We start from the raw sequence: 453,193 nt of genomic DNA on the forward strand, positions 1-453,193 counted from the left end.
GTGGAGATGTCCGGCATTGTCCTGATGATGTCCGGGCCCTTCATTTATGGGCTCCTGCAAATCGGCTTGGCAGTAACGACCGGAACGGATAGATCAATCGCCATCGCCTTCGCATACATCATTTGCGCTGCGCTGGTTACGCGAATGGTCATGATCAAGGCCGCGGCGAAGTCACGGACAGTGATCTACCGCTACACAGAGAGCTTGAAGGATGACTGAACTTTACTTCGCGCTCCGGATCTTGGCGGCCGAGCCCGAACCGCAGTATTTCGGGATGACGGCACCAGTGCTGCTGGGGGTCGGCGGACTGCTGATCACTCTCGCGGGGACTCTGGTTGCTGCATTCAGTAAGAAGTGGCGGACTCCGGCGGATGACCGCGAGGACAAGAAGATCGGCATTGAGGCGGACGAGAAGCTGCTGAAGCGGTTCCAGGACGTCATCGCTGAGTCTGACGCGAAGGTTGGCCGGTTGGAGGCCCGGATCGAGCGGGTGGAGGAAGAGCTTGAAGAGCTCCGCTCGGAACGCTCCCGCCTCATTGACTGGATCTACGCGGCCATCAAAGTTGTCCGGGATCTTGGCGGCATTGATCAGCTTCCACCCCCGCCCCGCGGCGTGACCATCGCCGACCACCCCAGCGCCCGACACGGCGCGGGCACCAGCACAGGAGGTTCGTAATGGGATATTTACTCCCGTTTGACCGCAGCATTCGCAGGTCGCAGGACTTCGGCTCCAACCCTGGCTGGGGCCCGAACCCGGCCGGCGGACACAACGGAGACGACTGGGCGACAAGGATCGGCACTCCCGTCCGTGCAGCGGGTGACGGACAGGTGGTTTTTGCCGGGCAGTTCGACACCACATACGAGGACAACTTCGGCTGGAACCTGAACTTCGGCGGTCTCATGGTTGTGCTGAACATGGACGGCGAGAGTGGCCCGTACTTCGAGTATGGGCACCTGTCGAAGATCCTCGTGGCCAACGGTGCCCGGGTGAAGCGCGGCCAGATCATTGCGCTCACGGGCAACACTGACGGCGGCACGAACGTCAGCACCGGCCCGCACTGCCATGTTGGTGCACTGCCCCCCAATTTCAACCTGAACACCAACACCTACGGGCGGGTTAATCCGCGCCTGTACATGACCGACTACTGGGAAGACGAAGCCAGTGGCGCGTCTCTTGGTCCCGCCGGCGACATCACCGAATCTACCGAACCCCAGGAGGACACCTTGTCTCAGGCAGAAGTCAATCAGATCACCGCCCATATCGACGCCCGGTTCGACAACATGGCTCTCCCGGGCGAAGCTAAGGTCCGCAACGCCGGCCCGCTGTACGGGCTGGCCACGAAGGTGGACCGCATCGATTCTGCACTTCTTCCGGGTGTTGCTGGTCAGCGCCAGGCTGGCCCGGTGTATGCAGCGCTGGCCACGATCCAGGGCCAGAACGATGGATTGCGTGAGGCGGTACGGCAGCTTGCTGAGAAGCCCGGACAGCCTATCGACCTCGCGCAGGTTGAGGCAGCCGCGGAGAGTGGCGCTGAGAAGGCCCTTGCCAATCTCCGCATCGTCTCGGAAGGAGCCTGAGCATGGGTGACCATGAGGCTATCCCGGCGACGACTCAGTCCCGGTTTCCGTGGAAGACGACTATCCGGACGGCGTTTCAGGTTGGCATCCCGGCGTTTGTTGGGTTGCTGGTGATCCTGCCACCGATCCTTACCGACGTCGTAGACACGTTCGGCCACCAGTTGCCGGCGGGTTTGACTGCCTGGCTGGTTGCAGCGGCGGCCACAATCACAGCGTCATCCGCGCTGCTGGCCCGGATAGCGGCCATGCCAAAAGCCATCGAGTGGACCCGTAAGTATTTGCCGTTCCTCGCCCCAGATAACGCGAAGCGCTGACCTCACCCGAACAGGGCCGCACCGCATGGTGCGGCCCTTCTGATTTAAGGAGGCCCGTCTGTGGCTGATTACACGTACGATTCCGAGCTGGTAGCGGATCCGTTCTCGTTCCAGCGGGCGGCGAATTCCGCTATCACCATTTACGACGTCGCGGACACGAACAACACGACGCCGTTGACGTTGAAGGACCTCAACGGGCTGGCCCTGCCGAACCCGCTCACCTCGAACGATGACGCTTTCGTGCCAGCGTTCGTGGCACCATCTCCGCAGGTCAAGATGGTGGGCGGCGGGCTGCAGGTAGTGAAGTCCAGCTTCCAGGGCGTACGTGACGCAGCAGTGGCGGCAAGGTTGGCAGCCGAAGAGTCGGAATTGGCGGCCCAGGCAGCAGCAATCTCGGCAGCTTCTACTGTCACGGAAGTGCTAGCTGGCGCTGTCGGAGACGCACAGTCAGCGCAGGAAGCTGCGACGGGTGCGGCCGCCAGCGCACAAGCCGCCCAAGAAGCAGCGGAAGCAGCGGCAGAGGCGGCAGCCGGCGCCACTGGCGGGGCTGCAATCCGCGAAGACCCATCTCATCCCGGTTTCTACTTCGTAGCTAACGGCGGGCAACTCAGCCCGGATCCGTCCCACCCCGGTTTCTACACCGTGACAGGAGCATGACCAAATGACTCAAAGAATCGTCTCTGTCGGGGATGACTTTGCCCTCCCCACTGGCACGAAGGTACTTGACTCGCATCTTCCAACCCGCCTGACTCCAACAGCTCTTGACGCCAAGTTCGCGCAGGCTGCAGTCACGCCTGTTCCGATGGGCAACCGGGTGGTGTTCCTCGGGGATTCGCTCACTGTTCGGGAAGACCGCGAACCTTCCGCGGCCATCCCAAACCCGCGGCGCAGGGCAACGTCTATCGCCAACTATGCGTCCATGCTCTCGAAGCAGCGCATCAACTACGTTTGGAACGCTGGTTACGCTGGCGACACCTCGGCCATGATGCTGGCACGCTTCGACGCCGACGTCACACCCTACAAGCCGTCCGCCGTGTTCGTCCTGGCTGGCGCGAACGACTCCAAGGTACTTACGCCCTTGGCGACCTACAAGGCCAACATGATGGCCATCTTCGCAAAGTGCAAGTCCATTGGTGCGCGCCCGATTCTGGCAACGGTAACACCTGACTCGGAAGTAGCTAAGAAACCGTACATTGCTCGGTACAACGCATGGCTGCGTCGTCATGCCGCCGAAAACGGGTACTTGCTAGTTGACCTATACAAGACAATGGTTGATCCTGCCACAGGAAACATCCAGGCCGCTTATGACTCAGACGGGACACACTTCAGCCTTCCCGGAATTGTCGCTGCCGGGACAGCCGTAGCCAACACGCTCGCCCCTCAGCTCCCGGACGTCGGCCCAGCTCTTCCGTGGGATAACGTTGACCCCGCGAATAAGATCACAAACGGCCTGTTCACGGGGCCCCTCGGCGTCACGAGTGGCTACCCTTCGGGTTGGCTTGGGGTTCCCGGGCCGGCGCCCCGCGCAGGCATCACCACGTCAACGCGGGTTGCTACTGGCGTTCCCGGCGCATGGTTCACGATGACAGCCTCAGCCTTCACGACAAGCCAGACCCTGTATCAGGACGTTTCGGCCATCCCTGGTCACCGGTACGCATTCGTCGGAAGGGTCAACGTCACGGGCATCGATCCGACAACGAACCCGCTGCGCGTCTCGGCACGAATGAACTTCAACGCGTCATCCGTTGACGAATACAGCTTCCGGGCAATGGATAGGCTTCTCTACCCCGTCCCGGACGGGACCTTCTACATTGAGGGGGTCGCGCCATCGGATGCCACTACTGTACGGGCAATGTTCTATCTGGAATCAGTTACCGCAAGTAATGGTGTTGTTGAGTTCGCTCAGGTGTCCATTATGGACCTCACCGACCTTGGCTTGGCCTAACAAATGCCATGCCACGCAAATGACCCCCACCCTTCGCCGGGTGGGGGTCATTCGGCGTTTACGCGGACGCAAAAGCCTGCAGCCGAAATCGGGAAATCTCCTTGTTCAACTTGAACGAATATTTCGCATCCAAACGCGACCCGATCTCTTGACGCCGACGGCGTTCCAGCGGCGAGGAGTCATTACGACTAGTCTCGAAACGGCGATGTCTCCTGGACAACGCCGAGGCCCTGAGAGGACTGAGGAAGTGGACCCAGAGAGCGTAAGACTGTTGATCACGGGCCTTGCTGGCACTGTCGGCGCTGTTAGCGCCGCAGTAGTAGTCGGCCTGCTGAACCGGTCAACGACCCGGGAGGCTCGCAATGCGGTCGAAACGTCGGAATCTGCGGCGTGGAGTCGTGCACAGCTAGCCGAACGAGAAGCATGGCTACGCGTCGAGCGCAAACGCGCCCATCTGGCGTTTCTGGAGGTCTTGGCCGAACTCACAGCTCTGGCTGCAAACAACCCCACGCCTGGTCCCCCGAAGGACTGGACTCGCGAATACAAAGCGCAGAATGCTGACGCCACCTCCAAAGCATCACGTTTGCTTACGGAAGTGCGGCTCGTGTCCCCGCCGGCCACTTATGCGGCCGCTAGAGACCTCTTTTGGGCGAATTCACGGCGGGCTGACTTACTCGCTCAGGAACCTTCGAACGAAACCGGAGCCAGCCCGAATGCCGATACTGAGGACGTGCTTGCCAGGATGTACGAAGCGGAATCCGTTTACTTGTTTCGCGTGAGAACAGATCTTGCGATACATGAGCTCTCATTGGGAACTGACAGCGAATAGACAGAGGTACGTCTTCGCCGGCGTGCACGGAATTTCTATCGGCCGCTCACGTTGGGTAGTGCACCTTGGCCCCGCGCCATTCATAAGAGTTTAGGACCAGTTGGACGATTGTCTGAACAATCCTCAGTGACTGGTGGCTTATCTCGACCTCGCCATACCTGCCGTCGCCCAGTGTGCCACCGTACTTATTGCCGACCAAGGTTCTTCCAAACAGGGCTACGCCTCCGCTGCTGATCGGCGTCTCATCCGCCTGCAGATCTATCAGGGAGTTCCTGCGCTTGCCCCGTGCCCGATCCTCCCGGTGATGGGCAGAGTCCCTTACATGAACCAACTCAGGGAAAGCTCTCTCGAAGCTACCGAGCGCAGACCGAGCCTCTGCCGTCGCTGTTCGGCTCCTATTGATAAGCTTCAGCCCTTTTTGAATGGTATCGAGCGCGTAAATAAATGACTGAGCGTGCAGGAAGGGCTGAATGCGTGTGTAGGTATGAGGCACTGCACCCTCAACCCACCTTTGACGCTTCGCGGTGACGTTTGCAGTGTAAAGAAGGTCCCGAATCACTGCGTGAATATCTTCTGCCTTTGAGGCAAGTTCCTGGTAGATGCTGCATTCCGCGGCCCGGCGTGCTTCCAACTCAGCCTCGCTTTCGTGGAGCGGAAGTTGCTGTGATGCATCGAAAAGCCACAGGGACACGGCAGCGTCATTGAGGCAATCGATAAGGAGGTCGAGCAAGGATGATACGTCGCCGAGTTCCGAGTGATCTTCAATCCCTGTGAGCCAAGTTCCAGGCGTCTCAAGCTCAAAAACCTCCAAGGAGCTCTCCTTCCAAGTTTAGGTTCGCCAGTCGTGGTCCTCCACGATACCCATTCGGGGCATTGTTATGGACGAATGGCATTCGCGGTTCCCTATGGGAGTAGTCCACCGCCATCTGGGATAGCCGCCATCGGCTCGCGTTGATCCGGGTGTAGTAGCAGCCGAAACCAGCCGGCCCTGAGGTCTTTCGTTTTGGCGCAGAGCCGTATCTAATGGGGAGACTCGCGGCGAAACGGAGGGCAATGTTGAAAACCATTGTTAAGGGCATCCTTGCTGCTGTCATTGCTGGCGTCTTGACGTTTATAGGGTTGAACCTTTGGAATGCGACAACGTCTGCACCAACTGCGGGGAGCATCGCCCCTGGAGTCATTGCCGCCTACTCATATTCCCCAGCAAAGACGGCATACTACTGGGTCGAACTCAAGCCTGGCCGCCCCGGCCGAGACCAGGAATCGGACGAAGTACGCTTCTCCTACAGGCTGTCTGGAACATCATCCGACCCGTCGCAAGTTGTTTTCTTACTGTCAGGCCATTACGCGGAAGCGCTTACGGCCTGCGAATCACAACTGGCCGAGATCAAGCGGGGCGTTCGGTTCGATGATCTCCAATCCGGCGGCCGGATCACTGTGACATCTTTAGTTCAGCGCAGTGCAGGTAACCCCGATCAGAGTTCTCCGGGAAGTATGTCTTCCATCGAAGCTGGTAAGCGGGCGGCGGAAGGTGCTGGATACACAGTGATCACAATTCCGGTCACCCCGCGATTAGGAGGTACTAGGACGGACTCGTCGCTTGTCGCAGCTGAAGGCTCTCTGTCCTGCGGCTTGAACATGGCGGATTTGTGGGGACAAACGTCCAACGGCCATAGGATATCCGCACCAGCAACGGCGGCCGGAGCTCTTTATGTGTCGGAGGGTCAAATCATGATGCGACCGTCTATTGGATTGAAAACGGACGACCGGTTCTTCTTGCTCAGAGGATCAGCCGAGCCTGACCAATCTGGTTCATCGACTTCTGTCGTGCAGACGTTGAATTCGTACGACGTTTCTGGCGGCTTCAGGGTTGCTACGGCCGCCACGGTATCTGCAACATTCTCCAGCGCCGAGATACAGGAGCGGGAGCGCAACTACATCCTGCTTATCGGGGTGATTCTCGGTGCTGTGACCAGCATTGGGGTGAATCTGCTTTCAGGACTCTTTGACGTGCTTGCCAAGCGCAGGAGCACATGACAGTGGCACCAAAAATGGATAACGCTACCAGCGGTCTTAGGCTTGCGTTGCGGTCCCTGCACTAACCCTGCGAATAGCCGAATACTGGTAGATTCCAGACAATGGTCAAGCAACCTACCGAATTGACGCTCAACTCCCACTGGGCCTACAGGGCAAAAAAGGATGCCGAGTTACAGGAGGTCCGAGTGTTGAAGCTTGGCGTGAAGCATCCGAAACGTGCCTACATCGCCTTCGTGGACATCGAAGAAGAAGGCGACGAGGCATGGGTTCCTATCGGCAGACTCAAATGCCGCTGGGAGGACCTTGCCCGGTTCCAGGAGACGGAGGCGAAATGGGAGGCTGTAGCCTGCGCTTCAGCCCACGCATCTGACGTGGATGCAGAAGTCGCTGAACTGATATTCGGGTGCTTCGACAAGACGAACTCGGTCAACTACTGGGCTGGGAATTATGCCGGAGTCACAGCGGTGAGTGACCCCGAGGCTTTCCAGAAAATCCACTCCATTCGGTGGGAAGAGTTCCTAGATAGTTTGTGCTTCGAGGACGACGGCGAGTTGGTCCTGTCGTTGGAGGCGTCCATGGAACTGGCTCGAAGGCTGGCTATGAATGATCCGTCGAAAGTTCAGTTGGAGCTCGCGAAGGTGCTGGATGAGGCCCGGGAAGAGCACCTTGAACTGGCCTCCCTACTCAGGTTGGGAGACAAGAGGTGGACGACAAGCGGTTCATCCACGCGCCCACGCATAGAAGATCTCACCGAAGCGGCGGCCCTCATCGAAGACTGGATAGGTGCGGACGCAGTTCAAGAATGGAATGAGATACAAGCCTTGCGGTCAGAAATCATCCGACTCAGCTCCATCATCTCAAAGGCCTCAGGAGTGCTGCACGCCCACGGGCATACCCGCGATGCGGCCAGTATTCGCCGACTCCACGGACTGACGAACTACCCTGTTCCGCGTCTCAAGTCCTACCAAGAGATGGCGCAAGACATGAAAGGCATAATGTAGGGGTTGGGACGGCTTGGCTAGAGTTGTTGGTGGAAAACACTAACGAACTTCTTCCGGGCGGCCCGGTACTCGCTGATGGGCTTGTCCCCGAAAGCCCAGCCTTCGAGTAGGTCCACTAGGTCTGTAGCAGCCTTGTGTAGCTTCACGGGGCAATGGAGCTCAAGTTCCGTTAGTTGCAAACGGGCTTGGGCGCTCGTCTCTTCGTGGCCCGCATTGCCAGGCAGCACGCCCCGTTGCTCGTAGAAGTCCAAAGCCGCACGCTCCTCAGCTTCGATGGCTGCCAGGAAAATCTCGCAACGTTCCCGGTTTGTGGCGCGCTTGGCCTCCGCCGCATTCTGTCGGACTTTTACGCGCTCAACCACGACATTCGTTCCACCAGTGGCGAGTATCCCGGCCACGACTCCACCCATTGCCCATAGCTGTTCGGTCATAGGCAGTAGCTTCTCACGCCGCCGCTGCCCATGGTCCGTCACCCCATAGGGCTTTTGGCGCCGCCGTCGCTATTTGATGGAGAGGAGCGCCCTCAACGCCTCAGCATGTAGACTTGGACGCAGTAGAAACTGTGGAAAACATGTGGATAACAGGCAAATTCCTGTGGATTCAGCTGTGAACTTCCACTCTTGGAATATCTGGGGTAGCCCTTGAGCACCCATGGGGAAGCGGGTGAATTTGATGGCAAGCGTGCACGATGTTGCGGCATACATTCTGGAAAAACAAGGCCGTATGACTGCCATGAAGCTGCAGAAGCTTGCCTACTACTCGCAGGCTTGGAATCTAGTGTGGGATGAGCGGCCGCTATACGAAGAGGGCATACAGGCTTGGGCCAACGGCCCAGTCATTTACGCACTCTATGACAAGCACCGCGGCTCCTTTCAGGTCTCCGACTGGCAGTGGGGCAACTCCAATAATCTTGACGGGTCCGAAAAGGAAACCATCGACGCCGTCCTAGACGCTTACGGGGCCTACACCGCTCATGAGCTCAGTGAAATGACCCACCGAGAAGATCCTTGGCGGGATGCACGCAGGAATCTGCCAGAGGGTGCCCGGAGCGCCGCTCACATCACTCAGGCGTCTCTGCACGAGTACTACCATGGGCTCTCCAACTAGAGCGTAAGCATGCCTAAATCACCTCGCAAAAAGGTTGCCATCCCCGAGGGAGGATGGCAGGCCGCGGCTGGCAAGCATGCCACACCCCAAGCGATAGACGACGTTGGTAGCAAACGGGCGGTCGTTCTCGACGTTGACCAGAACGCAGTGTTGGAACGCAAGCTAGTCTGGCGCTTCAACCAGATCGATCGCGAGGGACAGTGGTCGCCCACAAATATAGCCTCTTCCGAACTCGGGAACCTGTTCGACAAGATGGCGAGTTTTGAAACGATGACGATTGGTGAGATCTTTGCGCCCGGCAGCGAACATGGAAAGTCGTATGAGGTTTCCAAAATGCCGGCTCCTTCACAGCGTCGCCTGCAGGACATTGAAAGAGACGACGAAACGGAAATCGTTCGCCTCCGGTGCGGCGGGGCTCCCCGGCTGTATGGGTTCCTCCGGGAGCACATCTTTCACATCCTCTGGTGGGACCCTCGCCACGAAGTATGGCCGTCGTCCAAGAACTAGGGTCTCGCGGCCGGTTGCCAAGGCCCATGCCCCTTTTGCGCCGCCTCTTGGGTCCAGGCCTTCGGGCCGCTGCCCCGAGTTAGATCAATGATCACGACGCGTGGGTTCGCTGAGCATCCGTAGCGCCTCATTGATCCGGTCCTTGTCATAGGCAGCCGGCTTTTTGCCTGCGATGATCTGGGCTATCTCATCTTGCTGGGATGGTGAGAAGCGGTAGAGCCGGCCGATACGATCACAGGGCCACGCGCCATCCATCACCTTGCGCCGCACCGTGTGATCACTGAGCTTGTACCTTGCGGCCATCTCTTGCGTGGTCGCGTATGAGCGTTCTTCAGCCATGGGTCGTATCCTACTCAGCCAGCGAGTATCTAGGATCAATGGCATGACGATTCCAAAACTTGCCCTAACGTTCGAGCAAGCGGCCGAGGCTTGCGGATACAGTGTCCGCACGCTGCAGTACCAGGTAGCCGTCGGCAACCTTATGGCCCGCTACGCGAATTCTAAGGGAGTTATCCGCGTGGAAGACCTGGCCCAGTGGTTGGATCATCTGCCTACAGAGCACAAGGCCAGCCAAGGCCCGGTAAGCACGCTGGAAGCTGATGAAAAGGGGGTCGCTGTTGCCGATACCCTTGGCAATGACCTCAACACTACTGAACTTGTCACAAAGCCGTGCTTCCGGAAGCCCGAGGATGTCGCCCCGGAGCTTGGCATGACGGGGACGGAGCTACGCCGCTACTGCCGAGAGTCTGGGATTCACACCCGACTCAGTCAGAACCGCATCATGCTCTCTCGGCAGGACGTCGAGAAGCTCCTCGCTTGGGTCGTTGAACGGCAGTACAAAGCCGATAAGTGGTGGAGTGAACCAGAGACCGAGCGAGACCCGTTTGCATAATCACGCCTGGACGGGTCGAGGTCTTGGCAAGAAGGACAATCCAAAGCGTGTCTCACAGGACGCCCCTCCATGGCGGCGCATATACGATCGAGGCATGGACCAATGCCTGACCCTCAGCAGCAGCGACCTTGTAAGCCTTTGCGTTCAGTTGTCAGGACGCATTGATGGACTCAAGACACTACCCGTCGTGACGTCCATAATCGCGGTTGTGGCGGCCGCCGTAACGGCATTCTTGAGCACTAGGGGGTCCATGCTCGCGAGTCGGAAGGAACGCCATAACAAAAGTCAGCGTGAGGCGCTGTACGGCGCCCAGGATGCGGCACAGGCGCTTAGGACGAGCTGGACCAATCTCAAGTCATGGAGGGACGAGGGCGAAGACGGCAAAAGTCCCATGCCGCAACACGTAGAGCAAGATCTACTGGCCGCCTTCGAGAAAGTTGTGAGCCGTATCGGAGACGAAGACCTCAAAGACAAGCTGAACAGCTGGCGTGACTGGTCCCGGCTGTACTTCCATGGATCCGAGGAGCACGACATCCATGAAGAGCGCGCTCGATGGAAGGTAGCGATTGATGAATGCGGTAAGAAGGCCGTGAAGATCGACTAGCCGCGCTATGCGCTGGCGAGGTTGTGGACCGTGACGTGCAGACCGCGCTTCAAGCCCTCGCGCTCGACGTCAGAGATCCAATCCTTGCCGCCACCGATCACTTCTACATCCTTCAGGCCGGCCTCGGCTACAAGCTTCACCAACTGAGATACGAAGCTCTCCGTGTTGACGTCCAAGTGTCGGCTATCGATAAGTACAGGCTCGTTAGGAGCCAGATCGGCGGAGTGGACTAGCTTATCGGCAAGCGCCCGAGATCCAGCGACGCTAGGAACATTGATAATTTTCAATTGAGATTCCCCCTTTCGCCTGTGCTGTAAGTGTATACGTTTACGTAGGTTTGGGGATCTTTTGGATGGTTGCCGCGGCAAATCGTTACGTGATGGGAAGAACCACGTCCAAGATTGTTCCGGCATACGATCCCGAGTTTCCGGTCCATGCGTGAAGCCGGGTGGGGCTCATGTGGACCAAGGACTGCCCGGAAATCAGCATGCCTCTTCCGCCGTGCTGCTTGATCGAATTGTGGATGGAAGTGAGGCCCCTTCCCCGGTCCTCATCCGCAAATTCCGAGGTTCCCATGACGGCCATCAGCAAGGACTGCTTTTCGCTTGTGGCGCCCGATGCTTGGAGGGTCGTGTAAATGCCCACGCCAGCATCAGCCACCGCCAAGCGGAGCTGGCTGCCATTGTTGAGCACCTGAGCGGCCATGAACCCTCGGGTAACTCTGGCATGCTCTGGCACGTTGCACCCAGCTTCCAAAAGGGCCTGTGAAACCGATCGTTGCAGGTCGGCGGCTACCGTTTGATAATTGACGATCGACACGAGGCCCGCGACCTCTTCCTCCGATGAGAACGCGCCTACTTCAACAAGCGCTCGTTCCGACAGGGAGATGTTTGCATTCACTCGGGGGAGGCCATGAGAGACGCCTGCAGCGTCGAGGACCTTACCCATCCCCATCCGGGATAAGTAGTAGCGCACGTCCCGATTGTCTGGAGGAATGAATCTTATGGGCGTTCCAGCGGACGCATTGGCATCAACGAATGCGGCCAGGGATGCCATCATCCCGGGGCCTACCCAGCCACTCCTCGAGAGATCCACTAAGCATTCCGCACTGGACTGACCCGGGCACAGCGCCGAAAACACCTGAGATCCTTCCGTGGCGTTGCAATGCTCCTGCGCTACCCAATCAAACACCGGACCCCAATCTGCGCCACTGTCTCGGCTATCTCAATCGAGGTCCGTCAAGGCTGCCTAACCATTCTACTAACGGCCGCCCCTCTGGCCGCCCTCCGTGACTTCCGTCAAGAGTGACCCAACGTTTACCCAACGAAAACGACGAAATCCAACCAAACATGACGAGTGCCATGGTTGGGCTGCGAGCCTGGAATGGCGCGGCCGGACGGGGGTGGAACTCATCAACCGAAAACGATGAGATAGGCCGCCGCCTAATCCGTGGGTCGTGGGTTCGATCCCCACAGGGCCCACCCTCCAAGACAGGCCGGAGACCTTAAGTCTCCGGCCTGTTTTTTATTTCCCGGTCACGTCCCACACTCTGGTTCCTTAAGTTATGCTATTCGATGGATTAATTATTCAAGTGAGGGGGCTCGGCGTGCGGATCTTTGATACGGCGGTGGAGATTGCGTTCGACGATGGCGCCGCCGACGCTTTGATCAGCGCTGCTGATTCCGCGGATCAGACCCTGCGCTCCGAAGGTAGCTTCCTGGGTGTCGCCACGGGTTATGCGATGGAAGACTTTAAGGGCGGCTATGCGACCTTGTTCAACCACGCTTTGGCTGTCCGGGCCGATGACCGGGGCCGGCTTGCCGGTGTCCTCGCGGTGTTGGCGGAGGACGTCAGGCAAGCAAAGCTCAAGGCACGGGAAGAGAAGTCCCGGCTGAAGGAACTTGCTGCCTGGCAGCAACGCGCCGACTTCCGTGAACAACACTTTCAGACTTTCCAGAGCGTGGCGAGCGATCCGATGCCAGCGGAATGGCCGGTCGCTGCTCCGACGATTTCAGCGGTGTTCTCGGCGAGGGCCCGGGTCCGGTTAGCCGGTGGATCGGGGGGGGGCGCTACCAGCTCGGCTGATCCTGGAAAGCTGCGCGAATTTGTGAAGAGTGAACCACATGCCCCATGAACCCGAGGCCCGGCTCAAGGCCCGCCGCATACTCGCCGGATTGTTCTGCGCGACTCTTGCACTGACCGCCTGCACGCCCCCTGCCACGGAGAACCCCATGACCGGCTCAAGCAATCCCAGCGACCCCGCAACCGTCAAAGCCCAGGTAGAAGAACTAAAACAAGCCCTCAAGGATCTCCACGCCTTCAAAACCGAAACCCAAAAAGTCATCGGAACCCAGAAATGGGCGGATACAGACAACCCTGTCAACAGCGCCTGCAGCACATCCGACCGGCAAGACGGAGTGAACTACAGTATCCTGAGCCAAACTTCCGACCCCGTCGATCTGGAAGCGTCAGTAAGCGTCGTCAGAACGTTCTGGGAATCCAAGGGCTTCACGACCCGAACCGAAACCAACCCCCGGGACCCAGGTCTCATCCGCCTCTACGCTGACGAGAACGGCGGACACCTTCTGTCCTACTACGCAAACATCAAAGGCTCCAGTCTGGAGATGGACACCGTCTGCATCGCCGGAGACCAAGCCGCAATCTACAAGGAATTGGACAGGCAGGAAGCGAGCCCCAGCCCCTCGCCGACCACAAAGTAGAGCCGTTACAGCACGCTCCTTCTGCCGGCATTACGACCATAGGCACTTGAAGCTAGCCGATGACCTCCCTTCCGAGGCAATGGACTCTATCTCGCGAACGTTTCCTGCTGATAAGTTCCACCAATGGTCAAGCAAGCCTCAGAACTAACGATCAACTCCCACTGGGCATACCGAGCCCGTAAGAACGACAGCCTTCAAGAAGTGCGCGTAGTCAAACTGGGAATCAAGCATCCCCATCGCGCCTACATCGCCTTCGTAGCGATCGAGGAAGAAGGCGAAGAGACCTGGGCTCCCATCGGCCGGCTCAAATGCCCATGGGGGACCTTGCCCGATTTCAGGAGACAGAAGCGAAATGGGAAGCGATAGCCAGCGCCTCAGCCCGCGCATCTGACGTAGACGCCGAAGTCGTTGAACTTACATTCGGGTGTTTCGACAAGACAAACTCGCTCAACTACTGGGCTGGGAATTATGCGGGAGTAACAGCGGTGAGCGACCCCGAGGCCTTCCGTAAACTCCACTCCATTCGGTGGTAAGACCCACCACGGAGATCCCCACGACCGGCTCAAGCGACCCCAGCGACCCCGCAACCGTCAAAGCCCAGGTCGAACAACTCAAACAAGCCCTCGCGGACCTCCACGCCTTCAAAGTCGAAACCCAACAAGCCATCGGACCCCAGAAATGGGTCGATAAAGGCACCCGAAACAGCGCCTGCAATGCAGGTGATGGAAGGGAGGGCGTGAACTACAGCGTCATGAGCCAAACCATGGAAACCCTCGACTTGGAAGCTTCAACGGACGTGGTCAAAACGTTCTGGGAATCGAAGGGTTATAACACCCGCGTCGAAACCAACCCGTTGGACCCTGGCCTCGTCCGCCTCTACGCCAATCAGAACGGCGGAAACCTCATATCCTTCACCGCGAAGGTCAAAGGCTCCGGCCTGGAAATGGATACTGTCTGCGTCGCCGGAGACCAGACCGCAATCTACAAGGAGCTGGACAGGCAGGAAGCAAGCGACAGCCCCTCACCAATCACGAAGTAGAGCTGAAGAGCCTCGGCCCCTTGTTGACTCTGGGCTGGTGCACAGTTATCAATGCGCGTAGGTGCATTCAGCCAACGCGACCGGGAGTGAGCAGCCGTTGCGCGACGATGGCCCCGTGGGGACGCACTCCGGGGTCGGCGCGGGAGTGTGTGCCAATCACGCTGAAACCGGCTTCCTGCAACCGTCCCGACATCTCCTCCAGAGACCAGAAATAGGCGGGAGTCACTGCATGCGGGAATGACTCGCCCGCCGGGCCAGCGAAGAAGCCGAGCAGGAGGCTCCCGCCAGGTTTGAGGCACCGGGCAAACTCGTTCAGAACCCGGGTGATCCCAGCCGGGGGAGTGTGAATCAGTGAGTACCAGGCGAATATGCCCGCCAATGAGTGATCCGGGCTGGGCAGCCGTTCAAGTGACCCGACAGAGAACTGAGCATCCGGGCTGAATTGCTTGGCTGTCTCAATAAACTCCGGTACCAAGTCCACGCCTTGGACGTCCACCCCGTCGGAGTGCAGAAAGGCTGTCCATTGCCCAGGCCCGCAGCCGGCATCGAGGACTTTCCCGGACAATCCCTGGGCCCATGACAACACGAGCTCCCTGTCGGCCGGATGGGTACTGCTGATGGCTCCGAACAACGAGGTGTACTCGGCTGCACGGGCCGAATAGGCGGCTCTCACAACTCCCGACGTCATGGAACTCAGCCTAAGAGCCGGAACGCCCGGCAAGAAATCTCTTGACTCCCACACCAAGGCCACGTCAGCATAGTTTCTATAACGTTGTAAATCGGCAAGCAGAACCAGCAAAACCAGCAGACAAGGACCCACCCTTTGGGAAACCCAGAAAACCCCACGGCCAAAATCACCATCGACCCCGCGTTCGTCGTAGGCCCCGTCAGGAGGAAGACATTCGGCGCCTTCGTTGAGCACCTCGGCCGCTGCGTCTACACGGGCATTTTCGAGCCTGAGCACCCGAAAGCCGACGACGACGGTTTCCGCACCGATGTCCTCGACCTCACCAAGGAACTCGGCGTCTCCACGGTCAGGTACCCGGGCGGAAACTTCGTCTCGGGGTACCGCTGGGAAGACGGAGTGGGGCCCAAAGAAGACCGCCCAACAAGGCTGGACCTCGCCTGGCACTCCAGCGATCCCAACCTGGTGGGCGTGGACGAGTTCGCAAAGTGGTCGGAGAAGGCCGGCGTGGAACCCATGATGGCGGTCAACCTGGGTACCAGGGGCCCGCAGGAAGCCCTGGACCTGCTGGAGTACTCCAACATCAAGGGTGGAACGGCCTTGTCCGAACAGCGCAAGGCGAATGGCGCCGTCGAGCCTCACAACATCACGATGTGGTGCCTCGGGAACGAGATGGACGGCTTCTGGCAGATCGGCCACAAGAAGGCGGACGAGTACGCGCGGGTTGCCGCCGAGACGGCGCGGGCGATGCGCATGGTCAACCCGGACCTGGAACTGGTGGCTTGTGGAAGTTCGGGACCAACCATGCCCACGTTCGGCGAATGGGAGCGCGTGGTCCTCAATGAGACGTACGAGTTGGTGGACCTGATCTCGGCGCACCAGTACTTTGAGGACTTCGGCGATCTGCAGGAGCACCTGTCAGCCGGACACCGGATGGAGGCGTTCATCAAGGACCTGGTCTCGCACATCGACCATGTGAAGTCGGCCAACAAGTCCGGGAAGCAGGTCAATATTTCGTTCGATGAGTGGAACGTCTGGCACATGTCCCGCGACGAGTCCAAGGTGCCCACCGGAGACGACTGGCCCGTGGCGCCAGTGCTCCTCGAGGACCGGTACACGGTTGCCGACGCCGTGGTGGTGGGAGACCTTCTCATCACGCTGCTGCGCAACACGGACCGCGTCCACTCCGCGAGCCTGGCTCAGCTGGTCAACGTGATCGCACCCATCATGACTGAGCCGGGCGGCCGGGCCTGGAGGCAGACCACGTTCCACCCGTTTGCGCTCACTTCGCAGAATGCCTCGGGCACGGTGTTGAACCTCGCCGTCGAATCCCCGCTGCTGGAGACCGAAGAGACGTCGGGCTTCACCGCCCTGTCAGCCGTGGCGACCTTTGATGCAGAAGCCAAGGAGGCCGTGGTGTTCGCAGTAAACCGCTCGGCGACGGACGCGCTGACGCTGGATGCCGCCGTCGGAAGCCTCAACGCAAGCAAAGTCATTGAGGCCGTCACCTACTCGAATAAGGACCCGTACTGGCAGGCCACTGCCGACGATTCGACGTCGGTCCTGCCGTCCGAGAACGTCAGTGTGAAGCTCGACGGCGGTCGCCTCACCGCCGCGCTTCCGGCCGTGAGCTGGACCATGATCCGGCTGTCGCTGGAGGACCAGGTCAACTGAAAGCTAGGCGATCTGCTGCGTGCCGTCGTGGAACATGGGGTACGCGGAGATCGGCGTGACCGTAGCTGACGGAGTTGGGTCCGGCGCCTGCGATGCGGGTGCCGGAGCCGGCTCGTCAACGGTGACGATTTCCATGGACTCCATGTCCAGGAGCCGGCGGCTTCCGGTATCGTCCGTTAGCCAGAAAAGGTCGGTGCCCGCAACGGTTTTGACCACGGTGCCCCGGTGATAGAGTCGGCCGTTATGCCAGGCCTCGATGTAGTCGCCAGGGCTCAGCGGATGCGGTTCTTCCTTGCTGCCCGGCATGCTGCCAAACGCCTGCGCGAGGCTGGCCTGCGTCTTAAGGGCTTGGAAAAGATCCCTGTTTGCAATGCTCATGTCTGCTCCCCTCACTCTTCGCCGTCCATGTGACCCCAGCATTCCGCATGTTTGTTGCGGGCGCGTTGCAAGGGGATGAGCGATGTGTGACGGCTCAATGGGAGAAACTAAAAGGTCATTCTTCGAAGTTCGCTGTGATCCTTTGGTCCCCGCCAACTTTGGCGATGATGCCGGCTGCCACGGTCCTGAGCTTGACGTTCCGATGGCTCGAGGCCTTGGCGAGGATTTGGAAAGCTGCGTCGCGGCAACACCTGTTCTGGGCCATGATGATACCGACGGCGGTATCGATGGTCGCGCGGGACTCCAACGCGGCCGTAAGGTTGTCGCGTGCGTCCCGCAGTTGTGCCATTTTCACTGCGAGGTGAAGCGCCTTGGCCCCAGTAGCCGTAACCCGCTCAGCGGCCATGATGTCTTCTTCCGAGAAGCCGTGCTGGCGTGTGGAGTAGAGGTTCACCACGGCCTCCGCAGTCCTGTTCAGTTCCATGGGCAGGGCCAAAATCGAGCCGACGTTGGTTGCGGCGGCCGCTGTCATGTAATCCGGCCAACGCTGCTCACTATGAACGTCCGGGACATGGGCAATGGTCCGGGTCCGGAGGGCCGTGAGGCACGGTCCATCGTCAAAACTATTCTGAATTTGGTCAAGTCTCCGGGCGAGGGTATCGCTTTCCGCCACGGCCACCGGCTTTTTCTGCCGAATGACCGTTACGCCGCAAGCTATGGTATTCCCGTTTTTGGTCAGCTTGGTTGCGGTCATGCAAGCGAAGTCTTCAAGAAACGCGCGCATATCCGCGTTATCCACCAAAAGATCCTGAAGTCGCACCAGAAAATCTGTCAGGTCCCCATCGGCCTGTTTTTGTGCTGATGGGGCTGTATTGTGCTGGGCCATGGGGCCTCGCTTCATGCAATGCCGGAGTCAAAGCAACTCCAACTGGGCGGCAGAGCGCTCGTAATCGCGCAAAGCCCGAATATCAACCCCGGTCCCGTCAGCACCCGAAATCTCTTACTTGTGAGACTACGCCGTTGCCCATCAACATGACAGGGCAAAGGACCGTGATGGGATGGACTCACATGGAACCAACCCGACAAACGAAGGAATCCCATGCCTAATGCAGTCACCCTCATTCGCTCCGACCGGCTCACGTCAGCAGCTCAGTACGCGTATGCGGCGACCGCCCCGGCTGAAGCCCGGCTTGTCTTCCTGGCGGGATCCTGCCCGCTGAACGAGGACGGGACCACGGCAGGTATTGGGGACTACAAAGCCCAAGCGGAAAAGTCGGTCGAAAACATGCTGCTGGCTTTGGACGCCGCCGGAGCGGGAATCGGGGACGTCATTTCCACCCGGGTCCTGGTTGCCTCGACCCAGCAGGCCGATCTCGTCACCGCTTGGAACGTGGTCCGTGCCGCCTTTGCCGACCATGACGTCCCGAGCACCCTCATGGGCGTCACCGTCCTTGGCTACGACCATCAGTTGGTGGAGATCGAGGCCGTCGCTGCAGTCATGGACTGACTCCATCAAGGCCTGATCTGCAACGATGTATGCCAACAGTACAAAAGGAGCACTTTGATGGCTGTCACCATGAACGACGTTGCGCGCGTTGCCGGGGTCTCGTTGAAGACGGTTTCCAACGTGATCAACAACTACGAGTTCATCCGCCCCGCCACCAAACAGCGCGTCCTGGACGCGATCGATGAGCTGGGTTACGAGACCAACCTGACGGCCCGCAGCCTCCGCTCGGGCAAGACCAGCATGCTCGGATTGGTCCTCGCCGACCTTTCCATCCCGTATTACGCCGAGTTGGCGTCGGACATCATGAAGGCGGCCTGGGCGCGGGGCTACCGTGTCCTCGTGGAGCAGTCCGGAAATGAGCCTGAGCACGAAAAGGCGGCGCTCCAGGGCCAGTTCCGCACTCTCACTGATGGCCTCCTCTTTATTCCACTCGCCCTGGACGCTGAACAGATCATCGCTGCCGCGGGCAAGAAGCCGTTGGTCCTGCTGGGTGAATTCGTGCAGGATCCGCGGCTGGACATGGTCCTCATTCAAAATCATCAAGCCGCCGCTGCGGTCACCACGCACCTGCTGGCTGGCGGCCGCCGTCGTATAGCTGTTCTGGGCGCGCGCGACGGCGACACAACCGGCAGTAACGGCCTGCGCCTTGAGGGGTACAAGGCTGCGCTCGCTGACGCCGGGGTGCCTTACGATCCTGCCTTGGTGGTGCCGTGCGATTGGCGGCGGGATGGCGGCGCTGCCGCCACGGCCAGGCTCCTGGACAGCGGAGTGGAATTCGACGCTGTCTTCGGACTCAACGATGCCCTCGCTTTGGGGGCGCTGCATGAGCTTCTGGTCCGTGGCAGGAGAGTCCCGGAGGAGATCGCCGTTGCTGGTTTTGATGATATTGACGAGGCGCGGTTCGCGTCGCCGTCTTTGACCACAGTGGCGCCGGGGCGTACGGAAATTGCGGAGCGCGCCGTCGAACTTCTCATCGAGCGGATTGAAGCCAAGAACGCGGCGCCCACTGTCCAGCAGCCGGAAGCGAAGTTCGAATTGCGGGTCAGGCAGTCGGCGCCGTAGGCCGTTAGTGTTTGTGGAATGAACGTGATCCCCGCTGAAGTTGTTACCCCTGCTGTCATGATCGACCTCGATGTCCTTGACCGAAACATCGAACGCATGGCGGCAAGCATGCTCAGCAGGGGACTCAAGCTCCGGCCGCACGTCAAGACGCACAAGACCCTGGAGATCGCGCGAAAGCAGCTGTCAGCCGGGGCCGTAGGGATCACCGTTGCCACGATCGGCGAGGCCGAAGTCTTCGCGGCGGACGGCGTGAAGGACATCTTCATCGCGTACCCACTCTGGGTTGAAGCCACGCACGCTGATCGCCTGCGGGCTTTGACAGCAACGTGCCGCCTGGCTGTTGGCGTCGATTCGGCGGACAGCGCGACGGCGATGGGTCGCCAACTCGGAGCCGAGGCAGCCAGCGTTGAGGTGCTGATCGAAGTGGACAGCGGACACCATCGCAGCGGCGTGCTGCCGGATGAAGTGGTGGCCGTTGCCGACGCGGCGGCTGCTGCAGGACTGAGCGTGCAGGGCGTCTTCACGTTCCCCGGTCACAGCTACAAGCCCGGCATGCCGACTGGTGCGGCAAGCAACGAGAATGAGGCACTTGGCTTGGCGGCGACGTCACTGTCCGAGGCCGGCTTCGAGGTGACCACCATCAGCGGAGGGTCCACGCCTACCGCCTTGCTTGACGGCGAAACGGTGGCCACGGAGCTCCGTCCGGGAGTCTACGTGTTCGGCGATGCCCAGCAACTGGAGCTTGAACGGTGCACGTGGGACGACATTGCACTGACTGTCGCTGCCACCGTTGTCAGCAGGCACGAAGCCGCAGGCGGAAACGTGCGCCGGGTGGTGGTGGACGCTGGCAGTAAGATCCTGGGCAGCGACCGCCCGGATTGGGCCACCGGATACGCACGGCTTCCCGAATACCCCGAAGCAAGGGTCACTGCGCTGTCTGAGCACCACGCCACGGTTGTCTGGCCGGACTCGTCCGAACTTCCGGCGCTTGGCACCCGGCTCCGGGTGATCCCCAACCACGTGTGCCTGACCATGAATCTGGTGGACGAAGTTACTGTGGTGCGGGATGGGGCTGTGGTGGAGCAGTGGGCCGTGGCCGCCAGGGGCCGGAACAACTAGGTACCGTTTTGGTACCACCGAGACATGGCTATGAATCTGCGCGTCCCTGAGGACCTTGATCGACGACTGGAGAAATTGGCTGCAGAGGAGCACGCCTCAAAGTCCGCGCTCCTGTTGCAGGGCGCAGAGTTGGTTCTGCAGCGTCATGCGCGACGACGTGAAATCAGCGAGGGACTGGATTTCGTGACGAGTCATGATGCGGAGCTGCTGACGCGCCTTGAGGACGCGTGACGGCGTACCTGGACATCGAAGATGCCCTTCAAGTGGTTGATCGGTATGGATTCCACATCCGGGATGTCAGCTTGCTGGCTTCGGCGTTGGCCAGGCCAGCTACAACCGTCAAGGGTGCAGAAGCATATCCTGACCTGGCACTGAAGGCAGCCGCTTTGCTGGAGTCCGTGGCCCGGTTCCATCCACTCATTGACGGGAACTTGCGGACTGCGTGGACGCTCATGGTGCTGTTGCTGTGGGTCAACGGATACCGGCATGACTTCACCTCCGACGAGGGCTTTGAGCTTGTGGTCGGAGTTGCCGCGGGTGCCATCGAATTGCGGGATTCCGCCGCCAAGATTTCCCGGCACCTTGTGACCCGCCAGCCCAAGGGCGCGGTCAGCCAACCGCCTGCTCGCTGCGGAAAAGGGTGTGGAACTCCCGGTTGTGGTAGACCAGCGGGGCCGAATCGGCGGGGCTGAATCGGATATCCACAACGGTTGCGGCCAACAGCACGGAGCCACCCAGTGGTGCCCGATGAACGATTTCGCACCGCAGCGCCCATGGAGCTTCCCTGAGCAGGGGCTCGCCTGTGGGCAGCAGTTCCCAGTCCATGTCGCTGGTGAAGCGCGGGGCTAGTGGGTCCGCGAAAGTGCGAACGAGGTCCACTTGGTCCGCGCCCAAAAGGTGCACGACGATCGTTTGCGCGGCAGCGATATGCGAAGCTGATCGGCCGCCTGTGACGGAGAATGCCAGCGTCGGCGGATCCACCGCCACCGATGCCACCGAGGACGCCGTGAGCCCTACGGCTCCTTCCGGTCCTGACGCGGTGATGATGGCAACTCCTGCTGGATGAGAGCGGAAGGCGGACTTGAAGAGCTCGCCGACCGGCTCTGCCGGCAAGGGGGTGTGATGGGACATTCATGAACCTTCGTGGGACTGGGAGGGGTTGGCGCCGCTTTGCGGAAGCGCACCTGAACGATGCTATGACCTCAACTTAAGTTGAGGTCAATTCGGGAAAAATTCGACCCCCCGTTGAGACGATTTGGAAACGTAGCTGAAACTTCCGGTCCCTACGCTGGTCACAACTGTCACGGTCGTGCCCACGTACAAGGAGATTCGATGCATCTTTTGCCCCGCGAGCAGGAGAAACTCATGATCGTGGTGGCTGCCGACCTGGCGCGCCGCCGCCAAGCGCGGGGGCTGAAATTGAACTACCCCGAGGCTGTGGCAATCATCAGCTACGAACTCATCGAAGGTGCCCGTGACGGCAGGACCGTTGCTGATCTCATGAGCTATGGAACCACCCTGCTCCGCCGCGAAGATGTGTTGGAAGGCGTGCCGGAGATGATCCACGACGTCCAGATCGAAGCCACCTTCCCTGACGGCACCAAGCTCGTCACAGTCCACCACCCCATCCGCTAGGAGCCCCCCATGATTCCCGGTGAATACAGACTCCAGCCCGGTTCCATCGCGTGCAACAGTGGCCGTGAGGCAATCGCTGTCGAGGTGGTGAACCGCGGCGACCGCCCCGTCCAGATCGGTTCGCACTACCACTTTGCCGAGGCGAACGGCGCCCTGGAGTTCGACCGCGACGTTGCCTACGGCCGCCGCCTGGATATCCCGGCCGGAACGGCTGCCCGCTTCGAACCCGGTGATCGGAAAACCATCCAGTTGATCGAGATTGCCGGGGCGCGTGAGGTTTATGGGCTCAGTAACGCTGTGAACGGAACGCTCGACGGCGGCCCCCGCTTGAGTGCGTCGGATCCAGAAGGAGTCGCCAAGTGAGCTTCGAGATTTCCCGCAAGCAATACTCCGAGCTGTACGGCCCGACGACGGGCGACGCCATCCGCCTGGCCGACACCGAACTGTTCCTGGAGATCGAGAAGGACTACACGGTTTACGGCGAGGAAGTAGTGTTCGGCGGCGGAAAAGTGATCCGCGACGGCATGGGCCAGAACGGCCAGTTGACCCGCTCGGAGGACATCCCTGACACAGTGATCACCAATGTGATCGTGCTGGACTACACCGGTATCTACAAGGCGGACGTTGCCCTCAAGGACGGGCACATCTTCAAAATCGGCAAAGCCGGCAACCCGCAGATTGCCGACGGCGTGGACATCGTGATCGGGGCCAGCACGGAGATCATCGCCGGCGAGCGGAAGATCCTCACCGCCGGCGGCATCGACACCCACATCCACTTCATCTCCCCCGAACAGGTTCCGGCAGCCCTGTGCAACGGCATCACCACCATGGTGGGCGGCGGCACAGGACCGGCTGAAGGCACCAAAGCCACCACCATCACGCCCGGCGCCTGGCACATCTCGCGAATGCTGCAGGCCGCCGAGGGACTCCCCGTTAACATCGGCCTGTTCGGGAAGGGCCACGCATCCGCCGTCGAGCCACTCGCTGAGCAGATCCGCGCCGGTGCGGTCGGGCTTAAAGTGCACGAGGACTGGGGCTCAACCACCTCGTCCATCGACATGTCCCTGCGCGTTGCCGACGAATACGACGTCCAAGTGGCCATCCACACCGACACCCTCAACGAGTGCGGCTTCGTGGAAGACACCATCCGGGCAATCGACGGCCGCGTGATCCACACCTTCCACACCGAAGGAGCCGGCGGTGGGCACGCCCCGGACATCATTAAGATCGCCGGACTTCCCAACGTGCTCCCGGCCTCCACCAACCCCACGCTGCCGTACACGCGAAACACCATCGAAGAGCACCTGGACATGCTCATGGTCTGCCACCACCTCAACCCGGACATCCCGGAAGACGTGGCCTTTGCAGACTCCCGTATCCGGGCCGAAACCATCGCCGCTGAGGATGTCCTGCACGACCTCGGCATCTTCGCGATCACGTCGTCGGACTCCCAGGCGATGGGACGCGTTGGCGAAGTGGTCACTCGGACGTGGCAGGTAGCGGACGCCATGAAACGGCAGCGCGGCGTGCTGAAGGACCCGTCCGGGACAGCTCACGGTTCTGCCGACGCGGACAATTTCCGACTCAAGCGCTACGTCGCCAAATACACCATCAACGCGGCCATCGCGCAGGGAATGGCAGATGTGATCGGCTCCGTGGAAGAAGGCAAATTCGCGGACCTCGTCCTCTGGGACCCCGCCTTCTTTGGCGTGAAACCCGAGCTCGTCATCAAAGGGGGCCAGATCGCCTACGCACTCATGGGCGACGCCAACGCCTCCATCCCCACGCCCCAACCCCGCACCATGCGGCCCATGTTCGCAACGTACGGCAAGGCATTGCAGCAGACGTCCATCACCTTCCTGTCCAAAGCAGCGATCGACGCCGGGGTCCCCGCCGAACTCGGCCTTGAACGCATCATCAAACCCGTCACCGGCATCCGCAACCTCACCAAAGCGGATCTCAAATACAACGGCGAAACCCCGGACATCGCCGTCGACCCCGAAACCTACAAAGTGAGCGTCGACGGCGTCGAAGTCACCTCCCAGCCCTCCGACGTGCTGCCCATGGCGCAGCGCTACTTCCTCTTCTAAGCCGTTTAGGAAACCACATGATCATCGAAAAAATCCTGGGCAACCTCCACGAACAGCCCAACGCCTACGCCGGGCATCACAAAGAAAAGGTAGTCCTCCCCAGCGCACTGCTGGTTAAACGCATCCAACGCGTCACCACCGACCACGGCAAAGAACTCGGCATCCGCCTCCCCACCGGAACCGGCGACCTCCGCGACGGCGACATCCTCGCCATCAGCGACGCCAACCTCATCGTCATCTCCGTACTGCCCACCGACGTCCTGGTGATCGGGCCCCGAAGCATCCACGAAATGGGGGTGGTGGCGCACTCGCTCGGCAACCGGCATCTGCAGGCACAATTCTTCGACTCTGCGTCTGAGTACGGGGCCGAGGTCATGGTTTGTCAGTATGACCACACGGTCGAAGACTTTCTGAAGAGCGTCGGCGTCCCCTACGACAGGCAAGAGCGGGTCATGCCGGTGCCGTTCCGCCATGCTGAGCACTCGCACTAAAGCTGTGCGCCGGGTCAGGTTGGGTGCGCACGCTTGCGCTCCGCTGGGAAGGGGGCCGTGCCCGCTTCGCGATGCCCGCCACGCCGCGGCCCCCTTCCCAGCTCCGCTCAAGCGCGCCGTCCACACCTCGGGCGACGGGCTGTGAGTGCTATCTATCAGCTGGCTCTTCAACAGTTAACTGACTCCGCTTTGCCTACGGGGGCGTTTGCTCATTCTTTGGGGTTTGAGAGCTACATACACCGTGGGCTCGTGGGCGATGAGGGGTCTTTTGGGTGTTGGTTGAGCGCTTTTGTGGGGCAGCAACTGACCTATTCGGATGGGTTGGCTCTGCGGTTCCTTTATGAGGGGGTGGATGTTGGCTTGTTGGATTCTGTTCTTTCCGGGCAGTTGTTGGCTCGGGAAGTGAGGGAGGCGTCTTTGAAGATGGGGGGACGGCTGTTGGAGATCGGTGGGGAGGTGTTCCCGTCGGAGGAGTTGGAAGCGTATCGGGAGTTGGTTCGTGGGGGTGGGGCCGGGGGGCATCAGCCCTTGGCTTTTGGTGTCATCGCGCGGTCATTGGGTGTTCCTTTTGAGGCGGCGCTCTCTGCCTATCTGTTTGCCACGGTGACTTCGCTGACGCAGAATGCCGTGCGCGCCATACCGCTCGGACAGAACGCGGGGCAGCGGGTGCTCCGCCACGCGCACGACGCCGTTGCTGCCGCCGTCAAGGATGTAGCACAGCTGTGCTGGGACGACTTTGGGGCCGTCAGCCCCGGACTTGAAATTTCACAAATGCGGCACGAACGGCAACGCGCCCGCATGTTCATGAGCTAGCTATTGCAAAGGACAGAAAAAACATGACAGAACCCATCAAAATCGGTGTCGGCGGACCCGTCGGAGCAGGCAAAACCCAGCTCGTGGAACGCATCACCCGGCACATGAGCGGCGACATCTCCATGGCTGCCATCACCAACGACATCTACACCATCGAAGACGCCAAAATCCTCGCCGCCAACGGCATCCTTCCCGAGGACCGCATCATCGGCGTCGAAACCGGCGGCTGCCCCCACACTGCCATCCGTGAAGACACCTCAATGAACACCGCAGCCATCGAAGAACTTAAGGCCCGGCACCCCGACCTGCAGGTCATCTTTGTCGAATCCGGCGGCGACAACCTCTCTGCCACCTTCAGCCCCGAACTCGTCGACTTCTCCATCTACATCATCGACGTCGCCCAAGGCGAAAAAATCCCCCGCAAAGCCGGGCAAGGCATGATCAAGTCCGACCTCTTCATCATCAACAAAACGGACCTGGCACCCCATGTCGGAGCCGACCTGGCCATCATGGAGAGGGATTCCAAGGAATTCCGGGGCAACAAGCCGTTCTGCTTCACCAATCTCAAGACCGATGAAGGGCTGGAGGAGGTCCTCAACTGGATTCGCCGCGACGTCCTGATGCTTGATCTGGCATCGTGATCGGCGGGGCTGCGGCGGCTACGCCGGATTTTGGGCCGCGCCCGTCCCCAGCCGCTCCCAACTCTCGCAAGCTCGAGTCGGGTCCCTCGCGGCAGTGGGCCCCCCACGATGCCCACCACGCCGCGGCCCAAAAATCCGGCTCCGCCGCCGCAGCGGTCGGCTCACGTCGCGGCAGCGAGCAGCGGACGTTGCAGGCCGCACCGAGCCCTACGGGAAAGCTGGGGCCGCACGCTGGGTTGGCTTTCCCGGAGCGCCCGGTGCGGGGGCGGTTGGAGTTGGGCATCAGTGTGCGGGGTGGGCGGTCTGTTGCTTCGCGGCAGTTTCATGAGGGCGCTTTGAGGGTGCTTAGGCCGCATTATCTCGATAGGTCCGGGCAGGTTTGTTATGTCATGGTCAATCCTGGCGGGGCGTACCTGGGGGCCGATCTGTTTGTTGTTGAAGTGGAGGTTGATGCGGGGGCGGAGCTATTGCTGACCACACAGTCTGCCACGAAGATCTATCGCACTCCGGGGTCGTTTGCTGAGCAACGGATGACTGTCCGGCTGGGGGAAAGCTCGCGGTTGGAGCTGATGCCCGATCAGTTGATTGCTTACCGGGAGGCAAGCTATCGGCAGAATTCGCACCTCAGTCTCCACCCGACGTCGAGCCTTGTCATGGCAGAGGTCATCACGCCGGGGTGGTCGCCCGACGGCGAATCCTTCAGATACGAAGAGGTCCGACTGCGGAATGAGATCTGGATCGAAGACGGAAAGGGGTCGAAGCTGTTGGCCCTCGATAACCTGCTGATCAGGCCACCGTTGGGGGACGTGACGGGGATGGGGTTCATGGAGGGCTTCAGCCATCTGGGATCGTTGGTGGTGGTGGACCCGCGGGTTGATCAGGTGCTTGCTGATGACCTGGACCGCCTATCCCGTGATTTTGAGGCGTACACGGGCGTTTCCTTGACGGCGACTATTGCCGGGACTACTGGGCTTGTGCTGCGATCGTTGTCCAACAGCACTGAGGAACTCAACACATTGCTGGGTGTTTGCTCCGGCGTCCTGCGGGAACGTTGGTACGGGCAGGGACCCTTGAACCTGAGGAAGTATTAATGACTGCGCTGACCGAGTTCGCCACCATGTACCGGGAGCGGGAGACGTTGTCCCTGCGGACCAGGCTGCTGTTCACGTTTGGTGCCGTCGCCGCGTTGCACGTTGCCGCCGTCGTGCTGTTGCTAGCGGGTACGGCAGGAGGTGCGCAGCCGCTGGCGCTGGGACTGGTGGTCACCGCGTATGTGGCCGGCATCAAGCACAGCTACGACTGGGACCACATCGCCGCGATCGACAACTCCACGCGCAAATTCGTGGCGCAGCACAAGGATCCAGTGAGCGTGGGGTTTGCGTTCAGCCTGGGCCACAGCTCCGTGGTGATCCTGGCGGGCTTGCTGGTGGTGGCCGGTGCGACACTCATCGGGCAGTTCATGCAGGACGGCACTACGGGTAACAAAGTGCTGGGCCTGATCGGCAGCGGCGTTTCCGGGCTGTTCCTGTTGGCGATGGGCCTGTTCAACGGTTCCGCATTCGTCCGCGCAACGCAGGTTTACCGGAACGTTCAGGCCGGCGGCGAGGTGCGGCCCGACGACCTTGAGGCCAAGGGTTTTGTGGCCCGCCTCCTCGCCAAGCCCCTGTCCAAGGTGGAGCGGCCACGGAACATCTATGTCATCGGTTTCCTGTTCGGGCTCGGGTTCGACACCGCCACCACCATCGGGCTGCTGGTGATCACCACGACGGCGTCGCTCGCCGGGGTCTCGCCGCTCGCCTTAATGGCGCTCCCGCTCGCGTTCACCGCCGCTATGACCCTGTGCGATTCAGTCAATGGCGTGGCCATGATGAAGATGTACAAGTCGGCCATCCACAACCCGCAGCGCAAGCTCGGCTTCAACGCCGTGATCACTGGCATCTCGGCCGTCTCGGCATTGTTCATCGCCGTGATCACGCTCGGCGGATTCATCAACGCCGCCTTCGGGTTGGAGGACCCGTTGACAACCTGGCTTGGTGAGGTAGACCTTGGCGACGCAGGCCTGATCCTGGTGGGCCTGTTCGTGCTGGTGTGGGCCGTGTCCTCAACTGCGCGACCTACTTGGGTCAGGAAGCTGCCACCGCGTTGAACAGCTCGGTAGTGTCCACGCCGAGGTCCGGAGTGTCCAGGACGTTGGTCAGGAACACTACGCAGCGGTCCTGTTCGGGGAGCATCCACCATTCTGTCCCCGCCCAGCCAGGGTGGCCATAGATTCCCTGCGCCAGCAGCTCAGACTGGTTGGCGGGCAGCTGGAACCCAAGTCCGGTATGGCGCAGGGGCTTTGGCCGGGTGGTGATGTGGGAAACCTCGGTGGTGCGGGGTCGACGCATGGCAGCAAGGGTTGCCGGTTGCACAGCCGTACCGGAATCCCTCAGCAATTCCGAGCCCAGGTTGAGCAGGTCCGTGGCTGTGCCGAACAGTCCGGCGCCGGGATGCTTTTTCCGATACATTCCCTCCACGTCAAGACCTGGTCCCTCGGTGCCGTGGACCGTGTGCGGATTGCAGGTGGTGTCGAAGGTGAGGCCTTGAGCTCCTGTGTCCGCTGCCAGGGTCAGGAGCTGTTCCTCGAACGGGCGCCCGTCAGCCCACTCTGCCATCGCGGCGGCCCCTTCGAAAGCGATGTTGCAGTACTGGACCAGTGAACCCGCATAGAAGGCCTGCTCCGCGGAGGTGAGGTCCTCACGAAGGGGAGTGCCGCCGTCGAGCGCCGGGTCCGCAATACCGGAACGGTGACTCAGCAGCTGCTCCAAGGTCACCTTGTCCGTGCGCCGGGCACCGATTCGGGCACGGCCGCGTCAAGGGTGGAGCCCAGCGACAACTTGCCCTGCTCCACCTGGCGCATCACGGTCAAGGCGCTGATGGGTTTGGAAACAGAGAACAGTGCAAAGTGGTCGTCGGCCGCGGCCTGCCTGCCGCCATCGGCACCGAACGCCACAACGTCCTCGATGCCGTGGCTGGATGCGATCCCCAGCACAGCAACCGGCACTCGGCCAAGGTCTACCTGCTTGCGGGCCCAGTCTGCGGAGGGTCCTGTGTCCACCATGGTTGTTCCACGCTCTCGTTGGGGGTCTGTGAGTCGAATCTATCGCGGGTGGCTGAAGAAATTTGCCAGCGCCTGTAACCGTGGCTGCCCGGCCGGAAACTATACAAGTATCCTGCAGTTCAGGGCTCTATATCAGGGGGAAACAATCGTGCTTTCCGAGCGCGAATTGGCGTTCATCGCCATTCACAAAGACAGCTACCCATTCGTCTTCAAATTCGTCTGCCGACGTGTTGAATCCGCCGAGGCCGCGGAAGAGATCGCAGCAGACGTGTTCCGCGTCGTCTGGCAAAAGTGGACCGACGACTCACGCCCCGAGCTCCCGTATCTATTGACGGTTGCGCGGAACCTGGTGGGGAACGCGTACAGGAGCCGTGACCGGCGGCTGGCACTCCAGGAAAAGCTGCGGACGACGGCGGTGGAGCGGTATGGCGATGAGTCCGAAAACGTCGCGGTACAGGATGCCATGATGCGGCTGCGTGAACAGGACCGGGACATCCTGCAGCTGGCCTACTGGGACGGCTTGAGCGCCGCAGAAATAGCAGGGGTGCTGCAGTGCAGTGAATCTGCGGCCAAAGTCCGTCTCCACCGGGCCCGAACGGCGTTCCGGAAACAGATGCCTGCAGGGGCCGAAACCACCACACACAAGATGGGGGTCTGAAGACAATGGATCCGATCAAGAACCAGATTTCAGCGATTGACCCGCTCACTGTCGATCCAGTTGCGGAGCCCAACGGAGAAGAAGCGCTGCACAGGATACTCTCGGGCTCTACGGTGTTCAGCGACGGCCACCCGGTTGCGGCTGTGGCGTCCCTGGAACGGCGCAGGCGACGTAAGGCACAAATTGCGGGCGGGCTGTTGCTCGCAGCTGCGGCCGTCACGGCGGGAGTGCTGGTAGCCGCGAACCTAGGCTCCGTGAACACCGCGCCGGCGCCTGCCGTCACGGTCACGACGACAGAAGCGAGCCCGTCACCGAGCGCATCGGCGTCAGCAACACCGACACCCACGGCCACGCCCTCGGCGACGCCCACGGCGGCTGCACCGGTAACCACCCCGCCCGCTTCTCCGCCGGCTCCAACCGTTCCCGTGGTGGCACCTACCCCCGTTTCCACCACGACATTGCCGCACGCTTCCCTTTCGCAGACCTTTACCTTCCCCGACGGGCACCTCTCCTTCACGCTTCCGGTTGGTTGGAGCGCATATACAGAGCAGGGGCCGTATCTTTCCGAGGAAACGAAGGCTGCATCCCAAGGGGCCACCATCCTGGACAGTGCAGGCACCAAGGTAGCAATGGTGGCCAGCGGGTTCTACGGAGACGGCACTGCGGGCGAGGTAACCCGGACTGTCTATGACCGGGCTGCCGTCCCAGGGCTTAGGGATATTGCCGGCAATCCTGTGGAGTTTGGTTTCGCGGCCAACCAGTCCAGGTACGTTCCGTACGGAGCGCCGGAGGGCAGCGCCAAAGTCCTGGGGGATATGAACTATTTCATGGACGTTCGCCTGGCCTCGGAGCTCCAGGCCGGGGAGACGGACTCGGGAACCAACCTGATCAGGATGCCCAACGGATTCATGAACGCCTACGTGCTGTTCGACTTCGACAAGCAGCCAACCTTCGCAACCCCTGAAGCTGCCAAGGCCTATATGGCCACCACGCAGTACGCCCAGCTGAAGTCCATGCTCCTCAGCCTGAGCTACAAGTAACCCATCTGAGTAACAGCAAACGTCGCTCTGACAGTCCAGAGCGACGTTTGCTGTTACCTAGTTGGGCTAGCGGGTGGTGACCAGGTGGCTGGCGGGGTCGTACCGGAAGGTGACCGGTCCGCCGTCGTGTTTCACCGCGATGTTGCTGCCGTTGGGGGCTCCGCCGAGGCCATAATTCTCAGCCCAGGAGTTGTTGATGGCGGCCTTGAACTCGTAGCTCCCGGCGGCGAGGTTGGGCACGGAGAGCTTCCAGAGCCCATCAACGGTGTCCAGGGACAGCTGGGCCTGGGCGCAATCCGGCATCCAATCGCCGGCGCAACCGAGCTCGGAATTCAGGCTTCCCGGCACCGACACGGCGGCGGGTTGCTGGCCGGCAACCGCTGCGCTGATCACGTTGGTTGCGTGGTCGTACAGAAAAGTGACGGCTCCGCCTGAATGCTGGAAGACCACGTTGGCGCCGTCCAACTCTCCGCCGGCACCGTAGTTTTCGTCCCAGGTGCCATTGAGCGCGGCCTTGAATTCATAGCTTCCGGCCGGGAGGTTGGGGACGTTGAGTTGCCACAGCCGATGGGTCGGCTCATAGGTCATCAGTGCCTGTTCACAGGACGGCTGCCAGTCCTCGGCGCAGCCCAGTTCGGTGTTGAGGCTGCCGGCCACGGTAACGGACTCGGGCTGGGTCGGTTCACCCACCACACCGCTGCGCGGCTCACTGGCCGATGTCTGCCCCCGGTTGTCCAGCACCACCGCGCGGTACTCCACCGACGTTCCCGCCTCCAGCGAGGACACGTCATGGAACACCTGGTACGGCGCGTTGTCGTCGGTGCCGATCGCTTGCCACTCGCCGCCAGCCGTACGCGACTGGAAGGTGACCTCATAGAATGAGCTGCCGTCGACGTCGGCCGTTACCTTCACACGGGACGCGTCACCGGCCGCGGTGACTGGCTTCTTAAGCACGACGCCGGGAGCCGCCTTGGACTTCGCGAGTCGCCCCGCTGCTTCGTACACCACGGCGGAAAGCGGCGGCACGGTGACGTTCAGCTTTGCCTGCGGATCGGTTTTCACGTCCGCTTCGGCGTCACCGTAGACCAGCTTGAACGGTTGCTTGGCTTCATACGTGGGAATTGCGGCTGTTTGGGCAGTCTCACTGTTGTTCACTGCCACGACGTATTCGCGCTGGTCCTTGGCGTCGATACGTGAGAAGGCGTAGATCCCGGCACCATCGGCGGCGTAACGGTTTTGCTGGGCCCCGGTGCGGAGCGTGGGGTGCTCAGCGGTGAGCCCGGCGAGTTCGCTGATCTTCCGGTACAGCGGGTGGCCGGTGTCAAAGTTGTCCGTGGCGTGGGTGGAGTTGGTGCCCAAGAGGTCGTCATCCAGGTACTCCTGGACCTTGCTCGCGAACAGTGTCTGCCGTGAATCCTGATCCCCGCCTGCCCCCGTGAAGCCTTGTTCGTCTCCGTAGTAGATCACTGGGTTGCCGCGCGAGAAGTACATCAGCTCATGGGCGAGCTCGTCGCGTTCCAGCAGTTCGGCGTCGGACGCTCCTGCGTTGTCCTGGGCGATGAAGGTGCCGATGCGGCCCATGTCGTGATTTCCCAGGAAGGTGGGCAGTTGGTAGACGTTGGAGTCGGCGTCCGTGTACCAGTCGTCCCCGTTGAAGAAGTCGGCCAGTCCGGTGGCCTTGCTGCCCTGGGATGCGAAGCTGCGGGCCGCGCCCTGGAAGCCGAAGTCCAGCACAGCCTGCATCTTGTTCCTGGTGGTGAACGTGGAGGTGATGCTCTTTGAGGTGTCGAAGACCTCCCCGAACATGAAGAACTCGTCCTTGCCCTGTTCCTTGGCATAGCTCAGAACTCGGGGTCCGAACTGCTGCCAGAATTCGTCGTTGACGTGTTTCATGGTGTCGATGCGGAATCCGTCGATGCCGAAGTCGCGGATCCAGGTTTTGTAAACGTCCATCATCCCGTTGACCACCGTGGGGTTTTCGGTGAAGAGGTCATCCAGTCCGAAGAAGTCGCCGTACAGGGAGTCCTCACCGGCAAAGTTGGTGTTGCCGCGGTTGTGATAGAGCGTGGGGTCGTTCAGCCAGGACGGAACCTTGACGTCCTTCTCGGCGGCCGGCACCACGGGCGTGTACGGGAACGACGTCGCCGGGTCCAAGGCCGGGAAGTCCTGCGTTCCGGCGTAATCGCGGTCGTCGAAAACCTCGCCCGCAGCTGTCCGGTAGGGCTCGGTTTCCTTGGAGATATAGGGCGCGGACTGCGTCTCCTGGTACTGGATGACATCCGCCGTGTGGTTGGTAATGATGTCGAAGTACACCTTCATGCCCCGCGCGTGGGCGGCATCGATGAGGGTCTTCAACTCGGCATTGGTGCCTAAGTGGGGGTCGATCTGCGTGAAGTCCGTGACCCAGTAACCGTGGTATCCGGCGGAACTGTTCGCCAGGGTTCCGTCACCCTGGACTGCTTTGTTCTTAAAGCTCGGCGTGAGCCAGAGGGCGTTGGTTCCCAACCCTTGGATGTAGTCCAGCTGGTCTTGGAGACCCTTCAAGTCCCCGCCGTTGAAGAACCCCTTGCGGGTGGGGTCATAGCCGGACGCCATCGGATCGGCACCGAGCCCGCCGTCGTCGTTGGCCTTGGTGCCGTTGTTGAAGCGGTCCGCCATGACGAAGTAGAAATTCTGATCGCTGACTCCTCCCCGGATGGAGTGCTGGGCTGAGGGATCCGGTGTCTTAGTGACCGGAGCGGCGCCCGCGGGGAGGACAGCTGTGGCAGTGAGGGCCGCCGTCGTCAGGACGACGGCGGCGAGGCGGCCCAAGGGGCGGCGTTGTTGGGGGAGGTCGGGTCTATGGCTGCGAGCTAACAAGTGATGGAACCTTCCGCTAAGCGACAGTGCTGTGGGACACGTCACAACTGTAAGCGCTTGCTTACCCTTAATCCAGAGAATTTCAGAGTTACGGGATGTGAAGAAAAGTGGGTTGCGCCAATTTATGGAAGCGTTTGCAGCCGGTATAGCTTGATCTTCGCAGAATCGGCACTGTGCACCTGCATCAGCGTGGGCTGGAATGCTATGCATTTGGCCATAACGGAGCACGTGTGACTTGCATAGGGTTGAAGAGATCTGCTTCACACTACGCAGTGCCCCGATCTATCCCCAAGGATGAGTTTCAACGATGAAGAGCATCGCCCTCCTGCGCGAACGAGCCACCCGCACCATGCCTACCGGTTCCCATTGCCCGGCGTCGGGCCTGTGGAGCCCGGACTCCGATCCGGACGCCGTCCAGGTGTTCCCCGAGGGCCACGTGCTTCCTGCCCACAACGGAGTGGCGACTGTCTGGCGGCGCCGCACTGCTGCTGAAGTGTCAGCGTGACCAGCTCCATCCTGAACCGGCCCGCAGGCTACCGGCACGTTCCTGCCGCGGAGTGGTCCGAGCTTAGTTCCGGCGATCCTGTGTGGATTTACGACGTCGCATGGGGCGCCGGTACGGGCCGCGTTGACGATGTCTCCAAGCACCAGGAACTGCTCTGGGTGGTACTTGAGCCGACGGGCCGCAAGCTGCTCTGCGGCACGGACGACGTCCAGGTCTGGTCCGTCTAGAAAGACTCGCCGAGGTGGCATTTAATACCAATGTCTGAGCGGATCATACGTATTGGGTGCCACCTCGGCGGTAGTTAGACGGCGGATATCAGCATGCTGGGTGAGCCGGTCTCCACGCGGCTGACGGGGCCGTCCGGCAAACCGGTGGCTGGGTCCAGCCTGAAACTCACGACGTCATCCGAGCCTTCGTTGGCGACGTACAGCCAGCCTTCGCGGACCAAATGATGGCGGGGCCAGTCGCCGCCACAGGGAACGTCGGCGAGGGGCTCAAGTTCTTTGCCGTCGTGGGTTACCTTCAGGACGCAGATACGGTTGGATCCCCGAACACCCACATACGCGAACCGGCCATCCGGTGACAGCGCGATCTCTGCCCCGGAGTCGCCGTCGAATGGCTTGTTGATGCTGGCCGGAACAACTCCGGTGAGCTCGTACGTGCCGTCCGGTTCCATCCTGACAATGGCCACCTCCACCGAATACTCGGTGTCCACGAACACGGATCCACTGTGATGCCGTGCCATATGCCGCGGCCCCGAGCCCTTGGGCAGCACCACCTCGTGATCGGGCTGCAGGCCTTCGCCAGGAGCGTACGTCCACACGCGGACCAGGTCATGCCCAAGATCGGTGGTCATCACCCGGCCGTCGGGGAGCATCAGGCTCGAATGCGCGCGACTGGGACGTCCGCCGGCACTGGCTGCCGCGAAGTGTGGATCGACGGCGGCTGCCGCGCTGGTGCGCGAGGTGATGGCGCCGTCGTGGTCCAGTTCGTAAAGGATGACCTGGCCATCGCCCCAACAGGTGGCCACTATGAAACGGCCGTGGGGATCCACCGCAACGTGGCAGGTGGCGTCTCCGGCCGGCCACGGCTCACCGAAAGCTTCCAGCTCTGCCGCGCCCGTCCGGCGGTAGGCCCGGACCGTTCTACCTTCCTCGGCGACTGCGTAAACCAGCGGAAGCGTGGGGTGCAGCGCAAGGAACGACGGCGAATTGGCGGCGACCGCCAGGCCAGTGAACGTTAGGTGCCCGTGGTCGTCTGCCGAGAGCACGGAGATGCCCTTGCCGTTGCCGCTCCGGTCTGCCGTGTAGGACCCTACCCAGATCAGCGTTTCAGTGCTTTTCGGTTCCATTCTTAGTGCCCCTGTACGTCCGAGTCGACGCCTGCGTCAGGTCCGGCGTCGAGGGTTTGCAGTTTGGAAAGGTCCTCCTGGTCCAGTTCGAAATCGAACACGTCCAGGTTCTCCTGCATGCGTTCCGGATTGGCGGTCTTGGGAATGGCAACCAGCCCTTGCTGGACATGCCAGCGCAGCACCACCTGGCCCGGAGTCTTCGCGTACTTTCCACCAATGGCGGCCAGCACCGGGGCGTTGAGCAGGTCGCTGCTGGCACCCAACGGGCTGTAGGACTCGGTGATGATGCCATGCCGATCGTTGTAGGCCCGGGCGGCCGGACGGGGAATGGAAGGGCTGACCTGGATCTGGTTGACCGCCGGTACCACCTCCGTTTCCCGGAATAACTGGTCAAGGTGCGCTGGCTTGAAGTTGGAGACGCCGATGGAACGGACCTTGCCGGAGGCCTGCAGTTCCTCGAAGGTCTTCCACGTGGAGACGAACTCTCCACGACGGGGGAGCGGCCAGTGGATCAGGAGCAGGTCGACATACTCGAGGCCGAGGCGATCCAACGATCCCTCAAGCCCGTCGAGGGCCTTGCCGGAGCCTTGGAATTCGCCATCCAGCTTGGTGGTGATGAACAGTTCTTCACGACCCACTCCGCAGGCGCGAATGCCCTTGCCCACACCCGTCTCGTTCCCGTACTTCTTTGCCGTGTCCACATGCCGGTAGCCATGTGACACCGCCTCCACTACGGCGTCGGCAACCTGGGCATCATTCAAAGGCCACGTCCCGAGTCCCAGCTGCGGGATCTTGAAACCGTCGTTCAGTTCGATCAGTGGGGCAAGTGCCATGGGCTGGGTCTCCTCTGGGTTTCTCTGTTTCTACGCTGGCCGCTGGCTGCTTGGCAACAGTGATCGTCGTGACCAGTCATGGAGCCGGTCGCTCAACTCCATGAAATCTTCCTTCACAACCTGCAGCTCCGGGTGGGCATCGTGCCACTCCACGATCTCCCGGGCGCCGTCCGCGAACGGAATAGTGGCCCGGTAATCAGGAACCAGCGCCTTGATCTTCGAATTATCGAAGACCACCGAGTGCGAGCGGTCGCCCAGCAAGTTGGGGCCCAGCTCCGGGCTGTGGGCGGCGATGGTTTCTGAGGAAACGTGGAATAGTTCGGGTTCCGCGACGCCGGCTGCCCTTGCGAAAAGACGATAGACCTGGTTCCACGGCAGGAACTCGTCCGAGGTAATGGTGTAGCTCTCGCCAATGGCCTGCGGCCTGCCCAGCAGCCCGACGAAGGCCTTGGCGAAATCCCTGCTGTGGGTCAAAGTCCAGAGCGAGGTTCCATCTCCGTGAACCAGGATGGGCATCCCCGCGCGCATGCGGTGAATGTCGGTCCACCCGCCCACCATGGCGATCTTGGTGCGGTCGTAGGTGTGGGATGGCCGCACCACCGTCACCGGAAAGTCCTGTTCGCGGTAGGCCTCGAACAGCAGTTCCTCACAGGCGATTTTGTCCCGGGAGTACTGCCAGAACGGGTTCTTCAGCGGGGTGGATTCCCGGATAGGCAGTGTTGTTGGCGGTTTTTGGTACGCCGAAGCAGAACTGATGAACACGTACTGACCCGTCCGCCCACGGAACAATTCGATCCCGGCCAGCGCCTGGTCCGGGGTGAAGGAGATGAAGTCCGCAACGGCGTCGAACTCTCTTCTCCCCAGTACTTCCTGCACAGCGAGCGGGTCGCGGATGTCCGCATGGAGGACCTCCGCACCGTCGGGAACCGGTCGCCCGGCTGACCGTCCCCTGTTGAGGATGGTCAGCCGGTGGCCCAGTGCGACGGCGCGTTCAGCCGCCGCCGCGCTGATGACGCCGGTTCCGCCGATGAACAGGATGTTCCGCGGCGAAACGGTGTCCGCCGCCGCTCCGAGGACGTCGGGGAAGCCGTGGGCGCGGAGGCTGCTCACCAGGCGTAGTCTTCGGGGGCAGGGCGATGGCCCGGGAAGATGTCATCCAGCCGCTTAAGGGCGTCTTCGTTCAGTGTGACGTCCAGCGCCCGAATGGCTGCATCCAGTTGTTCCTGCGTGCGTGGACCCACGATCGGTGCTGTGACGGCCGGTTGGTGAAGCAGCCAAGCCAAGGCTACGTCGCCGGGCGCGTGGCCCAGCTCGTCCGCGAAATCCTCGTACTGGCGGATCTGGTCCTCGTGCTGCTTGAGGGTTTCCAAGGCCCGGCCCTCAGCGCGGCGAACTCCCTGCTCCTCCTTCTTGAGAACGCCACCCAGCAGCCCGCCCTGCAGCGGCGACCACGGAATCAGGCCCAGGCCGTACTGTTGGGCCGCCGGAATGACCTCAAGCTCCAGCTCGCGCCGGAAGAGGTTGTAAATGGACTGCTCGCTGACCAAGCCGGTGTAGTTCCGCCTCCTGGCCGCTTCCTGCGCCTGGGCAATGTGCCAACCCGCAAAGTTGCTGCTGCCCGAGTAGATGATCTTGCCCTGCTGAACGGCGACGTCAATGGCCTGCCAGATCTCGTCCCAGGGAGTATCGCGGTCAATGTGGTGGAACTGGTAGATATCGATGTAGTCCGTCTGCAAACGCTTTAGGCTCGCGTCCAGGGCCCGCCGGATGTTCAGTGCCGACAACTTGGACTCGTTGGGCCGGTCCGTCATGGTGCCGTACAGCTTGGTGGCCAGAACGGTCCGTTCGCGGCGCTCGCCGCCCTTCGCGAACCAGCGGCCAATGATTTCCTCGGTCCAGCCGCGGTGCCCGGCTCCGCCGTATACGTTGGCGGTGTCAAAGAAGTTGATGCCGGAATCCAGTGCGGAGTCCATGATCGAGTGGGCCGTTGCTTCGTCGGTCTGGGGACCGAAGTTCATGGTGCCCAGGCAGAGGCGGGAGACTTTCAGGCCGGAGCGGCCAAGGTGGGTGTACTGCATGGTTGGTGAGGTCCTTTGCTTTGTACAGTCAGGGCTTAGAGCTGGGTGAAAGCTGCGACGGCGGGATCGGAGCCGATGCGTGCGCCCGCCTCCAGTGCCGTAATGGCTGCCAGCTCGGATTCAGTGAGGGAGAGGTCGGCTGCTCCGAAGTTCTCCCGCATTCTGGTGGAGTCCGCTGACTTGGGGATGACGATGGTTCCCTGCGCCAGGTGCCAGGCCAGGATTACCTGTGCAGGAGTAGTGCCGTGTGCTGCTGCGACGAGGGCCACCTGCTCGGCGTTCAGGTCCTTGCCCTGGCCCAGCGGGCTGTAGGCCTCAACGGCAATGCCCAGGTCGCGGCACTTGTTGGCCAGTTCGCCCTGCTGGAACGTCGGGTGGACTTCGATCTGGTTCACGGCCGGAACCACTTCTGCTTCCTTGAGCAGTGTGTCCACGTGGTCGGAGAGGAAGTTGGAAATGCCGATGGCCCGGATCTGCTTGTCTTGGTACAGCTTTTCCATGTCCTTCCACGCCTGCGTGAAGAGGCCCTGCGATGGGACTGGCCAGTGGATCAAGTAGAGATCGATGACTTCCAGGCCCAGGGCATCGCGGCTTCGCTGGAAGGCGTCATAAGCCTCGCCCTGCTCGCCATTGCGAAGCTTGGTGGTGATGAAAAGTTCTTCCCGGGGGATTCCCGATGCAGCGACAGCGGCACCAACGCCGGCTTCATTGCGGTAGGCGGCTGCGGTGTCGATGTGACGGTAGCCGGCGTCCAGGGCATCTTCCACGACCTTCTGGGTTTCGTCGGCAGGTACTTGGAAGACACCAAATCCGAGCTGGGGGATGGTGACGCCGTTATTCAATGTCAGCTCTGGCATGACGGTCTCCTTCGACGGATGGTTATGGCGGTGACGCTCCGGCATTCTGGGTCCGTAATTTCCCGGGTTCCAGAAAGCGTTTTCGGAGGCTCTGTACTGAGCCTATGCAGTTTTGCCGGCAGAGTCAGCAGTCCAACCTGATCCTGTTTTTCCTAGGTCTGTCAGTCCTACCCACAATGGTGGTGTTTCACACGTCCGCAACGGCAGAATGGACGGATGGGTCAAAGCGCCGAGTTCGGTAAATTCCTCAAAGTCATGCGTGCCCGCCTCTCACCCGACGACGCCGGGGCGCAGGAGTCCGGCGGTGCCAGACGCGTGCCCGGACTCCGCCGCGAGGAGGTTGCACGCCTTTCCGGTGTGAGCACTGACTACTACACACGCCTGGAACAGGGCCGGAACATCCACCCCTCCAAGGCGGTCCTCGATTCCGTGGCCCGCGCACTCCGCCTGGACGCGGGGGAGCAGGCACACATGATGGACCTGCTGGAGCACTGTGCCAGCTCTGCAGGAAGTCCCGGCCCCGTGCAAAAGGTGCGGCCGGCCCTTCGGCAGCTGCTGGACGCCGTCGGAGATGTTCCCGCCCTGGTGCTGGGCAGGCGCGCGGATGTGCTGGCCGGAAACCGGCTGGCCCACCTGCTGTTCGCCGATTTCGCGGCTTTGCCTGCAGCCGAGCGGAACCTGACGCGCTGGATCATCCTGGATCCAGCGGCCGGAGCGTTGTTCAGGGATTGGAAGACCGTGGCCGCTGAGGCTGTCGGGGCGCTGCGCATGGACGTGGGCCGGCACCCCAACGATCCCCAAACCAACCATTTGGTGGGCGAACTTGCTGTCCACAGCGAGCATTTCCGTCAGTGGTGGGCCGGCCACAGGGTTGCCACGCGCTCCGCGGGAACGGTCCGGTTGCACCACCCGGTTGTAGGCGACCTGGAACTGAACTTTGAAACCCTGAGTCTCCCGGACGACCCCGACCAGCTCCTGCGGGTCTATTCGGCGAAGGCAGGTTCGCCGTCGTCTGACGCTCTGACGCTCTTGAACTTTGGCGACATGGGCGCCCAAGCTGAAGTCTCGACACCCGAACCCGCCCGCCGAGAAGGCAGTTAATGACAATCCGGAGCTCCGGAACTGTCATCAACTGCCATCTCGTGTGGGTAGAGGGGGAGTCAGCGCTCCAGGCGGAAACCGAGCTTGATGGTGACCTGCCAGTCGGCCACTGCGCCGTCCTCGAGGTGGCCGCGGATTTCCTTGACCTCAAACCAGTCCAGGTTCCGCAGCGTCTGGGAGGCTGTTGCGATGCCGTTTTTGATCGCGTCGTCAACGCCTTCGGTGGAAGTTCCTACAATTTCGGAAACGCTATATGTGTGGCCAGCCATGGTGCTCCTCATCAACGTCTTACGAATCTCTGGAAAATCCGACCCGCCAGGCAGGCCGTCCAAGCAGACTAGCCCACGGATCTCCGTGCGGCCAGAGCCTGCGCTGGCTTAGCTTTCGCGCCAATCATTGCTGGTGATGTGCGAACCGGCCTGCGGTCCCATCTGCAGCATTCCGCCGTCCACGGGCCAGGACGCTCCATTGACGTAGCTCGACGCCGGGGATGCGAGGAAGGCGATGACGGCGGCGATTTCCCGTGCGTCACCGGGGCGTCCCAACGGAACCCCGGGCCTTTCCTTCTGCGTGGGATCCTCGTCTTCCTGGCCGGTCATGGGCGTCGCAATCTCGCCCGGTGCCACGTTGTTGGCGGTGATTCCGTACTCGGCGAGTTCCAAGGCCATGGTTTTGATGAGGCCGCCCAATCCGTGTTTGGAAGCATCGTAGGCGGAGGCCCCTACCCGCGGCTGGAATTCGTGCACGCTGGTGACGGCGATGATGCGCCCGCCGCGGCCTGCCCTCACCATGCGCTTGGCCGCTGTTTGCATGGCTACGAACGCACCGTTGAGGTTGGTGTCCAAGGTGGACATCCAGGTTTGGTAGTCGAGGTCCAGGAACTTGGTGCCGTCGCCGGTTCCGGAGTTGTTGACGAAGACGTCCACGCCACCGAGTTCCTCAGCGAGTTTGTCGATTGCGTCCACCGTGCCTTGGACGTCTGTGGTGTCGAGTTGATGGACTACGGCTTTACGGCCGAGGCCACGGACTTCTTCCGCGGTTTCCTCGGCGCCCTTCTGGTCCGTGTGCCAGGTGATGCCCACGTCCATGCCCGCCTTGGCCAGAGCCACCGCCGTGGCCCGTCCGATGCCTGAATCCGACCCCGTGACAATGGCTGTCTGCGGGGAAAATGATGCGTCGCTCATGGTCCTGCCTTTCGCTCGGGTGATCATTTCGATAGATGTACCCCTACCCAGTGATACTGGGCATAAACACTCCCGGCGCAAAGGGTCATCCCGGCAGATGATGATGGAGTGTAGATTTTCTTGCAGCAGCACCCAGTGATCCCCACAACCAGGAGTCCTCATGTCAGAAGTTATTGTGGTCGGCGTCGACAACAGTGAGACCGCCAAGCGCGCAGCAGTGGCAGCAGCGAAGTTCGCCACCGCTCTCGGCGCCGAACTGCACGTGATCAGCGGCTTCTCCGATGACCGCATCGAAGAATTCGGCAGCGGCAGCGACCGCATCACCGTCTCCTCCGCCGACTCAGCGGAATACGTTGCCCGCAAGGTCTCCGAAGAACTGGACGTTCCTGCCGGAAACATCAAGTACTTCGCGGCGCGCGGTACTCCGGCCAACGCCCTCATCAATTACGCCGAAACCAACAACGCCTCGCTGATCGTGGTCGGCAACAAGCGCATGAAGGGCCTGGGCCGCGTCCTGGGCAGCATCGCCAACAGCGTTGCCCACGGTGCGCCGTGCGACGTGTACATCGTCAACACGGACGTCGACGCGTAACCACCCAAGTAAGTAACAGCAAACGTCGCTATGACCGCTCATAGCGACGTTTGCTGTTACCCAGTTGGGCGCCCCGGCGCTTAGTGTCCCTGGAACGCTTCCGCCAGCCACCACGAACCACCGTCGGACGCGATCTTGGCGTCGATCACCAGGGGCCGGTCTTGTGTCCCGGCTTCATAGGCCGCGATCCACGGGCGCGCAGCTTCCAGGTCCGCGATGGTCCGCACGGTCACACCTTCGGCACCGAACCCACGGGCTATGGCGGCGATGTCCGTTTCCGGGAACACGACGCTGGAGAGCTCGGCCTCCGAGTGCTCCGACGCGAAGTGGTGGACCTCCGCCCCATACGCGGCGTCGTTGTAAACGATGCACACCATGGGCAGTTTCAGCCTCGCGGCGGTCTCCAACTCGCTGATGCCCATGAGGAACCCACCGTCGCCCGCGCCCAGCACCGGCAGGCGCTGAGGCTGGGCAAGCGCGGCGCCAATAGCCGTGTAAAGCCCCAGCCCGATCGCCTGAAATGCCTGCGTGAAGCAGAACCCGAACTCATCCGGAACAGCGAGGTACTGGCTGGGGTAGCCCATGAAGTTGCCGGAATCCACGGCCACGATCCGCTCGGATGGGAGCATCGAATCGAGTTCCCGGGTGAGGACGCGGGGATCGATGGAGGTCGCCGTGGACAGATCCGCCGTGGAAACGTCCCGCCACCGCGAGCCCCGCTTGATGGCCAGGGCGTTGGTTTCGGTGCGGTACTTCCCAGCGGGCTCGGATTGCACGGTCCGCAGCGCCGTCAGGGTGTCCACAGCAGTCAGCGCAGAATCACCCAGCAGCCCCAGGGTGATGGGTCGGTTGGCGCCGAGCGCGGAGTCTTCGACGTCGATCTGCACCACGTTGGTGCCGGTGGAGATGAGTCGTCCGTGCCGCATGGTCCACATGTTCAGCGCGCAACCCCACCCCACAATCAGGTCCGCACCGCTGATGAGTTCCGCAGTGGTGGGCGACGAAAAACCACCCGAGATGCCCAGGTTGTGCGAGTCGCCGTTGAACAGTCCGCTCGCCACTGCCGACGTTGCCACCAGCGCACCGGCATGCCGTGCCAATTCCAGGATCTCGTCCCGGGCGCCCCGTCCGCCGCGTCCCGCGACGAACACGGGCCGTTCCGCGGCGGAAATCAGGGCCACCAACTGCTCCACTGCGGCAGCGTCCGGGCGGGTCTTTAGCGGCTCAGGCACGACGACGGCACTCACCTCATCCGCGGCGCTGGCACTTTGGACGTCCAACGGCAAGCTCAGGACCACCGTTCGGCGCTCGTTCACCGCGGTCCGGAAGGCCCGGACAGTGTCTGCCACAGCTGTGGCGGGGGAGTGGATCCGTTCGGCCACGGCGCCGACGCTTCGGGCCAACGCGTCTTGGTCGATCTTGAAGTTGGACCGGATCGCTGCAGCCTGGGTGTCGGCGGTCAGCACGATCATGGGAGTGCGGCTCTTCGCGGCTTCACCGATTCCCGTAATGGCATTGCTGAGCCCGCAGCCCTGGTGCGTGGTGACCACTCCCACCTTGCCGGACATCCGCGAGTAGGCGTCGGCCATGGTCGCAGCACCGCCTTCGTGCCGGGTGGCGGTGAAAGAGATTCCTTCGGCCATGAGGGTGCCGGTGACATCGAAGTTGCCGCTGCCCACCACTCCGAAAACATGCCCGACGCCGAGCTTCGCCAGTGTCCTGCCCACCAGGGTGGAAACCCGTACCTGCTCACTCATGCCTGCTCCACCGCGCCCTTTTCCACCAGCGCGTAGACCCGGCTCGGGCTGCCGGTGCCGCCCACAATGGGCAACGGAGCAACCACCAAGGTGGCGCCCGTAACGGGGAGCCGGTCCACGTTCCGCAGCGAGGTGACGCCATATTTATCCGCACCGAGGAGGAACGAATGCACGGGGAACATCGGATCCAGCCCGCCGGCCTGCCCGGCATCGATCCCCACGGTTTCAACACCGAAACCGCTGATCGAAGTGTTACCGGCAAGCCACTTGGCACCTGCCGCAGAGACACCGGGAGTGTGGGGTCCGGCGTCGTCCGCGTTGACGAAAGCCGCAGCGTCAGCGCCACGCGCCGCCCAACCGGTCCGGAAGATGATCCAGCAGTTCTCCGGAAAAGCGCCGTGCTGTTCCTGCCATTGCTCAAAGTGCTCAGGTTCCAGCAGGAAGTCAGGGTCCGCGGAGACCTCTGCGGTCTTGTCGATCACCGCGATGGGCCCCACCAGGCGGTGGGGTTCGATCTGGTCCACGGATTTGCCATCCTTGCCGGTGATCCAGTGGACGGGCGCGTCCAGGTGCGTCCCGGCGTGCTCACCCACGGTGACGTCGTTCCACGCCCAAGCCGGTCCGGCGTCGTCGAAATTGCTCACCGGCGAGACGGACAATCCCACCGTGTTCGCAAAGGGCTGCGGCAGGTTCAGGATGGGGGTTTCGGAGCTGAGGGGCGTCGTGAGGTCGATGATCTCCACCGAGCCATTCGAAAGGGCTGCAGTGAGCCCGGCCAGAACAGACATTGTTCTCCTATCGCTTTCTTGGTTTAAGTGCTGCTTGAAGACGCGAAAATCGTGAAGTTTTGGTCGTCAGTTTTTGGGCTACCAAATGTCCCGAGCCGCCGGAGAGGCCGGGACCAGGGTGGGTTGACGCGCCGATATGCCACAGGCCTTCGACGGCGGTTTGGTGGCCTGCCGCCTCGGGGAACGGCCGCCAGAGCAAGTTTTGAAAGAGCTCAGCGGACCCTCCATAGGGGTCGCCGTTGACGGCATTGGGATTAGCGCCGGCCAGGTCCGTGGGGGCGATGATGTCTGAAGCGAGAACCGTGGCCTGGGTTCCCGGTGCGAACTGCTCCAGCCGGGCAAGGGCCCGCTCCAGATAGCCCTGTTTCAGCTCCTCGGTCCAGCCTTCCTCCACTGACAGTTCGCCGGCCGCATCATCTACGGGAGAGAACGGAACCTCCTGCAGTTGCAGCCACAGCGTGGCTTTGCCCTCTGGAGCGCGGGACGGATCCAGCACGCACTGCTGCCCGACCACCACCGTGGGTTCGCTGGGCAGCAGGCCGGCTTCGGCCTGGGCGCAGGCGATTCCCGTGCTGTCCGAGCCGTTGCTGATGTGCACCAGCGGAACTTCGTTGAGTCGCGGATCGAGCCACTCCACGGGTTTGTCCAGGGCGAGGTGGATCTGCAGGGCGCCGCGGCCGTTCTGGTAGCGTTCGGCCGCCGCCGCGGTCGCGGCCGGTGGCTGGCTGAGCAGCCGGGTATACAGTGCTTGCGGCGAGACGTTGGCCAACACGGTGCTTGCAGCGACCACGCCCTGCGCAGTGCGAACACCGGTGACTCTGCCTGAACCGCTGTCCACCAGGATCTCTTCCGCCTCAGCGCCCAGCATGATCTGAACCCCGTTGTCCCGCAGCAACGACTCAAACGCCGCCACGAACCTCGACGCCCCGCCTTTCACCACCGGGAGCCCAAAACCGTGCATGGTCATGGCCATCACCGGCAACATCACCCCACCTGTTGCCTGGTCCGGGCCAAGCCCCGCGTGCAGGAGCCACGGAGACCACAGCTGGTCCGTTTCCCACCCATCAAAGCGGCTGCGGGTGTAGTTCCGGCCGCTCATCACCGCGTCCCGGACGAACGACTCTGTGCCGGAGAAACGTCCACGCCGGACGGCTCCGAAGGCAATCTTCGCAACCTCCCTGAATGATCGAAGCTCCGCCCCGAACGCCCCAAAAACCGTGCCGGCATTCCGCTCAAGGTCATTCAACATGGCCAGGTAGGCGGACTGGTCGCCGGTGACCTTGAAAGCGGCAGCCGTGTCGCCCGGATCCCGCTGCGCAATGACCACCCGGTGAGCTCCCGTGGCCGGATCTGCGGCGACGCTCGCGGTCACCGGGCCGTTGGTGTTGCAGTACTCCAGACCCCTGGCGTGCAGTTCCTTGCCCAAAGCCGCGTACGCACCACCTGACACGAACAACGGGTGCCAGGAAGAGAAGGAGTCGTGCACGAAGCCCGGCAGGGTCCGCTCGGAGGAATGAATGAAACCTCCCAGCCGGTCCGAACGCTCGATGATGCAGACGCGCTTCCCGTCCATGGCGAGCTCAGCTGCCGCGACCAAGGAATTGATACCCGAGCCAATGATCGCGACGTCAACGGAATCGACCATCTCCGCTCCTTTCAGAAGTGCTCAGAATGTGGCTAGAAGTCCGGGTGGCTGGCGGTTGCGTGGTATTTGCCGCCATGGAACACCAGGGGAGCGCCGCCGTCGTAGTCGTATCTCTCCACTTCCCCCACATAGATGACATGGTCGCCGGCGTCGTGCCGTGAGACCGTACGGCATTGGAAGGAGGCCACCGCGCCGTCCAGCAGCGGAACACCGGCGATGCCCTCGGTGGTGTCCGTGCCGGCGAACTTGTCGATGGCGGGGGTTGCGAACTGGCGGGACAGGACATGCTGGTCGCTGGCCAGGATATTGATGGCGAAATGCGTGGCGTTCTCAAAGTCACCCAGGCTGGGCGACCGTTTGCTGGGACACCACAGCACCAAAGGCGGTTCCATGGAAACTGACGTGAATGAATTCGCGGTCATCCCCACCTTCCGGCCGTCGGCAGCAACAGTGGTCACCACGGTAACGCCTGTGGCGAATTGCCCCAACGCGCCCCTGAAATCCCGGATATCAAAAACCGAGGAGTCTTCCTCTTTGCGCGCCTGCATGAAATCGGCTGCGGCAGTGGGATCGAACCACCACGGGTAGGACGTCCGGGGATCATCGAACCCGGCCACGATGCCCGCTGCCAGGGCCGGGTGTTCAGCGGCTTCGCTGAGGAGGGTTTTCTGGTGGTCCCTGCGGGGCTTAAGGAGGTCGTTGGTCCATTCAACCGCCCACTGGCCCCATCCACGCCAGAACTCATCGAACGTCCGCTCCATCCAGTGGCGGTCGAACGGCTGCCGGCCCCTGCGAACTATCGCATCGAGGTAGTACTTGGCTGCCAGCGTCGCATTGTTTGAGCCCTGCCCGGTGAGGGGATCGTTGAGGACCACTGCGTCACCCAAGCCGAACACCAGCTTGCCGTTGGCCAACTCCCCGACGGCGGACCTCACCGTTGGCGTGATGCGCCCCAGAAGGGTGGCGCCGCTGTCGGTCAGTTCCGCGGTGGCAAAGTTCTCTGCCTCGTGCGGAAAGTGCTCCCTCAGGATCTCCAGCGATCGCGCAAGGTGCTCTTGCGGGGTCCCGACGTCGGTCCACCGGTCCATGGGGCCGCCCACCACGCCTTCGAACACCATCATGCGGCACGGCCCGGAGACGGTCAGGCCCGGGAACGTAAAGAACTCGCCGACGCCGGGGACCATGGACATGCGGATGGCCGCGCCGCTGCTGGAGGTGCTGTCCGGTGACGCGTCGCCCGCGACAGCACAGCTGCCGGCCGTGACGTAGGTGAGCGCCAGGACCCGCTGCGGCCGGTCGAAGGGCGACTTTGCCTTGTCGCGCGGGAAAATCTGGCCGATCTCGCCCTTGCCGGTGCTGACAATCACCAGCTCGTACTCGCGGGCGAGCTCTTCGAGCATGCGCGGAGTGACCTTCTCAATGCGGAAGTCGCCCCCGGCGGCCACGAACGTCTCGACCCAGAGTGCGCTCTTGATCCGTTGGTCGATGGAGCGGGCCGGCCCATCCAAGGGGGCCTCCCATTCGACGGGGTCATCAGCTTCCACGCGCAACCGGATGGAGGTGATGCCCGGGACGGAGCCTGACTCGTAGAACTCCGTGAGCGCTGTACCCATCTGGGCTTCGGCGTCGAGCGCGGTGGAGAACATGCACTGGCTGGACATGACTTTGCCGGTGCGGATCTGGGCCGCGGAGCGGTCGGACAGGAGCGTCACGGCGTAGCCATCCCGCTGCAGGCCCAAAGCCAGTTGGGCACCGGATTCCCCGGCCCCGACGATTGCAATTTTTCGCATGGTTAAGTCCTTGCTGGCACGGGTGTGCTATTAAACCTTGGCGGCGGAGAGGCCGGCCAGGTAGTCGGCAGCTTTGTCCGGGTACATGAACCAGTCCTGGAATTCCGGAGGGTGGTTGAAGCCGTTGGCGAAGCGGTGGGCAATGGCCGGCTCGTTGTTCGCGGCGCCCAGGAGTTCAAGGACGTGGGGCGGCGGTGGGGCCAGGAGGGCATTTGTCCAGTGTGCAACGTGCTGGGCGTAATCCCAATAGCGCTCGAAGGTGGCCTGCATGAACGGAGCGTCAAACGGCTGCGCCTCGTGTTCAATAATGCTGGCCAGATACGACGCCGCGCACTTGCTTGCGTTGTTGGACCCCTGGCCGGTGATGGGATCGTTCAAGACCACGACGTCGGCCAGCCCCAGTACCTGCCTGCCGCTGGGCAACGTGGCGATGGGGTGGCGGACGGTGGGCGCGAACCGGCCTTGGAGGACGCCGTTGGGATCGGTCAGCTCGACGTCCGTGGCCCGCTCTGCTTCCCACGGCAGGAAGGTGCGCAGGATGTTCTTGGAGTTCTCCAGATGTTCCTCCGGTGTGAGGCCCTTCCAGGTGTCCATAGGCCCGCCCGGCACTCCTTCGAAGACCATGATTTCGCAGGGGCCGGTGGTGGTGAGGGCTGGGAAGACGAAGTACTCGCCAACTCCGGGGATGAGGTTGAACGAGACCGCCGAGTACTCTTCGCGGGGCTTCAGGCCCTTCACGTAGGTCAAGGCAAGGGCGCGCTGCGGGGCGTCGTAGGTGCTGCGTTCGGCGTCGCGGGTGAAGAGTTGAGCGATCTCGCCTTTACCAGCCGCCACGATCACCAAGTCCGAGTTCTGCGTGTATTTCTCCAGCTGGTCCATCCCGGCGTCGTCAAAGATCAGCTCACCACCGCGCGCAACAAACTCCTCCATGAACCGCGGAAATTTCACCCGCTGATCGATGGACTTGGCGTGGTTATCCAGGCGGGATGCCCAGCTGATGGCCTTCTGACCTGGCAGTTCAGGGTGGGGGATGGTGAAGGAGATGCCGTCCACCGTGGGGGCGTCGGGCCAGAAGTCCAGCCCTAATGCGCGTTCGTGCTCCAGCGCGTTATGGAAGATGCACTGGCTTGAGGCCACTTTGCCTTCCTGGATTTCCTGCGGGGTGCGGTTGGAAATGGTGGTCACATGGAAGCCCGCGTCCAAAAGCCCGATGCCGAGCTGCAGCCCGGACTGTCCTGCTCCGACGATGGTGATGTGGCGTTGCGTCATGGTGTTTGTCCTTGTCTGTCGAGTTGCTGTGAGGCCGTGTCAGTTGGCGGCGAGCAAGGGAATGGTTTCTTCGGCCCGCTCCGGGCCCAAAGCGGAGTAGCCGCCGTCGACAGCCCAATCGGCGCCGGTCACGAAGCTGGCTTGGTCGCTGGCGAGGAACGCGACGACGTCACCCACCTCGTGCGGGCGGCCGACGCGCTTGAGTGCGTGGAACGGTGCCGCCACGGAGTCCGTCTTCTCCAGGTTCCCGTTGCTGAGGGAGTCCATGATGTTGCTCCACACCCAGCCCGGGCTGACCGAGTTGACCCGGATCCCATCCGATGCGAAGTCCACTGCCATGCTGCGGGTCACCTGCACCAAAGCAGCCTTGCTGGCGGGGTACAACCATCGGCCTGTCTGGGCAACGGAGCTGGAAATGGAGGTGAAGTTGATGATGGCGCCGCGCCCCGAAGCCTTGAGGTACGGGCGGGCCGCGTTGCTTGCCACGACGGCGCTCACGAGGTTGACGTTGAGCGCCTCGAGCCAGTCGGCACGACCGGAAGCCGCGCCGTCGTCCTTGTAGGTACAGGCAAGGTTCACCAAGATGTCGAGCCCGCCGTAGAGGGCCACGGTTTCCTCAACGAGTTCGCTGACTGCGGCGTCGTCGGTGATGTCCGAGTGGGAAAAGTGGACCCCTTCCCCGAGTGCTTTGGTGAGCGTGTCGCCGTCGGGAGCTATATCGGCCACCACCACTGTGGCCCCGGCGTCCCGCAAAGCCATGACCACGCCCTGGCCCACCTTGGTGGCTCCACCGGTGACGATCGCTGTCCTGCCCGTGAGTGCTGACATGTGCCGAACCCTTTCCCGCGATGATGATGTTACGCAAATATGACGTGCGTCATATTTGTCCTGTAAGCGACTCTAGGCAGCCGCCGTCGTCCGGAATATCCACGTGGCGCGAGGATTATCCGAATTACGCAGGGTCTTCCTCTTCTTCATGCCAGCCGACCCAAGCCGCGGAAATGAGGCGGGGTTCCCCGGCCCGAAGCTCTGCCGTCCAGAGTTCGAAGTGACTCCGGTCCCATTCGTCCCGGCGGTCATGAACAGCCTTGATGTTCTTCACTTGTGCTCACCTCGCTTCCGTCACTGTTGTGGTTCTGTGAGCTGCGTCATACTTGTCCTAAAAGCGACTCTAGGCAGTAGCTGCACTCCGGAATATCCGCTCGGCGCGGGGATCATCCGAAAAGCGAAAAGACCCTGTGTAGTGGAAAACGGTGAAGTAGGTGGCGGATGGTGAGGATTCTTCCTCGTGACGTTCTGCGGGGGCGGCCCACCTTGGCCACCACCGACGTGGACCAAGCGCACGCCAAAATTGCTGAGCTTTTTTGCAGTCACGAGCTGTCGCCGCGGACGCGCCAGTCCTCGGTGGACATGAAGTTGCGTTCCCTCCACCGCGGCGATGTGGGAATCGAGTTCCTGGACTACGGCGCGGACGTTCGGATTGAGCCGGAGGGTCTCCAGGACTTCCATTTAGTGCAGATCCCGTTGGCGGGGCACGCATCCATGAAGGTGGGCGCGAGCACTGTGGAATCGAGTCCGGCGATGGCCACCGTTCCCCCGCTCGACAGGCCCTTCTCCATGAGCTGGGACAGCGGCAGCCCGCACCTCATTGTGTACGTGCGGCGGGCAGCGCTGGAGCGGGTGGCGTGGCATCTCAACGGCGCGGCACTTGGTGGGCTGGGCTACGGCATGGACCTTTCAGGTGGCGCCGGGCGCGCGTTCTTGAGGGCCGTCGTCGAACTTCATGACGACATGATCAGCCAGCCGCAGTCCGCGGCTCCCGCCTTTGTTCAGGGGTTGTTGGCGGACAGCATGATCTCGCGCTTGCTGATGGCGATGGAGCCGCCAGGCGTGGAGGCCCGGGACGCGGCCTCGGAGGGCCGGCTGGTCCGCGAATGCCGCGAGTTGTTGGAGCGTCACGCGGCCGAAGAACTCACTGTCCCTGACATCGCCGAGTGCCTGGGAGTTTCGGTCCGGACCCTACAGACCGCGCTCAGGGCGGAAACGGGCGCGACGCCGTCGGAGTTGCTGCGCAGTATCCGGCTGGACCGGGCCCGGGAGATGCTGCTGGAAGCGAGCCCGCGGGAGCAGAGTGTCACGGCGGTGGCGGAGTTGTGTGGTTTCACTCACCAAGGGCGCTTCTCTGCGCTCTACGTGAAGGCCTTCGGCGAATTACCAAGCGAGAGCTTGCGCCGCTAGGCAGGAGGCGGAGACTTCTGAATCGCGCAGAATGCGGGGCAGGAATCCCAATTGATCCAATTCCCGAACCAGAAGTGGCGTTAGTTCACTCGGGGCCAGCCGAAGCCGGTAGGATCTCTTCCCCTTGGCGATCGGTTCAATGACGCCGCGGTCCAGGAGCTTTCGAATGTCTTGACTTCGTGTCGCAGCTGAACCTGTGAATGCTGAACTAAGGTCTGCGGCCTTCACGTCAACTTTCCGCGCGATGATGGTCAAAGCCAGGGCTTCGTCCGCCGTGAAGCGCGACGAGGCGAGGCCTCGCGCGATTGCGGCAACCAACAGGCCTTCCGTAACGAAGTCCTTGTCACCGAGTTTCGCCAACCTTCTGAGGTCTGTCAGTAGTCCTTCGAGGACATACGTCGACCAGCGAATCAGGGACTCGGGTTCGAGGGAATCGGCGTCTTCGAGTCGTTCGTAGTAGAGGGCGCGGTTCTCCCCAAATACGGCCGTTGGGTTCAGCGCCCAGTATCCGGCGGTGTCGGAGAACCCTTGCCGCCGCATGGCGGCGTAAGTCATGAGTCTCCCGACACGACCATTGCCATTGCCGAAAGGATGAATCCAGACGAACCGATGGTGGGCGAGCGCAATCTTGAGGAGCTCGTAGTTTTGATCTACGTCCGCATTGATGAAGTCGAGGAGTGCCGTCATGTCTCCGTGCACGCTCCCTGGCGAGGGTGGTCGGTGCGATGAGCCGCTGATGGTGACATCGGCGAGCCTGTAGGCACCAGGTGTGTGGTCCCCTTCACGTTCCAAACCGGCCACGGAGATGCGGTGCAGCTCCCGGACAAACCCGTGCGTCAGTATCGTCCCCCGGCCGACGGCGGAGTCGACGAAAGCCGTTGCTTCTTGGAGCTGGTTCGCAACTGTGTGAAGACCTCGGGAGCGGTGGTTCCTTCACCTAAATCTGCGCGAACCCGTTCAAGGTCGATGATGGCTTTCGCCAGTGGAGAGCTAAAGGGGAACTCGGGAAAATCGAGTGGGTTCACGGGGAGAATGTTCCAGAGAGGTTTCCAACAATTAAGAGCATGGCCGGATTATTCCCTAGAAATCAGTGATTTCGCTAGACCCGGCCCGTGCAGGAATTAAATTATCCGAGTCCAACAATTAAGGCGCCTGTGCCAGTTACGCCTCCAGCACGTACGTCTTCAGGTCGTCCAGCGTCTGCTGCATGTGCGCGTCCATCGCGAGTCGGGCCTCGTTGGGGTTGCGGGATTCCAGCGCCGAGGCAATCTTCCGATGGTGGCCAATGGCGTGTTCCTGAATCTCCGGGAAAGCCGATGTTTCGGTGCGGCGCGCTTCGAGGACCCGGTGCAGCGGCTCAAAGAGCACAGCCACAAACACGTTGCCGGAGGCGTGAAGAATCACGTCGTGGAAGGCGAGGTCGGCTTCCACGAAGGCCGCCAGATCGTTGACTTCGTGGGCGGCCTGCATCTTGTCGACGTGTTCGCTGAGTGCCGTGAGTTCCTCGTCGGAGATACGTTCGGCGGCGAGTTCGCAGGCGCCGGTTTCCAGCATGCGGCGGAGCTCAATGAGCTGGATCGCGGCGGCCGCGTCCTTGGTGCCCTCAGATGCCGCCCGCAGCACGGCTTCCAGCGATGCCCACTGATTCAGGGGGTTGACGAACGTGCCGCGGCCGCGCTCTACGCTGAGAATCCGTTGCGCTTCGAGGGTCTTCATGGCCTCACGCACGGTCATGCGGCTCACCTCGTGCTTGGCGCTGAGCTCAAGCTCACCGGGGACCACCGTTCCGGGCGGAAATTCACCCGCGATGATGCGGTCCAGCAACTCATCAGCGACGACGCCGACCAGCGACTTGCGTGCCATGTATCCCCATTTCCTGTACTCCGACCACCCTTTGTCCCGCGTCTTCCCGGGGTGGGATGGTTGTCAGACATCTTACGCTGGCGGTGGCCAGCTTGTTTCCCAAAATTCATGCAGCGCCTCGGCACATTCCTGCGGCTTCTCCCAGTGGACACTGTGGCCCGCGCCGGGAATGGCCTTCAGTCGACGCTGGGGGCTTTCGGCCACGAACGCGCGCAGGTGCTCTATGGGCCGAACCCGGTCTTCAGTTCCGGCGAGCACCAGCAACGGCGCGTGGACGCGCCCGGGTACTGAAGGTTCGACGCCGGTCATGGCCGCCAAGGCGCTGGCGGACAGAACAGGGAAGGGGACATTGAATCCGGTGCTGAGCCGCACCATGTCTGCTGCCGGCAACACCCCGTACCAGGCGTTCATGAGCTTCGCGATGGTTCCGGAATCGAAGAACCCTTGGTCCAGCTGTGACCTGAGCACATCCTTGAACCCCTGATTTTGCGGCACCGGCGCCATGCCCACCAGGGTCAGTGAAGCCACCAGCTCCGGGCGGGCCGCCGCCAGCGTCAGTGAAACACTGCCACCCATCGAATGCCCCACGATGTGCACGGGACCTTGGGCCCGTGCTTCAAGCATTGCCCCCACCGAAGCCGCTGCCGAGTCCAGGTTCCATTCGAAATCCGACGGCAGGAAATCTCCCGAATGGTAGCCGGGGAGGTCGAGAATCCAGACTTCGCGGCCGGCGTCGAGCAGCTTCCTGGCGAGAGGCTCCCAGTACACCGAGCCGGATGCCCAGCCGTGGATCAGCACTGCGGGCAACGGCTGACCTGCGGGAATGGCAGGGGTGAGGACGTTCACGTGCGGGAGCGGAACCACGCTGTCAGCCATGACCCCAGCCTAGTGACGTGGAGCATCTTGCGCGGTGAGGAGCCGTGTGTCACACTAATTCAAATGTTAGATGTCTGACATCTTACATTCACCAAACCGCTACACAGATTTCCCACGATGGAGTGCACAGTGACCCTTGAAGCAGACGTTCTGGCCGCTTTCCCGCCGGAAGTCCGGATTCCCGCTCAGCTGGTAGCTGACGCCGTTGCCGCGTCCGCCGCCACCACCCCGCGCGTTTTGGTTGTCCTCGACGACGACCCCACAGGCACGCAGTCCGTTGCGGATCTCGCCGTGCTCACCCGCTGGGAGGTTGAGGACTTCACCTGGGCCTTCACCCACATCCGTGAGAACCAGACCCAGGCCGCCGTTTACGTCCTCACCAACACCCGCAGCCTGGACCCCGCCGAAGCCGCTGCCCGCAACGAGGAGATTGTCCGCAACGCCCTCGCTGCGGCGTCGGGCAACGGTGGTGGTCCTCGGCTGCGCCTCGGCTTCGTCAGCCGCAGCGACTCCACCCTCCGTGGTCACTACCCCCTGGAGCCGGACGTCATCGCCGCTACCGTCGCCGCGGAAACCGGCGAACCCACCGACGGCGTCGTGATCGTTCCGGCGTTCCCCGACGCCGGCCGCGTCACTATCGGCGGTGTCCACTTCATGCGCGGCACGGGAGAAAACCTCGGCACACTTACCCCTGTGGCCGAGACGGAATTCGCCAAGGATGCGAGCTTCGGCTTCAAGAACTCTGAGATGGCCAAATATGTGGAGGAGAAGTCGCAGGGCCGCTTCCCTGCCAGCGACGTGATCGTCCTTGACCTGAACATCATCCGCGCCGGCGCGTCTGCCCAGGACCCCACCATCTCCGCCAAGGCCATCGCCGACGCTCTGGAGTCCGCCACCAACTCCACTCCGATCGTGGCCGATATCGTCACCGAGAACGACTTCCGCGCCCTTGCCCTGGGCCTCGAAGAAGCCGAACGGCGCGGCAAGAGACTCCTTTACCGCGTGGGCCCGCCGTTTGTCCGCGGCCGGATCGGCCAGGAAATCCGTACCGCTCTGACCTCCGAAGAGGCGTTCGCGGGCAATACTCCCTCTGCAGCCGGCGGCTTGATCGTGGTCGGCTCCCACGTTGGTGTCACGACCCGCCAGCTCAACGACCTCACAGCCGAGCACAGCTCGGCCAAGACTATTGAGATCGACGTCGAGAAACTCATCGCCGGTACCGAAACCGCGGGTGAAGCAGAGGCCGACGCCTACATCGGAACCGTGGTGTCCGACGTCGTGGACGCTCTCCACTCCGGTGACGTCATCGTCCACACCAGCCGCCTGCTCATCAAGACCGACGACGCCGCCGCGAGCCTGAAGATCGCCCGCACCGTCTCTGCCGCCGTCGTCGCTGTGGTCAACCGGACCCTGAAGACCTTCCCGCCGCGCTTCGTCATCGCCAAGGGCGGTATCACCTCCTCCGATGTGGCAGCGCATGGTCTGGAAATCCGCCACGCGATCGTCCGCGGGCCCATGCTGCCAGGCATCGTCTCGCTGTGGGAGCCGGTAGACGGTCCCGCAAAGGGCATCCCGTACGTCGTGTTTGCCGGCAACGTCGGAGACGACCAGTCCCTGACCCAGGTCACCCGCAAGCTCAGCAACACATTCTAGAATCCCGAACTTCAATGGAGAACACCATGACCAGCAGCAACTACACCATCACCGTCCTGGGTCTCGGGGCCATGGGCCTGCCCATGGCTACCCGCCTCGCATCCGAGCTCACGGTTCACGGCTTCGACATTGCCGAGCCGCGCCTTGAACTCGCCGCAGAAGCCGGCATCAAGACCTTCGCCTCAGCCCGCGAGGCTTCCCAGGACGCGGACGCGTTGCTCCTGGCCGTGCGCAACGGCGAGCAGCTCAACGATGTCCTGTTCGGTGAGAATGGAGTTGCCTCGGTATTGAAGCCGGGCGCCGTCGTGATCCTCGGCAGCACCGTTGGCACCGAAGCCATCCCCGCCACGGTCGCCAAACTCGCTGAGTACGGCGTCGCACTGGTGGATGCTCCGCTGTCCGGCGGTCCGAAGCGTGCCGGTGAAGGCGACCTGCTGATCGTCGTCGGTGCCGAGCCGGAGGCCCTTGAAAAGGCGCGCCCCGCACTCGAGCTGCTGGCCTCCACCCTGAGCATCGTGGGCGACAAGCCCGGCGACGGCCAAGCCCTCAAGACCGTCAACCAGCTCCTCTGCGGCGTCCACATCGCCGCCGCTGCAGAGGCCATGGCCCTTGCCGACGCCCTCGGCCTGGACCAGGCGAAGACCCTTGCCGCCCTCGAAGCCGGAGCCGCCGGTTCCTTCATGCTGTCCAACCGTGGTCCGCGCATCCTCGAGGCCTACTCCGAAGACGGCGCCGAAGTCCTCAGCCGCCTCGATATCTTCGTCAAGGACATGGGCATCGTGGGTAAAGCGACGCGCGCCGCCGGCCTCGCAGCACCCGTTGCCGCCGCAGCTGAACAGCTTTACCTTCTCGGCCAGGCCCAAGGCCTCGCCGCTGCCGACGACTCCGCCGTCATCAAGGTTGTCGCGCCCGCAAAGCGCACCGCCTAACCACCCCCATAAGAACCCGCGACGACGGCGATCCCCCCTTCGCCGTCGCCGCTACCTCCCGCCGGTCTTGCCTAGACTGGTATGTCAAAGGAGACACCCCCCATGAATCCCCTCGTTAACTCGTTGATGGTTCAGGCGGCCGACGCCCCCGCCATCAAACCCGCAGTGGAACTGGGAACACCCCTTCTGCTGACCATCGCCGCAGCCGGAATCGCTTTGCTGCTGGTGCTGATCATCCGCTTCAAGATCCAGGCTTTCGTTGCGCTGCTGGCAGTCAGCATCGTGGTGGGTGTTGCCGCCCAGATTCCGCTCAAGGACATCTTCACCGTGGTGACCACGGGCGTTGGCAGCACCATGGGCAAGGTCGCCTTGTTGATTGCCCTCGGCGCCATCCTCGGCCGCATGATCGAGGTTTCCGGGGGCGTGCAGTCCCTGGCTACCCACTTCACTGAGAAGCTTGGCGCGAAACGCGTCGCTATCGCATTGACCGCCGTGGGTTTCCTTGTGGCGATCCCCGTGTTCTTCGAGGTGGGCGTGATCGTCCTGGTCCCGATCGTCTATGCCTTCGCCAAAATCGCGAACGTCCACCCCATCAAGTTCGGCCTGCCCATGGCGGGCATCATGCTGTCCATCCACGTCGCCGTACCGCCGCACCCGGGCATCGTCGCCGGCGCCGGTGTCTTCGGCGCCGACATTGGGCTGATTACCCTCATCTCCCTGATCATCTGTGTTCCACTCGGTTTCCTGTCCTACTGGGTTGCGAGCATCATGAACCGCAAGGAGTACGAGCTGCTCCCGGGCGTCAAGCAGCAGGTGGACGAGTTCGGTTCTGAATCCCTGGTCCACGTCGGCCACGACGGTCCGGGTGCCCGCGCCATCGCTCCTCCGCGTCCCGGCCTGATCATGTTCCTGATCGCCGCTCCGATCGCCCAGATCCTCCTTGGCACGGTCGGCACGCTGACCATCCCCAAGGACAACTACTGGTACGGCGTGGCCGCGTTCATTGGCAACCCGTTCTTCGCCCTGCTCGTCGCCGTTGCGCTGTCCTTCTTCCTGCTCGCTGTCCGCCGTCATTGGTCCCTCAAGGAAACCGGCGAGATCTTCGAAGGCGCACTCCCTCCCATTGCTTCCATCCTCATGGTGGTCGCAGCCGGAGGCGTGTTCGGTGAAGTGCTCCGCACATCCGGCATCGGCGCAGCCCTGTCGCATACCCTGGACAGCCTTGGCCTGCCGGTCATCGTGCTTGGCTTCATCATCTCGCTCGCCCTCCGCGCCGCGCAGGGTTCTGCAACCGTCGCCATCGTGACCACCACCGGCTTGCTGACCTCCGCCGTGATGGAAGGCGGCTACACCCCCGCGCAGATCGCCGTGATCGTGATCGCCATCGGATTTGGCTCGCTCGGCCTCTCACACGTCACCGACGCAGGCTTCTGGACCGTGGTCCGTTACTACGGCCTCACCGTGTCCGACGGCCTCAAGACCTGGACCGTCCTCACCACGATCCTTGGCCTGGCCGGCTTCGCGCTGACGTACGTCGCCTGGATCCTGGTAGGGGGCTTGGCCCACTGATGCGCACCACACTCGATGACCTGGTCACCTCTGCGCTGGCCGATGGCTCCGCAGTTCCGGCATTCACCTGCTACGACTTCACTACAGCCCTTGCCGTGGTTGCGGCCGCTGAGGATGCCCGTCTTGGCGTGATCCTGCTGGTCGCTCCGAAGACTGCGTCCACTGCCAACGGCCTGAGGCTCATCACGGCCCTGCGTGGCCTGGCTGACTCCGCGAGTGTTCCCGTCTCTGTCCAGCTTGACCACGCGTCGGATCTACAGGTCATTCGTGATTCCGTGGCCGCCGGTGCTGACGCGGTGCTCGCCGACGGTTCGTCCTTGCCCTACGAGGACAACATCGCCCTGGTCTGCGAAGTCCGAGCCGCGCTGGACGCGCTAGGTGCTGCCGACGTCGTGATCGAAGCAGAACTCGGCGGCCTTGCCGGCGACGAGGACAGGGCGTTCGGTACTGACGATTCAGCGCACGACGCCGCAACGTCAGTTGCGGGGCTCACTGACCCGGCGCAGGTGGCTGACTTCGTTGAACGAACAGGGGCGCAGCTCCTGGCCGTTGCAGTGGGCAACGTGCACGGCAAGTACAAGGGCGAGCCCACCATCCGCTGGGACGTGCTGCAGGACGTCGCAGCACGGACAGACGTTCCGCTGGTGCTCCACGGTGCTTCCGGCATCCCCGCCGATGAGCTCGCGAAAGCCCCTTCGTTGCGGGTTGGCAAGGTGAACTTCAACACTGAACTGCGCACCGGAATCCTGTCCACGCTGGAATCTGAAACCGCAGCGCACAGGGCCGATGGCGAGAATCTGCAAGGCCTGCTGTCCAAGTGGAACGTCTCTGCGGCGACCTTCGCCGGTGCCACACTGGAGTTGCTCAGCGCCTGACGGGCAGCGCGGCACCCCGATACCGGCATGACAGGGAGGCTAGGATCAAACCATGATCCTGGCCTCCCTGATTTTTGCGTCGATAGCTGCCCTGCTCCACGTTTACATCTTCACCATGGAGTCCATTACCTGGACCAAGCCCAAGACCTGGAAAACGTTCAGCATCACCTCCCAGGCTGACGCGGAAACCACCAAACCGCTCGCCTACAACCAGGGCTTCTACAATCTCTTCCTGGCTATCGGAGCCTTGATCGGAATCGTCGCAGTGGCCATGGGCGCCCCGCAGGTGGGCTGGACCCTCGTCTTCAGCAGTTGCGGTTCCATGCTTCTGGCAGCTTTGGTCCTCGCCGCAAGCGGCAAGAAGTACCTCCGCGCAGCGACCCTCCAAGGAACCACGCCGCTGCTCGCCGTCGTGCTTGGTGTCCTGGCGCTGACTCTTGGCTAGGACCCAGGCTCCCGGCTAGGACTCCGGCGGTCCGTCCTGGGCTGCGGCTTCGTCCATCCAGACCACTTCCCAGTGGTGCCCATCCAAGTCACGGAACGCCCGGCTGTACATGAATCCCATGTCCATGGGGTCGTAGGTTTCGGAACCTCCGGCGTCAAGGGCCTTGGTGGCCAAGGCGTCCACCTCTTCACGGCTGTCGGCCGAAATGGCGACTATTGCCGCCGTCGAGTTTTGGGTGTCCGCGATGGGCTGCTTGGTGAACTCGGCAAACTTGGCGTGGGTCAGGAGCATGGCGAAAATGGTGTCGCTGAAGACCACGCAAGCGGCGGTTTCATCGGTGAAGTTTGGATTGATGGAGTAGCCAAGGGCCGTATAGAAGGCCTTGGACGCCTCGAGGTCGCTGACGGGGAGGTTCACGAATATGGACGTAGTCATGGCTTCGATCCTGCCGGTGTTTCGCCGTCCCGTCCAGACCCCAAAAACCAGTGGTGGATGACCCGCCGATACCCAGCCATATCCAGCCTGCTGGCTCCGCCCCTTCGACGGGCGGACAATGGAGTCAACACGCAGGTGCGTGGGTTCCAAGGGAGAGCCATGGAGCGGGAATCGGAAGCGAACCACCGCGCAGGCCGGGACGCGGTGGCGCAGAGGGATCCGGCGATCGACCTTGTCCGGTTCACCTGCCTGCTCCTGGTGGTTGCTGCGCATTGCATGATGGCCAACCCTGTTCTGCAGAAGGACGGGACGGTCACCACGGAGAACGTACTCATGGAGCAAAGCTGGTTCACACCTGTGGCCTGGGCCCTCATGATCGTTCCACTGTTCTTCGTGCTGGGTGGTGTGACGGGCTTGCAGTCGTGGCGGCGCCTGAGAGCCCGCGGCGGTACCGGACTCGACTTCGCCCATCTCCGGCTCCTCCGACTGGTCCGCCCCGCCATGGCATTGCTCGCCGTCATGTGGGGAGGGCTGTGGGTCGCGCTGCTGCTGGGTGTTCACCCCCAGGTCATCCAGCTCATGGCCACCGGCGCCGCCATGCCGCTGTGGTTCCTGGCCGCCTATCTCACGGCGCAGCTCAGCGTTCCACTCCTGGCCAGGTTCCACGAACGCGCACCACTGCTGACCCTCGCCATGTTGGTGGCGCTGATCATCACGGTTGACTCCCTTCGAGGAGCGCTTCCCGTGCTCGCGTTCACCAATCTGATCTTTGTGTGGTGTGCGGTCCAGCAGTTGGGTTTCCTCATAGCGGATGGATTCTTGGAACAGCGCAGCCGTACCTGGTTGGTGGGTGTCATTGTCTCCAGCAACCTGTTGTTGGGGCTGGTCACAGGAGTGGCTGTTTATCCGGGCAACATGGTGGTCAATATCAACCCGCCCAACCTGTGCTTGCTGCTGTTGGGCATCTCACAGGCCGCAACGCTTCAGCTCCTCCGCAACGGAATTGAATGGCTCGCGGGAGTCCGCTGGATCCAGGCAGTCATTGCCGTAGCCGGCCGCAGGTCCATGACGGTTTATCTGTGGCATCTTCCGCTGCTGGTGGGCATGTCAGGTTTGTTGTTGCTCACCGACGTGCCCAAGCCCGCAGGTGGCACGCCCGAATGGTGGTGGGCCCGGATCCCTGTTTTCCTTGCCGTGGTCGCCTTGCTGGTGCCGGTGGTGTGGCTTTGTGGCTGGTTGGAGGACCGTCCGACGGCGGCAAGCCACGCGCGGGGTCCTTCGCGTACCGCTGTGGTGACGGCCGCCGTCGTCGTTTTGATTCCGCTTGCGGACGCCGCGTTAAACGGCCTGACGCTTGCCTTGTTGGGTGGGGGAGCGGCGTGCTTTGCCCTTTCAGTCCTGTTGCTGGGCAGGGTTCCGACGCCGGTGCTGCCGCTATCGCCCGACGTTGGGATCCATGAGCGGCGCGGCTATCAGGTCCCCACGTTGCGGGAGCCGGGTTTAAGTGCCAATCTCGAACCATGACCGAGTACACGGATTCACTGGCAGAGTCGTTCCGCCCTGGCGTCACTACGGTGCGCAACGACAAATTCCACCGCTATGAGCTGTACGTAGACGGCGATTTGGCCGTGATTTCCCAGTTCCTTGATCGGCCCGGTCACATTGATTTCATCCATACGGAAACCAAGCCCGGGTTCAACGGCCAGGGCCTGGCTAAAGTCCTGGCGCACTTTGCTCTGGACGATGTTGTGGCGTCCGGCAAGCGCATCATCCCGCATTGCCCGTATATCGCCGCGTACCTGAAAAAGCACGAAGGCTATGAGCAGGATGTTGACTGGCCCGCCGAGAAGCCCGTGGGCGAACCGGGCAACGAATAAGGCCTAAGCGGGCACTGGCTGCTCTGAGTTCTTCCTTCTCTTCAGTGGCAGGCCTGCCCTGTCCGCAGGGAAGGGCCAGTCTTTCCGTGCGCCGCTGAGGGAGACGATTGCGTCATTTTCATCGAAAACGACTTGGCCGCGGCAGCTGGCATGGACCTGCATGGCGCTGACCAGGCTGCCCCCGTGGATATGGTCGGCGTCGGTCACTAAATAGGTAAAACTCCGCATCACGGACTCCCCAGGGGCCAGCAGCCGGATCCGGAGGTCGCGCTCAACCGGTTCCGAGGTATAGCGCAGCACCTCCATGCCCTCGTTGGTGAAGGACCGGGGTACCAGCGTCACGTCCCGCAAATGGCTTGCGGAGCGGTTGATGATCCATGCCGTAAAGATGACGGTATCTCCTGGAATGGCCACCGGCCGGTCCGCTCCGTAGACCAGGGTGGCGCGGCCCGCATTCTTCTTGCGGGTGAGTGGACCTGATCTGTGCGGCGGCAATCCACGGACAATGGCGCTCGGTTGCTGCGTTCCGTCCTTATGGAGAGCACGCATCAGTTTCAGGAAGGGGCGGGGGCGGCGGGCGTCCATGGTTCCTCGATTCGCGCCAGGGTTCAGGAGGGTCATGTTTATTAGTGCGGCCAAGGTTGGGATCGTGACGCGAAAGTTGGAGTTCTCTACAGGCCCGCGACGCCCGGTTCAAGTCACACGGTTTCTGGTGTCACACTATTGTTTATGGATCAAGTAGTTGCGGTCGGCGCCGATGGGGCGTCACCACTTTCGGTGACGGCCTCTGCCAGCGATCCGCAGATCATTGCTTTGGTGCGTGAAGGCGCCACGGAGGCCTTCGACGTTCTCTATCAGCGGCACATGAAAGTGGCACAGTTCGTTGCCCGGTCCCAAACGGACAACCCGAGCGACGCGGATGACGTGGTGGCCGAGTCTTTCGCCACGATTTTTCAGCTGCTGACGGAGGGCAAGGGACCTAAGGAGTTTTTCCGGTCCTACCTCCTCACCGTGGTGAGGCGTACCGCACACGATAGAAACCGCAAAGCCCGCCGGATGCCCACGGCGGAGAATGACGCCATCCTCGATGCTCCGGTCCTGGACAACGATCAAGTAGTCAGCGAACTTGAGTCGAGCATGATGGCCAAGGCTTTCAAGTCCCTGCCGGAGCGCTGGCAGGCTGTTCTGTGGCACCTTGATATCGAGGGTCTGAAGCCTGCAGCAGCCGCTCCCTTCGTGGGCCTGACCCCCAATGGTGTCTCGGCGCTGGCGCTCAGGGCCAGGGAAGGTCTGCGCCAGGCTTATCTTCAGCAGCACATCAGCCGGACAGTGGATCAGGCCTGTGACGAATATGCCAGCCAGCTGGGTAAGTACGCCCGCAATGCGTTGAAGCGCACTTCCGCCGAGAAGGTAGGCGCACATCTGGAAGGCTGCGCGAAATGTACGGCCTTGCTGATTGAACTCAATGACATCCAGGGCGGCATGCGCTCCATCCTCTTCCCCCTGCTGACAGGGATCACCTTCACTCCGGCGGCAGCAGGGGCGATCGGCTTCGGTGGCACGTCTACGGGTGCGGCCAACGGTGTTGCCGGGAGTACCGCTGCACCCGGAAATGTCGCTGCCCAGGGTATCCGTGGCCTCAGCAACGTGTGGAAGTTGACGGCCACCGTGATAGTGGGCGTCATGGCATTGGCAGGGACCCTCATGTGGTTCCTTCAGCCCAGCCCGGCGTCGCAGTCCACTGCGTCCGAGGCCGTCTCCAACCTCCCGCCAGCCCAGGAGACTTCGTTGGCCACGGCGACCCCACTCCCGGCCGCGTCCTTGCCCGAAGTGGTGGAACCTCCGGCCGTCGAGGCTCCACGGGCAAATCCCTCTCCCGACAGTCCGGTGGCACTGCTGCCGGAACCACCCGCCGTCGTGATTCCACCAGCCCCGGCCCCGCAGCGGAAGGCTGTTGTAGTGGACTCCGGTACGGTGACGTCGACGCCGGCACCCGGCGGTGTGCCTCCTGCGGCACCCGCTACCCAAACGGTTGACGCCAAGTTCGCGGCTACGCAAGGGGCGAACCCGACGGAACGGACCCTCAAAGTGGACTTCTCGCTTCAGGGACAAGGCAGCCCGACTGCCGGCCAAGTGGACTTCACCCTGCCGGATGGGGCAACGTTCCTGGCTGGAAGAACTGTCGCTCCCGCGGGGTGGACCTGCGTCGGTGTCTCTGGGGGAGAACGCCAGATCCGGTGCAGCACCGACTCCGTGGATGGTACCGACCTCGCATTCACCGTGGGAGTTGCCCTGCCAGCTGCCGCCGTGTCTGGAACGTTGGATTACCGGTTTGCCGCGCAGGGTGTCATCACCAAGAACTTCACCAATACGTTCAGCTAGGCACTCGGACCCAGCCCCATGGCCTGCAGCCAGGGCTAGCCCGGGCGGCTCTGTCTTTCGGCGCGCCGGCTGCCTTCTTTGCCCTGTCTTTCCGGGGCCTTTAAAAATTTCTGGATTCTCTACCTTTTTTCGCGTCACGAAGAGATGCCTCCATCCACTGGAGTACTGGCGAGTAGCCTAGCTCGACGCCGATTCGCTTCTGTGGGTCGGCCTCGTGCGTGACAACGAAAAGCGAGAGAGAACCGTGAAACACACACGTCCACAAAAGCTGTTGGCGGCCGTCGTCGCCACAGCGATCATGTCGCTGGGGGTGGGTGGCGCCTTAGCGCCACCGGCCTTGGCGACAGTCCCGGGGTCCCCGGGTGTTGCCCAACCAGGAACGCCGGTCTACACCGAGGACTTCTCCAACCAAAATGCCACCAGCGGTGCCATCAGCATCCTCAACTACACCGGCGGCGCCGAGGCTGCCAATGAAACATACTTTGCAGACACCCCTTACACTCCGGCCGGCGGACAGTGCGATGGCTGGATACTGAATTCCTCCACGCCGTTGCCAACCTCTGACGCCGGGTGTACCAACAACCAGCCTGATGGTTGGAACCAAATCCGGCAAATGGCTGCCGCCCTTGGATTGGCCCAAGGCCAGACAGCTGCGGAATCCTCCACCAACCAGGTGCTGTCCGAATACACGAACAGCCCCACCGGGCGCATCACACCCGGAGTCCAGTTCCGGACTGAAGACAACACTATTCCTGCGACCGAGGGCCACTACTACGCAGTATCGGCCTACTTCGCACAGGTGAACTGCCACTCGACCCACGCAAAGGAGACCTTCAGCCTGCTGATCAACGGCACGCGCCAGGTCCTCAGCACCGGGCTTGATCCTTGTGGATCAAACACCACCAACGGCGCCGCCATAGAGATCCAGAAGCTCCAGTCTGCTGCCTACCAGGTGCCGATGGGCACCTCCCCTTCACTCGGTCTTGAGCTGAGGAACGAAGCCACCAGCGGTGCCGGTAACGATGTCGCTTTTGACCTTCCGCAGATCGTGGACGTTACCCCCCAGGTGGATAAGTCCTTCACCCCGTCCCTCATCGGCCCCGGCGGAACGTCCAAAGTTACCTTGACGGTGACCAACACAGACGATTTGATGGCCAAGAATGACTGGTTCATCACGGATACCCTCCCTGCCGGCGTAGTTGTTGCCGGTACCCCCAATATTGGTGGCACCTGTGTACAAGCCGCCGGAACCAATCCCCTGGTGCGCACGGCCGTTGCCGGCAGCAACACCATCGCGGTGACCGGCGGGGACCTCGCCCTGGGCATGACCTCCTGCACCATCGAAGTGGACGTCACGGCAGCAGCCGAGGGCACCTATGTCAACGGTCCGGCCAACATTGCCACCAACCTGAACCCGCCGGCTGACGCAACCTTGGTAGTCAAGGCCCCTCGCCTCGAACTGAGCAAGGCACTGGATGCCACTCGCCTGATGGATTCGGATCAGTTCACCACTGAGATCCGCACCGGCTCGGCTACGGGACCTGTTGTCAGCAACACTGCCAACGCCACCACCACCGGTACGGGTTCCACCGTCACTGCGGGTACAGGTGTCACTGGCGAATACATCGCTGACGCCGGGGCAACGTACTACCTGACGGAGTCGGGTACCAACCTGTCCGGCTACAGCAAGGTAATCACCTGTGTTGACGCCAACGGTCTTCAGGCTGGACTGCCCGTCGGAGCGGTAGTAGATGCTGCTTACTCCCTGGTGCCTGTTGCCGGCGCCGATATCAGCTGTGTTCTCACCAACACGGCCGTTCCGGCACCGGAATTGGAATTCACCAAGTCCGCTGACTCTTCAGACATCCAGGATCCGTCTGTTGTGGGTGACCAGATCACCTACACGTTCACGTCCACCAACACGGGCAACGTACCCCTGACGGGTGTCACCATCAACGACCCCTTGGATGGTTTGTCTGCCCTCACCTACACCTGGCCAGGGACTCCGGGCACCTTGCTCCCCGGTGAAACTGTGACGGCTATGGCCACCTACGCCATCACCCAGGCTGACATTGATGCAGGACACGTGGCCAACCTTGCCACCACCACGGGTAATCCTCCGACAGGTCCTCCTGTCACCCCGCCTCCGGCTGGTACGGATACCCCGCTGACTCCGGCTCCGGCCATGGAGTTCAGCAAGTCCGCTGATGCCTCGGCAATCCAGGATCCGTCGGTTGTGGGTGACCAGATCACCTACACGTTCACTTCCACGAACACGGGCAATGTCTCCCTGACCAACGTGTCCATCAACGATCCGCTGGCTGGCCTGTCAGCCCTGACCTACACCTGGCCCGGTGTTGCAGGAACGCTCCTGCCCGGCCAGACGGTCACCGCTACGGCAACGTACGCCATTACGCAGGCCGACATCAACGCCGGCCACGTCGCCAACACGGCGACTACCACTGGCACTCCGCCCACCGGTCCTGCGGTAACGCCGCCTCCGGCTGGTACGGATACCCCGCTGACTCCGGCTCCGGCCATGGAGTTCAGCAAATCCGCGGATGCTTCGGGCATTCAGGATCCGTCGGTTGTTGGTGACCAGATCACCTACACGTTCACTTCCACGAACACCGGCAACGTTCCGCTGACCAACGTATCCATCAACGATCCGCTGGCTGGCCTGTCTGCCCTGACTTACACGTGGCCGGGAACTCCGGGCGAGCTGCTTCCGGGCCAGACGGTGACGGCTACGGCAACGTACGCCATCACGCAGGCTGATATCACGGCCGGTCATGTGGCAAACTCGGCAACCACGACGGGCACCCCGCCTGTTGGTCCTCCGGTGACTCCTCCTCCGGGCACCACAGACACTCCGCTGACGTCAACTCCGGCCATGGAGTTCACCAAGTCCGCTGACGCGTCCGCCATTCAGGATCCGTCCGTTGTGGGTGACCAGATCACCTACACGTTCACATCCAAAAACACCGGCAACGTTCCGCTGACAAACGTGTCCATCAACGATCCCTTGGTTGGTCTCTCGGCTCTGGTTTACACCTGGCCGGGCACTCCTGGTGAACTGCTTCCGGGCCAGACCGTGACGGCTACGGCAACGTACGCCATTACCCAGGCTGATATCGACGCCGGTCACGTCGCCAATGCAGCGACCACCACGGGCACCCCGCCTGTTGGCCCGCCGGTAACCCCTCCTCCGGGAACCACAGATACTCCGCTGACCAGGGCTCCAGCCATGGAGTTCACCAAGTCGGCTGATGCTTCGGACATCCAGGATCCGTCCGTCGTGGGTGACCAGATCACCTACACGTTCACGTCCAAGAACACGGGCAACGTGAAGCTCACCGGCGTGGTCATTGATGACCCGCTGGCGGGTCTCTCGGCTCTGGTTTACACCTGGCCGGGCACTCCTGGTGAACTGCTTCCGGGCCAGACCGTGACGGCTACGGCAACGTACGCCATTACCCAGGCCGATATCGACGCCGGTCACGTTGCGAACGTTGCGACCACTACGGGTACTCCGCCCACCGGTCCTGCGGTGACGCCGCCTCCGGCTGGTACGGACACTCCGTTGACGGCTGGTCCGGCCATGGAGTTGACCAAGACAGCTGATGCTTCCGGCGTTCAGGATCCGTCGGTCGTGGGTGACCAGATCACCTACACGTTCACGTCCACCAACACAGGCAATGTGAAGCTGACTGGTGTGGTCATCAATGATCCGCTCGCGGGTCTTTCGGCTCTTACCTACACCTGGCCGGGTACCCCCGGCGAGCTGCTCCCGGGTCAGTCTGTAACGGCTACGGCAACATATGCCATTACGCAGGCTGATATCGACGCCGGTCACGTTGCGAACGTTGCGACCACTACGGGTACTCCGCCCACCGGTCCTGCGGTAACGCCGCCTCCGGCTGGTACTGACACTCCACTGACTCCTGGCCCCGCCTTGGAGTTCAGCAAGTCCGCTGATGCTTCGGCAATTCAGGATCCGTCGGTTGTGGGTGACCAGATCAATTACACGTTCACGTCCAAGAACACTGGCAATGTGAAGCTCACCAACGTGTCCATCACGGATCCGCTGGCTGGCCTCTCTGCTCTGACCTACACCTGGCCGGGTACCCCGGGCGAGTTGCTGCCAGGTCAGACGGTGACCGCTACGGCGACGTACGCCATCACGCAGGCTGATATCGATGCAGGTCATGTCGCCAACTCGGCAACCACTACCGGCACCCCGCCTGTTGGACCCCCTGTTACGCCTCCGCCGGGAACGACGGATACTCCGTTGACCCCGGCTCCGGCAATGGAGTTCAGCAAGTCGGCGGATGCCTCGGCAATCCAGGATCCTTCACAGGTTGGTGACGTTATGACGTACACCTTTACCTCGAAGAACACGGGCAACGTGAAGCTCACCAACGTGTCCATCACGGATCCGCTGGCTGGTCTTTCGGCCCTGGACTACACCTGGCCCGGTACTCCGGGCGAGTTGCTTCCGGGTCAGACGGTGACGGCTACGGCAACGTACGCCATTACCCAGGCTGATATCGACGCCGGTCATGTCGCCAATGCGGCGACCACCACGGGCACCCCGCCTGTTGGTCCTCCGGTGACGCCTCCTCCGGGAACGACGGATACTCCGCTGACTACGGCTCCGGCCATGGAGTTCACCAAGTCGGCTGATGCTTCAGCAATCCAGGATCCGTCGGTTGTGGGCGATCAGATCACCTACACGTTCACCTCGAAGAACACGGGCAACGTCAAGCTCACTGGTGTGGTCATCAATGACCCGCTGCCGGGTCTCTCGGCGCTGGAATACACCTGGCCTGGTACTCCGGGCGAGTTGCTTCCGGGTCAGACGGTGACTGCAACGGCAACGTATGCCATCACCCAGGCTGACATCAATGCAGGCCACGTCGCGAACACGGCAACCACCGTGGGCACTCCGCCCACCGGTCCCGCTGTAACGCCTCCTCCGGCCGGTACTGATACCCCGTTGACCCCGGCTCCGGCCATGGAATTCAGCAAATCGGCTGATGCCTCCGGTGTCCAGGATCCGTCTGTTGTGGGCGATCGCATCGTCTACACGTTCACGGCGAAGAACAGCGGCAACGTCACGCTGACCAACGTGTCCATTACGGATCCGCTGGCTGGCCTTTCGGCTCTGACGTACACGTGGCCCGGCGCGGCAGGAACCCTCCTGCCCGGCCAGACGGTGACGGCTACGGCAACGTACGCCATCACCCAGGCTGATATCGACGCCGGTCATGTCGCGAACAGCGCCACGACCACTGGTACTCCGCCGGTTGGTCCTCCTGTCACGCCTCCTCCGGGAACGACGGATACTCCGTTGACCCCGGGCCCGGCCATGGAGTTCACCAAGTCCTCGGATGCCTCCGCTATTCAGAACCCGGCAGTTGTAGGTGACGTGATCACCTACACGTTCACGGCGAAGAACAGCGGCAATGTGACCCTGACCAACGTTTCCATCACGGATCCGCTGGCTGGCCTCTCGGCTCTGACGTACACGTGGCCCGGCGCGGCAGGAACCCTCCTGCCCGGCCAGACGGTGACGGCTACGGCAACGTACGCCATCACCCAGGCTGATATCGACGCCGGTCATGTCGCGAACAGCGCCACGACCACTGGTACTCCGCCGGTTGGTCCTCCTGTCACGCCTCCTCCGGGAACGACGGATACTCCGTTGACCCCGGCTCCGGCGATGCAGTTCACCAAGTCGGCCGACGCCTCCGCTATCCAGAACCCGTCCGTTGCAGGTGACCTGATCACCTACACGTTCACGGCGAAGAACAGCGGCAACGTCAAGCTGACCGGTGTGGTCATCAATGATCCCCTGGCTGGCCTGTCTGCCCTTGAGTACGTCTGGCCGGGTACCCCCGGCGAACTGCTTCCGGGCCAGTCCGTGACGGCTACGGCAACGTACGCCATCACCCAGGCTGACATCGACGCCGGTCATGTTGCGAACAGCGCCACGACCACCGGCACTCCGCCCACCGGTCCGCCGGTGACGCCTCCTCCGGGAACAACGGATACTCCGTTGACCCCGGCTCCGGCGATGGAGTTCAGCAAGTCCGCTGATGCCTCCGCAATCCAGGATCCGTCTGTTGTGGGCGATCAGATCACCTACACGTTCACCTCGAAGAACACGGGCAACGTCAAGCTCACTGGTGTGGTCATTAATGACCCGCTGGCTGGCCTCTCCGCGCTCAGCTACACCTGGCCGGGAACCCCCGGCGAGCTGCTTCCGGGTCAGACCGTGACGGCTACGGCAACGTACGCCATCACGCAGGCTGATATCGACGCCGGTCATGTCGCGAACAGCGCCACGACCACTGGTACTCCGCCCACCGGTCCTCCGGTGACGCCTCCTCCGGGAACAACGGATACTCCGTTGACCCCGGCACCGGCGATGGAGTTCAGCAAGTCCGCTGACGCCTCGGCAATCCAGGATCCGTCTGATGTGGGCGACCAGATCACCTACACGTTCACGTCCAAGAACACCGGAAACGTGACGCTGAAGAACGTATCCATTACGGATCCGCTCGCCGGCTTGTCTGCCCTTGAGTACACCTGGCCGGGTACCCCGGGCGAGTTGCTTCCGGGTCAGTCCGTGACGGCTACGGCGACGTATGCGATCACCCAGGCTGATATCGACGCCGGTCATGTTGCGAACAGCGCCACGACCACCGGCACCCCGCCTGTTGGTCCGCCGGTGACGCCTCCTCCGGGAACAACGGATACTCCGTTGACCCCGGCTCCGGCCATGGAGTTCACCAAGACGGCAGACGCTTCGGCTGTCCAGGACCCTTCGAAGGTGGGTGACGTTATGACGTACACCTTTACCTCGAAGAACACGGGCAATGTGAAGCTCACTGGTGTGGTCATCAATGACCCGCTGGCCGGCTTGTCTGCCCTTGAGTACGTCTGGCCGGGTACCCCCGGCGAGCTGCTTCCGGGTCAGACCGTGACGGCTACGGCGACGTACGCCATTACGCAGGCTGATATCGATGCAGGTCACGTCGCCAACTCGGCAACCACTACCGGCACCCCGCCTGTTGGACCCCCTGTGACGCCTCCTCCGCGAACGACGGATACTCCGTTGACCCCGGCTCCGGCTATGGAGTTCAGCAAGTCGGCGGATGCTTCGGCAATCCAGGATCCTTCACAGGTTGGTGACGTTATGACGTACACCTTTACCTCGAAGAACACGGGCAACGTGAAGCTCACCAACGTGTCCATCACGGACCCGCTGGCTGGCCTCTCCGCGCTCAGCTACACCTGGCCGGGAACCCCCGGCGAGCTGCTTCCGGGTCAGACCGTGACGGCTACGGCAACATACGCCATTACGCAGGCTGATATCGACGCCGGTCATGTTGCGAACAGCGCCACGACCACGGGCACTCCGCCCACCGGTCCGCCGGTGACGCCTCCTCCGGGAACGACGGATACCCCGTTGACCCCGGCTCCGGCCATGGAGTTCACCAAGACGGCAGACGCTTCCGGTGTTCAGGACCCATCGGTTGTGGGCGATCGCATCGTCTACACCTTCACGGCCAAGAACACCGGCAACGTCACGCTGAAGAACGTCACTATTGACGATCCTTTGGCTGGTCTCTCGGCACTTGCTTACACCTGGCCGGGTACTCCGGGCGAGTTGCTTCCGGGCCAGACGGTGACGGCTTCGGCATCGTATGGCATTACACAGGCAGATATCGACGCCGGTCATGTCGCCAACTCGGCAACCACTACGGGCACTCCGCCTGTTGGTCCTCCTGTTACGCCTCCTCCGGGAACGACGGATACTCCGTTGACCCCGGCTCCGGCGATGGAGTTCACCAAGAGTTCGGATGCCTCCGCCATTCAGAAACCTGCAGTTGTTGGTGACCAGATCACTTACACCTTCACGGCGAAGAACTCCGGCAACGTCACGCTGAAGAACGTCACTATTGACGATCCTTTGGCTGGTCTCTCGGCACTGGAATACACCTGGCCGGGTACTCCCGGCGAGTTGCTTCCGGGCCAGACGGTGACCGCTACGGCAACGTATGCGATTACCCAAGCTGACATCAATGCAGGCCATGTAGTGAACGCGGCGACCACTACGGGCACTCCGCCCGTTGGTCCTCCGGTCACGCCTCCTCCGGGAACGACGGATACTCCGTTGACCCCGGCTCCGGCGATGCAGTTCACCAAGACGGCTGACGCTTCCGCTGTTCAGGACCCGTCCGTTGCAGGTGACAAGATCACCTACACGTTCACGGCGAAGAACACCGGCAACGTCAACCTCACCAACGTGTCCATTACGGATCCGCTGGCTGGCCTGTCCGCCCTCGAGTACACCTGGCCGGGAACCCCCGGTGAGCTGCTTCCGGGCCAGACGGTGACGGCTACGGCAACGTACGCCATCACCCAGGCTGACATCGACGCCGGTCATGTCGCCAACAGCGCCACGACCACCGGCACTCCGCCCACCGGTCCGCCGGTAACGCCTCCTCCGGGAACCACGGACACCCCGTTGACCCCGAAGCCGGCAATGGAGTTCAGCAAGTCTGCGGATGACTCGGCCGTACAGGATCCTTCCAAGGTTGGCGACGTCATCACGTACACCTTCGCTGCGAAGAACACGGGCAACGTCACGCTGAAGAACGTCACGATCACCGACCCTCTGGCTGGTCTTTCGGCTCTGACGTACACGTGGCCGGGCACCCCGGGTGAGCTGCTTCCGGGTCAGACGGTGACGGCTACGGCAACGTACGCCATTACGCAGGCTGATATCGATGCGGGTCATGTCGCGAACAGCGCCACGACCACCGGCACCCCGCCTGTTGGTCCTCCTGTCACGCCTCCTCCGGGAACGACGGATACTCCGTTGACCCCGGCTCCGGCGATGGAGTTCAGTAAGTCCGCTGACGCCTCGGCTGTCCAGGATCCTTCCAAGGCCGGTGACGTCATCACGTACACCTTCGCTGCGAAGAACACGGGCAACGTCACGCTGAAGAACGTTTCCATCAGCGATCCACTGGCAGGCTTGTCTGCCCTTGAGTACACCTGGCCGGGCACCCCCGGCGAGTTGCTGCCCGGTCAGACGGTGACGGCTACGGCAACGTATGCCATCACCCAGGCAGATATCGACGCCGGTCATGTCGCGAACAGCGCCACGACCACCGGCACCCCGCCTGTTGGTCCTCCTGTCACGCCTCCTCCAGGAACCACGGATACTCCGTTGGTCCCGAAGCCGGCGATGGAGTTCACTAAGTCGGCTGATGCCTCGGCAGTTCAGGATCCGTCCGTTGCAGGTGACCTGATCACCTACACGTTCACGGCGAAGAACACCGGCAACGTGACGCTGAAGAACGTGTCCATCAGCGATCCACTGGCAGGCCTGTCTGCCCTGGCATACACCTGGCCGGGCACCCCCGGCGAGCTGCTGCCCGGTCAGACCGTGACGGCTACGGCAACGTACGCCATCACCGTGGCTGATATCGACGCCGGTCACGTCGCCAACTCGGCGACCACTACCGGTACCCCGCCTGTTGGTCCTCCTGTCACGCCTCCTCCGGGAACGACGGATACTCCGTTGACCCCGGCTCCGGCAATGGAGTTCACCAAGTCCGCGGACGTCTCGGCTGTTCAGGACCCCACAGTTGCAGGGGACAAGATCACCTACAACTTCACGGCCAAGAACACCGGCAACGTGACCCTGACCAACGTGTCCATCACGGATCCGCTGGCTGGCCTCTCGGCACTGACATACGCCTGGCCCGGAGCTGCAGGAACACTGCTGCCCGGTGAGACAGTGACGGCGACGGCAACGTACGCCATCACCCAGGCTGATATCGACGCCGGTCACGTGGCGAACTCGGCAACCACCACGGGTACCCCGCCCGTTGGTCCGCCGGTAACGCCTCCTCCGGGTGAAACGGACACTCCGTTGACTCCGGCTCCGGCCATGGACTTCAGCAAGACCGCCGTGGCTCCGGCAACGGATGGTCCATCGAAGGTGGGTGACGTGATCACCTACAACTTCACGGCCAAGAACACCGGCAACATGAAGCTCACCGACGTGTCCATCACGGATCCGCTGGCTGGCCTGTCCGCCCTCGAGTACACCTGGCCGGGCACCCCCGGTGAGTTGCTGCCCGGTCAGACGGTGACGGCGACGGCAACGTACGCCATCACGCAGGCTGACATCAACGCCGGTCACGTCGCCAACTCGGCGACCACCACCGGCACTCCGCCCATCGGTACTCCGGTGACGCCTCCTCCGGGTGAAACGGACACACCGTTGACCCCAGCGGCAGGTTTGGAGTTCACCAAGACGGCCGATGCCTCGGCCGTGGGAGACCCCACCCAGGTGGGTGACGTGATCACGTACACGTTCACCGCGAAGAACACCGGGAACGTGCCGTTGACGGACGTCTCCATCAACGATCCGATGCCGGGCCTCTCGGCTCTGGCTTACACCTGGCCCGGCGTTGCAGGAACCCTGCTGCCCGGTGAGACCGTGACCGCGACAGCAACGTATGCGATCACCCAGGCGGATATCAATGCCGGTGAGGTCGCTAATACTGCGACTGCAACGGGCACACCTCCGACGGGACCGCCGGTCACCACACCACCTGCAAGTGCTGTTGTGACCTTCCCGCCGGTAGTTCCGAGCCAGCCTTCAGGTCCGTTGGCCAACACGGGAGCTGTGCTCACTGTGTTGCCCATCAGCCTGCTGGTAGTTGGCGCGGGGCTGTTCCTGTTCCTCGTTGGACGCCGCAAGCGTTCCGAGGCATAGGACAAAAAGTGCGCGGCAATCGGGGCCCCAACCCCGGTTGCCGCGCATTTTCAACAAACGTACAACCCAGAAAGAACCAGGTAGCCACACCATGAAGAAGACTGTTGCGTGCATTGCGGGAGTGCTGGTTTCGGCAGCCGCACTGGCCGGTTGTTCATCGTCCCCGAGCAACGAGGCGGGGACATCGCCGTCGTCAACTACAACCCAGGCCGCCACCACCGGTGAGGCAAAACCTGCCAACCCGGGCACCGGCATCATCGAGGCCACCAAAATGACGTCCTGCGATACTGCGCAGGGAAAGGTGACGGCAAAGGGGACCGTGACTCCTCCCGAGGGAACCAAGGGCACGGTCAAGATCACCGTCAGTTGGGTGGATCCGAAAACCTCGGCCGTCCTCGCCCGCGGAGAGCAAACCTTCAAGGACGCCGCAGCGGGCAAAGCCCTTGACTGGGTAGCCAACGCAGAGGTGACCAAGCCTGCCACGGAGATCAAGTGCGTCCTGGGGGCCACGGTTTTGTAACCAGTCAGCTCAAGCAAATACCACGCTGAAGCGGTCGGTCAGGTATCCACTACCTGGTCGGCCGCTTTTTTTGCCACTGAACCGCGTGCCAGAACAGCAGGCCCGCAGTGATCAGCAAGGCGGCCAGCAGTACGTAGGGCGCGTTGGAAAGCAGGATGAACTTCATTTGGGCTGCTTCGGCGGATTCGGCGGGCTGGACGAATTGCGGAGAGCTCACTATCGCACCGACTGACGTAGCCAGCGCCCAGACTCCAAGCCAGGCCAAGCCGGCGTCCATGACCCACAACGCAATGATGAACGGGTTGAATGGAGTCCGCTTGCGTTCCCGGTCCGCAGGCTCCGGCACATGGGGGCTGACGGCCTGCACAGCGTTGCCATGCTCGTCGATTTCGCGGAAGCCGATGCGCTCGTGGACGTGGTCCTTCATAGGTCCCCCAACCGTTGACTGCGGATAGTCCTTGCACTCTACTCCTGTAGTCGCGAAGCCCGACAAGGAAGAGCGACGCCCAGGCATGGCCCATTGCCGACACTCCATGGCCGAAAAGAGTGCCACATTTTGCACCCAATGCAGTCTGAAAGAAAGTCAATGACGCGCAACTGGGCGGTACACAGGCGAGAAAGCGCCTTCTGAGCGAAATAGGTCACAAAAGTTTGACGGAAAGGCTTACCTAAGTAAGGCTTACCTTGCTAACAAGCGCCCCAACGCAATGGAAGGAAGCTGACGTGACGTCACCCAGTGTCGAAGAGCGGATCGCTCAGGAGCAGGATTTTGGCTCCAAAGTGGAACTGGCCCTCGCTGCCACCAACCAGCTGTTCAACGCACGAAATTCGCCCAGCTACGTCGCGCAGGTTCTCCAGGGAGTCAACGCTGTCTCCACCAAGGTCCAGCGGACCACCCAGCCGTTTACCGGCGTCGGGCACGCTGAACTGAAAGCCAAGGTTGGCGCTGTGGACCTTGAACGTCCGCTGCCGGACACGGCTGCGGCCCTGGAAGAGCTCGATGAGCTCTACCTTAAGGACGCCATCTACTTCCATGATTCCCGCTACGCTGCGCACCTCAACTGCCCGGTGGTTATCCCTGCGCTGGTAGGAGAAGCCGTGCTTTCGGCCGTGAATTCCTCCATGGACACCTGGGACCAGAGCGCGGGAGCCACCATGATCGAGCGCCGCCTCATTGACTGGACCGCCGAGCGCATCGGGTTCAGCGCCGAAGCTGATGGCGTGTTCACGTCCGGCGGCAGCCAGTCCAACTTCCAGGCGCTGCTGATTGCCCGCAACCACGCTGTCGCCAAACTGCGCGTGACGAATGGGGGCGCGCGCCTGCCCCACCTTCTTGACCGCCTCCGGATCTTTACGTCCGCGGACAGCCACTTCAGCATCCAAAAGTCCGCTTCCATGCTGGGCCTGGGCTTCGACGCCGTCATCGCGGTCCCCACCACCGAAGACCACCGCATGGACCCCACCGCTCTGGCGGCTGCTTTGGCGGAAGCGCACGACGCCGGCCTGGTGCCGATGGCTGTCGTGGCCACTGCCGGGACCACCGACTTCGGTTCGGTTGACCCCTTGTCCGAAATGGCCGCGTTGGTTCGCGCCTATGATTCCTGGCTGCACGTGGACGGCGCCTACGGTGGCGGGCTCATCGTGTCCGGCCGCCACCGGCACCTCCTGGACGGCATCCACCTGGCGGATTCCGTCACGGTGGACTTCCACAAGACGTTCTTCCAGCCCGTCAGCTCCAGCGCAGTCCTGGTTCGCAACGGCTCCATGATGGGACACGTGACCTACTACGCGGACTATCTGAACCCGGAAAGCGCCGCAAAGGCCGAGATCCCCAACCAGGTGGACAAGAGCATCCAGACAACGCGCCGCTTCGATGCCCTGAAGCTATGGCTGACCCTCCGCATCATGGGTGCCGACGCCATTGGTGCGCTCTTCGACGAAGCGATCGACCTCGCCGCCCGGGTGGGCACCCTGCTGGCTGATGACGCCGAGTTCGAGCTCGCTGCCGCACCGCAGTTGAGCACCTTGGTGTTCCGCTACCGCCCAATGGTTGATGGTGCACCCCTCGATGACGACACTGCAGATGTACTCAACCCCGCCATCCGCGCAGCCATCTTCGCTTCAGGCGAGGCCGTGGTTGCCGGCACCAAAGTTGCTGGCCGCCATTACCTCAAATTCACCCTCCTCAACGCCGAGGCGAGCCTGAGGGACATCCAGGAAATCATTGAACTTATCCGCCGGACGGGCGACAGCCTGCTGGCGAACACCACGGAGGCTGCAGCGTGAGCACCCAAGACAACGGCAAGATCTACGACGTCGCAGGCATCGGCGTCGGGCCTTTCAACCTGGGCCTGGCCGCGCTGAGTGAGCCGGTCGACAACCTGGACTGTGTTTTTCTGGACCGTCGCGAGTCCTTCGACTGGCACCCGGGCATGATGCTCGAGCCGGCCCACCTGCAGGTGCCGTTCATGGCGGACCTCGTAACGCTGGCTGATCCGACATCGCCGTTCTCGTTCCTGAACTTCCTGAAACAGACGGGGCGTCTCTACCGCTTCTATATCCGCGAGAACTTCTACCCGCTGCGTGCCGAGTACAACCAGTACTGCCAGTGGGTGGCCGGGCAGCTGGATTCCGTCCGTTTTAGCACGGATGTGCTGGATGTGACGTACGACGACGGCGTGTACCGGCTCTCTGTGCAGGGTCCGGATGGCGCTGAGGTGCTTCGCGCCCGCAAGCTGGTTCTGGGCACGGGCACATCCCCGTATATCCCGGACTCCTGTGCAGGCATAGTGGAGGCTGGCGGACTTGTCCTCCACAACGCCGACTACCTGTCGAGGAAGAGTGAGCTGCAGTCCAAGCGCAGCATCACCATCGTGGGCAGTGGCCAGAGCGCTGCGGAGTTGTACTACGAATTGCTTCAGGAAATCGACGTCTATGGCTACCAGCTCAATTGGGTGACGCGCTCGGGCCGTTTCTTCCCGCTGGAGTACACCAAGCTCACGCTGGAGATGACGTCGCCGGAGTACGTTGACTACTTCCACTCGCTTCCCGGCGAGCAGCGCGATTCGCTGATCAAGAGCCAGAAGAACCTGTACAAGGGCATCAACTCGGACCTGATCGACGACATCTACGACCTCCTCTATACCAAGAGCCTCTCCGGCATGGTGGACACCCAACTGCACACGCATTCCTCGCTCACTGCCGCAGAGTGGGATGCCACCACCGGCACGCACACACTCCAGTTGCACCACGAGGAACACGGCCAGGGCTACTCGTTGGAATCCGAAGCCGTGGTTCTGGCCACCGGCTACACCTACAAGGAGCCCACCTTCCTGGCAGGCATCCAGGACCGGATCCGCCGCGACGCCAAAGGCCGGTTCGACGTCGAGCGCAACTACGGCACCGGGGTGGAACCCGGCGAGATCTTCGTCCAGAACGCCGAGCTGCATACGCACGGATTTGTGACGCCTGACCTTGGCATGGCCGCCTACCGCAACTCGTGCATCCTGAGGGAAATCACCGGCCATGAGGTCTACCCGATCGAGCGCAGCATCGCGTTCCAGCAGTTCGGTGCACCCGCTCCGGCGGCTGCCGCAGAACCTGCCGCCGTCCCCGAAACCGCTGGGGCCACCGTATGAGCTTCACGTTCCGTCCCGTCGATCCGGTAACGGATGCACCTGTCCTCCACAGCTGGGTCAGCAAAGAATACGCCCGGTTCTGGGGCATGGTTTCGGCCACCGAGCAGGACGTGGTGGAGGAGTACTCGAAGATCGCTGAGTCCGGCCACCACCAGGCGTTCCTGGGGCTCGACGACGGCGCCCCTGCCTTCCTGATGGAACGGTACCGGCCGGAGTCTTCGCCGTTGGCGGACGTCTACGAGGTCCGTCAAGGCGATGTCGGCATGCACCTCCTGGTGTCACCTCCCACCGGCGAGCCCCAGCCTGGTTTCACCACCGCCGTCATGCAGTCCGTCATGGCCGAACTGTTCGCGGACCCCGCAACCCGGCGGGTCGTCGTCGAACCTGACGCCCGCAACCACAAGATCCATGTTCTCAACGAGAAGGTGGGGTTCCGGCCGCACGGTGTGGTGACCCTTCCCGCCGTCGATCCTGCCGAAGACCATAAGCAGGGCCTGCTGAGCTTCTGCACGCGCGAGGATTTCCTCGCCACCCTCACCCCGATTCTGGCCGCGCCTGCCGCGGCGACCAGAGGAGAATCCCTATGACCACCACAGCCGATACCGTGACCACTGCGGTTGATTCCGTATCCCACCTGACCCCTGAACGGTGGGCGATTGCCAACCGGCACCTGGTCCGGAAGGCCATCGCCGAGTTCTCGCATGAACGCATCCTGGTTCCGGAGCTGATCCGGGAGGAGGGCAACGGCGTCGGGCTTTACAAGGTAGTGAGCGATGACGACGCTACGGAATATCGCTTCCGTGCCCGGGTGCTCCAACTGGAGCACTGGTCCGTCTCCGGAGACTCCATCTCGCGGCTGCGGGACGGTGAAGAGCTTCCGGTGGACGCCTTGGACTTCATTGCCGAATTCCACGAGGCGTTGGCCATCCGCCAGGAAATGCTGCCCGTGTACTTGGAGGAGATCAGCAGCACGTTGGCCAGCCACGCCTACAAGCAGGGCAAGCCGTTCAGTGCCGCGCAGTTGGCTGCCGGCGTCAGCGGCGGCACTGACCGGGCCGCGGATTTCCAAGCCATTGAACACAGCATGACTGAGGGCCACCCGTGCTTTGTGGCCAACAACGGCCGTTTAGGCTTCGGGATTACCGACTACCATGCGTTCGCGCCGGAAACGGGTGCCACGGTGAAACTTCAGTGGATCGCGGTGCATCGCAGCAAAGCTGTGTTTACGTCCAGCGCAGGGTTGGATTACCGGACGCATTTTGAGGCCGAACTCGGGCCCGCGACGCTTGCGTGGTTCAACGCGGAACTGTCCGCTTCCGGCTTGAATCCCGAGGACTACCTCCTCATGCCGGTCCACCCGTGGCAGTGGGACAACAAGCTCACGGTGACGTTCGCGGCAGAAATCGCCCAGCGCCACATCGTGAACCTGGGCACCGGTGAAGACTCGTACCAGGCCCAGCAGTCCATCCGTACGTTCTTCAACACCGACTACCCGGAGAAGGCCTATGTGAAGACGGCCATGTCCGTGTTGAACATGGGCTTCATGCGGGGACTATCCCCGCAGTACATGAAGGCGACGCCGGCCATCAATGACTGGCTGCAGGAACTGATCGGCAATGACCAGGAGCTCCAGAACCGGGGCCTGGCCATGATCCGTGAAACCGCGGCCATCGGCTACCACAACCACTACTACGAGGCTGCTTCGGCCAAGGGTTCGCCCTACCGGAAGATGCTCTCGGCCCTGTGGAGGGAAAGTCCGCTGCCGTTGCTCAAGGATGGGCAGCAGCTGGCCACCATGGCTTCCCTGCTGCATGTGGATGCCGCAGGGGAATCTGTGGTTTCATCGCTGATTCAACGCTCCGGCCTGGCTCCCACGGAGTGGCTTCGCCGCTACTTTGAGGCTTATCTCGTGCCGCTGGTCCATTGCCTCTTCGAGTACGAGCTCGCGTTCATGCCGCATGGCGAGAATGTGATCCTGATCCTCGAGGACGGTGTGCCCGTCCGTGCGATCATGAAGGACATCGCCGAGGAAATCGTGGTGATGGGGGAGCGGCTGGAACTGCCGGAGGAAGTCTCGCGCATCAAGGCCGAGATCCCCGCAGAGGAAATGGTCCTGGCCATCTTCACGGACGTGTTCGACTGCATCTTCCGTTTCCTCGGAGCAATCCTTGTGGAGGACGGGACACTGCGCGAGGACGAGTTCTGGGGGACTGCCGCCGCCGTCCTGCGGGAGTACCAGCAGCGTCACCCGGAACTTGCAGACCAGTTCGCCATGCATGATCTGTTTGCCCCGGACTTCGAGCTCTCCTGCCTCAACAGGTTGCAGCTCCGCAATAACCAGCAGATGCTCGACATCTCTGATCCCTCCGGTGGACTCCAGATGGCAGGCCGCCTGGCGAACCCGCTGGCGAAGTTCGCCTAGTCAGGTCCCGCGAGGGGTTGGCTTTCGGCACTTTCAAGTGTTGAGAGAGTCGAGAGCTAACCCCTCGGCGAGGAAATTAGCGCCATGATCTCCGTTTGGTAAGCCTGCGAGGACGTCATCGATCCCCGGAACCAGCACAGTGCGTGAACTGACGGATCGCCCGGGACCACCATGGGCCTGAGATTGTCCACCGTGGATCCCTCCGTGATGGCTTCCCATGTCCAGCCGGCACCTGAATCGGACGTGACGCCCCGGTAGATCTCGTAGTGCGCAGTGGTGGCGCCCGTCCGCGGATCCACAGGTGTGGAGATGTAGACGCGGTTCAGGTCATGGGGGTCCACGGCGCCCAGCCCGGTGTAGTCCTGCTCGTGCGGCAGGAGGCCGGGGCCGGCGACGGCGAGCGGATGAAGCTCCCAGCGCACGCCATCGAAGCGCGCGTACAGCAGGCGGTGATCGTCGACGTCGAGCATTTGCTCCCGCTGCAGCGGACCGTTGACGTCGTTGGCCCGGCAGGTGACGATGGCCGCAAGTTCCGTGCCCTGCCGGCGCAGGTCAGTAGTCCAGCCGTGGGTGAGGACGTCGCCGTCGAGCGTTGTTCCGGCTTCGAAAACTGTGGTGAGGACTGACTGGTTGATGCCCGCCGAGCCGGTCAACGGCCTGCTGACCACGTTCCCCGCGGCGTCGTGGAGAGCGTCGTTCTGGAGATAGCCGTGGTAGATGCTGTTGTTGAAATCGCGTGGATGGTGGTCCGTGGTGATGAGGTCGATCCGGTCCGTGCCGTTGCTGACATACCGGGTGTACCCGTTGACGTAGCCGATCTTGGGGCGGGTGAAGAGCTTGCCGCCGAAGGTCCAGGTGCTGCCGTGGTCATCCGAGATCATCAGCGTGGGATCGTCGTTGATGGCCCGGACAAAGTTGTAGACCCGGTCTTCCTCGCGCAGATGATGCAGGTTGGAGTAGGTGGCGCCACGGCCGTCGGCCAGTTCGGTCCAATCGAAGTGCTGCTCCGGCTCCCATTCAGAGGCGTCGTGAGGGCGTGTAGAAATCCGCCAACGTGAGTAATTGTCCGTCTTGTGCTTGGCGTACATCGCCACGTAGCGACCATCCGCCCGGATCAGGAGGGCCGGGGCATTGTGGTCATCGGACTCCAGCCGCCCATGGAGCACATGGACGCGGCTCCGGCCGGTGGCGAGGTCCAAGACCGCCACCTCGATGTTCCCGCCACGTTCGGCACCCCCTGGACCTTCCGGAGCGGCGACCGAACCCACCAGCATGGTGTTGTTCGCGGGGTCTATCAGTGCACGTTCGTCCTGGAACCAGCACCAAGCGCCGTTGTTGTTGAGGAGTAGTGGCACGTGCAGTGATGGGACGGTGTTGACCATGGGAATCCTCTGCGGCTTTGCATCGTTTCAATTCCAGTGTGGGTACTAGTCTAGGCGCATGACGACTCGAGCCAACGAACTCACTGCCCTGGTGACAGGTGCCACCGCCGGGCTCGGTGCGGAATTCGCCCGACAACTTGCTGAAGCCGGACACCACCTGGTCCTGGTGGCCCGCGACGAACAGCGCCTGAAAGAAACGGCCGAAGCGCTCGAACGCGACTTCAGTATCTCGGCGGAGGTCCTTTCCGCTGACCTGACCACCGACGTCGGAGTTACAGCGGTGGCGGACCGCTTGCGGGATGCTGCGCGGCCCGTGGATGTCCTGGTCAACAATGCCGGCATCGGGCTGTTGAAGTCGTTCGAAAGGAATGACCTGGACGAAGAAAAGCGCCATCTGCGGCTCCACGTCCAGACGCCCATGGAACTGTGCCACGCGGCGTTGGAAGTCATGCTCGCCCGCGGCAAGGGCCGAATCATCAACGTCGCCAGCGTGGCGGCGTTTGCCAACAGGGGCACCTACTCGGCGGCCAAGGCATGGCAGGTGACATTCAGCCGGTGGGCGAACATCACCTACGCCAAGTCCGGCGTTCAGGTCACTGCCGTATGCCCGGGTTTCACGCATACCGAATTCCATGACCGTATGGGAATGGACAAGTCAGTGGCTCCCCGTTTCCTGTGGCTCACAGCCGAGCGCGTGGTGCGTGAAGGGCTGGAGGACAACGCCAAAGGCAAAGGTGTTTCCATTCCGACGCGCAGGTACAAAGTGGTCAGCTTCTTCGCACGTGTCCTGCCGGCAAAACTGACGTCGGGCCCGCCACGGCGTCCGCTGGAGCCGTAAGGCTGCCAAAGTGTTCACTTGGGGGGCTTCCGGATTTAGGCTGGGGCTGGAGTGTGGCACCGGGCGCGGCTGCCGCACGGGGGGTACAGCAGCGTGGCCCCGCAAACAGGGCCTTACGAAGGTCTCGTTGATCCGTGTACGAATGCCGTGTCCGAAACGGGCAGCAGCATGGGCGGAACAGCACCGGCGGACAGCAACGGGCGCCACGGAACAGGCTTCGGCGGAGACGGCAATGGTGCCGTGGCTGACAGCGACATGGATTTGGTCCTTCAGGTTCGCGCAGGCCATCGGACTGCGTTCGAGGTGCTCTTCGAGCGGCACCAAGGGGTGGCGCGGAAGGTAGCAGCGGCGCAGGTGAACAACTTTGCAGACGTTGACGACGTCGTGGCAGACGCTTTCACGTCCGTTTACCAAAGCATCACCGCGGGGAAGGGGCCCGACACTTTCTTCCGCGCCTACCTGCTGACAGCCGTGCGGCGTTTTGCCTATCAAACCAATCGGGGGGCGTCGCGTACCCGCCCTACTGCTGAGTCGTTCGTGTTGGATTCAGCGGTGTTCCATGATGATCCTGCCGTGGCCCACTTCGAATCCAGGGCCGTTACCCAAGCGTTTCGTTCCCTCCCTGAACGGTGGCAGGAAGTCCTTTGGTATGTAGACATTGAGGGGCTGAAACCCGCTGCGGTTTCGCCGCTGATTGGCTTGACCCCCAATGGGGTTTCCGCCTTGGCGCTCCGTGCGAGGGAACGCCTGCGCCAGGTGTACCTGCAGAACCACATCACGTCATCCACTGGAGATAGCTGCGAAGAATACTCAACACAGTTGGGTGCGTACTCCCGCGATGGGCTGAGGAGGCGCAGCCAGGACAGGGTGCGGGCACATCTTGAGGGCTGTCCCAAGTGCACTGCCTTGCTGCTTGACCTCAACGATGTGCAATCGGCCATGCGGGCTGTGGTCTTCCCGTTGGTAGCAGGAGCAGCGTTTACCTCCGTCTTCCCTGCGCTTGCGGCCGTGGGCGCCGGAACAGGGGTGGGCGCCGGCTTGGTGCATGGCATGCCGCACAGGGAGATGGCCTTCTTCTTGAAGGTAGGCGCTGGAGTGATGGCCGTGGCAGCAGTGTCGGTGGGCGCAGCCGTAGCGTTGAGTGGCGCAGGGTCAAACACAGCTGAGGTACCAGTGGCGGAGGTATCTCCTACTCCTCGAGGGCAAGTTTCTTACGGTCCTGATCCAGCCGCCCCGGGAGCCGGGGAGCAGGATCAGCCTCAATTTCCGGCCCCCAATGCGCCCTCGAGCGGAGCGGTAGAGAAGCCTGCCGTGTTTCCGTTTCCCGTACCAACGAAACCAGCGCCCAGCGGGTTTCCAGCCCCCTCGCCGTCCTGGAAGAACCCACTGTTTCCGACGTTCGCACCGACGGGGCCGCCGACCCTCCCTGCACTGGTTCCGCTCCCGGGCGCAACCCCGACCCCAAGCCCAACTTCGACACAAACGCCCACGGCCACGCCAAGTCCAACTTCCACGGCCACGCCCAGCCCTAGTTCCACCGCCACGCCATCACCGGCGCCCGCTGTAACAGCCACGTTCCGTGCTGTACCAGGGACCACGGCCTCGGACACCAACATCACCATCACCTTCACACTTCAGCCCGGGCCGGTGCCCTCCAATGCGGAAGTTGTGTTCGCAATTTCTGCCGGCGCGGACATGATCCCGGGAAAACTGATCGAACCGGCAGGCTGGAACTGTTCGTCGGATGACGCTGCCACCAGGCAATTCCGGTGCAGCAGCAATGCTGTTGACCCTGATGCGTTGGAATTCTTGCTGGGCGTCTCCAAACAGGACGAAGGGGAAACAACCACCCTTGATTACCAATTCAGCGGCACCGGTATTGAGACGGCCACATTCTCCAACACCTTCTAGGGAACATTGACTGGACTCCAGTGCGGGGGGACCGGGTGAGGATGACACTTCAACCTGGTCGTCCAGAACTGACAGCTACTGCAGCACGCGACTCCGTGGAGCCCGCACCAGCACCGCCACCGCGATGCCCACCACCGCTCCCACGAAAGTCTCGATGGCACGCTCCATCACCAGTACGCCCGGATCCACGGGGGCCGCGAGTTGGGCGATCAGCAGGATCACGGGAGTGAAGAACACCATGGCCCACCCGTAGTGCCGCGCCATGAAGAGCTCGGTAGGGAACTGGCACAGGACCACCAGCACGGCCAACACCACGGCGGTGTGGCCCGGGAAGTACTGGAGCGGCGACAGCGGGCTGGGGAAAAGTACGACGGCGACCACCGCCAACCCGAGGAACGTCCCCACGATGCGGTGGATGCCCCGGTGGACGCGGCTGGGGAGATCGGCGCCAGCGAGGGGTACGGCCGCGGCGGCCATGGCCCAGTGCGGATGGCCGCTGCCGCTGAGGATTCCGATGGCCCCGGCCACGCTGACAGCAAGGGCATACCGCGCAGCATGAACCATGGCCGCCTGGACCAATGGTCCCTGCCGGAGGGGGCCGCGGAGAACGGGAACGTCGCGGACGGCGCCGGACTCCCACCCACGGTGCCGGAACCACCCGGCGAAGCCAACCAGCAGCGACAAGGCGGCGGACGCAGCCCCGATGAGCACCGCCGTCGTGAGTGGGACGTTGGTTGGCACCGAAGCGCAGGCGCCCAGCGCGAGGATGCCAAAGAACGGGCCGATGGGCTTGAGGCGGACGGCATCCGCATACAGGGATCCAGCTCCGGCGAACAGGGTGGCCACCAGCACCAGCCACCACGAGTGGATGTGGTGGACGGAAAGGAACACCCCGATGGTCAGCCCACCCACCAGGAACAGGGCGGCCTGGGCTTGGTGCTTGAGCCTGAGCTGATGCGTTTCGTTGCGTCCGTACATCCCTGTCAGCGCACCGAACACGGCGTACATCATGAGGTCCGGGCGGCCGATGAGAATGAGGAACAGTCCCGGGACTGCGACGCTCAGGGCAACACGGACGGCGGAGAGGCGATCGTTGTTGGCCGGGCCCAGCCGATGGAGTTCACGGGCATGGGCGATGATTGCGGGCACGGGGGAACACCACCAATCATCGAGGGACTCCCTTGAAAATTATCAGGATGGCCAACTGTGCCGCCATAAGCCCGGTCACAAGCCGTAGCGAGATGGGGCACACGGAGCCGGGAAGGTCTGGGAAGATCAAGGTATGCCCGTCGCTTTCGTCTGCCGCACCCGCTCCTCCATGCCGCCGCAGGAGTTGTTCGATCTCTCCCGCAACATCGATGCCCATGTGGGATCGATGACCAAGAGCCGCGAGAAGGCAGTGGACGGGGTCACCACTGGTTTGATCTCCGAAGGCGAGACCGTCACCTGGCAGGCCTGGCACCTCGGAGTCCGGTTCCGCATGACCAGCCGCATCACGCAGATGGAGGCGCCGGCGTCGTTCTCGGATGAACAGGTGAAGGGCCCCTTCAAGTACCTCCGCCACACGCATGAGTTTCGGCCGGACGGCAGCGGGACGCTCATGGTGGACACCATCGAATTCGCTGCCCCCTTCGGACCGTTGGGCCGCTTGGTGGAGAAGCTGGTCCTGGGCCGCTACATGCAAAACCTGATCGAGAAGCGCAACGAATTCCTGGTGGCCCAGGCACCCCCGGCACTGGACGCCCGGCAATGATCAGGCTCGCGCATGCGGACGATCTCCTGATTCTGCAGGACATCGAGCGTGCCGCGGGCCAGGCGTTCCGGGCGTTGGGAATGGATTCAGTCGCGGACGACGAGCCACTCTCCACCAATGAGCTGCAGGGTTACGCCGCAGCGGGCCGGGCCTGGGTTTCCGTCGACGGGCTCGACTACCCGGTGGCGTACCTCTTGGCTGATGTCGTTGACGAGGCCGGGCATGTGGAACAGGTCAGCGTCCATCCGGACTACGCGCACCAAGGCCTGGGCCGCGAGCTCCTGCATGCCGCCCGCGTATGGACCCGCGGCCATGGAATGCAGCGCCAAACCCTGAGCACCTTCCGGGATGTGCCATGGAACGCTCCGTACTACCGCCGCCTTGGCTTCGAGGTGCTCGACGCCGGCAGCTGGGGTCCGCAGTTGACCCGCCTGATGGAGCACGAGGCTGGGCTGGGCCTGACCCGTTGGCCGCGGGTAGCGATGTGGCGTCCAGCTGTCCCGCCCAGGTAGCCCCGGCACCGTCAGTCCGCTACCAGCTCCACCTCATAGCTGTCCGTGTTGAGCAGGTAGGCAGCGTAGTGGTCCGGGCCGCCGGCGTGCGGGTATTTGGACTCGAACATTTCGTACCAGCCTGCATCCGCGCCGAGCGCCCTGATCCGGTCCACATTTTCGCGTGTGCCTGCGTGGAAGGCCACATGATTGACCCCCGGATCAGTGCGGCGGTGGGTTGTTGCAGTGGCGGCATCCGTCTGCTCCACCACAACGTAGGTGCCGCCAAGCTTCCAACTGCACCCCGTGGGCCACTCCTGGAAGGGCTGGTAGCCGAGCTCGCCCAGCAACCAGCCCCACTCTTCCCTTGCCCTCTCAAGGAACGGCACCCAGATCTCCAGGTGGTGGATGGACCCCTTGGGTTTTGGGGATTCCGAAGCAACCTCACGCATGCGCCGAGTCTACGAGGTCCGCGCGCGTTCCACATCGGCTGCGCTCGCCGAGTCGCCACGGGCCCGGAGTCCCGCGATGACTCCGTCAACATCAGCCGGAGTACGGTTCTGGCTGAGTTTCGTCTTCGCTTCCACCCGGGTGATGACGAGTTCGACGCCGACAATCGCCTTTAGCTGACCGGCAATGAACCGTTCGGGTGCTTCGTCAACGGTCCAGGGTTTGGGCATGCCGGCCTCATGCTGGTTCGACAGGCGCCGCACGTGCCGGCCCAACCATTCGGCGTCGTCGTGGATCACCAGTTCACCGTAGACGTGGGCCGTGGAGTAGTTCCAGGTGGGCACCACCCGTCCGTGCGCCGCTTTGGAGGCGTACCAGGACGGAGAAATGTAGGCATCGTTGCCTTGCACGATCATGAGAGCCTCACCGACAGCAGCTGAAGACCACTGGGTGTTGTTGCGGGCCATGTGCGCGTGCAGTGCACCGTGCTCACCGATCGAGGGTTCGTAGACGAACGGCAGGAGGGTGGCAAGCAACCCGTCCTCTGTCATGGTCACGAGGTTGGCTGCTCCGGCGTGCCGGAGCAGCGACTCGACGGTGTCGGGGGAGGGGGCAAAGTGTGCTGGTGTGTACATGGTTTTCCTACTTCCTTAGCCTGACGCGGACAGCGGCTCCGGCGCAAAGGATCACTGCGAGGCCACCCACCACGGTGGTCCACGTCAGCGGTTCGCCCAGGAGAAGGCCGGCCCACGCGATGGTCATCACGGGTTGGACGAGTTGGATCTGGCTGACCTGCGCCATGGGCCCGATGGCCAGGCCGCGGTACCAGGCGAAGAAGCCGAGGAACATGCTCACCACACCGAGGTAGGCGAAGGACAACCACTGGAGCGGTGTGGCTTGTGGCATGCCGGAGCCCAGGGAAACGAGGGTCAACAGGATCATGGCGGGAGCAGCCACCACCAGCGCCCACGAGATGGTTTGCCAGGAGCCGAGCTCCCGGGCCAGCAATCCACCTTCCGCATAGCCAATGGCTGCAGCAACCACGGCTCCGAGCAGCAGGAGGTCGGCCCAATGAAGCGAGCCAAAACCACCGGATTGAACCAAGGCAAACACGAGGGCAGCAACGACGCCCACGGCCGTGAGGATCCAGAAGAGGAGCCGTGGACGCTCGCGCCCGCGCAGTACCGCCACGGTGGCCGTGGCCGCAGGCAGCAGGGCGATGACGATTGCCCCGTGGCTCGCGGAGGTACTGGTCAGAGCGAAGGTAGTCAGCAGGGGGAACCCCGCCACAATTCCGCCGGCTACCACCGCCAGGCGGATCCACTGCGTGCCGCGCGGAAACCGTTGCCGGGTGAAGGCCAGGGCGAGTGCGGCAAGAAGGGCGGCAACCACGGCCCGGCCCGCTCCGATGAACAAGGGGGACATGCCTTCCACAGCTACTCGGGTGAGCGGAACGGTGAAAGAGAAGGCGACGACGCCGAGGAGGCCCCACCAGATTCCGGTCGAAGTCCGGGTGGATACCACTGGCCGCGAAAGTGTAGTAGCGCTACTATTAGGACTCATGAACAACGATAGCAGTTCTCGGATTGTCTCGCGAGTAAAAGAATGGATCGCAAGCGCTGCCCCGGGGGCCAAACTGCCATCAACGCGCCAACTCGTGGCCGAGTATCAGGCCAGTCCGGTTACAGTGCAGAAAGCGCTGCGGACACTCACGGCGCAGGGGCTGATTGAAAGCCGTCCCGGGGTCGGAACTTTCGTGCGGGCCTACCGCACTGCGCGGCCCTCCGACTACGGCTGGCAAACAGCCGCCTTGCGGTCAGCCCAGGCCGCGCGGCCCCTGAACTCTGCCGCGATGCGGAGCGCTACCAATGACGTCATCGCGTTCCACTCCGGTTACCCTTCCCGCGAACTGTTGCCCGAGAGGCTTGTTCGAGCCGCGCTGACAAGGGCCGCCAGGGGAGATGCCGCCCTGTCCCGGCCGCCGGCGCAGGGCTTGCCCGAACTCCAGACCTGGTTCGCACAGGAACTCAGTACCTCAACCCCGGTGGGCGTGACTCCGCCCCAGCCGAGCGACGTCGTGATTCTGCCCGGCAGCCAAAGCGGGCTCAGCTCCATTTTCCGGGGACTGGTGGGACACGGACAGCCGCTGCTGGTGGAGTCGCCCAGTTACTGGGGCGCGCTGCTGGCAGCGGGCCAGGCAGGCGTCAATGTCATTCCTGTCCCCAGCGGCCCGGAGGGGCCTGACCCGGATGAGCTGGAGAGGGCCTTTGAAGAATCCGGAGCGCGGATGTTCTACGCGCAACCCAACTTCGCGAATCCCACGGGAGCGCAATGGTCGGCGGAACGGGGCGAGGAAGTCCTGCGGATCGTCCAGCGGCACGGAGCTTTCCTCGTGGAGGATGACTGGGCGCACGACTTCGGCATCACCGCACCGTCGGTCCCGCTCGCTGCCAAGGACGACTCCGGCCACGTGGTCTACATCCGTTCCCTGACCAAGAGCGTTTCCCCGTCCATCCGCGTCGCAGCGATCATCGCCCGGGGACCGGCGCGCGAACGAATCATGGGCGCGCAGGCCGCCGAATCCATGTACGTCAGTGGGGTGCTTCAGGCGGCAGCGCTCGACGTCGTCACCCAGCCCGGGTGGCAAACGCACCTTCGCGGACTCAGCCACCAGCTGCAGTCACGCCGCGACCTCTTGGTCACCAGCCTCCGCGAGCACGTCCCGCAAGCGCACCTCAGCCACCTGCCCAAGGGTGGCTTGAATCTGTGGCTGCGAATGCCGGACGGGTTCGACGTCGAACGTCTCACCAAGGATTGTGAGGCATCCGGGGTGCTCATTGCCGCCGGCACGGAGTGGTTCCCCGCGGAACCGGAGGGACCCTACATTCGGCTCAACTACGCCGGCCCCAACCCGGGTGGTTTCCCTGAAGGTGCCAGGATCATCGGCGAGGCCGTCAAAGGCTTGCTGCAATCCTGAGGCGGGCACCGCCGTCGTGCCCTCTTAACAGCCGTAGCCACCAACCTCAAGGAGAGCGCCTTGGGGGTGGTGGCTACGGTGGGCGGCAAGCTGCCGCGAACTATCTGAATCGCTTGCAGTAGTCGTCACTGCGCAGAAGTTGCAGGCAAAGAGTTCCTAAGCGGGGGTCAGGTCCTTGTTGCCTTTGCCGAACACTGCGTCATCAATGGGCTGGCCGTCGAACGGCATCTCGTCCAGGTTGATGAGCGGGTTGGTGTCCTGGGTTGCTACAAGCTCGCGTGCTTCAGCCTGGGTGTCCACGCTGGGCATGGAGCCCGGCAGGGGACGCTGGGCGGATTCACGGAGGAAGTAGATGGCGATGGCGCCCACGATGGATGTGGCCATCAGGTAGTACGCCGGCATCATGTCATCGCCGGTGCCCTCGATCAGGCCCTGGACGATGAACGGCGTGGTTCCGCCGAAGATCGCCACCGAGAAGTTGTACGCGATGCCCATTCCGCCATAGCGGCTGGACGTCGGGAACAGTGCCGGCAGGGCCGAGGCCAGGTTGGCGATGTAGAACGTCACAGGGAAAGCGATCAGGGCAAGGCCGGCCAGCGTGGACCAGATCTCGCCAATGCCGATCAGCATGAATGCAGGTACCGAGAAGACGATGGTGCTGCCTGCGCCTACCCACAGCACCGGACGGCGTCCGATGCGGTCAGAGAGCTTGCCGGTCAGTGGAATACAAACAGCCATGATCACCAGGACAGGGATGGTCAGCAGGGTGCCGTGGACGGGGTCGTAGCCCTTGGAATCCGTGAGGTACGTGGGCATGTAGGAGGTTAGGGCGTAGCCAACAGTGTTGGCAGCTGCTGCCAGGATCATGGCCAGCACGATCTGGCGCCAGTAGGCCTTGACGATTCCGATGGGTCCCTTGGCGACTGCAGCGTCCTGTGACGCTGCATCCTTGGCAGAGGCCTCCTGGGCGTCCAGGGTGGCCTGGAACTGGGGGGATTCCTCGATCTTGCTACGGAAGTACACCGCGATGAGGCCCAGCGGACCAGCGATCAGGAACGGAATCCTCCAGCCCCACTCCTCCATGGCGGCCTGTCCCAGCGTGAGCTGCAGGACCGAAACCAGGGCGGCGCCGAGGGCGAAGCCAATGTAGCTGCCCATATCAAGGAAGCTGGCAAAGTAGCCGCGGCGCTTGTCCGGGGCGTACTCGCTGACAAAGGTGGTGGCACCGGCGTACTCGCCACCGGTGGAGAAGCCCTGGATGAGCTTCAGGATGACCAGCAACGCGGCGGCCCAGATGCCGATCTGCGCATAGCCGGGAAGGAGGCCGACGGCGAACGTACTTGCCGCCATCAGCATCAGTGTTGCTGCGAGCACCTTCTGTCGGCCAACCTTGTCGCCAAGCCAACCGAACACCACGCCACCGAGGGGGCGTGCGATGAAGGTTGCGGCGAAGGTGCCCAGAAGGAAGAGTGTTTGGACGGACTTGTCTGCTTCCGGCAGGAAGACAGGGCCCATGGTGGTGATGAGGTAGCCGAACACGCCGACGTCGTACCATTCCATGGTGTTGCCGACGATCGTGCCGCCGAGTGCTTTGCGCAGCATCGGCTTGTTCACCACGTTGACGTCGGACTCTTTGAGCCGGCGCTTCGGGCGAAGCTTCGTTTTCTTCGTTGCGTTCTTTACTGCATCTGTGGCGGCCGGGGTTGGGCCTGCCAATACCTGGTTCCCGGTGGCGTTCCTTGCGCCATCCGGAGAGACGGTGTTGCTTTGGTCTGTGGGCATTTGGGCTTCTCCTAGGGAGGTCATTTGCTTGCGACTTCTGCTGCCCCGCTCTGGGCAGGCCTTCAATTTTACGGGGTTTCGGCGGAAAACCCGAGTTGAGATCGGATTTTTGGGCCGTTTGAGGGTGCAATTTGCCTAGGTGTGTTGCATCTCATTGCCCGTTCTTGCCCCGTAATCATGCGGATCCCGGCCTGTTTTTGCCCTCCGGAGCACCTTGTTACCAAATTGTTTAGCTGAGCCCACTTAACGGGCCCGATTCGGGCCTAAAAGCTGATGGATCAGGTGATCCGAGGACCAGCGCAGCGTCGAGATCCTCGTCTGAAACCACCCTGGGAAGCAGGCCGGCCCCCGCCATAATCCCGGCCGTCCCGGACGCCTGTGTTTCCGACGTTTCCACCAACAGCGACCCACCCGGCGCCAGCCACTCAGCCGCCCCCTCGGCAACCCGACGCTGGACAGCCAAACCGTCAGCGCCGCCGTCGAGCGCCACCAGCGGCTCGTGAAGCCGCGCCTCCGGCGGCATCATGCTGATGGAGTCCGTGGGAACATACGGCGCGTTCGCGAGCAGCACGTCCACACGCCCCAGTAGTTCACGGGGGAGTGCGGCATAAAGATCGCCCTGATGGACCATTCCGCCACGGGGCTCAACGTTGCGGCGTGCGCAGTGGACTGCAGCGGGGTCGATGTCCGCCGCGTGCAGTTCGCAGCTCCCCAGAAGGTCGCTCACGGCCGCACCTATTGCCCCCGAACCGCAGCAGAGATCGACGACGACGGCACCTGGCTTGGCGATCAGGGCCGCCCGGCGCACCAGGAACTCCGTCCGGCGCCGCGGAACGAACACGCCGGGCTGCACAGCCATGCGCGTCCCGCAAAACTCTGTCCAGCCCACAATGTGCTCAAGAGGCTGTCCACTGACTCTCTGTTCCACCATGCGGTTGAGCTCGTCCGGATGGTTGGCGGCCTCCAGGAGGAGGCGGGCCTCGTCCTCCGCGAAAACGCAGCCCGCTGCACGAAGTGTGGTGGCGATGGATGCTCTCCGGGTCACGTTTGCCATGCTAGCCGAGGAAGACTGGTGGGCCGGAAGGTGGATTGGACGTCGGATTGGAAGTCGCTGCAGGTGAGGGGTTCACAAATCCGCCGGGACTTGGTTAGGGTATGAAGCATGGGAACACTGATTTTTGAGTAGACCGGCCTCTGCCCGTAACGGCACAGCCGCGTTTCATCTGACAAAAATCCACGCCTGTTGAGGCCCTGCCTCCATGCCGTTCCCGTTCTCGACGCCTTTTTCCCGAACCGCAACGACATGGGATACGTGTCTCTTCAGGACTCAGACTTAAGGAGTCCACGAATGACTGCCAACCCTTCCGAAAACAACACCCCCGAGACCCCATCACCGGGAAGCTCAGCCAAAACTCCGGTATCCGGCGGCATCAAGTCCAAGCTGACCGATGCCCAGAAGGCCATGCTGGCCAGCAAATCCGGGGGCGGTGCACCGGCCGGCTGGCAGAGCACCGGCAAGGGGCACAAGCCCACCTCGGCCAGCGGCAAGCAGGCTAAGACCGAGAAGAAGGTCCGCTGGTAAAACCTGCGGACAGGCACACTGGAAAGGAAGAACCATGACTGCGAACTACGATTCCGAACGCATCAATCCTGAGGTTGCAAGCCACTTGGTGGAGTCCATGGACATGGCCCCGATGCCCGAGCCGACCACCATCGCCGTTGCACTTGGCGGTGACCAGGGCAGGCAGTGGCCGGACGGTAACGGTAAACGCCGCCACCCGAAGGAGCGCGACCAAGCCCACGGCCGCATGGGCCAAGGGGCAGCTGTGACGGCCATCCACAGGACCAGCCGCCCGCAAATGCCGCACTCCTCCTAGCGTTACCCGCACGGCACCACCCCTGCGTAGCCAGCCCAACTGAGTAACAGCAAACGTCCTACTGAACCTTCAATAGAGCGTTATCTGCGACTCAGTTGGGCTGGCTGACGTCTGAAGGGGACTTGTCCGGGCGCCAGCCGCGCCACACGGGGTGCCGTAGCCGGCCGGGTCCCGTCCATTCTCCGAAGGTCACCTCAGCCACCAGCCCAGGGCTGACCCATGTGGCACCTGCCGCGTCCTCACGGGGGATGTCGGCAAAGGGAGAGGCGCTCACCACGTGGGGCTCCAGCTTCTCCATAATGTCCCGCAGCTGCCAATCCTTGAACCCGCTTCCAACCCTGCCCACATAGTGCAGCTTGTCGCCGTCCGGGATGCCCAACAAGAGGGAACCGAACGTTCCGCTTCGGGCACCTGCGCCGGGACGCCAGCCACCGACCACCACCTCTTGGCTCTGCTCCAGCTTGAGCTTGAGCCAGGACCTGCTGCGGCGCCCAATGACGTAGCGGCTGTCGGCCTTCTTCGCCATCACACCTTCCAGGCCAAGCTCAGCGGCGCTGGCCATGAGGTCGTCCACGTCGTGATCCAGGACGGCAGACAAATGCAGCGGGCAGCCTTTGCGCAGGCGCTCCGCAAACCCCGAAAGCCTCTCGCGGCGATCACGGAACGGCAGCCCGCTCAGGTCCGTGCCGCCGTCGTAAAGAAGGTCGAACAGCATGAGCTGAACCGGCACAGCTGCCCGTGCCCGCTCAATGTCTGCGGTTTTGACCAGGTTCATCCGCTGCTGCAGCCGCCCGAAATCCGGCCTGTTCCCTTTGCCGAGCGCCACGATTTCGCCGTCAGCCACGAAGTTTCCGTCGGGCCAACAGCTACGGTCAGTGAGCTCCGGGTAAGTTGCTGTGAGGTTGTTTCCGTTCCGGCTCATGAGCCGGATTTCCCCCTCGGTGCCCGTGATGATGGCGCGGATCCCGTCCCATTTCAGCTCATACAGCCAACCGTCGCCGCGGAGATCGTCCGTGGTCCCCGAGGTGGCCAGCATGGGGGCGTAGTTCGGTACGGGTTGGGGTGCGGCCGGCCCGGCAGGCGGTTGGGCCGGTGAGGGCTTCGCAGGGCTGGCCGGTACGCCCTTCCGCGCTCCAGGCTGCTCCTTCATCAGGTGAATCAGCCAGTTCTGACCCGTGTTGATCAGCGCGAACCGTTTGGTACCGCCGAGGCCGCCGCCAGGCTCGCCAGTCAGTGTGGCAATGACTTCCTTGCCGTCACGCCATTTCTCGCACGTATACTCGCCGCGGTCCCAAATGGTCATGGTCCCTGCCCCGTACTCGCCCTTGGGGATGACGCCGGAGAAGGTCGCGTACTCCATGGGGTGGTCTTCCGTATGCACGGCCAGATTGTTCCGGTCGGGCGTTTCCGGCACGCCGCGGGGCAGGGCCCACGACGCCAGGACGCCGTTGTGCTCCAACCGCAGGTCCAGATGGTAGCGGCGCGCGTGGTGCTCCTGGATCACAAAGATACCGCCGGGTGGCGGCGGGTCGCCTGGTTTTGGCTGGTCAGATGACGAGGTGCCGGCTTGCTGGGAGGCGTTGGCAGCCGACGACGAGGGAAACGGCTCCGGGGTCCTGCCCGGATCGCGCATCCCAACGTACTTGGCGAGACGGCTTTCCACTGTCACCACGCGTTCCCTGGCGGCGCCGCTGCCCGAACCGCCTGCGGCAGCACCGTCGTCGTCCTTCTCATCCTCGCCGTGGGGTGGAAGGTGCCGCCTGGAAATCGGCGCGAAGTGGTCTTTGCCCGTCTTGACACGCTTCATCACGGCCAGAAAGTCCAAGTGCTCCAGCGACGCGGAGTTGAGTTCACGCCACGTACGCGGTGCTGCCACGGTAGGGCGCGCCTTGCCGCGGAGTGAGTAGGGAACGATGGTGGTTTTGTTCCCGCTGTTCTGGCTCCAGTCCACCAGCACCTTGCCGTGGCGGAGGGACTTTTTCATGTCGCTGACCACCAGTTCGGGGTGGTCGGACTCCAGTGCGCGGGCAAGCTCTTTGGCGAAGGCGGACACCTGCTCGGACTTCAGGGTCCCATCGAGGCCAGTGTAGAGGTGGATGCCTTTACTGCCGCTGGTGACGGGGACAGGGTCCATGCCCATGTCCTGCAGGATGGAACGGGCCAGCTTGGCCACCTCAACGCACTCTGGCAGTCCCGCCCCGGGACCGGGGTCAAGGTCCAGGACCAAGCGGTCGGGGCGGAGCGGTTTCCCTGAAGGGTCCACTTGCCACTGCGGAACGTGGATTTCCAGCGAGGCGATCTGGGCCATCCACGTCAGCGTGGCCAGGTTGTTGACCATGGGGTAAACGTTGGCGTGGTCCGAATGCTGAATGGCGGCACGGGGAATCCACCGGGGTGCGGAGTCCTCAAGGTTTTTCTGGAAGAACACCTGCCCGGGATCCTCAGCAGTGCCCACTCCGTTGACCCACCGCTTCCGGGTCACCGGCCTGTTGGCCGCCGCGGGAATGAGGAAAGGAGCGACGGCGGCGTAGTACTCCAGCACTTCGGCCTTGGTGGTCCCGGTTTCCGGGTAGATGATTTTCCCCAGGTTGGTGAGGGTGAGTTCGTGGCCTTCCACGTTCACGCGCTCCTGTTGTTTGCCTGCCACCTCTTCTCCTCTGCTGTGTTGTGCTGTTGACTGGGTGCATGAGGGCCATCTGGAAGGGATCTATCGCGTTCGGTCTGGTCAACGTACCAGTGAAGCTCTACAGTGCCACGGAGGATCACGATATTAGCCTGCACCAAGTCCACAACAAGGACGGCGGGCGTATTCGGTACCAGCGCAAATGCGAAATTTGTGGCGACGTTGTGGCGTACGAGGACATTGACAAGGCCTACGAAGAAGAGGGCCGCACCGTTGTCCTGACGTCCGCGGAATTGAAGTCGTTGCCGGAGGAGAACAGCCGCGAAATTGAGGTGGTGGAGTTCATCCCCGCCGAGCAACTGGACCCCATCATGTATGAACGCAGCTATTTCCTGGAGCCGGATTCCAAATCGCCCAAGGCTTACATGTTGCTGAGGCAGACGTTGGAGGACACGGACAGGATTGCCATTGTCCAGTACGCGCTGCGGCAGAAGACCCGTTTGGGTGCGCTGCGGGTTCGGGGTGATGTGCTGCTGCTGCAGGCATTGCTGTGGGGCGACGAAGTCCGTGAAGCCAAATTCCCCTCCCTTGAGAGCGACATCAAGATTTCGGACAAGGAACTGGAGATGTCTTCCGCCCTGGTGGAATCCATGGCTCATGACTTTGATCCCGATGAGTACACCGATGACTACCAGGTGCAGTTGAAGACGTTGATCGAGGCCAAGCTGGACAAGGGTGAGGCGCTGGACACTGAGGCCACATTCGGCGTTGTTGAGGGCGAAGGAGAAGGCGGCGACGTCATCGACCTCATGGAGGCCCTCAAGCGCAGCCTGGACAAGAAGCGCGGCAAGGAAAAAGCGGACGACGACGGCGCTGCCGCCGCCAAAACTGCCAGCAAGCCAAAGGCGCGGGCCAAGAAAAAGGCCTGAACCGGCGTCGTCATCTGTTTTCTCTTGGCTTTAGTGATTCCGCAACGTGGAAATGAACTTGGTTTTCTTCTTGTGTGAACAGCGTTTGGGGAAAAGTTCCTCGGAGGGCTTTCAACCGCTGGAATTCTTCTTTCCTGGTACGGTTCCTTTGTCCTTATCGGCTAGGTGCCCGTCTCGTAGTGCGGCTCTGCCACGGGCTTTGATTCCGGCGAGCCCCTCTCTCGAAGGTACACAGAAGCGCCCACCAAAACGGCTACGGCCAGGAACTCGCTTTGCCAGTTTTGGAAGGACTCAAACCAGAATTGGCTGGAACCGATGTACTCCCAAGTGGAGACCTCCGGGAGACCATGGCTGAGCTGTTCGTCGTTGTAAGCGGCCGCACCGCCTACGGCGTGCAGGGTGAAGGAGAGCAGGAAAAGAAGGCCCAGCAGGCCAGACAACGAGTGCTCGTAGACCTTCAGAACCCAACCGCCCCGCCTGACCGGCCATGGGGTCTTGGCGGACATTTTGGCATCGCGGGGATCCTCGTCCTGGGGTGCGTCCTTATCCACAGGTTTGGATTCCGAGGAGCCGCGCTGGAACAGGAAAACCGTCAGGACCACATACATGGCCATCTGAAGGAACTCCGATTCCCAGTTCTCAAAAATCGCTTCCCAGAAGCTGCCTGATGTCAGAAAATCCGATACACCGGTTGCCGGCCCACCGTGTGCTTGCTGTTCCTCGCTGTGATTGGCAGCTCCTGAGAGGATCATTCCTCCGAGGAAGACGACGAACAGGCCTGCATTGACCAGCAGCAAGCCGTGGTCCTTGACCCAGTGACGCGGGGGCTTGGTATCGTTGCCGGAACTGTGGTTGTGCTTGGCGGGTCGCAGCATCCCACTCACTCTTCCTTTGCCGTCCCGTTGTTGCCACTGCCGTTCCGGACGGCCCGGCGGTGCAGCCACAGCGGCGTTCCCACCACCAGGAGCAGCAGCACCAGGACGATGAATCCGGCTGCAACAAGCCCGGCGGTCCGTCCAGCGGTAAAGTCGAAAACCAGAGTGGCGGAGCCAACAATCAACAAGGCCACGCCGGCCAGCGCCCACTTGGTCACAACGTCGGCGCTGGAGACCAAGGTGGCCTTGAGTCCCCTGCGGAACAGGCGGCGATGAACACTGACGGGCAGCACAATCAGGACGGTGGTCAGCGCTGCCACCATCACGTTGAACAGGTACAGGCTCCGCTGCCAGTCGTCCAGGAGTTCGAATCGTTCCTGAAAGGGGAGCGTGAGCAGGAAGCCGCCAAGGATTTGCACCCCCGTTTGGAGAACCCGTAACTCCTGGATCAATTCCATCCAGTTGCGGTCCATCCGTTCCTCGGTGGACTCGTTCCTGCCGATTCTGGGAGCCTGCTCCGGCTCAACCATCTATGCACCTCCGTGGTGGTTTCTGTGGACGCCGACCAAGCACCGGACTACGGTCGGAACTGTCAGCATTCCTCGATTTCTTTATCGGGCCCTCGCCGGATTTTCAAGGAGGAACAATGAGTCAGGACGATCACCGGGTAGACCCAGACAACGAACCCGGGGGTTACGGAACGCCTACCCCCGAACAGGAAATGCCTGGCGAGGGAGATCAACGCGAGACTCCGGAGCGGCCCGCTCAGGGGGTGCCTGACGCTCCCGGCGACGAGTTCCCGACGCCAAAGGACCCTGATGCTGCCCCGCCGCCCCCGGCCACCGGTGATGGCCCGGTCCGGGAGTAGTCCAGGGCGGGCGTTGCTGCGGCGTGGGACCGGCTCGGCGCTGGAAATGGTTCGGCGTGGAGAGCAGGAACGCCGGAGGCACTGCCTCCGGCGTTCGACCCTGTCCCGTCTAGACCGTATGTCCCCTGCGGCCCGACATAAAGCTCAGCAGCCAGCCAATTGCTGCGACGACGAGGAGGACGACGCCTACCCACAGAAGCCAGCTCAGTGCTTCGGTAAAGCCGCCTACCAAGAGAAGAACAATTGCTACTACACCAGCAATGATCAGAAGTGTATTCATGGTCAGCACATTCCTTTCTGGGGGAATCTTTGACTAATGTCGCCGGTTCCCAACTATGCATTCCGATTACTTCGATTGAGTTATGCCGGTACTTGGAGGCGTTCCGCCGCCTCAAAGTGCCTTTGCCGTTATTGCCTGCCGGCGGTCCTCCGGAGTGCGGGTTCGCCAGTCGTGAACACTAACTGTTCCCATTGTACTACTAAGCTTCCTTATGAAAGGCTTATTGAAGTCGTCACCTGATGATTGGGCAGTTGCCACAGATAACTTTGTGGCACGTTTTAGGCTCACATGAACGTCTATGAGAGGAACACATGAAAGCGTCACAGCAGCTTGCAGACAACCTTCAGATCGTCCTGACAGACCTTATTGAGCTACAGCTTCAAGGCAAGCAGGCGCACTGGAACATAGTGGGGCCAAACTTCCGCGACCTTCACCTCCAGCTGGACGAGCTGGTAGTTGCCACGCGCGAATTCGCTGACGACACCGCCGAGCGTATGAGGGCCCTCCACGCCCTGCCTGATGGCCGTAGTGCGACCATCGCCAAGGGCACGCGTCTGGAGGAGTTCCCGGCAGGCCTGGTCAACACCAAGAATGCGGTCAAGCTGGTCACTGACCGCGTGGAGCGTGCTGTCCAGACAATGCGCGATGTCCATGACGAAGTGGATGAGGAAGACCCCACGACGGCGGACCTGCTGCACGCATTCATCTCCCGCCTTGAGCAGCTGGTGTGGATGATCAACGCCGAAATCATGAACGCCGGCGCTGCAGTGACGGATCCGGACGAGGCCTAGAACTCAACGGGCCGGGCCGATCACGAGTAGGGCGGAAGAACTGTGCCACGACTTAAGCGCACTGACCTGTCCAAGCCCGGCATCGTCCGCCGTAAGGTGGGAAAAGGGTTCAGCTACCGGCACCCCGACGGGAGCCTGGTCAGCAAAGAGGATCGCCAGCGCATCAATGCGCTGGCGATCCCGCCTGCATGGACCGATGTGTGGATCAGTCCTTTCGAGAATGGGCACATCCTTGCCACGGGCGTCGATGATGCAGGGCGCAGCCAGTACATTTACCACCCCACGTGGCGGGAGCGGAAGGACACCGAGAAGTTCATTCGGGCCGCCAAGCTGGGACTGGTCCTGCCGGCGATCCGGCGCAACGTCACCGTCCACCTTCAGAACACCGAAGATCCGCGGCAACAGACCCTCGCCGCGGCAGTGCGGCTGATGGACCTCGGCGCCCTTCGGGTTGGCTCCGAGGTCTACATGAAGCAAAACGGCTCCTATGGGCTCACCACGCTTCGATGCCGTCATGCCCGGGTGGAAGGGCATGATGTCTTCCTGAAGTTCCCGGGCAAAAGCGGACAACTGTGGGACAAGTCAATCCGCGACCCCGCCTTGGCCGCCTTTTTGGAACCGCTGGCCGAGCGCCCCGGCAAGGAACGCCTGCTGGCTTACCTCTCGGAGGGAACGTGGGTCTCCGTGGACGCGTCCATGATCAATGAGTATCTCCGGGGTATCTCAGGGGAGGCGTACACCTCCAAGGATTTCAGGACATGGAAGGGCACTGCTGCCGCTGCCCTCTGCCTCATCAAGTCCGGACACAAGGGAACCCCCAGGCAAGCCATTGTGCGGGCCATCAAGGAGGCCTCGGAACTCCTGGGCAACACCCCCTCGGTGGCGCGCTCATCCTATGTGGATCCGCGGATTATCGAGGCCTACCTCTCCGGAGAACTGAAGGACTTGAAGCCCACGGAAGCATCGATCGCGGCCTACCTGAATGGCGAAACGCCGAAGATGCAGCCAGAGGTGGCCGCCAAGTCCTGACGTCGGCCGCTCGAGCGCATTTTATGAGTACACTCGTACTAATAAAGCTCGGCCGGAAAAACGTTGAGGAGCGGTAAATGATCCTGATCGCGATCGTGGTGTGCGAAGTTGCGTTCTGGGTGGCGATCATCGCCGGGCTCGCAGCGCGGTATCTGCTGCGGAAACCCCGCCTTGGCAGCGCTCTCCTGATCCTTGCTCCGGTGATCGATGCTGTCCTGCTTGCCCTGGTGGCAGTCGATCTCCTGGGCGGGGGAACAGCCTCATGGCAGCACGGACTGGCGGCGATCTACATTGGCGTTTCCATCGCGTACGGCAAACGCATGGTGGCATGGGCCGATGCGCACTTCCAACACCGGTTCTCCGGCGGCCCCGCGCCGGAAAAACTCACAGGAACCCGCTACACGGCCAAATGCTGGCGGGATGTCATCCTTACGGCGTTGGCAGTGGTCATCGCCGCGGCCACCCTGGGAGCGATCATTCTGCTGGTCAACGACGCGGAACGAACCTCAGCGCTCTCGGAATTCTTTCGCATTCTGGGAATCATCTTCGCCATCGACTTCCTTTGGGCAGTGAGTTACACGATCTGGCCGAAGAAGGCCGCCCGAGCCGTGCCCGCTGCTGCTTCTTCTTCGCGGTGAAACGCCATGCCCCGGAGAATCGACGCAGAGGCACGCACCGCAGCGATTGCGGAGGCTTCATTACGTGTCCTTGAACGTGATGGGCTCCAGGGCCTGTCTGTGCGCGGGGTTGCGGCGGAAGCGGGCATTGCCGCCGCTTCGTTGCGGCGGGCCTTTGCCACGCAGCATGCCCTCAGGGAGTACTGCCTGCAACTCATTGAGGACCGGGTCACCGCCAGGGTCTCCGCGCTGGAGCTGACCGGCCGCGCGCTGGTTGATGGGTTGCTGCTGCAGTTGCTCCCTCTCGACCAAGAGCGACGCTTGGAACTGGTTGCGCAAGTCCAACTCGGCGTTCTCTCCCTTACCGACAGCGAGCTTCGTCCTGCTGCGACCAGGCTAAGCGACGCAGTAGGGCGCGCATGCCACGCAGCGGTACAAATACTGGCTGAAGCGGGTCAGTTCAACAGCGAGCGTGATCCAGAGTATGAAGCGCAGCGGCTACGTGCCCTTCTTGACGGAATCGCGATGCATGGGCTGTGGAGCGGGGAACTGCCGGAGTCGAGTCAGATGCCCGGCGTGCTCGCTCGCCATCTCGACGAGCTCGCCGATCCATAACCCGTTGTGGCTGCGGACGCCGACAGCCACAAAAAGAGCCTGGCGACACCCGAATCCGGGTGTCGCCAGGCTCTTTGCGCAGCGCTGAGGGTTGCGGGTCCCTACTCGGCGTCGTGGTCCGTTTCCAGGATCTTCACCAGGCTGTCCAGGGCGGCGTCCGCACCTTCACCTTCGGCGCGCAGCACCACCACGTCACCGTGGGAGGCGCCCAGGCTCATCAGGGACAGGATGCTGGCCGCGTCCATGGCGTCATCTGCGGGTTCACCCTGGCGGGCGATGGTGACATCGAGGTCCAGGTCCCCTGCTGCCTCGGCAAAGATGGCTGCGGGGCGGGCGTGGAGGCCGACGCGGCTTGCGATGGTGGCTGTACGTTCTGGCATTGGTGCTCCTTTTGTGAAGGCTGGCGGTTGTGGGAGGTGGCGTTGTGGGAAGTCTAGACCGCTGATGGGTTGAGACGCTTGGGTTTTGGACGCCGGAGTTTTAGACGCTGGCGGTTGCCGGGGTGGCTTCCACTTCCACCGGCTTTTTGACGGCAAAGCGCTTGAGGGCGATGACGGCCAACGCGCTGACCACCATTCCAGCCACGATGGCGATGATGAACATCGGCAGGTTGCCAATGGCGAAGAAGACGAAGAAACCGCCGTGGGGAGCCTGGGAAGTTACTCCCGTGGCCATGCAGAGTGCACCGGTCAGGGCGCCGCCCACCATGCTGGCGGGAATGACCCGCAGGGGGTCTGCTGCAGCGAAGGGAATGGCACCTTCGGAGATGAAGGATGCACCCAGCAGCCAGGCCGCCTTGCCGTTTTCACGCTCGTTGAGGGTGAAGAGCTTCTTGTTCAGGACCGTGGCAAGGGCCATGGCCAGCGGCGGAACCATGCCGGCCGCCATCACTGTGCCCATGATCAGCCACGGAGCCTGGTTGTCTGCGCTGCCCGCGCTCAGGCCGGCAACTGCGAAGGCGTAGGCAACCTTGTTGACCGGACCGCCGAGGTCGAAGCACATCATGAGTCCAAGGATGATGCCGAGAACTACAGCGGAGGCGCCACTCATGCCGGTGAGCCAGTTGTTGAGAGCCACCGTAAGGCCGGCAATGGGACCACCGAGGACCAGGAACATCAAGCCGGACGCGACGATGGAAGCAAGCAGCGGGATGATGACGACGGGCATGAGGCCACGGAGCCAGCGGGGTACCTGCCAGGTTCCGATCAGATGCGCGACGTAGCCGGCCAGGAGGCCGCCGACGATGCCGCCGAGGAACCCTGCGCCCATGAAGCCTGATACAGCACCGGCGACGAAGCCGGGTGCAATACCGGGCCGGTCGGCGATGGCGTAGGCGATGTATCCAGCCAATGCCGGGACCAGGAAGCCCATGGACAGGGCGCCGATCTTGAACAGGACCGCACCAAGGTAGATGGCGAGTCCGCCTTCAGGCAGATTGCCGAAGTTGTTCTCCAGCACCACCTTGTCCGCTACCTCAGTGATGTCGTAGCCGCCCAGCAGGAAGCCGAGGGCAATCAGCAAACCACCGCCGGCCACGAACGGAATCATGTAGCTGACGCCGGTGAGAAGTGCTCGCTTCAGCTTCTGGCCAATGTGTTCACCCTTCTCCTCCTCGGCACGCTCAGCCTGCTCTTCGGCCCCGGCATGGGGAACGCGGCGTGCGCGGGGGTCCTCGGCAGCTGCAAGTGCTTCCTGGACCATCCTGGTGGGTTCGTCGATGCCACGTTTGACGGGAGCGTTGATGACCGGCTTGCCAGCGAAGCGCTCCTTGCCGCGAACATCAACGTCGACGGCGAAGATCACCGCGTCGGCTGCTGCAATCACGGCCGGGTCCAGCGGCTTGGCGCCTGAGGAACCCTGGGTCTCCACCTGCAGGTCCACGCCCATTTCCTTGGCCGCGGCAACCAGCGAGTCAGCAGCCATGTACGTGTGTGCAATACCCGTGGGGCAAGCGGTCACCGCCACAATGCGCTTGGGTGCGGCAGTCGTCGTCGAGCTTTCTGTGGGAGCAGCGGCAGCGGCTGGTGCAGCAGCCGGCTTGTCTGCCAAGGCGCCATCAACCAGTTCAACGATCTCTTCAGGGGAAGACGCCGCACGCAGTGCTGCCGTGAAGTCTTTTTTGATGAGGGACCGGGCCAGCTTGGACAGCAGCTTCAAGTGTTCCTGGTCTGCGCCGTCCGGGGCTGCGATGAAGAAGATCAGGTCTGCCGGGCCGTCCTTGGCGCCGAAGTCCACCTTGCGGGACAGCCGGGCCATGGCCAAAGCAGGCTCCTGGACCGCAGCAGAGCGGCAGTGCGGGATGGCGATGCCGCCGGGGACGCCGGTTGCGGTCTTCTGCTCGCGGGCGAAGGCGTCGGCAAAGAGCCCTTCAACCTCGGAAGCACGGCCGGTGGCGGCAACTTTGCCGGCCAGGACGCGGATGACGTCGGCAGGGGAGTCGCCCAGGTTTTGGTCGAGGGTGACCAATTGGGTTGTGATCAGCTGGGTCACTGTGAGTCCTTCTGGAGGGCCGTGATGGTTACGGCATTGGGGGTTGTCTGGTGGACTGCCGGGACAGTGGAGCCCGGCAGGGAGGCAGCAGCGGCACCATGCGCCACGGCTTGACGAAGGCAGTCCTGCGCGGAGCCGCCTTGGGTTGCAGCCAGCAGGTAGCCGGCCAGTGCAGAGTCCCCGGCGCCTACCGTGCTGACGGCTTTAATGGGCGGATGCGTGGCCAGCCACGCTCCGTCCGCCGTCACCAGGATTGCTCCTTTGGACCCGAGTGTTGCGAGAACGGCGGCTACACCGCTGGCGACGACGGCGGCTGCAGCTTCAGCGGCTTTGGCCGGATCCGCTTCCAGTTCGTCAGCAGTGGAGACGCTGGTGAAACCGGCGGCGGCGGCAAGCTCTGCGAGCTCTTCCGCGTTCGGCTTCAGGAGGTCCGGCTTCCCGGAGGCATCGCCCACCAAAGCCGCCGCAAGCGGCGCCCCGGAGGAGTCAATGGCGATGCTTGGGGAGGCCGTTCCATCCGGGATCGACCGGAGCCGACGGGCGATGGTGGCGTAGAAATCCGCGGGAACTCCTGGTGGGAGCGACCCTGCGAGTACCACCCAGCTGGCGCCGCGGGAGCGTTCCAGCAGCAGCCCGATCAGGGCTTCCTGCTGTTCCTCGCTCAGCTCCGGGCCGGGTTCGTTGATCTTGGTGGTGACGCCGTCCGGTTCGGTGAGGGTGACGTTGCTGCGCAGCGCCTGGCCGATGGGCAGCGCCGCGAATGGCACACCGCCGTCGTGCAGTCCGGAAAGGACCGGGTCCGAATCCGCGCCTGGAAGGACTGCCACGGTGTCGAGGCCGGAGGCCACGAGGGCCCGTGAAACGTTGACGCCCTTTCCGCCCGATTCCTGATGGACGGCCACGGCGCGCTGCACCTCGCCGCGGGCCAGGGCGCCGGGGAGTTCCACCGTGCGGTCCAGGCTGGGGTTGGCGGTCAAGGTGACGATCATGCGATCACCACGTCTACGCCGGCGTCGGCCAAGGCCGCGGCGAGTTCTGCGGATGGTTGGCTGTCTGTAATCAAGGTGTCGACATCCTTCAAGGTGGCGAACTGGACCAGCGTTTCGGAGTCCAGCTTGGAAGAATCGGCCAGGGCCACCACGCGGCGGGCTGAGGTGACGAAAGCGGCTTTTACCGCTGCTTCCTCAGGATCGGGGGTGCTGAGGCCGAAGGTTGCGTGGATGCCGTTGGCGCCCACAAAAGCGATGTCCGGGCGAAGTTTGTACGCGGCTTCCACCGTGGACTGCCCGACGGCGGCTTGCGTCAACCCGCGGACCCGGCCGCCAAGGATCTGCAGTGCTATACCCGGGGTGGAGGAGAGTTTTCCCGCGATGGGAATGGCGTGGGTAATCACCACGAGTTCATCGTTTCCGTTGGCCGCGGGTGTCCGCTGCGCCAGCAGGTCTGCGAGGGTTTCCGTGGTGGAACCTGCGTCCAGCAGGATGCTGCCTGTTGTGGGCTCCGGGATCAGAGCGAGGGCGGCGTTTGCGATGCGGAGTTTCTCCACCTGCCGCTGTACCGCCCGTTCAAGGATACTTTCCTCGCGGGTGCTCAGGCGGTCGGAAGGTACCGCGCCACCATGGACGCGGCGCAGGTTCCCGGAGACTTCGAGGGCCGCGAGGTCGCGGCGGATTGTCTCAGTGGTGATGCTGAAACGGTCGGCAAGGTCTGTGACGCTCACCCGTCCGCGCTCTGCGACGAGTGCGGAGATCAGTTGCTGGCGTTCTTCGGCGAACACTTACCCTCCATTGCGGTCAAGCCAGGTCTTCAGGACGGCCACTTCAGTGACTGCTGTCACAACGATGTGGAATTGCTTGACTCTATCTTTGTTTATGTTGGTTAGTCAAGAGAAATCAACATAAACAAAGATCGCTGGAGGTATCCGTTTCGTCCCCGGGCACGGCAAAGGGCATGCCGCGCTCCCTGTAGCGCGACATGCCCTCGTGCGGATCCTGACTGGGGGATTTTGCCAGGATCCGGTCTGTGGACGTGACCGGTTGTTGCCTGCCCGTGCGGAGGTGTGTCCAGCTCCCCTTACGTCAGGGGAGCGGGCGGTTCCCCGTGCCCGGGCGGGGATGGCACCGCGGGTCCCGGTGTGGGGTCAGGAACCGGCGGTGGTCCAGGCTCCGGCAAGGGTACAGGCTCGGGTGTAGGTCCGGGTTCGCGGGTGGGGTCCGGGTGCGAAGGGTCCGGTGGGAATTCGCTCATGGTCAGGAGCTCCTTTGACGCGACGAGCGATGCGGTCTGCGGCTTTCCGGGACGGACGAGGGGTACCAGGTGGTGTCCCATCCGGAATTCCGGTAGTCGATGGGCAAATTATCTGGATCCGGCGGGTCGGGAAGCTTCCGCCTGCTGGCCGGCCTGAGCTGCGAGCCGGTTGTCGAAGTGTCTTTGCTCTGTGGTTCTGTGTGCATGCTGTCCCTCCCGGTAGCTCCAGAACTGGTGTTGCGGCCGCGGATCCTCATTCCGGGATCTCCATGCGGAAGCCGCAGTGGCATCCGAGGATGCGGGTGTTGATCAGGACCTCGTACATCCTCAACTGGCCGCCGGGCCTCAGGACCAAGGGGGCTTGGATCCGGCGAAGCTCGCAGCTCTTGGTCTTCATGGGCTCGCCGCAATGCAGATACTGGCCGCCGAACTGCAGCACACCTTGGGAGACGCCTGGACGGTTCAGTACCAGCGCAACCCTTTGGACAGACGCAACCTGTTGATAGGCGTACCTGCAGGCGTGGCACTCGTAGGCGACATCAACCATGTTGGGCGCGGGTGGATAGTGCGACTGGATGGAGTTCACCAGAAGGTGCTTGTCTGTATTGCAGCGCTTGCACCAAAGGGGCTCGTCAGGCGGTTGATGGGCTTCGTCAGGGATTCTGGACGCTGGCTGGGCCGGCATGGTCTGCACCTCTGCATGGAAAAATGCGGGACGCCCGTCTGCATGAGCTGGGAAAGCCTGGTCCTCGTGGGGACTGTAGCTAGATTGTGCACATAGCTGCACCGTAGATGCAAGGATTCTGCCACCATTCCTGACGGGGGTGACAAGCCCGGCCCGGACGATCGTAAACTAAGGCATGAGCGAAATGAACGTTGACTTGGTGCTGCCTGATGCCGCCTCAGCGTCTGACGACGATTCGGTACCTGACCGTCTTCAGGACCTTGTCATCGACAGCGAGGACGTGGGCGGATTCCTGGAAGAACTAGCGGTCTTTTCGGCAGCGGCTGTGTCCCAGGCCGTTGGCATGCCTGTGCACTGCGGCATCACCCTTAGCCGGCGACGCCGTACGGCAACGGTGGCCGGGAGTACCCCCGAAGCCAGGTTGATCGACGAAATTCAGCAGGCGTACGGTGATGGGCCGTGTCTGGAGGCGATGCGAAGCCGTACCACCGTGCACGTTCCGGACACTTCCACCGAAGTGCGGTGGTCGGAATACTGTGCTGTCATCGCCGCGCGAGGCCATCTTTCAGCCCTCTGCGTCCCTCTGGAGCTGGACGAAGGAGCCACTGCTGCACTGAACTTCTTCGCTCCCCATGCCGGAGTCTACGACGAAGCCACCATCCGAAACTGTGAGCTGTACGCAAGCCAGGCCGAACGCTCGCTGCGGTTGGCCGTGCGCATAGGAGTAAAGCAGCAGCACGCTGACGATCTCCAGGATGCCATGCAATCCCGGACCGTCATTGACCTCGCCAGCGGGATCATCATGGGGCAGAACCGCTGCACCCAGGAAGAGGCATTCCAGATTCTGAAGAAGGCCTCCAGCACCCGGAACCAGAAGCTGCGGGAGGTCGCAGAGTCACTGGTCCAGAGTGTTTCCAAGCAGGCTCCTGTGGCCCATTTCGAGCCCTGAGCCAGGCAGGCGGACTCCCGGCCGCAAGGCCGTGACTTGTGACGCGCACCACTGGTGAACTACATTTTAGGTGGGTTAAGCAGATAGCCCTTGGAACCTCATGTCACCTGGTGCCATCACGGATGGTCCAAGAACTGCACTCTTAGCCGTGGCCGCTTTCGGCCGGCTCTCCGTGCATGCATGCGGCTCCTTGGAGAAGTAAAAGGAGAATGGCAATGACGCTTGGATCCCTGCCCGTCCCGAAGCCTGCCAGAGGGACGGATCCCGCAACCGGTGAGACCGGAGCGCGGCCCTGGTGCACAGTATGCGGCACTGATTCGTATATTTTTGTTGAAACCGTGGTTGAAGCCCAGCCGAATCAGTCCGAGGTAGTAGAAGTCAGCTACACCTGCAGTGAGTGCGATACGTTCTACGCCCACGCTGTCCGGCTGGAGGCCTTGGTGCCTGAGATCCAACGGGAATTCCTCTCCACTTCCGCAGCGGGACTCTGGTTCAGTTGCACCCATTGCGGCGATCCCATGACCTTGGGACGTCCCACCGAGCGGGTGATTGAGGCGCCCCGGACCACGGATGATCCGGAAAGCCCCAGCCTCCTGGAGGTGTACTTGCAGACGCAGGTGCTGCATTGCCGTTGCGGTTTCCAAATGGAGGTTCCACGCCACGTTGGGTGACCGCCGTCTCTGAACAACCAACAGCGGGAGGGTGGCTATGCGCACGTTTGGTGTTGAAGAGGAACTGTTGATCGCGGATCCCGCGGACGGCACGCCATTGGCGTTGGCCACAGACATCCTGGACGTTGCGGCTCCCCTCTACGGAGGAAGAACCGTAGAAACAACCGGCGGGAAGGCCGGCGCCGGGAGCGCGACGTTGAAGTCCGAGTTCAAGCAGGAGCAGGTGGAGGTCAACTCGCGTCCTTGCCGGACTGCGGCCGAACTCAGGGCCGAGATCCGTGCCGGTCGGGCGTTGTCTGACAAAGCCGCACGGGCCGTGGGTGCGCGCGTCGCGGCGTTGGCAACCCCGCCGGTCTTCCACGCCACACCCACTCTGGGCAACCAGCGGTACGCGGCGATGGGGACGGAGTTCGGCTTGATTTCCCGTGAGCAGCTCACCTGCGGTTTCCATGTCCACGTGTCCATCGAATCACCGGAAGAAGGGGTCGCAGTCCTTGACCGGATGCGGCACTGGCTGCCGGTCCTGCTGGCCTTGAGCGCCAATTCTCCTTTCTGGATGGGAGCCGACACGGGCTTTGCCAGCTACCGCACGCAGATCTGGAACAGGTGGCCCACGGCCGGCCCCATGGACGTTTTCGGTTCAACGGAGGGCTACCAGGCGATGCTCTCCGAGCTGTTGGGGACGGGCGTTCCGTTGGATGAGGGAATGATCTACTTCGATGCCCGCCTCTCCAGGGGGCACCCCACCGTTGAACTGCGGATCGCCGACGTTTGCCTGTACGCCGAAGACGCCCTCACCATTGCCGTCATTGCCCGTGCCCTGGTGGAGACATCTGCGGCTGGGTGGCGGCAGGGTAAGCCGGCGTCAAGCACGTTGACGCCGGTCATCCGCATGGCGAACTGGAAGGCCAGCCGCTTTGGCATCAACCAGCAGTTGTTGCACCCGCTGGAGCAGCGGCCCTACCCCGCCGCGGACGTTGTGGGCGCCCTGCTCCGGCACGTTCGAGTGGCTTTAACAAGGGCCGGCGATCTCGCGCTCGCACGGGCAGGTGTGGCCAACATCCTCCGCCGGGGCACCGGCGAACGGCTGCAACGCCAGGCGTACAGCCAGCGGCGCCGGTTGTCCGACGTCGTGTCCGCCGCCATCGCGTCGACCCATCAGGATGACGAAAGGTCCGACGCCGGACTGCTGAGTCTGTGACAACCGGCCCGCTGGGCCTGTGGCAACCGAGCTGGACAGCAGCCGCCTGCCGGTGGGCCGCCGTCAGCCCTGATTGATGCGGATCATGTTGCCGGAGGGATCGCGGAAGGCGCAGTCGCGCGGACCCCATGGTTGGTCGATCGGTTCCTGGAGTACCTCGGCTCCGGACGCGCGGAGTTTCTCGAACGTGCCGTCCAGATCATCTGTGGTGAATACCAGCATGGGCATGACGCCCTTGGTCAGCAGTTCCTGGATGGCGTCGCCGTCGGCCTGGGAGCGGCCGGCGTGCGGCGGGGAAAGGACCAGTTCAAGATCCGGCTGGGCATCGCTGCCGATGGTGACCCAACGCTGGCCGTCCGAGCCGACGTCGTTCCGGACGTCGAAACCCAGGGCGTCGCGGTAGAAGGCGAGCGACTCATCCACGTCGTTGACAGTGACATGTGCGTACTTCAATGAAATGTTCATGAACCACACGCTATTGCAGCTGTGACGTGGGCGCTTCTTCAATCCTGCTCAGTGTTTCAAGAGCGGGAGTCCTGCCTTTGCTGGTTCTTTCAGGGCGGGTGTGTTGTTTCGCGATGCAGTTGGGCATGGCCTTGACGGCGTGGTGTTCGCGGGAGCGGTATTCGCTGGGGTTGATGCCTACGATTTCCGTGAAACGCGTGCTGAAGGATCCCAGCGACGTACAGCCCACTTCCATGCAGGCGTCCGTGACGCTGGTCCCCGCCCGGAGCAGGGCCATGGCCCGCTCGATCCGCCGGGTCATAAGGTAGTTGTAGGGCGATTCCCCGTAGGCGGCCTTGAACTGGCGGGAGAAATGCGCGGGGGACATGAGGGCGCCGGCGGCCATGGTGGGCACGTCCAATGGACGCGCATACTCGCGGTCAATGAAGTCGCGGGCGCGCCGCAGATGGGCCAGATTGGCCAGTTCCTGCGGAGTCATGGCGCCAGTCTACTAGGCTCATGCCCATGGAATCAGTGGTGTGGTCAAAGCCCGAAAACCAGCGCGAGGGCACTCCGCTGCTGGTGATGATGCACGGGTATGGAACCAGCGAACAGCGGATGGTGGACCTCTTCCCGCATCTGCCCGGCGAGTTCACGTGCGCTGCGCTTCGCGGTCCCAAAGTGATCGGCGACCATTACGGTTGGTTCCTGCTGGACTACTTCCTGACCAACGACTTTGCTGATGTCATCGCGTCCACCAACTCGGTGTTCAACTGGATCAACTCCGTCAAGGACAACCACAGCAGCGTCAGCTTGCTGGGGTATTCGCAGGGCATGGCCATGGCCAGCACGCTCCTGCGCTTGCGGCCCCACGCCTTCAAGGCAACGGTGGGCTTGTCCGGTTTTGTGTTGGACAACGACCTCCTTGCCCTGAGCGAGTCCTTCGACACCCCGCCGCCGTTCTTCTGGGGCCGGGACAAGGCCGATCCCGTGATTAATGAGGACGCGATTGCCCACACTGCCGAGTGGCTGGAAGCCAACGTGGCCCTGACCGCACGGACCTATCCGGGCATGGGCCACAGGATCGAGCCGCCAGAGCTGGTGGATGTCAGCGCCTTCTTGAAGTTCTATGTGCTGGGGTAAAGCTCTGGGTGGGAGCCCGGATTAGAAGGCATCCGGGCTCCGGAATCAACCTCGTGGTGCGATTCTCGTCACAATTTCGCATTCGACTGCACACTATTGAATGACAAAATTGTAAGCGCTTACACTTTTGGCTGGTGATCCGGTTCGGGTCTCGTGAAGGTGCCAGGCGAACAGGGAAAGGGTTGAGGCTGTGGTGCATTTCAGGGCCTCGACCGCCTCAGCCTGGTTGTTCGCCCTGGAGGCATCCGGGCTGGCTACAGGCAGCGTGGGCATGGTAAATGTTCCGTGGGACAATGAAGGTATCGATGACGAACACGCAGCCCGGCAGGCACCCCAACACCTGCTGGGGCTGGGCCATGGGGTCTTGGCCGTTCTCTCAAGCTATCAACACCCCGTTGTGACCGAGTGGGCACTGCCGGAACCCATTGCCCGTGGCGCGAGGCCCACGGCGGCTTTAGCCCATGGCGATGAATCCGCGTTCGGTGCGTTGACGGCGTTCCGGAAACGCGGTTTATCTGCCCGGGAACGTGCCAGTGAATACTGAAACCCCGGCCACCACCTGCTCGATACCAAGCTCATCGAACGCAAAACCACGCGCCGCAAGCGCTGAACGGAATACTGCACATGACTGATCTTCGTAATGCCTGGACGGGTGCTTCGGCCCTGTTGTTCGACCTCGACGGCGTGCTGACGCCTACTGCCGTGGTGCACGAGCAGGCGTGGCAGGAACTGTTCGACGGTTACCTGGCCGAAACGGGACACCCGCAGGGGTATCAGGAGAGCGACTACTTCGACCATATTGACGGTAAGCCGCGCTTCGACGGTGTCCGGGACTTCCTGGCATCCCGCGGCATCACTTTGCCCGAAGGCCCGGTCCACGACCACCCGGACAACGTCACGGTGCAGGGCCTGGGCAACCGCAAGAATGCCATCTTCAACGAGATCGTGAACTCCCGCGGCGTGGAGCCGTTTGAGGGCTCGGTCAAGTTCATCAATGCCGCGGTGGAACTGGGTCTCAAAGTAGCTGTCGTGTCCTCCTCACGCAACGCTCCTGCCGTCCTGAAGGCCGCCGGCCTGGACCACCACTTCGAGGTGGTGGTGGACGGCCAGGTGGCTGCCGGCGTCGGGCTTCCCGGCAAGCCTGACCCTGCCACCTATGTCTATGGAGCAGGCCTGCTGGGCGTCCCCGTGGAGGAATGCATCGTGGTGGAGGATGCGGTGTCCGGGGTGCAGGCCGGCGCAGGCGCCAACTTTTACGCCGTGATCGGCGTGGACCGCGGGGCGGGCCGCCAAACCCTGCTCGACGCCGGTGCCACGTTGGTGGTGGACGACCTCAACGATCTTCTCTGACCCTACTTTTTCGAAGGATTTCAACCGCCCATGGCACTCATCAGCTCCGATCGGCTGCGCTTCCCCTGTGAGCCCTGGAAGCTCGTGGAGAATATCCACGTCCCTGGTGACGAGGGAACGCTGGAAACGCTGTTCGCACTTGGCAACGGCCACCTTGGTATCCGCGGCTCGCACTCAACAGCGGGCGACGGCGAACTGCCCGGCACGTTCATCAATGGCTTCCACGAGATCTGGGACATCAAGCACGCCGAGAATGCTTATGGTTTCGCCAGAACCGGCCAACGGATTGTGTACGTTCCGGATGCCAACAACTTCACCGTGTCCATCGATGGCGAGGCCCTGAGCCTGGCTGAGTCCACGGTGACTGACTACAGCCGCAGCGTGGACTTTTCCACCGGCGTCTACGAAGAGAGCATCACGTGGGCCTGCCGTTCGGGTGCGACCGTCACTACGGTGGAGCGCCGGGCGGTGGGGTTCGATTCCCGCGGATGTCTTGGCCTGGAGCTGTCCCTGACTGCTGACCGGGACGTGTCCGCGGACATCACTTCCGGCGTCGTGAACCGTCAGGACCAGCCTGTGGAGGACCAGTCGGCCCACGACCCCCGCCGTTCGGGCCGGCATGCCGGCCGGGTCCTGCTGCCGTTGCATTTGCAGGGTGCTGACGGCTCCCTGCGCCTCGCATGGGAAACCGCCGAATCACGCCAGCGCGTGGCCATGGCCGTGGATCACTGGATCTCCGCGGAGGGCCAGCCATTCGAGACGTTGGTGGGCGAGGACGACTCATCCGTCCGCTACGTTCTGGCAATCCACCACGGCGACACATTCCGTTTGGAGAAAACGGTCAGTTACCTGGTGGCAGGTTCCACGGACGCCGAAGACCGCGGAGAAAGCCTGGCGGCGGAAGCCGAAGCGAAGCTGGTACCGTTCGCCGACATCCTGGCCCAGAGCAAAGCGCACTACGACGAATACTGGACCACGGCCGACATTCTGATCGGTGGCCAGCCGGAGATGCAGCAGGCGGTCCGGTGGGGACTGTTCCAGCTGGCGCAGGCAACCGCGCGTGCCGGTGTTGCCGGAATCCCCGCCAAGGGTGTGAGCGGTTCCGGCTACGAGGGCCACTACTTCTGGGACCAGGAAATCTACCTCCTGCCGTACCTGACGTACACCAATCCTTGCGGAGCCCGGAAGGTCCTGGAATCGCGGCACGCCATGCTGCCCGACGCGCGGGTGCGGGCCAAGGAGCTCAGCGTGGATGGAGCGCTGTTCCCATGGCGGACCATCAACGGGCTTGAAGCCAGCGCCTACTATGCCGCCGGTACGGCCCAGTTCCACATCGCCGCGGCCATTGCATTCGCCGCCAACCGCTATGAATGGGCCAGTGCAGATCCCACCTTCCGCGCGGAATTGGGTGCCGACCTGCTGATCGAGACAGCACGCATGTGGGCTTCGCTGGGCTTCTTCGGCAAGGACGGAATGTTCCACATCCACGGTGTCACCGGCCCGGATGAGTACACTGCCGTGGTTAATGACAACCTGTACACCAACGTCATGGCGCGCTTTAACCTCCGTGCCGCCGCGGCGTTGGAGCACGAGGGCATTGCCGGCACCGAGCGTTTGGTGTGGCGTCAGGCAGCCGAGCGGATGTTCCTTCCGTACGATCCGCACCTCCAGCTCCACAGCCAGGACAACGACTTCATGACCCTTGAGCCGTGGGACTGGAACACACCCAAGTCCAAGTACCCGCTGCTGCTGAACTTCCACCCGTTGGTGATCTACCGGCACCAAGTCCTCAAACAGGCCGATACCGTGCTGGCAATGTTCCTTCAATGGCAGGACTTCTCGGCCGAGGAGAAGCAGCGCGCTTTCGACTTCTACGATCCCATCACGACAGGTGATTCCACCTTGTCCGCCTGCGTTCAGGGCATCATGGCCGCCGAGGTGGGGTACGGCGACGTCGCGCTCCAGCACTTCACCGAGGCGCTGTTCATCGACCTCGACAACTCGCATGGCAACACGATCGACGGGGTCCACATCGCCTCCACCGGAGGGATCTGGAGCTCCTTGGTCTGTGGTTTCGCCGGCATGCGGGACCAGGGTGAGGTGCTGCGCTTCGATCCACGCCTCCCCTTGGAATGGGAAGGCCTGTCCTTCCGCCTCAAGGTCCAGGGACGCCTGCTTGCAGTGGACCTGGCACAGGGTTCCATCGAGCTCACACTCATCCCCGGGCCGGACTACAGCGACGAACCGTTGCACGTGAACGTGCGGGAGCAGGTGGTCACTGTCGGTGCGGATACCGTCTTGGTTCCGCTGGAAACGGTGCCGGTGCCACCGCCGTCGATCTTCCCCAGCGTCTTCCCGACGGCGGGACTTCCGGTCATCCGGTAGCCTTCAGGCTTCGCGGGGTCAATATCGGCGGGAGTTACGTGGAGGCAAGGTCCATGGTGGTCAGGCGCAGCCACAACCACAGCCGTTTCTGCGGATCCGCCAGGTCAAGGTTGAAGTCCTCGGCCAGGCGGGTCACGCGGTAGCGGACTGTGTTGTTGTGGACATGGAGTTGGGCGGCCATGGCCGAGATGTTTCCGTTGCTCGCAAGGTAGGCGCGGAGGGTGTCCAGGTAGTCCGTTTGCTGCTCGGCGTCCCGGGCCTGGATCCTGGCGATTTCGTCTGTTCCGCCCAGTCCGTTCTCCTCAATGAATGCCCCGATCTTCAGCAGGTTCAACGGGATCTGGAAGTCCTCATAGAGGGCTACTCCCGGTGCCTTCCCGGCGCCGGCCGTCTTTCCGCCGCGCGCCTGCAGGTTCATCAGATGGTTCAAGGTCTGGATGGCCTCGGACCGGGACCGGGGAAGGTCCTCGATTCCTTGGGCTATGCCCCCTACGGTAGCGATGACCGGGAACGGGCTGATGGTGTGTGAGTACGCCTCAATTTCCTGGATGATCCGCCCATGCACGGCCCGGGGCGGGCTCCCCTTGCAGGGCAGGAGCGCGTAGACCACCGAGCCGAGCAGGGCGCTGTGCCCGGTGCCGAACTGCACGTTGCAGACCGTGGTCACCAAGTGCAGCAGCCGGTGGATGTCGCGCACCGATTCCAGGCTTCCGGTCTCCGGGCGGACGATCGAGAAGGCGGCCACGGCCAAGCCGTTGGCGGCGTCCAAGCCCAGTTGGGCAGCGGCGAACGAGGCATGCGGAGCGTCGTCCATGACCGTACGGATGAGGTCCGCATTGCGGCGCTCCCCGAAGTCCGAGGCGGAGCGGGCGTGCAGCATGTGCAAACCGGCCAACGGCGCCATCCGGTCCAGTGCATTCAGGGCCGCAGCCCGGTTTTCCTCGCCGGGATCGATGATCCAGATGGAACCGAGCAGCTCGCCCCCGGCCCGGACGGCCAGCGCAAGGCGGGCCATGCCGTCGTCGGGCGCTGGCACCAGCACCGCTCCCGGGGCGGCGTAGACAATCTTGAAATCCTGGTCGAAAGCCGGTGGTGTGGTTTCCTCGAGGGTGAGTGTGGTGATGCGCCGGAGCTCATCGATGGGTTGGCCAGGCAAGGTGGAATAGCCGAGGATCCGGCCAAGCGGATCCACGATGCTCGCGGCGCCGTTGGTGATGGAGGCCGCTGCGTTGGCAAAAGCGTAGAGGTCTCCCAGTCGGACCCCGGCCACCGAGTCGGCCGCTGCACCCATGACTGAGGCCCTGGCCAGTGCCACCAGCTTTGTCCAGTCGGCGTCGTCCGGCGCCACCAGCACGGACATGCTGTATCCCACCGCTGCCGATCGCAGCTGCTCCATCTTTGCGCCATGCGCTTTCACGATCACCGCGGCGGCGTTGCTGTTTGCTGCCCTGTGGAGGAGTTGATCGAAATCCGGTGAGCCGTAGGTGCATCCGACGGCCAGAATGATGCGGTCATCCACGCTGGACCAGTGGTCCAGGGGGTCGTACATCAGCACGTCCGAGACAGGGTGCCCCAGGTTCTCGGGCGTGGGGTTGGCATGTACCAGGTCCGCTTGCATCAAGTGGATGCAATCGGACAAACGAACCGCGGATTGCTGGATTCCTGATTGAGGGCCCGTCTCCATATGTGGACGTTATCACAAGGCCAATCGGCATCTTATAGAGGAATTCACATATGGCGCGGGGGAGATCTACGTCACTATTGGGAAAGGAGCTGGGCGGCTAACCCAGCAGGAACGCAGAGGACCAACCCATGAAACTCAAGGACATCAAGGCGCTCGCCTCGGTGCAGGGACCAGCCCGATCCATCGCGGAACGACTGTCCCGGAAGTGCTACAGCGTGGAAGACATGCGCAAGCTGGCTGCCAGGCGCCTGCCCAAGAGCATCTTCGAGTACATCGAAGGTGGAGGCGAGGACGAGGTCTCACTGCGCCGCAACCAGTCCTCGTTCCAAGACTGGTCCTTCCTCCCCAAGTGGGGATCGGTGGAGAACTTCGACCTTAGTTCAACCCTCCTGGGCGGACCGGTTTCCATGCCGGTGACCCTCTCGCCCACAGGCGGTACCCGGCTGTTCCACCCGGAGGGAGAGTCCGCGGTGGCCCGGGCTGCGCTCGCTGAAGGAATTCCCTACGGACTGGCCCACCTCAGCACCACCACCATGGAAGATGTCAGCGCTGCGGCGCCGGGACTCCGCCGGTGGTTCAACCTGGAACCCACCCAGGACAGGGGACTGCTGCAAGCCGTCCTGGACCGCGTGTCCAACGCCGGTTACGAAGCCCTGCTGGTCAACGTTGATTGCCGGGCCATCGGCCACCGCGAGCGCGACTACCGCAACGGGTTCACGGCACCCCCGTCCATCAAGCCGAAGACGGTGGTGGAGGGCATGTTGCACCCCGCCTGGGCCCTGGGATTCCTGGCCAACGACGCCATTGCTTTCCCCAACCTGGATGCCGACGTTCCGGAAGGACCGCTGGCCAGTTCCCCGGACATGTGGCGCACGCTGCTGGCAGGGTCCTATGAGCCCACGGATTGGGACGACATCCAGGATCTGCGGGCCCGCTGGAACGGACCGATCATCCTCAAGGGCGTCGTCAACCCGAACGACGTCGCGCTGGCCGTTGCGCTGGGCATCGACGCCATCCAGGTCAGCAACCATGGCGGACGGCAACTGGATCACATGGCCGCTCCCCTGGATGTCCTTCCGGACATCGTGGAAAGGGCCGCCGGCCAGGTGGAAATCATCGTCGACGGCGGAATCCGCCGCGGTTCCGACGTGGTCAAGGCGCTGGCGCTGGGCGCGGATGCCTGCTCCATTGGACGACCCTACCTTTACGGACTGGCCGCAGCCGGCGAAGCCGGCGTGGCGCACGTCCTGCAAATGTTCCGCTCCGAAATGACCCGCACCATGATGCTCCTCGGAGTGTCAACCATCGAAGAACTGCGGACGGAAGGCCGGGACTTGATCCGGCACCGCAACGAAGCGTTCGCCCGCACCCAACCCACCCGTATTCACAAGGCCGCCCCCATGGGCCTTGCACAAATGAGGACTCCCTAATGAACAATGTCCCAGCCACCCGGCCAACCAAACGTGGTTTGCCTGCCGTCGTCCTGTCGGCAGCGCTCATGCTGGCGGTAACGGCTTGCAGCCCCACCGGCAACGCCTCGACGTCGGGTCCATCCGGCGGTTCCGCAGCAGGAGGCACGGGCGTGCCTGCGCTGGAAGTCAACCAGGCCGCCGTCGACCTCCTGCCGGAGTCCATCAAGGCGTCCAAGGTGCTGCGCGTGGCCATACCCACCAACGAGCAGCCGACGCAGTTTTACCGTGAAGGCACGCAGGAAATGACCGGAACCAACCCGGACGTGGCCCGTCTCATCGGTGAGGCGCTGGGTGTCAAAGTCGATATCCAGGTGGCCAACTTCGACTCCATCATTCCCGGCCTGGCGGCCAACCGTTACGACATGACCGTGTCCTCCATGACCCCCACGGAGAAGCGCATGGAAGTCCTGGACTTTGTTGACTACATGCAGATTGGCAACGCGATCGCCGTACCCAAGGGCAACCCGGCAGGCATCAAGGATGAAACCGCGCTCTGCGGCAAGAAGGTAGGGCTGCTCACTGGTTCGTACCAGCTGACCGTGAACGTTCCTGACTACGATGCTGCCTGTGCTGCCGCCGGGAAGGACGCAATCCAGAAGAGCGAATTCCAGGACACCCGGCAGGCGATCTCCGCGCTGACCAGCGGACGCCTGGACACGGTGCTGGCCGATTCTCCCATCCTGAACTTCGCTGCCACCCAAAACCCGCAGATCGAGATTGCGCGGACGTACGAGTTCGCTCCTGTAGGGGTGGGCGTGCCCAAGGAGTCCGGCCTGGTGAAATCCGTCTCCGCCGCCCTGGACGCCGTGATCAAGAGTGAGTCCTACATCAAGGTCCTCGGGAAGTACGGGCTGGAGACCAGCGCCATCACCGAAGCCCGCGTCAACTTCGCCCAGTAAGTATTCGCCCAGTCAAAGGTGACAACCATGCAAAAGCAACCCTCAGTTCCTGATACCAAGGAGCCTGTTACAGCGGCTTCGAGTGATTCGATTCCCGTGGTGCCGCTGAAGCATCCGGTCCGTTTGGTCCTGGCAGTGGTCCTCATCCTGGTGGCGCTCAGCGCCGCGTGGGACGTCGCAGTGAACGAACGGTACCGGTGGGACGTGGTGGTGTCCTATCTGTTCGCCCCGCAGATCCTGGCCGGGGCCGGGCTGACCATCCTGCTGACTGTGGTGTCCATGACCGTCGGCATAGCCCTGGGGACGTTGCTTGCCATCATGAGGCTCTCCGACAACCCCATCCTGAGCACCATCAGCCGCGGCTACATCTGGTTCTTCCGGGGCACACCCCTGCTGGTCCAGTTGATCTTTTGGTACAACATAGCGGCCCTCTACCCAGTCATTGCCTTCGGGCTTCCGTTCGGTGGACCGTCCATGGTTTTGGGTTCCGCGAACGTCCTGATTTCCCCGTTGGGGGCAGCCCTGCTGGGGTTGTCCTTGAATGAGGCCGCTTACATGGCGGAGATCATCCGCGGCGGAATCGGTTCCGTGGACAAGGGCCAGTACGACGCCGCCCGCGCTTTGGGGATGAGCGGCGGGAAGCTCATGAACCGGGTGATCCTCCCGCAGGCCATGAGGGTGGTGCTGCCGCCCACCGGCAACCAGGTCATCTCCATGCTGAAGGGCACGTCCCTGGTGAGCGTCCTGGCGATCTCGGACCTGCTCTACTCGGCGCAGATCATCTATGCGAACAACTACCAGACCATTCCGCTGCTGATTGTTGCCAGCGTCTGGTACCTGCTCATGACCACCGTCCTGAGCTTCTTCCAAAACAAACTCGAACGCAGGTACGGCCGCGGTTTCGATTCGGCACCGCGACGGACCCGCAAGCCCAAGACAAGGACAGCATGATGACTACCGCCATGGTGGAAGCCCGGGGAGTCCGGAAGAACTTCGGTGTTATCGAAATCCTGAAAGGGATTGACCTCAGGGTTGAAAAGGGATCCGTGACCTGCCTGATTGGCCCGTCCGGTTCCGGCAAGACCACGTTCCTGCGGTGCATCAACCACCTTGAAAAAGTTGATGCCGGCAGGCTCTACGTCGACGAGCACCTGGTGGGCTACACCGAGCGCAACGGGAAGCTTTACGAGATGAAGGAACGCCAAACCGCCCGCTCACGGCTCAACGCAGGCATGGTGTTCCAGCGGTTCAACCTCTTCCCACATATGACCGTGCTGGAGAACATCATCGAAGCGCCGGTGCACGTTCTGGGGCGGCCCCGCCGTGAGGTGGTGGTGGAAGCGCAGGCCCTGTTGGACCGTGTTGGCCTGGGCACCCGCGGAGACTCCTATCCGCAGGAGCTCTCCGGCGGGCAGCAGCAGCGGATCGCGATTGCCAGGGCGCTGGCCATGAAGCCCAAACTGATGCTCTTCGACGAGCCCACATCCGCTCTTGACCCCGAACTGGTGGGCGAAGTCCTGGACGTCATGAAGTCCCTGGCCGAGGCCGGGATGACCATGGTGGTGGTCACGCACGAGCTTGGGTTCGCCCGACAGGTAGCCGATCAAGTGGTTTTCATGGACGGTGGCGTGGTGGTGGAAATCGGCCCGCCCGAGCAAGTGTTGGGCAGCCCCCGGCATGAACGGACCAGGGCATTCCTCTCCAAGGTTTTGTAAGCAGCAGGGTTCCTTCAGCACCACGAAAGGCATCACCATCATGACCCGTCTCCACGTCGCAACAGACCTGGCACCAAGCCCGGCCGGCCCTTACTCCCAGGCAATTGTGGCCAACGGGCTCCTGTACACCGCCGGCCAGACGCCGCATGATCCCATCACGGACGAGCGCGTGGGGATCACCATCGAGGAACAGACCGTTCAAGCCATGGAGAACCTGGGGCACGTCCTGGGTGCGCACGGCCTGGACTTCTCCCACGTGATCAAAGCCACCGTCCACCTGCACCACCCGCGTCGCGACTTTGACGGCTTCAATGCCGTCTACGAAAAGTACGTCGTGGCCCCTTACCCGGCGCGGACCACCGTTGGTTCATTCCTGGGTGACTTCCTGGTCGAGATCGACGTCGTGGCCGCCATCCCGTAACAACCGCCCCCGCAGGAACGTCACAAGAACTTTCCCGCGGCCCCGCCCGATGCATGCCAGAGCGCATTGGGCGGGGCCTTCCTTGACTGCGCCCTCAACACGGCCGCATCACGTCAATCCCTGCAGATCCGTCCAGGCGTGTCCATCCCTTGAAAGGCCCGTTATGTCAGTCCAAACAATGCCATGCCCAAACCGCGGTGACCCCGCTGCCACAGAACCACTGAGCGACCAACAACTGCTGGCGATGGTGCGGGGAGGTGATGTTGCCGCCTTTGGTGAACTGTTCATCCGGTACCGGCGGGTAGGAGGTTTCGTGGCCCGCACGGAATCAAACAACCCAGGTGACGCCGCGGACATAGTGGGTGAAGCGTTCGCCGCCGTCTTGCAATCGATCATCGCGGGTGGGGGCCCTGTGGAGTCATTCCGGCCCTACCTCCTGACCACTATCCGCAGGATGGCCCACCGAAAGAACCAGACGTCCGCCCGGATGGTCCTCACCGACTCACGCACGGTGGATGCCCGGGCCTTTGCCGGTGACGATCACGTGCTGGGGACCCACGAGAGCATCATTTTGGTGCGGGCCTTCCGTGAACTTCCCCGGCGCTGGCAGGATGTGCTCTGGTATGTGGACGTTGAGGGCCTCAAGCCGGCACAAGCCGGCCCGTTGCTGGGGCTGACCCCGAACGCCTTGTCCGCCTTGGCCATGCGTGCACGCGAGGGGCTCCGGCAGATGTACCTGCAGAAGCATGTGGGCGAGCCCACCATTCGGTCCTGCGCACCTTATCTGAGGCATTTCGGCAGGTACGTCCGCAACGCGTTGAGCGGAAATGCGCAGGCCAAAATAAGGCGGCACACGGATCAATGCACCCACTGTTCAGCCGTCCTGGCGGAACTCCGGGAGCTTCAGGCTCCCATGGGCGCCAACGCCATGGGCCAGCCGGCGTTAGGCGACGTCCTTGTCCGGGGCGACTGATGTCTGGCCTGCCACCACTGCGTCGCCTGCCGGCGGCTTTCCCGTTGCTTGTTTCGCCAGCAGACGTCGACGCTCCAGCTCGCAGTTGATCAAATCCAGCAGGGCCTGCGCTGGTTCGGATAAGTGATGAGTGTCGGGTGATCCGAGTTGGTCGCAATGGACCAGTACGTGGCGGATGCGTTCCAGCTCCCGCGACGGCACCAACGGCCAGCGGTGAAACAACTGCCGAACGGCTATTGCTCCGAGGAGGGCGTCGGGTTTGTTGGCCACGCCATGGTTGCCGTGTTGAGCGGCTGCCCGTCGCCTGGCGATGGTGGCCGCCGAGAGCGCGACGCCATGGGCCATGAGATTCTCGGCCTTGAGTGAATTCGGGGCCATGGGGGACCTCCCCGGGTAGGGCGAAGGAAGCCGTATGCCTGACTTTGAAATTAGCTTACAGAATGTGACTTATGTCATGTCAATAATGACGCGGGATATCCGCCGTCGTGATCTGAAATTCCGTCTGCGGCTGCGGCCGGCGGACCTCGTCACGGGATGCGCCGGACCGCCATTTTGTTTTGATCGAAGTGATGGCGCGCCCGGCGGAGAAAGCTGCCGAGCGCCTCTGTTTCCGACTCGGTGCGAAGTATTGAGAAGTCCATGATCCCAGCGCGCTCGTCAGTGTCCCACACGCGCCAGCCCGTGCCGTCGCGGTCGATCCAAGCCGAAAGTTCGGCGCGGCCGGTCCGACCGAACCAGTTTGCGGTAGCCACGCGAACTGTGGCGAGATATTCCGCTACCCTCGCCATGGTCAGGGATTCGGGGTCCGCCAGCAACTCGTCCAAGCCGTGCAGATAGTGCAGCTCTTGATTGTGCATGGTCCCAGTATCTATCGGAACGGTCCTGGAGACGGCGCCGCCACCCAGGCAGGTGGCGGCGCCGTTGTTCAGCCCAGGTGGACGTGCGGGGTATCGCTTGTTCCGCTGAAGCTTTTGCGGTCGATCCTGATCAGGAGAAGCGCGAGTGGGGTTATCAAGACCGCCACCCCGGCTGCCCAAAGGAACACCATCGAATAGCCCGAGGTCAGGGCCGCAAGGGGCCCGCCACCGGCGGCTGTAGTGGTCGCTGCCGCGGTGGCAGCCGCTGCGATGGCACTGAAGAGTGCGATGCCCAGCGATCCGCCGATCTGCTGCGAAGCGTTGACCAGGGCGCTCGCCACGCCGGCGTCGTCCTTGTCCACGCCGAAGAGGGCCAGGTTCTGCATGGGGACGAAGACCAGGCCCAGCCCAATGCCCATGAGGATCAATGCGGGCAGCATGTTCACCGGATAGGTCCCATCCGCCGTGACCTGGGTGAGCCACAGCATGGCTGCGGCCATGAAGACCGGACCAAGTGCGCTGGGGACCTTGGCGCCCAGCCGGGGCAGGTTCTTCGCCACAACGCCCGCCGTGATGATCAGAACCACCGTCATGGGCAGGGACGCGACTCCGGCCGCGAACGGGGCGAAGCCCAGGACGATCTGGAGGTAGAAATTGATGAACAGGATGCCGCCGATCAGCACTGCTCCGGCGAGGAAGGACGCCAGGAACGCTGCGGCGCGGTTGCGCTCGGTGGCGACGCGCAGCGGAAGCAGCGGGTTCTTGACCTTGCGTTCGACGGCGACGAAAAGTACCAGCAACAACGCACCTGCCGCAATGAAGCCCCAGGATTCCACCGCACCCCAGCCGTGCTCGGCGTTGGCGAAGCCGTAAACCAGCGAGCCCAGACCCAAGGCGGCGAGAACGACGCCGGGCCAGTCGTATTTGGTGGAGCCTCCCGCTTTGCTTTCTCCCACCAAAATCCACACACCGATCAGCGCGATGATTGCGATGGGTACGTTGACGAAGAAGCACCACCGCCATGAGACGAATTCGGTGAGGAATCCGCCCAGCAGAACTCCTGCCGCTGCACCGACCCCGCTGATGGAGCCGAAGATGGCGAAGGCGGTGCCGCGATCCTTGCCGCCGGGGAAGGCCACCGTCAGGAGTGCCAAGGCCGCCGGTGCGAGGAGGGCGGCGAAGATGCCCTGGAGCGCGCGGGCTCCGATGAGTTCCCAAGGCTGCTGGGCCAAGCCGCCGATGAGTGATGCCGCCGCGAAGCCTGCCGAGGCCGTGATGAAGGTCCGCTTCCGTCCCCAGAAATCGGAGATGCGTCCGCCCAGTAAGAGGAAGGCGCCGAAGACCAAAGCGTAAGCAGTGACCACCCAGGAGCGGGTGGAGTCACTGATGCCCATTTCCAGCTGGAGGCGGGGGAGCGCCAGGTTCACGATGGTGCCGTCCAGAACCACCATGAATTGGGCCAGGGCCAGGAAGGGCAAAGCCCGCCAGCCGATGTTGGCCTTGACGCCCGGTGGGGCTGGTGTGTTTGCTTGGGCTTGTCCGCCCGATGTCTCCAGTAGTTGCGATGCCACGCGTCACCCATTCTTCAAAGTAATAATACTTATAAAAGTATAAGTATGTTGATGGGCGTGCATAAGCCTGTCGGGCGTGACGTTCGTCCCAGTGGTGTCGTTCGGGGGATACGTACCTAGGATGGAACGAAACTGCAGGTCGGAGAGGATTGGTGGCTGTTGTGGGGGAACAACCCGAAGAGAGCGGCGATGCCCGCAAGGCCAACCGGACGGAGCTCAGGCGGGCCTTCATGCTCCCTGCCGTGATTGGCCTGGCCGTGATCGGCATCGCGGGAGTGAACTTTGCCAACGGCCTCGCGGAACAAAAAGCGCAATCGGGTTCCAGCGTGAAAACCTGTGAAGTCCTCCCACGGGCAGCCCTCGCCCCTGACACCGGTGCCCTGTTCGGTGTGAACCTGGACTGGCATTCCAAACCGCTGGCCGCCTTCGCCAACGACCTTGGCCACAAGCCCGCAGTCAGCGTCTCCTTCACGGGGTTTCCCCTCACAGCCAAGGACGAAGACGATCTCCGGCGGGCAGTAGAGCAGATTCGAGCCGACGGGCACATGATGCTGCTGACCCTGGAACCTCACAACGGACTCTCCACTGTGACTGAAGAAACGGCTACGGCACTGGCGAAAGACCTCGCCGAATTCAACGACGACGGCGTACCCGTGGTTGTCAGGTTCGCCCACGAAATGAACGGCTCCTGGTACGCCTGGTCCCAGCAGCCACAAAAGTACAAAGAAGCTTTCCAAACGCTGGCTAAGGCGGTGCACTCCACCGCGCCGGGTTCCGCCATGATGTGGGCTCCCAATTACGGGGGCGGATATCCTTTCGCGGGCGGAGAGTTCGAAGCCAAACCAGGCACACCCGAATTTCTGGCGCTGGATACCAGCGCCGACGGCGCCTTGGCCATGGACGACGACGCTTACGCCCCCTACTACCCGGGAGACGAGGCTGTGGACTGGGTTGGCATGTCCCTCTATCACTGGGGCAGCACCTACCCGTGGGGTGAAAATGAACTCCCTGAGCCCAACAAGTTCGCGGATCAGCTCACCGGCGACTACAAGGGTGCCAACGGCGACGACAGTCTGCTTCCGGATTTCTACGGCGTGTACGGCACGCAGCATGGCAAGCCGGTAGCCATCCCCGAAACGGCCGCACTGTTCGCTCCAGGAGCAGGCGGCGAGCCGGAGAGGGCTATCAAAGAAGCCTGGTGGAACCAACTCTTCAGCCCCACAACACACCAGGAATTCCCGCAGCTGAAGATGATCAACTGGTTCGAATGGGACAAAGACGAGGTGGAAGTCAAAGGCCGGGTGGACTGGACCGTGACCAACACCCCCGAACTGCGTGACGCCTTTACCGCGGCGCTGCCGGACTGGTTCCGCTACGGCCCGGAGGAGTCGTGCCGGCCGCCGCAGTAGTAGTGGGCCCGGATACGTGTTCAGGTTCCGAAAGGAACGAAGCCAACCGCTGCAGCGCCGGGAGGCTGGCTGCAATTTGTTCGCGTTCCTCCGGGAGCAGCCGGGCGCTCGCCGCGATGATCGCGTCAGCCCATCCATCCTCCAGGAGCGCCTTGATCCGTCTGGATTCGTCCGTGGGATGGAGGGAAACGTAGCGCTTGTCCGAGGCATCCTTGATACGCGTGACCAAGCCGGCAGCTACGAGCTCGCGCAATTGCGAGCTGACGTTGCTCAGCTGCCGCCCGAGCCTGCCCGCCACCTCGGCAACGGTGACGCCCGGATGGCCTTCAACAACACGAAGGATTTCCAGCACGCCATTCGAGATGGGGCGGAGGCCTGTCTCGTTGAGTGACTTGCGGCGAATGTCGGACGAGATATCAATCATGCAGACGGCCAAGGCCTTGTGGTCCACAGTCTCTTCTCCCATCCCCCTAGCATAGGTGGGGCCTCGCCTCTTCAACTCCCTGGCCGTCGGCTGCAATAGTGGCAGGATGATCAACCAGCAACAGCTTTGGGACCACGACGCAGCGGAGCAGTACGACACTCCCGGGGAGGGAATGTTCTCACCCGATGTTCTTGGCCCCACCGTGGAGGTCTTGTCGGAACTGGCATCGGGAGGTCCCGCCGTCGAATTTGCCATCGGTACCGGACGCGTGGCCATCCCGCTCCTTGAGGCCGGCGTGCCAGTCAGTGGCATTGAGCTGTCCCACGCCATGATCGCCCGCCTGCGTGACAAGGTGGGGGAGGACCGGATTCCCGTGGTCCAGGGCGATATGTCCCAGGTTTCAATAGGGTCCCATTACACGCTGGCGTTTCTGGTCTTCAACACCATCGCCAACCTTCTAACGCAGGAGGAACAAATCCGGTGCTTCCAGAACGCGGCCCGGCACTTGGCTCCCGGCGGCCGCTTCGTCGTCGAGCTCTGGGTGCCGCAACTGCGTTCACTGCCGCCCGGGCACGGCGGAACAGTGGAGGTGAGCCAGCCCGGATACCTCTTGGTGGACACCTATGACGTGCTCCGCCAACACGTTATCTCACACCATGTGCGGTTCGGCCCCGACGTTTCGGATGGGCGCGAAGCGCGGATTGGGCGGACACCCCACCGATACATCTGGCCGAGTGAACTCGACCTCATGGCACGCATTGCTGGATTCGAGCTGGAACACAGGTGGGCCGACTGGGACCGCAGCGAATTCACCGCGGAGTCCCGCAGCCACGTGTCGGTATATCGGCTCACCGATCACCGGATGACCTGAGTCTGCCGGGCGGTAGTCCTTCCTGCGGGCTTGTTGGCCTGTACGCATCAGGAAGCTTCGCCCGGCCCGACCACTTCGGCGTCCGCCGTCGTCGTGCCTTCTGCATCGGCGACGCCTGGTTCCGACGCCGGCAAACGGCCCCTTAGGGGGCATTCGGTGGGGCCTGTGCCTTCGCGGCGGACAGAGGTAGAGTCGGCCCATGCTCTCCATGCGTCGATTTACTTGCCCCCGACCGGTATCCGGTCGCGAGGGCACTAAGGCGCGCGCCTAGGTCCTGGCGCCGGAGTGAGTCGGGGGAGGAACCCAATCACTCCGAAACTTAAGGACCAGAAATGCCTGTCTATTTAAGCCCTGCCGAGCTTCACCATGCTTTGACCATCAGGGACCTCGCCAACCCCGACCATGGTCCGCATGCCATGCAGAAACTCCTGCGTGACGTGGTGGACGCCCTTCAGACGCAGTGGAGCGTGCCCGGCAGAACCATACGTCACAGCCCCTTGGTCAGTGTTGCGGATAATTATGACCGTTTGGGTTTCAGCGGGGCGGACATTACCCGCGACCAGCGATACTCCCGCTATGTCAGCCCCACCGTCATGCTGCGGAGCCATACCTCGGCATCCATCCCCACGCTCATGCGGGCGATTGATCCAGCCGAGGTTGTGGACGAGCTCTGGGCGATCCCCGGCCTCGTCTACCGGCGGGACTCCATTGATCGCACCCATGTGGGCACGCCCCACCAGGTGGACTTGTGGCGTGTGAGTTCCACCGAAAAGCTGCACGGCGGGCATCTTCAGGAAATGGTCAGTGCCTTGGTGGCTGCTGTACTCCCGGGCGCTGAGTGGCGTGCCGTTCCGGCCTCCCACCCCTACACGGCGGAGGGCTTTCAGCTTGACGTTCTGATGGGTGGCGAGTGGCTGGAACTCGCGGAGTGTGGGCTCATGGCACCGCAGCTTTTCCTGGACGCGGGCCTTGATCCCGGAAAATGGTGCGGCCTTGCGCTGGGGATGGGTTTGGACCGCGCCCTGATGCTTTGCAAGGGCATTCCCGACATCAGGCTGCTGAGGTCTGCGGACCCGAGGATTCAACGGCAAATGCTGGACCTGTCGCCGTGGAAAGCTGTCTCCCGGATGCCTTCCATCAGCAGGGACATTTCAATCGTGGTTGCAGAGGACATCGACGATGAGTTGCTTGGCGATACGGTTCGTTCGGCTCTGGGGGAGCAGGCTGAGGATCTGGAAAGCGTGGAGCTGTTGGCGCTGACTCCCTGCCGACAGCTTCCGGCGGCGGCGCGGGACCGGCTCCGCATTAGACGCGGGCAGGCCAACGCCCTGATACGGGTAGTGATGCGTCCGCTTGGCCGGACAATGACCGATCCAGAGGCGAACCAGATCCGGGACGACGTTTACCTTGCCCTGCACGAAGGCCCGGTCAATGAACTGATTGCAGGCTAGGGCTGCTGCGCTGTGTCGGTGGTCGCCTCAGGCACTGCCGGCACAGCGGAGCCACGCCGCGGCAGGCTCTGCTGCAGGATTGCTAGGCTGGACCCATGACCCGTCGACTTGCAGCCCTGTCCGCCGTTCCCGTTCTGCTGCTGCTCGTGGGCTGCGGAGCCGTTGAGGAAGCAGCCGGAAACGCTGCCAGTGAGGCCGCATCAAAGGTTGCCACCGCCGCTGCCGACGAAGTGACCAAACAGATCTGCGCCGTTGTCCAAGACGGCTTGGTGGGCGCCGAGGACAAGCAGGTACTTGCCGGCTTGGTGACAGCCGCCGATGCCGCAGGCGTCCCCTCCGATATCACCACGCCCCTCCGTCAGATCGCCGACGCCGGCGACCAAGTACCGGCAGAGTCCGTTCAGGCATTGAAGGATGCCTGCCCGGCATAGCAGCTGTTGCGACGCGGCTGTGTATGACTTTGTCGTGGATTACGCCTGCCGGGCATGCTGCAGTTGTGGCTCCCAGTGTCGTTCCGACGCGGGTGGCCTGTCCGGCGGAGCAGGTGGCGACGCATCCTCGCGCCCAGGCAGAGGTGGCGCCTTCGATTGATAGATGTGCCCGGTAGGGGTGCGGACTTCCAAGGTGTGCGTTTGGCCGTGCGGCACACTGGCGCTCCAGCCGGGGTTTTCCTTGGTGTGGTTGCATGCCTCGCATAGCCCCGCGCCATTGTTCAGGGTGGTGGTCCCGCCGTTGTGCCAAGGGACCACGTGGTCCATATGCCTAATAGGCGCATCGCAGTACGGGGTTCGGCAGGTGGCGTCCCGGACCTCGATGAAGCGCCGTAATCGTTGGGGGAAGACCCTCGCTTTGGAGTCCATGGCCAGGAGTTCGCCGCTTCCCGGAGCAGTGTAAAGTCGCCGGATCATCACTCGGAATGCTTGGCGTTGTCCCTCTGGCTCGGTGGGCCCGTCGGCCAGCAGAACTCTAGCCCATTCAGCGGGGACGATTCCGTAACCCTGGAGGCGGGCCGGTTCGCTGTCGCCTTGGAAGAGCGTGCGGTCGGTCATGACGAGTTGGAGGTCGATCCCTGCGACCCCGCCAGGTGTTCCGGTGACCCGTTCTACCAAGGTGTCGGCCATGATCTGTCCACGGTTTCGGCCGTCGCCGGACGAGCGGGCTGAATCTGCGTGTCGGCTAAGGGCAGCGTAGGCGGCGACGCCTTGAGACACTGGTAGCAGAGCGGTGAGGATTGTCATGGTGTCCGGAGCCGGGCGAAGGCTGACCCTGCGTTCTGCGGCGGCGTGACTGGCCCGCTGGGTGACCGAGCGGGGGTCGCGCCGGTAGGCTGCGGCCTTGGCTGCGGCGATGATGCACCGGTCCCCGGACCCGTTGAACGTGCCCGTGTCCGGCGCCAGTTCTTCATCCACAGCGGCACGGTCTTCAATGCTGAGGCACGCAGTTTCCTTGACCAACAGTGTGGCACGCCATTCGTTGAGCTGACCTGTTTCGAGGGCGGCCATGGTGTGCGGCATCTCGATGACAAGCGCCCGCGCAAGTCCGAGCAGCCGGGATCCACGGTTCGGCGATTCGCGTCGGGCGAGGGCCACCTGGGCGGCTACACCGCGGCCTTGCTCTGCCGTGGGAACGCCTGCTTCGGCCTGCTCCCGGCGCTGAGCCAGATCCAAAGCGACGGCGGCCCTGGCCTGACGCGCAGTGATCGCGGATTTCAGGTCCTCCAGGGCACGAATCTCATTGACCAGCCCACCGCTGCTGGTGCTCGCGGGCAAGGAACCAATAACGGCCGCGAGGCCCGCCAACGTAGCACCGGGCTGGGCAGACTCCCAGGGCGTCGAGGCATCGGCCGGTAAGGGCATCGCGTTGTTGCCCGCCTGACTGGTCCGAATCCGCTCCATGTCCCAACTCTTCCAGTCGGGAGAACCGGATATCAGGCCTGACTTCGCCTATGTGGAAAACCGCGCAAGTAGCCGGCATCGCCTGCCCTGCCGCCTGCTGTCGCGAAGCAAGGCAGGGTTTACCGGCTACCGGCTACCAGAAACCCCGGCCCCAGCCAGCACCACCCGGGCCCTCACCGTGATCGCTGCACCGAGAACCAGCGCAGCAGCGACAGCCGCCGCGACCGCCGTCGGGAATGACTCGGGTGAATCGGCGCTGCGGCCGACTGTGATCCAGGCCAGGCCCCACGCAATGGCGGCTGCGAGAGCGAGGCGGCCGTGTCCCTTGATGGCCAGAGCGATGCCCACAACGGCCACCACTACCAACACAGCCACTGACCAGACCTCGGGCCGCAACCCGAAGCCTGAGAAGCCGGAAGCCTTCAAAGCGGCGGCAATGTTGGCGCACACGGCCACGCTGGTCCAGCCGAGGTACAACCCCAGAGTCCCGTCCACCGCTACAGCCTCAAACCACGAAGTGGCGCGGCTCTGGCTGTACCGAAGGAACGCCAGGACAAGTGTCACCAGCAGGGCCAGGATCACCAGCACGCTGACAAAGAGCCAGCCAGCCTGGACAGACAGGATCCATGCGGCGTTCAGGACCATGGACAAGGCCACGATCCAGCCGAGGGAGCGCTGCCGCGGATTGGCCCGCTGGGACGGCAACCACTGCCATACCGTGTAGGCAACCAGGCCGGTGTACACCACGGACCAGATGGAGAAGGCGGGGGTTGCGGGGGCGAGGAGCGTGGAGTCGGCGGACAAAGCACCGCCCGCTGCCTGGGCGATCGGGGTTCCGCCGAAGACTCCGACGCCGATCATCGAGCCAACGATGCAGATCACCAAGCTCACGGTAACCGTGATCTGCCGGGCGAGGTCCGGGCTTACTGTTGCCATGTGCAAAGCCTCTTTCCTAGGGGACGTGCTGTGGACGAGCGGGGATGCGGATGTGCGGCGTCATGCATTCGCGGGGTACGTGACTTACTATCAAATTGCTAGCAAGACAAGCTTTACGTTTATCAAAGGACCGTCGGATGGACTCGGAAGGCCACGCAAAGGGCTATTGGTACGGCAAAGACCCAGGTCAGAAGGCCATTGCCATTGACGTGCTGAATGCCCTGCGCGATTACCGTGCTTCCGAGCAAGCGATGCGCCGCAGGACCCGTTCCTCCATGGGGATGGGTGAGAAGGACCTGCTGGCCCTGCGCTACCTGTTCGAAGCTGAAGCCGCGGGCAAGGTGATGAAGCCGAAGGATCTGGGCGACAAGCTAGGGATAACGTCGGCTTCCATGACCACGCTGATCGACCGCCTGGTGGAGTCCGGCCATATTCGCCGCGAACCCCATCCCACCGATCGTCGCGCGCTGATACTGAAGGCAACGCCGGGGTCGGACCAGGAAGTGCGGCACACGCTCGGCGGAATGCACCGGCGGATGCTCGACGCTGCCTGCGCGTTGAGCCCGGACGAGTCGCAGATTGTGGTGAACTTCCTGCAGCACATGCGCGAAGCACTGGACACCATCGACGAAGAGCCTGTGGTCCCTGAGGCCGGGAAACCAGCCCAGTCATGACGTGAGGCTCCACTGCAGGATCACGATGAGCGTCACCAGGAATCCTGACCCATAGTTGAGCCAGATGAACCGTCGCCATGCCACGTTGGTGCGCGCCGCCGTCGTATCCGTCACGTTCCAGTACGGCGCGCAATTGGCGATGTACGGGACAGCGATGATCGCCGCGAGCGGTCCGGGCCACGGCGTGGCCAGCATCGCCAGGCCGGCAACAAACCAGAGCACGACGGCGAGCCGCACCGTCCGGCGGGCACCGATGACTGTTGCTATGGAGCCGATGCCGGCCTGCCGGTCAGGCTCAATGTCCTGGACGGCGCCGAAGGCATGGGCGGCCATGCCCCACAGGAAGAACGCGAGCAGCAGGATGAGGAGACCAGGCGTCACCTCGGCACCGGCCAGCGTCAAGCCGACGACGGCGGGACTGACGAAGTGCGTACTGGACGTCAGCGAGTCCAAGACCGGGCGTTCCTTGAAGCGAAGCCCGGCCACGGAGTAGGCCACAACCGCGAAGGCACTGACGGCAAGGCTCAGCCACGCGGCAGGACCGCCCGCGACGGCGAGGACCACCAGGAACGGCACGTTGGTGATCGCTGCTAGCCACAGCATGGGGCGGTGGAGATGGGGTTGGAGGAGTGCACCCTCCATGCCGCCCTTGCGGGGGTTTTTCAAGTCGGATTCGTAGTCGAAGACGTCGTTGATCCCGTACATGGCCAGGTTGTAGGGGATGAGGAAATAGAAGGTGCCCACGACCAGGACCCAGTCGATCTCGCGGGTGGTCAGGAGCATGGCCGCGGCAAACGGGTAAGCGGTGTTGATCCAGCTGACCGGGCGGGAGGCGAGCAAGGCCTGCGGGACGAGGCCCTTGCGCCCCGGTTCCGTGCGGCTTTGGCTGGATTGCGTGCGCTTTCGCGTCAGCCACATCCACAGCCCGGGAAGCGCCACGACGCCGGCCAGCGGGTACGCAAAGTCCTCGATCGGCGCGAGCCCTACTTTGACGCCGAGGATGTGCGAAGCGTCGTAGTGGAAGAGTTCCATCCCGATCATGACGGAGTCGAACACCGCGGTCAGGACAGCCAAGGCCGTGAAGGCCAGGCCTACGGCTTTCCAATGCCTGCCGGCCTCGCCGGGATACGCGCCCCGGCGGGCAAAGATCACGCCGGCTGCTCCTGCCGCGACGATGAAGGCGAGCGCGAGCCATAAGTACGTCATACGTGCTCCCGCTGTTTCGCACTGCGTGTGGCCGGTGCCCGGTCAAGCAGCCGCCGGGCGCCTGTGTAGAGGACCATGGTGCACAGCACCAGGAAAAGCAGGAAGACGGGTTCCTCGATGGGCAGCTCCGGAGCGATCAACAGTCCCGTGGCGATGGTGCCTTCACCTCGCAGGAAGATTCCCAAACCGATCCCGGCCAGGTCCCAGGCGAGAAGGAACAAGACCCCGACGGCGGTGACGATCGCCGCTGCTTTAGGGTCCCGCCAGAAGTACAGACGGAAGCGGTGGTCGAGCAGGAGCATGCAGGTGATGCCCAGCAGCAACGACACCAAGTAGAGAACACCCATCAGCCAATCCTGCTAGCTACGGGCCTCACAGTGGTAGGGCCGGCACTGTGGTCGCCGCGGATCCGTTTCAAGACCAGCTCGGCACTGATGAGGCACATGGGCACGCCTACCCCGGGGGCTGTGGTGGCACCGGCGTAGTAGAGGCCCTGCACACGCTTCGAGGCGTTCTGCGCCCTGAACATGGCGCTCTGTCCCAGCGTGTGCGCTGGTCCCAGCATGCCGCCGCGCCAGGAGTTGTACTCATCAGCGAAGTCAGCGGGTCCGATGGTGTGCCTGACCACCACACGGTCGCGGAGGTCCGGGATGTTGGCCCACTGGGCGATCTGGTCGATGGCGGCGTCCGCGGTTCGTTCGATGAGGACATCGCCGCTGCCGTCGGGGCCGCCTGCCCCCAGCTGCGGATCGGCCGGGACGGGGACGAGGACAAAGAGGTTCTCGTGCCCTTGTGGCGCGACCCCGGCGTCGGTGGCGCTGGGTTTGCAGACATAGATGGAAGCAGGATCCGGGATCTTGGTCTCCTCGCCAAAGATGGCTGCGAAATTCGCCTCCCAATCGCGGGTGAAGAACAAGGAGTGGTGGGGAAGTTCCGGCAGGGAACCCTTGATGCCCAGCATCACCAGGACGGCGCCGGGTCCGCTGGTGCGGCTCTGCCAGTACTTGCTGTTGTAGCTCCGGTCCCTGACGCCCAGCAGTTGGGTTTCGGTGTGGTGCAGGTCGGCGCCGGAGACCACCAGGTCCGCAACGATGTAGTGCTCCGTGCCCGAGTTGTCGCGCCACTTGACCCCGGTGACTTCACGGCCATCCTTTCCGGACAGGGCAGGCGGGAGCTTCACGCCATCGAAGCGGCCCACCTTCCTGGTCCGGGGCGCCTCGCGGGTGGTGATCTTCAAAGCTTCGGCACCGGTATGGATCCTGACACCGGCATCCACCGCCAACGACTCCAGTCGCCTCACGAGCTCCCAGAATCCGCCGATCGGATACTGCACGCCGTCGCCCAGGTCCAGGGCACTCATCAAGTGGTACATGGCGGGAGCATCGGAAGGATTGGTGCCAAGGAACACCGCCGGGTATCCCAGGACCTGCCGGAGCACGGGGTGCTGGAACCGTTGGGATACGTATTTATCCAACGGCGTCAGGAGCAGTTGCGCGAGTTTGGGCAGGCTCCGCAGCACTTCCGGATGAAGCAGCCCTTGCAGCCTGGTGAACGGGTTGTAGAGGAAGAACCGTTCAGCCATTTCAGTGGTGTGGCGCGCGGACGCGAGGTAGGAGGTCAGTTCCCTGGCGCTGCCGGGCTCCACGCTCTCGAAGGTTTCCAGAACCTGATCGCTGCCCAGCGGCACTGTCAGCGGGACCGGCCGTCCGCCGTCGTGGTCCGGCTCGCTGAAGATGCGGTACGCGGGACTGAGCGTCCGCAAATCCAGCTGTTCCGCCGCACTGGTGCCGAGCAGCTTGAAGAAGTGGTCGAAGACGCCGGGCATCAGGTACCAGGAGGGGCCGGTGTCGAAGCGGAAACCGTCCCGTTCAAGGCTTCCGGCGCGTCCGCCCACCTGGTCGCGCTGCTCCAGGAGCTGGACCTCGTGGCCCTCGTGGGCAAGGAGTGCAGCGGTGGCGAGCCCAGCGATGCCACCGCCGATCACTACAGTCCGCGTCATCGGTGCAGCTCCATCCAGGTTGAGGCGACGGCCCGGGCGGCAAGCCCGGCCTTAACGGCATCCGGCACCCGGACCCTTGAGCGATACAGCTCGTCCACCGTGGTCTGTTCAATCCGGTCCGTGAGGGCCTGGAACAGCGCCAACGCGCTCCGGACAGCGGCCCTGGCATCGCGTGGCAGCATCGGAATGACGGCGTTGGCGTCGGCCAGCTGGGCCCGGACTGTCTTGACCCACTCCACCCGGTCGTGCTCCTCGAGGTGGTCCGCAGTGCTGAGGTAATTGCGGCCCAACCGGGAGGTATCGTCCGCCAGATCCCGGAGGAAGTTGATGTTCTGGAACGCAGCGCCCAACCTGCTGGCGCCATACTGCAAAGCTGCGGCGTCGCCGTCGTCGATGTTTTCATCCCGCATGAAGACACGCAGGCACATCAGCCCCACAACCTCAGCGGAGCCGTGCACGTAGCCATCATGGGCATCGGCGTCGAAACGGAGTGGTGCCGGCTGTTGCGCAGAAGTGCCAGCTGACGTGCGCTCGCCGAGGTCCGTTCGCATGGAAGCGAAGAAGGGATCGATGAGGGTCTCATCAATGCCCGCCGTCCGGGCGGTCTGGGCAAAGGCGTGGATGATTAGATCGCTGCTGTAGCCAAGCTTGACCGCGCGGTGGGTCTCATCGATGAAGTGGGCCAAGGCGTCGCACTGTTCCTGGTAGCTGAGCCCGGCTTCCGCGGTGACGCCGTCCACGAGCTCGTCCGCCACCCGCACCAGGGCGTAAATGTTGCGGACGTGCTGGCGGTGCCGGGGCCCCAGCAACCTGCATGCCAGGCCGAAGGACGTGGAATAGGCGGCGATGACCTGGTTGGCGGCCCGCTCGGCCGTCCGGGTGAAATGGGTGAAAGAGGTATCGGTGGCGACGCTCATGATTGCCGTCCTTCCAACTGCCCCGCAAGGTCAAGCAGGACATTCCGTGCGTCCTGCGGAATGGTGCTTGTGAGCTGATGATTAAACGCTGCCATTTGTTCCTCGATGAGGCCCTGGACAAATGCTTCTGCTCCGCAATCGGTGAGGTGGCGGCGGACGTGCTCGCCTTCCTCACCGTTGAGTCCGGGCCTGCCGAAGAGGGGCGCGATGTGCGGCCACGTGCTGGTGGTCCGCGCATGGGCGATGATGGCCGTTTCCTTGCCTTCCCGCAGATCCGAAAAGGGATCCTTGCCATGGCGGCGCGGATCCCCGAAGGTGGACAGGAGGTCGTCCTGGAGCTGGAAGGCCAAGCCAAGATGCCGGCCGGCGGTTGCAAGCGCAGTCTCGACGGCGAAGTCCGCACCGGCCAGCGCGGCGGCGGCACGCAACGGCAGTTCGAAGGTGTACGTGGCGGTTTTGTATCCACACATCACCAGGATGGTCTCGAGGTCCGGGGCAATGACGCCGTCGCCCAGGCCCACGTCAAGTTGCTCGCCGGCTACGGTCTCGTTGATGGTGTGTTCCAGGAGATCCAGGAGGCGGAGCCGTAATTCGTGGGGGAGATCCGCGCGGGCGAAGGCTTGGTGGGTTGCGGCGAGCAGCATGTCGCCCATCAGGATTCCGCCTGTCTGGGCCCAGTGAAGGCCGCCATCGGGACGGGGGAGCTCGCCGGTTTCTGCGAGGAGGGAACCGATGAGGTTGGGGTGTCCGCGGCGGACGAGGTCTCCGTCGATCACGTCATCATGCAGGAGGAAGGCGTAGTGGAGGAGTTCGATGGCGGCGGCGATGCTGATGGCGGTTTCCCGTTGGCCGCGGCCTTCTTGTTCGGGCCGTGATGAGCCGCGCTGCAAGAGGGAGTCGTACGTTTCCATGAGCAGCAAGGGGCGGACGAACTTGCCCCCCAGCACGTTCTGGCCGGCCAGGCCCCACAGCCTGGCGAAGTTGGGGCCGTAGGCGGTTGCGGCGGTGGCCCTCTTGCCGATCAGTCCGGTCAGCTCGTTTTCGATCGCGCCGCAGAGGTCGGTGCGGCTTCGGAGGGATCCGGAGGTGACGGTCATGCTTTGACTCCCTCGTGTGAAGGCAATGCCCGCGCCTCCAGAAGCTGGGGGAACTGCAGACCAAGCCACGGGCTGAAAGCGGACGGCGTGTGCGCCAGGGCATCCTCGAGCAGGGCCGGGGATATCCACGCCCAGTCAGCAACCTCGGCTGGATTCGGCTGCAGGGGGCCGCTGATCCGGGCCATGAACACCGGGCAGACCTCATTTTCGACGATACCAGTGGGGTCAACGGCTCTGTAGCGGAAGTCCGGGAGAACCAGTTCGATCCTCTTGGCGTCCACCCCGAGTTCAAACTGGGCACGCCGCATCACAGCGTCCTCGAATTCCTCGCCTGGTGCCGGGTGGCCGCAGAAACTGTTGGTCCAAACTCCCGGCCAGGTCTTCTTTTCAGGTGAGCGGCGGGTCAGGAGGACCTCGCCGGCATCGTTCAGCAGGTAGCAGGAGAAGGCTAAATGAAGGGGTGTGTCCAGTGTGTGCACCCCCGCTTTTGCGGCCTCCCCGATGGGTGTTCCGGCGTCGTCCAGGAGGACCACCATCTCTGTCGCGTTCATCCTGCGCCTACCTCCTACACCCAGTGCCTTAGAGAGACTTGAATATTGCTAGACAAGCTAGAAGAAAGGCTACCATGTAGGAAGTTGGGTGTAACATACTCATCATGTCCAGTCCTGAAGAGATTCCTGAAGAAGCCGGGACCCCGGTTTCCTCCGGCGTTTATCATCTGGACGCCAACGATCCTCACGCGGAATTAGTGGACCGATCCGGTCTCTCCGACGAGGATGTCCAGCAGATCAGTGACCTCATGGCTGCCCTGGGGCGGCTGCGGGAGGCAGAACAGCGGCTGTCCGACGCCTCCCTGAGGTACATGAAGCTCAACCAATCAGACATGCGTGCACTGCACTATTTGATTGTCTGCGCGAACCATGGCGTGATTGCCACCCCCGGCGCAATAGCCTCCCGCCTCAGCATCTCGACGGCGTCAACCACCAAGTTGCTCGACCGGTTGGAACGCGCGGGACATGTCACCCGACGGGCCCACCCCTCCGATCGGAGGGCCCTCGCCATAGCCATCACCCCCGAAACGCACGAGGCTGCGATGCGGACGGTGGGACGGCAGCAAGCCAAGCGTTTTCTGGCGGCTGCCCGTCTCGCTCCGGAAGAACGGATGATCGTGATGCGCTTCCTGGATGACATGGCACAGGAAATCGAGGTTTCCGAAGAGGCGTGGGCAGGTGCTGCGGGCTCCCCGGTAGCGGACCATCTCTAGTACAGGAAGATCGGCAGCCAATCCCGGTTGTGGGCGTGGACCAGTGCCAGGAACAACACGAAGTCGAACAGCAGGTGCACCGACACCACGTAGGTGAACGACTTGGTCAGCTTGAAGGTGTACCCCTGCAGCAACGCGAACGGGAACGTCAGCAAGGGACCCCAGGACTGATATCCGATTTCCCACAGGAATGAGGAGAAAACCACAGCTTGCAGGATGTTCGCCAGCCAGTCCGGGAAGTGTTGTCGCAGCAGGGTGAACGTGGTGCAGATGAAGAACAGTTCGTCCCAGATTCCTACGGCGTTAACGCCCAAAAAGAGCCGCCAGAAGATGTCGGGATCGGAGGCGTCGGGCCAGTTTTGGTACACGCCGGTGCTGATCAGGTAGACGGGCAGGATGAAATAGCCCAAGGCAACGACGCCTATCAAGTACAGCTTTGCTGCCAAGGGCCATTTCCTGCCGGTGTTGATGGGGAATTTGATGATGTCTTCCCGATACACAAAGCGGGACACCAGCCACGGCACCAGCACTGCCAGCGCGAGCGCCCCGCCCATCAGGGCCATGTGCTCCGTACTGAGGTCGGCATTGAGAGGCACCAGGCTGAAGATGGTCATGCCGGCCGCGATCAGCGCGAGGTGTCGCATCAGCCGGCTGTCAACGAAGGCGGCGGTGACAACACTGGCCAGCAGCAAGCCGTAGCCGAGCAGTTCATTTCCCATCGCAAAGAGGGGAATGCCGGACAGCGAAAGCAGCGCCGCCGGTAATAGTTTCCAGCTGAGCGCGGTGCGGGGTGCTTCCGTTGAAAGGGACGTCACCCCCTAAGCATCTCAGGCCTGCAGCCGCGCGACACTGTTTTGCGCGACTGGAAAAGCGCACCGGCACAACGGCGAAGTGTTCTTCTGTATTATTCGTGACAGGGCCCACAGATGGGCCGGTCAGGTAGTTTGTCTGGCTCTGCCAGCGGGGGATACACATAAAGGAATAGCTGATGGCTCAAGAAGAGGGCTCTCTTTCACAGGATGCCGCCAACGCGTCACCGCCTGCCGAAACGTCGCCGCCTGCTAAGGCGACCATGCGCGAGCAGGTGAACGACATCATCGAATCCATCCTTGCCGATACCGAACCGCGCAGCGAAGCCGCCAGAATCAGGCTGGGTGCGTTGTTGGAGGCACATCCCGAAGACCCTCAGCGTGCCTTGTTGGAGCATCTGCTGGAAACCCGCAAAGAGGCCGCGCCGGCAGTTACGGTGCCGGTTCACCTCGAATCCGCCAGCGTGCACCTTGAGTCTGTTGACGCAGCGCGGACCGTGTCGGTTCCCGTCAGCCACGAAGTCCGGGAAGGAATCCAGGCGGTCCTGGCGGACAAGCTTCTGCTGACCGCCTTCCAGCCTGTCCATGCACTCCCCAACGGCGACGTAGTGGGTGTTGAAGCACTCACCCGGTTCGTCGGTGAAGACGGCGCCGGCGCCGATGTCTGGTTCAGCGAGGCTGCTGCCGCGGGGCTGGGAACCGAGTTGGAGATCGCTGCCCTCCACTGCGCCCTCACCGCGGCGCACGACGTCCCGGAAACCATGTCCGTGGCCCTTAATCTCACGCCCGCTACCTCCAGCGACCCCAGGGTCCGGAACCTGCTGGCCGCTGCGGCACTCGCGCCGGACCGGATCATTGTCGAGCTCACCGGCAGCCTGGCCGACGTCGGAGGCCAAACCGGCCGCGACGGACTCGGGCCGCTGCGCGCCTTGGGTTTGCGCCTGGCCGTCAGCGCCTCCGGAGCAGCGTTGGTCGCGTTGGAGCGGGTGGAGCAACTGCGACCGGACATCATCAAGCTGGACCGCCACCTGATTGAAGGCATCGAAAGCAGCGAAGGCCAAAGGATCCGGGCCAAGGCGATCGTTGAGCTCGCCAGGGAGCTCGGGGCGGAAGTCATTGCTGTGGGCATCGAGACGGCCGAAGAACTCGAGGAAGTGACGGCGCTCAACATCACCGCAGCCCAGGGATATCTCTTGGGACGCCCCTCGGTTCACCCGCTGGACTGGTCGGCGTGGAGCATCCGGGCACAAACAGAATCCCAGCCGGCCGGCTGACAGTCTTCACAACAACGACGGCGACCCTCACCTCAACGGTGAGGGTCGCCGTCGTGGTTGACGGCTTTAAAAAAGTCCCGCTTCGTGAAACCTTTCGTCCGCTCGCGGACAATACAGGGCATGGGGAACAGCGAAACCGACGACGGCGGACTGTGGGCGAGGAGCCTCGACGGCGAGGGAGAGGCTTTCGGGCTGCTGTACGACCGGCACCACGGCAGGGTTTACCGGCATGCGTATCGGCTCTCACCCGAACGGCACGACGCCGAAGACATCATGTCTGCCGCGTTCTTGGAACTGTGGCGATGCCGGGCCAAGGTGCGGCTGGTGGATGGCTCCATTCTTCCCTGGCTGCTGGTGACCACCACCAACGTGGCCCGCAACAACAGGCGGGCCGCCTTTCGCTACCGAAAGCTGCTTGCTTCCCTTCCCCGGACCCAAGACCTTGCCAGCGCCAATGAAGACCTTTTCCTGCAGGGCAAATTGGACACGGACACAGCTCGAGCACTCGCCACGCTCAACGCTGTGGATCAGCAGCTCGTCAGCCTGGTGGTCTTCGAGGATTACACCATCGCCGCGGCGGCCACCGTACTCAACCTCTCTCCGGCAGCTGCCAAGTCACGCATGCACCGAGCCAGGGAGCGCATGAAAACAGCACTCGCGGGGACACCAGAGCTTGCTCCCGCTTTCGAAGGAGACCAGCGATGAACGAGCTCCGTGTCGACCCAAACTTCAGCCGGGCTTTGCGTGGGGAACTGGTGTCGAGGGTGGAACAAACCACGGCCGGGCGGACCCGTAAACGCGCCAGGCTCTGGATCGGCGCCGGCGTGTTTGCCGGCGTGGGACTTCTGGGTGGCGTCGGCGCCACGGCCGCAGGACTGTTCGTGGTGCCCGGGGCGGAAGTGGTTACGCAGCTGTCCACGCCGGTAGCTGACTCGTATCAAGGGACTGCCACGGTGGACCTTGGAGAGCCACCTGCGGGAACAACGGGCATCCAGATTGACTTCTGGTGTCTGACTGAGGGGCACTTCCAGTATCAGGACGGGTCCAGCATCGCCTGCTCAGCTGACGACGCCGGGACACCCCACGGCTGGAGCGGCTACTTGGCCAAGCTGGCTCCGGGTCAACACAGCGTCACCTACACCACGGCCCCGGAGAGCCGCTGGCGGCTGACGGCACGATACGTGAGCACGCAGTTGACCGAGTGGGCAACTAACGGCGATGGCACCACTTACGGCATGGAGAACGAGAATGGCTCACCCGACATGATCGCCGTCATGGCCACGAACGGGAAACGTGGATACGCCTACACGGCGCATTTGAACGAAGCGAACGGTCATACAGCCGCCATGAGCTTCAAGAGCCCTGAGGAGGCATTGGCCTGGCAGGAGGAGCGAAAAGGTCAAACCTTCCACGTGCCGGTCTATGAAGCTGACGGGAAGTCGGTCATTGGCGAGTTTGAGATCTCTGACGGGAGCGATCCTTCGGCTCCGTGAGTCAGTCGGTGATGTTCCGGGGGTCGTTGCCGACGAATGTACCGGGGGGCATCCCGGCGCCGAACACCGGGCCGGGTTCAGGTCGCTTGGGGTGCCGGCCGTCGTCGGCGTTCCGCTGCTTCAGGCGACGCACGACCCAAGGGAAGAGGTGCTCGCGGGCCCAGACGATGTCTCCGGCCCGGGCCTCGCGCCAGTTGCGCTCCGGCAATGGTTTGGGTGTCAACGGCTCCAGGGAGTGGGGAACGTTGAGGGTATTGAGCACCATGATGGCGATGGTGTGCTGGCCAAGCGGCGAGAAATGGAGTCGGTCCGGATCCCACATTCTGGGGTCGGTCAGCTCGCGCAACGCCCATAGATCGGCCACGACGGCATCGTGGCGGGCAGCCACTACCCGAATGTTCTCGTTGTAGATGGCCACCTTGCCGCGGGCCAGGCCCAACACCGGGGTGGCGCCCCAGTCCGGACCAGTAAACAGCAGGATGGTGGCGCCGGTGGAGGCCAACGCTGCCACTCCTGCATCCAGCTCCATGGCGAGTTTGTCAGGATCGCTCCTATGGAAGAGCAGGTCGTTGCCGCCGGCGTTGAGGGTGATCAGATCTGGTTTGAGGTCCAGTGCCGGGCCAACCTGCTCCGCCATGATCTCGTGCAGCAAGCGTCCACTGATGGCCAGGTTGGCGTAGGCGAAATCCTCGTGGCCGGTGCTCAGTTCTTCCGCCACCCTGTCCGCCCAGCCGCGCAGGCCTCCGGGGCTTCGCGGCTCGGGGTCGCCCAACCCTTCGGTGAACGAGTCGCCCAACGCCACATAACGGCTCCACGGGTGCAGGCCAGGCCCGAAGCTACCGGAACCTCCCTGCACCCAATCATCGGCGCTGGAGGCGTTCATCTCCCCATAGTGCGCTTACTGGGCGCGCATCGCCATGGGTGGGCTGGCTAAATCCACTTCGGTGCGGCCAGAACGGCACTTTCGGCACTGGGTCCGGTGGCCGTGACACCGGAGGTGCCGCGGCCCGTGGCCCATTCGACGACGGCGGGCAGGGGACCGGTGATGATCGTTGGGTTGGTGGCACTGGTGTCGCCGAACGTGAGTGCGGCGCCGTTTCCTGCGGTGTCGTTGACGTTGATGAGGAGCCCGGTGTTTGTGCCGCGGGTTTTCCAAGCGCCGGTGATGTCTTTGAGCAGACGTTCGAGGACGGGGGCCGGGATGTCGTTGAACGTGGCTCCGTTGTCCAGGTCCACGGCGTGGACCCAGACTTCGCGGGTGCGCATCCACACGGTCTCGGACGCCGGGACGGTCCTGCCTTGGGCGGTGCGGACTTCGTTGGCCCAGTCCTGGTCGGGCAGGTCTCGCCATTCGACGGACAGGTGCACGGCGGAATGGTCGTACAGGTTCCGCAACGCGATCGGGGACAGGGTCGCGCCGAAGCTGATCTCGTGGTTCCGTGCCTCGGGAGAGGAATACATGGGCGTCTCCACCCCGGTGGCAGCCCATTCGAGCAGGCGTGCGATCGCACGGGCGTTGTATCCCACGTGCGCCACCACATGGCGGCGCGTCCAGTCCGGAAGGAGGGTGCCGCCGTCGAGCTCTGCATCGGAGAGTTCGTTCAGTTTGCGGGCGAAGAACGCGGTGCCCCGCCGGGCCTGCAGGAGGTCTGCCTGCAGGCCCGGATCGGTGGCGAGATCGTGGCGGGCGACCATCAGGCTTCCTTGACCACGCGGTTGTTCAACTGGCCCAGGCCCTCGATGGTGGTGACCAGGAGCTGGCCTTCCTGCAGGTACCGCTTGGGGTCCTGGGCGTGGCCCACACCGCCCGGGGTGCCGGTCGCGATCACGTCGCCCGGGTTCAGGGTAATGATGGTGGAGATGTAGGAGACCAGGAACTCGGGGGTGAAGACGAGGTCTCCGGTGGGGGTGGACTGCTGGATTTCCCCGTCTACAGCGGAGGTCATGAGCGGGCCGGCGGTGAATTCGTCGCGGGTGACCAGGGCCGGCCCGAACGGGGTGGAGTTCTCCCACGTCTTGCCCTGCAGCCACTGGATGGTGCGGAACTGGTAGTCCCTCATGGACACGTCGTTCAGGACCGCGTACCCGGCAATATGCTCGGCAGCGTCGGCCTCGGCGATGCGGCGGCCCTTCTTGCCGATGATCACTGCGAGTTCGGCTTCCCAGTCCACGGTGTCAGATTCCTGCGGCAGGGCGAGGTCATCGTTCGGGCCGATCAACGACTCGGTGTACTTCGCGAACAGGGTGGGGTGCTCCGGGATGTCCCGGCCCATTTCCTTGATGTGGTTGCGGTAGTTGTGGCCCACGCAGATGATCTTTCCCGGTGCGGGCACGACGGCGGCGAGGTCGGCGCCGTCGAGCGCGTGCGTTGCGCCGTTGGCCGCCTTCGCCTTTTCCTCCCAGGCGGGGTCCGCGAGCAGCGCGCCGACATCGGCGAAGCCGGGGATCTCCGTGAGGGTGTCGCCGTCCTGGCGGACGGCCACGGTGCCTTTGCCGGCGGCGTTTTCGGTGCGGAGGGTGAGGAGTCTCATTTACTTGCGTCCTTCGGTGTAGCTGCGGTTGAAGTTCAGTCGTTCAAAGATGGGGGCGTCGCTGAAACGGAAAAGATCAAACTCTGTCTCGGACTGCAATGACCATTCCTGCCAGGACGGGACCACGAACAGGTCGCCCTTGGCCAGGGCCTTGGTCTCGCCGTTCAACACCACGGTGCCGGTGCCCTCGAAGACCTGCCAGACACTGGAACCAACCTCACGAAGCGGCTCGGTGGTGGCGCCGGCGCGCAGGCGGTGGAACTCGGCCCGGATGGTGGGCATAACGTCCCCACCGGTGGTCGGGTTCGAGTACCGGACAGCGGCATGGCCCTGGGACACCGTGGCCGGGTGGCCCTCGTCCTCCAGCAACAACTGCTCACGCAGAGCGGCGTCGGTGTGTTCCCAGCGGTACGCGGCGATGGGGGAGTTGGTGGTGTCATCGAGACCGGACAGGGGTCGCAGGCCCGGGTGGGCCCACAGCCGTTCGGAGCGGGAAATGTCCGGGGTGGCTTCGTCGGTGACACGTTCGGTGCCGAACTCGAAGAACCCAGCATCGGCATAATGCACGAACGGGATGTCCAGCCCGTCGATCCACGCCATCGGCTGGTCGGTGTCATTGTGGTGGCCGTGGAAGTTCCAGCCCGGGGTGAGCAGGAAATCACCCCGACGCATTGCCACCGGATCCCCGTTCACCACCGTCCACACACCCTCACCCTCCACCACAAAGCGGAACGCGTTCTGCGAATGGCGGTGCTCCGGAGCCGTCTCATGGGCGCCCAAGTACTGGATCGCGGCCCACAGCGTCGGAGTCGCGTACGGTGTGCTGGCCAGGCCGGGGTTCGCCAGGGCAATCGCGCGGCGTTCCCCGCCCCGGCCCACGGGAACCAGATCCCCGGCACGGGCAGCCAAGGGGTAGAGGTCGTTCCAGCGCCACACATGCGGGACGGCCTTCGGTGTGGGCACCATCGGCATCAGGTCACCGATCTCCGTCCACAACGGAATCAGGTTCTCTGCGTCGAAGTCCTTATACAACTGCTCCAACTGGGCAGCTTCCTCCGGAGTGGGCTCCGGCAAGGCGTGGCTGGCGGCCACAGATTCATGAGTCGTGTTCTCGGCGCTGATGGACACGTAGGCCTCCTGGATAGGGTCCGAACAGTTCGTTGGCGTAGTTCGACCCTAGGGATGCTTGAGCATCAGTCCGAGAATATTCTGCTGTACAGAATTAGTTCCTGCCTTGTGAGGCCTACTCTGCACCCTTCGCGGGATTCTTTTCGCGCAGAGCGGGCCTCGCAAGGCGTGGGTGGAGGCTGCTTGACCTGATGCGCTGCTCAGTCGGTGGGGTTCGCCGCTATGTCTACCTCCAACTGCCGGCAGGTCTCGCGCATCGCGGTGACCAGGCCGGCGTCGAACACCTTACGGAACCGTGTGGCAGGCGTGGCGACGCTGAGCGCCCCCACCACCGAGCCATGCCCGTTATGCAGGGCCATGCCCAAGGCGCTGACACCCTCCTCGGTTCCCTCAAAATTGGCAGCAAACCCGTTGCTCCTGGTGGTTTCCAGTTCGCGGAGGAAGGTCGGGAATTCTTTGTCCGGGATGGTGTCTCCGCCGATCTCCGCGTTATGGCTTCGGAACAGTTGCTCGATCATCACGGGCTCCAGTTCTGCAAGCATCGCTTTTCCGCCGGAGGTCCTGTTTGCGGGCATGACGGTGCCTTGGCGGTCACCCACGCGCAGCACGTTGCTGCCCTCCACGGTGGACAGGAAACGGACCTTGGTACCCACGCGGACCATGAGGTTGACGGTCTCGTTGAGTTGACCGGAAAGAAGTTCCATGTGCGGCTGGGCGAGGTCGCGGAGCAGCCGCGTCCAGCTCAGGCCAGCGGGGCCGACACCCATCGCAGGGCCCGGAACGTAGCGGCGGTTCTCGTCCTGAACGGCGAATCCACGGTAAACCAGCATTGCCAAAAGGCGGTGGGCCGTTGACGGGGCGACGCCCAACTCCGCGGCGGCGTCCTTGAGCCGGAGTGCGCCGCCATCCCGTAGCAACTGCAGGAGTTGGAGGGCGTTATCCACGGCCTCAATGGAGTAGGTAGGCCGTTTCTGTACCGGCTTACGGCTGGACATGGAAGTCGGATTATTCTGCACAACAGAATTCTATGGTGCTCTATTGCCGATGGACAGGACAGTGGTGGGATGAATCACACACTTCCCGCTGCAGCGTCGCAACGGCCCACCGCCGGTATTGAGGGCCACACCCCGCGCTTTTCCAAAGGGTCGGCCCTGGCCGTCCTGGTCTGCTGGCTGCTGGTGGTCTTCGACGGCTATGACCTCATCGTCTACGGCACCGTGCAATCGTCCCTGATCTCCGACACCGGGTGGGGGCTCACCAAAGCAACGGCGGGCACCATCGGCTCCATGGCGTTCCTCGGAATGATGATCGGCGCGATCTTCGCCGGCCGCATGGCTGATTCCTGGGGCAGGCGTAAGACCATCCTTGGATGCGCGGTTCTGTTCTCCGTCTTCACCGTTCTCTGTGCCTTTGCTCCCAACGCCGCGATCTTCGGTGCCCTCCGGCTCCTGGCCGGAATTGGCCTGGGTGGTCTGGTGCCCTCAGCCAATGCACTGGTTGCCGAACTGGTCCCTGCAAAGTGGCGTTCCACCATTGCAACGTTAATGATGTCCGGGGTGCCGATCGGCGGGTCCATTGCTGCGCTGGTGGGGATTCCCATGATTCCAGCCTTCGGGTGGCAGGCAATGTTCCTGGTGGCCGTCCTGGCGCTGGTGATCGTCGTGCCACTGGGTATGAAGTACATCCCTGAGACACTGCCGCCGGGCAAGGCCTCGGGGACCCCCCAGTTCCAGGGCCCCAAACCCGGCTTTGGATCCCTCCTGCGCGCGCCTTACCTCGGCGTCAGCGTACTGTTCGCCTTGGCCACCATCGCCACCCTTTTCGCCTGGTACGGCTTGGGAATCTGGCTGCCCAACCTCATGCAACTGGCCGGCTACAACCTCGGCTCGGCGCTGACGTTCGCACTGGCCCTGAATCTCGGAGCCGTTGCCGGATCGGTGATTACCGCGTGGGCCGGCACGCGCTTCGGCCCGATTCCGACGGCGATAGCGGCAGCCGCTGTGGCCGCCGTCGGGCTTCTGGTTCTCTTGACCGGGCCTTCAGTGGCCGTGGTGTACCTCGCCCTGGTGCTTGCCGGCGTCGGAACGCACGGCACGCAGTGCCTGATCATCGCCGCGGTGGCCAGCCACTATCCCGATCATCTGCGCGGAACCGCGCTTGGCTGGGCGCTGGGCACCGGCCGCATTGGCGCCGTCATCGCACCCCAGGTGGGTGGGCTCCTGCTGGCAGCCGGGCTGGGCGTCAACTCCAACTTCCTCGCGTTCGCCGGCGCCGCCGCCCTCGCAGCGGTCCTTCTGGCCGCCGTCGGACTCAACATCAAATCAAAGATCTCCCAAGGAGCAAACAATGTCTGAGTACACCACGTCCACTCATGTCCTGGTTGTGGGAGGGGGAATGGCCGGGCTGGCCGGCGCATTGGCCCTCCGCGCAAACGGTGCGAACGTCACGCTGGTGGAACGCGCACCCGAATTCGGCGAGGTGGGAGCCGGCCTGCAGATGGCGCCGAACGCCTCGCGGGTCCTGAAACGCTGGGGCCTGCTGGAGAAGGCGCTTGAGGTCGGCGTGCAGCCCAAGCACCTGGTATTCCGCGACGCGACCACCGGTGAAGAGCTCACGCGCCAGTCGCTGCGCGGCGAGTTTGAGGAACGCTATGGCGCCCCGTACGTGGTGATCCACCGCAGCGACCTGCACCGCGTGCTCCTGGAAGGATGCGAAGCGGCGGGCGTGAAACTGGTCAACGACGTCATGGTGGACAGCGTGGAAACCGTGAACGGCCGCGGCGTGGTGCACACAGCAGCCGGTGTGGACTATGAAGCAGATGTGGTGATCGGCGCCGACGGGCTGAAGTCCACGTTGCGGCCGCTGGTGGCATCCGATGAGCCTGTCTCCTCCGCCTACGTTGCGTACCGCGGCACCGTCCCTATTACCCATGAGACCCCGGCAGCCGACCTCGAGGACGTGGTGGTCTACCTCGGCCCCGACTGCCACTTGGTGCAGTACCCCCTGCGCAAGGGCGAACTGCTGAACACCGTGGCCGTCTTCAAATCGCCGTCATTTGAGCGCGGTGAAGAGCAGTATGGGGGAGTGGACGAGCTCCAGGCCGCCTACAAGGATTGTGTTCCCGCCGTGCAGGCAGCCCTCGCGAACCTCGGCACGGGCATTCGCTGGCCCATGTACGATCGCGATCCGATCGAAAACTGGATTGCCGGCCGCATGGTCCTGATGGGCGACGCCGCCCACCCCATGCTGCAGTACCTCGCCCAAGGCGCCTGCCAGGCACTCGAGGACGCCGCCGTGTTGCAGGACGTCAGCGCCGGCACGGTCTTCACAGCTGACGGCGTCAATCCGGATGCGTGGGATGAGGCAATTGCGGCGTTCAACACTGTCCGCGCAGCCCGCACTGCCCGCGTCCAGCGCACCGCCCGTGTGTGGGGCGAATCCTGGCACGTCGCCGGACTGGCCCGGACGCTGCGAAACCTGCTCTTCAAGAGCCGCAAGGACAACGATTTCCAGTACAACGACTGGCTCTACGGTCAAACCGGTGAAGGCTTGCCGGCACCGGAGGCGCCACGGGTTGCCAGCCAGCTGCCAGCCTGACGCTTGGCGCCTGTGCATGCCCGCTTTCGATGTCTCTCCCGTCGCCTACGATGACAACACCGGCGAAGGAGGAAATGTATGGGCACCATGGATGAGCTGATCAATTCCAAGGTGGTGACCGAGCTGCGGTCCCTCCTCAAGGGCGCCAGTCCCGGCATTGAGATGCCAACGCTGGAGCGCTCGCATGGCGCCCTCGACGGGCAACGGCTCCGGCAGCGGTTGGATGTAGTGAGGGATGCCCTCCTTCAGGACTTACCGGCGGGATCCTCCGATGTTCAGAGGATCATGCTCGATGCTCTCGATGACCCCCGGTTTACGGGATGGATGGTCTGGCCGGCCACCGAAGTCGTGGCCGCCAGGGCGCTTCAATCGGGGTCGCTGACCGACTTTGACGCTGCGCTCACGGTCCTGTCCCGCCTTACTGGGAGGCTCACGGCAGAGTTCGCTATCCGCGACCTCATCGCTGCCCGGCCGGAACGTGCCCTGTCGACGATGCAAACCTGGACGAATCACCACGACGAACACGTCCGCCGACTCGCAACGGAGGGCTCCCGCGCCTACCTGCCATGGGCTAGGCGGGTACCTTGGCTGGTGGCCAATCCCGCGGCGACGCAGGGAATCCTTGATGCCACCTATCTGGATCCCACCGACTATGTCCGACGCTCCGCAGCGAACCATCTCAACGACCTGAGCCGGATCGATCCGCAGCTGGTGCTGGCCACTGCCCGCCGTTGGTCTGGAAAGCCGGATGACACCACACCCAAGGTGATACGGCATGGACTCAGGACCTTGGTTAAGCGAGGCAATCCGGAGGCGCTCGCCCTCCTGGGCTACACCGGCGGCCAGCTCGTCGTCAGGGAGCCCCAGCTCAGCCACACGGCAGTCGCCTGGGATGGAACTGTGGAATTTTCAGCCGAGGTAGTCAACCAAGGCCCCCAGGCCGCCAACGCAGCCATTGACTATTCCATCGGGTTCCAACGGGCCAACGGCACAGTCAGCGCCAAGACCTTCAAGCTCACGTCCCGCCGCATTCCTCCCGGCGAGACTGTCACTGTCACAAAAACGCACTCGTTCCGCCCCATAACAACCCGTTCCTATTACCCGGGGCAGCACTACGTTGTGGTCCAGGCAAACGGCGTCGCGTCGACGCCTGCGCACTTCGTCCTGGACAAGCAGGAGCTCAGCTGAACCGGGTGCCCGGCACCGTGCTTCAGATCCCCATCAACCGCTGCATCTGCTCCCCGGCATCGCTCCCGGGCGCGGGCGTGTAGACCACGATGTGCAGGTCCGGCCGGTCCGACGGCGAGACCTGGTGGTGTTCCAGATGCAACACGCCAACAGCAGGGTGGTGGAACTGGCGCTCACGGGATTCGAAGCCCAGGATGTCGTACCGGTCCCAGCTTTCCTGGAACTCCGGGCTGGCTTCCTTGAGTCGGCCTACCTGGTACTCCACATCGGGGTCACCCAGCCGTTGGCCGGTCTCGGCCCTGAACTCAGCCAAAAAGCGCTTGCTCGTGACGTCCCAGTCCGGAAGCAGGTCACGGATGTAGGAATCGGTGAAGACGAGCCACAGGAGGTTCCGGTCCGAGGCATCGAACGTCCCGATGTTGGGGTAGAGCGCTTCGTACGCGCGATTCCATCCGGCGATTCCCCAGTCCGGGGACAAAGCGTAAGAAGGGTTGGGGTCCAGGGCATCCAGCAGGCGCTGCACATGTGCGGGAGCATCGGCGGCCACCGGGCCCTTCGGTGGAGTGGATGAATATCCACCCAGCGACAGTACATAGCCCAGCCCGGTGTCGGAGAGATGCAGCGCCCGTGCAATGGATTCCAGCACCTGGCGCGAGGGGCTGATGTCCCGCCCTTGCTCCAGCCAGGTGTACCAGGTGACGCTGACGCCGGACAGGAAGGCGATCTCTTCCCGGCGCAGCCCGCGCTCGCGGGAACGTCCCACAGGCGGCAGGCCGTAGTCGGAACGAAGGGCTTGGTTGCGCCGCGTCCGGAGGAAGAGTCCCAGTTCCTTGCGTCTCTCATCTTTCACGGACCCAACACTATTACTCTGGTACTTTCACTACTAGTAGCAACACCGTCTTCCACCCGCTGTAGAACAACAGCAGGATGGTTTCATGCCTGCACTACGCTCAAGAACAGTTACCCACGGCCGCAACATGGCCGGCGCCCGCGCACTGCTGCGCGCCTCCGGCGTCGCCAACACCGACATCGGCAAGCCGATCATCGCCGTGGCCAACTCCTTCACCGAATTCGTCCCCGGCCACACCCACCTTGCCCCCGTGGGCCGGATCGTTTCCGATGCGATCCTCGCCGCGGGCGCTGTGCCGCGCGAATTCAACACCATCGCCGTGGATGACGGCATCGCCATGGGCCACTCCGGCATGCTGTACTCCCTGCCGTCCCGCGACCTGATCGCCGACTCCGTGGAGTACATGGTCAACGCCCACTGCGCCGATGCCCTGGTCTGCATCTCCAACTGCGACAAGATCACCCCGGGCATGCTCATGGCCGCCCTGCGTTTGAACATCCCCGTAGTGTTCGTCTCCGGCGGCCCGATGGAAGCCGGCCGGGTTACGCTGACCGACGGTTCCGTACGCTCCCTGGACCTGGTGAACGCGATTGCCGACGCCGTGGACGAATCCATCTCCGATGAAGACATCAACCTTATCGAAGAGAACGCCTGCCCCACCTGTGGTTCGTGCTCCGGCATGTTCACCGCCAACTCCATGAACTGCCTCGCCGAGGCGATCGGCCTGGCCCTGCCGGGCAACGGGTCCGTACTGGCGACCCACACCGCGCGCAAGGCGCTGTACGAGAAAGCCGGCGCCACCGTCGTCGAGCTCGTCAAGCGCTATTACGACGGCGACGACGACTCGGTGCTGCCGCGTTCCATCGCTACCGCCGAGGCCTTCGATAACGCCATGGCCCTGGACATCTCCATGGGCGGTTCCACCAACACCATCCTGCACCTGCTGGCTGCAGCCCAGGAAGCGGGCGTGGAGTACGGCCTGGCCGAGATGGACGCCAAGTCCCGCCAAGTGCCGTGCCTGGCCAAGGTGGCGCCGAACGTCGCTGGGGACAAGACGTATTACATGGAAGATGTCCACCGCGCCGGCGGCATCCCGGCCCTGCTGGGTGAGCTGAACCGCGGCGGCCTCCTGCACAAGAATGTCCACTCGGTGCACTCCAATGATCTGGATGGCTGGCTGGACGACTGGGACATCCGCGGCGGCAAGGCCACCGAGGAAGCGCAAGCACTGTGGCACGCAGCCCCCGGTGGCGTCCGTTCCTCCACCGCTTTCTCGCAGTCGAACCAGTGGACCTCCCTGGATACCGACGCTGAGGGTGGTTGCATCCGATCCGTCGAGCACGCGTTCTCCAAGGACGGTGGCCTGGCTGTGCTGCGCGGCAACGTCGCAGTGGACGGCGCTGTGGTGAAGACCGCAGGCGTGGACGAGTCCATCTGGATCTTCGAAGGCCCCGCAGTTGTGTGCGAGTCACAGGACGAAGCCGTGGAGAAAATCCTGAACAAGACCATCAAGGAAGGCGACGTGGTGGTCATCCGCTACGAAGGCCCCAGGGGCGGCCCGGGCATGCAGGAAATGCTCTACCCAACCTCGTTCCTCAAGGGCCGCGGCCTGGGCAAAAAGTGCGCCCTCATCACGGACGGCCGCTTCTCCGGTGGCACCTCCGGCCTGTCGATCGGCCACATCTCACCGGAGGCTGCCTCCGGTGGCGCCATCGCCCTGGTGGAGGATGGCGACATCATCAGCATCGACATCACGCAGCGCTCCCTCCAGTTGCAGGTCTCCGACGAAATCCTGGCCGAACGCCGCGAAAAGCTTGAAGTGAACGGCGGCTACAAGCCGAAGGACCGCGAACGGCACGTCTCACCTGCGCTGCGCGCTTATGCCGCCATGGCACTGTCCGCGGACAAGGGCGCCGTCCGCGACGTCTCCCTGGTGGAGAACCTCTAGAGGTCCCGTAGCCAGCGAAAGCCGCCTGCCGCCGTCGTCCTTCACTGCCGGACGACGGCGGTGCGGCGCCAGCACAAACGTCGACCTGCCCGGATGGGCAGGCCGACGTTTGCGGTAGAGGGCTGAACTAGTTGATGGCTGCCTTCAGTTCCTTGGCTGCCAGCTCGGGATCCGCGGCGCTGTAGATGGCGCTGCCTGCGACGGCGACGTCGGCACCTGCCAACTGGACTGCTGCGATGGTTCCAGCGTTCACGCCGCCGGCAACTGAGAACGGGACGCGTGCTTCCTCGCCGGCGTTGAGCAGGCTGCGCAGGTTGTATCCGGGCTGTGCCTGCTCATCCAGGCCTGCGTGGAACTCGACGAACGTGGCACCCAGCGCGCGGGCTTCCTTGGCGCGGGAAGCCTTGTCTGCCACACCAATCAGGTCCACAACGATGCCTTTGTTGTGGGCCTTTGCAGCCTTTACCGCGCCGGCAATGGTGGAATCGTCGGCCGTGCCCAGGACGGAAACCAGGTCCGCTCCGGCGTTGAACGCGATGTCGGCTTCAAGCTCGCCGGCATCCATGGTCTTCATGTCGGCGAAGACGATCTTGGTGGGGTGCGCTTCCTTGATGGCAGTGACAGCCGAGAGCCCGGCGGCCTTGATCAGCGGCGTGCCGAGTTCGATGATGTCCACGTGCTCGGCCACTTTGCCGGCCAGTTCAAGGGCGTCCTCGACGGTGAGGAGATCCAGTGCTACCTGAAGTTTCATTGGTTTTTTCTTTCTTTCGGAGGGTTTGTTTTGGAACGGGCGGTGCAGGCTTGGGTCGGGCTACTCGAGGTTGGCGTGGCGCAGCCAGAGTTGTTCGGCAGGCTCGTCCGTGTTCTCCCAAAGGGTTTGGAACACTGCCTCGGTTGCGAGGAAAAGGGATTGCTCGAACAGGCTGCCGGAGTACTGGCGGGAAAGGCTGGAGCCATGATCGGTCTTCTGGGCGGCGGGAATAATCACCAACGCATCGGCCAATCCCGCCAGGGGTGATCCCGGGTTGGTGGTCACGGCAGCGACGTTTGCACCGGCGGCGATGGCTGTTTCGGCTGCCTTGACCACTCCGGAGGTGGTCCCCGAGCCGGAGGCAACCACAAGGAGATCGCCGGCGGCGATGGCGGGTGTTGTGGTGTCCCCAGCGACGTGGACCGTCAGGCCCAGATGCATGAGGCGCATGGCTGCCATGCGGAGCACCAGCCCGCTGCGTCCGGCCCCGGCGAGGAAGACCCGTTCCGCCCTGCGGATTCTTTCGGCGAGGACTGCCAACTGACCAACGTCGATCGCGTTGGTGGTGCTCACTATCTCGCCCTGGATCAGGGACAGGTTGAGGGCGGCCTGGGCTGGTGTTTGGCTCAGGACGTGCTCTTCTGCGACAGCGTCCACACTTTCTCCTTCAGTTGCCGTGAATGTCTTCCGTTTCAGCTTGGTGCAGTTGATGGGTGGGCGGAACGCTGTTTTGTGACAGCTTTTCCTACCCCTTTGGGTAGTGCCCGCTCTTCACTGGAACGTATGCTGGGCCGATGCAGAACTGGGACCTCCTTCACGCCGTCAGCGACCTCGCTGCCGCGCCGCTGAACCGTATTGCCGAAAGCCTCCGCGGGGCCACGCTCCCGTTCCTGGCGGGCAGCGCCCTGGTCATCTTCACTGAGGACTGCACTGGCCGGCCCCAGAAAAAGGCGGGCGATGAGGGCATCGTCAGCCGTGTTTCCATCACAGAATTGGACCGGCTGAGGGCAGCGATGCCGGGGGAGGATCCGTGGCGCACTTCTGCGGTCATCGCGGGTAGGGAGCGGGAGGTTCTCGCCTTGGGCTACGCGCCCAGCCAAGCGCTGTTGGTCCTGACAGACCCCTCCATGACTGCCGGACTGGAAAGGTCGGACGGTTCGGAAGCGGAAGAGGAGGCTCTCCGTCTTCTCACCTACCTATGGCGATTAACCGCCCGACGCATCCATGAAAAAGTGACCGACGCGCCGCCGTCGTACCTTTTGGAATCGCGGGCCGCATCCGCTGAGCGGATCCGAGTGACGGCCGAGTTGGTAGACCAGCACTCCACCACCCTCGAAACCCTGCTCGCTGCCCTGCGGTCGACGTCAATGAACGACGCCGCGGCGCGCGCCTCCGTGACTGACCTCGCCGTCAAAGCCCTGGTGGATCTGCGCACACTCAGCGACCGCACCAGCGACCTGGTGGAAGAACCGGTAGCGACGGCTTTCGAGCGGCTGCGCGAGGACCTCCGGCCCCTGATGCACTTCAGCAATATCGACATCCAGTTCATCGAGCCACCCGCCAACGGTCGTGCACTCCCTGGCGAAGTGGCCCATGCCGCGCGTGCCGTTGTCCGCGGGCTGGTCCTGGCCATTGCGGAGCAACCGGACGTCCGGAGGGTCCGCGCGCAGTGGGATTGCGATGGCGGGAACCTGTTGATCAACGTCCGCGACGACGGTCTGGGCGCACTCTCGCCGGATTCGCCCAGCATTGCCCGGCTGCAACAGCGGGTGCAGGCCGTTGACGGGCGGATGTCCCTTGAAGTGATGCAGGGCTGGGGCGCGGACATTTCCGTCGTGCTGCCGCTGGATCCACCGCCAGCCCCCGGCGGCGATGTAGCCGTCTGGGATCTGGCACCACGCGAGCTGGAGGTCCTGCAGTTGCTAACCTCTGGGCAGCGGAACCGGAGCATCGCCGGTGCCCTCCACATCAGTGAAAACACAGTGAAGTTCCACATCCGGAATCTCTTCCGGAAACTCGACGTGCGTTCCAGGGCGGAGGCAATTGCCTTGGCGCACTCGGCAGGGCTGCGGTAATTGAATGTAGTTCGAAAGCGCCGGCGAGCTGGTTGCGTTGTCCGGGAATACCGGCTGATGCGCAAGATTTTGCTGCAAGCGCTCGACGGACGGAGGTACCCGCCGTCGACCGTTTCACTTTGGACACCATGCCACTCGGTGACAGCACGTGACGGGAGGCCCAACACTTCCTACGATTAGGCCTATGGAACCCAACGGGAGTGCCGAACACATCCGAAGCTTGCATGAGTTGGTGGTTGGCAGCTCGGACATCCACGCGATCCTCAACGGTGTGACCGGCTTCGCGGCCGATGCGATGAGCAAAGTTGCCGGTGAAAATATCGACTGTGCACTCACGCTGCGCCGCCGCAAGCGCACCGCCACCGTTGCGGGCAGCAGTGCGAGGGCGGTGCATCTGGACAAGATCGAACAGTCCCTGGGGCAGGGCCCCTGCCTGGAAGCGCTGGACGCGGGCCGTCCGGTGCTGCTGGCAGACGTTGCCACCGACACCAGTTGGCCGGAGTACAGCCGGGCCTTGGCTGCTGAGGGTATTCACTCCGCCTTGGGCGTACCCATGGACCTGGGCGAAACATCCCAGGCGGTCATTAACTTCTTTGCTCCCAACGCCGGTACTTTCACGCAGGCTGTGATCGACGAAGCTGCCGCTTTTACGGAGGTTACCGGCAGTACGTTGCGTCTGGCCATCAGGATCGAAACCGTGGAGCAACTCAACGCGGACCTGAAGACAGCAATGTCTTCCAGGACTGTTATCGACCTGGCCTGTGGGGTCATCATGGCCCAGAGCCGATGCACCCAGGACGAAGCCTTCGAGTTCCTGACCAAAGCTTCCAGCCACAGGAACCAGAAACTGCATGCCGTCGCATCGGACATCATCGCCCACTTGAGTGGCACCACCGAAAACCACCTGCGGTTCGAGGACTAAACCGTGTTAGGTGAATGAAGCCAGCGGTACAACCCCATCAGCAGATCCACAATCTGCTCCCGCTCCCGCCGTCGGGCGTCTTGTCTTGGAAGGGGATGGGGCCAGGCGCAGCAGGCGCAGTGGTACTTTCGAGGATCTTTTTCGTCCGGGGCCGGGCCACCAGCAACGCGGCGAAAGGTGCCAACAAGAGCAGGAGGGTCACCGCGCCAACCCCGGCCACACCGGCCAGGAACACCAATCCCGCCATGAACAAGAGGTGGATATCCGGTGCGTCGGTAAACGCAGGGGAGGCCGTCATGGCCATTCCGTTGGGTGACTTCACATCATGCTCCTGGGCGCATCCGTTGGGTGTTTTTCTGTCTACTGATATGTGGGCGGGTCAACGGAAATGTGATGCCGTTCCTGGAAGCGTTGTTGTTCAGTGGTAAGGATCTTCGGGCTGGCGCTGAATGCGAGGCAGCCCCTGTCAAGAATTTCTCCAAACGCCGCGTCACGTTTCCGCAGGTCAACGCACATATTGAGTGCCCATGTCGTTGAACCGCGGACTGCGCCGTTGCCCTTTTCGGCTGCGTTGCGGTTCACCGACGGAGTTGGCAGCGATGGGTGGGGCGGGTTCTGGGGCCCGCCCGGGGCGCCGTCGCTGCGTAAACCGGGCTAGTGCGGTCGGTCGTCTGAGTCGCGACCGGCCGCACGATCCGGTTATCAGCAGCATTGTGAGCGCCACCGGAAGCCCACCGCCAGCGGGTCCGGACTATGGTGCATGGTCCTGCAGTGAACCTAGACTGACCGCATGGCGCAGGCCCAGACCCAGACCCGCATTGTCCGCGTTGTTTCCCTGGCATTCTTGGCTGCTGCTTTCCTGGCGGGCTGCGTGGGAAGCGGCACCAGCCCGTTCGTCGGAGTCTGGGGTGATACCAGTGACGCCAAGCAGCCCTCCCTTGACATGAAGTCAGACGGAAGTGCCACCGGAACGGATGGTTGCAACAGGCTTGTCGGCTCCTGGAAAGAGGACGGAAAAACCGTATCGTTCGGAGGTTTTTCGTCTACTCGGATGGCTTGCCAAGGCGTTGACACATGGCTCTCGAACGCTGCCACCGCCAAGATCCAGGAAGACGGAAAACTGGCTGTTTTCGGCCAAGGCGGGGATCAGATCGGCACGCTGGCTGCCGGCAAGTAGCACGGGCTGGGAGCAGGCGCCTGGAGACGGTGTTACCCGGCAGGGCGGTAGAGCAACGTGGTGGTGCCCACGCTACACAGCGTCTGGCTGGGTGTCTGCAGTCTCAGCATCGGAGCTGCCCGACGTCAAGGGATGCTGGATCTCATCCGTCATCATGCGTGCCACGAAGAGGGCAACAAAGGCCATGATGGGGCACGCCAAACCACCGACGAAGAAGATCAGCCAGATCGGAACCACTTCCGCCATGGGGCCGGCGAGGGCCATGGAAACCGGCATCAGAGCCAGGGAAACAAAGAAGTCCAGGCTGGAAATCCGGCCCAGCAGATGCCGTGGCACGCGACGCTGCAGCAACGTTCCCCAGATGACGGTGCCGATCCCCTCTGTGACTCCGAAGATCAGCATGGCAGCGCCGAGCATCCAAAAGCTGTTCATGAACCCAATGGCCGCCACGGGCAGGCTGCCGAGGCCCCACGTCAGCACCATCACTGTGAGGTAGCGGCGGGGCAGACGAAAGGATGCGGTAGCCAGCGCGGCGATGGCGCTTCCTACGCCCATGATGGCCAGCAGGAACCCGAACATCCTCGAGTCGCCGCCCAATTGGTCCTGGACAACGAACGGCAGCAGGACCTCGATGGGTCCGATCAGGAACAGCACCGACAGGCAGGCCCAGATCAGGGTCCACAGCAGCCAAGGGGTGCGGATGGTGTAGCTGAACCCTTCCGCGAGGTCCTTGAAGAGGGACGACTTCGCTGGTGTCCCATCGGTACCAACCGCGTCCGTTCCCAAAGTTTGCCGGCTCAGGAAGTTCACGATTCCGAACGCCAGCAAATGACACACAGCAACTCCCGCTACAGCGTGTGCCGGTGACAGCGCTGCCACCAGGATTCCGGCAAGTGCCGGGCCCGCTGCCTGTTGCAGGACCGGCCGCACGGTGCCCTCCAAGCCATTGGCGGCCAAGAGATCGTCGGCGGGCAGGATACGCGGCAGGATCGCCGAGTACGCCGGAAAGAAGAACGCCTGCCCCACACCCAGGACAAAGGCGCCGATGGCCAGATGCCACAGCTCAAGCACGTCAAGCATGGCCAGCGCCGTGATGGTCGCGATGACTGCCAGGTTGGCGCCTTCTACCGCAATAATCAGGAGCCGTTGAGGGAGCCTGTCGGCCGCAATGCCTCCGGCCAGCACGAAACCCACCAGGCCCAGGCTGGCAGCAGTGGCCACCAGTGACAGTTCCAACGGACCGCCGCCGAGGTGAATCACCTCGTAGACCATCGCCACTGCCCACATGCCCGATCCAAAAATGGAAATGGACAGCGCGGAAATCAGCACACGGAATTCCCGGTGCGCAAACGGACGCAGCGCTCTTAACGCAGCCATTTCACCAGCCTAGACCTGGGCGTTGGCGCTGTGGAAGGCGCGCCTGCCAATGGCGCGTGCGGTAGGAACCCGGGTTATGAAGCGCCCGACGGCGGCACGTCGTCGTCGATATCCGGGCCTTCCGCCGGATCCTGGCTGTGGATGCCGGTATCGTGCGAAACCCAGCCTTCGGTTTCACCCTCCGCCGGGGCGTCGGTGTGGTGTCGGATAACGTGTTCGTTCTTTTCCGAGGCGTTCATAACGGATACTTCCTGTCCTGGGTGGACTGCTTCCGTGAGTGCCCCCAGTCTACGCCGCGGGAGCTCTGCTGGGACGTCCGCTGTGCGCGGAATAGTATCCACATAGCACCCCGTGGAGGTCTCGCAGGTCAGGGGCGTGGCATAGGCTGAATCCAGCAGTTCCCAGTATGACGACCCAGCTGCCAAGGAGAGGTGAAGATGCCCAAGCGACCCAACCCGGCGGTGAAAATCGCCCAAGAGACAGCCCATAACGCAGTCTTTGATCAGGAAGGCAACACCAAGCCCGGCGTCCATAATGTCCTGCTGAAGGCTGTCGAGGTCCAGCGCCCCTTGGTGCTGGCCAACCTGCGCAGGCTGCAGCGCAGACACCCCCATGACACCCCGGCCCAACTCGCAGCGAAACTGGAGCGCCACTACTTGCTCGCCATCTCCGGTGGAGGTGCAGCGGTGGGTGCAACGGCCGTCGTTCCCGGCATCGGAACTGCAGCGTCCCTGGGACTTTCCGCGCTCGCCACCGTGGGCTTCCTGGAGACTACCGCCCTCTATGCGTCGTCCTTGGCGGAGCTCCACGGAATCCGGCTTACTGATCCCGTACGTGCGCAAACCATGGTCATGGCCATCATGCTGGGCGAAGAAGGCACGTCCATGCTCGGGGCACTGAGTGGCCAATCGCTCGGCCGCGGAAAGGGCGTAACCAACGCTTGGGGCAGGACCCTCACCAAGAAGATTCCGGGAAGCGGCTTTGGCGTCATCCGCGACTCCATCCAGCGGGCCTTCCTCAAGAACCTTGTGAAGCGCCAGGGGACCGCGTTCCTGGGCCGTGCCCTGCCTTTCGGCGTGGGCGCTGTGGTGGGTGGTGCCGGCAACCTCATGATGGGCCGCGCCGTGGTCTCCACCGCCAAGGAAGCCTTCGGCCCCCTGCCCGATACCATCCCGGGTGAGTTGCTTCCCAATGCACCAAAGAATGGCGTCGCTCCCGAAGCGGCAGAAACCCTCACGCTGGAAGGCGGTAACAGTGGACCTGAACGCTGACCTCGGGGAGTCCTTCGGCTCCTGGACCATGGGTGATGATGCCTCGATGTTCCGCATCGTGAGCAGTGCCAACGTGGCCTGTGGCTTCCACGCCGGTGATCCTCTCACCATGTTGGACAGCTGCAGGGCGGCGTTTGAACTGGATGTCCGAGTAGGAGCGCACGTGGGCTACCGGGACTTGGCGGGCTTCGGCCGGCGTTCCCTGGACATGACCTTCGACGAACTCTTCGGCGACGTTTTGTATCAACTCGGCGCCCTCGATGGAATGGCCCACGCTGTGGGAGCGTCGGTGGATTACGTGAAGCCGCATGGCGCGCTCTACAACCGGATTGTCCGTGATGCCGAGCAGGCCGAAGCCGTGGTCGCGGCCGTCCACGCTTACGATCCCGGGCTGCCCGTGCTTGGCTTGCCGGGCTCCGAATGGCTGAAGCTCGCAGAAGAATCCGGTCATCCAGTATTCCGCGAGGCGTTCGTGGACCGTGCCTATCTTCCGGACGGCACACTTGTACCCCGTAGCCAGGACGGCGCAGTGCTGCATGACCCCGCTGCGGTGGTGGCTCAGGCCGTAAGGCTGGCAACGCGCAAGGAAATCCTCGCCATCGACGGAACTGTTGTCCCAGTAGTGGCTGATTCCTTGTGCATTCACGGAGACACGCCGGGGGCTGTCAATATGGTCGCTGCTGTCCGGGAAGGTCTTGAGCAGGCCGGTGTGCCGATTGAGGCGTTCGCATAGGGCTGATGCTGTGTAGGCAACGTTCTGCTGGTTCGTGAAGGAGGAGTCTGCCGGATGAGTGCACTGGTGGTGGTCCCCGGAACGCTGACGCTTGCCCTCAAGCCCGATCAAGCCCTTGACCGGAGGTCCCTGCACCTGGCGAACGCCTTGCTGGGAAATCCTGAACATGAGGCCGGACTCGAAGTGCTGGTGGGCGGACTGAGGCTCAGGTTCGTGACGGGATCGGCTGTCGCAGTCACAGGCGCCGAGGGTGTGGTGACGCTCAACGGTTCAGAATTTCCGCTGAACAAAGCTGTCAGGGTAGCTCCCGGAGCAGTGTTGGATTTCGGGCCGGCGTTGTTTGGGATCCGTTATTACGTAGGGGTCCAAGGTGGTGTGTCGGCGCCCAGCCAGGCGCTGTCGGCCGGTGAGTACGTGACGTTCGGAAAGCCACACGGCCAGGGTTTCCCTGAGGCCAACCACCCCGCCCGGCGGGCACTGGACCCCGAGCGACCGGTAGTTGCCAGGGTTTCGCGTGTGCCAGAGGGGCCGGATGACCCGCAGGCTCCGAATATCGACGCCGGCACGTGGCTTCGATTGACCACGGAACCGTGGACTCTCTCGCCGAAATTGGACCGCGTGGGTGCGCGATTGATGGGTCGGCCCCTTGAGGTTGTGCAAACGGCTCCAGCTGCCGAAACCCAAGCAGCCCATCCTCAACCGTTGGCCTTGGGCGCAGTGGTGCTGCCGCCGTCGGGCCTTCCCGTCATTGCGTTGGCCGGCCGTCCGGCAGCGGCCAAATCGCCGGTGATTGCTGTGGTGCGCGACGAAGACCTGGACCTGGTGGGCCAAGCACGGCCAGGGCAGATGGTGCACTTGCTCGGCTGAGAAAACGTGGTGTCGATTTTCTCGAGGCCGGCATTTCATGAGAAATCTCTGCCCCGCCGTTTTTCGGCGAGCCGTTGCACCTGCCACCCATGCACGTCGGCCAGCCACTCCAAAGGAGCGGACGGGCCAACCCTCGGATCCTCGGGCTCACGGTCATCTTGCAGCGCCTGCACGTAAGCGCGATCCAGGGCAATGCGTTCCCGCAACTGCCCGGCCAGACCCACCGAACCGTGGCCAGGGACGACGGCAACAACATCGCCGGCCACGGAATCGAAGAGCCGCAGCGCTTCAAGGTAGTCAGTGAGCGGATCCGCTGCCTCGAGGTCGAGGAACGGCATCAGGATGTCGGACAGCATGTCGCCGCCTACCAGGACGCCGGCCCCCTCGATCAGGAGCGCTGCGTGGCCAGGGGCGTGGGCTTGATGCTCCAGAATGCGGACGGTGGGTCCGTCCCATGGGACCTTGACAGTGTCAGCGGGCAGTCCGGAAATGAGGCCGAGCAGTTCCATGGGGATCTCATCGGCATGCTCCGGAGGCAGCCCCTCGGCTACCTGTTCTTTCCAGTCAGCGGCGGCCAGGACCGACTGGATGGAGGCCGCGCAGCGTGCCGTGCCGTAGCGGGGCGGGTTGCCGAAGTCAGGATGCCAGAGCACATGGTCCCAGTCGGGGTGTGTGGAGAAGCCGGCCAGGACAGGCTGGCCCAACCCGCGGAGGTCGTCCGCGATGGCGGCCATTTCGTTGACCGTAATGCCGGGATCGATCAGCAGGACACCGTCCCGGCCCTGCACCACCGTGCAGTTGCTCTGGATGAATTCGCTCTCGTGAACCAAAACGCCCTCGGCGACGTGCTTCAGCATGGAAGCGCCTCCCTCTAGAGCTTCTGTGCCAGCATGACCAGGATCCCGCTCGGCCCGCGGAGGTAGGTGAGCTTGTAGGCGTCACCGTACGTGGCAACGCCGCGCAGAGGATGGCATCCGTGCTTGGCAGCGATCTCCAGGGCATGATCGATGTCGTCCACCGAGAAAGCAACCCGGTGCATGCCGATCTCGTTGGGAAGGGTGGGGTTTGTTTCGATCGCGTCAGGGTGGAGGTACTCAAAAAGCTCCAGTTGGCCGTTGCCATCCGGAGTTTGGAGCACCGCTATTTTGGCGTGGTTGCCGTCCAGCCCTACGGCCGTATCGGCCCACTCGCCGCTGACCGTGTCACGGCCCAACACTGTGAGGCCGAGATCCGTGAAAAAGGCGATGGTTTCTTCAAGATCCCGGACCGCGATACCAACGTTTTCAAGTTTGATCGGCATGCGTTGAAGGTACCAAGGCCCACGGGATAGCTCCAGAGGGCTGTCGTCAACTAGCCGAACAGCAGGTGCGCCACCGTAAAGATCGCGAGCCCGGCCAGGGCGCCCACCACGGTGCCGTTGATGCGGATGTACTGGAGGTCCTTGCCCACCTGCAGTTCGATCTTCTGGGACGTTTCCTCGGCATCCCAACGCGCCACGGTGTCAGAGATGACGCCTGCGATGTCCGAGCGGTACGTGTTCACCAAGTAGCCCGCCGCGTCTCCGATCCAGGTGTTGACCTTGCCGGCCAGTTCGGCGTCGTTGACCAGCCGGGTACCGAAATCACGGACGGCGCCCTTGAAGCGCTGGCTCAGTTCACTGTGCGGATCGTCGACGGCGTTGAGCAACGCAGTCTTTACGGTTCCCCATGTGCGGGACGCCAGTTCGCGGACCTCGGGGTCGCCGAGGATCTGGGCTTTGATGGACTCTGCGCGCTCGATCATGGCGGGATCATGCTGAAGGTCCTGGGCCAGGTCCTTCAGGTAGGCATCGATCGACTGGCGCACCTGGTGGTTCTGGTCCGACTGAACAGCGCGGACAAATTTGGAGAGCTCCACGTACACCCTGTCGCCCACCAGGCCGTCCACGAAGGTGGGCACCCAGAGGGGCGAGCGATCCGATACCAGCCGGTTGACCGTGGCGTGGTTGGCATCCACCCAGTCGGCGGCGCGGTCGACCAACAAGTCAACCAGGGTGTGGTGATGGCCGTCGGCAAAGATCCGTTCAGCCATTCGGCCCACGGGCGGCCCCCACGGCGGGGTGAGCAGGTGCTTACGGACCATTCCCTCGATGACTGCCTGTACGTCGTCGTCGTTCAGGACTGTGAAGGCGCCACGGATGATCGCGCCGCCTTCCTTGGCCACGCGTTCGGCTCCTCCCGGCGCCGACAACCAGGTGCCGGCCTTGCGGGCAATGTCGATGCTGGCCAACTTGTCCTGCACTACCTCTTGGGAGAGGAAGTTGCTCTCCACGAAGTCACTGAGTGATTCGCCGATCTGGTCCTTGCGCCGCGGAATGATGGCCGTGTGGGGAATTTTCAGGCCCATGGGGTACTTGAAGAGCGCGGTCACCGCGAACCAGTCGGCCAACGCGCCCACCATGCCGCCTTCGGCTGCCGCGCGGACGTATTCCAGCCACGGATACTGCTTCTGGAATGCGAAGGCCACCGTGAAGATCACCGCCATGGCGATCAGCAGCGCCAGCGCCAACCGTTTCATGCGGAGCAGCGCGGCGGCCTTTTCCATGTCACCTGCTGAAAGGTCGACGGCGGCGCCCCGCCGTGCGCGAGCGGAACCGGCGCGAGCGGAGCCTGCGCTTGCGGAACCTGCGGAACCCGGCTGATGGGGCAGCGGGTTGGGGTTGGTGACGTCTTCAGTTGGGATTTGTTCAGAGTTCACCTGCATGAGCCCAGCGTAGCCCCCGCAGATGCACGGAGGTGGGCTACCGTGTCTGCATGACTAGCGACGACTTCGCCCCAGGCCGGCCCAAGGTCTACGCCCATCGCGGCGCGAGTGCAGCCTACGCCGAGCACACCAGGGCAGCCTATCTGCAGGCAATCGCCGACGGCGCCGACGGTGTGGAGTGCGATGTCCACCTGACGCGGGACCAGCACGTGGTGTTGCTGCACGACGCCAACCTGGACCGGACGTCCACCGGCACGGGTCCGGTTGCGGAGCACACCTTGGAGGAGCTCCGCTCCCTGGACTTCTCGTCGTGGAAGGGCGCACGCATTCCCGAGGCTTACGGGGGAGTGGCAGACCAGTTCCTGACCTTGCCGGAATTGCTGGACATCCTGCGCGGAGCCGGTCGCGAGATCGGTTTGGCGATTGAGCTCAAGCATCCCAGTCCATACCGCCTCAAGCTGGAGGACAGGGTGTTGGCCTTGCTGGAAGAGGAAGGCTGGACGCCGGAGGAATCCCGGCTGGAGAACATCCGGATCTCCTTCATGAGCTTCGATACCGACTCCGTCCAGCGTTTGCTGCAGAGCGTGCCAAAAGAGCACGTGTGCCAACTGGTGGACGACTTCACGGTGAAGGAGCTTCGGCAGGAACTCGGGCTGGGCTTCCTGACCGGCGGTGCGGTAGCCAACGTCATGCGTGCCACGCAGTTGGAAGCGGAACGTGTCCTGGACGCAGGCGAAGCATCTATTGCCGGACCGGGTATTGACTACATCAGGGAGCATGCGCGCAACGTGCAGCGCTGGTTGGAAGCCGGGCGAATATTCCGCGTGTGGACTGTGGATTCGGAAAAGGACGTGGCACTGTGCCAGGGACTTGGAATCCACGAGATCACCACCAACAAGCCGGCACAGGTCCTCAAGCAGTTGATGGTAACAAGCTGACTTTGGCGGCCACCCCGCTTGTGATTGAGTGGTCTCATGTCATTTCGCTGGTCAGCACAAGCAACCCGAACCACGTCCGCAGTAGCCTTGAGCGCACTGCTCCTGACCAGCGCCGCAAAGCACTTCCGCACGCCTAAGTTCTACTACCCGGTGGTGCCGGACTACCTATGCCGCAACGACGAGCCGGCCGGCCGCCCGAATGGACCGCTGGCAGTCATGTCCCGGGAGGAATGGGTTGCCTCGTCCGGACTGATCGAGGCGGCTGCCGCCGTCGGGCTTCTGATCCCAGCCACGCGAAAGGTTGCCGCGGACGCCACCACGGCGATGTTCGCTGCATTCCTTGCTGGGCATATAGATGCACTTCGCCGAGCCTATGGTCCCAACGGCACGGCAGCCGAGCGCCGCATCCATACTGTCCGCCTGCCCCTGCAGATTCCGCTGATCCTGTGGTCATGGAGCTTGCGGAAATGAGCGGCAGTGCTGCTCCCGTGAAGCTGAGGGAATCGCCGGCTTTCAAGGTCGCTGTGTCCCTGAGTATCGCCACGGGCCTCTATGGAGTGTCCTTTGGAGCCCTCTCCGTAGCGTCGGGTTTCGATTTCTGGCAGACCATGGTGTTGAGCCTTTTACTGTTCAGCGGCGGATCGCAGTTCGCCTTCATTGGTGTTGTGGCAGGCGGAGGCTCCGGGGTGGCGGCCATGACGGCCAGCGCCCTGTTGGGGTTACGCAACGGCATCTACGGCATGCAGATCAACGCGATGCTCCGTCCTGGCGGATGGAAACGTTATGCTTCGGCGCACATCACCATCGACGAATCGACGGCGACGGCGTCTGGCCAGTCCGATCCCGACGAGCAGCGCCGGGGGTTCTGGACTGCCGGAATCGGTATATTCATACTCTGGAATATCTTCACGGCCATCGGCGCCTTGGCAGGGGACGCAATGGGCGACCCCAAACAGTGGGGTTTGGACGGGGCCGCGGTCGCTGCTTTCCTGGCCCTCCTGTGGCCGCGGTTGAAAGGCCGTGAGCCCTGGGCCATCGCTGCTGCCTGCGCACTGGCGACCATCCTGGCCGTGCCCTTCGTTCCCTCGGGTGTTCCCATCCTGGTGGCGGCCGTAGTGGCAGGTGTCATCGGCTGGTTCAGCCACGCACGACTGGACGAGGGACTGGAGCCGGACGTGGATCCCTATGCGGAGAAACACCGGCACGGGAAGCCTGCGAACGGGGACACGCAGTGAACCTGTGGCTATGGATCCTGATCGCCTGTGCGCTGGCCTACCTCACCAAGCTGGTGGGCTACTTCGTCCCGGCCAAGCTGTTGGAGAGCCCCCGCATCATGCACGTGGCCGGCACCATGACCATTGGCCTGCTGGCCTCCTTGACGGTGGTCAACGCCGTTGCCTCCGGACAGGGACTGGTCCTTGATGCCCGCATCGGCGCCCTGGCAGCCGCCGCCGTCGCGCTGTGGCTTCGCGCACCGTTCCTGGTGGTGGTGATTTCGGGCGCCGCGGCCGCGGCACTCCTCAGGCTGCTCGGCTGGGGCTAGCGGTACTGCTGGCCATTGGGCTGCTGGACCGGCGGCTGCGGATAACCCTGCTGGACCGGCGGCTGCGGATAACCCTGCTGGAACGGCGGGGCATAGCCCTGCGGGTAGGCCACGAATTGCCGCCCGGCCGCCGGACCCAGGTAGGGAGCGGAGCCGTAGGAGAGCATCGGCACGAAGACCACAGGCAACAGGACCAATCCAACGGTGTAGCCGGCGTCCTTGCCGAATGACTTGGAGAGGTCGTGGAGGGCCACGATGCTGAAGTAGATTCCTGCGAACGGGATCAAGGTCAGCAAGAGCCAGTACCAGGGGCGCCCGGCGATTTCCATGAGCTTGATGCTGTTGTAGATCGGGACGAAAGCTGCCCACGCAGGGCGGCCTGCCTTGGTGAACATTCCCATGTAGAGCACACCAATGATCGCAAAGACCACTGCGAAGTAAATGACCATAAGCAGCATGACCAGGCCGGCTGCCGCGGCGGATTCTGAACCGTTGGATGAGTATGAGCTCAGGGGAATATTCATACGCCCGAGCCTAGTGCCACGCGGGCTGTCCCGCTATGGGCAGGACTCACCATCAAGCCGGTATGTTGCCGTTGACAGCCCGGCTAGGGAGCCTCGGTCAGGGTCACGCCTGGGATGCCGGACTGTTCCGGAAGCGGCCGGGACGGGCGCTCGGTCCGGATGGCGTCTTCGATCAAGGCCACCGGGCGCTTCCACGCCGCAGAGCCCGGTTCCATGGTGTCCACGGCGCCAATCAGCATGGCCACCAACCGGACCATGTCCTCGATGGTGATGTCGCGCCGCAGGGAACCCTGGCCTTGGCCCCGCTCAAGGAGTGTGGCCATGGAACCGATGATGCCGCGGGTAATGCCTATCAGGAGTCCGCGCCGGCCTGCGACAGCGTCAAGGAGGTTCGCGTCTTCGCTGGCTACCTGCATCACGGCATCGATGACGTTGATGAGGCCCTCAGCGGCGTCCATGCCGTCCAGCGCCGCCGCGGCGACGGGGTCTACGTGCTGGCGCAGCTGGCGTGACAGCGCGGCGAGGACCAGTTGCTCTTTGTCCGAGAAGTTGCGGAACAGTGTTGCGGGGCCAACTCCGGCGGTGGCGGCAATGGTCTGCAGTGGTACTTCGGGCCCGTGTTCCCGGAAGCATTGCCGGGCGGCGGTGATAATTTTGTCGACATTGCGTGCGGCGTCTGCCCTGAGGGGCTTGCGTTCAGAGGGCTGTTCCATGCTTGTCAGGGTAGCAACGGAGCGCCCGTGGCCCGTTGTTACGCGGGAGTAGCCCGTTATATGACAAACCAGTACGTGAAACACTGGATTTTATGTTGCTTGCTTTCTCAGTCGCCCCTTCGGGCCAGCCCGCATCCGCCGCCAACGGCGGACCCACCCCCGACGCTTCCGTGCACGACGCTGTCGCTGCCGCCGTCAAGATCGTCCGGGAATCCGGACTGCCCAACCAGACAGACTCCATGTTCACCACCATCGAAGGCAAATGGGACGAGGTCTTCGACGTCGTCAAGCGCGCCACCGAAGCTGTGGGCCGCTACGGCAGCCGCGTCTCCCTGGTGATCAAGGCCGACATCCGGCCCGGTTACAGCGGCGAACTGACCGGCAAGGTGGAGCGACTCGAAGAGGCGATCTCCGCCAGGGACTAGATCCTTCCCCAGCGCGGCCACCGGTGCCAGACTGGGCCCATGATTGAACATGTGGCCGAACCCGGTTGGGTCGACGTCGAGCGTTACCTGACTGACGTCGTCGTGCGACCTGATCCTGCCCACCAGCGGGCCCTGGCGTCCGCCGTCGAAGCCGGCATGCCGGCGATTGAAGTAGCCCCCAACGCCGGCAAGTTGCTCCGGATGCTGGTTCAGATGTCGGGGGCCAGGCGGGTCCTTGAGATCGGAACCTTGGCAGGTTTCAGCAGTATGTGGATGGCACAGGGACTGCCCGACGACGGGCGGCTGGTGACGTGCGAATTCCTCCAAAAGCACGCGGACGTGGCACGCACCAACCTTGATGCTGCCGGGGTGGGGCACAAAGTGGACATCCGGGTGGGTGCTGCCCTGGATACCCTTCCCACCCTGGCGGGGCAGGAATCGTTCGATTTTGTTTTCATCGACGCGGACAAGGAAAACGACTCCCATTACCTCGATTGGGCTATCCGGCTGGGGCGCCCGGGCACGGTCATCGTGGTGGACAACGTCATCTGGGACGGTGCCATCCTTGAGCCGGAAAGGGACGAGGTCAACGCGCCTGGCATCGTCAGGATGCTGGAGATGATGGGCCAGGATCCGCGCCTGGACGCCACTGCCATCCAGACGGTGGGCAGCAAGGGCTGGGACGGTTTCGCGATAGCGCGGGTGCGCTAGTGGATTTCACGCTTCGCCCCGCTCTGGTGGACGACGCCGAAGCGATGGCGCTCATGCATGTCCAGTCGTGGCGCGAAAGCTACGGGCACCTGTTGCCCCCGGTGTTTTTCGAGAAACAGGAAGCGGCGCTGCCCGACCGCATCCAGCGCTACCGGGACTACATCGCTGCGGGTCACTCCAGGATGCTGGCCCACGATCCCGACGGTCTCCTGGTAGGCATCGGCGCCGCAGGGCCGGGCAGGGATGAGGACAGTCCCAGCGGGCGGGAGCTTTTTATGCTCTACACCTTGGAACGCGTTCATGGCCGGGGGGTTGGCCAGGCATTAGTGGATGCCTTGATTGGCGATGGCCCGGCGTACCTCTGGGTCCTGGACCACAACCCGCGCGCCCAGGCCTTCTATCGGCGAAACGGCTTTGTTCCGGACGGCAAACGGCAACTGTGCGATCCCTCCTGGTATTCGCTGCCGGAACATCGCATGGTTCGTCCGGGGCTCTACTAAGTTCCCACCGCGCGAGCTGTTCCCACGGCACACTCCTGTGGATATGGTGATCACGGGCGGTATCGATGAAGACCGCCCGGTCCGATTCCCGGGAGGAAGCATGTCTATTCCAGAGCAGGATCCAAGCCAGCAGGAAGGCCCCGCTGACGGTGGCGCGGACGGCGTCCCCGGCACGCACGACGGCGGAGCCGATGGTGGTGCCGACGGCGGCGCAGACGGTGGTGCGGAAGGCCCCGCTGACGGTGGTGCCGACGGCGGCGCGGACGGTGGTGCGGAAGGCCCCGCTGACGGTGGTGCGGACGGCGTCCCCGGCACGCACGACGGCGGTGCTGACGGTGGTGCCGACGGCGGCGCCGGACAACAGGGCAGCTAGGTTTGAGCTCTACCAGCACTGATTTCCAGGACCCCGGCGCCGTGAAAGGCGGCGGGGTCCTGGAAACACGCCTGATCGACATCGGCCAGGAGGAATTTGCCAGTGACGTCTGGGGGCGAACCGCCCTGCTGACCCGTGGTGTCAGCGACTTCTCCGATGTGTTCTCAGCCGGCGCAGTGGACGAACTGGTTTCACGCCGCGGGCTGCGGACGCCTTTCCTGCGCGTCGCCAAGGGCGGCTCCACGCTTCCCGAGTCCTCCTACACTTCTCCGGCAGGGGTCGGCGCCACCATCTCCGACCAGCTTGATGACACCGCGCTGTGGCGTAAGTTCGCTGATGGTGCCACCCTCGTGCTGCAGGCGCTGCACCGCACGTGGGAGCCTGTGTCGGGTTTCAGCTCGCAGTTGAGCAGTGAACTCGGACATCCTGTGCAGGCCAACGCCTACATCACCCCGCCGCAGAACCGTGGCTTCGATGATCACTACGACGTCCACGACGTCTTCGTGCTGCAGATCGAGGGAACCAAGCGCTGGATCATCCATAAGCCGGTCCACGTGGACCCGCTGCGAAGCCAGCCTTGGACTGATCGCCGCTCCGCGGTCGAAGAGGCCGCTCAAGGCGCAGCGTACATCGACACGGTCCTCGAGCCGGGCGATGTCCTGTACCTGCCACGAGGCTGGCTGCACGCCGCCCAGGCACAGGGGAAAGTCTCCATCCATCTGACCTTGGGAATCCACACCTGGACCCGCCATGCGTTGGCCGAACATCTGGCACAGGCCGCACTTGCCGCGCTCTGTGACGATCCAGGGATGCGCCGGTCCTTGCCATTGGGCGTCGACGGACCTGAAGAGGAGATGGCTGCAGTCCGTGAACGTCTCGCGGCCGCTGTCCTTGAAGCCGATACGACGTCCCTTTTCCACCGTGCCCGAAGGGGGCAAGGGCGCCCGGCTCCCCTTGGTCCGGTGGCCCAACTCGCGGCCATTGACGGCCTCAGGCCAGAGTCGCTGGTTCGTCTTCGGGGGGCCCTGGAAGCACGGTTTGATGGCTCACGCCTCACCACCCGCGTCGGTTGGCTCGACTTCCCCGAGGAAGATCTGCCGTCCGTGCGGCGCCTGCTGGAGGGCGGGGAATACCCCGCGGCGGACATCGGCCTGGCACTCGCCGAGAGGTTGTTGCGCGCAGGAGTTCTTGTCCCCGTCGCACAATGACGTCCCCGGCAGCCGCAACGGGACGCTTCTTCTGCGCGGAAACTGCCCAGGCGCGCGGGGACTCGATGGCAGGCACGGCGTCACCCGGCCTCGTCTGGGTCCTCGTGGAGTACCGGGGCGCGTGGCCGCCCGACGGCTTTGACGCCCTGGATCTCGAGGCGGGGACCAAGGCGCTCGTCGTCTCTGCGGCGCGGACGGCGAATGCGCGGATTCTCCTGGTGCGGCGGCCCGGCCCTCGCCGCCGCCCGGGTCCGGGCAGATGGGCCGTTCTTCGCCATGAAAGCTCCGGCGCCTATCGACAGCACTGGGGAACGTGGGAGCGGGATGAGGACCTCGCGGGGATAGCCTCAGCCCTGGCATCTCCCGGAGAGCACGGTTTCCCGCCGGTCATCATGGTTTGCGCCCACGGTCAGCACGACCCCTGCTGCGCAGTATGGGGCCGCCCCGTGGGACGTGCACTCAGCGAGCGCTGGCCAGAGTTGGTGTGGGAGTGCTCCCATGTTGGCGGTGACAGGTTTGCGGCCAACGTGGTCATCGCCCCGGACGGCGTTTATTACGGAGGACTCGACGCCGGGTCCGCCGTGGCCACCGTTGAGGAGCACCTGGCCGCCCGTATCCACGCAGAGCATCTGCGCGGCTATACGGATCTCTTGCCGCCCCAGCAAGCCGCGGTGGTGGCAGTGCTGGGGCAGTTCGGTCCTGCCGGCCGGCAGGATTTTGTGGTCACTGAGACCTTGCGGGAGGGCGAGCACTGGCGCATCCGGATTACTGGCCGGCCGCCCCATCCGGCGAAAATCGAGGTGGAATTGCGGGCCAGCCGCGCACCGCAGAGGCAGCTGACCTGCCGGGCGCCGGCGGGGGGCTCGGTCATCGTCTATGAAACCCTTTCCATCCGCATAAACTGACCGTGCGGACCGCAGCCATCAACTGCCAGGGCTAGCGCGGTTCCGAATCGTCGGGCGGATCCATGTCCAGCGGTGAGTCGAGGAGGCCCGGCGGTTTGGGCACGCGGGCCAGCAGCAGGCAGACCACCGTCAACCACGCGACGGCCACGGTCAACACCTCCGCCCACACCGATGCTCCGAGTTCCATGTAGAGATCATATGGCCCCGGAGGCCATAAAGGTAAGTAGCCTTACCTTCGATGTGACCGTTCGGAGTAATGTGGCGCTCCACTAGGCTTGGAGCATGACTCAAGCAGGGCTGAAGTAGTGACGAAACGCGGTAAACCAAACAGGTCCCAGAGGTCGACGACGGGAGTCGTCGAGGTGCCTTCCGGCACCCGACCTGATGGTCCGGTCGCGGGCGTTTATTACATCGATACCGGCGACTGCGAGCTCATCCCGGACCAGGACAACTCCAATGGGTGGCTGCTGAAAATCAACGGTGTGATGAGCTCGCACATTGACCTCGCGGATCCTCTGTTCCTGGATTTTGAGTACATGCGCTGGATCGCTGCCTTGGTGGAGTCGCGTTGGCCGCCGGAGCAGAAACCGAAGCTGCGGGCCCTGCACCTCGGTGGGGGAGCCTGCTCCATGGCTCGTTATTTCCATGCCGCCTATCCGGAAGCCCGGCAGGTGGTGGTGGAACTGGACGGCAAGCTGGCCGACTATGTGCGCGGCTGGTTCGACCTTCCCAAGGCGCCCTTGTTGAGGCTCCGGGTTGGCGAAGCCCGGGCGGTTACTGAATCACTCACCCCGGACACCCGGGACCTCATCATCCGGGACGTCTTCGCCGGTGCCTTCACGCCCCGGGCGTTGACCACCCGCGAATTCACGGCGCATGCCGATGCGGTCCTGGCCCCCGACGGCCTGTACGTGGTCAACTCCGGGGACGCTCCTGACCTCAAGAATGCCCGGGCTGATGCTGCGACCATCGCGGATACGTTCGAGCACACCATGATCATCGCGGACCCGGCCATGCTCAAAGGGCGCCGATACGGCAACATGATCATGGCCGGCAGCCACGCACCCTTCGGTGATGACCCCACGCTGGCCCGCAAACTCCTGGGCGGAGGCGTCCCGGCGCACATCTGGGATGATGCGAAAGTGCGGTCCTTCGCGGCGGGAACCCCTGTGCGGCATGACCCTGCAGAGGTGCCTGCGAACGAACCCTCAGTTGCGGCTGAGTGAGCTGTTCCACGCCTCCCACAATGTGGCGTAACGGCCCCCGCCGGCCAGCAGTTCCTGGTGCGGGCCAGATTCGATAATCCGTCCCTGCTCCATCACCACAACGGTGTCCGCCGACGCTGCTTGTGATAAACGGTGTGCGATCACCACGGACGTCCGGCCCGCCAACGCGGCTTCGGCAGCCTGGTCCAGCATGGTGGCCGAGCCGGTTCCCGCCTCAGCAGTTGCTTCATCGAGGACCGCGATGGGCGGATCCTTGAGCATGAGCCGGGCTAGCGCCAGTTGCTGTGCTTGCTCCGGGGTGAGCTGGTGGCCGCCGGCGCCTACGGATGTTTCCAGTCCGTCGTCGAGCGTTTTCATCCACGTAGCCCCCACGGCGGCGAGGACGCGGGAGAGATCCGCGGGGGAAGCATCCGGTTTGGCAAGCCTGAGGTCTCCGGCCAGCGTTCCAGAGAAGACGTGAACTTCCTGGCTGACCATCGCGATCCTCGAGTGCAGGTCCGCGGGGGCTGCGGCGGCTGAGTTGAGCCCACCCACCCAGGCGGTCCCGCTGTCCGGGTGTTCCAGGCCCATGATGACCTTGGCCAGGGTGGTTTTTCCGGCTCCTGAGGTGCCAACGACCGCAACCCGCTCGCCTGGTCGTACTGTGAGCGAGACGCCGCGGAGGGCGGCCCGCTGGCCCGGGTAGGCGAAGGTGACGTTGTCCAGGACGATGCTGGAATCAGTGCCGCCAGAAAGGGCGGTTGGGGAGGTCTTGGCCGTGGACATGGTCAGCCCGAACATGCGCCCCAGGCCGGCAGCCGCTTTCTGGAGTTCATCAAACTGCCCCAGGACCAGCCCGATCGGATCGAACAGCCGGTAGAAGTACAGTGCCGCCGCGGTCGCCGCGCCGATAGTCACGATGCCCTCGGCGTGAAGCCAGAAGCCCACCACCAGCACCGCGGACAGGCCTACCAGTTCCGCAAGGTTGAGGCGGTTGTAGAACCGGGTCAGGTAGCTGACTCCCTTGAGCGCGTGGCCGATGTTCTCCTGGGAAGCAGCTGCCACCAGCTCCGCATGGCGCGACCCGAGGCCCAACGCCAGGATCGACGGCGAGCCATGGACGGTCTCGATGATCTGCTCGGTCCGATTGGCCTCGGTGATGCGGACGGTCCGGTAGATGGGTGCGGTCCGTTTGAGGAACCACCGCAGCGTGAGGACCTGCAGGGGTGCGGCGATGAGGGCCGCCACTGCAAAGCGCCAGTCGATGACCCCCAGGCCAAGCAACGTGACGGCGATAGTGAAGGCTGCGCTGGTGAACGCGGGCAGCACTCCGGAAATGGCTTCGCTGACAGCCTCGACATCGCCGGACACGCGGGCCACCACATCGCCGATGCCCGCCTTTTCGAGCTGTGCCAAGGGCTTCCGGACAGCCGCCGCAAAGACCTCCTCACGGAGTCCGGCGAGGGCTTCCTCGCAGATCCGGGCCAGCAGGTTCTGGCCGAGGATGCCCAGCAGGGCGCCGCATCCGCCCGCAACCAGCAAGCCGATGGCCAGCCACAGCAGGTTCATGACGTCTCCGCCGCCGGCCGCGATGTTGACCATGATGCCCAGGATCGCCGGCGCTGCCAGTCCACAGCCGGCCGCCGCCAGCAGAACGAACACGGTCAGGGCGAGCCGGCCGGGACGCTGTGCCAACAGGCGCCACATGGCCCGCCGGGTCTCGCGGGGTGTGGCGATGGGCAGGATGTCGGTGCTCATGAACCCACCACCTCGCGGTAGCCGGCCGACGTCGCGAGGAGTTCCCGGTGGGTCCCGGTTTCCGATGCGCCATCGGCACCTCCCACCACCACCCGGTGACAGACGGCCAACAGCGTGGGGCTGGTGGTGACCAGTACCAACGCCTTGTCCGGGAAGTTGCGGAGTCCCTCCGCGATCACAGCTTCGGTAGCGGTGTCGACGGCGGTGGTGGGGTCGTGCAGGACCAGCACCGGCTGGTGCTGGTGCAGCGAGCGGCCAAGAACCAACCGCTGCCGCTGCCCACCGGACAGGCTCTGGCCATGCCCGGTAAGAACGGTTTCGGTGCCTTCCGGCAGTTGGGAAATGAAGTCCTCGACGGCGGCAGCCGCCAGGGCCCGTTCTTGCAGCGGGGCATCGGCTGCTGCCACATTGTCGCGGACAGTGCCGCGGAAAAGGACACCTTCATGACTGTCGGCGAAGACTTTGGACCGGACATCCAAGGGGTCCAGGTCGGCGGCGTCGTGGCCGTCGATGGAGACTGCGCCGCGGGGAGCGGGGGTGCGGAAACCAAGCGTGTCCACCAATCGCCTGGCTTGCGAGCCGTCCGGCAGCACCACACCCACGATCTCCCCAGCGGACGCCGTGAAGGGCGGGAAGGCGCTGTTGTCCGGGCTGTCGCGTAGCTCGAGGAGCGGTGCCGGTTCCCGCGCAGGGGTGGGCCGTGCTGCTGACCCGGCTGCCGCCGTCGTGCGTTCTGCAGCGGCAAGGCGGTCCCCGTCACCAGGTGCGGGCACTGCATCCGGTTCCTCGAGCAGTACTGCGATGCGTGCCGCTGAGGCCCGTTTCCGGGCGAGTTCCACACTGAGGAAGCCCAGTGCGGCCATGGGTCCCTGGACATACTGGGCCACGCCGACAACCGCCACCAGCTGACCTACCGAGATGCTGCCTTGGACGGCGAACCACGCTGCAAAGAAGGCGATCCCGGCCAGGAACGCAGCGGAAAGGGCGGTGCTGGCGCCGTTATAGGCGGACCTGGCCCGGACAGCCCGCAGCCCGGCCAGCAGCGATGTCCGGCTGGCATCCTGGTATCGGGTGACGGCTGCTTCCTCTGCGCCGAGACCCTTGAGGGGGCGTGATCCGGTCACGAAGTCCGTGGCCAGCGCGCCGGCGCGGGCCGCTGAGGACTGTTCCACATCACTGCGGTCCTCCAACGGCTTGGTGAGGCGCTGCATCACCACCAGCATGACGGGCGTAGCCACCAGGACTGCGATACCCAAGGGGACCGAAATGAGCAGCAGTGTTACTGCGGAGGTCGCGACACCGGCCGCGGCAGCGAGGCCCCCACCGATGAGCCAGGACAGGCCGGCAACCCTGTCGGCGTCCGAGGAAGCGATCGCCACAATTTCGCCAGGTGCACGCCGGGCTGCCATGCCGCGTGGGTGAAGGGTGCGTTCCACAGCCAACTGCCGGAGGTCATGCGAACCGTAGAGGAAGGAGCGGTTGGTGGCCAGGGTGCCGATGCGCCAGGAAAGGGCGAGCACCACGAAGACGACGGCCAGGGCGCCAAGCCACCAGAGGAGGGCGCCGGCGTCGTGCGGTGCAATTGCCTTGTCAACGGCGGCGCCGATGGTGGCCGGAACCAGGGCCTCGCTGACTTGATGCAGAATAAAGCCGGCGCAACCCACCAGCAGCAACTTCCAGCGGCCATTGGCCAGCAGGGTGAACTTGAAAAGACGGGAAGCCGTCCACGGTGCTGGCGTGTTACGCCCGGGTGGGCAGGGCGGAATGGCGGAACTGGAGGGCATGATTACCATAGTAAGGCTCACCTAACTTCAAGAAGGCCAGATGACCCGCCAAGCTATATCGCAATCCGGACAGATCGTGCCACAGGCGACGGCAGGGGTGGAGGCGCAGCAGGTCAATGGCGTCTGCACGCAGTATTTTGAGTGCGCGACGCCCGCAACCTGGACTGAACACGTCCACACTACCCACGAGTTGCTGTGGGGTGCCCGCGGGGTCCTGACGGTGGAAGCCGACGGCGGCTTCTTCGCGGTACCGGCAACCCTGGGCCTCTGGATCCCTGCGGGTGTGGTCCATGCTGTGAAATCCACGCAGGGGACGGGGTTTTACTGCTCGCACATTGACGGCCAGGTAGTGCCCCATCTGGCCAACCGGACCGTGGCGGTGACGGTGCCGGCCGCAGCGCAGGAGCTGTTGCGCCACATGAGCGCGTTCGATATGGATGACTCCATCCGTGCACGCTCCGAGCAGGTGGTGGTGGGACTCTTGGACGTTGTGGATGCCCGACCGATGCTGCTGCCGATGCCCACGGACCCCCGGCTGGAGCTCATGGCCCGGGCGCTCCTGGATGATCCCGCCTTGGACCGTTCCTTGGAGGAGTGGAGCGTGAAGGTTGCCATTAGTGTCCGCAACCTTTCCCGCCTGTTCCACAAGGAAACCGGCATGACGTTTGCACAGTGGCGCATCCATGCCAGGGTGCGGGTTGCCTTGGGGCTGCTGGCTGCCGGCTACCCCGTTTCTTCGGTCAGTCGACGGGTGGGTTACAACAACCCCAGCGCCTTCGTTCAGGTGTTCCGAAAGGTGATGGGGCACACCCCGGGCTGGTATGTGGCCTCGCTTAAGGCCGGAAACCATCACTCTTTGGCCGGTTCCGAATAGATTCCAGCGGTTTCTCAGACCTGCTCATTGTTAGGGTAGGTATACCTAACTTAGGCAGCCGCTGCGAGAGCCCCTCAACGGGGCCGCGGCCGCCAACGGGAGCTCTCCGTCTCCCCTGAGAACCAAGAGGACCGCAGTGATTTCACGCTTCAAAACCATGTCTGCCGCCGTTGCGGCCACGGCATCCGCAGCTCTTCTCCTCAGCGGATGTGCCACTACCGATGCCAGCGCCAGCGCGAAATCGGAAACCCGCACCGTCACCAGTGAGGTCAAAGAGGTCAGTATTCCCGCGGAGCCCAAGAAGGCTCTGGGCATGTACACCACGGACCTCGATATGCTGATCACGCTGGGCATTCCGCTGGCCAGCCAGCAGCCCATCCGCGACAGCGGGTACACAGGCTTCCCGTACTTCTTCGATCAGGAAGCACTCAAGGGCATCACGCCCTTCACCAACTACCCGGAGTTCAACTTCGAGGCCATCCTCAAGGCCCAGCCGGACGTCATCCTGAGTGGCCTGGGCTACGACAAGGAGCTCGACGGCAAGCTCTCCGACATCGCTCCCACCTACACGTTCAACGGCTTCGACGGCAGCGACTGGCGCACCAAGTTCAAGACCGTAGCCGAGGCCTTCGACAAGACGGAGCAGTACCAGGCGTGGATGGACAAGTACCAGTCAAAGGTGGAGGACATCAAGACGCGTCTGGCCGCCGCAGGCAAGAGCGACCTGGTGATTGGCCCCGTGGATTACTACGAGGACCAGGTGTCGGTCAGCTGCTACGGAACGCCGTGCCTGGTCATCAAGGACCTGGGCCTGAAAGTATCCCCGCTCGCCGACGGTGAAGGCTCCAAACTGAGTGCCGAGCAGTTGGAAAAGCTCAACGGCATCGATGCCATCATCACCACCGAGGTTCCCGAGAAGGACGGCGCCAACCCGGATGCCTTCGCCCCGCTGGCCAACAACAAGCTGTGGACCTCGCTGCCTTTCGTGGCCAACAAGCAGATCCACACATACGGCCTCGAAATGATCTACGGCTCCCCAAGCGGCCAGTACGCACTGCTGGAGAAGTTCGAAAAGGCCCTCCTGTCATGATGGGCATCTACCGTGCCGAAGTCCTCGCCACCCGCCGTTTGACGCCTGGAATGGTGCGGATTACCTTCGGCGGCTCCGGCTTGGACGGCTTCGACACCACGGGCGTCGGCGACGAATACCTCCGGGTTTTCCTTCCCGATCCCGGCACGCACGAGGCCCGGCTGCCCATCTCCACCGGGGACTCCTGGGACTGGGCGCCGGACGTTGAACCGTCCGCGATGCGGACCTACACAGTCCGCGCTGTGGACCCGGCCGCCGGAACGGTGGACATTGACTTCGTCGTTCACGACGGCGGATTGGCAGCTTCGTGGGCACAGCGCGCCCAGGTGGGTGACGTCGTCGGGCTTAATTCGCCTACCGGACTGTACGAACCCCCGGCGGACCTTCAGTGGCAGATCCTGCTGGCCGACGCTACCGGCCTGCCGGCCGTCGCACGGTTGGTGGAGCAGACGCCGCCGGGTGTTCGCACGCGCGTCCTGATCGAGGTAGAGGAGCCTTCGCATCAACAGGAGCTGAACCTGGGCGCTGGAACCGAGGTCGCTTGGATCTACGGCGGCAACGGCCACAGCCAGTCCCGGCTGGACGAGGTCCTGCGCTCCATGGAGCTGCCCGGTGGCGTCGGCTACATCTGGGTGGCCGGTGAAACCAAGGTGCTGCGCGGGATCCGCAAGTACCTTCGGCATGACAAGAAGCTGACGCCCGAGTCCTACAAGCTGATCGGCTACTGGACGGACAAAAGCGAGGCCTGGGAAGAGCGTTGGGAAAACCTTGACGCCGAAACCCGCCGCTGGTTCGACGATCTTTGGTCCAGCGAGAAGCGCGATCGCGAGGAAATCGTGGACCTACAGGACGCCAAGTTCGAATTGTTGGGCCTCTGAGTGGCGTCCGGAACCATGGCGCCGCGATCTGTTGCAGCTGAAGCGCAGGACGTCGCGCCGGTTTCTGCCAAGGGGACCCGCCCAGCGGGCCTGGTGGCGATAAACCGGTACCGGCTGCTGGGACTGCTCGCAGCGATTGGCGCGTTGGTGCTGGTGCTGTGGCTGAGCCTGGTGGTGGGCTCCAAGGACGTGGACATGGGCAATCTCTGGCCCGCCATCACCGCTTACAACGGCACTCCGGAGCATGTGATCATCCACGACCTCCGCCTGCCCCGCACAGTCACCGGTGTGGTGGTGGGCGTGGCCCTCGGCCTGTCCGGGGCGCTGATCCAGGCCTTGCCGCGCAACCCGTTGGCAGACCCCGGCATCCTGGGTGTCAACGCGGGTGCGGGCTTCTTCGTAGTCCTCGGGGTTGCGCTGTTTGGCGTGACCAGCATCCACGAGTACATCTGGTTCTCTTTCGCCGGTGCCGTGGTTGCCACCGTAGCTGTGTACTTTATCGGTTCGCGGGGGAGGGGCGGGGCAACACCGCTCCGCCTCACCCTGGCCGGCGTTGCCCTGGGAGCAGTCCTGGGCGGAATTTCGTCAGGGATCACTCTGTTGCGGCCCGCCGTGTTCGACAGCATGCGCAGTTGGAGCGCCGGGACGTTGAGCAACCGTACGTGGGAAATCTTCACCACCGTGGCGCCGTTCATCCTGGTCGGGACGCTCATAGCACTCGCCCTTGCGCGGCCCCTCAACGCCGTGGCCATGGGCGACGACACAGCCAAGTCCCTCGGCGCCAACATCATCCGCACCAGAGTTTGGACCATCGTTTCGGTCACCCTGCTCTGCGGTGCAGCAACGGCCGCCGCAGGACCCATCGGCTTCGTGGGTCTCATGATCCCGCATGTTGCCCGGTGGATCGTCGGGCCGGATCAGCGCTGGATTCTGGCCTACACCCTGGTGCTTTCGCCCGTGCTGCTACTCGTCTCTGACATCGCAGGCAGGCTGGTGCTCCGCCCCGGCGAAATGCAGGTGGGCATCATTACCGCCTTCATTGGTGCACCCGCCCTCATTTGGCTCATCCGACGCCGGAAAGTGAGCACCCTGTGACGCGCATCGATCCCGCGCCTTGCATCAAGCGGTCCCCTTCCATGAAGCAGGCCCGTTCCATCGACTTCGGTCGCCGGACCTTTGCTGTCCGCCGCTTCGGCGGGCGGCTTTCACTGCGCGTCGATGCCCGCACTGTGATTGTCACCGCCATCCTGGTCGCCGCCGCCCTGGCGCTCGCCGTCGTCGCGCTTGGCCTGGGCGGGTTCAGCGTTGCGGTGCCGGACGTGGTATTGGCTCTGCTGGGTCAGTCCAGCGGAGCCGTGCACATGGTGGTGGTGGAGTGGAGATTGCCCCGCGTCCTCCTGGCCCTGTTATTGGGGGCGGCCATGGGGGTCAGCGGGGCAATTTTCCAGTCGCTGACGCGCAATGCGCTGGGAAGTCCGGACGTCATCGGCTTCAACACCGGCGCCTACACGGGTGCTCTGGTGGTCATTCTGTTGATGGGTGGCGGCTTCTTTGCGGTGTCGGCCGGTGCGCTGGTGGGTGGGCTGGCAACTGCGGCACTGGTGTACCTGTTTGCCTACAAGAAAGGTATCCAGGGTTTCCGGCTCATTATTGCCGGCATTGCTGTGAGTGCCATGCTGGCGTCCGTCAACACCTGGATGATTCTCAAGGCCTCCTTGGAACAGGCGATGTCCGCTGCCGTCTGGGGTGCCGGTTCTCTCAACAAGGCCTCGTGGGACCAGGTGCTTCCCGTGGTGGGTGTCTTTGTGCTGCTGCTGGGCGTGTTGGCTTTTTACGGCAAGCGGCTGGGGCTCTTGGAGATGGGCGACGACGCCGCCAGGGCCTTGGGCGTTCGGCTGGAAGGGTCGCGGCTGGTCCTGGCAGTGGTGGGCGTGGCTTTAACGGCGATGGTCACCGCTGCGGCCGGACCGATCGCGTTTGTCTCCCTTGCCGCCCCGCAACTGGCACGCCGGTTGACCCGCTCCGTCTCGGTGGGCGTGGTTCCCTCTGCTGCTATGGGCGCCTTCCTGCTGGTGGCCAGCGACATCGTGGCGCAGAACCTGTTCGCGCCAATCCAATTGCCCGTGGGTGTAGTGACCGTCAGTATCGGCGGCTGCTACCTCGTATGGCTCCTTGCCCGCGAAGTGAAGCGGCAATGAGCCAAGTATTGAAGGAGATTGTTGTGACTGATGTGTTGGATGTTCCGGCTTCTGTTGGCTCGCATGTTGTGGGCGCCGTTTCGCGGCTCCACGCTGAGAAGGTGAGCCTCGGATATGCCGGCCGCACGGTGTCTGAGGCGCTTGACGTGCGCATTCCAGATGGCGGGTTCACCGTAATTGTCGGGCCCAATGCCTGCGGAAAGTCGACGCTTTTGCGTGCGCTGTCCCGCCTGCTTGAGCCCAGTTCCGGTTCCGTGTTGTTGGATGGCAAGAGCATCTCCTCCTACGGGTCCAAGGAAGTCGCGCGAAGGTTGGGGCTCTTGCCGCAGACCTCCATCGCCCCCGACGGAATCACCGTGGCGGACCTCGTTGCCCGCGGCCGGTACCCACACCAGAAGTTGCTGCGCCAGTGGTCAGAGGCAGACGAAGCGGCCGTGGTTGCTGCCCTGGAAGCCACGAATGTGGACGGGCTGTCCGGGCGTCTGGTGGACGAGCTCTCCGGCGGGCAGCGGCAACGCGTCTGGGTTGCCATGGTCCTGGCCCAGCAAACCCCGCTGCTCCTGCTCGACGAGCCCACCACGTTCCTGGATATCGCGCACCAGATTGAGCTCCTGGAGTTGTTCCGGCGGCTTAACCGCGAAGGGAACACCCTGGTGGCCGTGCTGCACGACCTCAACCACGCCTGCCGCTACGCCACGCACCTTGTGGCCATGAAGGACGGCGCAGTGGTGACCGAGGGACGGCCCGCCGATGTTGTGACGGCCGAGCTGGTGGAGCACGTGTTCGGCCTGCCGTGCATCGTGATCGATGACCCCGTGAGCCACACGCCGCTGGTGATCCCGCTGGGGACCTGATGCCACCTCGGCGGGCTATTCAGCCCCCAGCAACTCTTCCCGCCGCCGTTCAGTCTCCTCGCGCAAAGCCTGCACGACGGCGGCTACGGCGGGGCGTCGCATGGAGTCCGGGCGGAGGACCATCCAGTAGGGGAGCAGCTCGGCGAAGTCCGCCGGCAGGAGACGCACCAAATCCGTGTGCCGGTCGGCCATGAAACACGGCAGGAAACCAACGCCTGCTCCGGCCCGGGTGGCCTCCACATGGACGAACACGTTGGTGGAACTGAGGCCGTCCCGCATGGTCGGAACCAACCTGCGCGGAGCATCCAGATCATCGACTTGGAGCATGGAATCCACAAAGTAGACCAGTTGGTGCTGCGTGAGCTCCTCAATACTTGAAGGGGTGCCGTTGTCCTCCAAGTAGGCGCGCGACGCGTACATCCCCAGCCGGTATTCGCCCAGCCTGATGGCTTCGGCCCGGTGCACTTGCGGCGTCCCCACCACCACTTCGATATCCAGGCCGGAGCGCTGCTGCAACGCCCTTCGCGTCACCGTCACGATCTCCACGCTCAGCCCAGGGTGCTCCCGCCGCAAGCGCGAGACCGCAGGGGCTGCGATATAGGCGCTGAAGCCATCGGTCGCGGTCATGCGTACGACGCCGGTAATGGGGTCGGGTGCGTGGTCGCTGGGTCCCAGCGCGCCCACCGCAGCTTCAATCCGTTCTGCGACCAGCACGGCTTCCGCGCCCAGCTCCGTTACTTCCCAACCGCCCGCGGCACGCGCCAGGATCCTGCCTCCCAGCGCTTTCTCCAACGCCGCTATCCTGCGCGAAACGGTGGTGTGGTTGAGCCCCAAGGCTTGGGCCGCCGTCGTAAATTTTCCTGAACGTGAGACGGTCAGGAAAATGAGGAGGTCATCCGGGTTCGGCTTCATATCTGCAATTTTGCACACACAGGGTGCTGCTTTGGTCATTGAGACACAACAAATCTGCGGCAATACTCAGTGGAGCATTTCGTGTTGTGGATCACATCACGTTCAAAAGGGTCAAAGAGGACACTGAGGAGATGGATATGAGCGTAGAGCAGCGCTCCGCATCAAAAGCAGGGAAGGGCGCCGGCGAAGGCTCCGGACTCAAGAAGATCGTCGCGGCCTCAATGGTGGGCACGGTGGTGGAGTGGTACGAGTTTTTCCTGTACGCCACGGCCGCCACGCTGGTCTTCGGCAAGTACTTCTTCCCGAGCACCGGCAATGAACTGGACGGCATCATCCAGGCGTTCATCACCTACGCCGTCGGATTCGTTGCCCGCCCTCTCGGTGGCATCGTGTTCGGCCAGATCGGCGACAAGCTCGGCCGCAAGCCCACGCTGCAGTTGACCATCGTGATCGTGGGCGTCTCCACGTTCCTGATGGGCTGCCTCCCGGGCTTCATGGAAATCGGCTACTGGGCACCGGCCATGCTGGTGGCACTCCGCTTCATCCAGGGCTTCGCGCTCGGCGGCGAATGGGGCGGTGCTGTTCTCCTGGTGGCTGAGCACAGCCCCAACAAGTCGCGTGGTTTCTGGTCATCGTGGCCACAGGCGGCAGTCCCGGTAGGTAACCTCCTGGCTACGGCCGTCCTGTTCACCATGTCCACGGTCCTCAGCAGCGAAGCCTTCCTCGGCTGGGGCTGGCGCGTAGCGTTCTGGCTCTCCGCCGTGATCGTGTTCGTTGGCTACTACATCCGCACCCACGTCACCGAAGCCCCCATTTTCCTCGAAGCCAAGGCGCAGGTGGAGGAGTCCAAGGCCATCAGCTACGGTGTTGGCGAAGTCATCCGCAAGTACCCCAAGGGCATCCTTCAGGCCATGGGCCTCCGCTTCGCAGAGAACATCATGTACTACCTGGTGGTGAGCTTCGCGATCGTCTACCTCAAGAGCGTCCACAAGTACGACACTTCCTCGCTCCTGCTGGCACTCCTGATCGCCCACGTCATCCACTTCCTGGTCATCCCGCAGGTGGGACGCCTGGTGGACTCGTGGGGGCGCAAGCCCGTGTATCTGGTGGGCGCGATCGCCGGCGCGACCTGGCCGTTCTTCGCCTTCCCCATGTTCGATACCAAAAACGCCGTGATCATTGTCCTCGCCGTGACCATCGGCCTTTGCCTGCACGCCTTCATGTACGCGGGGCAGCCTGCCATCATGTCCGAGCTTTTCCCCACCCGCATGCGCTACTCGGGTGTATCCCTGGGCTCGCAGGTCACCTCGATTTTTGCCGGCTCACTCGCGCCGCTGCTGGCAACCCAGTGGCTCAAGGACACCGGATCCTGGGTTCCCACAGCCATCTACCTGGTGGTCGCCTGCGCCGTAACGGTCGTCGCCGTTGTTTCACTGAAGGAGACCAAGGGCATCGCGCTCCAGGAAGTGGACGAGGCCGACGCCATCCGCCACGGACTCACTACCGCCTCGAAAGGCTGACTCGATGGACAACTCCTTGAACGGACGCAAAGCCCTGGTGACCGGTGGCGCGAGCGGAATCGGGGCAGCCTGCGCCCGGGCGCTCGCCGCCCGCGGTGCGAAAGTAGTAGTGGCCGACGTCGATGCCTCCGGAGCTGCGGCGCTCGCCGACGAGCTGGGCGGCACAGCCTGGACTGTGGATCTCTTGGACGTCGACGCGCTGGCCGCTTTGAGCCTGGACTGCGACATCCTGGTCAACAACGCCGGAATCCAGAAAGTTGCGCCGATCGAGGAGTTCGAACCCGCGGAATTCCGGCGGATCCTGGCCCTGATGCTGGAGGCTCCGTTCCTCCTCATCAGGGCCGCACTCCCGCACATGTACGCCAACGGGTTCGGACGGATCATCAACATTTCGTCGGTCCATGGGCTCCGGGCCTCGGCCTACAAGAGTGCGTACGTCTCCGCCAAGCACGGTCTGGAGGGACTCAGCAAGGTCACGGCTTTGGAGGGTGGCGAGCGCGGTGTCACGTCCAACTGCATCAACCCCGGGTACGTCCGAACGCCGCTGGTGGAGAAACAGATCGCCGATCAGGCCCGTCTCCACGGCATCCCCGAGGCCGAAGTCCTGGCAAAGGTGATGCTGACGGAGTCCGCGGTGAAGCGCCTGGTGGAGGTGGAAGAAGTTGCGTCGCTGGCCGCGTGGATGGCCTCCGACGACGCCGGCATGGTCACCGGGGCGAGCTACACCATGGACGGCGGCTGGTCGGCCCGGTAGGCCGCGTCCGCTGGTCAGCCGGGTTAACTTTGGCCGCCGATGATTTCCTCGGCATTGTCGTATGCCCAGGTCACCAGGGGGATAAGCAGTGCCGTGAGCTCGCGGCCGCGTTCAGTCAGGCTGTAATCCACGCGCGGCGGGATGACGGGTTGTGCATCGCGGCGTACAAGTCCGTCCCGTTCGAGCGTTTTCAGGGTTTGGGCCAGCATTTTTTCGCTGATGCCTTCAGCGCGTCGGCGCAGTTCGCTCCATCGCTGATCTCCCTCGGACAGCGAAAGCAGGACCAGCACTCCCCATTTGCTGGTGATGTGGTCCAGCACCGTTCGGCTGGGGCAGCCGGCAGGGAAGACACCGTCCGCGACGCCGGCCGGGAGGGGAGTCAAGAGGGTACTTACTTTCATGTCAGTACCTTACCTTAAAGTGCGTACTCTCTTTCGGGAAGTTACCTGCGGGAGGGGTGGTTGTGATCGATGACCGACCCATTAACTTCCTTGAAAGGAACCAGTCATGAGCATCGTCATTACCGGAGCAACAGGCCAGCTGGGCCGCCACGTCATAGAGGCCCTCCTTGAGCGCAATGTCCCCGCTGACAGCATTGTTGCCACAGGGCGCTCCATCGAAAAGCTGTCCGGCTTTGTTGCCCGCGGCGTTCGCGCGGCTGCAATGGACTACGACGACCCCGCTTCGGTGGCCCAAGCGCTTAAGGGAGCCACCAAGGTCCTTCTTATTTCGGGAAGCGCCGTCGGTCAGCGGGTAGAGCAGCACCGCACGGTCATCGAGGCAGCAAAGGCCGAGGGCGTGGAACTTCTGGCCTACACCAGCATTGCCAACGCAGACACCACCCGCATGAAGCTGGCCGCAGAGCACCAGGCCACGGAATCCATCCTGAAGGAATCAGGCGTCCCCTTCGCCCTCCTTCGCAACAGCTGGTACATCGAGAACTACACCGACCAGTTGCCGGGAACGCTTGCCCAGGGAGCGCTTGCCGGCAGCGCCGGAAACGGCAAGGTCAGCGGTGCTTCCCGCGCAGACTATGCGCAGGCCGCAGCCGCGGTCCTGGTCGCGGAGCACCAAGGCGGGAAGATCTACGAATTGGGCGGGGACGAGGCCTTTACCTTGGACGAGTTGGCCGCCGAAATCAGCGCTGCATCAGGCAAATCAATCGAATACCGGGACCTCCCGGCAGATCAGTACGCCGATCTCCTGACGGGCGCAGGGGTACCCGAAGGCTTCGCGCAGATCCTGGCGGATACCGATCTGGGCATTGGCCGTGGCGATCTTTTGGTGACCACCGGTGATCTCCGGAAACTGATCGGGCGCCCGGCAACTGCCTTGTCCGAGGCCGTGCGCTCCGCAGCTGCTGCCATCTGAGCTTGACCCCCTCGCGGGGCGACAGTTAATGCCAATGTTCAGCGTGAACATTGGCATTAACTGTCGTTTCGGCGCAGTAAATCAGGCGGTTTCGTCCACCAGTTCTGCCCGGCGCAGGCCGCCACCGCGGACCCAGAGTTTGTAGGCCACGAACAGCAGGACCAACCAGGTACCGCCGACATACAGGGCTACCCGGGTGTCCTCGAAAACGCCGAGGATGATGATGACCATCGCCATGAAGGCCATGGTCAGGATGGACGCAGCAGGCCACAGCGGAGAACCGAATTCCGACGCCGGCAGCCCCTTGCGCTTGATTTCCCGCTTCATGGCCACGTGCGACGCCAGGATCATCACCCAGACCCACACAGTGGCAAAGGTGGCGATCGATGCGATGAGCACAAAGACGTCCTCGGGAATCACAGCGTTCAGCACGACGCCAACCAGCAGGATGCAGCCCATCATCACCACTGTCATCCACGGAACGCCGTGCCGCGAGATCTTGCTGAAGCTCTTCGGTGCGTGACCCTGTTGAGCGAGGCCGAACAGGATGCGGCCGGCTCCGAAGATGTCGCTGTTGATAGCGGAGAGCGCGGCGGTAATGACTACGGCGTTGAGGATGTGCGGTGCGGCCGGGATGCCCAGGCCGTCGAAGATCTGCACGAACGGGCTGCCGCTGCTGCCGATCTCGTTCCACGGGAAGATGCTCATCAGCACACCCAACGTCAGCACGTAGAAGAGCAGCACGCGGACCGGCACGGTATTAACGGCCTGCGGGATGACTTTCTTGGGGTTGGTGGCTTCGCCCGCGGTAATGCCGATGGTTTCGATCCCGCCAAAGGCAAACATCACCACGGCGAACGCGGCCAGGAGCCCCTCGAAGCCGTTTGGGAAGAAACCACCGTGGTTCACAAGGTTCCCCAGTCCCGGTGCCACGCCGCCGCCGTCGCCCGTTTGGAAGCCGAACACCACAATCGCTGCACCGCCGGCGATCATGGCGATGATCGCCACCACCTTGATGAGCGAGAACCAGAACTCAAGTTCGCCGAACACCTTCACGCTGAGCAGGTTCATGGCGCCAAGGAACAGAATGATCGCGAGCACCCAGATCCATCTGTCCACCTGGGGGAACCAGAACCCCATATAGATGCTGAAGGCAGTGACGTCGGCGATGGCCACAATGGCCATCTCGAACACGTACGTCCACCCGGTCACGAATCCCGCGAACGGTCCCAGATACTTCGACGCGTACTGGCCGAAGGACCCGGACACGGGGTGTCGGACGGCCATTTCGCCGAGGGCGCGCATCACCATGAACACGGCCGCGCCGCCAATGATGTAGGCCAGCAGGACGGCCGGACCGGCTTTCTGAATCGCAGAAGCAGAGCCGTAGAAGAGGCCCGTGCCGATTGCGGATCCGAGGGCCATGAAGCGGATATGGCGGACGTTCAGGCCTCGGCTGAGCGCCGTACCCGCGGCCTGGAGGACAGAGTTCTCCGCGGCCAGCTTGGTTTGTTGCATAGTAAAACCTTCTCGTCTTTGGGAGGGGATCGCTATCCAGCAGATCACTTTTGGGCCTCTTGTGATCGGACTCACGGGGGTTTGGTGTCTTTGATCGCAGACACTGCTTTGGCGGACAGGGCCGCTGTAACGGACGGGGCTGCTTTAACTGACGGGGCGGTTTTAACTGACGGGGCGGTTTTGGGAGGGTGGTCAAAGTCATAGTCTCCGTTCGGATATGATGACCGCGGACAGCTCATCAATACGGTCAGGCATCCCTCGTTTTCAGCCTCGCCCCCTTGAATTCAGCGCTGCCACCGCATCCTTATGGGGGACTTTTGATTTCTGTACTTCGTCACACTCGACGCCGTTGGGCCGCTGCCGTTGTTGCCGCTGTGACTGGCGCGTCTTTGCTCTTTGCATCCCCAGCGCAGGCGTACGACAATCCCGATTTTGAGGTTCCCAGCGCATCGCAGGCTCCTTTGCCGTATGTCCAGCGGGCCACTGACACGGCGGGCGTCCTTGAGTTGTGGAGGACGGGTGGCCCGGCCGCCCGGGCAGCAGCGGCGTCGGCCCTGGTGGGCGGCGCAGGTGCGGTCCAGGCATTCGTCGACGGCGGACAGGACGCCCCGCTGGCAGCGGACCGCAAGCAGTTGGTCACCGAGCTGACGGAGCGGGGGAGCGGGCATGTTCGCTCCGTCGCTCAGAAGATCCTTGCTACCGGTGATCCGGGCAAGATCGATGCCTTCCTCGCAGAAGGCTGGGCCGGAACATGGCGGGGTGAACTCCGGACCGTGGCCACCTACTTCCTTCACTACGGCAACGTCCACGTTCAACGGGAGGCGTCCAAAAGCCTCGACGAAGGCGAAAAAGCCGTGGAGCAGTTCGTCCTGACCGGGTGGAGGGACAAGGCAAAGATGGCAGACCGCCAATCGGCATATGGCCTCATTGCTTCCGGGAATCCTGCCGTTTCTGTTGCTGCCAAGGCAGCGCTGGAAACCGACGACTCTGAGATCGTGGCTGATTTCCTGCGCTATGGGCAGTTCGTTGCAGGCGACCATCACGCTGAGGCGGCCGCCGTGACTGCGCTGCTCCAGCAGGTCAAGGACGACATCAAGGCCAACCCCGTCGGGGCCGCAGCAGTAGCTGACCGAGCGAAGACCGCCGTCGAACAGGCCAGGAGCGCCGCTGCGGCTGCACGGAAAGCAGACGCGACACGTCAGAGTGTTGATCGTGATCTCCTCAGTGCCCAGGCTGTTCCGCGAAATGTCCTGGACAGCGCAAGCCTGGCTTCCGAGAAGCCGTTCAAGGAAGCCTTTGCAAAAGCCGCCAAGGAATTGCCCGGACTTCTGGTGACCCTCACCGCTCCCGGTGCCAACCTCGACGCACTGATCAATGAGGCCCGGCAGGTCACCCTGAATCTCGCACTGGTCGGCACGCCTGAAGTGAAGAAGTCCGCCGCGACTGCCTTGTTGGGCGGGGATTCGGCCATCAAGGACTTCGTCACCACGGGCTACGGTGAGGCTGTCAGGTTGGACTCAAGCGGTGTGTCTGCGTTCGGCGCGGACCGTCAGCGGGTCTATCAACTACTGGCCCAGGGCGGCAGTCACGTCAACAAAGCCGCGGATATTGCCTTGGGCTCTGCCAACCACGCAGATGTCCGCTATTTCCTTGAGTATGGTTTCGTTGCTGCGCAAGACCTGGACAACCGCATCCTTGCCTACGCCACCCTGGACAAGGGTGCGGAACGGCGGGCGGCTGCCACTGTGGCGCTGGAGGGCAGCCGGGCTGACCTTCGGGCGTTCGCCGCCGCCGGGCAGTTTGCTGCTGCCAAGCGCGACGAAGCCACCGCCGCCCACGTTGCCTCGATCGACGCCATGATTGCCGAACTCGCCGGGTTGGCGGATAGGGCAGCGCTCGACGCCGGTACAGCGGCCGCCGCTGAGAAGGCCGCCGAAGCGGCTCGCCAAGCAGAGGCAGCGAAAGCCGCCGAATCAGCCCGTGCGGCAGAGGCAGCCAGGGCCGCTGAGGCAGCAAGGACCGCTGCGGCGGCAGAGCAGGCGCGCGGGAAGCTTCCGTTGAACGTACCAAGGGCTGATTCTTCCGAACTGTTCGGAGCAGCTCCCACCGTGGTGCCATGGCCGCAGGCGCCAGTTCCCGCCGTCGCGCTTCCCGTCACAGGCGAGGCGCCGGACGGCGAGCCTGTTGATGCTGAACGTCCGGACATCACAGATGTCGATGTTCCGCCGGCTGCGACGTGGCCCAGCGAGTCGGCGTCGGAGGAGTCGTTGTCGCAAGAGGCGGCGGCTCCCTTGGCAGCTTCATCTGCCGGGCTGGGCGGTTGGACGATCGGCCTGATTGCGGCGCTGGTCCTCGCTGCTGCCGGTGCCATCACCTTCCTGCTCCGCAGGAAAGGTCCAGTGCCGGCGACGGCAACTGCCCCGGCCCCGAAGCCGTAGCCCGGGTCCTGCCCCAGCCCCGGCCAATGGCTGGGGCTAGCAGGAACTGTCTGGTACTCCAGACACCGGGCAAGCCTGACGGGTTGGCTGCGGAGCCCCCCAGGGTGCACGCTTGAGTACGGGATACCGGACAGTCGCATGTTCCGCTGGTCCCGAACCCTGAGCAGTGAGGAACCATGACAACGTCGCCAGTGGCACCAGGCAAGGCCACTTCCAAAGTCCCTGCCGCCGAGAATACCCTGCGGATCCTGAAGCTGCTGGCCTCGCGACGAGGCCCAATGGCGGCGTCAAACATCGCCACGGCACTGGGCTTGCCACGATCCAGCGTCTACCACCTGTTGGGTGTGATGGAGGCCAACGGCTTCGTCCTGCACCTCCACGAAGAGCAGCGATACGGGCTCGGCATCAGCGCCTTCGAACTCAGCTCGGCATACTCACGCCAGGAGCCTTTGTCCCGGCTTGGCCGGCCCATGCTCGCGTCACTGGTTGATGTGATCGGCGAAAGCGCGCACCTCGCGGTGCTTCATGGCCGCGACGTCCTCTACATCGTGGAGGAACGCGCCAAGAACCGCCCCAGCCTGGTGACCGACGTCGGGGTCCGCCTGCCCAGCCACCTCACTGCGTCAGGCCGCGCCATCCTGGCCGCACTGCCAAAGTCGCAGGTCCGCGCGCTGTATCCAAACGCCGCCGCCTTCACTTCGCGGCACGAGGTGGAGTTCCCCATCATGAAATACTCCGCGTTGTCGTCTCACCTCGATCAAGTGCGGCAGCGTGGCTACGCCACGGAAAACGGCGAAATTACGCCGGGATTCGGCTCCATCGCCGCCGCAGTGACGGACCACGTGGGCTGGCCGACGGCGGCAGTCGCCGTTACCTTCTTGGAGGACAAAGTGCCGGCTGAGCAATGGCCGGTGTTGGCTTCACGTATCCGGAAGGCGGCAGACGAACTGTCGGTCCGGATCCACGGCCGCCCTGCGGGCTAGCCCGGCCCCATGGCATCGCGCTCGACGAGTTTTCGGAAAGTATCCAGTTCACCCTGGAAGCTGCCGCGGTAGGAGCCCAAAGCGAACAGCCGCCCGAAGATTCCGGCGATAAATCCCCGGGTGACGAACACCTGGTTGATGCGCGTACCGTGGCCCTCGGCAGTGAACGTTACATCTGACTCGCCCTTCAGGATGGCATTGCCGAAGCGGGTGCGGATGTGCCAAGGCCGCTCAACCTCAAGGATTTCGGTGGGGCTGGCCATCCGCCCGAACCACAGGGTGTAGCGGCTGCCGGGCACATCGATCGAACCAACCAGATCGCCCGCCCGGGTGACTCCGCCAATCCACTCAGGGTACCGGTCAAGATCCGTCCACGTCGCGAAAACGCGTTCGGGTGGTGCTGCGACAAGGGTCGAAACGCGGAACGTTGCCATGGGTCCAGCATGCGCTCATTGCCGCCGGAATGCGAGGGGGTTAACGGTCTGTAATCCCGGACAGCACCCCTTCAAAAGCCGTTCCCGCCGCTTGATAAAGGGGCTTTAGTAGAAGCAGAAGATCTTTCCAGCACACACTTTCCAAGACGAAGGAGCCACCATGGCACCCGCCGATTTCACTACAGGAGCCCGCCCGGTCAAGGCTGCCCGGGGTACGGAGCTGACTGCCAAGTCCTGGCAGACGGAAGCGCCGCTGCGCATGTTGATGAATAATCTGGATCCTGAGGTCGCTGAGCGTCCTGATGATTTGGTGGTTTACGGTGGCACGGGCCGTGCGGCGCGTTCCTGGGCTGCGTTTGATGCGATTACCCGGACGCTGGAGACCATGGAGAAGGACGAGACGCTGCTGGTGCAGTCGGGGAAGCCGGTGGGTGTTTTCCGCACGAATGAGTGGGCGCCGCGGGTGCTGCTGGCGAACTCGAACCTGGTGGGGGATTGGGCGACGTGGCCTGAGTTCCGCCGGCTCGAGGCTGAGGGTTTGATGATGTATGGCCAGATGACTGCTGGGTCATGGATTTACATCGGCACCCAGGGCATCCTGCAGGGCACCTATGAAACGTTCGCTGCTGTCGGAAATAAGCTCGCCGCGGAGGGCCGCCACCCGGCGCCGGCGGCGGAAGGTTCCACGGAGGGGCCGCTGGCAGGGACCCTGACGTTGACTGGTGGTTGTGGTGGCATGGGCGGGGCGCAGCCGTTGGCGGTGACGCTCAATGATGGTGCGTGCTTGATTGTTGATGTGGACGAGTCCCGGCTGCGTCGGCGTGTGGGTAAGCGGTACCTGGACGAGGTCGAAACCGATTTGGATGCTGCGATCGCCAAAGTCCAGGCCGCGAAGGACGAGCGCCGCGGCTGGTCCGTCGGTTATGTGGGCAACGCCGCTGAGGTCTTCCCCGAATTGCTGCGCCGCCACAAGGCCGGCGAAGTCACGTTTGACGTGGTCACGGACCAGACCTCCGCTCATGACCCGTTGTCCTACCTGCCGGAGGGCATCACGGTGGCCGAGTGGCACACCGAAGCCGAAGCTGATCCGGAAGGGTTCACCAAGAAGGCCCAGGCGTCAATGGCCCGCCAGGTGCAGGCGATGGTGGAGTTCCAGGACGCCGGAGCTGAGGTCTTTGATTACGGCAACTCGATCCGTGACGAGGCCCGCAAGGGTGGGTATGACCGTGCGTTTGAATTCCCTGGCTTCGTCCCGGCGTACATTCGTCCGTTGTTCTGCGAGGGTCTGGGCCCGTTCCGCTGGGTCGCGCTCTCGGGCGATCCGGAAGACATTGCGGTGACGGACAAGGCCATCAAGGAGTTGTTCCCGGAGAACAAGCACCTCCACAAGTGGATTGACGCTGCGGCCGAACGGGTTGAATTCGAAGGCCTGCCGGCCCGTATTTGCTGGCTTGGGTACGGCGAACGCCATAAGGCTGGTCTGCTGTTCAACCGGCTCGTCGCCGAGGGCAAGGTCAAGGCTCCGATCGTGATCGGCCGTGACCACCTGGATTCGGGTTCCGTGGCGTCCCCTTACCGGGAGACCGAGTCGATGAAGGATGGCTCGGACGCGGTTGCTGACTGGCCGTTGCTGAACGCGCTGACTGCTGCATCCTCGGGCGCTACGTGGGTGTCCATCCACCACGGTGGTGGTGTTGGTATTGGCCGGTCCATCCACACTGGCCAGGTTTCCGTCGCTGACGGCACGGAACTGGCAGCCCAGAAACTGGAACGGCTCCTGACCAACGATCCCGGTATGGGCGTCATCCGCCACGTCGACGCCGGCTACGACCGCGCCATCGACGTCGCCAACGAACGCGGCGTCCGCATCCCCATGAACGAGAAGTAGGCAGCAACAGTGACTATTACGACCCACGAACCATTGACCGTCACCCTCGGCTCCAGCGGCGTCACGCCCGAAGACGTGGTCGCCGTCGCACGCCACGACGCCAAGGTGACCATTTCCCAGGATGCCCTGGACAACGTCGCCAAGGTCCGTGCGCACATTGACGATCTCGCTACCAGCGATGTCCCGGCGTACGGGATTTCGACGGGCTTTGGTGCCCTTGCCAACCGCCACATCCCCAACGACCTCCGCACCCAGCTGCAGAAGTCACTCATCCGCAGCCACGCCGCCGGAATGGGTCCGGCCGTGGAACGCGAAGTGGTCCGTGGCATTATGTTCCTCCGCGCCAAGACCCTCGCTTCCGGCCGCACAGGCGTCCGCCCTGTGGTTCTCCAGACCATGGTGGACGTCCTCAACGCCGGCATCACCCCGCTTGTCCGCGAGTTCGGTTCGCTGGGCTGCTCCGGCGACCTCGCACCGCTGTCCCACTGCGCGCTGGTCCTCATGGGCGAAGGCGAAGCAACGGGCCCCGACGGCGAACTCTACGGAACCGCTGGCAAGCCGCCTGTTGCTGAGCTGCTCGCACAGCACGGCATCGAGCCGGTCACCCTCGCTGAGAAGGAGGGCCTGGCCCTCGTCAACGGCACCGAAGGCATGCTCGGCATGCTCCTGATGGCCATCGCCGACATCCGCTTGTTGCTCGCGACGGCGGACGTCACCGCGGCGCTGAGCGTCGAGGCGCTGCTGGGCACCGACCAGGTGTTCCTGCCGGAGCTCCACGCCGCACTGAGGCCGCACCCCGGCCAGGCAGCCAGCGCCGACAACATGCTCCGGGTGCTGTCCAACTCGCCAATCGTTGCTTCGCACCGGATCAACGACACCAAGGTGCAGGATGCTTACTCACTGCGATGTGCCCCTCAGGTTGCGGGCGCAGTGCGCGACACCGTGGACCACGCCGCACTTGTGGCTTCCCGCGAACTCGCCGCTGCGATCGACAACCCGGTGGTCCTCCCGGACGGCCGCGTTACGTCCAATGGAAACTTCCATGGCGCTCCCGTGGCCTATGTCCTGGACTTCCTGGCCATTGCAGTGGCGGACCTCAGCTCCATCGCCGAGCGACGCACGGACCGCATGCTGGACCCTGCCCGCTCGCACGGACTGCCGGCCTTCCTCGCTGGAGATCCCGGCGTTGACTCCGGCCTGATGATCGCCCAGTACACGCAGGCTGGCCTGGTCTCGGACAACAAGCGCCTGGCCGTGCCCGCATCGGTGGACTCCATCCCGAGTTCGGCCATGCAGGAAGACCACGTGTCCATGGGCTGGCACGCTGCCCGGAAGCTGCGCAAGGCCGTGGAGAACCTTCGGCGCGTGCTCGCCGTCGAGCTTGTCACCAGCGCCCGCGCCATTGACATGCGGACGCAAATGTCCGACGGCGAACTCACCCCGGGTCCTGCCGGCACGGCAGTGCTTGAGGTGCTTCGCGAAGTAGTCCAGGGGCCGGGCACAGACCGGTTCCTGTCGCCGGAACTGGAAGCGGCTGACCGTTTGGTTGGTTCCGGGGCGGTCCGTGCGGCCGCCGAATCCGCCGTCGGGATTTTGGCCTGACGTCGAATAAAACGCTCATCTGATGGGCATCTTTGTCACGCCCCGGTCTTTGTTCGCAACGCAAGCGCCGGGGCGTGGCAAATGTAGTAGAACTTATGGTGTACGTCACGTCCACAACAACGGTGTTGTGGGCTTGACGGTCAACCGTTCACACAACTCAATACACAACAGAGAACATCCACAAAGGGGTAGAAGTTCAATGAAGGCACGCGGAGCAGTCCTGTCCAGGCGAAACGCTCACTCGGCTACGGTTTCCGATTGGAAGACGCTGAAGGTTGGCGAGAGGGTGGAAGTGGTCAAGTACGCCCACGTGATCGCCGCCGGTCTGATCGAGGAAATTTCCAGCAGCGGAAACGTGGTGTGGCTTGAGCATTCGGGCCCGGGCGTTACCGAAGAGGGCAAGGAACTGTTCATGAAATCCGACGGCGTGACTCTCCGACGGGCATAGCTTAAACAGAAACCGGGGCTCGTTCCCTTCCGCGGGTAGTAGATGCGGAAAGGAACGGGCCCCGGTTTTTGCGTCGCTGCCGGGAATGCGTTGGGGTATCAGGCAGCGAGTACTTCGCGGGTCTGGCCGAAGGGAACGGATTCGTCCAGAGCCACGGTGTAGGTGCCGGGCTCGTGGCGCGTCACCAGAATTCCGCAGGCAGCGTCTGCTGCTGCGTTTTCGATCAAGGCATCCACGGCGCGGTCGAGTCCGTCGTGGATCTCGTCTGCCTTCGAAAAGGACAGGCGAATTTCGCGTTCTGCAGTCATTGCAGGGGTCATTGGGGGGGCCTCCTATTACGTGCCGCATGCGAGGGCGACCCATCAATCATAGGCGGTGAGCTCCAAGATATGTAAGATGACTGGCAGTCAGGTGACGTGGGTCTCATGTCCGAACCATGGCGCGGAGGAGTTTGACAGCTACTGAAAGAGCAGCGATATCCACCGGACCTGGCTTGATGGCCTCCCGGATGGTCTCTTGGACCCGCACCAGTTGCTCGATGTTTCCGTGCTCCCAATCCACGATCCGTTCCACAGGATCGGCCGCCACCCTGGACCGCGGAGTATGCCGGACCACCGCTTTGGTCATGTCGGCGAGGACCAGGTACATGTCATCCCTGAGCGCAGCCCGGGCCAGGGACTCCCAATGGGTGTCCCGCGGAAGCATGGTGATGTGTTCCAGCAGCGGGATGGCGGAAATCCGTTCGAAGACGGCGAAGTAGACCTCCGCCACGGCGTCTGCCGGCTCCTGGAGTTCCTCTGCGATGGCCGAGATGTCCAGCAGCCCGTAACTGACCAGCAGCTCAGATGCGCGGATTCCCAAACTGTGGGGCAGGCCGACGGCATCGGTATGGGCGAGCCGCTTCTGGGAGTGTGCCAAATTGATGCCGTGCAGGAAACCAGTGAAGTTGGCCCGCATGAGGGACATCGGTTGCTCCAGCCGGGCCAAAGCATCGGACAGGGGCTTATCGCGGAAGTCATGGGTAACGTACCAGCGCACCGACCGGTCCAGCAGGCGTCGCATGTCCAAAGCCACTGCGGCACCGTGCTCGCTGGGCGTAGTTGCCGGCAGTTGGGCGATTGCCTGGGTCACGGAGTCCAGATCCCAGACCTTACGCATCACCACGAACCCGCGTGCCACGGCGGCTGCTGACACCGTGGTTTCTTCCATGGCCCTGAAAGCGAACGCGATTCCGCCCATGTTGATCATGTCGTTGGCTACCACGGTGGCAACGATGTGCCGGCGGAGCGGATGCGTTGATAGATGTTCGCCGAACCGCTCCGCGACCTGCCTGGGGAAGTACTCGCGCAGTGTTTGCGAGAACCACGGATCATCAGCGAGTCCGCCTTCCGTGAGCTCCCGGGCGAGCTCGATCTTGGCATAAGCGGCCAGCACCGCGAGCTCGGGAGTGGTCAGGCCCTTGCCCGTGAGGACCCGCGCCTGCAGTTCACCGTTACTGGGGAGGGACTCCAGTTCCCTGTCCAGATCCGTTACGGATTCCAACCAGTCCATGGTCCTTTCGAAGCTGGGGCTCCATTCCACGGCCAGTTGCTTGTCATTGAGGAGCAGGACGTTCTGGTCATCGTTGGTTTTGAGCACCAGCCGGCCTACTTCCGCCTGCAATGACTGCAGGAACGCTGTCCGTTCCGATGCGGTCATCCTGCCTGCCGAAATCATGCGGTCCAGGAAGATCTTGATGTTCACCTCGTGGTCCGAGCAATCCACGCCCGCCGAATTGTCGATCGCATCGGTGTTCACCAGGATGCCCGCCAGCGCAGCCTCGATCCTGCCGCGTTGCGTGACACCCAGGTTGCCGCCTTCAGCGATGATGTGGGTGCGGAGCCGGTTGGCATCGACGCGGATGGCGTCGTTTGCTTTATCCCCGACGTCGGCGTGGGACTCCGTGGACGCCTTGACGTAGGTGCCAATGCCGCCGTTGTACACAAGGTCCACCGGCGCCATGAGGATCGCCCTGAGAAGTTCGGGCGGGCTCATTGCCAGCTGACCCGTAGCCTCTGCACCTTCAGCCAGACCGAGCGCGAGCCTGACCTCCTCGGTGATCATGATGGATTTGTCCGTCCGCGCGAAAACACCGCCTCCCGGGCTCAGCTTGGCGGGATCGTAGTCGGCCCAGCTGGATCGGGGGAGCCTGAAGAGCCGCTCCCGCTCCGCGTAGGACTCAGCAGGGTCCGGCGTGGGATCCAGGAAGATGTGCCGATGGTCGAAGGCGGCGACCAATTTGATGTGGTTGGACAGGAGCATGCCGTTGCCGAAAACGTCACCGCTCATGTCGCCGATGCCCACCACAGTGAAGTCTTGGGCCCTGGAATCGATCATGAGCTCACTGAAGTGGTGCCGGACGGACACCCATGCACCCCGGGCGGTGATGCCCATCTGCTTGTGGTCGTAGCCCACCGAACCGCCCGATGCGAAAGCGTCCCCGAGCCAGAAACCGTACTCCGCCGCAGCGGCATTGGCGATGTCAGAGAAGGCAGCCGTCCCCTTGTCTGCCGCGACCACCAGGTAGTAGTCGTCGCCGTCGTGCCGCACCACCCGCGGTGGCGTGACGACGCGACCGTTGCTGCCGCCGTCGGGATCCGGTACCAGATTGTCCGTGACGTCCAGCAGCCCGCGGATGAACGTCCGGTAGTTTTCCTGGCCCTCCGTGAGCCAGGCAGCGCGGTCCTCCGCCGGGTCGGGGAGTCGCTTGGGAAAGAAGCCACCTTTGGCCCCGGTAGGAACAATCACGGCATTCTTGACCGTTTGCGCCTTTACCAACCCCAGGATTTCGGTTCGGAAATCTTCGCGCCTGTCCGACCATCGGAGGCCACCGCGGGCGATCGGACCGAAACGCAAATGGACCCCTTCAACCCGTGGTGAGTAAACCCAAATCTCGAACTGTGGCCGCGGCGGTGGGGCCACCCGGAGGCCGGAGGGATCGAGTTTGATGCTGATGTACGGCTTGTCCTGGTAGAAGTTGGTGCGCAAGGTCGCTTCCACCAAGCTGGCGAGCGTCCGGAGGAGACGGTCGGCGTCAAGGACCGGGATGGCGTCGATGGCTTCGGTCAGGGCAGCCCTGGCGGTATGGATTGCCTGCGTCCGGTGACTTAGCCCGCTGGTGCCCTCCTCGAAAACGTCGCCGTGGGACGTGACACCGGAACGGTTGTTGAGCTCAGGATCAAACAGGTCCGGTGCGTAACGGTCCGGGTTGAACTTCGCTTCGAAGAGTTCCAGCAGCGCATGTGTTGCCCGGGGGTTGGACCAGAGCGTGTCTGTAATGAAGCCGTACGAGTTGGTGCTTCCCAACTGCCGTAAGTACTTGGCGTAAGCGCGCAAAATGGATACTTTCCGCCAGCCGATGCCCTCTTGGATGACCAATGCATCGAAGGCGTCGGACTCCGCGTCGCCCCGCATGGCGGCGCAGAACGCGCCCGCCAGCAATCCGCCCGTCGCCAGGGGATCCACGCCACGCGGGTACTTGAGCCCGAGGTCGTACAGGAAGAACTGCCTGCCGTCTCCACGCTGCATGTCGAAAGGCCTCTGGTCCAGGACTTTCAAGCCGAGATTGTGGAAGAACGGGAGGATCTGGGTGAGGCTCCTGGGGCGGGTCAGATACAGCCGGATCCGGGCGTCCTCGGTCAGCACGGCGGTGCCGGGCCGTGTATAAACGGTAAGCAGGGGATCGGGCTCCACGTCGTCGCCGGCCGGGAAGCTCTCGAACGCCGAGATGTCCTCAACAGCGTCCTCCACCTCAAAGTCGGCCTTGTAACTTGCCGGGAACGCGGCGGCCCACTCACGGGAGAGCCGCGCCGCCTCTTCCGAGGGATAGCGCGCCTGCAGCGCCTCAGCCAGGCCCTGTGCCCAGGTCCTGGTAGCGGCGATGATCCGAGGCTCCAGGATTGCGGCATCCACGACGCCGGGCGTCCCGCCGAGAGTCGAAGCCGCCTGCGGCAACAGCACCCGGAAGAACACCCGGGCCATGGCGGACTCGCCCAAACGAAGCTCAAATTCGATGGCGTCCGAACCGAAGGCTTCCCGAAGTTCACGTTCAATGCTGAGCCGCACGGCCGTGCTGTACCGGTGGCGCGGCAGGAACACGAGCGCTGTCATGAACCGCCCATAGGAGTCCGGCCGGAGGAAAAGCCTGGTGCTGTGACGTTCCTGGAGGCGCAGGATCTCGCGGGCATGGTCGGCCAGTTGCCCGGAGTCGATGTGGAACAGCTCATCACGGGGATACCCCTCGATCACAGCCAGAAGTTCCTTGCCGTGATGCGAGCCGGGCGGATAGCCGAACGCCCGGATCACTTCCTTTACCGTGTCACGGATGACGGGAATATGCAGGGCTGAATGTGACGTGGAACTGGGGGAGAAGAGCCCCACAAAGCTGTGCATGGCGGTGTTTTGCCCGCCAGTACCCAGTTCGGTTGTCCCGGCTGTTTGCACGGTAATTTCATCCAGGTAGGCGCGGCGCAGGACCGTGGAGCGTTGGGTGGACTTGGTGAGGGTGAGCAGCCGGGGTTTCCCGGAGGGAAAACCTCCGGGTGACTCTTCCCGGTCCATATAGTCCACCTGGTCCATGTGGTCCGCCCGATCCCGCAGCACGCCCAGCCCCCGGCGCCCGCGATATCCGAGGAACACGAAGTTCCCTTCACCCAGCCATTGCAGCAGCTCACGGGCCTCCATGGCCTCCCGGGCTTCAGCACCCGGGCCTCCCACCTCATCCAAGGCCTCCACCTCGCGGGCCAGTTCCTCATGGATTGCAGCATGGTCCTCGGCGGCCGCCCGCACGTCGAGCAGGACCCTCCGAAGCCGGCCCACCAAGCGGTCGGCAGTCGCATCGTCCGGGAGCCGGGGGATTTCGATTGCCATCCACGCTTCGGCGAGCGGTCCGCCGTCGTGCCCATCATGTGGGGTGGCCAGCTGCGGACTGATGACGGCAGCTGAATTTTCGACGCCGGTGGGCAGCCCGATACGTTGCGGCGCGCTGTGGATGGTGGTCAGGCGGTGGGTGGCTGGGTCCCGGGTGACGGTGAAGGTTGGGTGGACGAGGAGCCGGATGGCTGCGGTGTCCCTGGCGATTTCGGCGGTGACTGATGGGAGCAGATAGGGCATGTCATCGCTGACTATCGAGACCACGCTGGCGTCGGGCTCATGCAGGACCCCGATCACGGCCTGCCCGGGCTCACGCCGCTCAGCCAAAGACCGATGGTAGCGGGCCCGTTCCAGCAACGTTTCAGGGGTGTAGCTGCGGACATCGTCCTCTGCCACGTGCTGGTAGTAGTCGGTCAGGAATCCGTCCGCCGGCTCAGTGCTGGGTGACATGGTGCTGCGCCTCCGCTGCGCAAAGGAGCGGCCGTGTTGTTGCGGTCGGCAAAGTCCCTGCGCCTCACCTCATGCTCCCGCGAGGTGGCATTTGATGGCAATGTTGGAGCGAACATTGCCCTCAAATGCGACGCCGGGAGGGGCTCCGGTCTCGGGGCCACTCAGACGTGGTGGCGGGATTCGAACCCGCGTGCGCTGCTTTGCAGGCAGCTCCCTGGCCTCTCGGGTACACCACGTGCCAACGACACTAGGCGCCTGGCGGCGGCCGGATCAAAGTTCATGTCGCAGGCTTTCGCAGCGCTACGCAGGTAGTCGCCGGGCTACTCAACGTTGCGCAAGGTTGCTGCCCGTTGAGCTGTGGACGCCTTGGCGCGACTCACTGCGAACGACACTCCCGCAGCCACCAGCAGCGTGAGGATCGCAGCTGCCATGTGGGTGTAGAGGAGGAGGTGTCTGTCGCCGCCACCGGACGCGGCCCCGGTTGGCACATCCCCGGTTGGCACATCCCCCAAGACCGGGCCGCCGTGCAAGTGGTCCAGTAATCCGCTGCCGGGAAAGTACCCTCCGAAAGCCTCGAAACCGAAGTGCAGCAGCTGCTGTGCCAAGCCGGAAAGGAGGAGCAGCAGCAGCGGTCCGTGCACCCAACGGGAAATAAGTTGGGCGGCGAGCGCACACAACGCGGCGAATGCCAGGAGGACGGGTAGGGCAGGAGCGCTGCCGCCCGCCACCATGTGCGCTGCGAGTCCCAGAGCCACAGCTATCGGCCCTGCCACCCAAGCCCACTTGTCCTGCACAGGAGTTCCGCGCATCGCCATCCTTCCCTCCCCACAGAGTAGGCGGAGGAAGGCGGCTGGAAAAGGGAACGCTAGGCGAGCAGGGCGTTCACCAGTCGCGCGGCCACTTTCGCGGTGCGGTGATCGATATCAAACTCCGGGTTCAGCTCCGCTATGTCCAGGTGCAGGAGCTTCCCGCTCGCAGCAACCTGCCGGCAGACCGCGTTGATCACTGGCAAAGGCACGCCATAGGCTGCGGGTGCGCTGACCCCGGGCGCCACGGATGCAGGCATCACGTCCAGGTCAATGGTCAGGTACAGCACGTCCACGCCGGCCAGGAAATCGGCAACAAAAATCTCTACTGCCTCCGGCGTGCACAGCTCATCGAGCAGGTACTTCACTCCCAGGCGATCGGCGGTGTCGAAGAGGGTGCGCGTGTTGTTCGGCTCCGAAATTCCGACGACGGCGTACTGCAGTTCGCGGCCGGCGGCGGCTTCTGCGTGGGCCATCTGCAGGAACGGCGTACCCGAGCTCGGTGTGGGTTCGTCGCGAAGGTCAAAATGGGCATCCAGGTTCAGGACACCAAGCCGTTTGCCGCGGACCGTGTCCGAACCGGCCACGCCAAGATAACTGGCGAACGCGGTTTCGTGGCCGCCGCCCAGCACCACGGTGAGGTTTCCGGCGTCGAGCAGTTCCGTAATGGCGCGTCCGGCGCGCTCTTGGCCGGCTTCCAGTGAGTCCTCCTCCACCACCACGTCACCGGCGTCGAACACGTCCCGGTCAAGATGGAACGCCAGCGGACCCAGCGCCGTGCGGATGGCAGCGGGAGCCGCAGCAGCACCGACCCGGCCCTGGTTGCGGCGCACTCCGGCATCGCTGCAAAAACCAAGCACGACGGCGGGACGCGAGGCAGTTGCGGGTGCGGGCGACGTCAGGGGTGCTACTGCCTGCCACCAGCGGCGGTGTTCAGTGCCGTCTCCGTCAAAGCGGCCCTTCCACGGCCCAGGGTTGACGTCTACGGCGAGGGTGATGCTGGTTTCCATGCTTCAAGCACACCCGAACGGGCACACGAAAACCAGCTGTCCCAGCAGGCGGGTGTCTGAAACTCCGGACTTAGGTCCGCAGGAGACCTACTTGACGCCCAGCAGCTCCTCCACGGTTCCAATGCCGAAGAACAGCAGGAACGCAGCGGCCACGGCCCACATGAGCGGGTGGACTTCGCGGGCGCGGCCCTGGAAGGTGCGGATCAGGACGTAGGAGATGAAGCCGGCACCGAGGCCGTTGGCGATCGAGTACGTGAACGGCATGAGGGAGATGGTCAGGAACGCAGGGATGCCGACACCCCAGTCCTGCCAATCGATCTTGCCCACCTGGGAGACCATCATGAAGCCCACAACCACCAGTGCCGGGGCCACGGCTTCGAAGGGTACAAGGTTGATGAGGGGCGTGAAGAACATCGCCACCAGGAACAGCACGCCCGTGACGATCGAGGCGAGGCCGGTGCGGGCACCTTCGCCGATGCCGGCGCCGGACTCAACAAAGATCTGGTTGGACGAAACGGACGCGCCACCACCCACGATCGCGCCGAGGGCGTCCACCTGCAGGACACGGTCGACGTTGGGGATGTTGCCGTCTTTGTCCACGGTTCCGGCCTCGTTGGCCAGTCCCACCATGGTGCCCATGGCGTCGAAGAAGATGCTGAGGAGGATCACAAACGCCAACAGTGCTGCAGCGATGAAACCGAGGTGCTGGAACGCGCCGAACGGGTTGGCCTTGCCGATGAGGGACAGGTCCGGGGCGCCCCACTCCGAGAGGGTGGGAGCCACGAGGGACCAGCCGCGCGGGTTGACGTTCTTGCCGTCGAAGCTGGGGCCGATGTGGAGGGTGAACTCGAGGATGGCTGCCAGTGCCGTGGAGACCACGATGCCGATGAGGATGGCGCCGCGGACCTTGCGGACCACCAGGGCGATGGTGAGGATGAGGCCCACTGCGAACACCAAGGTAGGCCAGCCCATGAGCTTGCCATCCACGCCCAGGCCCAAGGGAACCGTGGTGCCGGCGGCGTCGGGAATCCGGCGCACAAAGCCTGCGTTGACCAGGCCGATCAGTGCAATGAAGAGGCCGATGCCCACCACGATCGCCGTTTTCAGCGCTTCCGGCACGGCTTTGAACACGGCAGTACGGAAACCGGTCAGCACCAGGATGAGCATGGTGATGCCGGAGAGGACCACGAGGCCCATCATGTCCGGCCAGGTGAGTTCCGGGTGCGAGGCGACCGTGACGGCAACGAAGGCGTTGACGCCCAGCCCGGTTGCTACGGCGAATGGGTGCTTGGCCCACGCGCCCATGAGGATGGTCAGGATGCCCGCCACGAAGGCCGTCGTGGCTGCGACGGCTGTGAAGCCGAGGGATGCCCCACTGGAATCCGCCCCGGACAGAATCAGCGGGTTCAACACCACGATGTAGCTCATGGCGAAGAACGTTGCGAAGCCGCCACGAATTTCCCGCGAGTACGTGGATCCACGTTCAGTAATTTTGAAGTAGCGGTCTACTGCAGAACCTTGCTTAAGCATGAAAGACTCCGGGGATCGGGGGGAGTGTGCCCTCAAATCCTATGCGGTCCGGTGCGGGCGCTCCGGACGATTCGCCTAGTCTGTAAGGAAGCCAACACTAGGAGAAACCGCCCCATGCGTACCATCCGCCCGCTTCTGGCCGCCGTCGTCGCTGCTCTTGCCTTCGCGTCCGCCCTGCTGTTTACTGCGGCGCCGGCGTCTGCCCACGACGTCGCTGAATCCACGACGCCGGCCAGTGGCACCAGCGTCACGGACGTCCCGGCGTCGGTTTCCATCACGTTCAACAACCGGCCGCTCGCCATCGGTTCGGGCGTCACGGTCACTGCGGGCGGCGAAAACTGGGCCGACGGCCCGGTGGAAATCATCGACAACCAGGCGGTCCAGAAGTTGCGCGAAGGCGCTCCGGCCGGCGAATACACGGTGGTTTGGCGCGTCGTCAGCAGCGATTCGCACCCCATCGAGGGCACCTTTACCTTCACGGCCACCGCAGGAAGCACGACGACGGCCAGCGGCCCGGCGGCAGCCTCTCCGTCCGCATCGGCTCCGTCCGCTTCGACACCTTCAGCGGCGGTGCCGACGGCGGGAACCGCGGCCCCGGGCACTGCGGCGTCGGGAACCGGCAACAGCGAGCCCGCGGCCGACGCCTCCCAGCCCTTCCCATGGAGCATCGTGGGCCTGGCGGTTGTTGCTGTTGGTCTCGTTATTTTTCTGGCTGTTACCGCCCGCAGGAAACTGGCTGCTTCGAACGACCCTGAGGGCCCTTCTCCCGCGGAATAACGGGGTTTTCTACGTAGCTGCGAAGATCTCGAAACGGTGACTGCGACACGCCAGAAGCGTACTTCTCGTTACTTAAATGTGACTTCCGCGTGATCATCGCGTACGGTGGTACCTGTGCCTGTTCCACGTAGCGGGCACTTCCGGTCTGATTGCCTAGCTCTGCCGCAGTCCGGAATCCGTTCGCAGACAAACCTTACGGCAGAGACGGGGAACCCATTTTGGGCCGCTTTCGAGCGTGCCTTGGGGTGAAGTCACGATGCTTCCGCTGAACAGCGGGAGATAGTGGCCGGGTGACTCCCATCCGAATCCGACAGCTAACCTCGCAGGCATCGGGAGAGGCTCTTTCATGTCTTCACGCATTCTTCGCGGCCGTCGTAAGGCGGACAGCGTACGTCCTAATCCGTTCATCTCCATCTCCAAGGCAGTTGCCAGCAACGCTTCCGGCGCTGGCCGCCAGGCAGCTGTTATCGCAGCAGCCTCGGGCCTTGTGTTGACCGGCTCCATTGCAGCTCACGCTGCTGAAGCTCCGGTTCAGCGGGATTCCAGCCCGGCCACGGTCGCTGAGACCGTTTCGGCCGACGCTCCCACCCAGGTTGTTACCGCCCTGGCTACGGCTACGGTCAACTTCGAGCGCCCCGCTGTTGCTTCCGTTGCAGCTCCGGTTATCGAAAAGCCTGCACCGGTTGCTCCGGCTCCTGTCGCCAAGAAGGCAGCAGTCACCACTGCCGCCGCCAAGGCTCCTGTTGCCAAGGCTGCTGCAGCCGCTCCGGCCGCTGCTGCTCCCGCTCCTGCGGCTGCTGCTGCTCCGGCTGTTGGTGGCGTCAATGCCGCCATGGTTGCCTCGGCTTACGCCCAGATCGGCATCATGCAGGACTGCACCGCCATGGTGGAGCGCGCACTCGGCTCCGCAGGCATCCCCGTTGGCGACCTCGGTCCCATGCAGTTCATGAACTACGGCAAGGTTGTCAGCTCACCCCAGCCCGGTGACATGATCGTCCAGTCCGGCCACGTCGCCATCTACATCGGCAACGGCCAGGCCATCAGCGGTGGCATCAACGGCAACCAGACGGGTATCCACCCGATCAGCTGGTTGACCGCAACGGGTCCCCTGACCTACGTACGCGCTGGCGCATAAGCCTCACGCTTCAGTTCAAAGGCCGGTGTCTTCGAAGAGTTCATCTTCGAGGGCACCGGCCTTTGGCGTTAAGTTATGTGCGGAATAGTTCGCAGCCAGGTTTGATCTGCTAAGCGGTGGCGATGCCCGGCCCTGCAGGGAGGGCCACCTTGGACGATATCGCCTGGCCTACAGCCTTTGCCTGCCGAAGTACTTCCTTCGGTGTGGGCGTAATGAGCTCGCCGACTCCTACAAGGTGCATCCCGACGGCCCGCATTGCGGCCACCAGGTTTTGGCCGATCGCTATGCCGAGTTCCGCCAGCATTCGGCGCAATTGGCTCTGTGCGCAGCGCGTGACCACAATATGGTCGGCCAGAAGAACACCGTTGGCAGTGTGGACGGCCCACTGGCGGCGGGTGGACTCGAGGGGGCCGGAGGCGTGGAGCCCCGTCCTGAGCCCGGCAGTGGTCATGCTGGCGGCCAGTCCATAGCCGATCTGTTGGGAAGGGTCGGAGCCAAGGAAATCGAGGCGGACAGCCCGTGTGGTGCTGCGGACATCCAGGTGATGGCTTGCGGCGTAGTTCCGCAGGTGGCGGAGGATCTCGTTGCGCTCCTGCATGGCTGCGGGATCGGCTGCATCGCAGCGTTGAAGCATTCCGGTGTGGACTGACGGACCCGTTGCGGACAACGTGCCGAACCCGTCCACCACAATGGAGCCCACGCCGTAGCGGCTGAGCTCACTGGCAACTGCCAAGCCGGACAAGCCGGCTCCGATGACCACGGTGGTGGTGCGTTCCGTGGCGGAATCAGGCGTGAGTGACACTGCTTGGTTCCTCCTTGACGTGTGTGCCATTAGGCATCGCATGGGGTCGCGTCCGAGTTCCCCAAGCGGCCGCAATAAATGGCCGGAGTGTGCTGTGGAACACGGTTGCCGGCCATTCGGTGACTCGAACACTACCGAACTTTTTCTGCCATGGATAGCCTCCTGGGTCCGCGTGTTCGCGTTGTTCATCCCCAGCGCAAAATGAGCACCCTGGAACCGAGCCCGGACCGTTATACACATAGCCCAAAGTCACCTTGATTCGGCGTTGCCGACCGAGAATAGTTGGCATTGGGAGAAGGAATTTCCAGGTTTCTTCTGCCCGGGCCATTGACATTGACGCCAGGAGGGAATCCGAGCCGGAGAACCTCTGGCAGAATGGCCGGAACATCAAGCAGCAGGTGGAGAGGCGGGCCCCATGGACCAGCACAGCAGGCACAATGAAGAGCCACAGGACGGCCAGGACCACGCAGTGGCGCCAGGAGGCATTGTCGTTGGAGTTGACGGTTCAGAGCACGGGCAGTGTGCATTGGTGTGGGCGGCACGTGAAGCCGAACGCCGTCAGCTGCCCTTGCACATCGTGACGGCCTACTCCGTACCTATCTTTGCCGCATCAGGCCTGGACGGCGGTTATGCAACTGTGGATGATTCGGTGATCCGCGAGGGCGCGGACGCGATCGTGAAACAGGCTATGGACAAGATCTCCGGGTACGCCATCGAGGTTGACGCTTCAGTGGAGAACGGCGACGCTGCCGGTGTCCTCCTTGATCTCTCGGCAGATGCCGCACTCCTCGTTTTTGGCAGCCGGGGCCGCGGGGGCTTCGTTGGTCGCCTTTTGGGATCTGTCAGCAGCGCATTGCCTGCCCACGCCAAATGCCCCACCGTCACGGTCCCGCTGTACTGCGCCGACCGTCTCGGCGAAAACACGGAAGACAAGCACATCAAAGCCGAGCACGCCAAAGCTGGCCCCCGCGCGGTGGAAAACGTAGTCGCAGTGGGCGTCGACGGCTCCGAGCAAGCCCGGGTGGCAGTGCTCGAAGCGGCCGAGCAAGCGCAGCGCATGGGAGCCAAGCTCCGAGTCATCTGCGCTGTTCCGCAGTACAGCGGTTCCCTGGCTTGGGTGCCGGCTCCGTTGGACCGCGATGCCCTCTTTGCGGATATCAGGGTGCAGCTTGACGCCGGTGTTGCGTGGCTCAGGAGCCACTTCCCGCAGCTTCCCATTGAGACGGACCTCCGGGACGGCTCACCGGTGGACGTGCTGGTGGAAATCAGCCGCAGCGTCGAACTGGTGGTTCTGGGAACACGCGGCCGCGGCGGCTTCGCGGGCATGCTGCTCGGTTCCACCTCGGACGGCGTCCTCCACCATGCCAAGGGTCCTGTGCTGGTTGTTCCGGATCGTGAAGATCCCCGGCTGGCCGACCGTCACAAGTTTGGGCCAATGCTCGGCGCAGCTTAGGCCGCGGGAACCACTGCGCCATGGATGTCCAACAGCCCAGCGGGGAATTTATTCTGGACATCGCTGGCATCAGTGGGGCCATGCTTCCGGAGGTGGGGGGAAAGGCAGCCAACCTGGGCGAGCTTGCCCGTGCCGGACTGCCCGTACCACCCGGATTCTGCCTGACCACCGCCGCCTACCGGCATTCCCTTTCGGCCATTGGCCTGGACGAGGTCCTTGCGGCACTGAAGGAGGCGGACGCTTCCCAGTTGGACCAGTTGGACCAGCTGAACGGGCTTGCCGCCCGCGCGCGGTCCTTGGTGCTCGACGCCGGCATTCCCTACCGTATCGCCGAAGCGGTGCGGTCCGCCTACCAGCAGCTGGGGGAGGACGTCCCGGTTGCCGTCAGGTCCTCAGCTACCGCGGAGGACCTGGCTTTCGCGAGTTTCGCCGGTCAGCAGGACACCTTCCTGAACGTGGTGGGCGCTGACTCTGTCCTGGAGGCTGTGAGCCGCTGCTGGGCGTCGCTGTGGACAGACCGTGCCGTGACTTACAGGACCGTCAACGGGATCGATCACGCATCGGTCACCTTGGCTGTAGTCGCGCAGGAGATGGTGGACTCAGCTGTCGCCGGAGTCATGTTCACTGCCAACCCGGTGACGGGAAACCGGCACGAGACAGTGATTGACGCCAGCCCGGGCTTGGGAGAGGCTGTCGTTTCCGGAGCCGTGAATCCGGATCAGTACGTGGTGGATGTTCGTCGCGGTGCCATAGTGAAAAGGACCGTGGGGGACAGGAAAGTGGAGATCACGGCGATCCCTGGCGGTGGCACGGAACGCATTGAACGCAGCACCGGGTCCTCCCCGGACCAACCCGGCGATGCATATCCTCAGCCCTGCCTCAGTGATCACCAGGTGTTGGAACTCGTGGACTTGGGACGCGAGGTCCAGTCGCACTACGGAGCCCCGCAGGACACCGAGTGGGCCATGGACCATGAGGGAAAATTGTGGCTCACCCAAGCACGGCCCGTCACTACCCTGTACCCGCAAACCACGCGCGTGCCTTCCGTTCCGGGCGAGCACGCCTTCCTGAACTTCAGCCTCGCCCAGGGCCTCACCCGACCATTGACCCCCATGGGTTTGGCCGCGATCCGGCTCATCGCTTCCTCCGTCGCCAGGACCGCGGCATTCGATGTTCCGGATCCCCGGTCCGGCCCGTCGCCTTACTACGAGGCGGGGCAGCGCATCTTCTTCGACCTCACAGCGGTGGTGCGGAGCAGGGTCGGCCGGGCGATCGTGCCCCGGGTTTTCGACCTCATGGAGGCCCGCTCGGCCGTTCTGATACGTGGCCTCTTTGACGATCCACGTTTCACAGTGACCACCAGGACTCCTTTGAAACTGATTCGCCACGTTGCTCCGGTTGCGGCCAAGTACCGGGTTCCTGAGTCGCTGTTCCGTGGCCTGTTCCGCCCGGCATCGGCATTGAAACGCGTGGAGAAACTCCGCTCCGATCTGCGCAGCACCTTGGCCGTCCCGCAGCAAGCAACAGCCCATCAGCGGATCGGCCACGTCCAGCGAATCCTCGGGGAAGAAGTTTTTGCCACCGTCCCACAGGTGCTGCCCCTTCCCGCGCTGGGCTTCGCCATGCTGGCGCTGACCAAGAAGCTCCTGGGGGATCAAGCTTCGTACAGCGAACTCCAAACGGTGATCCGTGGCCTTCCCAACAACGTCACTACCGAGATGGACCTGGCCCTGTGGCAGCTTGCGGCGCAGATGAGGAAAGACCCCGACGCCGTTGCCTCCATGACCGGTCGAACGGCGGACGAACTGACGGAACTGTATCGGGACGAAAAGCTCCCCGCCGTTGCCCAAGCAGGATTGAGCTCGTTCCTGGGCACCTTCGGGCACCGGGCCGTCGCCGAGATCGACCTGGGCATGCCGCGCTGGTCAGACGATCCCACCCACATTCTTGGCGTCGTCACCAACTATTTGAGGCTCGCGGACGGCTCAGAGACGCCGGACCAGCAGTTCACGCGGGCAGCCCGCGACGCCGATGAACAGGTAGCCCGTTTCGTAGCGCGGGCCAGGACAAAGAGCCCGTTGCACGCGGCGGTGGTTGGCATGGCGTTGGATCGCACACGGAGGTTCGCTGGACTGCGCGAGTTGCCCAAGTACAACCTGGTCCTGGGTCTATCCGTTGCGCGGAAGCAGTTGCTTCTCATCGGCAATGAGCTTGCCGCAGCGCACCGGATCGAACGCCCCGAGGACATCTTTTTCCTGGACCTCGACGAAGCCGAGACCGCACTGGCCGGAGATGACCTGCAGGAATTGGTTGCTGAGCGACGCGCCGCCTATGGGCAGGAACTGCTGCGGAGGCGCATACCGAGGGTGCTGATGTCAGATGGCACCGAACCGGAAGCCGCACCCGGGATCAGCGGGCCCCAGCGCCCGGGCACCTTGTCTGGCAGTCCGGCGTCGACGGGACAGGTCACAGCTCCTGCGAGAGTCATCATGGACCCCGTTGGCGCGCACTTGGCTCCCGGAGAAATCCTCGTAGCACCGTCAACGGACCCCGGCTGGACGCCGTTGTTCCTCACGGCCGGAGGGTTGGTCATGGAGATGGGTGGGCCCAACTCCCACGGCGCGGTGGTGGCCCGTGAGTACGGCATCCCCGCCGTCGTGGGGGTTCCGGACGCCACATCGCGAATCAGCACGGGTCAACGCGTTACCGTGGACGGCGCCGCAGGGACGGTGGCGGTTGAGGGCGCGGGTGGTGGGACCAGCTAGGCGTGCTGGTGCGACTCGTGTTCCGAGTGGCTCACCGGCTCCAGCTGGAAGGTGCAATGCTCGGTGTCGAAGTGACGGCCGAGGCAGGACCCCAACTGGTCAAGGATGCTGTCCGCCCCACTGGCGTTGAGGACTTCGTCTTCCACCACAACGTGGGCTGAGAACACGGGGACGCCGGAAGTGATGGTCCAGATGTGGATGTCGTGGGCTTCCACCACACCATCCACGGCAATGATGTGCTCGCGGATCATGTTCACGTCCACGCCCTTCGGCGTGGCCTCCAAGAGGACGTCCACCACGTCGCGAAGCAGATGCCAGGCGCGGGGGATGATCATCACTGCGATCAACACCGATGCTATGGGGTCGGCAGCGCTGAAGCCTGTGGTCATGATGACGATGGCCGCCACAATGACCGCAATGGAGCCCAGAAGGTCACCGAGGACCTCAAGGTAGGCACCACGTACATTGAGGCTTTCCTTCTGCGCGCCCTGCAGGATCAGGAGCGAGACAAGATTGGCCACGGCACCCAAAATAGCGGCCCACAGCATGACGTCCGTATGGATCTCCGGGGATTCCCCGAAGCGGCGGATGGCTTCGATCATGATCACCACCGCGATCACGATGAGGATCAACGCGTTCGCCAGGGCAGCCAGTACTTCGGCCCGCTGGTACCCGTACGTCCGCTGGTCACTGGCTGGACGGGTGGCAATCCAAGCCGCCATCAGCGCGATGAAGACGCCCGCGGCATCAGAGAGCATGTGGCCGGCATCAGCCAGCAAAGCCAAGGATCCAGACACGACGGCGCCAACCACCTGGATGCCCACCACGCCTAGGGTGATGGCCAGGACGGCGATGAGCCGCTTCCGATGCTTGCCGGTTGCTGTGATTCCGTGTGAGTGGTTGTGGTCGTGCCCCATGTCTATAAGGCTAGCCCCAGCCGAGTTCGTGCAGACGGTCGTCGTCGATCCCGAAGTGGTGCGCGATCTCGTGGACCACCGTGATGGCGACTTCATCGATGACTTCTTCGCGCGTGCTGCAGATGTCCAGGATCGGCTGCCTGAAGATGGTGATCCGGTCCGGCAGTGAACCGGCTTCCCACCAGGAATCGCGTTCAGTCAAGGGGACGCCCTCGTAGAGTCCCAACAGCACAGTGTCCTGATCTTCGCCCGGTTGCGGCGTGTAGTCGTCTTCGATGAAGATGGCCACGTTGTCCATGGCACTGGCCGCTTTGGGTGGGATCAATTGGAGGGCGTCGCTGACGGCCTCTTCAAATTCTTCGGGAGACATCTCGAAAGGCGCGGCACTGTGGGCTTCGTCCGCGGCGGTGTGCTCAACAGGACTGTGCACCGCATTCCGTTCCCGGAGCGGCGATGAAGGGCGCTCGCCGTCCGGAACTATGGGCAAGCCGGGTGGAAGATTCGCGGGCATGATCTGACTTTAGTCCGCTCAGGCAGCATCGGCGCGGTGTGTGATGAGAGATACTAAAAGTCAATCCTCTTCGACAGACACAGGAACCGCATGACCGGCACCTCTTCCCTCGCGCCTGAACCCCTCGACGTCGTAGTTGTCGGTGAGGCGTTGATCGACATCGTGCAGTCTGCCGATGGGCAGGTGGAGTATCCCGGCGGCTCGCCGGCCAATGTCGCCTTCGGTCTGGGCCGATTGGACGTCAAGACCGGACTGCTGACAGCGATTGGCCGCGATGCCAGGGGTGACGCCATCGCTTCGCATCTGCACAGTGCGGGCGTGGTGCTGTTGCCCGGTTCCATGTCTGCGGGCAAGACCGCGACGGCGACAGCCCGGATAGCTGCGGACGGTTCAGCTGACTACACCTTCGACATTGACTGGGCCTTGGCGCCTCTTGCCCTCCCTTACGCTCCGAGGATCCTGCACACGGGATCCATCGCCACGTTCCTGGAGCCCGGCGCAAGCGTGGTGCGGAGCTTGCTGGAGCAGGCGCAGGGTGGGTGCATGGTGACGTACGACCCGAACATCCGCGCCGACCTCCTCGGAAGCCACCAGGAGGCCCTGGCGCTCTTCGAGGAAATAGTCCCGCTGACCGACGTCGTGAAGCTCAGCGGCACCGATGCCCGCTGGCTGTACCCGGGCAAGGCGCTTGAGGAGACTGCGAACCACCTCCTTTCACTGGGCACCGGGTTGGTTGTAGTGACACAGGGAGTCAAGGGCTCACTCATGGCTACGCGGCACATACAGCTCAACGTACCGGCCGTCCCGGCCACAGTGGCGGACACTATTGGCGCGGGCGATTCCTATATGGCAGCGCTGATCATGGGGCTGCTCCTGCGGGGAAGCGACGGACTGGCGCCCACCGTCATGGAGCGGATCGGCACCATTGCCTCCATGGCGGCCTCCATCGCCGTCGGCCGCCCTGGTGCCAATCCGCCCACACACCGCGAACTTTTGGTGGGAATGGCCCGCTAACGGAGCGGCTGGCGCGTCCGGCGCCGGGTCAGGCCCACGCCGATCAGGCACACCACGCCACCGATCAGCCCCCAGATGGTGGGGACTTCCTGTAGCACTGCCCACGAAATCACAATGGTGGTACCCGGAACCAGGTACGTGGTGGCGGCGAGCTTTCCGGCCGAGATGAGGGACAAAGCGTACGCCCAGGTGGTGAAAGCGATGGCCGTCGGAAAGATCCCCAAGTAGACCAGGCCGAGCGTTGCCGGGAGCGGCGCCGCCTGGACTTCGGAAATCAGCTGCCCGGTCCACGGCAGGCAGCAGATGGCGCCCACCATGATGCCGAACCACGTTGCCTGCCCTGCGGTGAACTTACGGAGCACGGGTTTCTGGAGGATCGCGCTCACCGAGGCGAGCACAGCGGCAAGCAAGCACAACAGCACGCCGGCGACGTCCGCCGTCGAGCGTTGTCCGGAACCCAGCGCGATCATCGCAACGCCACAGAACGCCACCCCGCTGCCGATCAGCAGCCAGCGGGGAAAGCCCTCCTTGAGGAAGATCCCGGCAAGGATCGCGATCAGGATCGGGGAGACGTTGATCAGCATGGCGCTGGTGCCGGCATCGAGCATGTGTTCCGCCGCGTTCAGGGCCACGTTGTAACCACCGAACCACATCACTCCGTAGGCCACGATCGGCAACCACTCCCGGCCGCTCGGCCACACCTTCAGCGTCGGCAGCACCACGATTCCAAGCACGACGGCGGCAACTGCCAAACGTCCCAGCGTCAAGGATCCGGGGGAGAAGCTGGGGCCGACGGCGCGGATGCCCACGAACGCCGAAGCCCAAAGGATCACGGTGACGATCACGGCGGCGATGCCGAGCTTGCTCATGGCTGCTCCGGGCGCAGGGGTGGTGCGCTGGGGCAGGTCCGGGGAAGGCTGGCTGGGTTCGGCCGGGGAAGTGGTTGTCATAGAGCCAAATCTATCCGCCATGCTCCGGGCGCGGCTGGCGGTTTTCGGACGCGTCAGGGCAAGATCCTGCCAATGTTTGCGGACCACCTCCGGAGAGCGGGTGCGGTTGATGTGGTGCGCGTTGCCGAGGGGTGAGCTTTCGACTCTTTGGGTGCGTTGCCGAGGGCTGAGCTTTCGACTCTTTGGGTGCGCTTTTAGAGGTGAGATCACGCCCCTCGACGGAACCCAAGCTGGTAGCCCTGGACGGCCAGCAGACCTCGATTTGGGAATATCGCCATCTATGCTCTAAAGTTTTAGAGTCCAGTTCGGACGAGCGAGACACGGAAAGAACGCGTAAAGCGTCGCTTTTCTTTTGCGAAATCCGAATTGAGTTCAGGCCCCCATCGTCTAGCGGCCTAGGACACCGCCCTTTCACGGCGGCGGCACGGGTTCGAATCCCGTTGGGGGTACGCAAGGAAGTGGTAAACCGGATGAAAAAAGTCTGGTAAGCTAGAAGCCTTGAAAAAAACGCGGTAGAGATACTGCAAACGCAAGGCCCTGTAGCGCAGTTGGTTAGCGCGCCGCCCTGTCACGGCGGAGGTCGCGGGTTCAAGTCCCGTCAGGGTCGCTCTGAGCGCCGGAGAAATTCGGTTCTCAAGGTGACATGTCACCTAGGCTCTGTAGCTCAGTTGGTAGAGCGTTCGACTGAAAATCGAAAGGTCACCGGATCGACGCCGGTCGGAGCCACCACTGGGAAGCATCAGTTCTTTGGAACTGGTGCTTTTCTTCTTTAACCCGATGAGCGAGTGCGTGTACCGGTGCCACCCACTTTGATTCGCCTTGATTCGTCGCAGAAGCCGACGCACCGTAATTCTCAGCGTGTCAAAGGTCATAGCCGCTCAAAGTAAGTCGAGACGGCACGAAGACTGCCCTCTACCTCCGCCCACGCGCTTCGCACACTCACTTTATTAGTCGGTGTTCGCGCCTGGGCAGCCCCAGGAGTTGGGGTTTTCCTGGCAGGTGTCGGCGACGAGTGCTCTTTCTGTTTTCCAGACGTGGATGGTTTTGGCCGGCGTGGTGATGTGGAGGGTTCCGTTGATGGGTAGGGGTGGGCCGTTGTTGACGGAGTAGGTGCCGGTGAAGCTGGTGGTGAGGGTGGCCTGATAGTTGCCGGTTTCGGTGTAGATGTGGCTGGTGCGGGTCTCGCTGCTGAGCCAGTCGGTTTCGGGGATGGAGTAGCCGGCCACCGGGGTGGGGCCGAGCGCGGTGCCGTCGCCGAAGGTGTAGGTGTAGTTGGCCGGTGTTGCGGTGAGGTGGACTGCTTGGCCGAGGATGGTGATGTCGAAGCCTTGTTCTGCGGTGGTGGTGTAGAAGTTGGTGGGTCCGCCTTTGAGGGTGTGCGGGAACGGTTGGGCTTCGAGGGTTCCTGGGTTGACGGGTAGTTGTTGGAAGTCGGTCAGGATGCGGGCGGCGATGTTGGCCAGGACGTTCTCGGGCTGGGCGTCGTAGAGACAGGTGGGTCCGCTGACCGGGATCCAGTCTGTCCAGCCTGGGTTGGTAATGGCTTTGGGGGCTTCCTTCCAGATGACCGGGGTGCCTGTTTCGCTGTTGGATGCGGTGGCTGGACACTCGAGGGCATCGCAACCGGGGTCCTTGGTGTCGGGCCCATCGGCACGGCAATGAACATCGGCCATGTACTGATTTGGATCCTCCGTGGCGGCAGGCGAACCCAGATTCATTGAGGGCCTACCGGTTACTGGATCGATGGTGAACTTTGCGTTGATATTAATGGCCGTGTCGTGTTTTCCGATGCTGACTCGAGGTTCATCTTTTGCAAACGCCGAGGGACCTTCGAGAACAGCGTGCGCGGTTATGGCGGCGAGGAAGACATGGCTCCATCCAAATGGCTTCACAGCTAACCGACAATCAGTCCGTTGTCGGTGACCTGCCACTTGCCGTCCCGATAGCTGAGCATGACCGCCTCGGCAGTGTTGTACGCGGGCGTCATTTCCTGCCCCGAGCTACCGTCTGCATCGAAGTACTGAATGCGCTCTTGGAGCACCTGCACTTTTGCCGACTGTTGGTCTGACGCCTCTTTCCAGAGGACTTCTATGACCGGAGTGGTTATCCGGCCGCCCACTACCCAGCGCCCATTTATGTAATTGAGCTCTACAGCCTTCTTGTACGCAGCGCCCGACTCTGTAGTTGTGTCTGTGGACGCTATCCATGCAGTTAGGTCGCCAGTTTCTGTTGCGTAGGAGTACGTCGCGTACCAGTACCCAATGAACGCTTCCAGCCCCGCCTTCGAGTACTCCTTCGCCAACTCGGGCATCACGGGGACCGGCACGTTCTGCGCTTTTCCTTTGGCATCCGCGGGTTTGTACACGGCGGACGCTGGCGGGCTACCCGGGGTGCCCGGAGTAGCCGAAGCTGCCGGAGCGGCAGTGCTTATTGTGGGAGACGCCGTCGTCGAGCCTGTTTCGGAGGGTGGGCCGCTGGGCGTAGAGGCGCCTTGGCAACCCGTGAGGAGAAGGGCCAGGACTACAAGAAAAGTGGCAAACGATAGGCGTGGCATGACAGGCTCCCCAGCAGCTGTTTTGGCGGTGTGTCGGCCAGTCTAGGTGGGGCAATGGAGCCCAAGACAGTCACGAATGGGGCGTTGTGGATAACCCTGCTCCGTTCACAGCAGGGCGCTGGGCCTATTCTGACCTCACCGGCCCTTCTCGCTGCCACCCTCACGCTCAGTGCCTGTTCGATGCCGGCACCTCTTGCGCGGTCGTCACCCAATGCGTCGTCGGCGGCTCCGGCTGCGGAAGTGGGCACCAGCTCTGCCCCAACCACAGTTGGCGGGGCTGTGGGCGGCAACCCGGAGGACATCGAAAAAGCTAAGCAGGAACCGTCCCGGACGCAGGGCAAAGTGCGGGAAGAGTTGAAGGCGTCTGTCGAAAAGTTGAGGGCCTTCACGGAGGCAGCCGGCTCGGACCTCAGCAAGTATGGTGACGGGCAGTTCGAAGAGCTGATGAAGCCTATCCAGGACTGGATGGAAAGAACTGCCAGTAGTCGCCGCCGCGCGCACTCCCTTCTCTCCGACGCTTCTCCCAAAGCGTCGGAGCTAGACGCTAGGGTGGTACTCAAGAGAAGGGGAGTGCTCCATGGAAGACCAGAACGTGCAGCTTGATCCTGTGCCCGGGGGCGAGATCCTGGGTACTGGACGCACCATCATCTCCGAGGCGGCGGTTGCCAAGGTTGCCGGCATTGCGGCCCGCACGGTACCGGGCGTCTACTCGTTGGGTTCGGGTCCGTCCCGTGCGCTCGGTGCGATCCGCGACGCCGTCGGGAGTTCCGACCACGCAGCAGGCGTGCGCGCGGAAGTCGGCGAGACCCAAGTAGCCGTGGACATCAATCTCGTTGCCCTCTACGGGCACCCCCTGCACACTGTTGCCAACCAGGTCCGGAGTGCCGTTTTCCGCGCTGTTGAAGAACTTGTGGGCCTCCAGGTCATTGAGGTCAACATCGAGATCAATGACGTCTACGTGGCTCCGCCGGTCAAACCTGCGGGAAGCAAGCCAGCCGTCATGGAAAGGGAGGTACTCCAGTGAGCATGACCGTTGTTGGAATCGCGATCGGCGCCTTCGTAGCATTCATGTCCCTTTCCTTTGGACTGTGGGGATTCCTGATCTCACTGCTCTTCATGGGCATCGGAGCGCTGCTCGGCAGGGCCGCCGACGGAAAACTGGATCTCCGCAGCGTCCTGGACGCCATTACGGGCCGGCGCTCTTCGTCATGAGCGTGGCTGAGGCTGTGGACTCCACCAGCAGCCTGGCCGGCCACAACCGGATCAGTACCCAGGCTTTGACATCCTTGGCGCGCGCCGCCGCCTCCGAGGCTCTCGGCGTTGAGGCCCATGACATCCGCGCTGATTGGGCGGACGACGACGGCCTGCTGGCTTTGTCGATCGTGGCACCCATCAGCATCCCGGCTTTGACCGAGGTCCTGCGGGACCCGTCGCGCGTCCAAGGCTTCGGCGGCTCCATCTGGGACCGTGCAGTTGCTGCCAAGGCCGCTGTTCTTGAAACGGTCACACGACTCAGCGGATCCCAGTTAAGCAGGGTGGACATCAGGATCAGCGGAGCCCACATCACGGAGGGAGGCCGCGTTCAGTGACACAGGACCAGGAAACCCAGGACCGTAAAACCCGGGATCAGCAAGCTCAGTTGGAGGGATTTGCAGGAGCTGGACCGGTGGCCGGCGAAGACCCCGAAATGAGCCGAATCCTGCGCCGTGAAACCCACTCTTCCCGGGCCGCTGCTGCCGCCATTGCCGCCGTCCTGGTCATCGTTCTCTGCCTCTATGCCCTGCTCGAGGCAGGCGTGCGGGCAATCGGTCAACCACCGTGGCTGATCGATCCCACCACTGCGGCTGGGCGCATCATCGCTCTCCCTGAAGGTATTTCCCCACTGTTGCTTGGTGCCAGTGGCGCCGTAGTTGCCATGGTGGGATTGTTCTTCTTCCTGCTCGCAGTGTTGCCCGGCAGGCGTGCCCGTCATCTGCTCAGGGACGCGCGTACCGCCGTCGTGGTTGATGACGAAGTACTCGCCTCAGCGCTGGCACGTCGGGCACGAACTGCTGCGAACGTTACCCAGGAACAGGTCATGGTGATCGTTTCCCGGCAGCTGGTGGTGGTCAATGTGAGGCCTACGTCTGGCAGCCGGGTGAGCGAGGAGGCGGTGCTGGCAGCTGTGCAAGCGGAACTTGAAGAGATGTCTCCCGTACCGATGCCTTCTGTGCGGGTCAACCTGGCGTCGTCGGGGGTGATTGGCGCGTGAACGGAACACCGCGGGCTCTTAACCGTGTGCTGTTGTTCATCATCGGAGCGAAACTCCTGGCCGTAGGAGTGCTTCTCCTGCTGCTGGCCACCGTGCCCGCGGTCGCGGCTTGGTGGCATGGCTGGTCCGCCGCTGCCTGGGCAGGGATGGAAAATGCCTTCCGCCAAACGCGCTTCCCCGGTCGTGAGGAAAGCTGGTTGTGGATTGTGGCCGGGGCCGTCCTGGTGGCCATCATCATCGCCATGATCGCCTGGCTCTCGCAGCAAGGTAAGGGCCGGGCCAACCTCCTGGTCGCCAGCGATGACGACAGCCACATCAACGGAGAAGTACGGATCGGTGGCGGCGTCGCCGAGCAAGCGCTGCGGGCGGCACTCGCTGGGAGGACCGACCTCGCGGCCGCCTCGGTGGCAACCTATGAGGTACGGGGAAGGCCAGGCCTGCGCATCCGCATTCAACCCAGGCAAGGAGTTGCGCCGCACCTACTGGCCGCTGAGATATCACAGCTGGTTGAAGCATTGGACCTGGTCATCGGCCAAAAAACCCCAGTGCTGGTACATATGGTTTCCGGTGCCCGGTCCAGGTTTACCAAGGCGGAGCGGGTCCGCTGATATTGCAGAATGCAACCCCAAGCCCATAAGTTGAATCCAAGGGGGAAAACCTCCATTGGCACGCTACGTCACATATCCGACCGTAAAGAGGAGAACACCATGAGTGAAGAGACCACGGGAGCCGAAGCGGTGAACGGCGCAGCAGGAAACGCCAAGGATACGGCAGGTCAAGTGCTTGGGAATGCCAAGGAATTCGCGGGTGAAGCTGTAGAGAACGTCAAGGAATTCGCCGGTGATGCTGCTGGTAATGTTAAGGAATTCGCAGGTGACGCTGCTGAAAATGTCAAAGAATTCTTCTCCGGCGATGTGGGAGAAAACGCCAAGGAATTAGCGGGGGACGTCGCGGAGAAATCCAAGGAAATTGCCGGAGATGTCGCCGAAAACGTCAAAGAACTGGGTTCGAAAATTGCCGGTTTGCTGAAGGGCGACAAGTAGCAATTCCACAAACGGGATGGCAGTTCGCAGCCGCCGCGGAATTCCGCGCGGAAGTGGACTGCCATCACGCTGTTCGGGTCCAACGGCCGGTTCGAACCTGGCAACCCGGCACGAACCTAGTAACCTGAGGTCCTTACGCTATGGACGGGAGAGCGCAGTGGCTGGAACAACGGTGCTCGACACCACGGTGGCCGGGCTCATGGCCGAGTTGGCGGCGCTGGAAGAGCCCCGTGCGCGGGAAATCAACGAAAAACACGGCGACGACCACGGGGTGAACCTCAGCAAGTTGCGCGCCGTCGCGAAGCGACTGAAAACGCAGCAGGAGCTATCGCGTGAATTGTGGGCCACGGGTGACACCGCGGCCAGGCTTTTGTCCCTGCTGATCTGCCGTCCCAAGGCCTTTGAGCGGGACGAGTTGGATAGCATGCTCCGGGAAGCACGGACCCCCAAGGTGCACGACTGGCTGGTGAATTACGTTGTCAAAAAGAGTCCGCACTCCGAAGCGCTGAGGGTGGCCTGGTTTGCCGACGCCGATCCTGTGGTGGCCAGCGCTGGGTGGGCACTGACATCGGAACGTGTTGTTAAGAAGCCAGACGGACTGGACACTGTGGTCCTGCTGGACATTATCGAGGCCACCATGAAGGACTCGCCGGACCGGCTCCAGTGGGCCATGAACCAATGCCTTGCCATGATCGGGATTGAATTTCCGGAACACCGGGCCAGGGCCCTGGACATCGGTGAGCGTTTGGAGGTCCTGAAGGACTATCCCACGCCGCCCAACTGCACCTCACCGTTTGCGCCCAGCTGGATCAACGAGATGGTACGGCGCCAGGCTGGTAAATGAGCCAGACCGGTAAATGAGGCGGCCCGAATTCAGCCAGACCGGTAAATGAGGCGGCCCGAATTCAGCCTCTGTTACGGTGCATCATCCGGTACGTGAGCTCAGCGAGGAGTTCTTCGTCGGAAAGGTGAGACGCCCGGGCAATGGGAGCTGCAGGGACGGCGACGCGCGGAGGTCCCTGCCGTGGTTCGTCTCCCGAGCGCATGTCGTCGGGAGTGATCATTTCCGGAGCAAACGTCGATTTTCCCTTGAGGACCTCTGAGACGGACCCTGCACGCCATCCCAGCGCATGCTCAAGCTTGCGCTGGTTGATTTCCTGGGTGCGCCGCGTTCCTGATTCCAGGGTCCGGACGGTCTTGATGGCGGTACCTGCCTGCTTGGCCAACTGAACCTGGCTTAATCCCTGGGCCAAGCGTTCTTCTTTGATCAATCGGCCGATGGTCTGCAGTGCTTCAAGTTCATCCACACTTCCTATTTTTCCATAGGCAACATTGGGTAACCAAATCGAAACCGGCTCTGCCCGGCAGGGGTGACCACTCAAATGCCCCTTAACAGAGCCTCGCGGCAGCCTTCCCTTCGAGATCGGCAGGTTACTTGGTATCGATGCGGTTACGTGGCTCTTCGCGGTTGATGGTGAAACAGGTTCCGTGTCTTGAAATCTGAAGGGCTCGTAGCCCTGCTGTGATGGATGTTCTCTACGCATTCATCAAGAGTCAGGAGCTACGAGCCTTGAACGAGCCTACTTCGCCGCGCCCCGATGCTGCCACCGCCATTTTCAACCTGCCCGACTACCGGGTCACCGGCACCGAGGTCCTCGCCTTCGGGCAGCGACGGATCCGCGTCGTGGCCACCGCCGAGGCCGGCTGCCCGTCCTGCGGCGTGATCAGCACCCGCGTGCATTCACGCCGGTCACAACGCCTGCGTGACATCCCTGTCGCCGGCCCGGTCGAAGTGGTCTGGGCCAAGCGGAGGTTCTTCTGCGATGAGTACCTGTGCCCCCGCCGGACATTCACCGAGGAGACAGCCGAGGTACCGCGCCGGGCACGGTCCACCCGCCGGCTCCGTGAGGCCCTGGTGGCCGCCGTGATCGGTTCCGGGAGGGCCGCCGCCGAGGCTGCCTCTTCATTCGGTGTCTCGTGGTGGCTTGTCCAGCGGGCACTGGATTCCGCGGCGCTGACGCTGCCCGATGTCGATGCCCTGGCACCGCGGATGCTCGGCATCGATGAACACCGCTACCGGTCCGTGCGGTTCTTCCGCGACCCTGCCACGAAGGCCTGGAAACGCTACGAACCCTGGATGACCACCATCGTCGATCTCGACACCGGACAAGTCCTCGGGATCGTTGACGGCCGCGACAGCGAGGGGGTAGGAGACTGGCTGTTCGCCCGCCCGCTTCAGTGGCGGCTGGGCGTGCAGGTCGTTGCCATCGACCCCTCGGCGGCGTTCCGCAAGGCCCTGCGGATGTGGCTTCCACGCACCGCTGTCTCAGTCGACGCGTTCCACCTGGTCAAGCTCGGCAACGACATGCTCACCGAAGTCCGGCAACGACTCACCCAGCAGACCCATGGTCGGCGGGGGCGCTCCATCGATCCGGTCTGGGCCAACCGGCGACTGCTCCTGCGCGCCGGGGACACGCTCTCGGATCGGGCCCGGGACAGGCTCAGCAACGTGTTCGCGACCGACGATGTCACCGGGAAGCTGCAGGCCGCGTGGCTGGTCAAGGAACAGCTCCGGGCCCTGCTGACTACCGGCTCTCTTGCCGACGCTGCCGCCGCGAAGGACCGGCTGCAGGTCCTGGTCGAGCGAGCCGCGCAGCCGGAGACGAACCGGCTGTGGCGCACAATCTGCCGGTGGTGGAAAGAGATCGAAGTCCTCATTGTCACCGGTGCGACAACCGCGAAAGTGGAAGCCAACAACACCGCGATAAAACACATAAAGAGGACGGGTCGGGGATTCACCAACGCACGCAACTACAAAACCCGTATCCTGTTGCGCAGTGCCGCCAGAACAGCGGCATGAACATCCCTCACGGCAGAACGTTCACCACGAACCGTGAAGAGCCGGTTACGTTCGGTGTAAGCGCTTGCATTTTGGCGCCCGTTCTAGCTAGTGTGAGCGTCACCACATCAATTGCGCCGCCGAATCACTTGTACTCAGCGAGGAGTCTTTAGCATGAAGAAAACCAAGTACCTGCTACCGGTCGCAGCCGCCGGTGTTCTGGCACTTACCCTTTCCGCCTGTAGCGGAGATGGAGGCGGCGGGGGATCAACCGCAGGCTCGGATGATTGCTCCGCTTACGAAAGCTACGGAAAGCACGACGGCAAGACGGTCTCCGTCTATTCGACGATCGTAGACATTGAGGCAACCAACCTCGAGGAATCCTGGAAGCAGTTCGAAGACTGCACCGGCATCACCATCAAGTACGAGGGCAGCAAGGAATTCGAAACGCAGATCGGCGTTCGTGCCCAGTCCGGTACCGCCCCCGATGTCGGGATCTTCCCGCAGCCCGGCCTCCTTGCCACCCAGGCCCGGGCCGGCTACCTGAAGCCCGCTCCGCAGACCGTTTCCGACCTCGTGGACAAGAACTGGTCCCCGGACTGGAAGAAGTACGGCACCGTTGACGGCAAGTTCTACGCCGCTCCGATGCTGGCCAACGTCAAGGGTTTTGTTTGGTATGCGCCCAAGACCTTCAAGGACAAGGGCTGGGAAGTCCCCAAGACCTGGGACGAAATGATCGAACTGTCCAAGAAGATCGCCGCGGATGACAAGAACATGAAACCGTGGTGCGCTGGTTTCGAATCCGGTGAGGCTACGGGTTGGCCCGGCACGGACTGGATCGAGGACGTGGTTCTGCGCGAACACGGCCCCGAGGTCTACGACCAGTGGATTACCCATCAGATTCCGTTCAACGACCCCAAGATCGTCGATTCCTTCAACAAGGCCGGCGACATCCTGCTCAACCAGGACATGGTTAACGGCGGCTTCGGTGACGTCCGTTCGATCCTGAGCACCGGTTTTGCCCAGGCCGGCCAGCCGGTCCTTGACGGCACCTGCGCCATGCACCACCAGGCCAACTTCCAGGCCGCCAACTGGCCTGCAGGAACCAATGTTGCTGAAGATGGCGATGTCTGGGCCTTCATCACTCCGCCGATCGACGAAAGCAAGGGCAAAGCAGTCACCGGTGGCGGCGAAATGGTGGGCGCCTACAAGGACACCCCTGAGGTCCAGTCCTTCCTGGCATACCTGGCCAGTGCCGACTTCGCCAACAACCGTGTCAAGCTCGGCGGCGTGGTCAGTGCCAACAAGGGCCTGGATCCCGCCAACGCCCAGTCCGACCTCGACAAGCTGACTGTCCAGATCCTCCAGGACCCGGACACCGTCTTCCGTTTCGACGGCTCGGACCTGATGCCGAGTGCCGTAGGTTCCAACTCCTTCTGGAAGGGCATTGTGCAGTGGATCAACGGCACGTCCTCCCAGGAGGTTGCCAACAGCATCGAATCCAGCTGGCCTAAGAGCTAACTCCCAAAGTGCTGCCTCCCCTGGCTGGTTTGCCCAGCCGGGGAGGCAGTGCTTTTCCCGGTACTTAGTGATTCACTCACGCCCCGGAGGTTGGGTATGGAATTTATTGGAGAAAAACTCCTACAAGTAGTGATAGCCCTGGCGATATTCGCAGCGGTCATCGGCCTCATCATGTTGCTGGTGGACAGGGCTCCTAAATCAGTCAAAGACAAGGTCACGGTGGCAGGCTTCCTTGCTCCTGCCGCCATCCTTATGCTCGTGGGCCTGGTCTATCCGGCCATCCGCACGTCAATGCTCGCTTTTACGGACGCCGGCGGAAATGCCAACGGATTCGACAACTTTGTGTGGATGTTCACGCAGCCCGAGGCTCTGACCACGCTCCGGAACACGGTCATCTGGACAGTCCTGGTTCCGCTGCTGTCGACGAGCTTTGGCCTTGCCTACGCTGTGTTCATTGACAAGGCCCGCGGCGAGCGGGTGCTGAAGTCGCTGGTCTTCATGCCGATGGCAATTTCCTTCGTGGGTGCCGGCATCATTTGGAAGCTCGTGTACGACTACCGTGGTCCCAACATCGAGCAGACCGGTGTCATTAACTTCTTCAGGGTTGCCTTGGGGATGGATCCCAAGCAGTTCCTGCTGGATGCCCCGGAAAACACCATCTTCCTCATCATCGTGATGGTCTGGATCCAGACCGGTTTTGCCATGGTGATCTTGTCCGCGGCCATCAAGGGTGTTCCGGTGGAACTCATCGAGGCAGCCCGCTTGGATGGTGCCAACGCATGGCAGCAGTTCCGCAACGTCACCATTCCCGGCATCCGTGGAGCCCTGGTGGTGGTGCTGACCACCATTACCATCGCCACTCTGAAGGTCTTCGACATTGTCCGGACCATGACCGCCGGAAACTACGACACGTCCGTGGTCGCCAACGAAATGTACACGCAGGCCTTCCGCGCCGGTGAGCCGGGACGTGGTGCCGCTTTGGCCCTGATCCTGTTCCTCATGGTGCTGCCCATCGTCGTGTACAACGCTCGAGTCCTTCGCAAGCAAAGGGAGATCCATTGACAGCCACGCCAGCCCCGAAAGAGGCCTCGAAGGCCACCCGGCAGCGTCCTGGATCCGACCCCACAGAGGACGCCCAGCCGATCATGCGGCGCGTCAAGACCAAGCTCACCTCCAAGTGGGCAACGGCGGCAGCGGTCATTATCGCCGTCGTATGGTCTGTGCCGACGTTCGGCCTCTTTGTCACCTCGTTCCGTCCTGCCGCCAAGCAGGTCGGTCCCCGGTCCGACGGCTGGTGGAATGCCTTCGTCGACTGGCAGTTCACGTTCAAGAACTACGCCGACGTCCTGACCCCGGCGGGTTCGCAGTCAGCCAACCTTTCCCAGTACTTCGTCAACTCCATAGCGATCGTCATCCCGGTCACCATCTTCGTGCTGGTGCTGGCATCCATGGCCGCCTATGTGTTCGCTTGGGGAAAGTTCAAGGGCCGCGATGCGTTGTTCATCTTCGTCTTCGCCCTGCAGATCATTCCGCTCCAGATGGCGCTGATTCCGCTCCTGCAGTTCTTCACGCAGACCTTGCAACTCCCGGCTGGTTCATACGCGCAGCTGTGGATCGCCCACACCATGTTCGGCCTTCCGCTGGGCATCTTCCTGCTCCACAACTTCATCTCCGAAATTCCCGGTGAAGTCATCGAGGCAGCAAGGGTGGACGGTGCCGGACACAGCACCATCTTCTGGCGGATTATCCTGCCGCTCTCCGTTCCGGCGCTTGCCTCGCTGGCGATCTTCCAATTCCTGTGGGTCTGGAATGACCTCCTGGTGGCGTTGGTGTTCTCCGGTGGCACGGCGGACGTTGCTCCGATTACGCAGCGCTTGGCGGAGCTCTCGGGTACCCGCGGAGCCAGGGACTACCTGAACCCGGCGGCCGCCTTTGTCTCCATCATTGTCCCGCTGCTGGTCTTCTTCGGCTTGCAGCGCTACTTTGTGCGCGGCCTGCTGTCCGGCGGCCTTAAGGGCTAGAAATTTGAAGCTTCGGTTACGCAGCGCATTACGCGGCTGCGTAACCGAGGGCTTCAAACCACAAACAGACACTTAAGGTATAGGCGGAGCAACGGCGGCCGGAGAGGGGAGCCTGTGTCAAAAACAACGGGTAGATCCCAACGCGGTGGCCATACCGGCGTCAGTATTGAGGACGTCGCTGCAGCTGCCGGAGTCTCGACGGCCACCGTCTCACGGGCCGTGCGGGGGTTACCTCGGGTTTCTCCGGCCACTCGCGAAAGAATCCTCGAAGTAGCCAGTTCACTCGGGTATGTGGCGTCGTCGTCAGCGTCAGGCCTGGCCACCGGCCGTACGCGCACCATCGGTGTGCTGGCCCCTTTCGTGAGCCGTTGGTTCTTCTCAAAGGCCATCGAGGGTGCGGACCGTGAGCTGCATTCCCGCAAGTACAATCTCTCGCTGTTCAACCTGGGGGGCCACGGGAGCAACCGTGAGCGGCTCTTCAGTTCCACCATGGTCTACAAACAAATCGACGCCCTGTTGGTGCTGTGCATGTCCTTGACCGCGGAAGAGCTGGAACACCTCCACAAGATCGATATCCCGCTGGTTGTGGTGGGCGGGCACGTTGAGGATTGTGCGTACATCGGCATCAACGATTACGACGCCGCGTCCACCGCAGTGCGGCACCTCCTGGACCTGGGCCACAAGGACATCGCCCTGCTCCACGGCGACGACGAAACGGACCTGAACTTCGACGTACCCCGCGTGCGTATCCGCGCCTTCCAGGAAGTCATGACCGACGCCGGACTGGAGGTCCGGCCCGAATGGGACCAATGGGGCGATTTCACCGTTGCCAGCGGCCAGCAGGCCTTCAACCGGCTATGGAACCAGCCCGGACGCAAACCGACAGCTATTTTCTGTTCGTCGGACGAGATGGCGATGGGCGTCATTTTTGAGGCCGGCCGCCACGGCGTCAGGGTGCCTCAAGACCTCTCAGTGATCGGCATTGATGATCACGATTTCTCGGCCTCCATTGGCCTGACTACAGTGGGCCAGCGCCCCGACAACCAGGCCGAACTCGCCACGAAAATGCTGCTGGACGAGTTGGACGGCAACCCGGAAGCCGTGCATTCGGAAGTGGCTCCCCACGAGCTGATCGTGCGCGAGACAACCGCCCCACCCGGCGCATAAAGCCGCCGGCTAGGAGGCCCGCGCCAGCTGCCGGATGGGGATCCAGCGCGAGGCGAGCCTCCGGTATGCAGCGGCCGCACCGGTCATGTCGCCCTCGGCGAGGCATTCGATGCCCAACCGCACGTCCATGGGGGACTCGTCCGGATACACCTTGTCTGCCACTGCGCCGTAGTCCAGCTCCACCATGGACTGGATATGAAAGAGTTCCAGCCATTCGGTGAGCTGCGTCAGGTCATCCAACATGTCCAGGTCCGGCGCAGCCAAAGCCAAGTGGGCCACGGCGAAGCGTGCACGGTCCAGGGCCTCCGTGAGGGGAGTCCACACCCGGACGGTGAGAATGCGCCCTTCAGCCTCCACTACGTCCTTGCGGTCCGACTCGGCGAAGAGCGAGAACCAGCTGAACGGGATACCCCACGTTGAGGCCCGGGTATGGACGCGCTTTGCATCTTCCCCGGCATTGATTCGATCGATTCTGACCTGGTGCTTGTCACGTTGCGAGACGGGAATGAGGAGGTCGGCCAAGGGACTGTGCACACCGTCCATGAGCGCGTTGGCTGCCAAGCCAGCCCGAATCACCAGTTGGCTGGGGCAGTAAAGCAACCGTCCGGCGTCGTGCCCTTCCTGGGCCGATGCCGCACTGTGGTGGGACGCGGCAGCTCCGTCCGCCGCGGCTGCTTGGTCTGTTCCAGCTTCGTCCGGCGTTGCCGCGTGACGTCCGGTGGGAACCCGCGTCATGCGCACCAGGTCGGTGCTGCCGGTGGGGAACGGGTCGCCGCCGGAACGTGTGATGCGGCCCAGCGAGGCTTGCAGCTCCGCATTTTCGACGGCGGCCCGGGAACCACTCTTGCTGCCCTTCGCCACGAGCTGGCGCTGCTGTTCGGGCGGGAACGCTTCGAGGGGCTCGTAAATGCGCAGCGATGAAGAGAAGGGCAGCCCTGCCTGGCCCCGATACAGGTTTCCAGTCATATCAGCTGCCCCTTTCGTTAGTGATGTGTACTCAGTTTGCGAGCTCCACGATCACGGGAGCGTGGTCCGAAGCGCCCTTGCCCTTGCGTTCCTCGCGGTCAATGGAGGCGCCGGTGACCCGCGAAGCCAGTGCCGGGGATGCGAGGCAGAAGTCGATCCGCATGCCTTCCTTCTTGGGGAAGCGCAGCTGCGTGTAGTCCCAGTAGGTGTACACGCCGGGGCCCGGAGTGTAGGGACGGACGACGTCGGTAAATCCTGCGGCTTCGAACGCGTGGAAGGCGGCGCGCTCTGGTTCGGAGACGTGGGTGTAGTTGTTGGTGCGGAACAGTTCGATGTCCCACACGTCGTCGTCGAACGGGGCAATGTTCCAGTCACCCATGAGGGCGATCTGCGCAGTGGGATCGGACTTGACCCATTCAGCGGCATGGCCCTGAAGGACATCCAGCCATTTGATCTTGTACGGCATGTGTTCGTCGTCCAGGGAACGGCCGTTGGGGACGTAGAGGCTCCAGATGCGGATGCCGCCGCAGGTAGCGGCGATGGCGCGGGCTTCCTGCGCGGGATCTTTGCCGGCCTTGCCGAACGCAGGCTGGTCCAGGAACGTGCGTTCAACATCTTCCAGCCCCACGCGGGAGGCGATGGCAACACCGTTCCACTGGTTCACACCGAAGTGGGCAACCTCGTAGCCCATACGCTCGAAGAGCTCCCACGGGAAGTTTTCGTCCTTGCACTTGGTCTCCTGAATGGCCAGGACATCGCAGTCGCTTCGCTCAAGCCAGGCTTCAACGCGGTCTGCACGGGCGCGGAGGGAGTTCACATTCCAGGTAGCTATCTTCACAGCCACTAACTTACCGAACTTGGCGCTGAGCGCATCCCCTGACGGCTTTTTACCGCGACCTTAGTGGCCATACAGCGGCTCCGTGTTGGCCAGTTTGCGCAGCCCGATGCCGGAGGCGATGAGCAGCAGGCCCATCACCATCGCGAACCCTGCCAACATCCACACCAGGCTCAGGAAGCCCAAGCCCGGATTCACCAGCACAAAGATGCCGAAAACGGTGGTGATGAGGCCGGTCAGGAACCAGATTCCCCAGTTGCGGACGAAATTCCTGGCGGCCAGGGACAGGACGATTTGCGAGAGACCCAACACCAGGGCCCACAGCCCGATGAGGACGCCCACTGCGGCGGCCGTAATTCCCGGCCAGGCAATGGCCAGGATGCCGGCAGCAATGGAGATCAGGCCGCCCACTATGGTCCAGCGGGACCGGCCTGCGGGGTCGTAGAAGTAATGCGCCACGCTGGTGATGCCGTCAATGATCGCGAAGACCCCGAACATGACAATCACCACGAACGCCGTAGCGCTGGGCAAAGCAATAATCAACAGGCCAAAAACAATGGCGAGGACTCCCCGGACGATCAAAGCCGTTCCCGGGGTTTTGAACATTTTGCGATCCGCTGCGTCCGACATAGGGCCAGAGTAGCCAACCGCGTCTCCTACCGCATCCCCTCGCGGCGGATAGCTGTGGCGATGGCCGCTGCCCGCGTCTCGACGCCCAGTTTGGCGTAGATGTGGGCGAGGTGGGTCTTGACTGTTGCCTCCGAGATGAAGAGACGTTTTCCAAGGTCACGGTTGCTGAGGCCTTCGGTCAGCAGGCTGAGCAGTTCGGCCTCGCGCGGGGTGAGGATTTCGTCCGGGTTCCGCAGTTGTTGGAACAGCCGGGAGGCCACCGGAGCGCTCATCACACTCTTTCCCTGCACAGCTCCTCGAACCGCCGCGAAGATCTCCTCCGGGGCAGCATCCTTGAGCAGATAACCCATGGCGCCGGCGTCTACGGCACGGACGATGTCTGCGTCCGAGTCGTAGGTGGTGAACACAATGATCGCCTGCTTGGGGGTTCGCTGGCGGAGCTGTTTGATGGCTTCGATGCCGTCCATCCCGGCACCCATGGCCAGGTCCATGAGGACGACGTCCGGGGCATGCTGCTGCGCCGCTTCCAGCGCTTCCTCACCGGAGGCGGCTTCCCCGACGACGGCGATATCGGCTTGGGTGCCCAACAGCGCCGTGAGTCCGCTCCGGACTACGGTGTGGTCGTCCACGAGAAGCACGGAAATGCGGGTCACAGGGCCTCCTCCTTTGAGCCATTAGTGGGTTGTGCGGGCGGCCCGACCGGCAGCTGCGCCGCGATGATGGTGCCCTCGTCCGGCGTGCTCTCCACAGACAATTCTCCGCCCAACTGTTCCACGCGTTGCCGCATGGCCCGAAGCCCGTATCCTCCGGCTTCCGACGGCGGAGGTACCGTTCCGGGATCAAAGCCGCGGCCGTCGTCGTACACGTCCAATGTGACCGCAGACGGAAGGTACCCAAGGGTCACGCTGGCGTGGTTCGCGCGGGCATGAAGTTTGATGTTGGCCACTGCGCTCTGGGTGACGCGCAGCAGGGCGTGCCGCACCTCGGAAGGGAGAGGCCGCGGATCTCCGGTGACTTGGACGCGGATGGTCTCCACATATTGCCGTGCTGCGTGCTCCAGGGCCTCGGGGAGGGGCCCGGATTCCAGGCCGGGCGCGGAGAGTTCGTGTACCAGGCTGCGGGTATCGGCGAGGTTGCGTCGCAACAGATCCGCAGCTTTGCGCACATCCTGGTTCGAAGCAGGAGCGGGCCAGGAGCGTTGGGCTGCTTCGAGGAGGAGAAGGCTGCTGGCCAGGCCCTGGGTGACGGTGTCGTGGATTTCCCGGGAAACACGCTCGCGCTCGGCGGCGACTCCGGCTTGCCTCTCGCCGGCGGCAAGCCGTTCCTGGTCGCGCTCAATCTTGTCGTAAATCAACGTGAGCAGGGCGCCCGCGGCGAGCGGACCCAGCAGCATCGCGATGTCTGTCCAATCGCTCATCCGGAAGAGTCCGACGGCGGTGGCGGCCGCCGTCGCGCCCCCCGCCACATAGGCCGCCCACCCGCGGAAAGCGGTCCGGGTAAGGAAAAAGATAGCGAAGGAACACCACGCGAAGCTGGGGGCGGCGATGACGAGCGCCGCCCACGCCGCCACCAGGACGATCATCCACGGAATCCATAGCCGGCGAGGCTGGCCGGGTTGCCGCCGGCCACGTTCCCGTCGCCGGGCCAGCACTGCTGTGACCGTGTAAAGGACACAGACGGTTCCAGCCAACGCCACTGTCCAGAGGTTGTCGGCGGGGGAGTGCCGCATGACGTAGCGGACCGCTGAAGCGACCATCAGGACGGCGAAGCCCAGATGCACCACAGCATCGATCCGGCCATCGAAGCGAATGCTCGGCGCCGGCTGTGGAGGGGCAGTTGGCATCTTCCCATGCTAGATCCCGCGCGGGCATTGGTCTCTCCACCTTTTGGCTGATACCGATGACGGAAAGGCTGAGCCCGGGAACGGCGACCGGGCGATGTGGCGTTGAGGACGTCCGCGGAAGCATGGAGATGTACCCGATACGAACCACTGCACCCGACGCTCACCACTAGGAGAACCCCGTGAAGAAGTCCCGTAAGATGATCGCCGCCGCCGCTGCCGGAGCGCTGCTGCTCACCGGTGGTGTGACTGCCGTGGCCAACGCAGTGTCACCCGCAGCTGCGCCGGCTGCCGCACAGGCCGCCCCCGTGAAAGTTGCCGCAGAAGTACAGCCGGCACCGGAGAACGTCGTAGCCCAGAACCGTATCTCCGTGGGTGCTTCGAGCGCCGCCGTCAACGCCGCGCTCGCCAAGTGCCAGGCAGACAAACTGCCGTTCGTCACCGTGGCCCTGGTTGACCGTTTCGGCACCGTCCAGGCACTCCTTCGCGGTGACAACGCCGCCGAGCACACCATCGAAGCCGCCAAGCAGAAGGCCTACACGGCCGCAGCCTTCGGTGCTCCCACCAGCGAGCTCGCCAAGCGCATCAACGGCAACGGCCCGTCCATCGCCGACCTCCCCGGCACCCTGTTCCTGGCCGGCGGCGTCCCGCTCAAGGTCAACGGCGTGTCGGTGGCCGGCATCGGAGTCGGCGGAGCACCCGACGGCGCACTCGACGAAGCCTGCGCCACGGCCGGTGCTGAAGCCTTGGCCGCGGCAGCAAAGTAGCCTCGACGGTATGAGTTCCATGAAGGCGCGCGGCCTGGCCGGTTCGGTGATCGGTGCAAGCGTACTGGTCGCCGGGCTCATGGCTGGCTGCGCGCCGTCGCCCCCGCCGTCCGTCACAGCCAGTCCGGGCACGACGGCGGCCTTACCGTCCGGCGGTCCGGTCCCGACTCCCGCAGCCCCCCACTCGACCGCAGCGTCGACCCCAAGTCCCGGCCCGGCGTCGTCGGCTGCTGTGCCTCCCCGACTGTCACCCGAGGCCCAGAGGGAAACCGACCGACTCCTGATCCTCGCCGCGAAAGCCAATGACGCTGCGAGGGTTCGTGAACTCATCGCGGCCGGCGGAAACGTCAATGCCAAGGACGATATCCAGGACTCCGCCTTCCTCTACGCGGGTGCGGAGGGTTTCAACGAGGTCCTGCAGCTGACCTTGACCGCGGGCGCGGATGTTCGCAGCACCAACAGATACGGCGGCACGGCGCTGATCCCTGCGAGCGAGCACGGGCACACGGAAACTGTCCGGATTCTGATCGCAGCAGGTGTGCCCGTAGACCACATCAACAACCTGGGCTGGACTGCCATGCAGGAAGCCATCCTGCTCAACAACGGGGGACCGAACCAGCAGGACGTGGTCCGGCAACTTCTTGCAGCCGGTGCCAACCCAAATATCCGCGACCCCCAAGGCCGAACCGCCCTGCAGAACGCAGAGCGGCTCGGGTTTACGGAGATCGCGACGCTGATCCGGAACCGGTAACTACACGGCTTCCAGCACGCTCACGTAGTTGGCGATGCCGACGCCGCCCATGTTCTGCACGGCACCGCGCCGTGCGTTCGGAAGTTGCATGACCCCCGCAGTGCCCGTGAGTTGCATGGCCGCGATGACATGCTGCGACACGCCCGTGGCGCCCACGGGGTGTCCCTTGGCCTTGAGCCCGCCGGAGACGTTGACGGGCAGCTTCCCGTCCTTGTATACCCAACCCTCCTGGACAGCGCGCGCCCCTTCGCCGCGAGGTGTGAGCCCCATGGCCTCGTACATGATGAGCTCGGCGATGGTGAAGCAGTCGTGCACCTCGGCGAAGTCCAGGCCCTCAAGGCCCACACCAGCCATGCCCAGCGCACGCTCCCACGAAGCCCTGGTGGCGGCAAACTCGGTGGGATCCCGCTTCTCCGCGGGGAAGAAGTCGTTCGCGTGACCAAACCCGGCAAGGCGCACAGGTGCCGTAGCGCCGCCGGTCGCCGACGTTGACAGCACGACGGCGGCGGCACCGTCCGAGACCGGCGAACAGTCCGTGCGGCGCAAAGGCTCGGCCACCATGGGGTTCTTCTCGGAAATGGTCCGGCAGAATTCCTCGCCGAAGTCGCGATGCATCTGGGCGTACGGGTTGTCCATGCCGTTCCGGTGATTCTTGGCGGCAATGGAACCCAGGACATCGCCGAGGCCGCCGGGGTACTTCTCGGCGTCGATGCCGGAACCGTAGCGCTTCCCGTAATGCTTGGCCACCTCCGCGAACAGGCCCGTGAATCCTGTGGAGGACGCCTTGCCCGCCATCTCGTACGAAGCGCCCAGGAGGGCTGCCCCCACCACATCCGCTCCGGCGTCGGTCATCTTCTCTGCGCCGATCACCAGGACGTTGCGCGCGGTTCCGGCGAGGACAGCCTTGACGCCCTGCTGGAAGGCAGCCGATCCGGAAGCGCACGCGTTCTCAGTGCGGGTAGCCGGAACGTTGGCCAAGTCCGCTGAAAGCTGGAGGGCCAGGGACGACGTGAAGCCCAAAGGCTGCATGCCGGAGTTGAACTGGCCGAGGTAGATCTCGTCAATGTCCTTGGGGTCGAGTCCCGAATTCCGAATGGCTTCGCCGGCCACCTGGACGATCAGCGACTCCAAGGTGTCATCCGTGAGCTTGCCGAACTTGCTGTGTCCCCATCCAGTGAGCAGGATGTCTTTGCCGAACTGGTCTTTCAGGCTCATGCGTTGGCTCCTTCAAGCGTCTGTTCTTCAGAGGTGAGCGCTTCCGTGAACTCTGCGTCCGTCTTGCTGCGGAGCTCCTCCACCGTGACGCCCGGGGCGAGGCGGGTCAGCAGAAGGCGGGTGCCGCCGTCGTGCGTTTCTTCGATGTCAAAAACGGCGAGGTCCGTGATGATCCGGTCAACGCACCGGAGGCCCGTCAGCGGCAAAGTACATTCGCGGACGATCTTGGCCGTGCCGTCCTTGGCATTGTGCTCCGTGAGTACCACCACACGCGGTGTTCCGGCCACCAGGTCCATGGCACCGCCCATGCCCTTGACCATCTTGCCGGGGATGGTCCAGTTGGCGAGGTCGCCGGACCCGGAGACCTGCATGGCACCCAGGATGGCCACCTTCACGTGACCGCCGCGAATCATGCCGAACGAAGTAGCGGAGTCGAAGATGCTGCCGCCGGGGGTGATGGTGACGGTCTGCTTGCCTGCGTTAATAAGGTCGGCGTCTTCCTCGCCCTCATACGGGAACGGGCCCATGCCGAGCAGGCCATTCTCGCTCTGGAGGACCACCCGCACGCCGTCGGGCAGGTTGTTGGCCACCAGCGTGGGGATGCCGATGCCGAGGTTGACGTAGTCGCCGTCGTTCAGTTCTTCGGCCGCGATGGCGGCCATCTGGTCACGTGTCCATGCCATGGTGAATGCTCCTTTTGCTTCTAAACCGTGAGGGCTTCGGCACGCTGCCGGACCGTGCGCTGTTCGATGTCCTTAACCCGTGCGGTGGCCAGGACCAGCCCTTGCACGTAAACGCCGGGGGTCACAATGTGGTTGGGGTCCAGCCCGCCCGGCTGCACAATGACTTCGGCCTCGGCGATGGTGACTTTCCCGGCAGTAGCCACCACAGGGTTGAAGTTGCGGGCGGTGTAGCGGTAGATCAGGTTGCCGTCCGTGTCGGCCGTGTGGGCGTGAACCAGCGCGACGTCGGCGGTGATGGCGCGCTCGCGGACGTACGTGACGCCGTCGAACTCTTCCAGGGGCTTGCCTTCGGCAACCAAAGTTCCCACACCGGTGCGCGTGTAGAAGGCGGGGATGCCGGCGCCGCCGGCGCGGAGGCGTTCAGCCAGGGTGCCTTGCGGCGTGAATTCGACCTCGAGTTTCCCCGCAAGGTACTGCTCGGCGAAAAGTTTGTTCTCGCCCACATAGGAAGCTATGACCTTCCGGACCTGGCCGGCCTCGATCAGGACGCCTAGACCCTTGCCATCCACCCCCATGTTGTTGGAAACGATGGTGAGGTCCTTGGCACCCGATTCCCGGACGGCATCGATCAGGTCTGCGGGGATTCCGCTCAGGCCGAAGCCCCCGACGGCGATGGTCAGGCCGTCTGCCATCAGGTTCTGCAGCGCTTGGGCTGCGCTCGCGTACATGGTGGACATTCCGAACTCCTCGTCGAGCTTTAGATGGTGCGTCCACTTTGTGGACTTCGTTCACTTAAGACTGAGCCTAGGTTCCTTGAGGGATGCATGCAACGGAGCGCGGTGTTGGCTACTCATGGTGTGGACGCTAGGCTCAAGGGTGTCCATATTATGGATGAAATCTTCAGGAGGGTGCTGTGGCGGTACAAGGAGCGCAGGTTGTCGGCCGGGTGGCGCAGTTGCTGCGGCTGGTGGGCCGCAAGCCGGAAGGTATGTCCCTTGCTGGCCTGGTGCGCGAATCCGGGTTGACGCGGCCAACAGTGCACCGGCTGCTGACCTCGTTGGCTGCCGAAGGTTTGCTGGAGCACGACGCCGGCAAGTGGGTGCTGGGGCCGGAAATCTTCCTGCTGGGCTCCGTTGCTGCGGCCCGTTTTCCCATGGAAGACATTGCCCGCCCGTCGCTGCGCAGACTGGCAGCGGAAACGGGAGAGAGCGCGTTCTTCTCCATCCGCCGGGGGAACGAGACCATCTGTGTCCTGCGCGAAGAGGGCTCATTTCCCGTGAGGTCGTTTGTCCTGCACGAAGGGGTGCGCTTCCCGCTGGGGGTGGCTTCTGCGGGGACCGCGATCATGGCCTTCCTGCCCCCGGACGAGCAGGAATCACTGCTGAAGGACTGGGGTTCGCATGCCGGCGACTTTGCCGCGGGGCACCCCGCGGAGGTGGTGCGGGACAACCTGGAAAATACACGGCTGGCTGGCTACTCCGTCAATCCGGGCCTGATCCTTGAAGGCAGTTGGGGAATGGGAGCCGCGGTGTTCGACCAGCAGGGCCGGCCGGCGTGGGCTCTCTCCCTGACCGGGATTGAGCCCAGGTTCCGTCCGGACCGCCAGGAGTTCCTGGGCAGGCTGCTGTTGGAGGAAGCGCACCGGATGACGGCAAGGTTGCAGGGCGCTAGTTGAGATCCAGGCGCATCAGGACCCTGGGGAAGCCGTTCAGCACCGAGGTGGTTTCGGCGACCTTCTTGAAGCCGGCCTTCTCGAAGAGCCTGCGGGTACCAACATACGCCATGGTCAGATCCACCTTGCCGCCCTTGTTGTCCACGGGATAACCCTCAAGCACGGGAGCGCCGTGGCTCTTTGCGAAGTCGATGGCCCCTCGCAGGAGTTCATGGGAAATGCCCTTGCCGCGATGCCCCGGCCGCACCCGGATGCACCACACCGACCACACCTCGGCGTCGTCAACATGGGGGATCTTCCGGTTCTTCGCGAAACTGGTGTCCGCACGCGGGTGGACCGCTGCCCACCCGACTACTTCGTCGCCGTCGTACGCCAAAACACCGGGAGGCGGGTCCTCTGAGACCAGCTTCTTGACGTAATTTCCACGCTCCTGTTTTTGGAGTTCCTGGTTCAGTTTCGACGGGATCCTGTAGCTCAGGCACCAGCACACGTTGGAGTCGGGACTCCTCGGCCCCACCAAGGTCTTCACGTCATCGAACACCGTCGCGGGGCGAACCTCGATAGCCATGCGGACATCCTGTCATCGGGGCTGGATGCAGGCAACGGCTTTGAACTTTCACGAGCTCAGCTTCGGAGGTAAGCGAGCACTGCCAACACTCTCCGATGCCCTCGGTCCATGGCGGACAATTGCAGTTTTTGGAAGATATTGCCGATGTGCTTGCTCACAGCAGTTTCGGTGACCACCAGGCGGGCTCCAATGGAGACGTTGTCCAGTCCTTCTGCCATGAGGCCAAGGACTTCGCGTTCCCTTGGGGTCAGGGTGCCCACCGGATCACCGGCACCGCGGCGGCTCATCAGCTGGGAGATCACTTCAGGGTCCATGACGGTTGCGCCGCCGGCAACCCGCCGAAGGGTGTCGGTGAACTCGGCAACCTTGCCCACCCGCTCCTTCAACAGGTAACCGAGTCCGGCCGCACCCTCGGACAACAGGTCACCGGCATAGCGGTCCTCCACATACGCGGAAAGGACCAACACCGGAAAACCGGGCCTGCGGCGTCGAGCTTCACGTGCTGCCACAAGGCCTTCATTGGTGAATGTGGGAGGCATCCGCACATCCAGAACGGCGGCGTCTGCATCGTCCAGGACAGCCAGGAAGTCGACTGCGTTGTCCACGGCAGCGATCACATCGAAGCCTTCGCTCTTGAGGAGAAGTGACAAGCCTTCCCGGAGGAGCGCGTCATCCTCGGCAATCACAACCCGCACGGCAGCTCCACCTTTACCGTTGTTGGTCCGTTGGCCGGGCTCTGAAAATCCAGGACGCCCTCAAAAGCAGCCGCCCGGCGTCGAATTCCTGCGAGCCCGCCACCCGGACGTTCCACGGCTCCGCCATGGCCGTTGTCCTCCACCGAAATCAGGAGGCGATCGGCAGAGGGGTCCCGTTTGACCACCACGGACATTCGGGTGGCGGAACTGTACTTATTGGCGTTGGTCAAGGCTTCGGCAACGATGAAGTAGCTGGCAGATTCCAGTGCAGCCGGTACTCGGTGCAGATCCGAGACCATCAAATTGCAAGGGATCGCTGAACGTCCCGTCAACGCAGAGAGCGCGCCTTCAAGGCCAAGTTCCTCCAGGATCGGCGGGTGAATATCGTGAACCGCCGTCCGTAACCCCGCCAGAGCCTCGGTGGCCGCTTGCTGGGCCCTACGGACGTGGGGGAGTGCGTCGTCGGGACTCTTTTCAAGAGTTCGCTCCGCCAGCCCCAGCATCATGACCACGCCCACCAAGCGATTTTGCGCGCCGTCATGCAAATCGCGCTCAATCCTTTTGAGCTCTGCTGAATGCGCATCCAACGCAGCGGCACGGCTGGCAGTCAACGCCGTCACCCGCTCGGCCAGGTACGAGCTCGCAGGAAGAGACAGCATCTTCCCCTGCACCCAGGCAAGCCCAGCGGCGGCTCCCGGAATCAACCACCAGGAGATTACTGCGTACCCGGCTCCGATCAACAGCATCCACCAAGCACCGCCCCACGACGTTACTGGATAGAGGCTAACCACTGGTTGATCCACAGGAAGGAGGTACCAGTAGGTGGGAATGAGCAGCGAGTTCAAGGCGCCAAAAGGGAATCCGATACACAAGAGCGCCACGATCGGCATTCCCAGCCCATGAGCCACCAACCATAACAAGTCCCGGCCAGTGCTGCGGGAAAAGACCAAGCGGAGGCGCTCTTCGAACGACGGGTTGTTGGGAATGGGAGCGTAGCTTTCGGTTACGGGCGCAGCTGTGTAGCTGAATGTTCGACGGCGGGCCAATGCCGCCCACCAGCGCAAGCCGGCTACCGCCCTGGGCGCAACGAGCCATCCTCCACTGAAGAGGAACAGCGGAATGAGGAGCGCAGAAACCATGAACATGCCCATGGAAATGATGCTGGTGAACAGCTCGCCAACAAGATAACCGTAGGCACGCAGCCATCGCCGAAAACGGGGTTTGATCATGACCCCAAGTCTGCCGCAGCGGCTGGAGTCCTGTCGGTATAGCCAGCTCTACCTTTAAGTGGGTGGCCCACACCATCGTGATCGGGTTCGCCGCTCCGTAGCGTCGAAGACATGAAAAGCAACGCAACTGCACCAGCAGTTTTACCGGCGGAAACGGCCCTGGGAACCGTCGGGTTTTCGAACAACAGGGACCCGCGTGGCCCAGCGGATAAGTCGGCGCGGGATGTGAGCGTGGATGTCATCCGAAGCTTCTGCCTTCTGGTGGTAGTTGCACTTCACGCCCTGATGGTTGGAGTGAGCATAGGTCCCCAAGGGCCCGTTTTCGAGAATGCCTTGGACGGAAATCCTTGGTTCGCCTCTTTGTCCTGGGCGGTTCAGGTCATGCCGCTGTTTTTCATTGCGGGCGGGTTCAGTTCAATCTCGCAATGGCGTCGCATCCAGCTTCGGGGTGGCACTGCCGGCGACTATATCCGGCTTCGGGTGGTCCGGCTCCTCGTCCCCGCAGTGGTGCTGGTGGCATCGGTAGGAGTGGGCCTGGTGGTTCTGACGTTGGCAGGGGTACCTTCAGGGATTGTTGAAACGGCCGGGTACCGGATTAGCCAGCCTTTGTGGTTCCTGGCCGTCTACCTCGGATGTTCAGCGCTTGTTCCCCTGCTGGCACTCGCCCACGGGAAGGCGCGTCTCAGTACGCTGTTGGGGTTGGGGTTGGCTATCGCCGCGGTAGATGCGGGGCGTTTGAGCCTGGAACTTCCTGCCCTCGGGTACGCCAACCTTGCCTTTGTGTGGCTCTTCATCCAGCAACTGGGCTTCTGGCTTGCCGATGGGTCGGTGGGCCGGCTATCCGCTGCGGTGCGGAAGTGGACCTCGGGGCTGGCGCTGATGCTGATGATGTACCTCTTCGCTTCTGGTTGGTACTCAGGGGACATGTTCAGCAACCTGAACCCACCAACAGGGGCCCTTGCCCTGCTGGCAGTCGCACAACTCATGCTCTTGTCCCTGGCTCAGAGGCGCATCAGGGTGTGGGCCGAAAAGTCCAGCGCCATGTCCTTCGTGGCGCTGGTGGGGTCCAAGGCGATGACCATCTATCTCTGGCACATGCCGGTGATGGTGTCGATTGCGGGTCTGCTGCTGGTGATACAGATGCACCTGCCTGCTCCCGGCAGTGCGGAGTGGTGGCTGAGCCGGCCCTTATGGCTTGTGGCTGTTGCGTGTGCGCTCTTGCCGGTTGTGAGGTGGCTGGGGCGTCTTGAACGGGTGAACGCCTCGAGCCGAGCTTCTTTCACCCATCCGAGGACCGTGCTGAGTGCCGTGAGCGGCGTGGAGGGAGTGGTGGTTCTCCTCGTTGACGGCATCACTCCCAGCACGGCCATCATCAGCGTGGTTCTTTTCCTCTGCGCGCTTTGGGGCCACCTGGATCTGCAGAGACCACAGATGACCCGCCCCGGCGGGACAAACACGGAACAGGGCGGACGCGGTGTGGCGGGCTGGTTTAAAAAACTTTTTCAATCCGCACCCATCCACCCCGTCCCACCCTCCGAATAGCTGGTGAGACACAAACCGCCGGTGAAGCAAAAGCAGCATCAGCAGCCAGTGTCCCACCACCCAATGGACCCAACGCCCTGGTTCCAAAAACAAGGAGAATGACATGTTGTCCACAAAGCGCCCCGCCCTCGCCTTCGTTGGCCTCACTGCAGCCGCCCTTCTCGGTCTCACTGCCTGTGGTGGTTCCAGCACCTCCACTTCGCCTTCCTCGGCATCTGCCGCTCCGGAGACGTCCTCAGCCATGCCGTCTGCTTCGCCGTCGGCCTCCGCCATGAGCAGCGCCGCCATGGATCCGGCCGCTAACCTTGTGGGCCCCGGCTGCGCCGGTTACGCCGCACAGGTTCCGGACGGTGCCGGTTCGGTAACGGGCATGGCCAAGGACCCGGTAGCCGTAGCAGCATCGAACAACCCGCTGCTCAAGACCCTGACCGCCGCGGTCTCGGGCAAGCTCAACCCTAAGGTTGACCTGGTTTCCACCCTGAACGGCAGCGAATTCACGGTGTTCGCACCGGTTGACGATGCCTTCGCCAAGATCGACCCTGCAACAATCGAGACGCTCAAGACGGACGATGCCCTGCTGAGCAAAATTCTCACCTACCACGTAGTCCCCGGTCAGCTGACCCCGGACCAGATCGTCGGCACCCACAAGACTGTCCAGGGTGGCGAAGTAACGGTTGCCGGCACCAAGGATGCCCTCACGGTTGACGGAGCGTCCAACGTGATCTGCGGTGGCGTCCAGACCGCCAACGCCACGGTTTACCTGATCGACTCGGTGCTGATGCCCAAATAGGCCTTAGCTGCCAACCAGCAGTCAACAAAAAAGCAGGCGCCGGAATCCGGCGCCTGCTTTGCTGTGGTGCGGGGTGTCTCCGATCAGCGGCCGAAGTCACTGTCGACGTAGGAGCCGGCCCTGGTGTGTTCCGATCCGCAGGGGCAACTGTCCACCTCAATCCGGACGGTCATGGGTTGGGAAGCGTCCAGGGTGAGGGTGACGTCATCGCTGGTTTGCTTGCTGAAACGAATCGTTCCTTTTTCAGATGTCTTGGGCATGGATCAGCCTCTCTGATGTGTGAAGGGGATTGGCCAAGGCTGGATTACTTGGTGTTGGAGTCCTGGGGTGGCTTGCCAACCAGGGGGATGGTTCCCGTGGGTGTTCCTCCCGAGCAGTCGGACTCCGTGCATTTTTCAGCGCAATCGTGCCTGGTGACGAGGTCAAACTGAACACCGCCATGTTGCTCTACGCCCGTCCTGATGGCTCGTTCCACCACTGAGGTGGCCAGGCGCTTGTGCAATTGCAGGGGATCGCGGCGAAGGTCCTTGACCAGGGCGAAACAGAGCAGCAGCATGACGATCACAAATGGCAGGGCAGCCACAATGGTCACTCTCTGCAGGCCGGACAACGCTTCCGATGGTTTATCGCCGCCGGCAAGCAGCATGACCGCTGCCACTGCGCCGGTGAGGCTTCCCCAGAAGATCACCACTCCTCGACGCGGGTGCTCAGCACCATTGGAGCTGAGGGATCCCATCACGATGGACGCTGCGTCGGCACCAGTGACGAAGAAGATCGCCACCAGGACCATGGCCAGGACAATGACGGCTGCGGTCAGCCAGCCGGGCATGCCCAGGTTCTTGACGAGGTCAAAGAGGGCGCCATCGAAATTGATGGAAGGCGCGCCGTCCACCATGGTCACAAGCCCGGGGGTGCCGGCCTTGTCCGCTTCCTGCTGCACGTGGAAGGCGGCGCCGCCGAAGATGCCGAACCAGATGACACTCACGACGCTCGGCACCAGCAGGACACCGGTGACGAACTGGCGGATGGTGCGGCCACGGCTGATGCGGGCGATGAACATTCCCACGAAGGGCGTCCAGGAGATCCACCATGCCCAGTAGAAGATGGTCCAACTGGTCATCCAGCTACGCAGGGAGTCGTCTCCCACGGCTTCGGTACGCGAGGACATTTCAGCCAAGTCCCGGGCGTAGTCACCCACGGCTGAGGGGATCAGGTTGAGGATGAACAAGGTGGGGCCTGCTACGAACACGATCAGGGCCAGAACAACGGCCAGGACCATGTTGATGTTGGACAGCCACTGGATGCCGCGGCTGATGCCTGAAACAGCTGATGCCACGAAGCAGAACGTCAGGATCGCAACAATGACCACCAGCACCGGGGTACCGATTTCACCCAGCCAGCCGTTGGACGTCATGCCGCTGCCGATCTGGAGGGCTCCGAGGCCCAGCGAGGCAGCAGTTCCGAAGAGCGTGGCGAAGATGGCCAGGATGTTGATGAACTTGCCCAGCGGACCTTCCACCATTCGGATGCCGAACAGTGAGGTGAAGGCAGCGGAGACCAGCTGCTTGCGGCCCAAGCGGTAGGTGCCGTACGCCATGGCGATGCCGACTACTGCGTACATGGCCCACGGGTGCAGGGTCCAGTGGAAGATCGAGGTAGCCATGGCGGTCTGAATGGCCGCGGGTGTGCGACCGTCCACGGTCCCGGGTGGCGGTGAGATGTAGTGGTACAGCGGTTCGGCAACACCGTAGAACATGAGGCCGATGCCCATGCCGGCGGCAAACATCATGGCCACCCAGGAGATGGTTCGGAACTCGGGCTTTTCGCCGTCTTTGCCCAGGGGGATGTTGCCGAACTTGCCGAGGGCAAGCCACAGGACGAAAACGACGAACAGTGAGGCGAGGACCATGAAGAGCCAGCCGGTGTACTCCATGACCCAGTTCAGGGCGCCCTTGGAGGTATCGGAGAGGCTGTCCCGTCCAACAAAGCCCCAGACCACGAAGGCGACGGCGATGGCGCCCGTGATCCCGAAGGTGACTTTGTCGAGGGTAAGTTTGCGGTTCCGGCGGGCCGATACGGCCTGCTCGGTCTTGGCGTGGCGCAGCTCTTCCATGATCTGTTCGTGTTCTACAGAATCGGAGAGGGGGTCTGCGCCTCCGTCCTCAGCGTTGAGGGCTGCCAAGTTGGTGTCGTCGGGGGAGACCCTGATGACTGCTTCAGGGTTCTCCGCGTGGGCTGGGTTGGTTGGGCTGGCTGCGCCCGGGGTACCTGCAACGTGATCGTCGGCTGGTAGTTCCTCGGGCGTCAGCGGTTTTGTGTCACTGTTTGTAGCCATGAGCGGGTCCTTTGCTCGGCGTGTCATGAGCCTGCATTTCTACGAGGCCTTGGTGAATGGGTCGGTGGGAAGGTTGGGTCTTCCTCCGATCCGATGGTCATGGCGGGCCGTGGCGCCTCCCCGGGTGCGCGGTCACGGATCGGGCAGGCGATAGGGATGATGCACCTCTTCTGGTTCGTGGGACGGTGGCGGTTGACTGCTCCAAGCCGTGTTCCGCAGGAATCAACAACATCCGCGCTATGCAACAGAGTGCGCTCCGTCACATCCAAAGTCAAGGGATCCACGCTCTTTAACAGCAGATTGATATATCAATTGGCTAGAAGTAAAGCGTTGCGTATCATGGGGTGCGTTGCGAATAGCGCGTCCGCAGTGTGTGGCTAGAGCTAGCGCTGCCTGTAGCCCATCCGGGTGCTGATAGTCAGTCCGGCTTCCCGAAGGCCCTCAATAAGCCCTGGCTGGTCCTCCGGCGAAAAACGGAATGCTGGTCCGGAAATACTGACGGCGGCAATAACGCTTCCCGCGTGGTTGAAGATGGGCACTGCGATGGCGGTAAGGCCAATTTCAAACTCTTCGTGGACTGTGGCGTACCCGTTGCGGGCCACGTCCAGCAGTTGCTTTTCGAGCTCCCCGCGGTTCGTTACAGTCCGCGGCGTACGCGCGGGCAGGCCCACGGCCTTGAGGATCTGGTTGCGTTCGTCGGCGGTCAGCGCGGCAAGAAGAACCTTGCCACTGGACGTGGCGTGCAACGGCGTCAGGCTGCCCACCCAGTCGTAGGTGGCCAGGGTTGAGGGTCCCATTGCCTGATCCACGTTGACGGCATAGTTCGATCGCAGGACGGCCAGGTTGACGGTCTCCTTGTACTCGGCCGCCAGTGCTTCCAGGACTTCCCGTGCTTCATGCACCACGCTCAGCCTGCCGGGAATGGAAGATGCCAGGCGGAGGATCCCAAAGCCCAGCTGATACTTGCCGCGTTCACTGTTCTGCCGGACGATGTCCCGGTTCACCAAGGAGCCCACCAGCCTGGACACGGTGGATTTGTGGATGCCCATTTCTTCCGCGATTTCACTGACTCCGGCATCGCCTTCACGGGCCAGGATTTCCAGGATCTGGAGCGCACGGTCCACAGATTGGACGCCGCCGCCTTGGGCGTCTGCGTCCTTGTCGATCTCCGGGTTGCTGCGTGCGGCCATGATGCCTCGTGTCGTTGTCCAGGCAGGCCGGACCTGGGCTGGTAGCGCTGTCCGGCCTGCACGCTCGTCTTTCCTCATCCTAGACGGAGTTTTGCACGGACCCTTTCACTTCTTGGGACCCGCGTCATCTACGCATTGGGAGCCGTCCACGGCAGCGGCAGGACGGAAACAGGCGCGCCGGCTGCCACCCCTTCGGGGGGAACAGCCATATAGCCGTCGGCCCAGGCAAGCCCACGCATCATCCCCGGACCCGTGCGGGAAGTGGGGAATGCGAGGTCGTGGATAAAAGTGCACGGCATCAGCCGCGTCCGCCCTGGGCAGGGATCGATGTCCGCCCCGGACGTCACCCGGCGGGCTGCCCGAAGGCTCCGGTTTCCCAGTGCGGCCAGCAGGGGTTCGCCGAGGGTCATGAGCGCCATCATGGCGGCCAGCGGATTCCCGGGGAGGCCGATGACGAATCGGCCATCGGGAAGTTCAGCCAACACGGCAGGGTGACCGGGTCTCATGGCAATGCCGTCCAGGAGGAGCCTGCCGCCGAGCGCAGCAAGGGCATCGCGGAAATGGTCCGTCCCGGATTTGCCTGTCCCGCCGGTGGTGATGGTTACGTCCGGCGGTAAGCCCTCAGGAGCATTTCCCAACGCTGCCAGCCATTCCTCATACGAATCGCCAATCCTGAGCTGGCCGGCGGGCTCCGCGCCCAACTGCAGGATGACGGCATCCAGTTGCGGTCCGAACGCGTCGCGGACCTGTCCCGGTGCCGGCTCGCCCGAGGTCACGACTTCCGAACCGGTCAGTACGACGGCGACCCTCGGCTTGCGCTGTACCTGGAGGTCATCGTGGCCCGCGACGGCGGCCAGGGCGATGTGCGCAGGGTTGAGGAGTGTGCCGGCGGGAATCAGGACGTCGCCGCGTAAGGCTTCTTCTCCGGCTGGACGGATGTGCCGGCCGGGACGTGCCTCTTCCGGTGGCGCGTCAGGAGTCAGTGTGAGGCGTTGGATGCCGGATCCGTCCCCGGAGACGTGGCCGCTTTCCTTGCGCAGGACTGCTGTGGCGCCGGTGGGTACGAGCCCGCCGGTGGCAATGACGCTGGCTTCTCCGGCGTCGAGTTGCCGCCCTGGCAAGGTAAGGGTCCATGGACCGCTGCCGTTGATGGCCCAGCCGTCCATTGCTGACGATGCGTAGTGGGGCAGATTCCGTTGTGCGGTGACTGCGCTGGTCAGGGTTCGTCCGATAGCTTCACGGAGGGTGGCGCTCACGGCAGGGAGCGGGCCGCCGCAGTGGTAGGCCACATGGCGGGCTTCGGCCCAGGTGGGTGCGTGCCGGCGGGAAAGGGAAGTGCCGGCGGCGACGTCTTGAGTCAGCATGATCTTCGCTTCCTGAGGTGGTGCTGTTGTTTTAACGCAGATACCGGGGACTGCCCGGCCTTCCCGTACTGATGCCGCGCAGTCCCCGGTGCCCGTGGTGCGTCCTGAGCCCGTGGTGTATTAGGCCTTCACGTAACCGTTGGGGTTCAGGACGAACTTTGTTGCCGCTCCGGCGTCGAATTCAGCGTAGCCGCGGGGAGCGTCCTCGAGCGGGATCGCCTGGGCGTTGACTGCCTTGGCGATCTGGACCTTGTCATGCAGGATGGCCATCATCAATTGACGGTTGTACTTCATGACCGGGCATTGTCCAGTGGTGAAGGACAAGGACTTGGCCCAGCCGGTACCAAGGGACAGCGAGAGGGAGCCGTGCTTCGCGGCTTCGTCGATTCCGCCCGGGTCGCCGGTGACATAGAGCCCGGGGATGCCCAGGGATCCGCCGGCGGCCGTGATGTCCATGAGGGAGTTCAGCACGGTGGCGGGGGCCTCGTGGGAGGCGTCCTTGCCGTGACCGCGGGCTTCGAAGCCCACAGCATCCACGCCACAGTCCACCTCGGGAACACCGAGGATCTGCGCGATCTGTTCCTTGGGGTCGCCATTGGACACATTGACGGTTTCACAGCCGAAGGAGCGCGCCTGCGCCAGTCGGTCTTCGTTCATATCGCCCACTATCACGACGGCGGCGCCCAGCAGTTGGGCGCCGACGGCGGCAGCAAGGCCCACGGGCCCGGCACCTGCGACATACACCGTGGAACCCACGCCGACGCCGGCGGTGACGGCGCCATGGAAACCCGTGGGGAAGATGTCGGAGAGCATGGTCAAGTCCATGATCTTCTCAAGCGCCTGATCGCGGTCCGGGAAGCGCAGCAGGTTCCAGTCAGCGTAGGGAACCAGCACAAACTCTGCCTGGCCGCCCACCCAGCCTCCCATGTCCACGTAGCCGTAGGCGCTGCCGGGGCGGTCGGGGTTGACGTTGAGGCAGATCCCGGTCTTCTGCTCCTTGCAGTTCCGGCAGCGGCCGCAGGAGATATTGAACGGCACCGAGACGATGTCACCCACCTTGATGAACTCGACGTCTGGTCCCACCTCCACCACTTCGCCGGTGATTTCGTGGCCGAGCACCAGGTCCTGTGGAGCTGTGGTGCGGCCACGGACCATGTGCTGGTCCGAACCGCAGATGTTGGTGGTCACGGTGCGGAGGATCGCGCCGTGTGGCACTTTCCGCCCCACGTTTGCGGGGTTGACGCCCGGCCCGTCTTTAAGCTCAAACGTTGGGTAGTCAGTGTCGATGATCTCCACGACACCGGGTTCCTTGTAGGCGACTGCTCTGTTTCCTGACATGGTCACTCCCTGTTCTTTGGCTAGTGCTGGAATATGCTGCCCAATGGTCCGAAAGTGGTGCTTCGGTGAAGAAATACCTCCCCAGGTTTCAGGCCACCGAAGCACCATTCACGGACAACCGGACAGCTGATATTCAGATGAACGTCTATAGATATATCAGTCATCCTATGTGACACAGCTCATGCTGTACAGCGTTGTCTAGGCTTTCTCCAGCCTGATGATCACGGACTTCGATGTGGGTGTCCCACTGGTATCCGCTACGGAATCGAGGGGCACCAGGACGTTGGTTTCCGGGTAGTAGGCGGCGGCGCACCCCTTGGGCGTCGAATAGGCCACGAGACGGAAGTTCTCGGCCCGGCGGTCCGTTCCTTGGAATTCGGAGATCAAGTGGACCATGTCCCCGTCGGCAAATCCCAGTTCGGTGATGTCCTCCGCGTTGATCAACACCACCCGACGGCCACCGTGGATGCCGCGGTAGCGGTCGTCCTTGCCGTAAATGGTGGTGTTGTACTGGTCGTGGGAGCGCAGGGTTTGAAGGACCAACCGGCCGGGAGGGACCTTAATGAACTCCAGTTCGTTGCCTGTGAAGTGCGCCTTCCCGGACGCGGTGTCGAACTTCCTGGCATCGCGTGGCGGGTGGGGGAGCACAAAGCCGCCAGGATGCTGGATCCGCGCCTCGAAGTCCTCAAAACCGTCAAACACGGCTTCGATGTGCTTCCGGATCAGGGTGTAGTCGTCCCGCATGGCCAGCCATGAGGCCTGCGGTGTGTTGGGCAGGCGTTGGTGGCCGTCTGTGAACAGCCTGTCCGCAAGGTTGCAGACGATCGCCACTTCGGAGTGGAGGTGGTCACTGGCGGGCTTGAGGCGTCCCCGTGATGCGTGAACGGCGCTCATGGAATCTTCCACGGTGACCCGTTGATCGCCTGTGCGCTGGGTATCTTTCTCGGTGCGTCCCAGGGTGGGCAGGATCAATGCCCGGCGTCCGGTGGACAGGTGGGAGTGGTTCAGTTTCGTGGAGATCTGGACACTCAACCGGGTGTTGGCCAAGGCCAGCTCGGTAACCTCCGAGTCGGGGGCGGCCCGGACGAAGTTGCCGCCCATTCCCATGAAGAAACGGACTTTCCCGTCGCGCATTGCCCGGATGGCTGCCACGGTGTCAAAGCCGTGCTCCCGTGGAGAGCGGAACCCGAATTCCTGGTCCAGCCGGTCGTGGAACGTCTCCGGCATTTTTTCGAAGATGCCCATGGTTCGGTCACCTTGGACGTTGGAGTGGCCGCGCACCGGGCAGACGCCTGCGCCGGGCTTTCCGATGTTGCCCTGGAGCAGCAGGACGTTGACCACATCGCGGAGGGTAGGAACGGAATGCTTGTGCTGGGTCAGTCCCATGGCCCAGCACACAATGGTGGCGTTGGATGCGAGCATCCGCTCTCCGGTTGCCTGGATCTGCTCCAGAGTCAGGCCCGATGCCTCCACAATGTCATCCCACTCCACCTTTTCCAGGAAACGCAGGTAGTCGTTGAGGCCCACCGTGTGGTTCTCAATGAAGTTGTGGTCCAGCACCGTTTGCAGTCCCGGGGTGTTCCGTCCGGCGGCTTCGGCTTCCACCAGATATTTGCCAAGACCTTGGAAAAGGGCCTGGTCCCCGCCGGCGCGGATCTGCAGGAAGTCATCCGTCAGCTGGGTCCCTTGAATCATGCCGGCCACATGTTGCGGGTTCTCGAAGTGCAGGAGCCCGGCCTCGGGAAGGGGGTTGACGGACACGATGACCGCGCCGTTCTTCTTTGCCTTTTCCAGGGCACTGAGCATACGCGGGTGGTTGGTGCCGGGGTTCTGGCCTGCAACAAAAATCAGTGACGCCGTTTCCAGGTCCGTCAGGCTGACAGAGCCCTTGCCAATGCCGATGGTTTCCACCAGCGCTGAGCCGGAGGACTCGTGGCACATGTTGGAACAGTCCGGGAGATTGTTCGTACCAATGCCGCGAACCAGCAACTGGTACACGAATGCTGCTTCATTGGACGTGCGGCCGGAGGTGTAAAACACCGCCTGATCGGGGTGGTCCATCCCCCGAAGCTCCTCGGCCATGAGGTCATACGCTGCATCCCAGCCGATGGGTTTGTAATGCGTTGCGCCTTCATCGAGGAACATCGGATGGGTAATCCGGCCTTGCTGGCCCAACCAGAAATCATCCCGGGTCTTGAGCTCGGCAACGGAATGCTGAGCGAAGAACTCCGGCGTGACGCGGCGGCGGGTGGCTTCCTCGGCTACGGCCTTGGCACCGTTCTCGCAGAATTCTGCCGCATTGCGCTTCTCATGCTCAGGCCAGGCGCAACCCATGCAGTCGAACCCGTCCAACTGGTTCACTGCCAGCAGGGTCTGGACGCTGCGGAGCGGCCCCATCTGTTCCAGCGAAATCTTTAAGGCATTGGCAACAGCCGGGATGCCCACGGCCTTGGTCTTGGGTTTGCTAACGGTCAGCTTCGACTCATCAATGTTCTCGCGTGGAGCTTTGGAATGCATGGGAAACCCTTCAGATCCGGGAACTGGAAGCAGTCAGCAGCGCGGCGGGGGACTGCTGCCGGGCGGCTTCCGCTGTGTGAAGCAGCAACAGTGCTGTGGTCACCGACCCCACACCGCCCGGAACCGGACTCAGGCCGGCGGCGACTCCGGTGACACTGGCTTCGTCGACGTCTCCCACCAGCGAACCGTCGGGCAGGACGTTTGTTCCGACGTCGATCACTACCGCCTCCGGTGAGACATCACTGCCCTTCAGCAGCCCGGTGCGCCCGGCGGCAACAACCACGACGTCGGCGGGCCGGGTATGGCGTTCCAGCGGTCCCGACTTGGAATGGCAGATGGTGACGGTCGCGTCCCGCTCCAACAGGAGCAGGGACAGCGGCTTGCCCACCACGGCGGAACGTCCGACGACGGTGACGTTCCGGCCCGCAACCGGGATCTCGAAGTGGTCCAGCAGTTCCACCACCGCCCGCGCGGTAGCCGGCGCGAATGCCGGTTGGCCAACAGCCAGGCGGCCGAGGCTGAGGGGATTGGCGCCGTCGATGTCCTTCTCCGGGGAGATGAGCCCCACCAACCGGTCTGCCCGAACGGCGGCAGGCAGGGGAGTTTGGAGGATGATGCCGTGGACGGTCGGCTCCGCGCTGAGGTCGGCCAGGACATTGGCCAATGCTTGTTCGCTGGCGTCGTGGCCAAGATCAACAATCCTGCATCCAATTCCTGCGCGTTCTGCTGAACGCTCGATCGAACGGACGTACCAGAGCGTTGACTCGTCCTCCGTAGCCACCACAACAGCGAGGGTGGGCCGCATTCCATCGGAGCCCAGGCTGCGGGCCTCGTCCTGGGCTTGCTGCCGGATCAGGGAAGCGAGTCCCTTGCCGGAAAGAACTGCAGTGGTCATGAGAGGATCCTTTCGCGCACACGCTTGACCAGGGAGTCGGCGGCCAGGACAACTTTGTCTTCAAGGCCATCCGTCTGGTCCGCTAAACGTGTGCGGGCTGCGGTGTCTTTGATGGCCACCACGTTGATGTCAATGTTGACCCGGGCAGTGGTGGCGGCAGCGCGGGCTGCATCTGCTGCCGCTGCGACGTCGCTGATGACGCTGGGGTTGGCCACGTCGAAAAGTTCGGTGGCGAGGTCCACCACCTCACCGGAAACCTTGATGAGCTGGGCCGGTGTGTGGGCGGCCTGGACCAGGGCGTCCCGGATGGCGTCGGCCTTTGTTGCCTTGAGCTGCTCGGTGTCGGAGGGCAGCTTGTAGGAATCGATGACGGACTGGAACGCGTGTTCGTCGGCGTCCGCCAGACGCAATGCCTCAATGATCAAGTGGTCGGCTGCGCTGGTGATCCTGGCGACGAGTGCCGCGTGCTGCTCATATTTTGGTCCTGTGGTGTATCTGGCCACCATGGCCACCAAGGCAGCACCCTGTGCCGCATGCAGGGCCGCAGCTGCGCCGCCACCGGGGGTCGGCTGACGTGAGGCGAGCCGGGAAAGGTAGTCATTGATGGTTTCTGAGCTGATCATGTGCCGTCCTGGCTGAACTGGGGGAGAGGCTGAACTGGGGGAGAAGGCTGAGGGGCAAAAGCTGCGGCCCGGACCCTCCCGGCCGCGAAGGAGGAAGGGGCCCGGGCCGCATGCTGTGGCGAACTTCGGGGTGTTAGCCGCGGAGCCTGCTCATGGTGGGGTCGTACAGCGGATCCTGCGTCACGGTCGCCTGGATGCGGCGGCCGAAATACTCGATTTCCACGGAGTCTCCGATTGATACTGCAGCGGGCAGGTACGCGTAGGCAATCGGCTTCCGGACCGAGTAACCGTAAGCGGCGCTGGTCACGTAACCCACTGCTTGGTCCTTATAGAACACCGGTTCCTTGCCCAGCACCAGGCTCCTGCCGTCGTCGACCGTCAGGCAGCGCAGGCGACGGGCCGAGCCTTCCTCGGTGCGTCCTTCCAGTGCGGCCTTGCCAATGAAGTTCTCCTTGGTCATCTTCACGGCAAACCCAAGACCCGCTTCATAGGGATCGTGCTCGGTGGTCATGTCCGTGCCCCAGGAACGGTAGCCCTTTTCGAGTCGCAGGGAGCTGAAGGCGGCACGTCCCGCGGCGATGACGCCGAACGGCTGGCCGGCCTTCCACAAAGCATCCCAGAGGCGCTGCCCGTTGTCCGCGCTGGTGTAGAGCTCCCAGCCGAGTTCGCCTACGTAGGACAGGCGCATCGCGGTGACGGTGACGCCTCCAATAGTGACCTTCTTGGACCGGAAGTACTTCAGGCCGTCATTGCTGAAGTCATCGTTGCTGACAGTGCCGATGAGGTCACGGGCCAACGGACCCCACAAACCGATGCAGCAGGTGCCGCCGGTGGTGTCGCGGACCTGGACCCAGTCGCCGGCGGTGCCGTTTTGGGTCTGGTGCCGGGCTGCGCGCTCGAAGTAGGCGGTGTCGATGTTGCCGTTGGCGCCCAGCTGGAAGGTGTCTTCGCTGAGGCGGGCCACCGTGATGTCGCTTCGGATGCCGCCGGCCTCGTCCAGAAGGAGCGTGTACGTGACCGCGCCGGGCTTCTTGGCCAAGTCGCCGGTGGTCAGTTCCTGCAGCAACTTCAGGGCTCCCGGGCCGGAAACTTCAAGGCGCTTCAGCGGCGTCATGTCGTACATGGCAACTGCGGTACGGGTCTTCCAGGCCTCGGCTGCGGCGATGGGCGAGCTGAACATTCCAGACCAAGCGTCACGGGCCGGGGGCTGCCAGTCGTCCGGCATTTCCTTGAGGAGCTCGGCGTTGGCTTCGAACCAGTACGGGCGCTCCCAGCCGGCGCCTTCCAGGAAGTAGCCGCCCAACTGCTTGTGGCGGGCATGGAAGGGGCTGACGCGAAGGTTGCGGGGGGAGAGCTTGGGCTGGAGCGGGTGCATCACATCGTAGATTTCCACGAAGTTCTGCTGGGACGTTTCGCTGACGTATTCGGGGGTCAGCTGGACCTCTTCGAAACGGTGGATGTCGCAGTCTCCCAGATCAATCTGCGACTTTCCGTCCACCAGCAGTTCGGCCACGGCGCGGGCAATGCCGGCGGAGTGGGTAACCCACACGGCCTCGGCCACGAAGAACCCGTCCACTTCCTTGGACTCGCCCACCAGTGAGCCGCCGTCCGGGGTGAAGGAGAAGATGCCATTGAAGCCATCCTCGATCTCGCTTTCCCGCAGTGCCGGCAGGATCTGCTTGCTTGCTTCCCACGCGGGAAGGAAGTCTTCCAGGGTGAAGTCCAGGCGGGAGGGCATGTTGTGCTCGCTGATGCTGCTTGGCTCGTAGCTGCCCAGCTCATCCAGATCCACCGGCATGGGGCGGTGCGCGTAGGAGCCGATGCCGTAACGGTCGCCGTGCTCGCGGTAGTAGAGGTCCTGGTCCTGGTGGCGCAGGATGGGAAGCTGGGCGCCGTTGGGCAGTTCGTTCTTGCCCTTTTGGGCGGGAACCGGCGTGGTCTTGACGTACTGGTGTGCCAGCGGCAGGAGCGGAACGGACATCCCGATCAACTCGCCCACCTTGGCGCCCCAGAAGCCGGCGCAGGAAACCACGATGTCCGCCGGGATGACGCCTTCGGCGGTCTCGACGCCGGTTACGCGGCGGTTCGACTGCTCAATTCCGGTGACCTCGGTGTTCCCGATGTACTTCACGCCGGCAGCTTCGGTGCGCTTGATGAGCAGTTGCACGGCGCGGGCGGCAAGCGCCAGGCCATCGGTGGGAACGTGGAGGCCGCCCAGGATGTCTTCCTCATTGATCAGGGGGTAGAGCTCCTTGCATTCCTCGCGGGTGAGGATCTTGCCGTCGATGCCCCACGATTGTGCGTAGCCGAGCTTGCGTTTCAGGTCAGCCAGGCGCGTCTCATTCGTGGCAACTTCAAGGCCGCCCACTTGGTTGAAGCAGCTTTGGCCGTCCTCGGTGAGGGACAGGAGTTTTTCCACCGTGTACTTGGCAAAGAGGGCCATGGACTTTGACGGGTTGGTCTGGAAGACCAGGCCCGGCGCGTGGGACGTGGAGCCGCCGGGCATGTTCAAGGGTCCCTGGTCCAGGACAGTGATGTTGTTCCATCCGCGGGTGACCAGTTCGTCGGCGAGGTTGGTGCCGACGATCCCGGCTCCGATGATGACAATGCGGGGCGTGGATGCCATGGGGATTCTCCTGCTGAAGTTTGTGTGGGGTCTGGGGCGACGGGTGGCTTAGCGGAAAACCACGGTGCTGGTCTGGTCCAGCAGCACGCGGTGTTCGCAATGCCACCTGACGGCGCGGGACAATGCCAGGGCTTCGGCATCCTGGCCCACGGTTGAGAGGGTCGTGGGGCCGTAGCTGTGATCGACGCGGATGACTTCCTGCTCGATGATCGGTCCCTCGTCCAGGTCCGCGGTGACGTAGTGGGCAGTGGCACCCACCAGCTTCACGCCGCGGTCATAGGCCTGGTGGTAGGGGCGGGCGCCCTTGAAGCCGGGCAGGAATGAGTGGTGGATGTTGATGGCGCGGCCCTCAAGGGCGCGGCAAAGATCGTCGGAGAGGACCTGCATGTAGCGTGCCAGCACCACGAGGTCCGCGTTGTACTCCTCCACCAGGTCCAGAAGGCGCTGTTCAGCCTCTGCCTTGGTGTCAGGGGTGACGGGAATGTAGACGAAAGGCAAGCCTGCGGCTTCAGCCATGGCCCGGTGGGTCTCGTGGTTGGAAACAACCACGACGAGGTCGCCGCCAAGGCTGCCGCCGCGCCAGCGGAAGATGAGGTCGTTCAAGCAGTGCCCAAACTTGGACACCATCACCAGGACCCGCTTTTTGGTCTGGTCATGGAAGCTGAACTTCATCTCGAAACGGTCGGCAATCGCGCTGAACTCCTCTTCAAGCCGTTCCGGCGAGTAGGACAGCGGGCCCGAGAAAGCGGTCCGCAGGTGCAATGTCTGGCGGAGGCCGTCGTCGAACTGTTGGTGTTCTTCGATGTTGAAGCCGCGCTCAAACAGGAAGGTGGTGACTGCCTGAACGATCCCGGCGCGTTCGACGCACGACAATGTGAGTACGAACTTCTGTGCTTGCTCTTCTTTGAGCAATTCGGGCGTGGGTAGTGTGCTTACCGGTGAGTCTGTCGCCATGAGGGTCATGTCGCCTCCTTTAGATATATTCCTGCGTCCTGAACTGATATATTAGGATTGGGATTCAGCGTATACTGGTGACTCAGGCAGGTCAATAGGTTTTTCGGTTGTGAAGAAGGGGATGGCGCTGTGGCTTTTGGAACTCTGGCAATCGCCGGCGAAGACACGAGGAAGTCTTTGGCTGACCTCGCCTACGAACGCCTCCGGGATCGCCTCCTGATGCTGGACATCAAGCCCGGCGACCTCCTCAACGACGATCAGCTTGCCAAGGACCTGGAGATAGGCCGGACGCCGGTGCGCGAGGCCTTGAAGCGTTTGGAACTGGACCGGCTGGTCATCACCTATCCGCGGCGGGGCACGTTCGCCACCCGCGTGGAAGTAACGGACCTGGCTTTCATCTCCGAGATTCGGGCGCAGTTGGAGCCACTGGCTGCCGCAAGGGCGGCCCGGGTTGCTTCACCTGCCACCAGGCAGCATCTGCGGGATGTCATGCAGGCGGTGGAAGCTTTCGATGTCAGCGCTGCTTCGGTAGTGGAAACGCTGCGGCTCGATGCCAGTGTCCACCAGGGGATCTACGCGGCTGCTGCGAATCCCCATCTTGAAGACGTCCTGATCCGCTATGACAACCTGGCCACGCGGATCTGGTGCATGGTCCTGGACCGGCTGCCCAATCTGGAGCACCACGTGCGCGAACACCTTGATCTGCTGCGGGCTGTTATTGACGGCGATGAGGAGAAGGCGGCTGAGTTGGCCCGGGTTCACGTGAGTGGTTTTGAGCAGGCAGTGCGTCAGGCGCTTTTCGCGGCCTAGCGCGGCCTGCGCCTTCCCGGCTGTTGACTCTCTGGTTGGCCGGTTGCATACTGAACACTCCAACTAATATATCATCCGGATATCAGACTTCCGCGGTTGCCGCTGGTCTATCCGGGCGCTTGTGATGCAATCACAGCCTTCAGCCCTTGGAGTATCGCGTGACGACAAGACCCCTCCTCTTCGAACACATCCCGCTGATGGGCAGCAGCCGCGTTAAGCGGGGCATGGCTGAGATGCTCAAGGGCGGCGTCATCATGGACGTCGTTAACGTCGAACAGGCCCGCATCGCCGAGGATGCCGGTGCCGTGGCTGTCATGGCGCTCGAACGTGTCCCGGCCGATATCCGCGCCCAGGGCGGCGTGTCCCGCATGTCCGATCCCGACATGATCGATGCCATCATCGCCGCCGTGTCCATCCCGGTCATGGCCAAGGCCCGCATCGGCCACTTCGTCGAAGCCCAGGTCCTGCAGTCCCTCGGTGTTGACTACATCGACGAGTCCGAGGTCCTGACCCCGGCGGACTACATCAACCACATCGACAAGTGGAACTTCACCGTTCCCTTCGTCTGTGGTGCCACCAACCTTGGTGAGGCATTGCGCCGCATCAACGAGGGCGCGGCGATGATCCGTTCCAAGGGCGAGGCCGGTACCGGTGATGTTTCCAACGCCACCGGGCACATGCGCAAGATCCGTTCGGAGATCGCCAAGCTCGCTGCCCTTCCCGAGGACGAGCTCTACGTTGCGGCCAAGGAGCTGCAGGCCCCGTACGAGCTGGTCAAGGAAGTTGCCGCCACCGGCAAGCTCCCCGTGGTGCTGTTCACCGCCGGCGGCATCGCCACCCCGGCTGATGCTGCCATGATGATGCAGCTCGGCGCCGACGGTGTGTTCGTTGGTTCCGGTATCTTCAAGTCGGGCAACCCGGCCGAGCGCGCCGCCGCCGTCGTGAACGCTACGGCCTATTACGACGATCCGGATGTCATCGCCAAGGTCTCCCGCGGCTTGGGCGAAGCCATGGTGGGCATCAACGTCGACGACATTCCCCAGCCCCACCGCCTCGCAGAGCGCGGCTGGTAAGTTTCGTTGCCCCCGGCGTGCCCTGATCCTCTGCGTGCTATTCCCCGCTCTCGCTGCCGCCATTTTGCTGGCGGGCCGGGGCGGGGGCCCTTTTACGCACGCTGCCGGATCAGCGCTCACCGCTCCGTTGTGGGAGTGTTTGTTTGTTAGTGAGGGACTCTCCACCCGGAAGCTGTTCGATAAATCCACGGGCTACCAGGTCTGGGCCTGAACTGCCACTGCCCGGTGCGGAAGTCAGCGGTCGTCCTCGGGGCGGGCCGTGAGGATCCGATGAGCGCTCTCCTGAAGAATGCCGAGCGACTCCTGGATGAGTGGTGAGGCGATACTGCCCCTGCGCACCGCAGCGATAATGCGGCGGGTGGGTTTACCCTTGCCGGTGATACGCAGCCGAACCACGTTCTCCGTACTGTGCAAGGGGGCCAGTCGCGGCAGCAGGCCCACGCCCAGCCCCGCTCCCACGAACGCTATTTGGGTTTCCCACTCAACGGCCTCATGCGCAATCCGAGGTGTCAGCCCCACCGCCGTGAATGCTGCCGTGAAGAGGGAGTGGTAGGTGGAGCCGGCGGCTTCGGTGATCCAGGGTTCCGAGGCAAGCTCTTCGAGCGTCACTGTTTCCCGCTGTGCCAATGGATGATCAGCGGGAATGATCACGTCCAGGGGATCGTCCAGCAGCACGGTCTGTTCGAACCGGGGATCGTCCTCGCCGTAGGTTTCGGACTGCATGGCGACGATGACCGCGAGATCGATTCGTTCTGCCACCAATAAGTCGAAGCAGCGGGCCGGGTTGGCCTCGAGTACTTGGACCTCCAGCAAGGGGCGAGTGGAGCGCAAGGTGGCCGCCAGGGGCGCCAGCAGCTGCGCGGCAGCCGTCGAGAATCCGCCCAGCCCGAAATGTGACTGCACCTGGTCGCCGGCCTCCATGGCTGCTGCGCGCAGGCTCTCCCATTCGGCAATGAGGGTGTCCGATCCAGTCACAAGAAAGCGGCCGGTGGCGGTCAGTCGCACGCCCCGTCCATCCTTGGTCAGCAGCTGCATTCCCAGCATGCGCTGGAGCTCCCGCAGCTGCGCGGAGACGGCGGATGGGGAGTAACCGGTGAGCTCCGCAGTGGCGCCAATGGTGCCGCAGCGGGCAAACACCCTGAGTGTGATGAGCCTCGCATCGATCATGCACCTATTGTGCACGGTTATCTTCTGAATCTTGCGCTTTTGTTGCGGTTCAATGATCCCTAATCTCATGACTATAAGGTTTTCGACAACGCCGCTCGCACCCAACGCAGCAGTGCTCCCCACGAAACACACTCTGACCCATGCCTCCCGGGAGGAAAACATATGTCTGCTCCAGTCGTGCCCCTCAACTCACGCGGAAAACTCGCTTCATCCTTGCCTGCAGAGCAGCTGGCGGAGATCAGTGGTCTGTTCGAGTTCCGGCGCAAGGGATATTCCCTCGATGCGCCCTTCTACACCGACGCCACGATCTTCAAGATCGATATGGAAGCCATTTTTGGCCAGCACTGGATCTTTGCCGGCAGCATCGCCGAATTGCCGGAGCCGGGCGACTACGTCACCGTCGACTATGGTCCCTACTCCCTGATCGTGCTGCGCAATGACGACGGCGGCGTGAACGTCCTGCACAACGTCTGCCGCCACCGCGGTGCCCGTGTCCTGACCGAGCCCGCCGGGTCAACCGGAAACCTGGTCTGCGGCTACCACTCCTGGACGTACTCTCCGGAGGGCAACCTGATCCACGCCTCGGCGCCGGGCGAGACCAAGTTCGACAAGGGCTGCTTCGGCCTCAAGCGCGCTCACAGCCGCGTGGTTGCCGGACTCATCTTCGTCTGCATCGCAGACGAGCCGCCGGCAGATTTTGACGAAACGTCCAAAATCTTCGAACCGTACCTCGCTCCACACGATCTCTCCAAGACCAAGATTGCCTACCAGCAGAACATCGTTGAAGAGGGCAACTGGAAGCTCGTCATGGAGAACAACCGTGAGTGCTACCACTGCGATGGCCACCCTGAGCTGGCCTGTTCCCTCTTCCCCACCTGGGGCCTGACGGAGGGCTTGATCCCGGCCCACCTTGAAGAAGTATGGGACCGTAACAAGGAAGCACAAGCCTCGCTGGAGGAGCGTTGCCGCCGCTACGGCCTTCCCTACGAGGTGGTGGAGGAGCTCGATACCCGCATTGCGGGAATCCGCATCTCACGCGAATCGCTCGACGGCGAGGGCGAGTCATTCTCGCCCGATGGCCGCCGGCTTTCCAAGAAGCTGCTCGGTGACTTGCGGGACTTCCGTTTGGGCCGCTGCTCGATGCACCTGCAGCCCAACAGCTGGTTCCACTTCCAGAGCGACCACGTCATCACCTTCGGCGTCTTCCCCATCAACGAACACCAGTCACTGGTCCGCACCACCTGGCTGGTGGCCGATGACGCCGTGGAAGGCGTGGACTACGACCTGGAAAAGCTCACCTACACTTGGAAGCAGACCAACCTGCAGGACAAGGCGTTCGTGGAGTTGTGCCAGACGGGCGCCGGCAGCCCCGCCTACGAGCCCGGCCCCTACATGAAGAGCGAATACCAGGTGGAGGCCTTCATCAACTGGTACGTACAGCGTGTCCAGGAGCACTTGGCATGACCGAACTCCTCACTGAGACGGTAGTCCAGGAACCACATCGCATCCGCGGCCTTGAGATGCCGTGGAACAGGGTGATGGGCAGCACCGAGGGGCCGGCCAGCGCGGCCCGCGCTTTGGGCCCGTGGCATCCGCAGGAGTTCATGGCCGAATGCGTTGAGATTGTTCCCGAAGTGGGCGGCATGATGACCTTCGTGTTCCGTCGCTCCGACGGTGCGCCCCTGGCTTTCCGTGCTGGACAGTACGTGAACGTCGCCTTCCCCGTGAACGGCGAGGACCAGGATCCGGCGGACCGCAGCTACTCTCTGTCCAGCGCGCCCACCAAACCGTGGACCTTCGACATCACGGTCAAGCGCGATCCCACGGGCTTGGTCTCACCGTGGGTGCACGAGAACATCAAACCGGGGACTGTTTTGGAGATGCTTGGTCCGGTGGGGGCGTTCCACTTGCCGGACGCCGACCGGCGGGCACGCTACCTGCTCTTGGCCGCTGGGGCGGGGATCACGCCCATCATGTCGATGGTGCGGACCATTCACTCGCTGCCGGGGGAGGCCGACGTCGTGGTGCTCTACCACGGAGCGGCGGCCGAGGGCTTTGCCTTCAACAAGGAGCTCGCCTACATCGCCTCCGTGGACTCGCGCATCAAGGTCTTCTACTCCCTGGGCGATCGCGGCAAACCCGACGACTGGGAAGGGCTCAGCGGAAGGCTGACGGCGGCCATGCTGGATCAGGTGGCTCCCGATGCCAACGGCCGGCAGGTCTATGCCTGCGGCCCCGAAGGGTACCTGAACACGGCCACCGAACTCCTGGGGAAGGTAGGCGTCGACGACACCTCCATCCACATGGAATTCTTCACCGGAGACCGCCAGACCATCCTCGAATATCAGGCGGAACTCGCCCTGGCGGCCGATATTGCGGAGGAAATCGCGGAGGAGATCGCCGATTCCGCCGAGGACTACTACGAAAGCCAGCCCACGGCGTTCGGACTCTACGAGCCCGGCTACGACGCAGGAGGAACGTTGAAGGCCACGGGCCTGCCGCTGGAAACTTCCGATCCGGACGGGTCCGGATCGGATGCATCCGACGGCGGTGCGGACGTGGAGCAGGAGCCTGTTACTCCTGATGCCTCGAGCTTTGACACGGTGGGAACGGGCAGCCTCACCCTGTCCTTCATGCGCACGGGCATTAATGTACGCGTCGACCCCAGCGAGCACATTCTTGGCCCCGCCCAGCGTGCCGGCGTCAGGATCGGCGCCAACTGCAAGGAAGGCATGTGCGGCTCGTGCAAGATCGTCAAGCTTTCCGGTGAGGTCGAGATGAACCATCAGGGCGGGATCCGGGCACGGGAAATCGACGCCGGCAAGTTCCTGCCGTGCTGCTCCACGGCACGCACTGACATGGTGATCGATGCCTAGCTAAGGGGTTCAGCGCGCCGAAGCTCCGCCCGTTCCACCAGCTCCGTGATCCACGGCCGTTGTGCGCGGTGGAGGGTCATGCCCTCGGGAAGTCCCTCCACCTGCGCCGACGAGCCATCGATGTCAATGGTGATGCGTCCGCTTCCCATGGGGGCGTTGCTGATGTGCAGGTCGCCAAAGGACGCCGGCAGGACCGGGTCCAGCCAGAGCCCTCCCAGGGAGATGTGGGCGTCGTACCGCATGAGTCCGGTGATCAACTGGATGGGAGTGGTGGCGGCCCAGGCTTGTGGGGAACACGCCGTTGGGTAAGGTACCGGTTCCCTGAACTGTTCGCGGGGAAAGCCGCAGAAGAGTTCCGGGAGTCTTCCGCCCGAGGACTCCGCAGCGTCAAGAAGCGCAGTGGCAATACGCTGGGCTTCCTCCACGAATCCGTAGCGGAGCAGCCCTGCGGCTATCAGCGCATTGTCGTGCGGCCACACTGACCCGTTGTGGTAGCTGGCCGGGTTGTAGGCGCCCATGTCCGAGGCCAGGGTCCGGACGCCCCATCCGCTGAACATCTCCGGAGACATCAAACGTTCCACCACCAGCGGTGCCTTGTCTTCATCCACCAGGCCAAACCACAGGCAGTGCCCCATGTTCGAAGCGCACGCGTCCACTGGCCGTTTGTCCTTATCCAAGGCCACCGCATAGTAGCCCTTGTCCGGGAGCCAGAACTCTTCGTTGACCTTCTTTTTCAGGCGGTCCGCGCGTTCCCGGAGTTCGGCCGCCAAGGGGAGGTCGCCGTCGTCGTACGCCATCCAGGCGCGCGCCATATAGGCGCCATGCACGTACGCCTGGACTTCGCACAGCGCCAACGGTGGCTCAGCGATGGTGCCATCGGCAAAGTTGATGCCGTCCCAGGAATCCTTCCACCCCTGGTTGATGAGCCCGTGCTGGTTGGGCCGCCCGTACTCCACGAAACCGTCGCCATCGCGGTCGCCGTAGTCCCTGATCCAGTCAAGCGCACGGTCCGCGTTGGGGAGCAGCTCCGAAATGACGTCTTTGGCGAAGCCCCACCGGCTGACGGAGCCCAGGACAATCACAAAAAGGGGAGTGGCGTCCACGCTCCCGTAGTACGCGGACTTGCCGCCCAAGGCCAGGCTGCTGGAAACATCGAGCCGGACTTCATGCAGGATCTTCCCCGGCTCCTCCTCGCTGGCAGGGTCCACCACCCTTCCTTGCCGGTCAGCGAGGGTACGGAGGGTCCCCAACGCCAGCGACGGGTCAACCGGCAACGCCATCTCGGATGCCCACAGTGAGTCCCGGCCGAACAACGTCATGAACCACGGCGCGCCAGCGGCCACGACCACCCTGTCCGGATGGTCCGGGTCCTGGATCCGCAGCGCCCCCAAGTCTTCGTAACTGCGGCTGAGAGTGCGTTGTATGGAACGGTTTCCCACCTGCAGACGGGGAATCTTGGCTACCCATTCCTGCCGACGGCGATCGCTGGGGGACATGTCGCCGCGGGACGGGTGGGCGAACGGCGTTCCTGTGCCATCCCCGGCGGGAACAACACTCACGCGGGTGCTCCAGCTCCCCGAGGACGGAATCTTAGCCGTGAAGCCCAAAGCCCGGGCTCCTGCGCCGGCGCCCTCAGCCCGGATCACCACGCCCTTGCGGATTCCCTCCCACTTTCCACGGATCACCAGGGAATCACCCTCCGGGACGCGGGTTTCCTTCCATTCGCGGGTGATGCGGGCTTCCTTCACTTCAAAAAGGTCTGCAAAATCCGACTCGGCCGTCAGGAGAATTTGGCACTCCACAGGGTGCTTGGAGTAGTTGCGGACTGTGATTTCCTCAAAGATGCCCGTCCCGACTTCCCTGAGTCTCTCCACCAGAAGGGGGCTGTCCGCATAGCCATCGGAGCGGGGAACCCGGCCTGCGAACAGTGCGCGGTAGGGTTCCCGGATTTCGGCGGCCAAAGGCTCCACCACCTGGCCGTTGATGGTCAGTTCCCACCGCGAAAGAATGCGGGTATCCAGATGGAAGACGCCGTGGGGCAGGTCGGGATGGATGTCTCCGTTGGAGGAGGAAATGCAGAAGGACGAACCTTCCACCAAAGTGACCGTGCCCGACCCCAAAGGCCCGGCCGCGGTGTCAGCATTCCAACCAACCACTTGGTGCTCCTTGCCACTGGCTGTTCCGGCTGCTGTGGCCGGCGACTGCTGTGGGGACCGGCCGTTTGCGTGGATATAGTCGACGCTACGCTGGAGAGGGTGCCGGCACCAGAGCCGTCCGGGGCCTCGGTCCGGAGTGGGGGAAATTCGTGTCCGCAACCCAGAGTTAACCTGTATTCCAGCTACTCCGCGGTATAAGGGGTCTATAATGGGAACAGGACATTCGCTGATGCAGCCCGGCGGCCCGCTTTTCTTCCGACGCCGGAGGCCCCGTAATGACCGACACCCAAATCAGCAGCTTTATCCGAGATTGCGTGGTGTTTGAGGACGACACTGAGAACGGCTTGGATTTTGATACTTTCTATGGCCTGTACATCAGCTGGTGTGTTCTTGGACGTAAAATCCCCATTCCCGACTCCGCTTTTAAGACAGCCCTTGGCCTTGAAGGTCTCAGGCCCATCAAGGAAAACGGCCGCAGAATCTATCCCGGAATGAGCATGGTGGGTGCGGCCGCAAGGGACTACGTCATGAACAGTGTTCCTTTGTGGAGCGAGTCCGAAACCAACAGCCCGGTTCTTTCCGACTTCTCCGAGGAAGCTGTTCCGTCCATCGCCTGATTTAATCAAACAGCCTGCGTCCAGCCCGTGCCCCTAGGATTTCATGAGGGGGCATGGGCTGTTCCTGTTTCCGGGGTGTGCGCTGAAAGGAATTGATGAAACCGTCCATCGTGTGGTTCCGGGACGACCTGAGGGTCGCCGACAATCCGGCCTTGCGGGCCGCCGTCGACGACGGTGAAGCCGTGGCACTGTTCGTCCTCGACGAAGAATCGCCGGGAATCCGCGCCCATGGCGGCGCCGCACGGTGGTGGCTCCACCATTCGCTGACAGCGCTGCGTGAAGAACTGGACAAACTCGGCATCCCGCTGCTGCTCCGCCGCGGACCCGCCGCGGAGGCAGTGCAGGAAACCGCGACGGCGGTTGGTGCGGGCGCGCTCTACTGGAACCGCCGGTACGGTGCGGCTGAGCGAACGGTCGACGCCGGACTCAAGACCTGGGCGGGCGGGGCCGGGCTCCACGTAGCCAGTTTTCAGGCTTCCCTGCTTCATGAGCCATGGAACGTGACCACCAAAACGGGTGGACAATACAAGGTCTTCACACCTTTCTGGCGGACGGTGTCCGCACAGGAATTCCGCGAGCCGTTGGCCGTGCCCGCGAAGGGGCATGGTTACACGGGCAAGCTGCCGGCCGATGAAAAGCTGGACTCCTGGCATCTCCTGCCCACCCATCCGGACTGGTCCGGGGGATTGGCCGGGATGTGGACGCCTGGAGCGGCTGCCGGCCACCAGCGTCTCGCTGCGTTCGTGGAGAAGGGGCTCTCCAACTACAGCGAGGGCCGGAACCGTCCGGATACCGATGGGAGCAGCTGCCTGTCGCCTTACCTGCGGTGGGGTGAGCTGAGCCCGTTTGAGGTGTGGCATGCCCTGGGTTCCAAGCGGTCCGAAAGCGCCTCGATCTTTGCTTCTGAGCTGGGGTGGCGTGAATTCTGCTGGCACCAGTATTTCCACAACCCGGAGCTCGCCACCGCGAACCTCCGCTCCGAGTTTGATCGCTTCCCGTGGGCCTGGCCCGGCAGCAGCGGAGGGAACGGTAAAAATCCCGGCCACGACAGTGCGCCGGAGGAGTTCCGGGCCTGGCAGCAGGGCCGCACAGGTTTCCCCATGGTGGACGCCGGGCAACGCCAGTTATGGCACACCGGCTGGATGCACAACCGCGTACGCATGGTGGCCGCCAGCTTCCTGGTGAAGAACCTGGGTATCCATTGGCAGCTCGGTGAGCAGTGGTTCTGGGACACCCTGGTGGATGCAGATCCGGCGTCGAATCCCGCCAACTGGCAGTGGGTGGCCGGCTCCGGAGCAGACGCCTCGCCCTTCTTCAGGATCTTCAACCCTGAGGCCCAGCGGGTTAAGTTCGATCCCCAAGGGAAGTACATCGCCCACTGGATCCCCGAATTCGGAACGCCCGAATACCCCGGGGAAATTGTGGACCTCAAAACCACCCGGGCGGAAGCACTCGAAGCGTACAAGGGGATGAAGGAAGTCCACTAGGAAGCCATCCGCCCTCAAAACAACCCTCTGGAAATTAGTAGGAAGTCCGAGTATATTCGGGTTCAGAGATGACCTGGATCACAGTTGGTCACGTGTTCCCCGCAGTGGTCCCAGCACCCGGCGGCACGGCAGTCATTCACGATGCAAAGGAGCATTCCACCATGGTGCGCGAGCTTTCACACTACGTAGACGGCCAGAGGATCGACGGCACGTCCGGCCGGTTCAGCGATGTCTACGATCCCTGCACGGGCGAAGTCCAGGCCCGGCTTCCGCTGGCCAGCGCCGACGAGGTCCGCAACGCCGTCGCAAATGCCGAAAAGGGCCAGCTCGAATGGGCGGCCATGAACCCGCAGCGCCGGGGACGCATCCTGCTCAAGTTCGTGGACCTGGTCAACGAGAACATGGACGAACTCGCCACGCTCCTGTCCTCCGAGCATGGCAAGACGTTCGCGGACGCCAAGGGCGACATCCAGCGCGGCATCGAGGTGGTGGAGTTCTCCGCCGGCGCACCGCACCTCCTTAAGGGCGAGTTCTCGGACAACGCCGGACAGGGGATCGACGTCCACTCGCTCCGCCAGCCCCTCGGTGTGGTCGCGGGCATCACGCCCTTCAACTTCCCGGCCATGATTCCGCTGTGGAAGTCCGGCCCGGCGCTCGCAGCCGGGAACGCCTTCATCCTCAAGCCCTCGGAACGGGACCCGTCGGTTCCGCTTCGCCTGGCCGAGCTGTACAGCGAAGCCGGGGTTCCCAACGGCGTCTTCAACGTCATCAACGGTGACAAGGAAGCCGTGGACGCACTGCTCGAAGATCCGCGCGTGAAAGCCATCGGCTTTGTGGGCTCAACTCCCATCGCACAGTACATCTACGCCACGGCAGCTGCGCACGGCAAGCGTGCACAGTGCTTCGGCGGGGCAAAGAACCACATGGTGATCATGCCCGACGCCGATCTGGACATGGCAGCCGACGCACTGATTGGTTCCGGGTACGGTTCCGCGGGTGAACGTTGCATGGCCATCTCCGTAGCCGTGCCGGTGGGACAAGAAACTGCCGACGCCCTCGTTGCCAAGCTGACCCAGCGCGTCAAGGACCTGAAGGTTGGCCACAGCCTGGACAAGGACTCGGACTTCGGGCCGGTCGTGGCAGCCTCTGCCAAGGAACGCATTGAGGGCTACATCCAGTCCGGGGTGGACGAAGGAGCAACCTTGGTCACCGACGGCCGCGGACTCACCGTGGACGGCTACGACGGCGGCTTCTGGGTTGGCCCCACCCTCTTCGACAACGTCACCAAGGACATGAAGATCTACAAGGAAGAGATCTTCGGACCTGTCCTGAGCGTGCTGCGCGCAGCTGACTACGACGAAGCGCTCAGGCTCTGCAGCGAGCACGAGTTCGGCAACGGCGTCGCGATTTTCACCCGCGACGGCGACTCCGCCCGCGACTTCGCCAGCCGCGTGGAGGTGGGCATGGTGGGCATCAACGTGCCGATTCCCGTGCCGATTGCGTACTACACGTTCGGCGGCTGGAAAGCCTCGGGCTTCGGCGATCTCAACCAGCACGGCGCCGACGCGTTCCGGTTCTACACCAAGACCAAGACCGTGACGTCGCGCTGGCCCTCCGGCATCCGCCAAGGCGCCAGCTTCATCATGCCGGCGGGCAGCTGATGGGGACTCCAGAGACTGAAGACGAAGTTCTGTTTGAGCGTCGGGGCCACCTGGGCATCGTGACCCTGAACCGTCCGAAAGCCGTCAACGCCCTGAATGCGGGAATGGTGCAAGCCATGTTCCGGCAGCTTACGGAGTGGGCCGACGACGACGCCGTTGCCACCGTTCTGGTGCGCGGCGCGGGAGACCGCGGGCTGTGTGCCGGCGGCGACATTGTGGCCATCTACAAGGACATGCTGCACGGTGGAACCGAAACTGCGGAGTTCTGGGCGGACGAGTACCGGTTGAACTCGTTGATTGCCCACTATCCCAAACCGTACGTGGCGTTCATGGACGGGCTGGTTTTGGGCGGTGGCGTTGGCATCTCGGCCCATGGCTCGGTGCGCGTGGTCACCGAACGGACGCGTACCGGCATGCCGGAAACAACCATCGGTTTCGTGCCCGACGTCGGTGGAACGCTCCTGCTGTCGCGCTCGCCGGGGGAGACGGGAACCCACGCGGCCCTGACGGGAGCACACCTGTCCGGCTCGGATGCGTTGTTCCTGGGACTCGCTGACCACTTTGTGCCGTCCGAAAACCTGCCGGCGCTGGCGGAAGCGCTAGAAGGCTCGACGCCGGAAGCCGCCGTCGGGCGTTTCGCGCAAGCCGCGCCGGACTCGGCACTGGCGGCGCAGCGCGAATGGATCGACGCCGCGTACGTGTATGACGACGCTGAAGAGATTGTCCGGAGCCTGCGCTCTGCCGGGGCCGAAGCTGCTGCCGCCGCGGACACGATTGAGGCGAAGTCTCCCACATCGGTGAAAGTCGCCTTGGAATCGCTGCGACGGGTGCGGGGGCTTTCCCTGGAGGAGGCTTTGGATCAGGAGTATCGCGTGGGGCTTCGCTGCCTGGCCGGTCCTGATTTCCGGGAGGGCATCCGCGCGCAGGTAGTGGACAAGGACAGGAATCCGCAATGGAAGCCGCCTGCCCTGGCTGACGTCCAGCCGTCCGACGTCGAGGGCTACTTTGAGCCGCTCGGCGAACGGGAACTGGGTCTGGCCGGGCTGGGCAGCGAGTCGAAGGAGACGGTATGACAGAGAATGCAGCCATGTCAGATATCCAAGGCCCTGAAACGGGACTCATCGCTTTCCTCGGTCTCGGCCACATGGGCGGGCCTATGGCGGCCAACCTGATCAAGGCCGGACACGACGTTATTGGGTACGATCCCGTTCCGGCGGCCGTGGAAGCGGCGTTGGCCCACGGGATTCCCATGGCATCCTCTGCCCACGAGGCTGCAGCGGAGGCGGCCGTGGTGCTGACCATGCTCCCCAGCGGCAAGCATGTCCTGGATGCCTACCGTGGCGTGGACGGACCGGGGCTGCTGTCGGTTGCGAAGCCGAACACCCTGTTCCTGGACTGCTCCACCATCAACGTGGACGAAGCCCGGGAAGCCGCGGCGCTGGCCGTGGCAGCGGGTCACCGGTCCGTTGACGCCCCGGTTTCAGGCGGCGTGGTGGGCGCCGAGGCGGGCACCTTGACGTTCATGGTGGGTGCGCTTCCGGAGGATTTTGAGACCGTGCAGCCGATCCTGGAATTGATGGGCAAACGTATTGTCCACTGCGGGGACCACGGTGCCGGGCAGGCCGCCAAGGTCTGCAACAACATGATCCTGGGGGTGTCCATGATTGCTGTTGCCGAGGCCTTCGTGTTGGGCGAGAAGTTGGGCCTCACGCATCAGGCGTTGTTCGACGTCGCCTCCAACGCGTCCGGGCAGTGCTGGGCGCTCACGACCAACTGCCCCGTTCCGGGGCCGGTACCCACCAGCCCCGCCAACCGCGACTACCAGCCGGGTTTCGCCGGAGCATTGATGGCCAAGGACCTGCGCCTGGCACTGAATGCGTTGGAAAGTACAGGAGTAGCGGCGGAGATGGGGCCGTTGGCATCGCGAATCTACGATGCCTTCGCTGCCGGCGAGGGCGCCGGCAGGGACTTCTCCGGCATCATCACGGAGATTCGGGACAAGTCCGTGTGAGAGGTTGGAACTGAGTGGTTGTGATTTGTTGGGCTTGGCGGAGAGGGAGAGCATGACGGAGCAGTACCAGAACATTGTGGTGGAACGGCGGGGCCGGGTTGGACTGGTGACCCTGAACCGGCCGGAGGCGTTGAATGCGCTGAACACCGCACTCATGAATGAGCTCGTGGATGCAGTTTCCGCCATGGATACCGACCCTGAAGTGGGGGCCGTGGTGATCACGGGATCCGCCAAGGCATTCGCAGCCGGGGCCGACATCAAGGAAATGTCTTCCAACAGCTACATGGACATGTACGCGGCAGATTGGTTCCGGCGGTGGGAGGACCTCACCCGCCTGCGCATTCCAGTCATAGCTGCGGTTTCCGGTTTTGCCTTGGGTGGTGGCTGCGAACTGGCCATGATGGCCGATTTCATCATCGCCGGAGATAACGCCAAGTTTGGCCAGCCGGAGATCAACCTGGGCGTCATCCCGGGCATGGGCGGCTCTCAGCGGCTGACCCGCGCCGTGGGCAAGGCCAAAGCGATGGACATGGTCCTGACGGGCCGGTTCATGGATGCGGACGAAGCCGAACGGTCCGGCTTGGTCTCCAGGGTGGTTCCCGCCGCTGAGGTCATCGACGAAGCAGTCAAGGCAGCAGAAGTCATCGCGTCCAAGTCCAAGCCCGCCGCCATGGTGGCAAAGGAAGCCGTCAACGCGGCCTTCGAGATGGGACTGTCCCAAGGGGTTGTCTTCGAACGGAGAGTTTTCCATTCGCTCTTCGCTACCGAGGACCAAAAGGAGGGCATGGCCGCCTTCAGTGAGAAGCGCCAACCGGAGTTCAAACACCGGTAATTCGCGCGTGTTTTCGGGAGTGTCGGGGATAGACTCGGTGCACTTACAAATGGGGAGAGAACATGTCAACGGAGATCGTTCAGGCTAACCACACTGAAGCATCCACCCAGCCGATCAACCGGCAGGCCCTCGTTGCCGCAGCCATGGCCGTACTTGCCCTCGTCGGGCTGTTTTTCGCGGGCATGGCCGTCATCGCGGTCTTCGTCGTTGGGGCAGGCCATGTGGCCTTGAACCAGATTCAGCAGCGCGGCGAACGGGGACGGGGCTTCGCCATTGCCGCTCTGGTGGTGGGTTACGGCATAGGAGTCCTGTCCCTGGGCTCGGCGCTGATCTTCGCCTTCACCTCCGCAGGCTGAGTAGGACGCAGCTCACGGTCCTTCCCTCGTCACGTTCCGGCTGCTCGCGTGTCCTTTCTATGGACACACGAACAGACGACAATGAGGGACCCCATGACCTGGCAATTTTGCGACAACGATGACTGCCCTGACAGCTGGCACTGGACCGAGCTGACGGGAACTCCGGAGTCTTGCCGTGGCTCCGATGAACAGGAGACCCGCCAAAGGGTTGTCCGCCCGTACTTCGCGGCGTAGGCTCCTGCGGGCCACCACCCGCAGTCGAGGAGTGAGTCATGGGACAGCTGATCGTGCAGGATTTTGTGACCGCCGACGGTTTCGCCGCCGACACCAACAACGAGTTCAAGGCCTACGAGTTATTGGAAGGCGGAACGGCCGAGTTTGACCGGGCCCAACTCGAATGGCTTGGCAGCGTGGAAGCCATGGTTCTGGGTGCCAACACCTACAGATACTTCGTGGAGTTCTGGCCGACGCCCGCGTCGGAGGGCGAGATCATCGCACCAGCCCTGAATGGCCTGCGCCGCCACGTGTTTTCGCGCCACTTGAAGGAAGCCCCGTGGGGCGACTTCCCGCCGTCGAACGTTGAATCCGGCGACGCGATCGAGGCGATCCGCCGCATCAAGCGCGAGTCCGCCAAGGACATTGTCCTATGGGGCAGTTTGTCCCTGGGTCAGACGTTCTTCGCGGCAGGCGAGGTGGACGCGGTCCGGTTGGTGGTCATGCCGATAGGCCAGGGCGCCGGCAGGGGCGTGTTCCCCGCCGGACACGACCCCGCCCTTCTGAAACTCGTGGACGTGAACAGCTACGACCAAGGCTTGGTGGAGCTCAGTTACACCGTCCGGAAGCAGGGTTAGCTGATAGCGGCGGAGGTCAGCGTTGCGTCGAAGAACGCCCGCTCCAGCCGCACTGCCTCCGCGAAGACCGCAGCAACGCGGTTCCGCTCCTGAGGCAGTGAAGGCTCGACGGCGTCGAACTCGTCGCGCAGCCACGTCACCCACGCGTTGTACCCAGGGTTGTTGTGGAGGCGGATCCACTCGGCATGCTTGGGTTCGGCGGGCCACTGGGTGGGGTCTCCGGCGCGCGCGGCCCAATCTCCGTACAGCCATTCGGCAACCAGCAGGACGGCGAGGACCTCCGGGTAGGAACGGGAGGCGAGGGCCTTCCGCATCAGGTCGTCGAAATCGCGTGTGGCCGGCCCGAGTGCTGGTGTTGTCCTGTCCGTTTCCGGAACGTCCAGTTCATTGAAGCAATCCTGGAAGTACGTATTCTCGTCGGATGCGAAGGCCCCGAGGACACCAGCGAACACCAGTCGGGAAGGCAGCGACGGTGCCGAGGCTACGGCTTGACCCAAGAGAGCGGTGAAGGCATCGCAGAACTGGTAATCCTGCACCAGGTAATGGCGCAGCTGCTCATCGGGAAGGGACCCGTCCAGCAGTTGGTCCACGAATGGATGGTTAACGGCGGCGTCCCAATCCCCGGCTGATTGGTTCCTGAGTTCTTTGGCAAAGCCCACGGTGTTTCCTCCTGAAGTGTCAGCATCGGAGCCTAGCAGCGTGCTGCGTTGTGGCGGTGGGCGTGACGCTATGGTGGCGCTCCCGGGGCCGGCGTAGGCTCTGGCCATGACGAACGAGGGTGCATCCAAGACGATCGTGGTTGGCTATGACGGATCCGAAGAATCACACCGCGCCGTTCAGTGGGCCGCTAAACATGCGATCCTGCGGGACTGTTCCCTCCACGTAGTGCACTGTTCCTTGTGGGTCCTGCTGTCCCACAACAGGGGACCCGTTCCTGGGGTTGCCGATAGCGGTCTGGAACGGGCCGCTCAGAAAGTCCTGGAGGAAGGTGCGGCTCTCGCCAAGGAGACCGTCCCCGAGCTGGAAGTCCACACCACCCTGTTGCACGGGATGCCCCGCGATCACCTGGCCCACGTTTCGGCCGGCACTGCGATGTTGGTGCTCGGAAGCCGGGGACTGGGCGGGTTCATGGGTTTGCTGGTGGGATCCGTCAGCCTGGAGATGGCAGCAACGGCAGAGTGCCCAGTGGCCGTGATCCGTGCGGACGACAACCCTGAAGGCTTTGTGTTGCTGGCTGTCGATGACTCAGGATCACCGGCAGCACTTGAGGATGCGTGCCATTTCGCTGAAGCATCAGGGGCTGACCTCAAGATCGTGCATGTGCTCCACGAACCTGCCGGGTACCGGCGGTTGCGCGATCCCGTTGAAGACTATCCCGACGCAGAAGCCCTCCTGGATTCCGTCATGAGCCGGGCCCGCCACAAAGCACCCGGGATCGAGGTGGCCGGAGAGTTGCTGGTGGATGCTTCCTTCTCCCGGGCTGTGGTCAAAGCTTCGCAAGGAGCACGCCTGACGGTGGTGGGGACCAAAGGGCACGGGGTCATCAAGGGCACCATTGGTTCCACGGCGCACGCTGTCCTTCACCATGCCCACAGTCCCGTGTTGGTGTCCCGCCGGAAGGCCGAGCCTGCATAAGCCGGTGGAGGCCCTCTCAGGGACTCCCTCGCGCGACGGCCCGGAACTAGGGTGAAGGTATGGACAATCGGGCAGAAGTACGCGAATTCCTGATCTCCCGGCGTGCCCAGGTAACCCCTGAGCAGGTGGGGCTGCCGGCCGGTTCGAATCGACGGGTCAAGGGATTGCGGCGCAGTGAGGTGGCCACTCTTGCCGGACTGAGCGTTGAGTATTACACCCGTTTGGAGCGCGGTGCCATCAGCGGTGCATCGCCACAAGTGCTTGAAAGCCTGGCGCGGGCGTTGTGCTTGGACGACGCGGAACGGGCCCATCTGTTCGATCTCGCTCACTCCGCCAGTCCGGTTGCGCGGCCGCCGAGGCGACGCAGCGCCAAGTCCTACGTGCCGCACCAGAGCCTGCAATGGGCGCTTGATGCTGTCACCGCAGGTCCCGCCTTTGTTCGGAACGGCCGGATGGATCTGCTGGCCGTGAACCCGTTGGCCCGGGCGTTCTACAAGGACTGTTACGACATGCCGGGCCAGGCGCCCAACATCGCACGGTTTACGTTCCTGGATGATCGTGCCCACGAGTTCTACCCGGACTGGGATGCCTTTGCGGAAGTGACCGTTTCCATCCTGCGCACAGAGGCTGGGCGCGACCCGCACAACAAAGAGCTTCACGATCTCATTGGTGAACTCAGCACCCGCAGCGAGGAGTTCCGCACCCGCTGGGGCGCACACAACGTCCGCCATCACGGCACGGGGTTCAAGACGTTCAACCATCCGATCGTCGGTGAGATGACTCTCGCCTTCGAGGGCCTGGAAATGGCCGCAGAACCCGGGCTGACGCTGACCATCTACGCTGCGGAACCCGGGTCGCCGTCGGCCGAGCGTCTCCAGCTGTTGGCATCGTGGGCGGCCAGCGAATACGGTGTTCAGCCTGCTGCCGAAAGGACCGTCGCGGACAGCTGACTGCCGGACGGCTGATGTGTCTTCAGCTATGCTCCCGCCGGCAAGGCGTGCAGCTTCAGAGGAACCTTACCGGGACCGATGGACATCAGTGGTGAAGCCCTTCCTCTTGGTACGTTCTTGCAGAGTTTCAAGTTCTTGGAAGAAGGTCAGTTGCCAGCCAGAAGGACCTTGAACTCTTCCGTTAATGGTCTCGAAGGGAGTTCTGGTTGCAGGTGCGAGCACCTTCAACCCAAACTCTTCGGCGGAGGTCATAGCGACTTCGGTGTTGTCCACCTCAAGGGCGATTCGGGCAGTAGGCCCTTCGACAGATGGTGCGTTCTCGATAGCGTCGATGTTGTGAATGTGTGTGCGTGTGGCGAGCTCAATCGTCGCCGCGGCGACGTTCAGTATTGCCACTCGATCCTCACCGTCGGTTGCGAAAGCAGGCTGTTCCGTAAGCCCAAGAACGTCACGGTAAAATTGCAGGGCGCTATCGAAGTCGTCTGTTTCGATGATCAAACGCAATTGTCAGGGCGGCTGTGAAAGATTCATGTCCATCATCTTGGAGGGTGACATGCGTGTCAGGTGCAAGTCCGTAGCGATCTCCTAGCCGTTTCAGCTGCCGAAGTTCGGCTTCGACGGTTTCTTTCTCGCTCTCCAGCCGCGCCCGCGCAGCTGTCACGGCCGCTAGAATCAGATCACGGTCTCTCTCGGGATTGAGCAAGGCAGGAAGCAGCGTGCGAATTACGGAGCTGCAAAAACCAGCTTCAAATAAGTCCTGGATTTGAAGCACAAGATGCTCGTCTTCGATCGAGTAAATGCGGTGGCCCGCCGAAGTCCGCTGCGGCTCAACCAAGAGCTGCTGTTCGTAATAACGCAGCGACCTGACGCTGACGCCAGTCCTCGTGGATAATTCTCCAATCCTCATACAACCGTCCTCGTTGAAGAAATCCGCCATATAACAGTCAACTCCACGATGGGGGACTTTGTCCCCACCGTTGAGTTGCTCTCGGCGGAAATGCCGACGGGGGAACAGGCAGCCTTTGCTTCACTTGGGGCAAGACCCACCCTCGCTATGGACACGGTAGCCTTCCTCGGGTCGGGCCCAGGAGACCCTCTGCGGTTGAGGTCCGTGGGGAGATCAGCGATCTTCTTCCGGCCGACGTTCCCGCGGGTCCTTCCGAAACAACACCAGGAGCGGCAGGAAGTAGAGCGCAGCTACTCCCGCACCCACCAGCACCGGACCGCTGGCTCCCAGCGCGGATTCCAGCGCGAAGCCGGCCATCCACGACCCCACGGCCGTACCCAGGTTGAATGCTGAAGTGCTAAGCGCTGAGGCAAGAGTGGGCGCATGCCCGGCATATCCAACTGCCTTCCCGATCAATATTGGGTTGGTGGCCATGCCGAAGAGGCCCAGCAGGAAGATCAGGACCACTGTCACCACGGCGTAGTGGGAGAACAGGAAGAGGGCTCCGAGAACCAGGAATGTCATGCCTGCTGAGATGAACAGGGCCGGGTACGGGTGGTGTGCCCCGAAGTGGCCACCCAGAGTGGATCCGATGAACGCCCCGACGCCGTACGCCATCAGCACCAGCGGAACCGCGGCTGCGGCAAGCCCAGTGTTCTCGGTGAGCAGCGGAGAGATGAAGGTGTAGGCGGCCAAGGAAGATCCGCACACCATCGCGCAGCCCGCCAGGACAAGCCAAACCCTCGAGTCCCGCATACTCGCCAGCTCAGCACGCACCGACGGGGTGGGTCCGGAAACAAGATCCGAGGCAACCAACCGGTACACGGCAACTGCACCCACCAGGGCCAGGCAAGCGAGTATCCAGAACGGTCCCCGCCAGCCAATCACCTGACCGGCAAACGCCCCAAGGGGAACACCCACCACGTTGGCAAGCATCCCGCCGCCCAACACCACCCCTAGCGCCCGCGAGGCTGCCGCAGCGCCTGCCGCTTTGGCACCCACGACGGCGGCTACCGCCCAGAAAGCGCCTGTCGCCAACGCCGTCAGGAAACGTGCGCCAAGAATGAGCGTGAAATCGGAGGTGAGCGCCACGATGACGTGACCAACAGAGAACACCACCAGCGCGAGGCTCAGCGTCAGCCGGCGTGGCAGCTTGAGGGTCAGGATGGACATCGTGGGAGTGCCCACGATCATGCCGACAGCAAACACCGTGATCATGAGTCCCGCACTTGCCACGGAGGTGCCTAGGTCACTGGCGATCTCCGGCAGTATCCCCGCAACAATGAACTCGGTGGTTCCCATCAGGAACACTCCGGCTGCCAGGACGTAGGTCACCAACGGCAGACGCCGGGTCTTGGCGGTGGGAAAGGTTGTGGTCATGGATCCAGAACATCAGGTTCACAGCGGGGGAGGGAGTCCCGCTTGAGGGAGGTCCTCCGAGGGACTCCCTTGCTGCGCAAAGGCTATGGGGCTCCGCTGTGATCGCTGACCTTATATTGTCAGTGCCTGCTGCCAGAGTAAAGGAATGGAACGAATTGGGGAGAGGCATACGGGCGCAGCAGTGGCGCTCGGGCGCGCTCCCGTCGTTGTGGATTCCGTTCAACCCGGCAGGGGCACAGCCAGCACCGTTAGCAGCGACCTGATCGAACAGTTGCGGGTCCTGGAGGAGATGAAGTCTGCGATCTCCGCTTTGCAGGCGCGGGTTGCTGTGGCGTTTGATCTGGCTCAACGTCAGGAGCAAGCCGAGGCAGGGGTCCCTTCCTCGGAGCGCGGCCAGGGCGTGGGAGCGCAGGTTGCGTTGGCCCGGCGCGAGTCACCAAACCGTGGGTCCCGCCTCCTGGGCTTGGCGAAAGCCCTTGTCACGGAGATGCCCCGCACCTTGGCGGCCCTGAAATCGGGGCACTTGAATGAATGGCGTGCCACGCTTCTTGTTAAGGAAACGGCCTGCCTGTCTGTCGAGGACCGTTGTGCGGTGGATGAGGAGCTCGCGCCCGACACCGGGACTTTTGCGGGCAAGGGCGACAAAGCGATCATTGCTGCCGCGAAAGCTGCCGCATATCGGCGGGATCCGCGGTCGGTAGTCGGGCGTGCCAGCCGTGCTGCCGCCGAACGGACCGTCAGCCTCCGTCCAGCCCCGGACACCATGACGTACCTGACGGCCTTGCTTCCGGTAGCCCAAGGCGTAGCGATCTACGCCGCGCTGACTCGAGCGGCTGATTCGGCCCGTTCCAGCGGGGATGCACGAGGTCGGGGCCAGCTCATGGCCGACACCTTGACCGAACGCATGACGGGCACCCCGGGCGGGATTTCGGGGATCAACCTGGATCTCGTTATGACCGACCGCACCTTGTTCCAAGGTGACAGCGAACCAGCCCGGCTCAAGGGCTACGGAATCGTCCCGGCTGAATGGGGTAGGGAGCTGCTCGGATCGGGGCAGGCAGCCCATGACCAGGACCTCACCGTTTGGCTTCGCCGGCTCTACACGGCTCCAGCTACGGGAGAGCTCCTTGCCACCGATTCCAAGGCCCGGCTCTTTGCAGGTGGGCTCCGGCGCTTCATCGAAACCCGAGACGACACGTGCCGAACGCCGTATTGTGATGCGCCTATCCGGCATATTGACCATGTGGTTCCGTGGCGCGCCGGAGGGAAGACCAGCTTGGCTAACGGCGCCGTTTTATGCGAGGCGTGCAACCACATCAAGGAAAACGCCGGCTGGACTACCCGAGCCGTACATGCCGACGTGCACACCTTGGAAATCAGCACGCCCACTGGGCATACCTACCAATCGAAAGCCCCGCCCATGCCCGGGCACCGACCCTCCAGAACATAGAAAGGCAGAGGCGTTATTCCTCGGTGAAGTCCCCGGCATCCCTGCGGAAGGTGCCCAGCACGCGGATGAGGTGATCGACGTCGTCGTGCCCGAAGCCTGACTTGCCGAAAACCTCCGCGTTGAGTGCCGCCGTCGCCTTCTTGGCGAGGGTGCGGCCCTCGGCGGTGAGCTCAATCAGGGTGGTGCGGCCGTCGGTGGGGTGCGGAGAGCGTGCCACCAGAGCGGCTTTTTCCAAGCGGTCGACGGCGTTGGTCACCGAGGTGGGATGTACCTGCAGGAGCGCGCTGGCCTTGTTCATAGGCAGCGCGCCGCTGCGGGCGAAACTCAGGAGCGCCAGCAGCTCGTAGCGTGCAAAGGTCAGCCCGAACGGTTTGAGGACCGTTTCGATGCGGGCCAGCAGGATCTGCTGCGTCCGCATGATCGCGGTGATGGCGGCCATGGGCGCGGCGACGTCGCCCCAGCCATGCCGCTCCCAGTTGCGCTGGGCGTCGGCGATGGGATCGCGGGGGAGTGGCGTGCCCATGGGCCTCCTTCGGTTGCTTGGTTGGCCTGATCTTCCGGGTGGCTAGTCTTTCAGATTCGGGAACTCTTCCTCGGTGTATTCCACGCCCAAACCGGAGGGCAGCGGCCCCTCACCATGCCGGGCGACTTCCGTGCCGCGCAGTTCCACACGACGGATCTTGCCGGAGATCGTCTTGGGAAGCTCGCCGAATTCCAGCCGCCGGATGCGTTTGAACGGTGCCAGATGCTCGCGGCAATACTTCAGAATGTCCTCCGCGACTGCCGGTCCGGCTTCGTAGCCGGCAGCCAGAACCACAAACGCTTTCGGAACCGACAGCTTCACGGCATCAGGTGAAGGCACGACGGCGGCCTCCGCCACTGCGGGATGTTCGATCAGGACGCTTTCAAGTTCGAACGGGGACAAACGGTAGTCGGAGGACTTGAAAACGTCGTCGTCCCGGCCGACGTAGGTGATCACGCCGTCAGCGTCCCGGCTCGCCATATCGCCCGTGTGATAGTAGCCGTCGCGGAAGGCATCGGCCGTTTTCTCTTCGTCGCCGAAGTAGCTCTTCATCAATCCCACGGGCCGGGGGTCCAAGCGCAAGCAGAGTTCGCCGTCGTCGGCTTCCGTCCCGGTGTTCGGATCCACCAGGACGACGTCGTACCCCGGGAGCGGGCGGCCCATGGAGCCGATCTTCACCGGCTGGGCCGGAGTGTTGGCGATCTGGACCGTGGATTCGGTTTGGCCGAAGCCGTCGCGGATGGTGACTCCCCAAGCTTTCTCCACTTGCCCGATAACTTCGGCATTCAGTGGCTCCCCAGCCGAGACCACTTTGCGTGGCGGGCTGGTGAGCTGCGTAAGATCGGCCTGGATGAGCATGCGCCAGACCGTGGGAGGCGCGCAGAAACTGGTGACGCCTTCGCGGCCCATTTGCTCCATGAGGGCGGCGGCGTCAAAGCGCTGGTAGTTGTAAATGAAGACCGTGGCCTCGGCGATCCACGGCGTGAAGACGTTGGACCAGGCGTGTTTGGCCCAGCCGGGGGAGGCGACATTCAGGTGGACGTCGCCCGGTTCCAGGCCGATCCAGTACATGGTGGACAAGTGGCCCACGGGGTAGGACGTGTGGGTATGCTCCACGAGCTTCGCCCGTGACGTGGTGCCGGAGGTGAAGTAGAGCAGCAGTGTCTCGTCCGCTTTTGTGGGGGCGTCGGGCGTAAAGTCCGTGCCGGCGTCGTACGCATCTGCGTACTGTTTGGCGTCCGCGTCGATTCTCTCCGAACCGACCTCGATCAGGGCGTATTCACCCTCGACGTCGGCGAACTTGCCGATGTTGGCACTTCCGACGGCCACCCAGGCCGCACCGCCACGTTCAACGCGGTCCTGGAGATCACGGGCGCCCATGAGGGTGGTGGTGGGGATCATGACGATGCCGAGTTTGATGCCGGCGAGCATGAGTTCCCACAGTTCAACCTGGTTGCCGAGCATGATGATCATGTGGTCTCCACGCTGGACGCCCTGGCTCCGCAGCCAGTTGGCTACCTGGGATGAGCGTTCCGCGAGGTCCTTGTAGCTGCGGCGGGTGGAGCTCCCGTCCTGTTCCACGATGACCAAGGCGGGCTTGCTGCCCCGGGCCGGGTCCGCCGCGATCTGGTCGAACCAGTCCAAAGCGAAGTTGAACTCCTCAAACCGCGGCCACTCGAATTCCGCGTGCGCCAGCTTGTAGTCCTCACGCAGTTCCAGCAGCCGGTCGCGGGCCGCACGGAAGTCCTCTGTGACTGTCATAGTCCGCCTTTCGCCTTCGGGCTTCCCTGGCACCTTTGCCGGACATCCCGCCTAGGGATCCACATCACCTTGCAATATACTAGGACATCCAAGGGTTTGGAAGAGCCTGTGCGGGACATGACGAAGGGGTCTAATGCTCGACGACAAAGCTGCCGGCACCGTTACCAGCGGTGCGGCACCAGAACGCGTCCTCCCTCCTTATCCGGAGGCGGACTTGATGCACGTAGTGGACCTGCTCCCGGCCGGAGAGCGCTTGCGATACTTGGAGATCAGGGAGTTCCTGCAAACGCGGATCCGGGCGGCCAGCATCGAGTACTGGAACCGGGAGGAGTTCCCGTTCGGGCTGCTGGCTGACATGGCCAAGTTCGGGCTCGGTGGACTCCAGACAGACGGCTCCACCAAGCTCTTCAAGGGCCTCATGTACACCGAGGTGGCCCGGGCGGACGTATCACTCTCGGCGCTGGTGGGCATCCACAATGAACTCATCGTGGGCATGATCGACGAGCTTGGATCCCCTGAACAGAAGCGCAGGTGGCTGCCTGGGTTGGAAGCTTTCACCCAGCTGGGCGCCTTCGCCCTCACCGAACCGGATCACGGCTCGGACATCGCCGGAGGACTTTCGACGACGGCGCGGCGCGACGGCGGCGAATGGGTCATCAGCGGTGCCAAACGCTGGATCGGGGCAGGGACGATTGCCGACTTCGCATTGGTGTGGGCACGGGATGAATCCGACGGCCACATCAAGGGCTTCATTGTGGAGACGGACCGCCCCGGTTACTCGGCCACCAAGATCTCCAACAAGATCGGCCTGCGCATCATGCAGAATGCGGACATCGTGTTGGACGAGGTGCGTATTCCGTTAGAGAACCTCCTGCCGGGGGCCACGGAGTTTTCCCGAGCCAATGACCTGTTGCGCGATTCCCGGGCCTGGGTGGGGTGGCAGGCTGCGGGGATTCAGTTGGCAGCCTTCGATATTGCCCGTTCTTACGCCTTGGAACGCAAACAGTTCGGCAAAGAGCTGGCTCGCTTCCAGCTGGTCCAGCAGCAGCTTGCCGACATTCTGGGCAACGCCAACGCGTCCTTGTCCATGATGGTCGAGCTCGCCCGGATCCAGCAGGCCGGGAAACTCCAGATGGTGCAGGCGGCCATGTGCAAAGCCACCACCACCCGGCTGGCGCGTTCCTCAGTTGCGATGGGCCGTTCCCTGCTGGGCGGGAACGGAATCACCACGGACTATGAGATGGCCAAGCTCTTTGGCGACGCCGAAATCCTGTACACCTACGAGGGCAGTTACGAGATCAACTCCATGATCGTGGCCCGCGCGGTGACAGGGAAATCGGCGTTCGTCTAAGTAGCGGGCTAGGAGTTCTGGGTTACCACTTGGGGAGAGTCCTCGGGAGTGACCAGGGCGGCGTGCTCGGCCAGGACCCCGGTCTTGTGCCTGATGCGGAGACGGTAGAGCAGCGTCCCGCCGATGATGACCGTGCCAACAAAGATCACGCCTCCCCATTGCAGGTACCACTCGAACGGCGGCACCGAGTTGTAAATCTCCGGCCGCGGCCACACGAGGTTCAGCGTCATGGCGCCGCCCCACAGCACGGCCAGGATGTTCACAGGCAGCCCCCATTTGCCGAGGCTGAATCCCGGTTCTGATCCGTCGTCCTTCAGGGGCCACTTCTTCAAGAACCGGCGCCGCAGCATGGGCACGGTCACCAGCAGGTAGGACAGGTAGATCAGCACGATGCTGATGCTGGACAGAATAGTGAAGATGGCCGGCTGGGAGATGTTGACGATCAGCGGGATGACGGCAACTATGCCGATGACGATGGCAGCAACGGTGGGCGTTTTCCGGGTGGGGTGCACTTTGCTGAGCTGACGGCTGAAGGGAAGGTTGTTGTCCCTGGCCATGGCGAACATCATCCGGATGGCTGCTGCATGGACGGCGAGGGTGCAGACCACTACGGCTACCACGATGCAGGCCAGGAAGGCCTTGCCGAACGGGCCGCCGAGTACTGAAAGCACGATGTACTGCAGTCCGCCGTCAGCCGCCCCCAGCTTGGGATCGGAGAGATCGGGCGCGGCCAGGATTCCGCCGAGGAGGAGTAGGCCTCCCAAAAGGAAGGAAGCCGTGACGGCGCGAAGGATCGCCCTGGGAGCAGTCTTCTTGGGGTCTTTGGTTTCTTCGCCCAAGGAGCTGGCGGTGTCAAAGCCGTACATGACGTACCCCGAAGCCATGGCAGCAATGAGGAACACTCCGAAGAAGCCCAAGGGATGTTCTTCACCGAATCCGGCGGTATCAAGGAGGACTTCCGGCCCCCGCACGGAGTGCCAGAGAAGCGCCGCAATGAGCAGGACGGCCGCAACCAGTTCCACGAACACGCCCACGCTGTTGATCATGGTCATGAGTTTCACGCCGAACGCGTTGATCAGTGTGGAAATACCGATCATGATGCTGGCCAGGATGACCCCGTTGACTGCGAAGTCGTAAGGACCTGTTCCGTCGCCGACCAGCTGGAAGCCGCTCCAGATTTGCGGGAGGGTGATTTGGAGGGCCAAGGCAACGGAACCCAGAGCCATGATGGAGGAGAGCAGCAGCAACCAGCCCGCCAGCCAGGCCCACGTTCCAGTCGAGAGCCTCTTGGCCCAGTTGTACACCGACCCGGCCACCGGATAACGCCCGGCCAATTCCGCGAAACACAAAGCGACCATTAGTTGGCCTACGAAGACGATGGGCCACGACCAGGCATAGGCGGGTCCCGCCGTCGAAAATCCGAAGTAAAACAGTTGAAAAACGCCGGTGAGAATGGAGATATAGCTGACGCCGGCGGCGAAGCTGGCGAACTTACCGATGCTGCGGTCCAGGGTTTGGGCATAGCCAAACTCGTCCATGCCGCTTGCATCGCTCTTGCAGGGTCCTAATTTGCTGGGTTCTGACATGCGAACTCCTAGTTCAGACGTGCACGAATGGTGATAACCTGCGGCCGCCATTGGTCGCAGTCGAAATCAAAGGCCGGGCACCACGCTGTGCCTCCGGCTGTTTCCCCCATTGTTTGTTGCGTGGGTCTAAAAACAGGGTGCCTGTTCAGGCGACAGACAAGCTGAAGCCGGCTTCCGCCGTCGTGGATTCCTCCGTTCGGCTGTTGATGAGATCGGCCTTGATGAAATCGGCGCAGCGCTCGCCGATCATCATCACGGTGATATTCGGGTTGACGGTGACGTGTTCCGGCATGACGGAGGCATCGGCCACACGCAATCCGGTCACCCCCTTGACCCGCAGTTCGGGATCCAAGGGCGACATTTCGTCGTTCACTGGTCCCATGCGGACGGTGCCGACCGGGTGGTACACGGTGTTGTGCGTTTTGCGGATGTAATCCTGCAACTCTTCGTCGCTCTGCGCTTCGATGCCAGGGGAGAGCTCCCGACCGGTCCATTCAGCCATGGCCGGCTGCGCCGCGATTTCCCGGGCCTTGCGGATGCCGGCCACCATGACGCGCATGTCGTGGCCGTCGGGATCGGTGAAGTAGCGGGGGTCCACCATGGGCTTGTCCCGGAAGTCCCGGCTGCGCAGCCGAACCGTGCCGCGGGAACGCGCGTGGGTAACGTTCGGAGTCAGGCTGAAGCCGTTCTCCGTGGTGGGGTAGCCGTAGCGCAGGGTGTTCATGTCGAAGGGGACGGAACCGTAGTGCATCATCAGGTCCGGGCGGTCCAAGCCCTCTTCGGTGGGAGTGAAGATGCCGATTTCCCACCACTGGGTGGAGGTCTGCACCATGGGCTGCTTGGCTTCGAACTGCACCACACCTTCCGGGTGGTCCTGCAGGTGCTCGCCGACGCCTGGGGAATCCACCAGGACCTCGATGCCATGCGCGGCCAAGTGTTCGGCCGGGCCGATGCCCGAAAGCATAAGAAGCTTGGGCGAGTCGATGGCACCGGTGGACAGGATGACCTCGCGATGTGCGTCCAGCCTGTGCGTGCGGCCGAAGGCCGAATCCACGACGTCGACGCCGGTGCAGCGCTTGTCCGCGTCGAACACCAGTTGGCGGGCCCGCAAGCCGGTCAGCAGCGTGAAGTTCTCGCGATCCACAATGGGGTGGATGTAGGACACCGAGCTGGAGGAACGCGTCCCGTCCGAGCGGCGGTTGATCTGGAAGAAGTTGGCGCCGTTGATCACGGTGGTGCCGTCATTGAACTTTGCCCGGGGGATTCCGGTCTGCTCACAGGCATTAAGGAGCGCGACGCCGGCGGGATCGTGTGGGGGAACGTTCATCAAGTGCACCGGGCCGTCGTGTCCGTGGTGTGGAGCTTCCGGGCCTGCGTCCTCGTTGCTTTCCAAGCGCTTGTACAAAGGCCACGCGGCAGCAGCATTCCAGCCGGTGGCGCCGTACTTTGACTCCCATTCGTCCAGGTCTTCGCGGGGAGCCCAGAACGCGATGCAGGAGTTGTGGCTGGAGCAGCCGCCCATGACCTTGGCTCGGGCATGGCGCATGAAGGAGTTGCCGTTTTCCTGCGGCTCAACAGGGTAGTCCCAGTCGTAGCCGGATTCCAGCAGCTCCATCCAACGATCCAGCTGCAGGATCTCCGGCAGGTTGCGGTCATCCGGGCCCGCTTCCACCAAGGCCACGGTGACGGAAGGGTCCTCGCTCAACCGGGCGGCGACGGCAGCTCCGGCAGATCCTCCGCCAATGACGACGTAATCGAACCCGCGCTCGCCGAGGTTCTCAATGGTGTCAACGTGCATCTATTTCTCCTTGCCGTGGTCTGCGAACCAGCCGGTCACCTGGGGGCTGGTGTTCTGGTAGATGTGCTTGGCTTCCTGGTACTCACCCAGACCGGTGGGGCCGAGTTCGCGTCCGACGCCGGACTGGCCGAAGCCGCCCCACTCGGCCTGTGGAAGGTAGGGGTGGTAGTCGTTGATCCAGATCGTGCCGTGCCGCAAGCGGCCCGCTACCCGCTGGGCCTTGCCGGCATCCTGGGTCCAGACGGCACCCGCCAGCCCGTAGATGGTGTCGTTGGCGGTGGCCACGGCTTCGTCCTCGGTGCGGAAGGTTTCCACTGTTACTACCGGGCCAAAGGCTTCGTCGATGACTACCGACATTCCCCTGGTGACGCGGTCCAGGACGGTGGGCTGGTAGTAGAAGCCGGCGTCGAACTTTTCGCCCTGGGGGGCCGCGCCGCCGCACCGCAGCCGCGCGCCTTCGGCCACGCCACGCTGGACGTAGGCGTCCACTTTCTCCCGGTGTGCCGCTGAAATCAGCGGTCCGGTTTCGGCAGATTCATCGAACGGGCCGCCGAGGCGGATGTCCTTGGCCTTGCGGACCAGTTCGTCGACGAAACGCTCGGCAATGGATTCCTCCACCACCAGCCGCGCCCCGGCGGAGCAGACCTGGCCTGAGTGCACAAAGGCACCGTTCAGCGCATTGTCGACGGCGGCCTCGAAGTCAGCGTCAGCGAAGACGACGTTGGGGTTCTTTCCGCCGAGTTCCAGCGCGACCTTCTTTACCGTGCCGGCGGCGGCCGCGGCAATGCGCTTGCCGGTTTCCAGGCCGCCGGTGAAGGAAACCAGGTCAATGTCCGGGTGCTCCGACAGCGGTGCGCCCACTTTTACTCCGGGGCCGGTCACCAGGTTGGCGACGCCGTCGGGTAGGCCCAGGTCCTGCAGCAACTGCATGGCCAGGATTGCGGTGGAGGGGGTCAGTTCGGCAGGCTTCAGGACGAAAGTGCAACCGGCGGCGAGTGCGGGGGCGATCTTCCACGCAGCCTGCAGCAGCGGGTAATTCCACGGCGTGATCAAACCGCATACTCCGACGGGTTCGTAGACGATTTTGCTGACGACGGCGGGGTCCCCGGCGTCGACCACCCGGCCCGCCGACTGCCCGGCGAGGCGTCCGAAATATTCGAAGCAGGCGGCGATGTCATCGATGTCGATGCGGCTTTCGATGATCCGTTTGCCGGTGTCCAGCGATTCGGCGCGGGCAAACTTCTCGCGGCGTTCGCGCAGTTCCGCGGCAACCTTGAGCAGGAACGCGCCACGCTCAGGAGCGGGGACGTTCGCCCAAACTCCGGAATCGAACGCCTTGCGGGCTGCGGAAATGGCGCGCTCGGCGTCTTCACGGTCGGCTTCGGACACCGTGGCGACCAGTTCGCCGTCGGCCGGGTTGTGGATCTCGCGCACCGCGCCGGACGCTGCCGGCTCCCACCGGCCGTTGATGAAAAGGGTGGAGGCGGAATCGGAAAATGTGGCTTGGGTCATACGAAGCAGGCTAGTGCATCTTGAACATCTGTTCAAGGAAAATTATGAACAGATGTTCAAAGTGCCCCTGTATGTCAGGAGGCTGCCGGCACCCATCCCTGCTCCCGGCCGCTACGAACCACTGACATGAAAAAGCTCGGACTCCGGACCAAAGGCCCCGAAACCATGGCAGCGCTGGCAGGCGTGGTGTCGGCCGCCGTCGTGCTCGCCGTCGCCGAGCTGATCGGCGCCTTCTTCACTGCCAGGGCAACCCCGGTGTTTGCGCTGGGATCGACGTTCATCGACTTCACGCCGTCGTGGATGAAGGACTTTGCGATCGCCACATTCGGCACTAATGACAAGGCCGCACTGTTCGTGGGCATGGGCCTGACCATCGTCCTGCTGGCCTGCGTCCTGGGTGTAGTGGCCTACCGGAAGTGGGCCTTGGGCGTCCTGGGTGTGCTGTTCATGGGCGTGGTAATTGTTGCCAGCGTCCTGACTCGAGCCGGGGTTGGACCCGCCGACGCCATCCCTTCCGTCCTGGGAACCATCTCCGGGCTCATCGTCCTGCGCCGACTCATTGTGCCGTTGTGGGGGTTGAAAGCATGGCCGGAAGCGCCTGCCGACATAGCCGCCGACGTCGATACCCAAGGAGGCGGAACCGGCACGAGCCGCCGTCGCTTCTTTGCTGCGGCCGGGATCACCGCCGTCGCCGCCGGCATCGCGGCGACCGGTGGGCGGCTCCTGGGTGCCGCTCGCAACAATGTCGCCCAGGCCCGGGAGGCACTCCGGCTGCCTGCGCCAATCAAGGCCGCGCCTCCTGTGCCGGCGGGTGTCCAGTCCCCGGTTCCGGGAGTCTTACCCTGGCTGACACCGAACAACGACTTCTACCGGATTGATACGGCGCTGAGCGTCCCGGAGATCAACGTCAATGATTGGTCACTGCGGGTGCACGGAATGGTTGAGGAAGAGGTCACCCTCACCTTCCAGGACCTGCTCGACGCCGATCTGATCGAATCGCACGTCACCCTCACCTGTGTGTCCAACCCGGTGGGTGGAAAGCTTGCCGGAAACGCCAAGTGGCTGGGCCTGCCCATCCGCGAAGTTTTGAAAAGGGCAAAGCCGAAGGACGGCGCGGACATGGTGCTCTCACGCTCCATCGACGGTTTCAGCGCTTCCACTCCTCTGGAGGTCCTCCAGGATGACCGCGATGCCATGCTGGCGATTGGCATGAACGGTGAGCCGCTTCCGGTGGAGCACGGATACCCCGTGCGCATGGTGGTTCCGGGACTGTACGGATTCGTCTCCGCCACCAAGTGGGTAGTGGAGTTGGAGGTCACCCGTTTCGCGGACAGCAAGGCCTACTGGACGGAGCGCGGCTGGTCGGAACGTGGCCCCATCAAAACCATGGCACGGGTGGACGTACCCACGTCCTTTGCGAGATTGAAAGCAGGGAAGGTAGCTGTGGGCGGCACCGCTTGGGCCCAGACCCGGGGAATCACCAAGGTGGAAGTCCAGATTGACGACGGCGATTGGGTGGAAGCAACCCTCTCCGACGAAGCCTCCACCATCACGTGGCGCCAATGGTCCTACGAATGGGATGCCACACCCGGCATGCACTACGTCAAGGCCCGGGCTACCGACGCCACCGGTGAAACCCAGACCGAGAAGCGCGCCGACCCTGTGCCTGATGGAGCTTCGGGTTGGCCGTCGGTGATGGTGACGGTGGAGTAGCGGTTCACGTTGGCACACGCCTACCGTGACCAGCCGTGCCCTTTGAGCTGCCTATGTTTTGTTGCCGGTGAGGGCAAGACTTCCGCCGAGGCCGATCATCATGACGCCGCCGCCGGCGCTCATGCGGGCGAGGCGCTTTGGGTTCCGGGCGAACCAGGTGCGCGCGGTGCCTGCGGCCATGGCCCATATGGTGTCGCTGGCAAGGGCGATCGTGAAGAAGATCATTCCAAGGGCCGCCATTTGGAGGGGGATGGCGCCGTGGGCGTAGTCGACGAATTGGGGCAGGACTGCGACAAAGAAGACGATGGTCTTGGGATTGGTCACGCCGACCGTGAATCCTTCGCGTAGGAGCCGGAAAGAGGACGGCGAAGTCCTGGCTGTGGAGGAGGTGTCGGTGTGGTCGTTGCGGTGACGAAAGGCCTGGATGCCGAGATAGACCAGGTAGGCAGCACCGATGAACTTGATGGCTGTGAAGACAATTATCGATTCAGCGACGATGGAACCCACACCGAGGGACACGAGGGCGACGGCGGGGAGCATGCCAAGGGCATTGCCGACCACACTTAGGACGCCGCTCTTTCGTCCGAGGGCGAGCGAGCGTCCGATCACGAAGAGCACGCTTGGACCCGGGACGACGATGAGCGCGAACGCCGCAAGGGCGAAGGCCCAGACGCTGGCTGCGGGTAGCATGTTGAGCTCCAATCGACGGCAGGATGACGTCAACCGAATGTATCGCACTTCGGGTCCCGAGAGGATGCGGGATGTCGTCGGTAGACGCCGCAGTGGACGCCTATCCCCTGAGGCAGAAATACGCCATCCCGAGCAGCACGCACTGGCCCTTGGCTGCGCCGACATCTTTATGCGCGTGGCTCATGCTCACCGCGTGACATGTCCACGACAGGCGTTGCAGGGACGAACCCGGCCGCGAGGTAGGTCGCCAGCGCGCCCGTATTGGCCCCTTCGGCGGCCACCACGGCGCTGGATGAACCCATCTCCCGCAGCACTGCTGCTCCGGCACGGGTGATCTCCACCCCGTAACCGCGCCCACGATGGTCCCGGTGCACGCCCATAGGTTCGATAAGGCCGGGACGCCCCGGTCCGGCAGACCATACTGTTGTCACCGCGACCGCCCTGCCTTGCGCGTCGAAGGCGACGAGGTTGCGCGATGTCCCTGCGAAGGGCCCGGCGGTCATCGCCAGCCAGCGGTTGACGAGCGTCTGCCTCACGGCATCATCGAGTGGAGTGCCCCGGAACGCGGACCAGTGCACTCCTACCCATTCTCCGGCCCGGTCCTCGTCGATGGTCTCGATCAGGGTGCAGGTCGGCTGGACAGGTGCGGAGAGATCCAAGCGCAATGGAATCCACGGTTCGTCCTCTTGCCAGCCTCGTTGTCCCAGGATTCGCGTCAGAGCGCTGGCGCCTCGTGCCTCCACCGTCGCCTGTCCGGAGGCGAATACGCCGACTTCAGGGTCTTCGATCGAGTCTGCGATCCGCCGTGCAAGGCCGGCGTCGTCGCGTCGCGTCGGGTCGATCGCCAGACGAAGGAGCTGCGGGCCATCGAGAAGACCGATGGCGGCCGGTGTCGCACCGTCCGCCCAGATCCGTATCGCTGATGCCGTCTCGTCGGGACCGAGCCGCGAATACCAGCCGAGGTCACCAGGATGGAGGTGGACGGGGCCTCCATCCACCTGCCATCGAGCGAGTGTGTCTCCAAGCTGCGCGAGCCGTGAAGCATCGGGCATGTTCATCTCTGCCTCCTGAAACGGTTTGCGGCCCTTGATCGAGTCCCGACAGGAAGACGACGACGGCGGTGCTGCCGCCGTCGTCGTCTCTTGGATCCCGTCACTAACGTCAGTTAGGTACGCTGATGCTCAGCCGATCAGGGCCGTGGCAACTGAGTAGCGGGCCAGTGCGGTGTACGCAGTCTTGGTGCCTGTCACGCGTACTTTAATGGCACTTCCCTTGTCCGCGGCGACCAGTTTGTACGTCTGGGCGGTGGCGCCCGAAATGGCAGTACTTCCGCGGAACCACTGGTAGGTCAACGTCACCGGGGCAGGACCCCAGGCGCCGGGTGTCGCGGTGAGCGTGCTGCCCACGGTTGCTGTGCCTGCGACGGTGGGAGTGGGCCCGGTCAGTGTGCCCGCCGCCACGGCAGCAGTCGCTACGGAAGTCTTGGCCGCCGTCGTGAATCCGGTCTTTGAGCCCGTGACCCGGACGGTCATGGTCTTGCCCAGGTCAGCGGCAGCCAATGAGTACGTAGCTGAGGTGGCGCCCGTAATCGCGACGCCGCTCCGGTACCACTGGTACGCCAGCGTCACAGGGGCAGGACCCCACGCGCCTGGCACAGCCGTGAGGACCGAACCAACTTTCGCCGTCCCGGACACCGTCGGCACAGGCGCGGTTAACGTTCCCACCGAGACGGCGGCAGTGGCTGCGGAGGTTTTCGCCGCCGTCGTAAATCCGGCCTTCGTGCCTGTGACCTGAACGGTCATGGTTTTACCCAGATCGGCGGCTGCCAACGTGTAGGTGGCTGAGGTGGCCCCGGTGATCGCGACGCCACTCCGGAACCACTGGTACGCCAGCGTCACAGGGGCAGGACCCCACGCTCCGGGAACAGCCGTCAACACCGAACCAACTTTCGCTGTCCCGGTCACCGTCGGCACCGGCGCGGTCAACGTTCCCACCGCTACGGCCGCAGTTGCAGCGGAAGTCTTCGCCGCCGTCGTAAACCCGGCCTTGCCGCCCGTAACCTGGACGGTCATGGTCTTACCCAAATCCGCGGCAGCCAATGAGTACGTAGCTGACGTGGCCCCGGTGATCGCGACGCCGCTCCGGAACCACTGGTAGGTGAGCGTCACGGGGGCAGGTCCCCACGTCCCGGGAACCGCCGTGAGCACAGAGCCAACCTTCGCTGTCCCGGACACCGTCGGCACCGGTGCCGTCAACGTGCCCGCCGCGACGGCTGCAGTCGCAGCGGAAGTCTTCGCCGCCGTCGTAAACCCGGCCTTGGTGCCCGTGACCCGAACGGTCATGGTCTTACCCAAATCCGCGGCAGCCAGAGAGTACGTAGCTGACGTAGCCCCGGCGATCGCGACGCCGCTCCGGAACCACTGATAAGCCAACGTCACAGGGGCAGGACCCCACGTCCCGGGAACAGCTGTCAGGACAGAACCGACCTTCGCCGTTCCGGACACCGTGGGAACCGGAGCGGTCAACGTGCCCGCCGCAACAGTGACAGAGGCCTGGCCGTAATAGGGCTGGAGCGGCCAGTCGTGGACGCTGAGTCGTACGGTGACTTTTTTGCCGGCGTCGGAGGTTTGCAGAAGGAACGTGGGCCCGTTTGTCCGGTAGTCCTGCACACCGTTGACGAACCAGTCGTAATACGGGCCAAAATCAGGGGCGGGGTTCAAGGTGCCGTGGTCAACGGTCAGGGTGTTCCCCGCGCTGGGCGTGCCCAGGAGGGTAAAGGGCTTGGAAGATGTGACAGCCTCGGCTCCGGATTTGCCGCCGTGGACCGAGGTGGTGTGCGGGGCGTATCCGGTCTTGGTTCCGGTGACTTTTGCCCAGATGTCGTACCCGGCATCAGCCGCGGTGGGGGTGTAGACAGTGGTGGTGGCGCCGGCGATGTCCTGTAGTTCGGAATTATCCTTGGAGCGCTGCCACTGGTAGGCGAGGGTCACCGGAGCCGGTCCCCAAACGCCGGGATCGACCGTCAGTTTCTGTCCCGCCTGGGCTGAACCGTAAACGTAGGGCCTATCGGGTGTCAGCGACAGCCCTGCTACGTCCAGCTGCATGGTGAGCTTTACCCGCTGGCCGGCAGAAGTCGCTGTCAGAACGGTTGCCGTGTCCTTGGTGGGCGTGTTGTCGTAGCACTCGGCTTTGTACCGCTTATCGCGGGGCGCGCCCTCGTAGACCGTGTCCGAGACGCAGAGCTTGTACTTCTTGCCTACTGTCATGCGCCAGTAGATCTTGCCCTGCGCATTTGAGGTCAGCGGGCCCATCTGGGGCCCTTCCCAGGCTGCCGTTGCGTCGTTGTAGACCCACGGGATATACCCGACGTCGGCAATCGGCGCACCCGCCGGGTCGACGACAGTGGCCTCCATGAGGGTTTCATCCTTGAGGACGAAGTTCACATTGGTCCATGCGACTCCGGCGGGGACGGTAGCAACCGTGTAAGTGTCCACGGTGCCGGTGCCGGTCCAGTACTGCTCCAGGTAGAGGCGCTGGCCCGACTCGTCCCGAACGCTGATGTAGGCCTGGTTGGGCGGGATCTTGGTGAGGGTGAAGTAGCCGTTGGCGTCCGGCTTGGTGCTGCTCACTTGTCCGCCGTTGTTGGGTGATGCTGAGACGGACACCGCAGTCAGCGGCTGGCCGGCCTTGTTGGTGACCCGGCCAGTCATGCTGCCGAAGGCTTCCAATTGCGGGTTGTACGTGGTGGTGGGGGCAGCATCGGTAACGGCAACCGGTGTGGAACCGTAGGAGCTTGATTGGTTCGAGTTCCACTCTGAGGCGTACGTGGCGGAGCAGGGCCCGCTGCTGCAGGTGGTCCATATTTTGTAGCTGCCGGAAGCCGGCACCGTGAAACTGTAGGAGCCATCGGGAGCAGACCACGCACCGGCAACGAAGTCGGCCCGGTCGTCATTGGTGTACGCACCCACCCAAACGTCGCCCAGCGCAGTGGCCGTTGCGGTGGCTGTCAGTTTTCCCTTGACCACGCCCTTGAAGGTGTAGGTCGCGGCCGAGGCGGGCGCGATCCCGGCGAAGAGACCCGCGGCCACCAAAGCGACAGCCGCCAGGATGGCCCACACCCCCTGCCGTGTTCTGTGGAACGGATGGTCGGCGGCAGGTCGCGGCAACGGCATGGGTAAGGTCCTTTTCCCCAAAAAAGTGACTGAAGGGACCGAGCGGTCCTCTGCCATCGTAGGCGTCGTCCCGCAGCAGTGCCATGGGGAGTTCTATACGGCGGCGAGCGGCTGCTGTTCGAGTCCTTCCAGACGCGCTTGAAGTTCGTCGGAGGTCGGGGGGTTGGCGCCGGCCCGGCTGACGGTGATCGCTGCGGCCAAGGCTGCGGTCTGTCCGATGCTTTCGAGGGCTGGTGAAGCAAACGCCTTTTCGCCTCTGGCCAACAGTTCAAAGATGAGGGCGGCCATGTAGGAGTCGCCGGCGCCGATGGTGTCTGCAACGTGGGTCTTCGCTGATGGGACGTTGAGGCGTGCTCCGGGTGTGGCCAGGAGCGCACCTTCAGCGCCTCGGGTGATGACGGCCAGCCGGGCCCCGTGATTCAGGAGTCGGGAGGCGACGTCGTCCAGGGAGGATGCGGGGTACAACCAGTGCGCATCTTCGTCACTGAGTTTGATGACGTCGGTGAGGGGGAGCAGGTCCTCGAAAATCTGCTTGGCTTCGGCATGGCTGCCAAGGAGGGCCGGGCGGATGTTGGGGTCGTAGGTGACCAGGCAGGAGTCGTGGCTTTGTTCCAGGAGGGTACGCACAGTGGCGGCTCCCGGGGCCAGGAACGTGGCGATGGATCCGGTATGGAGGACTTTCGGGATCGTGGCCGGTGCTACGGGTGCAAGTTCCCAGCGGATGTCGAACTCGTAGCTGGCCGAGCCGTCCGTTGCCAGCGTTGCGGTGGCCGTGGCGGTGCGCTCCAGGGATGTTGATCCGGGAAGCAGCCGGACACCTGCGCTGTGGAGGTGAGTGGTGATGGCGGTGCCGTGTTCGTCCTCGCCGATCGCTGTGAGGAGCCCGGTCGGTACCCCGAGGCGGCCCAGGCCGTAGGCGACATTGGCGGGGGAACCGCCAGGGTAGCTGATGGTTCCTTCCCGGGTGTTCACAATATCGACCAGGGCTTCGCCGATGACGAGGACGTCCGGTTGGTTATGGGCAAAGTCGCCTGGGTGAAGGTTGTGCATCTCGGTTCTTTCGTCGGGTTGCTGGTGGGACGGGGGAGGCATGGGTCCGTCCGCAGACCTGTTGGCAGGTCTGCGGACGGAGAATAGGGTTTCCGTTGGGTCGGAAGGCCCGGTCGGAAGGCCCGGACGGAAGGCCCGGTGTGGCGCTTAGGCTTTGGCCGCGCCGGTCATGATGGCGACGGCGTCGGTCATTGTGTGTGATTGCGGGGTGATGGTTGCCGCGCATTTGCCGAGGCGCTGGATGTGGATGCGGTCTGCAACGTCGAACACATGAGGCATGTTGTGGCTGATCAGGATGACCGGCAGCCCTCGGTCGCGGAGGTCCCGGACCAGCTGGAGCACTTGGTTGGATTCGCGGACTCCCAAGGCAGCCGTCGGTTCGTCGAGAACCACCACCTTGGATCCGAAGGCCGCTGCACGGGCCACGGCGACGGCTTGGCGCTGGCCACCGGAGAGATTCTCGACCGGCACGGTGACGTCCTGGAGAGTGGAGATGCCAAGCCGGCTCAGCTCTTCCTTGGCTTTCCTGCGCATGCCCTTGGTATCGAGGATTCGGAACAGGCTTCCCAACGGTCCGGGGAGCCGCTCTTCCCGGCCGAGAAACAGGTTCGAGGCAACATCGAGGGCCGGCGAAACAGCCAGGTTCTGGTAAACAGTTTCGATGCCGTGGACGCGGGCGTCCTGCGGCCGTTTGAAGTGAACCTGCTGTCCGGAGACGAAGAGTTCACCGGTGTCGGGAACTTCGGCGCCGGTGAGGCATTTGATGAGTGTGGACTTACCGGCGCCGTTGTCGCCGATGATGGCCAGAACCTCGCCGGGGTAGAGGTCCAAGCTGACACCGTCGAGACCGACGACGCGGCCGAAGGTCTTGACGAGGTTCCTGGCCTTGAGGATGGGCTCGCGGGTTTCGGTGCGGGGGGCTTCAAAATCTGTGGTGGTCATGACTTGACCTTTCGGATCCATTGATCGACGGACACGGCAATGATGATCAAGATGCCTACGGCGAGGGTCTGGTAGAGCACGTCCAGGCCAGCGAGGGAGAGGCCATTGCGGAAGACGCCAACGATCAGGGCTCCGAGAAGCGAGCCCCAGATGGAGCCACGGCCGCCGAAGAGGCTGGTGCCGCCAATCACGACGGCGGTGATGGAGTCCAGGTTCAGGTCGACGCCGGCGTTAGGGCTGGCGGCATTGGTACGGCCGATCTGGATCCAGGCGCCGACGGCAAGGACTGCACCGGCAGCAAGGTACACGCTCATCAGGACGCGGTTGACGGGAATGCCGGCCAGCCGGGCTGCTTCCTTGTCATCGCCCACGGCGTAGACGTGCCGTCCCCAGGCGGTCTTGCCCAAAATGAACGCTACGGCCACGTAGAGGAGGAGCATCATGACCACACCAGTGGAGATCCGGACGGGGCCGATCGGGAAGGTGCTTCCCAGCCAGGTGAGCATTCCTGGCATCGCGGAGCCGCGCACGGTGCTTCCGCCAGAGTAGAGCAGCGTCAGAGCGATGAAGATGTTCAATGTTCCCAGCGTCACGATGAACGGTGGCAGCCGGAATCTTGTGACCAGGAAGCCGTTTAATGCTCCTGAACCAAGGCCGACGACCAGGCCTGCCAGCAGCGCAACAGGCCCTGGAATGCCGTTGCTGACCGCAAGTTGTGCGATCACCATTGAGGACAGGATCATGACCGCGCCTACGGAGAGGTCAATGCCTGCTGTCAGGATGATCAGCGTCTGGGCGATCGCTAAGGTGCCCACCACGGCAACCTGTTGAGTAATCAGGGACAGGTTCTCAACGCGCAGGAAGCGATCATTGAGGAGCCCGAAGACCACCACGGCGATCAGCAGCACAATAGCCGGGCTGAGTGCTGGGTATCGGTGGAGGAGGTTGCGGATTCTGCTGAGGGGCGTCTGGCGGTCGAGGAATTCCTCGGCCAGGTCAGCATGCCCCGCGCTCGGGGGGCCGGCGGTCTGTTGCTGGGTCACTAGGGTTGCTCCTGAACTTCCATGTTCTGTAACTGCTGGGCATGCGGGGAGACGCTGGTTGGAGCGTCTCCCCGCCTAGGAACGGGTTACTTGCCCCAGCAGATCTGGGATGCTTCGGTGGTGGTGATGCTCTTCACGCCGTCTGCGGGCTTGTCAGTGACGAGCTCGACGCCGGTGTTGAAGAAGTCAAGACCCTCTGAGTTGGCGGGCTTTTTGCCGGTCTTTGCCAGATCTACGATGGCTTTTACGCCCAGCTCGGCCATTTTGACCGGGTACTGCTGAGCCGTTGCGCCGATCACACCGGACTTGACGTTGTTTACACCTGAGCAGCCGCCGTCAACGGAGACGATCAGGACGTCCTTTTCCTTGCCCGCGGACTTCAGGGCCTCGAAAGCACCTGCGGCAGCGGGCTCGTTGATCGTGTAGACAACGTTGACATTGGGGTTCTTGGCCAGCAGGGTCTCCATCGCGGTACGTCCACCGTCTTCGGCTCCTTGGGAAGCCTGGCTGCCGACGATTTCGTAGTCGCCGCCCTTGCCGCCGGTATACGTTCCCGTCTTGGCTTCGTCGCCGTTCTTCTTCTTATCCGCGGTGTCGATGCCGAGGCCGGTCAGGAAGCCCTGGTCGCGGTTGTAGTCCACCGAGACCACCTTGTCGTCAAAGAGATCGATGAGGGCGATGACAGCTTTCTTGCCCGCCAGTTGCTGGGCGGTCCACTTGCCGATGAGCTCTCCGGCGTTGAAGTTGTCCGTGGCAAACGTGATGTCAGCGGCGTCGGCCGGGTCCGGCGGGGTGTCCAGCGCAATGACGAACAAGCCCGCGTCCTTGGCCTTCTTCAGGGCATCCACTACCGAGGGGCCGTTGGGGGTAATCAGAATGCCCTTGTCACCCTTGGAGATCGCATTCTCAATGGCCTGGATCTGGGTGTCCTCGTCGCCGTCGGCCTTGCCGGCCGCAAGCTTAAGGTCGACGCCGTCCGCCTCGGCGGCCTTCTTCGCGCCGTCCTGCATGGAAACGAAGAACGGGTTGGAGGTGGTCTTGACGATCAGCGAAACACCGATCTTCTCGTCGGAGCCTCCGCTGGATGAAGGGGAGGAGCTGCCTCCGCAGGCTGTCAGGCTAAGTGTGCCGAGGGTCAGGACTGCGCCGACGGCAAGAAGACGGTTCCGGGTGGACCGCGTGACTCTGGAACTCAACATTGAAACTCCTGGTTTTGTGGCTGTTGGCGGCGCATTTCTGCGGCTGACAACGTTGTCATGGAACATGTAAGCAAGCTCACACGATAGAGTCAAGTATTAAATCGAGTTGAGGAGCAGCAAGTTGACAACGATGTCTAATCGTTACCAGTCCGACTCCGGACGCAAGCGCCCCACCATGAAGAATGTTGCCGATCTCGCGGGCGTTGGGATTAAGACAGTTTCCCGCGTCGTGAACGATGAGCCGGGCGTCTCCGAGGCGACCCGCCAGCGGGTCATACGGGCGACGGAACAGCTGCAGTACCAACTGGACATCACGGCGGGCAGCCTGAAGCGTTCCGGACGCAAGACCCAGTCCATCGGCTTGCTGCTTCCGAGCGTTTCCAACCCATTCAGTGGGGAGATCCACAGGGCCATGGAAGACGCCTTGGCTGTGCGCGGCATTGCCGTCTTCGCTGCAAGCCTGGATGACGATCCCGACCGGGAGAGGAAACTCATTTCGGCTTTCCTGGGCCGCCGGGTCGATGGGCTTGTGCTGACTACCATCGCCAAGAGCCAGGCGTACATGATTCCGGAGCACTCCCGCGATCTGCCACTGGTATTCGTTGACCGTGAGCCCGCGGGCATTGAGGCCGACGCGGTAGTGACTGATAACGAAATTGGTGCGGCAAAGGCGGCGGCCCATCTCATCAAGCATGGGCATACCCGGCTGGCTTACCTTGGCGACCGGACTGATATTCAGACTGCCGGGAGGCGCCGGACAGGGTTCCTGGATGGCGTGGGACAAGCAGGCGTTTCCACGTCCGGGATCGCCATTCGTGAAAACCTGCATGACGAGGAAACCGCATGCCGGGCCGCTCACGAGCTGCTTACCTCAGAGAACCCGCCGACGGCGATATTTTCCAGTCAGAACTTGGTGACGTTCGGGGCCATGCGGGCTCTGAAAGCCCTTGGACTGCATCACAAGGTTGCCCTCATTGGATTTGATGATTTCACCCTGGCCGACATGATGGACCCCGGGATCACAGTGATCGCCCAGCATCCCGAACGCATCGGCAAGCTTGCGGCTGAGCGGATCCTTGCAAGGATCGATGGCGACCAGAGCCCTGCCCAAACGTATGTCATCCCAACCGAACTGATAGAGCGGGGTTCCGGCGAAATTCGGCCCCAAGCTGACGCAGGCAAATAGCTGAGCAATCCGAAACCAACCGAGCAAAGGACTGGCCATGACCAAGACACTGTACGCAGAGTTCACCGTCAAAGAAGGCAGTGAAACCCGGGTCGCGGAAATGATGGCAACGCTGACGGAACACGTCCGGAACGAACCGGGAAATGTGATGTTCCTGCCGTACACGCGGGAAACCAACCCGCGGGAGTACTTCGTCTTCGAGGTGTACCGGGACGAGCAGGCCTTCCAAGAGCACATCGGGGCCGATTACGGCCGGGAGTTCAACGCCGAACTTGCCGATCACATAGAGGGCGACGGTTCCGCCCTGACCTGGCTGAACCCACTGATCCAACCGTAGAAGCAGGGGCGGCGGCCAGACGAAAGCCGGCCGCCGTCCCCCGCTACGGGTAGTGCGTTACTTCTTTCCGGGAAGGAACATTGCTCCTTCCATGGGGGTCACCGTGAGGGACTTCAGTTGCGCTGTTCCACCCTCTGCAAAGAGGGTCATCCGGTCAGCGCCGGCGTTCGGAAATACTTGATCGGTGATGGTCCGGAGACCGTCGCCGGAGAACACTTCCACGGATGAGCGGTCTACATACACCCGCAGGGTGACATTGCCCTTTTGGTCCAGTGCGACAGGGGCGTCCTCAACTGAAGCGAAGGTCGGGTGGAAAGCGGTGTTTCCCGATGTCGTGCGGTCAACGAAGACCTTACCGGTGATGGAGTCATAGCCGATGGCGGTGGAGGAGTTGGCGTCGCCCAGTACGGTGATGCCTGACTTTTTCGCCGTGCCGGGTGCGAACGTGATGTCCACGCGCTGGACCTGACCTGAAGTGGCAGAGGGCAGCGGGGTTGTTCCGGCCTTGATGGCACCGCCCTTCTTGTCCGTGTAGCTGGGCTTTGTCGCGAGCTTGTCCACCTGCTTGACCACGCTTTGGGCAAGGCGTGGTCCATCAGGTGTCTGCGTCAGCTGCACCTCCCGGGGCAACGACATGGCACTGCGCCAGGGGGTGGTGGGGATGGTGTTGGCGTAATCCCAGTTGTTCATCCAGCCCAGCATGACCCGCTTGTTGTCGGGCATGTTCGAGAACGAAACGGCCGCGTAGTAGTCGCGTCCGTAGTCCAGCCAGTCATAAGACTCCAGCTTGGACTTCGCTGCTGTGGAGCTGGCTGTGAACTCATCCGCGAGGATGTGCCCCCATCCGAATCTGTTGTTGTCGACAACCTTGATGTGTGCCTGCTGGCCAACGAATTCCCTGGTATCCCACGAGGCCCAATCCAAGCTTTCGCTGTCGTTGCCGGTAGCGGTACGGACCACTTGTCCGTTGACAACCAAGTTCACCGTTTCTTCATCGGACCTGGCGACGGCGGCTGTGTCAGTGAGCATGACGTGATCAAGAGTCATGTGGCCCCACCCGCCGGTAGCTTCGTCAACGACTCGCAGCTGTGCCTTCTCGCCGGCGAACTCCGAGACATCCCAGCCTTTCCAGTTCAGCAATCCCGCGTTATCACCGGCCAGGGAGCGGACTACATTGCCGTTGACCAGCAACTGGACGGCCAGGGTCTGGCCTGAGTCCGCTGTTCGGTTGCCGCCTCCCACCAGCATGGACATGAAGTCCTTGGTGATGGGGAACTCGGGGGAGGTCAGGGTGCCTTGGCGGTCATCACCGGGTACGGCGCCTGTTTCGAAGGTGTTGATTCGCTTGGCGCCGATGTAGAAGTCCCCGCCGCTGGTGGCCGGCTGGTAATTGGGGGTCAGGTCGCCTGTCCCCGTCCAGCCTGCATCGGCCAGCGTTGTGCCATTGGGAACCTCGAAGCCGTCAAACTTCAGCTCTCCCGAGGGCGGGGTGTTGTCCAACTTGTCGGAGACGCGGGGGTGCTTACCGCCGCCGATGAGGAAGTTAAGGTAGTCGTCGGTCACGGTGAAAGTTGGTGACTGCATGGAACCCAGGGGCCAGTCGCCGTCGTTGAATGAGTTGATCAGTCCTGTTCCGCCGAATCCGGTTACCGGGCTCTGGCTGGGCAGGGATCCGGGCGCGGGAGCGTCACCGAAAGGACCGTTCTTCCAGTTGCCTGGTTCGTTGTTTATGGTCCATCCGTTGTAGGTGCCGTCGTTGAAGCCTGCCATGACCGTGCCGGCGGGTACCTCGGCCACTGGTTCGGTGGTTTCGGAGGTGAACGTGGTGCCGTCAAAGTTGCCCACGAAGTATTGACCGGCCGATCCTCCCGCAACACCGCCGGGGTTGATGTTGACCACCATGACCCACTTGATGTTGTTCTTATCCCCATCCACCGCCAGCGGGAACAAGTCAGGGCATTCCCACTGGCCGCCGGTAGCGTTGGCCGGCCCGAATTCGCTCAGGGCAGTCCAGTCCTTGAGGTTGCCGGACTTGTAGAGGAGCACCTTGTGATCCTGCGATTCGACGACGGTCATGACCCAGTAGCCACCGCCGGACGGGTTGTCGTACCAGAAGACCTTGGGGTCCCGGAAGTTGGCAGAATTGCGGTTCAGCACCGGGTTTCCTGAGTATTTGGTCCAGGTCTGGCCATCATCCAAGCTGTAGGCCAGGGACTGGGCTTGCAAGCCCCGATGCGGGGAAGCTTCCTTGTAGGCGCTGGTGTAGATGGCCACCAATGCGGGGTTTTCTTTGGTCCCGAAGCCTGTTGTGTTGTCCTTATCCACCACAATGCTGCCGGAGAATACATCCTCCTGCGCGTCGGTGGACAGTGCCAGGGGCTGCTCTTGCCAGTGAACCAGGTCCTTCGACGTCGCGTGACCCCACGACATGTTCCCCCAGGTGTTGCCGGAGGGATTGTGTTGGTAGAACAGGTGATAAACCCCCTTGTGGAAAACCATTCCATTGGGATCGTTCATCCAATTTTTCGCTGGCGTGTAGTGGTAAGCAGGTCGAAAGTCCTCACTTCCCACCCCCGGTGCCGCAGAGGCTGGTGCCACGCCGGCCATGATGCCCGAAAGCGTCAGGCCCGCCAGCGTCAATGCAGACGTCGCTGCCCGCATCCTACTGATCGTGAATTTAGTCATTGTTCTTCCAAGTCGCCCTTCATCGCGCGTGCCCATCCCCACATAGACAACGTTGTCAGTGCGTTGAAAGCTACGATAAGTCCACCGGACAAGTCAACGGTCGTTCGAGATGTCTGCAGGTGGTTGCCACCGCGGATCTCAGTGACCTGAACTCATTGGTGGAGCTGTTCGAAAACGCGGATGGCGTGATCCACCTCGGGGGAATTCCTGATGAGGCGGATTTCCATGACTTGGCGGAGGTGAATATCGTCGGCACGTATCACGTTCTCGAGGCTGCCCGACGTGCCGGAGTGCCTCGAGTGGTCTACGCCAGCAGCAACCGTTTGACGGGTATGTACTCAGCCGGCGATCCGGTCTCATCGGACATGCCACCCCGTCCCGATGGCTTCTACGGAGTTTCGAAAGTCGAGGGAGAAGCCCTGTGCCGGCTCTACGCGGACAAATTTGGCATCAGTACCATCGCCGTACGTATCGGCAGCTACGAACATCGACCGGGTTCCGCCCGCGAGCAGCGGACCTGGCTTAGCCCGTCAGATGCGGTTCGGGCTTTCCTCGCCACGATGACCACCGCAGAACACGTCGCCGTCTTTTACGGCGTCTCCGCGAACACCGGCCGGTGGTGGGACCTAAAGGCGGGAGACGCCGTCGGGTTCATTCCTGAGGATGACGCAGCCCGATGGGGAGCGGCGGAGGATTATGATCCAAACCTGCCTCAGGGCGGGATCTACGCGAGCAAAGGGTACTCCATCGACAAGATGTCCTTGTAGCAGGGGGTGCTTAGCGCTGCGACGGCGCGAAAGCGATCTCCTCGGTGCGGGCAATGCCTCGCTCAATGGCCGCCTTGTCGATGCCCAGAAGCGTGGTGAGCCACATGCCGTTTTGCACAACAACGATGTCGGCCGCCCGCTCCCTGCATTCTTCGGGAGACAAGCCGGAAATGGCATTCCCGATCAATGCCGCAAGCCCTTGGAGATACCGGTCAAAAGCTGCGGCATTGATCTGTGCAAAGTCCTCATGTGCCTGGGCCAGGGCCCACAGATGAAGGCGGAGGGACAGATACGGCGTGGTCAGGAGCCCTGGGTCCGCAACCCTACGGAGAGACTCGCGGAGTTGTTCGTCCGGGGTGGAAGTGGGCGAAGGCTCCACCAAGAGGAGGTCGTGCTCTTCAATCTGGTGGAGCACCGCGCGGATCAAACTCGATTTGTCTTCGTAGTAGTAATTCACCAGCCCCAAGGCGACGCCGGCTTCCCGTGCCACGGCACGCATATTGATGCCCGAAATGCCGTGGCGGGACAGTAGTTCCAGTGCCGCTTCAAGAATGCGCTTCTGTCTGTCAACCTGTTCGCCGGACTTGACGGTGCTTGTACCCATCCGGCCAGACTATTGCCTAAGCCAGATCAGCGCATCCTGACCATTCAGAGGTTCCTTTCCGCGTAAACCCGCAGCGCATCCCGGACGAAGGCCGCCCCTGTTTCACCGCCATAATTGGCGGCAAACCTCGGATCAGCGACGTACATCTCGCCGAGTCCCGTGACGTAACCCTTGACGTCTCCGCCGGGTGCCGTCGTCGGGGTTCCCGGAATTCCGCGAAGCCATTCGACGTGGCGCCGTGCAAGATCCTGCGCTTCAGCGCTGTCCGGTGCTACGCCTGATTCGGCGGCGGTTATCCAGTCCGTGCCCAGCTTTTGTGAGCGGTCTTTCCACTGCTGCTTCTCGTCGGCGCTCATTCCGCGCCACCACGCATCGCTGGCGGCGTAAGCATCCTTGCCCCAGCGCTCCTCCACCTCGTCCTTGTACTGAGTGTGGTCGAAGCCATCAAACATGTTCTGTGCCATGTACTTTCCATCCCCTTTCATTGTGTCGATGGTCTGCCGGACGGACGCGATCTGCCGGGTCAGCCTGTCCTGCTCCTGCGCGAGCCATTCCAGATGGCTGCGTAAAGCTTTGACGGTGTCCGTCTCTCGATCGAGAACTTCGGCGATGGCCGGGAGGCCAAGCCCCAGTTCCCTGAGCAGGAGGATGCGCTGGAGTTGGACCAGGGCCGGACCGTCATAGTAGCGATAGCCGTTATGGCCGGTCCGGCTTGGTTTCAGCAGCCCGATGTCGTCGTAGTGACGCAGCGTGCGGCTGGTGGTTCCTGCGATTTTGGCGATTTCCTGAATTGACCAGTCCATACGTCCTCCGTCCTGTGCCTGTTCTTTGACAGTAGGGGTTGACGTTACGTCAAGGTCAAGGGGATGGCTGCCAGCACTTAGTCGGCCAGGATCAGGTAGAGGGCGCGGCGGGTTTCGTCCAGCTTTTCAATGGCTGCCTGGCGCTGTTCATCGGTGGCGGCTGAGCGGAACTGGTGGACGACGCCCATGAGCTTGCCGACGCTCTGGTGGAAGGCGGCGGCGGTTCCGTCGGCTTCCGTATTCCAGGCGTTGGCCAGTTCTTCCTCGTGCTCGGCAACATAGGCCTTGCCATCGTCCGTGAGCGTGAACTCGGTACGTCGGCCTTCGCCGACGGCGACGATCAGTTCTTCATCCACCAGTTGCTGCAGGGTGGGGTAGACGGATCCGGGGCTGGGACGCCATGCGCCGGATGTTTTCTCCGCGATGGTCTTGATGAGGCCATAGCCGTTGGAAGGAGCCTCCGCCAAGAGCGAGAGAATCGCCGCCCGGACGTCGCCGCGGTTGGCTCGGCGGGAGCCGCCAGGACCGAAGCCCCGTGGGCCGAATCCGGGTCCAAAGCCGGGGCCAAAACCGCCCGGTCCGAAGCCCGGGCCAAACCCGCCGCCTCCGTGTCCGCCCGGTCCTCGTCGGCCCTTGCCCCGGTTAAAGCGGCCTCGGCCGTGTCCGGGTTCGGGGTGTCCGTGGTCGTGCTCGGGGAATGGGTTGCCGTGTTCGTTGATGCCTTTCATAACAGCATCGTCCTTTCGGTTGTTCTTACGCCGAAGGATAATCGGCGATAGTTAACGATATATCGGTGAATATCGCGACGTCAAGAGTCGATAAAAACCAAAACTGCCCCCGCCCAGAGGGCAGGGGCAGCAATGTGGGGCGAAGGGCGGCTATGACAGCGGGGTGACGTAAGCTCCCGAAATACCGCCATCCACCAGGAATGTCGACGCCGTAATGAAGGATGCGTCGTCACTGGCCAAGAAGGCGACGGCAGCCGCCAGCTCTTCCGGTTCCGCGAAGCGACCCAGCGGCACATGGACCAGGCGGCGTGCTGCCTTCTCCGGATCCTTGGCGAAGAGTTCCTTCAACAGCGGCGTGTTCACCGGCCCCGGGCAGAGTGCGTTGATGCGGATGCCCTGGCGCGCGAATTCGACGCCGAGTTCCCGGCTCATGGAGAGCACGCCACCTTTGGAGGCGCTGTAGGAAATCTGGGAAGTAGCGGCACCCATGACGGCAACGAAGGACGCCGTGTTGATGATGGAGCCCTTGCCCTGCTCCTGCATGTAGGGAATGGCGTATTTGCAGCAGTAGTAGACCGAGGTCAGGTTCACTTCCTGGACCCTCCGCCAGGCATCGATGCCCGTGTCCAGGATCGAGGCATCGTCCGCGGGGGAGATGCCGGCATTGTTGAAGGCAATGTCAACGCTGCCATATGTCTCTTTGGTCTGGGCATAAAGGTTGCGGACTTCTTCCTCGCTGGTCACGTCCACCTTCACGAACAGGCCGCCAACTTCGCTGGCCGCGGCAATGCCGGAGGTCGGCTCGATGTCCGCGATCACGACGTTGGCGCCCTCTGAGGCCATCCGGCGTGCTGTGGCCAGGCCGATGCCGCTGGCGCCGCCCGTAATGACTGCACTGCGGCCTGCGAGGCGGTTGGAAACTACTGCTTGCATGGGGTGCTCCTTAGGGAAGTGGTGGAAAAGACTAGGCGGATTGGGTTGAGATGAAAACGTTCTTGACGTCGGTGAAGGCGTCCAAGGCATCCGGGCCGAGCTCGCGCCCCAGACCTGATTGTTTGAAGCCGCCAAAAGGTGTGGAGTAACGGACGGACGAGTGTGAATTGACGGACAAGTTGCCGGACTCGACGCCGCGCGCCACGCGAAGGGCCCGGTCTACCTTGGACGTCCAGATGGAACCGGACAGGCCATACTCGGTGTTGTTGGCGATCCGGATGGCGTCGGCTTCGTCCTCGAAAGGGACGACGGCGACTACCGGACCGAAGATCTCATCGGTGAATGACGGCGCGTCCACGTCCGGAGTCAGAACGGTGGGCGGGAACCAGAAACCCGGACCCTCCGGCGCCTTGCCCTGGAAGGCGACCGGGGCGCCGTCGGGCACGAATCCTGAAACTGTACTGAGCTGCTGTGCGGAGATCAGTGGACCCATCGTTGTGGCTGCGTCGGCGGGATCGCCGACGCGCATTCCCATAACCTCGGGTTCCAGCAGTTCGAGGAAGCGGTCGTAGACATTTCGTTGAACCAGGATCCGGGAGCGTGCGCAGCAATCCTGGCCCGCGTTGTCGAAAGCGCCAGCCGGCGCCGCAGCCGCCGCAAGCTCAAGATCGGCGTCGTCGAAAACGATGTTGGCGCTCTTACCGCCAAGTTCCAGCGTCACCCGCTTCACTTGGTCTGCACAGCCGGCCATGATCTGCTTCCCGACTCCGGTGGAGCCGGTGAAAACCACCTTGCGCACGGCAGGGTGGGTGACGAATCGCTGCCCCACCACGGAGCCCTTCCCGGGAATCACCTGGAAGACGCCTTCGGGAATGCCTGCTTCAAGGGCAAGCTCACCCAGCCGGATCGCCGTCAGCGGCGTCACCTCTGCGGGCTTGAGCACCACGGTGTTCCCTGCCGCCAGTGCAGGTGCGAATCCCCAGCCGGCAATCGGCATGGGAAAGTTCCACGGGACGATCACACCCACCACGCCCAGCGGCTCATGGAACGTCATGTTGACCCCGCCGGCCACGGGAATCTGGCGGCCGAAATGCCGTTCCGGAGCTGCGGCATAATAGTTCAGCACATCACGGACATTGCCGGCTTCCCACCGGGCATTTCCGATGGTGTGCCCTGCGTTGCGTACCTCCAGTTGGGCGAGGTTCTCCAGGTCATGGTCGACGGCGGCGGCGAACCGCCGGAGCAGCAGCGCACGGTCCGCGGGCGCCACTGACCTCCACGATTCGTATGCGGCAGCGGCCCTTGCGATCGCAGCGTCCGTCTCTGCCAGGCCTGCGAGTGGGACCGTCTGGATGAACTCCTCGGTGGCCGGATTGATGACATCAAAGACTGTTGCAGTCATGCGGGGGACATCGCTTTCATGGTTGCGGTGTGGTCGGTACGGTAGTTCGCGGCTGCTTCCACGAAGCCGCGGAAGAGCCGGAGATCGTGCGGGTTCTGCTCCGGGTGGAATTGGACTCCCAACACCCAGCCGCCCTCCCTGGTTTCCAGGGCTTGGACCATGCCGTCTGCGGAGCGGGCTGTCACGCGCAGGGCCCGGGGCACAGAGTCCATGGCCTGGTGGTGGTAGCAGGGCGACACAGCGGTGTCGCCGAGGAGATCGTTGATCAGGCTGCCCGGCGTGGTGCTGAAGGCCGCCTCGCCGTATACACCGGGCGCTGGTTGGCACCTGGCATCCGGGTTGACATCCGGGATGTGCTGGATCAGGGTCCCGCCCAACACGACGTTCAGGAGTTGCGCGCCACGGCAGATGGCGAAAAGCGGCAGCCCACGTTCCAGCGCAGCGCGGAGAAGGACGGAATCGTGGCTGTCCCGCAAGGGCTGCGGCTGCGTCCTGGGATGGGGAGCCTGCCCGTAAAGTGAAGGATCGACGTCGGGCCCTCCCACCACGATCAGCCCGTCCACCAGGTCCAGGACCGTAGGGTCGGTACCGCTGGGTGGCAGCAGTATTGGAGTGGCGCCGGCCGCCACCACAGCCTCGACGTACGTGGCGGGGAGGATGGCCGCCGTCGTATTCCACACTCCCCAGGAGGCCTCCTGCAGGTAGCTCGTGAGTGCGATCCGGGGCCTGTACTTTTCAGAGTCGCTCGAAGCCACGGGTCCGCTCCCAGTCTGTGATGGCGCTGTCGTACGCGGTGAGTTCCACCGTGGCGGCGTGGACGTAGTGGTCCACCACGTCGTCGCCGAATGCCTTGCGGGCGATGCTGCTTTCGGCGAGCAGATCGCGGGCGTCCCGCAGGGTGGTGGGCAGACGGTCCGCATCGGATTCGTACGCGTTGCCCTTGGTGATGGCCTGCAACGGGAGGTCATTCTCGATCCCGTGAATCACCGCCGCGATCATGGCTGCGACGGCGAGGTACGGGTTGACGTCGCCGCCGCCCACACGGTTTTCGGTGCGGAGGCCCCGGCCGTGTCCCACGACGCGCAGCGCACAGCTGCGGTTATCAAGGCCCCAGGCGATAGCCGTCGGCGCAAAGCTGCCCTCCACGAACCGCTTATAGGAGTTGATGTTCGGGGCCAGGAAGTAGGTGAGTTCGCGCAGTGCTGCCAACTGTCCCGCCACGAAACGTTCCATCACGGGACTGAAGCCGTGGTCGCCGTCGCCCGCCAAGACGGGGTTGCCCTCAAGGTCGGTGAGGCTGAAGTGGATGTGGCAGGAGTTGCCTTCGCGCTCGTTGAACTTGGACATGAACGTGATGCTCTTGCCGTGCCGGTCCGCGATCTCCTTGGCACCGTTCTTGTAGAACGAGTGCTTGTCACAGGCCGCCAGGGCCTCGTCGAAGCGGAACGTGATTTCCTGCTGCCCCAGGTTGCATTCGCCCTTGGACGATTCCACAACCAATCCGGCGGCCTCCATGTTGGTGCGGATGGAGCGGATCACCGGTTCCAGGCGCGCGGTAGCCAGCAGCGAATAGTCCACGTTGTACTGCGTTGCGGGCGTGAGGCTGGTGTAGTTCTTCTCCCAGGCCTGGCTGTAGGAGTCGTCGAACATGATGAACTCCAGCTCGGTGCCGGCGTAGGCACGGTAGCCAAGCTTTTCGAGGCGTTCGATCTGGGCCTTCAGGATCTGGCGGGGGGAGGCAGCAACAGGGGTGTGATCGGTCCAGAGCACGTCGCACTGCACTATCGCGGTGCCTTCCAGCCACGGAACCCGCCGCAGGGTTGAGATATCAGGCATCATCACCATGTCCCCATAGCCTGTCTCCCACGAGGACATGGCGTAACCGTCCACCGTCTTCATCTCGACATCGACGGCGAGAAGGTAGTTGCAGCCTTCGGCTCCGTGGTCCAGGACGTCCTCCATGAAGGACCGTGCTCCACAGCGCTTGCCCTGCAGGCGTCCCAGCGCATCTGTGATGGCGACAATGACTGTATCGATGTCGCCGCTGTCTATCAGCCCCCGCAGTTCGTCGAGGGTCAGTTGTTGGTTCCGGGCTGACGCTTTGTTTTGCTCATTCATGGTGTCTCCGGGGTTCTTGTGTGTGGACATTTGTTGTTACTTCAGTTCGGCTTCCGCCATGGCCAGTTGGGCGAACTCTTCTTCGGGCGCGCCCGCCACGATCCGGTGCCGGCTGTAGAGCCAGTAGTAGAGAAGGGCGGCGGCAAAGATTGCCGCCGTGATGGAAGCTGCAAAGACGTCGACGACGAACGTCGCCACGACTGCCACGGCGGAAAGGACCAGGGCAACCGAGGTTGTGACGATCCCGCCGGGAGTCCTGTAGCCGCGCTCCAAATGGGGTTCCTTTTTGCGCAAAACGATGTGGGAGAGGTTGAGCAGGACGTAGGAGACCGTGGCTCCAAAGACGGCTATGTTGATCAACAAGGCGCCGTCCTGCGTCACTGCTGCGAGCAGGAAGCCTATGGTGCCGGGAATGATGAGGGCCCAGTAGGGGGTGCGACGCGCCCCGGTGAGGGAGAGCCAGCGGGGGAGGTAACCTGCCCTCGAGAGTGCGAAGAGCTGCCGGGAGTAGGCGTAGATGATGGAGAAGAAACTGGCAACCAACCCTGCCAGGCCGGCGTAGTTGACGAAGTCGGCCAGGAACGTGTTGCCGCCGTAGGCGATCCGCAATGCTTCGGGGAGCGGGTTGTCGGATCCGCTCATGGCTTGGGAGCCGGCGGCTCCGGGTACGAGGACCAGCATCAACGCTCCGAAGACCACCAGGATGATGACGGCCACGATGATGCCTCGTGGCATGTCCCGCTTCGGGTTGGACGTTTCTTCGGCCGCCAGTGGAACGCCCTCCACGGCCAGGAAGAACCAGATGCCGTAGACGAGTGCTGCGAGGATGCCGCTGACACCCATGGGTAGGAAGGCGCTTGAGCCTGCGGAGCCGTCCGGGACGATGTCGAAGAGCCTGGCAGGGTCGAATTTGGGAAGGAGGCCTATCACCGCGGCGATCAACGCAACTGTGGCTACTGCCGTGATGCCGAACATGATCTTCAGCGCCTCACCTACGCCACGGAGGTGGATCCCAATGAAGATCACGTAGGTGACGAGGTAGACCGGCCAGGAGTTGGTGAGCCCGAAGAGCCCCAGCGCTTCCACATAGCCGCCGATGAACGTAGCAATGGCAGCCGGCGCTACCGCGTACTCAATCAGGACTGCCATACCCGTGGCGTATCCGCCGAGTGGACCTAAAGCCCTGCGTGCGAACGCATAGCCGGCGCCCGCCGTCGGGAGCGTTGATGAAAGTTCGGCGAGGCCGAAGACCATGCAGGTATACATCACGGCCATCAGCACGAAGGCAATGAGCAGGCCGCCCCAGCCTCCCTGGGCGAGGCCCAGGTTCCAGCCCGCGAAGTCTCCGGAGATGACATACGCAACCCCCAAACCGGCCAGGAGGATCCAGCCGGCGGCACCTCTTTTGAGGCGGCGGTGCTTCAAATACTCTTCCTCGCCACCGGGTGGCTGGTGCGCTGTTTCCATGCGTGTTCCTAACGTCTGAGGAATGCTTGTGGGAGAGTTCAACGTGAGGATCAAGGGGAGATCCTAAAGGACTGTTTTCAGTCCAAAGTGTGCTTCAAAGTCTGAAGTGTGATCTGCGCCTCGTCAAGTGTTTTCGAAAAAACCACTCACTTTTGCTCGTATAGGTACCGGCCCAATGGTGTCTTTGATGACCATTGATGATCCACACGGCTACTATGAAAGCAGCAGGCACCCTGGGTGCCGCGGTCCGCGCGGAAGGAGATGCAGTGCCCGACTCGCCCTTTGGCCCGTCCTTCTCGATGCTGCGTCCGGTGAGGGGCGGCAATGCGTTCGAGGAAACCATCGAGCACATACTGCAGACCATCAAGCTGGGTATTTTCGCTCCCTCTGAAAAGTTGCCCCCGGAACGTGAACTGGCCGAACAGCTGGGGGTCTCCCGTGCAACACTCCGGGACGCCTTAGGGGAACTGCAGAGCGCTGGTTACCTTGAGGTGCAGCGGGGGCGGTACGGGGGAACATACGTCTCCACCGCCACAGTGCAACGGACGCCTGATAACAGCCCACTGGACCCGGCCGAAGTTGAAGACGTCCTGCTCTTCCGGTCCATCATTGAACCCGCTGCGGCCGTCCTGGCAGCGAAAGCGGATCTATCGGCGGCAGCACGGCAGCACCTCCAGGTGTGCCTTTCCGAAGTCAGCGCGTCCCCTGCTGAGGGCTACCGTCCACGGGATGCGCGGTTCCATATCGCGATCGCAGAATTGTCCGGATCCGCAAGCTTGGTCAGTGCAGTGGCTGAAACCCGTGCGCGACTCAATGATCTCCTGGACCGCATTCCACTGCTTGCTACCAACCTGGACCATGCCAACGAGCAGCATGTCGAGATTGCGGATGCCATTCTGCGTGGTGATGCTCCTGCTGCCGAGCGGGCTGCCGTGGAGCACCTTGAAGGAACCGCTTCGCTCCTGCGCGGCTTCCTGGCCTGAGTTCCTTCGCACCCGCAGCCGTCAGGAGTCGGATGGCTCGCCGGCGTCGAACTCGTTGGTCTTGCACGCCAGATACAACGCCAGGTAGGCCACGGCTGTTCGTGTGGTCCAGCCTTGGAGATGCTCGATCCTCTCCAGCCGATGAATAAGCGTGTTCCGATGGATATGAAGGCGGCGCGCAGCACCCACCAAGGAAAAGCCGCTTTCGCACCAGGCAATCACGGTGCTGCGAACGGTGTTCCAATCGCCCGCGGCCATAAGTGGCTCGGCCACGGCCGCTGTGTAGCGCTGCCTGGCACGCAGGCCGATGCCTGACAGCAACTGTTCCATGCGTACTTCATCGATGGTGGTGACGCTGCGGCGGGTGATCCGGCGACCCAGATGAAGGGCATCGGCTGCGTCTTCGTAGGCGGTGCGCATTTGGGTGGGTCCGGCCCCTTCGGTTCCGATGCCGATTTCGACGTCGGAGCCTAAGTGCGTGCGGAACTGCTCGACGCAATGACGGGCTTGGGACAGGATTCCGTCCATTCCATCCGGCGTGGGGTGTGCGAAGACGACGTAGCGATTGGCGCTGATGGAGACGGCGATTGTCTGGCGATGCTGAAAGCTCTCACGGAGCAGTACCAGTGCCCGTGGAAGCCACTCCGAAGTAGTGGAAGGAACAGGGGTGCGGCCGGGTGTGTGGACGACGACGGCGACCCGGCTGGCGGTAAGGTCTACGCCTTGGTCGTTCGCTTGGTCCAGCAGGGTTGAATGCCCCGTCACCAAGGGATCGAACGCAAGAATGCTGCGCACCAGGTCTTCCAGCTCACGCTCGCGTTGAAGGGTGGAGCGCAGCAGGGAAGCTTGATGGAGCAGGATTTCCGTCTGGCGTTCCACCATCAACCCAAAGCGGGTGACCTGGGCCGGGGAACCGGTGATACCCACAGTGCCCACGGCCTGGCCATTGAGCAGGATGGGTAGGGTGACGCCGGGTTTGACGCCCTCCAGCGCCCGGGCTTGGGCAGCCGAGTGGGTGGCCGACAGCCGTGTTCGGATCACCTCCAGGGACGCTTCATGGAAGCTGCCAACACGGCTCGTATCGCCACTGCCGATAACAGTGCCGTGGGCGTCGGTGATGAGGATGTTGAAGCCCACGATATGGCTGGTGTCACCAGCGATTTGCTGGGCAAGCGCCGGGGTCAGGGGTCCGGAGCCGGTACGGATGGTGGTCGCTGCCATGTCGGGATCGCCTTCGGTTTATTCGTACAACAAATCGGTCTGGAATCGCAGAGAACATGGATGAATAGTCCAATGACTTTCATCACACCCAAGCCTACGGTTGTTACTAAGCGGCGCAAAGCCGAAACAGCAGACGGCGTTCTGCATCAGCATTAAACCCATCGAAAGGCGACCACCATGTTACGTCGCATCCCCAAACCCCTTCGTACATCCGTCGTCGCAGTCCTTGGCGCCGTGACGTTGGCGCTGACAGCCTGTGGCGGCAACGGCGTCGCCAGTAATTCAGACGCCCTGGACACCATCGAACCGGGCAAGCTGAAAGTGGCCATTCAGCCCTATATGCCATACACGGCAATGAAGGACGGCCAGCTGGTTGGCCTTGACGCCGAGATCCTGCAGGCTGCAGCGAAGAAGCTGAACCTCACTATCGAACCCCAGGTCACCGATTTCAACGGCATGCTTGGAGGTGTACAAAGCCGCCGCGTTGACATCTCCATCGGGGGAATTGCCTGGACCAAAGAACGTGCGAAGGCCGGCCTGTTCACCGATCCTCCCTACTACTCCCCGCCGGCGATGGCCGTCCAGGGCGACAAGGACGTCAAAACCCTTGCAGACCTCCGCGGCAAGAACCTGGGCACCGTTACGGGCTACGTTTGGGTGAAGTCAATCAAGGCGGTTCCAGAGGCCAAGCTCAATGCCTACCCTGACGCCAATGGGCTGTTCGCCGACGTCGGCTCCGGACGGGTTGACGTAGGTTTCGTGGACCCCTTGCTCATTTCCTATACCCAGGCGCAGCGCCCTGATCTGGGCATGCAGACCAAGTACCTGACGCCGCCCACGGACGAAGAAGTGCAAAAATCTCCGGACCTGGCCTATTTCCAGCCGTACATGACCAGCTTCTACGTGCCAAGGGAGGCACCGAAGCTGGAGAAGGCCGTCTCCGGAGTGATTCGCGAAATGTACGCCAACGGGGAGCTTGCGAGCCTGATCACCAAATACGGTGGCGACCCGGACCAGTACCTGAAGCCGTCGCCGTCCATGACAGCGGATCGGCGGGCCGAGGACCGCCCGGCCGACTGGACGGCTCCTTCGAACTGAACCGCCCGGTACCCATTCCAAAGGACAGGAACAATCATGAACCCCGCACCCGGCCTGTTTCAGGTGCCATGGCAGGAATACGTGCCAGCACTTGCCGATGGTCTGCTGAGGTCCCTTGGCTACACCGCAGCCGGCTTCGCCGGCGCAGTGGTGATTGGACTCGGCGTCGCACTCCTGCGCATCAGTTCCCGTCGGCTGCTCCGGATTCCGGCTGCCGTCTACACGGAACTGTTCAAGAACATCCCTCTGCTGGCCATCATTTTCATTACCTACTTCGGCTTGGCTTCCATCGGTATCCGTCTGGATGCCTTCCAAGCGGGCACTCTTAGCCTGGTGATCTTCTACGGAGCATACCTTTCGGAGATTTTTCGGGCTGCCCTCCTCGGAGTCCACCCCGGACAGCGGGAAGCAGGCCAAGCCCTGGGCCTTGGGCCCACGGTGACCTTCACTGGCATCATCTTCCCGCAGGCACTCCGGCTCGCATTGCCCGGAACCGGCACCATGCTGGTGGACCTTTTGAAGTCCACCTCCCTGCTGGTGGTGATTTCGGCAGCGGAGCTCATGTCCCAGGCGCAGCTGATCGCCAGCGAAACGTTCCGCGCCCTTGAGGTCTACATCGTCATTTCCGCGATCTACTTTGTGGTCTGCTACCCGCTCTCGCAATTGGTCCTCAGGCTCGAACGCCGCGTGCAAGCAGGCGCCCCCTTGTCCCTCCGCCGGTACCGCAGATTGGCTCAGGCACGCGCCCTCTTGGCAGCAGCGGAAACCACGTCATACTCGGAGGTAAAGCCATGACGATCGGAAGAATTGAAACCAAAGGTCAAACGGTGAACAACGCCCGTCCGGTGGTCGAGATCAAATCCCTGGTGAAGTCGTTCTCGGGCCGCGTCGTGCTGGACAACGTGGACTTTACGGTCGAGCCAGGCAACATTGTCAGCATCATCGGCCGAAGCGGCGGTGGCAAGACCACCTTGATGCGATGCATCAACCTCCTTGAGCAACCCGATTCAGGCACCATAACGTTGCAGGGTGAGCCGGTGTTCGCAGGGAGGAAGACGGTCTGCAAGGATCTGGCCAAGCTGAGGCAGCGGGTTGGGATGGTCTTCCAACGCTTCTACCTTTTTCCCCACCTGACAGCCGTGGAGAATGTCATGTTGGCCCAAATGAAGGGGCTGAAGATCCCTGAGAAGAAAGCCCTCCACACTGCCCTGGAGTTGCTCGCCGAAGTGGGCCTGTCGCACCGGGCCCTGGCATTTCCGGAACAGATGTCCGGAGGCGAACAGCAGAGGGTTGCGATTGCCCGGGCATTGGCCCTGGGTCCCAGCCTCCTCCTGTTTGACGAGCCGACATCCGCGCTCGACCCCGAATCCACCCGGGACGTGCTGGCCGTCATGCGCCGCTTGGCCCAGTCCGGTATGACCATGGTCATCGTCACGCACGAGGTGCCCTTTGCCAGGGAGATCTCCGACCAAATCGTCTTCATAGATGGCGGCCACATCATCGAACAAGGTCCTCCGTCCGAGGTCATCGATAATCCGCGCGAAGAACGCACCAAGGCATTCCTCCGCTCCTACAACTCGGACAGCTAAGTTCCACTCCCGCACCGGCGGCGTCCATTTGGCCTGATACGCCTTGCCGCTTCACGCTCCTACGCGCCCAATTTCCTTGAAAGAGAACCATGACTTCACTTCATAGCCCCGGCCGGACGGTTGACGTCGACGGCATCACAACCCCGGATTCGCCCTATCCATCGGCCACACGGGCAGGGGATACCGTCTACGTATCGGGTCAGGTTTCGTTTGGCGACGGCGGATCCGTCGTAGGTGAAGGCGACATCGAGGCTCAGACCCGGTGTTCCCTGGAGAGGCTTGGCAAGGTCCTGTCCACCTACGGCGCCAGCCTTGGCGACGTGGTTTCCTGCACGGTCTATCTCCGGGACGCCGCGCTCGCCGAGGCATTCAACAGGACCTGGGTCTCTGTCTTCGCCGGACATCGACCGTCCAGGGCCACGGTTGTTGCCGAGTTGCTGGACCCGCGGCTCCTTGTGGAAGTGCAGGCAACAGCCTGTTTGCCGCAGGGCGGACCTGACCGGGCGGAGGCATGGAAATGAAACTCCTGGTGGTCGGCGCTGGCATCATTGGTGTCACAACGGCCTACGAGTTGGCTCGGCGCGGACACGACGTTGAAGTAGTGGACAGGGAGGCCGCTGAAACACTCGCCACCAGCGACGCGACGGCGGGCCTGATCGCGCCGGGGCACTCCTTCGCCTGGGCCTCGCCGTCCGCACCCAAGGAATTGCTGAAATCAATCTTCAGCGCAGATACCTCCATCCGGGTAAAGCCGCGCCTCGACGCTGAGCTTGTGTCGTGGGGGCTGAAGTTCCTGCGTGAATGCACCGGCCCACGGGCACATCGAAACACTCTGGCAAAGCTGCGCCTCGCCCAGCGGAGCCAACAGCTCTTCAACGCGATGATCGCAGGAAAGGGCATGGACTTCCGGCCTTCAACTGGCGGCGTCCTCTATCTCTATCGCGACGCGGATGCCTTGGAACGGGCGATGGCGCATGGCAGCATCATGCGGGAGAACGGCCAGGCACAGCGGATCGTGTCCCGGGAGGAGCTGCTCCAGCTCGAGCCAGCCCTGGCCAACAGCCACGTCAGGTTCATCGGAGCTGTCCATGATGAAACTGATGCAACGGGAAATCCCGCCATATTTGCCGCGGAGGTCCGAAAGTTGTGTGAGGAGTTGGGAGTGCGCTTCACGTTCGACACAGCCATAGTGGGGATCCGATCAGACAGTTCACCGGCCGGTGTTCCCCGGGTGGCAGCGCTCAGGAGCAGCCAAGGTGAGCTTGTCGCTGACCGGTTCATCCTTGCAGGTGGCCCGGAGAGCGCGCGCCTGGCCAGAACTGCCGGTGTCCGCCTCCCCGTTTATCCGGCGAAGGGCTACAGCCTCACCGCTCCCATCAATGAAGGAGCCCCCGCCCCCGGCTTGGGCGGCATTGACGAGAGGTCCTTGGTGGCATGGTCAAGGTTTGGGGATCATTTGAGGATGTCCGCTACGGCAGAGTTCGCCGGTTACTCGCAGCAGTACGCCCGGAAGGACTTTGCAAACATCCTCAAAGCAGGGAAGGAACTCTTCCCCGGGGTGCTGGACCTCAGCAGGGCTACCTACAAAGTGGGGCTAAGGCCCATGACTCCGGACGGACCGCCCATCATTGGCCGGGCAGGCGAAAGCAACCTCTACATCAACACCGGTCACGGGCACCTCGGGTGGACCATGGCCTGCGGGTCCGCAGAGATGCTGGCGGACCTGATCGACGGCAAACCTACGGTGCTCGCGGCCGAGCCTTACGCCGTTGGCCGCTAGGTCAGGTTATTTCCACCACGTATCAAAGATCGTGACCGGAACTGTTCTCTTGTGGCGCGTGCGGAGATACTTCTGTTCGATCAGTTCCGCGGCGTCCTGGGGGATGTCGCGGCCTTCGAGGTAGTCGTCGATCTGGTCGTAGGTGATGCCGAGCTCGTCTTCGTCGGTGCGGCCTGGCTTGTTATCCAGGAGATCGGCGGTGGGAACCTTTTCCCAGACCCTAGAAGGTGCGCCAAGTTCGGCCAGGAGGGTGCGGTTCTGGCGCTTGTTCAGGCCGAACAGCGGCAGGATGTCCGCGCCGCCGTCGCCGAACTTCGTGAAGAAGCCCGTCACTGACTCTGCGCCATGGTCAGTGCCGATCACCAGGTAGTTGTGTTCGCCGGCCAGTGCATATTGGGCGATCATGCGCGCGCGGGCTTTCGTATTGCCCTTATGGAAATCGGAGATCGGTGCCCCCGTGGTCTTTTCGAATTCGTCCTCGAAACCGTCCACGGCCTGGGAAATGTTGTAGGTCCACTCGGTCTTGGCCTTGATGAAATCGAGGGCCGCCTGCGCGTCGTCTTCGTCATGCTGGATGCCGTAGGGGAGTCGGACGGCCACGAAGTTCGCTTCAACGCCTTCGGCTTCGAGCTCCTCGACGGCCAATTGCGCCAAGCGGCCGGCAAGCGAGGAATCTATGCCGCCGGAGATGCCAAGAACGAATCCCTTGGTGTGTGTCGCCTTCAGGTAATCCTTCAGGAAATCAACGCGCTTGCGGACCTCCTCTGCAGGGTTGATCCGGGGCTGGACGCCCATTTCTTCAATGATCTTTTCCTGGAGTTCGCGCATGGTCCAACACTAGTCAGCCCGGTCACCCAGGCTCAACCATGTTGCGCCGCGATTCGGGCTAATCGGAAGGAACCGGACCCGTTGAGCCGCGGACTGTGAGATGGGTGGGCATGACCGAGCGATTCCGGTTCCCGCCACCGGCGAGCGGGTTCAACTGGGCCAGCAGCATGGACACGGCCACCCGGCCGGCCTGCTCGATCGGCGAGCTCATGGTGGTCAGGGGAGGGTTGCAGAAATCCGCGCCAAAGATATCGTCGCAACCCACGATGCTCATATCTTCAGGCACCCGGAGGCCGCGTTCGCGGAGTCGTTGCAGCATCCCGATGGCGATGAGGTCATTGAAGACGATGCACGCCGTGACTCCGCTGTGGACGGCAGCATCCGCAGCAGCAGCGCCGGATTGGGTTTTGGGTGCGAAGGGGCCAAGGCGGCGGACCTCAACTCCGCGTTCCTCCGCGGCTGCTGACAGTGCGGCCCAGCGCCGGGCACTGGACTGCGAAACGGCGGGACCGGAAACGTAGGCAACGGACGTGTGGCCCCATGAAATCAGGTGGTCCAGGGCCTGCGGCATGGCTGAGGGGGTGTCGATGATGACTGCGGGGACGCCATCGACGTCGCGGTTTACAGTGACCATGGGCATCAGGGCTGCGGCAGCGGCCAGTGCTTCATCGTTGAGGCGGGACGCTGCCACAATCACGCCGTCGGCGCTTTTGCGCAGCTGCTCCAGCGTGCTGGCCTCCACCTCGTCCGATTCTTCGGTATCCACGAGCAACTGCGTGTAGCCGGCGGCCTTGAGCTGCAACTGGGTTCCTCGGATGAGGTCGAAGTAGAACGGGTTGGTGATGTCCGGAACCAGGACTCCAACAGCTCCGGTCTTCCCTGAACTCAGGGCTTTCGCCTGCGAGTTTGGCGTGTAATTAAGCTCGACGGCGGCAGCTTGGATCCGCTCGCGGGTGCGGATATTGACGCGCTCCGGGTTGGCAAGGGCCCTCGAAACAGTGGATGCCGCGACGCCGCACAGCGCAGCGATGTCGTGGATGGTGGCAGGCCGGCCTGTTGCCATGGGTTGCGTCGCCACGGGTGTTCCTCTCTGAACGACAAGATCATCCGGCTGTGACCACTGCCACACCGTGAGTCAAATATGCCACATGATGGCAGCGCATGGCAATCGGTTGTCAAAAGTGTGCCAGGGTGGCTAAACTCGTGATGACAAGACACTCCTGTGAACTGCGTCACCGTGCTCCGGCCGGTGGCGTCGCAGGGCTACCTAGGAGAATTCGTGACCCACCCCCAAGCCGTGTGGAGCCTGTCCGGTTTCGGCGACGAAGTAGATCCAGATCCCGCTATCCAAGCAGCCGTGCTGCTGGCCCTCGGCGCGAGCCACCTTGAAGTCCGCAGTGCCTGGGGCGTCAACGTGTCCGAACTGGAGCCGGAAGCTGTCCAGCGACTGAAGGCGATCCTCGACGACAAGGGCCTCAAGGTCTCGGCTGTAGCCAGCCCCATCGGCAAGGTGGATGTCAGCCTGCCGGTGGAGCATGAGCTTGGACGCCTCCGCCGGATCATCTCGGTCGCGAAAGCCCTGGACACCAAGTACGTGCGCATCTTCTCCTTCTACCGGGGCGAGGCCCAGGGCCAGGAGGAGATTCGGGATGCCGTGATGGAGCGCATGAAGGCCTTGGCTTCCGAGGCAGCCGCCCATGATGTGGTTCTGCTTCACGAAAACGAAAAAGGTATCTACGGCGACACCCCTGAGCGTGTCCTGGACATCATGGAAACGGTGAACTCCCCGGCCCTGCGCGTCGCATGGGACAACGCCAACTTCGTCCAGGTGGGCGTCAAGCCGTACACCGAGGGCTACGCCTTGCTGCGCCCATACCTGGAGTACTTGCAGGTGAAGGATGCGATCGCCACTACTGGCGAGGTTGTTCCTTCCGGCGAAGGCGACGGCGAGCTGGATGCCACCATCGCTGCATTGGCCGCCGACGGGTACAAAGGCTTCGCGTCGCTGGAGCCGCACCTTGCCAGCGCCCACGAACTGGGCGGCTACTCCGGCCCTGTGGCTTTCGGCGTCGCAGCCAGGGCGTTCGCCGGCCTGGCCGCCAAGAACAACGTCACCCTCGCCTGAGACCGGCAAGCAGGATCAGCACTCAGCTCCACCAGCATCCAGCTCCACCAGCACTCAACGCATCAGCATCACCATCCGGCAGCATCATCCTTCGAAGGAGCAGGACATGCCAACAGCGGCAGTCATCGGTTGCGGCGACATTTCAACCGTTCATTTTGAGGCACTATCTGCGGTGGGGGGCGCGGAGTTGGTGGCAGTTTGCGATACCAATCCGGAAAGGTTGGAGGCGGCGGCAGCCGCCCACGGCGTCCCCGGCTATGCGGACTACCTGGACATGCTCCAGAAGGTGCGTCCCGACGTCGTGCATGTTTGTACGCCACACCACCTTCATGCCTCCGTGGCCGCCGACTGCCTTGAACGCGGCGTCCATGTGATCGTCGAGAAGCCCCTGGCCCACACGTTGGAAGAGGGGCAGCGCCTGATTGAGGTGGCGGAGCGGAGCGCGGCGAAGATCGGCGTCTGCTTCCAGAACCGGTACAACGCGACCTCGCAAGCCATGCGTGAACTGCTCGACGGCGGCACCTTGGGTCAGGTGATCGGCGCCTCGGCAACCGTCATGTGGCACCGGGACGGCAGCTATTACGAAAGCCGTCCATGGCGTGGAACCTGGGCGGAGGGTGGAGGTGGCCTGATGATGAACCAGGCCATCCACACGGTGGACCTGCTGCAGTGGCTGGTGGGTGATGTTGCCAAAGTGGAGGGCCACGCGTCCACCCGTTCGTTGGGCGGCGTGATCGAGGTGGAAGACACTGCGGAGTTTGTTGCCGAGCATGTCAACGGCGCCCGCAGCGTTTTCTACGCAACCCTGGCCAATGCCGTCAATGCCCCGGTGACGCTGGACATTGTCACCGAGGAGGCAACTCTGAACCTGCGGGGCGATCTTACGGTGACTTATGTCGATGGGACCGTCGACGTCGTCCAGGAGCGGGTGGCGGAAACCGGGGGAAGGTCCTACTGGGGTGTTTCCCATCAGTTGTTGATCGCGGACTTCTACTCCACGTTGGCCCACCCCGGACCTTTCTGGATCAACCCTGCCGAGGCGGGCAAGTCCCTGGGGATCATCAAGGACATTTACGCGCAAAGCTACCCGGACATGCTCGAGCGGGTGCGCTGAACCATCCGCGCAACCGTTGGGCGAAGGGCCGGAAACCCCAGGGATTCCGGCTGTTTTCGCGTGACGTTCAGTCTCTCCAGGCGTCTTGCCCCGACGCTTGGCAACAATTTAAGAAACTTTTGACAATCGGTTGCCAAAATCAAACAAAGTCCGTACTGTAAATCTCACAACCAGAAAAGTGTGGCGCAGGCCACACGCCCCAAGCTCTGACTCGCATCAGGCAAAGACTCAGTAGGAGCCGACAATGAAGTTAGGTCCCAAGGCGGCAGCAGCCGCCATCGTCCTCAGCGCCTCCCTTGCGCTTACCGCATGTGGCGGCGGGGGTGCCGGCGCTGGAAGTGGTTCGACTGCCGGCAGCAAGACCGTCACGGCCCTGACGTTGGGCACCCTGAGGGACCTCACCTCCTGGGATCCGGCACAGGCCCACGTTGGCCACGCGCTCCAGCCCTACCAGGCAGCCTACGATTCACTGATCCTCCGCGAACCGGACGGCAAGCTGAGCCCCATGCTGGCAACCGCCTGGAAGTACAACGACACCAACACCAAGCTCACCGTCGACCTCCGCACGGACGTCACCTTCAGTGACGGTGCCAAATTCGACGCCACGGCAGCCAAAGCCAATATGGACCACTTCAAGAAGGCCAACGGCCCGCAGATGGGTCAGCTTGCCTCGGTGTCCGATGTTGCCGTGGTGGATGCTGACACCATTGACATCAACCTCAGCTCACCGGAACCGGCCCTTGAGTACTTCCTCAGCCAGGCAGCCGGCCTGATGGGAAGCCCCGCCGCGCTGGGAACCGATGCCATCAAGACCGTTCCGGTAGGGTCCGGCCCGTACGTGATGGACAAGGCCGCTTCCGTGAAGGACTCCCAGTCCGTGTTCACCGCCCGCGAAGGGTATTGGAACAAGGATCTCCAGAAGTTCAAGAAGCTGACGCTGAAGATCCTCCTGGACCCCACCGCCCGCACCAACGCTCTGGTGTCCGGCCAGATTGACGCCACGCTGCTGGACCCCAAGAACGGCAAGCAGGCCGAGGGTGCCAAGATGAAGCTCGAAACCAACCAGGTTGACTGGTCAGGCCTGCTCCTGCTGGACCGTGACGGCACCAAGAACCCGGCCCTGGCCAACCTCAAGGTCCGCCAGGCCATCAACCACGCCTTTGACCGGAAGACCATCCTGGACCAGGTCATGCTGGGCCAGGGCACTCCCACCACGCAGCCATTCGGCAAGGACAGCGGTGCCTGGTCTGAGGAGCTGGAGAATTACTACAGCTACGATCCCGAGAAAGCCAAGCAGCTCCTGAAGGAGTCCGGCTTCGAGGGCAAGGTCAGCTTTGAAGTTCCCACCCTTCCCGGCGCGGAAACCTTGATCTCCGTCCTCAAGCAGCAGCTCGCAGATGTGGGAATCACGCTGAACCCCGGCGCAGCCATCACCAACACCTTCACCTCGGATGTTGCCGCCCAGAAGTACCCGGCTCTCTTCTTCAACCTCTTCCAGGGGCAGCCGACGGTGGCAATCGACCAGATCGTCTCCACCAAAGCCCTGTACAACCCGTTCAAGACCACCACCCCTGAGCTTGAGGCCAAGATCGCGGCCGTGCGCACCGGTGGTACGGATGCCGGCAAGCTGGCCCAGGACGTCAACAAGTACGTGGTGGAACAGGCTTGGTTCGCCCCGCTGTTCCGCGTGAACCAGATGTACTACCACAACGACAAAGTGAACGTCACGCCGCAGGTCCAGCAGGCCGTTCCTTCCATCTACAACTACTCGCCCGCCAAGTAGGACCCCATGATCAAGTTCATTGCGAAAAGACTGGGCAGCGGTCTGGTGGTGTTGTTCGTCGTCTCGGTCCTCACCTTCACCCTGCTGTACACCTCCAGCGGAAGTATTGCCCAGAACATCCTGGGGGATCAGGCAACACCTGAACAGGTGGCCCTGAAGGAACAGGAACTGGGGCTCGACCAGCCTCTCTTTGTCCGTTACTTCGCCTGGTTGGGAGATGCCCTGACCGGCAACCTTGGAGCCTCTTGGTTCACGTCGGAGCCGGTGGCCAACTCGCTTGCCACCCGCATCCCGGTGACCATGACCATGGTCTTCACCGCAATGATCCTGATCGCCATCTGCGCAGCACTGATCGGTGTTGCCGCAGCCGTCAAGCGCGGCTGGGTGGACAGGGTGGTCCAGATTGGCGCGATCGTGGGGGACTCCATCCCCGGCTACGTGATCGGCGTGTTCCTGGTAACCATCCTGGCCATCCAGCTCGGCTTGTTCCCCGCCACCAGCACCATCTCCCCGGAGGTGGGACCGGAGGCCTGGGTCTACTCCATGACCCTCCCGGTCATTGCCCTGTTGATCAACGGCGTGACCGGCGGCGCGCAGCAGATCCGGTCCGCCGTGATCAAGCAGCTCGAGCGCGATTATGTCAGGACGCTGCGCAGCCGCGGCATCGGAGAGCGTGAAATCCTCTTCAAGCATGTGCTACGCAGTGCCGCACCGGCAGGCCTCACCGTCTTGAGCCTGCAATTGATCGGCATGCTGGGTGGTGTGGTGATCATCGAGCAGATCTTCGCCCTTCCGGGCATGGGTCCGCTGGCCGTCGCCGCCACAACCCAAACCGATCTTCCCGTCGTCATGGGAGTGGTGATGTACACCGTGGTAGTGGTCATCGTCGTGAACCTCCTGGTGGACATCCTCAATGGTTGGCTCAACCCGAAAGTACGTGTCTCATGAGCGACTCCGTAGATTCAGCAGCAGTATCCGCAGACTCCATGGGCGTCGCGGCCAAGGCAGGCCAGAGCGGCACGGTGGTCCGTTCCACCGTCCTGCGCCGCCTCCTGAAAAACCCCATGGGCATCGCCTCGCTGGTGATCCTGCTGACCATCGCTGCGCTGGCCATCCTCGCCCCGGTGATAGCGCCTTTCGAAGAGAACTTCGCCAACATCTCCAAGACCTTGGCAGCCCCGGACTCAGTCAACATCCTGGGCACTGACAGTGCAGGACGCGATACGTGGAGCCGGCTGCTCTTCGGCGCCCAGCTGACCTTGTTGTCCGCGTTGCTGTGTGCCGGCGTGGCCATTGCCATCGGACTCCCGGCGGGCCTGATCGCCGGCTACTACGCGGGCAAATTCGAGGCCGTCTCCAACTGGGTGGTCAGCATCCTCATGAGCCTGCCCGGCCTGATCGTCCTCCTCACCATCCGCGCAGCGTTCGGCCCGTCGGTATGGATCTCCATGATCGCCTTCGGTGTCCTGATCAGCCCGGCCTACTTCCGGCTTACCCGCACCGCCGTGCAGTCGGTCCGGAACGAGCTCTACGTGGACGCCGCCCGGGTCTCCGGCTTGTCTGACCTGAGCATCATCGCCCGCCACATCTTCTCCGTAGTCCGCGCACCGATCATCATCCAGACCGCGGCCATCGCCGGTGTTGCCATCGCCATCCAGTCCGGACTCGAATTCCTGGGCCTGGGCGATCCCACCAAGGCAACGTGGGGCGTCATGCTCTCCGAAGGCTTCAAGAACGTCTACCTCACGCCCACCCTGCTGCTCTGGCCGGCACTGGCCATGGCACTCACCATCGGCGGACTGGTCCTGCTGGGCAACGCCATCCGTGACGCCCTGGAAGACGGCGAAAAGATCAAGCACCGTAAGAAGCGTGCGGTTGCAACAGCAGAAAGCACGACGACGGACCCCGCCAAGGCGCGGCAGTCACGGAAGTCCGTGGCCGCCGTCGACGTCGGAACCGAACACCACCTGGTCAAGGTGACCAATCTCGGCGTCGGCTATCCGCAGGCTGATGGCTCGGTCAAAAAGGTAGTGGACGACGTCTCGTTCCACGTGGACCGTGGAGAGATCCTGGGCATAGTTGGCGAGTCGGGTTCGGGCAAGTCCCAGACCGCGTTCTCCATCCTGGGCTTGCTGCCGGACAACGCCCGCATTGTGGGTGGTTCCATCCAGTTCGACGGCAACTACACAGTGGCTCCCGGCGATGACCGCGTCAACCAGGAACGGCTGTCCAAGCTGCGCGGCAAGCGGATCTCCTACATTCCGCAGGAACCCATGAGCAACCTGGACCCGGCCTTCACCATCGGCTACCAGTTGGTGACACCCATGGTCAGGGTCCTCGGAATCTCCAAGGCAGAAGCCCGCCAGCGTGCACTCAAGCTGCTCGCCGACGTCGGCATTGCCAACCCGGAGCGAACCTTCAGCGCTTACCCGCACGAGGTTTCCGGTGGCATGGCACAGCGTGTACTCATTGCCGGGGCCATCAGCTGTGAACCGGACCTGGTGATCGCTGACGAACCCACCACGGCGCTGGATGTCACGGTCCAGGCGGATGTGCTGGACCTGCTCCGCGAACTGCAGCAGCGCCTGAACATCGGCGTGATCCTGGTGACCCACAACTTCGGAGTGGTTGCCGATCTGTGCGACCGCGTGGCCGTGATGCAGAACGGGCGGCTGGTGGAAGAAGGCACCGTCCGGGAGATCCTCCGAAACCCGAAAGAGCCGTACACACAGACCCTGCTGGGGTCCATGCTCGAAGGAAAGACCCCCATGACCATGCTTGTATCGAAGCCTGGATCAGCAGCACAGTCCGGATCAGCACAGAAGGAGCCGGTGGCATGAGCACTTCCCTAAGCCAGCAGCCGGACTCATCGGATAAGTCCCCGCTATTGAGCGTGGAAAACCTGGTGGTGGAATACCCCAGCAAGCGGTTCCGGGCCAAGCCTTTCCGGGCCCTGACGGACATCAACATCACCATCGGCCAGGGGGAGACCCTGGGCTTGGTGGGGGAGTCCGGCTCAGGCAAGACCACCCTTGGCCGCGCCGTCCTGGGCCTCGCGCCGGTCACCTCCGGAAAAGTGATCTTCGAAGGCAACGACATCAGCAACGCGTCCCGCAAGGAACGCCGTACGCTGAGCCGCGACCTCCAAGTGGTGTTCCAGGACCCTTACACTTCACTGAACCCGGCGCTGGAAATCGGCGACATCCTGGCCGAACCACTGGGCGTGCAAGGCATGGAGCCCGCAGCGGCCAAGAAGCGCGTCAAGGAATTGCTGGACCAGGTGGGGCTGCCAACTGACGCCATTCACCGCCTTCCCCGCGAGTTCAGCGGTGGCCAGCGCCAGCGCGTTGCGATTGCCCGGGCTTTGGCGCTCTCACCCAAACTCATCGTTTGCGACGAACCCGTCAGTGCATTGGACCTGTCCACCCAGGCCCGCGTGCTGGATCTCTTCCTGCAGATCCAGCAGGACACCGGCGTTTCGTACCTGTTCGTGTCCCACGACCTCGACGTGGTCCGGCACATCAGCCACCGCGTCGCAGTCATGTACCACGGTGAAATCGTGGAGCAAGGCCCCGCCGAGGTGGTCACCCGCGATCCCGAACATCCCTACACGCAACGGCTTTTGCTCGCCTCGCCAGTGCCCGATCCGGACCGCCAGGAACAACGCCGCGCAGACCGGCACCGCTTGCTCGCGAACCAACACAGCCAAACAGAACAGCAAGGTGCCGTGGCCTGAACGGCCCTGCACCCATCAAACATCCCAGGGTCCGGAAGGGCCCGGAAACCCCGGAGGAAAAAGTGGCCACAATAGGCGTCCAAGCCATGATGCTGAAGGACAGTTTTGCAGACGTCGGAGCGTTCGAAACGATCCGCAAGGTCAGCGCGATCGGCTATAACGCCGTCGAGATTTCCCAAATCCCCATGACTCCGGAGAACGTGGGTGAACTGGACCGCTCCCGTACGGAGCTGGGCATGGACATCGCAGCGCTCTCGGTCAATATCGAAGGCCGCAAGGGCATGCCCGTGGAATCACTGGCGGACAACTTCGACAAGATCGTGGACGACGCCAAGCGCCTGGACTCGTCCTTGCTGCGCATCGGCATGCTTCCGTTCGGGGCCATGAGGTCCTTGGACTCGGTGGTTGAATTCGCCAAGCAAGCCAACGGCTACGCTGAACGCCTCCAGGAGCACGGCATCAGCCTCTATTACCACAACCATCACATTGAGTTCGCGAAGTTTGACGGCAAGTACATGCTGGACATCATCGCCGAGAACTCCCCGGCCATGGGCATGGAAATTGACGTCCACTGGGTCCAGCGCGGTGGCTTGGACCCAGTACGCACCCTCGAAAAATACGCGGGCAAGACTGCCATGGTTCACCTCAAGGACTACAGGATTGGTCAACTGCCGGAATCGTCCTTCGGGCTCCTGGAGAAGGGCGATTTCCCCGGCTTCATGGCCGAGTTCCGCAACGTGGTGCAGTTCGCCGAAGTGGGAGAGGGCAACCTGGACTTCCCGTCCATCGTTCCCGCCGCCGTGGCCGCGGGGGCCAGGTACCTCCTGGTGGAGCAGGACGAGCTCTATGGGCGGACCGTGTGGGATGCGCTCCAGACCTCATACGACAACCTGGTGGCCATGGGCCACGCCGACCTTTTCCAGAATTCAACAAGTTTCAGTTCTTAGACACGGGAGATTGCAGTCATGAGCAAGAAAGTACGCCTCGGCATCATCGGCTTGGGCCAACAGGGCGGCGCTTACGCCAAGTTCATCGCCGACGGCCTCGTGTCGAACATGGAGATCGCCGCCATCTGCGACATCGATCCCGCCAAGAAGGAGCTGGCCGCTACCCAGTACCCGGATGTCCCGTTCTTCGACGACTACATCACGATGCTGGAGAGCGGTTCCGTGGACGCGATCGTCACCTGCGTGCCGCATTTCCTGCACCCGGAGATGGGCATCGAGACACTCAAGCGCAATATCCACGCGCTCGTGGAGAAGCCCGCCGGCGTTTACACCAAGCAGGTCAAGGAGCTCAACGAGTTCGCGGCCTCCAAACCGGAGCTCTCCTTCGGCATCATGTTCAACCAGCGCAACAACCCGCTGTACAAGAAGCTCAAGGAAATCGTCGATAACGGCGAGATTGGCAGCATCCGGCGCACCAACTGGATCATCACCAACTGGTGGCGTCCCCAGGGCTACTACAACTCCAGCGAATGGCGCGCCACCTGGGGCGGCGAAGGCGGCGGCGTCCTGGTCAACCAGGCGCCGCACCAGCTGGACCTCTGGCAGTGGATCTGCGGCGTCCCCAAGTCCGTGTACTCGAAAGTGGCGTTCGGCTTCCGCCGCGATATCGCCGTCGAGGACGAGGTCACCGCGGTAGTGGATTATGGCAACGGCGCCACTGGCGTTTTCGTCACGGCCACCCATGACATTGTGGGAACGGACCGGTTCGAAATCCTGGGCGACAAAGGCAAGATCGTGGTGGAGGGCAGCAAGGTTGCCACCGTGACCCGCTTGGTCAAGCCGGAACGGGAAATCAGCGATGCGATGGGCATGGACGACGTCCGTAAGCTCTTCATGGGCCAGCTGAACCGCGACGAGTTGTACACCAGCGAGGTCATTGAGTTCGAGTCAGTGTGGGGCGGCCAGCACGCAGGTGTCCTGGAGAACTTCGCTGCCAACATCCTGGACGGAACGCCGCTGCTGGCTCCGGGGTCCGATGGCATCAACGGTGTCCGCCTGGCCAACGCCATCCACCTCTCGGCCTGGACCGGCAAGGAAGTATCACTGGACTTTGATGAGGACGAGTTCCTGCATGAGCTCAATAAGCGCATCGCGGAAGAGGGCAAGTTCCCCGAGCGTTCCTAACAAACGCGAAACGGGCCGGTTGCTGATTTATTTGGCAACCGGCCTTTTTTGTTGCCAAGCGGTCTACGATGGAGCGGTGACTGACGTGACGAGCATTGGAACAGCAACCACGCCCACCAAACGAGGCCGGGGGGAGAAGTCCTCTGCCACGATCTACGACATCGCGAAGCTGGCGGGCGTGAATCCCTCCACTGTGTCCCGCGCCCTGAGTAAGCCTGGCCGCGTTAGCGCCAAGACGCAGAAGATTATTGAGGATGCGGCAGCGGAGCTGAATTATCAGGTCAACCCCTTCGCGCGGGCCTTGCCCACCGGCCGCACCCAGACCATCGGCTTGATCGTCGCGGACATCACCAACCCCACGTTCTTCGACATCATCCGCGGCGCTGAAACCACCGGCTCAGCCCGCGATTACACGTTGGTTCTGGCTGAGTCTGCCGAGTCGCCGGAGACTGAGGTAACCGCCGCCCGGCGCCTCCTCAGCACGGTGGACGGCCTTATTTTGGCCAGCCCGCGCATGGATGACGACCACATCCGCGCCTTGGCCGCGGACAAACCCGTGGCCGTCATCAACCGCGAGATCCAAGGTGTGCCCTGCGTTGTTCCCGACGTCAACAAGGGCATCAGCGAAGCCGTGCGCAGTTTGGCCGCCAATGGCCACGAAAAGCTGGCGTACGTCGCCGGCCCCAAGCAGTCCTGGATGACGGCCCGCCGTTGGGAAGGCGTCAAAGCCGCCGCCGAATGGTCCAAGCTGAGCGCGGTGCGCCTCGAGTCGTCAAAACCAACGGTCGACGGCGGCCGGCAGGTTGCGCGCGACGTCCTGGAGAGCGGTGCCACGGCGGTCATCACCTACAACGACCTCCTGGCCATTGGCTTGATGCAGGAATTGCAGGCCGGGGGCATGCGCGTTCCGGACCAGATCAGCATTGTTGGCTTTGACGACATTTTTGGCGCCGATTTCACTACTCCCGCCCTGACCACGGTCCGCTCGCCGTTGGGAGAGTGCGGTACCCGCGCCGTGACCATCCTGCTGGACATGCTCCAAGGCCAGGACGCCCCGGGCGAAGCTGTCCGGGTGGAAACGGAGCTCGTGGTGCGCGGCTCCAGTGGACGGCTGTTGGTCCAGCCCACCTGAGGAACGCCAATGGCCGTGCTGGGCGGCCGCCCAGCAACTAGTTGGCAATTTTTGGCAACCGGTTGACAAAGGTTGGACCGGACCGCCAAGATTGACCTATGTCACAGTCCATCGCAGCACACCCTGACAGGCTCCTGCCCGCAGATCCCGGGACGCGCAGCATCGCGCGGTCCTTGCTGGAGCGCGTCCAGGACCTGCCCATCATTTCCCCGCACGGCCACGTTGACGCCGCAGTCATCGAGCAGAACACGCCGTTCCCCGATCCTGCTGCGCTCCTGGTCAGCCCGGATCACTACGTCACCCGCCTGATCCACGCCAACGGAGTTCCGATGGACCAGCTGCTGGCAGGCACCGCGTCCGCCCCGGAGTCCAGGGAGATCTGGCGGACCTTTGTCCAGGCCTGGCCGCTCTTCGAAGGCACTGCCTCCGGATATTGGCTGCGCACCCAGTTCAACGATGTGTTCAAACTCGGTGCGGACCTCAGTGAGCTGTCCGCAGATGCAAGTTACGACGCTATTGCTGCCAAGTTGGTGGAACCCGACTTCCGCCCGCGGCAGCTCTTCAAGGACTTCAATATCGAGGTCCTCGCCACCACGGATGATCCGCTGGACAGTTTGGCCAGCCACAAGGCACTCACCGAAGATCCGAGCTTCAATGGCCGCGTCGTGCCCACGTTCCGCCCGGACGCCTACCTGAATGTGGCCCACCACAGCTGGAGTGCCAACGTCGATCGCCTCATCGAGACCGCGGCTGATGGCGCCACCGGCTACGCCGGCTACATCGCCGCCCTGGAAAACCGGCGTCGTTATTTCGTAGAGCATGGCGCGGTATCGGCGGACCATGGCGTCCGCACCCCGGCCACCCTCAAGCTTGATGCCGCGGAAGCAGAAACGCTCTTTGAACGTGCCCGTGCCGGGAGCGCAACTGCGGAAGACCGCGACGCCTTCGAGGCCCACATGATGTACCAAATGGCCCGGATGTCCGTGGAGGACGGCCTGGTCATGACCATCCACCCGGGTTCGTACCGGAACCACCACGGCCCTACGTTCGAGTCCTTTGGTGCCGATACCGGTCACGACATTCCGTTCGCCGTGAACTACACCGAGGCCATCCGTCCGTTGCTGCAGGATTTTGGTACGGCCAAGGACTTCCACGTGGTGCTCTTCACGCTCGACGAAACCGTCTTTTCCCGCGAACTGGCACCGCTGGCAGGTTTCTATCCGTCCGTGTACATCGGTGCCCCGTGGTGGTTCCTCGATGCGCCGGACGCCATGCTGCGCTTCCGCTCCGCCGTCACCGAAACGGCTGGCTTCTCGCGGTCCTCCGGCTTCATCGATGACACCCGGGCCTTCTGCTCCATCCCGGCACGGCACGACGCCTCCCGCAGGATCGAAGCCGCCTTCCTCGCGCGCCTCGTGGCCGAGCACCGCGTCACTGAAGACCGCGCGCACGAGCTGATTCTCGACGTCGTCGATTCCTCCCCGCGCAGGGTGTTCAAGCTGTGAACGCCGCGCTTCCGCGTCTCAACCGCGAGACCCGCCCCGCCGGCAAGGCGCCGGTCCGGATTGTCCACCTGGGCCTCGGTGCCTTCCACCGTTCGCACCAGGCCTGGTACACGCAGCACGCCGCTGACGCGGGGGAGTGGGGAATCGCCTCCTTCACCGGCCGCCGACCGGACGCCGCTGATGTCCTCGCCGGACAGGACGGTTTGTTTACCGTGGTGGAGCGATCCGACGCCGGTGACTCCTTTGAGGTAGTGGGCAGCATCGTCGAAGCCGTGGATGGCGCCAACGTTGGCCGGCTGGTTGAACTGGTCGCCGCGCCGCAGACCGCCGTGGTCACCCTGACCATCACGGAGGCAGCGTACGGCCTCGGTGCCGGCGACGCCCCGCTGCTGCTTTCCGGCCAAGAGCCCGCGACGCCGTTGGGCCGCTTGGTCCTGGGCCTCGCCGCGCGTAAGGATGCCGATGCCGGCCCCCTGGCCGTCGTTTCGTGCGACAACCTTTCGGACAACGGAAACGTCACCCGGGATGGCGTGCTGGGTATCGCCGGAGAATTCGACGGCGGCCTGGCCGTCTGGATCGAGGCGAACGTGAGCTTCGTGAGCACGTCAGTTGACCGGATTACACCCCGAACAACTGCGGATGACGTTGCCCTGGTGAGTGAAAAGTGCGGCTACCGGGACGACGCTCCGGTGGTCACTGAACCTTTCCGCAACTGGGTACTGAGCGGAGACTTCCCTGCAGGCCGTCCGCGGTGGGAGGACGCCGGGGCTGTCTTTGTGGATGACATCGAGCCCTATGAAAACCGCAAGCTCTGGCTTCTCAATGGTGCGCACTCCATCCTGGCCTACGCCGGGCAACTGCGTGGGCACTCGACGGTGGCCGAAGCACTTGCCGATCCCGTATGCCTGCGGGCTGTCGAAGATTTCTGGGACGAAGCGTCCAGGCACCTTGCCAATGACGACCTGGGCATTCCCGAGTACAGGGAGGCGCTTCTGCAGCGCTTTGGCAACTCCCGGATTGCACACCACTTGGCCCAGATCGCTGTGGATGCCAGCACCAAACTGCGCATGCGGGCCGTCCCTGTACTCCGCGCCGAACGCGCAGCAGGGCGAACCGGTGAAGCTGCGGCCCGGATGATCGCAGTGTGGGCCGCGTACGTGGAAACGAACGCCGGCCTGCAGGATCCCCGTGCGTCGGAGGTGGAGCATGCCAACCAGCTTTCCGGCCTTGACCGCATTGCTGCGCTGGTGTCGTTACTGGATGCCGGGCTTGCAGGGGAGCCCGCCGTCGTGGAACTGGTCCATCGGCTTGGCCAAGCATTCGCAACACAGGCGAAACCGGTTGCCATCAGTGGTAATCCAACCTAACCCTTCAACCCAGCCACATCCCGAAAGGAAAAGCTGTGAAAATCATTGCCGCTGAAGTCTTTGTGACCAGCCCGTCCCGGAACTTCGTCACCTTGCGCATCACCACGGAGGACGGTGTGACGGGCATCGGTGACGCGACCCTCAACGGCCGTGAACTCGCCGTGGCCGCGTACCTCAAGGAGCATGTTGCGCAGTTGCTGATCGGGAAGGATCCGCACCGGATCGAGGACACGTGGCAGTTCCTGTACCGCAGCTCCTACTGGCGCCGCGGGCCCGTCACCATGGCGGCCATCGCCGCCGTCGACATGGCACTGTGGGACATCAAAGGCAAGGTTGCCGGCCTGCCGGTGTACCAGCTGCTGGGAGGGGCTTCCCGCAACGGTCTGCGCGCTTACGGCCACGCATCCGGGGCTGACATTCCGTCGCTGTTCGACTCCGTTCGCGAACACTTGGAGCTGGGCTACAAGTCCATCCGCATCCAGACTGCCGTTCCCGGCATCAAGGCCGTCTATGGTGTTGCCGCCCAGGCCCAGGCCTCGGGCGAACGCTACGACTACGAGCCCGCCGGCCGCGGCAACTTCCCGTTGGAAGAAGACTGGGACACCCGCGCCTACCTGCGCCACTTGCCCACCGTTTTCGAGGCGGTGCGCAACGAGTTCGGCCCGGAAATCCCGCTGCTGCATGATGGCCACCACCGCATGACGCCCATCCAGGCCGCCAAGCTCGGCAAGGCCCTGGAACCGTACGACCTCTTTTGGTTGGAGGACTGCACCCCCGCCGAGAACCAGGAAGGGCTGCGCCTGGTCCGCCAGCACACCACCACCCCGCTGGCCATCGGCGAAATTTTCAACACCGTGTATGACTTCCAGACCCTCATCAAGGAACAGCTGATCGACTATGTCCGCGCAGCCTCCACCCACTTCGGCGGCATCTCACCGCTGAAGAAGGTCATGGACTTCGCCGCGCAGTACCAGATCAAGTCCGGCTTCCACGGCCCCACGGACATCTCCCCGGTGGGCTTCGCCGCCCAGCTGCACGTAGGCCTGGCCATCCACAACTACGGCATCCAGGAATACATGCAGCACTCTGACAAGACCAACGAGGTCTTCCAGCAGTCCATGACCTTCAAGGACGGCTACCTGCACCCGGGCGACAACCCCGGTATCGGCGTCGAATTCAATGAAGAAGCAGCCGCTGCGTTCCCGTACCAGCAGGCCTACCTGCCGTACAACCGCCTCGTGGACGGCACTGTTCATGACTGGTAAACCTGCCGGCTCTGAAGATGGGCACCGCCACCACATCGTAGTGATGGGCGTGGCCGGCTGCGGCAAGAGCACCGTGGGCGCCGCGCTCGCGGACCGTATTGGCGCTGAATTCCTCGACGGCGATTCGCTGCACCCTCAGGCGAACATCGACAAGATGGCCTCGGGTACTCCGCTGAACGACGACGACCGCGCACCATGGCTGGCCGAGATCGGCAGGCGGTTTCCGGCGTCGAACTCTGCTCTTGTCATCGCGTGCAGCGCGCTCAAGCGCTCCTACCGGAACATCATCCGCAGTGCCGATCCATCCGTGGTGTTCGTGCACCTGCACGGCACCCGTGAGTTGCTGAATGCCCGTATGACTGCCCGTCCCGGGCACTTCATGCCGGCCTCGCTCCTGGACTCGCAACTGGCTGCGTTGGAAGCGCTCGACGACGACGAGGCCGGGATCGTCGTGGACATCGCATCGCCCGTGGAGGACATCGTGAATGACGTACATGCCGCGCTGACAGGCCGGTCCGCAGCGTACGCCGGGCCGCACTTGGTGGATTTGGCGGCGGCTCCCTACAACCTGGGTGACGCCGCGGTGGAGTGGGTGGAGAACACCATTGGCTCCATGACGCTGGAAGAGAAGATCGGCCAGCTGTTCATCAATCACAACAACGATTACTCCCCGGCATATCTTGACGGCGTGCTGGAGAACTTCCACGTGGGCGGTATGCGGTACCGGCCAGGGCCCTCGTCCGCCGTGCAGGAACACATCCGTTACGCCCAGTCCAAAACCCGGATTCCGCTGTTGATCGCGTCCAATCCGGAGATGGGCGGCGCCGGCAGTTGCGACGACGGCACGTTCGTTTCCACGCACTTGCAGGCGGGCTCGCATCCGGACAAGGCCATTGCGCGGCAGATGGGCCAGGTGGCCGGCGTCGAGACTGCCGCGCTGGGCTGCAACTGGGCCTTCGCGCCGATCGTGGACATTCACTACAACTGGCGCAACACGGTCATTTCCACGCGGGCTTTCGGCAACACCCCGGAGATTGTGGTGGAGCGGGCCAAGGAATACTTCGACGGCATCAGCGAATCACCCACCGTCTGCGCCATGAAGCACTTCCCGGGGGACGGCATTGACGAACGTGATCAACACGTAGTCACGTCCTACAACACCCTTGGCTATGACGACTGGAACGCCAGCTACGGTCACGTGTACCGCGAAATGATCGGGCACGGTGTGCAGTCCATCATGGTGGGCCACATCGGCGCTCCCGAGCTGTCCCGGCATTTCCGGCCAGGCTTGTCGGACGCTGAAATTCTCCCGGCCACGCTGGCGCCTGAGTTGTTGCAGGACCTGCTTCGTGGCGAACTGGGCTTCAATGGGCTGGTCCTCACGGATGCGTCCCTCATGGTGGGGCTGACACAGGCCATGAAGCGGCGCGACCTTGTACCTGCGACCATCGCGGCCGGCTGCGACATGTTCCTGTTCTTCCGGAACCCGGAGGAGGACTTTGGGTACATGCTGGATGGCTACAAGTCCGGGGTCATCAGCGAGGGGCGTTTGCAGGATGCCCTGCGGCGGATCCTGGGCCTGAAGGCGAGCCTCGGCTTGCACCTCGCGTCGCGGGAATCCTTGGTTCCGTCGGCCGAAGCCTTGGCCGCCATCGGCAGTGAGGCCCACCGTGCCATTGCTGCGGACGTTGCTGACAAGACCGTCACGCTGGTGAAGGACACCGCCCGCAACCTGCCCATCACCCCTCGGACGCATCCGCGGATCCGCCTCTACGGCATCTCCGGTGGCGCCGACTTCACCCGCGCCGATCCCCTGGCCTACCTGGACACCGTCCGGGAAGAGCTGGAAGCCGCAGGATTTGAGGTCAGCGTCTTCAGGACCGCTGAACAGCGCGAGGCTGCGGGGGAGGCCGGCATGAACTTCATGCGGGTCCTGTCCGAGGAAGCCACGGGCGACTATGCGGAGCGGTATGACGCCGCTTTCGTCTTCGCCAATGTGAAGGGTTTCGCACAGGAGGCTTCCATTCGGATCAAGTGGTCCTCGCCCATGGCCGCCGAAATTCCTTGGTACGCCACGGAGGTTCCCACGGTGTTTGTCTCCTTGAACCAGCCGAACCACTTGATTGACGTGCCCATGGTCAAGACCGCCATCCACGCACACGCGGCAACGCGCGAGGCCATCCGGGCGACCATTCAAAAGATCCAGGGCAAGTCCGGGTTCCAGGGGACGTTCAACCAGAACGTCTTCTGCGATTCGTTCGACACCCGCCTCTGATTTCCCTGTTCCCAGCAGGGAAGAGCTCCTTGCGGCCATCACGCCAGGAGCGATCCCAGCCCGGTACCGCCCACAAAGCGGTGCCGGGCTTTTTCCTGCCCCCGGGGGGCTTGGTCCTGCCGTCCGGAACGTTGCAGGCGGGCGAAGTGGCCAATTGTGAACGCTAACAACGTTTCAAGTCAAGAGTTCCGGGGATGGTCCGGGTCTGCAATCAATTCGTGATCCACGGCACTTGACCGACGGTATTGTTAGCGTTCACAATGGCAGTCGCATCACTTTTCACCGGCATGTGCCGCCCCCAGCACACAGGCCACCCAGCTTTACCGTGCCGGACGCGCAGATGCTCCGGCTGCATCAGAGTTCGCGGCAATGCTGCCGCGGAAGGAGAGCATCGTGAGATTGAAAAAACTCCTGGGCGCCGTAGCGGTTGTCCTGACCTTGACCGTGGGAGCCACGGGCTGCGGAAGCCGTGGAGGCACTGCGGAGTCCACCAGCAGCGCGAACCCCAGCGATTCCCTGGTGGGCATTTCGATGCCTACCCAGACCTCCGAACGCTGGATCGCGGATGGCGCCAACGTGGAGAAGTCCCTGAAGGACCTCGGCTACAAGACGGACCTTCAGTTCGCCAACGACGACATTCCTACGCAGGTTTCCCAGATTGAGAACATGCTGACCAAGGGCGCGAAGGCCTTGATCATCGCGGCCATCGATGGCACCACCCTGACCGACGTCCTGGCCAAAGCCAAGGAGCAGAACGTCAAGGTCATCGCCTATGACCGGCTCATCAACGGAACACCGAACGTGGACTACTACACCACCTTCGACAACTACACCGTGGGCGTCCAACAGGCTACCTCGCTGCTGACCGGGCTTGGCCTGGTTGACCCCAGCGGCAAGAAGGTAGAGGGCAAGGGCCCGTTCAACGTAGAGCTGTTCGCGGGAAGCCCGGACGACAACAACGCCAACTTCTTCTGGACCGGCGCCATGGACACCCTCAAGCCGTACCTGGATGCCGGTACGTTGAAGGTCCCCAGCGGCCAGACCAAGTTTGAGCAGGCAGCCATCCTGCGCTGGCAGGCACCAGTAGCCCAGAAGCGCATGGAAGACATCCTTACCTCGGCCTACAGCTCCGGCACCAAGCTGGACGGCGTTCTGTCCCCGTACGACGGCCTTTCCATCGGTATCATTTCCGCCCTGACCAGCACCGGCGGCTACTCCACCGGAAGCCTTCCCGTGGTCACCGGACAGGATGCAGAAAAGGGCTCCGTTAAGTCCATCGTCGCAGGCGAGCAGTACTCCACGATCTTCAAGGACACCCGCCAGCTCGGCGCTCAGGCCGTGAAGATGGTGGACGCTGTCCTCAAGGGCACCGAGCCGGAAACCAATGACACCAAGACCTACAACAACAAGGTCAAGGTTGTTCCGGCCTTCCTGCTGAAGTCCGTCATCATCACGAAGGACAACTTCCAGAAGGAACTCATCGACTCGGGCTACTACAAGGAATCCGACGTCAAGTAAGTAGTTCCCGGTCTGTGGTCCCGCCGCCCTGTGCTGCAGCGCGCAGTGCGGCGGGACCGCAGCCTCCCTCAGAGCCTGTCGAGTCCTCGGCCCGGCCAAGTTCCAACCAGTCAGCGGGAATTGACGATGAACGTACCCATTCTTCAAATGCGAGGAATCACCAAGACCTTCCCCGGGGTAAAAGCCCTGCAGGACGTCACCCTGGACGTCAACCGAGGTGAGGTTCATGCCATCTGTGGTGAGAACGGCGCCGGGAAGTCCACCCTCATGAAAGTGCTCTCCGGCGTTTACGCCCACAACACTTTCGACGGCGACATCCTTTTCGAGAACGAACCCTGCGAATTTTCAAGCATCACGGACAGCGAAAAGCGCGGCATCGTGATCATCCACCAGGAACTGGCCCTGAGCCCGTACCTGTCCATCGCCGAGAACATCTACCTCGGCAACGAGCTGGCCAGGAACGGCTGGGTGGACTGGCGGAAGACCAATCTGGAAGCCGCCAAGCTGCTGGCCCGGGTGGGCCTCAGTGAAAATCCGGTGACCCCCATCCAGCACATCAGTGTTGGCAAGCAGCAACTGGTGGAGATCGCCAAGGCACTGTCCAAAGAGGTCAAACTCCTCATTCTGGACGAGCCGACCGCGGCGCTGAACGATGAAGACTCAGACCACTTGCTGGACCTCATCCTTCACCTCAAGGGCCAGGGCGTCACCAGCATCATCATCAGCCACAAACTCAACGAGATCCGCAAAGTGGCAGACGCCGTCACCATCATCCGCGATGGCAAGTCCATCGAGACCCTGCGGCTGGATCAGGGCCAGATCACGCAGGAACGCATCATCCGTGGAATGGTGGGCCGCGACCTTGAAAGCCTCTATCCGGACCGGACTCCCAATATCGGCGAGGAAGTCCTCCGCATCGAGGATTGGACTGTCCAGCATCCCCAGGACCATTCCCGCATGGTGGTGAACAATGCCAGCCTGAACGTACGCAAGGGTGAAGTTGTAGGGCTGGCAGGCCTCATGGGTGCCGGCCGGACCGAGCTGGCCATGAGCGTCTTTGGCCGGACGTACGGGCGGGCAGTATCGGGCAAGGTTTACAAGTACGGGGAAGAAATCAACACTTCCACCGTTTCCGATGCCATCGAACACGGGATCGCCTACGCAACCGAGGACCGGAAGCACTACGGCCTGAACCTGATCGAGGACATCAAGCGCAACATCTCCATGGCCGCACTGAACAAGCTGGCCAAGCGCGGCTGGGTGGACGGCAACAAAGAGACCACCGTAGCCAACCACTACCGCCAGAGCATGAACATCAAAGCTCCCTCCGTTGCTGCCATCACGGGCAAGCTCTCGGGTGGAAACCAGCAAAAGGTAGTGCTGAGCAAATGGATGTTCTCAGACCCGGACGTCCTGATCCTGGACGAACCAACCCGTGGAATCGACGTCGGCGCCAAGTTTGAGATCTACACCATCATTGCCGAGCTGGCAGCCGCGGGGAAAGCAGTCATTGTGATCTCCTCTGAGCTTCCGGAGCTCCTGGGCATCTGCGACAGGATCTATACCCTGTCCGCAGGCCACATCACCGGCGAAGTCCCCATCGCCGAAGCCACCCAGGAAACCCTCATGCACTACATGACCCAAGAGAAGGAATAGCGAACATGTCCGCCCTACGAGAATCCCTTGGCTTCCTCACAAGCCGCCTCCGCCAGGTTGGCATCTTCGTCGCCCTGATCCTGATCGTCATCCTTTTCCAGGTCCTGACCGACGGGATCCTCCTGCAGCCGCAGAACGTCACCAACCTGGTGGTCCAGAACAGCTACATCCTGATCCTGGCCATCGGCATGGTGATGGTCATTATTGCCGGACACATTGACCTTTCCGTCGGGTCCATCGCAGGCTTCATCGGCGCCGTGGCCGGCGTGATGATCGTGCACTGGGGCTGGGCGTGGTGGCTCGCCATCCCGGCCTGCCTCCTGGTTGGCGCGTTGGTGGGAGCGTGGCAAGGCTACTGGATTGCCTATGTGGGCATTCCAGCCTTCATCGTCACCCTGGCCGGCATGCTCATCTTCCGTGGACTGACCCTCATCACCCTCAAGAACCAGCAGATCACCCCCTTCCCGAGCGAGCTCCGCGCACTGGGTGGCGGCTTCCTGCCGGACATCTCGGGGGGTACCTCCGTCCTGGAATGGTTGACGGTCATCCTTGGCGTCGGCGGCACGGCAGCCATCCTCTTCCAGGCACTGAAGGAACGCCGGGTACGCCGCAAGTTCAACCTGGAGAATGAGCCGATGGCCTGGTTCGCCGTCAAGAACGGCTTCATCGCAGTGCTGATGCTCATCATCACGTTCCTGCTGGCCAGCTACCGCGGAACCCCGATTGTCCTGATCGTCCTGGCTGTCCTCGTGATCGTCTACTCGGCACTGATGAACAACAGCATTTTCGGCCGCCACACGTACGCGATCGGTGGCAACCTCCACGCGGCCGAGCTTTCGGGCATCAAGACCAAGAAAGTCACCTTCCGCCTGTTCGTCAATATGGGTGTCCTGGCCGCGTTGGCAGGGCTGGTGTTCACGGCCCGCCTGAACTCGGCACAGCCTGCCGGTGGTACCGGCTTCGAACTCGACTCCATTGCTGCCGCCTTTATTGGTGGCGCAGCGGTCCAGGGCGGCATCGGCACGGTAGCCGGTGCCATGATCGGTGGCCTGATCATGGGCGTCCTGAACAACGGCATGTCCATCCTTGGCCTGGGTACCGATTACCAGCAGCTCATCAAGGGCTTGGTGCTCCTGCTCGCCGTTGGCTTCGACATCTTCAACAAGAACCGGACAGGTGCCGGTGGAGGGTCCTCAATGGGCCGTCGCTTCAAGTGGAAGACCACGCCTCCGGCAACCGAGGCGGCCCCTGCCGCCAAAGCGCAGCCCGTAGGCGTCGACGCTAAGTAGGAACCATGTCACGCGGCGAACATCCGCCTGCGGCGGGGTCCCGGGCGCAGCCCGGGGCCCCGCCGGGCCCGCCCGCCCCGCTGGACCCGCCCGCGCTGCCGGCCCGGCCTCCCGTCATGGGCGACGTCGCGAAGATGGCCGGGGTCTCGCACCAAACCGTTTCCCGTGTCCTGAACAACCATCCCAACGTCAGCGGAAAAACCAGGGAACGCGTGGAATCGGCCATCGCGCACCTTGGGTACAGGCGGAACACAGCAGCCCGCAGCCTGGTGACCCGGAGGTCCCGGACCATCGGGGTACTTGCGTGCGAAACGGGCCAGTTCGGTCCGGCGAACACGCTCCTCGGGGTGGAGCAGGCGGGCAGGGAAGCCGGGTACTTCGTCAGCATTGCGAATCTTCGCGAAGTCACCGGCGAAAGCATCAACGATGCCATCGCGCATTTCCGCAACCAGTCCGTGGACGGCATTGTCATCCTGGTTCCGCACCCCGATGTCCTGGCCGTCCTGCGCGACGTTTCAGTACCCGTGCCGATCGTTGCCGTAGGCGCTGGAGCCGGTAACCAACTGACGGGCGCCTCCCTCGACCAACGGCTGGGAGCCCGCCTTGCCGTCGACCACCTGATCGACCTGGGGCATCGCAGTATTGCCCACATCTCCGGCCCCCCGCACTGGATCGACGCTGCGGAGCGCATCAAAGGCTGGCAGGAAGCGCTCGGTTCTGCAGGGCTGGGAGCTGAGGTCCTCCTTGAAGGTGCGTGGGATGCCGCCTCGGGTTACCGTGCCGGCCTCGATCTCCTGCAGCACAGCAGCATCACCGCTGTCTTCGTCGCCAACGACCAGATGGCCGTGGGCGTCCTCCGCGCCGTCCAGGAAGCGGGACGCCATGTGCCCGGCGACATCAGCGTGGTGGGCTATGACGATCAACCGGAAGCTGAATTCTTCATGCCTCCCCTGACCTCCATCAAGCAGGACTTCGAGGAACTCGGCCGCCGCTGCATGGAGGCCGTGCTTCAACAGTTGGATGGAGAGCAGGCAAGCGGTGAACAAATGGTCAAGCCCCGCTTGGTGATCCGCTCCACCACGGCCGCCCCTGCGCCTCGCTGAACGTCACTCCTACTAAACTAGGAGCCATGACCTCCACGCTTGATACTGCTGCTGCCCGCGCCCGCCTTCTTGAACTCATCAAGGAACTGGCGGTGGTCCGCGGCAAGGTGATCCTCTCCAGCGGCAAGGAAGCGGACTACTACATCGACCTCCGCCGCATCACCCTGCACCACGAGGCCTCCAAGCTGGTGGGTCAGGTCATGTTGGCTATGATCGACGACGCCGGCGTTTCAGTTGAGTGCGCGGGCGGACTCACCATGGGTGCCGACCCCGTCGGAACCGCTGTGATGCACGCCGCTGCCGACGCCGGCCGTGCCGTGGACGCCTTCGTGGTCCGCAAGGCCCAGAAGTCCTACGGCATGGGCCGCCAGGTGGAAGGTCCCTCCGTTGAGGGCCGCAACGTGGTGGTCCTCGAGGATACGTCCACCACCGGCGGGTCCGCGCTGACCGCCGTCGAAGGCGTCCGTAAAGCGGGCGGCAATGTGGTGGCTGTCGCCGTGATCGTCGACCGCGACACCGGCGCGAAAGAGAAGATCGAAGCCGAAACCGGCGTGCCGTACCTCTTCGCTTTCGGCAAGGACGAGCTGGGCCTCAGCTAAGGAGTTTTGTACAGCCGTTGACCGTAAAGGCGCATCTTAAGGGCATCAGCTGCACACAAACCATGGGGCTGTGAGGTACCACCTTCCGAAGCCTATGCTTGCTGCGTGGACGTTCAAGTAGGGAAGCTCCCGGCGCCGGCGGAGGTGGACCAAGACCCCGCCGTGCCGGCTTCTCCTGAACCGGAGAAGGCAGAGGATCCGGGCGCATGGGCCCGGATCCTGCCTTACGCTGCCCGCCTCAAGAAGACGTCCCGTCGGAACTTCCTCATCACCGCCGGAGCCTCCGCGGCGCTGGCCGGGGACATGCTTTTCACCCGCCGTGTCCAGGCTGAACGGCGGGCTACCAAGATCCTCCGGGTTCCTGATCCGTACTCGGACTTGTACTTCCCCAAAGCCAGCTGGATCCTGTTCCCCGGGTACAAAACCAGCTGGGAAGAAGCCCAGTGGATCCTCAACTCACTGCGTCCTGCCCTGCACCAGCGCGGCCGCCTTGCCGCCGTCGGATATTCCAACCTGGGACTGGACGTGGACGAGATCGTCCGGGAAATCATCCTGCACGTCCGCGAACTGGAACTGGAGAAGCTCTACTTCTACGGCCACAGTTTCGGCGGGATGCTCGCCACCCAGGTGGCCGCCCGCCTCTTGGAACTGCACGGCGTGGAAACGCAGCTGATTGTCCTGGATTCGAGCCCGTTCAGCCGCGCCGACGTCCTGGACCAGAGTTGGTTCGACGGCGTTGTGTTCCTGTACGAGAATGGCTTCCGCATTCCGTCGGTCCTCCGAGGCGGCTATGAGCTGGGGGAGCGCGTGGCGCACAAGGACGAGCGCACGTGGCGGCAAATCCTCGACCAAAGCCTCGAACAGCTCTCGCCAATCGCTCCTTCCAGCGTGCTCATCCAGACGGAGTCGGCGTACATTTACCACTTTGACGGACTCCGCCTGGCCGGAAAGATCGGTGGCGCCAAGATGGCCTTTTTGGGCAACGCCAAGGACGGCACCGTGGATTACGAGTCGGCGCGTGCGGGGTGGAGCAAGGTCTTCGGCAACAATATGGCGTTGCCCACGCTCAGCACGGAAGGCGCACGGCCCGCCCACGCCAGCCCGCAATGGAACGGGAACATCTACCGCCCGCTGCTGGAACGGGTCCAGGACGAACTCCAGCCGCTCCCGCCCCAGCCTGAGGAGCCGTCGTACCAGGAACCGAATGGCAGGGTCATCCGCCCGGCCTAGGTGCTGACCGGGCTAGCATAGGCCCCACGATTAACGCAGCGCGTCAACCTCGACGGCGGTAAGGCCTGCCTCGCGCAGGAAGCTCCGCGCATCGCCGAACTCCTCCGCGAAGGCAGCGAGGAAATGCCGCATCGCTGCTTCAGGGCTCTGCAGGACCATCAGCTCCGGGCTGAAATAGGCCGCAGGAGTGGAGGGGACATGCAGTCGCCACGTTTCAGCCATGACTTCCAGCATGGTGGGAAGGCTGAGGGTGGTGGTGGTGTAATCCTCCACCACGGCATCCTCTGATCCGCCACCGGCCAGGAGTGCGATCGCCGACACCACCCCCGTGCGGTCCTTGCCCAGCGAGCAATGGACCAGCGTGCGCTTTCCGCGCGCAACGGGCCGCAGCGCATCAGCGACCCACTCCGGACGCATCTTGATCCAGCCGAGGTACAGCTCGCCCAGATCCTCCGCTGTCTCCACCGCATGGAGCGAGCCGGCGATTGCGTTCGGGTCCAGCGGGTTGTTCACGAGTTCGACGACGGGCGGGGCGACGGCGGCAGGCCGGGTACCGTCGTCGTGAACTTTGTCGTTTTGAACGGCTTCGTGGCCAGGGATCAGCCACGGAACCAGGGAACGCTCAAGCTCACTGCGCAGGTCCACGATCGCCTGGATGCCGTGCTCCGCCAGGAACCCCGACGTCGCAGCGGCATCCAAACCGAATGGCTGGCTCCCCCTGAGAATCCGGCCACCGGCCAGAGGACGCAGATTGAGCACAGCCATGGTTCGGTCCTTTTTGTCCTTTTTAGATCTGGCTCTTGAGGTCGGCCACGGAGTTCAGGATCTGGTTGGGACGGAACGGGAAGGAAACGATCTCCTCGCGCTGCGTGATGCCGCTGAGCACCAGGACTGTGTGCAGGCCGGCTTCCATGCCCGCCACGATGTCCGTGTCCATGCGGTCACCGATCATGGCCGTGGTCTCGGAGTGGGCGTCGATCTGGTTCATGGCTGAACGGAACATCATGGGGTTCGGCTTGCCCACAATGTAGGGCTCGCGACCGGTGGCCTTGGTGATCATGGCCGCGATAGCACCGGTTGCCGGCATGGGCCCGTCCTTGGAAGGACCAGTGGCATCCGGGTTGGTGGCGATGAAGCGGGCGCCGGCCAGGATGTGGCGGACGGCCATGGTGATCGCTTCAAAGGAGTAAGTGCGGGTTTCGCCAAGGACCACAAAGTCGGGATCGGTATCGGTGAGGATGAACCCGGCCTCGTGCAAGGCCGTTGTCAGCCCGGCTTCGCCGATGGTGTAGGCGCGGTTGCCCGAATCCGAGGACTGGACCTGATCCTTGAGGAACTGGGCGGTGGCCAGGGCAGACGTCCAGATGTTCTCCTCCGGAACCTCCAGGCCGGACGCGCGTAGGCGGGCTGCGAGGTCGCGGGGGGTGAAAATGGAGTTGTTGGTCAGGACCAGGAAGCGCTTGGAGGTATCTACCCAGCGCTGGATGAGTTCAGCTGCGCCGGGGATCGCCTGGTTTTCATGGACCAGGACTCCGTCCATGTCCGTAAGCCAGCATTCAATTTCGTGGCCGTTTCGATAAACCGATGTGGACGTGGTTTCTTCTGCCATATTTGCCTCCGGCTGGGATTGTTCATGCACTGCCACCAGTCTTTCATCAATCTGCGGCCCTAACATCCTGTGATCCCGCTTATGTGGGTAGTTCTGCCCATGTGGATATCCGCTGTGACTTGCGGTGGACGCCTCGGACTCGACTACGCTGGGGGCGGCGCAGGCGTGCCACCACCCTGGGTCGGGGGATCGACATGGTGGTTTTTATGCGTCGCCCACGCTTCAGCAGGTCCCCTCTTCCGGTTTATCCATCGGGTTGTCCCCAGCAGCATCCCGGTGACTCACTGCCTTCGAAAGGTCCTGCCATGAGCAACAACAATGGAGCCCCTCAGCCTCCCTACAACCCCGACGGCGTGCCGCAGCCGCGCTATGACACCGGGCAGGGGCAGTACGGGCAGTACCAATCGGGGCAGACCCAGCCCATGTACCAGCCGGAGGCACAGCGTCAGGACGCCCAGCAGGGCCAGCCAGGCTTCCCGCCGCCGGGTGCCGCATACCCGGGCCAGCCTGGCTACCCGGACGGACCCGTAGGACCCGGAGGGCCCGGCCAGAACCCGGGCGACCACAACAAGAAGTCGCTGTTCCTCATCCTCGGTGGTGTCGCCGTCGTCGTGATCATTGCGCTGGTGGTGGCGTTCACCTGGCTGATCCCGTCGATGACCAAGCCCACAGCAGTGGAGACCCCGACGCCGTCGGTAACATCCTCGGACGAAGCTTCGGAGGCAGCGTCCGAGCCTTCTGCTGAACCCTCGGGCGACGCATCGGCGTCGAGTGATATCCCTGCCGGCGCCATCCCGCTGCCGGCCGTGTGGGAAGAGCTTGCCGGACCCAGCAACGTTCCGGCGGACGGCGATCCGCTGTTCAGCAAGTGGGTGACAGGCGAGTCCTCCTTCCAGTACTTGGCCGAGTGGACCCACGACGAGTCGTTCGGCATCACCAAGGACCCCACCACTGGCGAAGAGATCCAAAAGAAGGCCCAAGGCACGGTAGAAGCCGACGGTGACGGCATTGCGCTGGCCTACGCGTTCTTTGCAGAGTCCGGGGAAGGCAAGTTCGGCAAGGATCCGGAAGAGGTCAAGAAGGCCATCCAGGACATCGAAGCCCGATACAAGGGCATGACCGCCACGGAACTGCCCCAGAACCTGGTGGGCCACAAGTGCACCTCCGACTTCAAGACGTCCATGCCGGAAATCCGTGAGTTCCGCCGTGGTGCCGCAGTAGTCATCGGCTTTACGTGCACCAATGCCCGTGGCGAAGCCATCCAGGCCGTGAACTTGTTCTCCGTGACCCCCTGGGGCACGCCGCAGATGCTCGGCGTCAGTGGTCACAAGACGTACTGGGATGCGCATCCGGGACTCTTTGAGCAGTTGGCCAACTCCTACCGCATCAACAAGTGGAAGATGGGCTAAGAGCCGCTCGACCCAGCCCGCCCAGACGGTCGACGGGGCAGGGCTAAAGTTGAGGGGTGACTGACCTTTCCCCCAACACAGCCCTGCCCACCCCTGCCGAAACCACACCGGAGGGCGAGGCAGAAGCGAAACCCGAGGTCGGCGTCGGGCCTTGGGAAGGCGAGCTGCCGGCGGGTGACCATTGGGATCCGGACCTGTTGAGGGATGGTGACCGCCGCAACGTGGTGGACCAGTACAGGTACTGGAAGCACGAGGCAATCGTGGCGGATCTCGATTCCAAGCGTCACGACTTCCACATCGCCATCGAGAATTGGCAGCACGACCTCAACATCGGAACCGTGGTGCGGACCGCCAACGCGTTCCTCGCCAAAGAGGTCCACATCATAGGACGACGGCGGTGGAACCGTCGCGGGGCCATGGTTACCGACCGCTACCAGCACGTGCGCCACCACCCCACCGTTGAGGAATTTGTCCAGTGGGCGGAGGGGGAGGGGCTTGCGGTGATCGGCATCGATATCTTCCCGGATTCCGTGCCCCTGGAGACGTACGACCTCCCGAAAAACTGTGTATTGGTGTTCGGGCAGGAAGGTCCCGGCCTGTCGCCCGAGGTGCACGATTCCGCCGTCGCCACGCTGTCCATTGAGCAGTTCGGCTCCACCCGGTCCATGAACGCGGCCTCAGCCGCGGCCATCGCCATGCACGCGTGGGTCCGCCGACACGTGTTCCAGCAACCTGTCAGCTAGGCAAGCCTCAAGTATCAGCCCCCGCCGATGCCCGTCTACCGATCTTTCAGGGTGGCTTTTCCGTCCACGATCTGGATCTCACCAGAGGCCCTGGGTGTTACAAGCTCAACCTTTGGTTCCCATTGCGGGGCGTCGTCACGGCCGCTGTTGACCTCGTAGCTCACGGAAGCCTTGCCCGCTTCCTCCGACTGGATGATCCAACCGTCCTCGCTGCGAAGGAGAGTGAAGGTGGGCTCCTTCTCTATGGTCCATTTCAGATTGCGGGTAGGGCGGTATTCGTAGAGCGCGAACCCGGAACAACCACGACGGGACGCTTCGGATGCATTGACCGGAGTGGTGGCAGTACATTCACTTCGTTTGTTCTCGAGAAGCGTCCGGGTCTCATCCAGAAGCAGTTGGCTGGGTATCACCGTCAAACGTTCGGTGGTCTTGGAAATCGCCCGGTCAATGCTGACCAAGGCCTTCTGCTCTTCGGCCGTTGCGTACTTGTCTCCGGAAATGCCCAGGGTGTACTCGCCGGGGAAGGCCGGCATCAGCAGGGAATCCCTCGCCCCGGTTCCGGCGCCAGGAGCGGCAACGTCAACGCCGTTCACGGTGAACGACTCCACGGGTCGGCTGGAACTGAGCCGGATCTTTTGGAAGTTTTTAGCCCCAACCTTCCACTCGCCTTCAGGTGACTTGGTCATCCTCAGAATGATTTCCTGCTTGCGGCCGTTCTGGGTGACTTCGGCAGTGACAAAATCCGACCTTGCGTCCATGATCCGGTAACCGTCAATGTGCTGCCCTGCATTTTTGTACACGTTGCTCTGGAGGAGAGCCTTTTCATTTTCGGGGACGCCAGGGTCGGATACGCTCAGGGCCTTCTCGCCGTCCCCGTCGATCAGGGCCTGGAAGTATGTTTCAGCTGTTGCGCTGACGTCCTGCGCCGGTGACAACGATGAAACCAGGAGAATCACACCAGCGGTGGCAGCGGTGAGGACTACCGCTGCGCCCGCTGCGATGGCAATAATCAGCTTCCGGTTCCGTCTGGGTTGCCCTTCGGGAAAAGTACCGCCCTGCTGCTGCAGGTATGGCGTCAAGTGGGGCTGGTTGTTTGCACTCGGGGGGATCTCCATTCCCGCAGTATATCCACCGTTTAGATGAATCGGGGGTGGCAGGGGGAGTCTCAACCCGGCGGAAGTGTTAAGAGCTCCAGTGACCCGAAACACGGCGGCACGGCGGATATCGCTAGGATGGGTGCTAGCCGTAAGCGGTCTACTCCAGGGTTACCAACCCACAGACGAATCAGCATAGGAGTCACCATGCCCATTGCAACCCCAGAGATTTACTCCGAGATGATCGACCGCGCAAAGGCAGGCGGATTCGCTTTCCCCGCGGTCAACGTGACGTCGTCGCAGACTCTGAACGCTGCGATCCGCGGTTTCGCCGAGGCCGAGTCCGACGGCATCATCCAGGTTTCCACCGGTGGCGCAGCCTACTGGTCCGGTGCTTCGGTCAAGGACATGGTTGCCGGTTCCCTCGGCTTCGCAGCGTTCGCCCGCGAAGTTGCCAAGAACTACAACGTCAACATCGCCCTGCATACGGACCACTGCCCGCAGGACAAGCTGGCGGACTTCGTCCTGCCGTTGCTGGCTGCTTCCGAGGAAGCCGTCAAGGCCGGCAAGGACCCGATCTTCAACTCGCACATGTGGGATGGCTCGCACGAAGCCCTCGACGAGAACCTGCGCATCGGCCGTGAACTGCTGGAACGCGCTGCTGCTGCGAAGATCATCCTCGAGGTTGAAATCGGCACGGTTGGTGGCGAAGAAGACGGCGTTGAGAACGAAATCAACGAGAAGCTCTACACCACCACCGAAGACGCCCTCGCAACCATCGAGGCCCTCGGTGCCGGCGAAAACGGCCGCTACCTCACCGCCCTGACTTTCGGCAACGTGCACGGCGTCTACAAGCCGGGCAACGTCAAGCTCCGCCCTGAACTGCTCAAGCAGATCCAGGCCGAGGTCGGCGCGAAGATCGGCAAGGAAAACCCGTTCGACCTCGTCTTCCACGGCGGTTCGGGCTCCACGGAACAGGAAATCGCTGACGCCGTTTCCTACGGTGTGATCAAGATGAACATCGACACCGACACCCAGTACGCGTTCACCCGCCCGGTGGCCGGCCACATGTTCTCCAACTACGACGGCGTCCTGAAGGTCGACGGCGAAATGGGCAACAAGAAGACCTACGACCCCCGTGTCTGGGGCGCTTCGGCAGAAGCCGGCATGGCCGCGCGCATCGTCGAAGCTGCGCAGCAGCTCGGATCGGTGGGCAAGACCTTCTAATGTCCGACGAATTCCGGAAGAACCTGATGGGGCCGGAGCCTACGCTCCTGCCCGCCGAAAACGAGATCTACCAGCACCTTGCTCTCGGGAAGGAAGCACTGGACCTCGTAGCGCAGAACCCCACGTCGTCCCTCCTGTGGGCCATCCTCGCGGAGGAAGCCTGGGCTGAAGGCCGGACCATCGAGTCTTACGCCTACGCCCGTGTTGGCTACCACCGCGGCCTGGATTCGCTGCGCCGAAACGGTTGGCGCGGCGTCGGACCCATCCCGTGGGAGCACGAGCCCAACCAGGGCTTCCTGCGTGCTCTCTACGCACTGGGCCGTGCGGCGTCGGCGATCGGCGAGGCTGAAGAGCCGGAGCGGATCGAGAAGTTCCTGAACGACTCGGACCCGAAAGCCAAGGCTGCGCTCGAAGCCCGTTAGGACCCAAGCAAACAACGACGGCGACCCTCACCAAAGGCGAGGGTCGCCGTCGTCGTTAACAGCGTTGGTCGAACAGCGTCAGTCCGTGACCGCAGAGTGGCGTGGCCGTCCAAGCGGGACCACCAGCGGCGTGTGTGTCACGGGGTCATCGATGATCCGGCACGCCATGCCGAACACTTCCTCCACCAAGGACTCGGTGATTACTGCAGCGGGTGCGCCCTCGGCCACCACCACGCCGTCCTTCATGGCGATGATGTGGTCCGCGTAGCGGCTGGCATGGTTGAGGTCGTGCAGCACGGCAACCAGCGTGTGGCCCTTGTCCAGGTTGAGCTCGCGGAACAGCTCCAACAGCTCGATCTGGTGCGCGATATCGAGGAACGTGGTGGGCTCGTCCAGGAGCATCAGCGGTGTCTGCTGGGCGAGGACCATGGCTACCCACACGCGCTGCCGCTGGCCACCGGACAGTTCGTCCACCAGCCGGCCGGACAAGGAAGCGACGCCGGTGGCCTCCATCGCTTCAACCACAGCCGTTTCATCCGTCACTGACCATTGGCGGAGCAGCTTCTGGTGCGGGTATCGGCCGCGGGCTACAAGGTCCGCCACGGTGATGCCGTCGGGGGCGATGGAGGACTGGGGCAGGAGCCCGAGGCGGCGTGCCAGTTCTTTCGCAGGCAGGGACGTCACGGACTTTCCGTCCAGCAGCACCTGTCCACTGCGGGGCTTGATGAGCCGGGCGAGTGCGCGCAGCAGCGTGGATTTACCGCAGGCGTTGGGCCCCACGATCACCGTGAACTGTCCCTCGGGAATGCGGACATTGAGGTTCTCGGAGATGATGCGTTGCTCGTAGCCGATGGTCAGTGCTTCGGCATGGAGCTGTGGCGCGGCCGTAGTGAGGCTCATGATTTCCTTGCTTCCCTGGCCAGGAGCCAGACGAGGTAGATACCGCCGATGCACACCGTCACCACGCCCACAGGCAACTGGATCGGGGCGAACAACCGCTGGGCCGCGAGATCGCTGGCCACCAGGAGGAAGGCCCCCATCGCGGCCGAAGGCACCAGCGTGATCCCGGCGCTGCGGGTAAGACGACGGGCGAGCTGCGGTGCGGCCAAGGCGACGAACGCGATGGGACCGGCAACCGCCGTGACGGCTGCAGTCAACGCCACACCCAGGATCAGCAACAGCAAACGGGTGGGTTCCGCCCGGACGCCCAAGGCGCGCGCGGCGTCGTCGCCCATTTCCAGAAGCTGCATCCGGCGCGCGGCCGCCAGCGTAGCCAAGCCAACCACAACAACCACGACGGCGGCAGGCGCCGCTTGCTCCCACGTGATGCCGTTGAGGGACCCGGCTCCCCAGACGGCTGCCGCCAAAGCGGCCTCAAGTTCCGCCTGCAGGATCAGCCAGTGGTTGAACGCGGCCAGCATCGCGCTGATGCCGATGCCCACGATGATGAGCCGGAATCCTTGGGAGCCGCGCCGGTAGGCCAGCAAGTAGACGGCCAACGCGGTGAGGATACCGCCAACGAGCGCTCCTGCGGCAATGCCAAGATAGCCCCCGCCAAGGGTCAGCATGACGATGAGCGCACCGGTGTAGGCGCCCGTATTGAAGCCGATGATGTCCGGGCTGCCCAAGGGATTCCGGGTCATGGATTGGAAGATGCCACCGCTCATGCCAAGTGCGGCACCGAACACCAGCGCCGCGAGTACCCGGGGGAGCCGCCATTCCATGACGATGGTTTGGGCCAGCCCGGGGGCATCACCGGTGAAGGCTTGCAGGACCTGTTGTACTGAAACGTCGTAGTCGCCGGTTGCCAAGCTGATCACGGCAACAGCCAGAGCGGCGAGGATCAACGGGATGCAGACAAGGATGCTGCGGACATCGAACCGGAGGCTCAGCGAACGGTTGCGAAGCAGGACAACGGGCCGGCCAACATCCAGGCGCGTCATAGCCCACTCACCTTCCGGCGCCGCGCCAACGCGATCAGCACCGGCGCCCCGATAAATGCGGTCACCACACCAACCTGGAGTTCCCCGGGAGCGGCGATCCGGCCCACCACGTCTGACACCAAGAGCAGGATAGGGGAGAGCAGCACTGTGGTTGCCAGGATCCATCGCTGGTCAGGGCCGACGATCCAACGGGCAACGTGTGGAATCATGAGGCCCACGAAGCCGATGGCACCGGCACCGGCAGTTGCCGCGCCGCTGAGGAGGGTGATGGCCACGACGCCCATGATCCGGGTGCGGTTGACGTTGGCGCCGAGGGAGGTAGCAAGGTCGTCGCCCAACGCCACGGCGTTGAGGCCGCGGACGCAAAATAGTGCGATCAGCAGTCCGGCACCCATGAACGGCGCAACAGTCATCACCGACTCCATGCTCCGGGTGTCCAGTGAGCCAATGCTCCAAGAGCGCAGGTGGTCAAACGCCTTGGGGTTCAGGAGCGTGAGTCCAGAGCCGATCCCCGTGAGGACCGCGCCCAAAGCAACGCCGGCCAACGTCAGGCGGATCGGGTTCACCACGTTCCTGCCGGAAGTACCGATCAGGTAGACGGCCGCGGTTGTCAGGATGGCTCCAATGAACGCGAACCAGATGTAGCCGCTGAGGGATCCGATCCCGAAGACGCCGATGGCAATGACAATGGCAAACGACGCTCCCGCGTTGACGCCCAGGATGCCGGGATCGGCCAAAGGATTCCGCGTGATCGCTTGGATGAGCGCGCCTGCCACGCCCAGGGCAACACCGACGGCGATGCCCATCAACGTTCGCGGCAGCCGGTTCTGCAGGATGATCGCGTGATCGGCTGAGTCCTGGGGGTTGGTGAAGGCGTCAAGGACGGTGGACGCTGGGATGAATTTGGCTCCCACGCCGAGGCTCAGGATCGCGGCGCCGAGAAGGACCGCCGCAGCGAACGCCAGAAAGAGGATCCGCCAGCGGGACTTGACGACGACGCCGGAACTGGCAACTGCGCTTGCAGCCGGAAGGGCGGGAGCGGCTACCGGGGACATAGCGCCGTCAGTGGGGACACAGCAGGGGACCATTTCGAAGAGGGGCAACAATAAGACGGCCATTTCGTGACTGTCATCACAACGTCACGAAAGTGTGCCTTAATTAGGTTAGCCTTACCCAGTGAAAAATGACGATTTTGAAGTACAGCCGCACAAGGCTTCCCGCGTGCGCCGAGGTGCAGTGCGCAGGCTGGCTATGAAGATGGCCGGAGTCGCTGTGGTGGCAGGCCTCCTTGCGGGCTGCGGCGCCAGTGGTGGCTCAGGTTCGGCCGCCGGCAACGCCGATGTTGCCACCGGCGGCTCCAAGTTCACCACTGCGGACCAGGAAACAGCCAAGTTGGGCACCGACGCCGCTCCCGGCGTTTTCCCGCGCACCCTGAAGCACGCCAACGGTGAGACCACCCTGGAGAAGAAGCCCACCCGCGTGGTGGTCCTCGACACCGGCGAGTTGGACGACGTCGTGACCCTCGGCATCACGCCGGTGGGCATGGCCACTACTGAAGGCGCCAACCCTGTCCCCACCTACCTGGCTGACAAGGTCAAGGACGTGGCTTCGGTAGGCACCATCCAGGACCTCAACCTCGAAGCAATCGCGGCGCTGAAGCCGGACCTCATCCTGGGCAGCCAGCTCCGCGCCGACAAGCTGTACAAGCAGCTGTCCACCATCGCCCCCACGGTCTTCAGCATCCGTCCCGGCTTCCCCTGGAAGGAAAACTTCCTCCTGGTGGGCAAATCCCTGGGCGAGGAAGACAAGGCCGTCAAGGCCCTCAACGATTACCAGGCCGAGGCTGACGCCCTGAAGGCGGATGTGAAGGGCGATCCCAAGGTCTCCCTGGTGCGCTTCCTCCCTGGCAAGATCCGCCTCTACGCCAACAAGTCGCTGATCGGTGTCATCCTGAAGGACGCCGGCCTGGCCCGCCCGGAGAACCAGAACATCGACGAACTCGCTGCCGAAATCTCGGCCGAGAACATCGAGCAAGGCGACGCCGACTGGATCTTCTACAGCAGCTACGGCGATCCCGCAGCAACCGGTGAAACGTCCGTGGTTGAAGGCGCTGTCTGGCCCAAGCTCGGCGCAGTCAAAGCCGGTCAGGCCAAGGCTGTCAGCGACGACGTCTGGTTCCTCGGCCTCGGCCCCACCGGCGCGCAGCTGATCCTCAAGGACCTCCGGAGCATGCTGGTCGGCTAACGCCGCCCCACCAAAAGCACCCCAACGACGACGGCGGCCCTCACCGGAAAGGTGAGGGCCGCCGTCGTTTGCTGCTGGTGATCAGGCCTTGCGGGGGATACCCGTACGTGCCATGGCCTCGGCGTAAGCACCGTGGATGGCGTCCAGGTATTCCTGCTGGCGGGCCGGGGTGCCGGCGAAGGAGCGGCCGCCCAGCGAACGGACCTTGAAGGTCTTGAAGCCGCGGCGGGCGATGCTGGCCGGAGCGGCCTTCATGAGCTGGTCGGCCAGGCGGTGTGCCTCATTGCCGTGCGCCACCAGGGCGGAGGTGCGCGGCAGGAGCTGCAGGAGGCGCAGGAGCGGTTTCAGGCCTTCGGTGATGTTGGCCGGTGTGAGCTTGCCAGGTTCCTCATTGGGCTCGATCCACGGGTAGGCGTTCCACGGCATCATGAGCGCGGGACGGAGGCCCAGCTGCCACTGCATGCCAAGCATGCGGGTGGTGGCTTCTTCGTCGCCCGGGTTGATGAAACCCTCGCCGGTGGTGGTGCGCTGATTGGAGAAAAGGCTGACGATGCGGCAGTCATCCATGCTGTGGGCGGGGTCGATGTAGAGGACCTCGCTGCCCGGCTTCTGCACCTTGATGGAGTCGCACAGCTCGTTGACCTCGGCGATGTGCGGTTCGTAGCGGCGGTTCCAGAGGATTTCTTCGGGTGATTCAGTCGCCAGTTCTTGCATCAGGGGTTAGGTCTCCTAGGTGTTACAGCGCACCGTTCCAAGGGGCCGCGGGCATGCCGCAGCCGAACCTCAAAGGGTGCTGTTGGGGGCTAACTAACCTTACCGGACTATGGGGGTGAACGGGGCCCGCTTCGGCGCGCCCTTTAAATGCGACGCGGCGTGTTGCCCGGAAACGTGTCCAGCGTCTCGACGGCCGCGGCCCACGTGCAAACTCTCGACGACACCATGCGGCGTGCTGCATGATGCGCCGTATGGAGAAACAGGAATCGTCCGCTGCCGCCGTTTCCGCTTTTGAGGGGCTGGGGGCGGACCTGGCGCCGGCCGGCGTGGTGATTGGCCGGATGTTTGGCGCCACCTCCCTCGTGCTGAACAAGAAGGCGCTGGCCTGTTTGATCGGCGACAAGGTCGTCTTCAAATTAGGCCGTGATACCGCGGAGTACGCCCGCGCACTCGCGGTTCCCGGAGCCGCGCCCTTTGATCCCTCGGGTATGAACAGGCCCTACAAGGACTGGGTGGAGCTGCCGTTCGACGCGCATGAAGAATTGCCGGCGTTCGCCGAAGCTGCGCTCCAATTCGTGGTGGGGGCGCAGGGCACCTAAAAGCACTTGTGCAGGCATCCACCAGGGGACTGGGACGGGTTTTGGCTCCCCTGACGGGGTAAAACCTGGCCGGTAACACCACAGGGGAATGCTACCTCCGGATCCACCACAGAGGTCCAGGCGAACCTGTTTGGGCGGGTTCCTGGGCGGTCTCGGCGGAAACTGCCGTAATCTGCCCGCGGCGTAGGGCCCGCAGGCCCGCCGAAGTTTCCCTGGGGAAAACTTCATCCGGCCGCCTTTCAAGACACCTTGACACCAGAGAAACCGGCGTCATCGGCTAAACTTGGCTGGTAAGAGCCCCGAACTCTTGCGTATGCCAGCCCTTATGGCAGGCTGCACCGGTATCGTCGGGGCATTCTCATGTACGGCGCCAATCCATCGCGGCTTGGCCCGAAAGAATGGGGGAGGATCCCATGCCCGCTATCGTGATCGTCGGAGCCCAGTGGGGCGACGAAGGCAAAGGCAAAGCAACCGATCTGCTCGGTGGCCGCGTTGACTACGTGGTCAAGCCCAACGGCGGTAACAACGCCGGGCACACCGTGGTTGTTGGCGGTGAGAAGTATGAGCTGAAGCTCCTTCCCGCGGGCATCCTGAGCCCCAACGCCATTCCTATTATTGGCAACGGCTGCGTGGTGAACCTCGAGGCCCTGTTCCAGGAGATCGACGGCCTCGAAGCCCGTGGCGCGGACACGTCCCGCCTGCGCGTCTCGGCCAACGCCCACCTGGTTGCTCCGTACCACCAGGTGCTGGACAAGGTGACTGAGCGCTTCCTTGGCAGCCGCGCCATCGGTACTACCGGCCGTGGCATCGGTCCTGCCTACATGGACAAGGTGGCCCGCCTGGGCATCCGGGTCCAGGACGTCTTCGACGAGTCCATCCTCCGGCAGAAGGTGGAAGGTTCGCTGCGCCAGAAGAATGAACTCCTGGTCAAGGTGTACAACCGCCGGGACATCGTGGTGGACGAGATCGTGGACTACTTCCTCGCCTTCGCCGAGCGCCTGCGCCCGCTGGTCATCGACAGCACACTTGTCCTCAACAACGCCCTGGACGAGGGCAAGGTTGTACTCATGGAAGGTGGCCAGGCAACGTTCCTGGACGTTGATCACGGCACCTACCCGTTCGTCACCTCGTCCAACCCCACGGCTGGCGGCGCATCGGTGGGCTCCGGGATTGGTCCTACCCGCATCTCGCGCTCCATCGGCATCATTAAGGCGTACACCACCCGTGTTGGCGCCGGCCCGTTCCCCACGGAACTGTTCGACGAGATGGGCGTCTACCTGCAGAAGACCGGCGGCGAGTTCGGTGTGAACACCGGCCGTCCCCGCCGTTGCGGTTGGTACGACGCCGTCCTGGCCCGCCACGCGGCACGCGTGAACGGCTTCACGGACTACTTCGTCACCAAGCTGGACGTCCTCACGGGCATCGAGCAGATCCCCGTCTGCGTTGCCTATGACGTTGACGGCGTTCGCCACGACGAAATGCCCATGACGCAGACCGAGTTCCATCATGCAGTGCCCGTCTTCGAGTACTTTGACGGCTGGACCGAGGACATTACCGGCGCCCGCACGCTGGAAGACCTCCCGGAGAACGCCCGCAACTACGTGCTGGCCTTGGAAAAGCTCTCCGGCACGCGCTTCTCGGCCATCGGCGTCGGCCCGGACCGCGACCAGACGATCGTTGTTCACGACCTGATCAACGACTAAGTTTTACCCAGTCACGACGACGGCGGGTCACCTTGGTTCCTCACGGAACCGACCGGTGGCCCGCCGTCGTCGTCGCAGGGGTGGGCACGCGACCCGCCGGGCGGGTTCCGCGACCCGCCGGGCGGGTTCCGCGACCGGGCGCTGCATGGCGCCGTCGAATGGCGTACTCGGCCACCATCAGGTTGATGACCCAGGACGCGCCCATCAGGGTTGCTCGCGTGGTTTCGTCGGTGGGGCCCACCATCAGGATCCACGGCAGCAGCACCAGGGCTTGCGTTCCAGCTCCCAGTGCGATGGCGTAGGCGCGCGTCATCCAGGCTCCGTGCGCTGCGAAGTCCCGTCGGCGAATCGCCAGGATTCCGAGGATGATGCCCCCGACCATGGCGGTACCAAAGATCAGCCGAAGAACCAGCAGTGCCTCACCGTCAGTTTCCGGGAGGGTGTAGAAGACGGACATCCACAGGCCGGACAGGCCGGCGAGCAGGCCTGCAGGAACCAGAATGCGCCCGGATATTTCGTGCCAGGACCGCCTGCCCCTGCGAAGTCCGGGGCCCCGCCGCAGAGGAGGGACGAACTGAAAAGCCCCCAGCAGGCTGTACACCGTCACTGTGACGATGTGCGTAATCACCGGGAGTGGCGAAGCGAAGAACCTCGCGTTCTCCGGAGTAACGGTTGCGCCACCAGTCAGCTGAGTGAGACGCGCCGCGCCGGCGATGACAGGAATGAGACTGAGGGCAATCAGCGCCGCGGGCACGACCCACGTCATGCGGCGGCTCCGGAACGATGTGGTGGTTTTCGATCTCATGACTCCGCCTTGGGTGTAGAGGTGTACGGCGTACACCTTGATGATCGAAAGACTAGGTGTACGCTGTATACCTGTCAAGACCCGGCCCGGATTTTGGCTGAGGGGAAGGGATCAACCGATGACCCAACTTGCGGAGGCCGCGCAGCGCGTGCCCTTGAACCGCGACCGAGTGCTGCAAGCTGCCGTTACTCTCGCTGACGAGGCAGGTCTCGAATCACTGAGTATGCGTCGGCTCGCCCAGGAACTTGGGGTAGTTCCGATGGCGCTCTACAAGCACGTGGCCAATAAGGAAGAACTCCTCGACGGCATGGTGGATTCCATCGTGGGGGAGATCGACCCACCTGTGCCCGATGCTCCATGGAAGACCGTGGTCCGTCTCCGGGTGCTTTCGGCCAGGCGGGCGCTCCTTCGACATCCTTGGGCCCGCCCTGTCATCGAAACCCGCACCAACACTACGCCGGCGGTCCTTGGGTACATGGATTCCTTCGTGGGCATGTTCCTTGCGGGCGGATTATCCGAGGACCTGACGCACCACGTGATGCACGCCTTGGGTAGTCGGATGTGGGGGTTCACTCAAGAGGTCTTTGACGACCCGGCAGGGAACGGCGCCAAGGACCAGCCACATATCACGGCGGAAGCCCAGGCTGCGATGGCCCGGCACATGGCGGAGAGCTACCCCAATCTTTTCCGGATCGCTGTGGCGGCAGCGCATGATGACGAGTCAGTGGTGGGGAATGGCTGCGACGACCAGTTCGAGTTCGAGTTTGCCCTGGACCTGCTTCTTGACGGATTCGAGCGACTCCACCAACGGAACTGGACATCAGGCGGGGGTAAGCGCGCATGAGCACAGCGGCCGAAGAAGGAATCGGGTTCCGATCCCAGCGGGGACCCATTCTGATTGCACTGATGCTCGCCACGGGCCTGGTGGCGATCGATGCCACCATTGTTGCCACGGCGGTGCCGTCAATCGTGGAGGACATTGGCGGTTTTGCCTCGTTCCCGTGGCTCTTTTCTGCGTACCTGTTGGCGCAGGCGGTCTCGGTGCCCGTCTATGCCAAGCTCTCTGACGTTGTGGGCCGTAAGCCGATGATCCTGGGCGGGATTGGCCTGTTCCTGCTCGGCTCGATTCTCTGCGGCCTGGCTTGGAGCATGCCGGCGCTCATCGCGTTCCGGGTGCTTCAGGGCCTCGGGGCGGGGGCAGTCCAACCTGTGGCGATCACGATTGCCGGCGATATCTACACGCTGGCTGAGCGGGCCAAAGTGCAGGGCTACCTGGCCAGTGTGTGGGCGGTTTCTTCCGTGGTGGGACCAACTCTGGGAGGCGTTTTCGCATCCCTGGGAATCTGGCGCTGGATCTTCCTTATCAACATTCCATTGTGCCTTCTGGCTGGTTGGATGCTCCTCCGGACCTTCCACGAGGAAGTGGAGCGGACCAAACACCGGATCGACTACTTGGGAGCGGGGCTGCTGACGGTTTCGTTGAGCCTGCTCATTCTGGGGGCGCTTCAGGGCGGCCAGGCATGGCCTTGGGACTCCGCGGTCAGCATCTCTGTTTTTGCCGGCGGGGCCTTGTTGTTCGTAGCGTTCCTCTTGGTGGAAAGGAAGGCTGCAGAGCCGATCCTGCCACCGTGGGTTGTCTCCCGCAGGCTGCTGGCGACGACGGCGATGATCTCTTTCGGCGTGGGTGCCGTCATGCTTGGGCTTACTTCCTACGTCCCAACGTTCCTGGAAGGGTCCCTGAAAACCTCACCCCTTCTGGCCGGGCTCGCCTTGGCGGCCTTAACCATTGGCTGGCCCATCAGTGCCTCGCAAGCCGGCCGGTTGTATCTCCGCATCGGATTTCGGAACACGGGCATCATCGGCATCGTGATCACAGTCATCGGCACGGCTCTCCTTGCCCTCACGGCCTCATCGCCCAGCGTCATCCTGGTGGCAGTGGCGTGCTTCATCGTTGGGCTCGGACTCGGGCTGGTGGCAACGCCGAGCCTCATTGCCGCCCAGACCAGCGTCGAATGGAACGAACGCGGCGTGGTCACCGGTACCAACCTGTTTGCCCGTTCGATCGGCAGTTCCATTGGCGTGGCTGTTTTCGGGGCGATCGCCAACGCTGTCTATGCCAACGGCCCCAGCGGCGGTCCCGATCCGCAAACTACCGTTTCGGCGTCCACTGCGGTATTCGTGGCTGTGCTTGTCAGCGCAGTCCTTACCGTCGTGGCGGTGCTGGCGATGCCTGCTGAGGGGAAAGTCAACACCGCCGAACCGGCCCCGAAACCCAGCTCGGAACACGCGAACGACTAGTCTCGAAGACATGGATGAACTGATCACCGGCACCTTGGAAAAGTTGTTTGAAGGAACCGTGTGGGCGGAGGGTCCTCTCTGGATTCCGCAGTCGCAGACCGTGCGCTGGAGCGACATTCCCAACAACAGGATCCTTGAGTTCTCGCCTTCAACCGGCGCGACGCGCGAGTACGCCGCCGGCGTCGAATACACCAACGGGCGGACGCTGGACCGTGACGGCAGCGTGGTGCAGTGCAGCCACGGCTGCCGGCGTATTGAGCGGGACCACGACGGCGTGGTGACGCCGATCGTTGAGGCGTTCGGTGAGCATCGGCTCAACTCGCCCAACGACGTTGTCGTGGCTGGGGATGGCACAGTCTGGTTTACCGATCCTCCGTATGGAATTCTTCCCGGGACGGTGGAAGGGCACGAGGGTGAGCAGGAGTACGGCGGTTGCTATGTCTTCCGCTTCGACCCGGCCACGGAAGAGCTGACTCCCATGGTCACGGATCTGGTACACCCCAACGGGCTGGCGTTCTCCCCGGATGAGTCACTCCTGTATGTAGCAGACACGGCGGGTCCAGCCTTGGGAGTGCCGTTCCGGATAGCTGTCTACCCGGTTGAGGGCGGCGGCTGCGGAGAGGGCAGCACATTCGTTGAGCTCGAAGACGATGCGGCCTCGGACGGCTTCCGTGTGGACATCGAGGGTCGCGTGTGGACGTCGGCGGGCTCGTCAGTACGCGTCTACGCCCCCAGCGGTGCGCTGCTGGCCGCCGTCGACGTTCCGGAAAAGGTCTCCAATCTCTGCTTCGGCGGGCCTGATGGGCGCGATCTCTACCTCACGGCCACGACGTCCTTGTACCGGCTCCGGACCTCGACACGGGACACGACCATGAGAGTACCCTGAACACAGCACCCGCCGCTGCTATCGAGGGAGTGAACGTGTCAGGAAGCAACCCCGATCCATATGAAGACAAGATCACCGGTTTGGAGCCAGGTGGAGGAGTGCCCCCGGGGGAGACCCCTCCTGGCGAAGCCTCCACCGCCGGACCGCAGGGCCATGACGAGGGAGGCCCCAGGAAGGGCACTCAATTCCTGTGGCTGGCAGCCATCGGTGCCGGCGTGCTGCTGACGCTGCTGTTCTTCATCGGCTACATCGTCGGCTTCTTCGACTAGCTGGGAATCCCGGGAAACGCGTGATGTCGTCCGTCGAAGGTCAGAGCGCTGCTGCGTCGCTGGCGATGATCGCGGCGAGCTCCGCGGGGATGCCGTTCCCCGAAGCAGCCTTGGCATCGGCCTCGACGTCTGCCCAACGTTCGCGGTCCACGTTTTTCATGAGCTTGTCGCGCACCTTGCTGTCGATACCGTCTGAGATGAGGACGACGTAAAGTCCGGACTTGCTGGCCTGGACGGTGAAGGTGATGGACGCCGTCGCCTCTCCTCCCGGGCCGCTGGCTGTGGCGATGAGGGTGTGCTGCCCGGCCGCGAGCGTCAGTGCCTTGACGGCGTCGCCTTCCGCGACCGTGTGCCCGTCGAGCTGGATGGTGACATTGTCGGCGTTGGTGGTTTCCACAGCGGGGGTGACGGTGTCGCCGCGGCTCAGAGTGGCGCCCTCGAGCTTTCCTGCGAAGCGGACGGACGGAGCCTCAGGGGTGGGAGCGGTGGGGGTAGCGCTTTGGAAGCCCACAAGGGCGCCGGCGCGGTTGGTGATGATGCCGTCCACGCCGGCCTCGGTCATATCCTTCCATTGCTGCGGGCTGTCCACGGTGTAGGGCATCACGGCGATGCCGGCTTGGTGCAATTCCTTGATGGCATCTGGACGGGCGGCAAGCGCTGACCAACTCGGGTTGTACGTGACGGCTCCGAACTGCTTGGCTGCAGCCACAACGTCAGCGTCCAAGGCACCCCGGAGCAGGCCGAGCCTCAGGGATGGCTCGTACTCGCGCGCGTAGCTCAGAACGTTGGTGTCGAAGCTCTGCAGGATGGTCTGCTCCAGCATGCCGCGCTCCTTGAGCATGTCAACCACACGCTGGACTTCTGAGCGGGTTTCCGGGCCTTTGATCTCCAGCAGCAAGCCGGCGCCCTCGGTATTGGTCTGGTCCAGGAACTCAGCAAGGGTGGGAACCTTGGCGCCGGCATAGGCCGGGGAGAACCAGGATCCTGCTTCCAGCCCGGCAATGTAGCCGGAGCTCAGGGTAGAGACGTCGCCGGTCCCGGACGTCACGCGATCCACAGTGTTGTCGTGAATGACCACTGGGACGCCGTCCTGCGTGGTGTTGACGTCCATCTCGATCCAGTCGGCGCCGGCCCGGCCTCCCGAGAGGAGGGCCTGGAGTGTGTTCTCGGGGATGACTGAGGACAGTCCCCGGTGGGCGATCACTGCGGGCTTTTCTCCGGGCTTGATCAGCAGGGATTCGGTGGCAGGCAGTTCGGTGACTTTGATGTCGTCGTAGGAAACTGTTGCACCGTTGGCGACGAGGCCAAGAACGCCATTGTCTGTGCGGATCAGGCGGTTGGTTTCCATCACTTTCTGGCCGTTGAAGAACCATGCGGCCTTCTTGCCTCGAACGTCGACGGAAACGCGGACGTCCTTCCCCGTACCAGCGTCCGAAGGAGCGGCGGCGGTATTGGTGACGTTCCATGCGTTGGAGGCGTTGCGCTCGGCAAACTCCAAGCCGTTGGTGGCAGTGCTCCCTGAGCGCATGGTCGCAATCCAATAGGGGACACTGCCATCGGGCTTCATATCCAGTGCCAAGGCGGACCAGCGGGCAGCGTTGAGTACATTCTCAAAGCGGACCGTTGCTTCAAGCCGGTAGTTGGCCAGGTGCGGCCCGAAGGTGATCCGCGAAAGCTGGTTGGAGGAGGTGCTGGTTCCGTAGAGGCGGCCGTTCTCCACCTTCCAGGTTCCCTCGACAGCAGTGAAGCCGTCGGGGAGGCCGGTGCCGGAGAAGTCCTGACTGTAGGCAGGCGCCGGTTCGACTTGCTGGTCGGGGGACGCCGGGGCAGCATTGGCGGGAGCGAGGGGTAGAAGCGCTGTGGCCAGCAGTGCTGCTGCCACGAGACTGGAGCTAAGCCGTTTTGGAGTATTCACCCTCACGACGGTAGGCAGCTTGCTTTCCCGCATGAGGTACAAACGGGGAACCCAGCTTGAACAGACTCTTAAGAAACCGCTTACGGAGCGCCTGGTGGGACCTCAACGCATCAGGGCAATGGGCGGCAACCAATCTGTTCTGCAAAGGCAAGCATCGCGTCGCATGCCATGTCCACCGTCACGAGCCTGTTCCCGGCAACAATGTGCAGGCTGTACGCATCTTCAAGTGCCACCATGTTCATGGTTGCCTGGTCCAGGTCGGTGGAAATGCTGAACGCGCCCGAGGCGTTGCCCTCTTCGAAGATCGCCCGGTAGGTGGCGGTCTGCCGCAGGTACATCTGCTGGACCAAGGTGTCGTGCAGTTCTGACTGTCCGGCCATGAAGTCGAATTCGTAGAGCAGGCGCATGAGGGCGTCGTCGGGACCGCTGGGCAGGCCCGCGGAGATGGCCGCCCGGAGCTTTTCAGCGGGCGAGGAAAGTTGGGCCACCACTGCGTCCCTGTGGTCGCAGAACCGCTCAGTTCCGGCACGATGCGCCTCGACGAGGAGGGCATCCAGATCGTCGAAATAGTAGAGCAAAGCCCCTCTGGTCAGCCCGGCCCTCTTGGCGACATCGGTGAGGGATAGTGAGCGCAGACCTTGGGTTGAGGCCTCTTTGAGGGCAGCCTCCACGAGTTCGGATCGGCGCTGTTCCTGGGTGTTGGGTCTTGCCATGCTCTTGACACTATCCGATGTGAGCTGCCACACTCCAATAGTTATTTGACACTGACGTCAAAAAACTAATTCAACCCGAATGGATCCCCATGGAACAGCCCATCACCTCCGTTCCGGCGCAACCCCCAAGTCCCCCGGGCGCCGGGACCGGCCGAAACTATGACGCCTCACTGTCCCGCAGCCTTGGCCTCGGCGGAAACATCCTCATCACTCTTTCCTCCATCTCGCCTGCTTCCAGCGTCTTCATCCTTGGCGGCGCCGCGCTGACAGCCTTCGGCACAGGTGTCGTCTGGGGATTCCTGATCGCGGGCGTCGTGAGCATTTTGGTGGCCTTCTGCTATGCCGAACTTGCTTCCGCCTATCCTGTGGCAGGCGGCGATTATTCACTCGTTTCAAGGGCCTTGGGTCCGGCGTTCGGAGTCGCCACCTTCTTCATCAGCTTGGTGTCCTTGCCCCTGATCGTGGCGGTCTTCGCACTGGGTGTAGCGGACTATCTGGGAGTAGCGATCGCGGGACTCTCTCCATTGCAGACGGCGCTTGCCGTAGTTGTTCTCACCACCATCACCGCCTGCTTCAATATACGGGCCAATGCTTGGCTCACGGGTATCTTTCTGTTCATAGAGCTGGCGGCCCTTGTGCTCCTGGCGGTTTTGGGCCTGATCCACATTGAGCGTCCTGTCGAAACACTGTTTACGGCCCAAGCCCTGGATCCCGACACGGGGTCATTGGCGCCGCTTGCGATATCCGGGCTCATGATCTGCGTGACGCAAGGGATCTTCTCCTTCAACGGTTACGGGGGAGCGGTCTACTTTGCGGAGGAGACCAAGAATCCCAAGCGCAACCTTGCCCGTGCGGTGATCTGGAGCGCGGCCGTCACCATTGCCGTCGAGATCGTCCCGCTCGGTGCGATCCTCCTTGGTGCGTCCTCCCAAGAGGAGCTGTTCGGCTCTGAACTCCCCGTGGAAGTCTTTCTGAGCGAGCGTGCCGGGGAAGCAGTCACCATGCTGGTTCTGCTGGCGGTGGCGTTTGCCATCATCAACGCGATCATTGCCATCACTCTCCAAGCCGGGCGCCTGCTGTATGCGGGGGCCCGTGATCAGGCCCTGCCCGGCGGGGTGTCCCGCGGCCTGCGCCGCGTCAGTGCCAAGGGTCAAGTGCCGGTCGCGGCCACCGCCGCCATGGGCGTCTTTGCTTTCCTGGCCTGCTTCGTTCCTCTTGACGTCCTGCTCACGGCTACGGGTTCCACGCTCACGTTCAGCTACCTTTTCATTGCGTTGGCAGCCATCCACCACCGCCGCACCAACGGCAGCCGGACCGGCTACCGGATGCCGTGGTGGCCCCTTCCGCCGGCTGTGTGTATCGCGGCTCTGTGCTTGGTGTTCATCGTGGCAATTCTTGACCCGGCACAATGGCTCAGCCTGGGCATCTCCCTGGTCTTCGTGACCGGCGGTTTCGCCTACTACTTCCTGTACCTCCGGCCGCGGAGCGGGACCCACCTTCTACTGCTTGACGCTGTTCTTGACGAGGAGAACCACAATGCTTGACCTGCTGCTTCACAACGGGGCTGTCCGCACTTTTGATGGTGCCGGCTGGGCCCAAGCCGTCGGGATTACGGGCGGATACATCACCTACGTGGGAACGGACGATGATGCTCCGGCGGCCCGCCATCGGATCGACCTCAACGGACGCCTGCTGACTCCCGGCATCATTGACAGCCACAACCACTTGCTCCTCGGCTTCGACCCGGATGCCGTTAGCCTCGAAGGTGCTTCCTCCCTGGGCGAAGTCCGGAAGCGGATCGCCGAACACGCAGTGGAGCGGCCGGAGCTGGACTGGATCTGCGCCGAGAATGCCGTGTATTCGGTGGTGGAAGGGCGGCGGCCCAATGCTTCGGACCTACGTGGAGTGACGGACCGCCCGGTTTTCATCACCACCTACGACCAGCACTCGGTGTGGCTCAACGACGCCGCGCTGAGAGTGCTGGGCATCACCCATGAATCATCCATCCCGTGGGGACGTCCGGAAGTCGATGCCGATGGGAACCCGACCGGGTGGGTCACCGACTTCTACACGAGTGCCATGACCGCCTCAGGACTGCGCGGACTGCAACGCGATATCCCCATGTATTCTCCTGACCGTCGCTACCGGCGCATCACCTCAAGCCTGGCGATGGCTGCAGCGAGCGGCATCACCACAGTGGTGGAACCCCAGGTGCCCTTGGCGGAGCTCGATCTTATGTATCGTGCCCGGGCAGAGGGAAAAATGCACTCGCGCGTGATCACCGCTCTCTTCCACCCCGTGGGTTCCGACGCAGAGTTCCGCAAGGACCTGCGCGAGGCAGTGGACAGTGCGCCGGTGGACGACATGCTTCGGCTTGGTCCGGTCAAGCTCTACGCGGATGATGTGATCGAACCACACACTGCCGCCATGCTTGCAGACTACGCCAACCGACCAGGGCACCGCGGCTCCCCGAGTATGCCACCCAACGAGTTCACGGCGATGCTGGGCGAGCTCCATAGGCTTGGCTTCCAAACCCACACCCACGCCACCGGCGACTGGGGAGTGCGCATGGCGTTGGATGCGATTGAAAGCGCCCAACGCAGCAACCGCACCACGGACCACCGTCACGGAATTGTGCATGTGGAGTGTTTGGACGACGCCGATCTGCCCCGCTTCGCCCGGTTGGGAGTTGTTCCTGCAATGCAGCCGCGGCACTGTTCCCCGGACTTGGTGGCCGGCACGTGGATGGACAACGTTGGTGAGGGGCGCTGGGACCGTGCGTGGCGGTTCAAGTCACTCGCAGACTCGGGCGCCCGGTTGGCTTTTTCCAGCGACTGGCAGGTGGGAGAGATGGACCCGCTGGTGGGTTTCTACACCGCACTCACCAGGGCGGGTCTCGACGGCGGCTCGGCCTGGACCCCCGATGAATGCCTCGACCTCGACACCACCCTCCGTGCGTATACACAAGGCGGCGCGTGGGCGTGGCACGCCGAGAACGAACTGGGCGTTATCCGCGCAGGAGCCAGGGCCGACGTCGTGGTCTGGTCTGCCAACCTGTACACGCTGGAGGCCTCGGAACTGCTCGGCGAGCGGGCTGATCTGACAATCGTCGGTGGCGCCGTAGTCCACGACGCCCGCCGGGAGTTCAGCGACGATCCGCCGGTGCCCGCGTCAGCGGCCGGTGTTGGGCACGGCGTCCCGGCCGAGTCGCACTCGACCTGCGCGCACTGAAGGGGCGACGGCGGCGGGTCGCCTCGCCTCATCGGCGGTCCTTGGCAGTTGCTTCGTCAATAACGATGCTGAGGTCGACGGGTCGGCTCCACATCGGCCAGTGGCCAGTGGGGAGGTCGACAAGTTCGAGGTTACGGAGGGTGGCGACCTCTGCCATCATGGGGTCGCCTTCGCGCGCCATCTGCATCAGAACCTCGGAGGGATAGGAGCAGGCGATGATCGTCGAGGGGACGTCTCGTCGGGAGTCGTGCTGAAGATGCAGTGGAGCGCGCACGACGTTCGCGGGCATCGGCACCGCTCGCTGACGGAATAGTTCAAGGTCCCTCCTGCTGAGCCCGTCGAGGCTCGCGCCCAGCTGGTCAAAGGGTGGCAGCATTACTTCTTGTTGATCTGGTGGCCCGGACGCATCGACGACAAAGCCATTCGAGGCAGGGCCACTGTCGACGTAGATGATTCTGGTGACGGCGGTGGGGTTCTGGTCCAGGAGGACGGAGGCGGGGACTCCGGCGCCGCTGTGAACGACGAGCACCACGGGGGAACCGTCGTTGCCGGCAGTCCTCACAGCCAAGCGCAAAGCGTCGGCCTGGTCGGCCAGAGTCCTTGAAGCCCGCTCGGGATCCTCGGGGTCAAGGCCCGGCAGCGTCACTGCTGTGACGCGGTGTCCGCGGCTGCGCAGATCCGCCACGACGGCGTCCCACGCCCATCCACCCAGCCAATGGCCAGGGACGAGAACGATTGACGTTTGAGTGGTTGTGATTGTTTCCATGTCTCCATGCTCGCGCGCGCTCCGGACAACCCCATGTCACTATTTCAGTCACTATTTCTGCGATAGTGGCAAAATGAACAGAACCGCGCGCCTTCATGCCCTTACTGAGTCACTGCGCCGGGCAGGCACTCGTGGGCGCACTGCGCAGCAGCTTGCCGATGAGTTTGAGGTGGCCCTTCGCACCGTCAAACGTGACTTGGCCGCGCTCCAGGCCGGCGGGTTGCCAGTCTGGGGGCGAACAGGTCCAGGCGGCGGTTACGGGCTGACGGAAATGTCGTCGCTGCCGTCGGTGAATCTCACCGCCGCGCAGGCGTTGGCCCTCAGCGCGGCAGTGTCCGCGAGCAATCAAGCACCGTTTTCCGATTCGGCCCGCGCCGCGATCCGGAAAGTGCTGGACGTGCTGGACCCAGTTGCCCGCCGTCGAGCCGCTGAACTGTCCCAGCGAATCTGGGTCGACGTCGGCCCGGCGCCACACCGTCGGGTGATGTCAGTGCTTGAGCAAGCCACTATTGACCAAGTCACCGTAAAACTGACCTACACCGATTCCAAGGGCGACACCACGCGGCGTGAGGTGGAGCCGATGATCTTCGCTCTCAACGGTAACCGGTGGATGCTTGTGGCATGGTGCAGATTGCGTGACGGCATCCGTTGGTTTGATCTGACCCGGATCCAGCGCGCAACCGCCACCCGTCATCCATGTACGGGCCATCACGTCGACGAGATCGGCACCCCTCCCGAATTTGCGCGCCCCATCGATATCTAGCCCTTCGGCTGCCCGGGCCGTAAACGTGCGGGGTCCGGACGTGCAGCGGGGTCCCCTCCCATGGCTTCGGCCAAGCGGTCCCGCGCGCGGCCGAGGTGTTCGTCCAGCAAGGCTGCTGCTGCGTCCGCCTGGCCGGATTCGATGAGCTCAAGTATTTTCCGGTGTTCGGCATGGATCAGCGAGGTATCCAGGAGATGCAGGGACTGGACGCGGACCATGCACATCCGCACTTCTCCCACGAGCGAGCGGTACATCCGGCTGAGCCGCTCGTTCCCCACGGCGTCAATCAGGCTGGTGTGGAAACGCATGTCAGGTTCCACCACGTCCAGGGGAGTGCCGCTTTGGAGCGCGGCGATGTCCCGGTTCGCCTGCACTGCTCCCTCCGGAACCGTCTTGCTGTGGGCGAGCCGCCGCAGCACTTCACTTTCGAGGTATGCCCGGGCGAGGTAGATGTCGCGCACGGAGTCTGGTCCGAGATCCACAACGCGAGCGGTCTTGTGCGTTCCGCGCTCCAGCAGGCCCTCGGGTACGAGTTTCTCAATGGAGGCCTTGGCGGTGGGCCGGGCTACCTCGTAGGAGGTGGCGACGTCCGTTTCCGTGAGCGTATCGCCCGGGCCCAGGTCACCGGCAAAGATGCGGCTGCGGAGGTCCGCTGCGATGGCGTCGACGATTGAAACTGCTGAAACTCGGCCCTGCAACGAGGCCTCCTTGAAGGGTTGAAGTGGATCTCCACGTCCTATCGTGCCAGACAAGTCAGCAAAGAATTCTTGACCGGCATGCGTACTTGTTAGACAATCGTATCGTGTTGATCTTCCGGCAGTCCACCCCCGTACTCGATTGGATGGTGCCCTAGTTGGCTTCCCTTGACCTTGCTGGTTTCCGCGCTGCGCTGCAGGATCCCGCCGCAGTACGCACCAGGGCCATCGATCGTCACGCCAATGCCCATGACGCCTCGCATTTCCTGTTGATTCCGCAGGCTGTGGTGACAGCGGGAAGTGCTGCCGACGTCGGAGGTTTGTTGCGCGCCAGCGCCGCCCAGGGCGTGCCGCTGACTTTCCGCTCCGGCGGTACCAGCTTGAGCGGACAGGCTGTCACCGACGGCGTGCTGGTGGATGTTCGCCGGAACTTCAGGGACATTGAGGTGCTCGACGACGGCGCCCGGGTTCGTGTCCAGCCCGGCGTTACCGTTCGGGCCCTGAATGCGAGGCTCGCTCGCTACGGCCGGAAGTTCGGGCCCGATCCGGCCAGCGAAGCGGCGTGCACCATAGGCGGGGTAGTAGCCAACAATTCCTCCGGCATGAACTGCGGCACCGTGGACAACACGTACCGCACTTTGGAGTCGCTGACCGTAGTGTTGCCTTCCGGGACGGTCGTGGACACCGGGGCGCCCGACGCCGGGGAAAAGCTCCGCACCGTTGAGCCGGATCTCTACCGTGGCCTGGCGCGGTTGGCTGAACGGGTCCGGAGCAACCCCGACTCTGCCCAGAGGATCCGGCAGCAGTTTTCCATGAAGAACACCATGGGCTACGGCCTGAACTCCCTGCTCGACTTCCAGAACCCGGTGGAGATCATGGCACACCTGATCATCGGCAGCGAAGGCACTCTGGGATTCGTGGCTGAGGCGGTGTTCCGGACCATTCCCCGGCTCCAGTATGCTGCAACGGGTCTGCTGGTTTTTCCTGATCTCGAGGCAGCCAATGCTGCGCTGCCCGCTCTCGTTGACACCGGGGCCGCCACCATCGAACTCATGGATGCGTTGTCGCTCAAGGTGGGCCAGACGCTCAAGGGGACTCCCGCCGTCGTGCATGACATTGCGGTCCGTGACAATGCCGCCCTCCTGGTGGAGTATTCCGCAGGTAGTGCCGACCAACTGAAGGAGCTTCGGGCGGGCGGGTCGGGAATCCTGCAGAGCCTTGGGCTTTCCGCCCCCGCGCAGTTCACCGCCGATCCGCGGGAGCGCGCGCAACTGTGGCAACTGCGAAAAGGCCTGTACGCCTCCGTGGCCGGCGCGCGCCCCCAAGGCACCACGGCTCTGTTGGAAGACATTGTGGTGCCGGTGCCCGCGCTTGGTCGCACTTGCCGGGGCCTGATCGGGCTGTTTGACAAGTACGGGTACAGCAACAGCGTGATCTTCGGCCATGCCAAGGACGGCAACGTCCACTTCATGCTGACCGACGGCTTTGCCTCGACGTCCGAACTGGACCGATACAGCGCTTTCACCGAGGACATGGTGGACCTTGTCCTTGCCGAAGGAGGATCGTTGAAGGCCGAGCACGGCACGGGGCGTGTCATGGCCCCGTTCGTCCGCCGGCAATACGGCGAGGAGCTCTACGACGTCATGCGCACCATCAAGCGGCTCTTCGACCCCGCAGGCATGCTGAACCCGGGTGTGGTGATGGATGAGGACCCTGTGGCCCCCCTCCGGCACATCAAGACAGCCCCGCCAGTAGCGGAGGAAGTGGATCGCTGCGTTTCCTGCGGATATTGCGAACCGGTGTGTCCCAGTAAGGACATCACCCTCACGCCGCGCCAAAGAATCGTCACCCTGCGTGCCATTGAATCCGCGCGACTGGCCGGAGACTTGGCGTTGGTGAAGGAGCTGGAGCGAGACTACGGGTACGAGTCGGTGGACACCTGCGCCGTGGACGGCATGTGCCAAACCGCCTGCCCGGTGGACATCAACACAGGATCACTGGTGAAGCGCCTGAGGAAGAACGACGCCGGAAAACTCGCCAACGGCGCGTGGAACGCCGCAGCCAAGCACTGGGAAGGTGTCACTCGCGGGGCGGCCCTTGCCCTGACCGTGGTGGACAAGCTCCCAGCGGCCGTCATCAAGCCACCCAATACAGCGGCGCGGGCTGTCCTGGGGGCAGATGCTGTACCCCTGTACTCCACGGAGCTTCCAGGCGGAGGTTCACCGCGGAAACGCCCTGCTCCTTCGGGGCATGTTGATGCCGTCTATTTCCCTGCCTGCGTCAACACCATGTTCGGTCCGGCAGGGGCATCACCTGAAGCCGGCGGACGCGGCGTGCAGTACAGCTTTGAACAACTGTCTGCCCGGGCAGGGCTAACGCTCCTGGTTCCACAAGGTATTGACGGCCTGTGCTGCGGGACGCCGTGGTCCTCCAAAGGGATGGCTGACGGCCAGGAAACCATGGAAGCGAAAACAGTCGCAGCGCTCCGGCACGCCACCCGTGACGGCGAGTTGCCCATCGTCTGCGACGCCTCTTCCTGCACGGAGGGCCTCCGCCATGCCGTGGAATCCGACGTCCCCGCCGAGGGCCAGCTTCCCCTGCACATCGTTGACGCCGTGGACTTCGCCGCAGAACGGATACTGCCCCTGCTGCCCGAGCACGGGAAACTTCAAACACTGGTGCTGCATCCCACCTGCTCGTCAACGCGGATGGGACTCAATGATGCGCTGGGCGTGGTTGCAGGTGCAGTGGCGGAACGCGTGGACATTCCCGAGAACTGGGGTTGTTGTGCGTTTGCCGGTGACAGGGGCATGTTGCATCCGGAACTGACGGCGTCGGCAACAGCGCGTCAGGCCGCGGACGTAGCGGACCTGAACGCTGCTGCCCACGCCTCCTGCAACAGAACCTGTGAGCTCGGCATGACACGGGCCACGGGATCCCAGTACCGGCATGTACTTGAGTTGCTGGAAGAGGTCACCCGGTAAGCGTCCTGTACCAAGGGCCGCGGTCAGCTGGCGGGTGTTTTACTCGACGAGCTTCCCGGAGACGGAATCGTCCGCGGAGGCCTCGGCAAGGGCTCGGAAGGAATCCGGAGCCGGAGGCAGACTTTCGAATCTGACGCCCTCGTCCGTTGACCAGACAAAGTTCCCCTGGAGTGAGGGATCTGCCGTTGGGAAGTCCGCACGGTTGTGGGCGCCGCGGGTTTCGCGGCGTTCAAGGGCGCACTCGAGGGTGGCCCGTGCTGCCAGCAGGGAGCCCAGAAGGTCGTAGGCGTGGGCCAGATCATCGAACCCGGCGATGTCCGGGTGGGCGGTGACCAGCTGGGCGCGCTCCTCCAAGGCCGTCAGCTTCTCGAGTCCTTGTTCCAGTCCCTGTTCAGTGCGGACCACCCCGGCGTGTTCGGTCATGAGGTTGCGTAGTTCACGCTGTAGCCGCCGTGCGGATTCTGTCCCGCGTTCACTGAGCAGTGACTGCATTTCCCCGCGGGCTGTTCCTACAGCGGCGGGATCCCGGACCAGATGGGTACGCGAATGGACGTAGTCGGCCACATGCTCGCCGGTGATACGTCCGTAAACGAGCAGCTCAATCAGTGAATTGCCGCCGAGACGGTTGGCGCCGTGGAGCCCGGACGATGCCTCGCCGATTGCGTAGAGGCCGTTCACTCCTGTTCCGTGGTCCTCGGGGGCAACCCAGACCCCACCCATCGAGTAGTGGGCTGTGGGCGCAATTTCGATTTTGGTGGTGGTGATGTCCAGCATCTGAAGGTCGATCAGGGTGCGGTAGACCCGAGGCAGCTTTGCCATGATGGTTTCCCGTGGCAGGTGGGACACGTCCAGGTAGACGCCGCCCTTCCGGGTCCCGCGACCTTCGGCGACTTCGGTGAAGGCGGCCAGCGCAACCCGGTCCCGGGTGGAAAGTTCCATGCGCTCGGGGTCGTAGCGTTCCATGAAGCGCTCACCGAGGGCGTTGGTGAGGATGCCTCCTTCTCCACGGGCCGCCTCGGAGACCAACGTGCCGGCCGCGTCGTCGGGCTCCAACAGACCGGAAGGGTGGAACTGGACCAGCTCGGCGTCGCGGATCCGGGCTCCGGCCAGGGCAGCCAGCCGGAAGGAGTCCCCGGTGTTTTCATCGCGCCGGGAAGAGGTGTGCCGCCAGATGCGGGTATGTCCGCCTGCGGCCAGGATGACGGCATCGGCGTGGATCTGCACAGGGGTCCCATCCACGACGTCGAATCCATAGGCTCCGAAGATAGTGCCGTCGGCGACGAGCAACCGGGTGATGTAGACGGTGTCGATGATGGGCACGTTCAACTCTGCCGCCCGGCGCATCAGCGTGCGCTGGATCTCCAACCCGGTGTAGTCCCCGGCGTAGGCCGTGCGGCGATACTTGTGCGCTCCGAAGAAGCGCTGGGAGATCCGTCCATCTTCCTCGCGGGCGAAGGGCATGCCCCACCGTTCAAGGTCCTCAATGCCGCGGGCAGCGTTGCGGGCAACTGTTTCGACAATGGACGGGTCGGCCAGGAAGTAGGACTCCCTCAGGGTGTCGGCGGCGTGCTGTTGCCAGCTGTCCTCCGGGTCCATCGTGCCCAAAGCAGCGTTGATGCCACCGGCGGCAAGGCTCGTGTGGGCGTCGTGCTTGCGCCGCTTTCCCACCGCCAGCACCTGCACGCCCCGCTGGGCGAGCTCAATCGAGGCGCGCAAGCCGGCGCCGCCGGTGCCGATCACCAGCACCGAGGTGGACAGGAGTCGTTCTGGATTGGAGTTGAGGTTCATGATGTCAACGCTAGGAGGAATGGCTTCATGTCTCCAATGAATTATTTGAGTGAAAATCATGCGTTTAGGCTATGACCATGAAGCTGGAGCAGTTACGCACCTTCGAGGCGATCGCCCGAGTGGGCCATTTCACACGCGCGGCCGAGCAACTTTATCTCGCGCAACCTTCCCTCAGCAGGCAGATCGCCGCACTCGAGGCCGATCTTGGAATGGCTCTCTTCCACCGCGGACCGTCCGGGGCGACCCTGACGAATGCGGGGGAGCTCCTCCTGCCCATCGCCCGGCGCATGCTCGGTGACGCGCAGACCGCGCGGGAGCAAATGAACGAGCTCGCAGGGTTGCGCCGGGGCCGCATTCGCCTGGGCGCCCCGCCTACGCTGTGTGTCTCACTGGTGGCCGATGTGCTGGCCTCTTTCCGAAAGGCGCACCCCGGAATTGAATTGCACATCACTGAAGGCGGTTCGCGGTTCCTTGTTGATGCCCTGAATGAAAGCGCGCTGGATCTGGCTTTGGTGGTCACCCGCGGCGTGGACCCCACTGTGAAGGGAACTGAGCTGATTCCGTTGCTGACTGAGGAGCTGGTAGTTGTCTCCGCCGCGGGATCGGCGGCGCACGAAGAACTCACCCTGGAAGAGTTGGCGCGCATTCCGCAGGTGGCCTTTAACCGCAGCTATGACCTGCGGGTGGCCACCGAGGCGGCATTCTCCGCCAGCGGCTTGGAACCGGTGATCGCCGTCGAAGGCGCCGAGATGGACGCCGTGCTGCGGTTCGTGGAACGGGGACTGGGTGTTGCAGTGGTGCCGGCAATGGTAGTCATCGGCCGGCCCGGACTGCACAGTGCCCGTCTGGTCAATCCCTCACTGACAAGAACCGTCAACCTGGCCCGACGCGACGACATTGGTCCTTCGGCAGCCGCAGCAGCTATGCAGGAGTTCATCTTCAGCACAGTTGACCGGCTGGCGGCACCCGGCACCGACCTTGCACGGCTGGTCACGCCAACGGAACGTCGCTGATGGAGATCAGATCAATCCCAGTTCCGCCACGGCAGCCCGCTCCTCGGAAAGCTCGGCGGCTGTCGCATCCATCTTCCTGCGGCTGAAATCGTTCACTTCCAGCCCTTCAACAATTTCCCAGTTCCCGCCTGAGGTAGTCACCGGGTACGAATAGATGAGACCTTCGGGCACCCCGTATGACCCATCGGAGGCAACGGCCATCGAAACCCAATCGCCCTCGGGGGTGCCGAGCAGCCAGTCGCGGGCTGCGTCGACGGTTGCCGACGCTGCCGATGCCGCGGAGGACGCACCCCGGGCATCGATGATCGCTGCACCCCGCCTGGCAACCGTGGGGATGAATTCGTTCTCGATCCAGTCCTGGTCATTCACCACCTCAGCCGCGTTCCGCCCGGCGACTTCTGCATGAAAGATGTCCGGATACTGCGTGGCGGAATGATTGCCCCAGACGGTCATTTTGCGGATATCCCCCACCTTGGCTTGGGTCTTTTTCGCCAGCTGTCCAAGGGCGCGGTTGTGATCAAGGCGGGTCAGGGCGCTGAACCGCCCGGCGGGGATGTCCGGGGCGTTGCTCATCGCGATCAAGGCGTTGGTGTTGGCCGGGTTGCCCGTCACGCCGATGCGGACATCGTCGGCTGCGACCCGGTTCAGCGCCTTGCCTTGGGCCGTGAAAATAGCACCATTGGCACTGAGCAGGTCGCCGCGTTCCATGCCTTTGGTCCGAGGACGTGCGCCGACGAGCAAGGCAAGGTTGACGCCGTCGAAAATGTGGTCTGCGTCGTCGCCGATTTCGACCGAGTCGAGTGCGGGAAACGCGCAGTCATCGAGCTCCATCACCACACCCTCCAGTGCCTTCAACGCCGGCGTGATCTCCAGGAGCCGGAGTTGCACTGGCGTATCAGCACCGAAGAGGGCACCGCTGGCGATCCGGAAGAGGAGGCTGTAGCCGATCTGGCCGGCCGCGCCAGTCACAGCGATCTTAATGGGCGTGCTCATACTCTCGTTCTCCTTGCTGGTGGGCTTTGCAAGCTGTATGTCATGCTGCCACAGAGCTGGTCAACGACTAACTGCGAAGTCGCCGGAGAAATGCGAAATCGCCGGAAAGGACCAGCGAACTGGAGCCCTTCCGGCGATCCCGGTGCACGGAAACCTGTCAGCGGGTTTCGAGGTCCTCCAGCGACTTGCCCTTCGTGTCAGAGGACATGAGGGTGGCTACGGCTGAGACGAGGCAAATCCCGAGGGTGGTCAAGCCGATGACCAGGGGGATATTCGCCGATCCCGGGGGAGCGATCGCCGTGAACAGGCTGGGGAAGAAGGACGCGATCATAAGCCCGATGTTCTGGGAGACTGCGAAGCCCGTGACCCGCATCCGCATGGGGAACTGCTCCTGGAAGAATGTGGCGAACGTGGCATTCCACATCTGGAAGAGGATGCCCTGCACAATCACCACGCAGAGGAACACCAGGGGCAGGCTGCGCTGTTCGATGGCCCACAGGTAAACCACGGTCAGCAATCCGCCGGCAATGCCGCCCGCCACCATCAGTGTCCGCCGGCCAATCCTGTCGGACAGGGCGCCGAACAGGGGGATGGTCAGCACTGCGGCCACGTTGGCTGCCAAGGTTACCCAGAGGAACTCGCTGCTGGAGAAGCCGATGCCGTATCCCTTCTGGGTAGCGAAGGAGACACCGAAGATGAGGGTCGCCATGCCGATCACGTTGGTGAAGGTCATGATGATGCATCGGACCAGGACCCAGGGGTGGGTGCGCAGGAGGTCCACCAGCGGGAAGCGGCGCTTGACGCTGGCGTCTTCGGAGTGGGCCAGGTAGGCGGGTGGCTCTTCAACGCGGCGCCGGATAACGTACCCGGCCACGATCACCACGGCGCTGAGCAGGAACGGCAGGCGCCAGCCCCAGGAGTGGAACTGCTCGTCGGGAAGGAGGGCGGCAAGCGGAATCAGTACCGCGGTAGCCAGGATTGAACCCACCTGCGTTCCCTGCAGGCTGAAGCTCGCGAAGAAGCCGCGTCTCGCATCAGGAGAGTGCTCCACGATCATCGCGCTGGCGCCGCCGAGTTCACCTGCAACGGCGAATCCTTGGATCAGGCGGAGGATCACCAGCAGAACTGGCGCAAGGAGGCCAACTTGCCCATACGTCGGCAGCAGCCCGACGGCAAAAGTAGCGAAGCCCATGAGCAGCATCGCGAAAACGAGCACCTTCTTGCGTCCGTGCCGGTCACCATAGGCTCCCAGGATCACGGCACCGAGTGGGCGGGAAACGTACCCCACCGCGTAGGTCGCCAACGAGGCGATGATGCCAACCGTGGGATTTTCGGTGGGGAAGAAGATGGTGGGAAACAGCAGCGTGGCCGCCAGCGAATACAGTGCGAAGTCGTAATACTCCAGCGCGCTTCCGATCCAACCGCTCATTGCGGCTTTCTTCGGATCCTTCTGGCCGGTGGTTCGTTCGGGCCCGGCAGGGTGCTCGGGGGAGGGGGCGGGATCCCTCCGGTGCGTGACTGTCACGTCGCTGTACTCCTCTGGCGTCATTGGCAAGGAACAAGAACTCTTCCCATCCAGGACTGAACAAAGTGGTCATTCAGCGTGAGGAAGGTTACATCTTGAATCGATTCATAAATCATAGGACGTGACGTGCGCTACGTCAACGCACGACGACGGCAGGCCACGGTGGGTTCGATTGGAACGGCCGGTTCTAGCGGTCGTTGCAACACCCAGAATTTTTGGGAGTTGCAACGACCGTGTCGTCTTTAAAGAAGGTACCGGTAAACCGGCGGATGTACGCGCCTGAGCTAAGGACTCAGTTCTTTCAAGCCCTTGATCGTCTTGGCAGCGTCACTGCCGCAGCTTCGGAACTTGGACTGAATCGGGTGACTTGTTACCAGTGGTGCCGGAAGGCCGGCGTCCGGAACGAGAAGGTCGTCAGGACGCAGTACGCGCCAGAGCAGAAGGAAGAGTTCTTCACGGTCCTCCGGCGCGTGGAGAGCGTGACTCTGGCCGCTGCCGAACTTGGTTTGAACGTCAATACCTGCCACCGCTGGGCCTCGGAAGCGGGAATTGCCAGCAAAGCCCCAGGATCCGACCGGCGGGAAAAATTCCTCCGGCTGCGGAAGGTCGGAATGAGCCGAAGCGAAGCCATCACCGCCGTAGGTGTCAATCCTAAGACCGCCCGGGAGTGGGAACGCGGGATCAGGAAGTCTGGTGGGCGACGCATTTATCCGGATGGCCGGGTGGTCGATTACAAACGTGGTGTGACCACTAAGACCTCTTCCACCGGCACACCAGGAGTGGTGCCGGTGGAAGTATCAGCGTTAGAGAAACCTATTGACCCGCGATACCTCAATGTTCAGGAACGGGAATTGATCCGGGATCTGCAGGCAGCTGGCTCCTCGGTGAGGGCGATCGCCCGCACCATCGGCAGATCGCCTTCAACAGTCAGCCGGGAGCTGGCACGAAATACCGACCCCCTCCTGGGCTACTTGCCCCACGGAGCGCATCGCAAGGCAGCTACCCGGCGGAGGCGGCCCAAGTCCGCCAAACTGGCCATCGAGTCGGGCCTGCGCAACTACGTGAAAGACAAGTTGCTCCTACGCTGGTCTCCAGAGCAGATCAGCCACACCCTGGTCGAAGAATTCCCCGACAGACCGGAGATGCGCGTGAGCACCGAGACCATTTATCAGGCCCTCTACCTCCAGGCACGGGGCGGACTCAAACGCGAGGTCCAGGCAGCGCTACGCACCGGCCGGACCCGCCGGAAACCCCACCGCACGGACGAGCAGCGCACCCCCAGATTCGTCGACCCGATGATCATGATTTCCGAACGACCACCCGAGATCGAGGACCGCGCGGTGCCCGGCCATTGGGAGGGCGACCTCATCACCGGGGCCCTGAACCAGTCCGCGATCGCGACCTTAGTCGAGCGCACCACCCGATACGTGATGCTCGTCCACCTCCCGGGCGACCACACCGCCGAAACTGTCCGCGACGGCCTCATCAAAACAATGGCGACATTGCCGGCACACCTGCGAGGCTCCCTGACCTGGGACCAAGGCGCCGAAATGGCAGCCCACAAATCCTTCACCCTCGCCACCGACATGCAGGTCTATTTTTGCGACCCCGCCAGCCCCTGGCAACGCGGCTCAAACGAAAACACCAACGGCCTGCTACGCCAATACTTCCCCAAAGGCACCGACCTATCCGCCTACGGACCCGAAGACCTCGAACACGTCGCCCAGGAACTCAACGGCCGCCCACGCAAAACGCTCGGCTGGAAAACCCCAGCCGAGCGCCTACGTGATTTACTACTAACCACCTAACCAACAGGTGTTGCAACGACTCCTAGAAACCGCCAACCAAGGTGACCTGCCGCCGTCGTAACGGTTTTAGTTGTGCGTGGTAAGGGGTCGGAGGTGGCTACTTCGCCAGGAAGCGCAGCAGGATCTCGTTGATCTCAGCGCCGTGTGTCCACAGCATGCCGTGGGGCGCGCCCTCGATCTCGACGTATTCGGCGGAGGGGAGCCGCTTGGTGAATTCCCGTCCGGTGGCGTCGATCGGCAGGATGCGATCGTCGGTGCCGTGAACGATCAAAGACGGGACGGTGACCTTCCCGATGTCGGCGCGGAAGTCCGTGAGCCATGAATCCACGACGGCGAAGGATGCGTACCAGGACGATCCTGCGGCGACATTCCACGAGTTCCGCAGGGCTTCCTCGCTGAGACGGTTGCCAAGGAAGTTATCGGTGTTGAAGAAGTCGTTGTAGAAGTTGGTGAACCAGGCGTAGCGGTCCTCGATGGCTGCGTTGCGAATGCCGTCGAACACGCTGGACGGGACGCCGGTGGGGTTGTCGTCCGTCTGGAGGAGGAAGGGCTCGAGGGATGCCAGGAAGGCGGCCTTCGCAACGCGGCCTTCGCCGTAGGTGCCGAGGTAGCGCCCTACTTCGCCGGTACCCATCGAGAAGCCCACCAGTACTGCGTTGTTCAGGTCCAGGGTTTCGAGGACTGTGTTGAGGTCGGCGGCGAAGGTGTCGTAGTCGTAGCCGGTGGTCGGCTTGCTGGACTTGCCGAACCCGCGGCGGTCGTAGGTGATGACGCGGTAGCCGGCGTTGAGGAGGGTTGCGGTTTGCTTCTCCCAGGAGCCGCCGTCCAGCGGGTAGCCGTGGATCAGGACTACGGGCTGACCTGTTCCATGGTCTTCGTAGTAGAGCTCGATGTCAGTGGTGTTTTCGGTGCCGACCTTGATGAAACCCATGATATTGTCCCTTTTCTGCGAGTAGAGAACGATCGTTCTCTTCTGGTGTTTACCATCGTAGAGAACGTTCGTTCTCTTTGCAAGTAGAATGGATGCATGAATGTTTCCGAAGTCCGCGAACGCATCGTTGCCACTGCTGACGAGCTCTACAATGCCAAGGGAATTCAGGCTGTTGGGATGGACGAGTTGCGTTCCGCTGCCGGGGTTTCGCTGAAGAAGCTTTACGGGGAATTCCCGTCAAAGAGCAGCATTGTCATGGCCGTACTGGAGTACCGGCATCAGTCCTGGACCGAAGGGCTGGACGCTACAGTCCAACAAGCCGGGGCGCCGCGGGAGCGGCTCCTTGCCATCTTCGACTACCTTGCCGGTTGGTTCTGCCAGGACTCATTCCGCGGGTGCGGTTTCATTAACAGCTTCGCCGAGCTGGGTGCCGTGAGCCCCGAGGTCGCCGAGTATGCGCGGAAGCACAAAGAATCATTCCAGGAATACGTCGCCCGCCTGGCGGTGGAGGCCGGTGCTCCGGGCTACTTGGCGCCGCAACTGGCCATCCTCGCCGAAGGCGCCCAGACTACAGCGGCCATCGCCGGAACGTCCGACGCCGCCGGGCAAGCGCGTCAAGCGGCTGAGGTCCTCATCGACGCGGCCTTGGGTGTCGCCTGGGCTGGATGAGGTCTGGCCGGATCTTGCCGGCTGGAGGGGCGGGATAGCAGAACGGCGCTGCCGGGACTAGGCTTCTGGGATGCGCCGAACGGCGCATCAGGAAGAAGACCATCCGTGTTTGAAGTCCCCAGCATCCTGTTCCTTTCGGCAGGCGTTGCGGTGTTGGCCGCTGCTGTCTTGCCAAAGTTGTTGCGACGCATGCCGCTGTCCATGCCCATGGTCTTTCTTGGCAGCGGCATCCTCGCCTTCACCTTGCTTCCCGAGCTGCCGGACCCGGATCCCGTTCAGTATGGCGAGTTCACCACGCACCTGACCGAGATCTGCGTCATCATCTCCCTTATGGGGGCCGGTTTGGCGTTGGACCGGCCATTCCGTTGGCGTGGATGGTCCACCACGTGGCGCTTGCTCGGCATCGTCATGCCTTTGTGCATCCTTGTGATGACGCTCCTGGGGCTGTGGGTGCTGGGCTTGGGGCTCGCCGCAGCCATCCTCGTGGCAGCCGCGATCGCACCCACGGACCCTGTGCTGGCGTCGGAAGTGCAGGTTGGCAGGCCCGCGGACAGCGAGGAGGACCCGGACGAAGACGAGGTTCGTTTCGCCTTGACCTCCGAGGCGGGTTTGAATGACGGGCTTGCCTTCCCCTTCGTTTATCTCGCCATCCTTATCAGCCTCGTGGGGGCCTCCCCGGCCGGTTGGCTGGGGGAGTGGGTTGCTGTGGACGTTCTATGGCGAACTGTTGCCGGTGTGCTCATTGGGTACGGTACGGGCAAGTTGCTGAGCTTGGTCTTTTTCGCAGCCAAACGCAAGAGTTTTCGTTTGTCCGAGCATTCCGAAGGATTTGTGGCCCTGGCGGCGACGTTCCTGGCCTACGGTGCAACGGAGATGGTGTCCGGCTATGGGTTCGTTGCAGTTTTCATTTGCGCCTTGACCATTCGATCCGCCGAACGCAACCACGCGTACCACCAAGTGCTGCACAGCTATGTGGAGCAGTTGGAACGCCTCATGACAGTAGTGATCCTGGTCCTCCTTGGGGGCGCCATAGCCCGCGGCTTATTGGAGGGGATCGGCTGGGCGGAGCTGTTGGTCGCCCTGGCGTTCCTTCTGGTTGTCCGCCCCGTGGTCGGATGGATCGGGCTCATGCGCGGAAAGACCGGTCCCCGCGAACGCCTGGCTATTTCCTACTTCGGAATTCGCGGGATCGGCTCCCTGTTCTACGTTGCCTTCGCGCTGAGCCACGGAAACTTCGGGACAGAGGCCCGCGAATTGTGGGCCATGGTCGGTTTGGTAGTGGCTTTGTCGATCGTGGTACACGGCGCCACCACTGCGCCCTTGATGAATCGACTGGACCGTTTGCGCGTTGCCGAAGCGCGCAAACAACATGGCGACGAAGGCCGCGCACCAACCACTGCTGTCTAGGCATGAAACTCGTCGGCAGCCGTGGAAGACTGGACGCATGTCTCCCCGTCCCATGAAACCGCGACCCCAATCCCATGCCGTTGATAGTCAAGGCAAACCGCAGAGCAGCGGGCGGCGCCACCTCGCGCTGAGGCTCGACGACGCGTGGCTTGGTTTTCAGACACGTCTTGCCATTCGGCGTGGCCGGGTGGAGACCGTGATCCCGTACACCGGCTATGGCTCCACATCCTGGGTTCGGGTGTTGGCGCGCGTAGTCCGCAGTGATCCCAGGGATGCGGCAGGCCACGCCAAACCGCTGCAGGAAAGCATGCGTGGTTGGCGCAACTTCACGAGTGCGCCCGTGGCAAACGCAGCCGTGCAGGTGACGATTGCAGGGACCGTTCACGAGGTGGTCGCCGACCGTGGAGGTGTGGTGGACGCGCGGATTCCTGTCGTTCTTGACGCCGGCTGGCACACCATCACCCTCCGGTCCGGGGAATCGCGGATCGTGGAGGCTCCCGTGGAGATCGTCGCGGACGATGCCGACTTTGGAGTGGTGTCCGACATTGATGACACAGTGATGGTGACCGCCCTGCCGCGTCCCTTCCTGGCCGCTTGGAATACGTTCGTCCTTAACGAGCACGCCAGGACCCCGACGCCAGGAATGGCCGTGTTGTACGAACGGATCGCCCGGACGGCGCCGTCTGCGCCGGTGCTGTATTTGTCTACCGGAGCTTGGAACGTCGCTCCGACGCTGTCGCGGTTCCTCTCCCGTAATTTGTATCCCGCGGGTCCTAAGCTGCTGACTGACTGGGGCCCCACTCCTGACCGCTGGTTCCGCAGCGGCCAGGAGCACAAGAGGAACTCCCTTGAGCGACTCGCGGAAGAGTTCCCCCACATCAAGTGGTTGTTGGTGGGCGACGACGGACAACATGACGAAGCCATTTACTCGGAGTTTGCCCAGCGTCATCCTGAGAACGTCAAGGCCATCGCCATCCGACAACTCTCTGCCGGTGAAGCGGTGCTTGCGGGTGGTCGTTCAAAGTCCGGCGGCCAGCCGACACCCGGCGTGCCGTGGATTTATGCTCCGGATGGCGCAGGAATGTCGGCCCAGCTTGAGGAGTTGGGCGTTATCCGCAGTGAGGTCCGTTCGGCCGATGACCCTGAGGAAGGCGAAGTGGGCACGGCATCGCAGTGATGACTACACGACGTCGATGAACACCGGGTTGGCGTAGAACCAGGTGTCCGTCCACGGATCAGCATCCCCGAGGTTGTCACCGTGCCGGATGGGGCCGGCGGGGTCTACGGATGCGCCGTAGTATCCAGCGCCGTGCCGGTTTCCATCACTCCCGCGAAGACGGAAGTAGCAGGACTTTTGGACGTCCTTGATGACGTGCCTGATGGTGAACGTGCCGGTGCGGCCTGAAACGTCCAGCTGCTTCCATACAGTGGTTCCCGGCGCCTTCAACGTGTCGCGATCCGTCACAGCACCGGTCACAGCGCCGCCGATCACATCCACATGGGCGAGTTTCGGAAGAATCCCCGCAAAGTTGCGGTAGTCCGTCGTCGTAATGGTGATGGAAATTTCGACGTCGGCGCCTCGCCGAACCTGCAGCCGGGAACCGAGGGTGACCCCGTTGCGTCCGTTGCTGTTGCCTGCGCCATTGCCGCGGACTTCGCGGACGCGGACATCCAACCCTTGCAGCAGGTGTCCGTGGTCCACCCACATGCGTCCACGGCGCATGGCTTCCAATACGCCGGTGTAGGAGCGCTCGGTGACACCGGTGTGCAGGCGGCTGAATTGGCCGGGCCAGTAGTCGCTGCCGCCCTGCTTTTCGCCGGCGTCGAACGGGTCCGGCCGTTTGCCGGTGACGGACCACCGGTCGAACTCGTTGGGCAGGCTGAGATAGGGCTCCTCGGCCGGGTACGGTCCGGTCTTCCACGTGTCCTTGACCGTGAGGTGGTTGTCCGAGTTGGACGTGATCCAGAACGGCAGGCCCTCGGCGAGCATGGAATCCCATACGCCGCCCACTGTCGCCGTGGCCCAGTCGAAACCGCCGTAAGGTCGGAACGCGTCTGCCGGGTACCCGGGGAAGCTGAACTGGGTGGGGTTGTTGGTGTACTCGCCGCGCTGGTCTCCGGCCCTGGAGAACTGGCTGACTCCCGAGCCTTGGGCCCCGGGTGCACCTTCCATGCCGATCATGACGTCGCGGGCGGCATCGCGCCAGGCGCGGAGCTCATGCGGGGAATCGATGCCCAGGCGCATGGGGTGGTTGGCCAAAGCCACCACGTCCTCGATGTAGCCTGAGCGCTTCTGGTTGGCCAACCAGGCGATGGCTTCCACGGCCTTGCGTTCAAAGGTTTCCACTTGAGCCGTTCCCGGCGTCGGTTTTTCCCACTGGTTCAGCTTGCCGTCCCACACCAGTTCGAATGTGCGCAGGAGGTTCACTTCGTTGGGCCCCGGTGCCACCAGCACCGAAGCGTGCTCCGCACCCGGGATGTACCACTCGAGTCCTTGGAAAATCAGTAGCTCAGGACGTGCTGCACGCTGCGCCTTGATTTCCTTGTTGGCATTGACTGCGCCGCCGTTGTTGGCGTGGCCGAAGTTGCTGTGTTCCGTTAATGCCAGCCAGTCAACGCCGTAGGCCTGCGCGGTGTCCAGCTGCTGCTTGATCATGTACTTCGCGTCGTGGCTGTACTGCGTGTGGACGTGGTGGTCACCCACGAGCCACTTCAGTTGGGGGTCGTTCCCGCCCGGGTTCGCCATCGCCGGCCGGGCCGTGGCAGCCGTGGCAGCGGTGCCTGCGGCTATGATGCCGGCCGACTGCAGGATGCGCCGGCGGCTCAGCCCCATGCTCCTTAGTTCAGCATCGGCCAGCTTCACACTCTGGCTGTGGGTGGTCGTCATTTCTTCTCCAGTGCACATAGCGCTTCCCTCTGTCGATTCCGATCCCCCCAGCGGGATCACAGTAGGGAAGCTGGATGGCACGAAGGTTAACCGGGCGGGAACGATTGGGGGAGGCGGTCCGGCTAGAACAGCGGAATCTGAACTTCCTTGATCCATTCGCCCCGGCGGTAGTCGCGGGCCCTGACTACTACGCAGTCGTTGTAGACCTCAACTTGCAACCCGCTGGCTTCCCGGCCATCCAAGGCGCGTTCACCGCCCGCGCCATTGTCCTCCCAGAGCGTCTGGACTGCGCCGGTGTTGATGACTTGGAATCCCTGCAGGTTGCCCGTGCCTGGAACCGTGCGGCGAACTTCCCAGTCAGCCAACTGAAGCGCCCAATGGGTGTGGGCCGTGAAGACGAAGACGTTCTTGTATTTGCCCAGGATGCCCAGTAGCCGATCCGCCTGAAGGTAGTCGTTCTTGTACAGGTTGTTGCGGGTCCCAGAGACCGTGTCCGGGAACGGGTGGTGGGTGAAAACCATGACAGGTTTTCCCTTGCGGGCCCAATAAGCCAGACGCTGCTCGAGCCAGGTGATCTGCTCCTCGCTGAGCCAGACCTCGTCCCACAGCTTCGCATCGTGGTAATGCATGTACTTCTCGGTACCCAGGATCAGTCCCGGCACGCCTCCAAGGTCAATTTCGGCGTAGACCTTGTCCCGACCGGTGAAGGTGAAGAAGCTTTCGAAGAGCGAAGCTTCAGTAGTTCCGTTGGGCCATGTGGCCTGGGCGAGCGTGGTGGGATTGGAGTACTTCGGGACGTAGAACTCATGGTTGCCGATGGCCCAGTGGACGTTGGAAGCGTGGGTGTTGGCATCCAGCACTTTCCGCACGGCATCGTACTCAAAGTCGTAGCCCCGCGGCGTGATGTCTCCGTTGACCACCAGGCCTGCGCTTCGCTTGCTCGGATTGGTACTTTCGATGTCCTTGAGCGCGAGGTCAAAATCGGCCAGATCGCCCTGGATATCGCTGATGACCGTGAAGACTGTGGCCTTGCCGGAGGGGCGGTTGCTGCCGTGTCCATTCTCGGAGGCTTGCGCGGGAGATGCGACGGCGGCCGTGGCCCCGATGGTGGCCAACCCTGCGATTGATGCTGCGATGGCAGAGCGGCGGCTGGGGGAAATCATGATGGAACCTTTCATTCATACGGGATGCGTTGACCCTCAGAAGGTAGATTCGTCCGGTGAATTGCGGGCAAAGGAACCATGGCCAACTTGTCATGACAGGTTGGCCGTTTGGTGACCTTTAACGGAGGGTGAGCCGATCTCCGGCGGCAAGCGCGGCTCCAAGTTGTATAGCCAAGGGTCTGAACACCTCGTGCTTCCCTGTACATATGTCGACCGCGTGGACGATTCTTCGCTCAATGTCGTGCCCCTTACTGCCGGACCCTTCCCTACGGTTGAACCAGATGCTTCACATCGATCCCGTCGGCAGAGAAGAGTACGCAGTGTCTGAAATCAACGAACTCCAGGTGGTCCCGCACTGGATCGGGGGCGCTGAGGCGCCGTCGGCCGGGGACCGCACGGCCCCCGTCTTCGATCCCGCCCTTGGCCGGGAAACCAAGCTGGTCAACCTTGGCAATGCCGAGGACATCGAGTCGGCCATCGCCTCGGCGAACAAGGCTTTCCCGGCGTGGCGCGACATGTCGATCACCAAGCGCCAGCAGATCATCTTCCGCTTCCGGGAACTGCTGAACGAGCGCAAGGGTGAACTCGCGGAGATCATCACCTCCGAGCACGGCAAAGTGATCTCCGATGCCCTCGGGGAAATCACCCGCGGCCAGGAAGTCGTGGAACTGGCCACCGGCTTCCCGCACCTCATCAAGGGCGAGCATTCAGAGAATGTCTCCACCGGCGTCGATGTTTACTCCACCAAGTCGCCGCTGGGCGTGGTGGGCATCATCAGCCCCTTCAACTTCCCCGCCATGGTGCCGCTGTGGTTCCTGCCGATCGCCATCGCGGCCGGCAACACCGTGGTGCTGAAGCCGAGCGAAAAGGACCCGACGGCGGCTAACTGGCTCGCTGCACTCTTCACCGAGGCGGGACTTCCGGATGGGGTCTTCAACGTCCTGCATGGAGACAAGGAAGCCGTGGATGGACTGCTGGAGCACCCGGATGTGAAGGCGATTTCGTTCGTTGGATCCACCCCGATCGCGCAGTACATCTACGAGACCGCGGCCCGCAACGGCAAGCGCGTCCAGGCTCTCGGCGGTGCCAAGAACCACATGCTGGTCCTGCCCGACGCCGACCTCGAACTGACTGCCGACGCCGCCATCAACGCCGGCTTCGGCTCCGCCGGCGAACGGTGCATGGCCATCAGCGTGGTGGTCGCCGTCGAGCCTGTCGCCGATGCCTTGATCGAGAAGATCACCGCCCGCATGTCCACGCTCCGGATCGGCGACGGACGCCGCAACTGCGACATGGGCCCACTGGTCACCCGCCAGCACCGCGACAAAGTGGCCTCCTACATCGACGTGGCCCTCGAGGACGGCGCCAAGGTTGTGGTGGACGGCCGCGGCATTGAGGTGGACGGCGACCAGAACGGCTTCTGGCTCGGCCCCACGTTGATCGACGACGTCCCGGTCACCTCGCGCGTCTACACGGAGGAAATCTTCGGCCCGGTCCTGGCCGTTGTCCGCGTCAAGAGCTACGAAGAGGGCCTGCACCTGATCAACTCGGGCGCCTTCGGCAACGGCACGGCCATTTTCACGAACGATGGCGGCGCCGCCCGCCGCTTCCAAACCGAGGTGGAGGTGGGCATGGTGGGCATCAACGTGCCGATCCCCGTGCCGGTGGCCTACTACTCGTTCGGCGGGTTCAAGGACTCCATCTTCGGCAGTTCGAAGGCTTACGGTCTGCATGGATTCCAGTTCTTCACCCGCGAAAAGGCCATCACCTCACGCTGGCTCGACCCCAGCCACGGCGGCATCAACCTCGGCTTCCCCCAGAACTAGAGGGGAGTGGGGGCTAACGCTCTTCCAGGAACTCGACGGCGGCGAACAGTTCCAGCCTGTCGCGCAGGCTGTCCAGGTTGAGTCCCAGGACGGTGCCCGCAGTATCGATCCGGTTCCTGAGAGTGTGCCGGTGGATCCCCAACTGCCGTGCCGTCCGATCCCAGACGCAGTTGTTCGCCAACCACGCCGAAACTGTTGGCAGCAGCTGGGTCTGTTCGGTTTCGTCGTGCTTGGCCAACGGCTGAATGAGTCGCCGGGCAACGGATCCGGCTTCATCGCTGTGCAGCAGGCCCAGCATCCCGCCCCGGGAGATTTCCTCGAAGGCCACAAGGGGGCGGGTGAGTTCCCGAGCCCTTTGCAGTGATCGCTCTGCTTCCTTCAACGCCTTGGCGAGGTGAACGAAGTCCGTCTCCACCGACGTGCCCGCCGTTGCGCCGTACCGTTCCAGGAGGACTGTGACCTTTTGTTGGAGTGCCGGACCTGCCAGCACCACGATGTTCTCGTTCCGTTGGGCGTAGAAGACGGCGCCGCGGTGGTCGTCCGACAACAGTTCCAGCGCCTCCAGGAGGTTCTGTCCTTGCCCGGGAGGTTGGGCCATGGTCACCACAACGGGGTCGGCGGGCAGCCTGCCCCAGACCTGGCGGGCCGTGCGCTCGGCAACATCCGTGCTTCCTGCCAGCAATTGCTCGAAAACGCCTGCACGCAGGTGGCGGCGTGCGGTATCGAGGGTGCGCGTTTGCTCCAGGGCGAGGCTGGCCAGCGCGATCACACTGTTGATGATGTCGGTGCGGGCCGGATCCAGGGGTTCGATGGCACCCAGGACCAGCACTCCGCGCAAATGATGCCGGCGGCCCAGCGTCTGTAAGGTGATCTGCTCGCCGTCGACCGTCAGTTGCGAGACCGATCGCGAGCCTTGGTCCAAGGATTTCCGTACGGCATCCATCACGCCGGGCATGATCGACGACGGCACGGGACGGTTGTTGGGCATCAGGATATGGTTTCCCGCAGCGTCGAACATCGCCACCCAGCCATGCAGCTGCCGCTCAAGCTCGGCCAGGATGGAGCGCAGTCCGTCGGGACGCAGGGCAGCCCGCGCGATGGCCCGTTGTGCTTGGAGCGACCATTCGGACCGTGCGTTCTGTTCCCTCGCCAGCAAATCTGCAACGAATCGAATGACAGCGATGAACGGCGTCCTGTCGGGGACCTCCAGTAAAGGCAATGCGTGGTTGCGGCACGCCTCTACCAGGCCTGGTGGCAGCACCCCGTGAATCACTTGGGTGGCGAAACCGAGGCCGCTGATCCCATGCTTGACCAACCGCGACACGTAGTCGTTGTAGAGCGCCACGGGACCGTCGCCCACCGGGAACTGCGTTCCGTCTGTCAGCAGCAGCTGCCCGGGATCGAGGAACGGCGTGGGATCGTCAAGATCGGAACTGTGGACCCAGGACACGGACGCTTCCAGCGCAGGATCACCTGCCTTCGGGGTCACCAGCCTCAGGTTCAATGAGCTGTTGCGAAGGATGGTGTTGATGGTTGGCGGCATGCTCAGGCACTCCTTGGAAAAAAGTAGTTCCACACCCTGCCAACTATACAAATGTCCTGAGGTGGTGATCTGTTCAAAAGTTCAAGATGAAGGGGAAGCCCCACCCGCCCTTTCGAGAGGACCCTCAATGTCTCCCACCCGGACCGCCCTGGCTGTTCCCACCTCCAACGCAGAGGTTGCCGCGCTGGACACTGGCAATGTCTTCCACTCCTGGTCAGCCCAGAAGACGCTGAAGCCGATGGCCATAGCCGGTGGTTCCGGCAGTACTGTCTGGGACCACGACGGCAGGACATATCTGGATTTCTCCAGCCAACTGGTCAACACGAACATCGGCCACCAGCACCCGCGCCTCATCGAAGCCATCAAGCAGCAACTGGACACGCTCACCACGGTTGCTCCCGCGCATGCCAATCACACCCGCGCCCTGGCGGCCCAGAAGGTCCTGTCCCACGCGCCGTCAACTATGGACAAGGTGTTCTTCACCAACGGAGGTGCGGACGCCAACGAGAATGCCATCCGCATGGCCCGCTTGCACACAGGGCGGGACAAGGTCATCTCCCGTTACCGCTCGTACCATGGCAACACCGGCGCGGCCATCGTGGCCACGGGAGACTGGCGCCGCATCCCCAACGAATACTCCCGCGGACACGTCCACGTCTTTGGGCCGTACCTTTACCGTTCCGAGTTCTGGGCCGAGACTCCGGAACAGGAAGCGGAGCGCGCCCTGCAGCACCTGCGCCGCACCATTGAACTGGAAGGTCCGCAGTCCGTTGCCGCTGTGCTCCTCGAGACCGTTCCCGGGACGGCCGGCATACTGCTCCCGCCGCCTGGCTACCTCGAGGGCGTTCGTGCACTCTGTGATCAGCATGGAATCGTCCTGATCCTCGATGAGGTCATGGCCGGCTTCGGACGCACCGGGGACTGGTTCGCCCTGGATGCCTTCAACGTCAGGCCCGATCTCATCACCTTCGCCAAGGGCGTCAACTCGGGCTACGTCCCGGTAGGCGGGGTCGTCATCAACGAGGACATCTCGGCCACCTTTGACGAACGGGTTTTCCCTGGCGGCCTCACCTACTCAGGTCATCCGCTGGCTGCGGCCTCCATCGTTGCCTCGATCGAGGCTTTCGAGGAAGAGAACATCGTCGGGAACGCGGCCCGGATCGGCGCAGATCACCTCGAGCCCGGCCTGAATGCCCTGGCTGCCAAGCACGACGCCATCGGTGAAGTCCGGGGCCGTGGTGTGTTCTGGGCACTCGAGCTCGTGGAGGACCGCCAGACCCGGACGCCGGTCAGTTCGGCTTTCATGGGCAAGCTCAAAGCCGAACTGCTCCACCGCGGACTGTTGCCCTTCATCGCCGACAACCGCGTGCACGTGGTGCCTCCCGCCGTCGTGACTCCCGAAGAAGTACGCCAGGCGTTGGCGATCTACGACGACGCCCTGACCGCTGTCAGCTGACGGCTTCCCTTCGACCCGCCGCAACCCCAACTGAGCAGTTTCGGAGAAGTTTTCGTCCCGCTGGCACCGTAACTTGGGGGTTAACCGCACAGTTACGCAGGACAGAAGAAGGAATCCACCATGGCTGAGACCGGAACAACCGACAAGACCAAGTCCTACGACGGATTTACGGAGGAAGAGCGCGCGGCGATGAAGGAGCGTGCGCAGGAACTGAAGAAGGCTCCGCGCAAGAAGGCGTCCAAAGCCGACGGCGAGGCTGACGTCCTGGCCAAAATCGCTGAGATGCCCGAGGGGGACAAAGCCATGGCCGAAGCGCTTCACGCGATCGTCAAGGAGCATGCGCCCGAGCTCACGCCCAAGACCTGGTACGGGATGCCGGCCTACGCCAAGGACGGAAAGAACATCCTCTTCTTCCAAAGCTCCCACAAGTTCAAGGCCCGTTACGCCACGCTCGGGTTCGAAGAAAACGCCAAGCTTGACGACGGCGACATGTGGCCCACCTCGTTTGCCCTCAAGGAAATCACGCCGGGGGTCGAGGCAAGGATCGTGGAGTTGCTCAAGAAGGCGCTCGGATAATCACGGGCTTCCGGGGCCCTCTTCCTTGGCCCTAAGCCGGTTGGCTGTTGACCGGCGGCAGATCCGGATTCATGGGTTCCAGGTCCGGATCTTCTGCCGTCCATACCTGCACAATGGCCCATGCGACCGCCGCAATGGGAACCGACAACACTGCGCCGATGATCCCGGCGAGGATGGTGCCTGCCGTCAGCGCCATCAGGATGACCAGTGCGTGCAGTTCCAGGGACTTGCCCATGACCACTGGCTGAAGGAAGTCACCTTCAAGTTGGTTGACGGCGATCACTGCGATCACGACGATCAGCGCCACGATGGGGCCGTTGGCGACAAGCGCGACCAAAGCTGCCAGGATCCCGGCGACCGTCGCCCCAACCAAGGGTATGAAAGCTCCAATGAACACGATGATTGCCAAGGGGATGGCCAGCGGCACTTGGAGGATGAGCAGGACCGTGCCGATCGCTACCGTGTCCACCAACGCAACGATCGCCGTGCCCCGGACGTAGCCGCCCAGAACCTCCATGGTTCGCTTTCCAACCCGGCGAAGCTTGGCTTCCCTCAGTCCGGTGAAGGGTCGCAAGAAGAACTCCCAGATCTTGGCGCCGTCCTTGAGGAAGAAGAACAGGATCACTACCACCAGGCTGGCGCCGGCAAGGAACTCCGTCACCACCGATAACCCGGTAACCGCCCCGGAACGTACCTGACTGCTCTGGGCAAACTCCACTGCCGCTTCACGTGCCTGGTTCAACTGCTCCCGATCGATGGGAAACGGCCCGGTCAGCAGGAAGTTCTCCAACTCATCCAGTCCGGCCGCGGCCTGGCTGATCAGTTCGTCCCACTGGCTGCGCACCGACAGGACGATCACCGTGATGACCCCGCCGAGCACTATCAGGAGGCCCAGGAAAGCGACGCCGGTGGCCAGGCCGCCGCGCCAGCCGCGCCGTCGAAGCATATTGACGAATGGCCCTATGGCCGCCGCCAGGATCAGGGATATGAGCACCGGGATGACGAGCAGGCGGATTTGAAGCAGCCCGAAGATCGCCACCACCGTCAGGGTCAGAATGAGCAGTACCTGCGCTGCCCGGACGGACGCGCGGCCCAAGGAGTCCTTCCAGGGGTCGGGCTTGCGTTGCTTGCGGACGGAAACGGGCGCTGTTTCCTCGTGTGCCGTCATGGGGGCTCCTGTTCGTTCGCATCGGTCAACCGACCTGATCAAACATAAGCCTACTGACTAATGCCCTTTCCTAGTGTGCCGGATCGGCTTCCTAGTGCGTCGGATCGGGGTGCGGTGGTACCGGACCTGGGTCGGGAACCGGCGATGGCCCGGGTGTGGGGTTTGGATCCGGAATAGGGCTGGGTGGAAACGGTGTGGTGGGGTCCGGTGGCGGTGGCACCGGACCCGGGTCCGGGGGGAATGGCTCGGGCTCGTGAGTGGGAGGAAGGGTCATGATCTCTCCTTTGCGTACGCGGTGTAGTGCTCCGGGCAGATGCTTGCAGCCTACTCCCCGTTGCGTGGCAGCTATAGGGTTTCCAGCGTTTGTGAATTTCTAGGTCAAATGACCTAAAGTGAGTGTCATGAATGATCTCCTTGAATCTGACCCCACCGGTCCCGTCCTGATCGTCGGCGGCTACGGCACCGTCGGTACGGCCCTCACACGACTCGCCGGTACCCAATGGCCATTGCTCCTCACAGGCAGGAATCCGGACCGCGGCAGCCACCTGGCAAGCGGAAATGTGACCCTCGAAAGGTGGGACCTCAGCCGCCCGGAACCCTTCGAAGCCAAGGTCAGGGCGGTGATCAGCACTGTCAACGACCCCGACGACAGAGTTCTCCGCGCTGCCGTCAGCGCCGGCATTCCGTACGTCGACGTCACCCGCTGGACCAGCCGCGTCACCAGGGCAGCCACCCTGGCAACACTCCTGCGGCCCACTGCTCCTGTATTGCTGAGCTCGGGCTGGATGGGTGGCGTGATCAACATCGTGGCAGCAGCCTTGGCCCAGGACGCGGGCGGCAGTGACCAGATTGACGTCGCCATCCGTTACGACATCAACGACAGCGCTGGAGTTGATTCAGTGGACTTCATGGACCGGCTGGGACTGGACTTTGAAGTACGCAAAGGCGGTAAGGCCGCCGTCGTACGTCCGTTGAGCGACACCCGCTGGGTAGACATTGCCGGGCACCGCACCAAGGTGGCACGGCTCGACACTCCCGAACAGTTCACTTTGCCGCTCACCCTTGGTGCCGGATCGGTGGCAACCCGGATTGGGTTCAGCTCCAATACGTCCACGACGGCGTTGCTCGCCGCACGTGCGGTGGGACTGTTCCGCTGGGGGAGTGGGGAACGGTGGACGCCGCTGCGACGCTCCCTGTTGTACTCGCCCGGCGCGGGCGGCACGGCCCACATCCGTGTTGACGTGAAAGGACCGGGGACAACACGAACGGCCGTCATTTCAGATCCGCAGGGACAGGCCCATCTGACCGCGTTGGGCGGATTGCTGGGGCTGCGCGCAGTTCTCGCGGAGGGTGCGCGGCCCGGTGTTTCCTTCCCCGAATCCGCGCCGGATCCTGCATCCCGGCTCGCGGAACTTGAATCGCACGGTGTGACAATATTGAGGTCATGACCGAAAGCAAGGGCGCCCTCAGGAAGGCTGCGCTCCTTGACGCTGCTGAAGAAGTATTGGTCACCAAGGGCAACGCGAACGCTGCAATGCGGGACTTTGCCGCTGCCGCAGGGGTGCGGATCGGACATCTGCAGCACTACTTTCCAACCCGTTCAGACCTTATCCGCGCCGTCCTTGAGCGAGCTCTGGAGCGCTCGCTGCGGCGGCTTGAGGAGACAGCCGGGTTCGACCTCGGCTCAGACGCGTCAGGCACGTTGTCCCGGGACGATTCCGGCCGTCTGCTCACCGCGCTGCTTCTGGAGCATTCGGAGTTGGCTGATGTAAGGATGCACTTGGAGATTTGGGCACTGGCCGCCTCGGATGATCAGGCGGCCGGTGCTCTGCGGTCTTTTTACCACCAATACGCTGCGCACGTTCAAGGTGTTGTCCGGCGGGGCCGGCCGGAACTGTCGGAGCCGTCCCTGAGGGGAGTGGCGGCCGCTATCGTCAGCCTCTTTGAGGGAGCGGCCGTGACACGATCCGACATCGCGGGGCTACGAACCGAACAAGGCGATCATGCCATCATCCGCACCGCGCAGTGGTTGATCCACGGACAGGAAACCGCCCAGTGAACCACCTGACGCCCACGCCCGCGCAGCTTCGCTGGCAGCAACTCGAATTCGGCGCCTTCATCCACTTCGGCATCAATACCTTTGCCGGCAAGGAGTGGAGCGACGGCACCATACCGCCGTCGAAATTCAACCCCACAGAACTCGACGCCGGCAGCTGGGTTCGTGCGGCCAAGGAGGCGGGCGCGAGGTACTTGATCCTCACTGCCAAGCACCATGACGGATTCTGCCTCTGGCCCACGGCGACAACTGACTACTCCGTCGCGTCCTCGCCCTGGCGCGGTGGGTCAGGGGATGTTGTTCGCGACGTTGCCGGGGCCTGCGCAGAACAGGGCGTCGGACTGGGGCTCTACCTGTCGCCCTGGGACCGGAACGCGGGCTGTTACAGCGATCCCGCGGCCTACGACGACTTCTACGTCCAGCAGCTCACGGAACTCTGTACCAGTTATGGCCCGCTTATGGAACTGTGGTTCGACGGCGCGGGTTCAGTGGGCCGCGAGTACGACTGGGAACGGATCATCGCTGTTGTTAAGGAGCACCAGCCGGAAGCCATGATCTTCAACATGGGCCAGCCCACCATCCGCTGGGTAGGCAATGAGAATGGGCTGGCGTCGGACCCCGTGAACTACGTGGTGGACCGCACGTCCGACACCCAGTACACGGAGTCCAGCTCAGGGCTGGGGATCGAACACTATCTACCGCCGGAGTGCGATGTTTCCCTTCGCCGCGGCTGGTTCTGGCACCCGGACGACGAGCCCAAATCCACCGAACACCTGCTGGCGATTTATTACCAATCGGTGGGAATGGGGGCGAACCTCCTGCTGAACCTTCCTCCAGACACCCGGGGGCTGCTTCCGGAGCAGGATGTCGCGAGGCTCCAGGAGTGGAAGACCGAGCTGGACCGTCGCCTCTCCGGTGCGGTTGAGGCCACTATTGACCATCACGACGGCGGAGCGACCCTGAGCTTCCCTGCTGCCGTGACGTTCAACCATGTGGAACTCGCGGAGGACCTGAGTTCGGGGCAACGGATCACTCAGCACACGGTGTTTGGTGATGACGGCGTTGGGGGAGCGAGGCTTGATGGTGGAGCGGGGCTTGTTGAGGGGCAGACGGTGGGGCACCGACGCATTCACCAGATGCCCGTTGTCACCGCAAAAAGGTTGCACGTGAAACTAAGCGGTAAGGGTGGCGGCGGCCGCCTTAGCTCAGCGCGTGTCTACACCGGAGCGCTGGATGCCGCAGTGCCGATGATTCCCGAAGGCTACGAAGCCCCCACGGACGCGCCGGACCAACAGCCCAACTAGGTAACAGTAAATGTCCCATTGAGCGCTCACTGGGACGTTTACTGTTACCTAGTTGGGAGCCCGGCTCTTCCCACGCCGACCCCCAGAACATGATGCAGGGAGGTAGCAACAGCTGCCCTCAAAAAGTTTTCAAAAAAACTCTGTACCTCGCGTAACCCTTTGGCGTCCTTGGTCGATTACGTCTGTGAAAGGGCCGAGCTGGAATTTGTCCCCCATCATGTTCCAGCTCGGCTCTTCCTTGTTCGGAGGAGTTGTCCAAAGTAGTTTCCCGGACAAGCGGGTCCTCCCTGGGGATGGCCCGGCAGAGCAGATACCCTTGGTGGGGTTGTCCGTCGTTCAACACGGGTGACCTGGCTGGAAAGCCACGGACCTGCCGCCGATCGAAAGTCCCACAATTGTGACCGACGCGTTGACCGACGAAGCGCTTCATGCGCTCAAGGGCAATACCGCGGAACTGTTCAGCGCCGTTTACCAGGCCTACGCGGGCCAGGTTCTCGGATACCTGACGGCCAAAGGCGTGCCCGATCCTGAAGCAAGTACGCAGGACGTGTTCCTGGCGGTGTTGCCGCGGCTCGATGACCTCAGTGGTGGCGTCAATGGCTTGCGGACTTTCATTTTCTCGGTGGCCCATGCACGGATGGTGGATGAGCACCGGAAGCAAAACCGGGCGCCGATACAGCACGAGTTCGAGCCCGAACGGGACACGCGCGAAACGAGTTCTGCAGAGGCCGAAGCTTTGTCCAGGCTGGCGCCATATGAGGTTGCGGCGCTTCTGGACAACCTGGGCGAGGACCAGCGTGAGGTCCTGCATCTCCGCATCGTGGCCGGCCTGACGGTTGAACAGGTAGCCGACATCATGGGGAAAACTGCTGGCGCAGTCAAGCAATTACAGCGCCGGGCCCTCATTGCGCTCCGTGAGCATTCGGCAGTAAAGGAATATGTGTCGCCATGACATGCAGGGATACAGAACGCGAAGCGATCGTGGACGAGTTACTGCTCGACGCCGGACTCGCCGACGCTTCAGACATCCGCCAAGCGCTGGTTTCGCTGGGTACCTTCGCCAACCTTCCGGCTCCCGCTCCCAGCCCGGAACTCGCTGCCATGATCGCCGGCCCGCACGATGAACTGTCCAAGCGTCGCTGGCGTCACAAGCACCGGACAACAGTAGTCAGCATCGCGGTAGTGGCTGCAATGGGACTTGGGGTGAGCGGCGTCGCCGCGGCCAGCTCGGGATTCACCCGGAACCCTTCCTTCATTGACCAGCTCATCAGCAATTTCCACCCCCGGCCATCAATCGCGGCACCCGAACTGCCATCGCCTGACGCTCCCAGAGTCACTACGGAACCGGCTCCTGCTGCAGACCCCGCGGCGATTCCACCTTCCTCGGAAGCGGCAACCATTCCACTCCCCGCGGCTGCTGATGCCGACAATGTGGCACAGGCACAGGCACAGGCACAGGCACAGGCACAGGCGCAGGCGCAGGCGCAGGCGCCCGACGCCGTCCCGGCAGTTCCAGTACCTAAACCTGCCGACGCCGGCGCTGCCCACGCCGGCGCTGCCCAGCCGGGCGCTGCCGACGCAAGCTCTGCCCATCCAGGAACTGCCAAGCCGAACAAATCACTTGGCGGCGCAGCCCAAGGGCCGCAGGCCAAGGAAGACCAGTTCGGGCGGCAGAGCGCGGATACCCCTAAGGCTGAAGCGTCAAAAACCGACACCGGAAAGCCGGCAAAGCCCGGGCTCAGCAGCAAGCAAGGAACGTTGCTTCCGGCGCTGTCCGACAAGCGCACCGCAGAACAGTTCCAGCCCGTGACGGACCAGTGGAAGAAGTGGCTGAAGCAGGGTCACCGCTAGACACCCGCCATCTGGGCGCAGACGCAGAATTTCGGCCAGAAGGCCCGTCGGCGGGCAGGTAGTCTGGGGGGATGATGCATGTCAACGATCCTGACGTCGTGGAACGCTTGATGCGAACAAAGGGCACCTGGGCCATCGTCGGTCTCAGCACCAACCAGTGGCGTTCCGCGTATGAGGTCTCGCTCTATGTCAGGGACACCATGGGCATGGAAATCATTCCCGTAAATCTCAAGGGGGAGGACGTGCACGGCGAGAAAGGGTACCCAACCCTTGCGGATATTCCGGCAGCCAGGCATCCCATCGACGTTGTTGAGTGTTTCGTCAACTCCCAGCGCGTTGGCGCGGTGATCGACCAAGCGATTGCGATCGGCGCCAAGGCCGTGTGGCTTCAATTGGGCGTATTCGACGACGAAGCTACCCAGCGTGCCAAGGACGCGGGGCTCGAAGTGGTAGTGAACTCCTGCCCGGCGCGCGAAGGCTGGCACTACGGCTTGTGATTCCAGGCCCGGTTCCTCTGTTAGATTTCAGCTGAATCAATTCTTGAGTCTTGGGGGACAACCATGTTCGGCGGCCATTCTGCGGTGTCATTTTCCACTCCCAGCAGGCGGGCCGCTTTCGGCATCCTTGGCGCTTCCGTGGTGGCCGGCCTGACAGCTTGTACAGCAGCGGAAAGTTCGACGCCGGCGCTGACGCCCACTGGAGCCGCCGGGTCGCCCGAGGCGCCGGGGCAGAACGGTGCACTGGGGGTCGGAGGCGAGGTTCCGACGTCGTCCGCTTCGACGACGCCGACGCCTAGCACAACGCCCACCCCCACCAAGCGCATCCGGCGCACCTTCATTCCGGACTACCAACTCCCGCCGATCGTGGGCGGCCTGGCGCCAGTGATCAGCAAGATCGAGACGAAGCACCCGGTGGTGTTCCTGACCATCGATGACGGCAACATCAAGACGCTTGAATCCGTGAAACTGATGGCGGAGTACGACTACCCCGCGTCACTGTTCCTCACCAAGGACACAGTGGCGGACAACCCGGCTTTCTTCAACGCCTTCAAAGCCCAGGGCAGCCTGATTGAGAACCATACGGTCACGCACAACATCAACATGGTCCGGCAGTGGGGTTACCAGCAGCAGGTCAACGACATGGTGGGAATGCAGGAGTACGCGTTCCAGCACTACGGCCGCCGGCCCACGCTCTTCAGGCCGCCTGGAGGGGCTTACTCCAACGTGATGCGGCAAGCCGTGGCGGCGTCGGGCATGAAGGCGATCGTCACCTGGGAAGCCAAGGCCAACGCGGGCAAGATGGACTATCAGGTGGGGAACTCCCTGCGCCCGGGGGACATTGTGCTCATGCATTTCCGAGCCGAATTCGCCGCCGACCTCGCTGCTTTCCGTGCGGCCCAGTTGGCTGCGGGGCTGGAAGTAGTGCTGCTGGAGGATTTCCTGGGCGTGGCGTAGGCAGCGGCGTAGACGTGGCCCCGCGCCCGGAGCGCCAGTAGGCTCGCTTCATGGACGTTTCCACCCTCCGCGACATCTGCCTGGGCTTTCCGGGCGCCTTTGAAGACTTCCCCTTCGGGCCTGAGACGTCCGTGTTCAAGGTACGGGCCGCCGTCGCCGGGGGTGCCCGCCACGAGGCGAAGATGTTCGCCCTTTCCACGATGGATCCGGACAACTGGTCCGTGAGCCTCAAGTGCGAGCCCGCATTGGCAGAGCAGCTCAGGGCGGCAAACCCTGAAATCACGGGTGCCTGGCACATGAACAAGACCCATTGGAACGGTGTTCGCCTGGATGGTGGCCTATCCGACCAAATGGTGCGGGACATGGTGGAGGACTCTTATGACCTGGTGGTGGCAACGTTGAGCCGCAAGCAGCAGGAGCAACTGGGCTGGGCCCGGCTCGCAAAGCCGCAAGGCAACTGACACGCCCGCGCACACCCTCCCCACGGCGCTGACATGGGGCTAGATTGATACTGCATACCTAAAGACCTCAGCCATGGGCTGGTCAGGAGCGGTTTGATGCTGGATCAGAAGACACTGGACCACTTATGGAACTTTCGCGATCCGGCTGCCTCGGAAGCCAGATTCCGTGCCGCGATGATCGAGGAAATGTACGACGCCGACGAACGTGCTGAGTTGGCAACCCAGCTTGGGCGGGCCATCAGTTTGCAAGGACGCTTTGAGGAAGCCGATGCGCTGCTGGACGACATCGACGACGACGAGCCCACCGTAGGCGTGCGCATCCTCCTGGAGCGCGGGCGGGTTTTGAACGCCGGCGGACGTCCCGCCATGGCTGTTCCCCTCCTGGAGCAGGCTGCCGAGTTGGCGGACCACCTTGGTGAGGAATTCCTGGCCGTCGATGCACTCCACATGCTCTCGCTCGCGGATGCCGCGCACGCCGAGGTTTGGATGCGAAGTGCCCTCGAATATGCCTCGACAGCACGTGATGAGCGGACCAAGCGCTGGATGATTGCTTTGCACGTTGGCCTCGGGACGTTTCTGAGGGGTAAAAAGCGGCTCACGGAGGCCATGGTGGAGTTCCAATTGGCCGAACAATGGGCGGAACGACTGGGATCCGAGGGGCAGAAGGCGTTGGCCCGGGAAGCCATCACGGAGTGCGGAAAAGCCCTCGCCGAAGGACCATAGAAAGATCACGCTTTGACATATGTTGATCGAAACTGCCGCGAAATATTGATTTTCGATCATTCGTGGTGAATTATGTCACAGAAGGTTGGTGCTGCCAGAGCGCCAACCCAGACTGTCTGACTGACCGGCTTTTCCGCCGCAACAGTCGACACTACGAGTCACTGGAGGGTTTAGAAATGAACGTTCAGCACCAGTCCGTCGGTCGCCGTGGATTCCTGCGCGGAGCACTCGCTGCAGCCGTGCTCGTGCCCATGGGGGGAACCATTGCTTCATGTGCCGCAGGTGGCGGCACCACCACCGCCGGCCCCACAGGCACTGTCTCCGACACCAACCCGTTCGGCATGGCAGACAAGTCCACAGTGGACGCCGTGATCTTCAAGGGCGGCTACGGGATCGACTACGTCGAGTTCGCAGGCAAGGCCTTCGAGAAGGCGCATGAGGGTTCCACGGCCAAGATCTCCCCGTCCACGGATATCGCCCAGGAACTTCAGCCGCGCTTTGTCGGTGGCAACCCGCCGGACCTGATCGACAACTCCGGCGCCAAGGCCATCGGCTTCAGCACCATCCTTGCCCAGCTCGAGGACCTCACCAGCGTTGTGGAGGCCAAGAACCTTGAAGGCAAGGTCATCAAGGACACCCTGTACACAGGCGTACTGGCTCCGGGCACATTCGACGGCAAGCTTGCTGCACTGAACTACGTCCTGACCGTCTTTGCCGTGTGGTACTCCGACTCCCTGCTCAAGGAAAACGGCTGGACCGTTCCGAAGACCTGGGATGAGATGTACGCACTCGGCGAGCAGGCCAAAGCCAAGGGCAAGTACCTCTTTGTCTGGGGCAAGGAAGCTGCCACGTACTACCAGGAACTGGCCATTGCCTCTGCCATCAAGGAAGGCGGCGACGACGTTCGCCTCGCCTTGGAGAACCTCAAGGCCGATTGCTGGTCGCACCCGGCCATCCAGTCCGTCTTCACGGCCCTGGACAAGATCGTCAAGGCCGGCTTCTTCAAGCCCGGCGGTTCCGGCACCCAGTTCACGGCCGCCCAGGCACAGTGGAGCAACGCCCAGGAGGCTGTGTTCTACCCCTCGGGTTCCTGGATCGAGAACGAAATGAAGGACCAGACCAAGGCCGGCTTCAACATGATGGGTGCCCCGGCCCCGTCCGTGAGCGCCAGCCCCAAGATGCCGCAGACAGCACTTCACAGCGCTGCAGGCGAGCCGTTCATTGTTCCGAGCCAGGGCAAGAACGCCGCCGGCGGCAAGGAGTTGCTCCGGATCATGCTCTCCAAGGAAGCTGCCACCAACTTCGCCAAGACCAAGCTTGCTCCCACCATCGTCAAGGACACCGTCCCGGCCGATGGATTCGGGTCCACAGCCCTGGTTTCGCAGACGAAGATGCTCAGTGACGCCGGCGAGAACATCTACACCTGGAACTTCATCGACCTCTACGGCACCAACAAGGACCAGCTGGTGGTTTGGAACACCTTCCTGGACGGCAAGTCGGACGTCGCAACCCTCACCTCGGCACTCCAGAACATCACCGACAAGGTCCGCAATGACAGCTCGGTCAAGAAGATCGAAGTGAAGTGACGTCAGTGAAAACTCAGCAGAGCCGGAACGACGACGGCCTGGCCGCCGTCGTTCCGGCGCCGGCTCCACCGCAAGTGATTAAGCGGCGGCGGAAGCCGTTGACGTGGGACAAGGTCAGTTTCTTTGCCGTCTTCCTCGGACTGCCGTTGGCGATCTACCTCTTGTTCGTCATTTGGCCGTTCATCCAGGCCTTCGGTTATTCGTTGACGGACTGGTCCGGTTTTTCGCCGAACCAGAACTTCATCGGCCTTGAAAACTATGTGAAGATCTTCACGGACGACATCTTCATGAAGGCGATGTCCAACAACATCGTCCTGGTGATCTTCCTCCCGATCATCACCATCATCCTCAGTTTGGTCCTTGCCTCCTTGGTGACAGTGGGTGGAAGCAGCAAAGGCCAGATCAAGGGCCTGCGCAATTCCAGCTTCTACCGCGTGGTCTCGTTCTTCCCGTACACCATTCCCGCTGTGGCCATTGGCATCATGTGGGGGCAGATCTACGATCCCTCCGGTGGACTGCTGAACGGCATCCTCACCGGATTGGGCCTGGACCAGTTCAAGGACTTCGCCTGGCTGGGTGACAAGAACACCGCAATGATCGCCACGATGTTCGTGATTGTGTGGGGCTTCGTAGGCTTCTACATGGTCCTGTTCGTCGCCGGCATCAAAGGCATTCCTGCGGAGCTTTTCGAGGCCGCCAGGATCGACGGCGCGGGCCGCTTCCGCACCGCAGTGTCCATCACCATCCCGCTGATCCGCGACAACATCCAGACCGCCTATATCTACATGGGCATCCTGGCACTGGACGCGTTCGTCTACATGGCCGCGCTGAACTCCGGCGGTGGTCCGGACAATTCCACGTTGGTCATGGCACAACAACTGTTCTTCACGGCTTTCAGCAAGGGACAGTTCGGTCTCGCCAGCGCCATGGGCGTTGTGCTGGCCATTGCCACGCTGATCTTCTCCGGACTGGTGTTTTTGGTCAACCGGCTCACCGGCGGCGATAAGGATGTGAGCCTGTAATGAGTACCAAAGTCTCAACCCCGGAAATGAAGTCACTGCACTTCCAGCCCCGGACCCCGGCAACCACGAAGGGCGACAAAGTGGTGGGAGCGGTGTCCCACACCGCGCTGACCATCTGGACGCTGATCGTTATCCTGCCGCTCCTGTGGACGTTCATGTCCTCCTTCAAGACCTCCAGCGAGATTTTCGCTTCACCGTTCGCTTTGCCTGGTGAATGGAAGCTGGACAACTATGTCAAGGCCTGGAGCGAAGCCGGCATCGGCAGCGCCTTCCTGAACTCGATCATCGTTGTGGCCGCAGCACTGGTGATCGTCATGGTCCTCGGTGCGATGTGTGCCTACGTCCTGGCCCGGTACACCTTCCGGGGCAGCAGGGCCATCTACTACCTGATGCTCGCCGGGCTGACGTTCCCGATCTTCCTTGCCATGGTGCCGTTGTTCTTCGTGCTGAAGAACATGGGACTGCTGAACACCCTGCCGGGCCTGATCCTGGTGTATGTGGGCTTCGCGCTTCCGTTCACGGTGTTCTTCCTCTTCTCCTTCTTCAAGTCTCTGCCGCACGAAATCACCGAAGCAGCAGCGCTTGACGGCGCAGGGGAGTGGAGGACGTTCTTCCAGGTCATGTTGCCGATGGCCAAGCCGGGCCTCGCCTCGGTTGCCATCTTCAACTTCCTGGGCCTTTGGAACCAGTTCCTGATTCCGGTGTCCATCAACGCCGCCGGCCCCCGGGTCCTCTCGCAGGAACTCGCGGCCTTCGCCGGCCAGATGGGCTACGCAGTGGACTACGGCGCGCTGTTCGCAGCCGTCAGCGTTACGGTCATCCCGGTGCTCATCGTCTACGTGATCTTCCAGCGCCAGCTGCAGGGCTCCGTTTCGCAGGGCACGTCCAAGTAGTTCAACCAAGCCAAAGACAGCGTTCGACGGCGGTCGTCACCTGAGGTGGCGGCCGCCGTCGGGTTTAACTTCTGTAAAGATGGAACGGATCTGTAGTGCAACGAAAGGCAGCAGCCCGTGATCTTTATTGTGGTCAAATTCAACGTCAAGCCTGATTGGTCCGAGCGCTGGCTGGACCTCGTGGCTGACTTCACCGAAGCAACCCGTGCTGAGCCGGGCAACCTCTGGTTCGACTGGTCCCGCAGCGTGGATAACCCCAACGAGTTCGTGTTGGTGGAAGCCTTCCAGGACGATGCCGCCGAAGCCCACGTCAACAGCGCCCACTTCAAGAAGGCCATGGCGGACATGCCGCAGGCCCTCGTGGAAACTCCGCACATCATCAGCCGCCAGTTCGAAGGCAGCGGTTGGGACCGCATGGGCGAGTTGACCATCGCCTAGCCAAAACAAACGTGGTGCCCGGTTCAAGAAACCGGGCACCACGTGTTTAAGGACTGCTCAGAACATCCAGGGGATCTCGGCATGGCCGAAGTCGCTGAACGAGCCGAAACGTCCCGCCTTGAACGCCAGCACCTCGCCGTCCCGGTCCCGGCACGTGGTGACCTGGCCGAAGAAGACCTGATGATCGCCGACGTCGTACTGCTGCACCACACTGCAGTCCGCCTGGGCGAGGGCGCCCTTGATGACCGGAAGGCCACTGTCTGTGACGTCGAAATCGCCGTCGCCGAAGCGGTCCCCGCCACGGACGGCAAACCGCCGGGCAACTGACTCCTGCTTCGCGCCGAGGATGGACACCGCGAACTTGCCGCTTTCCATCAAGGCCTCGCCGGTCCGGGTGCCGAAGTTCAGCGAGATCATCAGGATGGGTGGTTCAAGGCTGATGGACGTCAGCGAGCTGATGGTCATCCCGTACTGCTCGTCCTCGTGCTGGGTGGTGACCACAGCGACGCCGGTGACGAAACGGCCCATGGCGCGGCGCATCCCCATGGCGTCGGGGATGGTGAAGGCTGGTGCCAGGCTCATGTCAGTTGCTCCGCTCCGCTGGTACCGGATCCGTGTAGTACCGGACTTCGAACATCTTTGCGCCATTCTCTGAGATCCAAGGACCGTGCTCCATTCCAGGAGGACGGGTAGCCCAGTCTCCGGCTTTGAAAGTCCTGCCGAGGCGCTGGTCCACGAACGAGCCCTCGAAAATGAAGACCTCTTCCCAGAAGTCATGCGTGAGGACGCCGTTGGGGGAAGTATCCGTGCCGGGCTCGAACTTGAGGATCCGGGTAACGCTGTCGTTGTCGGAATCCCGGGCAAGGACCGCCTCGGACAGGCCCTCGATGTGCGGGGTGCAGGGTGCGAAGTCCACCGTCGATACGGGAGTGAACTCGAATTCGGGCTTTGCCATGGTCAGATCCCCTCCGCTGCCGTGGTGCCGTCGATGCTGTAGGAGCCCAGGAACGTGTCCAGCTCCGCAACCAGGGCGTCGTAGCCGTAGTTCCGGTAGGTGTAGGCGCCGCGGACCACGAAGGGCGCACCGGCGTAGAACATTTCGTACTGCTGATGGCGGCCGGCGAACTCGGAACCGATGATGTCCCAGGCGAGCTTGAAGAGCTTGACGCGTTCCTCGCTGCTGACGCCGGGCGACTGGACGTAGCGTTCCATGTCCGGCCGGGTCACGCTGCTGGTCATGTCGGCAATGCTGGACGGCAACTGCAGGACGCCGCCACCCACCAGGTCCCTCAGGATCGAGATCACGCGGGGGTACGTTTCGGACTGCAAGCCCATGGCCCCGTACAGAGCGCTCTTTCCCGGGACCCTCATGCCGGCGTCGTCCGTTGTTGCCGTGTATTCCGCGGCGAGAACCGCCGACTCAACGGACTGCACGATTGCAGCGAGTTCGCCGAGCTTCTCCTGGACGCCGGGGATCTTGTCCGTCCCGTTCACCTGCGTCACTTTGCGGGCCACCGAGGCGATGAACTTGAGCTTGGTGGAGAACCGGATCTGGGCCTGCCAGTTGCCCAGGGCGTGGGCGCCGGTGTCGAAGAACTGGCGGCGCAAGGTGTCGATGTTCCGGTTGATGAACACGCGGTCCCAAGGAATGAGCACGTCATCGAAGACCACCAGCGCGTCAGGTTCGTCGTATTGGCTGGTCAGCGGGTAGTCGAAGTCGCTGGTAGCGGCCGGTGCGAACGGGCGGCGGCAGTAGAGCTTCAGTCCGTCGGTGGCCACGGGGAGGGCGAAGCTGACGGCGAAGTCCACGTCGTCCGGGCCCAAGGGCTTGATGCAGGTGACGAAGACTTCGTCGGCGATCGCGGCGCCCGTGGCGAGCATCTGTGAGCCGCGGACAATAATGCCCTCCTCGGTTTCACGCACGACGCCGACCTGCAGGTATTCGCCTTCCCAACCGGACGCTGTGGTTGCGCGGGAAACCTGCGGGGGAATGATCGCGTAGGAAAGGTACAGGTTCTCGGACAGGATCCTCTTGTAGTACCGTTCAACGTTCCCGGCGAAGTCACGTTCCTCATTCTTGAAGACGTCCGGGTGGGAACCGAACGCGGCGAAGAACGTCCCCACGTGATCGGGGCTGCGGCCTACCCAGCCGTGGGTGTGCTTGGCCCACTTTTCGATGGCCTGGCGGCGCAGGACGAGCTCTTCCTGCGTGCGGGGGGCGGCGAAGGTCCGGTTGGCCGGTCCGTCGATCTCCTCGGAGTGGAATTGCATTCCGTTGGCGGGATCGGCTGCGATGTCGAACAGCTCGGACATGGTCCGGGCAACCTTCGCGAAGGCCGGGTGTTCCAGGACGTTGCCGACTACCTCGCCATCGAGGATCACCGTCCGGCCGTCGTTCAGGGACTTCAGATACTCATTTCCGGTCCTCATCAGAGTGAGCCTTTCTTCATTTTGTAGTTATGTTCAATGGTGGTCCCATTCGGGAAGGAGAGCTCCAACTTCCAGGAAGTTCCGTCAACAAACTTCCCGTTCAGCAGTGGCAGGGTGCCCCCAAGGCACATGAAGTCGGCGTCACCGATGTCGGTGCGTGCGAGGAGGCGCTCGACGACGTCGGCCGGCTTGCGCAGGCCGCTCAGCGAACCCTCCTGGTACAACTCGCCGTCCACCCACGAGCGTGCGGTGCACTGGTCGAGGTCAAGGTCTTCCAGCGACTCCACCTCGATGACCTCTGCTGCGACAGGCTTGGGACAGGCGCGCTTGGAATCGCCGATGTCCCGGGCTTCAATGTCCCGGTCCGTGTGGTCTGAGCCGATACCGAGGTAGTACTTGCCGTTGTGGCGGATATAGAGAGGCTCGATCTCACCGGAGGTCAGGTTCTCCGAGGTGTCATGCTCGCCCGCCGTTTCAAACAGATCCGAGTCCATCCGATAGAACATGGGGACCTCTGGCGGTGGAGCCACCCCAATGGCTGCCAGTTCATCGATGTGGTGCTGTACTGCTTTCGGATCCCGGCCTGTGTAACCTGCCACCACACCGTGGAAGTCCGTGACCATGATGGTCTTCTCTGTGCCCACTACCCGGAAGGTGAGGGGGACTTGCCTTGTTGTTTCCATTCCGTCTCCTTAAGTGCTTCCCAACGGTGTTGGTTCTAAACGGTGAGTGTGTCGTAGGCCGCGAGGCGGTCGCCGATGACGGGGAACTCGGCGCGGACTGCGTTGACTTGGCCAGGATCGATGTCCACCATCAGTACGGTTTCGTCGGAGGACGCTTCGGCAAGGATGTTGCCGGCGGGATCCACCACCCGGCTGTGCCCTCCGAGTTCCACGCCTTCCTGGGTGCCCGCCGCGTTGCAGGCGATGACGAAGATCTGGTGCTCCAGTGCCCTGGCCGTGGTGAGCAGGCGCCAGTGCTCACGCCGGGCGGCCGGCCAGGCAGCAGGAACGATCACGATCTCAGCGCCGCGTTCGCTCAGCTCCATCCACAATCCTGGGAACCGGAGGTCGTAGCAGGTGATGCCTGCGACAGACCCGAAAGGCAAGGGGGCGACGGGAAGGGATGAACCTGCCGTCAGCAGGCTCGCCTCCTTGGACTGGTAGCCGAACACATGGATCTTCCGATACGTGTGGACCACGTTGCCCTCGGGGCCCAGCAGGATGGAGGTGTTGCTGAGCCGGCCGTCGTCGCCCGCTTCGATGATGCTGCCCAGATGAAGGTAGACGCCGAGGTCTTTGGCTACCCGTGAGCACATGGTCACCGTGGGGCCTGTGAGTGTCTCCGCCAAGGTCTCGTATTCGTCGAAGTGGAAGTAGCCTGCGCTCCACAGCTCCGGCAAGACGATCAGTTCGGCGCCGTTGATGCCCCGAAGGATGTCTTCGACGCGGTGGATTCGGTCTTCGCGGGTTTCGGAGTCCGGGCTGGCTACCTGGACGAGGGCGATTTTCATACTTTTTCCTTTGCGGGTTCGTTGTCCAGGTCGCTGAGGCGAAGGCCCTTGGTTTCCTTGGCAAACATCACCGAGACCATGGAGATCAGGCCCATGGCGGCCAGGTAAATGCCGATCGCATAGCCGGTGCCGAAAGCGCTGTAGAGAGCCAAGGCAATGATCGGTGACAACGAACCGGCGATCAGCGATGCCAGGTTGTAGGCCACTGAGGTGCCGCTGTACCGGACGTCCGTTGGGAAGAGTTCGGAGAAGAAAGCGCCGATGACCGAGCTGTACGCCGCGAAGATCAGCAGGCCACCCACGGCGGCCGCGATGATTCCCCAGGTCTGTCCGGTATTGAGCAGGGCGAAGAACGCGAAGGCCCACACCATGGTGGCAATCGAGGCCCCGATCAGGATGGGTTTGCGGCCCACCTTGTCCGCGTAAAGCGCCAGGATGGGAATAGCGACGACGGCGACGCCCTGCCCGATCATGACGGCGGTGAGGCCTGTCTGCCTCTGCAGTCCCATGATCTGGGTGACGTAGGTGATGATGAACAGCGAATAGATGTAGAAGCCCGCGTTCTCGCCCATCCGGCTGCCGGTGGCGATGAGGATTTCGCGCCAGTTACGGCGGAACAGGATAGTCAGGGGCATCTTGCGTTCCTTGTTGCCCTCGGCTTCGCGCTTCCGCTGTGCTTCCTTGAACAGCGGGGTTTCCTGCACGTAGAGCCGCAGGACCAGGCCAATAACCACCAGGAGTGCGGACAGGCCGAAGGCTATCCGCCAGCCCCAGGCCAGGAACTCGCTCTCCGGCATGGTGGCAGCGAGGATGGCCAGGACGCCGGCGGCCATCAGGTTGCCCAGGGGCGGTCCCATATTGGGCCAGGAAGCCCAAAATGCGCGTCGTGCGCTCTCATTGCTGTGCTCGGAGACGAGGAGGACAGCTCCGCCCCACTCACCACCCAAGGCAAACCCCTGGATCAAGCGGAGAAGCAGGAGCAACAGCGGCGCTGTGAGGCCGATCGCTGCATACGACGGGATGAAGGCGATGAGGGTGGTGGCGACACCCATGAGCATCAGGCTGGCCACCAACGTGGCGCGCCGGCCGTGCTTATCGCCCAGATGCCCCAGGACTATGGCCCCGATGGGGCGTGCCAGGAAGCCCGCGGCGAACGTTCCGAGTGCCAGCATGGTGCCGACCATGGGATCGTCGGTGGGGAAGTAGAGCTTGTTGAATACCAGCGCTGCTGCCGTGCCGTAGAGAAAGAAGTCGTACCATTCCACGGCTGTGCCGGCCAGGCTCGAAGCAGCTACAACAGGCAGGCTGGAGTGCTTCTGTTGCTTGGGTTCAGCTTTCTTCATATCGGTCATGTGGGGATCCTTTGCGATTGGCAGCCGCGTAGCTTCCGGTGGGCCGGGCCGCGAACTCCCAGGAAAATTGGGGTATTTCCGATGCGTGAGCGGAGTCACTAAGATCACTGTAGACGTGTTGTATACAGCCTGTCTATATTTAAAGCAGAAGTTTTTTGGATGTCCCCCAAGCTGCTGAATGCAACTCGTATACTGGGCTACGCGAGAAAGGCTCTGCATGATCCAGATGACCCCCACTGCACAGTCGCAGCCAGAAGTGGCCTACCAGTGGATGAAAAGCTACATCGCAGCCCTGCCGCGTGAGGAAGAAACCTTCCTGAACGAGGGAGTCCTGGCCAAGACCACGGGTACTTCACGAACGCCCGTGCGTGAGGCACTGTTGCGCCTTGAAGCTGAAGGATTCGTCAAGCGGATCCCGCACAAGGGCGCCTACGTGCCACCCATCTCTGATCCCGACGTCCGGGCCATCCTGCAGGCCAGGTCCGTCGTGGAGAAATGGGCCGTCTCGGCGGTGGAAACCATGCTTGATGCCCAGATCGATGCCTTCCAGCGCGTGATTGACCAGCAGCAGGAAGCCCGGGACGATCCCGCCAGGTTCATCGAACTGGATACCGAGTTCCACACCCTCATGGTGCGTGCGGGCGGCAACCCCGTCCTGGCTGATTTCTACGCGTCACTCCGGCAAAAACAACTCAGGATCGGCGTTAAAGCCGTCAGCCAGGCCACGGATCGGGCCGGGGACGTCCTCCGGGAACACCAGTTGATCGTTGACGCACTCCGCAGCCGAAGCCTCGACAAAGCGCACAAAGCCATCGACGCGCACCTGGACTCCACACGCCTGGCAGTGATCGGGTACTAGTCCTCGCTGTGCAGCTCCCGTTGCCGTGCGCTGAGCAGCTCAAACTCAGGCCGGGCAGCCACGAACCGTTCAACGGCGTCGAGCACCTGCTGCAGGTGGGCGTGATCCGGGGCCACCAACGCGGCTCCAATCAGCGCACGCCGATGCTGGTCCTGGAGCCCGGTCTCGGCAGCTGACACGTCGAAGCGGCGTTTGAGCTCGGCCACGAGGGGCCGGACCATGGAGCGCTTCTCTTTGAGACTATGGACATCGCCCAAAAGGACGTCGAACTCAATCCATCCGATCCACATGGTCCATTATCACCGCAGGTCAGGTGACGTGTGCCATGTGGACTTGATCAAATCTTGAGCCAACGCAGCAAGGCGCCTTGAGTTCCGTTCGGCAGTGTCTATGAGGTTGGCCCAACCGGCCGACGGACTCATTCGCTGCTAGTTACTCAGGACTGACATCGTGCCCCAAACCCCTTCCCGGCTACGCCCGCGCACCCACGCCCCCTCTCATCCGGTCCGGATCCTGCTCGCCACCGCCAGCTTTGCACTTGCCACCGTCAGTGTGTTGGGAATCGGCGCTGCACCTGCCGCCGCCTCACCGGCAGATGCCTCTCCGGGCCAGGGAACGGCTGTCCGGGCATCCTCCAGTGTTTCAGCGCTCGCGGGCCAGACTGAGCAGATGGTAGTGGTGCCCGTGACGGCAGGGTTGGAACCCACCCGGGTGAAGGGGACCATCGCGGTGTCGGGGAAACCTGAGGGTACGGTCCGGGCAACGGTCAACGGCCGGGTCATCCTCGAAACGAACGCTGCAGCCACGGTTCCCCTGGACGAAGCGGTCAGCAATGCCGACGTTATTGGCCAGCAGCTTACGGTGGGGCTGCAGCTCATACCGGTAACCCACACCATGTGCGTGGTCTCCAACGCCACGGCAACCCTGAACAACATGACGGTCGACTTCAGCGGGACCGCCAAAGCACCCACCACGGTGGGCGAGTTCTTCCCGGCGTCCGTGCCCGCCGTCGTGCTTCCCGTCCCCGCGGATCCCGGCGCGGATGTTTCCGCCGCCATCATGACCGCCTCGGCCGCCATGGCCCAACGCTATCCGGACGCCGCCGTCGCAGTGCTTCCGGAAGCCGAGCTGGTGGCGCGCGCTGCCACTCTCCCGGCCGGCAGCCGGATCCTCAGCGTCACCGCAGACCCGGGAGAAACCGCCACCAAGCTGGCCACGGCAGCGGACCTCCCGCAGCTCATCCTCAGCGGCCACGACGAACAACTCCGCACCGCCGCCCGGGCGCTTGCCAGCGACAAAACCGCGCTGGCCGTGACCTCCTCCGTGACCGGCCTGACCTCGGCGCTGCCTGCCGCGCCGGGCCTGGTCCAGAGCCTCAAGGACCTGGGCAGCACAACCCTGAAACTCTCCGGCTACGGCACCCCGGAATCCTTTGTGGGCGTCTCCCAGTCGCAGTTCGGAGGCCCGGTTTCGTCGGTGAAAGTCCAGCTCAAGGGCACGCACACGGCTGTCCCGGACAACGCACAGGCGCAGCTCTCGGTCTTCTGGAATGACTACCTGCTCAGTTCCAAGAACCTCGACGGCGGTGACACCTTCACGGTGGATGCTGAGGTTCCAGCGGGCCAGCTACAGGCGAAGAATGGCCTCCGGATCCGTCTGGCCGCCCTCCCGGCAGGCGGCGATTGCACCGGGCCCGCAGGTGTCATGCCCATGGAAGTCACCCTGGATACCTCTGGCAGCACCCTCACGGCGGTCCGTGGCGGATCCACGAAAGCCGGCTTCGAACGATTCCCCCAGGCTTTCGGACAGAGCGTTCAGGTAGCGTTCGGCGATGGCAACGCCCAAGCCAACACCGTCAATGCAGCGACGCTTCTGGCTTCCCTGCAGCGTGACAGTGCCTCCCTGCTGGATACCCGCGTGGTGGGCCTAGACGCCTTGGCTGGCTCCAGCGAGTCCGGGCTGGTGGTGGGTGCCACCGCCGACGTCGCAAATAAGCTGTCCGCACCGCTGCGGTTGGCGGAGTTCCGCACCATCTCGCCTGACGAGGTCGAATACGGCGTAGGCGCCTCGGCTCCGTACGGCGTATTGGAGGCTTTTGAGCAAGGCGGCCGGAATCTGCTGCTCCTGGGTGCTTGGGCACCTGAAAATGACGCTGCCGCCGCGTCCACGCTCCAGTCTTCATTGGCCTCCCATGTTGGTGCAGTTGAAGGCGGCTGGGCATCGCTGTCCCGGAACCTCCTGGTGACCCAGCCGTCGGGAACTCCCGTGCTGCTGGAGAGCAATGTGCTGGTTCCGCAGAAGGCTGTAACCGATGACTACCGTCCCTATGCCTGGTGGATCGGCGGGGCAGTGGTGGTCCTGGGCCTGGCGTTCGCCGCCCGGACAGTGCTCCTGCGGCGTCGTGCCCGGGCAGCACGGGCATATGTGGATGCTGAGCAAATGGCGGGACAACCGGCAGATGCCACAGGACCTGCGAAACCGGGTCATGACAACTAGCGCCGCCGCTCGTCCGCGGGCCGCCCACCGGCGTCCGGCGGCGCGGTCGCTGACACCGGGGCCTCTGACACTGCTGCGTTCGGTGACCGGGCTGGTCACGTGGGCCTGGGCGCGCCTCGGTGCGCCCGTGGCAGGGCGCAAGGTTCCCGGCACCAGGGTGGTAGCCGTGGTTTCACTGCTGGTGGGCTACCTCGCGTGCCTGTACACGATCGGCCAGGGCACCAACCTGGACTATTCGGATGCCCAAAGCCACCTGACCATCGCCCGGCGAATCTTCGACAGCAAGGCGCCCGGCTTTGAACAATTGGGCACCGTGTGGCTGCCCATGCCGCACCTGCTGCTGGCGCCGTTCGTGCTGAATATGTGGCTGTTCAGCACGGGCTGGGCTGCCGGAATCCTGGGGATACTGGCGTTGTCCGCCACCACCACCGGCCTGTACTTGATCGCAGCCCGACTCGGATTGGGCAGGGCCGGACGTCTCGCCACGACCCTGGTGGCCCTGGCCAACCCGGCGGTTTTGTACGTCTACACCACGGCGTTGACGGAACCGGTGCTCATCATGTGCATCGTGGGCGGCATGGCTGGCTTGGCGCATTGGGCCACCAGCCGCCGTCGAATGAGTGCCGGAGAGCTGGCCGTCTTCGCCGGTATTCCGTCCGCCGCCGCAGTGCTTTCCCGTTACGAAGGCTGGGCGCTGGTGATGACCGGAACCCTGTTGGTGTTGATCGTCGCCAAGCGCCGCACCGGTGCGTGGCGGGAGGCATTCATCATGGCCGGTGGCTACGTGATGATTCCGGCCGCGGCGGTCCTCTGGTGGATTTCCTACAACTGGGCCATTTACGGCAACCCGCTGGAGTTTATGTTCGGGCAGTACTCCGCCTACGCGCAGCAGAAGAACATCACCGACGGCGGCCTGTTGCCCACCAAGGGCAACCTGGGACTCACGCTGACTACTTTCCATTGGTCCCTGCTGGAGACAGTCGGCGTGGTGGTCCTCGCGCTGGCGGCATGTGGCGCCGTCGTGCTGGTCTTCAGGCGGGGCTTTGCCAACAGCACCCTGCTGGTGGCGGTGACCGGCAGTGCGTATGCTTTTGCGGTGCTGAGCCTCTTCCTGGGGCAGACGGCCATCAACAACGACCATTCGCTGCCGTCAACGTGGTGGAACAACCGCTTCGCGCTGACGGCGCTGCCCCTGGTGGCCATCCTGGCAGCTGTGGTGGTGGAGGAGTTCACCCGCCCTGTCCGCATCAAGCCCGTGCTGATCGGCGCGTTGCTTGCTGGACTCGTGGTGCAGAACCTCTGGTGGGGGGAGGATCCCACTGGTCGTCTCGCGGTCCTGGCGGAGGGGCGGATGTCAGCGGAATCCACCACTAACTCCACGGCCGCGGCGCGCTGGCTCAACGAGCACTACCAGTCCGGTGGAATCCTCATGGACGAGAGCGCCCGGGGCAATGCCGTGCTTCCTGTCATGGGCATTCCCCTTAAAGAGATCTACAACCGCGCCTCCGGAGACTACTTTGCTCCGGCGCTGAAGGACCCTGCCAAGTACGCGCAGTGGGTATTCGTCAACGTTGAAGCCGGAAAGGGAGCACGGGACTCGGGACCCACGGACCTTGTGTACCAGGCGATCGTGGCGAACCCGTCGTTCACTGTCCGCTACTCCGTGGCATTCTCGACTCCAACCCACCGGATCTATGAAAGGTCCTCCCACTGATGACTTCCCTTTCACGTTTGGCGGACTCCACGCTCAACCGGCAGTCGATTGGCCAGACGCTGCTTGCGGCGGGGCTCATCACCCCGGAACAGCTGCAGCGTGCGCTGGATCGAGCGGCGAGCGAAGGTGGGCTGCTGGGCAGGCACCTGATCCTGGAGGCCGGGCTGGACCGCCGTCGGATTTATGAAGTCCTGGCACAGCATTGGGACGCGCCGCTGGTGGACCTGGTGGCTGAACCGGTGGACGACCAGCTGATGGAGGTGCTGGGGTACAGCGATGTGGGCGAGCCGCAGTGGCTGCCATGGAAGATGGACGGTGACGTATTGACGGTGGCCACTGCGGTGGCTCCGTCAACGGCCATCGCAGAGGAAGCGGCGCGTCTTTTCGGCGCCGCATCTGTTGAATTTCGCACCACCACCGACTGGGACATCAACCAGTCCATCCAGCGTTCCTTCCGGCGCCACCTCCTCTACGAATCCGCCGAGCGCCTTGCCGAAGAGCGGCCCGGCGAATCCGCACGTACCGCCCTGACCCCATGGCAGCGCTACCTCCCGGTGGTCCTGCTCACGGGACTAATCACTGCGTTCGTGCTCTCTCCGCTGACGGCTTTGATCGTCCTTCTGGCAGCAGCAAACGTCGTATTCCTGGTGAGCATCGGCTTCAAGACGCTCGCCAGTCTCCGCAGCCCCTTCGACCGGATGCGTGACGCCGCAGTGGCCAAAGCCAGGGATAAGGAGAGGGCCACGCGTGGACTGCCTCCCTTGGCGGAGGAACGGGTCCCCGATGGCGACTTGCCTGTCTACACGATCCTGGTTCCGGTATTCCGGGAAGCGAACATCATCGACAAATTGTTGGCCAACCTGGGCCAACTGGACTACCCACGTTCCAAGCTGGATGTCCTGGTCCTCCTGGAAGAAGACGACGCCGAGACCATCGCCGCGGCGAAGGCTTCGCGGCCGCCGGAATACGTCCGAATCCTCATCGTGCCCAAGGGTGATCCGCAGACCAAGCCAAGGGCCTGCAACTACGGGCTGACGTTCGCCCGCGGTGAGTACGTGGTCATCTACGATGCCGAGGACCGCCCCGAGCCCGGCCAGCTGCGTGCTTCCATCGCCGCGTTCAAGCAGGACGCCTTTGAACGGGAACACCTCAACCCGGACCGCAAACCGTTGATCTGCGTCCAGGCTGCGCTCAACTACTTCAACGCGGACCAGAACGTCCTCACCCGGATGTTCACCATCGAATACACGCACTGGTTTGACTCGATGCTCCCTGGCCTGGACAACTCAGGGATCCCGCTGCCGCTGGGTGGGACCTCCAACCACTTTGTGACCTCGCTGCTGAAGGAAGTCGGTGCGTGGGACCCATGGAACGTCACGGAGGATGCCGATCTGGGACTCCGGGCGGCCGTGGACGGATACCGCGTGGGCGTCATCAACTCCACTACGTGGGAAGAAGCGTGCTCGCAGGTGCCGGCGTGGATCAAGCAACGCACCCGCTGGATCAAGGGATACATGGTCACCTCGGCCGTCAATACCCGGAACACGGTGCGTTACATCAAGAGCACAGGTGTTGCCGGCGCCGTCGGGTTCCTCGGCCTGATCCTGGGAACCCCACTGGCGTTCCTTGCCTACCCGCTCGTGGTGGGCTTCACCGTGGTCACGTACATCGGCTACGACATTGTTGGCCTGGTCCTGCCCGAATGGTTGCTGGTGGGCGGAGTGGTGTCCATGCTGTTCGGCAACGCCATGATGATCATCGTCTCCGGTCTCGCTACCCTTCGCCGGCACGGATGGAGGATCGCGATCTTCGCCCTGCTCAACCCGTTCTATTGGGTGCTGCACTCAGTAGCGGCCTGGCGGGCGGCCTGGCAGATGCTTACCAGCCCGCATAAGTGGGAGAAGACGCCGCACGGGCTGGAGGCCGAATACCACGACGACGGACACTGGGTTGGTTGAAGCGCGGCCGGTTGGATCCGCCCCTGATCTTGAGCAAATCCTGAGCAAATGCCGCAGTGGGATTGAGTAAGCCTCGCCACACTGAACTCAAAGCCGCAGGATGACCAGCTGAGGGGGTTGGACACGGTGCTCGATGCTTTCTCGGTACGGGTTGGTTTAGGCGTAGTCACGGTGACGCTCTTGGTGCTGTTCTGTATCTCCTTCCAGCGCACCCGCTCACCTTATGCGGGCTGGTGGAGCCTGGCCCTGCTGGAATTCATGGTGGGCAACGCAGCTTTCCTGCTCAACGGCACCCCTCACCAGCAATGGGCCAACCCCGTGGGCAACATCCTGGTGGTGGCCGGAGCGTTCAGCGTTTGGGCAGGCGCAAAGACCCTTCGGGACCGGAAAGCGGCACCATGGCAGTTGGCCATCGGTCCCGCCGTTACCGCCGTCGCGTCCTTCCTGGATAGTCCCGGGACCAATGTATGGTCCGGCGGATTCGTCTATCTGGCGATGATGACCGTGGGCATTGCCTTGGCCGCCTATGACTTGTGGTTCATCAAGTCCTCGCACTCCCAGGTCCACAAAGCCCTGTCCGTCGCGGCGGGCCTGCTTGCCGGCTATTACCTGGGCAGGTGGCTCGTTTTTGTACTGGAAGGCCCGTCAAGCCACACGTTCACCACGTACTTTGGACCTGCACCTTCGGCACTGATATCCATGGTGCTTCTGGTCACCGTGTCCTTCAGCATGACCGCACTTACCAGCGACCAACTCATCAAGGGACTCAAGGAACGGGCCGACCGCGACCACCTGACCGGCCTCCTTAACCGGGGAACCTTCCTGGACATGGCCACCACTGAACTCCACCGCCTGCAGTCCGCAGGATCCGGCGCAGCCATAGTCCTTGCGGACCTTGACCATTTCAAGGCCGTCAACGACGAATTCGGTCACGGAGCCGGGGACAAGGCTCTCCAGGCCTTTGCCGAGGCCTGCGGTGCCTCGGTCAGGTCCACCGATCTGATCGGGCGTTACGGCGGTGAGGAATTTATCCTGTTCCTGCCCGGGGCCACGCAGGACCGGGCCGAGGACATCGCAGCCGAAATCAGCCGCCGGATGGCAGCCACCCCGGCGCCCGAGGGCGTCGCTTTTCCCACCATCAGCTATGGAGTCACCTCCAGCATCCCCGCTGGTGCTGACATGAAATTCATGATTGAGGTGGCGGATGCAGCCCTGTACAGCGCCAAAGCGCAAGGAAGAAACCGGATTGTAGGAGCTGACCGCCATCAGGCGGCCATTATCGCGGATGAGGCACGATCATGACCTTCAACGAACTCACCACCAGGATCCAGATCCAGCACACCCAGGAGCTGTCCGCCTTCCGGCAAAACATCACCAGCGCTCCCTACATGGCTGGAACGCCGACGTCCCTGAATGCGGACCGCCGGTCAGTCCGGATGGGTCCCGTTCAATCGGTGGAGGACGGGAACGCCAACCTGACCATCGTGGCCGATGTGGAAGGTCTGGCCTGGTTCACTGCTGACAAAGGCCTGCTGGGCAGTTGCATCACGGTGTCCATCGCGGGTCACCGCAGGAACACCGGGACCCGCGTCCACCTCCCTCTGGCCGAATGCGACGCCTGGATCGAGGCCATCCTCGGCGGCTCCTGGATCACCCACGTGTACCGCGCGGGCAAGAGGGTGGAGCCCGATGGCAGGATGGACGTCGCCTCCTACCGGCTGTTCCTGGACGAGCGCCGCAATCCCGTCGCCAAGCCGCAGGCTGTCGCTGATACCACGCTGCGGCGCCTGGAAGAATCGTGACCAGCACCAAGCCCCGAAGACTTGTCCCCGCTGACGCTGACTCCCGCATCGAAAAACTGGAACGGCACGTCCAAGCGCTCATGGAAGAGCTCCACCATGTCCGCCACGAGCAGCGCCGCGAAGCGCTCACTGATGCACTCACCGGACTCGGCAACCGTCTGGCCTTGGTGGAGGCCTTCGTTGCGGCACGGAACGCCGCGGCCCACGGTTCGGCTCAACCTGCGCTCCTCCTCGTGAACCTGGACGGCTTCAAGGCTTTGAAGAACTCCGCCGGCCTTGCCGCGGCGGACCAAGTCCTGGTCACCGTGGCGATGCGAATCCAGTCGGCCGCACGGGAGAACGACGTCGTCACCCGCCTGGGTGCCGACGAATATGCGGTGCTGTTGCCCGCCACCCCGCAAAACCGGGCCACCGCCGTCGGCAACCGCATCCTGGCCGCGCTGGAACCGAACATCGACCTTGGGAACAACAGCGTCCGCTGCGGTGCAAGCATGGGACTGCGGACAGCAGAGCCACACCATACCCTCGAGGACCTGCTCCAGGAAGCCGATATCGCTGTGGAGGAATCCAAGAGCGAGGGCCGGAACAAGCTCAGGGTGTTCGATCCCGCCACGCTGCACGCCCGGCAGCTCCAGCGGCAGATTGTGGGTGAACTCCACGAAGCCATCCGTACAGATCAGTTGGTCCTGAACTACCAGCCGATCGTGGAGCTGGCCACGGGAAGGATCGAAGGCTGCGAAGCCCTGGTCCGGTGGAACCACCCTGTGCACGGCTTGATCATGCCGGACCAGTTCATTCCCGTGGCCGAGGCTACGGGACTCATCGCGGAACTGGGGAGGTGGGTCCTGCGCACGGCCGTGGGGCAGTTGCGTCAGTGGCGGGACAACCCGGCCACGGCCCAGCATGACTTCTCCATGCGCATCAATGTCTCCGCTGCGGACCTGCAGAGCCTCGAGTTCGTGGACGACGTCAGCGAAGCCCTTGCCGAGGAAAGCCTGCGGCCGGAATCGCTCGTCCTGGAGCTGACCGAAAGCGCCATCATCCAGAACAATGAGCTGGACCGCTACACCCTGGCGAGCCTGCACAGGCTGGGTGTGGGACTTGAAATCGATGACTTCGGTGCCGGATATTCGTCCATGGGCTACCTGCGGAAACTCCCCGTGGACCGGGTGAAAGTGGACCGGCAATTTGTGAAGGACCTCGGAAGGGACCCCTCCCAGCTCGCGTTCCTGGCGGCCATCCAGGAGGTCATCCGGTCCTGTGGGCTGGAAGGAGTGTGGGAAGGCATCGAAACCGCCGAGGAAGCAGCGGCGCTCCAGAGCATTGGCTGCGCCAGCGGCCAGGGGTATTACTTCGGCAGGCCCTTGCCCGGGGCTGAGTTCACGGAGCAGTTGACCCGGCTGCGGACCTGGCCGGCGTAATCTCCTTATAAGACGTCAAAAGGCCCCTGCAATCGTCCTCGCGGGCGCGTGCAGGGGCCTTTTGCTTGGCCAGTCGTTTAGCCGAAGTACTTCGGCAGGGTGGCTTCGTGTGCTTCGCGGAGAGCGTCCAAGGAGAGCTCGTCCACACCGTTGATCTCCAGCTTTCCACCGGCAGCGTCAACAACGCCGATCCGGAGGTGGGCGAAGCCGCGGGCGGTGCACATGTCCTTGAAGCGGACTTCCTCGGAGCGCGGCACGGACACGATCGCACGGGCCTGGGACTCGGAGAAGAGGGCCGTGAACAGGTCCACTCCATCGCGCTCCATGAGTTCTTCAAGGGCGATCCGGGCACCCACGCCGTAGCGCAGCGAGGATTCCACCAAGGCAGCAGCGAGGCCACCTTCGGAGAGGTCGTGTGCTGCGTCAACCATGCCATCGCGGGAAGCGTTGATCAGGATCTCGCCCAAGGCGCGCTCTGCTGCGAGGTCGACCTTCGGGGGCAGGCCACCGAGGTGTCCGCGGAGGTTTGACCATTCCGAACCGTCCAACTCTGCTGCGGTGGTGCCCAGCAGGTAGATGGCCTGGCCGTCCTCGCGCCAGCCCGACGGCGTGCGGCGGGCGACGTCGTCGAGCTTGCCCAGGACTGCTACCACGGGGGAGGGGTGGATGGGTGTGGTGCCGGTCTGGTTGTACAGGGAGACGTTGCCGCCCGTGACCGGGATGCCGAGCTCCATGCAGGCATCCGACAGGCCGCGGATGGCCTCGGCGAGCTGCCACATGACGTCCGGGTCCTCAGGGGAACCGAAGTTCAGGCAGTCGCTGACAGCCATCGGAACAGCGCCGGACGTTGCGACGTTGCGGTAGGCCTCGGCCAGCGCAAGCTGTGCACCCTGGTACGGCTCCAGATAGGTGTAGCGGCCGTTGGCGTCGGTAGCCAGGGCAACACCCAGGCCGGTTTCCTCGTCAACGCGGACCACGCCGGAGTCATCCGGGAAGGCCATGGCCGTGTTGCCGCCAACGTAGCGGTCGTACTGGTTGGTGATCCAGGCCTTGCTGCACATGTTGGGCGATGCAACGAGTTCGGTGACGGCTGCTGCCAGCTCGGACGGAGCTGCTGGGCGGCCGGCATCCTCAACGGAACCGGTGAAGGCGTTGGCCTGCACCGAGTCCTGCCACTCCGGGCGGGCGAACGGACGGTCGTAGACCGGGCCGTCGTGCGCAACGGTGCGGGGATCGACGTCGACGATTACTTCGCCTTCCCAGGTGATGATGAGGCGACCGGTGTCGGTGACCTCACCCAACCAGGAGTACTCGACGGCCCACTTGTCCATCACAGCTTCGAACGCTTCGATGTTCTCCGGGGTGACCACGGCCATCATGCGTTCCTGCGACTCGGACATGAGGATCTCGCCCGGCGTCAGCGTGGGATCGCGCAGCAGGACCGAGGTCAGCTCCACCTCCATGCCGCCGTCGCCGTTGGAGGCGAGCTCGGACGTGGCGCAGGAAATACCTGCGGCGCCGAGGTCCTGGATACCTTCAACCAGCGAGCCCTTGAAGAGCTCCAGGCAGCACTCGATCAGGACCTTCTCCGCGAACGGGTCGCCCACCTGGACGGCAGGACGCTTGGATGGCTTGGTGTCATCGAAGGACTCCGAGGCCAGCACCGAAGCGCCGCCGATGCCGTCGCCACCCGTGCGGGCACCGAACAGGACTACCTTGTTGCCCTTGCCGGAGGCGTTGGCGAGGCGAATATCTTCGTGGCGCATGACGCCAACAGCCAGGGCGTTCACCAGCGGGTTGCCCTGGTAGACGGAGTCGAAGACCATTTCGCCGCCGATGTTCGGCAGGCCAAGGCAGTTGCCGTAGCCACCGATGCCGGCGACAGCACCGTGCATGACGCGTGCGGTGTCCGGGTGGTCGATTGCGCCGAAACGCAACGGGTCCATCACGGCAACCGGGCGGGCGCCCATGGAGATGATGTCTCGGACAATACCGCCGATGCCAGTAGCGGCACCCTGGTACGGCTCAACGAAGGACGGCGAGTTGTGGGACTCGATCTTGAACGTCACGGCCCAGCCGTCGCCCAGGTTGGTGACACCGGCGTTCTCGCCGATACCCACCAGCATGTCCTTCTTCATTTCCTCGGTGACCTTCTCGCCGAACTGGCGGAGGTGGTTCTTGGAGGACTTGTAGGAGCAGTGCTCGCTCCACATGACCGAGTACATGGCCAGCTCGGCGCCGGTGGGGCGGCGGCCAAGGACCTTGACGATCTCGTCGAATTCGTTCTGCTTCAGGCCCAGCTCGGCCCACGGGAGTTCCGTGTCCGGGGTCTTGGCAGCATGCTCAACGGTGTCGATGTTGAACTTCTTGGTGGTTTCCGTGGTCACTTGTCGCCTCCCACAATCTTGGTCAAAACGGAGGTGAAGAAGCCCAGGCCGTCGGTGTCGCGGGGTTCGCCGGCGGAGCCGGACAAGCCAGCCTCCGGGCCGAAGCCGGTCTCCACTGCGTGCTCGGGGTGCGGCATGAGGCCCACCACGTTGCCCGCGGCGTTGGAGATGCCCGCGATGTCGCGGCGGGAACCGTTCGGGTTGAATTCTACGTAGCGGAACACCACGCGGCCCTCAGCCTCAAGGGCATCGAGGGTCTTCTCGTCAGCGATGTACTGGCCGTCCTGGTTCTTCAACGGCACAATGATTTCCTGGCCGTCGGTGTAGTCCACGGTCCAGGCGGTGTTGGCGTTTTCGACGCGCAGCGTCTGGTCGCGGCAGATGAACTTCAGGTGGTCGTTCTTGATCATGGAACCGGGGAGCAGGTGCGACTCGGTGAGGATCTGGAAGCCGTTGCAAATACCCAACACCGGGAGCTTCGCGTCGGAGTTCGCGGCATCGATGATCTTGGACATCAGCGGCGCGAAGCGCGAAATGGCGCCGGCACGGAGGTAGTCACCGTAGGAGAAACCGCCGGGGATGATGACTGCGTCAACATCGCCGAGTTCGGAATCGGCATGCCAGAGGGGCACCGCCGTGGCGCCTGCGAGCCGCACTGCACGGGCGGCGTCGCGGTCGTCAAGGGTACCGGGGAAGGTGACGACGCCAACCTTGGCGCCAGCGAGCCGGGGCTCGGCGGCGACGGCGACAGCCTCGCCAATCAGGGGGATCGACGTCATATCAGGCCTCGACGACCTCGACGTTGACAACATCCTCGATCACCGGGTTGGACAGGAGGGTCTCGGCAGCTTCACGGGCCTGGGCCAGGATAGCGTCGGTCACCTCGCCGTCGACGGTCAGTTCGAAGCGCTTGCCCTGGCGGACTGCGCTGAAGCTGTTGAAGCCGAGGCGGGGCAGTGCACCCACGATGGCCTTCCCCTGGGGGTCCAGAATCTCGGGCTTGGGCATGACGTCAACGACGATCCGGGGCATCCGGTAACTCCTGTGCGTGAGTTGGGTGAACCTTAAATAAGGCTGCCGCGGAGGTGCCGTCTCACGCCATTCAGCCGCATTCAAACAGCGTCTTGAACACAGGGTTAAACACGGTGGTGAACTGCAATGTTTGAACGGCATGGGGGGCGCTCCGCGAGCTTGCACACCTATTCTACCGGGAGTGGCGCACATACCCTATTCAGGCGGATTGCGCGAGGACACCCCGCCGCGGCGGTGCAAAAGTCCCAACTGAAGGCTCGACGGCGGCGGCTGCTTGTGCCTGCTGGCGGGGCTTGCGCCGGCACTGGCAGGGGGTGTCCGGTGTCACTAGGATTGCGGCATGGCTGAGAAACCGAAATCCATGGTGCTGGGCGTTGTCGCCGCGGCAGTTTTTGCTGGATTGGGCCGCATGGTGATCCAGAAAATCCTGGCGGACAGGGCTGGGCGGAGCAGCCATGTGACCGCTCCGTTGGACGCCGAAACGCGGGCTAAAATCAGTGACGCATTGCGTACTCCAAGTAAGTGAAGCCTCACCTTGCATCTGCCGTTTTTCCGCGGAATGGCGCGGATTAGGGCACATACAAATGCGCTATTAAATTGGGTCAACCGGCGTGATTCCGGCGTAGTTTGGAAAGTACACGCGGGGTTCAGCCCCAGTACTATTCAGGATCCACACCAGGAGGAACAATGACCGAACACATTGCCGAAGTATCCGCCTGTAGCGTTGGCAGCTGCGGATTCAACCATGATGGCTGCACCGCCTTTGGAATCACCATCGGTGGAAGCACGGATCATGCATCCTGTGCAACGTTCATTGACACCAATGCCATGGGCGGCCTTCCCAAGGTCCTCGCCCACGTAGGTGCCTGCCAGCGCTCGGAGTGCGTCCACAACAACAACCTCATGTGCGAGGCCCACGACGTCAAGGTCGGCCCGGGCCGGGAAGCCGCCGATTGCCTCACGTACGAGCACGCCTGATAATTCCTCGTTCCGCCAAAAGCGGGCCCGTCCTCCTTCGAGGACAGGCCCGCTTTTTCGTGCGGATTTACTTCTTGCTGGTTGCTGCAGTCTTGGCAGCCGCGGACTTGCCTTCCTTGGGGCTGTCCGCGTCTTTTAGTTCCTGCTCCGCTGTGGCCTGGATGAGCGCCAGGAGCTCAGGATCCAGGCCGGGGGCGAACTCTTCCTTGCGTTCAGGGGAGATGGTGATGGGGAATCCGTCCGGCATCACATCGGTGCTGAGCTCGGTTCCGTCGTTGGATGGCGAAGCTCCGCGGTAGAGCTTGCCGGCTTCGCTCAGGTTGTCGGCGCTGAAGGTGTACTGGATACTTTGCAGGCCCTTGTCCAGCAGTTTCTTCACCTCCGGGAACTGCTCGGCGTTGGTTTTGGGGATCGGAAGGACCTTCCCCCAGTTGACGCCCAGGCTCTCCAAGGCCTTGGCGTAGGCATTCTCGTGCGCCTGGTCACGGACTATCAGGTACGCAATGGTGGAGCGCGCCGTCTTGTTCTCCGTCATCTCGTAGATGCGGCACTTCTGGAGCCGGCCTGTGGATTCCAGCATCAGGTTGTAGAGCAGGTCCAGGACCAAGTTGCCACTGTTGTAGACGTAGGAGCCGCTCCACGGATTGCCGGCAGCGTCCACCGGCAAAGCGCCCTGGGCACCTACCAGGTAGTGGTGGATGTTGCTGGTGTCCAGCGCGATCTTCAGGGGAGTAGCTCCCCCCGCGCCTGGCTGGTCCACAGGATCGGACTTCTTGCCCTGGTAGCGGGGCGAACCATCGAGGAGCTGGGAAATGGTGGTGCCGATGAGCTCCACATGGCTGATCTCTTCCGTGCCAATGCCCTGGAGAAGGTCCTTGTAGGGTTTCGAAGCTGCGTCACCCCGGAAATTCATGCTCTGGAAGAGGTATTGCATCATGGTGCGCATCTCGCCGAATTGACCGCCGAGACCTTCCTGGAGGGCGTTGGCGGCTGCGGGATCTGGCTCGTCGGCAGCGATTTCATTGATGAGAAGCTGGGTGTGCAGGTACATACGTTTCCTCACGTTGTCTCATGCTATGCGTGGGATGGAAACCCTCTGCTGGCCACCCCGGACCCACCCACCATAAGCATGCTTACTATTCGGTGGCAATGAAATCCCGTGAGGAATCGGAGGATCGGTTATCCGGCCACTTGGTTGGTCAACGGCTTGCCCTCCTTGAGGGCGGAGATGTTTTCCGTGACCAGCCGGGCGGAGCCCTTGGGCCGGTTACCCGCCACGTGGGGCGTGATGATCAGGTTCGGGGCGCTCCACAGCTGTGAGCTGGCGGGGAGAGGTTCAACCTTGGTGACGTCCAGGGCGGCGGCGCGCAGTCGGCCCTCGGTAAGCGCGGCCAGGAGTGCGTTTTCGTCCACCGTGGCCCCGCGTCCCACGTTCACAAATACGGCGGTCTTCGGGAGGGCCCGCAAGACGTCCTCGTTCAGGGCATCCGCGGTTTCGGCCGTCGCGGGCAGGATGGAAATCAGGACATCCGTGGTGCGCAGAACATCGGGTAGTTCTTCTGTTGAAGCGACCGGGAACCCGTAGCGCTCCCCCTTGGAATTGGCCACGCCGGTGACCTTCGCGCCCAAAGCGGCCAGCAGGGGAGCCAGCCGCCCCGCGATGGAACCGAAGCCCCAGATGGTGACGTTGGCGCCGTCGAGTGTATAGAGCTGTTCGGTCGCGGGGTTGGACTGTGCCTCGTTGTACGGGCTGTTCCAGCGAGCGTCCTTCTGGGATTCGAGCAGGACATCCAGCCGGCGGATGGCTGCCAGCGCGAGCGCGAGCGCGTGTTCAGCCACGGGACCGTCGTGCAGTGAGCGGCCGGAGGTGATGGCCACGTTGTCGGCGAATCCGGCAGCGAGAACGGAGTCCGGGCCTGCCGCGAGCGTTTGGACCAGCCTGAGTTTCGGAAGTTCCTCGGCGGCGTCCGAGAGGTTCTCCGGAGTGTTCCGCCACACCACCAGGACCTCGGCATCCCGGTGTTCGGCGGGGATGGGCTCGTCCACCGCGTACACCACCGGGTGGTCCCCTGAAGTGGCGAGATCGGCGAGGTTCAATTCGATGGTGTCCGGGACGAGGATTTTCACGGCAACTCCAGGTTCAAAAGCGGTGGGCGGTGTGCCCTTGAGGCTACCGCTTCAGCGCGGGGGGAGGTGCGCCCGAAAGTCATCCCTAGCAATGTGACGGCGAACACCCTATGGTTGTAGGACGTTCGACGTAGCACGTAACACGAACGTCCCTCGCGCCGATTCGAAAGGACCTTGGATTTGAAATCCATACCCCCTGCACCATCGCTCGCCCGCATCGCAGCCGCCGGCGCACTGAGCCTTGGCCTCCTTGGAGGCCTCGCTCTTCCGGCCACCGCCGCCCCCCTCCCACCCAACAACCCTGCGACAGCGCCGGGTACCTTCACTGAGGCCAACATCGCGGCTGACCGCACGGCCGCCAACTTTTTCTACCGGATCCCCGCCCTGACGTATCTGGGCAACAACGTGGTGCTCGCATCATGGGACGGTCGTCCGGGCTCAGCCGCGGATGCTCCGAACCCCAACTCGATAGTCCAACGCCGCAGTACTGACGGCGGACAGACCTGGGGACCTGTCACCGTTATAGCCGCCGGGCACGTGGGCGACGCCAGCGGTCCCAAATACGGCTACAGCGACCCCTCCTACGTCTACGACGCCGAGGCCGGCAAGGTCTTCAATTTCTTTGTGTACTCCAAGGACCAGGGCTTCGGCGGCAGCCAGTTCGGTAACAACGATGCCGACAGGTCAGTGATTTCCTCGGCGGTCATCGAGTCCTCGGACGGCGGCGTCACCTGGAGCCAGCCGCGGCTTATTACGAATGTCACCAAACCCGGAACCAGCAAAACCAGCCCGGTGGCCGGCGACGTGCGCTCCAACTTCGCATCCTCGGGCGAGGGCATCCAGCTCAAGTACGGCCCGTACAAGGGCCGCCTCATCCAGCAGTACGCCGGTGATATCCGCCAGGCAGACGGCACCAACAAGATCCAGGCCTACAGTGTCTACTCCGACGACCATGGGGTGACGTGGAAGAAGGGCGCCAACGTCGGTGACCGGATGGACGAGAACAAGACCGTGGAACTCTCCGATGGCCGGGTGCTGCTGAATTCCCGGGACAACGCCAACCAGGGCTACCGTAAAGTGGCCATTTCCACGGACGGCGGCGCTACCTACGGGCCGGTCACGCAGGACACGGAACTCCCGGATCCCGCCAACAACGGGGCCATTGCACGCATGTTCCCCAACGCGGCGCAGGGCTCGGCCGACGCGAAAAAACTCATCTTCACCAACGCGAACTCCAAGACCGGACGTGAAAATGTCTCGGCCCGTGTCTCCTGCGACGACGGTGCCACCTGGCCGGGCGTCCGCACCATCCGCTCCGGCTTCTCCGCGTACTCCACGGTCACCCGCTTGGAAGAGGGCAAGTTCGGGGTGCTTTACGAAGGCAATTACACGGACAACATGCCGTTCGCGAAGTTCGACGACGCCTGGCTGAATTACGCCTGCGCTCCGCTCTCCGTCCAGGCCGTCACCACCGCGCCGGGGGCCACCCAGCAGGTGCCCGTGACAGTGACCAACCAGGAAGCCACCACACTGTCCGGCGCAACAGCCACCGTCTACACACCCAGCGGATGGTCGGCCACCACGGTGCCGGTTCCCGACGTCGCCCCCGGAGCCTCGGTGACCGTCAACGTTGCACTGACGGCACCGGCCAACGCCAGTGGCCCGCAGAATCTCAACGCAGCATTTACGACGGCGAATGGCCGGGTTTCGCAATTCACCTTCACCGCCACCGTGCCGGTTGCGCCGCAGGTGGGCCTGACGATCACGGGAACGGCACCCACCCGGGATGTCGTGGCCAGCCCCTACCAGGTGGGCGACGTCCTCAGCTACTCGCTTAACGTCAAGAGCACGGCGAACGTCACGGCCAATTCAGTACCGGTTTCCGGGACATTCGACTCCGGCTTCCTGCCACCGTCTGCCCCGAATTGCCGGTTCAACAACCTGGCCCCAGGTGCCAGCTACACCTGCACCACCGCCAAACATGTGATCACGGCAGCCGACATCGAGCGTGGCTACTTCGTGCCGGAAGCCAGCTTCAGCATCACAGCCAGCTCGACGCCGTCGCTCACTAAGACGGTGCCGTTCACCGGCGCTGCCGTCGCTTTGCGCGACGGCCTGCTGACGGCCGGGATCAGCGGGGCGCGTGCCGACGTCGGGCGTGACCTTGCGACCCAGCCGTACGCGGCAGGGGACCTGGTCCCGTACACCTTCACGGTGAAGAACACGAGCCCGCTGGTTGAGAAGGTGGTCCCGACCGCCGGTAACTTCAGCCCCTTCCTTCCGGAGGGGCCGGGCAACTGCCGCTACAGCGTGCTGCCGGCCGGCCAGAGCTACCAGTGCACCACCCCTCGCCACACGGTGACTGCACAGGAAGCTGAGCAGGGGTTCTTCGTTCCGACAAGCACGTGGGAAGTCAGCTCGGCCGGCCAAACCACCAAGACCATCACGGTGAACGGCGGCGAAGTGGACCTGAAAGTCCGCGAGCCCAAGCTTGAGGGAACCGTTTCTGCCCAGTGGATCGACACCGATGGTGACCGCTTCGCCAGCGTCGGCGATCCGGTGACGTACACGTACACCGTGGGCAACGCCGGAAACGTTGCAGTGACCGGACTGGAAGCCCCCGACGCCGGCATCTCTGCAGCCACCCTTGCTGCCGGTGAGACTGTTACCGCCACCCGGGACTACGTCTTGACGGCCGTGGACGTTGCTGCAGGCAGCCTGGGCGCAGTCTCTTTTGAGGCGACGGCCCGCAACGGAGCGCTGGAGGCGGCAACGTCGGCATCGGGTGATCCCCTCGAGCTGAAGGTCCAGCCGGAAAAGCCCGAAAGCGCTCCCGAACTCAAGGTCCAGGAGCTGGGTACGCCGCCGACCGACTTGGGCACCGCAGATAAGTACCGCACGGGCCAAAAGGTAGTGCTGCAGGGTTTGGACCACGGCCAGTGGTACTACGTGTACCTGAACAAGACGGGGCATCGCCTGGGATGGATCTTCCCCACGACAGGCAACACCGTTGAGTTCATCCTTCCCTCCGATGTGCAAAACGGCCGGGACGACGTCGTAGTCCTGGATCAGGATGGCCTTCAGGTGTCCTTTGACCGGCTTCAGGTGACGCCGAAGGGCTGATCTTTCCCGGCAGGCTCACACAACGGACCGCAGGACATTCCTGCGGTCCGTTGTGGGTAGTTCCATGACGAACCGCCACCGCTGTGACAAGACAAAATTCCTGAAATGTGCTGTATGTCATATTCGGCTATCACTAGGTACTCTGTGACTCGGCTGGTTGCGCGGCTTTGACAAGAACTGTCAAAGGTTCAACCAACTAAAAGTTGACAGGTCCCGGCGATGGAGCCTGGTCCTCCCTCAGTGAAAGGTGCAACCACTCGTGAAATCACAAGGAAAGAGCTTCGTCAGAAGCGGGGGGCTTCGAAAGGCCGCGGCACTGGCCGTTGGCTTGCCGTTGCTTCTCTCTTCGATGGCGATGCCGGCCCAGGCCGCTCCCACGCCGGAGACGCCCGGGACCGTTGCAGGCGTGGCCAAGAAGAACCTTGACCCCAGTGCCTACAAGGACGGCCGCTACATGGTTGTCCTGGCGGAAAAGCCTGCAGCAACGTACGACGGCGGCACGGCGGGCCTCGCGCCCACCAAGCCGGAAGAGGGCAAGAAGCTCGACGCCGACAGCGCCGAGGTGAAGGAATACCAATCGCACCTGCAGCAGAAGCAGCAGGAAGTCGCGAAACAGGAAAACATCACTATCGAGCGTGACTTCACTACCGCCGTCAACGGCTTCAGCGCCAATCTGACGGCAGACCAGGCCATCAATCTGGCCAAGGATCCCAAGGTCCTCATGGTGGCACCGGACACCCAGTACGCCCCGGACTACTCCACCACCGACTTCCTGAAGCTCAGCGGCCCCAACGGCACCTGGGCCACCCAGTACGGTGGCCAGGACAACGCGGGCAAGGGCACCGTTGTTGGCGTGATCGACACCGGCTATACCCCCTCCAACCCGTTCTTCGCGGGTGAGCCCGTTGGCCCGCTGGCAGGCAACCCGCAGGTCGGCGTTCCCTACCGCACGGCAGATGGCAAGATCGCCATGCTCAAGGCCGACGGCGATACCTTCGTCGGTGAATGCCAGCCCGGCACCGACACCGGCGCGGACTACGACGGCAGCGCCTGCAACTCCAAGGTCCTCAGCACCCACTACTTCGCAGACGCCTTCCTGGAGACTGTTCCCCCGGAAAACCGTGCCCCGGAAGAAGTCATCTCTCCCGTGGACGTGGACAGCCACGGCACCCACACAGCCAGCACCGCGGCAGGCAACGCCAACGTCGACGCCGTTGTGGACGGCCGAAGCTTCGGAACCACCAGCGGTATCGCACCCGCCGCCAAGCTCGCCGTCTACAAGGTCTGCTGGGAAGACACAGATCCTGCCACGGGTGGTTGCTACGGCTCCGCTTCCGTGGACGCGATCGAGCAGGCAATCCTGGATGGCGTGGACGTCCTGAACTACTCCATCTCCGGTTCCACCACGTCCACCACGGATCCTGTTTCGCTGGCCTTCCTCTCGGCAGCATCGGCAGGTATCTTCGTGGCCACCTCGGCAGGCAACTCCGGACCAACCGCCAGCACCGTGAACCACGGAGCCCCCTGGCTGACCACGGTTGCCGCGACCTCGTTCTCGCAGGAGCTCCAGGGAACCGTTGAGTTTTCCGATGGCAGCAAGTTCCGCGGAGCGAGCATCATGAACCGCGAGGTGAGCGGGGCCGGCGTCGTGCTGTCCACCAACGCTGCAAGCGGTGAAGGCAACGCGGCTCTATGTGCTCCGGGCTCCTTGGATCCGGCCAAGGTAGCGGGCAAGGTTGTAGTCTGCGACCGCGGCGTGGTTGACCGCACCGCCAAGAGCGCCGAAGTACTGCGCGGTGGTGGCGTCGGCATGATCCTGGTGAACCTGACGGATTCGTCGCTGGACACGGACAAGCACGTCATCCCCACGGTCCACGTGAACCCGCCGGCAACGCAGACCATCAAGGACAAGGTGACAGCCGACCCGGCCATCACCGTCTCCCTGCTGAACCGGGACACCACTGGCCTGCCCGCCGAAGCACAGCCGCAGATTGCCGGCTTCTCGTCGCGCGGTCCGTTGCTCGCAACCGACTCTGACCTGCTGAAGCCTGACGTGTCCGCTCCCGGCGTCGCGATCCTCGCTGGTGTCTCGCCGATCGGAACCGGTGGAGACAACTTCGGCTTCCTCTCCGGAACGTCCATGGCCTCACCGCACGTTGCCGGTTTCGGCGCACTGATCCTGGGCAAGAACCCGCAGTGGTCCCCGGCCACCGTGAAGTCCGCCATGATGACCACCGCCGGACCGGTCAAGCTGGCCAACGGCGCCGTCAACAAGGACGTCTTCGCCACCGGCGCCGGACAGGTTGACCCCGCAAAGGTGCTCTCGCCCGGCCTCGTGTATGACGCAACCACCGAGGACTACCTCAAGTTCATCCAAGGCACGGGCATGGACCTGGGGATGGAAGGGCTTGGCACTACCGCACCACGCGACATGAACGTTCCCTCCTTCGCCCTCGGCAACCTCGCAGGCAAGATCGAAGTCACCCGAACGCTCACGGCCTTGACCGCGGGAACCTACCGGGCATCAGTCAACGTTCCAGGTGTCAACGTCAAGGTCACGCCGTCCGTGCTGACCTTCGGAGCTCCCGGTGAGAAGAAGACCTTCAAGGTCCAGTTCGAAAACAAAAACGCTGAGCTGGGCAAGTTCGCCATGGGTTCGCTGAGCTGGCAGGGTGCCAACAAGACCGTCACCTCGCCGATCGCCGTCCGGCCGCAGTCCGTCATCGCGGACAAGGCCCTGGCCTTCACGGGAACCGGCCCCAATGGCTCTGCCACCATCAACATCACTTCCGGCACCAACCTGCCGGTCGGGGTTACGGTTGATGGCCTGTCCAAGGCTGATTCCTCCGCTGTTGAGCTGGTTCCCGGTCCGTTCGCGGGTGAGACCAATGCCTCCAACTACGTGAAGAAGGTGACCGTTGGCGAGGGCAGTGCCCTGGCTAAATTCTCGGTCATATCCTCGAACGAGGCCGCGGACTTCGACATGCTGGTGCTCACCCCGTCCGGCCAGCAGTTGCCGGCCGCAACGGCGTCCGCCAGCGAAACCCTGTCCGTTCCCAACCCGGCACCGGGCGACTACTACGTGTTCGCCAACCTCTACGCGAGCCCCAACAACCAGGCCACCAAGGCCACTGTTGATGCCGCGGTCCTGGGTGCCAACCAGGGCAACGCCACCGTGACGCCGAATCCGATCCGCCTGGCCAACGGCAAGACGGGCCAGATTTCGCTGAACTGGAAGAACCTGGAGCCCGGCTCCTACATTGGCCGCCTGACGTTCGCAGGAACCAGTGAGCCGAGCTTCGTCACCGTCCTGGTCAACCCGGGCGGAACCGTAGTGGTTCCGGACGAGGAAGACCCCAAGAAGGAGAAGAAGGACAAGAAGCACGGCGGCAAGATCCGCGCCGACGAGCCGACGCAGGGCAACAACGCCGGCTGAACCTCTGACGGACACGCAAATGGGCTGAGGACTCCCGAATTCGGGCGTCCCCAGCCCATTTGCATGTCGTAGACCGGAAGGGTGGCCTAGACAGCTCCCGTCGAGCCTCCGGTGTTCCCCAGCAACGATGCCAGGGTCTTCCAGCGCGCGATCTCGCAGCCGTCGGTCCTGCTGAACTGGCTGTTAACCTTGCGACCACGGAACCATCCCGTGACGACGGCTACCTGCGGGCCGCCGTATTGTTGCGTGCAGATCCGGTCCGGCCGGGGTTCCGGGAAGAAGATCTCCTCGCCAAACTGCTCGACGGCGGCAAGCGCCGCCCGTGCGTCCGGCAAGTTTGAGTCCAGTGAGTCGGGGTCCGGGGAGAGGACACCGGCCACGGACCGGAGGTGGAATTCGTGGCTCTCAGCGCCAGGTGCCTCAGTCAGCGTGACTGTGAGGTCGACGTCGTACTCGCTGTTGGGTGACTCGCTCGTGGGGGAAACCATAGTGACCTTTCGCTGGTGGCGGCGGGTGCTCAGGCGGCCAATCCACTCAGCTCATGGAGGAGCGGATCTACTGCCTGGAGCACGCGGGTCCGCAGCTCCTGGGATTCGGCCGCGAAAGCCCGCTGGTATTCAACGTACTCGGCCTTGCCCTGCGGTGTCTCGATCCTGATGGGTGGGTAGCCCCATTCTTCGAGATCATAGGGGGAGGCCTGCATATCCATGACGCGGATCCTCCATGAGAGTTCGAAGCAGTCCATCACCAGCTCGCTGGGCAGCGCCGGGGTCAGCTTGTACGCCCACTTGTAGAGGTCCATGTTGGCGTGCAAACAGCCCGGCTGCTCCATGGTCCGCTGGTTTTCACGGGTGGGTTCGAGCTCGTTCAGGGGAATGGCGTCCGGAGTGTAGAACCGGAACGCGTCGAAATGCGAGCAACGGATACGGTTCTCCTCCACCACGGTGTCCGTGCCGTCACCACCAAGTCGCAGTTTCAGGTATTCGTGCCGCAGCTCAAATTTCTCCTGCCGGTACACCATGGCCCACTCGTGCAGGCCAAAGCAGCCGAACTGGGCCGGGCGCTTCGCCGTGCCCGCGAGGATGATTCCCGCGAAGCGGACAGCTTCGGAGCGGTCGGCCAGGAAGCCGCGGCGATCAAAGGTAACCGCCGGCGTTCCCGCCGGCAGCCCGAGTGAGGTGAGCTCGCCGTCGTCGAGCGTTCGGTAGAACTTCCATGTGGCGCGCGCAAGGGCGCTTGGGCCGCTGAGAACAGTGCCGTCGCCCGGATGCCAGCGCAGCAATTGGCCCGGCTTCTGCGTGTAATAGGTGAACAGGAAATCCTCAACAGGGTGCTTCCGGCCCGCCGAACGCCTGGCCAGGTAGGGGTCCGCGTAGCGCGCCACCCGGGTGTGATGGGCTGCCTCCAGCCCGAGCCATTGCTCCTGGGGGAGGTGCCGCAGCCTAGAGTCCGCCATCTGATCCGAGGATGCTCTTTGCGGCGTCCCACAGTGCGATCTGGCAGCCGTCCGTGCGGTTGAAGGCCGCGGTGACTTCCTTGCCGTCCACGGCGCCGGTCACCTTGGCCGTTGCCGGGCCGCCGTACTGCATGGTGCAGGCCTGGTCCGTTTTGGTAGGGGCAGGATTCAGGATGGCGGGGTTGTTCTTGATGGACGTGCAGGCTTCGGCGGCTGTTGGATGGTTGCTTTCAGCGGCCGGGACGCCGTCCGCGCAGACGAGCGTGAAAGTTTGGGGCGCGGCTTCGGGGGATTCCACCAGCGTGATGGAGAGTTCGGCGCTCCCGGTGCCGGTAACTGCTGACGCACTGGGAGTTGCACTGCCGGGGCTGCTGCTTGGGCTGCTGCTTGAAGGGGACGACGACGGGGCTTGGCTTGCGCTGCCTGTGGTACCTGGGGTTGGGGTGCCTGAGCATGCGGCCAGGCCGGCGACGGCCAGGACTGCCAACAGGGGCCGAACAAATCGCATGCGCATGGAATCTCCTAGGTTGCGTCCATTTTACGTGGCACTTGTGGTGCCCGTTTCTCTGTTCGCTTCAAGAACACCACCGGGGCAGTGCGCTTGGCTAGGGGGCACGCGGGTGGTCTGCCTGGATTGCAGGGTTGGTCCGTTAGAGGGAGTTGTCCCGCTGGGTGGCAGCGATCAGGCCCGTCATTGCCTGGTGCAGCTCGGCTACCTCTTCCCGGCTGAGTTGAAGGCGCTCGCGGATTTCACCGGGGACGGCGGTGGCCTGCTGGCGGAGGGCGGCGCCTTTTTCCGTCAGGGTGATGGCCAGGGCGCGTTCGTTGCCGGGAACGCGTTCCCGGGTGATGAGTTCGGCTTCCTCCAAGCGTTTCAGCAGTGGGGAGAGTGTTGCGGGCTCGTGGAGGAGGCTGTCGCTGATGTCCTTCAGCGTACGGGGACTCCGCTCCCAGAGGGCCAGCATCACCAGATACTGGGGGTGCGTGAGCCCGAGGCGTTCCAGTACGGGCTTGTAAACGCCCACCACGCTGCGGGAAGCAACAGTGAGGGCGAAGCACAGTTGGCGTTCCAAAAGGAGGTCGTCGACTTCCTGGGTGCTCTGGTCCGTGGCCGTCAAGGCTGCCTCCTGTGCTTGCATCCGCTCGCGTCGATCAATTAGTTAGTGTACTAATGATTAGCGTACTATGGACTCATTGAACCGTCTAAAAAGGAGTCGATCCGAGTGGCCAAGGAATCCCTCACCCGGAAGTTCATGCGCGCCACAGGCAAGTTCAGGGTTGTTTTCGGCCCCGCGCACAGCAGTTCCCTCGACCATGAAATGACTGAAGCCAACCGGAAGCTGCTCGCCCAGCGCCAGGCCGAAACCCAGCAGTGGGAAACACTCCGCCGCCCCGACGGCAGCACCTACGTAGTGCCCCGCAACCCGGACGACAAGTCCCTGCGGTAAACCCCCTCTATCTCGGCGTTGGATTGTGGGCGTAAAATTACCTCACTGAACGGCACGCACTGACCCTGCCGCTCTTTCTCTCCTGTAGGAAAGGAGGTGGAAGAACATGGGACGCAGAATGGAAGGCTTCGTCCATGTGACCGAGCGGCTGCAGTCCGTTTTTGGACCGGCAACCCACGGCGACGCGGACAGCCCTGTGGTACACAAGCATGATGACTTCGAGACAGCCTCCGAAGCCGATCTGAAGAATTTCGACATCGAGACGGACTCTGAAGGCCATCACTACGCGGTCCGTAACAACGATCCAGGCCCTACCTCAACGGACTACTCCATGCGTCACTGACTATCGCCCAACTCGTCAGCATGCTTAGTATGTAGGAGCAGGGTGATGTCGGGACAAGAGGGGGTCGTCAATGAGTTTCCAGGATGATGCAGCAGGGGTTCCCGCCGGGGCTCCCCGTCAGGACAGGGCTGTCCCACCTCCCGTGTCCGGCGCGTCCAGGCCCACCCGCACGGCCGCCTTGTGGGTGGCAGTGGCCGTTGGCTTGGTGGTCCTGGTGATGCTGATCGTGTTCTTTGTCCAGAACCAGGACATGATCACGGTCCGTTTCTTCGGGCTGCAGGGAACCCTCGCGCTGGGCACCACCCTCTTTATCGCGGCCGTGGGCGGAGGCGTGCTGGTGGCCCTTGCCGGAGGAGCGCGGATCCTCCAGCTCAGAATGGTCAACCACCGCCGCAAGAAGACGGTGGGCGGCCCGGGAGCGGCGCCGTAGGGACTCGAGGCTGCCAGCTGTTAACTGCGGAAGGACCGGAGCGCTTGCTCCGGTCCTTCCGCAATTTAATCCCGACGGCGGCACTCCCTGACGATGTTGATTCCGCCGGGGTGGTGGGCTGTCTTAGCCTTCGCAGTCGGTGCAGTAGGCGACGCCATCTTTTTCGCGTGCGATCTGCGAGCGGTGGCGAACCAGGAAGCAGGAGTGACAAGTGAACTCGTCGTTTGCCTGCGGAATGACCTGGATAACCAGTTCTTCGGCGACGATTTCGCCACCGGGGCCGTTGGCGTCGAGGCCATCGGTTTCGTCCAGTTCAAGCACGACACTCTTGGCCGTGGGAGCGCTGGCGGATTGAAGAGCCTGGAGCGACTGCTCCTGGTTCTCTTTTACATCGGTACGGAGTTCGTCGTAATCGGCTGCCACTTTTTAATGCCTCTTCGTGTTAGGGGGTTACCGGGTATGCAACGTACAGCATGCCACGAAAATTCCATACCATACCCCAGTTCTCCCGCTTGTGGCGAAAACCACGTGGGTGACGGGCAAAAAAACCCGCCACCCAGCGTGATTTCGCCCATGTGTTACCGGAGTTCGATGTCCAGTGATTGGAAGTGGTCGGCCGCGTGGCGACCCACAAGCAGGCGGAACGTGCCCTGCTCAAACTGCCAGCCGCCGTCGTAATGTGCAAACGCCTTGGCGGGGATATGTATTTCCACGCTTTCGGTTCCGTTCGCGGCAAGGTGCGTTCCGGCGTAGCCGGCAAGCCAGCGGACGGGACGTTCGACGGCGGAATCGGCGCGGTCCAGATAGACCTGGACCACTTCCCGACCGGTGCGCGTGCCGGTGTTCTTGACGGGCACGTGGACCACGACGTCGTTCCCGGCGGTCACCGCCTGCGGTGCGTGCGCTGTGCCGAGCTCGAACGTTGTGTACCCGAGGCCATAACCGAACGGGAGGGCCGGCGCTGCTCCGCCCTCTGCTTCCTGCTTGAGCCAGGCGCGGTAGCCGATGTGGATTCCTTCGGCGTAGACCACTTTGCCCTCAACGGGCGTGGTGTTCAACACCGGGACGTCTTCCAGCGCGGCGGGCCAGGTGGTGGGCAGGCGTCCGCCAGGCTCTTCGATGCCCAGCAGGATGTCTGCGATGGCGCTGCCGAACTCCTGGCCGCCGAACCAGCCCAGCAGGACTGCATCCACCTTGGCCAACCATGGCATGAGCACTGGCGAGCCGGAGTTCACCACCACCACCGTGCGCGGATTGGCTGCCACGACGGCCTCCACCAACTGGTTCTGGTAGCCAGGGAGGTCCAGGTCCTTGCGGTCGAAGCCCTCGGACTCAATGGCGGCGTTGGTGCCCACCACAACCACTGCGACGTCGGAGGCACGGGCAGCTTCCACCGCGGCGTCGATCTCTGCCTGCGGGTCTGGAACCACGGTTTCCTCGCCCAACAGGATCGCAGTGAAGGGGATGGCCTGCTCCTTGGGCAGCTGGTACTCGGCCTCGATGCGGACCGCTTGGCCGGCCGCGGTTTCAAAGGAGTGGACAGTCTTGGGCGGGTCGAACAGGGCGGCCCCGAGGACCTCGGTGTCGTCCTCAAGTTCGCCGTTGAAGACTTCCGACCCGTCCAGAACGAAGCGGATCGATCCCACGGTCCCCACGCCCAGGTGGTGGACGCCTGCTGTTTCGGCTGTCCAGTCCGCTTCCATACGGATGGAGGCGGCGCCGTCGGGAATTCCTACGCCGAACCAGATGAGGTGTGAGGCAAGGCGGTCTTCTCCGGAGATTTCCGTGCCGTCTTCGGCGAGGAAGGTCACGCGGATTCCGGGGACGTCGGAGACCGGGTTATGCAGTGAGGTGCGGGGGAAGGCCTGGATGCCTTCTGCCACCTTGGCGCCGCGGGCGTAGGTGACTGTGACGTCGTCGGGCAGTGCTTTCCGCAGCCCGTCAAGCGGCGAGACGGTGTACTTGGGCATCACGGTGGCGCTGCCGCCGCCTTGGGTGCGGGCTTCGTCGGCGTTGTGGCCGATCACCGCGATGCTGCTGAGCGTCTTGGCATCCAGCGGTAGCAGGCCCTGGTTGCGAACCAGCACGGCACCGCGGACGGCAACTTCACGCGCGACGGCGGCCCCGTTCAGTTCTGCGGGGAGCTGGGTCACCGCGGGTTCGAAACCTTCCAGCGAGCCCACGCGGGCTGCGAGGCGCAGGATCCGGGTGACCTTTTCCAGAATCGCTTCCCGGCTGACGCGGCCATCGTTGACGGCGGCCAGGAGCTTGGGACCCCAGTGGCCCACCGGGCCGGGCATTTCCAGGTCCTGGTGTGCGTTGGCGGCGTCGACCGAGCGGACACCGGTCCAGTCCGACACGACGACGCCGTCGAAACCCCACTCGGTGGACAGTGGTGTTTCAAGGAGCGTGTTCTCGCTGGCGGTGGTGCCGTTAATGGAGTTGTACGAGCTCATCACCAGCCACGCGCGGGCTTCGGTGATGGCGTCCTCGAAGGCTGCCAGGTAGAGCTCCCGCAACGGTCGTTCGTCCACTACTGAATCGGCGGTGAAGCGTTCAGTTTCGGCCTCGTTGGCCAGGTAGTGCTTCGGAGTGGCGCCGACCCCCATGGACTGCACGCCTGCAACGTACCCCGCTGCCATGGTGGCGGTGAGCCGCGGGTCCTCGCTCATGCACTCAAAGTGGCGTCCGCCCAGCGGTGAGCGGTGCAGGTTGATGGTGGGGCCCAGGACGGCGTGGACGCCCTTGCGGCGGGCCTCCTGGCCCAGGACCTGGCCATAGCGGTGGGCAGTTTCAACGCTCCATGTCGCGGACAAAGCCGACGACGACGGCAAGGAGACGGAGTCGTGACGCTCATCGAAGTCTTCGCCGCGGACGCCTGCGGGCCCATCGGACATGACGACGCGGGACAGTCCGATCTCCGGGATGGCGTGCGTGGACCACACGTCCGCGCCGGTCAGGAGCTGCACCTGCTGCTCGAGGGACAGACTCCGGGCCAGTTCCTGAATTCTGGCTTCCGCATCCTGTGTTCCTGCCTGTGGCGCCGTGACAGCTGCCGGGAGGGTGGGATTCATTTACTTGACTCCTTTGATACGTGTGACGAGGAGGGCGCCGATGATGCCGACTACCGCACCACCGAGGAACAATGCGGGGTAGCCACCCAGTGCGATGACAGGGAAGGCAATGGCAGGCACCAGGGACTGGGGAAGGGCCTGTGCAATATTGAAGACACCGAAGGTTTTGGCATTCTCCGACTGGTCTTTTGGCAGCAGGTCCGTGATGAGGGCGACGTCCACGGCGCTGAAGATGCCAAGCCCCAATCCGAGGATGCCCTGGCCTACCAAGACCTGGCCGGTGCCCGTGCTGGTGGCGATGACGATCAGGCCGGCCATCATGATCAGCGCGGACATGATCACCATGCTCTTGCGCTTGCCAAGGCGGTCGCTGATCCAGCCGCCGGCGAGGCTGGTGATCACCGTGCCGGCAGAGCTCACCAGGGTTGCCTGGAACACCAGGCTGGTCACCTGTGTTTCGGCTACGTGGAGGTGGTCGGTGAAGAAGTACGGCAGGTAGAGCAGGCCCGCGCAGTATCCGACGTAGACCATGAATTTGGTCAACCAGGCCCAGCCCAGGCCCGGGAAGGCCTTGGGGTTGAAGTAGAACGAGCCCAGAATCTCCTTGACGTTCAGAGGTGCCGGCTTCTCGGTGAGGACACGGTCCTTGAAGGTGAAGGCGAAGGCGATGGCTACCGCCGTTCCCACGATGCCGGGGACCACAGCCATCTGGAGGGCGTTGTCGAACATCTGGGCGAAGAAGGCTGCCGCCACGAGGCCGATGGGCAGCGTCATGCCGATCAGGCCGGACAGGCGTCCGCGCTCCGAGGGGCCAGCCTGGTCAGGGAGTGTGGCTACGAGGGCAGCCAGGGCAGCGTTGAAGCCCAGCTGTGCTACAACCCAGGCGATCAGGACGGTTCCGACGTTGGTCCCGGAGCCCAGCAGGAAGAGTGCGGCCAGGCCGACCAGGGAGCCGCCTACGATCCACGGTTTGCGCATCCCGAAGCGGGAGGTGGTGCGGTCGCTCAATCGGCCGAAGAACGGGTTCGCCAGGAGTGCAACGGCCGCTCCCACTCCTGCGACGAGGCTGAGCGCACCCGCGCGGGTATCCGGGGTGGTGATCTCTGAAACCTTGATGGCGAGGACCACCAGGGCTGGGGCGAGGACTGCCATCCACAAGCCTGCGCTCGCGATCGGCATGCCGATGACGTAGGCGCGCGAAGCCGATTGAGGCGGGGTGCTTCCGGTACCCGGGGCGGCGGTTTCCGCGCCTGCCTTCTGCTGATCGATATTGAGGGCCACATTGCCTCCTGATGAACGGGTGGCCCACCGTTGGGCCGCTGCAATGACTCTAGCCCTAAAAATCTAGTGTGACTAGGTTTTTGATAAAAAAGTCGAGTGACCCTCGATATTTAAACCGTGAAATAGACTGAACGGATGTCTACGACGAGGGCCCGGGGCCAGTACGCCAAGGGGGCCGAGCGCCGCGAACAGATCATCCAGACGGCCACTGACGTTTTCGCTACGGAAGGGTTCGAGGGGACCGCGCTGAAGCGGGTCGCCGAACTCGTGGGCGTTAAGGAAGCCACACTTTTCCACTACTTCAAAGGCAAGCAGGAGCTCCTCACCGCAGTCCTCGCCGAACGCGACCGTCGGTCGCTTGCCGTTGGCGGCGACATCGGGGTGGGCCTTGACCTGATGGCGCCCATCGCTGAACGGAACGAGCGTGAGCCTGGGCTGACCACCCTCTATGCGGTCGCCTCAGCCACGGCCAACGACCCTCACCACGATTCCCACGGTTACTTCAAAGAGCGCTACGAGACCGTGGTGCGGGACATCGCAGCTGACATTGAGCGACGCCAAGCCACCGGAAAGGTCCGGTCAGACGTCAACTCCGTGATGCTGGCACGGTTGACGGTCGCTGCCTTCGACGGACTCCAGTTGCAGTGGCTGTACGACAAGAACGTGGACATGGCCGATGGCCTCCGGCAGCTCATCGAGGTGCTGCTGGCGCCATCCCACCCAACTGAGTAACAGATAAGGCCGTTCTGAGCGCTCAGAACGGCCTTATCTGTTACTTACTTGGGGGCGTTGCCCTTGGTGACCCTAGCGGCCGGTGCCGCCGTAGACGGTAGCCTCAGCGTCGCCGTCGAGCTCGAACGCATTGTGGATGGCGCGGACGGCGTCATCCAGTGCGTCTGCGCTGGTGACCACGGAGATGCGGATTTCCGAAGTGGAGATCATGTCAATGTTGATCCCGGCGTCGGAAAGGGCCTTGAAGAACGTGGCAGAAACACCCGGGTGTGAACGCATGCCCGCGCCGATCAGGGAGAGCTTGCCGACGTGCTCGTTGTATTCAATGCTTTCGAAGCCGATCTGGCCTTCGGCAGCACGCAGGGCGGCCAGGGCGTCGGCACCCTCAACGATGGGCAGCGTGAACGAGATGTCCGTGCGGCCGGTGCCGTGGGTGGAGACGTTCTGGACAATCATGTCGATGTTCGAGTGCGCATCGGCAATCACCTGGAAAATCGCCGCAGCTTTGCCGGGGATATCCGGGACGCCTACTACGGTGACCTTGGCTTCGGACCGGTCGTGTGCAACGCCGGAGATGATTGGCTGCTCCAAGGCAACTCCCTCTTGAATGTTGAACTTTTCGTCGGCGCCCGGGATGACCCACGTGCCTTCGTGCTGGCTGAATGAGGAACGGACGTGCAGCGGCACACCGAAACGGCGGGCGTACTCCACACACCGCAGGTGCAGGATCTTGGCGCCGGAAGCGGCCAACTCCAGCATTTCCTCGCTGGAGATTCGGTCGATCTTCTGGGCGGACGTCACCACGCGCGGGTCAGCGGTATAGATGCCGTCCACGTCCGTGTAGATCTCGCAGACATCGGCTTCCAGCGCTGCGGCCAGCGCGACGGCGGTAGTGTCCGAGCCGCCGCGGCCAAGCGTGGTGATCTCGTTGGTGCTGCGGCTCATGCCCTGGAAACCGGCCACGATTGCGATGTGGCCCTTGTCCAGTGCGGTGCGGATGCGGTGGGGGTCGACGTCGATAATTCGCGCCTTGCCGTGGATGCCGTCGGTAATCATGCCGGCCTGGGATCCCGTGAAGGACTGCGCGGAAGCGCCGAACTTGTTGATGGCCATGGCAAGGAGGGCCATGGAAATTCGTTCGCCGGCGGACAACAACATGTCCATTTCGCGGGCGGGAGCGGAGTCAGTGACCTGACCCGCGAGGTCCAGGAGTTCATCGGTGGTGTCACCCATTGCGGAGACAACAACCACAACCTCGTTGCCGGCCTTCTGCGCATCCACGACGCGCTGTGCGACCCGCTTGATGCCATCGGCATCGGCAACCGAGGAACCGCCGAACTTCTGAACGATCAGCTGCTTGGTAATGGCAGCCTCGTTGGAGAGCTCTTCGATCTTCACTTCGGTAGTGGGCATAGTCATGCGCGCACCCTCACTGCATCAATAGGGTTCGAACGCGGCATGCTCCAATTCGGGCACGCCTGCGTAGCTTATTTGCCCAGTTTATCGCCGTGTGCAGTTCGGGCAGGAATTGTGACCACATGGCGGCTACCTGCGATGACTACCACCCGGCAGTGCCCGGACCACCCTTGAACGGGCCGACGATCTGCTGTGTGATCCACCCTCCATAGAAGTTGCCTTCCTGGAACGTCACCCGCTCGCCGTCCACCTCACACGAGTCCATATGCTCCGGGTAAAGCGCCACTCTGCTGCCCAGCGCTTCGAAGCCCCGTGCGGGGCTTGGGTAGGTCCACCCTGCCCGCTCAACCACCGTCCCGCCGGCGGTGATGGTGAAGTAACTGGCCTCGCCCTTGAACTCGCAGAAAGTGGTTCCCCCAACAGGGACCAGCGCACCGTCCGGGAAGGCGTCCAACGGCACGTAGTAGACAGGAGGATGGCTGGTCTCCAGGACCCTGACGGAGTCAGTGGTATCAACAATCACCTGACCTCCAAGCCGCACCACAATCCGCTCGGATCGAGGCTCCACTCTGGGCGGCCGCGGGTAATCCCATACCGATTCCTGGCCGGGGGCCGGCTTGATGGGACGGGGACGCCGAAAGACACCGGAAACACTGCGATGGGAGACCATGCACCCATGGTGGCACCCTCGGCTGGGATCTCCCCGTGAAGTTTCGCCGTATCGGTGACGGCGTGCCCGGCGTACCATCCACTTCATGAGGACTTCGGCAGGCGATGGCCGGCTTATCTGACCACACGGACGCATCGGGTCCGGCGGGCAACGAGCCCGAATACGAAGTGATCGGCGGTGTGATCGACGATCAGCCCTCCGGTTTGGCCCGCCCTGTGCCAGGAGCCGGGTCCCCGCCCCGAACCGCGGGAAACTTTGGGGCTGCCGCAGCGGAGGCATGGCGGAGTGCCCGGACATCCTTCACCTCGTGGTGGTTCTGGCTTGGCTGCGCACTGGGGATTGCCGCCGCCTGGGGCTTGGCCGCGGCCGTGGTTTCTTTTGCAGAAGCCAACGGATGGTTCGATACCAGGGTTGCAAGTGCCATCTACTTGATCACGGCGGTCTTCCTTGCGCTCGCCGCCGCTGTGCTGGGAGCGGTGTGGGGCTTCCGACATTCCCAAGGGCGCCTTCTTGTCCTGTTGCTGGCCGGAGGTATTCGAGGAGTCGCTTTGGGAGCGCTCGCGGGTGGTGTTTTGCTCGTGGTGGGCGCCAGCGTCGGCGGGCCGACGGCACTGGCCGTTGCCGCCGTCGTCGTTATTATCCTGGAAGTGGCCCTGTTCGGACTGATCGGTGCGGGTGCGCGGGCATGCTTTGCTGCAGCGGCGCCGGGGGCGGCATTGACCGCCTTGGTGGTGGCTTTCCTGTGCGTTGGAAATGTGGTGGCCACCATCCTGCTCCTTCCCGGGACCACGGTGATGGACCAGGCTTCCGTCCCGGTGAACGTGGAACGCGACGATTCCGGCAGGATCATTGCCTACGAGTGCGTGGGCAATCTCCGCCCGGTTGAAGTGGTCCACACAGAACGGGTTGCCTGGATTGCGGCAGCCAACCCGGCCCTGCTTTTTGGGAGCGTGGGCGCCGACGTGGTGCCTACGGACAATGAACTTGGCTGGCTGCTGGCCGGCCTGCAGTGGGCCGCCGATGGGCCCTCACGCGAAGTGCCGTGCCTCGGTGGCGAATCCAGTGACGGGCTGGCACCGTCGGTTCCTGTCTTCGTGACCGGCCTCGCGCTGCAGTCCTTGGTGGCCGGCCTGGTGCTGGTACCTGGCCGGCGGCTGAGGGCCCGGCGACTGGCGACGGGCTCTGGCTAGGCCCCTCGGCGCACGTACTCGGAAATCACGACGCCGGAGCCGAACGTCGTCGTCGTAACCTCTTCGAAGGCGCTTGGCTGGTAGGCACCCGGCGCGAAGAGCGGTATGCCATCGCCGAACAGGAGTGGGCTTCGTTTCAGAACCAGTCTGTCGATTTCACCGGAAAGCTGCGTAGCCAGATGGCCGCCTCCACATAGCCAGATCGACTTACCTGGCTCGGACTTCAATCTGCGGACTACGTCCACCGGGTTCTCGTGGGTCAGCTCCAGGTTTGGGTGCTCGCCCGGGATGTCCGCCTTGGTGTGCGACCGGGAAAAGACCACCTGCTTAAGATGCTGATAGGGGCTGGTCATGCCAGCTGGTAGACCTACGGCGTAAGTGTTCCAGCCCATCACGACGGCGTCGAAGGTCGCTTTGCCTTGTTCGATGCCCATGGCGTCCGCGGCCACTGTGGGTATGGCTTCGGGGAAGCGCTCAATTTGGGCGGCCATATGGTCACCTTCCACCGGAAACGCGTCGAATTCCCCTCCCGGACCGGCAATGTACCCATCCAGGCTGACGGCAACGTAGTACACAAGCTCTCGCACGGGACCCCCATCACGGTTGTTGTTGGTGATTGCGAGACTACAACAAGGCGTTGCGCCTGCCCTCGAAGGCCCTGCCGAGGGTAACTTCGTCGGCGTACTCCAGGTCTCCACCCACCGGCAGGCCCGACGCGAGTCGTGTCACCGTGATTCCGATCGACTTGAGCATGCGGGCTAAATACGTTGCAGTCGCTTCGCCCTCAAGGTTGGGGTCGGTGGCGATGATGATCTCCTGGATGGCGCCATCATTGAGGCGTGTGAGGAGTTCCCGGATCCGCAACTGCTCCGGACCGATGCCCGCAATGGGGTTGATGGCCCCACCCAGCACGTGATAGCGGCCGCGGAAGGACCGGGTGCGTTCCACAGCCAGGACGTCCTTGGACTCCTCAACCACACAGATGACCGACGGGTCTCGGCGCTGGTCGCGGCAGATGTTGCACTTTTCCTGCTCGGTCACGTTGAAGCAGACGGAGCAGAACTTCACGCGTTCCTTGACCGTGGTGATGGCCGTAACCAGGCGCTTCATGTCCTCTGGATCAGCCTCCAGGATGTGAAATGCCAGGCGCTGCGCTGACTTGGGGCCCACACCGGGAAGCCGGCCGAGCTCGTCAATCAGCTCCTGAACTGCACCTTCGTACACAATGTCCTCATTTGGTTGAAATCAATGCTGGAATCAGCGGTTGTGCAGGGGAGAACCGTCCAAGGCGCGCTCTTCGATCAGCTTTCCGCCCAGAATACGCTCCACAGCTGCCCGCCCAAAGACCCTCGATTCCTCGATGGTCTCGTCCTCCGGGCTGGGGATGTCCTCCGGCACGGAGTCCGGCTTCGCCTGCGTCCTCACCGGCGCCTGGACACGACCCGCTTGGGCTTCGGGGCTGTTGGTCAA

General features: G+C 63.0%; 436 protein-coding genes, 4 tRNA genes and 1 riboswitch (2 of these 441 running past the window's edge). Of the genes, 245 read left to right on the forward strand and 195 right to left on the reverse strand.

Annotation, left to right across the window (positions count from 1 at the left end):
- The 6 genes in view from AYX22_RS01615 to AYX22_RS01640 are tightly spaced (at most 60 nt apart) and all read left to right on the forward strand, a layout consistent with a single transcriptional unit that may run on beyond the window.
- Positions 1-219, forward strand: the final stretch of a protein-coding gene (locus AYX22_RS01615) for a hypothetical protein (RefSeq protein WP_207595808.1). It extends 240 nt beyond the left edge of the window; only the last 219 of its 459 coding nucleotides appear in the window; its start codon lies beyond the left edge, outside the window; the stop codon is at positions 217-219.
- Entirely contained in the window at positions 212-676 is a 465-nt protein-coding gene (locus tag AYX22_RS01620; RefSeq protein WP_207595809.1) for a hypothetical protein, read from the forward strand. The genes AYX22_RS01615 and AYX22_RS01620 overlap by 8 nt, the downstream gene beginning before the upstream one ends.
- Positions 676-1,578, forward strand: coding sequence for a M23 family metallopeptidase (locus AYX22_RS01625; RefSeq protein WP_207595810.1), 903 nt, complete (start codon positions 676-678; stop codon positions 1,576-1,578). The genes AYX22_RS01620 and AYX22_RS01625 overlap by 1 nt, the downstream gene beginning before the upstream one ends.
- A 2-nt stretch (positions 1,579-1,580) precedes the next feature.
- On the forward strand, positions 1,581-1,892 hold the full coding sequence (locus AYX22_RS01630) for a hypothetical protein (RefSeq protein ID WP_207595811.1): 312 nt from the start codon (positions 1,581-1,583) through the stop codon (positions 1,890-1,892).
- A 60-nt stretch (positions 1,893-1,952) separates the two neighbouring features.
- Positions 1,953-2,549, forward strand: a complete 597-nt coding sequence (locus AYX22_RS01635; protein ID WP_207595812.1) for a hypothetical protein — start codon at positions 1,953-1,955, stop codon at positions 2,547-2,549.
- 4 nt (positions 2,550-2,553) lie between these two features.
- Positions 2,554-3,837, forward strand: a complete 1,284-nt coding sequence (locus AYX22_RS01640) for a GDSL-type esterase/lipase family protein (protein WP_207595813.1) — start codon at positions 2,554-2,556, stop codon at positions 3,835-3,837.
- Between the two features lie 875 nt (positions 3,838-4,712).
- Here the strand turns inward: AYX22_RS01640 and AYX22_RS01645 are convergent.
- Positions 4,713-5,477: a hypothetical protein gene (locus AYX22_RS01645; protein WP_207595814.1), complete on the reverse strand. Its 765-nt coding sequence runs from the start codon at positions 5,475-5,477 to the stop codon at positions 4,713-4,715.
- Between the two features lie 242 nt (positions 5,478-5,719).
- Here AYX22_RS01645 and AYX22_RS01650 point away from each other — a divergent pair, with 242 nt between their 5' ends.
- On the forward strand, positions 5,720-6,703 hold the full coding sequence (locus AYX22_RS01650) for a hypothetical protein (protein WP_207595815.1): 984 nt from the start codon (positions 5,720-5,722) through the stop codon (positions 6,701-6,703).
- 101 nt (positions 6,704-6,804) lie between these two features.
- Positions 6,805-7,704 (forward strand): hypothetical protein, encoded by a 900-nt coding sequence (locus AYX22_RS01655; protein ID WP_207595816.1) that lies wholly within the window; start codon positions 6,805-6,807, stop codon positions 7,702-7,704.
- 17 nt (positions 7,705-7,721) lie between these two features.
- Here AYX22_RS01655 and AYX22_RS01660 read toward each other — a convergent pair whose 3' ends face one another.
- On the reverse strand, positions 7,722-8,135 hold the full coding sequence (locus AYX22_RS01660) for a hypothetical protein (protein WP_207595817.1): 414 nt from the start codon (positions 8,133-8,135) through the stop codon (positions 7,722-7,724).
- A gap of 292 nt (positions 8,136-8,427) precedes the next feature.
- Between AYX22_RS01660 and AYX22_RS01665 the strand changes: the two genes are divergently transcribed.
- Complete coding sequence (locus AYX22_RS01665) at positions 8,428-8,811, forward strand: type II toxin-antitoxin system antitoxin SocA domain-containing protein (RefSeq protein WP_242703478.1); 384 nt, start codon at positions 8,428-8,430, stop codon at positions 8,809-8,811.
- A 9-nt stretch (positions 8,812-8,820) separates the two neighbouring features.
- A complete protein-coding gene (locus AYX22_RS01670) occupies positions 8,821-9,318 on the forward strand; it encodes a hypothetical protein (protein ID WP_207595819.1) in 498 nt (165 codons plus the stop codon).
- 84 nt (positions 9,319-9,402) lie between these two features.
- On the opposite strand, the gene AYX22_RS01675 is transcribed toward AYX22_RS01670, so the two are convergent.
- Positions 9,403-9,657 (reverse strand): hypothetical protein, encoded by a 255-nt coding sequence (locus AYX22_RS01675; protein WP_207595820.1) that lies wholly within the window; start codon positions 9,655-9,657, stop codon positions 9,403-9,405.
- 43 nt (positions 9,658-9,700) lie between these two features.
- Here AYX22_RS01675 and AYX22_RS01680 point away from each other — a divergent pair, with 43 nt between their 5' ends.
- Positions 9,701-10,210 (forward strand): hypothetical protein, encoded by a 510-nt coding sequence (locus tag AYX22_RS01680; RefSeq protein ID WP_207595821.1) that lies wholly within the window; start codon positions 9,701-9,703, stop codon positions 10,208-10,210.
- Between the two features lie 187 nt (positions 10,211-10,397).
- The gene (locus AYX22_RS01685) at positions 10,398-10,814 is read left to right on the forward strand and encodes a hypothetical protein (RefSeq protein ID WP_207595822.1); all 417 of its coding nucleotides are present in this window, start codon (positions 10,398-10,400) and stop codon (positions 10,812-10,814) included.
- Between the two features lie 5 nt (positions 10,815-10,819).
- Here AYX22_RS01685 and AYX22_RS01690 read toward each other — a convergent pair whose 3' ends face one another.
- Both AYX22_RS01690 and AYX22_RS01695 read right to left on the reverse strand, forming a co-directional pair.
- On the reverse strand, positions 10,820-10,990 hold the full coding sequence (locus AYX22_RS01690; RefSeq protein ID WP_207595823.1) for a hypothetical protein: 171 nt from the start codon (positions 10,988-10,990) through the stop codon (positions 10,820-10,822).
- A gap of 196 nt (positions 10,991-11,186) precedes the next feature.
- A complete protein-coding gene (locus AYX22_RS01695) occupies positions 11,187-11,519 on the reverse strand; it encodes a hypothetical protein (RefSeq protein WP_207595824.1) in 333 nt (110 codons plus the stop codon).
- Between the two features lie 859 nt (positions 11,520-12,378).
- On the opposite strand from AYX22_RS01695, the gene AYX22_RS01700 reads away from it, so the two are divergent.
- From AYX22_RS01700 to AYX22_RS01710, 3 genes are all read left to right on the forward strand, one after another.
- Positions 12,379-12,948, forward strand: a complete 570-nt coding sequence (locus AYX22_RS01700) for a hypothetical protein (protein ID WP_207595825.1) — start codon at positions 12,379-12,381, stop codon at positions 12,946-12,948.
- The gene (locus AYX22_RS01705) at positions 12,938-13,534 is read left to right on the forward strand and encodes a hypothetical protein (protein ID WP_207595826.1); all 597 of its coding nucleotides are present in this window, start codon (positions 12,938-12,940) and stop codon (positions 13,532-13,534) included. The genes AYX22_RS01700 and AYX22_RS01705 overlap by 11 nt, the downstream gene beginning before the upstream one ends.
- Positions 13,535-14,060: 526 nt before the next feature.
- On the forward strand, positions 14,061-14,573 hold the full coding sequence (locus AYX22_RS01710; RefSeq protein WP_207595827.1) for a hypothetical protein: 513 nt from the start codon (positions 14,061-14,063) through the stop codon (positions 14,571-14,573).
- Positions 14,574-14,640: 67 nt separating this feature from the next.
- Here AYX22_RS01710 and AYX22_RS01715 read toward each other — a convergent pair whose 3' ends face one another.
- Positions 14,641-15,261 carry a class I SAM-dependent methyltransferase gene (locus tag AYX22_RS01715; RefSeq protein WP_207595828.1) on the reverse strand — a complete coding sequence of 207 codons (621 nt, stop codon included), beginning with the start codon at positions 15,259-15,261 and terminating at the stop codon, positions 14,641-14,643.
- 135 nt (positions 15,262-15,396) lie between these two features.
- Here AYX22_RS01715 and AYX22_RS01720 point away from each other — a divergent pair, with 135 nt between their 5' ends.
- Complete coding sequence (locus AYX22_RS01720) at positions 15,397-16,932, forward strand: alpha-N-arabinofuranosidase (RefSeq protein ID WP_207595829.1); 1,536 nt, start codon at positions 15,397-15,399, stop codon at positions 16,930-16,932.
- 3 nt (positions 16,933-16,935) lie between these two features.
- Here AYX22_RS01720 and AYX22_RS01725 read toward each other — a convergent pair whose 3' ends face one another.
- Complete coding sequence (locus tag AYX22_RS01725; protein ID WP_207595830.1) at positions 16,936-17,310, reverse strand: hypothetical protein; 375 nt, start codon at positions 17,308-17,310, stop codon at positions 16,936-16,938.
- Positions 17,311-17,425: 115 nt separating this feature from the next.
- Entirely contained in the window at positions 17,426-17,983 is a 558-nt protein-coding gene (locus AYX22_RS01730) for a GAF and ANTAR domain-containing protein (protein WP_242703604.1), read from the reverse strand.
- On the opposite strand from AYX22_RS01730, the gene AYX22_RS23960 reads away from it, so the two are divergent.
- From AYX22_RS23960 to AYX22_RS01755, 6 genes are all read left to right on the forward strand, one after another.
- A complete protein-coding gene (locus AYX22_RS23960) occupies positions 17,867-18,172 on the forward strand; it encodes a hypothetical protein (RefSeq protein WP_242703657.1) in 306 nt (101 codons plus the stop codon). The genes AYX22_RS01730 and AYX22_RS23960 overlap by 117 nt on opposite strands.
- A 237-nt stretch (positions 18,173-18,409) precedes the next feature.
- Entirely contained in the window at positions 18,410-18,817 is a 408-nt protein-coding gene (locus AYX22_RS01735) for a RidA family protein (RefSeq protein ID WP_207595832.1), read from the forward strand.
- Between the two features lie 57 nt (positions 18,818-18,874).
- A complete protein-coding gene (locus AYX22_RS01740) occupies positions 18,875-19,879 on the forward strand; it encodes a LacI family DNA-binding transcriptional regulator (protein ID WP_207595833.1) in 1,005 nt (334 codons plus the stop codon).
- Positions 19,880-19,897: 18 nt separating this feature from the next.
- Positions 19,898-20,998 carry a D-TA family PLP-dependent enzyme gene (locus tag AYX22_RS01745; protein ID WP_207595834.1) on the forward strand — a complete coding sequence of 367 codons (1,101 nt, stop codon included), beginning with the start codon at positions 19,898-19,900 and terminating at the stop codon, positions 20,996-20,998.
- A gap of 24 nt (positions 20,999-21,022) precedes the next feature.
- Entirely contained in the window at positions 21,023-21,229 is a 207-nt protein-coding gene (locus AYX22_RS01750) for a ribbon-helix-helix protein, CopG family (protein WP_242703479.1), read from the forward strand.
- Between the two features lie 32 nt (positions 21,230-21,261).
- The gene (locus tag AYX22_RS01755) at positions 21,262-21,690 is read left to right on the forward strand and encodes a Fic family protein (RefSeq protein ID WP_242703605.1); all 429 of its coding nucleotides are present in this window, start codon (positions 21,262-21,264) and stop codon (positions 21,688-21,690) included.
- Here the strand turns inward: AYX22_RS01755 and AYX22_RS01760 are convergent.
- On the reverse strand, positions 21,608-22,129 hold the full coding sequence (locus tag AYX22_RS01760) for a flavin reductase family protein (protein WP_207595836.1): 522 nt from the start codon (positions 22,127-22,129) through the stop codon (positions 21,608-21,610). The two genes, AYX22_RS01755 and AYX22_RS01760, sit on opposite strands and share 83 nt — an antisense overlap.
- A 201-nt stretch (positions 22,130-22,330) precedes the next feature.
- On the opposite strand from AYX22_RS01760, the gene AYX22_RS01765 reads away from it, so the two are divergent.
- From AYX22_RS01765 to AYX22_RS01800, 8 genes are all read left to right on the forward strand, one after another.
- Positions 22,331-22,633, forward strand: coding sequence for an urease subunit gamma (locus AYX22_RS01765; protein ID WP_207595837.1), 303 nt, complete (start codon positions 22,331-22,333; stop codon positions 22,631-22,633).
- Positions 22,634-22,642: 9 nt separating this feature from the next.
- Positions 22,643-22,996, forward strand: coding sequence for an urease subunit beta (locus tag AYX22_RS01770; RefSeq protein WP_207595838.1), 354 nt, complete (start codon positions 22,643-22,645; stop codon positions 22,994-22,996).
- Positions 22,993-24,723, forward strand: a complete 1,731-nt coding sequence (ureC, locus tag AYX22_RS01775) for an urease subunit alpha (RefSeq protein ID WP_207595839.1) — start codon at positions 22,993-22,995, stop codon at positions 24,721-24,723. The genes AYX22_RS01770 and ureC overlap by 4 nt, the downstream gene beginning before the upstream one ends.
- Positions 24,724-24,740: 17 nt before the next feature.
- The gene (ureE, locus tag AYX22_RS01780; protein ID WP_207595840.1) at positions 24,741-25,214 is read left to right on the forward strand and encodes an urease accessory protein UreE; all 474 of its coding nucleotides are present in this window, start codon (positions 24,741-24,743) and stop codon (positions 25,212-25,214) included.
- Between the two features lie 141 nt (positions 25,215-25,355).
- On the forward strand, positions 25,356-26,027 hold the full coding sequence (locus AYX22_RS01785) for an urease accessory protein UreF (RefSeq protein WP_207595841.1): 672 nt from the start codon (positions 25,356-25,358) through the stop codon (positions 26,025-26,027).
- 23 nt (positions 26,028-26,050) lie between these two features.
- A complete protein-coding gene (gene ureG, locus AYX22_RS01790; RefSeq protein ID WP_207595842.1) occupies positions 26,051-26,668 on the forward strand; it encodes an urease accessory protein UreG in 618 nt (205 codons plus the stop codon).
- A gap of 236 nt (positions 26,669-26,904) precedes the next feature.
- Positions 26,905-27,759 (forward strand): urease accessory protein UreD, encoded by an 855-nt coding sequence (locus AYX22_RS01795; RefSeq protein ID WP_242703606.1) that lies wholly within the window; start codon positions 26,905-26,907, stop codon positions 27,757-27,759.
- Entirely contained in the window at positions 27,759-28,814 is a 1,056-nt protein-coding gene (locus AYX22_RS01800) for a nickel transporter (protein ID WP_207595843.1), read from the forward strand. The genes AYX22_RS01795 and AYX22_RS01800 overlap by 1 nt, the downstream gene beginning before the upstream one ends.
- On the opposite strand, the gene AYX22_RS01805 is transcribed toward AYX22_RS01800, so the two are convergent.
- Together AYX22_RS01805 and AYX22_RS24280 are read right to left on the reverse strand one after the other, a co-directional pair.
- The gene (locus AYX22_RS01805) at positions 28,792-29,481 is read right to left on the reverse strand and encodes a serine hydrolase domain-containing protein (protein ID WP_278251944.1); all 690 of its coding nucleotides are present in this window, start codon (positions 29,479-29,481) and stop codon (positions 28,792-28,794) included. The genes AYX22_RS01800 and AYX22_RS01805 overlap by 23 nt on opposite strands.
- On the reverse strand, positions 29,478-29,768 hold the full coding sequence (locus AYX22_RS24280) for a serine hydrolase (RefSeq protein WP_278251945.1): 291 nt from the start codon (positions 29,766-29,768) through the stop codon (positions 29,478-29,480). Before AYX22_RS24280 ends, AYX22_RS01805 begins: the two co-directional genes overlap by 4 nt.
- Before the next feature lie 148 nt (positions 29,769-29,916).
- Between AYX22_RS24280 and AYX22_RS01810 the strand changes: the two genes are divergently transcribed.
- Together AYX22_RS01810 and AYX22_RS01815 are read left to right on the forward strand one after the other, a co-directional pair.
- Positions 29,917-30,426 (forward strand): sigma-70 family RNA polymerase sigma factor, encoded by a 510-nt coding sequence (locus AYX22_RS01810; protein ID WP_207595844.1) that lies wholly within the window; start codon positions 29,917-29,919, stop codon positions 30,424-30,426.
- A 5-nt stretch (positions 30,427-30,431) separates the two neighbouring features.
- Positions 30,432-31,466, forward strand: a complete 1,035-nt coding sequence (locus tag AYX22_RS01815; protein WP_207595845.1) for a hypothetical protein — start codon at positions 30,432-30,434, stop codon at positions 31,464-31,466.
- A 66-nt stretch (positions 31,467-31,532) separates the two neighbouring features.
- Here AYX22_RS01815 and AYX22_RS01820 read toward each other — a convergent pair whose 3' ends face one another.
- Entirely contained in the window at positions 31,533-34,277 is a 2,745-nt protein-coding gene (locus tag AYX22_RS01820; protein WP_242703480.1) for an alpha-amylase family glycosyl hydrolase, read from the reverse strand.
- A 355-nt stretch (positions 34,278-34,632) separates the two neighbouring features.
- On the opposite strand from AYX22_RS01820, the gene AYX22_RS01825 reads away from it, so the two are divergent.
- Positions 34,633-34,830, forward strand: a complete 198-nt coding sequence (locus tag AYX22_RS01825) for a hypothetical protein (protein WP_207595847.1) — start codon at positions 34,633-34,635, stop codon at positions 34,828-34,830.
- Complete coding sequence (locus AYX22_RS01830; protein WP_207595848.1) at positions 34,827-35,057, forward strand: hypothetical protein; 231 nt, start codon at positions 34,827-34,829, stop codon at positions 35,055-35,057. Before AYX22_RS01825 ends, AYX22_RS01830 begins: the two co-directional genes overlap by 4 nt.
- A 74-nt stretch (positions 35,058-35,131) precedes the next feature.
- Here the strand turns inward: AYX22_RS01830 and AYX22_RS01835 are convergent, their stop codons facing one another.
- From AYX22_RS01835 to AYX22_RS01855, 5 genes are read right to left on the reverse strand one after another with little or no spacing between them, the layout of a single operon-like run.
- On the reverse strand, positions 35,132-36,181 hold the full coding sequence (locus AYX22_RS01835) for a beta-propeller fold lactonase family protein (RefSeq protein WP_207595849.1): 1,050 nt from the start codon (positions 36,179-36,181) through the stop codon (positions 35,132-35,134).
- 2 nt (positions 36,182-36,183) lie between these two features.
- On the reverse strand, positions 36,184-37,014 hold the full coding sequence (locus tag AYX22_RS01840) for an aldo/keto reductase (protein ID WP_207595850.1): 831 nt from the start codon (positions 37,012-37,014) through the stop codon (positions 36,184-36,186).
- 30 nt (positions 37,015-37,044) lie between these two features.
- Positions 37,045-38,124, reverse strand: a complete 1,080-nt coding sequence (locus AYX22_RS01845) for an NAD-dependent epimerase/dehydratase family protein (protein WP_207595851.1) — start codon at positions 38,122-38,124, stop codon at positions 37,045-37,047.
- Positions 38,121-39,092, reverse strand: coding sequence for an aldo/keto reductase (locus AYX22_RS01850; RefSeq protein ID WP_207595852.1), 972 nt, complete (start codon positions 39,090-39,092; stop codon positions 38,121-38,123). The genes AYX22_RS01845 and AYX22_RS01850 overlap by 4 nt, the downstream gene beginning before the upstream one ends.
- A 35-nt stretch (positions 39,093-39,127) precedes the next feature.
- Positions 39,128-39,949: an aldo/keto reductase gene (locus tag AYX22_RS01855; protein ID WP_207595853.1), complete on the reverse strand. Its 822-nt coding sequence runs from the start codon at positions 39,947-39,949 to the stop codon at positions 39,128-39,130.
- A gap of 216 nt (positions 39,950-40,165) precedes the next feature.
- Here AYX22_RS01855 and AYX22_RS01860 point away from each other — a divergent pair, with 216 nt between their 5' ends.
- Entirely contained in the window at positions 40,166-41,050 is an 885-nt protein-coding gene (locus tag AYX22_RS01860; RefSeq protein ID WP_207595854.1) for a helix-turn-helix transcriptional regulator, read from the forward strand.
- Between the two features lie 59 nt (positions 41,051-41,109).
- On the opposite strand, the gene AYX22_RS01865 is transcribed toward AYX22_RS01860, so the two are convergent.
- Positions 41,110-41,319: a dodecin gene (locus AYX22_RS01865; RefSeq protein ID WP_011773002.1), complete on the reverse strand. Its 210-nt coding sequence runs from the start codon at positions 41,317-41,319 to the stop codon at positions 41,110-41,112.
- A gap of 108 nt (positions 41,320-41,427) precedes the next feature.
- Positions 41,428-42,234 carry an SDR family oxidoreductase gene (locus AYX22_RS01870; RefSeq protein ID WP_207595855.1) on the reverse strand — a complete coding sequence of 269 codons (807 nt, stop codon included), beginning with the start codon at positions 42,232-42,234 and terminating at the stop codon, positions 41,428-41,430.
- A 160-nt stretch (positions 42,235-42,394) separates the two neighbouring features.
- Between AYX22_RS01870 and AYX22_RS01875 the strand changes: the two genes are divergently transcribed.
- On the forward strand, positions 42,395-42,826 hold the full coding sequence (locus tag AYX22_RS01875) for a universal stress protein (protein WP_024819067.1): 432 nt from the start codon (positions 42,395-42,397) through the stop codon (positions 42,824-42,826).
- Positions 42,827-42,906: 80 nt separating this feature from the next.
- Here AYX22_RS01875 and AYX22_RS01880 read toward each other — a convergent pair whose 3' ends face one another.
- From AYX22_RS01880 to AYX22_RS01910, 7 genes are all read right to left on the reverse strand, one after another.
- Positions 42,907-44,583, reverse strand: coding sequence for a thiamine pyrophosphate-binding protein (locus AYX22_RS01880; RefSeq protein WP_207595856.1), 1,677 nt, complete (start codon positions 44,581-44,583; stop codon positions 42,907-42,909).
- Positions 44,580-45,371, reverse strand: a complete 792-nt coding sequence (locus AYX22_RS01885; protein ID WP_207595857.1) for a cyclase family protein — start codon at positions 45,369-45,371, stop codon at positions 44,580-44,582. Before AYX22_RS01885 ends, AYX22_RS01880 begins: the two co-directional genes overlap by 4 nt.
- Positions 45,372-45,378: 7 nt before the next feature.
- Positions 45,379-47,016: an NAD(P)/FAD-dependent oxidoreductase gene (locus AYX22_RS01890; RefSeq protein WP_207595858.1), complete on the reverse strand. Its 1,638-nt coding sequence runs from the start codon at positions 47,014-47,016 to the stop codon at positions 45,379-45,381.
- A 32-nt stretch (positions 47,017-47,048) separates the two neighbouring features.
- On the reverse strand, positions 47,049-48,806 hold the full coding sequence (locus tag AYX22_RS01895) for a flavin reductase (protein WP_207595859.1): 1,758 nt from the start codon (positions 48,804-48,806) through the stop codon (positions 47,049-47,051).
- A 30-nt stretch (positions 48,807-48,836) separates the two neighbouring features.
- Positions 48,837-50,075: a styrene monooxygenase/indole monooxygenase family protein gene (locus AYX22_RS01900; protein WP_207595860.1), complete on the reverse strand. Its 1,239-nt coding sequence runs from the start codon at positions 50,073-50,075 to the stop codon at positions 48,837-48,839.
- Positions 50,076-50,114: 39 nt separating this feature from the next.
- The gene (locus AYX22_RS01905; RefSeq protein WP_207595861.1) at positions 50,115-50,903 is read right to left on the reverse strand and encodes an SDR family oxidoreductase; all 789 of its coding nucleotides are present in this window, start codon (positions 50,901-50,903) and stop codon (positions 50,115-50,117) included.
- 124 nt (positions 50,904-51,027) lie between these two features.
- Positions 51,028-51,177 (reverse strand): hypothetical protein, encoded by a 150-nt coding sequence (locus tag AYX22_RS01910; RefSeq protein ID WP_207595862.1) that lies wholly within the window; start codon positions 51,175-51,177, stop codon positions 51,028-51,030.
- 167 nt (positions 51,178-51,344) lie between these two features.
- On the opposite strand from AYX22_RS01910, the gene AYX22_RS01915 reads away from it, so the two are divergent.
- Positions 51,345-52,313: an AraC family transcriptional regulator gene (locus tag AYX22_RS01915; protein WP_207595863.1), complete on the forward strand. Its 969-nt coding sequence runs from the start codon at positions 51,345-51,347 to the stop codon at positions 52,311-52,313.
- On the opposite strand, the gene AYX22_RS01920 is transcribed toward AYX22_RS01915, so the two are convergent.
- The 3 genes from AYX22_RS01920 to AYX22_RS01930 all read right to left on the reverse strand — a co-directional run bounded on the left by AYX22_RS01920 (position 52,287) and on the right by AYX22_RS01930 (position 55,052).
- Positions 52,287-53,114: a Fic family protein gene (locus AYX22_RS01920; RefSeq protein ID WP_207595864.1), complete on the reverse strand. Its 828-nt coding sequence runs from the start codon at positions 53,112-53,114 to the stop codon at positions 52,287-52,289. The genes AYX22_RS01915 and AYX22_RS01920 overlap by 27 nt on opposite strands.
- Before the next feature lie 360 nt (positions 53,115-53,474).
- A complete protein-coding gene (locus AYX22_RS01925; RefSeq protein ID WP_207595865.1) occupies positions 53,475-54,176 on the reverse strand; it encodes a FadR/GntR family transcriptional regulator in 702 nt (233 codons plus the stop codon).
- A gap of 72 nt (positions 54,177-54,248) precedes the next feature.
- Entirely contained in the window at positions 54,249-55,052 is an 804-nt protein-coding gene (locus tag AYX22_RS01930; RefSeq protein ID WP_207595866.1) for an alpha/beta hydrolase, read from the reverse strand.
- Between the two features lie 129 nt (positions 55,053-55,181).
- Between AYX22_RS01930 and AYX22_RS01935 the strand changes: the two genes are divergently transcribed.
- The 5 genes from AYX22_RS01935 to AYX22_RS01955 all read left to right on the forward strand — a co-directional run bounded on the left by AYX22_RS01935 (position 55,182) and on the right by AYX22_RS01955 (position 60,523).
- Positions 55,182-56,705, forward strand: a complete 1,524-nt coding sequence (locus tag AYX22_RS01935; protein ID WP_207595867.1) for a four-carbon acid sugar kinase family protein — start codon at positions 55,182-55,184, stop codon at positions 56,703-56,705.
- 26 nt (positions 56,706-56,731) lie between these two features.
- Complete coding sequence (locus AYX22_RS01940; RefSeq protein WP_207595868.1) at positions 56,732-57,634, forward strand: NAD(P)-dependent oxidoreductase; 903 nt, start codon at positions 56,732-56,734, stop codon at positions 57,632-57,634.
- Positions 57,635-57,736: 102 nt separating this feature from the next.
- On the forward strand, positions 57,737-59,203 hold the full coding sequence (locus AYX22_RS01945; RefSeq protein ID WP_207595869.1) for a GntP family transporter: 1,467 nt from the start codon (positions 57,737-57,739) through the stop codon (positions 59,201-59,203).
- Positions 59,203-60,078 (forward strand): class II fructose-bisphosphate aldolase, encoded by an 876-nt coding sequence (locus AYX22_RS01950; protein ID WP_207595870.1) that lies wholly within the window; start codon positions 59,203-59,205, stop codon positions 60,076-60,078. The genes AYX22_RS01945 and AYX22_RS01950 overlap by 1 nt, the downstream gene beginning before the upstream one ends.
- Positions 60,079-60,130: 52 nt before the next feature.
- Entirely contained in the window at positions 60,131-60,523 is a 393-nt protein-coding gene (locus AYX22_RS01955; RefSeq protein WP_207595871.1) for a DUF1304 domain-containing protein, read from the forward strand.
- A gap of 15 nt (positions 60,524-60,538) precedes the next feature.
- Here the strand turns inward: AYX22_RS01955 and AYX22_RS01960 are convergent, their stop codons facing one another.
- Positions 60,539-60,958: a VOC family protein gene (locus AYX22_RS01960; RefSeq protein WP_207595872.1), complete on the reverse strand. Its 420-nt coding sequence runs from the start codon at positions 60,956-60,958 to the stop codon at positions 60,539-60,541.
- Between the two features lie 159 nt (positions 60,959-61,117).
- Between AYX22_RS01960 and AYX22_RS01965 the strand changes: the two genes are divergently transcribed.
- Together AYX22_RS01965 and AYX22_RS01970 are read left to right on the forward strand one after the other, a co-directional pair.
- On the forward strand, positions 61,118-62,482 hold the full coding sequence (locus tag AYX22_RS01965; RefSeq protein ID WP_207595873.1) for an acyltransferase: 1,365 nt from the start codon (positions 61,118-61,120) through the stop codon (positions 62,480-62,482).
- On the forward strand, positions 62,479-62,835 hold the full coding sequence (locus tag AYX22_RS01970; protein ID WP_207595874.1) for a GNAT family N-acetyltransferase: 357 nt from the start codon (positions 62,479-62,481) through the stop codon (positions 62,833-62,835). Before AYX22_RS01965 ends, AYX22_RS01970 begins: the two co-directional genes overlap by 4 nt.
- 3 nt (positions 62,836-62,838) lie before the next feature.
- Here the strand turns inward: AYX22_RS01970 and AYX22_RS01975 are convergent, their stop codons facing one another.
- Entirely contained in the window at positions 62,839-63,456 is a 618-nt protein-coding gene (locus tag AYX22_RS01975; protein WP_242703481.1) for a hypothetical protein, read from the reverse strand.
- A 108-nt stretch (positions 63,457-63,564) separates the two neighbouring features.
- On the opposite strand from AYX22_RS01975, the gene AYX22_RS01980 reads away from it, so the two are divergent.
- The 3 genes from AYX22_RS01980 to AYX22_RS01990 all read left to right on the forward strand — a co-directional run bounded on the left by AYX22_RS01980 (position 63,565) and on the right by AYX22_RS01990 (position 76,544).
- Positions 63,565-65,217: a sigma-70 family RNA polymerase sigma factor gene (locus tag AYX22_RS01980; RefSeq protein ID WP_207595875.1), complete on the forward strand. Its 1,653-nt coding sequence runs from the start codon at positions 63,565-63,567 to the stop codon at positions 65,215-65,217.
- Positions 65,218-65,461: 244 nt separating this feature from the next.
- Positions 65,462-76,024 carry a DUF11 domain-containing protein gene (locus AYX22_RS01985; protein ID WP_207595876.1) on the forward strand — a complete coding sequence of 3,521 codons (10,563 nt, stop codon included), beginning with the start codon at positions 65,462-65,464 and terminating at the stop codon, positions 76,022-76,024.
- A gap of 91 nt (positions 76,025-76,115) precedes the next feature.
- Positions 76,116-76,544, forward strand: coding sequence for a hypothetical protein (locus AYX22_RS01990; protein WP_026541746.1), 429 nt, complete (start codon positions 76,116-76,118; stop codon positions 76,542-76,544).
- A gap of 49 nt (positions 76,545-76,593) precedes the next feature.
- On the opposite strand, the gene AYX22_RS01995 is transcribed toward AYX22_RS01990, so the two are convergent.
- On the reverse strand, positions 76,594-76,971 hold the full coding sequence (locus AYX22_RS01995; protein WP_207595877.1) for a hypothetical protein: 378 nt from the start codon (positions 76,969-76,971) through the stop codon (positions 76,594-76,596).
- Positions 76,972-77,267: 296 nt separating this feature from the next.
- Here AYX22_RS01995 and AYX22_RS02000 point away from each other — a divergent pair, with 296 nt between their 5' ends.
- Genes AYX22_RS02000 through AYX22_RS02015 form a run of 4 tightly spaced genes read left to right on the forward strand, consistent with a single transcriptional unit; the run spans position 77,268 to position 82,604 of the window.
- A complete protein-coding gene (locus AYX22_RS02000) occupies positions 77,268-78,830 on the forward strand; it encodes an aspartate aminotransferase family protein (protein ID WP_278251946.1) in 1,563 nt (520 codons plus the stop codon).
- Complete coding sequence (locus AYX22_RS02005) at positions 78,827-80,182, forward strand: lysine N(6)-hydroxylase/L-ornithine N(5)-oxygenase family protein (protein WP_207595878.1); 1,356 nt, start codon at positions 78,827-78,829, stop codon at positions 80,180-80,182. The genes AYX22_RS02000 and AYX22_RS02005 overlap by 4 nt, the downstream gene beginning before the upstream one ends.
- The gene (locus tag AYX22_RS02010; RefSeq protein ID WP_207595879.1) at positions 80,179-80,769 is read left to right on the forward strand and encodes a GNAT family N-acetyltransferase; all 591 of its coding nucleotides are present in this window, start codon (positions 80,179-80,181) and stop codon (positions 80,767-80,769) included. The genes AYX22_RS02005 and AYX22_RS02010 overlap by 4 nt, the downstream gene beginning before the upstream one ends.
- Complete coding sequence (locus AYX22_RS02015) at positions 80,766-82,604, forward strand: IucA/IucC family siderophore biosynthesis protein (RefSeq protein WP_207595880.1); 1,839 nt, start codon at positions 80,766-80,768, stop codon at positions 82,602-82,604. The genes AYX22_RS02010 and AYX22_RS02015 overlap by 4 nt, the downstream gene beginning before the upstream one ends.
- Positions 82,605-82,660: 56 nt before the next feature.
- Here the strand turns inward: AYX22_RS02015 and AYX22_RS02020 are convergent, their stop codons facing one another.
- Positions 82,661-83,986, reverse strand: a complete 1,326-nt coding sequence (locus AYX22_RS02020) for a BNR-4 repeat-containing protein (protein ID WP_207595881.1) — start codon at positions 83,984-83,986, stop codon at positions 82,661-82,663.
- Positions 83,987-84,044: 58 nt separating this feature from the next.
- Here AYX22_RS02020 and AYX22_RS02025 point away from each other — a divergent pair, with 58 nt between their 5' ends.
- Positions 84,045-84,824 (forward strand): SDR family NAD(P)-dependent oxidoreductase, encoded by a 780-nt coding sequence (locus AYX22_RS02025; protein WP_207595882.1) that lies wholly within the window; start codon positions 84,045-84,047, stop codon positions 84,822-84,824.
- Positions 84,825-84,992: 168 nt separating this feature from the next.
- On the forward strand, positions 84,993-86,735 hold the full coding sequence (locus AYX22_RS24285; RefSeq protein ID WP_278251947.1) for a sigma-70 family RNA polymerase sigma factor: 1,743 nt from the start codon (positions 84,993-84,995) through the stop codon (positions 86,733-86,735).
- Positions 86,736-86,810: 75 nt separating this feature from the next.
- On the opposite strand, the gene AYX22_RS02035 is transcribed toward AYX22_RS24285, so the two are convergent.
- Positions 86,811-87,884: an FUSC family protein gene (locus AYX22_RS02035; protein WP_207595883.1), complete on the reverse strand. Its 1,074-nt coding sequence runs from the start codon at positions 87,882-87,884 to the stop codon at positions 86,811-86,813.
- Positions 87,885-88,017: 133 nt separating this feature from the next.
- On the opposite strand from AYX22_RS02035, the gene AYX22_RS02040 reads away from it, so the two are divergent.
- Positions 88,018-88,488, forward strand: coding sequence for an SRPBCC family protein (locus AYX22_RS02040; protein WP_207595884.1), 471 nt, complete (start codon positions 88,018-88,020; stop codon positions 88,486-88,488).
- Positions 88,485-89,000 carry a GNAT family N-acetyltransferase gene (locus AYX22_RS02045; RefSeq protein ID WP_207595885.1) on the forward strand — a complete coding sequence of 172 codons (516 nt, stop codon included), beginning with the start codon at positions 88,485-88,487 and terminating at the stop codon, positions 88,998-89,000. Before AYX22_RS02040 ends, AYX22_RS02045 begins: the two co-directional genes overlap by 4 nt.
- Positions 89,001-89,011: 11 nt before the next feature.
- Here AYX22_RS02045 and AYX22_RS02050 read toward each other — a convergent pair whose 3' ends face one another.
- Genes AYX22_RS02050 through AYX22_RS02060 form a run of 3 tightly spaced genes read right to left on the reverse strand, consistent with a single transcriptional unit; the run spans position 89,012 to position 90,992 of the window.
- Positions 89,012-89,431 carry a VOC family protein gene (locus AYX22_RS02050; protein ID WP_207595886.1) on the reverse strand — a complete coding sequence of 140 codons (420 nt, stop codon included), beginning with the start codon at positions 89,429-89,431 and terminating at the stop codon, positions 89,012-89,014.
- Positions 89,432-89,440: 9 nt separating this feature from the next.
- On the reverse strand, positions 89,441-90,064 hold the full coding sequence (locus AYX22_RS02055) for an FMN-binding negative transcriptional regulator (protein WP_207595887.1): 624 nt from the start codon (positions 90,062-90,064) through the stop codon (positions 89,441-89,443).
- A gap of 7 nt (positions 90,065-90,071) precedes the next feature.
- Positions 90,072-90,992 carry a DMT family transporter gene (locus AYX22_RS02060; protein ID WP_207595888.1) on the reverse strand — a complete coding sequence of 307 codons (921 nt, stop codon included), beginning with the start codon at positions 90,990-90,992 and terminating at the stop codon, positions 90,072-90,074.
- On the opposite strand from AYX22_RS02060, the gene AYX22_RS02065 reads away from it, so the two are divergent.
- Entirely contained in the window at positions 90,991-92,406 is a 1,416-nt protein-coding gene (locus AYX22_RS02065) for a PLP-dependent aminotransferase family protein (protein ID WP_207595889.1), read from the forward strand. The genes AYX22_RS02060 and AYX22_RS02065 overlap by 2 nt on opposite strands.
- 156 nt (positions 92,407-92,562) lie before the next feature.
- On the opposite strand, the gene AYX22_RS02070 is transcribed toward AYX22_RS02065, so the two are convergent.
- Positions 92,563-94,188: an MFS transporter gene (locus AYX22_RS02070; protein ID WP_207595890.1), complete on the reverse strand. Its 1,626-nt coding sequence runs from the start codon at positions 94,186-94,188 to the stop codon at positions 92,563-92,565.
- Positions 94,189-94,417: 229 nt separating this feature from the next.
- On the reverse strand, positions 94,418-95,233 hold the full coding sequence (locus AYX22_RS02075; protein ID WP_242703482.1) for a putative protein N(5)-glutamine methyltransferase: 816 nt from the start codon (positions 95,231-95,233) through the stop codon (positions 94,418-94,420).
- A gap of 303 nt (positions 95,234-95,536) precedes the next feature.
- Between AYX22_RS02075 and AYX22_RS02080 the strand changes: the two genes are divergently transcribed.
- The gene (locus tag AYX22_RS02080) at positions 95,537-95,770 is read left to right on the forward strand and encodes a hypothetical protein (protein WP_207595895.1); all 234 of its coding nucleotides are present in this window, start codon (positions 95,537-95,539) and stop codon (positions 95,768-95,770) included.
- A 34-nt stretch (positions 95,771-95,804) separates the two neighbouring features.
- Entirely contained in the window at positions 95,805-96,065 is a 261-nt protein-coding gene (locus AYX22_RS02085; protein WP_207595896.1) for a hypothetical protein, read from the forward strand.
- Positions 96,066-96,156: 91 nt separating this feature from the next.
- Here the strand turns inward: AYX22_RS02085 and AYX22_RS02090 are convergent, their stop codons facing one another.
- Positions 96,157-98,712, reverse strand: a complete 2,556-nt coding sequence (locus AYX22_RS02090; protein ID WP_207595898.1) for an ATP-dependent DNA ligase — start codon at positions 98,710-98,712, stop codon at positions 96,157-96,159.
- A 38-nt stretch (positions 98,713-98,750) separates the two neighbouring features.
- Here AYX22_RS02090 and AYX22_RS02095 point away from each other — a divergent pair, with 38 nt between their 5' ends.
- Positions 98,751-99,617 (forward strand): Ku protein, encoded by an 867-nt coding sequence (locus tag AYX22_RS02095; RefSeq protein WP_207595905.1) that lies wholly within the window; start codon positions 98,751-98,753, stop codon positions 99,615-99,617.
- A gap of 161 nt (positions 99,618-99,778) precedes the next feature.
- Here the strand turns inward: AYX22_RS02095 and AYX22_RS02100 are convergent, their stop codons facing one another.
- Both AYX22_RS02100 and AYX22_RS02105 read right to left on the reverse strand, forming a co-directional pair.
- The gene (locus AYX22_RS02100) at positions 99,779-100,492 is read right to left on the reverse strand and encodes a DUF6766 family protein (RefSeq protein WP_207595906.1); all 714 of its coding nucleotides are present in this window, start codon (positions 100,490-100,492) and stop codon (positions 99,779-99,781) included.
- 5 nt (positions 100,493-100,497) lie between these two features.
- A complete protein-coding gene (locus tag AYX22_RS02105; RefSeq protein ID WP_207595908.1) occupies positions 100,498-101,022 on the reverse strand; it encodes a DUF6328 family protein in 525 nt (174 codons plus the stop codon).
- Between the two features lie 116 nt (positions 101,023-101,138).
- On the opposite strand from AYX22_RS02105, the gene AYX22_RS02110 reads away from it, so the two are divergent.
- On the forward strand, positions 101,139-101,360 hold the full coding sequence (locus tag AYX22_RS02110; protein WP_207595910.1) for a hypothetical protein: 222 nt from the start codon (positions 101,139-101,141) through the stop codon (positions 101,358-101,360).
- A gap of 109 nt (positions 101,361-101,469) precedes the next feature.
- Here AYX22_RS02110 and AYX22_RS02115 read toward each other — a convergent pair whose 3' ends face one another.
- Positions 101,470-101,640 (reverse strand): hypothetical protein, encoded by a 171-nt coding sequence (locus tag AYX22_RS02115; RefSeq protein ID WP_207595912.1) that lies wholly within the window; start codon positions 101,638-101,640, stop codon positions 101,470-101,472.
- 311 nt (positions 101,641-101,951) lie between these two features.
- Between AYX22_RS02115 and AYX22_RS02120 the strand changes: the two genes are divergently transcribed.
- The 4 genes from AYX22_RS02120 to AYX22_RS02135 all read left to right on the forward strand — a co-directional run bounded on the left by AYX22_RS02120 (position 101,952) and on the right by AYX22_RS02135 (position 104,692).
- A complete protein-coding gene (locus AYX22_RS02120; RefSeq protein WP_024819119.1) occupies positions 101,952-102,431 on the forward strand; it encodes a DNA starvation/stationary phase protection protein in 480 nt (159 codons plus the stop codon).
- A gap of 42 nt (positions 102,432-102,473) precedes the next feature.
- Positions 102,474-103,460, forward strand: a complete 987-nt coding sequence (locus AYX22_RS02125) for a DNA topoisomerase IB (protein WP_207595914.1) — start codon at positions 102,474-102,476, stop codon at positions 103,458-103,460.
- A gap of 77 nt (positions 103,461-103,537) precedes the next feature.
- Positions 103,538-104,098, forward strand: a complete 561-nt coding sequence (locus AYX22_RS02130) for a hypothetical protein (protein WP_207595915.1) — start codon at positions 103,538-103,540, stop codon at positions 104,096-104,098.
- A gap of 6 nt (positions 104,099-104,104) precedes the next feature.
- Complete coding sequence (locus AYX22_RS02135; RefSeq protein ID WP_207595917.1) at positions 104,105-104,692, forward strand: TetR family transcriptional regulator C-terminal domain-containing protein; 588 nt, start codon at positions 104,105-104,107, stop codon at positions 104,690-104,692.
- Between the two features lie 101 nt (positions 104,693-104,793).
- Here the strand turns inward: AYX22_RS02135 and AYX22_RS02140 are convergent, their stop codons facing one another.
- The 5 genes from AYX22_RS02140 to AYX22_RS02160 form a co-directional block, all read right to left on the reverse strand.
- Positions 104,794-105,072, reverse strand: coding sequence for an HPr family phosphocarrier protein (locus tag AYX22_RS02140; protein ID WP_017197107.1), 279 nt, complete (start codon positions 105,070-105,072; stop codon positions 104,794-104,796).
- A gap of 100 nt (positions 105,073-105,172) precedes the next feature.
- A complete protein-coding gene (locus AYX22_RS02145; protein WP_207595919.1) occupies positions 105,173-107,182 on the reverse strand; it encodes a fructose-specific PTS transporter subunit EIIC in 2,010 nt (669 codons plus the stop codon).
- The gene (locus AYX22_RS02150) at positions 107,179-108,171 is read right to left on the reverse strand and encodes a hexose kinase (protein ID WP_207595921.1); all 993 of its coding nucleotides are present in this window, start codon (positions 108,169-108,171) and stop codon (positions 107,179-107,181) included. The genes AYX22_RS02145 and AYX22_RS02150 overlap by 4 nt, the downstream gene beginning before the upstream one ends.
- Positions 108,168-108,959, reverse strand: a complete 792-nt coding sequence (locus AYX22_RS02155) for a DeoR/GlpR family DNA-binding transcription regulator (protein WP_207595922.1) — start codon at positions 108,957-108,959, stop codon at positions 108,168-108,170. The genes AYX22_RS02150 and AYX22_RS02155 overlap by 4 nt, the downstream gene beginning before the upstream one ends.
- Positions 108,960-109,682: 723 nt before the next feature.
- On the reverse strand, positions 109,683-110,114 hold the full coding sequence (locus AYX22_RS02160; protein WP_207595923.1) for a hypothetical protein: 432 nt from the start codon (positions 110,112-110,114) through the stop codon (positions 109,683-109,685).
- Positions 110,115-110,289: 175 nt separating this feature from the next.
- On the opposite strand from AYX22_RS02160, the gene AYX22_RS02165 reads away from it, so the two are divergent.
- From AYX22_RS02165 to AYX22_RS02175, 3 genes are all read left to right on the forward strand, one after another.
- Positions 110,290-111,063, forward strand: a complete 774-nt coding sequence (locus AYX22_RS02165) for a GAF and ANTAR domain-containing protein (RefSeq protein ID WP_207595924.1) — start codon at positions 110,290-110,292, stop codon at positions 111,061-111,063.
- A gap of 215 nt (positions 111,064-111,278) precedes the next feature.
- Entirely contained in the window at positions 111,279-111,734 is a 456-nt protein-coding gene (locus AYX22_RS02170; protein WP_207595925.1) for a hypothetical protein, read from the forward strand.
- 37 nt (positions 111,735-111,771) lie between these two features.
- Complete coding sequence (locus tag AYX22_RS02175; protein ID WP_242703483.1) at positions 111,772-112,935, forward strand: glutamate--cysteine ligase; 1,164 nt, start codon at positions 111,772-111,774, stop codon at positions 112,933-112,935.
- A 63-nt stretch (positions 112,936-112,998) separates the two neighbouring features.
- On the opposite strand, the gene AYX22_RS02180 is transcribed toward AYX22_RS02175, so the two are convergent.
- The gene (locus tag AYX22_RS02180; protein WP_207595927.1) at positions 112,999-113,400 is read right to left on the reverse strand and encodes a VOC family protein; all 402 of its coding nucleotides are present in this window, start codon (positions 113,398-113,400) and stop codon (positions 112,999-113,001) included.
- Positions 113,401-113,410: 10 nt separating this feature from the next.
- On the reverse strand, positions 113,411-113,878 hold the full coding sequence (locus AYX22_RS02185) for a helix-turn-helix transcriptional regulator (protein WP_207595928.1): 468 nt from the start codon (positions 113,876-113,878) through the stop codon (positions 113,411-113,413).
- 26 nt (positions 113,879-113,904) lie between these two features.
- Here AYX22_RS02185 and AYX22_RS02190 point away from each other — a divergent pair, with 26 nt between their 5' ends.
- The 4 genes from AYX22_RS02190 (at position 113,905) to AYX22_RS02205 (ending at position 118,257) form a co-directional block, all read left to right on the forward strand.
- A complete protein-coding gene (locus AYX22_RS02190; protein ID WP_207597425.1) occupies positions 113,905-114,522 on the forward strand; it encodes a phospholipase in 618 nt (205 codons plus the stop codon).
- Positions 114,523-114,712: 190 nt separating this feature from the next.
- Entirely contained in the window at positions 114,713-115,066 is a 354-nt protein-coding gene (locus tag AYX22_RS02195; RefSeq protein WP_207595929.1) for a hypothetical protein, read from the forward strand.
- 80 nt (positions 115,067-115,146) lie between these two features.
- Positions 115,147-115,872 (forward strand): HAD-IA family hydrolase, encoded by a 726-nt coding sequence (locus tag AYX22_RS02200; protein ID WP_207595930.1) that lies wholly within the window; start codon positions 115,147-115,149, stop codon positions 115,870-115,872.
- A gap of 30 nt (positions 115,873-115,902) precedes the next feature.
- Positions 115,903-118,257: a glycoside hydrolase family 65 protein gene (locus AYX22_RS02205; RefSeq protein WP_207595932.1), complete on the forward strand. Its 2,355-nt coding sequence runs from the start codon at positions 115,903-115,905 to the stop codon at positions 118,255-118,257.
- A gap of 34 nt (positions 118,258-118,291) precedes the next feature.
- Here the strand turns inward: AYX22_RS02205 and AYX22_RS02210 are convergent, their stop codons facing one another.
- On the reverse strand, positions 118,292-119,875 hold the full coding sequence (locus AYX22_RS02210) for a helix-turn-helix domain-containing protein (protein ID WP_242703484.1): 1,584 nt from the start codon (positions 119,873-119,875) through the stop codon (positions 118,292-118,294).
- Positions 119,876-120,069: 194 nt separating this feature from the next.
- Here AYX22_RS02210 and AYX22_RS02215 point away from each other — a divergent pair, with 194 nt between their 5' ends.
- The 6 genes from AYX22_RS02215 to AYX22_RS02240 all read left to right on the forward strand — a co-directional run bounded on the left by AYX22_RS02215 (position 120,070) and on the right by AYX22_RS02240 (position 125,421).
- A complete protein-coding gene (locus AYX22_RS02215; protein WP_207595935.1) occupies positions 120,070-121,371 on the forward strand; it encodes an alpha-hydroxy acid oxidase in 1,302 nt (433 codons plus the stop codon).
- Positions 121,371-122,312 (forward strand): ABC transporter substrate-binding protein, encoded by a 942-nt coding sequence (locus AYX22_RS02220; protein ID WP_207595936.1) that lies wholly within the window; start codon positions 121,371-121,373, stop codon positions 122,310-122,312. Before AYX22_RS02215 ends, AYX22_RS02220 begins: the two co-directional genes overlap by 1 nt.
- A 27-nt stretch (positions 122,313-122,339) precedes the next feature.
- Positions 122,340-123,263 (forward strand): amino acid ABC transporter permease, encoded by a 924-nt coding sequence (locus tag AYX22_RS02225; RefSeq protein WP_242703485.1) that lies wholly within the window; start codon positions 122,340-122,342, stop codon positions 123,261-123,263.
- On the forward strand, positions 123,263-124,027 hold the full coding sequence (locus tag AYX22_RS02230; RefSeq protein ID WP_278251954.1) for an amino acid ABC transporter ATP-binding protein: 765 nt from the start codon (positions 123,263-123,265) through the stop codon (positions 124,025-124,027). The genes AYX22_RS02225 and AYX22_RS02230 overlap by 1 nt, the downstream gene beginning before the upstream one ends.
- A gap of 40 nt (positions 124,028-124,067) precedes the next feature.
- Positions 124,068-124,448: a Rid family hydrolase gene (locus AYX22_RS02235; RefSeq protein WP_207595938.1), complete on the forward strand. Its 381-nt coding sequence runs from the start codon at positions 124,068-124,070 to the stop codon at positions 124,446-124,448.
- 163 nt (positions 124,449-124,611) lie between these two features.
- Positions 124,612-125,421, forward strand: coding sequence for a sigma-70 family RNA polymerase sigma factor (locus tag AYX22_RS02240; RefSeq protein WP_207595939.1), 810 nt, complete (start codon positions 124,612-124,614; stop codon positions 125,419-125,421).
- Here AYX22_RS02240 and AYX22_RS02245 read toward each other — a convergent pair.
- The 3 genes from AYX22_RS02245 to AYX22_RS02255 all read right to left on the reverse strand — a co-directional run bounded on the left by AYX22_RS02245 (position 125,392) and on the right by AYX22_RS02255 (position 127,849).
- Positions 125,392-125,799, reverse strand: a complete 408-nt coding sequence (locus tag AYX22_RS02245) for a hypothetical protein (RefSeq protein WP_242703486.1) — start codon at positions 125,797-125,799, stop codon at positions 125,392-125,394. The two genes, AYX22_RS02240 and AYX22_RS02245, sit on opposite strands and share 30 nt — an antisense overlap.
- Before the next feature lie 149 nt (positions 125,800-125,948).
- Positions 125,949-126,278: a hypothetical protein gene (locus AYX22_RS02250; protein ID WP_207595940.1), complete on the reverse strand. Its 330-nt coding sequence runs from the start codon at positions 126,276-126,278 to the stop codon at positions 125,949-125,951.
- A gap of 68 nt (positions 126,279-126,346) precedes the next feature.
- Positions 126,347-127,849, reverse strand: a complete 1,503-nt coding sequence (locus AYX22_RS02255; RefSeq protein WP_207595941.1) for an MFS transporter — start codon at positions 127,847-127,849, stop codon at positions 126,347-126,349.
- 161 nt (positions 127,850-128,010) lie between these two features.
- Between AYX22_RS02255 and AYX22_RS02260 the strand changes: the two genes are divergently transcribed.
- Positions 128,011-129,258: a glycosyl hydrolase gene (locus AYX22_RS02260; protein ID WP_242703487.1), complete on the forward strand. Its 1,248-nt coding sequence runs from the start codon at positions 128,011-128,013 to the stop codon at positions 129,256-129,258.
- Here AYX22_RS02260 and AYX22_RS02265 read toward each other — a convergent pair.
- On the reverse strand, positions 129,194-129,724 hold the full coding sequence (locus AYX22_RS02265) for a MarR family transcriptional regulator (RefSeq protein ID WP_207595942.1): 531 nt from the start codon (positions 129,722-129,724) through the stop codon (positions 129,194-129,196). The genes AYX22_RS02260 and AYX22_RS02265 overlap by 65 nt on opposite strands.
- A 64-nt stretch (positions 129,725-129,788) precedes the next feature.
- Between AYX22_RS02265 and AYX22_RS02270 the strand changes: the two genes are divergently transcribed.
- The 3 genes from AYX22_RS02270 to AYX22_RS02280 all read left to right on the forward strand — a co-directional run bounded on the left by AYX22_RS02270 (position 129,789) and on the right by AYX22_RS02280 (position 132,435).
- Positions 129,789-130,553, forward strand: a complete 765-nt coding sequence (locus AYX22_RS02270) for a class I SAM-dependent methyltransferase (protein WP_207595943.1) — start codon at positions 129,789-129,791, stop codon at positions 130,551-130,553.
- Between the two features lie 332 nt (positions 130,554-130,885).
- Positions 130,886-132,004, forward strand: a complete 1,119-nt coding sequence (locus AYX22_RS02275; RefSeq protein WP_207595944.1) for a hypothetical protein — start codon at positions 130,886-130,888, stop codon at positions 132,002-132,004.
- Between the two features lie 95 nt (positions 132,005-132,099).
- Positions 132,100-132,435: a hypothetical protein gene (locus AYX22_RS02280; RefSeq protein ID WP_089593344.1), complete on the forward strand. Its 336-nt coding sequence runs from the start codon at positions 132,100-132,102 to the stop codon at positions 132,433-132,435.
- A 39-nt stretch (positions 132,436-132,474) separates the two neighbouring features.
- On the opposite strand, the gene AYX22_RS02285 is transcribed toward AYX22_RS02280, so the two are convergent.
- Together AYX22_RS02285 and AYX22_RS02290 are read right to left on the reverse strand one after the other, a co-directional pair.
- Complete coding sequence (locus AYX22_RS02285) at positions 132,475-133,860, reverse strand: HNH endonuclease signature motif containing protein (protein WP_207597428.1); 1,386 nt, start codon at positions 133,858-133,860, stop codon at positions 132,475-132,477.
- A 165-nt stretch (positions 133,861-134,025) separates the two neighbouring features.
- Complete coding sequence (locus tag AYX22_RS02290; RefSeq protein WP_207595945.1) at positions 134,026-134,835, reverse strand: tryptophan-rich sensory protein; 810 nt, start codon at positions 134,833-134,835, stop codon at positions 134,026-134,028.
- 137 nt (positions 134,836-134,972) lie between these two features.
- On the opposite strand from AYX22_RS02290, the gene AYX22_RS02295 reads away from it, so the two are divergent.
- Complete coding sequence (locus AYX22_RS02295; RefSeq protein ID WP_207595946.1) at positions 134,973-135,509, forward strand: MarR family transcriptional regulator; 537 nt, start codon at positions 134,973-134,975, stop codon at positions 135,507-135,509.
- Here the strand turns inward: AYX22_RS02295 and AYX22_RS02300 are convergent.
- Genes AYX22_RS02300 through idi form a run of 6 tightly spaced genes read right to left on the reverse strand, consistent with a single transcriptional unit; the run spans position 135,504 to position 141,279 of the window.
- Positions 135,504-136,715 (reverse strand): prenyltransferase, encoded by a 1,212-nt coding sequence (locus AYX22_RS02300; protein WP_207595947.1) that lies wholly within the window; start codon positions 136,713-136,715, stop codon positions 135,504-135,506. The two genes, AYX22_RS02295 and AYX22_RS02300, sit on opposite strands and share 6 nt — an antisense overlap.
- Positions 136,712-137,062, reverse strand: a complete 351-nt coding sequence (locus AYX22_RS02305; RefSeq protein WP_207595948.1) for a lycopene cyclase domain-containing protein — start codon at positions 137,060-137,062, stop codon at positions 136,712-136,714. Before AYX22_RS02305 ends, AYX22_RS02300 begins: the two co-directional genes overlap by 4 nt.
- The gene (gene crtI / locus AYX22_RS02310) at positions 137,062-138,714 is read right to left on the reverse strand and encodes a phytoene desaturase family protein (RefSeq protein ID WP_207595949.1); all 1,653 of its coding nucleotides are present in this window, start codon (positions 138,712-138,714) and stop codon (positions 137,062-137,064) included. The genes AYX22_RS02305 and crtI overlap by 1 nt, the downstream gene beginning before the upstream one ends.
- Positions 138,711-139,631, reverse strand: coding sequence for a squalene/phytoene synthase family protein (locus AYX22_RS02315; RefSeq protein ID WP_207595950.1), 921 nt, complete (start codon positions 139,629-139,631; stop codon positions 138,711-138,713). Before AYX22_RS02315 ends, crtI begins: the two co-directional genes overlap by 4 nt.
- Positions 139,628-140,728: a polyprenyl synthetase family protein gene (locus tag AYX22_RS02320; protein ID WP_207595951.1), complete on the reverse strand. Its 1,101-nt coding sequence runs from the start codon at positions 140,726-140,728 to the stop codon at positions 139,628-139,630. The genes AYX22_RS02315 and AYX22_RS02320 overlap by 4 nt, the downstream gene beginning before the upstream one ends.
- A complete protein-coding gene (idi, locus tag AYX22_RS02325; RefSeq protein ID WP_207595952.1) occupies positions 140,725-141,279 on the reverse strand; it encodes an isopentenyl-diphosphate Delta-isomerase in 555 nt (184 codons plus the stop codon). Before idi ends, AYX22_RS02320 begins: the two co-directional genes overlap by 4 nt.
- Before the next feature lie 104 nt (positions 141,280-141,383).
- On the opposite strand from idi, the gene AYX22_RS02330 reads away from it, so the two are divergent.
- A complete protein-coding gene (locus AYX22_RS02330; protein WP_207595953.1) occupies positions 141,384-141,992 on the forward strand; it encodes a MarR family transcriptional regulator in 609 nt (202 codons plus the stop codon).
- Here AYX22_RS02330 and AYX22_RS02335 read toward each other — a convergent pair.
- Entirely contained in the window at positions 141,989-142,807 is an 819-nt protein-coding gene (locus tag AYX22_RS02335; RefSeq protein WP_207595954.1) for a CPBP family intramembrane glutamic endopeptidase, read from the reverse strand. The genes AYX22_RS02330 and AYX22_RS02335 overlap by 4 nt on opposite strands.
- Before the next feature lie 173 nt (positions 142,808-142,980).
- Here AYX22_RS02335 and AYX22_RS02340 point away from each other — a divergent pair, with 173 nt between their 5' ends.
- The 3 genes from AYX22_RS02340 to AYX22_RS02350 all read left to right on the forward strand — a co-directional run bounded on the left by AYX22_RS02340 (position 142,981) and on the right by AYX22_RS02350 (position 145,568).
- Entirely contained in the window at positions 142,981-144,075 is a 1,095-nt protein-coding gene (locus AYX22_RS02340) for an EAL domain-containing protein (RefSeq protein ID WP_207595955.1), read from the forward strand.
- Positions 144,076-144,195: 120 nt separating this feature from the next.
- A complete protein-coding gene (locus AYX22_RS02345; RefSeq protein WP_207595956.1) occupies positions 144,196-144,780 on the forward strand; it encodes a sigma-70 family RNA polymerase sigma factor in 585 nt (194 codons plus the stop codon).
- Positions 144,777-145,568, forward strand: a complete 792-nt coding sequence (locus AYX22_RS02350) for a peptidase M56 family protein (RefSeq protein WP_207595957.1) — start codon at positions 144,777-144,779, stop codon at positions 145,566-145,568. Before AYX22_RS02345 ends, AYX22_RS02350 begins: the two co-directional genes overlap by 4 nt.
- Position 145,569: 1 nt before the next feature.
- Here the strand turns inward: AYX22_RS02350 and AYX22_RS02355 are convergent, their stop codons facing one another.
- The 5 genes from AYX22_RS02355 to AYX22_RS02375 all read right to left on the reverse strand — a co-directional run bounded on the left by AYX22_RS02355 (position 145,570) and on the right by AYX22_RS02375 (position 150,243).
- Positions 145,570-146,451 carry an SGNH/GDSL hydrolase family protein gene (locus AYX22_RS02355; protein WP_207595958.1) on the reverse strand — a complete coding sequence of 294 codons (882 nt, stop codon included), beginning with the start codon at positions 146,449-146,451 and terminating at the stop codon, positions 145,570-145,572.
- A 47-nt stretch (positions 146,452-146,498) separates the two neighbouring features.
- The gene (locus tag AYX22_RS02360) at positions 146,499-147,263 is read right to left on the reverse strand and encodes a maleylpyruvate isomerase family mycothiol-dependent enzyme (RefSeq protein WP_207595959.1); all 765 of its coding nucleotides are present in this window, start codon (positions 147,261-147,263) and stop codon (positions 146,499-146,501) included.
- Entirely contained in the window at positions 147,263-148,099 is an 837-nt protein-coding gene (locus AYX22_RS02365) for a fumarylacetoacetate hydrolase family protein (RefSeq protein ID WP_207595960.1), read from the reverse strand. The genes AYX22_RS02360 and AYX22_RS02365 overlap by 1 nt, the downstream gene beginning before the upstream one ends.
- Entirely contained in the window at positions 148,100-149,227 is a 1,128-nt protein-coding gene (locus AYX22_RS02370) for a cupin domain-containing protein (protein WP_207595961.1), read from the reverse strand.
- Between the two features lie 200 nt (positions 149,228-149,427).
- Entirely contained in the window at positions 149,428-150,243 is an 816-nt protein-coding gene (locus AYX22_RS02375) for an IclR family transcriptional regulator (RefSeq protein ID WP_242703488.1), read from the reverse strand.
- 48 nt (positions 150,244-150,291) lie between these two features.
- On the opposite strand from AYX22_RS02375, the gene AYX22_RS02380 reads away from it, so the two are divergent.
- The 3 genes from AYX22_RS02380 (at position 150,292) to AYX22_RS02390 (ending at position 154,012) form a co-directional block, all read left to right on the forward strand.
- Entirely contained in the window at positions 150,292-151,581 is a 1,290-nt protein-coding gene (locus AYX22_RS02380; protein ID WP_242703489.1) for an aromatic acid/H+ symport family MFS transporter, read from the forward strand.
- A complete protein-coding gene (locus AYX22_RS02385; protein WP_207595962.1) occupies positions 151,574-152,824 on the forward strand; it encodes an FAD-dependent oxidoreductase in 1,251 nt (416 codons plus the stop codon). The genes AYX22_RS02380 and AYX22_RS02385 overlap by 8 nt, the downstream gene beginning before the upstream one ends.
- 78 nt (positions 152,825-152,902) lie before the next feature.
- Positions 152,903-154,012, forward strand: a complete 1,110-nt coding sequence (locus AYX22_RS02390; RefSeq protein ID WP_207595963.1) for a DNA alkylation repair protein — start codon at positions 152,903-152,905, stop codon at positions 154,010-154,012.
- Positions 154,013-154,034: 22 nt separating this feature from the next.
- Here the strand turns inward: AYX22_RS02390 and AYX22_RS02395 are convergent, their stop codons facing one another.
- Positions 154,035-154,862, reverse strand: coding sequence for a helix-turn-helix transcriptional regulator (locus AYX22_RS02395; RefSeq protein ID WP_207595964.1), 828 nt, complete (start codon positions 154,860-154,862; stop codon positions 154,035-154,037).
- Positions 154,863-154,947: 85 nt separating this feature from the next.
- On the opposite strand from AYX22_RS02395, the gene ilvD reads away from it, so the two are divergent.
- The gene (gene ilvD, locus AYX22_RS02400) at positions 154,948-156,810 is read left to right on the forward strand and encodes a dihydroxy-acid dehydratase (protein WP_207595965.1); all 1,863 of its coding nucleotides are present in this window, start codon (positions 154,948-154,950) and stop codon (positions 156,808-156,810) included.
- Positions 156,811-156,937: 127 nt separating this feature from the next.
- On the opposite strand, the gene hxlA is transcribed toward ilvD, so the two are convergent.
- On the reverse strand, positions 156,938-157,561 hold the full coding sequence (gene hxlA, locus AYX22_RS02405) for a 3-hexulose-6-phosphate synthase (protein ID WP_207595966.1): 624 nt from the start codon (positions 157,559-157,561) through the stop codon (positions 156,938-156,940).
- Between the two features lie 60 nt (positions 157,562-157,621).
- Positions 157,622-158,137: a 6-phospho-3-hexuloisomerase gene (gene hxlB, locus AYX22_RS02410; protein WP_242703607.1), complete on the reverse strand. Its 516-nt coding sequence runs from the start codon at positions 158,135-158,137 to the stop codon at positions 157,622-157,624.
- Positions 158,138-158,355: 218 nt separating this feature from the next.
- On the opposite strand from hxlB, the gene AYX22_RS02415 reads away from it, so the two are divergent.
- Together AYX22_RS02415 and AYX22_RS02420 are read left to right on the forward strand one after the other, a co-directional pair.
- Positions 158,356-159,636: a LuxR C-terminal-related transcriptional regulator gene (locus tag AYX22_RS02415; RefSeq protein WP_207595967.1), complete on the forward strand. Its 1,281-nt coding sequence runs from the start codon at positions 158,356-158,358 to the stop codon at positions 159,634-159,636.
- A 184-nt stretch (positions 159,637-159,820) separates the two neighbouring features.
- Positions 159,821-160,558 carry a GAF and ANTAR domain-containing protein gene (locus tag AYX22_RS02420; RefSeq protein ID WP_207595968.1) on the forward strand — a complete coding sequence of 246 codons (738 nt, stop codon included), beginning with the start codon at positions 159,821-159,823 and terminating at the stop codon, positions 160,556-160,558.
- Between the two features lie 37 nt (positions 160,559-160,595).
- Here the strand turns inward: AYX22_RS02420 and AYX22_RS02425 are convergent, their stop codons facing one another.
- Positions 160,596-160,880, reverse strand: coding sequence for a hypothetical protein (locus AYX22_RS02425; protein ID WP_207595969.1), 285 nt, complete (start codon positions 160,878-160,880; stop codon positions 160,596-160,598).
- A gap of 468 nt (positions 160,881-161,348) precedes the next feature.
- Between AYX22_RS02425 and AYX22_RS02430 the strand changes: the two genes are divergently transcribed.
- Entirely contained in the window at positions 161,349-161,735 is a 387-nt protein-coding gene (locus AYX22_RS02430; protein ID WP_207595970.1) for an META domain-containing protein, read from the forward strand.
- Between the two features lie 72 nt (positions 161,736-161,807).
- Here AYX22_RS02430 and AYX22_RS02435 read toward each other — a convergent pair whose 3' ends face one another.
- Complete coding sequence (locus AYX22_RS02435) at positions 161,808-163,112, reverse strand: MFS transporter (RefSeq protein ID WP_207595971.1); 1,305 nt, start codon at positions 163,110-163,112, stop codon at positions 161,808-161,810.
- A 74-nt stretch (positions 163,113-163,186) separates the two neighbouring features.
- On the reverse strand, positions 163,187-163,351 hold the full coding sequence (locus AYX22_RS02440) for a hypothetical protein (protein ID WP_207595972.1): 165 nt from the start codon (positions 163,349-163,351) through the stop codon (positions 163,187-163,189).
- 198 nt (positions 163,352-163,549) lie between these two features.
- Here AYX22_RS02440 and AYX22_RS02445 point away from each other — a divergent pair, with 198 nt between their 5' ends.
- From AYX22_RS02445 to AYX22_RS02455, 3 genes are read left to right on the forward strand one after another with little or no spacing between them, the layout of a single operon-like run.
- Entirely contained in the window at positions 163,550-164,383 is an 834-nt protein-coding gene (locus AYX22_RS02445; RefSeq protein ID WP_207595973.1) for a hypothetical protein, read from the forward strand.
- Positions 164,367-165,116, forward strand: coding sequence for a 5-oxoprolinase subunit PxpA (locus AYX22_RS02450; protein WP_207595974.1), 750 nt, complete (start codon positions 164,367-164,369; stop codon positions 165,114-165,116). Before AYX22_RS02445 ends, AYX22_RS02450 begins: the two co-directional genes overlap by 17 nt.
- 54 nt (positions 165,117-165,170) lie before the next feature.
- Entirely contained in the window at positions 165,171-165,983 is an 813-nt protein-coding gene (locus AYX22_RS02455) for a biotin-dependent carboxyltransferase family protein (RefSeq protein ID WP_207595975.1), read from the forward strand.
- A gap of 35 nt (positions 165,984-166,018) precedes the next feature.
- Here the strand turns inward: AYX22_RS02455 and AYX22_RS02460 are convergent, their stop codons facing one another.
- From AYX22_RS02460 to AYX22_RS02470, 3 genes are read right to left on the reverse strand one after another with little or no spacing between them, the layout of a single operon-like run.
- Positions 166,019-166,840, reverse strand: coding sequence for an MBL fold metallo-hydrolase (locus AYX22_RS02460; protein WP_207595976.1), 822 nt, complete (start codon positions 166,838-166,840; stop codon positions 166,019-166,021).
- Positions 166,841-166,854: 14 nt separating this feature from the next.
- On the reverse strand, positions 166,855-167,283 hold the full coding sequence (locus AYX22_RS02465; protein WP_207595977.1) for a VOC family protein: 429 nt from the start codon (positions 167,281-167,283) through the stop codon (positions 166,855-166,857).
- 50 nt (positions 167,284-167,333) lie between these two features.
- Positions 167,334-168,725 (reverse strand): DUF445 domain-containing protein, encoded by a 1,392-nt coding sequence (locus AYX22_RS02470; protein WP_207595978.1) that lies wholly within the window; start codon positions 168,723-168,725, stop codon positions 167,334-167,336.
- Positions 168,726-168,775: 50 nt separating this feature from the next.
- Between AYX22_RS02470 and AYX22_RS02475 the strand changes: the two genes are divergently transcribed.
- Genes AYX22_RS02475 through AYX22_RS02490 form a run of 4 tightly spaced genes read left to right on the forward strand, consistent with a single transcriptional unit; the run spans position 168,776 to position 171,206 of the window.
- The gene (locus tag AYX22_RS02475) at positions 168,776-169,663 is read left to right on the forward strand and encodes a glycerophosphodiester phosphodiesterase family protein (protein ID WP_207595979.1); all 888 of its coding nucleotides are present in this window, start codon (positions 168,776-168,778) and stop codon (positions 169,661-169,663) included.
- A gap of 36 nt (positions 169,664-169,699) precedes the next feature.
- Positions 169,700-170,134: a hypothetical protein gene (locus tag AYX22_RS02480; protein WP_207595980.1), complete on the forward strand. Its 435-nt coding sequence runs from the start codon at positions 169,700-169,702 to the stop codon at positions 170,132-170,134.
- Positions 170,131-170,898 carry an AzlC family ABC transporter permease gene (locus AYX22_RS02485; RefSeq protein ID WP_207595981.1) on the forward strand — a complete coding sequence of 256 codons (768 nt, stop codon included), beginning with the start codon at positions 170,131-170,133 and terminating at the stop codon, positions 170,896-170,898. The genes AYX22_RS02480 and AYX22_RS02485 overlap by 4 nt, the downstream gene beginning before the upstream one ends.
- A complete protein-coding gene (locus AYX22_RS02490) occupies positions 170,895-171,206 on the forward strand; it encodes an AzlD domain-containing protein (protein ID WP_089593385.1) in 312 nt (103 codons plus the stop codon). Before AYX22_RS02485 ends, AYX22_RS02490 begins: the two co-directional genes overlap by 4 nt.
- Here the strand turns inward: AYX22_RS02490 and AYX22_RS02495 are convergent.
- Positions 171,203-171,730 (reverse strand): DUF5684 domain-containing protein, encoded by a 528-nt coding sequence (locus AYX22_RS02495; protein WP_207595982.1) that lies wholly within the window; start codon positions 171,728-171,730, stop codon positions 171,203-171,205. The genes AYX22_RS02490 and AYX22_RS02495 overlap by 4 nt on opposite strands.
- A gap of 83 nt (positions 171,731-171,813) precedes the next feature.
- A complete protein-coding gene (locus tag AYX22_RS02500; RefSeq protein WP_207595983.1) occupies positions 171,814-172,443 on the reverse strand; it encodes a TetR/AcrR family transcriptional regulator in 630 nt (209 codons plus the stop codon).
- Positions 172,444-172,535: 92 nt separating this feature from the next.
- Between AYX22_RS02500 and AYX22_RS02505 the strand changes: the two genes are divergently transcribed.
- The 6 genes from AYX22_RS02505 to AYX22_RS02530 all read left to right on the forward strand — a co-directional run bounded on the left by AYX22_RS02505 (position 172,536) and on the right by AYX22_RS02530 (position 176,565).
- Complete coding sequence (locus tag AYX22_RS02505) at positions 172,536-172,868, forward strand: thiamine-binding protein (protein ID WP_207595984.1); 333 nt, start codon at positions 172,536-172,538, stop codon at positions 172,866-172,868.
- A gap of 39 nt (positions 172,869-172,907) precedes the next feature.
- Positions 172,908-173,579 (forward strand): O-methyltransferase, encoded by a 672-nt coding sequence (locus AYX22_RS02510; RefSeq protein ID WP_207595985.1) that lies wholly within the window; start codon positions 172,908-172,910, stop codon positions 173,577-173,579.
- Entirely contained in the window at positions 173,579-174,079 is a 501-nt protein-coding gene (locus tag AYX22_RS02515) for a GNAT family N-acetyltransferase (protein ID WP_207595986.1), read from the forward strand. The genes AYX22_RS02510 and AYX22_RS02515 overlap by 1 nt, the downstream gene beginning before the upstream one ends.
- Before the next feature lie 100 nt (positions 174,080-174,179).
- Positions 174,180-174,452, forward strand: coding sequence for a BatC protein (locus AYX22_RS02520; protein WP_207595987.1), 273 nt, complete (start codon positions 174,180-174,182; stop codon positions 174,450-174,452).
- Positions 174,453-174,454: 2 nt separating this feature from the next.
- On the forward strand, positions 174,455-175,660 hold the full coding sequence (locus AYX22_RS02525; RefSeq protein ID WP_242703491.1) for a cupin domain-containing protein: 1,206 nt from the start codon (positions 174,455-174,457) through the stop codon (positions 175,658-175,660).
- Complete coding sequence (locus AYX22_RS02530) at positions 175,657-176,565, forward strand: sucrase ferredoxin (RefSeq protein WP_347565779.1); 909 nt, start codon at positions 175,657-175,659, stop codon at positions 176,563-176,565. The genes AYX22_RS02525 and AYX22_RS02530 overlap by 4 nt, the downstream gene beginning before the upstream one ends.
- Positions 176,566-176,596: 31 nt before the next feature.
- Here the strand turns inward: AYX22_RS02530 and AYX22_RS02535 are convergent, their stop codons facing one another.
- Positions 176,597-176,752 (reverse strand): hypothetical protein, encoded by a 156-nt coding sequence (locus AYX22_RS02535; RefSeq protein WP_207595988.1) that lies wholly within the window; start codon positions 176,750-176,752, stop codon positions 176,597-176,599.
- A gap of 175 nt (positions 176,753-176,927) precedes the next feature.
- Between AYX22_RS02535 and AYX22_RS02540 the strand changes: the two genes are divergently transcribed.
- On the forward strand, positions 176,928-177,791 hold the full coding sequence (locus AYX22_RS02540; protein ID WP_242703492.1) for a fused MFS/spermidine synthase: 864 nt from the start codon (positions 176,928-176,930) through the stop codon (positions 177,789-177,791).
- Here the strand turns inward: AYX22_RS02540 and AYX22_RS02545 are convergent.
- Together AYX22_RS02545 and AYX22_RS02550 are read right to left on the reverse strand one after the other, a co-directional pair.
- Complete coding sequence (locus AYX22_RS02545; RefSeq protein WP_207595990.1) at positions 177,774-179,528, reverse strand: ABC transporter ATP-binding protein; 1,755 nt, start codon at positions 179,526-179,528, stop codon at positions 177,774-177,776. The two genes, AYX22_RS02540 and AYX22_RS02545, sit on opposite strands and share 18 nt — an antisense overlap.
- The gene (locus AYX22_RS02550) at positions 179,525-181,312 is read right to left on the reverse strand and encodes an ABC transporter ATP-binding protein (protein WP_242703493.1); all 1,788 of its coding nucleotides are present in this window, start codon (positions 181,310-181,312) and stop codon (positions 179,525-179,527) included. The genes AYX22_RS02545 and AYX22_RS02550 overlap by 4 nt, the downstream gene beginning before the upstream one ends.
- A gap of 40 nt (positions 181,313-181,352) precedes the next feature.
- On the opposite strand from AYX22_RS02550, the gene AYX22_RS02555 reads away from it, so the two are divergent.
- The 6 genes from AYX22_RS02555 (at position 181,353) to AYX22_RS02580 (ending at position 187,206) form a co-directional block, all read left to right on the forward strand.
- Positions 181,353-182,186 (forward strand): AraC family transcriptional regulator, encoded by an 834-nt coding sequence (locus AYX22_RS02555; protein ID WP_242703494.1) that lies wholly within the window; start codon positions 181,353-181,355, stop codon positions 182,184-182,186.
- A gap of 136 nt (positions 182,187-182,322) precedes the next feature.
- Positions 182,323-183,276 carry an ABC transporter substrate-binding protein gene (locus tag AYX22_RS02560; RefSeq protein ID WP_242703495.1) on the forward strand — a complete coding sequence of 318 codons (954 nt, stop codon included), beginning with the start codon at positions 182,323-182,325 and terminating at the stop codon, positions 183,274-183,276.
- Entirely contained in the window at positions 183,273-184,154 is an 882-nt protein-coding gene (locus AYX22_RS02565) for a siderophore-interacting protein (RefSeq protein ID WP_207595992.1), read from the forward strand. The genes AYX22_RS02560 and AYX22_RS02565 overlap by 4 nt, the downstream gene beginning before the upstream one ends.
- The gene (locus tag AYX22_RS02570) at positions 184,155-185,249 is read left to right on the forward strand and encodes an iron chelate uptake ABC transporter family permease subunit (protein ID WP_207595993.1); all 1,095 of its coding nucleotides are present in this window, start codon (positions 184,155-184,157) and stop codon (positions 185,247-185,249) included.
- 41 nt (positions 185,250-185,290) lie between these two features.
- Positions 185,291-186,352, forward strand: a complete 1,062-nt coding sequence (locus AYX22_RS02575; protein ID WP_207597436.1) for an iron chelate uptake ABC transporter family permease subunit — start codon at positions 185,291-185,293, stop codon at positions 186,350-186,352.
- On the forward strand, positions 186,349-187,206 hold the full coding sequence (locus AYX22_RS02580; RefSeq protein ID WP_207595994.1) for an ATP-binding cassette domain-containing protein: 858 nt from the start codon (positions 186,349-186,351) through the stop codon (positions 187,204-187,206). The genes AYX22_RS02575 and AYX22_RS02580 overlap by 4 nt, the downstream gene beginning before the upstream one ends.
- Positions 187,207-187,221: 15 nt before the next feature.
- Here the strand turns inward: AYX22_RS02580 and AYX22_RS02585 are convergent, their stop codons facing one another.
- Positions 187,222-188,118, reverse strand: a complete 897-nt coding sequence (locus AYX22_RS02585) for a LysR family transcriptional regulator (protein WP_207595995.1) — start codon at positions 188,116-188,118, stop codon at positions 187,222-187,224.
- A gap of 137 nt (positions 188,119-188,255) precedes the next feature.
- Here AYX22_RS02585 and AYX22_RS02590 point away from each other — a divergent pair, with 137 nt between their 5' ends.
- Positions 188,256-189,638: an MFS transporter gene (locus AYX22_RS02590; protein WP_207595996.1), complete on the forward strand. Its 1,383-nt coding sequence runs from the start codon at positions 188,256-188,258 to the stop codon at positions 189,636-189,638.
- Positions 189,639-189,642: 4 nt separating this feature from the next.
- On the forward strand, positions 189,643-190,392 hold the full coding sequence (locus tag AYX22_RS02595; RefSeq protein WP_017200737.1) for a 3-hydroxybutyrate dehydrogenase: 750 nt from the start codon (positions 189,643-189,645) through the stop codon (positions 190,390-190,392).
- A 23-nt stretch (positions 190,393-190,415) separates the two neighbouring features.
- On the opposite strand, the gene AYX22_RS02600 is transcribed toward AYX22_RS02595, so the two are convergent.
- On the reverse strand, positions 190,416-190,793 hold the full coding sequence (locus AYX22_RS02600) for a helix-turn-helix domain-containing protein (RefSeq protein ID WP_207595997.1): 378 nt from the start codon (positions 190,791-190,793) through the stop codon (positions 190,416-190,418).
- 106 nt (positions 190,794-190,899) lie between these two features.
- Between AYX22_RS02600 and AYX22_RS02605 the strand changes: the two genes are divergently transcribed.
- Positions 190,900-191,763 (forward strand): SDR family oxidoreductase, encoded by an 864-nt coding sequence (locus AYX22_RS02605; protein WP_207595998.1) that lies wholly within the window; start codon positions 190,900-190,902, stop codon positions 191,761-191,763.
- Positions 191,764-191,844: 81 nt separating this feature from the next.
- Here AYX22_RS02605 and AYX22_RS02610 read toward each other — a convergent pair whose 3' ends face one another.
- Positions 191,845-193,281, reverse strand: coding sequence for an amino acid permease (locus tag AYX22_RS02610; RefSeq protein WP_207595999.1), 1,437 nt, complete (start codon positions 193,279-193,281; stop codon positions 191,845-191,847).
- A 317-nt stretch (positions 193,282-193,598) separates the two neighbouring features.
- Here AYX22_RS02610 and AYX22_RS02615 point away from each other — a divergent pair, with 317 nt between their 5' ends.
- Both AYX22_RS02615 and AYX22_RS02620 read left to right on the forward strand, forming a co-directional pair.
- Positions 193,599-195,719 (forward strand): ALF repeat-containing protein, encoded by a 2,121-nt coding sequence (locus AYX22_RS02615; RefSeq protein WP_207596000.1) that lies wholly within the window; start codon positions 193,599-193,601, stop codon positions 195,717-195,719.
- Positions 195,720-195,895: 176 nt separating this feature from the next.
- The gene (locus AYX22_RS02620; protein WP_207596001.1) at positions 195,896-196,702 is read left to right on the forward strand and encodes an IclR family transcriptional regulator; all 807 of its coding nucleotides are present in this window, start codon (positions 195,896-195,898) and stop codon (positions 196,700-196,702) included.
- Here AYX22_RS02620 and AYX22_RS02625 read toward each other — a convergent pair.
- Positions 196,699-197,136, reverse strand: a complete 438-nt coding sequence (locus tag AYX22_RS02625; RefSeq protein ID WP_207596002.1) for an SRPBCC domain-containing protein — start codon at positions 197,134-197,136, stop codon at positions 196,699-196,701. The two genes, AYX22_RS02620 and AYX22_RS02625, sit on opposite strands and share 4 nt — an antisense overlap.
- Before the next feature lie 160 nt (positions 197,137-197,296).
- Here AYX22_RS02625 and AYX22_RS02630 point away from each other — a divergent pair, with 160 nt between their 5' ends.
- The 3 genes from AYX22_RS02630 to AYX22_RS02640 all read left to right on the forward strand — a co-directional run bounded on the left by AYX22_RS02630 (position 197,297) and on the right by AYX22_RS02640 (position 201,074).
- A complete protein-coding gene (locus AYX22_RS02630; RefSeq protein WP_207596003.1) occupies positions 197,297-199,024 on the forward strand; it encodes a urocanate hydratase in 1,728 nt (575 codons plus the stop codon).
- 9 nt (positions 199,025-199,033) lie between these two features.
- Positions 199,034-200,626: a histidine ammonia-lyase gene (hutH, locus tag AYX22_RS02635; protein ID WP_207596004.1), complete on the forward strand. Its 1,593-nt coding sequence runs from the start codon at positions 199,034-199,036 to the stop codon at positions 200,624-200,626.
- Positions 200,627-200,825: 199 nt separating this feature from the next.
- Positions 200,826-201,074 (forward strand): hypothetical protein, encoded by a 249-nt coding sequence (locus tag AYX22_RS02640; protein ID WP_207596005.1) that lies wholly within the window; start codon positions 200,826-200,828, stop codon positions 201,072-201,074.
- Between the two features lie 98 nt (positions 201,075-201,172).
- Here AYX22_RS02640 and AYX22_RS02645 read toward each other — a convergent pair whose 3' ends face one another.
- The 6 genes from AYX22_RS02645 to AYX22_RS02670 form a co-directional block, all read right to left on the reverse strand.
- Positions 201,173-201,394 (reverse strand): hypothetical protein, encoded by a 222-nt coding sequence (locus AYX22_RS02645; RefSeq protein ID WP_089593406.1) that lies wholly within the window; start codon positions 201,392-201,394, stop codon positions 201,173-201,175.
- A gap of 103 nt (positions 201,395-201,497) precedes the next feature.
- On the reverse strand, positions 201,498-206,435 hold the full coding sequence (locus AYX22_RS02650) for an NAD-glutamate dehydrogenase (protein WP_207596006.1): 4,938 nt from the start codon (positions 206,433-206,435) through the stop codon (positions 201,498-201,500).
- Positions 206,436-206,600: 165 nt separating this feature from the next.
- Positions 206,601-206,671: transfer RNA gene (locus AYX22_RS02655), tRNA-Cys, on the reverse strand.
- An 84-nt stretch (positions 206,672-206,755) separates the two neighbouring features.
- Entirely contained in the window at positions 206,756-207,244 is a 489-nt protein-coding gene (locus tag AYX22_RS02660; protein WP_242703496.1) for a hypothetical protein, read from the reverse strand.
- 56 nt (positions 207,245-207,300) lie between these two features.
- The gene (hutG, locus tag AYX22_RS02665) at positions 207,301-208,251 is read right to left on the reverse strand and encodes a formimidoylglutamase (RefSeq protein ID WP_207596007.1); all 951 of its coding nucleotides are present in this window, start codon (positions 208,249-208,251) and stop codon (positions 207,301-207,303) included.
- Between the two features lie 87 nt (positions 208,252-208,338).
- Positions 208,339-209,781, reverse strand: coding sequence for an NCS2 family permease (locus AYX22_RS02670; RefSeq protein ID WP_207596008.1), 1,443 nt, complete (start codon positions 209,779-209,781; stop codon positions 208,339-208,341).
- A gap of 114 nt (positions 209,782-209,895) precedes the next feature.
- On the opposite strand from AYX22_RS02670, the gene AYX22_RS02675 reads away from it, so the two are divergent.
- Together AYX22_RS02675 and AYX22_RS02680 are read left to right on the forward strand one after the other, a co-directional pair.
- Positions 209,896-210,558: a copper resistance CopC family protein gene (locus AYX22_RS02675; RefSeq protein WP_207596009.1), complete on the forward strand. Its 663-nt coding sequence runs from the start codon at positions 209,896-209,898 to the stop codon at positions 210,556-210,558.
- A gap of 150 nt (positions 210,559-210,708) precedes the next feature.
- A riboswitch (cyclic di-AMP (ydaO/yuaA leader) is annotated at positions 210,709-210,901 on the forward strand.
- A gap of 3 nt (positions 210,902-210,904) precedes the next feature.
- Entirely contained in the window at positions 210,905-211,693 is a 789-nt protein-coding gene (locus AYX22_RS02680) for an NlpC/P60 family protein (RefSeq protein ID WP_207596010.1), read from the forward strand.
- 109 nt (positions 211,694-211,802) lie between these two features.
- Here AYX22_RS02680 and AYX22_RS02685 read toward each other — a convergent pair whose 3' ends face one another.
- Positions 211,803-212,495: an FAD-dependent monooxygenase gene (locus AYX22_RS02685; RefSeq protein WP_242703497.1), complete on the reverse strand. Its 693-nt coding sequence runs from the start codon at positions 212,493-212,495 to the stop codon at positions 211,803-211,805.
- Positions 212,496-212,910: 415 nt separating this feature from the next.
- On the opposite strand from AYX22_RS02685, the gene AYX22_RS02690 reads away from it, so the two are divergent.
- Both AYX22_RS02690 and AYX22_RS02695 read left to right on the forward strand, forming a co-directional pair.
- Positions 212,911-213,948 carry a universal stress protein gene (locus AYX22_RS02690; RefSeq protein WP_207596012.1) on the forward strand — a complete coding sequence of 346 codons (1,038 nt, stop codon included), beginning with the start codon at positions 212,911-212,913 and terminating at the stop codon, positions 213,946-213,948.
- A gap of 20 nt (positions 213,949-213,968) precedes the next feature.
- Complete coding sequence (locus AYX22_RS02695; RefSeq protein WP_207596013.1) at positions 213,969-216,713, forward strand: PEP/pyruvate-binding domain-containing protein; 2,745 nt, start codon at positions 213,969-213,971, stop codon at positions 216,711-216,713.
- On the opposite strand, the gene AYX22_RS02700 is transcribed toward AYX22_RS02695, so the two are convergent.
- Complete coding sequence (locus AYX22_RS02700; protein ID WP_207596014.1) at positions 216,710-217,630, reverse strand: cation diffusion facilitator family transporter; 921 nt, start codon at positions 217,628-217,630, stop codon at positions 216,710-216,712. The genes AYX22_RS02695 and AYX22_RS02700 overlap by 4 nt on opposite strands.
- A 10-nt stretch (positions 217,631-217,640) precedes the next feature.
- Complete coding sequence (locus tag AYX22_RS02705) at positions 217,641-218,141, reverse strand: metallopeptidase family protein (RefSeq protein ID WP_207596015.1); 501 nt, start codon at positions 218,139-218,141, stop codon at positions 217,641-217,643.
- A 90-nt stretch (positions 218,142-218,231) separates the two neighbouring features.
- Between AYX22_RS02705 and AYX22_RS02710 the strand changes: the two genes are divergently transcribed.
- A complete protein-coding gene (locus AYX22_RS02710; RefSeq protein ID WP_207596016.1) occupies positions 218,232-219,155 on the forward strand; it encodes a carbohydrate kinase in 924 nt (307 codons plus the stop codon).
- Here the strand turns inward: AYX22_RS02710 and AYX22_RS02715 are convergent.
- Positions 219,152-220,105: a DMT family transporter gene (locus AYX22_RS02715; protein ID WP_207596017.1), complete on the reverse strand. Its 954-nt coding sequence runs from the start codon at positions 220,103-220,105 to the stop codon at positions 219,152-219,154. The two genes, AYX22_RS02710 and AYX22_RS02715, sit on opposite strands and share 4 nt — an antisense overlap.
- Positions 220,106-220,481: 376 nt before the next feature.
- Here AYX22_RS02715 and AYX22_RS02720 point away from each other — a divergent pair.
- The 3 genes from AYX22_RS02720 (at position 220,482) to AYX22_RS02730 (ending at position 220,834) form a co-directional block, all read left to right on the forward strand.
- A tRNA-Glu gene (locus tag AYX22_RS02720) sits at positions 220,482-220,554 on the forward strand.
- A gap of 84 nt (positions 220,555-220,638) precedes the next feature.
- Positions 220,639-220,712: transfer RNA gene (locus tag AYX22_RS02725), tRNA-Asp, on the forward strand.
- A gap of 46 nt (positions 220,713-220,758) precedes the next feature.
- A tRNA-Phe gene (locus AYX22_RS02730) sits at positions 220,759-220,834 on the forward strand.
- Between the two features lie 218 nt (positions 220,835-221,052).
- Here AYX22_RS02730 and AYX22_RS02735 read toward each other — a convergent pair.
- Together AYX22_RS02735 and AYX22_RS02740 are read right to left on the reverse strand one after the other, a co-directional pair.
- On the reverse strand, positions 221,053-221,778 hold the full coding sequence (locus AYX22_RS02735; protein ID WP_242703498.1) for a PKD domain-containing protein: 726 nt from the start codon (positions 221,776-221,778) through the stop codon (positions 221,053-221,055).
- A 221-nt stretch (positions 221,779-221,999) separates the two neighbouring features.
- Entirely contained in the window at positions 222,000-222,659 is a 660-nt protein-coding gene (locus tag AYX22_RS02740) for a DUF6318 family protein (RefSeq protein ID WP_207596019.1), read from the reverse strand.
- Between the two features lie 279 nt (positions 222,660-222,938).
- Between AYX22_RS02740 and AYX22_RS02745 the strand changes: the two genes are divergently transcribed.
- The 8 genes from AYX22_RS02745 (at position 222,939) to AYX22_RS02780 (ending at position 226,797) form a co-directional block, all read left to right on the forward strand.
- The gene (locus AYX22_RS02745) at positions 222,939-223,262 is read left to right on the forward strand and encodes a hypothetical protein (protein ID WP_207596020.1); all 324 of its coding nucleotides are present in this window, start codon (positions 222,939-222,941) and stop codon (positions 223,260-223,262) included.
- Positions 223,237-223,683, forward strand: coding sequence for an Asp23/Gls24 family envelope stress response protein (locus AYX22_RS02750; RefSeq protein WP_207596021.1), 447 nt, complete (start codon positions 223,237-223,239; stop codon positions 223,681-223,683). The genes AYX22_RS02745 and AYX22_RS02750 overlap by 26 nt, the downstream gene beginning before the upstream one ends.
- Positions 223,680-223,871 carry a DUF2273 domain-containing protein gene (locus AYX22_RS02755; protein WP_089593421.1) on the forward strand — a complete coding sequence of 64 codons (192 nt, stop codon included), beginning with the start codon at positions 223,680-223,682 and terminating at the stop codon, positions 223,869-223,871. The genes AYX22_RS02750 and AYX22_RS02755 overlap by 4 nt, the downstream gene beginning before the upstream one ends.
- On the forward strand, positions 223,868-224,248 hold the full coding sequence (locus AYX22_RS02760; RefSeq protein WP_207596022.1) for a hypothetical protein: 381 nt from the start codon (positions 223,868-223,870) through the stop codon (positions 224,246-224,248). The genes AYX22_RS02755 and AYX22_RS02760 overlap by 4 nt, the downstream gene beginning before the upstream one ends.
- Positions 224,245-224,910: a DUF6286 domain-containing protein gene (locus AYX22_RS02765; protein WP_207596023.1), complete on the forward strand. Its 666-nt coding sequence runs from the start codon at positions 224,245-224,247 to the stop codon at positions 224,908-224,910. The genes AYX22_RS02760 and AYX22_RS02765 overlap by 4 nt, the downstream gene beginning before the upstream one ends.
- Complete coding sequence (locus AYX22_RS02770; RefSeq protein ID WP_207596024.1) at positions 224,907-225,518, forward strand: hypothetical protein; 612 nt, start codon at positions 224,907-224,909, stop codon at positions 225,516-225,518. The genes AYX22_RS02765 and AYX22_RS02770 overlap by 4 nt, the downstream gene beginning before the upstream one ends.
- A gap of 99 nt (positions 225,519-225,617) precedes the next feature.
- Complete coding sequence (locus AYX22_RS02775) at positions 225,618-225,953, forward strand: hypothetical protein (RefSeq protein WP_207596025.1); 336 nt, start codon at positions 225,618-225,620, stop codon at positions 225,951-225,953.
- Between the two features lie 199 nt (positions 225,954-226,152).
- Positions 226,153-226,797: a DNA alkylation repair protein gene (locus tag AYX22_RS02780; protein WP_242703608.1), complete on the forward strand. Its 645-nt coding sequence runs from the start codon at positions 226,153-226,155 to the stop codon at positions 226,795-226,797.
- Between the two features lie 61 nt (positions 226,798-226,858).
- On the opposite strand, the gene AYX22_RS02785 is transcribed toward AYX22_RS02780, so the two are convergent.
- Positions 226,859-227,260 (reverse strand): helix-turn-helix transcriptional regulator, encoded by a 402-nt coding sequence (locus AYX22_RS02785; protein ID WP_207596026.1) that lies wholly within the window; start codon positions 227,258-227,260, stop codon positions 226,859-226,861.
- A 218-nt stretch (positions 227,261-227,478) separates the two neighbouring features.
- Between AYX22_RS02785 and AYX22_RS02790 the strand changes: the two genes are divergently transcribed.
- The 5 genes from AYX22_RS02790 (at position 227,479) to AYX22_RS02810 (ending at position 233,501) form a co-directional block, all read left to right on the forward strand.
- Positions 227,479-228,813: an ISL3 family transposase gene (locus tag AYX22_RS02790; protein WP_231941989.1), complete on the forward strand. Its 1,335-nt coding sequence runs from the start codon at positions 227,479-227,481 to the stop codon at positions 228,811-228,813.
- Positions 228,814-228,966: 153 nt separating this feature from the next.
- Entirely contained in the window at positions 228,967-230,313 is a 1,347-nt protein-coding gene (locus tag AYX22_RS02795) for an extracellular solute-binding protein (RefSeq protein ID WP_089593427.1), read from the forward strand.
- A gap of 96 nt (positions 230,314-230,409) precedes the next feature.
- A complete protein-coding gene (locus tag AYX22_RS02800; protein WP_207596027.1) occupies positions 230,410-231,375 on the forward strand; it encodes a sugar ABC transporter permease in 966 nt (321 codons plus the stop codon).
- The gene (locus AYX22_RS02805) at positions 231,372-232,334 is read left to right on the forward strand and encodes a carbohydrate ABC transporter permease (protein WP_089593429.1); all 963 of its coding nucleotides are present in this window, start codon (positions 231,372-231,374) and stop codon (positions 232,332-232,334) included. Before AYX22_RS02800 ends, AYX22_RS02805 begins: the two co-directional genes overlap by 4 nt.
- Positions 232,335-232,448: 114 nt before the next feature.
- Positions 232,449-233,501: a LacI family DNA-binding transcriptional regulator gene (locus AYX22_RS02810; RefSeq protein WP_207596028.1), complete on the forward strand. Its 1,053-nt coding sequence runs from the start codon at positions 232,449-232,451 to the stop codon at positions 233,499-233,501.
- A gap of 9 nt (positions 233,502-233,510) precedes the next feature.
- Here the strand turns inward: AYX22_RS02810 and AYX22_RS02815 are convergent, their stop codons facing one another.
- Genes AYX22_RS02815 through AYX22_RS02835 form a run of 5 tightly spaced genes read right to left on the reverse strand, consistent with a single transcriptional unit; the run spans position 233,511 to position 237,775 of the window.
- Positions 233,511-234,467 carry a hypothetical protein gene (locus tag AYX22_RS02815; RefSeq protein WP_207596029.1) on the reverse strand — a complete coding sequence of 319 codons (957 nt, stop codon included), beginning with the start codon at positions 234,465-234,467 and terminating at the stop codon, positions 233,511-233,513.
- A gap of 31 nt (positions 234,468-234,498) precedes the next feature.
- Positions 234,499-235,305, reverse strand: coding sequence for an exodeoxyribonuclease III (locus AYX22_RS02820; protein ID WP_089597124.1), 807 nt, complete (start codon positions 235,303-235,305; stop codon positions 234,499-234,501).
- Between the two features lie 60 nt (positions 235,306-235,365).
- The gene (locus tag AYX22_RS02825; protein WP_207596030.1) at positions 235,366-235,932 is read right to left on the reverse strand and encodes a DUF308 domain-containing protein; all 567 of its coding nucleotides are present in this window, start codon (positions 235,930-235,932) and stop codon (positions 235,366-235,368) included.
- Positions 235,933-235,958: 26 nt separating this feature from the next.
- The gene (locus AYX22_RS02830) at positions 235,959-236,585 is read right to left on the reverse strand and encodes a response regulator transcription factor (RefSeq protein ID WP_207596031.1); all 627 of its coding nucleotides are present in this window, start codon (positions 236,583-236,585) and stop codon (positions 235,959-235,961) included.
- Complete coding sequence (locus tag AYX22_RS02835) at positions 236,582-237,775, reverse strand: sensor histidine kinase (RefSeq protein ID WP_207596032.1); 1,194 nt, start codon at positions 237,773-237,775, stop codon at positions 236,582-236,584. Before AYX22_RS02835 ends, AYX22_RS02830 begins: the two co-directional genes overlap by 4 nt.
- 179 nt (positions 237,776-237,954) lie before the next feature.
- On the opposite strand from AYX22_RS02835, the gene AYX22_RS02840 reads away from it, so the two are divergent.
- Together AYX22_RS02840 and AYX22_RS02845 are read left to right on the forward strand one after the other, a co-directional pair.
- On the forward strand, positions 237,955-238,539 hold the full coding sequence (locus AYX22_RS02840; protein WP_207596033.1) for a heme-binding protein: 585 nt from the start codon (positions 237,955-237,957) through the stop codon (positions 238,537-238,539).
- Positions 238,540-238,549: 10 nt separating this feature from the next.
- Complete coding sequence (locus AYX22_RS02845) at positions 238,550-239,290, forward strand: ankyrin repeat domain-containing protein (RefSeq protein ID WP_242703499.1); 741 nt, start codon at positions 238,550-238,552, stop codon at positions 239,288-239,290.
- Here the strand turns inward: AYX22_RS02845 and AYX22_RS02850 are convergent, their stop codons facing one another.
- Genes AYX22_RS02850 through AYX22_RS02860 form a run of 3 tightly spaced genes read right to left on the reverse strand, consistent with a single transcriptional unit; the run spans position 239,291 to position 241,925 of the window.
- Positions 239,291-240,505: an acetyl-CoA acetyltransferase gene (locus tag AYX22_RS02850; protein WP_207596034.1), complete on the reverse strand. Its 1,215-nt coding sequence runs from the start codon at positions 240,503-240,505 to the stop codon at positions 239,291-239,293.
- Entirely contained in the window at positions 240,502-241,188 is a 687-nt protein-coding gene (locus AYX22_RS02855; protein ID WP_207596035.1) for a CoA transferase subunit B, read from the reverse strand. The genes AYX22_RS02850 and AYX22_RS02855 overlap by 4 nt, the downstream gene beginning before the upstream one ends.
- A gap of 20 nt (positions 241,189-241,208) precedes the next feature.
- Positions 241,209-241,925: a CoA transferase subunit A gene (locus tag AYX22_RS02860; RefSeq protein ID WP_207596036.1), complete on the reverse strand. Its 717-nt coding sequence runs from the start codon at positions 241,923-241,925 to the stop codon at positions 241,209-241,211.
- A 176-nt stretch (positions 241,926-242,101) separates the two neighbouring features.
- Here AYX22_RS02860 and AYX22_RS02865 point away from each other — a divergent pair, with 176 nt between their 5' ends.
- Positions 242,102-242,863: an IclR family transcriptional regulator gene (locus AYX22_RS02865; RefSeq protein WP_207596037.1), complete on the forward strand. Its 762-nt coding sequence runs from the start codon at positions 242,102-242,104 to the stop codon at positions 242,861-242,863.
- Here AYX22_RS02865 and AYX22_RS02870 read toward each other — a convergent pair.
- Genes AYX22_RS02870 through AYX22_RS02880 form a run of 3 tightly spaced genes read right to left on the reverse strand, consistent with a single transcriptional unit; the run spans position 242,856 to position 245,352 of the window.
- Positions 242,856-243,428 (reverse strand): GNAT family N-acetyltransferase, encoded by a 573-nt coding sequence (locus AYX22_RS02870; protein ID WP_207596038.1) that lies wholly within the window; start codon positions 243,426-243,428, stop codon positions 242,856-242,858. The genes AYX22_RS02865 and AYX22_RS02870 overlap by 8 nt on opposite strands.
- A 56-nt stretch (positions 243,429-243,484) precedes the next feature.
- Positions 243,485-244,123: a response regulator transcription factor gene (locus tag AYX22_RS02875; protein ID WP_207596039.1), complete on the reverse strand. Its 639-nt coding sequence runs from the start codon at positions 244,121-244,123 to the stop codon at positions 243,485-243,487.
- Complete coding sequence (locus tag AYX22_RS02880; RefSeq protein WP_207596040.1) at positions 244,111-245,352, reverse strand: sensor histidine kinase; 1,242 nt, start codon at positions 245,350-245,352, stop codon at positions 244,111-244,113. Before AYX22_RS02880 ends, AYX22_RS02875 begins: the two co-directional genes overlap by 13 nt.
- Positions 245,353-245,463: 111 nt before the next feature.
- On the opposite strand from AYX22_RS02880, the gene AYX22_RS02885 reads away from it, so the two are divergent.
- Positions 245,464-246,894, forward strand: coding sequence for an acyltransferase (locus tag AYX22_RS02885; RefSeq protein WP_207596041.1), 1,431 nt, complete (start codon positions 245,464-245,466; stop codon positions 246,892-246,894).
- A gap of 103 nt (positions 246,895-246,997) precedes the next feature.
- Positions 246,998-247,684 carry a fasciclin domain-containing protein gene (locus AYX22_RS02890; RefSeq protein WP_207596042.1) on the forward strand — a complete coding sequence of 229 codons (687 nt, stop codon included), beginning with the start codon at positions 246,998-247,000 and terminating at the stop codon, positions 247,682-247,684.
- A gap of 83 nt (positions 247,685-247,767) precedes the next feature.
- On the opposite strand, the gene AYX22_RS02895 is transcribed toward AYX22_RS02890, so the two are convergent.
- From AYX22_RS02895 to purU, 10 genes are all read right to left on the reverse strand, one after another.
- Positions 247,768-247,944 (reverse strand): hypothetical protein, encoded by a 177-nt coding sequence (locus AYX22_RS02895; protein ID WP_207596043.1) that lies wholly within the window; start codon positions 247,942-247,944, stop codon positions 247,768-247,770.
- Positions 247,945-247,988: 44 nt separating this feature from the next.
- A complete protein-coding gene (locus AYX22_RS02900) occupies positions 247,989-250,019 on the reverse strand; it encodes a BCCT family transporter (protein WP_242703500.1) in 2,031 nt (676 codons plus the stop codon).
- Positions 250,020-250,402: 383 nt separating this feature from the next.
- Positions 250,403-251,209 carry an IclR family transcriptional regulator gene (locus AYX22_RS02905; protein ID WP_207596045.1) on the reverse strand — a complete coding sequence of 269 codons (807 nt, stop codon included), beginning with the start codon at positions 251,207-251,209 and terminating at the stop codon, positions 250,403-250,405.
- A 128-nt stretch (positions 251,210-251,337) separates the two neighbouring features.
- Complete coding sequence (locus AYX22_RS02910) at positions 251,338-252,573, reverse strand: molybdopterin molybdotransferase MoeA (RefSeq protein ID WP_207596046.1); 1,236 nt, start codon at positions 252,571-252,573, stop codon at positions 251,338-251,340.
- Between the two features lie 120 nt (positions 252,574-252,693).
- A complete protein-coding gene (fdhA, locus tag AYX22_RS02915; protein WP_207596047.1) occupies positions 252,694-253,911 on the reverse strand; it encodes a formaldehyde dehydrogenase, glutathione-independent in 1,218 nt (405 codons plus the stop codon).
- Between the two features lie 198 nt (positions 253,912-254,109).
- Positions 254,110-256,428, reverse strand: a complete 2,319-nt coding sequence (locus tag AYX22_RS02920) for an FdhF/YdeP family oxidoreductase (protein WP_207596048.1) — start codon at positions 256,426-256,428, stop codon at positions 254,110-254,112.
- A 10-nt stretch (positions 256,429-256,438) separates the two neighbouring features.
- Positions 256,439-257,323: a tetrahydrofolate dehydrogenase/cyclohydrolase catalytic domain-containing protein gene (locus tag AYX22_RS02925; protein WP_207596049.1), complete on the reverse strand. Its 885-nt coding sequence runs from the start codon at positions 257,321-257,323 to the stop codon at positions 256,439-256,441.
- Entirely contained in the window at positions 257,320-257,946 is a 627-nt protein-coding gene (locus AYX22_RS02930; RefSeq protein ID WP_207596050.1) for a cyclodeaminase/cyclohydrolase family protein, read from the reverse strand. The genes AYX22_RS02925 and AYX22_RS02930 overlap by 4 nt, the downstream gene beginning before the upstream one ends.
- A gap of 133 nt (positions 257,947-258,079) precedes the next feature.
- The gene (locus tag AYX22_RS02935) at positions 258,080-260,572 is read right to left on the reverse strand and encodes an FAD-dependent oxidoreductase (RefSeq protein ID WP_207596051.1); all 2,493 of its coding nucleotides are present in this window, start codon (positions 260,570-260,572) and stop codon (positions 258,080-258,082) included.
- Between the two features lie 48 nt (positions 260,573-260,620).
- Positions 260,621-261,535, reverse strand: coding sequence for a formyltetrahydrofolate deformylase (purU, locus tag AYX22_RS02940; RefSeq protein WP_207596052.1), 915 nt, complete (start codon positions 261,533-261,535; stop codon positions 260,621-260,623).
- Positions 261,536-261,655: 120 nt separating this feature from the next.
- Here purU and AYX22_RS02945 point away from each other — a divergent pair, with 120 nt between their 5' ends.
- Complete coding sequence (locus tag AYX22_RS02945; protein WP_089593453.1) at positions 261,656-262,336, forward strand: GntR family transcriptional regulator; 681 nt, start codon at positions 261,656-261,658, stop codon at positions 262,334-262,336.
- A 197-nt stretch (positions 262,337-262,533) separates the two neighbouring features.
- The gene (gene pdxS / locus AYX22_RS02950) at positions 262,534-263,409 is read left to right on the forward strand and encodes a pyridoxal 5'-phosphate synthase lyase subunit PdxS (protein ID WP_278251955.1); all 876 of its coding nucleotides are present in this window, start codon (positions 262,534-262,536) and stop codon (positions 263,407-263,409) included.
- 234 nt (positions 263,410-263,643) lie between these two features.
- On the opposite strand, the gene AYX22_RS02955 is transcribed toward pdxS, so the two are convergent.
- The gene (locus tag AYX22_RS02955) at positions 263,644-264,576 is read right to left on the reverse strand and encodes a LysR family transcriptional regulator (protein ID WP_207596053.1); all 933 of its coding nucleotides are present in this window, start codon (positions 264,574-264,576) and stop codon (positions 263,644-263,646) included.
- Positions 264,577-264,738: 162 nt separating this feature from the next.
- Here AYX22_RS02955 and AYX22_RS02960 point away from each other — a divergent pair, with 162 nt between their 5' ends.
- Both AYX22_RS02960 and AYX22_RS02965 read left to right on the forward strand, forming a co-directional pair.
- Positions 264,739-266,040 (forward strand): aromatic ring-hydroxylating dioxygenase subunit alpha, encoded by a 1,302-nt coding sequence (locus tag AYX22_RS02960; RefSeq protein ID WP_207596054.1) that lies wholly within the window; start codon positions 264,739-264,741, stop codon positions 266,038-266,040.
- Positions 266,037-267,452 carry a ferredoxin reductase gene (locus AYX22_RS02965; protein WP_207596055.1) on the forward strand — a complete coding sequence of 472 codons (1,416 nt, stop codon included), beginning with the start codon at positions 266,037-266,039 and terminating at the stop codon, positions 267,450-267,452. The genes AYX22_RS02960 and AYX22_RS02965 overlap by 4 nt, the downstream gene beginning before the upstream one ends.
- Here AYX22_RS02965 and AYX22_RS02970 read toward each other — a convergent pair.
- Positions 267,449-269,608 carry an amylo-alpha-1,6-glucosidase gene (locus AYX22_RS02970; RefSeq protein ID WP_207596056.1) on the reverse strand — a complete coding sequence of 720 codons (2,160 nt, stop codon included), beginning with the start codon at positions 269,606-269,608 and terminating at the stop codon, positions 267,449-267,451. The genes AYX22_RS02965 and AYX22_RS02970 overlap by 4 nt on opposite strands.
- 275 nt (positions 269,609-269,883) lie before the next feature.
- Between AYX22_RS02970 and AYX22_RS02975 the strand changes: the two genes are divergently transcribed.
- The 9 genes from AYX22_RS02975 (at position 269,884) to AYX22_RS03015 (ending at position 277,423) form a co-directional block, all read left to right on the forward strand.
- The gene (locus tag AYX22_RS02975) at positions 269,884-270,225 is read left to right on the forward strand and encodes a hypothetical protein (RefSeq protein ID WP_207596057.1); all 342 of its coding nucleotides are present in this window, start codon (positions 269,884-269,886) and stop codon (positions 270,223-270,225) included.
- Between the two features lie 95 nt (positions 270,226-270,320).
- Positions 270,321-271,712, forward strand: a complete 1,392-nt coding sequence (locus AYX22_RS02980; RefSeq protein ID WP_207596058.1) for a deoxyribodipyrimidine photo-lyase — start codon at positions 270,321-270,323, stop codon at positions 271,710-271,712.
- Positions 271,713-271,873: 161 nt separating this feature from the next.
- Positions 271,874-273,373, forward strand: coding sequence for a CoA-acylating methylmalonate-semialdehyde dehydrogenase (locus AYX22_RS02985; protein ID WP_207597440.1), 1,500 nt, complete (start codon positions 271,874-271,876; stop codon positions 273,371-273,373).
- Positions 273,373-274,446: an enoyl-CoA hydratase/isomerase family protein gene (locus AYX22_RS02990; RefSeq protein WP_207596059.1), complete on the forward strand. Its 1,074-nt coding sequence runs from the start codon at positions 273,373-273,375 to the stop codon at positions 274,444-274,446. The genes AYX22_RS02985 and AYX22_RS02990 overlap by 1 nt, the downstream gene beginning before the upstream one ends.
- The gene (gene mmsB / locus AYX22_RS02995; protein WP_207596060.1) at positions 274,443-275,384 is read left to right on the forward strand and encodes a 3-hydroxyisobutyrate dehydrogenase; all 942 of its coding nucleotides are present in this window, start codon (positions 274,443-274,445) and stop codon (positions 275,382-275,384) included. Before AYX22_RS02990 ends, mmsB (AYX22_RS02995) begins: the two co-directional genes overlap by 4 nt.
- A gap of 52 nt (positions 275,385-275,436) precedes the next feature.
- Entirely contained in the window at positions 275,437-276,216 is a 780-nt protein-coding gene (locus AYX22_RS03000; RefSeq protein WP_207596061.1) for an enoyl-CoA hydratase, read from the forward strand.
- A 62-nt stretch (positions 276,217-276,278) separates the two neighbouring features.
- A complete protein-coding gene (locus tag AYX22_RS03005; protein ID WP_089593463.1) occupies positions 276,279-276,572 on the forward strand; it encodes a DUF4190 domain-containing protein in 294 nt (97 codons plus the stop codon).
- A gap of 93 nt (positions 276,573-276,665) precedes the next feature.
- Entirely contained in the window at positions 276,666-276,806 is a 141-nt protein-coding gene (locus tag AYX22_RS03010) for a hypothetical protein (RefSeq protein WP_207596062.1), read from the forward strand.
- 38 nt (positions 276,807-276,844) lie between these two features.
- A complete protein-coding gene (locus AYX22_RS03015) occupies positions 276,845-277,423 on the forward strand; it encodes a dihydrofolate reductase family protein (RefSeq protein WP_207596063.1) in 579 nt (192 codons plus the stop codon).
- Here the strand turns inward: AYX22_RS03015 and AYX22_RS03020 are convergent.
- Positions 277,420-278,082, reverse strand: coding sequence for a TenA family protein (locus AYX22_RS03020; protein ID WP_207596064.1), 663 nt, complete (start codon positions 278,080-278,082; stop codon positions 277,420-277,422). The genes AYX22_RS03015 and AYX22_RS03020 overlap by 4 nt on opposite strands.
- 106 nt (positions 278,083-278,188) lie before the next feature.
- Between AYX22_RS03020 and AYX22_RS03025 the strand changes: the two genes are divergently transcribed.
- Together AYX22_RS03025 and AYX22_RS03030 are read left to right on the forward strand one after the other, a co-directional pair.
- On the forward strand, positions 278,189-279,058 hold the full coding sequence (locus AYX22_RS03025; RefSeq protein WP_207596065.1) for a universal stress protein: 870 nt from the start codon (positions 278,189-278,191) through the stop codon (positions 279,056-279,058).
- 59 nt (positions 279,059-279,117) lie between these two features.
- On the forward strand, positions 279,118-280,008 hold the full coding sequence (locus AYX22_RS03030; protein ID WP_207596066.1) for a helix-turn-helix transcriptional regulator: 891 nt from the start codon (positions 279,118-279,120) through the stop codon (positions 280,006-280,008).
- A 66-nt stretch (positions 280,009-280,074) separates the two neighbouring features.
- Here the strand turns inward: AYX22_RS03030 and AYX22_RS03035 are convergent, their stop codons facing one another.
- The 3 genes from AYX22_RS03035 to AYX22_RS03045 all read right to left on the reverse strand — a co-directional run bounded on the left by AYX22_RS03035 (position 280,075) and on the right by AYX22_RS03045 (position 282,334).
- On the reverse strand, positions 280,075-280,506 hold the full coding sequence (locus tag AYX22_RS03035) for a VOC family protein (protein WP_207596067.1): 432 nt from the start codon (positions 280,504-280,506) through the stop codon (positions 280,075-280,077).
- Positions 280,478-280,945 carry a MerR family transcriptional regulator gene (locus AYX22_RS03040; protein ID WP_242703501.1) on the reverse strand — a complete coding sequence of 156 codons (468 nt, stop codon included), beginning with the start codon at positions 280,943-280,945 and terminating at the stop codon, positions 280,478-280,480. The genes AYX22_RS03035 and AYX22_RS03040 overlap by 29 nt, the downstream gene beginning before the upstream one ends.
- A gap of 183 nt (positions 280,946-281,128) precedes the next feature.
- Positions 281,129-282,334, reverse strand: coding sequence for an MFS transporter (locus tag AYX22_RS03045; protein WP_207596068.1), 1,206 nt, complete (start codon positions 282,332-282,334; stop codon positions 281,129-281,131).
- A gap of 145 nt (positions 282,335-282,479) precedes the next feature.
- On the opposite strand from AYX22_RS03045, the gene AYX22_RS03050 reads away from it, so the two are divergent.
- Entirely contained in the window at positions 282,480-283,784 is a 1,305-nt protein-coding gene (locus tag AYX22_RS03050; protein ID WP_207596069.1) for an HNH endonuclease signature motif containing protein, read from the forward strand.
- Between the two features lie 13 nt (positions 283,785-283,797).
- On the opposite strand, the gene AYX22_RS03055 is transcribed toward AYX22_RS03050, so the two are convergent.
- Both AYX22_RS03055 and AYX22_RS03060 read right to left on the reverse strand, forming a co-directional pair.
- Positions 283,798-284,307: a MarR family transcriptional regulator gene (locus AYX22_RS03055; RefSeq protein ID WP_207596070.1), complete on the reverse strand. Its 510-nt coding sequence runs from the start codon at positions 284,305-284,307 to the stop codon at positions 283,798-283,800.
- Positions 284,308-284,349: 42 nt separating this feature from the next.
- Complete coding sequence (locus AYX22_RS03060; RefSeq protein ID WP_207596071.1) at positions 284,350-286,068, reverse strand: AMP-binding protein; 1,719 nt, start codon at positions 286,066-286,068, stop codon at positions 284,350-284,352.
- A gap of 133 nt (positions 286,069-286,201) precedes the next feature.
- On the opposite strand from AYX22_RS03060, the gene AYX22_RS03065 reads away from it, so the two are divergent.
- On the forward strand, positions 286,202-287,419 hold the full coding sequence (locus AYX22_RS03065) for an acyl-CoA dehydrogenase family protein (RefSeq protein WP_207596072.1): 1,218 nt from the start codon (positions 286,202-286,204) through the stop codon (positions 287,417-287,419).
- Positions 287,420-287,427: 8 nt separating this feature from the next.
- Here the strand turns inward: AYX22_RS03065 and AYX22_RS03070 are convergent, their stop codons facing one another.
- The 3 genes from AYX22_RS03070 to AYX22_RS03080 form a co-directional block, all read right to left on the reverse strand.
- Positions 287,428-289,005, reverse strand: a complete 1,578-nt coding sequence (locus AYX22_RS03070; RefSeq protein WP_207596073.1) for an APC family permease — start codon at positions 289,003-289,005, stop codon at positions 287,428-287,430.
- A gap of 145 nt (positions 289,006-289,150) precedes the next feature.
- On the reverse strand, positions 289,151-290,803 hold the full coding sequence (locus tag AYX22_RS03075) for a GMC oxidoreductase (protein WP_207596074.1): 1,653 nt from the start codon (positions 290,801-290,803) through the stop codon (positions 289,151-289,153).
- Entirely contained in the window at positions 290,804-292,315 is a 1,512-nt protein-coding gene (locus AYX22_RS03080) for an aldehyde dehydrogenase family protein (RefSeq protein WP_207596075.1), read from the reverse strand.
- 126 nt (positions 292,316-292,441) lie between these two features.
- On the opposite strand from AYX22_RS03080, the gene AYX22_RS03085 reads away from it, so the two are divergent.
- The gene (locus AYX22_RS03085; protein ID WP_242703502.1) at positions 292,442-294,028 is read left to right on the forward strand and encodes a molybdopterin-dependent oxidoreductase; all 1,587 of its coding nucleotides are present in this window, start codon (positions 292,442-292,444) and stop codon (positions 294,026-294,028) included.
- Positions 294,029-294,079: 51 nt separating this feature from the next.
- On the opposite strand, the gene AYX22_RS03090 is transcribed toward AYX22_RS03085, so the two are convergent.
- The 7 genes from AYX22_RS03090 to AYX22_RS03120 all read right to left on the reverse strand — a co-directional run bounded on the left by AYX22_RS03090 (position 294,080) and on the right by AYX22_RS03120 (position 303,124).
- Entirely contained in the window at positions 294,080-294,718 is a 639-nt protein-coding gene (locus tag AYX22_RS03090; RefSeq protein WP_207596076.1) for a LysE family translocator, read from the reverse strand.
- Between the two features lie 167 nt (positions 294,719-294,885).
- The gene (locus tag AYX22_RS03095) at positions 294,886-295,776 is read right to left on the reverse strand and encodes a GNAT family N-acetyltransferase (RefSeq protein WP_207596077.1); all 891 of its coding nucleotides are present in this window, start codon (positions 295,774-295,776) and stop codon (positions 294,886-294,888) included.
- A 123-nt stretch (positions 295,777-295,899) separates the two neighbouring features.
- On the reverse strand, positions 295,900-298,890 hold the full coding sequence (locus tag AYX22_RS03100; RefSeq protein ID WP_207596078.1) for a carboxypeptidase regulatory-like domain-containing protein: 2,991 nt from the start codon (positions 298,888-298,890) through the stop codon (positions 295,900-295,902).
- A gap of 93 nt (positions 298,891-298,983) precedes the next feature.
- Positions 298,984-299,940, reverse strand: coding sequence for a carbohydrate kinase (locus AYX22_RS03105; RefSeq protein WP_207596079.1), 957 nt, complete (start codon positions 299,938-299,940; stop codon positions 298,984-298,986).
- Positions 299,941-300,087: 147 nt separating this feature from the next.
- Positions 300,088-300,882: an ATP-binding cassette domain-containing protein gene (locus AYX22_RS03110; protein WP_207596080.1), complete on the reverse strand. Its 795-nt coding sequence runs from the start codon at positions 300,880-300,882 to the stop codon at positions 300,088-300,090.
- Positions 300,879-301,925, reverse strand: coding sequence for an ABC transporter permease (locus AYX22_RS03115; protein ID WP_207596081.1), 1,047 nt, complete (start codon positions 301,923-301,925; stop codon positions 300,879-300,881). Before AYX22_RS03115 ends, AYX22_RS03110 begins: the two co-directional genes overlap by 4 nt.
- Positions 301,926-302,011: 86 nt before the next feature.
- Complete coding sequence (locus AYX22_RS03120) at positions 302,012-303,124, reverse strand: substrate-binding domain-containing protein (RefSeq protein WP_207596082.1); 1,113 nt, start codon at positions 303,122-303,124, stop codon at positions 302,012-302,014.
- A 175-nt stretch (positions 303,125-303,299) separates the two neighbouring features.
- On the opposite strand from AYX22_RS03120, the gene AYX22_RS03125 reads away from it, so the two are divergent.
- Positions 303,300-304,310: a LacI family DNA-binding transcriptional regulator gene (locus AYX22_RS03125; RefSeq protein ID WP_207597443.1), complete on the forward strand. Its 1,011-nt coding sequence runs from the start codon at positions 303,300-303,302 to the stop codon at positions 304,308-304,310.
- Positions 304,311-304,347: 37 nt separating this feature from the next.
- Positions 304,348-304,647 (forward strand): putative quinol monooxygenase, encoded by a 300-nt coding sequence (locus tag AYX22_RS03130; RefSeq protein ID WP_207596083.1) that lies wholly within the window; start codon positions 304,348-304,350, stop codon positions 304,645-304,647.
- A gap of 57 nt (positions 304,648-304,704) precedes the next feature.
- On the opposite strand, the gene AYX22_RS03135 is transcribed toward AYX22_RS03130, so the two are convergent.
- The gene (locus AYX22_RS03135) at positions 304,705-307,164 is read right to left on the reverse strand and encodes a GH32 C-terminal domain-containing protein (RefSeq protein WP_242703503.1); all 2,460 of its coding nucleotides are present in this window, start codon (positions 307,162-307,164) and stop codon (positions 304,705-304,707) included.
- Positions 307,165-307,451: 287 nt separating this feature from the next.
- Between AYX22_RS03135 and AYX22_RS03140 the strand changes: the two genes are divergently transcribed.
- Positions 307,452-308,099 (forward strand): SDR family oxidoreductase, encoded by a 648-nt coding sequence (locus AYX22_RS03140; protein ID WP_207596084.1) that lies wholly within the window; start codon positions 307,452-307,454, stop codon positions 308,097-308,099.
- Positions 308,100-308,109: 10 nt separating this feature from the next.
- Here the strand turns inward: AYX22_RS03140 and AYX22_RS03145 are convergent, their stop codons facing one another.
- The 8 genes from AYX22_RS03145 to eat all read right to left on the reverse strand — a co-directional run bounded on the left by AYX22_RS03145 (position 308,110) and on the right by eat (position 316,154).
- Positions 308,110-308,703, reverse strand: a complete 594-nt coding sequence (locus tag AYX22_RS03145) for a TetR/AcrR family transcriptional regulator (RefSeq protein WP_089593492.1) — start codon at positions 308,701-308,703, stop codon at positions 308,110-308,112.
- 44 nt (positions 308,704-308,747) lie between these two features.
- Positions 308,748-309,506, reverse strand: coding sequence for a MerR family transcriptional regulator (locus AYX22_RS03150; protein WP_207596085.1), 759 nt, complete (start codon positions 309,504-309,506; stop codon positions 308,748-308,750).
- A 77-nt stretch (positions 309,507-309,583) separates the two neighbouring features.
- Entirely contained in the window at positions 309,584-310,234 is a 651-nt protein-coding gene (locus tag AYX22_RS03155; RefSeq protein WP_207596086.1) for a PadR family transcriptional regulator, read from the reverse strand.
- 150 nt (positions 310,235-310,384) lie between these two features.
- Positions 310,385-311,167, reverse strand: coding sequence for a 3-oxoacyl-ACP reductase (locus AYX22_RS03160; RefSeq protein WP_207596087.1), 783 nt, complete (start codon positions 311,165-311,167; stop codon positions 310,385-310,387).
- A gap of 31 nt (positions 311,168-311,198) precedes the next feature.
- A complete protein-coding gene (locus AYX22_RS03165) occupies positions 311,199-312,569 on the reverse strand; it encodes an aldehyde dehydrogenase family protein (RefSeq protein WP_207596088.1) in 1,371 nt (456 codons plus the stop codon).
- On the reverse strand, positions 312,566-313,324 hold the full coding sequence (locus AYX22_RS03170) for a gamma-glutamyl-gamma-aminobutyrate hydrolase family protein (protein WP_207596089.1): 759 nt from the start codon (positions 313,322-313,324) through the stop codon (positions 312,566-312,568). The genes AYX22_RS03165 and AYX22_RS03170 overlap by 4 nt, the downstream gene beginning before the upstream one ends.
- Complete coding sequence (locus AYX22_RS03175; protein WP_207597445.1) at positions 313,305-314,687, reverse strand: glutamine synthetase family protein; 1,383 nt, start codon at positions 314,685-314,687, stop codon at positions 313,305-313,307. Before AYX22_RS03175 ends, AYX22_RS03170 begins: the two co-directional genes overlap by 20 nt.
- A gap of 36 nt (positions 314,688-314,723) precedes the next feature.
- On the reverse strand, positions 314,724-316,154 hold the full coding sequence (eat, locus tag AYX22_RS03180) for an ethanolamine permease (RefSeq protein WP_207596090.1): 1,431 nt from the start codon (positions 316,152-316,154) through the stop codon (positions 314,724-314,726).
- A 266-nt stretch (positions 316,155-316,420) separates the two neighbouring features.
- Between eat and AYX22_RS03185 the strand changes: the two genes are divergently transcribed.
- Positions 316,421-317,137, forward strand: a complete 717-nt coding sequence (locus AYX22_RS03185; RefSeq protein WP_232481525.1) for a GntR family transcriptional regulator — start codon at positions 316,421-316,423, stop codon at positions 317,135-317,137.
- Positions 317,138-317,158: 21 nt separating this feature from the next.
- On the opposite strand, the gene AYX22_RS03190 is transcribed toward AYX22_RS03185, so the two are convergent.
- Positions 317,159-318,358: a sugar diacid recognition domain-containing protein gene (locus AYX22_RS03190; protein ID WP_207596091.1), complete on the reverse strand. Its 1,200-nt coding sequence runs from the start codon at positions 318,356-318,358 to the stop codon at positions 317,159-317,161.
- A gap of 177 nt (positions 318,359-318,535) precedes the next feature.
- Here AYX22_RS03190 and AYX22_RS03195 point away from each other — a divergent pair, with 177 nt between their 5' ends.
- The 5 genes from AYX22_RS03195 (at position 318,536) to AYX22_RS03215 (ending at position 322,825) form a co-directional block, all read left to right on the forward strand.
- The gene (locus AYX22_RS03195) at positions 318,536-319,456 is read left to right on the forward strand and encodes a transporter substrate-binding domain-containing protein (protein WP_207596092.1); all 921 of its coding nucleotides are present in this window, start codon (positions 318,536-318,538) and stop codon (positions 319,454-319,456) included.
- Positions 319,457-319,492: 36 nt separating this feature from the next.
- Complete coding sequence (locus AYX22_RS03200) at positions 319,493-320,251, forward strand: amino acid ABC transporter permease (protein ID WP_089593502.1); 759 nt, start codon at positions 319,493-319,495, stop codon at positions 320,249-320,251.
- Positions 320,248-321,045, forward strand: coding sequence for an amino acid ABC transporter ATP-binding protein (locus AYX22_RS03205; RefSeq protein ID WP_089593503.1), 798 nt, complete (start codon positions 320,248-320,250; stop codon positions 321,043-321,045). The genes AYX22_RS03200 and AYX22_RS03205 overlap by 4 nt, the downstream gene beginning before the upstream one ends.
- Positions 321,046-321,134: 89 nt before the next feature.
- Positions 321,135-321,566, forward strand: coding sequence for a RidA family protein (locus AYX22_RS03210; RefSeq protein ID WP_089593504.1), 432 nt, complete (start codon positions 321,135-321,137; stop codon positions 321,564-321,566).
- Positions 321,557-322,825 carry an FAD-dependent oxidoreductase gene (locus tag AYX22_RS03215; RefSeq protein ID WP_089593505.1) on the forward strand — a complete coding sequence of 423 codons (1,269 nt, stop codon included), beginning with the start codon at positions 321,557-321,559 and terminating at the stop codon, positions 322,823-322,825. Before AYX22_RS03210 ends, AYX22_RS03215 begins: the two co-directional genes overlap by 10 nt.
- 6 nt (positions 322,826-322,831) lie before the next feature.
- Here AYX22_RS03215 and nadE read toward each other — a convergent pair whose 3' ends face one another.
- Positions 322,832-323,653: an ammonia-dependent NAD(+) synthetase gene (nadE, locus tag AYX22_RS03220; RefSeq protein ID WP_207596093.1), complete on the reverse strand. Its 822-nt coding sequence runs from the start codon at positions 323,651-323,653 to the stop codon at positions 322,832-322,834.
- Between the two features lie 58 nt (positions 323,654-323,711).
- Positions 323,712-324,716, reverse strand: coding sequence for a LacI family DNA-binding transcriptional regulator (locus AYX22_RS03225; RefSeq protein ID WP_207597446.1), 1,005 nt, complete (start codon positions 324,714-324,716; stop codon positions 323,712-323,714).
- A 216-nt stretch (positions 324,717-324,932) separates the two neighbouring features.
- On the opposite strand from AYX22_RS03225, the gene AYX22_RS03230 reads away from it, so the two are divergent.
- The 19 genes from AYX22_RS03230 to AYX22_RS03320 all read left to right on the forward strand — a co-directional run bounded on the left by AYX22_RS03230 (position 324,933) and on the right by AYX22_RS03320 (position 349,482).
- A complete protein-coding gene (locus tag AYX22_RS03230; RefSeq protein ID WP_207596094.1) occupies positions 324,933-325,778 on the forward strand; it encodes a sugar phosphate isomerase/epimerase family protein in 846 nt (281 codons plus the stop codon).
- 106 nt (positions 325,779-325,884) lie between these two features.
- Complete coding sequence (locus AYX22_RS03235; RefSeq protein ID WP_207596095.1) at positions 325,885-326,892, forward strand: Gfo/Idh/MocA family oxidoreductase; 1,008 nt, start codon at positions 325,885-325,887, stop codon at positions 326,890-326,892.
- 244 nt (positions 326,893-327,136) lie between these two features.
- On the forward strand, positions 327,137-328,675 hold the full coding sequence (locus tag AYX22_RS03240) for an ABC transporter substrate-binding protein (RefSeq protein ID WP_207596096.1): 1,539 nt from the start codon (positions 327,137-327,139) through the stop codon (positions 328,673-328,675).
- Positions 328,676-328,681: 6 nt separating this feature from the next.
- The gene (locus AYX22_RS03245; protein WP_207596097.1) at positions 328,682-329,623 is read left to right on the forward strand and encodes an ABC transporter permease; all 942 of its coding nucleotides are present in this window, start codon (positions 328,682-328,684) and stop codon (positions 329,621-329,623) included.
- The gene (locus AYX22_RS03250) at positions 329,620-331,515 is read left to right on the forward strand and encodes a dipeptide/oligopeptide/nickel ABC transporter permease/ATP-binding protein (RefSeq protein WP_207596098.1); all 1,896 of its coding nucleotides are present in this window, start codon (positions 329,620-329,622) and stop codon (positions 331,513-331,515) included. The genes AYX22_RS03245 and AYX22_RS03250 overlap by 4 nt, the downstream gene beginning before the upstream one ends.
- A complete protein-coding gene (locus tag AYX22_RS03255; protein WP_207596099.1) occupies positions 331,512-332,411 on the forward strand; it encodes an ATP-binding cassette domain-containing protein in 900 nt (299 codons plus the stop codon). The genes AYX22_RS03250 and AYX22_RS03255 overlap by 4 nt, the downstream gene beginning before the upstream one ends.
- Before the next feature lie 62 nt (positions 332,412-332,473).
- Complete coding sequence (locus tag AYX22_RS03260; RefSeq protein WP_242703504.1) at positions 332,474-333,358, forward strand: sugar phosphate isomerase/epimerase; 885 nt, start codon at positions 332,474-332,476, stop codon at positions 333,356-333,358.
- Positions 333,359-333,376: 18 nt separating this feature from the next.
- A complete protein-coding gene (locus AYX22_RS03265) occupies positions 333,377-334,543 on the forward strand; it encodes a Gfo/Idh/MocA family oxidoreductase (protein WP_207596100.1) in 1,167 nt (388 codons plus the stop codon).
- A gap of 76 nt (positions 334,544-334,619) precedes the next feature.
- Positions 334,620-335,675 (forward strand): LacI family DNA-binding transcriptional regulator, encoded by a 1,056-nt coding sequence (locus AYX22_RS03270; RefSeq protein ID WP_207596101.1) that lies wholly within the window; start codon positions 334,620-334,622, stop codon positions 335,673-335,675.
- A gap of 98 nt (positions 335,676-335,773) precedes the next feature.
- Complete coding sequence (uxaC, locus tag AYX22_RS03275; RefSeq protein ID WP_207596102.1) at positions 335,774-337,180, forward strand: glucuronate isomerase; 1,407 nt, start codon at positions 335,774-335,776, stop codon at positions 337,178-337,180.
- A complete protein-coding gene (locus AYX22_RS03280) occupies positions 337,177-338,547 on the forward strand; it encodes a mannitol dehydrogenase family protein (RefSeq protein ID WP_207596103.1) in 1,371 nt (456 codons plus the stop codon). The genes uxaC and AYX22_RS03280 overlap by 4 nt, the downstream gene beginning before the upstream one ends.
- Positions 338,548-338,582: 35 nt before the next feature.
- On the forward strand, positions 338,583-339,812 hold the full coding sequence (manD, locus tag AYX22_RS03285; protein ID WP_089593517.1) for a D-mannonate dehydratase ManD: 1,230 nt from the start codon (positions 338,583-338,585) through the stop codon (positions 339,810-339,812).
- Positions 339,802-342,087: a gluconokinase, GntK/IdnK-type gene (locus AYX22_RS03290; protein ID WP_242703505.1), complete on the forward strand. Its 2,286-nt coding sequence runs from the start codon at positions 339,802-339,804 to the stop codon at positions 342,085-342,087. The genes manD and AYX22_RS03290 overlap by 11 nt, the downstream gene beginning before the upstream one ends.
- Positions 342,088-342,456: 369 nt before the next feature.
- A complete protein-coding gene (chvE, locus tag AYX22_RS03295; protein WP_207596104.1) occupies positions 342,457-343,605 on the forward strand; it encodes a multiple monosaccharide ABC transporter substrate-binding protein in 1,149 nt (382 codons plus the stop codon).
- Positions 343,606-343,731: 126 nt separating this feature from the next.
- A complete protein-coding gene (gene mmsA, locus AYX22_RS03300; RefSeq protein ID WP_207596105.1) occupies positions 343,732-345,261 on the forward strand; it encodes a multiple monosaccharide ABC transporter ATP-binding protein in 1,530 nt (509 codons plus the stop codon).
- A gap of 5 nt (positions 345,262-345,266) precedes the next feature.
- Positions 345,267-346,550: a multiple monosaccharide ABC transporter permease gene (gene mmsB / locus AYX22_RS03305; RefSeq protein ID WP_207596106.1), complete on the forward strand. Its 1,284-nt coding sequence runs from the start codon at positions 345,267-345,269 to the stop codon at positions 346,548-346,550.
- A gap of 116 nt (positions 346,551-346,666) precedes the next feature.
- Positions 346,667-347,653 (forward strand): LacI family DNA-binding transcriptional regulator, encoded by a 987-nt coding sequence (locus AYX22_RS03310; RefSeq protein ID WP_207597449.1) that lies wholly within the window; start codon positions 346,667-346,669, stop codon positions 347,651-347,653.
- A gap of 26 nt (positions 347,654-347,679) precedes the next feature.
- A complete protein-coding gene (pyrE, locus tag AYX22_RS03315; RefSeq protein ID WP_207596107.1) occupies positions 347,680-348,252 on the forward strand; it encodes an orotate phosphoribosyltransferase in 573 nt (190 codons plus the stop codon).
- 105 nt (positions 348,253-348,357) lie between these two features.
- Positions 348,358-349,482, forward strand: a complete 1,125-nt coding sequence (locus tag AYX22_RS03320) for an alpha/beta hydrolase (protein ID WP_207596108.1) — start codon at positions 348,358-348,360, stop codon at positions 349,480-349,482.
- Between the two features lie 30 nt (positions 349,483-349,512).
- Here AYX22_RS03320 and AYX22_RS03325 read toward each other — a convergent pair whose 3' ends face one another.
- Entirely contained in the window at positions 349,513-350,247 is a 735-nt protein-coding gene (locus AYX22_RS03325) for a tyrosine-protein phosphatase (RefSeq protein ID WP_207596109.1), read from the reverse strand.
- A gap of 22 nt (positions 350,248-350,269) precedes the next feature.
- Entirely contained in the window at positions 350,270-351,091 is an 822-nt protein-coding gene (locus AYX22_RS03330) for an HAD-IIA family hydrolase (protein ID WP_035761154.1), read from the reverse strand.
- A gap of 305 nt (positions 351,092-351,396) precedes the next feature.
- Here AYX22_RS03330 and AYX22_RS03335 point away from each other — a divergent pair, with 305 nt between their 5' ends.
- The gene (locus tag AYX22_RS03335; RefSeq protein ID WP_207596110.1) at positions 351,397-352,500 is read left to right on the forward strand and encodes a hypothetical protein; all 1,104 of its coding nucleotides are present in this window, start codon (positions 351,397-351,399) and stop codon (positions 352,498-352,500) included.
- Between the two features lie 56 nt (positions 352,501-352,556).
- On the forward strand, positions 352,557-353,243 hold the full coding sequence (locus AYX22_RS03340) for a TrmH family RNA methyltransferase (protein WP_207596111.1): 687 nt from the start codon (positions 352,557-352,559) through the stop codon (positions 353,241-353,243).
- Between the two features lie 35 nt (positions 353,244-353,278).
- Here AYX22_RS03340 and AYX22_RS03345 read toward each other — a convergent pair whose 3' ends face one another.
- The gene (locus tag AYX22_RS03345; RefSeq protein WP_207596112.1) at positions 353,279-354,358 is read right to left on the reverse strand and encodes a hypothetical protein; all 1,080 of its coding nucleotides are present in this window, start codon (positions 354,356-354,358) and stop codon (positions 353,279-353,281) included.
- A 186-nt stretch (positions 354,359-354,544) separates the two neighbouring features.
- Between AYX22_RS03345 and fbaA the strand changes: the two genes are divergently transcribed.
- Together fbaA and AYX22_RS03355 are read left to right on the forward strand one after the other, a co-directional pair.
- Positions 354,545-355,564, forward strand: a complete 1,020-nt coding sequence (fbaA, locus tag AYX22_RS03350; protein WP_207596113.1) for a class II fructose-bisphosphate aldolase — start codon at positions 354,545-354,547, stop codon at positions 355,562-355,564.
- The gene (locus tag AYX22_RS03355) at positions 355,564-355,986 is read left to right on the forward strand and encodes a DUF3151 domain-containing protein (protein ID WP_039239501.1); all 423 of its coding nucleotides are present in this window, start codon (positions 355,564-355,566) and stop codon (positions 355,984-355,986) included. Before fbaA ends, AYX22_RS03355 begins: the two co-directional genes overlap by 1 nt.
- Before the next feature lie 78 nt (positions 355,987-356,064).
- On the opposite strand, the gene AYX22_RS03360 is transcribed toward AYX22_RS03355, so the two are convergent.
- From AYX22_RS03360 to AYX22_RS03370, 3 genes are read right to left on the reverse strand one after another with little or no spacing between them, the layout of a single operon-like run.
- On the reverse strand, positions 356,065-356,886 hold the full coding sequence (locus AYX22_RS03360; RefSeq protein ID WP_207596114.1) for an ABC transporter ATP-binding protein: 822 nt from the start codon (positions 356,884-356,886) through the stop codon (positions 356,065-356,067).
- On the reverse strand, positions 356,883-357,929 hold the full coding sequence (gene fepG / locus AYX22_RS03365; RefSeq protein WP_207596115.1) for an iron-enterobactin ABC transporter permease: 1,047 nt from the start codon (positions 357,927-357,929) through the stop codon (positions 356,883-356,885). Before fepG ends, AYX22_RS03360 begins: the two co-directional genes overlap by 4 nt.
- Positions 357,926-359,017: an iron chelate uptake ABC transporter family permease subunit gene (locus AYX22_RS03370; protein ID WP_207597450.1), complete on the reverse strand. Its 1,092-nt coding sequence runs from the start codon at positions 359,015-359,017 to the stop codon at positions 357,926-357,928. Before AYX22_RS03370 ends, fepG begins: the two co-directional genes overlap by 4 nt.
- 163 nt (positions 359,018-359,180) lie before the next feature.
- On the opposite strand from AYX22_RS03370, the gene AYX22_RS03375 reads away from it, so the two are divergent.
- Positions 359,181-360,173 carry an iron-siderophore ABC transporter substrate-binding protein gene (locus AYX22_RS03375; RefSeq protein ID WP_207597451.1) on the forward strand — a complete coding sequence of 331 codons (993 nt, stop codon included), beginning with the start codon at positions 359,181-359,183 and terminating at the stop codon, positions 360,171-360,173.
- A gap of 81 nt (positions 360,174-360,254) precedes the next feature.
- On the opposite strand, the gene AYX22_RS03380 is transcribed toward AYX22_RS03375, so the two are convergent.
- Complete coding sequence (locus AYX22_RS03380; RefSeq protein ID WP_207596116.1) at positions 360,255-360,887, reverse strand: uracil-DNA glycosylase; 633 nt, start codon at positions 360,885-360,887, stop codon at positions 360,255-360,257.
- Positions 360,888-361,138: 251 nt separating this feature from the next.
- On the opposite strand from AYX22_RS03380, the gene AYX22_RS03385 reads away from it, so the two are divergent.
- Positions 361,139-361,486, forward strand: coding sequence for a hypothetical protein (locus AYX22_RS03385; protein WP_207596117.1), 348 nt, complete (start codon positions 361,139-361,141; stop codon positions 361,484-361,486).
- A gap of 413 nt (positions 361,487-361,899) precedes the next feature.
- Positions 361,900-363,189, forward strand: a complete 1,290-nt coding sequence (locus tag AYX22_RS03390) for an adenylosuccinate synthase (protein WP_089593539.1) — start codon at positions 361,900-361,902, stop codon at positions 363,187-363,189.
- A 40-nt stretch (positions 363,190-363,229) separates the two neighbouring features.
- Here the strand turns inward: AYX22_RS03390 and AYX22_RS03395 are convergent, their stop codons facing one another.
- The gene (locus AYX22_RS03395) at positions 363,230-363,994 is read right to left on the reverse strand and encodes a DUF2306 domain-containing protein (protein ID WP_207596118.1); all 765 of its coding nucleotides are present in this window, start codon (positions 363,992-363,994) and stop codon (positions 363,230-363,232) included.
- 118 nt (positions 363,995-364,112) lie between these two features.
- Between AYX22_RS03395 and AYX22_RS03400 the strand changes: the two genes are divergently transcribed.
- From AYX22_RS03400 to AYX22_RS03415, 4 genes are read left to right on the forward strand one after another with little or no spacing between them, the layout of a single operon-like run.
- Complete coding sequence (locus AYX22_RS03400) at positions 364,113-364,838, forward strand: TetR/AcrR family transcriptional regulator C-terminal domain-containing protein (protein ID WP_207596119.1); 726 nt, start codon at positions 364,113-364,115, stop codon at positions 364,836-364,838.
- Entirely contained in the window at positions 364,835-366,292 is a 1,458-nt protein-coding gene (locus AYX22_RS03405) for an MFS transporter (protein WP_207596120.1), read from the forward strand. Before AYX22_RS03400 ends, AYX22_RS03405 begins: the two co-directional genes overlap by 4 nt.
- A 10-nt stretch (positions 366,293-366,302) precedes the next feature.
- The gene (locus AYX22_RS03410) at positions 366,303-367,178 is read left to right on the forward strand and encodes an SMP-30/gluconolactonase/LRE family protein (protein WP_207596121.1); all 876 of its coding nucleotides are present in this window, start codon (positions 366,303-366,305) and stop codon (positions 367,176-367,178) included.
- A 35-nt stretch (positions 367,179-367,213) separates the two neighbouring features.
- Positions 367,214-367,447: a DUF6480 family protein gene (locus tag AYX22_RS03415; protein WP_091465072.1), complete on the forward strand. Its 234-nt coding sequence runs from the start codon at positions 367,214-367,216 to the stop codon at positions 367,445-367,447.
- 40 nt (positions 367,448-367,487) lie between these two features.
- On the opposite strand, the gene AYX22_RS03420 is transcribed toward AYX22_RS03415, so the two are convergent.
- Both AYX22_RS03420 and AYX22_RS03425 read right to left on the reverse strand, forming a co-directional pair.
- Positions 367,488-369,362, reverse strand: coding sequence for a glycerophosphodiester phosphodiesterase family protein (locus AYX22_RS03420; RefSeq protein ID WP_207596122.1), 1,875 nt, complete (start codon positions 369,360-369,362; stop codon positions 367,488-367,490).
- 110 nt (positions 369,363-369,472) lie between these two features.
- The gene (locus tag AYX22_RS03425) at positions 369,473-370,075 is read right to left on the reverse strand and encodes a TetR family transcriptional regulator (protein WP_207596123.1); all 603 of its coding nucleotides are present in this window, start codon (positions 370,073-370,075) and stop codon (positions 369,473-369,475) included.
- Positions 370,076-370,164: 89 nt separating this feature from the next.
- On the opposite strand from AYX22_RS03425, the gene AYX22_RS03430 reads away from it, so the two are divergent.
- Positions 370,165-371,619: an APC family permease gene (locus AYX22_RS03430; protein ID WP_207596124.1), complete on the forward strand. Its 1,455-nt coding sequence runs from the start codon at positions 370,165-370,167 to the stop codon at positions 371,617-371,619.
- Positions 371,612-373,306 (forward strand): amidohydrolase, encoded by a 1,695-nt coding sequence (locus AYX22_RS03435; protein WP_207596125.1) that lies wholly within the window; start codon positions 371,612-371,614, stop codon positions 373,304-373,306. Before AYX22_RS03430 ends, AYX22_RS03435 begins: the two co-directional genes overlap by 8 nt.
- A 28-nt stretch (positions 373,307-373,334) precedes the next feature.
- On the opposite strand, the gene AYX22_RS03440 is transcribed toward AYX22_RS03435, so the two are convergent.
- A complete protein-coding gene (locus AYX22_RS03440; RefSeq protein WP_207596126.1) occupies positions 373,335-374,072 on the reverse strand; it encodes an alpha/beta hydrolase in 738 nt (245 codons plus the stop codon).
- 73 nt (positions 374,073-374,145) lie between these two features.
- Between AYX22_RS03440 and AYX22_RS03445 the strand changes: the two genes are divergently transcribed.
- The gene (locus AYX22_RS03445; protein WP_207596127.1) at positions 374,146-374,835 is read left to right on the forward strand and encodes a WYL domain-containing protein; all 690 of its coding nucleotides are present in this window, start codon (positions 374,146-374,148) and stop codon (positions 374,833-374,835) included.
- Here the strand turns inward: AYX22_RS03445 and AYX22_RS03450 are convergent.
- Positions 374,832-375,533, reverse strand: a complete 702-nt coding sequence (locus tag AYX22_RS03450; protein ID WP_207596128.1) for a GntR family transcriptional regulator — start codon at positions 375,531-375,533, stop codon at positions 374,832-374,834. The genes AYX22_RS03445 and AYX22_RS03450 overlap by 4 nt on opposite strands.
- Before the next feature lie 155 nt (positions 375,534-375,688).
- Between AYX22_RS03450 and AYX22_RS03455 the strand changes: the two genes are divergently transcribed.
- On the forward strand, positions 375,689-378,514 hold the full coding sequence (locus AYX22_RS03455; protein WP_207596129.1) for an FAD-binding and (Fe-S)-binding domain-containing protein: 2,826 nt from the start codon (positions 375,689-375,691) through the stop codon (positions 378,512-378,514).
- Between the two features lie 39 nt (positions 378,515-378,553).
- On the opposite strand, the gene AYX22_RS03460 is transcribed toward AYX22_RS03455, so the two are convergent.
- Positions 378,554-380,302, reverse strand: coding sequence for an FAD-dependent oxidoreductase (locus AYX22_RS03460; protein ID WP_207596130.1), 1,749 nt, complete (start codon positions 380,300-380,302; stop codon positions 378,554-378,556).
- Positions 380,303-380,373: 71 nt separating this feature from the next.
- Here AYX22_RS03460 and AYX22_RS03465 point away from each other — a divergent pair, with 71 nt between their 5' ends.
- Positions 380,374-381,315 carry a LysR family transcriptional regulator gene (locus AYX22_RS03465; RefSeq protein ID WP_207596131.1) on the forward strand — a complete coding sequence of 314 codons (942 nt, stop codon included), beginning with the start codon at positions 380,374-380,376 and terminating at the stop codon, positions 381,313-381,315.
- A 6-nt stretch (positions 381,316-381,321) separates the two neighbouring features.
- On the opposite strand, the gene AYX22_RS03470 is transcribed toward AYX22_RS03465, so the two are convergent.
- Entirely contained in the window at positions 381,322-382,308 is a 987-nt protein-coding gene (locus tag AYX22_RS03470; RefSeq protein ID WP_207596132.1) for a malate dehydrogenase, read from the reverse strand.
- Between the two features lie 157 nt (positions 382,309-382,465).
- Positions 382,466-383,833, reverse strand: coding sequence for an MFS transporter (locus AYX22_RS03475; protein ID WP_207596133.1), 1,368 nt, complete (start codon positions 383,831-383,833; stop codon positions 382,466-382,468).
- Positions 383,834-384,444: 611 nt separating this feature from the next.
- Here AYX22_RS03475 and AYX22_RS03480 point away from each other — a divergent pair.
- Entirely contained in the window at positions 384,445-385,641 is a 1,197-nt protein-coding gene (locus AYX22_RS03480; protein WP_207597452.1) for an IS30 family transposase, read from the forward strand.
- Between the two features lie 97 nt (positions 385,642-385,738).
- On the opposite strand, the gene AYX22_RS03485 is transcribed toward AYX22_RS03480, so the two are convergent.
- Positions 385,739-386,572: an alpha/beta hydrolase gene (locus AYX22_RS03485; RefSeq protein WP_207596134.1), complete on the reverse strand. Its 834-nt coding sequence runs from the start codon at positions 386,570-386,572 to the stop codon at positions 385,739-385,741.
- 96 nt (positions 386,573-386,668) lie between these two features.
- On the opposite strand from AYX22_RS03485, the gene AYX22_RS03490 reads away from it, so the two are divergent.
- The 3 genes from AYX22_RS03490 (at position 386,669) to AYX22_RS03500 (ending at position 389,825) form a co-directional block, all read left to right on the forward strand.
- A complete protein-coding gene (locus AYX22_RS03490; RefSeq protein ID WP_207596135.1) occupies positions 386,669-387,241 on the forward strand; it encodes a TetR/AcrR family transcriptional regulator in 573 nt (190 codons plus the stop codon).
- 105 nt (positions 387,242-387,346) lie between these two features.
- Positions 387,347-388,648 (forward strand): cation:proton antiporter, encoded by a 1,302-nt coding sequence (locus AYX22_RS03495; protein ID WP_207596136.1) that lies wholly within the window; start codon positions 387,347-387,349, stop codon positions 388,646-388,648.
- 37 nt (positions 388,649-388,685) lie between these two features.
- A complete protein-coding gene (locus AYX22_RS03500) occupies positions 388,686-389,825 on the forward strand; it encodes a phosphatase domain-containing protein (RefSeq protein ID WP_207596137.1) in 1,140 nt (379 codons plus the stop codon).
- Positions 389,826-389,828: 3 nt separating this feature from the next.
- Here the strand turns inward: AYX22_RS03500 and AYX22_RS03505 are convergent, their stop codons facing one another.
- The gene (locus AYX22_RS03505) at positions 389,829-391,535 is read right to left on the reverse strand and encodes a PHP domain-containing protein (protein ID WP_242703506.1); all 1,707 of its coding nucleotides are present in this window, start codon (positions 391,533-391,535) and stop codon (positions 389,829-389,831) included.
- Positions 391,536-391,657: 122 nt separating this feature from the next.
- Positions 391,658-392,698: a DUF4073 domain-containing protein gene (locus AYX22_RS03510; RefSeq protein WP_207596139.1), complete on the reverse strand. Its 1,041-nt coding sequence runs from the start codon at positions 392,696-392,698 to the stop codon at positions 391,658-391,660.
- Positions 392,699-392,979: 281 nt separating this feature from the next.
- Between AYX22_RS03510 and AYX22_RS03515 the strand changes: the two genes are divergently transcribed.
- Positions 392,980-394,524: a CoA-acylating methylmalonate-semialdehyde dehydrogenase gene (locus tag AYX22_RS03515; RefSeq protein ID WP_207596140.1), complete on the forward strand. Its 1,545-nt coding sequence runs from the start codon at positions 392,980-392,982 to the stop codon at positions 394,522-394,524.
- Between the two features lie 13 nt (positions 394,525-394,537).
- On the opposite strand, the gene AYX22_RS03520 is transcribed toward AYX22_RS03515, so the two are convergent.
- Complete coding sequence (locus AYX22_RS03520) at positions 394,538-396,067, reverse strand: PucR family transcriptional regulator (protein ID WP_207596141.1); 1,530 nt, start codon at positions 396,065-396,067, stop codon at positions 394,538-394,540.
- Between the two features lie 127 nt (positions 396,068-396,194).
- Here AYX22_RS03520 and AYX22_RS03525 point away from each other — a divergent pair, with 127 nt between their 5' ends.
- Together AYX22_RS03525 and AYX22_RS03530 are read left to right on the forward strand one after the other, a co-directional pair.
- Positions 396,195-397,523 carry an aspartate aminotransferase family protein gene (locus AYX22_RS03525; protein ID WP_207596142.1) on the forward strand — a complete coding sequence of 443 codons (1,329 nt, stop codon included), beginning with the start codon at positions 396,195-396,197 and terminating at the stop codon, positions 397,521-397,523.
- A 120-nt stretch (positions 397,524-397,643) separates the two neighbouring features.
- Complete coding sequence (locus AYX22_RS03530; protein ID WP_207596143.1) at positions 397,644-398,099, forward strand: DUF1801 domain-containing protein; 456 nt, start codon at positions 397,644-397,646, stop codon at positions 398,097-398,099.
- A 31-nt stretch (positions 398,100-398,130) separates the two neighbouring features.
- Here AYX22_RS03530 and AYX22_RS03535 read toward each other — a convergent pair whose 3' ends face one another.
- Positions 398,131-399,267: an AI-2E family transporter gene (locus AYX22_RS03535; RefSeq protein ID WP_207596144.1), complete on the reverse strand. Its 1,137-nt coding sequence runs from the start codon at positions 399,265-399,267 to the stop codon at positions 398,131-398,133.
- Between the two features lie 401 nt (positions 399,268-399,668).
- On the opposite strand from AYX22_RS03535, the gene AYX22_RS03540 reads away from it, so the two are divergent.
- The 13 genes from AYX22_RS03540 to AYX22_RS03600 all read left to right on the forward strand — a co-directional run bounded on the left by AYX22_RS03540 (position 399,669) and on the right by AYX22_RS03600 (position 411,055).
- Complete coding sequence (locus AYX22_RS03540) at positions 399,669-400,715, forward strand: saccharopine dehydrogenase (RefSeq protein ID WP_207596145.1); 1,047 nt, start codon at positions 399,669-399,671, stop codon at positions 400,713-400,715.
- Positions 400,712-401,326: a TetR/AcrR family transcriptional regulator gene (locus tag AYX22_RS03545; RefSeq protein ID WP_207596146.1), complete on the forward strand. Its 615-nt coding sequence runs from the start codon at positions 400,712-400,714 to the stop codon at positions 401,324-401,326. The genes AYX22_RS03540 and AYX22_RS03545 overlap by 4 nt, the downstream gene beginning before the upstream one ends.
- Positions 401,323-402,627 (forward strand): alpha-L-fucosidase, encoded by a 1,305-nt coding sequence (locus AYX22_RS03550; RefSeq protein ID WP_242703507.1) that lies wholly within the window; start codon positions 401,323-401,325, stop codon positions 402,625-402,627. The genes AYX22_RS03545 and AYX22_RS03550 overlap by 4 nt, the downstream gene beginning before the upstream one ends.
- Positions 402,628-403,024: 397 nt before the next feature.
- Entirely contained in the window at positions 403,025-403,579 is a 555-nt protein-coding gene (locus tag AYX22_RS03555) for a sigma-70 family RNA polymerase sigma factor (RefSeq protein WP_207596148.1), read from the forward strand.
- Entirely contained in the window at positions 403,576-404,478 is a 903-nt protein-coding gene (locus AYX22_RS03560) for a hypothetical protein (protein ID WP_207596149.1), read from the forward strand. The genes AYX22_RS03555 and AYX22_RS03560 overlap by 4 nt, the downstream gene beginning before the upstream one ends.
- Positions 404,479-404,549: 71 nt before the next feature.
- The gene (locus AYX22_RS03565) at positions 404,550-404,975 is read left to right on the forward strand and encodes a CoA-binding protein (RefSeq protein ID WP_207596150.1); all 426 of its coding nucleotides are present in this window, start codon (positions 404,550-404,552) and stop codon (positions 404,973-404,975) included.
- A gap of 84 nt (positions 404,976-405,059) precedes the next feature.
- Entirely contained in the window at positions 405,060-405,932 is an 873-nt protein-coding gene (locus AYX22_RS03570) for a polysaccharide deacetylase family protein (RefSeq protein WP_242703508.1), read from the forward strand.
- Positions 405,933-405,982: 50 nt separating this feature from the next.
- Positions 405,983-406,393 (forward strand): MmcQ/YjbR family DNA-binding protein, encoded by a 411-nt coding sequence (locus AYX22_RS03575; protein ID WP_207596152.1) that lies wholly within the window; start codon positions 405,983-405,985, stop codon positions 406,391-406,393.
- A gap of 96 nt (positions 406,394-406,489) precedes the next feature.
- Complete coding sequence (locus AYX22_RS03580; protein WP_207596153.1) at positions 406,490-407,116, forward strand: hypothetical protein; 627 nt, start codon at positions 406,490-406,492, stop codon at positions 407,114-407,116.
- Between the two features lie 176 nt (positions 407,117-407,292).
- Positions 407,293-408,702, forward strand: a complete 1,410-nt coding sequence (gene ngcE / locus AYX22_RS03585; RefSeq protein WP_089593576.1) for an N-acetylglucosamine/diacetylchitobiose ABC transporter substrate-binding protein — start codon at positions 407,293-407,295, stop codon at positions 408,700-408,702.
- 5 nt (positions 408,703-408,707) lie between these two features.
- On the forward strand, positions 408,708-409,724 hold the full coding sequence (locus AYX22_RS03590) for a sugar ABC transporter permease (protein WP_242703509.1): 1,017 nt from the start codon (positions 408,708-408,710) through the stop codon (positions 409,722-409,724).
- Positions 409,724-410,617 (forward strand): carbohydrate ABC transporter permease, encoded by an 894-nt coding sequence (locus tag AYX22_RS03595; RefSeq protein WP_026541797.1) that lies wholly within the window; start codon positions 409,724-409,726, stop codon positions 410,615-410,617. The genes AYX22_RS03590 and AYX22_RS03595 overlap by 1 nt, the downstream gene beginning before the upstream one ends.
- Positions 410,618-410,734: 117 nt before the next feature.
- Positions 410,735-411,055, forward strand: coding sequence for a putative quinol monooxygenase (locus AYX22_RS03600; RefSeq protein WP_207596155.1), 321 nt, complete (start codon positions 410,735-410,737; stop codon positions 411,053-411,055).
- A 57-nt stretch (positions 411,056-411,112) separates the two neighbouring features.
- Here AYX22_RS03600 and AYX22_RS03605 read toward each other — a convergent pair whose 3' ends face one another.
- Genes AYX22_RS03605 through AYX22_RS03630 form a run of 6 tightly spaced genes read right to left on the reverse strand, consistent with a single transcriptional unit; the run spans position 411,113 to position 416,350 of the window.
- Complete coding sequence (locus AYX22_RS03605) at positions 411,113-411,637, reverse strand: flavin reductase family protein (RefSeq protein WP_207596156.1); 525 nt, start codon at positions 411,635-411,637, stop codon at positions 411,113-411,115.
- A 1-nt stretch (position 411,638) separates the two neighbouring features.
- The gene (locus tag AYX22_RS03610; protein WP_207596157.1) at positions 411,639-412,010 is read right to left on the reverse strand and encodes a cupin domain-containing protein; all 372 of its coding nucleotides are present in this window, start codon (positions 412,008-412,010) and stop codon (positions 411,639-411,641) included.
- Between the two features lie 2 nt (positions 412,011-412,012).
- Complete coding sequence (locus AYX22_RS03615) at positions 412,013-413,485, reverse strand: 4-hydroxyphenylacetate 3-hydroxylase N-terminal domain-containing protein (RefSeq protein WP_207596158.1); 1,473 nt, start codon at positions 413,483-413,485, stop codon at positions 412,013-412,015.
- Positions 413,485-414,168: a DUF2848 family protein gene (locus tag AYX22_RS03620; RefSeq protein ID WP_207596159.1), complete on the reverse strand. Its 684-nt coding sequence runs from the start codon at positions 414,166-414,168 to the stop codon at positions 413,485-413,487. The genes AYX22_RS03615 and AYX22_RS03620 overlap by 1 nt, the downstream gene beginning before the upstream one ends.
- Before the next feature lie 35 nt (positions 414,169-414,203).
- The gene (locus AYX22_RS03625) at positions 414,204-414,998 is read right to left on the reverse strand and encodes a carbon-nitrogen family hydrolase (protein ID WP_207596160.1); all 795 of its coding nucleotides are present in this window, start codon (positions 414,996-414,998) and stop codon (positions 414,204-414,206) included.
- The gene (locus tag AYX22_RS03630) at positions 414,995-416,350 is read right to left on the reverse strand and encodes an MFS transporter (RefSeq protein ID WP_207596161.1); all 1,356 of its coding nucleotides are present in this window, start codon (positions 416,348-416,350) and stop codon (positions 414,995-414,997) included. Before AYX22_RS03630 ends, AYX22_RS03625 begins: the two co-directional genes overlap by 4 nt.
- A gap of 217 nt (positions 416,351-416,567) precedes the next feature.
- Between AYX22_RS03630 and AYX22_RS03635 the strand changes: the two genes are divergently transcribed.
- Complete coding sequence (locus AYX22_RS03635; protein ID WP_089593584.1) at positions 416,568-417,209, forward strand: GntR family transcriptional regulator; 642 nt, start codon at positions 416,568-416,570, stop codon at positions 417,207-417,209.
- On the opposite strand, the gene AYX22_RS03640 is transcribed toward AYX22_RS03635, so the two are convergent.
- On the reverse strand, positions 417,206-417,499 hold the full coding sequence (locus tag AYX22_RS03640) for a DUF503 domain-containing protein (RefSeq protein ID WP_207596162.1): 294 nt from the start codon (positions 417,497-417,499) through the stop codon (positions 417,206-417,208). The two genes, AYX22_RS03635 and AYX22_RS03640, sit on opposite strands and share 4 nt — an antisense overlap.
- A 160-nt stretch (positions 417,500-417,659) precedes the next feature.
- Here AYX22_RS03640 and AYX22_RS03645 point away from each other — a divergent pair, with 160 nt between their 5' ends.
- From AYX22_RS03645 to AYX22_RS03670, 6 genes are all read left to right on the forward strand, one after another.
- Positions 417,660-419,705: a cellulose biosynthesis cyclic di-GMP-binding regulatory protein BcsB gene (locus AYX22_RS03645; RefSeq protein WP_242703510.1), complete on the forward strand. Its 2,046-nt coding sequence runs from the start codon at positions 417,660-417,662 to the stop codon at positions 419,703-419,705.
- The gene (locus AYX22_RS03650) at positions 419,695-421,419 is read left to right on the forward strand and encodes a hypothetical protein (protein ID WP_207596163.1); all 1,725 of its coding nucleotides are present in this window, start codon (positions 419,695-419,697) and stop codon (positions 421,417-421,419) included. The genes AYX22_RS03645 and AYX22_RS03650 overlap by 11 nt, the downstream gene beginning before the upstream one ends.
- A complete protein-coding gene (locus tag AYX22_RS03655; RefSeq protein ID WP_207596164.1) occupies positions 421,419-423,377 on the forward strand; it encodes a glycosyltransferase in 1,959 nt (652 codons plus the stop codon). Before AYX22_RS03650 ends, AYX22_RS03655 begins: the two co-directional genes overlap by 1 nt.
- Before the next feature lie 117 nt (positions 423,378-423,494).
- The gene (locus AYX22_RS03660; protein WP_207596165.1) at positions 423,495-424,679 is read left to right on the forward strand and encodes a GGDEF domain-containing protein; all 1,185 of its coding nucleotides are present in this window, start codon (positions 423,495-423,497) and stop codon (positions 424,677-424,679) included.
- Complete coding sequence (locus tag AYX22_RS03665; protein ID WP_207596166.1) at positions 424,676-425,179, forward strand: hypothetical protein; 504 nt, start codon at positions 424,676-424,678, stop codon at positions 425,177-425,179. Before AYX22_RS03660 ends, AYX22_RS03665 begins: the two co-directional genes overlap by 4 nt.
- Positions 425,176-426,600 (forward strand): bifunctional diguanylate cyclase/phosphodiesterase, encoded by a 1,425-nt coding sequence (locus AYX22_RS03670; protein ID WP_207596167.1) that lies wholly within the window; start codon positions 425,176-425,178, stop codon positions 426,598-426,600. The genes AYX22_RS03665 and AYX22_RS03670 overlap by 4 nt, the downstream gene beginning before the upstream one ends.
- Before the next feature lie 77 nt (positions 426,601-426,677).
- On the opposite strand, the gene purL is transcribed toward AYX22_RS03670, so the two are convergent.
- Genes purL through purS form a run of 3 tightly spaced genes read right to left on the reverse strand, consistent with a single transcriptional unit; the run spans position 426,678 to position 430,019 of the window.
- Entirely contained in the window at positions 426,678-428,987 is a 2,310-nt protein-coding gene (gene purL, locus AYX22_RS03675; RefSeq protein WP_207596168.1) for a phosphoribosylformylglycinamidine synthase subunit PurL, read from the reverse strand.
- The gene (gene purQ, locus AYX22_RS03680) at positions 428,984-429,766 is read right to left on the reverse strand and encodes a phosphoribosylformylglycinamidine synthase subunit PurQ (protein WP_207596169.1); all 783 of its coding nucleotides are present in this window, start codon (positions 429,764-429,766) and stop codon (positions 428,984-428,986) included. The genes purL and purQ overlap by 4 nt, the downstream gene beginning before the upstream one ends.
- Position 429,767: 1 nt before the next feature.
- On the reverse strand, positions 429,768-430,019 hold the full coding sequence (gene purS, locus AYX22_RS03685; protein WP_011773385.1) for a phosphoribosylformylglycinamidine synthase subunit PurS: 252 nt from the start codon (positions 430,017-430,019) through the stop codon (positions 429,768-429,770).
- A gap of 340 nt (positions 430,020-430,359) precedes the next feature.
- Here purS and AYX22_RS03690 point away from each other — a divergent pair, with 340 nt between their 5' ends.
- On the forward strand, positions 430,360-430,545 hold the full coding sequence (locus tag AYX22_RS03690; RefSeq protein WP_207596170.1) for a hypothetical protein: 186 nt from the start codon (positions 430,360-430,362) through the stop codon (positions 430,543-430,545).
- 161 nt (positions 430,546-430,706) lie between these two features.
- Entirely contained in the window at positions 430,707-430,997 is a 291-nt protein-coding gene (locus AYX22_RS03695; RefSeq protein WP_207596171.1) for a DUF1540 domain-containing protein, read from the forward strand.
- A gap of 67 nt (positions 430,998-431,064) precedes the next feature.
- Here AYX22_RS03695 and AYX22_RS03700 read toward each other — a convergent pair whose 3' ends face one another.
- Both AYX22_RS03700 and AYX22_RS03705 read right to left on the reverse strand, forming a co-directional pair.
- On the reverse strand, positions 431,065-432,048 hold the full coding sequence (locus AYX22_RS03700) for a manganese catalase family protein (RefSeq protein ID WP_207596172.1): 984 nt from the start codon (positions 432,046-432,048) through the stop codon (positions 431,065-431,067).
- 128 nt (positions 432,049-432,176) lie between these two features.
- A complete protein-coding gene (locus tag AYX22_RS03705; protein ID WP_207596173.1) occupies positions 432,177-433,124 on the reverse strand; it encodes an NAD(P)-dependent oxidoreductase in 948 nt (315 codons plus the stop codon).
- Positions 433,125-433,304: 180 nt separating this feature from the next.
- Between AYX22_RS03705 and AYX22_RS03710 the strand changes: the two genes are divergently transcribed.
- Together AYX22_RS03710 and AYX22_RS03715 are read left to right on the forward strand one after the other, a co-directional pair.
- Positions 433,305-436,247 (forward strand): exo-alpha-sialidase, encoded by a 2,943-nt coding sequence (locus AYX22_RS03710; RefSeq protein ID WP_207596174.1) that lies wholly within the window; start codon positions 433,305-433,307, stop codon positions 436,245-436,247.
- A gap of 349 nt (positions 436,248-436,596) precedes the next feature.
- On the forward strand, positions 436,597-439,683 hold the full coding sequence (locus tag AYX22_RS03715) for a S8 family peptidase (RefSeq protein ID WP_207597454.1): 3,087 nt from the start codon (positions 436,597-436,599) through the stop codon (positions 439,681-439,683).
- A gap of 86 nt (positions 439,684-439,769) precedes the next feature.
- Here the strand turns inward: AYX22_RS03715 and AYX22_RS03720 are convergent, their stop codons facing one another.
- The 4 genes from AYX22_RS03720 to AYX22_RS03735 form a co-directional block, all read right to left on the reverse strand.
- The gene (locus tag AYX22_RS03720; protein ID WP_207596175.1) at positions 439,770-440,171 is read right to left on the reverse strand and encodes a serine protease inhibitor; all 402 of its coding nucleotides are present in this window, start codon (positions 440,169-440,171) and stop codon (positions 439,770-439,772) included.
- Between the two features lie 29 nt (positions 440,172-440,200).
- Entirely contained in the window at positions 440,201-441,139 is a 939-nt protein-coding gene (locus tag AYX22_RS03725; RefSeq protein WP_207596176.1) for a 3-methyladenine DNA glycosylase, read from the reverse strand.
- Entirely contained in the window at positions 441,126-441,653 is a 528-nt protein-coding gene (locus AYX22_RS03730) for an SSI family serine proteinase inhibitor (RefSeq protein WP_207596177.1), read from the reverse strand. Before AYX22_RS03730 ends, AYX22_RS03725 begins: the two co-directional genes overlap by 14 nt.
- 136 nt (positions 441,654-441,789) lie before the next feature.
- Complete coding sequence (locus tag AYX22_RS03735) at positions 441,790-442,257, reverse strand: MarR family transcriptional regulator (RefSeq protein WP_242703511.1); 468 nt, start codon at positions 442,255-442,257, stop codon at positions 441,790-441,792.
- Positions 442,258-442,362: 105 nt separating this feature from the next.
- Between AYX22_RS03735 and AYX22_RS03740 the strand changes: the two genes are divergently transcribed.
- The 3 genes from AYX22_RS03740 to AYX22_RS03750 all read left to right on the forward strand — a co-directional run bounded on the left by AYX22_RS03740 (position 442,363) and on the right by AYX22_RS03750 (position 443,360).
- Entirely contained in the window at positions 442,363-442,587 is a 225-nt protein-coding gene (locus AYX22_RS03740; RefSeq protein WP_026541816.1) for a hypothetical protein, read from the forward strand.
- A gap of 106 nt (positions 442,588-442,693) precedes the next feature.
- Entirely contained in the window at positions 442,694-442,930 is a 237-nt protein-coding gene (locus AYX22_RS03745) for a hypothetical protein (protein ID WP_207596179.1), read from the forward strand.
- 70 nt (positions 442,931-443,000) lie between these two features.
- Positions 443,001-443,360 carry a LapA family protein gene (locus AYX22_RS03750; protein WP_207596180.1) on the forward strand — a complete coding sequence of 120 codons (360 nt, stop codon included), beginning with the start codon at positions 443,001-443,003 and terminating at the stop codon, positions 443,358-443,360.
- Positions 443,361-443,483: 123 nt separating this feature from the next.
- Here AYX22_RS03750 and AYX22_RS03755 read toward each other — a convergent pair whose 3' ends face one another.
- From AYX22_RS03755 to AYX22_RS03765, 3 genes are all read right to left on the reverse strand, one after another.
- Positions 443,484-443,783: a DUF4193 domain-containing protein gene (locus AYX22_RS03755; protein WP_011773410.1), complete on the reverse strand. Its 300-nt coding sequence runs from the start codon at positions 443,781-443,783 to the stop codon at positions 443,484-443,486.
- Positions 443,784-443,938: 155 nt separating this feature from the next.
- Positions 443,939-446,434 carry a glycoside hydrolase family 3 C-terminal domain-containing protein gene (locus tag AYX22_RS03760; RefSeq protein ID WP_207596181.1) on the reverse strand — a complete coding sequence of 832 codons (2,496 nt, stop codon included), beginning with the start codon at positions 446,432-446,434 and terminating at the stop codon, positions 443,939-443,941.
- Positions 446,435-447,715: an MFS transporter gene (locus AYX22_RS03765; RefSeq protein WP_242703512.1), complete on the reverse strand. Its 1,281-nt coding sequence runs from the start codon at positions 447,713-447,715 to the stop codon at positions 446,435-446,437.
- Positions 447,716-447,850: 135 nt separating this feature from the next.
- Here AYX22_RS03765 and AYX22_RS03770 point away from each other — a divergent pair, with 135 nt between their 5' ends.
- Entirely contained in the window at positions 447,851-448,447 is a 597-nt protein-coding gene (locus tag AYX22_RS03770; protein ID WP_207596182.1) for a TetR/AcrR family transcriptional regulator, read from the forward strand.
- 72 nt (positions 448,448-448,519) lie between these two features.
- Here the strand turns inward: AYX22_RS03770 and AYX22_RS03775 are convergent, their stop codons facing one another.
- Together AYX22_RS03775 and AYX22_RS03780 are read right to left on the reverse strand one after the other, a co-directional pair.
- The gene (locus AYX22_RS03775) at positions 448,520-449,866 is read right to left on the reverse strand and encodes an aspartate kinase (protein WP_011773413.1); all 1,347 of its coding nucleotides are present in this window, start codon (positions 449,864-449,866) and stop codon (positions 448,520-448,522) included.
- Between the two features lie 139 nt (positions 449,867-450,005).
- A complete protein-coding gene (locus AYX22_RS03780; RefSeq protein ID WP_337340484.1) occupies positions 450,006-450,386 on the reverse strand; it encodes a DUF427 domain-containing protein in 381 nt (126 codons plus the stop codon).
- A 251-nt stretch (positions 450,387-450,637) separates the two neighbouring features.
- Between AYX22_RS03780 and AYX22_RS03785 the strand changes: the two genes are divergently transcribed.
- Positions 450,638-451,723 carry a hypothetical protein gene (locus AYX22_RS03785; protein ID WP_242703513.1) on the forward strand — a complete coding sequence of 362 codons (1,086 nt, stop codon included), beginning with the start codon at positions 450,638-450,640 and terminating at the stop codon, positions 451,721-451,723.
- On the opposite strand, the gene AYX22_RS03790 is transcribed toward AYX22_RS03785, so the two are convergent.
- The 3 genes in view from AYX22_RS03790 to AYX22_RS03800 are tightly spaced (at most 37 nt apart) and all read right to left on the reverse strand, a layout consistent with a single transcriptional unit that may run on beyond the window.
- Positions 451,720-452,310, reverse strand: a complete 591-nt coding sequence (locus tag AYX22_RS03790; protein WP_207596183.1) for a dihydrofolate reductase family protein — start codon at positions 452,308-452,310, stop codon at positions 451,720-451,722. The two genes, AYX22_RS03785 and AYX22_RS03790, sit on opposite strands and share 4 nt — an antisense overlap.
- Before the next feature lie 37 nt (positions 452,311-452,347).
- Positions 452,348-452,947: a recombination mediator RecR gene (gene recR, locus AYX22_RS03795; RefSeq protein WP_089593619.1), complete on the reverse strand. Its 600-nt coding sequence runs from the start codon at positions 452,945-452,947 to the stop codon at positions 452,348-452,350.
- Positions 452,948-452,980: 33 nt separating this feature from the next.
- On the reverse strand, positions 452,981-453,193 hold the 3' end of the coding sequence (locus AYX22_RS03800; protein ID WP_207596184.1) for a DNA polymerase III subunit gamma and tau. The gene runs 3,036 nt beyond the window's last position; the window shows 213 of its 3,249 coding nt (coding positions 3,037-3,249); the start codon falls outside the window, past its right edge; the stop codon is at positions 452,981-452,983.

Source organism: Arthrobacter sp. D5-1, from assembly GCF_017357425.1.
Lineage (GTDB): Bacteria > Actinomycetota > Actinomycetes > Actinomycetales > Micrococcaceae > Arthrobacter.

What these genes read in the sequence shown, in the direction of transcription:
- AYX22_RS01860 (WP_207595854.1), top strand. Translation starts at nt 40,166, where the DNA reads ATGGGTCAAAGCGCCGAGTTCGGTAAATTCCTCAAAGTCATGCGTGCC.
- AYX22_RS03255 (WP_207596099.1), top strand. Translation starts at nt 331,512, where the DNA reads ATGAGCACTTCCCTAAGCCAGCAGCCGGACTCATCGGATAAGTCCCCG.
- crtI (WP_207595949.1), bottom strand. Translation starts at nt 138,714, where the DNA reads ATGACGCGGACTGTAGTGATCGGCGGTGGCATCGCTGGGCTCGCCACC.
- AYX22_RS02080 (WP_207595895.1), top strand. Translation starts at nt 95,537, where the DNA reads ATGACTGCCAACCCTTCCGAAAACAACACCCCCGAGACCCCATCACCG.
- AYX22_RS01885 (WP_207595857.1), bottom strand. Translation starts at nt 45,371, where the DNA reads ATGTCTGTTCTGGCCGGGCTCACTGCAGCCCTTTCGAATGGCTCGGTG.
- AYX22_RS03720 (WP_207596175.1), bottom strand. Translation starts at nt 440,171, where the DNA reads ATGGTTTCCCCCACGAGCGAGTCACCCAACAGCGAGTACGACGTCGAC.
- AYX22_RS02065 (WP_207595889.1), top strand. Translation starts at nt 90,991, where the DNA reads ATGAACAACGATAGCAGTTCTCGGATTGTCTCGCGAGTAAAAGAATGG.
- AYX22_RS02390 (WP_207595963.1), top strand. Translation starts at nt 152,903, where the DNA reads ATGGGCACCATGGATGAGCTGATCAATTCCAAGGTGGTGACCGAGCTG.
- AYX22_RS02620 (WP_207596001.1), top strand. Translation starts at nt 195,896, where the DNA reads ATGACAACGTCGCCAGTGGCACCAGGCAAGGCCACTTCCAAAGTCCCT.
- AYX22_RS02675 (WP_207596009.1), top strand. Translation starts at nt 209,896, where the DNA reads ATGCGTACCATCCGCCCGCTTCTGGCCGCCGTCGTCGCTGCTCTTGCC.
- AYX22_RS02150 (WP_207595921.1), bottom strand. Translation starts at nt 108,171, where the DNA reads ATGATCGTCACCTTGACCGCCAACCCCAGCCTGGACCGCACGGTGGAA.
- AYX22_RS03025 (WP_207596065.1), top strand. Translation starts at nt 278,189, where the DNA reads ATGACGAACGAGGGTGCATCCAAGACGATCGTGGTTGGCTATGACGGA.
- AYX22_RS01930 (WP_207595866.1), bottom strand. Translation starts at nt 55,052, where the DNA reads ATGGCTGACAGCGTGGTTCCGCTCCCGCACGTGAACGTCCTCACCCCT.
- AYX22_RS01925 (WP_207595865.1), bottom strand. Translation starts at nt 54,176, where the DNA reads ATGGCACGCAAGTCGCTGGTCGGCGTCGTCGCTGATGAGTTGCTGGAC.
- AYX22_RS02930 (WP_207596050.1), bottom strand. Translation starts at nt 257,946, where the DNA reads ATGATCAGCTCAGAAACCATCAATGACTACCTTTCCCGGCTCGCCTCA.
- AYX22_RS03330 (WP_035761154.1), bottom strand. Translation starts at nt 351,091, where the DNA reads ATGGCAGAAGAAACCACGTCCACATCGGTTTATCGAAACGGCCACGAA.
- AYX22_RS01875 (WP_024819067.1), top strand. Translation starts at nt 42,395, where the DNA reads ATGTCAGAAGTTATTGTGGTCGGCGTCGACAACAGTGAGACCGCCAAG.
- AYX22_RS01850 (WP_207595852.1), bottom strand. Translation starts at nt 39,092, where the DNA reads ATGCAGTACACCCACCTTGGCCGCTCCGGCCTGAAAGTCTCCCGCCTC.
- purQ (WP_207596169.1), bottom strand. Translation starts at nt 429,766, where the DNA reads ATGACGTCGATCCCCCTGATTGGCGAGGCTGTCGCCGTCGCCGCCGAG.
- AYX22_RS02640 (WP_207596005.1), top strand. Translation starts at nt 200,826, where the DNA reads ATGAAGGCACGCGGAGCAGTCCTGTCCAGGCGAAACGCTCACTCGGCT.
- AYX22_RS03360 (WP_207596114.1), bottom strand. Translation starts at nt 356,886, where the DNA reads ATGAGCCTCACTACGGCCGCGCCACAGCTCCATGCCGAAGCACTGACC.
- AYX22_RS03635 (WP_089593584.1), top strand. Translation starts at nt 416,568, where the DNA reads ATGATCCAGATGACCCCCACTGCACAGTCGCAGCCAGAAGTGGCCTAC.
- AYX22_RS02385 (WP_207595962.1), top strand. Translation starts at nt 151,574, where the DNA reads ATGTCTGAGTACACCACGTCCACTCATGTCCTGGTTGTGGGAGGGGGA.
- AYX22_RS23960 (WP_242703657.1), top strand. Translation starts at nt 17,867, where the DNA reads ATGAACGTCCGGGACATGGGCAATGGTCCGGGTCCGGAGGGCCGTGAG.
- pdxS (WP_278251955.1), top strand. Translation starts at nt 262,534, where the DNA reads ATGGGCAGCAGCCGCGTTAAGCGGGGCATGGCTGAGATGCTCAAGGGC.
- AYX22_RS02010 (WP_207595879.1), top strand. Translation starts at nt 80,179, where the DNA reads ATGAGCTTCACGTTCCGTCCCGTCGATCCGGTAACGGATGCACCTGTC.
- uxaC (WP_207596102.1), top strand. Translation starts at nt 335,774, where the DNA reads ATGTCACAGTCCATCGCAGCACACCCTGACAGGCTCCTGCCCGCAGAT.
- AYX22_RS02215 (WP_207595935.1), top strand. Translation starts at nt 120,070, where the DNA reads ATGAAACTCAAGGACATCAAGGCGCTCGCCTCGGTGCAGGGACCAGCC.
- AYX22_RS03225 (WP_207597446.1), bottom strand. Translation starts at nt 324,716, where the DNA reads ATGGCAACAGGCCGGCCTGCCACCATCCACGACATCGCTGCGCTGTGC.
- AYX22_RS03065 (WP_207596072.1), top strand. Translation starts at nt 286,202, where the DNA reads ATGCTCGACGACAAAGCTGCCGGCACCGTTACCAGCGGTGCGGCACCA.
- AYX22_RS02975 (WP_207596057.1), top strand. Translation starts at nt 269,884, where the DNA reads ATGACCGACACCCAAATCAGCAGCTTTATCCGAGATTGCGTGGTGTTT.
- AYX22_RS01815 (WP_207595845.1), top strand. Translation starts at nt 30,432, where the DNA reads ATGGATCCGATCAAGAACCAGATTTCAGCGATTGACCCGCTCACTGTC.
- mmsB (WP_207596060.1), top strand. Translation starts at nt 274,443, where the DNA reads ATGACAGAGAATGCAGCCATGTCAGATATCCAAGGCCCTGAAACGGGA.
- AYX22_RS03125 (WP_207597443.1), top strand. Translation starts at nt 303,300, where the DNA reads ATGAAGAATGTTGCCGATCTCGCGGGCGTTGGGATTAAGACAGTTTCC.
- AYX22_RS03425 (WP_207596123.1), bottom strand. Translation starts at nt 370,075, where the DNA reads ATGGCAAGACCCAACACCCAGGAACAGCGCCGATCCGAACTCGTGGAG.
- AYX22_RS03785 (WP_242703513.1), top strand. Translation starts at nt 450,638, where the DNA reads ATGGCCGGCTTATCTGACCACACGGACGCATCGGGTCCGGCGGGCAAC.
- AYX22_RS02535 (WP_207595988.1), bottom strand. Translation starts at nt 176,752, where the DNA reads ATGGAACTCGGAGCATCGGTGTGGGCGGAGGTGTTGACCGTGGCCGTC.
- AYX22_RS02530 (WP_347565779.1), top strand. Translation starts at nt 175,657, where the DNA reads ATGACGTCCCCGGCAGCCGCAACGGGACGCTTCTTCTGCGCGGAAACT.
- AYX22_RS03000 (WP_207596061.1), top strand. Translation starts at nt 275,437, where the DNA reads ATGACGGAGCAGTACCAGAACATTGTGGTGGAACGGCGGGGCCGGGTT.
- AYX22_RS03435 (WP_207596125.1), top strand. Translation starts at nt 371,612, where the DNA reads ATGCTTGACCTGCTGCTTCACAACGGGGCTGTCCGCACTTTTGATGGT.
- AYX22_RS02200 (WP_207595930.1), top strand. Translation starts at nt 115,147, where the DNA reads ATGACTGATCTTCGTAATGCCTGGACGGGTGCTTCGGCCCTGTTGTTC.
- AYX22_RS02230 (WP_278251954.1), top strand. Translation starts at nt 123,263, where the DNA reads ATGACTACCGCCATGGTGGAAGCCCGGGGAGTCCGGAAGAACTTCGGT.
- AYX22_RS03240 (WP_207596096.1), top strand. Translation starts at nt 327,137, where the DNA reads ATGAAGTTAGGTCCCAAGGCGGCAGCAGCCGCCATCGTCCTCAGCGCC.
- AYX22_RS02660 (WP_242703496.1), bottom strand. Translation starts at nt 207,244, where the DNA reads ATGCGCGGAACTCCTGTGCAGGACAAGTGGGCTTGGGTGGCAGGGCCG.
- AYX22_RS02440 (WP_207595972.1), bottom strand. Translation starts at nt 163,351, where the DNA reads ATGAACGCCTCGGAAAAGAACGAACACGTTATCCGACACCACACCGAC.
- AYX22_RS03235 (WP_207596095.1), top strand. Translation starts at nt 325,885, where the DNA reads ATGCCAACAGCGGCAGTCATCGGTTGCGGCGACATTTCAACCGTTCAT.
- AYX22_RS02565 (WP_207595992.1), top strand. Translation starts at nt 183,273, where the DNA reads ATGATGGGCATCTACCGTGCCGAAGTCCTCGCCACCCGCCGTTTGACG.
- AYX22_RS02510 (WP_207595985.1), top strand. Translation starts at nt 172,908, where the DNA reads ATGATTGAACATGTGGCCGAACCCGGTTGGGTCGACGTCGAGCGTTAC.
- AYX22_RS02710 (WP_207596016.1), top strand. Translation starts at nt 218,232, where the DNA reads ATGACCGGCACCTCTTCCCTCGCGCCTGAACCCCTCGACGTCGTAGTT.
- idi (WP_207595952.1), bottom strand. Translation starts at nt 141,279, where the DNA reads ATGAACGCGACAGAGATGGTGGTCCTCCTGGACGACGCCGGAACACCC.
- AYX22_RS02265 (WP_207595942.1), bottom strand. Translation starts at nt 129,724, where the DNA reads ATGGGAGAAGAGACTGTGGACCACAAGGCCTTGGCCGTCTGCATGATT.
- hutG (WP_207596007.1), bottom strand. Translation starts at nt 208,251, where the DNA reads ATGGAAACCAGCATCACCCTCGCCGTAGACGTCAACCCTGGGCCGTGG.
- AYX22_RS03060 (WP_207596071.1), bottom strand. Translation starts at nt 286,068, where the DNA reads ATGACAGTCACAGAGGACTTCCGTGCGGCCCGCGACCGGCTGCTGGAA.
- AYX22_RS03405 (WP_207596120.1), top strand. Translation starts at nt 364,835, where the DNA reads ATGAGCACAGCGGCCGAAGAAGGAATCGGGTTCCGATCCCAGCGGGGA.
- AYX22_RS02240 (WP_207595939.1), top strand. Translation starts at nt 124,612, where the DNA reads ATGTCAGTCCAAACAATGCCATGCCCAAACCGCGGTGACCCCGCTGCC.
- AYX22_RS01735 (WP_207595832.1), top strand. Translation starts at nt 18,410, where the DNA reads ATGCCTAATGCAGTCACCCTCATTCGCTCCGACCGGCTCACGTCAGCA.
- AYX22_RS02095 (WP_207595905.1), top strand. Translation starts at nt 98,751, where the DNA reads ATGAGGGCCATCTGGAAGGGATCTATCGCGTTCGGTCTGGTCAACGTA.
- AYX22_RS02465 (WP_207595977.1), bottom strand. Translation starts at nt 167,283, where the DNA reads ATGCCGATCAAACTTGAAAACGTTGGTATCGCGGTCCGGGATCTTGAA.
- ilvD (WP_207595965.1), top strand. Translation starts at nt 154,948, where the DNA reads ATGCCTGCACTACGCTCAAGAACAGTTACCCACGGCCGCAACATGGCC.
- AYX22_RS03440 (WP_207596126.1), bottom strand. Translation starts at nt 374,072, where the DNA reads ATGGAAACAATCACAACCACTCAAACGTCAATCGTTCTCGTCCCTGGC.
- AYX22_RS01945 (WP_207595869.1), top strand. Translation starts at nt 57,737, where the DNA reads ATGAATCCCCTCGTTAACTCGTTGATGGTTCAGGCGGCCGACGCCCCC.
- AYX22_RS02690 (WP_207596012.1), top strand. Translation starts at nt 212,911, where the DNA reads ATGGACCAGCACAGCAGGCACAATGAAGAGCCACAGGACGGCCAGGAC.
- AYX22_RS03155 (WP_207596086.1), bottom strand. Translation starts at nt 310,234, where the DNA reads ATGAAAGGCATCAACGAACACGGCAACCCATTCCCCGAGCACGACCAC.
- AYX22_RS02185 (WP_207595928.1), bottom strand. Translation starts at nt 113,878, where the DNA reads ATGACTCCGCAGGAACTGGCCAATCTGGCCCATCTGCGGCGCGCCCGC.
- AYX22_RS02210 (WP_242703484.1), bottom strand. Translation starts at nt 119,875, where the DNA reads ATGCAAGCGGACCTGGTACATGCCAACCCCACGCCCGAGAACCTGGGG.
- AYX22_RS03715 (WP_207597454.1), top strand. Translation starts at nt 436,597, where the DNA reads ATGGCGATGCCGGCCCAGGCCGCTCCCACGCCGGAGACGCCCGGGACC.
- AYX22_RS02790 (WP_231941989.1), top strand. Translation starts at nt 227,479, where the DNA reads ATGGATGTTCTCTACGCATTCATCAAGAGTCAGGAGCTACGAGCCTTG.
- AYX22_RS02175 (WP_242703483.1), top strand. Translation starts at nt 111,772, where the DNA reads ATGCGCACGTTTGGTGTTGAAGAGGAACTGTTGATCGCGGATCCCGCG.
- AYX22_RS03370 (WP_207597450.1), bottom strand. Translation starts at nt 359,017, where the DNA reads ATGGTCCCCTGCTGTGTCCCCACTGACGGCGCTATGTCCCCGGTAGCC.
- AYX22_RS03215 (WP_089593505.1), top strand. Translation starts at nt 321,557, where the DNA reads ATGGAAATGAAACTCCTGGTGGTCGGCGCTGGCATCATTGGTGTCACA.
- AYX22_RS02470 (WP_207595978.1), bottom strand. Translation starts at nt 168,725, where the DNA reads ATGCAGGTGAACTCTGAACAAATCCCAACTGAAGACGTCACCAACCCC.
- AYX22_RS02455 (WP_207595975.1), top strand. Translation starts at nt 165,171, where the DNA reads ATGAGTGCACTGGTGGTGGTCCCCGGAACGCTGACGCTTGCCCTCAAG.
- AYX22_RS02775 (WP_207596025.1), top strand. Translation starts at nt 225,618, where the DNA reads ATGAGTGAAGAGACCACGGGAGCCGAAGCGGTGAACGGCGCAGCAGGA.
- AYX22_RS02825 (WP_207596030.1), bottom strand. Translation starts at nt 235,932, where the DNA reads ATGTCGGACGCAGCGGATCGCAAAATGTTCAAAACCCCGGGAACGGCT.
- AYX22_RS03640 (WP_207596162.1), bottom strand. Translation starts at nt 417,499, where the DNA reads ATGTGGATCGGATGGATTGAGTTCGACGTCCTTTTGGGCGATGTCCAT.
- AYX22_RS02060 (WP_207595888.1), bottom strand. Translation starts at nt 90,992, where the DNA reads ATGAGTCCTAATAGTAGCGCTACTACACTTTCGCGGCCAGTGGTATCC.
- AYX22_RS02680 (WP_207596010.1), top strand. Translation starts at nt 210,905, where the DNA reads ATGTCTTCACGCATTCTTCGCGGCCGTCGTAAGGCGGACAGCGTACGT.
- AYX22_RS02795 (WP_089593427.1), top strand. Translation starts at nt 228,967, where the DNA reads ATGAAGAAAACCAAGTACCTGCTACCGGTCGCAGCCGCCGGTGTTCTG.
- fepG (WP_207596115.1), bottom strand. Translation starts at nt 357,929, where the DNA reads ATGACGCGCCTGGATGTTGGCCGGCCCGTTGTCCTGCTTCGCAACCGT.
- AYX22_RS02905 (WP_207596045.1), bottom strand. Translation starts at nt 251,209, where the DNA reads ATGGCCGCACGCAGCAACCCGGAGATCGACAAGGACGCAGACGCCCAA.
- AYX22_RS24285 (WP_278251947.1), top strand. Translation starts at nt 84,993, where the DNA reads ATGGGCGGAACAGCACCGGCGGACAGCAACGGGCGCCACGGAACAGGC.
- AYX22_RS02965 (WP_207596055.1), top strand. Translation starts at nt 266,037, where the DNA reads ATGACCGAACTCCTCACTGAGACGGTAGTCCAGGAACCACATCGCATC.
- AYX22_RS02135 (WP_207595917.1), top strand. Translation starts at nt 104,105, where the DNA reads ATGCCCCGGAGAATCGACGCAGAGGCACGCACCGCAGCGATTGCGGAG.
- fdhA (WP_207596047.1), bottom strand. Translation starts at nt 253,911, where the DNA reads ATGTCAGGAAACAGAGCAGTCGCCTACAAGGAACCCGGTGTCGTGGAG.
- AYX22_RS03245 (WP_207596097.1), top strand. Translation starts at nt 328,682, where the DNA reads ATGATCAAGTTCATTGCGAAAAGACTGGGCAGCGGTCTGGTGGTGTTG.
- AYX22_RS03010 (WP_207596062.1), top strand. Translation starts at nt 276,666, where the DNA reads ATGACCTGGCAATTTTGCGACAACGATGACTGCCCTGACAGCTGGCAC.
- AYX22_RS03395 (WP_207596118.1), bottom strand. Translation starts at nt 363,994, where the DNA reads ATGAGATCGAAAACCACCACATCGTTCCGGAGCCGCCGCATGACGTGG.
- AYX22_RS02545 (WP_207595990.1), bottom strand. Translation starts at nt 179,528, where the DNA reads ATGAGCACCGACATCCTGCCCATCGCCACACCCCGCGAGACCCGGCGG.
- AYX22_RS03775 (WP_011773413.1), bottom strand. Translation starts at nt 449,866, where the DNA reads ATGACTATGCCCACTACCGAAGTGAAGATCGAAGAGCTCTCCAACGAG.
- AYX22_RS02355 (WP_207595958.1), bottom strand. Translation starts at nt 146,451, where the DNA reads ATGAACGCCTCCAGCGCCGATGATTGGGTGCAGGGAGGTTCCGGTAGC.
- AYX22_RS03165 (WP_207596088.1), bottom strand. Translation starts at nt 312,569, where the DNA reads ATGACTGCAACAGTCTTTGATGTCATCAATCCGGCCACCGAGGAGTTC.
- AYX22_RS02960 (WP_207596054.1), top strand. Translation starts at nt 264,739, where the DNA reads ATGTCTGCTCCAGTCGTGCCCCTCAACTCACGCGGAAAACTCGCTTCA.
- AYX22_RS01835 (WP_207595849.1), bottom strand. Translation starts at nt 36,181, where the DNA reads ATGGAACCGAAAAGCACTGAAACGCTGATCTGGGTAGGGTCCTACACG.
- AYX22_RS03375 (WP_207597451.1), top strand. Translation starts at nt 359,181, where the DNA reads ATGAAGATGGCCGGAGTCGCTGTGGTGGCAGGCCTCCTTGCGGGCTGC.
- AYX22_RS03690 (WP_207596170.1), top strand. Translation starts at nt 430,360, where the DNA reads ATGGCTGAGAAACCGAAATCCATGGTGCTGGGCGTTGTCGCCGCGGCA.
- AYX22_RS03695 (WP_207596171.1), top strand. Translation starts at nt 430,707, where the DNA reads ATGACCGAACACATTGCCGAAGTATCCGCCTGTAGCGTTGGCAGCTGC.
- AYX22_RS02350 (WP_207595957.1), top strand. Translation starts at nt 144,777, where the DNA reads ATGAACGAGCTCCGTGTCGACCCAAACTTCAGCCGGGCTTTGCGTGGG.
- AYX22_RS01670 (WP_207595819.1), top strand. Translation starts at nt 8,821, where the DNA reads ATGCCTAAATCACCTCGCAAAAAGGTTGCCATCCCCGAGGGAGGATGG.
- AYX22_RS02925 (WP_207596049.1), bottom strand. Translation starts at nt 257,323, where the DNA reads ATGACCACTGCAGTTCTTTCCGGCAAGGGACTCGCTTCCCTGATCCGG.
- AYX22_RS03430 (WP_207596124.1), top strand. Translation starts at nt 370,165, where the DNA reads ATGGAACAGCCCATCACCTCCGTTCCGGCGCAACCCCCAAGTCCCCCG.
- AYX22_RS02170 (WP_207595925.1), top strand. Translation starts at nt 111,279, where the DNA reads ATGACGCTTGGATCCCTGCCCGTCCCGAAGCCTGCCAGAGGGACGGAT.
- AYX22_RS02555 (WP_242703494.1), top strand. Translation starts at nt 181,353, where the DNA reads ATGACCCGCCAAGCTATATCGCAATCCGGACAGATCGTGCCACAGGCG.
- AYX22_RS03190 (WP_207596091.1), bottom strand. Translation starts at nt 318,358, where the DNA reads ATGGCAGCGACCACCATCCGTACCGGCTCCGGACCCCTGACCCCGGCG.
- AYX22_RS01620 (WP_207595809.1), top strand. Translation starts at nt 212, where the DNA reads ATGACTGAACTTTACTTCGCGCTCCGGATCTTGGCGGCCGAGCCCGAA.
- AYX22_RS02855 (WP_207596035.1), bottom strand. Translation starts at nt 241,188, where the DNA reads ATGGCATGGACACGTGACCAGATGGCCGCCATCGCGGCCGAAGAACTG.
- AYX22_RS02085 (WP_207595896.1), top strand. Translation starts at nt 95,805, where the DNA reads ATGACTGCGAACTACGATTCCGAACGCATCAATCCTGAGGTTGCAAGC.
- AYX22_RS02330 (WP_207595953.1), top strand. Translation starts at nt 141,384, where the DNA reads ATGTCCAGTCCTGAAGAGATTCCTGAAGAAGCCGGGACCCCGGTTTCC.
- AYX22_RS03100 (WP_207596078.1), bottom strand. Translation starts at nt 298,890, where the DNA reads ATGCCGTTGCCGCGACCTGCCGCCGACCATCCGTTCCACAGAACACGG.
- AYX22_RS02480 (WP_207595980.1), top strand. Translation starts at nt 169,700, where the DNA reads ATGTCATTTCGCTGGTCAGCACAAGCAACCCGAACCACGTCCGCAGTA.
- AYX22_RS01950 (WP_207595870.1), top strand. Translation starts at nt 59,203, where the DNA reads ATGCGCACCACACTCGATGACCTGGTCACCTCTGCGCTGGCCGATGGC.
- AYX22_RS02245 (WP_242703486.1), bottom strand. Translation starts at nt 125,799, where the DNA reads ATGGCCCCGAATTCACTCAAGGCCGAGAATCTCATGGCCCATGGCGTC.
- AYX22_RS02815 (WP_207596029.1), bottom strand. Translation starts at nt 234,467, where the DNA reads ATGACTGGAAACCTGTATCGGGGCCAGGCAGGGCTGCCCTTCTCTTCA.
- AYX22_RS02415 (WP_207595967.1), top strand. Translation starts at nt 158,356, where the DNA reads ATGCAGAACTGGGACCTCCTTCACGCCGTCAGCGACCTCGCTGCCGCG.
- AYX22_RS03345 (WP_207596112.1), bottom strand. Translation starts at nt 354,358, where the DNA reads ATGGAGATCCCCCCGAGTGCAAACAACCAGCCCCACTTGACGCCATAC.
- AYX22_RS03400 (WP_207596119.1), top strand. Translation starts at nt 364,113, where the DNA reads ATGACCCAACTTGCGGAGGCCGCGCAGCGCGTGCCCTTGAACCGCGAC.
- AYX22_RS02695 (WP_207596013.1), top strand. Translation starts at nt 213,969, where the DNA reads ATGGATGTCCAACAGCCCAGCGGGGAATTTATTCTGGACATCGCTGGC.
- fbaA (WP_207596113.1), top strand. Translation starts at nt 354,545, where the DNA reads ATGCCCATTGCAACCCCAGAGATTTACTCCGAGATGATCGACCGCGCA.
- AYX22_RS03615 (WP_207596158.1), bottom strand. Translation starts at nt 413,485, where the DNA reads ATGAGGACCGGAAATGAGTATCTGAAGTCCCTGAACGACGGCCGGACG.
- AYX22_RS01640 (WP_207595813.1), top strand. Translation starts at nt 2,554, where the DNA reads ATGACTCAAAGAATCGTCTCTGTCGGGGATGACTTTGCCCTCCCCACT.
- AYX22_RS02380 (WP_242703489.1), top strand. Translation starts at nt 150,292, where the DNA reads ATGAATCACACACTTCCCGCTGCAGCGTCGCAACGGCCCACCGCCGGT.
- AYX22_RS01880 (WP_207595856.1), bottom strand. Translation starts at nt 44,583, where the DNA reads ATGAGTGAGCAGGTACGGGTTTCCACCCTGGTGGGCAGGACACTGGCG.
- AYX22_RS02910 (WP_207596046.1), bottom strand. Translation starts at nt 252,573, where the DNA reads ATGCTGACTCAAGACGTCGCCGCCGGCACTTCCCTTTCCCGCCGGCAC.
- AYX22_RS03650 (WP_207596163.1), top strand. Translation starts at nt 419,695, where the DNA reads ATGACAACTAGCGCCGCCGCTCGTCCGCGGGCCGCCCACCGGCGTCCG.
- AYX22_RS01900 (WP_207595860.1), bottom strand. Translation starts at nt 50,075, where the DNA reads ATGACGCAACGCCACATCACCATCGTCGGAGCAGGACAGTCCGGGCTG.
- AYX22_RS03105 (WP_207596079.1), bottom strand. Translation starts at nt 299,940, where the DNA reads ATGCACAACCTTCACCCAGGCGACTTTGCCCATAACCAACCGGACGTC.
- AYX22_RS03085 (WP_242703502.1), top strand. Translation starts at nt 292,442, where the DNA reads ATGAAAAAGCTCGGACTCCGGACCAAAGGCCCCGAAACCATGGCAGCG.
- AYX22_RS03130 (WP_207596083.1), top strand. Translation starts at nt 304,348, where the DNA reads ATGACCAAGACACTGTACGCAGAGTTCACCGTCAAAGAAGGCAGTGAA.
- AYX22_RS02165 (WP_207595924.1), top strand. Translation starts at nt 110,290, where the DNA reads ATGAGCGAAATGAACGTTGACTTGGTGCTGCCTGATGCCGCCTCAGCG.
- purU (WP_207596052.1), bottom strand. Translation starts at nt 261,535, where the DNA reads ATGACCCTCATGGCGACAGACTCACCGGTAAGCACACTACCCACGCCC.
- AYX22_RS01855 (WP_207595853.1), bottom strand. Translation starts at nt 39,949, where the DNA reads ATGCCAGAGCTGACATTGAATAACGGCGTCACCATCCCCCAGCTCGGA.
- AYX22_RS01770 (WP_207595838.1), top strand. Translation starts at nt 22,643, where the DNA reads ATGATTCCCGGTGAATACAGACTCCAGCCCGGTTCCATCGCGTGCAAC.
- AYX22_RS02290 (WP_207595945.1), bottom strand. Translation starts at nt 134,835, where the DNA reads ATGGCAACAGTAAGCCCGGACCTCGCCCGGCAGATCACGGTTACCGTG.
- AYX22_RS03655 (WP_207596164.1), top strand. Translation starts at nt 421,419, where the DNA reads ATGACTTCCCTTTCACGTTTGGCGGACTCCACGCTCAACCGGCAGTCG.
- AYX22_RS01970 (WP_207595874.1), top strand. Translation starts at nt 62,479, where the DNA reads ATGACCGAGTACACGGATTCACTGGCAGAGTCGTTCCGCCCTGGCGTC.
- mmsB (WP_207596106.1), top strand. Translation starts at nt 345,267, where the DNA reads ATGTCCGCCCTACGAGAATCCCTTGGCTTCCTCACAAGCCGCCTCCGC.
- AYX22_RS03515 (WP_207596140.1), top strand. Translation starts at nt 392,980, where the DNA reads ATGCTTCACATCGATCCCGTCGGCAGAGAAGAGTACGCAGTGTCTGAA.
- AYX22_RS02280 (WP_089593344.1), top strand. Translation starts at nt 132,100, where the DNA reads ATGACCCGTCGACTTGCAGCCCTGTCCGCCGTTCCCGTTCTGCTGCTG.
- AYX22_RS02365 (WP_207595960.1), bottom strand. Translation starts at nt 148,099, where the DNA reads ATGAGACTCCTCACCCTCCGCACCGAAAACGCCGCCGGCAAAGGCACC.
- AYX22_RS03610 (WP_207596157.1), bottom strand. Translation starts at nt 412,010, where the DNA reads ATGGCAAAGCCCGAATTCGAGTTCACTCCCGTATCGACGGTGGACTTC.
- AYX22_RS03535 (WP_207596144.1), bottom strand. Translation starts at nt 399,267, where the DNA reads ATGACGGCACACGAGGAAACAGCGCCCGTTTCCGTCCGCAAGCAACGC.
- AYX22_RS03530 (WP_207596143.1), top strand. Translation starts at nt 397,644, where the DNA reads ATGGCTGAGACCGGAACAACCGACAAGACCAAGTCCTACGACGGATTT.
- AYX22_RS03520 (WP_207596141.1), bottom strand. Translation starts at nt 396,067, where the DNA reads ATGCCGCCAACCATCAACACCATCCTTCGCAACAGCTCATTGAACCTG.
- AYX22_RS02045 (WP_207595885.1), top strand. Translation starts at nt 88,485, where the DNA reads ATGATCAGGCTCGCGCATGCGGACGATCTCCTGATTCTGCAGGACATC.
- AYX22_RS03605 (WP_207596156.1), bottom strand. Translation starts at nt 411,637, where the DNA reads ATGAGCCTGGCACCAGCCTTCACCATCCCCGACGCCATGGGGATGCGC.
- AYX22_RS03040 (WP_242703501.1), bottom strand. Translation starts at nt 280,945, where the DNA reads ATGGCGGATTTCTTCAACGAGGACGGTTGTATGAGGATTGGAGAATTA.
- AYX22_RS03410 (WP_207596121.1), top strand. Translation starts at nt 366,303, where the DNA reads ATGGATGAACTGATCACCGGCACCTTGGAAAAGTTGTTTGAAGGAACC.
- AYX22_RS03595 (WP_026541797.1), top strand. Translation starts at nt 409,724, where the DNA reads ATGAGTACCAAAGTCTCAACCCCGGAAATGAAGTCACTGCACTTCCAG.
- AYX22_RS02890 (WP_207596042.1), top strand. Translation starts at nt 246,998, where the DNA reads ATGTTGTCCACAAAGCGCCCCGCCCTCGCCTTCGTTGGCCTCACTGCA.
- AYX22_RS01715 (WP_207595828.1), bottom strand. Translation starts at nt 15,261, where the DNA reads ATGACGTCGGGAGTTGTGAGAGCCGCCTATTCGGCCCGTGCAGCCGAG.
- AYX22_RS03095 (WP_207596077.1), bottom strand. Translation starts at nt 295,776, where the DNA reads ATGAACATGCCCGATGCTTCACGGCTCGCGCAGCTTGGAGACACACTC.
- AYX22_RS02140 (WP_017197107.1), bottom strand. Translation starts at nt 105,072, where the DNA reads ATGCCAGAACGTACAGCCACCATCGCAAGCCGCGTCGGCCTCCACGCC.
- AYX22_RS03205 (WP_089593503.1), top strand. Translation starts at nt 320,248, where the DNA reads ATGACGATCGGAAGAATTGAAACCAAAGGTCAAACGGTGAACAACGCC.
- AYX22_RS03045 (WP_207596068.1), bottom strand. Translation starts at nt 282,334, where the DNA reads ATGACCACAACCTTTCCCACCGCCAAGACCCGGCGTCTGCCGTTGGTG.
- AYX22_RS02475 (WP_207595979.1), top strand. Translation starts at nt 168,776, where the DNA reads ATGACTAGCGACGACTTCGCCCCAGGCCGGCCCAAGGTCTACGCCCAT.
- AYX22_RS01895 (WP_207595859.1), bottom strand. Translation starts at nt 48,806, where the DNA reads ATGCGAAAAATTGCAATCGTCGGGGCCGGGGAATCCGGTGCCCAACTG.
- AYX22_RS02870 (WP_207596038.1), bottom strand. Translation starts at nt 243,428, where the DNA reads ATGGCTATCGAGGTTCGCCCCGCGACGGTGTTCGATGACGTGAAGACC.
- AYX22_RS02500 (WP_207595983.1), bottom strand. Translation starts at nt 172,443, where the DNA reads ATGGAACAGCCCTCTGAACGCAAGCCCCTCAGGGCAGACGCCGCACGC.
- AYX22_RS03465 (WP_207596131.1), top strand. Translation starts at nt 380,374, where the DNA reads ATGACCATGAAGCTGGAGCAGTTACGCACCTTCGAGGCGATCGCCCGA.
- AYX22_RS02025 (WP_207595882.1), top strand. Translation starts at nt 84,045, where the DNA reads ATGACGACTCGAGCCAACGAACTCACTGCCCTGGTGACAGGTGCCACC.
- AYX22_RS02105 (WP_207595908.1), bottom strand. Translation starts at nt 101,022, where the DNA reads ATGGTTGAGCCGGAGCAGGCTCCCAGAATCGGCAGGAACGAGTCCACC.
- AYX22_RS03210 (WP_089593504.1), top strand. Translation starts at nt 321,135, where the DNA reads ATGACTTCACTTCATAGCCCCGGCCGGACGGTTGACGTCGACGGCATC.
- AYX22_RS02580 (WP_207595994.1), top strand. Translation starts at nt 186,349, where the DNA reads ATGAGCCAAGTATTGAAGGAGATTGTTGTGACTGATGTGTTGGATGTT.
- AYX22_RS02015 (WP_207595880.1), top strand. Translation starts at nt 80,766, where the DNA reads ATGACCACCACAGCCGATACCGTGACCACTGCGGTTGATTCCGTATCC.
- AYX22_RS03665 (WP_207596166.1), top strand. Translation starts at nt 424,676, where the DNA reads ATGACCTTCAACGAACTCACCACCAGGATCCAGATCCAGCACACCCAG.
- AYX22_RS03150 (WP_207596085.1), bottom strand. Translation starts at nt 309,506, where the DNA reads ATGGACTGGTCAATTCAGGAAATCGCCAAAATCGCAGGAACCACCAGC.
- AYX22_RS01960 (WP_207595872.1), bottom strand. Translation starts at nt 60,958, where the DNA reads ATGACTACGTCCATATTCGTGAACCTCCCCGTCAGCGACCTCGAGGCG.
- AYX22_RS02625 (WP_207596002.1), bottom strand. Translation starts at nt 197,136, where the DNA reads ATGGCAACGTTCCGCGTTTCGACCCTTGTCGCAGCACCACCCGAACGC.
- AYX22_RS02590 (WP_207595996.1), top strand. Translation starts at nt 188,256, where the DNA reads ATGAGCGTAGAGCAGCGCTCCGCATCAAAAGCAGGGAAGGGCGCCGGC.
- AYX22_RS03135 (WP_242703503.1), bottom strand. Translation starts at nt 307,164, where the DNA reads ATGAACGATCCCAATGGAATGGTTTTCCACAAGGGGGTTTATCACCTG.
- AYX22_RS01915 (WP_207595863.1), top strand. Translation starts at nt 51,345, where the DNA reads ATGGTGAGGATTCTTCCTCGTGACGTTCTGCGGGGGCGGCCCACCTTG.
- AYX22_RS01625 (WP_207595810.1), top strand. Translation starts at nt 676, where the DNA reads ATGGGATATTTACTCCCGTTTGACCGCAGCATTCGCAGGTCGCAGGAC.
- nadE (WP_207596093.1), bottom strand. Translation starts at nt 323,653, where the DNA reads ATGCGCGAACTCCAGGAAAAGATCATTGAAGAAATGGGCGTCCAGCCC.
- purS (WP_011773385.1), bottom strand. Translation starts at nt 430,019, where the DNA reads ATGCCCCGGATCGTCGTTGACGTCATGCCCAAGCCCGAGATTCTGGAC.
- AYX22_RS02360 (WP_207595959.1), bottom strand. Translation starts at nt 147,263, where the DNA reads ATGGTCGCCCGCCACGATCTCGCCACCGATCCGGGCCTGCAGGCAGAC.
- AYX22_RS03725 (WP_207596176.1), bottom strand. Translation starts at nt 441,139, where the DNA reads ATGGCGGACTCTAGGCTGCGGCACCTCCCCCAGGAGCAATGGCTCGGG.
- AYX22_RS02850 (WP_207596034.1), bottom strand. Translation starts at nt 240,505, where the DNA reads ATGAGCCTGAAAGACCAGTTCGGCAAAGACATCCTGCTCACTGGATGG.
- AYX22_RS01995 (WP_207595877.1), bottom strand. Translation starts at nt 76,971, where the DNA reads ATGAAGGACCACGTCCACGAGCGCATCGGCTTCCGCGAAATCGACGAG.
- AYX22_RS02275 (WP_207595944.1), top strand. Translation starts at nt 130,886, where the DNA reads ATGCCTGTCTATTTAAGCCCTGCCGAGCTTCACCATGCTTTGACCATC.
- AYX22_RS02650 (WP_207596006.1), bottom strand. Translation starts at nt 206,435, where the DNA reads ATGTCACCCAGCACTGAGCCGGCGGACGGATTCCTGACCGACTACTAC.
- chvE (WP_207596104.1), top strand. Translation starts at nt 342,457, where the DNA reads ATGCTGCCGCGGAAGGAGAGCATCGTGAGATTGAAAAAACTCCTGGGC.
- AYX22_RS01660 (WP_207595817.1), bottom strand. Translation starts at nt 8,135, where the DNA reads ATGACCGAACAGCTATGGGCAATGGGTGGAGTCGTGGCCGGGATACTC.
- AYX22_RS02430 (WP_207595970.1), top strand. Translation starts at nt 161,349, where the DNA reads ATGGCGCAGGCCCAGACCCAGACCCGCATTGTCCGCGTTGTTTCCCTG.
- AYX22_RS02305 (WP_207595948.1), bottom strand. Translation starts at nt 137,062, where the DNA reads ATGGGTGTTCTCTACTTGGTGTCGTTGCTGCTGGGCATCACCTGCATG.
- AYX22_RS03200 (WP_089593502.1), top strand. Translation starts at nt 319,493, where the DNA reads ATGAACCCCGCACCCGGCCTGTTTCAGGTGCCATGGCAGGAATACGTG.
- AYX22_RS01800 (WP_207595843.1), top strand. Translation starts at nt 27,759, where the DNA reads ATGACTGCGCTGACCGAGTTCGCCACCATGTACCGGGAGCGGGAGACG.
- AYX22_RS02205 (WP_207595932.1), top strand. Translation starts at nt 115,903, where the DNA reads ATGGCACTCATCAGCTCCGATCGGCTGCGCTTCCCCTGTGAGCCCTGG.
- AYX22_RS03325 (WP_207596109.1), bottom strand. Translation starts at nt 350,247, where the DNA reads ATGGCTGTGCTCAATCTGCGTCCTCTGGCCGGTGGCCGGATTCTCAGG.
- AYX22_RS03175 (WP_207597445.1), bottom strand. Translation starts at nt 314,687, where the DNA reads ATGAATGAGCAAAACAAAGCGTCAGCCCGGAACCAACAACTGACCCTC.
- AYX22_RS02610 (WP_207595999.1), bottom strand. Translation starts at nt 193,281, where the DNA reads ATGCAACAAACCAAGCTGGCCGCGGAGAACTCTGTCCTCCAGGCCGCG.
- AYX22_RS03075 (WP_207596074.1), bottom strand. Translation starts at nt 290,803, where the DNA reads ATGCACGTTGACACCATTGAGAACCTCGGCGAGCGCGGGTTCGATTAC.
- AYX22_RS02920 (WP_207596048.1), bottom strand. Translation starts at nt 256,428, where the DNA reads ATGCATTCCAAAGCTCCACGCGAGAACATTGATGAGTCGAAGCTGACC.
- ureG (WP_207595842.1), top strand. Translation starts at nt 26,051, where the DNA reads ATGACAGAACCCATCAAAATCGGTGTCGGCGGACCCGTCGGAGCAGGC.
- AYX22_RS02800 (WP_207596027.1), top strand. Translation starts at nt 230,410, where the DNA reads ATGGAATTTATTGGAGAAAAACTCCTACAAGTAGTGATAGCCCTGGCG.
- AYX22_RS02835 (WP_207596032.1), bottom strand. Translation starts at nt 237,775, where the DNA reads ATGCCAACTGCCCCTCCACAGCCGGCGCCGAGCATTCGCTTCGATGGC.
- AYX22_RS01760 (WP_207595836.1), bottom strand. Translation starts at nt 22,129, where the DNA reads ATGTCCCATCACACCCCCTTGCCGGCAGAGCCGGTCGGCGAGCTCTTC.
- AYX22_RS03090 (WP_207596076.1), bottom strand. Translation starts at nt 294,718, where the DNA reads ATGCTACCCGCAGCCAGCGTCTGGGCCTTCGCCCTTGCGGCGTTCGCG.
- mmsA (WP_207596105.1), top strand. Translation starts at nt 343,732, where the DNA reads ATGAACGTACCCATTCTTCAAATGCGAGGAATCACCAAGACCTTCCCC.
- AYX22_RS03380 (WP_207596116.1), bottom strand. Translation starts at nt 360,887, where the DNA reads ATGCAAGAACTGGCGACTGAATCACCCGAAGAAATCCTCTGGAACCGC.
- AYX22_RS02630 (WP_207596003.1), top strand. Translation starts at nt 197,297, where the DNA reads ATGGCACCCGCCGATTTCACTACAGGAGCCCGCCCGGTCAAGGCTGCC.
- AYX22_RS03070 (WP_207596073.1), bottom strand. Translation starts at nt 289,005, where the DNA reads ATGTCAGAACCCAGCAAATTAGGACCCTGCAAGAGCGATGCAAGCGGC.
- AYX22_RS03700 (WP_207596172.1), bottom strand. Translation starts at nt 432,048, where the DNA reads ATGTACCTGCACACCCAGCTTCTCATCAATGAAATCGCTGCCGACGAG.
- AYX22_RS02605 (WP_207595998.1), top strand. Translation starts at nt 190,900, where the DNA reads ATGAGCATCGTCATTACCGGAGCAACAGGCCAGCTGGGCCGCCACGTC.
- hxlA (WP_207595966.1), bottom strand. Translation starts at nt 157,561, where the DNA reads ATGAAACTTCAGGTAGCACTGGATCTCCTCACCGTCGAGGACGCCCTT.
- AYX22_RS01700 (WP_207595825.1), top strand. Translation starts at nt 12,379, where the DNA reads ATGCTATTCGATGGATTAATTATTCAAGTGAGGGGGCTCGGCGTGCGG.
- AYX22_RS02670 (WP_207596008.1), bottom strand. Translation starts at nt 209,781, where the DNA reads ATGCTTAAGCAAGGTTCTGCAGTAGACCGCTACTTCAAAATTACTGAA.
- AYX22_RS02020 (WP_207595881.1), bottom strand. Translation starts at nt 83,986, where the DNA reads ATGGTCAACACCGTCCCATCACTGCACGTGCCACTACTCCTCAACAAC.
- AYX22_RS02760 (WP_207596022.1), top strand. Translation starts at nt 223,868, where the DNA reads ATGAGCGTGGCTGAGGCTGTGGACTCCACCAGCAGCCTGGCCGGCCAC.
- AYX22_RS03055 (WP_207596070.1), bottom strand. Translation starts at nt 284,307, where the DNA reads ATGGGCACGCCACTCCCCCGCGATCCCATCGCCGACGCCCAGCGCAAC.
- AYX22_RS02120 (WP_024819119.1), top strand. Translation starts at nt 101,952, where the DNA reads ATGAAAGCGTCACAGCAGCTTGCAGACAACCTTCAGATCGTCCTGACA.
- AYX22_RS02220 (WP_207595936.1), top strand. Translation starts at nt 121,371, where the DNA reads ATGAACAATGTCCCAGCCACCCGGCCAACCAAACGTGGTTTGCCTGCC.
- AYX22_RS02285 (WP_207597428.1), bottom strand. Translation starts at nt 133,860, where the DNA reads ATGCCCTTACCGGCCGATGCCTCGACGCCCTGGGAGTCTGCCCAGCCC.
- AYX22_RS01655 (WP_207595816.1), top strand. Translation starts at nt 6,805, where the DNA reads ATGGTCAAGCAACCTACCGAATTGACGCTCAACTCCCACTGGGCCTAC.
- AYX22_RS01940 (WP_207595868.1), top strand. Translation starts at nt 56,732, where the DNA reads ATGACCAGCAGCAACTACACCATCACCGTCCTGGGTCTCGGGGCCATG.
- AYX22_RS02130 (WP_207595915.1), top strand. Translation starts at nt 103,538, where the DNA reads ATGATCCTGATCGCGATCGTGGTGTGCGAAGTTGCGTTCTGGGTGGCG.
- AYX22_RS02885 (WP_207596041.1), top strand. Translation starts at nt 245,464, where the DNA reads ATGAAAAGCAACGCAACTGCACCAGCAGTTTTACCGGCGGAAACGGCC.
- AYX22_RS03195 (WP_207596092.1), top strand. Translation starts at nt 318,536, where the DNA reads ATGTTACGTCGCATCCCCAAACCCCTTCGTACATCCGTCGTCGCAGTC.
- AYX22_RS02935 (WP_207596051.1), bottom strand. Translation starts at nt 260,572, where the DNA reads ATGGCATCCACGCCCCGCATTGTCATCATCGGAGCCGGGATCGTCGGC.
- ureE (WP_207595840.1), top strand. Translation starts at nt 24,741, where the DNA reads ATGATCATCGAAAAAATCCTGGGCAACCTCCACGAACAGCCCAACGCC.
- AYX22_RS02550 (WP_242703493.1), bottom strand. Translation starts at nt 181,312, where the DNA reads ATGCCCTCCAGTTCCGCCATTCCGCCCTGCCCACCCGGGCGTAACACG.
- AYX22_RS03390 (WP_089593539.1), top strand. Translation starts at nt 361,900, where the DNA reads ATGCCCGCTATCGTGATCGTCGGAGCCCAGTGGGGCGACGAAGGCAAA.
- AYX22_RS03050 (WP_207596069.1), top strand. Translation starts at nt 282,480, where the DNA reads ATGGAACGAATTGGGGAGAGGCATACGGGCGCAGCAGTGGCGCTCGGG.
- AYX22_RS02110 (WP_207595910.1), top strand. Translation starts at nt 101,139, where the DNA reads ATGAGTCAGGACGATCACCGGGTAGACCCAGACAACGAACCCGGGGGT.
- AYX22_RS02780 (WP_242703608.1), top strand. Translation starts at nt 226,153, where the DNA reads ATGGCCGAGTTGGCGGCGCTGGAAGAGCCCCGTGCGCGGGAAATCAAC.
- AYX22_RS03745 (WP_207596179.1), top strand. Translation starts at nt 442,694, where the DNA reads ATGGGACGCAGAATGGAAGGCTTCGTCCATGTGACCGAGCGGCTGCAG.
- AYX22_RS01665 (WP_242703478.1), top strand. Translation starts at nt 8,428, where the DNA reads ATGACTGCCATGAAGCTGCAGAAGCTTGCCTACTACTCGCAGGCTTGG.
- AYX22_RS03015 (WP_207596063.1), top strand. Translation starts at nt 276,845, where the DNA reads ATGGGACAGCTGATCGTGCAGGATTTTGTGACCGCCGACGGTTTCGCC.
- AYX22_RS02990 (WP_207596059.1), top strand. Translation starts at nt 273,373, where the DNA reads ATGGGGACTCCAGAGACTGAAGACGAAGTTCTGTTTGAGCGTCGGGGC.
- AYX22_RS01630 (WP_207595811.1), top strand. Translation starts at nt 1,581, where the DNA reads ATGGGTGACCATGAGGCTATCCCGGCGACGACTCAGTCCCGGTTTCCG.
- AYX22_RS02050 (WP_207595886.1), bottom strand. Translation starts at nt 89,431, where the DNA reads ATGCGTGAGGTTGCTTCGGAATCCCCAAAACCCAAGGGGTCCATCCAC.
- AYX22_RS02445 (WP_207595973.1), top strand. Translation starts at nt 163,550, where the DNA reads ATGCCCAAGCGACCCAACCCGGCGGTGAAAATCGCCCAAGAGACAGCC.
- AYX22_RS03630 (WP_207596161.1), bottom strand. Translation starts at nt 416,350, where the DNA reads ATGACCGATATGAAGAAAGCTGAACCCAAGCAACAGAAGCACTCCAGC.
- AYX22_RS03565 (WP_207596150.1), top strand. Translation starts at nt 404,550, where the DNA reads ATGATGCATGTCAACGATCCTGACGTCGTGGAACGCTTGATGCGAACA.
- AYX22_RS03770 (WP_207596182.1), top strand. Translation starts at nt 447,851, where the DNA reads ATGTCTACGACGAGGGCCCGGGGCCAGTACGCCAAGGGGGCCGAGCGC.
- AYX22_RS01865 (WP_011773002.1), bottom strand. Translation starts at nt 41,319, where the DNA reads ATGGCTGGCCACACATATAGCGTTTCCGAAATTGTAGGAACTTCCACC.
- AYX22_RS03490 (WP_207596135.1), top strand. Translation starts at nt 386,669, where the DNA reads ATGAATGTTTCCGAAGTCCGCGAACGCATCGTTGCCACTGCTGACGAG.
- AYX22_RS02250 (WP_207595940.1), bottom strand. Translation starts at nt 126,278, where the DNA reads ATGCACAATCAAGAGCTGCACTATCTGCACGGCTTGGACGAGTTGCTG.
- AYX22_RS03510 (WP_207596139.1), bottom strand. Translation starts at nt 392,698, where the DNA reads ATGATTTCCCCCAGCCGCCGCTCTGCCATCGCAGCATCAATCGCAGGG.
- AYX22_RS02235 (WP_207595938.1), top strand. Translation starts at nt 124,068, where the DNA reads ATGACCCGTCTCCACGTCGCAACAGACCTGGCACCAAGCCCGGCCGGC.
- AYX22_RS02895 (WP_207596043.1), bottom strand. Translation starts at nt 247,944, where the DNA reads ATGCCCAAGACATCTGAAAAAGGAACGATTCGTTTCAGCAAGCAAACC.
- AYX22_RS03505 (WP_242703506.1), bottom strand. Translation starts at nt 391,535, where the DNA reads ATGACGACCACCCACAGCCAGAGTGTGAAGCTGGCCGATGCTGAACTA.
- AYX22_RS03290 (WP_242703505.1), top strand. Translation starts at nt 339,802, where the DNA reads ATGACTGGTAAACCTGCCGGCTCTGAAGATGGGCACCGCCACCACATC.
- AYX22_RS02980 (WP_207596058.1), top strand. Translation starts at nt 270,321, where the DNA reads ATGAAACCGTCCATCGTGTGGTTCCGGGACGACCTGAGGGTCGCCGAC.
- AYX22_RS02740 (WP_207596019.1), bottom strand. Translation starts at nt 222,659, where the DNA reads ATGCCACGCCTATCGTTTGCCACTTTTCTTGTAGTCCTGGCCCTTCTC.
- AYX22_RS02160 (WP_207595923.1), bottom strand. Translation starts at nt 110,114, where the DNA reads ATGCCGGCCCAGCCAGCGTCCAGAATCCCTGACGAAGCCCATCAACCG.
- AYX22_RS01980 (WP_207595875.1), top strand. Translation starts at nt 63,565, where the DNA reads ATGGATCAAGTAGTTGCGGTCGGCGCCGATGGGGCGTCACCACTTTCG.
- AYX22_RS02750 (WP_207596021.1), top strand. Translation starts at nt 223,237, where the DNA reads ATGGAAGACCAGAACGTGCAGCTTGATCCTGTGCCCGGGGGCGAGATC.
- AYX22_RS03730 (WP_207596177.1), bottom strand. Translation starts at nt 441,653, where the DNA reads ATGCGCATGCGATTTGTTCGGCCCCTGTTGGCAGTCCTGGCCGTCGCC.
- AYX22_RS03500 (WP_207596137.1), top strand. Translation starts at nt 388,686, where the DNA reads ATGTCTCCCCGTCCCATGAAACCGCGACCCCAATCCCATGCCGTTGAT.
- AYX22_RS02270 (WP_207595943.1), top strand. Translation starts at nt 129,789, where the DNA reads ATGATCAACCAGCAACAGCTTTGGGACCACGACGCAGCGGAGCAGTAC.
- AYX22_RS02485 (WP_207595981.1), top strand. Translation starts at nt 170,131, where the DNA reads ATGAGCGGCAGTGCTGCTCCCGTGAAGCTGAGGGAATCGCCGGCTTTC.
- AYX22_RS03460 (WP_207596130.1), bottom strand. Translation starts at nt 380,302, where the DNA reads ATGAACCTCAACTCCAATCCAGAACGACTCCTGTCCACCTCGGTGCTG.
- AYX22_RS02595 (WP_017200737.1), top strand. Translation starts at nt 189,643, where the DNA reads ATGGACAACTCCTTGAACGGACGCAAAGCCCTGGTGACCGGTGGCGCG.
- AYX22_RS03110 (WP_207596080.1), bottom strand. Translation starts at nt 300,882, where the DNA reads ATGACCACCACAGATTTTGAAGCCCCCCGCACCGAAACCCGCGAGCCC.
- AYX22_RS01870 (WP_207595855.1), bottom strand. Translation starts at nt 42,234, where the DNA reads ATGAGCGACGCATCATTTTCCCCGCAGACAGCCATTGTCACGGGGTCG.
- AYX22_RS01650 (WP_207595815.1), top strand. Translation starts at nt 5,720, where the DNA reads ATGTTGAAAACCATTGTTAAGGGCATCCTTGCTGCTGTCATTGCTGGC.
- AYX22_RS02460 (WP_207595976.1), bottom strand. Translation starts at nt 166,840, where the DNA reads ATGCTGAAGCACGTCGCCGAGGGCGTTTTGGTTCACGAGAGCGAATTC.
- ngcE (WP_089593576.1), top strand. Translation starts at nt 407,293, where the DNA reads ATGAACGTTCAGCACCAGTCCGTCGGTCGCCGTGGATTCCTGCGCGGA.
- AYX22_RS01840 (WP_207595850.1), bottom strand. Translation starts at nt 37,014, where the DNA reads ATGGCACTTGCCCCACTGATCGAACTGAACGACGGTTTCAAGATCCCG.
- AYX22_RS03485 (WP_207596134.1), bottom strand. Translation starts at nt 386,572, where the DNA reads ATGGGTTTCATCAAGGTCGGCACCGAAAACACCACTGACATCGAGCTC.
- AYX22_RS03385 (WP_207596117.1), top strand. Translation starts at nt 361,139, where the DNA reads ATGGAGAAACAGGAATCGTCCGCTGCCGCCGTTTCCGCTTTTGAGGGG.
- AYX22_RS02420 (WP_207595968.1), top strand. Translation starts at nt 159,821, where the DNA reads ATGGAACCCAACGGGAGTGCCGAACACATCCGAAGCTTGCATGAGTTG.
- AYX22_RS03580 (WP_207596153.1), top strand. Translation starts at nt 406,490, where the DNA reads ATGCTGGATCAGAAGACACTGGACCACTTATGGAACTTTCGCGATCCG.
- AYX22_RS03525 (WP_207596142.1), top strand. Translation starts at nt 396,195, where the DNA reads ATGTCTCCCACCCGGACCGCCCTGGCTGTTCCCACCTCCAACGCAGAG.
- AYX22_RS03750 (WP_207596180.1), top strand. Translation starts at nt 443,001, where the DNA reads ATGAGTTTCCAGGATGATGCAGCAGGGGTTCCCGCCGGGGCTCCCCGT.
- AYX22_RS03445 (WP_207596127.1), top strand. Translation starts at nt 374,146, where the DNA reads ATGAACAGAACCGCGCGCCTTCATGCCCTTACTGAGTCACTGCGCCGG.
- eat (WP_207596090.1), bottom strand. Translation starts at nt 316,154, where the DNA reads ATGGAAACAGCGCACCAGCCACCCGGTGGCGAGGAAGAGTATTTGAAG.
- AYX22_RS02900 (WP_242703500.1), bottom strand. Translation starts at nt 250,019, where the DNA reads ATGGCTACAAACAGTGACACAAAACCGCTGACGCCCGAGGAACTACCA.
- AYX22_RS02180 (WP_207595927.1), bottom strand. Translation starts at nt 113,400, where the DNA reads ATGAACATTTCATTGAAGTACGCACATGTCACTGTCAACGACGTGGAT.
- pyrE (WP_207596107.1), top strand. Translation starts at nt 347,680, where the DNA reads ATGACCTCCACGCTTGATACTGCTGCTGCCCGCGCCCGCCTTCTTGAA.
- AYX22_RS02190 (WP_207597425.1), top strand. Translation starts at nt 113,905, where the DNA reads ATGGAATCAGTGGTGTGGTCAAAGCCCGAAAACCAGCGCGAGGGCACT.
- AYX22_RS02845 (WP_242703499.1), top strand. Translation starts at nt 238,550, where the DNA reads ATGAGTTCCATGAAGGCGCGCGGCCTGGCCGGTTCGGTGATCGGTGCA.
- AYX22_RS02880 (WP_207596040.1), bottom strand. Translation starts at nt 245,352, where the DNA reads ATGATCAAACCCCGTTTTCGGCGATGGCTGCGTGCCTACGGTTATCTT.
- AYX22_RS01745 (WP_207595834.1), top strand. Translation starts at nt 19,898, where the DNA reads ATGAACGTGATCCCCGCTGAAGTTGTTACCCCTGCTGTCATGATCGAC.
- AYX22_RS02115 (WP_207595912.1), bottom strand. Translation starts at nt 101,640, where the DNA reads ATGAATACACTTCTGATCATTGCTGGTGTAGTAGCAATTGTTCTTCTC.
- AYX22_RS02055 (WP_207595887.1), bottom strand. Translation starts at nt 90,064, where the DNA reads ATGTACACACCAGCACACTTTGCCCCCTCCCCCGACACCGTCGAGTCG.
- AYX22_RS03335 (WP_207596110.1), top strand. Translation starts at nt 351,397, where the DNA reads ATGAGCAACAACAATGGAGCCCCTCAGCCTCCCTACAACCCCGACGGC.
- AYX22_RS01905 (WP_207595861.1), bottom strand. Translation starts at nt 50,903, where the DNA reads ATGTCAGCACTCACGGGCAGGACAGCGATCGTCACCGGTGGAGCCACC.
- AYX22_RS03355 (WP_039239501.1), top strand. Translation starts at nt 355,564, where the DNA reads ATGTCCGACGAATTCCGGAAGAACCTGATGGGGCCGGAGCCTACGCTC.
- AYX22_RS02295 (WP_207595946.1), top strand. Translation starts at nt 134,973, where the DNA reads ATGGACTCGGAAGGCCACGCAAAGGGCTATTGGTACGGCAAAGACCCA.
- AYX22_RS01965 (WP_207595873.1), top strand. Translation starts at nt 61,118, where the DNA reads ATGGAGCGGGAATCGGAAGCGAACCACCGCGCAGGCCGGGACGCGGTG.
- AYX22_RS02435 (WP_207595971.1), bottom strand. Translation starts at nt 163,112, where the DNA reads ATGGCTGCGTTAAGAGCGCTGCGTCCGTTTGCGCACCGGGAATTCCGT.
- AYX22_RS03250 (WP_207596098.1), top strand. Translation starts at nt 329,620, where the DNA reads ATGAGCGACTCCGTAGATTCAGCAGCAGTATCCGCAGACTCCATGGGC.
- AYX22_RS02600 (WP_207595997.1), bottom strand. Translation starts at nt 190,793, where the DNA reads ATGAAAGTAAGTACCCTCTTGACTCCCCTCCCGGCCGGCGTCGCGGAC.
- AYX22_RS03160 (WP_207596087.1), bottom strand. Translation starts at nt 311,167, where the DNA reads ATGCAAGCAGTAGTTTCCAACCGCCTCGCAGGCCGCAGTGCAGTCATT.
- AYX22_RS02645 (WP_089593406.1), bottom strand. Translation starts at nt 201,394, where the DNA reads ATGACCCCTGCAATGACTGCAGAACGCGAAATTCGCCTGTCCTTTTCG.
- AYX22_RS02040 (WP_207595884.1), top strand. Translation starts at nt 88,018, where the DNA reads ATGCCCGTCGCTTTCGTCTGCCGCACCCGCTCCTCCATGCCGCCGCAG.
- AYX22_RS02505 (WP_207595984.1), top strand. Translation starts at nt 172,536, where the DNA reads ATGTTGCTTGCTTTCTCAGTCGCCCCTTCGGGCCAGCCCGCATCCGCC.
- AYX22_RS03620 (WP_207596159.1), bottom strand. Translation starts at nt 414,168, where the DNA reads ATGGAAACAACAAGGCAAGTCCCCCTCACCTTCCGGGTAGTGGGCACA.
- AYX22_RS03575 (WP_207596152.1), top strand. Translation starts at nt 405,983, where the DNA reads ATGGACGTTTCCACCCTCCGCGACATCTGCCTGGGCTTTCCGGGCGCC.
- AYX22_RS03120 (WP_207596082.1), bottom strand. Translation starts at nt 303,124, where the DNA reads ATGTTGAGTTCCAGAGTCACGCGGTCCACCCGGAACCGTCTTCTTGCC.
- AYX22_RS02955 (WP_207596053.1), bottom strand. Translation starts at nt 264,576, where the DNA reads ATGATCGATGCGAGGCTCATCACACTCAGGGTGTTTGCCCGCTGCGGC.
- AYX22_RS02300 (WP_207595947.1), bottom strand. Translation starts at nt 136,715, where the DNA reads ATGACGTACTTATGGCTCGCGCTCGCCTTCATCGTCGCGGCAGGAGCA.
- AYX22_RS01680 (WP_207595821.1), top strand. Translation starts at nt 9,701, where the DNA reads ATGACGATTCCAAAACTTGCCCTAACGTTCGAGCAAGCGGCCGAGGCT.
- AYX22_RS01740 (WP_207595833.1), top strand. Translation starts at nt 18,875, where the DNA reads ATGGCTGTCACCATGAACGACGTTGCGCGCGTTGCCGGGGTCTCGTTG.
- AYX22_RS03625 (WP_207596160.1), bottom strand. Translation starts at nt 414,998, where the DNA reads ATGAAAATCGCCCTCGTCCAGGTAGCCAGCCCGGACTCCGAAACCCGC.
- AYX22_RS01725 (WP_207595830.1), bottom strand. Translation starts at nt 17,310, where the DNA reads ATGAGCATTGCAAACAGGGATCTTTTCCAAGCCCTTAAGACGCAGGCC.
- AYX22_RS02575 (WP_207597436.1), top strand. Translation starts at nt 185,291, where the DNA reads ATGAAGCAGGCCCGTTCCATCGACTTCGGTCGCCGGACCTTTGCTGTC.
- AYX22_RS02585 (WP_207595995.1), bottom strand. Translation starts at nt 188,118, where the DNA reads ATGAAGCCGAACCCGGATGACCTCCTCATTTTCCTGACCGTCTCACGT.
- AYX22_RS02340 (WP_207595955.1), top strand. Translation starts at nt 142,981, where the DNA reads ATGGCTCAAGAAGAGGGCTCTCTTTCACAGGATGCCGCCAACGCGTCA.
- AYX22_RS03310 (WP_207597449.1), top strand. Translation starts at nt 346,667, where the DNA reads ATGGGCGACGTCGCGAAGATGGCCGGGGTCTCGCACCAAACCGTTTCC.
- AYX22_RS03265 (WP_207596100.1), top strand. Translation starts at nt 333,377, where the DNA reads ATGAGCAAGAAAGTACGCCTCGGCATCATCGGCTTGGGCCAACAGGGC.
- AYX22_RS02070 (WP_207595890.1), bottom strand. Translation starts at nt 94,188, where the DNA reads ATGCCCACAGACCAAAGCAACACCGTCTCTCCGGATGGCGCAAGGAAC.
- AYX22_RS03540 (WP_207596145.1), top strand. Translation starts at nt 399,669, where the DNA reads ATGAATGATCTCCTTGAATCTGACCCCACCGGTCCCGTCCTGATCGTC.
- AYX22_RS02100 (WP_207595906.1), bottom strand. Translation starts at nt 100,492, where the DNA reads ATGCTGCGACCCGCCAAGCACAACCACAGTTCCGGCAACGATACCAAG.
- AYX22_RS03005 (WP_089593463.1), top strand. Translation starts at nt 276,279, where the DNA reads ATGTCAACGGAGATCGTTCAGGCTAACCACACTGAAGCATCCACCCAG.
- AYX22_RS01955 (WP_207595871.1), top strand. Translation starts at nt 60,131, where the DNA reads ATGATCCTGGCCTCCCTGATTTTTGCGTCGATAGCTGCCCTGCTCCAC.
- AYX22_RS03145 (WP_089593492.1), bottom strand. Translation starts at nt 308,703, where the DNA reads ATGGGTACAAGCACCGTCAAGTCCGGCGAACAGGTTGACAGACAGAAG.
- AYX22_RS02345 (WP_207595956.1), top strand. Translation starts at nt 144,196, where the DNA reads ATGGGGAACAGCGAAACCGACGACGGCGGACTGTGGGCGAGGAGCCTC.
- AYX22_RS01695 (WP_207595824.1), bottom strand. Translation starts at nt 11,519, where the DNA reads ATGGCCGCTCAGGTGCTCAACAATGGCAGCCAGCTCCGCTTGGCGGTG.
- AYX22_RS02320 (WP_207595951.1), bottom strand. Translation starts at nt 140,728, where the DNA reads ATGACCGTCACCTCCGGATCCCTCCGAAGCCGCACCGACCTCTGCGGC.
- AYX22_RS01890 (WP_207595858.1), bottom strand. Translation starts at nt 47,016, where the DNA reads ATGGTCGATTCCGTTGACGTCGCGATCATTGGCTCGGGTATCAATTCC.
- AYX22_RS02315 (WP_207595950.1), bottom strand. Translation starts at nt 139,631, where the DNA reads ATGAGCGTCGCCACCGATACCTCTTTCACCCATTTCACCCGGACGGCC.
- AYX22_RS02705 (WP_207596015.1), bottom strand. Translation starts at nt 218,141, where the DNA reads ATGCCCGCGAATCTTCCACCCGGCTTGCCCATAGTTCCGGACGGCGAG.
- AYX22_RS03760 (WP_207596181.1), bottom strand. Translation starts at nt 446,434, where the DNA reads ATGAATCCCACCCTCCCGGCAGCTGTCACGGCGCCACAGGCAGGAACA.
- AYX22_RS02700 (WP_207596014.1), bottom strand. Translation starts at nt 217,630, where the DNA reads ATGGGGCACGACCACAACCACTCACACGGAATCACAGCAACCGGCAAG.
- AYX22_RS02860 (WP_207596036.1), bottom strand. Translation starts at nt 241,925, where the DNA reads ATGTCCACCATGTACGCGAGCGCAGCCCAAGCGCTGCAGAACCTGATG.
- AYX22_RS01765 (WP_207595837.1), top strand. Translation starts at nt 22,331, where the DNA reads ATGCATCTTTTGCCCCGCGAGCAGGAGAAACTCATGATCGTGGTGGCT.
- AYX22_RS01705 (WP_207595826.1), top strand. Translation starts at nt 12,938, where the DNA reads ATGCCCCATGAACCCGAGGCCCGGCTCAAGGCCCGCCGCATACTCGCC.
- AYX22_RS24280 (WP_278251945.1), bottom strand. Translation starts at nt 29,768, where the DNA reads ATGGTGGACACAGGACCCTCCGCAGACTGGGCCCGCAAGCAGGTAGAC.
- AYX22_RS03545 (WP_207596146.1), top strand. Translation starts at nt 400,712, where the DNA reads ATGACCGAAAGCAAGGGCGCCCTCAGGAAGGCTGCGCTCCTTGACGCT.
- AYX22_RS03030 (WP_207596066.1), top strand. Translation starts at nt 279,118, where the DNA reads ATGGACAATCGGGCAGAAGTACGCGAATTCCTGATCTCCCGGCGTGCC.
- AYX22_RS02225 (WP_242703485.1), top strand. Translation starts at nt 122,340, where the DNA reads ATGCAAAAGCAACCCTCAGTTCCTGATACCAAGGAGCCTGTTACAGCG.
- AYX22_RS01675 (WP_207595820.1), bottom strand. Translation starts at nt 9,657, where the DNA reads ATGGCTGAAGAACGCTCATACGCGACCACGCAAGAGATGGCCGCAAGG.
- AYX22_RS02735 (WP_242703498.1), bottom strand. Translation starts at nt 221,778, where the DNA reads ATGGCCGATGTTCATTGCCGTGCCGATGGGCCCGACACCAAGGACCCC.
- AYX22_RS01825 (WP_207595847.1), top strand. Translation starts at nt 34,633, where the DNA reads ATGAAGAGCATCGCCCTCCTGCGCGAACGAGCCACCCGCACCATGCCT.
- AYX22_RS03560 (WP_207596149.1), top strand. Translation starts at nt 403,576, where the DNA reads ATGACATGCAGGGATACAGAACGCGAAGCGATCGTGGACGAGTTACTG.
- AYX22_RS01990 (WP_026541746.1), top strand. Translation starts at nt 76,116, where the DNA reads ATGAAGAAGACTGTTGCGTGCATTGCGGGAGTGCTGGTTTCGGCAGCC.
- AYX22_RS02985 (WP_207597440.1), top strand. Translation starts at nt 271,874, where the DNA reads ATGGTGCGCGAGCTTTCACACTACGTAGACGGCCAGAGGATCGACGGC.
- AYX22_RS02495 (WP_207595982.1), bottom strand. Translation starts at nt 171,730, where the DNA reads ATGAATATTCCCCTGAGCTCATACTCATCCAACGGTTCAGAATCCGCC.
- AYX22_RS03470 (WP_207596132.1), bottom strand. Translation starts at nt 382,308, where the DNA reads ATGAGCACGCCCATTAAGATCGCTGTGACTGGCGCGGCCGGCCAGATC.
- AYX22_RS02520 (WP_207595987.1), top strand. Translation starts at nt 174,180, where the DNA reads ATGTCTATTCCAGAGCAGGATCCAAGCCAGCAGGAAGGCCCCGCTGAC.
- AYX22_RS03080 (WP_207596075.1), bottom strand. Translation starts at nt 292,315, where the DNA reads ATGACCCAAGCCACATTTTCCGATTCCGCCTCCACCCTTTTCATCAAC.
- AYX22_RS01975 (WP_242703481.1), bottom strand. Translation starts at nt 63,456, where the DNA reads ATGACCCTCCTGAACCCTGGCGCGAATCGAGGAACCATGGACGCCCGC.
- AYX22_RS02715 (WP_207596017.1), bottom strand. Translation starts at nt 220,105, where the DNA reads ATGACAACCACTTCCCCGGCCGAACCCAGCCAGCCTTCCCCGGACCTG.
- AYX22_RS03480 (WP_207597452.1), top strand. Translation starts at nt 384,445, where the DNA reads ATGAGCCGAAGCGAAGCCATCACCGCCGTAGGTGTCAATCCTAAGACC.
- AYX22_RS01750 (WP_242703479.1), top strand. Translation starts at nt 21,023, where the DNA reads ATGGCTATGAATCTGCGCGTCCCTGAGGACCTTGATCGACGACTGGAG.